Raw genomic sequence first — 461,373 nt, forward strand, 5'->3', positions numbered from 1 at the left:
TGGAATGGTTAAGTCTTGGGCATCAAGATGAACTGGCGCTCGCATGGCTTGCAAAATTTTGTCAGCACGCTCCTGCAGCATGGCTTCGGTGACATTCTCCGTCACCATGAAAACAAACTCATCCCCTCCCCATCGAGCAATCACATCTTGTTCGCCCGACACCATAGATAAACGCCGAGCCACTTCACATAACAATTCATCGCCAGCCTTATGTCCCAAGGTATCATTGATGATTTTGAAGTTGTCCAGATCCAAAAACAGCAACCCCACTGACGTTTTTTGCTTGGTTGCAAAGAGTAACGCACTGACCAACGCATCCATCAAATAAGTTCGATTATAAAGGCCGGTTAAAGGATCGCTGTAAGCCAAGAACTTCAATCTTTCCTGTAACTTAATATGCTTAGTCATGTCTCGAATATGCAGGGTGAATTCACTGTCTGAACTGGCGTCAGTATTCGCCTTCGTAATAGCAATCTCGGCTGGAAAGTCATTGTTTGGACTGCGCTGTAAACGAAATGGATTACGGCGGTTTAAAATCAACCCGCTGGACGAAGCGAAACCTGAATTCAAACTATCAAAGATTTTCTTACGGTCTTTTTCCAATACAAACAGACCAATGAAACTTTTACCTTCTACCTGTTTTTTCAAGCAGCCAAAGGTTCGCTCTGCCGCGGGGTTAAATTCAATCACAGAACCAAAGCGATTGATGGTGACAATACAGTCCATCGACGAGTTTAGAATCGCCGACTTACGCATTTCACTTTCTTGGAAGCGCATTAAGGCATCGTCACGCTGAGCAATTTCACTGCTCACGCGATTAATTACCTGATTGTATTTGCGTGCAATTTGCCCCACTTCGGTAAAGGGCTCTTCTGGTACAGGTTTAGAAAAGTCCGCATTATTCTGTTGATATTGCATGGAAGTCAGCAGATCCAATAATTCGGTTGTGGCTCTGTGTTCCGCCACATTTAAACCTTGTTCTTCTTGCTCTTTACTGGCCCGTAATGGCATAACGCGATTGAGTAGCCAAATACAAGAATAGCCAACCAAAAAGCAATATAAACCAATCACCAACACACCTAATGATTGCACACCAAGCTGTTGCCAGAAGCCTAAGCCGTTATCGATTCGTGCTTGCTCGCCAAATATCGCTACCCCAAGTGTGCCCCAAGCACCTGCGAATAAATGCGCAGGCACCACATCAAGCGCATCATCCAGTCGCCACTTCTCCATCAACAAACTACCGTAGTAGACAATGACACCAGAAACGCTACCAATCAAAATGGAGTCGCCAGGTGAGACCACATGACAGGACGCCGTAATGCCAACCAAGCCCGCAATAGTGCCATTCAATACAAAGCTCACTTCCACAAAACCGTCACGCAGGTAGTTTAACCCCGCCGCAATTAACCCTCCCCAAGCCGCTGAAATAAAGGTATTCAAAATAATCATCGGCACATCGTTGGTCAGCGCTAGCGTACTACCACCATTAAAACCAAACCAACCAAACCAGATCAGTAAAGCCCCTAAAGCTGACAGCGGAAGGTTATTACCAGGGGGTAAACGAATCCCTTGTTCAAAGCGCCCCAGTCTTGGACCAATCACCATGATCGCAGCTAATGCCACCCAACCGCCAACAGAATGGACAACCGTTGAACCTGCAAAGTCGATAAAGCCTAATTGCTCCAACCAGCCTTGAGGCCCATTCGCATCATAAATGCCCGACCATGCCCAATGCCCAACAATAGGGTAAATTAAGGCGCTCAAGATGGCTGTGACGGCCAAATAGCCGATAAAGGTCATGCGTTCTGCCACGGCACCAGAGGTTAATGTGGCCGCCGTGCCACAAAACATCATTTGGAAAAGAAAGAAGCTGATTTGCCATGGTGTATGATCATCATCAAATGCAAATTCACTGGTACCAAAGACACCAAACGCCGATTCGCCAAACATGATGCCAAAGCCAAAACACCAAAATAGAGTGGTGGATAAGATAAAATCTGAAATATTTTTGGCCGCCACATTAATGCTATTTTTGCTGCGAATCCGACCACTCTCTAAACATAAAAACCCAGCCTGCATTAGAAAAACAAACGCAGCAGTGACTAACAACCAAATAAAATCTGTCATGTTCACCCTAAAAAAGTAATAACGCACCAAAATAATACACGCGAAAATTAACGTGACACACAAAATGAACCTTGTTGTTCATTTAAAAACAAATACAGCCTATCAACCAAGTTTTTCGGGGGTATAACGAGCTATTCAATAGTTACGCCAACTCTTTAGGAAGTAACGTAAAGACCTACCTCTTACACTTTTTTTGCATGATGAAGGGGAATCCCAATATCTTCTATTTTCTAACACCAAAGCCGGCTATCTATATTCCAAAAAAGTTTATTTATGTCGATTGTAATAACTAAATCTTTTAAGTATTCTTACCAACAATTAAGAATGACTAGCATTAAAATTTGAGGTTACCATGCAATTTAAGTCAGGCGTTTTCAAAACCATCGTTAGCAGTTTGCTGCTAAGTGGTGCGGTTCAAGCATCTGCTGCCGACCAAACAATCTTGAACACTTCTTACGACATTGCTCGTGAGCTGTTTGCTACTTACAACCCTACCTTTCAGAAGCATTGGCAAGAAAAAACAGGACAGACGATTGAGATCAAACAATCTCATGCAGGCTCTTCTAAGCAAGCCAATGCCATCATGAATGGACTACAAGCGGATGTCGTCACCTTTAACCAGGTCACCGATGTACAAGTACTGCACGATAAAGCCCGCATGATTCCTGAAAACTGGAAAGCTGAATTCCCAAATAACAGCTCGCCTTATTACTCCACTACCGCATTCTTGGTACGTAAAGGCAATCCAAAAAACATCCAAAGTTGGGGAGACCTAGTTCGTGATGACGTTGCCTTAGTGTTTCCAAATCCAAAAACCTCTGGTAATGGTCGTTACACTTACCTCGCTGCATATGGTTACGCACAAAACCATTTTGGCAAAGACAACGAAAGCAACATTGATGACTTCCTAAGCACCTTTCTGAAAAACGTTGCGGTGTTTGATACAGGTGGTCGTGGTGCCACTACTACGTTTGTTGAGCGTGGTATCGGTGATGTTTTGATTACCTTTGAATCCGAAGTAAATAACATCCGTAACCAATATGGTGCTGATCAATATGAGGTTGTCGTACCTAAAACCTCTATCTTGGCAGAGTTCCCGGTTGCCGTTGTCGCAAAAAATGCCAAGAAGCATGGCACAGAAGCGGTTTCTCACGAATACCTAAACTACTTGTACAGTGAAGCGTCACAGCGTTTGTTAGCAGGCTTTAATTACCGCATTCATAATGACGTGGTAAAAGCAGAGTTTGCCGACAAGTTCCCAGAAGTGGCTTTGCTAACAGTTGAAGAAATCGCTGGCGGATGGCCAAAAGCGACTAAAGAGATCTTCCGTAACGGTGGTAAACTGGATCAACTTCAGCGTCGTTAATCTTTGATTAGTGAAAGCTAAGCCGGATACGCTCGCGTATTCGGCTTTTCTACTTTCTAAACGTCGCTTAGTGACCACTTTTAATTTGGCTATTTCTGTCCGAAATAGATCATTTCAAAGCAAACAGGCAACTCAATGGCAACACATTTAAGCGCGGCGCAAGCCCGACCGAAACACAAACGAGTACTCCCAGGCTTAGGTTTAAGTTTGGGTACGTCGTTGCTGTTTATCAGTTTGATCATGCTGCTCCCTATGACGGGATTAATCATGCAATCTGTCGACATGGGGTGGGATGAATATTGGTACGTCATCACCAATGAACGAGTGGTTGCCAGTTATAAGGTCACACTGTGGGCAGCGTTTTTTGCGTCTATTTTTAACGGACTTTTTGGTTTGTTATTAGCCTGGGTATTGGTGCGTTACGAATTCCCAGGGCGGCGTGTTCTCGATGCCCTCGTGGACTTACCTTTTGCGTTACCGACCGCCGTCGCCGGTATTACGCTAGCAACCCTGTACTCACAAAATGGTTGGTACGGTGATCTATTGGCGAGTCTTGGTATCAAAGTCGCTTACACCCCTGTCGGCATTATTCTCGCCATGGCCTTTACCAGCATTCCGTTTGTTGTTCGTACTGTTCAACCAGTTTTAGAAGAGCTCTCACCAGAAGAGGAAGAAGCAGGAATGACACTGGGTGCATCGGATTGGGCGGTGTTTCGACGGGTCATTTTTCCGGCATTATGGCCCGCCCTCATGACCGGGATTGCGTTATCTTTTACTCGTAGCCTTGGTGAATTTGGTGCGGTTATTTTCATTGCTGGCAATATGCCGTATGTCAGCGAAATTACCTCTTTGATGATCTTTGTTAGCTTACAAGAGTTTGATTTTCCAGCGGCCAGCGCCATCGCCTCTGTGGTCTTGATGGCTTCTTTGGTTTTATTGTTCGCCATTAACGTTTGGCAGGCACGTTATTTACGTCGCCTCCATGGTCGATAGGGAGTCCTACTATGTCGAATCGCTCAGGACAAGCTCATCAATTAAGAGTCGGTGATCGCCCTCTTATCAAATACACGCTGATTGGCATCACCTTGTTGCTGACCATACTGCTATTGGTCGTGCCGCTGATCAGCATCTTTCAACAAGCATTAGTGGAAGGCGTTGGTCACTATTTTGCCAGTTTGCTTGAAGGCGATACCTTGCATGCTATAGGTTTAACCTTATTCGTTGCCTTACTTACTGTACCGATCAATCTGGTATTTGGCGTTATGTTGGCTTGGTCTGTCACCCGCTTTGAATTTCCAGGTCGAAAGCTTCTCATGACCTTAATGGACATCCCTTTCGCGGTGTCACCTGTGGTGGCAGGCTTACTGTATCTATTGTTGTATGGCAATAATGGCTGGATCGGTTCTTGGCTTTACGACCAAGATATTCAATTGATGTTTGCTTGGCCCGGCATTGTTATGGTCACGGTTTTTGTTACTTGCCCATTTGTTGCTCGGGAACTCATTCCACTGATGCAACAACAGGGTCGAGAAGACGAAGAAGCGGCCGTTATTTTAGGCGCTTCTGGCTGGCAACTCTTTCGTCGAGTCACCTTACCAAACATTAAATGGGCGCTCATTTACGGTGTCATTCTAACCAATGCCCGTGCGGTGGGTGAATTTGGTGCTGTCTCCGTAGTGTCGGGGAATATTCGCGGTGAAACCAACACCTTACCATTGCATGTGCAATTGCAGTATGAGGATTACCAGGCGGCCGCAGCGTTTGCCAGTGCCTCGTTATTAGCCTTGATCGCTTTGATCACGTTATTGTTTAAAGCTTACATTGAATGGCGCCAAGAAAAACTTATGCACCATGAATCAGACCAAGAAAAGCAGGTAGCAAAATGAGCATTCTGATTGACAATATTTCCAAACACTTCGGTTCATTTCAGGCCTTATCCCCTTTATCATTAGACATTAATGAAGGTGAAATGATTGGCCTGCTGGGTCCATCCGGTTCTGGTAAAACCACTCTATTGCGTATTATTGCCGGACTGGAAGGTGCAGATTCAGGCCGCATTCAATTTGGTGACCGCGATGTCACCAATCTGCATGTCCGTGACCGTCGAGTGGGCTTTGTATTCCAAAACTATGCTCTGTTCCGTCACATGACCGTCGCCGATAATGTGGCGTTTGGCTTAGAGGTGTTACCCAAGTCGAAGCGTCCTGATGCCGCCACCATTCGCAAACGCGTCATGCATTTGCTGGACATGGTACAACTTGGTCATCTAGCACAACGCTTCCCATCACAACTTTCTGGGGGACAAAAACAACGTATTGCCTTGGCCAGAGCATTGGCTACACAGCCTGAGGTTTTACTGTTAGACGAACCTTTTGGCGCCTTGGATGCAAAAGTGCGAAAAGAACTACGTCGCTGGTTGCGCGGTTTACATGATGAATTAGGGTTTACCAGCGTGTTTGTTACTCACGATCAAGAAGAAGCTTTAGAGCTATCGGATCGAGTTGTAGTGATGAGCAACGGTCACATCGAACAAATCGATCAACCAGGCGACCTATATGCCTCACCAAACAGCCGTTTTGTGTTTGATTTTCTTGGCAATGCTAACGTTTTTGATGCGCAGTTTAGTCATGGCAAATGGCAGAACGATGTGGCCAGCCTTCAGCTACCTAATGAAGCCCCAAAAACAGCTGGGCAGATATACCTGCGTTCGCATGAATTCCATGTTTCTTCCGTCGCGACAGAGCAGGCATTCCTACCATTGAAAGTGGTCGCTATTAACCTAATCGGTGCTGAAGTGAGACTGGAACTGACACCAATTGACTGGCGCAGTGACAACATTTGGGAAGTGGATTTACCTCACAAAGCTTTTGATAAGCACTGCTTCGAAAAAGGTCAAACCGTTTTTGTGACACCAAAAGCAGGCTACTTTTTCGCCAATGGTCAGAAAACGCCACAACCCGTATACTGGTAGCTTCAAAATGGTTTCACTCTAAGGTAGGACACAATGCAAGCCGCTATTTTTGATATGGACGGACTGTTAATTCACTCTGAGCCCTTTTGGAAGCAAGCGGAACAGGCTGTGTTTTCTGCCTTAGGCGTACCAATAACGCCTCAAGAGACCGATCTTACCGCCGCCATGACCACGCAACAAGTCACCGAGTACTGGTATCAAAAATACCCATGGGCAGGTCATTCTCAGCAGGAAGTAGAGCAAAGAGTCATTAATCAGGTTAGCCATCTTATCCAACACCAAGGTGAAGCAATGGCTGGCGTACGATACACGCTGCAATCCTTAGCTTCAAAAGGCGTGAAAATCGCGTTAGCCACCAACTCCCCCAAAAGCATCATTCCTTTTGTATTTGAACGTCTAGACATTGGCCATTTCTTTTTGACTTACAGCTCAGCCGATGAAGTGGAATATGGTAAACCCAACCCCGATATATACTTGCTCACCTTGTCTAAACTCGGAGTAAGAGCGCAAGATTGCCTCTCATTTGAAGACTCAGTCGGGGGCATCAAAGCCTCTCTTGCCGCAGGCATAAAAAGCATCGCAATCCCTCATTCACATGAATTTGACGATGAGAAGTTTAATATTGCCTCACACAAATTGCGCAGCTTATCGGAGTTTGATTATTCTCTAGGCAGACAGTTGCTGTCTGCTTAAGGCATCATCAGAGCGACATCAAACTGCGAATATGACAAAAGGCAGCGCGCCCTAAAGCATCAATATTATAGCCGCCTTCCAACACAGAAACGATGCGACCATCACAATGGCGTTCAGCAGCGTCACGAAGCTTTTCCGTAATCCAAGTAAAATCGGTTTCATCCAACCTTAACTGCCCCATTGGATCTTCTTTATGGGCGTCAAAGCCTGCGGAGATCATAATTAACTGTGGTTTGAAGTCGTCAAGAGCAGGGATTAGCTGATCCAAGATCACTTGCCGAAAAGCCGCACCATTTGAACCCGCTTCAAGTGGCATGTGCAGAATATTGTCATGGGACGCACCAGGATCGCTGTAAGGATAAAAAGGATGCTGATAGCTGGAAGCGTATAAAACTCGTTGATCTTGTTTGAAAATGTCCTCAGTCCCATTGCCATGATGGACATCAAAATCAACAATGGCGATTCGCTCTAAGTCGTATTGAGTCGTCGCGTACCTTGCTCCCACAGCAATGTTATTGAACAAACAAAAGCCCATCGCCTTCTCAAACTCGGCATGATGACCTGGCGGACGAACGGCGCAAAACGCATTATCAACTTGTTGCGTCATCACCATATCCACCGCTTTCACCACCGCACCCGCAGCGTATAAAGATGCCTCTAAAGTATGTGGCATCATAATCGTCTCAGCTTCCAACTCCACATGCCCTTCCTCTGGGGCACGAGCAAAAATGGAGTCTACATAGTCAGCTTGATGAGTCGCAGCCAGCTGCTCTCGTGTCGCTATTGGCGCTTCTATATGACGTAAAAAATCCATCAACTGACCATTGATCAAACGATTCTGAATGGCTCCCAAACGCTGAGGAGACTCGGGGTGATCTGCGCCCATATTGTGTTTGTCACACTGATAATGAGTTATGTAGGCCGTTGTCATGTGGATCCAAATTGAAATAATGGTTGTTAAATACACTTGCTTTATATCAAGCCACATTCACATTAAAGTCGTCTACCCTACCATAGTCTACAATTCTTACTTTCGTTATGTATGCTATTGTTTAGTGAAGACACGAATCAGTTAATTGGCATCAAAAAGGATACCTAGGTTGCTGATCCTCTATATTCATACAGAGGTCAGCGTGCTTTTATTGGAAGCACGCTTCGCTATCCAACATTGAACATTAAGGCAAGGAGATAACACCGTGACTCAACACGCATTACAGCCGCTGCTTGCCCCTAAATCCATGGTTATACTCACTGGTGACGACCCTGATAATGCGTTATTGCTGGCATTATTGAACTCATTATCTCAAGCACCAAAATCCTGCCCTGTTTATTTAGTCGGTGTGGCTCCCAGCCAGTCCTATGATTTTCCTCATAGTGCGTCTTTAAGCGAACTAACGGCAACCGTCGACCTTGCCGTATTAGTCGGTCATTACCCTAATACCAACATGCAAGATATTATTGCTGCCTGCGGCAAAGCCAATATTCACTCTTTGTTAATGCTGTCATGGACAGACACCTCAGCAGATGAACTCACAGAAGCTCTTCGCGAACACAATGTGCGCCTACTCGGTCCAAATAGCTTTGGCGTATGTCGACCTAAACAAGGCGTCTTTGCGTGGTTAGGCTTAACCCAACCTTTGAGTGGCAAACTTGCCCTTATGTCACAGTCCGGTACGGTCGCCAGCGCCTTAGTAGACTGGGCCAGCTGGCAAGGCATTGGGTTTTCACAAGTCGTCGCTATGGGATCACCGGTTGATGTGATGCCCTCACAGGTCTTAGATTACTTATCTCGAGATTTCGATAGCCAAGCCATCTTGATGTACCTACAAAAGATTGGTCGCCCGACACGCTTCCTTAGCAGCTTAAGAGCCACAGGGCGAAGCAAGCCTGTGGCGGTAGTCACAGAACATGCCATCGGCGCAGATCAACGGGTTTTGGATGCCGCTCTTAGTCGTACAGGTGCCGTTCGCGGTAGACGTTTGAACGATCTAATTGCCGCCGCCTCGGTGATGACCAATGCAAGGCGTGTCAAAGAAGGCTCTCTGCTCATCATAGGAAACGGCGCAGGGCCTGGAGAACTGGCGGCTCAGCGCGCGATGGAGTTAGGCATTGATCTACTGACACCAGAAGGGCCACTCCAACAACAACTTGAACAGACTATGGCAGGCCGCGGTGGCATTGGCACCGTCACCACGGTTTGGGCCAGTAGCGCAACCGACCTGTTTATTAATCTCGCCGCAAATGCTCTCAATAATGAAGCCTGTGGAGCGGTATTACTGACCTTAAGCCCAACCGCATTAATCGACATTGATTCACTGTATGAGCTAATTACGCAACTGCATCGTCAACAGAAAAAACTGGTCATGGTCTGTTTGCTCGGTGGTGGTGGCATGACGAAAATGCGAACACGCATTAATGAAGCCGGCATTCCGACCTTTAGAACCCCTGAAACTGCGATCGAAGGTTTTCAATTTCTCGTCCAATTTCAACGCAACCAGCTGTTGGCCAAACAGGCTGCTGACAGCCACGCTTTTCGTTTTAAAATAGACGTGAATCAAGCCAGTAAACAACTCACCAAGCTCCACAAGCGTCAGTCGACAAATCTGGCCTTAGAGGATCTAAAAGACATTTTTGAACTCTTTCATATTCGGCTGACAACAAGACGACAAGCCCACCAGCTGCTGGCGGCGCCTTTACACATACGAGTATTTCAAGACCCGGTATTTGGACCGGCCATTGGTTTAGCGTTGGAAGGGGCGCAACAACACCAACAAGCCGAAGCCGTTGCCTTGCCGCCACTGAATACCCTACTGGCAAAAGACCTAATCCAAAGAGCCTTACCCAATGAGACATCCTATGAATTAGAAGGCTTATTGCGCAACCTATCCACTCTTGTCTGTGAACTACCTGAGATTGACCATTTAGATTTCGCAGATGTTCGACTTCATGATAGTGGCAGTCTATATGCCGATGTCAGCGCCAGTTTGAAAAACAGCCAACACCTACGACGCTACGAACATCTGGCCATTCAGCCCTATCCTAGACAATGGGTTAGCGAGCTGTCACTTAAGAACGGCGAACAAGCGACTGTTCGTCCAGTGCTTCCAAGAGACTCAGGTATCCTCGCGGATTTTGTGCGAAACATGTCTCATGAAACCCGCTACTTCCGCTTTATCTCAAACATTGAAGAACTCACGCCGCGAATGCTGGCGACCATGTCACACATAGATTACGACCGAGAAATGGCTTTGCTTGCGGTTATTAGCCGAAACGACTCAGACCTACTGATTGGAACCGCTCGCTATATTGATAACTTTGACGACCAAAGCTGTGAATTCGCGGTTGTTTTAGGAGACGAATTCCAAGGCCTAGGATTAGCCTCCTACCTGATGCGACAACTGTTTCTCGTGGCCTATGACAAAGGCTTAAACGTCATGAAAGGCATTGTCTTGGCAGAAAACAAACGCATGATTCAATTCTGTAAACACCTAGGCTTCCAGATTCAAAGAGACCCAGATGACATCAGCCAAGTCATTGCCACCATCAAGCTCACGAAAACCCTCATCAAAGACATAGGTTTTTGATAGAGAGCCCCTGCAACACCATTGCGAACCAAACATTACAACGACCAAAATTTAGCAATGTTTAATCGTTTCAATTGGAAAGACTCAGTAGATTAGATCTGAGGAAAGCACTACTCTTCATAAAAGGGCGGCTTTCTTAATCATGGTGCCCAGAGACGGAATCGAACCGCCGACACGAGGATTTTCAATTATTACACTGGTCAACCAGTATTTAAAAGTGCTTAATTATTTGTGTTTTACTGGGGTTTTAATTTTAAATAATGAGCAGCTATGGATAGTTTTTAGTTAACCTTTTGTTCACCTTGTTCAACTTATTGTTCACTTTTTTCGGATCTTATTTGAGTAAAGGTTGCAGGCTGTTGGCTTGTTCTTGGGCCTTGGTGGCACTTTGGGTGTAGTTAGACGCTTGCAAAGGGGGGGTCGTGACGCTGGCGCCACCTGGGTCAGTCCAAGTGTAGTTGTGAGTATGCGCTGAGGCGACGTTGGCCAGTTCATAGACGGTATTCATCAGCTCCAACAAGAGTTGGTAGATGTTGGTGGATTCGTCTCCCACGTGGTGTTTTTGGGCAATGATTTCTCTTAGTTTGCCTATGCGCTGAGTCAGGTTTTCGGTGATGTCTGCCGAGACGTTTCGCCCTTTGCTTTGCCAGTCGTTGTTTTGATCCACTTGCAGGTAGGCGTCTTCGGATTGTTGCCAGCGTTGGTCGGTTTCCGCCATATTCGGTAAGGTGAGTCCATGAGGCAAAATGGTGCGAATAAAGGGATGGGCTGGTGATCCATAGGCGAACGCCAGTTCCACTAAGGTGCCAACACTGGGTTTGGCCCATAGGCCACGTTGCATGCCGCCTGCCGGTACAGGCAAGAGCACATCGCTAATCACGGGGATGTCCTTGTCGGGTTCGCCGTTGTGTTTGAGGACTTGTACCGAGACGGCGTAAACTGGTGTGTCTTCGCTGGCGGTTTCGCCAGCCAACGGAGTGCCGATGTCGGTTACGCTGGCCCAGATGGGGAGATGCCAACCGCTGGCAAGTTCTGGGTATTTCCTTTGCAGTATACGGGTTAGGGTTTTTTCCATGAGATCACCATTTTTGAGTCAATCAAGCGTACTTGATGAAGACGCTTGCCATTAATTTGGTAGCCCGCTCTTAAACCTGGGATGGCGAGCAGTTCGGCACTTTTCGTCGCAAGCTGTTTGTCCAGTATGTCATACGGTACGCTGATCGGGCTATTGGACCAGTGTCCGTCTTGCCAGGCCCCCACAAACACCGAACCATCGCGCTTTTGCATCCAGGTGAAGTCAGGGATAGCAAACACCTTGGCCAGACTGTTCAATAAATGAAAGCCACTTCCCGTATTAACGAAATGAGCCACTTGTTGTTGGCTGTAGGAGGCTTGTTTCGCCCAGGTAAAGTCTAGGCCCGTTTGCTCTTTCACCGCGTTTAGTACGTCCGCCAAGGTGGCATGGCGTAAGGCCATGGGCACGGACATTTCCAACAAGTTGGATTTTTCCCGACAAAATAGACTTTGGGTACTTTGGCTGGCGGCCACGGAATTTTCTACGTAGCCATAGAAGTGACCGTGCTGCTGTTTACCATTAATGGAAAAGGAAAAGTACACTAGTCCACTTAATGCCGTGTCGCTTTGTACCACGAAACTGGCACGACCGGGGCGCGAATCATCGAGACAAATGTCGTGCGAAACCAGCGGCACACGCTCACCATTGATGGTCAATTGAAAGTCGTACTTCATATTATGATCCGTTTTCGTTGGCTAGGCTGCCATCCAAATGGCTAAGCAGTTTATCCAGCCAAGTTGTGTTGTTTTGCGAGTCATCGGCCGTGGCTTGATCGGCGGCGGCCAAGTTGCTGTCGCTTTGCTCAAGACGTTGGCTTTCGATTTTTTCCGAGGTGGAAAGGTGTTCAAGCAAGGTAAAGTTCACACTCCAAGCGTGGCTGCCCTCCATCTCTTGAGCGGCAACGCGATCTGTAAAGCGCACTTGTCGCACGCCAAAGGCGCTGGCGGTTTGGTTGTCTATGTTGTACACAGTACGTTTTCCCGTGTCTGAGTCCGTCGCACTGCTGAGCAGCAGAATAGTCGAGAGCACATCGGCGTCTTCGTATTTGATGTTTAATGACACCTTGAGGCGTTTTGGCTTGAAGCCTTTTTCGGCGGTCGCCGTTGACGAGCTTTGTCCCGACAGGTCGTCTTCGGGTAATGCCAGTTCACAGGCAACCTTGAGGCCATAACCTGTGATGGTGGTGTCGTTGAGAATCAGTGCAATCATAAAAATTCCTCTTTAAAGTCGGGTTTTGCCGTAATAGGCGAGGTTGCGGGGGCGGGTTTCATTGCCGCCAGTATTATTTGTCTTCGAGTAAGCTGTGCCATCTTTTAAATTATCTGGCCCCTGTACTGCTGATCCATAATCACTGGTAACTGAACTTGGGAAAGAATGATGATGACTTCTAAATTCATCCCCCTGCCAACTCGCAAACCCTCGCCCTGCATCCACACCACGACCGCCGTCATGCATACGGATAAACTCGCCACCCACTATGGGCAAGGTGAAGGTGGTAGAACCATCCCCATCGCCGTAATAACCACCGTAGGTCACAGGGTCCGCGTCTTTTGTTGCTTGAGCAATGAAGTTGGACGAGGCTTGGGCAATGGCAAAGGCAATCGGATGGCTGGTGCGACTTAGGGTCGAGCCGTCCAAGGCGTATTCGCCGGGACGCAATACGTCCACGGTATCGATCCACAATTTGGTGATGTCCAGCACGTCATTGCCGGTTAAGGGGTTGACCTGTTTGGCGATGTAAAAGCCGTCGTTAAAAAAACGTACGGTCAGTAACGCCGAGACAAAAACTTGTTTCCCTGTGGTGACCCCCCGCAATGGCAAGGGCGCTAAGCCATCGATTTGAATGGTCACTGCGCCACTGTTGGTGTGCGCCACTTCAAAAGTAAATTCATCGTATTGGCTGAGTGCCGTTACAGGATTGCGACTGTCTAGGCTGGTCAGCACTATGGCATTGTCCGTCCCCGACACGGCAAAGCCCCGTTTCAACTGATATTGCGGATGCGGGTTGGCCTTGGCTTCGTGTTTAGCGACATTGTCGTAAATGACCCTGTGGTCAATAATGCCGCCGTTAGCGTCAATGGATGCAAGCTTGCTGACATAATGGGCGATGCCATTGCTGTCCACATAATCACTTAAAGCTTCTGCTTCCATTTGCACTTGTATTTGACTGACCGTGGCTTTGTCCGACATGTCCCCTTGCAAGCTAACATCAAGCCAGACGGAGCAAGGCAAGTCGCTGACGGATAGAGTTTCCTCTTCAGTCAATTGAGTGCGAATGCCACCCACATAACCCACGCCCGCTTGCAGCTGGTATTGGTTGTTTTCTTTAATGACTTGATAGGCCCCGTCCAAGAAGCTGGCTTGTCCGTACAAGTCTAGATTCGACAAACGTTCTCGCTCGTCCATGCCGTTGAAGCGAGTGGAAAAGTCCAGCTGCCAAGTTTGAGCTGGCACATTGGTTCCGGTGACGTTTTGAATACCGGAGTACTTTAATAAGAAGTTACGGGCTATGGTATTGCCTTCCACCCCTTCGGCGCTTTTGCGTTTGTCGATGGGCGTGATGTGCGCCACGGCGATCAGCACGCCTTCCTCGTCCACCAAGCCAATCCAGTTAAAAGTGAAGTCCCCTATGGTGGAGTCCATGATCAAGGAATACACCACTTGATTGGGGTTAACGTAACCGCGCTTAGTAACCGAACGAATATCAACAATGCTTTCTTCGCTTGGCAATACCGCGTCGCGATCGCTGGGCTCTGCGCCCAAATTCGGTACATTGGCCAAGACGAAATGGCGGACATTTAAGTGCAGCCCATTTCCTTGTTTGTTGGCGATTTGTGCTTCGCCGGCTTGCGTGAGAAAAGACATGCTATCTTCCTGATCTGTTATACGGTTTTTCGACTGACTATTTTTTTCAGTTGCCCCAGCACTTTTTGGGATTTGGTCGGCGTGGGCTCATCTTCTAAAACAGGGGCTTCCAACAAAGCGTCTGTTGGCAGATCTTTACCAAGGGATTCAATGGTGTGCTGACTGCCATCGGCCAACCAATACTGGGTGCCGATCTTATCAATGACGTAATGCCACTGGCCTTCTTTGAAAAAACGTTGATGACCGGCTTTTTCCTCGATCAATGCCACGTCGGTGGCAAACGCTGGAACCAGATAGTCGCCTGTGACTGGGTCTTGGCGCGCTTCTATGTCCCCTTGGTAAAGAGGGAATTCTGCTCCCAATTGAAACTTGTGTAATTGCATCATGACTCCTGTTTAATGGCTCTTGTCTAATGAAGACGGTTTTTTAAAGGCGAGTTTTGCCGTAATAAGCGAGGTTGCGGGGGCGGGTTTCATTGCCGCCTGTTGAAGCCGTTACTTTTGTATATGGTTGACCACGATAGTAATCGTCAACTGATAGAGGATTAGCCCCTGGATTCATATCACTTGCGCTACCCACTGTAAAATTATGAGAATGAGCCTTTATCTGATCTCCCTGCCAGCTCGCAAAACCACGCCCTGTATCCACTCCACGACCACCGTCGTGCATACGGATAAACTCACCACCCACTATGGGTAAAGAAATACTGGTGGAACCGTCGCTTTCGTCCGTGTAGCCATAAAAGCCCGCATAAGACTGAATGTTGGCGTTTTTGGTCGACTGAGTGATGCAGTTGGACGAGGCACGAATCAAGGCCACCGCAATAGGGTGGTTTTTGCTGTTAATTACCGAGCCATCCAGCGCATATTCGCCGGGGCGAAGTATGTCCAAGGTGTCGATCCACAGCTTGCCGATGTCCGTGATCGCATTACCGGTTTTCGGGTTGATTTGTGATTCTAAGTAAAAGGCTCCCGCCAGATAGCGCAGGGTCACACAAGCCCCCGCCAGTAGCTGATTGGCAGCACTGACTCCCACCAGACTCAAGGCATCCAAATCGTCTATTTGAATCGTCACAGCGGCAGTGTTGGTCGCCGACAAAACAAACGAAAAACACTGATGATCTGCTAAATGAGAGACAGGGTTGGTGCCCGCCACACTGCTCAATACGATCTCATTGGCCGAGCCACTGATGCTAAAGCTTTGTTTGCTCTGGTATTGCGGATGCGGATCCGCTTTGGCTTCATGTTCGCTCAAGGCTTGTTGCGCAAAAGCCAAGGTCGCCGCGCATTGCTCATCGGTATACTCAAAATATTGCGGATGCGGGTTGGCCTTGGCTTCGTGCTGAGCCACGTTGTCGTAAATGACTCTGTAATCAGTTATCTCGCCGTTGGTGTCGATTGCGGCCAATTTGCTGACATAATGGACGATGCTATTGCTGTCGACATAATCGCTGCTCACAAAATCACTTGAGGCCTCGGTTTGCACTTGTATTTGGCTGACCGTGACCTTGTCCGATACATCCCCTTGCAAGCTGACGTCGAGCCAAACGGAGCAAGGTAAGTCACTGACGGCTAAGCTTTCTTGTTCGGCCAATTTAGTACGAATGCCACCCACGTAACCCACGCCCGCTTGCAGCTGGTATTGGTTGTTTTCTTTAATGACTTGATAGGCCCCGTCCAAGAAGCTGGCTTGTCCGTACAAATCCAAGTTGGACAAACGTTCTCGCTCGTCCATGCCGTTAAAACGAGTGGAAAAGTCCAACTGCCAGGTGTCGGCTGGCACATTCGCACCAGTGACATTTTGAATGCCGGTATACTTAAGTAAGAAATTACGAGCGATAGTGTTGCCTTCCACCCCTTCGGCGCTTTTGCGCTTTTCAATCGGGGTAATGTGCGCCACTGCGATCAGCACGTCTTCCTCGTCCACCAAGCCGATCCAATTGAAGCGGAAGTCGCCTATGGTGGAATCCATAATCAAGGAATACACCACTTGATTTGGGTTCACATAAGCGTGCTTCGAATAGGGCAAGGTCTGCACTATCTGCTCGTCACTGGGCAAACTCGCCACGCGATCACTGGGTTCCGCGCCCAAATTCGGCACATGGGCCAGCACAAAGTGGCTGACGGTCATGCGAGTCGCGTTGCCTTGTTTATTGGCTATTTGCGCTTCGCCGGCTTGTGTGAGAAAAGACATTAGGCCTCCGCCTCTTCGTCTGTCTCGCTCGTACTTGAGTCTGTAGTCGATTCGGAATCTGCGTCTTGGTCTTCTTCCGTTGCGCTGTCATCCGCCGTTTCAGTCGTTTCTGCCGTATCAGAATAGGCTTCTAAATCTAACTGCCAATAAGCGTCGTCCGTGACATCAATGTCCAGCAAATCTTCACGAGCCAATAAGGCTTCTAATGCCACCAAATGAGCGACTATCCATTGTTTGCAAGCGAATTGCTCTGCGGCAGTGTACAAACCAAGAGAGACATTCGTCTGACCAATACGGTTCCATTTAGCGTCAATGCGCCTTGTGCATTCATCATTGGCGAGTGCGGTTTGGGCTTCTAAGGTCACTGGTGCTTCTGGCTCGGTTAATAACGCCCAATCGGGTAGATTTCCCCCTAGCTCACTGATTTCGTAAGCATTTCCTTCCTCGTCCCAATAGGCGGTGCCGCGCAAATCCACACAGCTTTGCCAAGCACCTGCTTGTTCCTCTTGTTTCCATACGGCCACTTGATCTTCGTCCACACCAATCGGCGCTTCAAAGGTGGCGTGAGCGGGTAATAACCAATGATCTGGCGTTAAGGGATCCGGATCCGCATAGACTTCCCCAAGGTATTCGCCGGTTTGTGCATCATATGCGTAAGCAACTTTGTCTGTTGTCTGGTCTGTCATGGAGTCCATCCTTTAGTATTTGATGTAAGCGGCGAGTGCTATGTTGCGAGGGCGGGTTTCATTGCCACCAGCTGCTGCAGTCTTTGTGGTGTAAAAAGAACTACTCCCATCTTCAGATCCTGCAGAGCCTCCCCCCCTAGCATTTTCTCTAGTGAAATTATGAGTATGTGACCTAAATTCATCCGCCTGCCAGCTCCCAAACCCACGACCAGAATCCACGCCTCGCCCTTCGTCCCAACCACGGACAAACTCACCGCGTAAATCCGGCACATTAAAAGTAGACGAGCCATTACCCGCACCGTAACGGGTGCCAATCTTGCTAAACAAGGCCGCATACGTGGTACGAGAAATGGCCGCGCCATTGGCTTTAATGAAACCGACCGGCGCAGATGAAGAGGCAAAAAAGTGAATACTGCCAATAAAGTCGCCGACAAATTCTTTGGCTTGCGCTAAGGCCGCATCGGCTTGCTGATCAGCGTATTGTTGAGCCGCATTAACTTGTTGCTCGGCGCTCTCCCGAGCGGCAGTCACTTGCTCATCGGTATACTCTTTCGCTGAAGCAAGCGCTGCGTTGCTTTTACGCGTTGCATCGCCTTTGGCGGTCGTTAAGGCCGTTGAGGTTTTACTGTCGGTATAGGTTTTGTATTGAGGATGCGGGTCTTCTTTCGCTTCGTGCTGAGCCACATTTTCGTAGATAAACCGTGTGTCTATGATGTCACCATCGGCTGAAATATCGGCCAATTTGGTACGATAGTAAGTCACGCCATTGGCATCTTGTGTTTCCGCTTCTGGCGCATCCGTTTGCACCAACAATGACGTCACTGGTTTTCTATCCGCGATGTCGCCTTGCAAACTGGCTTCTAACCATACGCTCGTGGGTAAGGACTCTGGAGATACGCTCTTAGGCTCATTGTTTTGTACGCGAATCCCGCCCACGTAACCTGTTCCCGCTGAGACCTGGTATTGACCATCCGCCTCAATCACAGACCAAGCCTCACCGAGGAAGCTGCCCTGAGCATACAAGTCATAATTGGACTGACGCTCACGTTCATCCACCCCTAAAAAGCGCTCAGTAAAGTCCAGTTGCCAGGTTTCCGCTGGCACGGTCGCCGCCGTCACTTTTTGAATGCCGGTGTACTTCAGCAAGAAATTACGCGAAATGGTGTTGCCGCGTTTATTGCCTTTGGTTTTACGCTTGCCGATGGTGGTAATGTAGGCCGTGGCGATCAGTACGTTTTCGTCGTCCACCAGACCGATCCAGTTAAAGTCGTAATCCCCCACGGTGGCGTCTAACACCACGGAATAAACCACTTGATTTTCATTGACGTAGGCGACTTTTAAATACGGCTGGGTATCCACTATGTGTTCGACCGCGGGAAGTGATTCCACCCTGTCTGCTGGCTCTTCGCCCAATTCCGGCAAATAAGCAAAGACAAAATGTGTAATATTGACACGGCCGCCACTGGCCTGTTTATTGGCGATTTGCGCTTCGCCGGTGCGGGTTAAAAATGACATTGAAATGCTTCCTTTTGCTGCTTATGCGCTGGCCACATCAAGTGCCCACTGGCAACCAAATTCCCCTAGGTGAATGTCGATATCGATGTCATTCACCACGGTCAATTGGTAACGACGACAGGTGCGCCCATAGGTTTGAATAATGTAATTGAGCAGATCTGTGTTACTGGCGATTTGCGAGTCGGTGAGCAACAAGGCAATGGCATCCCAGTTCACTTCGTCTTCTCGCTCGACCACTTCCATTTCACCAATACCGAGACGATCAAACACTTCCACCAAGCCTGTGGTTGAGCCCGCTTCCATGGCGTTTTTTTCGGCGTACATGACGCGACGACGAAACATGTCGTCCGGCTCATCCGTAAAGCGATCAATGTCCGCTTGATAGGCGTAGTACTTGAGCAATAAATGGCTGCAGGTTTCTGGATCCATTTGCGCTAAGGGTGTTTTTACCCAGCCTTCGACTTTATTCCACCAAGCGGCAAAAGCGTTTTGCAGCTTCTGCGCTTGATCGCCTCGACGAATCCATACTGGCAGTTGATACCTAGGAGCCATGCTTAACCCTCCACAATGCTGATGCTGTTCAGGGTGGGAATCGACAATTCAGAGACAATGCTGTTGAGGTTAAACTCCACGTCTTCCAAGCCATCAAATAAGTCGAAAATTTCCCCCGCCAACTGAGTAAAAGAGAAGCGCGAATAAGGCTGTGTCTTGGTCATGTCGTAAGCGGAATTACCACGAAAAGCCGCATAAATGGCGTTGTAAACGCCTTTCTTTATGGTTTCTTTTTCCACATCTAACAAGGTGTCAGAGAAGTAGAGAGTCGCGGTGACATCGTGTTTGGTTTCCGGCATGGCGTACGCCACAATGTCGTCACCGTGACCGTGATAACCCTCTTCTGATAACTGACGATTAATGGTTTCCAAGTAACTTTCGGCCGGTGCATTTAGGTCAAATAAGATAAAGGCATTGGCCGTTCCTGGGCCACGTGGGGCATTGTGCTCCAGCCAGATTTGGTCGGTTTTTACCCCCGCCCAAGAGGAAATCAAATACTTGTATACACCGTCTGTGTGGTAATGGCTCAGGGTGTTAAACGAGTTACGAATGCGCAGACGATAGGATTCCAAGTCTTCCAGATCGGCGCCCACTTGATCGATCCAGTTTTCCGGGTTCGTTACCGTCACACCGGTCAGATCACAATGGGCAAAATAGCCTTTTTCCAAGTTGTACGCTGTCGCCGCTTGCTCTGACGTCACCGCGGCAATGACACCGGATTGGTCTTCTTCAATCACGGCTTCTGCGTCTGTTATCACACGATAAATCGTGTTGTTGATTAAATCTGTGTACACCTCAGTGCCGGCTGGGATGACGATTTCACCCTCTAGATCGGCACGACTGAAGACCACACGACCCTTGAGAAACTGAGCCTCTTTACGCGTGCAGTTGTAGCGATCGCCCCATAACTCAATAAAAGCCTCGCTGACCGTGGATAAGAAGAATTGTGGCATCACATAGTTCGCCAAGGCGTCCACCAACCAATTCACCGGTTTGGTTGCAATGCTGCTGATCACGCGCCAAAACGGGCTGTAAATGGAGTTGTTATAAATGGTTGAGCCGGATTCGGTGACCGTATCGGTAAATTCGCTGGTCAACTCGTCTTCCGTCGTTGGCACACCGGCGTCAATCAGTACTTGTTTAAAATCACTCATAGGGAAACCTCTATGTATTCACCGTCAATGGTTTGTGCGACACAGGTCAACACGTCGTCGTTTAATTCCACACTGGCGGTGCCAGGATAAATACGGGAATCGTTTTCAATTTCTAATTCAATGACCTTGGCAGCCGCCGTCAAAGACACCCGGTTACGCTCGCCCACCATCAAGATGGCGTACCCTTTTTCACGCATCATGTGGCGTAAGTCCTGCGCAACGCAGTCTGACAAAGACACCAATTCCGGTTCCCCTAAGCCAGACAACACCAGGTCATCGTTTTGGATTAATAGATCGATACTTGCCATTAGCCTGCCACCATCTCAATTTCATACATTAGGTCTTCACCGCGCACGCCATTGCTGTGGTTGTGCACTTCAATCTTGTCGACTTGGGTGGACTTCTGCTGACCACCGAATTGCTGGCTGATGCTCTGCATCACATTGTCCTGACTGGACGCCGTTAAGGTGTCGTTGCCCGGCAAAGCCACTTGCTGATTCATGGCTTGCTGTTCGATTACCGATTTCTCGATGGCTTCTTTCGACTCATCCTCGTCACCAAATGAGAAGCCAAAAATACCGGCAAACTTTTTGATGCCTTTGCTGATGGACTCAAACGGATTAAGCGACATCAACCAGGCCTTAAAGTCTTGCCACCATTGAGGAATCTTATCGAACACGGACAACAGGCCATCGACCACTTGGATGACGGCATAAAGCGGGAAAAACGCGCTTTGTAAGAAGCTGTTTTCCGCAAAGAGCGCTTTGATCCATTGCCACGCAGACGCAATGGCTGAGAAAGGATTGAGACCTGACAACCATTCGCTGAACTCCGCCCACCAAGTGCGGATGGGCTCAAAGATGTTGGCGCTGGCGAAACTCATCAGACCATCAAAAAAGCGTCCAACGGCCGCGGTGACTTGATCCCAATAGACAATCAAACCGACAATCGCCGCACCTAAGGCCATTATGCCCACGACCACCCAGGTTATCGGGTTGACCAGCAAGGCCGTACTGAAGGCAAACAAGGCCGGTAAGGTCGACATCACAGCGACACGTAACAGGCCAAAAAAGCTCACCACACTGGCGCGTAATACAGCAAACAATCCGTTAAAGGCTTTTTTCAGGCCATTGAGTAACTTATTGATGCCGGAAATATTGGCGTTCACCTCGATTTGAGGTTCGATATTCAAAGTCGGTTTTATATTCAGCGTCGGTGTAATGTTTAATGTCGGCGTAATATTCAGCGTTGGAACAATATTAAGCTCTGGCTTGATATTCACCTTTGGCGTCACATTTAACTGAGGCGTAATGTCGGTGACTTTTGGCGCCACTTTTAGCTCTGGCGTCAAGGTAAACGACTTGGTAATGCTCAACTGAGGCGTTACCTGAACCTTAGGCGTCAGACTAATACTGGACGACATTTTTAGTGACGGCGTCACGTCAACTTGTGGGTTTACCGCCATCTTTGGCAAAGGCTGCCATGTGGGCTGAACCAAGATCTGCCAGGTAACTTGCACCTCGCTCTTTAATTTGGCCAGCAACTCGTCCATTAATACAGACAATGACTGACTTTGAATTTGTACGGAATCCAATGCCCCACGGGCAAGTGAAGACACCGTTTGGACGCGCTTCTGTAACGCGCTGGTCACGCCTTGAATGCGCTGCAACAGCGCCAAGGTTTGCTGTAGTTCTTCCAGTGAGTTCATATTATTTACCCGTCAAGGCTTTGGCGATGCCACGCGCAATCGCGGCACTGGTTCGTTCCAGCTCGCGCTCTTCTAACCAAAGGGCGCGGCCGAGGTGTTCTGGCTGGTCGTCCGCGAAGGGCAACCAGCGTTGGCGGAGTGTTACGAGTTGCTCGTAGCCATTGCGTCGGCAGAATTCGAGTTGCTCGTTTGCAGCTTTACCACTTCAGGTAAATCACTGGTGAAGGCTTCTGTTAGCTCTCCTACTAGGTCCATTACCAACTTGGCTTGTGGTTGATTTTCTTCGTCCACCAGGAGGTCTTTTAAGGTCGCACGCTGCTTGATGTCGACGGTTGCCGTTAGCAGGTTGAACGCGCTTTGTACACTCTTACCGCTGGCCATACGGTCAACAAACTTGTTGTATTCACCATTGGTGACTTTGAATTCAAATGCTTCAGTACCCACACCCAATGCGATCACTTGCGCCATGTCTTATCTCCTTAAGGAAGCTGTATATTCAGTGTTTTGATTCGTAGACTTTTTTGAATAACTCTTCGATCTTGCTTTCTAAACGCAATCCAAGGTCATTGATTTCATTCTTGTGAGCGTATTTTTCTGCCGCATCCAATTTGTGCTGCATCAAGGCGCGCTCATTCGCCGCGGTACGTTTAAAGAGGAAGGTCAAAAAGGTAGCCAACCCAGCCGTCACCGAGGACAACAAAAACATGACGACCGTCATGGTTGCTTGCGACAATTCCATGCCCTCTCCTATTGTTGTTTGGTAAATTGCCCAGACACTTCGTTGAGAATGTCTTTGGCCGCTTGTTCTATTTTTTGCGCGTCGTTTTCCAGACCACCTTCGAGCAGCAATACTAGGTTGTCATCCACCATGGTATTGGTGGCTTTTGCCGCCAATTTGGCGAGCCAAATACCAAAGGTCTTGGTCAATAAACTCGCGCCAAGATTGCTCAAAATACCGAGAATGATGCTGTTCATGAAAAGGCCCTTCTCTGCCAACCATTAAGAAACACGCTTTGGCTGGGGTTATGTTCCACAATCGCCCGATAAACCTGCCAAGCTTGGTATTGCAAGCACGCATATAAGGCATCTTCCGTTTGCTGATTGAGCTTAGCTAGGCTCTGACTGCCTAAGATCCCGTCTTCCACCAGATGAGATTCGGTCAACAAGTCGTTCACCGCCCGCTGCACAATTAACGTGGCGGTTTTACCACGCATATTGACGAATAAATTCAGTAATTTGATGGCAATTTTTTCGCTCTGCACTTGCTCCAAGCGGTAATGCAACCAAAAATATTGACGATAAATCTGCGCCGCATCAGCTTTGCTCAGCTGCTGGATATCCAGCACATTGATGTGACCATCGCCATTAATGTCCCCGGCAAACGCGGGTAACTGCTTGATAAAGCGCAACGAAATGCCAAAGTGAGTGGCGCCACCAAGGTCCGCTTTGTGATCGACATAGCCGCCTTCGTGTTTTAGTACATCCGCCAGTGCCGCATTAAAGTGGTCCATGGTGACTCCTACTCATTTGGCTTATACGCCGAGTTTCTCGACGTGATCTTGATCAAGGTATGGCACACCATTGATTTCCACGAAACGGGAATCCGTTACGTCAAATGGAATCGTGTGTTCCAGTTTTTCACCGCCTTCACCGCCAGCTTCCAATACCTTGTTAATGCGCAATTTGCAGCCGTAAACGGCCACTTTGAATTCCTGATCCGCCGTGCTACCCATGCCGACAATGTCGGTGGTTTCTAAGGCTTGGAAAGAACCCGCAGCGCGCGCCGCTTCCAAAATCAGGTTGAAGTTTTCTGTGTCCAACGTCAGTTCACCGTTGGCGGTTACCGCGCCGCGCACCCAACCGTGTGTCACGCCGCGAGTCGAAGCTGGCTTAGAACCGTCTTCAATGTTGACCGTAAATTGCTTTACGTTGATAAGCGTTGTGCCAAACATGACATCAACGTCAGGACCTGTAATGTGCTGCATGCTATACCTCGCTGCTCAAGTTAAGTCCGATGTAGGCTTGAATTGCCTTTGGACTGTTGTAAGGACGTACCAAAAGCGCAATCGTCACGCTGGTGCGAGATGACCAGGAAATGGTCACATCGCCTTCTTCAGGACGTTTCACATCACCTGGCATGTAAATGCCGTTAGATACCACGCTTTTGCTCATGTCGATCATGGGGCGCATGAAGTAGGTTTGGTTGGCCGCAATCGATGCCGGCGTGCTGTTCATTTCACGGTTACCCACTTGTTTGATCGCCAATAAACGCACTTCGCGCTTCACACGATTAACCACACGTAGGTTTTCAATCACCGCATAATCACTGCCTTCGGCTGCCAAGGTCATACCATCTGAACAGTAGATACCGTCATAATCTGGGTACACTTGTGGTACTGTGCCGCGCGCATCGTTTAACGCTTTGGCGTGGCTCATGTTGAATTGCACGTCATCTTGATCAGAAGGTAACGATGAAATACCAACCAAAGCGCCAGTTTTGACACGCATTGGCGTATCCGCGATGGATACGTCTTCATTACACAAACGACCACACAGTGTGCCTAACCAGCCTGCGAAGACTTCTGGCACCAGCATGACATTTTCAGCTGCCACGCCGTCTTGTAGGGAATCGAATTCGGAGATGAAAGTTGCCCAAGTGGCGGAACCGTCCATCACTTCAGACGCTGCCATGAAGAACACCGCACGACCGTATTCGTTTTCCACGTCTTTGGCCGCGGCTGTCATGGCGTCCAATTCCGCTTGCTCGACCACGGCGTCAGTGATCACCACGGCTTCACACAACACATTGTTGTTCATGGCTTCTTCAAACGCGGTTTGCCATTCACCCGCGGCACCACGCGGCATCGCCACGCATGTCCAGTTGCTTCCCGCATTACTGCGCGCGGCGGCAATCGCCGTTTTCATTTTGCTGTTGTTAACACCTAATACCTCGTCCAAATCCGAAGATTGGTCGATATACAAAGTGCTGCCTGAGTTTTTGCCTGCATACCCGATGAAGAGAAACTGACGCTCAGGCGTCGAAAAATCACCACTTCCAGTATCAAGGCTGCTGACGCTTACTGTACCTAATGCCATGTTTTACCTGCCTTAGTTTGTTAATTAATGGCAACTACTGCTGCCGCTATTGCCCGCACCCATTGCGGATCACTGGTAAAGCGCTCTCGCTGTAACCGATTGGTTAGCACGCTTTGCGCTTCGTTATCCCTGTCATTCAGTGCCAGCAAGAGGCTCAAGCCATGTAATTGACTGATGTGTTGCCTGATCCATGTTTGACTAACAGGTCGTTTGTCTTTTGTTGTTGGGTCACGGCGTAGCTCTAACTGCTGCATAACCCGAGCTTGAATGCGTTTGCTGGGACGCATTGCCCATTGTTTTTGTTGCGCTATGGACGCTTGCAACCCGACTAAGCGCTGTTCATTGTTGGTTGTCGAGGAACTGACCATGTCATTGGATAGCACATAAAAATTTTCCAACCAGGAAGCTTGAGAGTTGCTCAACCAGCCGGTTCTCTGCCATAGCCATTGCCGTTGATGGCGCTTCCAATATTCCTGAATATCGTCCTGTAAATAACAATCACCATCGCCACTCACCCAGTTATCTGTTGCTAATTCACCCAACTCGTTGTTGCCCAGGTTGGCGAAAATGGCTTGTCGATTGTTTTTCCAAGCCTCATCTCGATAGGGCAAATAGCCAGCTCGGATTTTGCGTTGTCGTAATCGTTGGGCGCGATTGTGATGCCAATTTCTGCTGTTCGTTTGGCGGTATGAAAACGAGCCTTTTGCCGCCCATTTGGCGACTTCGCGGCTCAATTGCATCATGGCGCGGCGGTGTCGAGCTGGCGTCAGTCCCATCATGTGAAGATCAATAGTGCGAGCACTTTGTGCTCCCCAGTAGGCTGACAGCGCTTCACTCATCATTCTCAAGCGCCAAATTGACGTCAACCGAAGCCGACTCGGCCTCTAAATGATCCGCTTTTTCTAAGCGCCAAGATTGGCCGTTATAAGTCAAACCGCCACGGGTAGCCCGACTGATGTATACCGCTTCTTCAAATTCCAGAGACAGCTCTAAATCCGCATAGCGACTGCTCAACACATCCACGGCAATACTCGGATGAGGGTTGTTCAAGTCTGTGCGTTCGTCATTTTCTGCCAACCAAATCGCCACATGCGCAGTAAAGGTGTCAATTGAATTTGCTGAGTAGTTGTAGTTTTCCACCAAGAGCACGGCGCGATAGTGCGAACGGTGCAGCAGTACGCGCTCACCTTCGTCTTTCGCTCCCACTTTTAGGTTCACTTCTTCCACCCAACTGCTGAGCTGTCGTGAAGAGAACAAGTTTTGAGACGCTAAGTAATTCGCTAGCTGTGTCATTTTTTCCATCTTGGTGTCGCTCTTAACAATTCATTTTGGCGCTGATGGCGAGGCCATTCAGATCGATGATTTGACAATAGGCAGCAGAGGAAACCAGCACAAGAAGGGAGAATTTGATTCTTTTAGATCGCGATGAAATCGGTATTTTTCGGCATGCCCTTGGCCTGAAACACCGACTTATGGGACAAACATTGAGCAAGGTGTGACAAGCAAATGAGACTTTGCTAAAGTCTCTAAATTGAGCAAATATGCTTAATTGTTAGTAAAATATGTATATTTGCCAACTTATTCACAGGATCGCACCATGGCATTTCGTGTTCACTGCCCAAACTGCAATACCCCTACCGTTATTCTGTACAGCAATGAAATCACCAGAGACATAGACGGCATTTTTGCCAAGGACTTGTATTGCCAATGTCGCAACCCGGATTGCCTTGCCACTTCCGTGGTTAGGGTGTCACACAGTCATTATGTTCAACCCCCACGCCGTCATGTGTTAGACATGGCCAAACAATTGCTGAAACAAGAACAGCAACAAACCTTACCTTTAGGAGAACCCTTATGAGTTCAGCAAATGAAGCATTATTTGCCATTTTTGCCGCAGGAAGCGGCCTTAAGAGTCCTGCATTAGAGCAGGTACCAACACTGCAAAACCAGCTTAGCGATTTGGATCAATTATTTGTTAATGCAGGCACATCCCTCGCTCCAGAGATTCTCGATGAAACCCAAGTGTTGACCGAATTAGAAGCCGCGCAGCAGGCATTGAGCGTGAAACTACTGAACACTGGCACCACTTGTATCGACAGTATGATGCAGGCATTAGAAGCGCTACAAAGCCATGTATTAGACCGACTCGATAAGCTGTTTGAAGAATTCAGTGTGGCCTCAGCAATCCGCTCATTAAGCACCTATCAAGACCTACCAACGACCTTGCATAAGATTTCTGGTAGCACCTTGGGCGACGCCCAACCAACCTTGTCTGAGTGCACAATATTCATTGAAGAAGTGACGTCTGTGGTGGAAAATTTGGATGTCGTAGAGGTGACCTTGCTCACATTGACAGAATTTGATTTGCTGCTACAACAAGCACTCGATGAATTACTGCATTATGCCAATCAAATCACTTCACTCATTACCCAAGAAATTAGCGCTCTAAACACAATGTACAGTGACTACAAACAGCTTTCTAAAGCGGTTAGCGCTCAGCTTTTAGTGAATGATGAGAACCTATCCGGCTTTATTAACCAACTTGCTTCCGACGATTTGAAAGCCGCGTTAGCAAAATAAAAAACAAAAAAAACCGCTGTTTGAAGCAGCATGAAGGCCACTCAAACAGCGGTTTTTTTAGTCAATAGGATTAGCTTAAAAGCTGATCCACTCCCATCAAAGTGGCCAAGTTAACTAGCTTCTTAAAACCGTCTTTTTTATCCAAGCAAGCCCTTTTTTCAGTAAGAGACATACTGCAAGAGCAAACAACGAAACGACAACAGAAGAAATAAAGTAACTGATCCTATCTGTCGTTCTTCCCAATTCATCAAGATAAACACGCTGGTAAAAATACTGTTCATCTGTCGATTCACTGTCTGAAAAGATGCCATCGCCATTTAAGTCAAATGTATCGAGTTTCCATTCAAAATACTTTTCAATACCAAAAATAGGGAGATAAAAGAGGAAAAAGGAAATAAAAAAGCAAAATACCAAGCATATTGTTTTGCGAGGAAACCTCACAACTTTGAAATAATAAAAGCAAAATACCAAACAGACAGTCAATGATGCAATGAAACTGTGCTTATACATATCATTTATTAGCTGATAAATCATTTATCAATACCCAGGGTCAGGAAATTCTATCGTCCATACATGTGGCATATAAGGATAAGGTGTACCGCCAAGTTCAGAGGTTATTCCTAAATAGGATAAAGGCTGATCGTAAAAATCAGGCCCTAATATTTGGGATCCTCTCGCTCTTACAAATCCAGTAAATGTCGTTCTACAAAGCCCATCATGACATTCTGTCCTATAATGAACACCCGTTTGTCCCACACTAAAACCAAATGCAGTAAACGTAAGATCAACAGAATAATTACCAGACAAATCCGTTACTCCGGACATAATCCTTTCTTCAGCAAGCAGCTGACGATCACTAAACTGCAAAGCCATTTTTATATTATAACCTAGGTTCATTGGCACACCATTGCCAAAGAAATAATGCCATAAGGCATTACCATCACTGGTGTCATTATTAAAAACACTTGGCGGCTCTAGCATATCAAATAAATCTTCATCACACTCAACAAAGCTCATATTTCCTTTAGGACGTGTCACACAACTCAGAAAAAAGCCAACTTCACGCCACTCACTGGTTAAAAAACTTTGATCTGAATCGTCGTACATGCCTTGATTACGTGTAAAACACAAACACGAAGAACACGCACCCGCTCGACATGAACTCTTTAGTTCAATGTCGCTCTCTTCTGCTGCATCAATTAAGTAATCTCGATCACTACAATCAAAATTACCACCGTTGGTCATAGTTATTTCATAGGTAGGCATTATCAGTTCCATTTAAAGTAAAGATAAATCAGAGTAACCATCCTATTCATTACTTTATAGACCCATAGAGGGTGAAATATTCCTACCTTTGCTGAAAAAACGAATATCAGTTTAATTAAGATTAAACTGTAAAAAAAACCGCTGTTTGAAGCAGCATGAAGGCCTCTCAAACAGCGGTTTTTTTAGTCAATAGGATTAGCTTAAAAGCTGATCCACTCCCATCAAAGTAGCCAATTTTAATACCGCTTCCTTATAGACATGGTCCTTTGCCTTAGTAATAAACTGGGCTTTGCGTTGTTTCCAATCCAGTGTTTGCACACCATTTGAAACCACCACAGAGGGTTTGTTCAACGCATCACCAAGTGGAACTTCCAACATACCACCACGAATACTGGTACTGATCGGCAAGCAGATAATCATGCCCGTTTGCTGATTCAAAGCCTGCGACGACAACACCAGAGCGGGGCGCAATTTACCGATTTCTCTCCCTTTTTTTGGATCGAAATCCAACCAAATAATGTCCTTTCGGTCCGGCACATAAGGGCTCTGCATCACTAATTTCCTTTTATTCCGTCATCAGGCTAATCAAGCCACTCATTGTCATCAAGGGCAGCCAATTCATCCGTGTGGGCAGTATTTTTATCGATACCCGCTAATAGCTCTGACTCAGAATATGGCCAAGCGTTGCCACTCTTATCGACCACTGGCTTAATCAACAAACCATCTGGCAAAATTTCATAGGTCACTTTACTGCCTTGATGTAGGTTCAGTGCTTCAGCCGTGACCGCATTGATGCGCAATGCCAGGCTGTTGCCCCATTTTTTTACTTCAGCATCAATGTTCATACCTTCACCTCAATGTTAACCACGTAAGATAAGTATATACATTGGATATACATATTGCAAAATGCTCAGTCTTGTTTCTCCTCTGATTTCACTAAGCCCTGACCCAATTGGTTCTGCACAACTTCAATACACAAACTCAAACCACGATAAAAAGAAGCCGAACGCTCTTCTCTTTGAAAGGACAATTCATGGGTGCTAGAGCGCAAAAAGCTCAACATATCATGGGCTGCAGCAACCGCTGCCAAATGCTCATGGGGATCGCTTATATGTAGTTGCTGAACCGCCGAGTCAGATTGACTAGAAGCAACAAGGGAATCAAAAACAGACTTATTCATAGTGATAACTCGCCTAAATGGCAAATTCTACGATAGCCCAAATCCTATTATGAAAGAACAGTTAGCAACATCATATTACCAACTGATCTATTCCCAGTAAGACAAGATAGCCAGATCACTGTGAGTTTAGGCTATGACTTGCCTCGAGCCATCTGAAGCACATCGGCAGATTGTCGCTTTGGCAAGGCCTCACGCACCGACGTTAAAAAGAGACTCACACCACGGCTTTCATTTTCACTCACCTCGATGCCATAACTAAAGGCTTTGGTTAAAAAAGCCAACTGATCGTCCGCTGTTGCAATTTGATCCTCAAAATCGATTCTATCCATAACAATATCCTTTGTTTTTGTATGCCCAAATTATCAGTTCATTTACATAAACTTACAATACATAAAAATGGCATTTTCTTTCAACTCAAGCTAAAAAAGTTTTTTTAGTGTTTATAACATAATGAAAATTAAGTGTTTTTAACCTCTATTAGACTTAACCATATCTTTAGTTTTCTAAATAAAGTATTACATACCTTCTCTTTTTCCTACCTATCTCAGCTCTGAGTAACAGCGGTTACAGAACAAAAAACACTTTAATATCAATACATTAAGATGAAACAATCGCCATTTAAAAGGTAACTTTCGGGTAACAAGGAGTAACTTTTTCATAGTTTATAAAGTAACTCTGTTACTCATAAATCACTTAAGATTTTCTTTAAAAAACCATAAAAATTAATAAGTTATAATCTTGTTACTCAGGTTACTCTATTCCGAAGATATCATCTAAATCCTCCATACAGTCACACCTCTGCTCCAACTTGCCGAGCAAATAACCAACAATTTGATACCTTTTCCGTTAAGGCTGAACGGTACTTTTTACGCTCGATAAACTTATACGTCCGTGAGCTGGGCAATTGACGCTTTAACTCCTGCAATTCCAATAAAGGCTGATTGTGCTTACGACATTGCTCATAAAAATCGTTCAAATTAATGGCGACATATTGCTCAGGCTGACGGTGATGATTCAATCGCGTGGCCTCACTGGTCATAAAACGACTGTCGGCCGTGGCCACGCCTTCATCAATGTAATGAAAGATCTCCCAAAACTGCTCCAATAACGGACTGTCTCCCGCCAACCTTTGATGACGCTGACGCAAGCGTGACAAGAGCAATTGATATACTTGTCCCACTCCGTCCTCCAACTGAGGAAAAAACAACCCAAGCGCCGCCACGGCGGCCATGACCTGAGCATGATTAAAGATCAGACGTTGCTTAATCTGCTCCACACCGTCTTCAGCACGAAACGCCGCATCATACTGCTCGGTATAACGAAAAAACGCAGCCAAATACGCCTGCTCTTGCTTCAAGACATGAGGCAAATACCCCGCCATTTCTTTTAACGGTGCATTACGCAAACGCATGGCCTGAGCTCGAGTCGACAACGGAGCTGTGCGGAAAAAAATATGTACAATACGCTCCATCAAGGCTTCTTCCCCAGTAACAGACGCATTCTGCGCGATCACCAAGGCCCCGTTAAACATGGGTTCATCCGTATCATTGCCTCGCTTCGCGATCCCCAAAGTGCCGGTACCGCGACCGTCATACAAGGGCTTAATAGAGTCAAAGGTGAAACCTCGTTGCTTGTGATCGACCTGTGCCATGTGATCCCCTTCAATCAACACCACAGGCAAGTTCGAGACCTGATTAAACGCCCGTCGAATCCCAGCCTTAGTGGCTTTTTGAGGATCAAAGCCTTCATAATCCCGCCCCAACAAATGCCATAGACTTTCAATCAAAGTAGACTTACCCGCGCCAGGTTCCCCCGTCATTTCCAGAAAAGGAAACGACTTATGCTGCTTACGAATCTGCTGCACAAACAAGGTCGCCGTCCAAAACCCCAGCACCACCAGACCATTTGCCCCAAACGCCGCATACAAATCCTCAAACCACTCACCGGTAAAAGGTTCACCATGCACAATCGCAGGCGACTTCATCGAAGTTTTCACCCCCAACGAACCGAGATCAAAATAGCCTTCCGCGTTAAGAGGAATTTCCCGTCCTTTATGAATCGCAAAGGACTGATACACATACACAGAAAACTCCGCGTTATAACCCACATAAGGCATAGAATGGATGGTTTTGATCTGCTTAAACCAACGGTCCAACAGAATATCCATCTCCGCCTTACTGCCGTTAAACACCCCACCGGCAGCCTTATTCAACAAACTCTTATTAAAAGCCGACGGACTCTCCAAATTAGAGCCTTCCAAACTAATCAACTCATCCGCGTGATTATTCTGATACGACACCTTAAAGACATACCACTTGTCGCCCATCACATCGTCTCTTTCTTGATACAAAAACTGGGGCAAACAATTGGACACCTTTTTCACCGTCGCCGCCTGTACAAACACCCTCTGACCACTGGCACTGTGGATGTCCGTTTCACCCAACGCTTTTTGCACTTCATCGGCGTAACACACCCAATAGGCCTGCTCAAACGCAAACAGCATATAATTCTGGCGACCTCTGCGATAACGATGAAAAGCATAATCCATGGCTGTTTCCGCTACCGCCAAATGCCCACGGTATTCACAATCTAACCAAAATTTTTCCTGCTCAAACGCCTGATTGCGCAAACAATCATCCCAATCCAAATGCTGACTGGGCGTGAGCATCACCTTGGTTTTCTGCCCCTGCTCTTGCAACACTTGGCGCCACTTTTTAATCGCCTTAATGCCCGCCTCATCATGGTCATACGCCAGCACCCAAGTGAGATTCAAATCAGCATATTTCTCAACCCATTCACTCGGGAAGTTTTGGCAAGAAAACGCCGCAATCGCCTTCACCCCGACCATGGCCAAAGCAATCGCATGAAAAATCCCCTCCACAATCAACACCTGATCACGCTTTTCCAGCACCTGCCCCGGCACCGCCCAGCCTTTACCCCGATAACGCGTGCCGGCACTAAAATGCGTTTTTCCCTGACAACTGGCAGGCAGCAAAGGCATCGCCGCTCGATCAATCACCCGCTCCCAATATGCATTTCCCCACAAGGGAAACCGCACAGTCGGCGTCAAAGAGCCATCTTTTAAGGGCAAATAACCCTGTTGCCAAGCCTCCTTAATCACCGCCAAATCAAAGCGACGCTCTTGCGTTAAATACGCCCTGGCAGTGGCATTGGGGTCCTCCGGCGTCGTTGGAAAACGCTCAGAAAATTGCTCAAACAAATCCGCAAACAAGGCTCTTGCCGTGTGCCTTTCACCACACCTATTGGCACGTCCACAGAAAATCACCCAAGGCGCCGCCACACTGGTCCACGCCTCCTTCTCACCACAACTTGGGCAACGTCCTCGCACATGCTGCCCAGACACCTTAAAACCCAATTCAGACGCCAAACGCCCATGAATATCATCAATCAACTGTTGTTCAGACATAACCAAGCCTTCTTAAATTCGATCTTTTTCAGAAAGCTCTTCTTGCAATGCAAACAAATTCACCATCACATGACGGCCCAACTTAATGGTCGGCAAATACCCATTGCGGCGTAACCCCTCCACCACCCCATATTGATGTTTAGAACCTTCACGCCCACGATTGGTTAACCCGGTTAAATCACTGAACTTTTCCAAAGTCACCAGAGGAATCGACACCTCACGGCTTTGCACCATGGCGTTATACGCCTCAATAGGAAGGGTTACCGTGGCCTTGGATTCATTCACCAAAAGTTTATCAGTCATCGTCATCTCCTTGCGATTAATTGACCAGTTTAGGATAGTGATATAATATCTAACCAAATCTAGATATTTTTAAAACCCTAACCCATAGAAATACCCTAAAACAAGTATTTTTATAAAATTAACCAAAAGTGGTGAGTTTATGAGCTCAAACGACCTCGTCAAAGAACGACTGAAATGGATGAGAAAAACCGAAGGACTGACCCAAGATGAATTTGCTAACCTAGTGGATATACCCGTTGGCACTTGCCGAAATGTCGAACAAAACGGCACAGTTTCATTCGCGCAACTGCACAAAATATTTCAACAGCCTCGCTTCGCTCGCTATCTGATGTGGTTTTTCCAAGGCAACAGCTACCCCAGTATTGGCCAAATTAGCCCAGACATACTGCAAGACATCAAACAACAACTGAAAAAAAACAATCCGGATTTCAACAAATACCAAGAAGTAACGGACGAAGAAGTAAAACAACAGCTTGATCACTATCAAAGTCACCAACCGGCCGACTTTGGCATCGCTCAAAAAGTCTTGGAAGACATTACCAACGCCGCTAAGGAGAGCTTAAACCGACATGGCATACCCTAAAAAAAACCAAAAAGCAGACAACCACATCTGGCGTCTGGAAGACAATCGCTATCTGGTCGAACTCCGACTGGATGGCGGCTATGGCAAACTGCACCGAAAAATCCACGACACCCTAAGAGCCGCCAAAATATACCGCGACGGCCTGTTTGCCAAAAAAGCCGCAGACGCCGACTTCAACCCCCACAAAAAACGCGACAAACGTACCCTCTCGAGCCTGATCGATACCTGGGAAATGCTGTTTGCCCGAGAACTCAAAGATGGCCAAAAACGCACCTCAAAATTACGCTTTCTTTGCCAGGAATGGGGCAACCCCGAATACCACCACATCAGCGCACGTCACTTTATCGAATTCCGTCAGCGTCGCCTTGATCAAGGCTTGAGCCTCAACACAGTCAACCATGACCTGGCCTACCTCAAAGCCATGTTTAACAAACTGGTGAAACTCAAAGAACTCACCGACAACCCGCTAAAAGAAGTCGAACTCTTTACCTTAGAACAATCTGAAATACGCTATCTGGAACTGAGTGAAATCAATCGCTTCCTCAACGAACTACAGCACAGCACCAGCCGTGACGCTTACGTCGTCAGCCGCATCTGCCTAGAAACCGGCTGTCGCATCAACGAAGCGCAAACCCTTAGAAACAGCCAAGTCAAAGGTGGCGTCATCCAATTTGCCCGCACCAAAAACTCCGAATCTCGTGCCGTTCCCATCAGCAAAGAACTTGACCAACTCATCAAACAAGACCGCCCTCGCCGCGGCAAACTGTTCGGCGCCAGCATTACCAAAGCCTTCAAAACCGCCTGCAACAACGCCCATATCGACCTGCCCAAAGGTCAAGCCACGCACATCATGCGCCACTCCTTCTCCGTCCACTTCATGCGCGCCAAAGGCAGCATCCTTGACCTACAAAAAATCCTTGGTCACAAAACCCTCGCCATGACACTACGCTACGCACAATTCCACCCAGACTACCTAGCAGACGCCAAAATCAAAAACCCCATTGCCCAAATGCAACAAAATAAAAATAGTTAAACTTTTGTTCACCTATCACGAGCCAAACAAAACGTCACCGAGGACAAAAAATAGACAGCAGAGGCAAAAATACCAAAAGGAAAAACAGAGAAGAAAACAAGAAAGGAAAATAAACCAATAGAATCAGATGGATATAAAAACACCCATCCTCAAAATTCCATAAAAAAAGCCCGCTAGTAAACTAGCGGGCTTTCTTAATCATGGTGCCCAGAGACGGAATCGAACCGCCGACACGAGGATTTTCAATCCTCTGCTCTACCGACTGAGCTATCTGGGCAAGTGGGGCGTATTATAGAGAAACCTTTTTTATGGTCAATACTTTTTTTTGAAAAAAACATAAAAACTTAGTTTTCGACGATTGTCTGGTATTATCTCTGAATATCAAGGAGATAAATTCATGCTACACATTGTACTTTACCAACCTGAGATTCCACCTAATACTGGCAATGTTATCCGCCTTTGTGCAAACACAGGCTACCACCTTCATCTGATCGAACCTTTGGGTTTTGAGTTAGAAAATAAAAAGCTACGTCGTGCGGGTTTGGACTACCATGAGTTCACACGCTTAAAACGCTACCCTGACTTTCAAGCGTTTCTCGATCAAAACGAGACTGGCACTGTGTATGCTCTGACCACAAAAGGCAGTCATACGCACAGTGAAGCGGAATTTGTGGAAAATGATGTCTTGGTATTTGGCCCTGAAACCCGTGGTTTGCCTGCTGACTTTATTGAAGCCTTACCACCAGCACAGCGTTTGCGCCTGCCCATGCAGCCTAATTCGCGTAGCCTAAACCTTTCCAACACCGTAGCCGTCATGGTTTACGAATCTTGGCGACAACTCGATTATGCTATGCCCAGTGAATTAAACCAGTAGGAGCCCAATGAATTCTCTTAGCCTCCTGTTAAAACGAAAAAATAGTCGTCGCCAATTTCGTAAAGAAGTACACCTTCACGAAACTACGGACTTAAAGAAACGCCTGCTGCTGTTAGCGGGCGTCATTGCACTTCATAGTCTCGCCATGGTGTTGTTTGAAGATTTGGACTGGTGGCAAGCATTCTGGCTAACCATGACCTCAGCCAGCACTACCGGTTATGGGGATTTATCCGCCGTCAGCTTTTGGGGGCAATTTTGCACCATCGTATTAATTTATGGCATGGGCATTACCCTGCTAGCACAAATTGCCAGTGACTATGTTGAACTCAGATTAATGCGTAAAGAAATGCGCATCAAAGGCCGCATGAGGTGGGACCATATGCAAGATCATATTCTTATCATCAACACTCCCAAATATGACGCAGAGCGTTATCTGGACCTGTTGGTGAATCAGATTAATCAAACACCTGAATTAGCTGACACGCCCATTCAAATTCTCACCACAGCCTTTCCAGATGGTTTGCCGAACGACCTTAGATTGCAAGGCGTGGTTCATCACACTGGCGATGCTCTGGAAGATGGTATGTTGCTTTCTGCTGGCATACAAAACGCCAAATACGTCATTGTGCTATCGCCTGATAGCCGCAACAATCATTGTGATAGTTTAATTTTTGATGCTCTGCATAGAATCAAGCAGATAGGTTCGCCAGCGTTTATATTGGCTGAAGCCATTAATGATGGCAATCGACCTCGTTTTAAGGCAGCAGGAGCGAATGCGGTGATTCGTCCGATTCGAGCCTACCCAGAAATGCTAGTACGATCTCTAATCGCACCAGGCACAGAACAAGTATTGGAAGATTTATTTCGACATCAAGGAGACCATACTATTCGCCTAGATGTCAGCTTGTCTGAGGTAAGCTGGGCTCATGTGGTCACAACCCTCATCCAAAAAGACATAGGTACAGCGCTAGGGTATGTGAAGCAAGGTGGCGACATTGTCACTCACCCACAGTCCAAAGAGTTGATTGACGCTAAGGGTCTGATCATTCTTGTTAATGACAATCAAGCGTTACCAGAAGCTGAACAGATTCGACGCTTATTTGCCTAAATCGCTCATATCAACATGAGCGCGGTATAAGCGCTAGCTTTGCAGCTTGATGCCCACCACGGTAATGTCTGCGCCATCCATTTGTCGAATGGTAAGGCGCAGCTTGCCGAATCGCACTCGGTCACCCACGACAACCTGTCGACCCAATTGACGTTTTAATAAGTCCGCTGCGGTTTCTTGATCATCGATATCTTGGCTATCTACCCCATAGGTTTGCGCCAACACTAACAGAGACGCATCACCATGCACCGAAAACTCCCCAAAAAAGTTCTGCATGAGGAATGACGCTGTCCCTTTTTGAGCAAAAGCCAAGGCCACATCGTTAACATCATTTGGATGCAGCAACATCCAGACTCGATCCCCCGTCATTAATTCCGTTTCTGCCGTCACCACCGTTGGATGTTGATTACGCACTAAGGCCACTAACTGAGGCGTGTCAACGCTCACGCTTGGCACATTATTAATGATGGCGGAAGGAATGCGGATGCCATCCGCTTGTACTAGAAACTCATACAATTCTAATGACGGATGAAACGCATCACTTTCCGTTAACGAAAAACGCGTTGTCGGTTCAGGTACTGGCGGCACCACAACTTTCAACCAGCGTGCCATCAGTGGCACTGTAGAGCCTTGTAGTAGCAGAGAAATCAAAACAACCGTAAAGGTAATCTCGAACAACAAATTAGAGTTACTCAGCCCTGCAATAACAGGATACAAAGCCAACACTATTGGCACAGCACCACGTAACCCGACCCAGCTAATATAAAAACGTTCAGGCCAACGAAAATCAAATGGCAGTAAACAAACTAAGATCGCAACAGGACGTGCAATAAAGATGAGGAAAAGAGCAATCAATACAGCTTGCCAGCCATAAGCCAATAAATCAGATGGCGTGACCAGTAACCCTAACAACAAGAACATGCCAGCTTGAGCCAACCAAGCCAAACCATCCATTGCCTGCGAAATGGAATCATGTTGTTTGATCTTGCCATTCCCCAATATCACGCCAACCAAGTACACAGCTAAAAATCCACTGCCGCCCAACATATTGACGCCCGAGAAAATCGCCAGACCACACGAAACAATTAACAGCGCATATAAACCTTCAACTAAAGGTATACGCTGTAACAACAGTAAAGCGCAGCGACCGCCTAGCCAGCCCAGAAAGCCACCAATGGCAAACTGCAAGCCGATCTGCCCAAGAAAGCCCCACACACTGACTTGTTCGGAAGACTGCAGCAGACCCGTTAACATCACCACCAGTAGAATCGCCATCGGGTCGTTCGCACCCGATTCGATCTCTAATGTTCCACCAACACGTTCATTCAACCTGACGCCACTGTTGCGTAACAGATTAAAAACCGCTGCGGCATCGGTCGAGCCGACAATGGCCCCCAGTAAAAGTCCGTAGATCAAGTCGACATTCAGTAACCAAGCCGCGAAGGAGCCTACCGCAGCCGTGGTCATAACCACACCTAAGGTCGCTAAAGACAAAGAAGGCCATAAAGCCACTCGAAAGGTACTGATCTTGGTACGCATGCCACCATCAAGAAGAATGATGGCTAAAGCAAGGTTACCGACAAAAAAGGCAAGATTAGGGTTGTCAAAGTCCAGTCGGCCTACTCCTTCTTCACCTGCTAGCATTCCCATTCCAAGGAACACGAGAAGCAAAGGTAGACCAACGCGGACAGTAACAGAGCTAGCGAGGATGCTGACTAGAAGCAGCGCCCCCGCAAGGAAAATAAATCCATTTGTATCGATGTTAATTTCAACCTAAGACGTTAAAGTTGACCTGTTAATGTCAGGTATTTTTCCATTAACTGCTCTTCCGTTTCCTTGTGATTCGGATCCAATGGAATACAGTCAACAGGACAGACTTGTTGACACTGTGGTTCATCAAAGTGTCCAACACACTCGGTGCATTTAGACGGTTCAATGACGTATATTTCTTCCCCCTGAAAAATGGCCTCATTCGGACATTCAGGTTCACATACATCACAGTTTATACAATCATCGGTAATAATAAGAGACATTTGTTCTCTCCAAAATCGCCATAGATTCTACAGCGTAATCAAACAAATCAGCTTTACAGCGTTTGATAATGTTCCTGAAGCACTCGTTTCACTTCAGGGTTTACAAACTGTCCGAAATCCCCATTCAGTGAAGCAATTTCTCGTACTAACGTCGAAGAAATATAAGAGTGCTTCTCTGAAGGCGTCAAGAAAATGCTTTCCACATCTGGCGCAATAACACGGTTCATGTTCGCCAATTGGAATTCATATTCAAAATCCGACACAGCTCGCAAGCCACGAATAACAACCTGTCCATTCACTGAGCGAGTAAACTCAGTTAATAGATTATCGAAACCGAGTACTTCCACATTTGGTAAATGCCCAAGCACCTTTTTGGCCAATGAAATACGCAATTCATGGGACAGGGCCGGACGTTTTTTAGGGCTCGCAGCCACCGCAACTATTACTTTAGAGAATAGTTTTGACGCGCGATCAACCAAATCCGTATGGCCGTTTGTAATAGGATCAAATGTCCCCGGATAAACCGCAATCGTACTCATAGCTTTCATCCAAAAAATTAACAAGGGAGCAGGAGCGAAGGCGGTTTTATCAAATATCGCCTATCTTCACTCCCATTTAGGGGTCGCATCATATAGGAATATGCCGATCTTCTCAATTCGACACATTCCTCCGCCTATTTATCCGCGTGATGCCCCGCATCACTTACTTCTATCCGAAGCCGTAAAAAGCCAACGCTTGCTTCGAAAAAGAAATGGCTAAGAAGATAAAGATAGGTGATAAATCCAATCCTCCCAACGGCGGAATAACGCGCTGACAAGCACTATACAAAGGTGCTGTGATCTGAGCAACCAACATTGCCCCTGGGTGATTTGCACCTGGCGCAACCCAACTTAGAATCACCGAAATCAACATCGCCCAGAAGTACAAGTCTAACAGGTGATATAACACCCCAACGACAGTGGCAATAAAGTATTGCATTGGCTGAGCGTTCACCCCATGCATAAAGTTAATTAGCAACAACGTTAGCAGTTGTACAATTAACGCCAGCACCAAAGACGCTGTGTCGAGACGGCCAATCGACGGTATAATTTTACGCAACGGAATGATAAATGGACTGGTCGCTTTTACCACCCCCTGACTAATAGGGTTATAAAAGTCGGCTCGAGTAAGCTGCAGCACCATGCGCAGCAGCACAATAAATAAATACAAGTTACCAATGACTTGTATGAGCATCACAAATGGGTTTGATTGCATTGCCATTTTCCTTAGTTAAATGTTGTCTAGGCAGAAAAGTCTTTCGCCATAACCTTTGAACGATCCATACAGGCTGTCATCGCATCCGCCACGACTTGATCAATATTAGACGCTTCAAAAGACAATAACGCTTGTTCTGTGGTGCCATTTGGCGACGTGATATTTTGTCTTAACTGAGCGATAGGCTCATCAATCTCAACCACCATACGCGCAGCCCCTAACATAGCATGACTGGCCAATTTACGACTGCTCTCTTCATCTAGGCCTTGTTGTTTAGCCGCTTTCACCATGGCCTCTACAAAACGATAAAAATAAGCAGGTGCACTACCAGATAACGCAGTCACCGTATGCATCTGAGTTTCATCGTCCACCCAGACTGAGTCACCAATACTAGCGAACAACTCCGTTACCCAGTCTTTTTGCTCCTGAGTCGTTTTCGCATTAGCAATTAAGCCCGTCATGCCGGCCCCAATTTGCGAAGGCGTGTTCGGCATGCTTCGAACCACAGCCACCGGACTATTAAGCCAATGAGATAAGGCGGCTATTTCCACCCCAGCGGCCACGGAAATGTACAACTGATCTTGACGAACCTGTGGGGCAAACGCCTCAATCACAGACTGCATCTGAGCAGGCTTTACACATAACACCACCACATCCGCTTGTTGAACGGCTTGTTGGTTATCGGCCAACATGGTGATGCCGTATTCGTTCGCATAATGTGCTCGTTTTTCCGCTGTTCGTGACGTCCCTATAATGCTTTTTGCTGGGTAACCACTCGCTAATAAGCCACTAAAAATGGATCTTGCCATATTTCCAACGCCGATAAAGGCAATACTTGGTGTCATTTTGTATCCTAAAATTGTGTTTTTAATCGTTATATACGCTCATCAAAAGTCGACAAACAGGTTTTACTGAGCATAATCCCGTGCCCCAAAAATCGCCGTACCTACGCGAACCATGGTGCTTCCTGATGAGATTGCGGCGGGTAAATCTGCCGACATACCAATAGATAATGTGTCTATCATGCTATCGGATTTGGATAATTCAAGAAACGCCTGTTGTAAAGGTTGATATACCTGACATTGAGTAGCAAAACTTTGCTGAGGTGCCGGAATCGCCATCAAACCGCGTAACTGTAGATTTGGCAAACTTTGCACTAACTCGACCATCGCAGGCAATTGCTCTAATAAAATACCCGACTTACTCTCTTCACCACTGATGTTGACCTGAATACAGACCTGTAATGTTGGCATATTGTCAGGTCTTTGCTCGCTTAGGCGACGCGCAATTTTTTCCCGATCAATGGAATGCACCCAATCCATGGATTCTGCAATTTGACGAGTCTTGTTTGATTGAATTGGCCCAATAAAATGCCACTCTATGCCCTTCAATTCAGCTAACGCATGATATTTATCAAAAGCTTCTTGAACATAGTTTTCGCCGAACGCCCTTTGCCCAGATTGATAGGCAGCTTGAATATCCGTGAGCGGTTTGGTTTTACTTACAGCCAATATCCGCACACTGGCTTGATCGCGGCCTGCGTCTATTGCCAACTGCTCAACTTGCTGCCTCACCTGAGAAAGGTTTTGGGTTACCTGATCGGCATGAGAGAGGTTTGTGTCGATTGTCATGCTGTTGCCTCTTACTATCTGAATCAAGTGAGTGAATAAAACACTTTATTCACTCACCGAGTAGAGACACATGATAACACTAATGAAAAATCACTTATAAAGAATAAAATTCGCTGCTGCTATCGTACAAAGCACCATGAAATTCAATCTGGTAGCCAGACATATTTTTCAAGGAATTAGCGGCAAAGTGTGCCGCCTGATACAGAGCGTCTAAACTAGAATGCTCAGGGTAAAAAGCAATGCCAATAGAAACACCTGATTCAATCAGACTATTACTGGCATACTTTTCCTGCTGCATGGATTCTAAAAGTTTGCTCGCAACCACTTCCGCATCGGATAAATTCTGAATACGAATCCCCATCACTAACTCACGTTCATCATAGTGCGCAATCAAATCATTTTCGCGTACTTCTTCACGAATCAATTCCGCCAATACTCTTAGCTCATCGTCATCTACTTTCTTTTTAGAAAGCAATTGTATGGAAAACATAGCGGCCCGCTGAAAATGACGACGTGAGTCTTTCAACACGATGCCAAAACTGTTTTCAAAACTAAAACGACGCAACAAGCCGGTCACTGGGTTACGATGGTTGTCTTCCAATAACTGATAGTTCGCTTTTTCACGAATAAAGACGGCATCCAACCAAGAACAATAAGCATCCAATGCGGTTTCCATCAGATCACTTTCTAGTTGCTGATGACGCTTTTGAAAAGCCAACATGATGTATATCGCACCCTGCTCATCAGAGTTACTGACCATAGAGACATCAGAGAAATCATGTGTATTTAGAAAAGCTTGCCAGGGGTGCCAGTTCGTTGCATTGCGAATGTCTGATTCATGACGTTTTTGACAAGAAGGGGCTGCCGCAAATGAGATCAGTGCCTGAGGAAGATCCACCAGCATGCCTTTTGAATTCAAAAGACTCTCACTCACCAAATCGGAATACTGAAGTCGCCATTGTAAACACTCCTTGTCACACACCAAAAACAAACAATAAGACTGTGACAACTGCGACTTTATTTTTTCACGAAATCGATTCAGCAAGGAGCTTAAAGGTGCTCCTTTCGAGATGATCTGCATCATCTGAGACATATCACTATACAAGCTCTTAATAAAATCGCGCTCTTTTTCTAAGAGAGACACACGAGAGCGCAACGCTTGCTGCTCATCCAGCAGTGATTTTGAAGATTCAATAGACATAAAACATTACAACCAGTAGCAAATCCTTGTTTAGCTAGATTAACCACCTAAGACAAAAAGTAAAGAATTTGTATAGATAAGTTGAGTAAAAACCCAACTTATCCTGAAAATTCGCTACGAACGCTGATAAATTCGCTGACCTGAGATATAAGTCGCCGTCACTTGCCCGATAAACTCGTCTTCAAAGTAAGGGGAGTTATGGCCTTTAGTTTTACGATTTTCATATCTCCAATGCCATCTTGAAGTACTGTCAAACAAGATAAAGTCGGCAAAACTCCCTACCGCTAACGACCCCGCCTCCAAGCCAAAGCAAGCCGCTGGACCTGACGTTAAACACGTCAACAAGGTCGAGAAATCCAAATCCCCTTCGTCCAATAATGTCATGGCCAACGGCAACAGAATCTCTACGTTTGCCATACCCGGTTCGGTGGCAGCAAAAGGTGCTATTTTCGCCATTTTTTCATGTGGCTGGTGATCAGAACATATCGCCGAAATCACCCCCTGTTTGATGCCTTCAATGAGGGTTAGACGATCTCCTTCACCGCGCAATGGTGGCAATACATGGAAGCGTCCATCAAATTGGTTTAACACATCATCACTTAACAGAATGTTATGCAAGGCCACGTCAGCCGTGACATCCAGTCCTGCGGCTTTCGCATCCGCCAGCATTTCGACTGATTTCGCACAAGACAGACGGGCAAAATGTGCTCGTACGCCCGTTTTTTCGACCAGTAATAAATCTCGCATTAGGGCCACGGTTTCTGCCGTATCAGGAATGCCCGCTAATCCATGCATAGTGGAATACAAACCTTCATGGGCACAACCACCATCAGACAGGCTTTTGTCTTCTGGGTGAAATACCACTAAAAGATCATGCGTCGCCGCGTATTCCAACGCTCGCGATAAGACTTTGGCGCTTTTCATTTCGTGACGACCATTCGATACCGCCACACAGCCGGCTTCCGTTAACGCCACCATGTTACTGAGTTGTTCCCCTTCCAAACCTTGGGTTAAGGCTCCGATAGGAAACACATTGGCCATGCCAGCTTCATCTGCTTTATCTTGAATCAATGCCGCTACCGCTGGCGTATCAACAATTGGCTTAGTATCAGGAGGACACACTAAGGTTGTCACACCACCCGAAACAGCCGCACGACCTTCGCTTGCGATGCTGCCTTTTTGCGTTTGACCTGGTTCACGCAATGACACTGCCAAATCCACTAAACCTGGTAGCACCCATTTGCCTGTGGCATCCACCACTTCTGCGTCTTCGAAACCAGCTGGCGCTTCACCAATCGCCACGATTTTTTGATCTTCAACAAACAGATCTACAACGGCATCAAGGTTTTGACTCGGGTCGATCAAACGACCATTTTGAACTCGTAATTTCATACTACTTCTCACCCTCGCTGCCTTGATCCGTTTCAGCTTTCTGTAGTTGCCCACTCATTGCCATAGACATCACCGCCATGCGAACGGCAATACCATTCGTCACCTGGTTCAAAATCACAGAATGATCACCATCGGCCACCTCTGATGAAATCTCAACACCACGGTTAATCGGCCCAGGGTGCATTACAATGGCATCAGGTTTAGCCCAAGATAAGGACTCTTCCGTCAAACCGTATAAGCGGTAAAACTCACTTTCACTTGGCAATAACGCGCCTTTCATTCGTTCTTTTTGCAGCCTCAGCATGACCACAACATCAACGTCTTTCAAACCTGCCTCTAAGTCATGACAGATTTTCGCCCCCATTTCAGAAAAGAAACTGGGCACTAATGTTTTAGGGCCGACCAAGCGTACTTCGTCTACCCCTAATGTGGTCAGAGCCTGCAACTGAGAGCGAGCCACTCGGGAATGTAAGATGTCGCCAACAATCGCGACTTTGAGACCTTCAAACTGTCCCTTATGACGACGTATGGTTAACATGTCGAGCATGGCTTGAGTTGGATGAGCATGACGACCGTCACCAGCATTGATAATGGCGACATTGGGCGTGCAATGTTCAGCAATAAAATGTGCCGCACCACTGTCCGAGTGACGAACCACAAACATGTCGCTCTGCATGGCTTGCAAGTTTTGCAAAGTATCCAGCAAAGACTCCCCTTTTGAGGTGGCAGAGGTTTCAATATTGAGGTTGATTACATCAGCCGATAGGCGTTTTGCTGCCAACTCGAAAGTAGTACGGGTACGTGTGGAGTTTTCAAAAAACAGATTGACCACGGTTCTCCCTCGCAAAAGAGGGACTTTCTTCACCGATTGCTCTCCCATTGTTAGGAAAGAATCAGCCCGATCCAAGATCTCTGTCAGAATCGTTTTATCCAGACCGTCCAAGGTTAAAAAATGTTTTAACTGGCCGTCATCGTTTAGTTGTAATGCCCGTGGTTCGGATCGCATCATGGTTTGCTTTCCTCAAGCTACAAAGGCGCAGGTCGCCTTTCTCTTTGAAACAAAATAGGTCGATAAGAAAATGCCCGGTACAGCTAACTGTGACCGGGCATTAAGAACATCAAGTAACAAGCCCACCTATTTTTCGATGGAACTCAGTGCGACTCATTACTTTTTCATAAAACTTATCCATAGGCGTAATTGTCGTACTTGTTCAACAAAAAATAAAGGCTTGAAAACAGATTAATCCGTCTCAATCACAGAAACCGCAAGCGGTTTAGGCCCAGTTAACTTAACCCTTTGATCAGGATTAAGCGTTAAACGCTCTCCAACGATATCAGCCGCAATTGGCAACTCATGCTGACCAAGATCGTATAAGATGGCTAAGGTGATGCTGGCAGGGCGACCGAAATCAAAAATTTCGTTCATCGCAGCACGAATGGTGCGGCCAGACATCAACACATCATCCACCAAAATAACGTGACGATCTTCAATCGCAGGCAATAACGTCTGGTTCACCTTAGGGTTTAATCCCGCTTTGGTAAAATCGTCTCGATAAAACGTAATGTCCAAGGTCGCTAATGGGTCCTTAGTTGGCGCAGCAGACATCAGCTGCTCTGCTACCCACACACCACCAGTGTGAATTCCAACCACAATCGCGTCTTCAATTTGCTTAGCCTGACAGTAATCAACTAACTGCTGCTTCATTGAAGCCAAAGAAGGCTCTAAATCTAATGTCATGTTGTTATTAACCTGTTTTGAAACTCTAATCTGTCATCACACACCGTTTACTGACAAGGCTGATATTAATACTGTTCAGCAAACCATGTTTCCAAAATCATCTGTGCGGCCAACCCATCAACCGAGTTGTCTTTAAAGTTTCGATTGCCGCCACGAGCGATTACCTGTCCTTTTGCTTCATAAGAAGACAGTCGCTCATCCATCATATGGTATGGCAGGTTAAATCGTCCATGTAATCGTTTGGCGAATTTTCGAGCTCGCAGACACATTTCATTTTCTTGTCCATCCATGTCGAGCGGTAACCCTACTACCACGGCATTAGGTTGCCATTCCGCAAACACTTTTTCAATTTCATCCCAATTTGGAATGCCATCACGGGCCTTAATTGGCTCTAAAGGTTGAGCCGTTCCCGTAATACTTTGCCCAATTGCCAAGCCGATTCGAGTAGTGCCAAAATCAAAACCCAATACGGATTGCGTCGTATTGGGTTTTGTTGTGCTGTTGTCAGGGGACGCACTTGCTGTCATTAACCATGTCCTATATCCGGTGAAAGTCTCGCCATATCAATGCCCAAGACTTGAGTGGCTGCTGTAAATTGCAGCTCACTTGGTGTATGGAATAATACGTCTAAATCCGCCTCACATACCAGCCAATCATTATTCGCAATTTCCATTTCCAACTGCCCATCGTCCCACCCGGCACAACCAAGTGTGATACGAAATGCACTGGGACCCTGGCCTTTTGCGATGTCCTCTAAAGCCTGTAAAGACGCAGACAAAGACACTTCAGACGTCACCGGAAGTGTATTACTCCATTGTTTATCCGCAGTATGCAGAATAAAACCGCGCTCAGCTTCAACTGGGCCGCCGGTATAAACTGTTTCAGTGAGCAGGTCTGGTTGCTCTATTGGCATGCTTAAATGATCAGCCAATTCACTGAAATCAATATGAGATGGACGGTTAATAATGATCCCCATCGCACCTGCAGGGGTGTGTTCACAAAGATAGATCACAGTATGTTCAAAATGCGGGTCATCGAGGTGTGGCATTGAAATTAAAAAATGGTTTTTAAAAGAATCAAATACAGTCATAACAAGAGCCCTCTTTATCAAATAAAAAACGCAATTACTGGATTAAAAACACGGTGCCAGCCTGGCAGAAGATATACATGTAGAAGAGCAAAGAAGGCGACCAAATCAACAAAGCCGCCAATGTCAGTATAGGACAAACTGAGAATTTACTAGCCAATCCTCACAATTTATTACGGAATCACTTCAAAACTGTCCATTCAGTTAGTAAACTAGAGATTCGCTAAATCATCAATGATTAAATCCGCTTTTACGGAATAGGTTCACAAAAATGCCACTCAACTTACTCAATGCAAGACATCTAACAACGACTTCTGTCGTGGCGGCTGTCTGCCCAAAAGCACTGAGTTTGTCTCATTGGGCTCAGCATTTTCAGGCAGAAACCGTGGATTTACGCTACTTTTTCCATAGTGGTTGGTCTTCTTAGACTGATATTTGCTCGTTTTTTTATCCATCTACGCCTTATCAAAAGGGCGTATATCAAATCGACCAATACACACTTTTATGCGCAAAAAGGACACTATGATGACATTGCAAGCCATTGATTATACAAGCAAAACGGCTCAAGAAGACTTTGTTAAATCCCTTCACGAAACAGGGTTTGGCGTCTTAAAAAACCACCCGATTCAACAATCGTTAGTCAGTGCTATTTATCAAGAATGGCAACAATTTTTCGACGGCGACGACAAGCAAAACTACCTTTACAATAAAGGCACTCAAGACGGCTTTTTCCCAGCAGAGATCTCTGAGACAGCCAAAGGTCATACCAAAAAAGACATTAAAGAATACTTCCATTACTACCCTTGGGGGCAATGTCCTGTTGAGCAGAAAACCTTACTGGCGCAATATTATTCGGAAGCGAATGAGCTAGCAGCGGAACTGCTGGGTTGGGTAGAAGCTCATACACCAGCGGATGTAGCACAACACTACTCTCAATCCCTATCCAGTATGGTCGAAGACAGTGATCAAACTCTGTTGCGTGTTTTGCATTACCCGCCGCTAAAAGGCGACGAAGAGCTTGGCGCTATTCGTGCTGGCGCTCACGAAGACATCAACTTACTGACTATTTTACCGTCAGCCAATGAACCAGGCTTACAAGTCAAAGCCAAAGATGGCTCTTGGATGGACGTGCCTTGTGATTTTGGCACCTTGATCATCAACATTGGTGACATGCTGCAAGAAGCCTCGGGGGGTTACTTCCCTTCGACATCACACCGTGTCGTGAACCCTGAGGGCGCAGACAAAACCAAGTCACGTATTTCCCTACCGCTGTTTTTGCACCCAAAACCAGAGGTAGTCTTGTCAGACCGTTATACCGCCAAAAGCTATTTGCATGAGCGTTTGGTCGAATTAGGCGTCATTTAAGTTGCTATGGCCTGCCTTAATACAGCAGGCCATTTTTCTTTTTAAGCTTCAAACAAGATGCAAATTTTGCGCATCTTGTTGGTTATTTCAGCTAACTGCCTTTAATTCGTTTGGAATGCCCATAACAAGTTTCTAATCATTCTTTATTAGGTATCACATTATGAGCACCTCTCTTAATATTCAGTTTGTTTCAGACATCATGTGCCCTTGGTGCGTCGTCGGATTGGGGAATTTGAATAAGGCCCTTGATCAATTAGATGACTCTGTTGCGGTCGACTTAACATTTCAACCTTTTGAGTTAAACCCCAACATGCCTGCTGAAGGGCAAGGTTTTCGTGAACACATCATCGAAAAGTATGGCATAAGCGAACAAGAGTCCGACCAAAACCGCGCCATGATCAAAGCTCGTGGACAAGAAGTCGACTTTGACTTCAACTTCACCGATGACAGTCGGATGCGAAATTCCTTTGATGCGCATCGTCTGCTCCATTGGGCGGGAACTCAAGGCAAGCAGGCTGAATTAAAAGCAGCCTTATTCAAAGCTCACTTTACCCATAACCAAGATGTCAGTAACTATTCAGTGCTTGCCAACCTTGCCGCCAGCGTGGATTTGGATTTAGCGGAAGCGAAAGCCATATTAGAAGGTCAGCATTATGCTGATGAGGTACGAGAGCAAGAAGCCTTTTGGCAACAGAATGGCATTCAGTCTGTTCCTACTGTGATCGTCAATAATAAGTATGCCATTTCCGGCGGACAACCTGCCGAGGTCTTTAAAAGCGCACTGGACGAGATCATGGCCAAAGAAGCCGAATAACACGATCTACAAAAATGCCCCGCAAGCGGGGCATTGATATTCTTAGCGTCAACGAGCCTCTCTGTGTCGACTTAGAATGGATACGGAGTTGCGCTGGCTTTCACTGTCATCCATTGCCAATGGGTATACAAATCCCAATCAGCTGGACCACACACCGCATTACCATTACCAGACGCACCACACCCTCCAAACGGGTTAATACACTCGTCATTCACGGTTTGATCGTTAATGTGTAGTAAACCAACATGCAATTGCGAGCCAATGGCTTGTGCACGAGATAGGTTGTTTGAAATAACCGCACCAGCTAATCCGTATTCGGTATTATTCGCCAGCTCAATCGCTTGTTGATCTTCTTTAAACGTCACCAAATTCACTACGGGACCGAAAATTTCTTCATCAAACGAGCGCATACCAGGTTTTACGCCACTCAATACGGTTGGCTGATAAAATGGTCCATTGAACGTACCGCCAGTTTCTAGCTTAGCACCTGCAGCCACAGTATCTTGCACTATGGCATGAACCTTCTCTAGCTGGCGAGGGTTGATGATAGGACCAATGGCTACTTCACTTGTAGCAGGGTTACCAACCGGCAAATGACGAGCCTTTTCAACAATCTTCGCCGTTAGCGCGTCGGCAATGCTTTCTTGTACCAGAATGCGCCCTGACGCCATGCAAATTTGTCCTTGGTGGAAATAAGCACCCCAAGCAATATTACTGGCAGCCACATCCAGATCCGCATCCTCTAGTACGATAAGTGAGCTTTTACCGCCCAACTCCAAAGACACTTTTTTCAAGTTACGGCCACACGCCTCGCCCACTTTACGACCCGCAGCAGTGGAGCCAGTGAAGGCGACCATCTGTACTTCTGGCGCAGCACACAAGGCTTCGCCTGCTTCTACACCACCTGGCAATACCTGAAATAGACCTTTTGGAAAGCCAGCCTCTTCCAATGCCATGGCGAGAATAAAGCCACCGGTAACAGGGGTTTGTGGATCAGGCTTAGTGACTACTGCATTACCTGTCGCTAACGCGGGGGCTATCGAACGAATGGATAAAATTAATGGGAAGTTAAAAGGCGATATCACACCAATCACACCAAGTGGCTGACGCTTCGCATAAGACTGACGATCTGGCGTAGAAGGTAAGGTTAAGCCATTTGGCTCCAGTGTCATGTTGGCAGCCAATTGCAGAATCAGAATCGCTTCTTTGACTTCATGCATGCCCTTAGGAAGGATACCACCCGTTTCACGCGCGACATACAAGGCAAGATCATCAAAATTGGTTTGTAGAAATTGTGCGGCTTTATGAAATAAAGACGCTTTGTCGCGAGGCGCTACTGCAGACCAAGCTTTTTGTGCTTGGCTGGCCTGCTGGCAAGCCGCATAGATATCATCAGCGCTGGCCATCGCCACCTGACTTAGCGCTTCTCCAGTAGCGGGCTCTATGACATCTTGTGTTTGTTTGGCCGCTGGCCAATCACCATTAAAAAACTTACCTGACCATTTTTGTGACGCCAATACAGAATTAGACATGAGTTTGTTCTCCTGTTTATTTTTATTAGAAATCCACTGTGACGGGATTCTAATACATGAGCAATCCCTATGCCGCCTCACGCTAGCAGTCGATAGCAATTTTCAATACAAACATAACCAATTGAATCTATTGATTTTTTTAAAAATGGAAAGAGGAAGTCACTCTGGAATTTATTCTCTTCACATCAACATCTTGACGATATCATCAAAATCAATTCAGACTTAGAAGACATGTTAATCATTTCATCAAGTGAATACAGGAACAAAATAATGACAAACACACATCGCATTTCACTTGCAGACATGGCAAAAGGAAGCAGTAACGTTTTATTAAAAGGCAGTTCAAAAGAGCTCAAGGGGCAAGCATATCCCTCTCTAGACGACCTTACCGAATGCCTCTCATTTTCTCCCGGCGATGGTCGAATCTGGTTAGAAGACCAACGTATGATCTTACTGCACAGTTCATCCTTTGGCTTACTTAGACAAGAGTTAATCGATTCCATCGGCTTAGACAACTCTCGCGACATCTTAACGCGAACAGGCTATTTATCAGGCATAAGAGACGCGGAATTAATCCGCAAACGCTGGCCTGATGCCGAGCCCGCAGCGATTTTTGAGGCAGGCACAAGACTGCACGGGCTAGAAGGCTTGGTCAAAGTAGAAACCGTCCATTTTGAGTTTGATACCGAAAAAGGCTTATACGATGGGGAATTTCTTTGGCATCACAGTACTGAGGTAGAAGAGCACATCGCCGCTTACGGTCTTGGCAGTGCGCCCGTTTGCTGGATGGAATTAGGGTATGCCATAGGCTATGTGTCCGGCTTGGTTGGCTCTCTTGTGGTGTTCCGTGAAGTCGAATGCCAATCCATGGGGCATTCAGTTTGTCGAGTGATTGGTAAATCCGTAGAACTTTGGGACAGTGTTGAGGATGACATTCGTTTTCTTAACGTTTCGTCTAAGGACTCCCCGAAAGCCCCCAATTCGACGCCTGAGTTTGAGTCGGTCACCACAACAGAATTCACCGAAGAAACCACTATGATAGGTGTCTCAGCGGCTTTTAGCGCGGCTAACCATGCTTTACAGAAAGTCGCTCCTACGAGTGCCACTGTGTTATTTACGGGGGAGTCCGGAGTTGGTAAAGAATTATTTGCCAGCATGTTGCACCAGTTCAGTCGTCAAATAGGCCCATTTATTGCCTTTAATTGTGCTGCGTTACCTGAAAACTTATTGGAATCTGAGTTATTTGGAGTTGAGAAAGGCGCTTTTACAGGGGCATCTCACAGTCGACCAGGGCGTTTCGAACGCGCCAACGGTGGCACCTTGTTTTTGGATGAGATTGGCACACTGAATCTGGCTGGTCAAAGCAAATTATTACGCGCTTTGCAGGAAAAAGAAATTGAAAGAGTGGGTGGTATTTCGCCCATAAAAGTCAACGTCCGAGTCGTTGCTGCTACCAATATTGACCTCAAAGCTGCTGTTAAACGAGGTGAGTTTCGTGAAGATTTATTTTTTCGCCTGAATGTTTTTCCGATACACCTACCGCCATTACGAGAACGAAAAGCGGACATTCCACTGTTAGTGGATCACTTTTATCGTCATTTTTGTCAATTGCATCAAAGATCCCCAACAGGCTTCACTCAAAATGCTCGCCGAGGTTTATTTAATTATGACTTTCCAGGCAACATTCGGGAATTACAGAACTTAATTGAACGAGGCGTGATTGCATCTGAGGAGCATGAATTGATCGAGTTACATCATCTGTTTCGTAACGAAGCGATCCCAGAGGAAGTAATCTACTCAATCAATCAACAAGGTGCATTAAGTCAAGCTCAAGCAATGCAAGATTCACATGACGTACTAACTCAAGTCTCTCAATTTGTGGCAGGAGAGACCTCGCTAGACCTTGAAGCATTAGAACTCAATTTATTGCAGCAAGCCGTCGACAGCGCACAAGGCAATCTATCGGAAGCCGCCCGCCGAGTAGGGTTAAGTCGACCTCAATTAGCCTATCGACTTAAAAAAAGGCCCAGCTAGTGGGCCTTATCGATAAGGATTTAGTGTTAAATGTAAGTCGATGCCAAACCGCCATCAATCGGAATGTTGGCACCACACACCCAGCGAGCTTGGTCGGAGCATAAAAAAGCAATGACCTCAGCCACCTCATCCGAATAAGCAGGACGTAACATACGATCGGCGTCGGCTTGCACTCTTTCTTCCCCAAGCATAGAGACGAAATCGCCTAAAATAGGGGTCATTACCGGACCCGGAGCCACACAGTTCATACGCACAGAATGGTCTCTAAACCAAGGTAGAGCCTGTTGTGTAGTCCATACAATGAGGGCCTCTTTGAAATATTGATAACAGGTTTCTTGGTCCACTGGGTGTTTGGCTAGCCATTTTGCACCATCATCATAGCTTTTAGTTGCAGCTAACGCTTTGTGTTCTTCCAGACGCTCCGGCCAAGCAGCCCCCAAGATAGAAGCCACATTAACAACACTAGCGCCTTTACTAAAATGAGGAATTAAAGATTGCGTTAAATGCCTCAGACCAAGGTAATTCACTCGTCCCACTAACTCTGCGTCGGCGGTACCTGGCACCCCAGCAATATTACATAACCCATCTATTTGAACAGGCAACTGCTTAACTGCCCTATTAATTGCCTCAGGGTCTCCAAGATCAATTTGGATGAAACCATCCAGTGATAAACTGGCTTCATTGCGGTCCATTCCAATCACTTTAGCACCATGAAATCGAGCCAGTTTTGCAACATCCGCTCCAATACCTGAAGACACTCCAGTCACCACAATGGTTTTATTCGCTAACATCATATTCTCTTCCCCTTATTTTTATTATGAAACTTAATGCATCAGCACTTACGCTATAAACAGTGCTCACATTAAGGGAATTGCATGGACTGTGCCCAAATGCCAAAGAGTCGAATCAAAAGCACATAATAAAAATATAAACCTATGATATTTAATGATTTTATTGAAATGAAAGCAGAGCAGCCAAGCATCTCCTTATGCACTTGGACAAAAATACACTTTAATCAAATGATAAAAACATCATCCTAGAAACACTGTAAGCTTGATGATTTCGGAGAATCAAACATCCGGCTTCAAGCGAATTTTTTGTCGAATTCGGCTCAAAGCCACTGGTGTAATGCCTAAATAAGAGGCGATTTGCTGTTGAGGAATACCGTCTTTTAGATCCGGGTATTCAACACAAAAATCCAAGTAACGACGTTCAGCAGAATACTCAACAAAGGCACTTTCTCGCGTCTCTTTAGTGAGGAAAATTTGCTCCATGAATCGACTGTAATAGGTTAAAAAACCTAAGTCTTGATGCATTTGGGCATAAAAATCTTGCCAGTCATAAGAGCTGATAACACAATCCTGTAAAGCCTGAATGCCAAACAGGGTTGCTGAGTTTTCTACCATGGCACGAGTAGAACCGATGATTTTCGGCGCGCGTACAAAGGTCTTAGTGAACTCCTTACCTTCTTCGGAAATATTCACGTAACGTACTAGACCTTTATGCAAAAAGAACAGTCGCTGAGCGTACTCCCCTTGACGAAATAAAAAATCTCCCTTCGCCACCGCGTGAAAACTCATTGGCAAAGACAATTTTTGCCAATCAATATCATAACCTTGCTCTGCAAAGTGGTGTTGGAATTCGATCTCTAGCTGCGCCTTATCCATGCCTTATCCATATACCTTTCGCTCAATGCGGTTAACGAGAGTTTAGCCCTACAAGAACTCTGTTCCTATTTTGCTTATCGATCAAATACAAAGCCAGCAGTAAGCACACCAAGCCTAATCCAAACCCCATATTGAACAACAATGTCCACTGCCATGACGACAAAGCCAACCAAAGCGCCACCCAAACGGGAATGGTATAAGAAGCCGCCAAGATACGATTGGCTCCCACAGAACGCACTAAGATTTGCTGCAACATAAAGGTAAACAGGGTTGTGAAAACAGTCAGGTATAAACCGTTCAACCAAAACCCTAACTCGCCCCACGCCACACTAGACAAATCCCCCCACATAATGGCGATGGGCAATAACCATATGGTGCCAAACAGCATAATCAAAAAGGCGCCTTCAAAAGCACCAACGGCTTGCCCCCACTTTTGCACTGACACCACATGAAAGGCCAACAAAACAGAAGCACCAAGAAAGATATAATCCCCTTTGTGCCAAACAAAAGGCCCGTTTCCTTGTGTTGCCAATAATACCAATACGGCTCCAAAAGAGCCCAACACAAAACCAAACACCTTAAGTATTGAAGCCGACTCACCTAACCAAAATTTAGCAATCAACACCCCCATCAGCGGCACTAAGGTGTAAAGCACAGAGGTATGTAATGGTGTCGTTGATTCCAAAGCGGCAAACATGCCAATGAAGAAGCCAACCAAAGCGCCACTGATCACGGCGTATTGCCAGACTTTTTGACTAGAAAAAAGCGCACTAAGCTGGGTGACGCCTTTCGCTTTATTGACGGATTTATTCATCTGCATTTTGACGAGCAGAATGCCTACCATCAGTACCAAAGCCAAGACAAAGCGAAAAAATGCCGTGGCGATGGGACTGGCGTAGGCCACCATATTGCCCGAAACCACAAATGACGACGCCATGAGTAAAGCCCACACAAATAGTGTGATAAAAGGATTCATAACAAACGTCCTTATCTTGGTTATGATAGTTCAGTGGTTTGATGGGGCGATAATTCTGCCAATTTGGGAGCAATAAATCGGTCAAATACATGCTCAGCAATGACCATTTCCACATGTATATGAAACACCTCAGCCAACAAAGCATGTAATGCTTGTGCTGAGTCGATCAGACGTTCTTGTTCGAGACCATTTTGACGAATAAAAAAGACCTCATTGCGTATACCCGAAGTTCGATCGGCGTCTTTAATACTCACCACCAAATTGTTTACGAACACGGCTTTAGGGTGTTTAGAAGAGAAGAAATTCCCCATTAAACAGTCCGCATCTGTGTATTCAGCTAAATCAAAACGATACAAGGTATAAAATTCACCCGCCTTTTGAATCTGTACATCATACTCACCGTCCTGCACCACAATACGATACCTTTCATGACCAATTTGCTGCAGCAAATCTGATTGCAATAACAGGGGAGCAATCGGACAATCCGCGCCAAAGCCAACATCAAGGAGATAGGTTTCTTCCTCAACCTTGACCAGCGTAACGCGATGAGTACGTGGGCGATCTATTTCCTGTCCATTTAATACCCTGGCCATCACTAAGCACACGTCATAACCAAGGCTTTTCAACAATTCAAACGCTAGCTTATTGTGTTCAAAGCAATATCCACCTAATCCATGCAACACAATTTTTTCATAGACATTGGTTAGATCAAGAGACACCTCTTCACCAAGCAATACCGCCAGACTATTAAAGCTGTACTTAGCGATATGAGCTGCCTGCAATTGCCCGACAAATGCCACCGACAATTCATCAGGTTTTGTTAGCTTTAGATCCGTTAAATAAGCATGTAAATCAGACATCTGTATTTTCCTCTGTGTTTCACCATGGTCAGCAGAGTACATTGAAAGACAGTGTAAAGAATTAACCTAGGTTAATTGGCATAAAAAAGTGAGGTGGTGGAAACCAGAATCATAATAATGGCAGGCATTTTAGAAAAAAGTCGACGTTTCAGACTCTCCAATGCGTATTGAAAAGGCTCTACATACATGGCGAACAACCCCTTACTATCAAAACGGGTGTTGGTACCAAACACCAATTTTTGTCGCCAGTCTGCTTGCTTCCAAGAGCCGAACCACCTGTCCCAAAGCGCTAATACCACACCAAAATTACAATCATAATCCTCTATTGCTGACGAGTGATGTCGTTGATGCTGAGCAGGTGAAATCAACCATTTCTCCCAACGGCCATAACTCAATACCACATGAGAATGGCGCAAATTAGCACCTAGCACATTGAATACAAAGGTAAATACAGAAACACCCCACACTGTGTACAAGGACACCTGTCCAGGAAAAAGACTAACAAAAAAGGTGATACAAATCGCTTGAACCAAGGCAGAACGCAAAAAGAAAAGCACTCCCTCTACAGGGTGAGTACGAAACACTGTCATTGGCGTCAGCACTTTTGCACTGTGATGCACCCGATGAAACGCCCACAAAACAGGCCATTTGTGTAGCATTCGATGCAAATAGAAGCGACTAAAGTCATCCAGCAAAAAATAACACAAGGTGAACAAGGCAATCACATAAGCAGTCGGCAAACTGAGCTCGACAGAATAAGGAAACCAATTCTGACTCTGGTAATAGAGCCAAGTCGTCAGTAGCACACCGCTAGGTAACCGTGGTGACAGCAAGGCCATAACAAAACGGTTAAAAAAGAAAATGACGTAATCGTGACGGGCAGATCTATGCCACCACACGCTAGGAGAGAAGAGTTGGATAAGCTGTGGCTTCAACTTACCAGGGTAACGCCAAGCATAAAAAACCACTGCGACTATAAAAGCCGACACCAGATACCAGATCGACACTCGCTTCTGCACACTTTGCAAATCCGCAAGGGTCTGTTGTAACACAGCGAGCAACCACTCAAGATAGGTCATAAACATTCAATACAAAGCCAAAACATAATATGAGAAGGCGCACCTTCTCATATTATAAGCTCTGATATTAGTCGTTTTCAGCACTAACACCTGTATTCAGGTTTTCCATTAGGTCTGAAATACCTGCGGTACGATCATTCAGCTTGGCTTTCAAAGCAAACTTCTCAGCCAGATGCACTTGCAGTTTCAACATATTCAACTTGTACTCATTCATAGAAATGCTCTTACCTTGAATGAATGCACCGTCTGCACCGACGGCAACCACTTGTGAATCACCGAATAATACGGGACTGAAACCTGTCAAACGATTCAACTGTACTTGCGTTTCACCCAATTCACGACCCGCCGCCTGCAAAGACAAGGTAAAGCCTTTCAGCTCACCCCAATGTTTCACATAGTTACGGTAAGGCTTAGCAATGTCGCCATTGGATTTTTCCGCTTTTTGCAGTGTCTCAATGTCTTTGTAGACACTACCAGCGTATTTAAACGCCGCTTCAGCAATGACTTTCTGCCAATTATCCGCAATCACCTTTGCGTAACCGCGTAGTGTTTGACGCTCAGCAGACGATAAGGCTTCACCTTGTGCGTCTTGGATCAACTTACGACCATCGTAGAAAGCCTTCATGATGGTATGGAAATATTGAGTACCACCTGACGCATCGACACTCGCAGCGTAATAGGCGTGAGCAAATGCCATTTCAGATTTAAGGTCAACCACGCCATCTTTGTTGTAATCCGCCTTAGCAAACACTTCTGGCTTCATTTTTGTGATGTCGACCACTTCTTTTGGCGTTAAGTTCAAAGCATGAATCGGCGCGCCGAAATAACCAAAAGCCTCATCCCACACATGCTCTTTGCCAGTGTAAGCCACACCATCTTTATAGGCTTTATCATTAGGATGCACATCGGCACCTAGCTTTTCATCAAGGTAATGGTTAACCGCTTTGTTGTAGAAAACCGCACCCATTGAAAATTTGGAAATCAATTGGATGTAGTCATAACCATTCACTGGATCAAATCCACCTTTGGTTTTCGCCGCTTGCACTATCATGCTGTTCAGCACTTCAGCTGCTGTCATGTTACCAGGCCAGCCAGTTACTACACCTTTGTATGCGCTGGTTGCTAAGTCTTTACCCGAAGATAGCTCGTCAATTTCGCTTTGCTTGATCGCAAAGCCTTGATTAGAAACGGGATCGATAATATCGCGACCTGCCGCGGTGCCCGAGAAGTATAGATTTAATTCATCAAGCAGTGCTTGATTGTCTTTACCATTGCCTTGCTTACTTAATACTTTGATTGAGTTATGCAATGCATGCCGCGCAATTTGTCCGCCATATGACACTGAGCTTGTTTTATCGCCCTGATAGTCCTTTAACGTAATGCCAAATTCATAGGTTGATTCTGCTGCCTGTGTGGCTCCTGCCATACTTACCATCAGCAAAGATAAAACCCATTTATTTTTCATATTGAACCTCTAGTCATACTCGCGTTGAGTATTTTTTTATTTTGAAAGATGTAAAAAAATTGCATGAGGAAACAAAGATACTATTGATTCTTATTTTCTGTTAATGAAAAAAATCTATTGGTTTATAAGAACTGTTTATAGTTGAGTATCATAAGGAGGGAATAGAGACAAAAAAGACACGCTTAAGACAAAATTAACAGCGCCATTCTAGAGTTTGTGACGGCTGCTCTCCAAACAACTGCTTGTAATCTTTAGCGAATTGACTCAGATGCCAAAAGCCCCATTGCCCGGCAATTTGGCCAACATTAATCATATTCGACGTCCCATCAAAACTGGCTTTCACCAGATCACGTCGCACTCCGTTTAAACGAGTAAAACGCAAATACTGAATTGGACTCACGCCAAGAATACTTTCAAAACTGTACTGCAGAGTACGACGACTTACGCTGGCCACTTCGCAAAGTTGCGTCACTGTAACTGGTGCATCCATGTGTTGATCCAAAAAATGACGAGCGCAATCCACGACTTTTTTACGATGATGATAACTTTGTGTTCGTGCAGGTTGTGGCGTTTCCACTTTGAGTACTTCTAGTAAAGCCATTAAGACAATGTCTTTTTGCAAACGCGATGGCGTTTCATTCTGCTCCACTGACAACAAACGATGCAGTAAAAAACGTACTTCTTCTAAAGTCTTGTCCGGTACACCAAGACGACCGTGTTCGGTAAGCTCTTTCCAGTTCAAGTCCAAGCCATGAATATCAGCAACCTTCGTAAGATTATCTTGGTCTACTACCAAGCCGAATAAATCGTATTCTTCCGGTGTGGACAACTGAAATTCGCAGTTACCAGGGCGACACATAATGGTATCGGGGCGAATGGTTAAACCATTAATTCGACTGGCCTGCTGGCCTTCAAACGGAATGCCCAGCCACACTGAATCTGGCCACACAACGCACTTTTGCTGCAATGCTTGGCTGGTGTGTTCACTAAATACCTGCAAACCATCAAAAGACAATTCAACAATACTGCCATAAAAGCTGCCGCGACTGGTTTGATCATACTCTTGCTGCCAATTGGTTAGGTTACTGGCATGCAAATCGGCATCATGAGCTTCAGAAAACTGAACCTCTCCGCCCCATCTTGGTGCATTTTGATTTGCATTTAACATATCAAGGTTACCCGCCTCAGCTTTATAAAACCATAAGATAATGATTTATAAGGTTTTTTAAAGTTTGCCATTATTCGATAACGCCTCTTCGGCAATTTTCATACAGTAGATAACAGCAAAACCTGTGCCTTTTTACACCTCTCCACAGAAAGCACGGTTTGCCGTTTCACTTTATGAGTAACCCATATAAAGAGCTAATACATGAACCCAAACCGCAACACACCGCAATTTCGTCATATTCTGGGAGAGCGAACCTTTACCTTCGCAGACCTTGCAGACCTTATGGCTAAAGCGACCCCAGCGCGTTCTGGTGATCGTTTAGCTGGTGTGGCAGCAGAAACCGCTGAGCAACGTGCAGTGGCACAAATGACCTTGTCCGATGTGCCTCTCTCCCTGTTTCTTGAACAACCACTAGTTCCTTACGAAGAGGATGAAATCACCCGCTTAATTATAGACGAGCATGATAAAGCCGCCTTTGCGCCTATTTCTCATCTTACTGTGGGCGGCTTTCGTGATTGGTTATTAAGTGACTTAGCCAGCCCAGAAATGTTGAAATCCATCCGTGCTGGCGTGACGCCTGAAATGGCGGCGGCGGTAAGTAAAATCATGCGCAATCAAGATCTCATTCTGGTTGCGAAGAAATGCCATGTTCGTACTGGGTTTCGTAACACCATAGGTTTACCCGGTCATTTATCCACGCGCTTACAACCGAACCACCCTACCGACGACTTAACTGGCATAGCAGCCAGCATGTTAGACGGTTTGTTGTATGCCAATGGCGATGCAGTAATTGGCATTAACCCAGCGACTGACAACGTTCAGCAAGCCACTCGACTTATCAAGATGATGGATGAGGTTATCCAGCATTACGAGATTCCAACGCAATCCTGCGTACTGACTCATGTCACCAATACTATTGAGTGCATTGAACAAGGCGCACCTGTGGATTTGGTGTTTCAATCCATTGGTGGTACCCAAGCGACCAACGATAGTTTCGGCTTCAACCTAGCGACCTTAGCTGAAGCTCAAGACGCTGCCTTATCTTTAAACCGAGGCACAGTGGGCAACAATGTGATGTATTTTGAAACCGGTCAAGGCAGTGCGTTGTCCGCTAATGCCCACCACGGTTTAGACCAACAAACTTGTGAAGTGCGTGCCTACGCGGTAGCGCGTAAATTTGATCCTTTATTGGTAAACACTGTAGTTGGCTTTATCGGCCCAGAATATTTATACGATGGCAAAGAGATTACTCGTGCCGGATTAGAAGACCATTTTTGTGGCAAATTACTTGGATTGCCAATGGGCTGTGATGTTTGCTACACCAATCACGCCGAAGCCGACCAGAATGACATGGACAACTTGCTGACCTTATTAGGCGTCGCCGGCTGCACTTTTATTATGGGCATTCCCGGCTCTGACGACATCATGCTCAACTATCAAACCACCTCATTTCATGATGCTCTGTACGCCAGACGCGCTCTTGGCCTTAAACCTGCACCGGAATTTGATGCTTGGTTAGCGAAGATGGAAATTTTCAAAAACAACGAACAATTCACCTTGAATTCGCAGTTGCCTTCGGCCTTCCAACCCTCGCTACAACGTTTAATTGGAGGTCTGTAATGACGCAAGACAAACCGTCTCAACAGGATGCCGTAACCGAGAACAGCTGGCAAAAACTGACAGCCTTTACCGATGCTCGTGTTGGCCTAGGCCGTTCTGGTGTCAGTACACCAACAAAGCATTTGTTAGCCTTTCAGTTAGCTCATGCGCAAGCCATCGATGCAGTGCATACCCAACTCGATGCACAACAACTTGCGCAGCAAATGATGGCTCAGGATTGGGCCCCAAACTGTGCCCCCCTATTTTTGCACAGTCGCGCGACGGACCGCGCCACCTATTTACAGCGCCCCGATTTCGGTCGTCGCTTAGACCAAGCGTCGGCAGGCAGCTTGGATCAACACACACAGAACAGCAAAGCAGAATACGACTTAGTCATCGCCGTCGTGGATGGCCTGTCGTCTCTTGCTGTCGAACAAAACACCATGCCTTTTTTAGCCGCCTTGTTCGATTACTTATCGGAAGAGAACCCTTTGAATCAACAGGCTTGGTCAGTCGCTCCCATTTGTTTCGTGGAGCAAGGTCGTGTGGCCATTGGCGACGATATTTGCGAAAGGCTCAATGCCAAGTGTGTGTTAGTGCTGATTGGTGAACGTCCCGGATTAAGCTCTCCCGATAGCTTAGGACTGTATTTAACTTGGGGCGGGAAGGTCGGCTACACAGACGCTTACCGCAACTGTATTTCTAACATTCGTCCGGCAGGCTTGGTGTACCCAGAAGCAGCACGTAAGGCCTTTTACCTGCTAAACGAAGCAAGAACTCTGAAATTATCAGGCGTGAAACTAAAAGATAGATCGGATGACGATTTGCTTGAACACGAAACACAAACCACAGAAAACTTTTTAATTTCATAAATAAACAGCGCGCTAAGACGCTGTATAAATAACGACTTCGGTCATTAAAAGCTAACAACTCCCACAAAAAGGAACAAAACTATGGCTACAGAAACCCCAACCCTGGAATCCTTGCAAGCGTCTCTCGATGCTCAGCAAGCGATTTTTAACATGCACCAAGCTATGAACGTAGAAGTTTTCTACTGGTGGTGTACCGCTATCATGGTGATGATTCACGCAGGCTTCCTAGCCTACGAAATGGGGGCATCACGTAGTAAGAACGCCCTCGCCGCAGGGGTGAAAAACATTCTTGCGCTGGCCGTTATCATCCCCACTTTCTACCTGTTCGGCTGGTGGATCTACAATGCTTTCCCTGGTGGTTTGATGCCAGTAGAAGCCTCTTCTGCTTTGCCTTGGTCACAAAGTATGGGTCCTGATGTACAAGACATGGGCACAGGTATTTTCTGGGCTGCATTCGCATTGTTCGGTGCGACCACAGGTTCGATCATGTCTGGTGCGGTTATCGAGCGTATTCGTGTCAGCGCTTTCCTTATCCTGACAGTTATTTTGGGTAGCGGCGTGTGGATTCTTGCTGGTGCTTGGGGCTGGCACCCAGACGGCTGGATGCTAACAGAAATGGGTTACCATGACGTAGGCGCATCTGGTGTGGTTCACGCTATTGCTGGTTTCTTCACTTTGGGTGTACTAATCAACTTAGGGCCTCGTGTGGGCAAGTTCATCAATGGCGTTCCGCAGCAAATTCGTGCTCACAACCTACCTATGACCTTAATTGGTTTGATGATGATCATCTTCGGTTTCTTCGGTTTCCTCGGCGGTTGTATCATCTTTAACGGTGGTGACACTGGCTGGACAACTATCTACAACAACCCAACAAACCTTTCTGCTTTCGCTTTCAACACGCTAATGGGCTTTGCCGGTGGTGTAATCGGTTGTTACATCGCGACTCGCGACCCTTTCTGGACAATGTCTGGTGGTCTAGTGGGTATCATTTCCATCGCCGCAGGTCTTGATCTATACGATCCAGGTTTGGCCTTCATCATCGCGACTTGCGTAAGCTTCATTGCGGTTGGTGCTGCGAAACTGCTTGAGAAAAAAGGCATTGACGATGCTGTTGGCGCGGTGGCCGTTCACGGTGTAACCGGTGTGGTAGCGGTTATTCTAGTTGGTGTTTTCGCAGGTGGTACACCAAACGTAGGTGGCAACCCAGCAATCAGCCTTTACGGTCAAACGGTTTGTGCCATCGTCATGGCGGTTCTTGGTTTTGTGCCTGGCTACGCTGTTTCTTACTTATTGAAGAAATTCAACATGCTACGCGTACCAGAAAACGTGGAAGTATTGGGTCTAGACGAGGTCGAAATCTTGGCTCACCCTTACCCAGAAACCGTACCAGCTAAAAGCGGTACAACAACGAATGTCGGCGATCTAGAAGCGAAAGGAGCTTAATTATGGGAACCTCTATTACATCTTGGGAAAATGTCTCAGCGTATTTTACCTTTGCTGATAATCCACTTGCCCTGATGCTATTCAGCCTAGGTGTGGCAGGCATCGTGGTAGGTCTGATTCGCTTTATTATGAAGCACGAAGCGGAAGCATTTGATAATCACAAGTAAGCAAAACACGTTCAATAAATGACGTTAACAAGTCGGCGTTGATATGAGCCAATAATACCTGACTCATTATTAAGCCGATAACAAAAAAGGCCTGATATTCCATCGAATATCAGGCCTTTTCGTTTAAGCCATTAGCGGCTTAGCCTAACCATTTACGACCGTTTTGGAACAAACGCAGCCAAGGTGCTTGCTCTTCCCAGTCAGTTGGGTGCCAGCTATGCTGAACCGTACGATAAACACGCTCTGGGTGAGGCATCATAATGGTCACACGACCATCTTCAGACGTTAATCCAGTGATACCTTGTGCAGAGCCGTTCGGATTGAACGGATAACGCTCCGTCGCTTGACCATAGTTATCTACGTATTGCAGTGCCACTTGTTGATTGGCTTGCAGCAGCGCTTGATGTGCTCCATCACGGTATTCTGTTTGACCTTCACCGTGTGCCACAGCGATTGGCAAACGAGAACCTTCCATACCTGCCAACAAAATGGAGTTGGATTTTTGCACTTCCACTTGCACCAAACGCGCTTCAAATTGCGCTGATTGGTTACGGACAAATTTCGGCCAATTTTGCGCGCCCGGAATCAGTTCGTGTAAGTTAGACAACATCTGACAACCGTTACATACCCCTAAACTGAAGGTATCTTGGCGATTAAAGAAAGCTTCAAACTGGTCGCGAGCACGAGCATTGAAAAGAATGGACTTCGCCCAACCTTCACCCGCACCCAGCACGTCACCGTACGAGAAGCCACCACAAGCAACCAAGCCATGGAATTCGGCTAAATCAATTCGACCTGACAACACATCACTCATGTGAACATCAACAGGGATAAAGCCGGATTTATGGAAAGCCGCCGCCATTTCTACTTGACCGTTGACACCTTGTTCACGCAACACGGCCATACGAGGCTTCACGCCTGTGGCAATGAAAGGCGCCGCAATGTCTTCGTTGTGTTCAAAGGTCACCTTCGCAGACAAACCAGGGTCTTTAGCATCCAACAGATTGTCGAACTCTTGTTGTGCTAATTCTGGGTTATCACGCATCGCCTGAATACGATAACTGGTTTCTGACCAGACTCGTTGCCAGTTAATACGAGTTTCTTCTAACAATGTTTCGCCAGCCAAACGCACACGAATTTGATCATCGCCCGATAGCGTGGCAATCGGTGCAACCGCAACGCCTGCTTTGGTATAAGCCGCCACAACTGCATCAACATCCGCTTGATTGACTTGAACCACTGCACCCAACTCTTCATTGAATAAAGCTGGCGCGACTTGCTCTGCAGAGTTAACCACGGCATCTAAATCAATGTTTAGTCCTAAATGGCTAGCAAAAGACATTTCCGTCAAGGTTGCGAACACACCACCGTCAGAACGGTCATGGTAAGCCAACAATTTACCTTCTGCGTTTAACGCTTGAGTGGTGTCGAAGAAGCCAGCCAATGCAGCAGCATCATCCACATCTGGAGCCTGTTGACCTAACTTGTTGTATACCTGAGCAATAACAGAACCACCTAGGCGATTTTTACCGGCACCTAAGTCAATCAATAAAAGCTGTGTGTCGGCTTTATTTTGCAATTCTGGCGTTAAGGTTTTACGAGCATCGGCAACCGGCGCAAACGCCGAAATCACCAAAGACAATGGCGACGTGACGGCTTTTTCTTGCTCACCTTCCTTCCAAACTGTTTTCATCGACATGGAATCTTTACCCACTGGGATTGCAATATCCAATGCAGGACACAGTTCCATACCAACGGCTTTAACCGTTTGATAAAGTTTTTCGTCTTCCCCTTCATGACCTGCTGCGGCCATCCAGTTTGCTGACAACTTGATCTGGTTACGCTGAGTAATCTGCGCCGCCGCTAAGTTAGTCAAAGCTTCACCAACCGCCATACGACCAGACGCTGGCGCATCCAATAGAGCAACAGGTGTACGCTCACCCATGGTCATGGCTTCACCTGTGTAGCTGTCTAGAGAAGACGTAGTGACTGCCACATCGGCGACTGGCACTTGCCAAGGACCGACCATTTGATCACGCGCCACCATACCCGTAATGGTACGATCACCAATGGTAATCAGGAAGTTTTTACTCGCCACTGTCGGCAAACTCAATACACGCTTCGCCGCATCCGCTAAATCCACGCCCATTGCAGTGAAGTCATCACCCGCAATGACGGCTTTGGTAGCTTCACGATGCATCTTCGGCGGCTTGCCAAACAGCACAGACATTGGAAGATCTACAGGTTTGTTACCAAAATGGCCATCTTCTACCTGCAAATGCATTTCTTCTTTGGCTTCACCCACAATGGCAAACGGACAACGCTCACGCTCACAGATCTCACGGAACTCATCCACTCGATCCGCTGATACTGCCATGACGTAACGTTCTTGTGACTCGTTACACCAGATCTCCAAAGGCGACATACCAGGCTCATCATTTAAGACCTTACGAAGGTCAAACGTACCGCCGCGTTCACCGTCTTTGACTAGTTCAGGCAAGGCATTTGATAGACCGCCCGCACCCACATCATGAATAAAGCTGATTGGGTTCTTATCCCCTAGTTGCCAGCAACGGTCGATCACTTCCTGACAACGACGTTCCATTTCCGGGTTACCACGCTGTACGGAAGCAAAGTCCAAGTCTTCGTTACCATCAGACGAGGCCATAGAAGACGCGGCACCGCCCCCTAGACCAATCAACATCGCTGGTCCACCAAGCACGATAAGCTTAGCGCCTACCTTGATTTCATCTTTTTCGACGTGTTCACGGCGAATGTTACCAAGACCACCAGCCAACATGATTGGCTTGTGATAACCACGTACTTCTTCTTGTGAAGCACCTTGAATTTTTTGTTCGTAAGTTCGGAAATAACCCAATAGGTTTGGACGCCCGAATTCATTGTTAAACGCCGCGCCACCAATTGGACCTTCGATCATAATATCCAATGGCGTGACGATACGGGCAGGTTTGCCGTAATGGCTTTCCCATGGTTGCTCGTAACCTGGAATTTTAAGATCAGATACGGTGTAACCGCTCAACCCAGCTTTGGGTTTTGAGCCAATACCCGTCGCCCCTTCATCACGAATTTCACCACCAGAACCGGTTGCAGCACCAGAGAAGGGTGAGATCGCCGTTGGGTGGTTATGAGTTTCCACTTTCATCAAGATATCGATGTTTTCTTGACTGAAACCGTATTCACGAGAATCTGGAGAAGGGAAGAAACGACCCGCATGATGACCTTCCATCACCGCGGCATTGTCTTTATAAGCAGACAAGGTGCCATGAGGATTATGTTCATGGGTGTTTTTAATCATCTTAAACAAAGAGCGCTCTTGCTCTTCGCCATCAATGGTCCAAGACGCATTGAAAATTTTATGACGACAATGTTCTGAGTTTGCTTGGGCAAACATCATCAATTCAACATCGATTGGGTTACGCCCCAAAGCGACAAATGATTCAACCAAATAATCAATTTCGTCGTCAGCTAATGCCAGGCCTAAGCTTTGGTTTGCCTCAACCAAAGCGGCACGACCACCACCTAACACATCAACACTGGTCATTGGAGCCGGTTCTGCATGTGAGAACATTTGCGCAGCGTCGCTCAATGCCGGGAGCACGCTTTCTGTCATACGGTCATGCAACATAGCCGATAACAAGTCCAACTCTTCTAACGTCAGCGGTTGGCTACTGTGAATAAAATATTCAACACCACGCTCAACACGAGACACAGCGGCCAAACCACAGTTATGAAGAATATCCGTTGCTTTAGAAGACCAAGGAGAGATAGTGCCCAAACGAGGGACAACTAAAACGCTCTGATCAGACGATTGAATGTCTGCCGATTTAGGGCCGTATTCAAGTGCTCGTTGTAAAACAACCTCTTGTTCAGACGTAAGAGACTGATCATCAGCCAGTTCAACAAAATGAATAAACTGAGCATCAACGTCGGTAACAGACGGAACAGATGCAGTCATATTCGCTAATAACTTTGCCTTACGAAACGCTGATAGCGCTGCGGAACCATGCAGGGTTAGCATGTTGGTTATTGCCTCATTTGTAGTTTTGGGGGAAATGGTGCGGGTATTTTAAATCAATGAGGCAAATAGAGGCCAGCAGAGTCTGACTTTTCTGCAAAAAAAGGGGCAAATTAATTAGGAAATAGGAGGATTTGACAAGTCTTTGAGCTTTTTCTTTTGTGCCCGACGATACTGAAAAAATCGCGTCAGCTGTTCCGACGCCACTTCGGCCAACACCCCACCCTCAGCAGTCACAGAGTGATTCAAAAAAGGCGCATCAAAAAACCGCCCTTGGCTCTCCACAACGCCACTTTTGGGCTCTGTTGCCGCATACACAACACGCCCTATACGAGCATGAATAATGGCCCCAGCACACATGGAACAAGGCTCAAGTGTGACATAAAGAGTGGCATCTGGAAGGCGATAATTGCCTACGCTCTGACAAGCATCTCGAATCGCTTGAATTTCAGCATGAGCCGTCGGATCGCATTTCGAAATAGGCGAATTATAGCCTTCTCCGATCACCTTGCCATTTTGCACAATAATGGCACCAACTGGAATTTCGCTTTCGCCTGCGGCCTTTTCTGCTTGCTTAAGCGCCAACGCCATCCAGTCTTCTTCTGTCATCATTGATCTACCTCAATTGGTGCGCATTGCGTTTTACTCATTCTTCACCCAAACTCAATGAAAACCTATAAGTCGTACAAGGAGATAGCTAGAATGCAAACCGTCGCAGATTTAATGGTTACTAAGCTGATTACATTGAGAGAGAACGACTCTCTGGCGACCGCCAAAACCATTATGCAGGAAAAAAACATTCGCAACATTCCCATCACCAATGACGAGAATGAATGCGTCGGCATGTTAACTCAACGGGAATACTTGCGTCATGCCTTCCACCTTGTCAGCCAATTTGGCACTCAACAACTGTCCAAAAAAGAACAACAAACACCTATTTCCAACGCCATGAACAAGGACATCTTGACCATCAGCCCAGACATGGCTCTCGACACAGCGGCCGAATTCTTTATTGACAATAAGTATGGCTGTTTACCAGTGCTAGAAGACGACAAACTAGTGGGTATTTTAACCCCAGTCGACTTTGTCAAACTGGCTCATAAAATGCTAAACAGCTAATGGCCCACAGCCTGCTCATTAATGTCTTTTTGAGTGGGTTGAGTCACACTATTTTCCACTTGAACGTCCATCGCTTGTAAACCGAAATCTGTTTTCGTTAATACAAAGCTCACACTTTGCCCCTTCTTAAGGGTTTTATGTCCAGTGCAAGAAATGGATTTATAATGTACAAACACGTCGGTATCCGCTTCTCGTTTAATAAAGCCGATGCCCTTCGCATCATTAAACCACTTAACACTTCCCGTCAGTCGTTGCATTTAGATCGCCTCTTTTTTTATTTTTATTAAAGTAAGCGCGAAGTCAGGACACCAGCCCTGACCTCTCATTTTTTTATAGTGATTCTATGCTGGCTTTTTGATCTTCTAACTTACTGACCGCCAACTTAAGGTCATCACATTTCGCTCTTTCTTTTGCGACAACCGCTTCAGGTGCCTTCGCCACAAAACTCTCATTCGACAACTTACCTTCAATACGCTGTAGGTCTTTAGATGCCTTATCAATTTCTTTTTGCAAACGCGCAAGCTCCGCATCTTTATCGATCAGACCTGCCATCGGCACCAAGACTTCCATATCACCCACTAAGGCAGTGGCCGACATCGGCGCTTCGTCACCAGCATTCAACCAAGTCACTGACTCAAGTTTCGCTAATTTTTGCAAGAAGGTCAGGTTCGCTTCTAAGCGCGCTTTATCCTGCTCAGATCCATTACGGAATAGCACGGTTAACGGCTTAGAAGGCGCAATGTCCATTTCGCCACGGATGTTACGAACGCCAAGAATAACCCCTTTAAGCCATTCCACATCCGCTTCGGCTTGCGCATCTTTTTTCGCATCTTCCGCTTCAGGGTATTGCGCCAACATAATGGTGTCACCTTCAACACCTGCAAGCGGTGCGATGCGCTGCCAGATTTCTTCCGTTAGGAATGGCATCATTGGGTGCACCAAACGCAAGAAAGATTCCAACACACGAACCAAGGTCCGACGCGTACCAGTCAACTGAGCCCCAGTAGCATTCTCATCCCATAGTACCGGCTTAGACAATTCCAAGTACCAGTCACAGTATTCGTGCCACATGAACTCATACAAAGCTTGTGCTGCAAGGTCATAGCGATGTGTTTCAAAGGCACGATTGACCGCGTCTTCGGCATGCTGTAAGCGTGAGATAATCCATTTATCCGCCAGCGACAACTCTACCTCTGCGCCATTTTGTCCACAATCTTGTTCTTCTGTGTTCATCAACACATAACGTGTGGCGTTCCAGATTTTGTTACAGAAATTGCGGTAGCCTTCCAAACGATTTAGATCAAACTTGATGTCACGACCACCGGATGCCAATGAACATAAGGTGAAACGCAAGGCATCTGTACCGTAAGCTTGGATCCCTTCTGGATAAGTCTCACGGGTATTTTTTTCCACTTTTTCAGCCAAACGAGGCTGCATCATGCCGTACGTACGTTTTGCCACCAAAGAGTCGATATCGATACCGTTAATCAAATCCAATGGATCAATCACGTTACCCTTGGATTTCGACATCTTGTCGCCGCGCTCATCACGAATCAAGCCAGTGATGTAAACAGTTTTGAACGGCACTTTATTGGTGAACTTCAAGGTCATCATGATCATTCTGGCCACCCAGAAGAAAATAATGTCAAAGCCGGTTACCAAGACATCAGACTCACTGAAGTCCATAAAGTCTTGTGTTTCTTCCGGCCAACCTTGCGTCGCGAAGGTCCATAATGCGGAAGAGAACCAAGTGTCTAGAACATCTTCGTCTTGTGTTAATTCAAGATCGGCTGCCAAACCGTATTTGGCACGTACACTTACTTCGTCTTTACCAACATATACTTTGCCGTCAGCATCGTACCAAGCTGGGATTTGGTGTCCCCACCACAATTGACGAGAGATACACCAGTCTTGCAGATCTCGCATCCAAGCGAAGTAGGTGTTTTCCCACTGCTTAGGCACAAATTGAATGTCGCCGTTTTCAACCGCTTCAATGGCAGGTTTGGCTAGACTTTCTACTGCCACATACCACTGTTGTGTCAAGTAAGGTTCAATAACCGTATTACCACGTTCACCACGAGGTACTTTTAGCTTGTGGTCTACTACTTTTTCCAACAAGCCTAAAGCATCAAAATCAGCAACCACAGCTTTACGCGCATCGAAACGATCCATGCCACAGTATTTTTCCGGTGCATTGTCGTTGATGGCGGCGTCATCATTGAAAATATTGATCAACGGCATGTCATGGCGCTTACCCACTTCATAGTCGTTAAAATCGTGAGCTGGGGTGATTTTCACACACCCTGTACCAAATTCTTTGTCTACGTATTCATCGGCGATAATAGGAATACGTCGCCCTACTAGAGGCAAATCTATTTCTTTACCAACCAATGAAGCAAAACGCTCATCATCAGGCGCGACCGCCACACAAGTATCACCAAACATGGTTTCTGGACGCGTTGTCGCAACCACAATATGATCTTTACCATCAGAGGTTTTAACGCCATCCGCTAGTGGGTAACGGAAGTACCACATGAAGCCGTTTTCTTCTTCCGAGATGACTTCAAGGTCAGAGATTGCTGTATGTAAAACTGGGTCCCAGTTAACCAGACGTTGACCACGGTAAATAATGTCTTCGTCAAACAAACGGACAAACACTTCCTGTACCGCTGCCGACATGCCAGGGTCCATCGTAAAGCGCTCTTTATCCCAAGCGACAGAGTCACCTAACACACGCATTTGGTCAGAAATGGTGCCGCCAGATTGGCCTTTCCACTCCCAAACCTTGTCTAGAAATTTTGCACGCCCCAAGTCATGACGAGTGACATTTTGTGCCGCTAATTGACGCTCAACCACCATCTGGGTCGCGATGCCGGCATGGTCACAACCTGGTTGCCATAATGTACGACTGCCCTTCATACGTTCACGACGAATCATGGCGTCCATCAAGCTATGCTGGAAAGCATGCCCCATATGCAGACTACCCGTGACGTTTGGCGGGGGAATCATGATCGAAAAAGGAGTGCCGTTGCCTTGAGGTGAAAAATAGCCACTCTCTTCCCAACGTTTATAAATAGGCTGTTCGATACTTTGAGGTTGGTAAGTTTTTTCCATTATGGTGTCTTAAAGCTCTTTGTAATGTCGCGGTCAAAATTAATGGGGTGGAATTATACCCTGTCATAGCCAGATAAAGAACTATAGGGTTTGGTTTCAATAAACATCATACGAAAACAGCGTAATAACTTAGTTTTCGTTTTTCGACTCAGTGGTCTGCATGACCTGAATCACTTCGGCCACCAATTCAGGCAAGCGCTTCTGCAAGACTGAAGTAATAGCCTGTTCTAATGCTTCTCGTGAGGCGTAATTGGAAACAGCAGCCTCAACCGAAGACTCAACTTGCTCAGTGACATCCTCTACGGAATGCACAAAATGCTCTTCCTGACTCACGCCATCTTCTTCTGAGTCTGGGTCCGTCACGACATCCATTAGAATAGGTATGTCGTCCTGATTACGCAGCGCAGAAATCAACGCTTCTTCATCCGGCTCATGAGTTTCTTCATTTTGATTCGTCGCAAGATCTGACATATAAAACCAATCGTTGAAATGCTAAATGAAATTGTTTGTGACCATATCAAACAGGCCACACAATCTCTCCACTTTCGCATTGAAGACCTCAAAAGTCTAGTCTGCCAAACACACAAACAGCCAATGCAAACTGCTCATTTGAAAACTAAAATCTTGATTCCTAATAGGTTTATCAAAAAAAAGCGGCGATAAAAATATCGCCGCTTTATGATCATTAAAGCCTAGGTTTTTCTCTAGCAGAGAAAGTCGCTTAAGCCTTGCTAAGCAAGTAGCGCGTCAACAAGGCAACAGGGCGACCACTTGCCCCTTTATTTGCGCCACCCGACCAAGCTGTGCCAGCAATATCTAAGTGTGCCCAAGGATAAGATTCCGTAAAGCGAGATAAGAAGCAAGCCGCCGTTACAGAACCAGCTTCAGGACCACCGATGTTGGCAATATCAGCGAAGTTACTGTCTAACTGCTGCTGATATTCTTCATCCAGAGGCATCTGCCAAAGCTTATCGGCGGACACTTTTCCAGCCGTTTTCAACTCAGCGGCTAACGCCTCATTGTTTGCATACATACCAGAATTCACACTACCCAAAGCCACCACACAAGCACCTGTTAGAGTAGCAATGTCGACAACGGATTTAGGCTCAAAGCGTTCGATGTAAGACAAAGCATCACACAACACCAAACGACCTTCCGCATCGGTGTTTAGGATTTCTACGGTTTTGCCAGACATGGTCTTCACAATGTCACCCGGCTTAGTCGCATGACCACTTGGCATGTTTTCCGCCGCCGCAATGACCGCGGTAAAGTTCATTTTAGGCTTCAATTCACAAATGGCTTTCATGGTGCCAAAGACACTTGCTGCGCCACACATGTCGTACTTCATCTCATCCATTTTCGGACCAGGTTTCAATGAAATACCACCCGTATCAAAGGTAATACCTTTACCCAATAAAACATAAGGAGCATCGCCTTCTTCACCACCACGGTAATGCATGACAATCAAGTAGCTCGGTTGATCACTACCACGACCAACAGACAGCATACAGTGCATACCCAGCTCATCCATCTTAGTTTCATCCAACAACTCGACGTCGATAGAGAAGTCTTCTGCTAATTGCTGCGCTTTCGAAGCAAGGTAACTTGGCGTACATACATTGCCTGGCAAATTGCCTAGCTGACGCGCAAAAGCTGAACCACTTGCGGTGGCTTTACCAATTGCCAATGCGGATTCATCGCTACCTTGAAGTAATAGGGTCTCCACTTTTGTGGCTTTTTCAGCATCGTCTTGTTTGAAACCAATGAAGTTGTAGAAACCTTCGTTCAACCACTGTGCTACCAAGGCAATGATTTCTGACTCCGAACGGTCTTTCATGACCAAACCTTGGTTTGCCACAGCGACGTTCGCGAACGGCAGACCTTTAATTTGTGCCGCCACTGCCGCCACCACTTTACGCGACTGCATATCACTTAAAGCATCGCCTTTACCGACGCCGACCAACAATACGGCTTGCGCAAAATCTTGACTTAAAGAAGGCAGCAATAAAGTCTGTGCAACACCCCCTTTGAAAACACCGGTTTCACGCAATTGAGAAATGTGCCCAGCGGCATTTTCATCCACCCAAGCGGTCGACTCAGGCAAGTCGCCTTCACTTGGTACAAACACGACCAACAAATCTGCCTCTACATTAGGCAGGCGATCAAATAACGCCATATTCATGAAAGAACCCTCAATAAAATAACTTTAAAAAAATACTGGATAATGTCCTTCTTACCACGAGATAATGGGGGCTTTAGATGTGTAATCAACTCTCGGCTTAGAAGCATTAATCATCAGAGGTGACTTTGAGACTATTCAGATACTTAGCGAAAGAAGTGCTGGTGTCAACTGCTGGCGTCACGCTAATTTTATTATTAGTGATTTTGAGCGGGCGTTTTTCCTACTACTTAGGGCGCATTGCGGAAGGCAAAATGACCTTCGAATTTCTCTTTGTTATCTTGGGGTATCACATTCCCAGTTTTGTACAAATGATCATTCCATTGGCCTTTTTTCTTTCTCTGCTGCTCGCGTTTGGTCGCTTGTACATTGAAAATGAAATGTCGATTTTATTCTCCAGTGGCATCAGTAAAGTCAAGCTAGCAGGTTACACCCTAGGCATTGCCTTTCTAATCAGCCTTTTCAGTGCCACCATCAATCTTTGGCTCGCACCAGCCAGTGAATACAAAGCCGCCGAAGCCTCACAACAGCAGAATCAGCTCTCTACTTTTGACTTTTTGATTCCAGGACGTTTTGAAGGCAGCGGACAACGCACCACTTATGTTGACAGTTTCACGCCGGAAGAAGGTTGGATGAATAACCTTTTCATCTCGGATGTTATTCGTAAAAAAGGGCAAAATATTCCAGTGCAAACCTTTGCCGCGAATGCTGAACAGATTCGCATCAGTGATAGGGGCGATCAAAATTACCTCGTCTTTAAAAATGGCACTCGCTACGAAGGCCAGCCCGGCACCGCAGAATATCGTGTGACGCAGTTTGATACCTATGCCATCAGAATGGAAAATCAAGCCAGCGATCCCATCGACGATCCTTTCACTCAAAGCACACTTACGTTGCTTAACAGTGATCGTAAAATTGATAAAATTGAACTGCAGTGGCGCTTATCCCTCGTCATTATCATTCCAATTCTGGCCATCATTGGTTTGTCTCTGAGTCAGGTAAACCCGAGACAAGGTCGCTTCTTTAAAATGCTACCCGCCATTCTTATTATGATTCTCTATCTCGCACTACTGATATGGGGTCGCACAGGACTGGAAAAAGGCAAGCTACCAATGCAATACGGATTATGGTGGATTCATGGCATCTTCTTACTCTTGGCCGGGTTACTGTTTGCCCAGTACAACCAAGTATTTCATCGCCGCAAAGCACGCTTACCAAGCACCACAGAGGTTGAACAGTAAGTCATGAGTAAAATAGACAAGTACATTGCCAGCAGTGTGTTATGGGCATTTTTGATTGTGGTTCTGGTGTTACTCGGGCTCGACTTTGCATTAACCTTTATTGAGCAGATCAAAAAAGTTAATGAGCACTATACCGTCGCATCTTTGCTGCAAGTTATTCTCTTTCGCTTGCCTGGAAAATTTGCCGAATACGTTCCTATCGCCTCACTGATAGGCACCCTAATGGGGTTAGGAACTCTGGCCGCAACATCTGAACTGACCGTCATGAGAGCCGCTGGCATGCCCATTTGGCGCATTGGATTCGCCGCTTGCCAGCCCATTTTATTGGTGTCTTTGATTGGCCTTGGTGTGTCTGAATTCGTGTCGCCAGTCAGCGAGCAAAAAGCCAACCTTATTGAAAAATTTCGCAATCAAAAAAGCGGCGAGTTTTCCCTTACCGGTGGCGTATGGCTAAAAGCAGACAATCGCTTTATCTACATCGATGCGGCAGACAATGCTGGAAAACTGTACGGCATTGAAATTTTTGACCCCCAAGAGCAACAACTAAAAAGCGTTAAAAAAGCCGCAACAGCAACCTATGTGGACGATTCACTCTGGCAACTGAACCAAGTTTCTGAAACCCTCTTTTACCCAGATCGAATCGATATAAAACAAGCTGAAACTCAAGACTGGCATATGAGCATCAAACCAGAACACCTCTATCTGGCATCTCAAGACCCTGAAACCTTGTCTCTGAGTCAATCCATCAGCTATCAAAACTATTTAAGCCAACAAAATTTGGATGCGTCACAATACGAACTGGAGTTCTGGATTACCATACTAAGACCCATTGCCGCGATGGCTTTGGTACTCGTCGCGTTATCCAGTGTCTTTGGGCCACTGAGATCCTCCACCATGGGAGGCCGCATCTTCTCCGGCGTGTTGATTGGCTTAGCGTTTCAGAATGCGCTTAACCTATTTGGACGCATGAGTGTCGCCGTGGATTTTCCACCCGCCATTGGTGTGAGTATTCCTATCGCCATTTGCCTTTGCGCAGGCATCTTATTAATGAAGAGAAGAGGTTAACCCTCTCTCTTCAACCAGAGCTAGGTCAATTATTTCTTGATGAAGCGCTCAATGCGAGACAAGGCCTCCAATAAATCCGCCTCATCACAAGCGTACGCGAAACGCACATAAAGGTGCGAATCTTTGGTACCAAAATCCGCTCCTGGCGTTAATGCCACATATTCCGTTTCTAATAAAGCCAGACACCAAGCCATGGCATCCTGAGTCACACTGGAAACATCCACATAGACATAAAACGCTCCCTGAGCTGGCGAAGCAACTGGCAGACCAAGTCTTTCAAGCCCCTCTAGCAAAACCAAACGACGGGCATTCAAGGTTTGTCGGCGCCGCTCACACTCGTCCAACACATCCTGCTCAAAGGCTCGTATCGCAGCATATTGAGACACACTTGGGGCCGAAATAAACAGATTTTGCGCCAATTTGGTCGCCCCTTCCACCGCCCACTCTGGCACCACCAACCACCCTAGTCGCCAGCCGGTCATGGCAAAATATTTCGAAAAGCTGTTAATCACAAACACATCGTCTGCAATTGATAAGGCTGAAAAATCGTCCCCTTCGTACACCAAGCCCTGATAAATCTCATCCACCAACAAATGACCGCCCAAGCGCCGCACTGTGTCATACATAGATTCCACATAAGATCGACTAAGCACCGCTCCGGTTGGATTAGAAGGCGAGGCCAGCCATACGCCTGACGTGGTTGCTTGCCATGCGGCTTCAACCGCTTCTGGGGTCATGGCAAAAGCTTCTTCGGCCCGCGTCTCAAGCAACTTCGCCTGCGCACCAACCTGCATCACAAAATGTCGATTGCATGGGTAACAAGGGTCAGGCATCAACACCTCATCGCCAACATCCACCATCAAAGAAGCCATTAACAGTAACGCCCCAGAAGCACCGGGAGTCACTATTATTCGCTCTGCAGACACATCAACCTGATACCGTGAAGCATAATAATGACTAATCGCCCGCTTGAGCTCTGGCAACCCAGTGGCTGCGGTGTAACCTGTCTGGTGCTGAGCGATGGCCTGTATACCGGCTTGTTCAACTTGGGACACCGCCGAGAAATCGGGCTCACCTATTTCCAAATGGATAACGGGCTTTCCTTCTGCTTCTAACGCCTTAGCTTTTGCTAGCACCGCCATCACTTGAAAAGGAGAAATCTGCTCAACTCGAGCCGCCATTTTATGCTGTTTCATCCGGAGTTCTCTGCCTAATTGAAAAATTTCGTGATATTTTGCGCAAAAAAAGTGGTGAACAACCGAATAATCTGGTAAGTTTCCGGCCGAAAAATAAACCACCTAATTTTTATTGGTTACAGGTTACCACAACGGATACCTGCGAAGTGAGGCAATGCATATGCCAAATATGAACCCAGATTCATTAATGAAAGACTTCACCCCTTATGTAGCTAAGGAAGGCGAAGAATACATGAACGAGAACCAGTTGGCGCATTTTAAAAGCATCCTACTCAACTGGAAACAAAACTTAATGGAAGAAGTGGATCGCACTGTTCACCATCTGAAAGAAGAAGCGGTAAACTACGCAGATCCAAATGACCGAGCTAGCCAAGAAGAAGAGTTTAGCCTTGAATTGCGCGCCCGTGATCGTGAGCGTAAATTGGTCAAGAAAATCTCTCAAACCATCGAGCTAATCGACAACGACGATTACGGTTTTTGTGAAGAGTGCGGTATCGAAATCGGTATTCGTCGCTTAGAAGCTCGCCCAACGGCGACCATGTGCATTGACTGTAAAACACTTGCTGAAATCAAAGAGAAGCAAGTCGGCGGTTAGTCCGTGACACGTCGCTATATAGGCCGGTTTGCGCCATCGCCAACCGGTCCGCTTCATTTCGGCTCATTGGTCAGTGCCTTAGCGAGCTATCTGGAAGCCAAACAGCAACGAGGCAAATGGCTTATTCGCATTGAAGATGTGGATGGTACACGCTGCAAACCCATATTTGCCGAACAAATCCTTACCACTCTGCAAAGCTATCAACTGGTTTCTGACGACAAAGTCGAAGTACAAAGCCAACACCACCAATCTTATCAAGATCATTTAGAGCAACTAAAACAGCAAGGACAACTCTTCCCTTGCAATTGCACTCGTCAATCCCTGCAAGTATTCCAAGGCCGACATCCACACATTTGCGATAGTCATACTGACGCCCCGCATTCTTGGCGGTTAAAAAGCAGTGAGCTGATTTATCAATATCACGACCCTATTCAGGGGACACTGAGGTTTACCAATGATCTCAAACATACTTGCCCCATTTTAAAACGAAAAGATGGTTACTTTTCCTATCAATTAGCCGTGGTAGTGGATGATCATAGACAACACATCACTCACCTTGTTCGCGGTGCCGACTTAATCGAAACCACCGCCCAACAACTGCATCTGTATTCACTGTTTAACTGGACGCCACCAGAACTGTGCCACATCCCCCTCATTGTGAATCAGAGAGGTGACAAGATCAGTAAACAGAATCACGCTAAAGCCATTGTCGATGGCGATATCACTACTTTACTGTGTGCCTTGAAGTACCTTGGGCTGCAGATTCAAGCCTCCAGCATTCAAGAGGCCTTAGACCAAGCGATCAAATCATGGGACATAAAACGCTTACAAGGACAAAGCGCCCTCCCGATCCAACCACAAGACTGGCACCTCATTCAATAAGCCAACGCTATTCCAACCTCGCTTCATCCGTGTGTATAATCGTTACATTGGTTACAAGAGGTGACATCTCATGCACAGCATTATGATTATCTGTCCCGAAAACTCCCTGTTAAAAGAGTCGGAAAGGTGGCTATCAAAATACGGTTTTCAAATTAACACCAGCCAATCTTTTGAGCAGGCCAATAAATATTACGACCTCTCAGCATTCGACTTAATGTTAGTGGATCAGGCCGCTATCGAATCATTAGAACACCCTGCTAGCGAGATCCCAGAAACGCCAAAGCACATTGTACTAGATGCCAAACCCAGCCTAAGCACTGGGGTAAACAGCATGGCCGAGGGTGCGGTTTATTATTTACCCTTACCGACGGATACCGAGACACTCCTCAAGCATGTTGTTAATACGCTTGAACAAAGAGACCAAGAAAAAGCCACAACAACGCCTGAGACACTAGCCTCAAACCCGGTATTATTTGCGGCCAGTGAACGCGAAGAAGCCCTTCCTCTTGGCACACCTGGGAGCGGCATCATTGGCCAATGCCCACCCATGCTGGAGTTATTCAGCGACATGCGCAAAGTGGCGGCAACGGACGTTACGGTATTGATAAGAGGCGAGTCAGGGACAGGTAAAGAACTCGTGGCCAAAGCACTCCACAACCTAAGCCAACGACACGACTATCCCATTATCAGCGTCAACTGCGCCGCCATCCCTGAAAACTTAATAGAATCAGAGCTTTTCGGCCATGAAAAAGGCGCTTTCACCGGGGCTACCACGGCGCACGACGGTCTGATCGTAGCGGCAGACAAAGGCACTTTATTTCTGGATGAAATTGGCGAGCTTCCCCTTGAAGCACAAGCCAGATTACTCAGGGTATTACAAGAAGGTGAGATTCGTCGTGTCGGTGCCACACAATCCACTCACGTGAACATTCGCCTCATTACAGCAACCCATAGAAACCTCTTTGAAATGGTCAAAAACGGTCAATTTCGAGAGGATTTATACTATCGCTTGTACGTCATGGAATTGCTGTTACCGCCTTTACGCGATCGCGGAGAAGACATCTCTATATTGGCGAAAGCCTTATTGGAGAAAACCTGTTTAAAACATCATCGGCCACCCGTTCCCTACAGCAAAACATTCGACAAAGCGATTCGCTCGCATGACTGGCCAGGCAACGTTCGAGAGCTGGAAAACGCCATAGAGCGAGCCATCATACTAAGCCCTATGGACAGAGTAGAAGCGGCCAACCTCAAATTGGCCAGCCAACATCACACCAAAGGGAAAAGCTCGCCAGCCTCGACCGAAAGCGACATTAATGCCACGCTTCCAGAAGGCACCACCCTTGACGATTACTTTAAACACTTTGTGCTCACGCACCAGCACAAGATGACAGAAACCCAGCTTGCACATTCGTTGGGCATATCACGCAAAAGTTTATGGGAAAGAAGACAAAAGCTGGCAATACCCAAAAAAGTAACAACCGAAAAGTAACACTTGATACCAAAATACCCAAAAAAAGAGAAAGATATTGTAAAAAAAGTGTACAGTATTTTCCTAAAAACCAATAAAATCAGTACATTATGTTTTTTGGCACAACTAATGCCTTATATATGGCACAACGATAATAAGATTGACCAAGAATAAAAATAAGTTAATCGTCGTATGTTAGGTTCTTAAAAATAAAAATAATAATTAGGAACACCGTGGCCTCTTCAAATAAAAATAAAATTTGAGGCCATGGATGGAAAATCGCTTTGGATAATTGATTTTTTTAGATATACAAGCCCTCGGGCGATGAAAACAATGCAAAAATAAAAATAAGACCCAAGTAGAACTGCAGAAGCAGCACTGACTTTGTTTTCGGAACTAGTATCTTCATGTATCCAAAGCGATTATTTTATTTCTTAATTCATCTCTTAGATTCCCGATCTTCACCAATTTCACTGAAACTGCCTCATAAATCGTGTAACTTTTCGCCATCACGTGTAGAATGCCATTTTCGTTAACTTTTAAATTTGTTGTCTAATGCTTACAGGATTCAAATCTCTGGTACGTAAAGCCTCTTCTGTGTTCACACCTAACAAAACACAGACTTACCCCATTATCATACCTCGTAAACAACACAGTCTTTCAAGACAGGACATGAGTCCAAATGCTGTTAAGGTTTTATATCGTCTTAATAAAGCAGGTTACGATGCTTACTTGGTGGGCGGCTGCATACGAGATCACTTGATAAACATAGAACCAAAAGACTTTGACGTCGTCACCAATGCCACCCCCGAAGAAGTTCATGCCATCTTTTCCAACTCTCGATTGATCGGTCGACGCTTTCGCTTAGTCCACGTCACGTTTGGTCGAGAAATTATTGAAGTCTCTACCTTTCGAGCCAATACAGCACAAGAAGAGACACCAAGCCCGAGCGTCACACAGACATCACTGAAAAACAAAGATTCAGCACGCTCTACTCATGGCATTATTCTGCGCGACAACGTTTATGGCAGCATAGAAGAAGACGCAGAGCGTCGCGACTTCACCTTCAATGCTCTTTATTACAATGTTCAAGACTTTAGCATTCACGATTATTGCGGTGGTCTTGCTGACATTAAAAACAAACAAATTCGCATCATCGGGGATCCTAAGCAACGCTATCAAGAAGACCCTGTCCGTATGCTTCGAGCGATTCGCTTTGCAGGTAAGCTTGGTTTCGACATTGAAGCCAGCACAGCGGCGCCTATTAAAGAGATGGCGCATTTACTGGATCACATCCCACCCGCACGCCTTTTTGAAGAAGTACTGAAATTACTGGGCAGTGGCAATGGCATTAAAACCTTTGCGCTACTGCGAGAATTTGGCCTGTTTCGTTACTTATTTCCAGACACAGACGCAATACTACAAAGTGGCTGGAAACGGGATGACATTGACCCTGAAGCATTCATTCTGCGCGGCTTAAAAAATACTGACGACCGCATTCAAAGCGGTAAAAGTACCGCACCTTATTTTTTATACGCCATTTTACTGTGGCCAAGTGTCGTTTTAAGACACGAAGAATTTCAGGCGCAAGGCATGCCCGTTACACCTGCACTGCATCAAGCCGCCAACATGGTGCTTGATAATCAAGTCGCGTCAACGGCAATTCCACGTCGATTCTCAACGCCAATGCGTGAAATTTGGGACATGCAACTCAGACTACCGAAACGCTATGGCAAACGTGCTTTCCAATTATTAGAGCACCCAAGATTTCGTGCTGGCTTTGATTTCTTACTCATCCGCGAACAAAGCGGCACTGAGCTGAACGACCTTGGCGCTTGGTGGGAAGCATTCCAGCATGGCAACGAGAACCAGCAACGAGAACTTATCAAACAAATTGACAGTCGCTCGAATAATGAAGGGCCAAAAAAACGTCGTCCTCGTCGACGCCGTAAAAGCAACGCCCCACAAAGAGACAGTTCAAGCGATTCATAAGAGACAGGCCGATGATGACAGCTTACATTGGTCTTGGCAGCAATCTTGATCAGCCTCTTGAGCAGATTCGCCAAGCCATTCAAACTCTTGCCACAGAGCCGAGTTTGATTCATTTTAGAGTCTCTAAACTCTACGCTAGCAAACCGGTTGGCCCACAAGATCAGCCGGATTATGTGAATGCGGTTGCGTCATTCGAAACCTCATTATCTGGCATCAAATTATTGGATTTACTGCAATCCATCGAACAAGATCATCATCGGCGTCGCGAACGCCACTGGGGACCGCGCACCTTAGATTTAGATCTGTTATTGTATGGCCAAGAGCAGATTGATTTACCAAGATTGACCGTGCCACACCCTTTTATGCTTGAGCGAGGTTTTGTCATCCAACCTCTTCATGATCTTGCTCCCGATATGCTCTTGGTAAATGGCAAAACCGTTACTGAGCAGTTACACCAACTTGATACCAGCGACTTGGTTATTATCACAGAAGAATAAGATATGTATTCAGACAACTCACAGAAAAAACTGACCAAACCCGTTACTTTGTCGACACTCAAAAAAATGAAAATCGACAAAGAAAAAATCACCTGCCTAACCTCATATGATGCCTCCTTCACGAACGTCATGAATGCGGCTGGCGTTGAAACCATCCTAGTGGGTGATTCACTTGGCATGGTTGTTCAAGGTAAAGACAGCACCTTACCCGTTACCATCGAAGAAATGTGCTATCACACTGCAGCAGTAAAACGTGGCAACACCAATGCCTTCATCATGTCAGACATGTCTTTCATGAGTTACAGCAAGCCAGAACAAGCATTAGACAATGCCGCCAAGCTGATGCAGGCTGGGGCAAACATGGTTAAGCTAGAAGGCGGCAGCTGGCTGGCTGATACCATAAAACTGTTAAGCCAACGCGGCATTCCAGTTTGCGCTCATTTAGGTTTAACACCGCAATCTGTTCATAAGCTAGGTGGCTATAAAGTACAGGGCAAAAGCCAAGACGCCGCGGAACTGTTACTCCAAGAGTCTTTGGATTTAGTGGAAGCTGGCGCCGATATTTTATTGTATGAATGCATCCCTACTGAACTTGGCAAAAGCTTAACTGAAGCCGTTCCTGTTCCGACGATCGGCATTGGTGCTGGTCATCATACAGACGGTCAGGTGTTGGTCATGCATGACATGCTGGGCATCAACCTAGGCCATGTCCCACGTTTTGTCAAAAATTTCTTAGTGGATGGTCGTAATGTTAGCCAGGCCTTTGAAGCCTATGTCGACGAAGTAAAAAGTGCCAGTTTCCCTGGTCCAGAACATGGATTCCAATAATGCAGACGTTTCATACCATAGCTGAATTACGAGCAGCGCTTAAAACCTTACGCCTTCAAGATAAAAGCATCGCTTTTGTTCCGACTATGGGCAATCTACACGATGGCCACATGTCATTGATTCGTCGCGCTTCACAAGAAGCAGACATTGTTGTGTCATCTATTTTCGTCAACCCAATGCAGTTTTCCGCCAACGAAGATTTAGAACGTTATCCGAAAACCTTAGAGGAAGACAAAAAGGTACTCAAAGCCAACGGTTGTGATTATGTCTTCGCTCCCGATGCCTTGGAAATGTACCCAGATGGCAAACGCAGTCAGACACAGATTGAAGTCGTTGGCCTATCTGACATACTTTGCGGCGCGTCTCGCCCTGGTCATTTTGTTGGCGTCGCCACCGTGGTCACGAAATTATTCAACATAGTGCAACCTGATTGCGCTATTTTTGGAAATAAAGATTTCCAACAATTGAAAGTCATCGAAGACATGACACGAGATCTCAGCTCCAATGTCCGAATTATAGGGATAGATACCGCCCGAAATGAAGATGGTTTAGCAATGAGTTCTCGCAACGGCTATTTAACAGAACAAGAACGAGACATTGCACCGACAATGTACAAAACATTGCTCTGGGCAAAAGACCAGCTCTTAGCAAACAGCGCGAGTCACGAGGACATCCGCGAACAAGCTCAACAGAAGCTTGAAGCGGCCGGTTTCCGTCGTGATTATTTTGAAATCCGCGCGCAAGATAATTTACAAATGCCAACAGAGGAAGAGAAGTGCTTGGTCATCTTGGCTGCAGCACATCTAGGGAGCGCACGTCTTATTGACAACCTGCGCGTCGACCTTGGGTAAGTTGAGCCATTAAGCTCAACCCCATAACCTAATTCACTTTCAAACACGAGGGAGATTGTAATGCGTTCACCCACTGAATTTTCTGCCTGGAAGAAACTCGCAGAACATCAACAGGAAATGGCCTCTGTTGATATGACATCACTTTTCCAGACGGACCCTAAACGCGCTGACAAATATCAAGCACAAGCGGCTGGCTGGACCCTTGATTACGCCAAAAACCGAGCGAATGACACCACCCTGTCTTTGTTGACTGAACTGGTCACTGAAGCAGGCATGAAAAACGCCATTGATGGCATGTTTAGCGGCGCTCACATTAACAATACAGAAGATCGCTCAGTACTGCATATCGCCTTGCGTGCTAGCCAAGCACAAGACAGCCTGATGGTCGATGGTGTCAACGTGCTTGCGGAAGTTCGTGCCACACTAAAGCAAATGGAACAATTTGTAGCGCAACTGCACAGTGGTGAGTGGCAAGGCTACACCGGAAAAACCATCACCGACGTTGTATCAATTGGTATTGGCGGCTCCTACCTTGGCCCTAAAGTCGTTGCTGAAGCACTAACACCCTACAAAAAAGACGGCATTAAAGTTCACTTCGTTGCCAACATTGATGGCTCTGACATCACAGGCAAACTGAAGCAACTGAACCCTGAAACCACGGTATTTGTGGTGTCATCAAAAACCTTCGGAACACTGGAAACCCTATCGAATGCCAATGCGGCTCGCGACTGGTTCTTAAGCAACGGCGGTTCGCAAGACAACGTCAGCAAACACTTCGCTGCCGTTAGCTCAAACGTTAAGAAAGCCGTTGATTTTGGCATGGCCGAAGAAAACATTTTCCCAATGTGGGATTGGGTTGGCGGACGTTACTCTCTTTGGTCGGCGATTGGCTTACCGGTAGCCATTGCAGTTGGCACGGATAACTTCTACGCATTACTAGACGGCGCTCACCAAATGGATGAGCATTTCCGTACCGCTCCGTTTGAAGAAAACCTGCCCGTCATTATGGGTGCCTTAGGTGTGTGGTACATCAACTTCCACAATGCACAAACCCATGCCTTGATTCCTTACGATCATTACTTGCGCGCCATGCCTGCTCATATTCAGCAGCTTGATATGGAAAGTAATGGTAAAGCGAATCTACTCAATGGCGACGGTGTCGAAACAGACACAGGACCAATCATCTGGGGTGGCGCTGGCACAAATGGTCAACATGCTTACCACCAATTGTTGCACCAAGGCACTCGCCTTGTACCTGTGGATTTCATCGCGCCATTAACCAGCCACAACCCCATTGCTGAACACCACACGCACTTGTTCGCGAACTGCCTGAGTCAGTCGCAAGCGCTAATGGTAGGCAAAACCCTTGAACAAGCTCAACAAGAGCTAAAAGAAGCTGGGGCAACCGACGAGCAAGTCGCTAAAATTGCGCCACACAAAGTAATCAAGGGCAATCGTCCGAGCAACACCCTACTAACCGACAAAATGACACCAGCCACCGTTGGTGCGTTAATCGCGCTTTACGAGCACCGCACTTTTGTCCAAGGCACTATTTGGGGCATCAACTCATTCGATCAATGGGGCGTTGAACTCGGTAAAGTATTGGGTACAGACATCTATAACCGCCTAGTCAGCAACAGCGACAACAGCGCACTGGATGCATCAACTCAAGCTTTGATTGACGCCTTTAAGAAAGCTCAAGCTTAATTAAAAGCGCGCAGCTAATGCTATAAAAAAACACCAGCTTCGGCTGGTGTTTTTGTTTACTTTCCTTAAGGTAAAAAGCTCAAGGGGAGGGGTTATTAAAAGCGAAGCTTTCATGTATATAGTACCTTCAGCCCCCCAGCGATAAGCTTTTTACAGCCTTCATAGTCACTCATTGCTACCGCATTAGCTAATTGAATGTCAAAGCTCCGTACGCTCATTCCCTTTCACACTTTCAGACCTGAGAAGCTATATTAATTTAAAAAATAGAGCACCAACATCAACCACATTACTTACCAAAGGTAACCATTTCACGACACAAAAAATACAACACGCAACCAAATAAAGTGGTCGTTTCAAGTCCAAACTTCTATATTTTTCGTATCCAACAATAACGTTATCGTTTGAAGTGACAGTGGAATCAACAGCGCCGTTTGTTTTGTGGCTGTGTTGATTTCGTGAAATACCAGTAAGGATGCTAAAGCACTCGTTGATGATGCTTGCAACGCCAGCACCAAATTTCCATTCAGTCACTTGTGTCATGTATTCGATTGATCATTCTGAGTGAGGCATGAATGGCTTTAATCAAAAAAAATATCTGGGCGGCCTTTTATCTGACCGCTACCATTTGGTTGGTGTTTTTTGGGGCGGCGACTTTTGTCAGCTATCAGACCGTCTACGAAGAATACACCTCCGAACAGAAAAGACTGATGGCACTAACAGCCAATTCCATACAGTCCATTTTACGTCAATATGAAGTGTTACTTGATCTGGTTGCCAAAGAAGTCATTGCCTATGGCAATCTTGCAGACAAGGAAACCATTCAAAATGTTATGGATTCGGTTGTGGAAGTGGACAACTCCATGCTGGGTGTGGGTCTTTTTCTGCCTCACGGCGATGTGTATGTTGCCTCATCTGGTGTAAAACTTCCGCCTAGTTTCAATATACTGTCTCAGCCTGAAAACCGTGAAAGTTTCCAGCAAACGCTGGAATCCAACAAAATGGTTTTAGGGCGAACCTATCAAAGTGATGTACTCAATTCCGTCGTTTTTCCTTTACGGAAATCCGTCGTAGACCAAGATGGTAATGTCCTGTTTGTGTTATCCACAGTGATCAACATTCCAAAAGGCTTCCGCTTTTTCTTCGAAGGCGAGAGCAATCAAAACAACAGCAACCTCTACCTCTATCGAGACAGTGATCGTTATTTCCAAATAGTGTTATCTCATCATGAAATAGACTCAAACATTTACCGCTATCAGATCCCTCAAGCCACTTTTGATCAGGCTTTTCGCAAATTAGAGAAGAAAAAAGGCCTGAGCATTAAAGACATCAAAACAAATGAGTTGGAAGTCATTACCACCAGTGTACAACCCGGCCAAACTAGCCAAGCCGTAAGTCGTTATTTACCTAAATACGATTTATGGGCCGAGCTTAAATTGAACAACCGCCACGTAATGAGCTTGTTCTTAAAAGAGCTCCAAGTACTCATTGGCATTTTTTCGGGCTCGTTATTACTCATTTATTTACTATTCAGAGGCATAGCCACCAATGAGAAACGCATTAAAAACGCGTTAGAACATCAGGCGAACCATGACTACTTAACAACCCTGAATAATCGTTTTTATTTGGATCAACAGCTGTCTTTGATGAAAACAGACTCACTGTATTACCTTATTTTCATCGACTTAGATAATTTCAAAGCCATCAATGATGGCTACGGCCACGAAGTGGGAGATAAAGTACTTCGCCTCGTTGCCAGAAGATTGCAATCCTTAGTAAACCCAGACGATGTATTAGTGCGCTACAGTGGCGATGAATTCATTATTGTGGTGTTCAATCAAGATGAGAACAATATAAATCTATTCTGCAAAGCCATTCAGAATGATTTGGCCTTACCTGCACAAATTGGAGATTATCGCTTTGTATTAAGCGCAAGTATTGGCATCGCGGCGTTCCCAGAAGATGGTCAAGACTTGGATGAACTAAAACGTTATGCAGACCTCGCTATGTATGAAGCGAAGAAAACACGCAACACCATCACCTTCTTTCGCGAGGACTTCAAACAAGCTTATCAATACCGTGCACAAATGGAACAAGAGCTTAAGAAAGCCTTATTGCAGAATGAGATATACATGATGTATCAGCCGCAAATTCGCCGTGATGGCAGCTCTTTTGGGGTAGAAGCTTTAGTTCGCTGGGAAAACAAACTGCTCGGTTTTGTGCCACCAGATAAATTTATTGCCGTTGCCGAATCCTGTGGCCTGATGTTACCCATCGGGGAATTTATTATTGATCAAACGTTTACCGATATGACGGAAGTGCAAAAAGAAACAGGTTTACCTGTGACGGTGTCGATCAATATCTCTGTACGGCAATTCCAGCACAATGAATTCTTCGACAGATTGATTGAGTTGATGGAAAAACACTCCTTTATTCACGTTGAATTGGTACTTGAAGTAACAGAGAACCTCTTCATTGACGATGTCATCGGCATTCAAAACCTAATGAAAAAAATACGTGAAAAAGGTATTCGCATCTCTTTAGACGATTTTGGGACAGGTTACTCATCACTGAACTTATTGAATCAGTTACCGATTGATGAACTTAAAATAGACAAAAGCTTTGTGGATGACATCACCACCAACAGCAATACCCTTGCCATGGTGGAAGGCATCATTGCCATCGCTAGAAGATTAAACATCACCACCGTCGTCGAAGGCGTGGAAACGGATGAACAAAGACAGATCCTAGCGGACTTACAATGCGATATTTTCCAAGGCTATCATTTCTCTAAACCATTGAAAATCGATGATCTTAAAGCATTCATGACCTCGAATACGCATTTATTGCAAGGGGACAACAACGCAAGCTCTTGAGTCGGATTGCTTTTCTTAGCGCACAAAAAAACCACCCGAGGGTGGTTTTTTCAAGGTCAGCAACATTAATGAAATTTAAATGTATTCAACCTTCTCAATTTCATATACCGCTTCGCCGCTAGGAATTTTAACAGCCACTTCGTCGCCTTCTTCCTTGCCGATAATGGCTTTCGCGATAGGAGACGCGTATGAAATTTTCTTCATTTTCACATCCGCTTCATCATCACCAACGATCTGATAAGTCACCGTATCTTCTGTATCAACATTATACAAAGTCACGGTTGTACCGAAGACAACCTTACCGGTTGCAGGCATGGACTTAACATCAATCACTTGTGAATCAGCCAGCTTACCTTCGATCTCTTTAATACGACCTTCAGTAAAACCTTGCTCTTCACGAGCAGCATGATATTCCGCGTTTTCTTTTAAGTCGCCATGCTCTCGCGCTGTTGCAATGTCTGCAATAACGCGAGGACGGACAACAGCTTTCAAGTGATTCAGCTCTTCCCTAAGACGAGCTTCACCCTCTACTGTCATTGGAACTTTTTTCATCATTTCCCCAAGTGCAAATCTTGTAATCTTCTGACTTTGGTTTCGCCGGTTAGGCCAATAGCCAAACTCGTCGCCTCAGCGCCAGCCAATGTTGTAGTGTAACAAACCTTGCGCTGTAATGCTGTACGACGAATCAAAGAAGAGTCTGTGATCGCTTGAGTTCCAGAAGTCGTGTTAATAATGTAATCGATTTCGCCGTTTTTCATCATATCAACGATATGTGGACGACCTTCATTTACCTTATTTACTTTGCGAACTTCAACACCGTGTTCGGTCAAGTATTTGGCTGTGCCTTCTGTTCCCACAAGATCAAAGCCTTGTTCAGCCAGACGCTGAGCAACTGCAACCGCACCTTCTTTATCCATGTCGCGAACACTGATAAAAGCACAACCAGATGTTGGCAATTCTGTACCACCACCCAATACCGCTTTACCAAAGGCTTCAGCAAACGTATCGCCGACACCCATGACTTCACCAGTCGATTTCATTTCAGGCCCAAGAATTGGATCAACACCTTGGAACTTGTTGAATGGGAAAACGGCTTCTTTAACACTGTAATAAGAAGGAATAATTTCTTCAGTGAAACCTAACTCTACAAGGGTTTTACCTGCCATCACTAAGGCAGCGACTTGCGCCAAAGAGCGACCAATGCACTTAGACACGAATGGCACAGTACGTGATGCACGAGGGTTAACCTCGATGACATAAATCTCACCATCTTGAACCGCTAGCTGAGTGTTCATCAAACCGATTACACCCAATTCCAGCGCCATGCTCTTAATCATGTCACGGATTTGATCTTGAACGTCAGCTGGCAACGAGTAAGGAGGTAAAGAACACGCTGAGTCACCAGAGTGAACCCCTGCTTGCTCAATGTGCTGCATGATACCGCCAATCACCACTTGCTCACCGTCAGACACACAGTCGATATCAATCTCGATAGCGGCATTTAGGAAGTGATCAAGCAATACTGGGCTGTCATTAGACACTTTAACGGCCGTTGTCATATAACGAGTCAGTTCTTTCTCGTTGTAGACGATTTCCATTGCGCGTCCACCCAAAACATAAGATGGACGAACCACTAACGGATAACCAATTTCAGCCGCTTTTACAATCGCTTGCTCAGTTGAACGTACGGTAGCGTTTTTCGGTTGCTTGTAACCAAGACGCTGAATCATGCTTTGGAAACGCTCACGGTCTTCGGCACGGTCAATGGCTTCTGGGGTGGTACCAATGATAGGCACACCTTCATTTTGTAGCGCACGAGCAATCTTCAATGGCGTTTGACCACCGAACTGTACGATCACGCCTTTTGGCTTCTCAGTACGTACGATTTCCAATACGTCTTCCAAGGTAACTGGCTCGAAGTACAAACGATCAGAGGTATCGTAATCTGTTGATACGGTTTCTGGGTTACAGTTCACCATAATGGTTTCGTAACCATCTTCACGCAAACCAAGGGCTGCGTGTACACAGCAGTAATCAAACTCGATACCTTGACCGATACGGTTTGGACCACCACCTAGAATGATCACCTTGTCTTTATCACTTGGCGCTGCTTCACATTCATCTTCGTAAGAAGAGTACATGTAAGCCGTGTTCGTCGCGAACTCTGCTGCACAAGTATCAACACGCTTGTAAACCGGATGCACGTCCAACAAATAACGACGCTCACGCAAGGATTTTTCGGTCACTTGTAGCAAATCCGCAAGACGCGCATCCGAGAAGCCTTTACGCTTCAAGCGACGCATCACATCAAACGTCATGTCCGCCAAGCCTTTATCAGACAAAGCCATTTCTTCTTTGATCAGGTCTTCGATCTGCACCAAGAACCATGGATCCACGCCAGTTACCGCATACAATTCGTCAACCGTCATGCCAGCACGGAAACCGTCGCCAATGTACCAGATACGGTCCGCACCAGGAGATTGCAGCTCATGAGACAATTTCTCTTTGCTGTTCTCTTCAGCCATGTCTAACTGAGGATTGAAGCCATCAGAGCCAGTCTCTAAGCCACGTAGGGCTTTTTGCAAAGACTCTTGGAAGCTACGACCAATCGCCATGACTTCACCCACAGATTTCATCTGTGTGGTCAAACGGTCATTCGCCGTTGGGAACTTTTCAAAAGTGAAACGTGGGATCTTAGTGACCACGTAGTCAATGGCAGGCTCAAAGCTCGCTGGCGTTTGACCGCCAGTGATGTCGTTCTGCAACTCATCTAGAGTGTAACCAATGGCCAATTTAGCGGCGATTTTCGCAATCGGGAAACCGGTTGCTTTTGATGCCAAAGCAGAAGAACGCGATACACGAGGGTTCATCTCGATGACCACAAGGCGACCTGTTTTTGGATCCATACCAAACTGTACGTTCGAACCACCGGTTTCAACACCGATTTCACGCAATACGGCCAAAGAGGCGTTACGCATGATTTGGTATTCTTTGTCTGTCAGCGTTTGTGCGGGTGCCACTGTGATGGAGTCACCTGTGTGAACGCCCATGGCATCGAAGTTTTCAATGGCACAGACAATAATACAATTGTCTTTTTTGTCTCGTACCACTTCCATTTCGTATTCTTTCCAACCGATCAAAGACTCATCGATTAGCAACTCGTTGGTTGGCGACAAATCCAAACCACGCGTACAAATTTCTTCAAATTCTTCCATGTTGTAAGCGATACCACCACCGGTACCACCCATGGTGAAAGAAGGACGAATAATACAAGGGAAGCCTACTTCACTTTGTACTTTTAACGCTTCTTCCATGTTGTGAGCGATACCAGCACGTGGACACTCTAGTCCGATCGACTTCATCGCTTGGTCAAAACGATTACGGTCTTCTGCTTTGTCGATCGCATCAGCCGTCGCACCAATCATTTCAACATTGTATTTTTCTAAAACACCATGACGCTCTAAATCCAGCGCACAGTTCAATGCCGTTTGCCCACCCATAGTAGGCAATACTGCGTCTGGACGCTCTTTCTCGATGATCTTCTCAACGGTTTTCCACTCAATCGGTTCGATGTAAGTGGCATCCGCCATAACAGGGTCCGTCATGATGGTGGCTGGGTTAGAGTTCACCAGAATAACGCGGAAACCTTCTTCACGCAGGGCTTTACAAGCTTGTGCGCCTGAGTAGTCAAACTCACAGGCTTGACCGATTACAATTGGGCCGGCACCTAAAATTAAGACGCTTTTTATGTCAGTACGTTTTGGCATAATCTTTCGTTCCGCTCCTTTTAGGCTTTTGAGGCTTTGATGTTGTCAATAAATTGGTCGAACAAAGGCGCAACGTCATGTGGCCCTGGGCTCGCTTCTGGGTGACCTTGGAAGCTGAACGCTTTCTTATCTGTTCGACTAATTCCCTGCAAAGAGCCATCAAACAGAGACTTGTGAGTCATCTCCAAGTTGGCTGGCAAGCTGTCTTCATCCACTGCAAAACCATGGTTTTGGCTAGTGATCATCACAGTGCCTTGTTTAATGTCTTGAACTGGGTGGTTGGCACCGTGGTGACCAAACTTCATTTTCTTGGTCTTAGCACCGCTGGCCAGCGCCAACAATTGGTGACCAAGACAGATACCGAATACAGGCACATCGGTTTCTAAAATCTCTTTAATTGCGGTGATCGCGTAATCACATGGCTCTGGGTCACCAGGGCCGTTTGATAGGAAAACGCCATCTGGGTTCAAAGCCAACACATCACTGGCTGGGGTTTTCGCTGGTACAACCGTTAAGCGGCAACCACGCTCAACTAGCATACGAAGAATGTTTCGTTTTACACCGAAGTCATAGGCAACAACATGAAATTCGGAGCTTTCTGGTGTGGTATGACCCTTCACAAGATCCCAAGTAGACTCAGTCCACTGGTAAGCTTCTTGTACTGTCACCTCTTTTGCTAAATCCATCCCCTTTAGACCAGGGAAAGCACGTGCCGCTGCAATGGCTTCTTCTTCGTTGATGTTATCACCGGCCATGATACAGCCAGCTTGTGCACCTTTTTCGCGAAGAATACGTGTTAATTTACGCGTATCGATATCCGCGATACCCACCACACCTTTGCGAGTCAGGTAGTCAGACAAAGTCTCTTCTTTACGCCAGCTGCTGGCTAATAAAGGTAAATCACGAATAATTAAACCCGAACACCACACTTGGTTAGACTCTTCATCTTCAGAGTTAACACCAGTATTACCAATGTGAGGATAGGTCAAAGTGACCATTTGTCGAGCGTAGGAAGGATCAGTAAGAATTTCTTGATAACCAGTCATTGAGGTGTTGAATACCACCTCTGCGGTTGAGGAGCCATCCGCTCCGATCGACACGCCCTTAAAAATTGTGCCGTCTTCCAGAGCTAGAATCGCTGATGTTGCCAAAGGAACCTCCCGTTTAGAGCCTATCAGGTTGCAAAAAAGCGAGACGAACCGGCGGCCCATCTCGCTTTTAAGAAATTGCGTTTTTGCCGTCTATCCATCGTCAGAATGTAGATGGATCTCGCGTTCAAAAAATCTGCCTAATTTTACTCTGAACTGGCCTAACCGTCCACCTAAGAATGGGGCTGAAATGGTCAAAAACAGCCTATTTTCACGCTTTTTAACTAACTCTTTGGTCAAGAATAAATATTCTTTAACACAACAGACCGTCAGCGACTTTTTGCGCCTCTTCATAGCCTGTCAAATTTGCTAACAAGGTCAATGCAAACACCATGGAAACCGCCGGACCTTTCGCCGTTAGAATATTGCCGTCCATCACCACTGGTTCGTCCGCCAAATATTCCGCTCCGGTTAAACCCGATTCAAAACCTGGGTAACAAGTCGCTTGTTTGTCTACCACAAAGCCATGTGTGCCAAAAACAACAGCTGGCGATGCGCAAATCGCCGCTAATAACGCATCTTGAATATCGTGCTTTTCCAATAAATCCACCAACAACTTACAATCACGAAGGTGCTCTGCACCTGGCATGCCACCGGGCAACGCAATGGCATCGAACATTTTGTCAGTGTGCTCGCTCAACAGAGAGTCCGCAGTCAACTGACAACCATTAGCCAAGGTCACATCCGTTGTTTCGTGGACACTGGCAACCGTTACCTCTACACCACCACGTCTCAGCACATCAATAATAGTAATAGCTTCAATGTCTTCACTGCCATTGGCGATTGGTACCAATACTTGGGTCATTTTTTCATCCTCTTCCAACAGGGGTAACTAATGTATACAAGCAAGCCGCTTCACGACCCGTCTCTGTTTGATAATATTGTTTACGACGCCCAACCAATTCAAAACCCAGCGCCTCATACAAATGAATTGCCGCCAAATTTGATTCCCGAACCTCTAATAAAAATTCCGCAACGCCTTGTTGGTTCAAACTGTCTAACCAATGACGCACCAGTTGCTTTGCGATCCCTAGTCGACGCACACTTGAATCCACCAAGATCAGCTCCAGTTCAGATTGATCCACACTTCTGGAGGCCGTCAGCCAAGCAAGCAGGTTACTGGGATTTTGTGCTTCGCACATCACCCAGTTTAGTCTGACTTCCAAAGCATCAGCCACTAAAGTGCGGCCCCAAGGATGAGGGTTTGAATGTTTGTCCAAGCGTTCGAGACCTAACACATCAGATTCAACAGCTGGACGAATCACGTAGGTAGAATTCATAGATAGACGCCACATTTCATTGTATTAATGGGACGAAAAGAAACTCGTTTGCATGCTATTCCAAGCTTCCTTTCGCAACTCAGGAATTCGGTGTAACTCTGATAAACTCACAATCCTTGCCGTAGGATAGAATTTCAAAGGACTGCTGCTAGGTAAATCGTCCATTAACTGGGCAATTTTACTGCCCGCTAACACCAGCTTAGCCTCAGGCAAAAAGCCTTGAGTCCAACGTTGGACTGAGGATTCCAACGCGCCGATTAACCAATCGGTACGATTTAAAAAGTGTGGATTTTTTAATGTTCCAGGCCAAGCAAATGCATAGCGCTGCCAATTTTCAACAGGGTCTTTCAATAAGGCTTGCGCCATTTTCAACGCCAGCTGATCAATTTCTTCCTGTTGCGAGAATACCGCAGGCACATCACTCAAAATTAACAACTTATTCGACAAGGCATAGGCCCTAAGCTCAATTGACGACACCTGACTCAAATGAACGTCCGTCGCCACCTCAATGTCGACAGCCAATTCTTCAATCGGCTGCAAGTCTTCCACAATGATTTCGGGCGCGGCATTTAACTGCTCACGCAAATTGGAAACCGACTGCTGCTTCTCTTGTGGGTCTAACATCACAGGAGGTTGAGCCGCTTTGGCCGAGAAACCAGACACCCTGTCATGGTCAGAAACAGCTGACAGCGTTTCTTCTGATGGGGCAGAATCCGTCAACACATTGCCTTGAGCTTGCCAAGGTTGCGCAGGGAGATAAACTTGCCCTACAACCTCTTCCACACCATTCAGCCAAGTCACCACCCCCATTTGTGCAAGGCACTGGGTTTGGAAAGCATGCTGTGACGATAATTCGCGTAAGCGATTACTCATATTAGTAATGACTCATCAGTGAAGGTGGTAAATTAGGGCTATTTCGAATAACCAGAATATACGCGTTTCCTTGCTTAGATGCTACCGAACAGGCGGTTCCGCATAGTGTCCAATGGCACAAATGTGTATAATCGTAAACGAATATCAAGTCGATAACACCCTTTCAACCGTTTCTCTAAAAGGTAATCATCATGCATTCTTTGCTGTCCCGTTTGGCTTTAATAACGAGCTTATTTATTGCCAGTGCAAGCCAGGCTGCTGCGCTACCCGATCTTCAAGGTCGCACTATTCTGGCCGTTACCGAAAATGCCTACACGCCATTGAACTTTATTGATCCAGAAACGGGCAAAGGCATTGGTTGGGAATACGATGCCATGAACGAAATAGGTAAACGCTTGAATGCGAATATTGAATGGCAATTAAGCAGCTGGGACGCCATGATCCAAGCGGTTAAACAAGGTCTATATGATATCGGTATGGATGGCATTACTATTAATCCTGAACGAGCTCAGCAAATTGATTTCTCCATTCCTTACATGACCTCACAACAATTCATGTTAGTCAGAGCGGACGAAGACCGATTTACTGACGCCGAAAGTTTTGCCGCTAATGATGACTTACACTTTGGGGCTCAAGCTGGCACCACAAACTTTTATGTGGCTGTATACGATGTGTTAGATGGCAATGAAGACAACCCTCGCATTACCTTGTTAGAAACCTTTGGCGCTTCTGTACAGGCGTTGAAATCCGGTGACGTTGACAGTGTCCTAATGGATGCCACATCGGCACGCGGATACATAGGCGCTAACCCAGGCGCGTTTAAAATTGTCGGCGGCCCACTCGGCACAGAAGATTTTGGCTTTATCTTCACTCCAGGTTCTGATTTGGTAGAACCTGTAAATGCAGCGTTACGAAGTATGAAGACGGATGGCACATTAGATGCATTAAACAAGAAGTGGTTTTTCGACTATAACCAATAAGCCATCTTTTATTGTTTAAGCGCCAATAATGACGCCGCAACATGGCCGACACTTCAGTGATAAGCAACTAAACACCTTTATCACTGAAGCATTCTTATCATCAACAATTGAAATATGATGCCCCTTAAAAAGACCTTAGATCGCACCCCTTGGTGGCTTGTTGCTACTATTATCATAGGCATAGTCTTGCTCTGGAACATGGTAGCAAACCACAGCTATCAAAAGATCGCAGGCGCATTAAGTAACGGATTATTGACCACCATTGGCGTAACCTTAGTCGCTTTCCTATTAGCCAGCGCCATAGGCTTGATCATCGCCCTAGCCGGTTTTTCAAAATGGCGTATTTTACGAGAATTCGCTCGTTTTTATGTGGAAATTTTTCGTGGCATTCCTGTCTTGGTATTGCTGTTTTATATCGCCTTCGTTGGCGCAAGCGAAATGGTCCACCTATATAATTGGCTATTACAATGGCCCATTGAAGCTGGCTGGATGGAAAAGGCCAGAACTCGTGACTTCGATATGCTCTGGCGTGCTATTTTAGCCTTATCCATCAGTTACAGTGCGTTTATTGCGGAAGTCTTTCGCGCCGGTATTCAAGAGGTCAGCAAAGGCCAAATCGAAGCCGCACAATCCCTTGGTTTATCTAGCTGGTTGCGATTCCGCTTGATCATCTTGCCACAAGCCATGCGTAAGATTCTTCCTCCGCTAGGTAATGATTTTGTTGCCATGATTAAAGATTCTGCTTTGGTCTCTGTTCTCGGCGTACAAGACATCACCCAGCTCGCTAAGGTCTACAGCTCTTCAACCTTTCAGTTCTTTGAAACCTACAACGTGGTGGCCTTCATGTACCTAACCCTAACGCTCAGTTTATCCTTATTAATTCGAGCTTTTGAGGCCCATTTACGGCGCAATGATCATCACTGATCCGTGGAAAATCCAGATCAGCAGACGCGTCACCTTGTTTACGTCAATGCCTTCTTATCTTCTCAGCTCATAGAAAACAGAAAATAAGCCAGTGCAAGATAAGGGACATGTCGACAAAAAATCAAAAAAAGCCAACTCATTGAGTTGGCTAAGTTTGGCAATCTTCATCGAATTACCGGCTCGCCATCAGCTTGGTAAGAATTCATTACTCCACTTGGTGGCTACAATTTTCTTCGCCAACATCTGGTCAATATCCTCATTACTAAAGCCTAGTTCGGCCAAAACAGTTTTGGTCGAATGACCAAATTTTTCGGTTGGCGTTGCCGCTTTAATGGTCGACTCTGCGGGACGAATCGCATATTGATCAATTTGGGTGACGCAATGTCCGCTTGGGTGATCCGCATAAATCGAGAAAGCATAGCTCCCCCGATCAATACCAACTTTTTGATCGGCTGGACGACTGTAGGTATCACGCAAATGCTCAATAGACAAAGGCTCAGCACAAGCCACATCAACACGACGGAAAGCCTCCAACCAAAACTCAGTCTCTTGCGTGACAAAGGCTTCGCTTAAGAAACGCCCAACATCTTCACTCGCTTTAATGCCTTCAAGCTCTGCAATTTGATTGATTTTATCCAGTTCTGTTGGCTTCGCATCTAGGAACAGCCAACCATTTTGCGTCTGATAAAAATGAGACAAGGCATGACTACCAAGCACTTCTCGACCAGATGGCTCATCAAAAGGCCCTCGACCTTCATAATCAAAAGCAAATGGTAACTGGGCAATATTAGTCACCGCCGACAAAGAGGTTCTCACACGACTCACTTTGCCAGTTTTACGTTTCTGATATAACGCCAATGCCATACCCAAACCGGCGGCAAAACCACAGTTCACATCAAGGGTACCTAGATGGGCATGTTCCTCTGGCGTTTCTGGGCGACCAAAACGACTCATGATGCCACTGTTTGCCTGAATAATGTCATCATAACCAATGTAATTGGTTTTACGTCCTTTACGCGGCGCACCGAAGCAGTCAAGACGACAAAACAGCACTTCTGGATTAATCGCACTCAGGGTCGCTTGATCTAATCCTAAAGGCTCCATTTGACGCTCAGGTGCATTCATCACCACCATATCGACACTTTTTACTAGCTGCTCAAATATTTCTCGTCCTTCTGGAGTCATAATATCCATCAGAACACTTTTCTTACCCACTCCTGCTTGGAAGGTAAAGAGAATACCAATCAGAGGATCATACAAGGGTGTTACTGGGTCTAACTTGATAATATCGGCACCGAAACGGGACAAAAATGCAGACGAATGTGGCCCTGCAATCACATTGGTCAAATCCAAAATACGAATACCACTTAGCCAACCGTCGCCACTGGCGGCTTGAATCTCTGCACCACGAGGGCGTGACGATTGATCTGTCTTTTGCGCTGCTTGCAAACGGCTTATCGCGTCATCAAAGGAGACATTTTCACGTGCTTTTGGTGACAACATCGCCTCAGCTTCGCCTTCAAACCAAACAATGGGCCCTGGTTGTTTCATGACACCAAGTTCTGCATCTTCGACCTCCACGATCAAACCAGATTCATTGGTGTATTCGCAGTTCACCCACTCTTGTGTCGTTCGATGAGGAGCCCCCGGAATTTGCCCTTCACCAAAAATAACGCCCCATTCTTCAGACGTTTTTTGCAAAAAGGCGCGTTTCATCTTGGCTGAAATAATATCCGCCCACTTTTTCGGTAATGGATAAACACCAATCGAAGTTTCTCCATCCCACTCACAAATCGGAGCATGCAAATCTTTCACATCCGGCAAACCTTCTGCGATTAATTCATCATAAATACCCAAGACTTGGAGTGCTCTTTTGGCATGATTACGGTGAGAAGGACAAACGCAATAAAACATCCGTCCATCCGCACAAAGATAAGTGCGATAGAAGGGGTCCAAATATTCCTGCAATTCCTCGTAACTTAAGTCCATTTCAATGTTATTAAGTTTGCGATGTTCAATTTCCAATTCACGCATGGTTTTATAGCGCTCAGGCAATTGATCGACCACATAGGAGTTGTAGGAAAGACCTTCCATCAATGCTGCGGCAACAGGCACTTCAATGGTATCACCTCGGCCTGTTTTTTCTCTCTCAAACAAAGCCAAAGCAATGGAACTGGCGGCTAAAGTAATCGCATAAGCCGAGCCTAACGGCAGTGGAGAATAGCTCGGATTAACCCCCATCAACACGCGGTTAAAGCCCATATCGGTAAAGGCTCCCGATGTAGCCGCCACAACGGCTTCTGTCGCTTTCCAATCACGACGAAGTTGGTCGTTACTGGCAAAACCTGGCATGGAAAGTGTGATTAATTCAGGACGTTGTTGACGCAATTCCGCAAAATCAATGCCTAAGTTTTTCATCACATCTGGGCGAAAACTTTCAATCACAATGTCAGCATTGGCAATAATCCCCAGCGCTTGTTCTAAACCTGACTGACTTTTCAGATCCAACCGTAAAGACGCTTTATTTCGATTCAAAATTGCATTAGCAGGATGCTGCCAGCTAGGGCCTGTTGGTGGGTCTATGTGCACCACCGTTGCCCCTAAATCGGCCAATACCATAGCAACAGCAGGACCCGCAATTTGCTGACCAAAATCGGCCACACGAACACCCGCCAAAGGTAATTGATTGTGTTTGTTCATATTCACTTCATCCTAGTTAACCTAGAGCCAAACCCGTGTATATAAAGGGCTTAAACAGATTGGCATTATTTATTTTTATACCGGTAAACCGGCTGCTTTTAGGTTTGTACGACGTAATTGGTAATCGTGAATTTACCCAGCGAATCGTCGAAAGCAGAATCTTAGGAGTGAATTTGAACGCGAACCAGCAAAATAAAAATGGCCTCAGATATCATTTTTTTTATGCCTGAAAAATGGCAAAAATGACCCATAAAATTTATAGGGTCTTAGGTGAATTTTTTATTGCTTCTCAGTTTGGAAGAGATTCATAACAATGTTTTCCGCAACAAAACCATTAAGACAAACCAACGAGATTTGATCTTCGTTAGTGGCCGATGAATGTCTTAACAATAAAATAAAAATAAAAGAGAGAATCGCAATATGAAACACACAATGCACTCTTGTCTCATCTACGCAAAACAGCCCAGGCAGGCTGAATTTACTTTGCAATTGTCAAAGCATAACAACGCGCAGACGGGGTCAATACTATGAATAACAAATCTTATGTCCTTCCAAAAACAGGTGTTTTTTCAGGTACTCACCCAATATTAGCCGTTGGTTCTGCTCTGCTGGTGACCTTGTTTGTCTTGTTCACCGTCTTCGATCCAACCTTAGCAAACAGTCTTTACAGCTCAGCCAATAGCTATATCTCGTCTAATCTAGATTGGTATTACATTGGTTTAATTAGTTTTTTCCTATTTTTCGCGGTTTGGATCAGTTTTAGCCCATACGGTGACATTCGCCTTGGAAAAGATTCAGATCGTCCAGAATTCAGCAATTATGCCTGGTTCTCCATGCTGTTCAGCGCCGGTATTGGCATTGGCATTCTATTTTGGAGTATTGCCGAACCCATTTATCACTTACAAAGCAACCCTCTAATCACTGAGTCTCAGCAGAACGGCGTTGAGGCAGCGCAAGTCGCTATGCGTATCGCGATTTTCCATTGGGGCCTTCACGGCTGGGGATTGTTTGCTGTGATTGGTTTGGCCTTGGCGTATTTTTCCTACCGAAAAGGTCTGCCACTTTCCATTCGATCTAGCTTACATCCCATCTTTGGTGACCGAATCTATGGACCAATTGGTCACGCCGCGGATTTGCTAGCGGTATTCGGTACTGTATTTGGTATTGCCACTTCTCTAGGTTTAGGCGCGCAGCAGATGAACGCGGGTCTGTCTTATTTGTTTGGTATCGAAATTTCGACGACCAACCAAATTGTCCTCATTGCCATCTTGTCGGTGATTGCAACAGGCTCGGTTTTAACTGGCCTAAATAAAGGTATCAAGATCTTAAGTGAGTGGAATATGCACTTAACCATCGTGATCCTTTTGCTGTTCATTGTCTTTGGACCAACGGTTTATGTATTAGGCGCGTTTATTACTAACTTGGGTGATTATGTTGCCAACGTCGTTGAGCTAGGTTTCTGGGTCGATCCAGATCCAAAAGGTCAATGGCAAGGTTGGTGGACGATTTTCTACTGGGGTTGGTGGATCGCTTGGGCACCTTTCTGCGGTATCTTCATCGCGCGTATCTCTAAAGGCCGTACCATTCGTGAATTCGTCTTCGGTGTGTTAATTGCACCAACGCTATTGGCCGCTTTCTGGATTTCTATTTTTGGTAACACAGCGATGTTTGTTGAGTTGTTTGGCGCAGGCGGCATCACTGAAGCCGTGAATGCCGACACCACCATGGCATTGTTCACGACCATTGAAAGCATGAACGCAGGGGATATTGTCACCATCATTATTTCCAGCCTGTGTACCTTGATGCTCGTGACTTACTTTGTTACCTCTGCGGACTCCGCCACTCTAGTTATTTGTACTATTGTGTCTTTTGGTGATGAACATCCACCAGCAAAATTCAGAGTCTTTTGGGGCGCGGCCATCGGTGCTGTTGCCGCAGTACTTCTCTATGCTGGCGGATTGAAAGCCTTGCAAACAGCGTCCATCGTCGCCGCTCTGCCTTTCTCTTTCATCGTCATTATGGCGGCTTACGGACTGGTTAAATCGCTAAAAGAAGAGATCCGAAACAGTCAGGATGAACAACTGAAACCCTCAACGGAAGGAAAGTCTTAATCGATAACTGACTATTTGACTAGACTATCAAATAGCCGCGATTTGCTTCTGCATTATGGCAAATCGCGGTCTGTAATCGATCAACGACGCAACCGTTTTTCACACTCATAACATTAGGAAACAGTATGTCTACTCAAATCATTCTTCCGCGCATGTTACAGGTCGGCAAAGACGCCAGTCATGCCACTCCTAATATTCTAGAGAGCCTTGGCTGTCGCCGTCCTTTGATCATCACAGATAAAATGATGGTGCAATTGGGCTATGCGGCAAAAATTCAAGCCGTTCTCGCTGACCAAAACATGTCGGCTGACATCTTTGACGACACAGTACCAGAACCCACTGTCGCGTCGATTCAATCTGGCGTTAACAAAGTAAGAGAAGGCGATTACGACAGCATTATTGCCTTGGGTGGCGGTAGCCCAATCGACAGTGCTAAAGCCATTAGCATACTGGGTAAATTTGGTGGCGAAATGCGCGATTATAAATTTCCTCGCGTTGTCACTGAAGCTGGTTTACCCATTATTGCCATCCCAACGACGGCGGGTACAGGCTCAGAAGTCACCAAGGTAACCATCATTACAGATGAAAACACAGACGAAAAAATGCTCTGCATGGGCGTCGGTTTTATGCCTGTGGCAGCCTTGGTTGATTACAACTTGACGCTATCCTTGCCACCACGTACCACAGCTGATACGGGTATTGATGCGCTGACCCATGCGATGGAAGCCTATGTCAGTAAAAAAGCCAGCTTATACAGTGATGCTCAAGCTTTGGAAGCCATGCGTTTAATCGCACCGAATCTTCGCCGTGTATATCATGATGGCACTGACGAAACCGCTCGTGAAGCCATGATGCTTGGTTCGACACTCGCTGGCATCGCATTCTCAAATGCTTCTGTGGCATTGGTGCATGGCATGAGTCGCCCCATTGGCGCTGCGTTCCACGTTCCACATGGTTTATCCAACGCCATGTTATTGCCTGCTGTCACTGAATATTCTATTCCTGCCGCCGTTCAACGCTACGCGGATTGTGCTCGTGCCATGGGCATTGCGTCACAACAAGACAGTAACGACAGTGCCAACGAAAAGCTGATCGCTGAGCTTAAAGCCCTAAACGAAGAGCTAAAAGTCCCCACACCGGAAGAATTTGGCATCGACAGAGCCCATTACATGGGATTACTAGACACCATGGCTGAACAAGCGATCGCTTCTGGCTCACCGGGCAACAACCCGAGAGTACCAAGTCCAGAAGAAGTCATTGAGCTTTATAAACAACTTTGGGATTAAATTCGATTTAAACATTGAGAGCCTTTACTACGGCTCAGATAACTTTTTGAGGAAACGTAAATGAATACCATTGGACAACTGATTAATGGCGAAGTCATCGTCGAAGGCACTCGTCAACAAGACGTTTACAACCCATCTACTGGTGAAGTAAGCAAGCAAGTAGATCTTGCTTCTAAAAGTACCGTCGAAAGTGCCATTGCCGCTGCTCAAACGGCTTTCCCAGCTTGGCGTAATACTCCGGCCATTAAACGTGCTCGCATCATGTTTAAGTTTAAAAACTTGCTGGAAGAGAACGCCGATAAGATTTGCGCCATGATCGGCGAAGAACATGGCAAGATCAGTCATGATGCCGCAGGTGAATTGCAACGTGGTATCGAGAACGTAGAATACGCATGCGGTGCTCCTGAACTTCTAAAAGGTGAACACAGCAAAAACGTTGGTCCAAACATCGATTCTTGGAGCGAATTCCAGCCACTTGGCGTTGTTGCGGGTATCACACCGTTCAACTTCCCAGCCATGGTGCCACTGTGGATGTTCCCAATGGCATTAGTTTGCGGTAACTGTTTCATCCTTAAGCCGTCTGAACGTGATCCAAGCTCAACGCTTTTCATTGCTCAGTTGCTAAAAGAAGCTGGGCTACCAGACGGTGTCATGAATGTAATTAACGGCGACAAAGAAGCCGTTGATACTCTACTGCATGATGACCATATCAAGGCCGTGAGCTTTGTTGGGTCAACTCCCATTGCGGAATACATCTATACCACTGCCAATGCCAATGGCAAACGTTGCCAAGCACTAGGTGGTGCGAAAAACCACGCCATCGTGATGCCTGATGCGGATATGGACAATGCCGTTAACCAGCTCGTCGGCGCGGCGTTTGGTTCTTCTGGCGAACGCTGTATGGCTCTGTCTGTGGCCGTTGCCGTAGGCGATACAGCGGGGGATGCTCTTGTGTCAAAAATGCAAGAAGCCATGAAGAATCTAAACGTTGGTGCCTACTCTGATGCCACAAACGATTTTGGCCCTGTCATCACAAAAGCTCATCAAGAGAAAGTTATCGGCTATATTAATAGTGCAGAACAGCAAGGTTCCAAGATTGTCGTTGATGGTCGACAAACTAAGGTTGCCGGTTATGAAAACGGCTTCTTTGTTGGCGCAACGCTAATTGATAATGTGAGCTCTGACATGCTCAGCTACAAAGAAGAAATCTTTGGCCCAGTACTACAAGTAGTCCGAGTTGGCACCATGCAAGAAGCGATGGATTTAATCGATGCCCACGAATACGGTAATGGCACCTGCATCTTTACCCGTGATGGTGAAGCCGCACGTTATTTCTCTGACAATATTCAAGTTGGCATGGTTGGCATTAACGTTCCATTGCCAGTGCCTGTGGCGTATCACAGCTTCGGTGGCTGGAAACGTTCATTGTTTGGCGACCTGCATGCCTATGGCCCAGATGCGGTACGTTTTTACACTAAACGTAAAACCGTGACACAACGTTGGCCTTCTGCTGGTGTTCGCGAAGGCGTTGAATTTTCAATGCCAACCATGAAGTAAAAAAACCAATGCTAAGGATAGCAAAAGTGTTATCTTTCCATCGCCATAGCTCTCACCAATAAGAGCTATGGCTTTGTTTTATATAAAATAAATATAAAAACTAAAAGTCTATTAAGTCCTATTCCAGCTTAGGGTTACTGCAATAGGAAGTTTTGGCATCAATTAATAGCTAACATTGAAATATATGTTGAGATTACGAACATGAAAAAAAGACTGCCTCCACTAAATTGGTTACGCTCATTTGAAGCGTCAGCTCGTCACCTAAACTTCACACAAGCGGCCAATGAACTCAATCTCACCCAAGCCGCCATTAGCCAACAAGTCAAAAGTCTTGAATCACAACTGGGTACAACCCTTTTTAAACGACTGCCTCGCGGTCTCGCCTTGACCGATGCAGGCTTGGCCTACATGCCCGCCATTCATGACTCTATTGGCAGACTTGCTGCGGTCACAGATGAATTGTTTGGCCAAGGCCGAAGTCGACAAGTGACCATTCGTGTCACCTTGGTGTTTTTTACCACTTGGTTGGCCCCAAAATTGCCACTTTTTTACGAACAATACCCAGATATTCAGATACGCTTTACCAGCAATATTTGGAAAGAGGAAAAAGAAAAAGACACAGATTTAGATATCCGCTACGGTCGAGGTATATGGTCAGATGTGAAAGCCGAAAGACTCACTTGGGATGAACTCTTTCCTGTCTGCAGTCCTGATCTTGTAAAAGACCACGCACTTCCACTCGAAAAAGACCTGTTGTCAGAGCACAGATTACTGCACGTATTAGGTTATGAAGAGGGCTGGGGTTATTGGCTCAACCAAACCAGCACCGACTACCATGACAAAGGCCAAGGCATTCAATTCGACACTTTAATCTCGGCTCTTGAAATGGCCAAGCTTGGACTAGGCTTTGCACTTGGTCGCACCTCATTGGTATCAAGTATGTTGGAAGAGGGCAGTCTAATCGCTCCCTTTGAAGATAAGCTGGAAACGTCTGAAGCGTTTTTCTTAACCCATCCTGTACAACAATACCTTCACCCTAATGCTGAAATTTTCAAGCAATGGATTTTGACGAACTTGCAGGATCAGCCCGCCTAATAGTGCCTCCAGTTGAAACGCTAATAAGCGGTTCCGCTCATACCTAAAAGGCCAATTTATTGCCAAAAAATAGCCAACCGAACGTTGGCTATTTTCGCCTTTCAAGGCCATTTATTAACGAAATTTTGGAATAATCTCAGCACCGTATTTGGCAATAATTTCTTCTTCGTCGCCGCTGTCTAGATAGATGTTGAACTGCGTGGCTCCCGCCGCTTCAAGATCTTTGATCTTAGCGATGTGATCTTCTGGTGTACCCAATACACAGAAGCTTTTCACTATATCTTCGGTGATGAAATCTAAGAATGGGTTGTCGCTTTGACCATGTTTCGAGTAATCGTAGCCACGACGTTTTTCGATGTAATCCGTTAAGCTTTTTGGCACTAAGCCTGAATCACTACCGTATTTCTCAACAATATCTGCCACATGGTTACCCACCATAGCAGGGAACCATTTGGTGTGTTCAATACAGTAATCCATGTCACCAAAGTAAGCGGGAGCTGCCGCTTGAACTTTAAAGTTAGACATATCACGTCCCGCTTCATTACCCGCTGCAATGGCTTGATCTTTGAACCATTTCACCAAGTCAGGATCGCCAATTTGCAGGATCAAACCATCTCCTACTTGTCCTGCGGTTGCTAAGGCTTTTGGTCCATAAGCACCAATCCAAACAGGCAGTTCATAACCTGTTGCCCAAGGCAATTTGACTGGCTCAGGGCATTCACCGTACTCCACTTCTTCCCCTCGCACCATGGCTTTAACTTTCGTAGTAAATTCTGCCAAACGAGCCAATGTGGCGGGCTTTTTCCCCATCACTCGCATTGATGAATCCCCTCGCCCCAAACCAATATCAAAGCGTCCATTACTTTGATGCGCCAAGCTGGCGTATAAGCTTGCGGAGAGAGACCAATCACGAATATTAGGGTTGGTCACACATGGGCCAAATCGCATGTTTTCAGTGTGTTCCATACACATGGCCATGGCGACAAACGATTCGCGCCATAAAATGTGAGAATCGTAAAACCAACAGTAAGTAAAACCCGCTTCCTCAGCCTGACGTACCAAACTGCGTGCCCGATCAGGGCTCACAAAGCCTTTAAAAGTGATGCCGAATTCCATAGTAAGTTCCTCTTATGATCATTTTTTAGTATGAGTTTTTTGTGAGATAAAACCTTAATGAGCCTGCTCTGGTGGGCAAATTCGCACCCCAGCATGGGAAAAAGGCACATCCTTTGAAATGTTCAGACGAATCAGAATAGGAGTTAATGCCTCGATGCATCGAGCACTCTCAGCCAACCCTGCGTTGTAGGCTTGCGTGCCCATTGTTTGGCATAATTGGATCACCCGTTTTTTCGCTGCCAAATCATTACCACACACCAGAATGTCGCAATTAATGGGGCGCGATAAATCGTTTAGCGTAATGGCTGACACATTATGCAATGCACCGACGACTGGAATGTCGTCGCCTAACAAGGCTTGCGCGGCTTCGGTCACCGAGCCTTCAACCGGCATTTCTACCGCTTTTGGGTTCCCCGGTGCCAGAGGCACAACAATGTCCACTAGGGTTTTACCAGCCAACGTCGATGCCAATGCCTTTAAGGTCTCATCGTGACCTGCATAAGGCACAGATAGAATCACCAAATCGTCAGCTGTTTTGGTTGCTGTGACCATATCCGCCCCCGTTATCTGAGCGGTTACGCCAAGCGCATTGAGCTGTTCCGTTAATTCACTGGCGGTCTGTTGAGCTTTACTGGCGTCTCTCGACCCAAGCACAATATGAACACCAGCCTGTGCTAAACGCAGGGCTAACCCCTTACCTTGTGGACCGGTGCCACCTAAAATAGCGACTGTGTTATCTTCACTCATCTAAATAAATCCTCATTATGTGAACGGATAAGGTCTCGACTTGAGCTCTGTGTTTTTGACCAATTTAAACCTCTAAAAAGAATCACTGGGGACTTGGCACTTTTTTCCATTAAAAGACCGGACGCAGCCGCCAGCTCGTCGGCGAACGCAGGGGCGGTAACACTCAGAGGGCGACCAAAGGCATCGACTTCTCCTAGCATGTGCATAACCCCAGGAACATTGGCGAGACCGATTGCCACATTGGTTTGGCCCAAACGCCAAGGGCGACCAAAGGTATCGCTGATCACCACACCTAATTCACATTGAAAATGTGCTTCCAAGCGCTGACATAATGTGGTTGCACTTTTATCTGGATCTTCGGGCAATAAAATCAGCTGCCCAGGATGATCCGCATTGGACTCATCCACTGCGGCATTGGCACAGATATAGCCTTTTTTGTGCTCTGCGATCAGCACACCTTCTTGCTGATCTGGTCGTTTCATTGCCCGAACGATACGATTCGACTGAGACAAGATAACTTCTACTTTACGTGGGTCTTTATTCACGGTTTTCGCCAGCTCAATGGCTTCGTTACTAGGCGTCACATCGGATAAGTAGACACAAGCCCCTTCTGTTTTGGACACCACCTTGTGTGCAACCACTAAGATGTCGCCCTGCTGCAAACCTTGGTTTTGTGTCGATAAGGTATCAATAATGCTCTGCGCCAGATCATCTCCAGATTGAAAGTCCGGTAACCCCATCAAACGTGACATAGTCATAGAATCAGGCATATCGGACCGCCTTAACGGAAGCAATGAGAGACTTATGCCAGAACTGAAAACGCTCAGGTTGACGGCGAGATGCCAGCGACAAATCTTCCTTTTGATCGATGTCCAACGACAAGTGAGTCAAATGCAAGCTACGACAACTGAGTTGCTGCATTTGCGCATTGGTTTGATGGGCCACCGCAGAGAGACAACCGTACTCGAACTCAATGGCATCAGGCGGAGAAGTGAATAAAGCATTGGTCCCTCCATCTTTGGCCACGGCAATCACCACCTGAGCTTCCAACCCTGCGGTTAACAAGGCTTGAATCTCTGATTTTTCCAACATAGCGATGTCACTCGGGATGATCAATTGACCATCGTAGCCGGACTGTTTCACCCAATCGCAGGCAAACCGTAAAGCGCCATTTAAGCCCCTTTCACCGTCATCAAACAGACTGTTCGCTTGGTAATCTTGCGCCAACCGAAGGACATCCAGCGACTCACTCACCACCAACACATCTAACTCAGGAAAATGCTGCTGGAAAAACTGCAAAGTCGTTTCAAACAAACTGAGTGACAAGCTCTCTCGCGCCTCAGCTGGCAAGTTCGACGACAAACGCTGCTTTCCTTTAGCCGGTGATTTCATTGGAATCACCACACATAGATTGTTTACTTTTGGTTTCATCAAGCGGCCCTCTTTGCTTGTTTATCTAATGCAAAAGCCACCACTTGATCGAGCAAGTTCACTTTGTCATCACGCTCTTTCATCAAGGTTGGTGTCACTAAGACATCCACGCCTTGAGCCTGCAACCAGTCAGCTTCTTGTGCATCTTGCAGGTCGATCACCATGCCATCTAAAAAACCTTGGTAAGAATCGTAAATGCCTTTTGAATCGACGCTCTTCCCTTCGCTTAACAGCATTTTGTCTGCGGGACCTTTAACCGTTTTTCCACCGATCAAGGGTGAAATAGCCACAACATAAGCGTCACTGTCGATAACGGCTTGGCGAATATCTGGGATGGACAGAATGGCTCCGATGCTAACCACAGGGTTACTGGGCGCAATGACAATCAAATCACTAGTCGATAATTGAGCTAAGGCGGCGGCATTGGGTGTCGCGTGATCCGCCCCTTGATAAGCCACTTCAATCACGTCTGGTTGACAATGTTCGCGAACAAAAAATTCTTGAAAAGACAGCCAACCAGAGGGCGTCTTAACACGAGTCTGCAGCGTATCATCCGTCGGTAATAAAATCGGCAGATTTACCCCATGTCGCGTTGCTAACCTTTGAGTAATCTCACTCATGCTGACGCCTTGCTTTCTTAGCTGAGTGCGATAAATGTGCGTCGCCAGATCCAAATCGCCTAAGGTCATCCAAGTATCTTGGCCCAACGCCGCAAGCTCTTTTAGTGTTTGGTGGCTCTCGCCTTTACGCCCCCAACCTTGCTGACGATCTATTTGACCACCAAGGGAATAAATCAAGGTATCAATGTCTGGGGAGACCCAAAGCCCATGAAATTCATCGTCATCGGCGACGTTTCCAATCACTTTTGCCCTTTGTGCATAGCGCCCAAACGCCAAACCTTCTGCTGCTTTAGCACCTCCTACTCCGCCGGCTAATAAGGTGATATTTAACCCCGCCATCACGCCACTCCTTGAATCGCTATACGATTCGGCTGCACTGGATCTTGGGTATAATCTCTCACCGTCTGATACTTGGTATTACGCTGAATCGCACTTAGTCCCGCCGCTTCAATATTGGCCACCATGTCTTCAGGCATCACTTCCTGACCATGAGTCGCGCCCGCCGCACGAGAAATGCTTTCATTCATCAAGGTACCGCCCAGATCATTGGCGCCGGAACGTAACATTTGAGCCGCAACATCCGGCCCCATTTTCACCCACGAAGCTTGAATATTGTCGATGTGGCCTTGCAACATAAGACGAGCAATGGCGTGCATTTTAAAGTGTTCATCTCGGGTGGGACCGGGACGAACTTTATCTGGGTTATCCTTATATAAACGTGTTTCATAATGGATAAAACCAAGTGGTACAAACTCGGTAAAACCGCCAGTGTCTTTTTGAATATCTCGCAGCAATTTGAGGTGATTCGCCCAATGAATCGGCTGATCCACATGACCGTACATAATGGTAGAAGTTGTCGGCACACCCACTGAATGCGCAGCACGTATAATGCGGACCCATTCTTCTGTGGTGAGTTTGTTCTTGGTCAGCTGTTTACGCACTTCCGTATCCAAGATCTCCGCCGCGGTGCCCGGCATAGAACCTAGACCCAATGCTTTTAACTCAGACAAAAACACCTCTGGTTCAAGGCGAGCTTTTTTACAGCCATACCAAATTTCAAACGGTGAAAACGCATGGATATGAATCTCTGGCACACGTTTTTTGACGGCAATGACCAGGTTCCGGTAATAATTTGCGTCTATGTCTGGGTGCAAACCGCCTTGAATACAAACCTCAGTGGCGCCACGCTGCCAAGCCTCTTCAGCACGGTCAGCCACTTGCTCCACCGTCAAAAATTCCGCGTCTTTGCTGCCTTTTTCCGTCGCAAAGTTACAAAAGCGACACCCCATGTAACAGACATTGGTGAAATTAATATTACGGGTCACCACAAAGCTGCCGGTATTACCCACACGTTGTTCTCGTACTTGGTCAGCCGCCGCTAACACGGCTTGCGCTTCCTCACCTTCTGTTGCAAACAACACACAGGCTTCGTCAACACTCAGCTCCTCACCCAAAATCGCCTTATTCAGAATCGTTTGAACTTCCGAATTTAGCTGTTGGGATCGAATAATCGCCTCAGAGGTCGACGTTTCATTGATGGTATTTAGACTCATGCGACAAGTCCTCCTGTAGCGGAAAGAGAGTAAGCAGATGACGAATATGACGTCGCCATGGACGCCACTCGTTGTATTAGGTTTTCAGTCAGGTATTTGCCCTGCGCTTGTTGATAGCGAGGATAGATGGTCAGTCGCTCTTGCAATGAATACCCCAAGCCTTCACAGGCTTGGGCGACACTACTGATTTGCGGCCAAGCTCTTTCAGGGTTAATGAAATCTTTAGTCAAAGGAGAAATGCCCCCCCAATCATTGATGCCTGCATGAAGGTAGCTGCCATATTCTTCTTCTAAATTGGGCGGAGCTTGTAGACTAATCTCACCCGGCAGAATTAGTCGAGCCACAGCAATGGTTCGCTTCATGTCATCCAGATCCGGCTCTTGGCAACCCGCCATTTGCGTCCCTGGCTTAGCACGAAAATTTTGAATAATGACTTCTTGAATATGGCCGTATGCCAGGTGCCGGTCACGAATGGCCACCAGACTGCGTACTCTGTCTTCCCAACTTTCCCCTATGCCAATCAAAATTCCCGTAGTAAAGGCAATGTCTAAACGACCTGCGTACTCCAAAGTATTTAAGCGCCGCTTCGGAGTTTTATCTGGGCAGGCATAATGGGCTTGGCCTTGTTTGAGTAACTCGGTGGTGACGTTTTCCAACATCATGCCCATACTCGCAGCCACAGGTTTTAGGCGTTTCAATTCGTCATAAGTCAAAGCCCCTGCGTTCACATGGGGCAATAGACTGGTGTTATCGAGCACATTGGCACATTGATCATGGAGATAGTCTAAGGTGTTGTCGTACCCTAATTCCGCCAGCTTATCCCGCGCCTTTTGATAACGCAGTTCAGGACGCTCACCCAAACTAAATAACGCTTCTTTGCAATCTAAAGCCGCGCCTTCTTGTGCGGTTTTCAATACTTGCTCAGGCGTCATGTAGTTAGCGTGAATGGAATCTGGTGATTGAACAAAGGTGCAGTAACCGCAAGTGTCACGACACATATTCGTTAAAGGTATAAAAACTTTTTTTGAATAACTGATGGCGTTTCCCCAAGCTTGATCACGGGTATTTGCCGCCTGTTGGCAGAGTGCGTACAAGTCTGGACCAGTCGCAAACTCATAAGATATGGCTTCGGTAACAGAGATCATATTCACTCCACTCAATATTAGAAAATTAACTTTTTTACCATTTGGTATAAAAATTAATAACAAGCATTTTGGTGGTAGTAAATTGTTTTTTTTAGTGCAAATAGCGCACTAAAATTGCGCCATTGAATTAAAGTTTAGTTAAACAAAAAGTTAACTAAATGGTTAAGATCATGAAAAGACGTGCTTTTTTAAAGGTTTTAGACTGGCTATTTTTTCACCAGCCAAGTAAAAATGAGAAGGAATTGAAGTAAGAAAGAATTTTAATTTATTTTTTTGGCACCAAGAGCGCGCATTACAAATTCAGTGACCGCTAATTCGGCTCGTTCAAAGTCATCTTCATCTAATGATGTCTTAGCAAGTAATACTTCCATTTGCAGAGAGAAATCCGCATAGGTTTGGGTCGCAGCCCAAATGGTAAAAAATAAATGTTCAGCGTCGATATCTGCTATTAACCCTTTACTTATCCATGACTTAACTAATTTAACATCCCGTTCAAACTGTGGTTTTAAATGGCTCACTAGGTAGTCTTTTAGCATTGGTGCACCGCTAATAATTTCATGAGCGAAAACTTTCGAACCGTTCGGATAAAGACGCGATAGCTGCATTTTTTCATGGACGTAGCGACGTATCACAAGTTCTGGAGTATCGCCGTCTTTTTCAAGAAAAGACAGCTTTTCAATCCAAATATCAAGCATCTCTTTGAGCACCCTTTTATAAAGTAACTCTTTGTTTGAAAAGTAATAAATCAGATTTTGCTTGGATATTTTAGCGACCGCGGCGATGGCTTCCATAGACGATCCGTTATAACCTTTCTCAGCAAAGACAATTTCCGCTGAACGTAAAATTCTCGCTTCCAACTCTTGTCGATTAATAGACTGCTTCGTTTGTTTCTGTTTTTTCACTACCAAACTTTATTCCACCTTTTATTGGTCTTTAATCGCTTTTCTAAAGTATCACAAATATATGTTTTTAAAGGTTAATTTTTAATTAATTAGTATTATTCTGAGAGCTCTTATGACTATTAATATGGCTTTGTTTCACTGAATCAAGACAGTGTTATTTAAAAACTTGGCCTAGTTATTGCTGACCAAAAAGACAAGTTCAAATTTTTTTATTCAGCTTTTTTACCTTTTGGTAAATGTATTTAACGGTAATAGGAGACGGCCATGCAAGACCTTCGAATTAACGAACAACGCCTTTGGGATACGTTAATGGAAATGGGGGAAATTGGCGGCACCGAAAAAGGCGGCTGTAATCGTTTAGCCGGAACGGATTTGGATAAACAAGCTCGTGATCTTTTTGTGTCTTGGTGTGAAGCCTGCGGTTGCACAGTGGAAGTTGACAAAATTGGCAACATTTTTGCTCGTCGACCTGGTATCAATAACGATTTACCAGCCGTCGGCACAGGCAGCCACCTTGATACTCAACCTACTGGTGGTAAGTTCGATGGTGTCTTTGGTGTGCTATCAGGCGTTGAGGTATTACGAACCCTTCATGAAAACAAGATAGAGACACCTACGGCGATGGAGTTCTCTGTCTGGACCAACGAAGAAGGCTCTCGTTTCCAGCCCGCTATGCAAGGTTCTGGTACCTATGTTGGTCGCTTCGACTTAGCAGCTGAATTAAATAAAACCGATGTGAATGGCATTCGTCTCGGTGATGAGTTGGAACGCATCGGCTACCTAGGAGATATGGAATTGGGTAGCCGCCATATGGGGGCATTTTTTGAAGCACACATTGAACAAGGCCCTATACTGGAAGATGAAAAAAAGGCCATTGGTATTGTGCGCTTAGGCCAAGGTATTCGCTGGTACAACATAGAAGTAGTCGGTCGACCTTCTCATTCTGGCACCACGCCAATGCATTTACGTAAAGATGCCATGTTAGCAGCGTCAGCCATTGTGACCGAAATGAATAACATTGCCCATCGTCATGAGAACGGTTTGGGTACCGTTGGCTATATGGATGTGTGGCCAAACTCACGCAATACGATTCCAGGTAAGGTGACCTTCAGTGCCGATTTGCGTAACCCCCGTCCTGATGTGTTGCTGACCATGCATGAAGAACTAGAAGCCTTTTGTGAAAAGGTCGCCAAAGAGCATAACCTTGATGTCAATCTGGATCACTTTTGGTATTTCGCGCCGGTGGAGTTTAATGCTTCTGACGATGTTAAAGCCGCCACCGAAAAATTAGGTTATAGCCATATGGATATCTATGCTGGCGCTGGGCATGACGCCTGCTATATGGCGGATTTGGTCCCAACAGGGATGATTTTTACACCTTGTTTAAACGGCATCAGTCACAACGAAGCCGAGTACAGTTCTCCTGAAGAGTGTGCTGCCGGTGCCAATGTGCTGCTGCATACCATGTTAGAAGCCAGTAAACGGATAGCCCAAGAACATACAAAAGCATAATCCTTGTCCACAAGAGACGAGATGAAGAAAGGGCACTCAATAAACTGAGTGCCCACCTTGAATGAAGCAATAATCCCATAATAACGATCAACCCAAGAATAGAAGAGGTGGCAAAAATGACCAGCAAGTCTGTTAAGCAAGGTGAGTTTTATGAGTTAGAGGTCGATAGCGACCTGCAAAATAGCACAGCCTATAATGACGACCTTGCTCCGACTAAGATCAAGGATCGCACATGGAGTAAATGGAACATCGCCGCCCTTTGGGTCGGGATGTCCATTTGTGTACCAACTTACACCCTAGGTGGCGTACTGACCGCTTACTTCGGGTTATCTGTTACGGAAGCCCTGTTCACCATTTTGATTGCAAATATTATCTTGCTGGTGCCACTCACCTTGAATGCCTACCCTGGTACCAAGTTTGGCATTCCCTTCCCTGTCTTATTACGCTCTTCCTTTGGCATGGTGGGGTCCAATATCCCCTGCTTGATTCGTGCCGTAGTTGCCTGTGGTTGGTTTGGTATTCAAACTATGTTTGGTGGCTTAGCCATTCACTTATTCCTGTCAGCCATTTCAGATGGTTGGGCTAGCTTAGGTGGCGTTGGCGAAGTCATTGGTTTCTTTGTCTTCTGGGCACTGAATATGTATGTGGTCATCAAGGGCGCAGAATCCATCAAATGGCTGGAAACATTGGCCGCTCCTTTGCTTCTTATAGTAGGTATTGGCTTAATGGTTTGGGCTGGCGGTAAAGTATCCTTTACGGAAATTTTAGCCACACCTGCTAACCGTCCAGAAGACGCTGGCTTTATGGGCTACTTTTTAGGTGGTTTGACCGCGATGGTTGGTTTTTGGGCGACACTGTCACTCAATATTCCTGACTTCAGTCGTTATGCCAAAACACAGAAAGACCAAGTGATTGGTCAAATTATTGGCCTGCCGGTCACTATGTTTTTCTTTGCTGCATTAGGTGTCGTACTAACGGCCGCTTCTAGTACGTTAGTCGGGGAAACCATTTCCGATCCGATTTCATTAATTGGTAAAATTGACAGCCCTGTTTGGGTTGCGGTGGCTATGGTGTTGATTGTGATTGCGACTCTATCAACCAACACAGCGGCCAACGTGGTATCGCCAACCAATGACTTCCAGAACATTGCACCGAAACTCATCAACCATACTCGCGGAGCTTTATTAACGGGGTTTATTGGCATTTTATTGATGGGCTGGGAACTGCTCAAAAAAATGGGCATGTTGGAATCGGATGTCAGTGTTGAAAGCATGTACTCTAACTGGCTATTAGGCTACTCCAGCTTACTTGGCCCTATTGCAGGCATTATGATTGTCGATTACTTCTTAATCAAACGTCAGCATTTGGATCTGGTTGCCTTGTATACTCCAAGTAGTTTATATCCAGCCTTCAATAACGCCGGACTTATCGCTTTTGCGATTCCTGTCTTAATCACCCTCATCGCTTTGAATGTACCGTCATTAGGCTGGTTCTATAACTATGGCTGGTTTACCGGTGCTTTCACGGGGGCTTTGCTGTACTTCATCTTAGCAAACCTACAAAGCGCTTCAGCAAACCAAACCGATGCTGTGGCTTCATAAGAAGCTAATTTAATCTCACTGGCGTTGCCTGTTTCCGTCTAGGACGGTGACAGAGCAATGCCATCCTTCAACACTGGCAACTCGCGAACGAGCAAGGCTCACTCTTGCTAGTCGAACGCGCTTGCCCAAATTTAACAACAAACCTGTAGAAAAAGGACGGCATATGAGTCTATTAATCAAAGGCGGAACCATTGTCACCCATGAAGAAACCTTTCAAGCCGACATTCTCTGTAAAGACAATAAAATTGTCGAAATTGGCAGCATCAGTCAGCTACCAAGTGATGTAGAAACCATTGATGCAACGGGTAAACTCATCATGCCTGGCGGCATTGATCCCCATACCCACATGCAATTACCTTTTATGGGCACAGTGGCAAAAGATGATTTCGCCTCAGGCACGGCTGCAGCGTTAGCTGGAGGAACCACCAGCATCATTGATTTTGTGATCCCAAACCCGCAACAGTCACTTTTAGAGGCTTACCATCAATGGCGTGGTTGGGCTGAAAAAGCTCATTCAAACTACACCTTTCATGTGGCCATTACCTGGTGGGACGACTCCGTCGCGGAAGAAATGAAGGTACTGGTTGATCAACATGGTGTGAACAGCTTTAAGCATTTTATGGCGTATAAAAATGCCATCATGGCAACAGACGACATTCTGGTGTCCAGCTTCACAAAATGCCTTGAACTGGGTGCCATTCCTACTGTTCACGCAGAAAATGGTGAACTGGTGTATCACCTACAAAACAAACTGTTAGCAGAAGGCATGACTGGGCCAGAAGCACATCCGTTATCTCGTCCATCCTCCGTTGAAGGTGAGGCTGCGAATCGCGCCATTAGTATCGCCAACACATTAGGCGCGCCTATTTATTTGGTCCACGTCTCCACCGAAGAAGCCGTTGACGCCATTCGCTATGCCAAAGATCACGGCCAAACGGTATTTGGTGAAGTACTCGCCGGTCATTTAACCGTTGATGACAGTGTTTACCAAACCCCCGATTGGGCTACGGCCGCCGCCCACGTAATGAGCCCGCCATTTCGTCCTCAGCATCACCAAGATGCGCTTTGGAAGGGCGTTCAAGGGGGCACCTTACAAACCACAGCCACCGACCACTGTGCTTTTTGCGCAGATCAAAAAGCCATGGGGAAAGACAACTTTGCCCAGATCCCAAATGGCACAGCCGGTGTCGAAGAACGCATGATGGTACTGTGGGAAAAGGGCGTGAATGAAGGCAAGATCACCGCCAATGAATTTGTTGCTTTGACCTCGACCAATACCGCAAAAATATTCAACATCTACCCGAACAAAGGTTGTATTCGAGTAGGCGCTGATGCCGATTTGGTCATCTGGAACCCTGCCGCGAAAAAGACCATTTCTGCGAAAACCCATCACTCAAAAATTGAACACAGTATTTTCGAAGGTATGGAGATAAACGGTGTTCCAGAGACCACCATTTGTAATGGTAAATTGGCTTGGCACAACCATACCCTTATCGCTAAATCAGGAGAAGGGAAATACATAGATCGCCCCGCCTACGCACCTTTCTATGAGGCGCTGCGTAAGCGCAAAGAATTGAACAAACCGGTCGCAGTAGCTCGTTAATTCATCATAATTTAACGCAAAAAGTACGACTCACAAAAAAGCGATGTGATCACTCACATCGCTTTTTTGATGATCTAATTTAGGCTCCAAGGAAGCGTATTAGAAACGTTCTATAACAAAATGCACAATGGCTTGCAGCACCACAAAAGACATGACGCCAGCGAGAATATCGTCAAGCATAATGCCAAAGCCGCCATGAATGTTTTTATCGACCCATGAAATCGGCCAAGGCTTTAAAATGTCAAACAGACGAAACAAAATAAACCCTAATACAAGATAAAGCCAACCTGCTGGAGCCATCCACATGGTGATCCAGAAACCAACGAATTCATCCCACACAATACCTGCATGGTCATGCACTCCCATGTCTTTCGACGTCTTGCCACACAGATAAATCCCCAGCAGCGAGGTAAGCACTAATACCACCAAGTATTCCATATTGGACAAGTCTTGTAGGAACCAAATAAATAGCGGCACCGCCGCCAAGGTACCAAACGTGCCAGGGGCTTTTGGTGCCGCACCAGAACCAAGACCAAACGCCAGAAAATGAATCGGATTTCGCCATACAGAGGCGGGGGCAGAATTTGCCATAACGCGGAAACCTTCTAAAAAATTAAATGTATTGTACTGCTAAAAATGTTGCCAGCCAGACACATCACCATCATACCCTTGAATGGTGAAACCTGACGTTGTAACTTCGCCAACTTTGATACAAGGCAACCCTAGAGTTTGAGTAATCAAAGCAATTTCGGCCGCTTGAGAAGGCTCTGCGGTAAAGCACAGTTCGTAATCGTCGCCACCGGTTAACGCCAAATTCAATGCTTGCTCTGGTTGCCACTGCCTCAACTCATAAGAAATCGGTATGCGGCTGGCATCCAAGTTTGCTCCCACCTTTGACGCCGTTAAAATATGCTGAATATCTTGCGCTAAACCATCCGAAATATCCATCATGGCATTCACCACTCGCTTCAACGCCATACCAGCGATTAAACGCGGTGACGGCCGCCAAAAGCGTTCATAGAAATAATCAAAACGTTCACTGGAAACCTGTGTTTGGCCGGTCACAATCGCCACAGCCGCTGCGGCATCTCCCAAGCAACCGGTGACATAAATGTCATCTCCCACTTGCGCGTTAGCACGACAAGGGGTTTGATCGTGCTCGACATAACCATGAACTTGCAAGCTGATGGTTAAAGGGCCTTTTGTGGTATCCCCGCCAACCAAAATCAAGCCTATCGGCTCCGCCAATTCGGCCATACCTTGCGCTAACCCTGCAAGCCATTGTGGATCTGAGTGAGGTAACGTCAAAGCTAGAGTAAAGAAGGCCGGTTTTGCGCCCATTGCCGCTAAATCGCTGACACAGGTTGCCACCGCCCGATAACCAATATCGACAGGATCGGCATCATAGGGAAAATGACGACCTTCAACCAAGGTATCCATTGAAAACACCAAACTTTGACCTGTGGGCACTTGCACCTGAGCACAGTCATCACCAATGCCCAGTAAAAGATCGTCACGACCTCGAATACTAGCCATTTCAGAAGCCTGAAAGATGCTTTTTATCAACTCAAATTCTTTCAACAGAATGTCCTTTTATTCCCCAGCCAAGCCCATCAACGAGGGGTTGAGGAAAATCAATTTACTCAATAAGAGGATACCGTATTGTCAGTAAGATGTCAGAAGCAAAATGGTGAGGCTAGACCAAGCGTGCAAAAATAAACAAGGCCGATCGCTTATCGCTGATCAGCCTTGTTAACCGCCAATGATAGGTTCTCTGCCGCGAGATTAATCTTCTTTCGGGCGCTTCATTCTTGTCTTAGGCGTTGGCACCACTTCAAGATAAAAAGACTTCCAGTGCTGACTTTGTGCAGAACTGATATTGACGTTGATATCGCCTTCATGAATGTCGCGAGCCTTGCTTTCAACTTGCCCAAACTTACAATTAAATCCCCAAAAGTCAGCCCCTTCTGGTAAAGCTCTAGCACGCTCTTGCTTAATGTATTTCTTTACTTCGTTTTTAGCGGCTTCGATCACGCGCTGATATGAAAGCTTGGGGTGGGAGAGAACAAACGTCTTTTTCATTTTAATCCTAAAATTATTGAATAAGGCTGCGTTCTAGCAGCCTTGATGTGCCTATGATAACGGGTTAGTCATCAACCAGCCATCGATATGAAGAAGCAAAGCCTGTTTTAATCGTCATGCGTCTTCAATTCGGCTAGAAAAGCATTCTAATTCACTCAAGGCGTGTCGGTAGCTTCTCGCTCTGCTTCGGCATGTTCGGCCGCCCACTCACCTGCCGCCTCTACCGCCACCACTGAAGACGTCGGCACAACCCCAAGGTAACTTTCCGTTTCCTCTGTCGGAACGACCACAGGGTTTTGTGTCATACAATAAACGGCATAAAACGCAATCACGATAAAAATAGCACTCAGCACCAACCAGAATGCGAACGGCCCCAACCATTGCATAACCCACCCTGTCACCAGTGGTCCTGTGATTGCCCCCAACCCAAAGGTAAACACCAGTCCACCCGAGGCCGCTGGCATATCACTGGCGGAAAGAGAGTCATTGGTATAAGCCAAAAACAAAGCATACAGTGGTGTGGTAACACCACCAGCAAAGAAAGCCGCTGCCATTAAAGACCATATTCCGTCATGCGCTACCCAGCCAACAGCACAAGACAAACCACCAATAAAGGCCGCACTAAAAATCAATTTACGTCGATCCATGCGATCAGACAGCCAACCGATGGGATATTGCAGTATCAATGCCCCCGCAAACAGTGTCGCAATAAACAAAGCAATACTGTTCGCAGTTAACCCAATCTGACTACCAAACACCGCGCCCATACCAGCTTGCGTAGCATACGCACTGCCTAATAAGAAGATGCCAACCGTTCCTAAAGGGGAACGTTTAAACAAAAAGCTTAATGCCATCGGGCGTGCCACATCCACCGCGGGAACAGAAGCCACAGACAAAAGAATAGGCGCAAATGAAATAGAAACTAGGATCGACGCACAAATAAACAGTACAGAGGTCGCTGCATCACCCAGTGTTAACATGCCCTGAGCACCAATAATGCCAAGCGTCTGGGCAATCATGTAAGCCGATAACACCTTACCCCGAGTCTCATTGGTAGCGGCATCGTTTAACCAGCTCTCCGCCACCACATAAATACCCGACATACAAAAGCCAACCAGTAAGCGCAACACTGTCCAAGCCCAAGGCTCCGTCAGTAAAGGAAAAGCAATAAGACCAGCGGAAATAAAACTGCCCAGTGCGGCAAAGACACGAACATGGCCCACTCGACGAATCAATAAAGGGGTAAATCTAGCACCAGATAAGAAACCGACAAAATAACTGGAAGTAATGACCGCTAGTTCCGCTGACGAAAAACCTTCAATCCCGCCGCGCAAACCAATTAGCGTAAAATGCATACCATTACCCAGCATGATCAAAACAATACCGAGTAACAATGCCCACACTCTTAGCAATACATTGACCATAAAACACCCTCATATGAACGATTGAGACGCGGTTGGTGCCATTAAATTTACTTATATTAAGCAAAGCGCTCTAAGAAAGGTGTGAATAAGTTCACTGGCTTCCTTAATTATTGGATGCCGTTAAACTGCCGACAGTCTCGCTAATGTATAGTGATACGCCCTCTCATTTCACCACTAACTGCGTCATCTTTATGCCTACAAACGGCAGTGTATTTTCGACATAAAAAAAAGCCCCCGTATTATTGCAGTTAGGCAATAATACGGGGGCTTTCATATAATCTCTTTCGTGCTTTCGTTTGCTATGACATCGGGGTTAAAACAAATAACCTGACAGATGTCTGAACAACGTTATTTGCTTAGCGATTACGACGTGCAGCAATCTCTTCACGGCGCACACGTTGCGCTAACTTGTCCAAAATACCATTCACATATTTATGACTTTCTGTGGCGCCAAAGCCTTTTGCCAATTCAACGCTTTCGTTGATCGCCACTCGATATGGGACATCTAAACGCTCAGACAACTCAAAAGCACCAATTCGCAATACAGCGAGTTCAATTGGATCAAGTTCAGCGAATGGACGATCTAATAGCTCTTCAAACAGGCTATCCAGTTTCTTAGCACCAGACGTGACGCCTTGTAACACTTCACGGAAGTACGCTTTATCGCAAGCCCCCATGTCTTGGTCCATCACAAACTGGGTTTCAATTTCACTTACCGCAGTGTGATTCATCTGCCATTGGTAGACAGCTTGCAATGCCAAACGACGCGACGCACTGCGCATTTGTGAGCGTGAAGGTTTTTTGTCCTTACGCTGCGGTGCTGGGTTTTGTTCGTTTGTAGTTTCCACTTCGCTCATTTTTTGCCTCAGTTATCCAGACTACACGACCTTTTGAGTATGTGTGTTCAGCCTGTTTTGTTGTGCTCTAAGCCACGATGGCCAAGAGCACGAGAATACGCTTTATCTTGGCGGGCGATTATAGCAACATTTACGCTAGGTTTCTCGGCAAACTTATCGAAATTTCACCAAGTTTTTAAGGTTTTTCTGCTTTCCTAAAAAAAGCGAGTGAAAGCAATGACTCAGTGATCTCTAGTCACTCATTCCAGCTCGTCTTCTGACTCATCAAGATAAACCGGTTGATACACCAAGCGTAGATCTTGTCCTACCTGACGCACAGATTTTAACTGCAAATCTACCGCATCGGCCATCACCTCAATAGGTAGCTGGAATAAGGCACGAGCGCTGGAACCCAATAATTTCGGTGCCATATAGACAATGATTTCATCGATCAAACCAGCTTGCAAAAAGCCGCCCGCCAACTCAGCCCCCGTTTCCAACAGAGCTTCATTAATGCCCATGTCCGCCAGTTGTTCCATCGCATCAATCAGGTCCAAGCGGCCGTCTTCTCCAGGAGGCGAAAATTTCACCTGCACTCCTTTTTGCTGCAAGACCTCAAGGTGCTCAGCTTCCACTTCCTCTTCAATGGCAAACACGCACGCCTGTGAACTAGGATAAAGAATCTTGGCTTCTGGCACGATCGAAAGTGCCGTGTCCATAATGACACGCAAAGGTTGGCGAACTGTCTTAGCATCGACTTCCTGACCCTGTTCATTAATGCGCACTGTCATACTAGGGTTATCCGCTAATACCGAGCCAATGCCCGTCACAATCGCATCACTTTGAGCTCGCCATTTCTGTACATCCAAGCGCGCATCGGGTCCTGTAATCCACTGACTTTCACCAGATTCCATCGCCGTTCGACCATCTAAACTCATGGCTAACTTCACTCGAACAAAGGGTAAACCTTCGCGCATACGTTTATTGAAACCTGGGTTTAAAGCATCACATTCAGCTTCTAGAATGGGGCCAATAACTTCGATGCCAGCAGCTTTTAATTTCGCTAGACCATTACCTGCCACTTCTGGATTCGGGTCTTGCATACCGTACACAACACGCGCCACTCCCGCTTTAATCAGTGCGTCGGCACAAGGTGGTGTTTTGCCCTGATGGCTGCAAGGCTCTAAGGTGACATACGCGGTCGCACCACTCACATCTTGCTTGGCATCCGCTAGAGCATTGACTTCAGCATGACCTTCGCCAGCTTTCACGTGGTAGCCTTGTCCAATCAATTCATCTTGTTTCACTAACACACAACCCACTCTTGGGTTTGGATGTGTGGTAAACAGGCCCTTTTGAGCGAGTTGCAGCGCTTTGGTCATCCAATATTCGTGGTTATGCATCATCTTTATCTTCTTCAATGGCGTTAGGCAATGCCACACTGTGGCTTTCAAGGCGATCAATGGCCTCACGGAATTCGCTGATGTCTTTAAAGCTTCGATACACGGAAGCAAAACGAACATAAGCAACTTGATCAAGTCGCTGAAGCTCTTCCATAACCGCTTCCCCCGTCCAACGAGATGGTAATTCCCGCTCACCTGTGGCCTGCATTTTTTCTTTAATACGCGTGATCGCGGTTTCCACGGCTTCCATGCTCACGGGGCGTTTTTCAATGGCTTTGAGTATGCCATTACGTAATTTGTCATCGTCAAATGTCTCTCGACTGCCATCGCTTTTGATCAATTTAGGCATTTGTAATTCAGCCACTTCAAAAGTGGTGAAGCGCTCCTGACAGTGAATGCAAGTGCGCCGACGTCGAACCTGTGCGCCTTCTGACACAAGTCGAGAATCCACTACTTTAGTATCTTGAGTTCCACAAAAAGGGCATCGCATAGTGCTTCCAATATCACAGGTTTGATGTAAGAATGTTTGGCTATTATTTCTGGCTCAGATGATACCAACCCCATTCTTAGATAGCCACTAAGCGCGCTGTTTGCTCGCCCAGTAAATACATTAATAAGGAATCTAATGGCTTTTGCTGAATTATCCGGTCTGGTCGCTGCCTTATGCTGGACCTTATCCAGCTTGATGGCACCACGACTGATTCTGCGCTTTGGCACCATGCGCTTTAATACCTGTCGAATCACCATCGCCAGCAGCATTTTATTAATACTCTGTTTGGCAACTAATCGCTTTGACGACACACTTTGGCAACATGCTGAGCTTGTTATGCTATCTGGTGTATTGGGTATTTTCTTAGGCGATACCATGCTCTTCACCGCCGTTCATCGCCTTGGACCAAGACGAGCTGGTGTTTTATTCTCAATGAACGCGCCCATTTCCATTGTATTAGGCTGGCTCTTCCTCAACGAACATCTGTCTATTTTGCAATTATTTGCCTGTGGGTTGGTGTTAACCGGTGTCATCATCGCCATCTTATTTGGCAAGCGCGATAATGCTCATGCTTGGGAACAAACCCGAGGCCATCTGGGATTTGGCATTACCATGGCACTTGGTGGTGCGCTTGGACAAGCCAGTGGTGCTTTATTGAGTAAACCGGCTTTGCTCAGCGGGGCCGATCCGATTGCCGTCTCTGGCCTGCGGGTTACCACAGGGGCGATCGCCTTAATTCTGGCATACAGTTTGTACTATCGTCACAAGCAACCAGTCGACGCCATCCCTTTTTCACAACTGACAAAACGAGACTTTATTGGCATCAGTGCACTGGCGACCATCGGCATGGTCATTGGCATGAGCGTGTTAGTGTGGGGGGTTGGTAATGCCAATGTGGGTATTGTCACAACCTTATCCGCAGTCGTGCCGGTGCTGATTCTTCCCGGCTTATGGATCACCACAGGACAACGGCCAGCATTTGGTGCTTGGTTGGGCGCCATTCTGGTGGTGATTGGCGCTGGCTTAATTATTCAATTCAGTCAGTCATAGCCCTCACTTAAAATGAACGCCAGAAAATAATATGGAATTTGCGTTTCTTGTCTGTGGTTATATTTTGCCCCTTGTTCCCATGTGCTATTCTTAGCGCACTTATACATCAGCGTGCTATCCCATCATTAAGCCTATTTTCATTAATCATGGTAAGGCGCGTTTTATCAATCTCAGGAATAAGTTGGCTCTGTTATGGCTCAGTTTGTATACAGCATGAATCGCGTTGGGAAAGTTGTTCCACCTAAACGCGAAATTCTTAAAGACATTTCTCTCTCTTTCTTCCCAGGCGCTAAGATCGGTGTATTGGGCCTTAACGGCTCTGGTAAATCCACACTATTGCGCATCATGGCAGGCGTTGATACCGAATATAATGGTGAAGCACGTCCTATGCCGGGCATTAAAATCGGCTACTTGGAACAAGAACCTCACCTTGACCCGACTAAAAATGTTCGTGGCATCGTCGAAGAAGCCTTTGCCGATGTGATCGACGCTATGGCGCGATTGGATGCCGTTTACGCAGCCTACGCGGAACCGGATGCCGATTTTGATGCCTTAGCCAAAGAACAAGGTCAGCTAGAAGCGTTAATCGAAGCAAAAGAAGGTCACAACCTAGAGCGTGCTTTGGAAGTCGCCGCTGAAGCACTTCGCCTACCACCATGGGAAGCCAGTGTTGAGCACCTTTCAGGTGGTGAACGTCGTCGTGTCGCACTGTGTCGTCTATTGCTCGACAAGCCAGATATGATCCTACTAGATGAGCCAACTAACCACTTGGATGCCGAATCCGTAGCTTGGTTAGAGCGCTTCTTGAAAGATTACCCAGGCACAGTGGTTGCCATTACCCACGACCGTTACTTCCTAGATAACGCAGCGGGTTGGATTCTAGAGTTAGACCGTGGTCACGGCATTCCATACGAAGGTAACTATTCATCTTGGTTGGAGCAAAAAGATGCTCGTTTGGAACAAGAAGCCAAACAACAAGCCTCTCACCAAAAAGCCATCAAATCTGAGCTTGAATGGGTTCGTCAGAATGCCAAAGGGCGTCAGTCTAAATCTAAAGCGCGCTTAGCTCGCTTCGAAGAAATGAACTCTCAAGAGTTCCAAGATCGTAACGAAACCAACGAGCTGTACATTCCACCTGGTCCACGTCTTGGCTCTAAAGTCATCGAAATCGAAGGCGTGAGCAAGAGCTTCGAACATAAGATGCTACTAGAAGACTTCAACATGGTGGTGCCGCAAGGCGCGATTGTCGGTGTGGTCGGTGGTAACGGCGCCGGTAAATCAACGCTGTTTAAAATGATTGCGGGGGTTGAAAAACCCGATACTGGAACTGTGACCTTGGGTGACACAGTTCAACTGGCTTACGTAGACCAAATGCGTGAATTAGATGGCGACAAAACCGTCTTTGAAGAAATCGCTGACGGCCAAGATATGATCACGGTTCACAACTACAAAGTACCGTCTCGTGCTTACATTGGGCGTTTTAACTTTAAAGGGTCTGATCAACAAAAATTGGTTAAACACTTGTCTGGTGGTGAGCGTAACCGTTTGCACCTTGCCAAACTACTAAAAGAAGGTGGCAACGTATTGCTACTCGATGAGCCGACCAACGACCTTGATGTGGAAACCTTACGTGCACTGGAAGACGCGCTATTGGCCTTCCCTGGCGCTGCCATTGTGATTTCCCACGACCGTTGGTTCCTTGACCGTATCGCAACGCATATCCTAGCGTACGAAGGCGATTCAAAAGCCGTCTTCTTTGAAGGTAACTACGCAGAATACGAAGCCGACTACAAACAACGTACTGGCAACGATGCGACACCAACACGTATCAAGTACAAACGTATTGATGCTTAATCAGTTCAATATCGTTTAGAAAGCAAAAAGCCGCTTCAGAGGAAGCGGCTTTTTATTTTGAAACATCAATTTCATTAAACACCACATTATCTTTTAACTCACCAGTTCCACGGAGAGTTAAAGCATGTAACTGCTTGAATAATAAATATTTTGCATCTTTGCCATAGTGGTACAAGTTGATCGTTTTATCAGAATCTTCTGACATATAACTGAAGTTAGGTTACGAAAAAACTTTATATCGTACAAACACAAAAGAGACCAACCCCATCTTCTGTCTTCCCCTTACAAGACACAAGGGGAAGAGACTTGCTCAGCACATGACTAAATCAACTGTAGCACCTTCTTAGACGCCTCAGCCAAGAAGCCAGATCGGGATTTATATTTTGGATTGGCGGCGACGACCTTATCGATTTTGGTAATCAGTAAATGCGGTAATGTGACGTTAATTTTTTCACTTTTACCAAGTAATGGAGTGATGTCTACATCGATGACCGCCCAGACACCATTGCTGAAGTCAGGATTGTCTTTTAACTCGGCAATCGGACTCGCCACGGGAATCTCCTCACCATCTTCCAGCATCAATTCTAGATGGCTGAAAATTGCTTCTTCTGCCATTTCCAATGCTTCATCAAATGTATCGCCAGCAGAAAAACAACCTGGGATATCTGGCACAGTAACGCCATAACTTACGCCATTGTCAGTATGTAATACGATTGGATATTTCATGGTCGATACCTACCCATCAAGCTGTGCTTGTTTTCTGATGCTGTTAAACGTGCCGAGAGGCAGGTCTTTTTTCGGGTGTGGCACTGTTACTGTGCCTCGTTTTGTTGGGTGCTTAAACTGTACGTGACTCCCTTTTACACGAATTTGATACCAGCCATCCTCCAACAGAAGCCGAATAACCTCTCTACTCTTCATACGATCATTCCTTTGATCTTAAGAATTTTAAATATAACCCCAATAACCCCAAATTTCCAATGCAGCAATTAGTGAAAGCAAAAAATCCGTATCTTCACTTTTCAAAAGGTCAGCGTTTTTTGTTGTACGAGTTACATCCTCGCCATCTCAATATTCGTTAAGAGAATGGCTTTACAACCGATTGCCTTCAGCTGATCTAATATTTGATGTGCGTCTTCTTTTTTGACCATGGATTTCACAGAACACCAAGCATGATTTTTAAGCTGACTGATAGTAGGGGATTGAATGCCGGGGGTTAGTTCACACGCTTTGTCCAATAGGTTGGTTGGCACATCGTACTCTACCATCTGATATTCCAACGCTATCAAACGGCCATTTACTCTGTCGATGAAGCGCTTAACGTCTTCCTTGCTTTGCGACTCCTGCGCAGAAAACAAAGCGGCATTTGAAGTAAATATCGGCTCTCCCACGACTTTTAGCCCTGCGGATTTAAGCGTGGCACCCGTTTCAACTATGTCTACAACACAATCCGCCAAACCTAAGCTGATGGATATTTCTACTGCCCCGTCCAACTCAACCAAATCTAGCCCAGTGGAATTAAAGTGCTGCTTAACTAAATTGGGGAATGAGGTAGCAATTCTTAATGACTTAACTTGATTAGAATCATCAAGTATTGTGTTTTCCATAGCAGCAATACAGAGTTTGGAATGACCGAATGGCAAGTCCAGCATTTTAGAGGCCTGACTTTGCTTCTCTCGATGAAAGTCTTCGCCCGTCACGCCCACATCAATAATCCCTTTATTTAGGTACATGGGGATATCGCTGGCTCTTAAAAAGTAGAACTCAACCTGATTCTTAGAATCTTCAAAGTAAAGCCCCTTGGTTGGTTTTTTGACCTTGTAACCACAAGAAGTCAATAACTCGACACAAGGCCCATACAAAGCCCCTTTATTTGGTAACGCCACTCTGATCATCTGAAACTCCCTGTTATGAAACTTACCATTCGCTCGTTGTAAGCATTAAAAAATCCCTCAAGAATCTTAGCAAGAATTCACCCACGCTTGTCATACTATTTCCACATAATCTCAGTGGGTTAAAAGAACTTAACCCTAGAGTTTGTCATAAAAAAATTCAAATCCCATGAATAAAAAGCCCTCTTTACCAAAGTAAAGAGGGCTTTTTATGACTTGCATGATGAACAGTTTCTTAGCTTAGCGCTTTTTCAGAATACCGCTGGCCAACAACACACCTGTGGCGACCAGACCTAACCCCACTATGGAGTAGGCTTCTAGGGTTTCCCCCAAAATAGGAATGGCAATAATTGAGGCTAAAACTGGGGTGAAAGCACCAATGGCCGCCATGTTTTCAGCGCCTAGCTTCTGTACAGCATAGCCATAAGTGAAGCCTGTCATTAATCCAACCAATAAACTTTGCACCACCAGCTGCACAGCAATCATGTCCCAAGAAGCTTCCGAAAGCCCACTGGATACCAAACCGGTTGACCAAAGCACCAATAAAACAACGAAAGACACAAACCCCATCAAGGAGGTAGACAGCAAAGGCGGTAAGCCTGCAATGCGTAAGCTCACAGTATAAACGGCCCAAAACATACTGGCCGCTAGAAGCAACAAGTCGCCTTTCCAAGTCCCCTCTGCTGCGGTCAGCATGGAAAGACTCAACAACACAATCACACCCGTGCACACAAGGCCTAAGCCAATTTTACGCGCTCGAGTGACTTTTTCCTGATAAAAAATCACCGCTAACAAAGTCACAAAGAATGGATACGCACCGAGAATCAGCAAGCCAGCATGGGACGCTGGCGCATATTTCAGGCCTGTTGCACTCAAAAAGAAGAAGGGGACGCCTGCACCACACACAATGCCTAATAGCAAAATAGGTGACACGGCTTTGATCTTTTCTCGACCACGCCACAAAATAGGCAGTAACAAAAGTGCAGGCGGCGTAAAGCGCAAAAGTCCAAGATCAAAAGGCGTTAAGGTATTGGTCACACCAGCACGCATACTGACCAACCAAGACGCCCAAATCAAAATACTGACAAACGCCGCCAATAATCCCAATTTAAAGCCCCAACCCGTTGCGTACACCTTATAGTCAGGTTGAGGATTGGAAGCAGGTTCAGAGTAGTCTTGTGTTGCAGAATGAGCCATACGCACCTCGCCAGATAATATTAAGTTATATTATCTCTGCAAATCTGCGAGCATGTCCTTGCTATTTCACCCAGTTATCCTCTATTTTTTAGCATATATACAAACCACAAGACCATAAAGTTATGAAAGATGCCAATATAGACAAAATCGATCTACAAATCCTTGCCCACCTTCAAGAGGACGGACGTTTGACAAACGTGGCGTTAGCCGACGAAATCCACTTATCACCGTCACCTTGTTTAAGGCGCGTTAAGCAACTGGAGGGACAGGGCGTTATTCAGGGTTATCATGCCAGAATTGACCGTTTAAAAGCCGGTTTCTCCATGACAGTTTTTGTCGAGGTAAAGCTCCGAAATCACGCTGATGACTATCATTTAGAATTTGAGCAAGCGATTTTAGCAATGGAAGACGTCATCAGTGCGCATTTGGTATCTGGCTTGGCTGATTACAAACTGGAAGTCGTCGCAAGAGATTTACCAGATTACGAAAACATTTTAAAACAGATTCAATCCTTACCACATGTAAAAGACATTCAAAGTTATTTTGCCATTCGCTCAGTAAAAACATCAGCGCCACTGCCATTGAATAAACCCATAGTGGATTAATAAAAAAACCGCCAAGAGCTTGCTCTGGCGGTTTTGAGGGGTAGGGTTCGATCAATGACTAAACTTTAAAGCTGCCGACTTGCTTATCAAGCGCTTTATATAAGTCAGAAATATCACTCGACTGCTTCTTAATGGTGTCTGAGACCGCTTGCACAGAGTCAGTTTGCTCTTTCAACGACAACATATTTTGATTAATGTCGTTAGCTACCGTCGACTGCTCTTGCGTTGCTTGCGCTGTCTGCGCTGCCATTTCTTGAACTTTCGCGAAGGACTCTTGTAGGTCTTGGAAAGCCTTGGTCACATCACCAAAATTGTTCACCGTAAAGTCAGCATTGTTACGACTATTTTGAATGGCTTTAGACGATTCCGCCACATTCACTTTCAGCTGCTCAATCATGGCTTCAATTTCATTGGTACTGTCTTGTGTACGAGTCGCAAGGGTTCGGACTTCATCAGCAACGACAGCAAAACCACGACCTTGTTCACCGGCACGAGCGGCCTCAATGGCTGCGTTCAATGCCAACAGGTTGGTTTGTTCCGCAATATTACGAATCACTTCCAATACTGAAGCAATGCTCTCAGAACTCTTCTGCAATTCGTCGGAACGTCCTAGTGCCAGCTCAATGTCAGACACCAATTCCGTGACCGCAGAATGGGACTTGTTCACCGCGGTAATACCATTTTCAGTTAAGCTACTTGAGTTGTTGGCTTCATTAGCCGCTTCACGAGCTACTTCTGCCATTTGTTGGTTTGACATGTCCATCTGATGACCGGCACTGACAATCGAAGCCGATGCATTTGCCAAGGAACCTGTAATATCCGTTGTTTTTGATGCCGCATCATTCAGCTGACTTGTCACCTTACCTAGGGCATTCGCTTGTTGATGAATACTAGAGATAATGCCTCGCAAGTTTTCAACAAAATTATTGAACTCGTTTGCTAGATCTCCTAGCTCATCTTTCGTTGAAAATTCAATACGCTGCGTTAAATCGCCGTCACCTTCGGAAATTTCACGAATACGCTGACCAAGGTAACGCACTTGATCGGTAAGGGTTTTAGGCGTCTTATAACTGAACCATACTGCGATCAGTACACCAATGATCACCACAATGGTCGCAACTCGCATTGAAGAAGCCAACTGCGCTTCCAATACTTTCTTGCTTTCAATAGCATGCTCATAAACGGCCACACCCGCTGCATCAAGAATGTCACGCATGGTACTAAAGGTGTCGTTGGCTTGTTTTTCAACCGACAAATAGTTTGCCGCGTTTGTGTCCGTTTGTACCATTGCCTCCGAGGCTTTTACCCAAGCATCAAAGGCTTTATCGAAGTCACCTAAACTGTTTACAACTTGAGGGGCGATTGACATGTGTTCTTTGTATAGGTTGAAGCGGTCTTTCACTTGCTGAATGTTATCAGTACGATCGACTTCTTCGCTTTTCACATCCCCTAGGTCGGCAACAATGCGTTGCTCTGCTAGTTTGGCTTGATAAGCATCACGGTCGGCATTCAGAATCACTGAAATCGCCTTCTCGTAATGATTAGTGTGCTCATTTAACGAAGCTTTTAACTGATTAATAATGAAACCTAAAGCAAGTAGCGTTACGACGAATGTCAACGCCATTACCACAACAGGCAAAGAACTCTTCACCCTGACTGAATTAAAACGCATACCCCACCTCCTAGATTCACGCGTCCCACAATTACAGCAATAGTAGGCTTTCGGAGTTGTGCAATTCAATGAGGGTTAACAAATACACACACTAATACTGTAGGACTTTACCTACAAATAAAAAAACATTGCGTTAAATCAAAAAAACACGAGCTTAAGGTAATTTTAAGTGAGAACAATGGGATACAAACCTACCTCCAAGTATCAAAAAAAGCCTAGTTCATTTCTCGACGCTACGACAGAAACGCTCTTTTTCGTCTCCGCCTTCATCGCCTAATTTTGCCTTTAACCTTGAGTTCGCGTACAAAAGAAGCATGTTCTTTTATGACCGCACAATGAGACTGTATTAGGTATGACGTTTCCATCAAGGAATGAAAAACTGGCGTTAGCCGCTTATTTAGAGAGCCACTCAGATTTAACACTGCCTGCACACGCCAACCATTTAGATCAGGCGCTGCAGGCACTCGACCAACCAACCGCCGTCAATGCTTCAAGCTACATGGAACAATACGCTCGTCTTAAACGCTATTTTACTAATGGCATTTTGGCTCTAATGTTGCTGAGTTTTGTCATTGGACTTGTGATTACGCCTAGCAGTTTTCTGCTCAACGAAAGCAAGCACATTAATATTTATTGGTTGTTGTTAACCCTATTAGGGGTTCACCTAATCAACCTGTTTTTGTGGTTAGGTAGCCTCATTTGGTTACACCTTAAACCCAGCCGGAACAACAGCCCTTTTTTATTAGGTTTATTAACTTTTTTACTCCATAAGATCAGTCATTGGCTGGCCATTGAGGTGCAAGTCAGTAAGGCTTTTTGGCATTGGCAGAACCCAGCAAAAAGCCAAACTTGGCTTGCTAGCAGCCTGTCTCATGGCGCTTGGTTAAGTTATCTGTGTGCTGGTTTATTAATGACAATATTGCTGTTACTGACCAATCAAGTGAGTTTTATCTGGGAAACGACGTTGCTTAGCGACAGTCGCTTTTTAGCGTTAACGCAATGGTTAAGCACCCCATTAACATGGTTAGGCTTAGATCTACCAACTCAAGCCGACATACTTTCCAGCCGTGTCGATCAAACACTACAAAACCAAGCCACACGACAACACTGGGCAAACTTCTTACTCGGCAGTGTGATCATGTATGGTATTTTGCCTAGGTTACTGTTACTGATGATGTGTATGGCAATGTATCGGCTCAAGCGTGTAACCCGTAAACGCAGCCCACAAGAAGACATCATTCTGAATCGCTACACACACCAAGAAAGACAACAAAAACGTATTATCGATCCAGACCATCACCAGCGACATCAGAATCAATCAAAGCCCAGCAAAACCCGGTCAATTTGCCAAGTAGAAGCTGATAGTTTGTGGGGGCTTTTTGAATGGAGTGATGACATTCCTGCGCCTCTCATACAAGCCAATACGCAGGTACTAAATGACCAAACGCAACAACAAGCCTTTTTAGCGCTTGCTCCACAGCAAACAACGTATCTCTTGGTCAGTAACACTTACAGTCCTGACCGAGGCACGACTCGCTTTCTAAGCAGCTTAGCGAGGCAACAACCACACCTCCAAATGGTGCTATGGAAAACCAAGTCAGGGCATTTTGATAATGCGTGGGCCGCCTTATCTGAACAACTGAACTTACCTGAACTCAAGTGCTTGCCGGAGGAGTAAACTATGCCAATTAAATTGTTAGTCGTTGGGCATGCAAACACAGGCAAAACCTCTTTGATTCGCACCTTACTGCGTCGTCATGATTTTGGTGAGATAGCCGACCAAGCAGGCACAACACGTCATGTCGAAAGTGTCGCCATCACGCTGGAAAATCAGCAAATCATGCAATTAACCGACACGCCGGGATTTGAAGATTCCATTGGGTTGTGGCAACTCAGACAACAACCTCCCTTTTTCTCCCACACGGGCAGTGACTGGTTAACCATGTTTTGCCAAAGCGATTATGCTCATGGCGAGTTCGAACAAGAAGCGAAAATACTGACTCAACTCACGCAAACGGACATCATCTTATATGTGATCGATGTACGTCAGGCACCACTTGGTAAATATCTGAATGAGCTGGACATTCTTGCCAGTGCAAACAAGCCCATTGTGCCCATTCTAAATTTCAGCGCCAGCGCAACGCCTCACACCAGTATGTGGCGAGAAATTCTAGCGGAACGCCATCTGCATACTTTGGTGAAATACGATTCTGTGGCGTTTTACTTTGAAGACGAAAAGCGCTTATACCAAAGCATTCAAAGCCTCATGCCCGAGGACTATGATCTATTGGAGCGCTTTATCCAAGTTCGTCAGCAAGCGGCTAAATTGCGCTTTCAATCCGCCATTGCTCAACTTGCGCAACTGCTCATCAATGCGGCCAGCTATCGACTGTTAGCAGATCAGTATCCACCTAATGCTCAACAACAAACCAACTTTGAACAGGTTATACAAGGGTTGGAACACAGCTTTTTAGAGCGCCTTTTAGGGCTTTATGAATTTCGCTCAGACGATGTTCAGCTCAGTCATCTCGACATCCAAAATGCTCAATGGCAACAAGACTTGTTTGCCAAAGACACGCTACAAGAATGGGGACTGGAAACAAGTAGTGGAGCTCTAACCGGAGCGGCTATTGGCGCAGGCATCGATGTTATGTCAGCAGGATTGAGTTTAGGAACAGCCACAGGGATTGGCTCGTTATTAGGGGCGGGATGGCAAACAGGGAAACACTATAAAGACACCATCAAAAGCAAACTGACCAAGCGTCATTATTTATGCCTTGATGATGCCACTTTGGGGTTACTGGCATTACGAGGCTTGCAGACAATCGCTCATTTACATCAGCGCGGTCACGCAACTCAACAGGCTTTCCAAGTAAATGAGGGCAATGCAAAAGACAGTTCTAGCAACAAAGACACCATTAAGCCCTTGTTGAACGACTTTCAAAAAGCCAGACAACATCCACAATGGTATCAAGCCGATAATCCACTACAAGCGCCATTAGAAAGCTCCTTGCAGCAGATAGTAACCAATAAGCTTACCCCTTAGCCGCCAACTCCGCATCTAAGCGCTGCTGCGCTTGGTGCATCTGCTCTTCACACTGTTGCATCAGTGTGATCACATCGGTTTCATGAAGACCTTCTGTGGAAATCGGATCCAACATGACCACTTTTGCTTTACCATTATTCCAACGATTTAATTTAACCTGATTATGTGTACTGCTACAGACCACAGGAATGACAGGCACGCCAGCCTGAACTGCCGCATGAAATGCACCACGTTTAAAGGGTAACCAACCACGACCACGACTGCGCGTCCCTTCAGGAAACATCCAAATGGATAACCCGGTTCGTTTCATACTGCTGACCACCTGATCTATGGTCGCAATCGCTTTTTTTCGATCGTTACGATTAATTAGAATGTTGCCACTTACCCAGTACAGCAGGCCAAAGAAGGGGATCCAGCGTAAACTGGTTTTTCCCACCGTCACCACACCTTTTGGCACCACCACGGCAAGAGTAAAGAGATCAAAGTTGTTTTGGTGATTAGCAACATACACAGCTTGAGGAACAGTTTTGGCCGCCTCAGACACTCGACCTTCTACCGTCAGGCCAAATAAAGGCCCAACTTGCGCAAACACTCGACCGAGATGATACACACGATTTTTGGATTTTAAGGTCAATAAACAAAACACAATGCCCAACAAAGTTACCAATACAACCAACACCAACAGCAATGCCATCCGTATCAATAGCAACATAGCGGATTCCACCTTAGCAATTAAACTGATCCATTCGACTTGTCATTAAACTCAGCTCGCCAAGCAAAAAAATCGACGGCTTTTAATGGTTTAGAATAAAAATACCCTTGTATTTTATCACAGTGCAGCGCTCTTAAAAGCGCTACCCCAGCTTGGTTTTCCGCTCCTTCAGCCGTCACCTGAAATCCTAAACTGTGTGACAAATTGATACTGGCTTGAGCAATGGATGCATCCCCCTTATTGGTATCAATGTGCTGAACAAAGGCACGGTCTATCTTCACTTCATTGACAGGCAAATCCTGCAGATACGCTAATGACGACTGACCGGTACCAAAGTCATCAATAGCCAAATGAATGCCCATATTTTGTAGTGCTTGTAAGATATTAATAACTTTATTGCGATCCGTCATGACAGCACTTTCTGTCACTTCCAATGCCAACGCCTCTACTGGCAACTGATTGGCCTCCAAAGCAAGAGAAACGATTAAGGGTAACTCTTCATCCACCAAATCATGAGCCGATAAATTGATGGCAACACGAATGTTATGACCTTGTTGCCACCATTCGCTCAACTGCATCAACACGGTATTCAGTACCCATTTCGTTAACAATTGGATACTGCCCGCGTTTTCTAAGAGCGTAATAAATTCATCGGGGGGAATAAAACCTAACTCGGGGTGAATCCATCGAATCAAGGCTTCCGCCTCATGACAGTCGTCTTGTGCTAAACCGACTTTAGGCTGATACACCACAAACAGTTGATTCGCTTCTAACGCGGCAGGCAAGTCGCGAATAATGGTTAACTGGCGACGATGGTTTTCATCTTCACCAACTTGATAGAAAGCACAACCATCACTCTCCTCTTTGGCCTTCTCGGTCACGATATCAAGCCGCCTTAACGCCGCATTAACACTCTCCGTAGCATGTTCCAGCGGTAAAACCCCCATGCTCACGTCAATACGAAGTTCTGAACCTAACGCCACTTCAAGTTCGTCATTCATCAATTCTTTTAAAGCAGAGCAATCTTGAGCGGTAATGTTACGCTGAAAAATCAATAGAAACTTATCGTCACCTAAACGCGCAATCATATTGGCCTGACTCGCCCACTCTTGTAGCCGATTCGCCACTTTACCCAGCAAGATATTCCCCAGATCAAAGCCCAGCATATTATTGATGTTACGAAAACGACGAATGTTCAACAGTAACAGTCCTCCTTCCTTTGTCGGTAAGGTCTTCTGCAGATACTGTTCAACGGCACTTAGATTATTTAAGCCAGTCAACATGTCATGGGAAGCTCGGTAAGTCAGCTCTTCTTCACGCATTAAAATGGAATGCTGCATAACCTTCATGGTGTTCGACAACACCCCAAACTCTCCCGTCATTTTTGGCACAGTCAACTCAGCTTGCTGTACGCTTTTCCCTATACTGTTTGCGAATTCAACCAAATGACTAATAGGACGCGTCATATTTCGCGCCAATGCCAGCCCCATCAGCAAAGCTAAGGCCAAGGCACCAGCAAAAATACCCAGTAATTGGTTACGCGTGAAGTTATAACTTTCTTTCCAAGGCCCATAAGGCAAATGAATCATGCCCCACTGATTCTTCACCCCCAAATCGACCGCCAAAGACAAGTACTTTTCATCGTTAGAAAATACAGGCTCTTGCAAAGCGTCTTCGATGCTCTCTATTTCGTTTAATAAGCGCTGCCCTTCAGCGGATGGCAAGGTGGTACCACCAAACAGAACCCGTTCATCTTGGGTTCCATAAACAAAACTGATGTCGAGTCCAGTAACGCCTTTGATTTCTTCCGCCAAAGACTGATCAAGCAGAAATGCCATGCCAACCCAAGCCACAATATTAGGCGACCTTACTGGCACCAGCACCAGTTGATACGCCAGATCGCCGAATGCAATCATGGTACTAATAGATGACCCGCCGGAACGTCTTGCCGCAAAAACTAAGTCTGCGACTACTTCACTGGCATTTAGCGCTTGTGTCATCGTGATGACCTCGCCAGCAGGAGAGACTAAAAGAGACACATCAGCATTGATTCGCGCACCGTGATTTTGTAAGACAGAACGGATGGTGCCAGTTTCCTTAGTCGCAACCGCCTGTTTAAAGCCAAAATCTGAAGTTAGAATTTCAACCCCTTTGGTAAGCTGCTCAGCTCTGGCTTCCAATAACAAATCGAAGACATTTCGAGAAACATCAATTGATTGCACGCCCTGTCGATAGTTATCTTCTTTTAAAGACGACAACACGGCCAGCGCGGTTCCCAGCTGAGCAAGCGCCAATAAAGCCAAAACAAATAAAATTAATCGCGCCTGAAAGCTGCTGAACACCTTACATCCTCATATTGATCTCGCTTGATACTAATGAATATCAAAGCAAATGGCTGGCCACATTTATCGTGTCTTGAATAATAGGGCTTATCAAATATTTATGCCACACCGGACAAAAAGACTTGTCACCAGCCAACCTTTAACATAAGTTATTGTTTTCAACTTTTGTTAAAAATGAATTATGAAAGAACAAACCTTGCGCGTTTATGAAGCGATTAAACAAGATCCGTTAGCCTCACAAAAAGCGCTTGCAGATCGACTCAATATGACTCGTGAGTCAGTCGCCAGCCACATTATGCAGCTGACAAGACAAGGCCATATTTTAGGTAAAGGCTACCTTTTAGCTGAACAAAATGCCTATGTGGTCATTGGTGGAGCCAATGTCGACATCAACGGTAATAGCCTTGTGCAATGGTTACCGCAAGACTCCAACCCAGGACAAATAAACCAAAGCCCCGGCGGAGTTGGCCGAAATATCGCGGAAAACTTAGCCCGCCTAGGTGAAAAAGTGCATCTGATTGCCCCCATTGGTTTAGACCAACGCGGCGACTGGCTAATCGAACAGACTCGAACCAGCGGAGTCGATACCCATCACGTGATTCGCCACGACAACTTACCAACGGGGACTTATTTAGCAATCAGCAACGAGCTTGGTCAGCTGCAAGCTGCTATTGCTGATATGCGTATTATCGACACATTAGAAACCAGTCGCTTAGTCGCTAAAACCGCCTTATTACAAGGCGCAAGCCGCATTATTGTAGACGCCAATTTATCGCAAGAATGCATTACTTGGCTTGCTCAACAACCCATTAATGCTACCTTCATTGCCGATGCAGTGTCTGCAACGAAAGCACCAAAATTATTACCTATTCTCGCGCATCTGGATGTCCTAAAGGTCAATCAGGATGAAGCCAGAGCCATACTCAACAGCCAAGAAGAAGACCCAAAACAACTTGCAAAGACATTAAGACAACAGGGCGTCCAAACCGTTCTGCTGAGTCTTGGAAGCCAAGGGTTACTGCACTGTGATGCATCAGGACATCATCTTCAGAACTGCTACCCTACGACACCAGTCAGCGATACAGGTGCCGGCGATGCCCTGCTTGCCGGCTATTTAACGGCTTGCGAACAATTCGAACAAACAGAACAACGGCTTTCTTTTGCATTGGCTTGTGCAGCCATGACATTAGAGAGCCCTCACGCCAATCACCCTGAACTCAGTGTTCAAACTGTCACTCAATGGATGCAAACACTATGAATCAATTCCTTGATATTCACCCAGAAGTCGCTGAAGCCATTGCTTCCGGCAAACCCGTTGTTGCTTTAGAAAGCACCATCATTTCCCATGGTATGCCTTGGCCACAGAACGCAGAAACCGCTAAAAAAGTGGAGCAAGTTATTCGTGACAATGGCGCCATTCCAGCGACCATTGCGATTATCGATGGTCGTCTTAAAGCTGGGCTCAGCAGCGATGAAATCGATACGTTAGCGAAAGCCGGTTTGTCCGTGACCAAATGCTCTCGTCGTGATTTACCTTTTGTGGTTGCTCAGAAACAACACGGCGCCACGACTGTTGCGGCCACTATGATTATTGCCGCAATGGCTGGCATACGAGTATTCGCAACAGGCGGCATTGGTGGTGTTCACCGTGGCGCGCAACAAACCTTCGATATCTCAGCCGACTTGCAAGAGCTGGCCAAAACGAATGTGGCAGTAGTTTGTGCTGGCGCGAAGTCGATTTTGGATTTGGCCTTAACTCGCGAATACTTAGAGACTCAAGGGGTACCAGTGCTAGGCTATAAGACTGATGTCTTACCAGCTTTTTATACTCGTGAAAGTGATCATACCGTGGATTACAACATGGCGAGCGCCAAAGACATTGCACAATTCATCAGTGCAAAATGGGGTATGCAGTTACATGGTGGCGCTGTCATTGCCAATCCAATCCCTGAAGAGTTTGCGATGGACAAAGAGGCGATTGACTCAGCCATCAACCAAGCCTTAGCGGAAATGGAAGAGCAAGGTGTCGGTGGTAAAGAGTCCACACCTTTCTTATTAGCACGTGTTGCCGAACTGACTGGCGGTAATAGTCTCGCCAGCAACATTCAACTGGTGTTTAACAACGCCCGTCTGGCCGCTGAAATCGCCACGGCATTGTAAGTCAATATAGAAAATATCGGCCAGTTCATTATTGGCGGCTATTGCTGCCAATAATGATCACGCCAATAGTCGATTTGATCGTCGGCAAGGAAACTCCAGGCGACAAATCGGCTGATTTTTTGGCCTTGTGCCATCTCAATCACCTTCACTTGTCTAGCTCCAACGTCTTTTAGGGCGTTTTGAATGGTGTCTAAATTGCTTTGACGAGCCACTAACGAAGTAAACCAAAAACATTGATCCCGGTATTGAGTACTTTCCTTAACCATACGTACGATAAAACCGGCTTCACCACCTTCACACCAGAGTTCTGGTGCTGTTCCACCAAAATTAAGAGAGACTTTTTGAGGCCCATTTTTACGAGTCGTGTTTGACGCCCCTTTGACACCACGCCACTTACGCTGAGACTCTTCCAGCATGGCCGATTGACTGGTATGAAATGGCGGATTACACAAGGTTAAATCAAATCGTTCATCCGCCTGCCAAACGCCTTTGAAGATGGCTTTTTCCGACCCTTGTTGTCGAACACTCACCGCATTTTTCAAACACGGGTTGGACTTGATAATGGTTGAGCAAGTGGCGATCGCAATGGGATTCACATCGGAGCCCACAAATTGCCAGCCATATTCTTGGTGCCCAACAATCGGATACACGCAGTTTGCACCAACACCAACATCCAACACTTTAATATTCTTACCACGCGGAATAACGCCGTCATGACTGGCCGCCAGCAAGTCCGCTAAATAATGGATGTAATCGGCTCGACCGGGAATGGGAGGGCACAAGAAGCCAGCTGGAATGTCCCAAAACGCCACGCCATAAAAATGATTTAGTAACGCACGATTGAGCGCTTTCACCGCATTTGGGTTAGCGAAATCAATCGATTCATTACCATATTTATTGAGCTGAATGTAATGGGATAACTCAGGACAAGAGTCCGCCAACAAGGCAAAATCATAACGCGCACGATGAGGATTGCGAGGATGCAACTCTAGTTTGTTGCTACGTTTAGCCTTGGTATGCTTGCTTTTATGAGCCACAGAATCGCCATTTTTGATTGCTAAACGCTAAGTATAACCGAATACCTAAGCTGGCAAGAAGCACCTTAGTCAAGGTGATCAGGATAAGGCACCAAAGACTGCACCACCTCTCTCGCCATTTGTCGAAACCATTCAGCAGCGGGATCTCCCGACGAAGTTCTGGGCCAACACAAATAGTAATGCACATCAGGAAACTCAAATGGAAGATCTTTCATCACTAAACCAAATACCTGTTGAAATCGAGAGGGTAGTAAACCACTTGTACTAAGCAGTAACTGGGTTCTCGACACTGTTTCCAGCGCGGCCATAAAATAAGGCGTTCGGAATGCGAATCGCCGCTCTTTTGCTCTTTCACCCAATAGAGAGTCACTCACGACTTGCATTGAACCGCCCATGTTCACCAACACATGCTGATAACGCATGTAATCGTCTAATGTCAGCTTGGGCTGATTCGCAAGAGGGTGTGACTGAGACATAATGCAGCGAAATTTCTCACGACCAAATAAAGTCCGTTTAAAATTATTCGGCACCTCTATGTATTCACTGCATAAATACAAATCACCAGACTGTTCGGTTTGCCTCAATAAACTGGTTTCGGTAATGGTGGTGGTTTCTAAGGACGCCAACGGCGCCTCTCGATAAAAACGTTCCGCGATCGACGGTACATAAGCCTGCGCTTGGTAGTGAGTGGTTAACAAGCGGAACACACGTCGACTGGTATTAGGATCGAAATCCGGTGAGATCTGCATACTGGCCATCTGCTCAAGCATGAGTTTAATCGGACCTTCGAGTTCTAAGGCCTTAGCGGTGGGCGCCATTCCACTCGATGTTCGAATAAATAACGGATCATCAAATGCATGACGCAAGCGCATTAGCAAACGACTCATGGCGGATTGACTTAAAGACATGCGCTGTGCCGCTCGGCCAACATGCCGCTCTTCAAGCAATAAAATCAAACCTGTTAAGGCTTTTAAATCAAGTTGCTGTAATGCATTCGATATCATAACCAAAAACCGTTTCTTGCATAATTATTAGAAACATTATGCATTGGATAACATGATTAAGACACGGCATTCTTTAACTATCTTGTTCCCTTTCATGAGAGACGGTCATGCTGAACGCCAAACAAACTTTTTTATACGGATTTTTCTTCAGTGCCATCACGGTATTGTTTTGGGGGATGTTACCTATTGCATTAAAGCTCTCTGGGGATTTTTCTGATCCAATTACCTTAACTTGGCTAAGATTCTGCGTCGCCGGTCTTTTATTAGGAACTTGGCAATGGCAGCGCGGACAGTTACAGGAGTTCCGTCGCCTCTCTCGCCAACAATGGTTACGGCTGTTTGCCGCTGGGAGCTTTTTGATCATCAACTACACCTGCTTTGCCTGGAGCTTATCTTATATGTTGCCAGGTTCTGCTCAGTTGAGTTTTCAAAGTGCGCCCTTGTTCCTTGCCCTAGGCGGACTGTTTTTTCTACAAGAGAAAGTAAACTGGCAACAATGGCTTTGCTTTGCAGGAATAGGATTGGGCATACTGACCTTCTTTCACCCGATTCTTGGACAAGCGGATCACGCCAATATGTGGTTAGGATTTTTTATTATTCAGATCTCAGCCTCTGCTTGGTCGTGCTACGCCTTATTGCAAAAATCGCTCTTTAAATGCCTATCGCCAAGCAATATATTATTGGCCATTTATGCCTATGCCAGCATCGTCATGCTGCCATTTTCTAGACCAAGTGATCTCGCTGGTTTATCGAATGACGAATTTTGGATTGCGGCTTTTTGCTGTCTTAATACCTTGATTGCTTATGGTGCGTTTGCTCAAGCCATGCGTTATTGGCAAACCGTGCAAGTAAGTGCATCCGTGGCGCTCACTCCGGTGATGGCCTTTATCCTAACGGAGCTTGTGGTGTTTTTTGGATGGTGGACAACGCTCATTGAAAGCTCCCATGCAGATGTATTGAGCTTGTTTGGCATGTTCATCGTCATTCTTTGCGCCATCAAGGTTCAACTCATCAGCGCCCAGTCACAGCGTGCCAATGTCGCTAAAAGCACTGTAACAAATACTTAAAAAATTACGACAAGATGAAAGGCAAAATAGAAAGGCTTAAGATCAACCCAATTGCCACTAGAGTAAAAAACGCCTCGGCAGGGTTTTGACGTGCGTGCTGAAAATACCCTAAAAGGTAATCAGCAGCAGTGGGGATTTTCATATCACGACTGCGCTCTAGCTGATCTTCGCGAATGAGAGCTCGTGCTTGTTCAGCTTGCTGTTTATCTCTTACCCAAATACCCGCCATGGATATTTGCCAACGACCCGCACTGGTTTCATAAAAATCAATATCATGCTCCGTGAGAAGTTGACGAATATCGTCGATTTCTTCCTCAGGGACATATTTTAATCGAAACACCAAGATCGCCATGCGAATCGCTCTCTGAAAATAAAAGGTAGCAAAGAGTAAGAGAAGGCCAAGCGGAATACAATGCTATAAACGGCTTTTTCTCGCTTGCTCAGCCATCAACCACTCTAAGACTTGATCAGTCGGCAAAGGTCGGCAGAAATAATACCCTTGCACTCTTTCAACCCCCAACTCCCTGACGGCCTCTAGTTGGTCTTCTCTTTCCACACCTTCCGCAACCACTTCCATATTCAGCTCTTTCGCTAGCTTGGTGACAGAAGTCAGGACTTGTCGAGTAAATTGATCTTCTTTCAAGCTAGCAATAAAAATTTGATCTAATTTTAATGTGTCGTATGGGAAACGTCGTAAAAAATCCAATCCCGCATAACCGGTACCAAAATCGTCCACCGACAGGCGAATATCTAACGCTTTGATGTGTTCAAATCGACTCACCATTAAAGGCAACTCAATGGAATTCAGGGCCGTTGTTTCCGTTACTTCTAACCCTAAGCGTCCTTTTAATTCAGGCCATTCATCCGTCACTTTAGCCAACGTTGGGGCAAAATCTTCATGAATTAAACTGTGTCGATCGACATTCACTGATATTCGAATGTCTTTGAGCAACTCCGCATTTTGACGGAAGAGCATCCCCACTTTACGAATCACCATCCAAGTGAGTTCATCAATTAGCCCTAAACGCTCGGACACCTCAATAATAGATAAAGGGGAAACCTGACCATGATAAGGAGAATGCCAGCGAATTAATGCTTCCAATTCATGGGTTCTGTTTTCATCTAATGACACGATAGGCTGGAAATACACTTCCATGGCATTGTTTTGAATGGCTCTTTTGATGCATTGTGGTAACGAGCGGCGATAATACAAAAAGCTCCAATGCAAAACGCTAAATAACACAAATAAGAAAACACTGGAAAGAAAAATGAAGGGCCACATTGACTGATAAAGTTGCCAATAATATCGCTCTGGCAAATACACCGCCAAACTCATCGCCCAATCATCCAGCGTGCGAACCTGTTTATCCAATATCGAACCTTCAATATCCGCACTATTGGATACGACCATTTGTTTACCCAAGGTTAATTGATAGGCATAACCTGATGTCAGCCAACGATCAACATAGTTTCCTAAACGTTTCGGCGGTGCTAGGCCATTAACCCCAATGCCTTTTTCACCTTTATAGAACACCAGAAACGCATTATCTCCTAAGGTGTGTGATTTAACGAGAGACACGGTTCTATGGGCTGGGCTGGCTTCAATCCGCTGAGCAATGCTATTAAAAATCTTAAAATCTCTTGGCCCTAGATTGGTACAAAAAACTTGGTAATCTGAATTGAACAGACCAAATTCTTTAAAAGTGGGGGAATAAAATGTCGCGCTGCGCAAGCGTGTGATGCTGTCAGCATCACAAGAAAGGTCTGCATCATTTGCAATACTTTTTAGTTCAACAAAAATCGCTTCCATTTGCGAAGCTAACGCTGCTTTAGCATGGTCTGTTCGAGTAGAGATGTCTTTCAAAAGATAAAAGTACAACCCCAAAGAGAAAAGTAATATAGAACAAGTAACGGATATAAAGACGTAGGAAAATAGGACTTGTTTACTAGAGGGAAATAGTGCGCTCAACTTACGAAGCATAAATCCCTCTTATATATCTATCATCCATCGTGTATCTCAACCTTTTGTAATAAAGCGTAACTGGTCAAATAATGCCATATAAGTAACAAACTACCAACAAAAGACAGTACAAAAAGGCTATAAATGTAAAACAAACAAGCAGATATACACTAACTTTATAGAGGTCTTCAGCTCATATTAAGAATATACAGGTTAACGCTGCATTATTCCGTTAAAAACGGCAACACTGGACAGTTAACCACAATATCACTACGTTCAATACGAACTAACCCAGCTTCTTCCGCCGCGAGCACCGCCTCTTCTGAGGTCAGCTCATAGATTTCTTGAGGGTTTTGCCAAACCACCCAATACATTAACCAAAGTGGTGAGTAATGGCGATCCTGACTTAGATAGCCTAATGGAGCAGGCGCTGAGGCAAAGATATTTTGTTGCTCTTTATTTGGAAAGCCATATACCCGTTCTAATACGGTTTTGACCTGTGGTGGTTTTGGGTAACGAGGAATCGCATCCCGTAAACGCGGTGCATAATTTGCCTGCATTTCCTTTGCCATCTTGCGATCAGAAACATCTGTGGTGATGTAAGCCACTTGCTCACCATCATGCGAAGCCTGAAAGACGGGTAAACGTGCTGAGTTATCTTGCGTCGAAGCGCAGCCAACTAACCACAGGGGAAATGCAATTAACAACACCAAACGACTCAGCACACTTAGCCTCCACTTGAACACAAAACCATCTTTTTGATGGTGACAAGGTATCAAGACTCACCCATTCTGGAAAGACGAGCCATTACCTCATAGGCGAACCTTTAGTTTGTCGTCTTCATCTTAGTGTATTTGTACACAGTATTTCGACTGACACCCGCCGCTTTTGCAGTTTGTGACACATTCCCCTTGTGTTCATCCAACAAACGCGGAATCAGCTGTTCAAGTGGTTCTGCAGCAGTACTGGCATCACGATGCTCTATCTCCTCTGCGGGCGACATCATCAGATCATCGAAAAAATCATCGGGTAAGTGCCACTCTTCCAGCTCATCTCCGTCAGCCATGGCCATGCCAACCTTTAAGGTATGGGCTAATTGACGCATGTTCCCTGGCCACGGGTGCTTCTCAAGTAAAGCTAACATATCATCTGATAAAGGAGGACTGGGCTCTTCTTGACTTAATCTTGCATGCAAATAGGCAATCAATTTCACCTTATCTTGTCGTTCACGCAAAGGTGGTAACTCTATGTTTAAACCGGAAATACGATAATATAAATCCTGTCGAAAACGCCCATCTTTCACTTCTGCTTTTAAGGCTCTGTTCGTCGCAGAAATCAATTTAATGTCCACAGGATAAACTTCTGTTGAGCCTAACGGTGTCACTACCCTTTCTTGTAGCACGCGTAATAATCTTGATTGCACAGCCATTGGCATTTCACCAATTTCGTCCAAAAATAACGTGCCTCTGTGGGCTCGTCGGATCAAGCCAATGGAACCTTTATTTTGCGCCCCAGTAAAAGCGCCTTTTTCATAACCAAAAAGTTCAGACTCAACTAATTCAGCCGGAATAGCAGCACAATTCACAGCCACCAGCATCTCTTCTCGGCGCGAGCTATGATAATGCAAACTGCGCACAAAGATTTCTTTACCCGCTCCTGTTTCACCATGGATTAAAATCGGAATGTCCTTTTCCATTATCTTATGGGCTTGTTTCACCAAACGTTCTACATGAGCATCGCCATGCTGTAACTCAGCCAATGGAATAACATTTGGCGGTACATCATGTCGCGCGTGATTTGCGTCTTTCATATCCATGAAAGTCAAATCTTCAACCTTGTTTTGTATAGTGTTTTTATTATTTTTAGGGGTTGGAGGAACATACCCAGAACCTTGGCGAAAATCTGGTACGCGCATAATCTGTTGCACTGGTGGTATGACTTTGACATAAAACTGATAACGACCCAACGCGATCAGCTTTAAGGGTAAACTGGCCGGGTGGTGTTTAATCTCTCGCATTTCAATATCAAAAATCTGACGAATATTCAGAAGAGCCAAATCCCGTGCTAATACCACTTCAGCACGACGATTAGCTGACACTATGGTGCCATTTTCATCCAACACCAAAATACCCGACCAATGACTGTCTAAACTGGTCACATTGGTGTTGAAACTAAGGATGAAATGTTCTTGTTGAAAGGCTGAAAAAATGAGTCTATTTTCCACACTCAAAGACATGAGCTTCACCATGCCAAAGGTATGATCCTGAGGCAAATAGGCGTCTGATGAAATGTCCAACACACCGACTAAATCGTTTTGCGTATTGTAAATAGGAGAAGCCGAGCCGACCATAAAGCGGTTTGCTCTTAGGTAATGCTCATCGCGACCGACCTGAATGGCTTGGCCAGTAATCAAGGCGGTGCCAATGGCGTTTGTGCCAACACCGATTTCACTCCACTGATTACCACCGACCAGACCATGCTCTGAAGCCGTACCAAAGCGCGGTTGTCCCCATGTATTCAAGACATGACCTTGACGATCGGCCAACACAATCATACAAGCTGAATTGCTTAAAATATTCTCGTAATAAGGCAATACTTCGTTTTCGGTGGTTTCCAATAGACTGCGATGTTGGTCCATTAAATCGTGCAGTTCACCTCTTGGTAAACTGGCAAAGTCCGGTCGACTACCGTGCTCCAAACCAAACTGCTCACACCGATACCAAGAGGCTTGAATTTGCTCTTTGTGAGTTTTATCGATGACGTGAGCCCCTTCGGCTAGGGCATTTGATGGCATCTTTTCTTGTTGTTCTTGCTCAGGCATTTCCAGCTCCGACGTATCAGGGGCATTCGCCAAGTTCATTCTTTATTGTTATTTAGAACTTACTCAGATGACGCTAATGTGTTCATCCAGTGTTCACAATTTTTTCCCACTCTAAACACTTTGAACACATCTGAACAGTCTTTTTCACATCTGAACATTTTATCCTGATTTAATAGTCAGGTTATTTTTCCATATTTTTCAATTAGTTAAAAATATTAAGTAATATTTCAGTATTTTGGCACAAGCTTTGTATTAATCATTACAAAGCCTGCGTGTTCACTTTTGCAATTCACACTGAACACATGCGGCATTGAAAACAATAACAACAAATAAGGTTCTAAACATGTCTCTGACGCTGCAAAATGTCTCGCGCGTTGTTGAGGGTGAAACTTGGATAGACAAGGTCAACATGACCCTTGAACCAGGCTCCTTCAACGTGTTACTTGGGCGCACCTTGTCTGGTAAAACGACGTTAATGCGACTGATGGCTGGTCTTGATCGACCGACCACGGGAAGCGTTCTCATGAACGGTGTTGACGTAACCGGACTGCCTGTTCGTGAGCGCAACATCTCGATGGTCTATCAGCAATTCATCAATTACCCCAATCTTACGGTCTACGAAAACATCGCCTCACCTTTGCGACTCGCCAAAATGGATGAAGCAGAGGTGGATCAAAGAGTTCGGGAAACTGCAACCATGTTGCGCATCGATCCCTTTCTAGATCGATTGCCATTACAACTGTCCGGTGGTCAGCAACAACGAACCGCGATGGCTCGTGCCTTAGTAAAAGACTCACAAATCATTCTGTTTGATGAACCTCTGGTGAATCTGGATTACAAACTACGCGAAGAACTAAGACAAGAGCTCAGAGCCTTGTTTAAAGCGCGTAACTGTATTGCCATTTACGCCACCACAGAACCCAACGAAGCACTTGCCCTTGGCGGCAATACCGCCGTTCTTCACGAAGGCAAATTATTGCAAATGGGGCCAACGGCGCAGGTTTATCATCAGCCGAAAGACATCATCACCGCCGAAATGTTCTCAGAGCCGCCGATCAATCTGGTGCCTGGTCGAGTCAGTGAGGAAGAAGTCACCTTTGATGAAACGGTTCACTTCCGCCTCAACAGTGACCTACGCAACCTGACACCTGGTCAATATCAGTTTGGGGTGCGAGCATCGCACATTGGCTTGGTGCCACATTCCGATGATGACTTAGAACTACCAGTCAAGGTGGACCTCGCCGAGATCAGTGGTTCTGAAACCTTTCTTCATGTTCATAACTCGCACTTTGATCTGGTCCTGCACTTATCGGGTGTACACGAATACCAGGTGGATCAAGACATCAAGGTCTATTTCCCAACCCATAAACTCTATGCCTTTGATAGTGAAGGTAAAATGGTGCATTCCCCAGCACGTATGAGGGAGCAATAATCATGGCAGAAATTACGCTTAATTCACTCGCCCACAGCTATGGCGAAAAACCTGATGGTCAAAAAGAGTATGCCATTCGAGAAATGACACATGTGTGGGAACAAGGTGGGGCGTTTGCTCTATTGGGGCCTTCTGGCTGTGGTAAGTCCACCCTATTGAATATTATTTCAGGCCTACTCGAGCCTTCCGAAGGAGAAGTTTTATTTGATGGCAAACGCGTCAATGAGCTCAAACCTGAAGAACGTAATATCGCCCAAGTGTTTCAGTTTCCTGTGGTATACGACACCATGTCAGTGTACGACAACCTAGCCTTTCCATTACGCAACATTGGCGTTCCAGAATACAAGGTACGCTCTAAAGTACATGAAGTGGCAGAGATTCTAGAACTCACCGAACAGCTTAAACGCAAAGCGAAAGGCCTGTCCGCTGACCAAAAACAAAAAGTCTCCATGGGACGCGGTTTGGTGCGTGACGATGTTTCTGCAATTTTGTTCGATGAACCTTTGACGGTTATCGACCCGCAGTTGAAATGGAAGCTACGTCGTAAGCTCAAACAAATCCATGAGCAGTTTAACATCACCATGGTGTACGTTACTCATGATCAGCTAGAAGCATCTACCTTCGCCGATAAGATTGCCGTCATGTACAACGGTCAGATCGTGCAATTCGGTACACCTCGTGAACTGTTTGAAAACCCAGCTCATACCTTTGTAGGTTACTTTATTGGTAGCCCTGGCATGAACTTCTTCGAGGCTGACCTGATTCAACAAGCCGATGGCACTGCCGCGATTCGCTTTGGTGAATATGACATCACCGCCAGCCAAGCCATGCTTGCGCAACTTTCCGATATGCAGGTGAACAAAATCACTCTGGGGATTCGCCCCGAATTTGTCCACGTTTGGGATGGCAAAAGCGATGATGCCTTCTTGGTAGAAGTCGACTACGTAGAAGACCTTGGCACCTACAAAATTTTGTCTTTCTTATTTAACGGACAAATGATGAAAGCTCGACTCAGCGAAGACCAAAAAATCCCATCAGGACAGATCTACGTCAGTTTCCCTGAGCAATGGACCAAGGTGTATGTCAATGACTATCTAGTCGAGCCTAAACAGGAGACACAAGATGCAAACTAAAGTCGAAAATAATAAAGCCTGGTTTCTTGTACTGCCCGTTTTCTTGATTGTGGCTTTCTCCGCCATCATTCCCTTAATGACGGTGGTGAATTATTCCGTACAAGATATTTTTGACCCATCTACACGCTACTTTGTAGGCACCGAATGGTTCCAACAAGTCATGCTCGATAGCCGTCTGCATGATGCTCTATTGCGTCAATTTATCTATTCCTTCACGGTCTTAGCCATTGAGATACCACTCGGTATTTGTGTTGCGCTGATGATGCCGACAAAAGGAAAAGGCGCTTCACTTGCACTCATTTTAGTGGCCATTCCTTTATTGATACCTTGGAACGTGGTTGGCACCATCTGGCAAATTTTCGGCCGTGCTGACATTGGTTTATTTGGCGCCTTCATGAGCTACATCGGCGTTGACTACAACTATGCATCGAACCCGACTGACGCTTGGCTAACCGTTGTTTTGATGGACGTTTGGCACTGGACACCTCTGGTCGCTTTACTCTGCTACTCAGGTTTAAGAGCCATTCCTGAAGTTTACTATCAGGCCGCTCGCATCGACCGCGCATCACGTTGGGCTGTGTTTCGCTATATCCAACTACCAAAGTTAACCAATGTGCTGATTATCGGTGTGTTATTACGCTTCATGGATTCCTTCATGATTTACACCGAACCATTTGTCTTAACCGGTGGTGGCCCAGGTAGTTCGACAACCTTTTTGAGCCAAGCACTCGTGCAACAAGCCATTGGTCAGTTTGACCTTGGTCCAGCGGCGGCATTCTCATTGGTTTACTTCTTAATCATCTTGTTGGTGTGCTGGGTTTTCTATACCACCATCATGAACATGCAGAAAGATAAATAGGGGCGACTATGACACCTTCTAATACACAAGCACCGGTTCATAGCACTGCCGAACGTAAGGCCCGACATGCCCAATGGCGTGGTCGTTTCGGACTTGTGCTCTACATTGTCCTATTGCTCTTGCCAATCTATTGGCTAATCAATATGTCCTTTAAAACCAATACTGAAATTCTCAGCGGATTATCCTTCTTCCCAGACAATTTCACTCTGGAAAATTACGCCAAAATTTTTGGTGATGCGACCTGGTATATGGGCTACGTCAATTCAATTTTCTATGTGTCGATGAACATGGTCATCAGTTTATTAGTGGCATTGCCAGCCGCTTATGCTTTTAGTCGCTATAAGTTCATCGGTGATAAGCACATGTTCTTTTGGCTACTGTCCAATCGCATGGCACCTCCTGCGGTTTTCTTATTGCCATTCTTTCAACTGTATTCGTCCGTGGGATTATTCGACACGCACATCGCCGTTGCACTCGCCCATTGCTTGTTTAACGTGCCACTCGCCGTGTGGATTCTAGAAGGCTTTATGAGTGGCGTGCCAAGAGAAATTGACGAGACCGCCTACATTGATGGTTACACCTTCCCACGCTTTTTTGTGCGTATTTTCATTCCCTTAATACGTTCTGGGATTGGGGTAACCGCCTTCTTCTGTTTCATGTTTTCTTGGGTCGAACTCTTGCTAGCACGAACCTTAACATCCGTAGACGCGAAACCGATTGCCGCCATTATGACGCGGACGGTGTCCGCCTCTGGTATGGATTGGGGGCTGTTAGCCGCCGCCGGTGTGCTCACCATTATTCCAGGCATGCTTGTTATCTATTTTGTTCGTAACCATGTCGCTAAGGGTTTTGCCCTTGGTCGAGTGTAAGGAGAAATATCATGGCTTGGATGTCTTGGACACTACCAACTGCTCTGTTTTTTATCGGGATTGCGGCCATTTTGGTCAGCATGACCGTCTGGCAAATCCTCTCACCTTGTGTAGAACGCCGTGGTTTTTTGCCACTTGCCACCACCCGAGGTGATCGTTTGTTTATTGGCCTGCTTAGCAGTGCCTTTATCCACCTTGCATTTGTTGCTCTAACAAATGTGAGTATTGCGATAGCAACCGTCTTATGCGCTGTTTGGATGATCATCCTAATGCGTTGGGGCTAACGGTTGCCCTTATGGAAAACTTGGCAGGACGCCAAAAAACTAAAATTGTTGAGGTAAATCATGCGCTACAATAAGAAAAAAATTGCACTGGCCACCTTGCCCTTTGCTGTTATGTTGCACTCAGCTAGCCTATGGGCAGATGCGTATTCAGATGCAGCGGAAAAGTGGGTGAAGGACGAATTTTCAGTTTCCACTTTAACCCAACAGCAGCAACTTGATGAGTTAAGTTGGTTTACTCAAGCCGCGAAAAAGTTTCGCGGTATGGAAATTAATGTCGCATCCGAAACCCTAACCACTCACAAATACGAATCTCAAGTGTTGGCGAAAGCCTTCCAAGAAATTACTGGCATCAAGGTAAACCATGACCTGATTCAAGAAGGGGATGTGGTCGAAAAACTGCAAACTCAAATGCAATCTGGCCGTAACATCTATGATGCTTATGTTAATGACTCAGATCTGATTGGTACGCACTTCCGTTACGGTAAAGTGGTGCCGATTTCTGACATGATGAAGGGTGATGGAAAAGACTATACGTCACCAACATTAGACCTAGACGATTTCATTGGTCTGTCTTTTACCACAGGGCCAGACGGTAAACTTTACCAACTGCCTACCCAGCAATTCGCCAACCTATATTGGTTCCGCGCAGACTGGTTTGCACGTGCCGATTTGAAAGCCAAATTCAAATCCATTTATGGCTATGACTTAGGTGTACCGGTGAACTGGTCAGCTTATGAAGACATTGCTGAATTCTTCACAGATAAAGTGAAAACCATCGATGGCGAGCCTGTTTATGGTCACATGGATTATGGCAAAAAAGACCCATCTCTAGGCTGGCGATTCACCGACGCTTGGTTCTCTATGGCAGGCGCGGGTGACAAGGGTATCCCAAATGGTTTGCCTGTTGATGAATGGGGTATTCGCGTAGAGAACTGTCATCCCGTGGGCTCAAGTGTTTCCCGAGGCGGAGCGACCAATGGTCCTGCTGCCGTTTACGCGACCACAAAATACGTTGATTGGCTACGTAAGTACGCACCACCAGAAGCACAAGGCATGACCTTCTCTGAGTCCGGCCCGGTTCCTGCTCAAGGCGGCGTGGCTCAGCAAATTTTCTGGTATACAGCTTTCACTGCAGACATGACTGCAAAAGGCCTACCCGTGGTGAACGAAGATGGTTCTCCGAAATGGCGCATGGCGCCGTCTCCAGTTGGGCCATACTGGGAAGAGGGGATGAAAAAAGGTTATCAAGACGTTGGCGCTTGGACCTTCATGAACTCAACACCGGATGATCGTCGCTTGGCCGCTTGGTTGTACGCTCAGTTCACTACGTCTAAAACCGTGTCTTTGCAGAAAACCTTGGTGGGTCTAACGCCAATTCGTGAGTCAGACATCAACTCACCAGAAATGGCCGCTGCCGCACCGAAACTAGGTGGTTTGGTTGAGTTCTATAAAGGGCCTGCTCGTAAAGAATGGTCACCAACGGGAACCAACGTTCCTGACTATCCTAAGCTCGCTCAGCTTTGGTGGCAGTACATTTCACAAGCCGCCAGTGGTGAAGCATCCCCACAAGAAGCCTTAAATGGTCTCGCGGCCGCTCAGGATAAAGTAATGCAACGTCTTGAACGTGCGAAGGTGCAAGATAACTGTGGTCCTAAACTGAATAAGCCTCGTGATGAAGCGTATTGGTTGGCACAGCCAGGTTCGCCTAAAGCGAAACTGTCGAACGAGAAACCACAAGGTGTCACGGTATCTTACGACGAACTGCTTCGTTCTTGGGAATAAACTGACCTTACGCCTAAAACCAAAAGACCGGCTTTCTGCCGGTCTTTTTTCGATTAAAAAAGATCAAGGCGTTTTGCCATCTCTTGCCAACGCTTAATACGGGTATCACTGTTTACATCTCGCCTAGAGACGGCATCCACGAGCATATTCGTTGTTAGAACCAAGCCCCACGTTGATTCTAAGAATAATCCCGACTTAGATTTGGAATACACAATATGGGCATCGTATTCACTTGCCCAATGACAAAATTCATCGCTAATAATCACAATTTGAATGCCTTTTTCCACGGCAACTTCACACAATTTTCGGCCTTCTGAGGCATAAGGAACAACATCAAGGATAATTAAAGTATCGTAACCCTTCCGGCTCCTTGAATTGTCTTCAAGCCACTCACCTAACATGCCATCATGAGGTGAAAGATACTGAACCCGATCACGGGCAAGGGAAAGTCGCCGTGTAAAATCTTCCGCCGTGCCTCGAATGGATTGAAATCCTGTGACATAAACCCGCGTTGCAGCGCTAACGCAACTGACCAAACTCTCCCAATTCTCTGTCTCAAACTGCTCATAAAGACGAACCATACTTTTCAGCTCTTGTTTCAAATTGTCTTTATAAAATGAATCTGGAGCGAGCCTCTGACTTTCGTTGGCTTCAATCGGAATAAGCTCTTTCTGTAACTCTTCTTTCAGTGCTGAGATGCCCTGATAACCTGCTCGTTTTAAAAAGCGGCTGACGGTAATTTGGCTAACCGCGGCTTTTTCAGCAATGGAAGCACCGGTTTCATAACTGATATGGTCTAGGTTGAGCAGAATAAACTGCGCCACTCGGGCCTCAGATTTGGATACCAAGGGAATTAACTCTTGAATGCGTTGTGACGTTGTCGTCGCAATGTGTTCAGGTTTTGAGGAGAATGTATTTTTCATTCTGTCAGCCTTGCTCGTTTCAATAGATTTTTTGCAGCAACATGGTGCGACCTTGATTAAAAACAAACTAAATGTGTGCAGAAAAAATCCGTTTGTTTCGGGTCAATAATCATAATTTAGATCTAATCCCTTCATATTTATACCATTTCAAAATTGTTAGAAACATAACATATTGTGATATTGAAAGAATAATACCATCACTTAGAATGAAATGACGGTGCTTTTACAGACCAAGACAACTCCTTTAGAAACGATCAAGAAGGCCGCATTATGAAACAATCAATTTCTTTAAAAAGTAGTCGAAAGGTAAAAAAAGCACTCGCTATGACGAGCATCGCCATTACCGCTCTCGGCTTTACACACTCGGCATCCGCTGAGGAAACTCTAAGTCTTTATAATTGGGGAGAATACATTAACCCGGAAGTACTGCAGCGCTTTACTGAGGAAACGGGTATCAAGGTTAAACTGGATACCTATTCATCAAATGAAGAGATGTTAGCCAAGTTACAAGCTGGAGCAACGGGTTACGACATTGTATTTCCCTCCGTCCATATGCAAGACATCATGGCGAAATTAAACCTGCTAGAAAAGACCAACATCAACCAATATTCAGGCTTTAAACATATCGATAAAAATTTTCTGAATGCTGAATCTGATCCAAATGGCGAATATTGCCTGCCCTACGCTTGGGGCACCGTAGGCATTCTTTATAACAAAAAACTCGTGCCCGAGCTGAACTCATGGGCTGACTTTTTCGCGTTACCAAATGACGGTAAAAACATCGCCATGCTGGATGATATGCGAGAAGTCATTAGCGTCGGTTTAATCACTGATGGAAAAAGTGTCAACACAACAAATCGTGACGATTTAAAAGCGGCTCAAGACTATATTATCAAGCAAAAACACAATGTCTCAGCCTTTACCTACGACAGTATTCCCATGGTGCAATCTGGTGATATTGCCGCTGCACAATGGTATGTCGGCTCAATGCTATACGTCTTCCAAAATCCTGATGATCTTGCTTATGTCATTCCAAAAGAAGGCGCAACCATGTATCAAGAAGATATGTGTGTACTGAAAAGCGCCCCCAATAAAGTGAATGCGAAGAAGTTTCTGGAGTTCTTTACTCAACCTGAAATTGCGGCACTCAATACTAAGCAACAAACCAATGGCACCATGAATACCGAGGCCGTCAAACTATTACCTGACTCTTTGCGCAACAACCCAAGCATAAACCCTCCTGCAGAAGTAAAGGCGAAGCTACAACTGTTCAAAGAACTAGGCAAAGGCATCAAGCTATATGATCGCGCCTGGACCAAGATTCGCACATCGTAAAATCAATAATATCCTTGGGGCAGGGCGGGATCGCCCGCCCTTTTCTCTCTCTTAGAGGTTTATTATGTCAGCGTCTATCCCATCGCCTGAATATATAAAAATTCGCCATGCACATCGTCAGTTCATGACACCTGAAGGCGGCATTATCAATGCATTAGATAATATCAGCCTGTCCATCGCGCAGAGTGAATTTATTACCTTATTGGGTCCTTCGGGATGTGGAAAAACAACCCTGCTAAAAATCATCGCCGGATTTGAAGAGCTAGACAGTGGCGATATCCTGTTAGATGGGCAATCCATTATCCAACAACCCGCTCATAAACGTCCGGTTAATACTGTGTTCCAATCCTATGCCTTGTTTCCACATATGACAGTTGGTGACAATGTTGGTTATGGTTTGGACATTGCAAAAGTCAACAAAGTAGAACGCAATCAACGCGTTGCGGAAGCGCTTACTATGGTGGGACTAAGTGGCATAGAGCAGCGTCTTCCGTCACAATTATCAGGAGGTCAACAACAACGTGTTGCTCTCGCTCGCGCCATCATTAATCGCCCAAAACTACTGCTTCTTGATGAACCCCTTTCAGCCTTAGATAAAAATTTACGATTGCAAATGCAACTCGAGCTGAAAAACCTACAAACAGAACTCGGAATTTGTTTTATTTTTGTGACCCATGATCAGGAAGAAGCGCTCACCATGTCTGACCAAATCGTGGTGCTTAACAGTGGCAAAATTGACCAAATTGGCACACCGGATGAAATTTACCACACCCCAAAAACAGAGTTTGTTGCCAGATTCATAGGTGAAAGTAATATTTTATCCGGCATGGTCATTAGCAAATCTGAAAACGGGGTCAACATTGATTGCAACGGCTGCACTATATTCAGTCATGATCAAACACTGAAACTAGGCGAAGAGGTGAAACTCCTGTTGCGACCTGAACATTTATCTTTAACCCCAAATGAACTAGAAGGCCCCCAAGCTCAGCTGACAATGACATTAAACCAAACCGTCTTTGTTGGCTCCGACTATCAATTACATGGCGAATTAAGCAATGGCCTACCATTTTCAGCCTTAACCAGAAAAACGAACACGCCTTTGATAAAAGGTCAGCAACTAACCCTGTATTATCAAGTCGACGCGCTGCATACCATTCCTGCCAAGCAAAAGTCGATTAAGGGGCATATATGAATCCCCTTAACCTGTCTCGTAAACAACTTGCACTAATAACCTTACTGACACCAACCAGCCTATTCCTATTGATTTTTTTCATAGGCCCAATGTTAATCATGCTGACCTATAGCTTCTTAGAACCAGGCTTATATGGGGGCGTTGAATGGCATTTTTATCACTGGAATTATGGTCGAGTACTTGGCTGGGCTGATGGTATTTATGAAGAATTCGACCCGGTTTATTTGAAGATTTTATTACGCTCTATTGGATTATCGGTGGCCACCGTTCTTTGCACATTATTCATCTGTTACCCCGTTGCCTTCTGGGTTTCAACCTTATCGGCAAAAAACAAAGCTCTGTGCATCTTTTTAATGACACTGCCCTTTTTCGCCAGCATGGTGGTTCGCCTTTACGCGTGGGTATTAATCTTACGGAACTCAGGTTTTGCAAATCAATTTTTAGAAGCCACTGGGTTAATAACTGAGCCATTAAATCTTATGTTTTCCGGGACCGCTGTGATCATTGGCATGGTCTATATATTCATTCCTTTTATGTTCTTACCCATCTATTCCAGTGTCGAAAAGCTCGACAAAAATCTACTTCAAGCATCTGAAGACTTAGGCGCAACACCTTTTACCACCTTCCGCAGGGTTGTTTTTCCCTTAACCTTGCCAGGCATTGTTGCAGGCTGCATTTTGGTCTTTATTCCTAGCCTGGGTAACTTTGTCGTGCCTGATCTTCTCGGTGGTGCCAAGGTATTGATGATAGGAAATATGATTGAGCAACAGTTCTTATACGCACGAAACTGGCCTTTTGGGGCGACACTTTCGATGGTGATTATCTTCATGATGATGATAATTTTGTCCATTTATCTCTATAAATCTACCAAAAAACAAGCTGGGTTATAGGAGCTAAGCATGAAAAAACAAACGCCCTTAGGCCGCTTATTATCCATTTACAGTGTGTTCTTTTTTCTGTTCCTCTATGCCCCCGTCATACTCATCGTGATCTATTCGTTCAATTCAAATCCGATCAATATTATGATTTGGGATGGCTTCACTTTCGATTGGTACCGCAGCATTTTTGGTCTAGCAACCTCATTGACTGATACCTCTAGCTACGTAGACTCCACAGATCAGCTTCTTAACGCATTATTGAACAGTTTAATTGTGGCTGCCAGTGCGACGCTCGTAGCCACCTTCCTCGGCACCAGTACCGCGGTTGCCTTAGCCCGCTATCGCTTTAAGCTACACTCGTTTTATCGATTATTATTGTTTGTGCCTATGGTTATGCCCGATATCGTCCTAGGCATTGCACTACTCATTTTCTTCGTTGGTGCGGGTTTCACCCTGGGAAACAGCACCATCATTATTGGTCATTGCACTTTTTTAACCAGCTATGTTTTTATTGTTGTCAGTGCCAGATTAGCGGGTATGAACCCTCTCACAGAAGCCGCTTCTGCTGATCTTGGAGCGAATGAATGGCAAACATTTCGTCGTGTCACTTTGCCCTTGATTCTGCCAGGCGTAATCGGTGGTGCGTTACTCAGTTTTATCATTTCCATGGATGATTTGGTGATCACATATTTCATCAGTGGAGTTGACTCAACCACTTTACCCGTTTTTATTCTTGGCATGATCCGTCGAGGCATTAAACCTGAAATCAACGCGATCGCCACATTAATGCTGCTTTTTTCGGTTGTTATCGCATCCGCAGGCATTTACTTCAAATCCAAAAACACATCCACACACTAAGGAACAGTAAGCCAAATTATGTCCAAATTACGCGCAAGAGCACTAGGGCTACCTTTCCCTGGCATGACAGGCCCAAACAATGCCATCACGGACGTTCCTGGCATTCAGGTGGGTTTTAAGACTCTCATGAATAATGACCCCATTTCACCTGCTAGAACCGGAGTCACCGCCATACTGCCACGGGGCAGAAACACCACACCACAACCTGTATGGGCTGGAATGTATGCCCTCAACGGCAATGGTGAAATGACCGGCACCCATTGGATACAAGATGGCGGCTATTTTGTTGGGCCTATCATGCTGACCAATTCCCATGCTGTCGGTATTACTCACCACGCCGCAGTCAAATGGACAATAAAACAATACCAACAAGCGTGGCAAAATAATCACCTATGGGCTATGCCAGTTGTCGCAGAAACTTATGATGGCGTACTCAATGATATCAACGCCATGCATGTGTCCGAACAAGATGCCTTGGACGCACTCAACAATGCTAAGTCCGGTGCCATTTCAGAAGGCAATGTTGGCGGTGGAACGGGCATGATTGCCTATGACTTTAAAGGCGGTACAGGGACCTCCTCTCGACTCATTAACATTGCTGGTGAAACTTACACTGTCGCCGCTTTGGTCCAAGCCAATCACGGCATTCGTCCATGGTTTACCGTACTTGGTGCCCCTGTTGGAAAGTTAATGACCCAAGATTGTATTCATCCATTACATGAACAAGGCTCCATCATTGTCATCCTTGCGACCGATGCTCCGATGTTACCTCACCAATTAAAACGCCTCGCGAAACGGGCCGCTCTTGGTATTGGAAAAAATGGCTCACCAGGTGGTAACAATTCAGGGGATATCTTCCTTGCCTTTAGCACAGCAAACGAACAAGATTTACCTCAGTTGTCTGGCCCACTGACCTCTATGACCTGCCTGAACGATGAATTTTTCGATGCGTTTTATATGGCCGCGGTGGAAGCGATAGAAGAATCTGTCATCAATGCAATGGTCGCAGCAGAGGATACCCCCACGTTCAAACAGCCTAATGACAAGATCTGTAAAGCAGTCGATGTACAATCCTTATCGAACATAGTGAAAACATTCCATTCTCTCCCTTAATGAACAATATTATCCTCATGCTAAACATGAAAAGACCGGCTTTCTGCCGGTCTTTTCATTTCTGATATTATCTAGGCGAATGAATCGCATCTTGTCATTTTTGACTGACCTGTGAACCGCCTGTTATATCATCAATGCAAAAGCTTACTGTCATTCACCACTTCTTTCAGTTGGTCCTGAAGGTTTTCGATGGTTTCTACCATGAGATGCTGTTTGTCTTCCGGTATCTTGGCAATATCGTCTAATGATATTTGCTCAAGGTCTTCCAACAATTGAGTTAAGTGCTTTAAATCCTGATCTGTTTCCTGCTTCATCAAAGTGCTCCTTGCGAACATTATTTAGGACACCACTAACCATAGCTGAGCTTTCTTGGCTTTGTGCTGATTTAAAAGAAAAGTCTTTGTAAAAATTCGTAACCTTAGTTTAACAGTCGCAATAAAAGGTCATTTACTTCCACCGGCTTCTCAAGTTGTGGTGTATGACCACAATTGTCTAATATTAACAACTCACTTCCTGGCGTGTTCTGGTGTGCTGTTTCAGACTGCGAATACGGCAAGACAGCGTCTTGACGTCCATGAACAAAATACACAGGACAGGAGATTTTCTTTAACGCCGCCAAACTAAGTCGGCATAAATGGGCTTTTTGACCAGCCTTATCCACCATTTTGCGTAGGGTTCTGACAAAAGCGCCTTGTGCTCCGTCACGCATCACATTGCGTGTAATAACCAATTTCGTCTCCTCAGAGACCTCATTAGGGTGCAAAAAAATACTATGCATTTGTTGTTCTATTGCCATTCGATTGGGACGTGACAAAAGACGCCCAATAATGGGCAATGTCATCAGTCTAAAAGGCAGCGGCGTTTGTTTCCCCAAAGTCGCCGCATTGAGCAAGGCTACTTTTGACACTCTATCTGGCTGCAGATTCGACATATGGATGCAAACTGCGCCCCCCATGGAGTTACCGGCAAGGTAAACATGAGAAATGGCTAACTGATCTAAAAAAGCCCACACAAATTCGGCGTACTCAATTACATCGAAGGCCTTTTCATTGATCTCAGACAAACCATGGTTTGGCAAATCCAATGCGATCACTCGAAAAGAAGAGGACAATAATGTTAGTTGGTACTGCCAAAGTTCCAGTGACCCACCAATACCGTGGAGCAAAACCAGTACGGGTAAATCCCCCCCTGTATCTTGATAGCGAATACGGATATTTTTAACGTCTAAATTCAAACTTTTCACAGACTTACCTTTTTTTGTTTTAGCGACTGAGAGGTTCAGCAAAGCCTATGCCAGCCGACCCAAAGCCACTTACCGTTTTCAAAAAAGTGCTCTAACCTTCTGAAAACAAATAAAAAAGCCAGCATCAAACTGGCTTTACAGATAACAAAAAAATATTGGCTACGATTAACGATATGATCAAATCCATGACAACCTTTAAGCATTTAATCAAAACGGAAGCTGGATGCCGTCACCCCACCAAAGACATTTTTATCATGATAAACTCTCGTGGCTTCAGCCTCTTCAGCGGCACCTAACGCCACCATTAACGGAATAAGATGGTCTTCCCTTGGGTGACATACGCGCGCTTGTGGAGCTTTATCCCATGCCACAATACGCTCATGACGTTGCTCGGGAGAAGAAGACATCAATGTTGTTTGCAACCAAGCATCAAATTGTGCGGAAGGCTCTTTCGCTTGCGGACCAAATAAACGCAAGTTGTGATAACTCAAACCACTCCCAACAATTAATACCCCTTCTTCACGCAAGGGTTTTAATGCACGTCCAATCGCAAGATGCTCTTCAGGATCCAAATTGGCTTTCAACGACAACTGAACCAATGGCATGTCCGCGTCTGGATACATGATTTCCATCGGGGCAAATGCGCCGTGGTCATAGCCTTTTTTATCATCTAAATCCACCGGCATACCTGCAGCTGACAACAATTCAGCAACTCGAGCCGCCACCTCAGGTGAACCCGGCGCTTGATACTTCACCTGATAGGTATGTTCTGGAAAGCCGTAGTAATCGTATTCCATTCCGGGTGCCGGACTAGACTGTACAGCCAGTTTTTTGGTCTCCCAGTGCCCAGATATCATTAAAATGGCCTTTGGCTTCTCGGTTAACTGATTTGGCATATCCGCCAACGCCGTTTCCAACGTCGCAAGCATTGCGCGTAAATCTGGCATGTATGGCCAAGGACCACCACCGTGAGAAATAAAATAAGTCGGTAACATAAACAACACCTCGTAACTGGATTTAATTGGCTCAAATTAATTAAGAGAGAACCAATGGAATTGCCCTCAGTCTAGGCTTGAGCACCAAGCTGATCAATATGCGTTCAGTTAATCCATAATTTCCAAATAAGAAATAGTGATATCAAATGGACTTCTGGCATTTCGTTTAAGTACAAAAAAGCCCGCGATAAAAGCGGGCTAATACGGCAAGCATGAAACGCATTATTTCTCATAACAAAAGACTCTTAGCCTATGGCCATCAGGGTCCAATACGGTAAAGCTGGTGCCAAAATCCATGACACTAATGTCTTGGATAATCTCTACGCCCAACTCAGACCATTTTCGAAAATGTATTTGCAAAGTAATCAAGTTACCGACTTCTATGGCAATTTCCATACTGGCTTTAGCGACTTTATCGGATTTAGGCGCTACATCATGCCAAGCCCATAAACCCAGCTTGTTGCCTGATTCACTGACAAAAAGCGCAAAGTTGTCTTGCAGGTCCACTGGCTCTCGCTCAAAAAGTGGACGATAAAAATTCACGCTTGCAGGTACGTCATCAACATAAAAAATCGGAAAGTTTGACAGTTCCAAGCCGTTCTCCTTAATTAAAATCACACACAAACAGGCATTAATGACAGCCTATACCTGTTATTCCTTATGCTAAACAGCAGAACTGTCAGTTTATGTCAGCAGTCGTTAAGCTGACTCGACGCTGGATAAAAGCCACTGCATGAAATTTAATAACCTTTGCCCTCATCAAAAGAAGGCGCTGGCAAGTCAACAAAACCTTCCGCCAGAACGTCCAGCGACACTTCACCAAAGCGCTCTAACAACAAAGATTCCGCTTCAATTAACACATCCTTAATGGCTTTGTTAACGGCTTGTTCAATAGGGCAATGGGTATATTCATCAGACAATCCTATAGTAAACACGGAACTTTCACCGAGGGCATTGTGGATATCCAGCAAACTAATTTTATGCAACGGCATCGCCAAGGACCAACCACCACCATGGCCTTTAACAGAGGTGACATAACCCTGTTCTCGTAATCCCGCCATAGTGCGTCTCACAACAACAGGGTTTGTACTGAGCATCTTTGCAATGCGTTCCGATGTCGCAGGGCCGCCCAATCGATCCATATGAATCAGTACATGCAACATGCGTGATAAACGACTGTCTTTTCTCATGACTTACCTCTGTCTATAAAGTCCGTAAAGCATTCTACCTGAAGATTTCACGAAACAATAAAAGTTTCATGTGTTGACTTTGCATTTTCATGTAACTTATGATGTTTCTTAAATTACATTGACTGAGGATAGAAACATGCCTGAAGAGGTAATTATCATAGGTGGGAGTTTCGCGGGTTTATCAGCCGCCATGCAGCTGGCTCGTGGACAAAGAAAAGTCACCGTCATTGACGCTGGCGAACCACGGAATCGTTTTGCCAATCAATCACACGGATTTTTTGGACTGGATGGCGTATCACCTTATCAAATTCAGCAAGAAGCACAGCGCCAATTGCTAAAGTACCCCACGGTTACTCTGATTGAAGACACCGCCACAGCGGCCTCAAAAGAAGAGGGGCTATTTCATGTCACCTTAGGAAATGGTCAAACGATAAACAGCAAGAAATTGATTCTGGCAACCGGTCTAAAAGATGAGACCCCAGATATTCCTGGCTTACGAGAACGTTGGGGCGCAACCGTTGCTCATTGCCCTTATTGCCATGGCTATGAATTAAGAAATCAGCCCTTGGGGGTCATTGCCACCAGCCCTCATTCCATCCATCAGGCCATTCTGCTACCTGACTGGGGACCAACAACCTATTTCACCCAAGGTCAGTTTGAACCAGATGAGGATCAGTTAGCCCTACTTATCAGACGAGGCGTTACCATAGAGCGAACTGAAGTGATCGAAGTTCTTGGGCGTCCTCCCAAAATCCGAAGCCTCTATCTCGCCGATGGCCGCACGATTCAGATTGGTGGCATTTTTGTGGCCCCTAAGACCCATATGGCCAGTACGTTAGCAGAGCAACTTGGCTGTGAGTTTGAAGAAGGTCCATTAGGATTGGTGATCAAAACTGATGAGATAAAACAAACCAATATCACAGGATTATTCGCCGCAGGAGATACCGTAAACCCTATGCAAAATGCCACTTTTGCATCTGCCGCTGGGGTGATGGCGGGCATAGGTGCTCACCACGCTTTAATCCAAGACGCCTAATAATCAGGCCGCAAAATGCTACAAACAACATTTTGCGGCTTTTTAAAGTGCAAAATTCCTGTAATAAATTCCATCCTTCCTAGCCAATTACTGACCTTACTTTCTGCCTCAACGTGTTGAAAATGCCTGTTAGGTAAACTCTCCGTAATGATAGTGCAATCCCCCGTAATTAAAGGCTTTTCAGGGGATTCTGGGGCACCTTTTCTGACGCTAAAAACCCGCTTATTCTGAAAAAAAGCACAACGCTTATTGTGAAAAGCACAACACAACCCAGACACTTATCAGGAGATAAACCATGTCTTTTACCATTGCAAAACGCACATTGATCAGCAGCCTAGTCGCTGCCGCTTCTTTTTCATCCGTTGCTTTGGCGCAACCGCAACCTGGTTTCACCATCACCCCAAGTATCGGTCATTACGATATGGACAATGACCGCGATGAAGAAAACGATACTGCTTACTCTTTAGGCTTAGGCTACCAATTCGACAACCCTTGGGCAGTCGAATTTGTTTACCTGAACGCTGACACAGAATCCGCTCAAACGGGCGATAAAGTCGACGTTGACCAGTATCGCTTAGACGGTTTGTACCACTTGCCAAATGTCTCTCGCTACAATCTAACGCCTTACTTAGCCGCAGGTGTCGGCACCACTGACTTCAGTTCCAACCCTGACAACAACGTAGAAATCAATGCCGGTGGTGGTTTGAAATACGCAATCAATGACTCCCTTGCTTTGCGTGCCGATTTCCGTCTAGTCAATGACGTTGAAGACCATCATGTCGACAAAGTGTCTTCTATCGGTTTGCAAATGACCTTTGGCCACAAAGGGAACAACGAAACCAGTCAGGAGATGGATTTTCAGCCGATCGAATATGACGAAAATGTCGATCAAACAACAGAGGAAATGGCTGAACCAACACCAGCAAATGAACCGGAACCCATCACAGAAATAGAGCAACCTGTGATCGCCGAAGACAATCAGCCAATGGACAACAATGTAGAGCAAGAAGAGCCGTTACCTGAGCCACCGGTGACAACAGATGGCACTGAACCAAGCTTATCTGAGCAAGCCGCTGTCGTCGCCGCACAACCGCCCGTCAAACTGAATGTTCAGTTTGCCAGCAACCAAACTCAGGTACAGCAAAAGTTCTACCCAGAAATTGAGAAACTGGCGACCTTCCTAATGGAAAACCCTAATACCACAGTGGTCATTGAAGGTCATACGGACGATACCGGTGCCGCCAGTTACAACCAAAAAGTGTCGGAAGAGCGCGCCAATGCCATTGCAGATGTATTGGTCGAGATCTTCGGTATTCCTGAAAATCGTGTGAGCGCCATTGGATACGGTGAAGACAAACCCTTGTTTGACAACGACTCTGCCGAGCATCGCCAAGCAAACCGTCGTGTTGTCGCTGTGATCTCGGATAATCAAGCCTAAATCACCGGCATTCAAGCCTCCCAATTATTGCCATAGAGCGAACCGCATTCAGGCACGCCCAATCTTAGATTGGGCTTTTTTTTGCCTGCTTTAATCCGTCTAACACTCCCCTTAAGTTGTCTTTAATGGTGCCCTATCAGGTCTTTGGTAATGCAAAATTCTTGTAATTTAAATCCGAATTCCTACACCTTAACCGCAAACTTGCTGCCCATTTAGCTAAATAACTCTCTCGCCAAGTAAAGCCTCTGTCAGGAATACATAAATAGCATTCAACCCTTTGTTTTTCCTACTTTTTCACTCACTTTATTTCTGACCTAAAGAGCGTAATCTAAAACCTGAAGCGGAACACAATCCATCAACGAGTGTTCCTAAATTCAGTGCATTAGGAGAATCAACATGGCGATTTCATTTACTAAACGTACTCTTTTCAGCGGAGTCCTAATGGCTTCAACTTTAACCACCATGGCTTATGCCGAGCCAAGCAAACCTGGCTTCACCTTGACCCCAAGTCTCGGCTTCTACAACACAGACAATGATCGTGACGCAGGCAATGACCATTCTTACGCCCTTGGTCTTGGTTACCAATTTAATAGCCCACTTGCCATCGAAGCTACTTACCTGCATTCCGATGCGAGAAAACGTGGTCGTGATCACGATTTAGATCAATACAGAGTCGACGGTTTGTATAGCTTGCCAAAATTCACTCAAGTGGATCTAACGCCTTATTTGGCCGCCGGGGTTGGTTTAACGGATGTAGATGGTACAGACTCCAGCACTAACTTGTTCATCAATGCCGGTGGTGGTGTGAAATACGCGCTCAACCAAGATGTTAGCCTACGAGCCGACTTCCGTTTGGTAAAAGACATTGAAGACAATTACTTAGATAACGTGGCATCGATTGGCGTGCAATATGCTTTTGGTGAGCCGGCCTTGCAATACAGCAACTAAACCTAAGCGGATAAGACCGTAGGCAAAGCAATACACTTAGCCACTTAACAATAAAACGCCCAGTCATGCTGGGCGTTTTCCTTAAACACAAAACAGCTTTCAGTATCAAGCTTTTGTCGTGAACCAACGACACACACCTTGCCCAGCCAGACGTCCAGTCGCAAAACAAGCCGTCAGCAAATAGCCGCCAGTTGGCGCTTCCCAATCCAACATTTCACCAGCACAAAACACACCAGGCATTTTGCTTAACATTAAATCGTCGTTGAGACTAACTTCGCACACACCACCAGTACTGGAGATCACTTCGTCAATCGGTTTGGTTTGATAAAAAGAAACCGGTAAATGTTTAATAGCGTGAGCTAGCCCATCGGGCGTCGATAACGTTTGTTTAGTAAACAACTCATGCAATAAAGCGACTTTAACCCCACTTAGACCCACGCTGCGTTTTAAGTATTTACTGAAGGACTCTTTCGCTTTTCGAGAGGATAACTTGGCCACCAACTGTTGCTCACTGATGTCAGCCAGTAAATCGATGGACAAACTGGCTTCCCCTTGCGCCTCAATGTCATCTCGCAGGTACTTTGAAAAAGCGTAAATTAAGCTGCCTTCCATGCCATCTTGGGTGACGATACATTCGCCTTTTTTGCTGACCGTCTGACCACTGGCTAAGGTCATCGTAAAGGCGACACCTTTTAATGGACTACCAGCAAATTTGCTACGCAAATGCTCACTCCAATGACTGTAAAAACCACAGTTGGCACTGCGCAAAGGCGATAGGGTAACCTCCTGTTCAGCGAGTACAGATTGCCAAGCCCCGTCTGAACCCAGTTTTGGCCAACTGGCTCCCCCCATCGCAAGGACAATCGCATCCGCTTGCGCTGTCACTGTCTCACCTTGATGATCAAAGGTGGCGCTGGTTGATGTTAGAGAGAGCATCTTATGACGCATATGGAATACCACACCGGCTTCGCGCAGGCGCGACAACCAATGTCGTAACAAAGGCGCAGCTTTCATATCGGTTGGGAAGACACGGCCAGAACTGCCTATAAAGGTGTCTACCCCTAGGCCATGAATCCAGTCCCGTAGAGCTTGGTTATCAAATTGACGTACGGCTGTCGCCAACCATTCTGCTTTGTCATAGTAGCGTTGAATAAAGTCGTCATAACCCTCAGAGTGCGTAATGTTCATTCCGCCCACACCGGCCAATAAAAACTTTCGACAGGCACTGGGCTTCGCATCGTACACATGAACCTGATGACCGGCCGCTGCCATTGTTTCAGCCGCCATTAATCCGGCTGGACCGGCACCAATCACCATGACATTTTTCTTCATGACTACCCACTCAATTCAAAAGGAAAGGCATGATAATGAAATTCCCTCAGATCACCAAGAGGTCAAACATAATCAGCTTACTCTGAAGCCCCTTTCTGACTTTGTACACCAGCCGTTAATGTTAGTCGCATGGCTTCCTCTACCCCGATATCCAACTCGGTTAACCGGTCACGGTGAATGTACAAGGTGATGCCACCAATTTGGTAGCTCAATGGCACATACACGCCCACTAAACCTTGATCAGGAAACAAGCTTTTTCCGGTTTGTTCGCCCGTCACAAAACCAATCACCTGTGCGCCATTCCACTCCAAAGACACCACACTTTTCATGTCCTTTTTTTCAGACAAATTAAAGACCATCATCATGTCTTTAAAAGCACCATAAATGGACTTAACTAACGGAATGCGCTCCAACAGGTTATGGCTGAGTTTCACCAGATAGCGAATGCCGTATAGATTCACCAGCAAACCAACCAAGACTAAGGTCGCTAAACTCATTGTTAAACCAACACCCGGAAAATAATAATTTTCTGGAATAAACAACAAGATCAGCGGTTTCGCCAACGCCTCGCCAGTCGACAGTAACCAATAGATAAGGTAAAGCGTTAAGCCGATCGGCAATACTGCCACCAAGCCTTTTAACAACAAAGACACCAATTTATTCATAGTCTAATTATCCAATTCATCGCCTCATATCCTAAGGCACAGCAAGTCTGATCTTGCCTCATAGTGTGTGGACAAATTCCTCAAAAGCAAGCAATGCGAGGAATTTAATTCATTTCACAGTGCGCCGAAAAGACCTATATTCATCACGTGATGAATAACAACAGGGACTGCTCATGACTAGCAAAGTAGGACGCCCCAAAGGGGATCAGCAAGATACACGCCAAGCACTCATAGACGCGGCACGAGAAAGCTTCAGTCGCTACGGATATCGTAAGATTTCTACCCGTCAAATTGCTCAAAAAGCTGGCGTTGACGCGGCCATGATTCGTTATTACTTTGGCTCTAAGGCCAATCTGTTCGAAGCCATGGTAAAAGACACCCTGTCTCCCATGCTCAGTTTGCTCCGTCAGCACAGTCAAAGTGAAGCAGCTTTAACGCCTCTCACCTTAATGCAGACTTATTATCGAATGATGTCAGCTAATCCAAGTTTGCCAAGATTAATACAAGAAATTTTCAACCATCATGACGATGGCGATGCCTTCAGCATACTGGCCAACATTTTTGATGAAGTCTTGCTGCGCTCAAAACACTGGGCACAACAACTGCACCAGCAGCATAAAATTAACCCTGCATTAAATCCAGAGTGGATTCGCCTCAGTTTATTAAGCCTGATGATCTTCCCTTTATTGGCACCCAAGTACATTCAACAAGGACTTGGTATTGAGCTTTCCTCAGATTGGTTGTCGCAACTCGCAGAACATAACCATGCCTTATTACAAGATGGTTTATTCAACCCAAAAGAGGAAGCAGACCAATGAAAGTGTGCCGTGTTCTTATCTCTATTGCATTCCTATCTGCCCTGAGTGGTTGCCAACCAGAAGCGAAACATATCGCCATGGGCACACTAGAAAGAGATCGCATTCTGTTATCGGCCACCGCCAATGAAACCATTCGCCATATTTGGGTTCACGAAGGGCAGCCCGTGCAAGTGGGTGATACCCTTATACAACTCAATGATCGCAAAGCGCGAGCCTTGTTGGAACAGCGCCAAGCCGAGTTAGCCAAGGCTCAAGCCTCTTTAAATAAATTGCTGTCTGGCACCCGAGATGAACAGATTGCCGCAGCACGAGCCGAACTGAATGTTGCACAGGCCGAAAGTAACAACGCCACCTTAGCCTACCAAAGAAGCAGCGAACTGTTCCGTAAAAAAGCCATAGGAAAAGCGGATTTAGACGCAGCAAAAAGTCAGCTAGAAGCCAAAAGTGCCGCCGTGTCCGCCCAACAAGCAAGACTGAAAGAGTTACAAAATGGCGCTCGACCGCAAGACATTCAAGCTGCACAAGCTGACGTAGCCAATGCTTTGGCGGCGGTCACTTGGCAACAGCAAGTGTTATCAGACCTGACCATTAAAGCTTCCCATGATGGCCTAGTTGACAGCCTACCTTGGCACGAAGGAGAAAGGGTCTCGACCGGCACACAATTAATCAGCCTACTTTCAAATGAGCGCCTTTATGCTCGTGTGTATTTACCCGCACAGGCACTTAATCAAGTTCATCAAGGTAGCCAAGTTGATGTCTATGTTGACGGCATTGCGGCACCTTTTTCTGGCCAAATTCTTAATATTCGAGCCATGCCCGCTTTTACCCCTTTTTATGCCCTTAATGAGAAAGATCGAGATCGACTCATGTACCTCACCGATGTGCTGCTAAAGGATGCAGATTCACTCACCACAGGCATGAGCTTAGAGGTACGCATCCCATGAGCCAACTTGCTATCGAAGCCAAAGGATTGAGCAAGCAATTTGGTCAACAGATCGCCGTCAATCAACTGGATTTGAGCATTCCCAAAGGTTGTATTTATGGTTTTCTTGGCCCCAATGGTTGCGGCAAATCCACTTCTATTCGCTTACTAACCGGTTTATTAGAAGCCACCAGCGGCGAAGTCCGCATTTTAGGAGAGCCACTCAAAGGCAATGAAGAATCACTAAAGCGTCGTTTAGGTTATATGACGCAAAAATTCTCCTTGTACGACACCCTAAGTGTCAAAGAAAATCTACAGTTCGTGGCATCCATTTATGGCTTTACTGGTCAACGAGCCCGACAACGTATAGACGAATTGTTGTCCCTGTATGATCTTACAGCGCAAAGCAAACAATACGCTGGCTCAATGAGTGGCGGACAAAAACAACGTTTGGCATTAGCATGCGCCACCTTACACTCTCCTGAACTGCTGTTTCTCGATGAACCAACGTCAGCCGTCGACCCGGAGAATCGTCGCGAATTTTGGGAACGTCTGTTTGACCTGAGTGCCGCTGGCACCAGCATTCTCGTGTCGACTCATTACATGGACGAAGCAGAACGTTGTCACGCTTTGGCGATTCTTGAAAAAGGCCATAAACGTGCCGATGGATCACCTCAGGACCTCATGGCGCAACTGCCAGCCAGTGTGATTGAACTATCCGGAAACGCACTGCGTGAGGTTAAACAGCGCCTTATTCAGCATTCTAGTGTGCTTTCTGCAGCGCAAGTGGGCGCTTACTTACGTGTGTTAGTCAAAGACAACCAACCCGCACCAATAGACTTCATCCAGCGACTGTGTCCTGATCATCAAGTCGCATTAACACGCCCCAACTTGGAAGATGTATTTGTGGTCAGCACAGGAGGTCGCCATGTGGGTTAGAATCTATGCCGTGTTACGCAAAGAGCTTAAGCAATTATCGCGGGACAAAATGACGTTCGGTATGGTGATTATGATTCCACTGGTGCAACTGTTGCTCTTTGGTTACGCCATTAATACCGACGCCAGACACATTCCCACAGGCTTAGTAAACCTCAGTCACAGCAGTGAAAGTCGCGCGTTAATAAGTGACTTAGAAGCTAGCCAAAGCATCGACTTCCAACAGCAATATTCAGACATTCACAGCGCTCAGCAAGCCATAGTGAAAGGCGAAGTCCGGGCGGTTCTCTATTTACCAAGAGACTTTGGTAGCCGTCTCGTACAACACCCCAATTATTATTCTGGACAAAAAGCCGCTACTCAGGCGTTTACTCGCCCTGTTGGGCAATGGCTGGTTGACGGCTCCGACACCGTCATTACTTCAACCATCAAAGCGTTACAAAATATGCCCTTACAGTCAGTGGGCAATCGCAAGGTAGAACAAGCTGTTACCAGCTTCGCCGTGGTACCTTTTTTCAATCCTGAACAACGTACCGTGGTGAACATAGTCCCTGGTCTAGTGGCCGTGATTTTAACCATGACCATGATACTGTTTACTTCAGCGGCCATCGTCAGAGAAAGAGAACAAGGCAACATGGAGTTCCTGATCAATACACCTATTCGCTCCATTGAACTCATGGTAGGCAAAATTATCCCTTATGTGTTGGTGGGCTTGCTGCAAGTCGGCATCATTTTGGGTATAGGACACTGGGTGTTTTCGGTGCCATTAAGAGGTGGTCTAAGCAGCTTATTACTCGCCGCTTTGCTGTTTATCTTTGCCAGTTTAACCTTGGGATTGGTGATTTCTACCTTGGCAAAAACTCAGTTACAAGCCATGCAAATGACCATTTTCATTCTGTTACCATCGATACTCTTATCCGGCTTCATGTTCCCTTATGAAGCCATGCCAAGCCTAGCTCAATGGATTGCCGAGTGCCTACCTGCCACTCATTTTATGCGTATGATACGCGCCATTGTGTTACGCGATGCCATGTTAGCCGAGCTGCTAAAGGACAGCATTTGGTTAATCGCTTTTACTCTGTGCGGTCTATTCATCGCCTCGCGACGCTTCCGTAAAAAGCTGGGTTAACAAATACCTCATAGGACTCCTGTCATTTCGGCTTTATACTGGTGACATAATAAATCAAATATAAATAACAGCTGAAGTTGCACAGGAGTCGGCCTTGAATTACAAACGTCTTGAAACCTTTGTTTGGGTTGCCACGTTAGGCAGTTTTCGTAAAGCAGCGGAACGCTTACACACCACCCAACCGGCCATTTCAGCCCGAATCTCTGGCCTGGAAGACGAGCTTGGCGTGAAACTGTTTGAACGAGAGGGCGGTTCCAGCCCGATTATTTTGACACCAAAAGGCAAAGAGTTACTGCCCTACATAGAAAAAATCCTGTTTCAATCGGAACAGCTACGCAAACGTGCTGAGGCAGACACGGCCTATTCTGGGGTACTGCGTTTGGGGGTCTCCGAAACCATAGTCAACACTTGGCTACCGGACTTCTTAGCACGTTTACACAAAAAATCCCCCAACTTAAACGTCGAACTGACGGTGGACATCACCACAGTATTGGCAGCAGGCGTGAAAGATCGAACCTTGGATTTAGGCTTATTAATGGGTCCCATATCTGAGCCAAGTATCGTCAACCATGATTTATGTACCTTCGCACTCTCTTGGGTATGCAGTCCTAAATTGGGTTTGCCTGAGCGTTTACTTTACCTTGAAGAACTCACCCCTTGGCCTATCATCACCTACGCAAAATCCACCAAACCCTATGCGGAAATTGTGCAAAAGTTTCGTAGCCTAGAAGGCAACCCAGCACACTTTTACGCTTCAACGTCACTGGCTGCTATTCGCAGTTTGGCAATCGATGCCGTGGGCATCGCCACTTTACCTGACATCATGATCAGCAAAGAATTGGAAGACGATGTGCTGCGCAAGATACACACTATTTGGACCCCTCATGATTTGAAGTTTACAGCCTCCTATTCAGACGAGCCTTTCAATCCTCTGGCCGAAATGGCCGTTGATTTAGCGATTGAAGCCGCGCAAAAATACGAAAATACCTTGCTTGATAAAATTAATTGATCAAATAACCCAAAAAAACACGATTAGACTTTTCATAGCGAGGAACACTACTCTTAGAAAAAACAAAATGTGCAAAAATAAGGAACTCTCCCATGAACCCATCGGCAAAGCCACTCGCACAGCAAGCTTATGAACTGCGACAAGCCATTCGCGAGCAAACGCATACCGGTCCGACCAGTGGCCTCGCCACTGGCACCATGCAAGGCAATATTGTTATTTTACCTGCTGATTGGGCCAACGAATTTTTATTGTACTGTCAGAAAAATCCCGTTTCTTGCCCACTGATTGGTGTATCTGAAATAGGTGATTATCGCTTACCCGATTTAGGCAAAGACATCGACATGCGACACGATGTGCCTGAATACTATGTTTACCGTGATGGTATCAAAGTAGAAAGCCGTGCTGACATCGCCGACCTATGGCGCGATGACTTGGTGGTATTTGTCTTAGGCTGCTCTTTCTCGTTTGAAAATGCCTTATCTCAAGCAGGCCTAACACCACGCAACATTACCGAGGACGTCAATGTATCCATGTACGAATCCTCGATCCCAACCACACCTGCTGGCCGTTTCTTTGGCAATACGGTAGTGACCATGCGTCCTTACACACCAAAAGACGCCATTCGAGCCATTCAAATCACCACACGCTTTCCAAAAGCCCACGGTGCGCCATTGCATTTTGGCACCCCAGAAGACATTGGCATTCAGGATCTCAGCCAACCCGATTTCGGCGATCCTGTCTCGGTAAAAGACGGTGAAGTACCGGTTTTTTGGGCTTGTGGTGTCACCCCACAAGTCGCTGTACGTAACGCCAAGCCACCGTTCTGTATCACTCATGCCCCCGGCAAAATGCTGGTGACAGATTTATTAGATACCGATTTGGCGGTTCTCTAATCCGTTTGCTTTACGCGGCCTTCCTTCCCAGGCGAGGTGGCGCTTTATAACACAATCAAAACAACACTAACCTTCAACGAAAGGATAAGGAACAATGAAAAAACTCACGACCGCTCTGGTTCTGGGCAGTGTACTGTCCACTTCCGCTTACGCTGCTAAATGGCACATGCCAACCCCTTACGGCGACGGCAACCTACCAACGCAAATCGCCTACGGCTTTGCTGAAGAAATCAAAAATACCACCGGTGGCGACCTAGACATTACCGTCCACTCTGGCGGCTCTTTGGTGCAACACACGGAAATTCCTCGTGCGGTTAAAACCGGCCAAGTACAGATGGGTGAAGTCTTCATCGGTATTTTGGGCAATGAACATCCGGTGTTCAAACACGACAACATTCCTTTCTTAGCAACCTCTTTTGATGATGCGAAGAAACTTTGGGAAGCGGCGAAGCCACAGGTTGAGCAGCAACTGGATAAAAGCGGTATGAAGATGCTGTACGCGGTGGCTTGGCCTGCGCAAAGTCTTTATACAAAAATGCCAGTGACTAAGTTGAGCGACTTATCAGGTGCAAAAATGCGTGCTTACAGTCCATCCACTTCTCGTTTGGCCGATCTAATGGGCACGACGCCAACGACGATTCAAGTACCAGACATTCCACAAGCATTTAGTACTGGCATCATTCAAGCCATGATCACCTCACCGTCTACCGGTGTTGATAGCCAAGCTTGGGACTATGTGAACTACTACACAGATGTCAAAGCATGGATTCCTAAGAACATTGTTGTGGTGAACAAACGCGCCTTCCGTCGTCTTGATAAAGACACCCAGAGTGCGATCTTAGCTGCGGCGAAAAACGCTGAAGCCCTAGGCTGGGAAAAAGTAGCGGAGCGTGCAGCGAGCGACAAAGCGAAATTAGCGGCAAATGGTATGCAAGTAAGCGACCCGTCTCCAGAGTTGCTTAATGAGCTGCAAGCGATTGGTGCCACTATGATAGAGGAATGGAAAGCCGAAGCGCCAAAAGAAGTTGGCGATATCTTAACTCGCTACCAAAACTAAGCACTTTCTTGAAGGTCATCTAAACGTCGTATTTGACCTTCTCACACCGTCTGGTTTCTTCGCCCCCATGTCAGTAGGCTAGACGGTGACTTTTCTATCAAAAGTGAACACTATGAACCAAATAAAAGAAAAATTATATCTCTGTTCCGGCTTGCTCGCTGGGTTTTGCATCCTCCTCATTACCTTATTGCTGCTGGCGCAAATCGTCGGTCGTTTATTCGGTTTCATTGTGCCGTCTGCGGAAGATTTTGCTGGTTATGCTTTAGCGGCTTCGACCTTTCTAGGTCTGGCCTACACCTTTAGAGAGGGCGGTCATATTCGTGTGACCCTTGTGATTCAGCGTTTCTCTCCTGTCTCACGTAAATGGCAAGAAGGCGTTATTCTTGGTCTATCACTTGCCTTGATCAGTTACTTATCTTATTCGTGTGCCTACATGGTATACGAGTCTTATGTCTACGATGAAGTCTCTTACGGCTACATTCCAGTGCCATTATGGATTCCCCAAATCCCCGTTGCTGTGGGTGTTATCGCTCTAAATCTAGCGGTATTGGATGCCTTAATCAGTCTATTGAAAGGCAAAACACCTAGCTACAGTGAACACGAAAGTGCCCTTGAATTGGAGGAAATCTAATGGATTTAATGTGGATTGCTATTCTATTAGCTTTTGCTCTGTTGGCCCTATTGTCACTTGGTGTTTGGGTGTCTTTCACCTTGATTACCATTGGCGGTCTAGGACTGATTTTGTCCGAGAATTACCAAGTCAATCTGTTGTTTGCTACCTCCAGTTGGGGCGCCAGTACAGCTTGGTCACTCACCGCTTTGCCGCTGTTCATTTGGATGGGTGAAGTGCTGTTTCGTACCCGCTTGTCGGAAGACTTATTCAAAGGCTTGTCTCCTTGGCTAAACGGCGTGCCGGGCAAACTATTACACGTCAATATTTTAAGCTGTGGTATTTTCGCCGCGGTCTCTGGCTCCTCAGCGGCAACGGCCGCTACCATAGGTCGTATGACCTTGCCAGAATTGCGCAAACAAGGTTACAGCGAACGTATGGCGATTGGCACCCTAGCGGGATCAGGCACATTAGGTCTGTTGATTCCGCCGTCCATCATTTTGATTGTTTATGGCGTGGCTGCAGAAGTCTCGATTGCACGCTTGTTCATCGCGGGAGCCTTGCCAGGACTATTACTGGTCAGTTTGTTCATGGGCTTTACTATGGTCTGGGGGTATCTGCACAAAGATGAACTGCCACAAAAAAACCAACATGACACCAGTTGGCCGATGCGCATCAAAGCGCTGCGTAAACTGTTGCCTGTAGTGGGCCTAATTGGTTTTGTCTTGGGCTCCATTTATGGTGGTATCACTACGCCAACCGAAGCCGCCGCATTAGGCGTAACCGGTGCATTAATTCTCGCAGCCATGACAGGATCATTAAGCCGAAACAGCTTTATCGAGAGCTTACTCGGCGCTGTGAAAAGCTCTTGTATGATTGGGTTCATCTTGGTGGGTGCTCACTTCCTAACCCTTGCCATGGGCTTTTTAGGCATTCCAAAAGCCTTAGCTCTGTGGATAGGCGGTCTTTCCTTGTCCCCCATGGAACTGATTTTATACCTCACGGTGTTGTTCGTGGTGTTGGGCTGTTTCCTAGATGGTATTTCGGTCGTGGTACTGACGGTTGCCGTGATTATGCCAATGGTAGAAGCCGCTCATATTGACCTACTTTGGTTTGGTATCTTCATCGTACTTGTGGTGGAAATGTCACAAATCACACCGCCGGTTGGCTTCAATCTCTTTGTCATACAAGCCTTAACCGGTAAAAACATTCTGTATGTAGCCAAAGCCGCTTTGCCTTTCTTCTTGTTGATTGGTGTAGCGATTGCCTTAATCAGTGTGTTCCCAGAAATTGTTACCTATCTACCAGCGACCATGTCACAGAACTAATGGCCTCGCAGTAACGGATTTAAGGATGCATTAAGATGAAATTGAATTGCGATATGGGCGAAGCCTTCGGGGCTTGGAAAATGGGCGAAGATGAACAGATCATGCCCTTTGTCGATCAAGCCAATGTGGCCTGTGGTTTTCATGCCTCAGACCCGCTCACCATGAGTAAAACAGTCGCGCTGGCAAAGCAACATGATGTCACCATTGGCGCGCACCCAGCGTATCCTGATTTAGTGGGATTTGGACGTCGTAACATGGACATAGCCCCTGTAGAACTAAAGGCGCTGATTCAATATCAAATTGGCGCTTTACAGGGTATTTGCCAAGCTCACAATGCCAAGCTCAGTTATGTGAAACCTCACGGGGCTTTGTACAACCAGATGATGGCCGACTTTGCGATTTTAGACACAGTGATGCAAGCCGTAAGTGAACTGGATACGTCTCTGACCCTCATGGTGATGGCTGTCCCAGAAGCGGAACAGGTCAAACAACTGGCCGCTAAATACGGTTTAAACGTCTGGTTTGAAGCCTTTGCCGATCGTTTATACACAGACGAAGGCCGACTTACACCACGTAAACAGCCTAATGCCGTACACGCCAGTTTTGAACTGATTGAACAACAGGTTGTACAACTGTGTGAGACGGGCACTTTAACCACAGCATCGGGACAGACGTTGGCCATTCATGCCGACACCATTTGCGTACATGGCGACGGTGACCATGCAGTAGATGCGGTCAAACGCATTCGCAAACTGGTCGATGTAACGAATCAAGATAACGCGACCACACCATGAGCCAAGCTGTATCCCCTTTATTACCCGACATGGATATGGTCAGTGACAATGCCTGTTTACTGACCTTCAGTCAGACCATCAGTGAGGCCATTTCGGATCGCATTGCACAAGTCAGCCAGCAATTGACGAACCTACCTGGCATTATTGATCTAATACCTTCTTACACCACCTTATTAGTGGTGTTTGATGGCGATCATTTTGACCGTTTTGCCATTTGCAAAGCCATACGCCAGTTAATTCTCAAGTTAGACCCAAAGGACGCCTTGCAAGCCGATGTGCGTGAGATTGTCATTCCCGTGTATTACGGTGCTGAAGTGGGCCCGGATTTAGACGAAGTCGCGGCTCACTGCGGCCTATCAACCAATGACGTCATAGAGCAACACAGTGCCAATTTGTATCGCGCCTACGCCATCGGCTTTACGCCAGGGTTTGCGTTTTTAGGCAATACCCCAGCGCAACTCCATATAGGACGTAAAACTACGCCACGTTTAAAAGTGCCAATTGGCAGTGTCGCCATTGCTGAAAACCAAACTGCGGTTTACCCAAGCGTCACACCGGGAGGCTGGCAGATCATAGGTCGAACTCCGATTAAATTAGTCGATTGGGGAAGCGAAAATTTGGCCCTAATTGCCATGGGCGATAAGGTTCGATTTGAACCCATTTCAAGACAAGACTTTTTGGCTCAAGGAGGCAATCTGGATGGCTTTTAAAGTAATCAAACCAGGCATGCTTGCCTTACTACAAGACTTAGGCCGCCACGGTCATCAAGCGATTGGTGTCACAACAGGTGGTCCTATGGATGAGCTGGCTTTTCGTTGGGCCAATGCGTTATTAGACAATGATGATAACGCCCAACAACTGGAAATCACCTTCGGCATGCTGTCTCTAGAAGCCCAAGCCAATACCAGCGTGGCGTTAACGGGCGCTGACTTAGACGCCTCATTAAATGGAAAAAGTCTAACGCCGTGGCAAACCTACGCGGTGAAAAAAGGCGATGTCTTAAGCTTTCAACAGCCCGTTTGGGGATTGCGTGCTTATCTGGCAGTGAAAGGGGGATTTCAATGTGAGCCAACCCTCGGCAGTATCGCCACCGTGATGCGGGAAAAAATTGGCGGTTTAACCGGCAAAGGCGATAAATTACACAAAGACGATATCCTGCCTTTCCAAGCCTATGATCAGCACCAACAAAGGTCAGTCCCTCGTGCTGCGATTCCCGATTACAGTCAATCCGACATTCCGCTGGTATTGGGTTATCAGTATCGTAGCTTTTCGGATTTACAAAGGGCGCACTTTTTCTCCAGTGATTACAAGGTTTCACAAAACAGTGATCGGATGGGCTATCGCTTGGAAGGAAATGCCATTCAAGGGGATGCAAAAGGCATCATTTCAGAAGGCATTGCCTATGGTTCCGTGCAGATCCCAAAGGACGGTCAACCTATCGTTTTGTTACGTGACCGACAAACCATTGGCGGCTACCCTAAAATGGGCTGTGTGACACGCTTTGGCGGCGCTTTGCTGGCACAGAAAAAGCCTGGCGATGCCATTCAGTTTACCCCCATCACTGTCGATCAAGCCGAACATGAAAGGCACTTGCAAATGGCTCGTTTGCAACAGTGGCGTTAAACGGATTCCATCCTTTCCCGCTCTTTTACATTCTGTATCATCGCAGTAAAAGAGCGCAACAATCCGACAGCCACCCTTACACATCATGACACATCTCCGTCTGAGTTTTACCTGCCTATCCATTAAACTTAAAGAGTAAAAAAAGCAGAATAATGAAACCGATGAGACGGGCTCACAATATAAATTTGCATCGCGTCTTTTAAAATGGTCTGGCGGTGGTCAACCTTCATCTGCTTTACAAGTTAAAAGACGATTTTAAAGCAGGGATATCATGCGAACAGTTAAGCACTTCAACAATACAACTTCTCTACTTGTCTGGGTAATGGCAGGTGTGGTGCTGTTTGCCACTCTTATTGGCGCCGCCATTTTGGCCAGCACCATTCAAAATCTTCGCGTCCAGCAGCAACTGCTGGTTGAACAACAAAATGCTATGTTACGCAATACGGCTAAACTGCGTGAAATCGTCCCCGCTCAACATAACGCAATGCACCGACATTTAAGGGAAAATGACCACAATCACGACCTAAACTCCGAAGCCTGGCTTACCCAATATCAACAAACCGCCACAGACTTACAAAATAGCTCCGGCCAGCAAATAGAACTGCTGGCTTTAGCGGACCGCCTAAAGCAGCAGGGCATGGCGATTGAAAGTATTTTTAATCGCGTAGCAGACTGGCATGACCGTAAAGCAGAGTTTGCCGCGCAGTCAGCGTTAAACCAACGCATTGAACAAGCACAGTTAAAAGTTGAAGCACTACGTAGCTTAGCGAATGCCCTAAACAGTCGCTATCGTCAGCAGGAAAACCGTACACTCTACGATTACAATCGACAACAAGAGGACAGTCAGTCCAACCTGCTGGAATACTATATCAGTTTGAGAGACACCCATTTAGATACCGCTTTAACCATGCTAATCGAAGACGTTGTTGAACTTGATACCGCCTTGTTTTCTCTGTTTTATATTAACAATATCAATGAACTAAACGATCTAATTAACAACAGCTTGACGCCTTCTATTGTGCTTTTAGAAGAAACGGTTGAGGTTATTCGACCTGTTTACCCTGCTTACGCAACCAGCATCGATCGTCAACTTAGCGACCTCACAAACATCCTCTATAACAATCCAGAATCGCGATCAGACAAGGTTCAAAACACCGCTCAGCCTACCGCAGCCTTGCTTAGTGACCTAAGACAAAACATCGTCTTAGAGAATGAGGCCAAAGTGCTAGGACAAGCATTAGACAATACTTTCTTTCCTATTGAGTCTTATTTAGATCAGATCAATATTTTGGTACAGAAAGAGTCTCACTCATTTGAAAAACAGATTGGGGATGAACTGCAAGCGGTCAGCCTACAATCTGGACTGGTCAGTGCAGCGACTATTTTCATCACCCTTCTACTGGCTTGGGCGATTTCGCGAAAGCTATCCCGTCAACTCAAACACATCATTGAGAGTGAAGACCGTTTTCGTTCTATGTTTGAATCCTCGCCAGATCCTGCTTGGATTATGGTGAATGAACAAATCGTTGAAATAAACGAAGCCGCCACGAACAAGCTGAGCCATATATTTAACGACCTTAAAAAACACTCGCTTATACACCTAACACCCACATTCCAAGCCAATGGTAAGCATTCAACTGGCGAAATTGACACACTGCTGAATACGGTCAAGACGACAGGGCAAGCACAGACAGAATGGCTCTTTAGAGGCGATGACGCTCAACCGATATACGCAGACATGACGTTGCTATCTGTCACCTATCAGGATCAAGAGGCCATCATTTGTACTTGGCGAGACATCACCAAACGTCAACAAACCCAACGTTCTTTGGAATCTTACAAAGAGCAATTGGAACAAGAGATCGAAGAACAAACCTTTGAGCTTAAACAAGCTAAAGAGATCGCCGAACAAGCCAATCAAGCGAAAAGTGACTTTCTAGCCAATATGAGTCATGAAATTCGCACGCCTATGAACTCCATCATTGGCATGTCTCATCTGGCATTACAGACGGGTCTCGAAGAAAAGCCACAAAACTACATCCAAAAGGTACTGGGCTCTGCCGAATCCCTACTGGGCATTATCAACGATATCCTCGATTTTTCGAAAATCGAAGCCGGAAAAGTAGAGATCGAAAAGCACCCTTTTCATCTACAAGATGTTCTCTCGGATGTGGCCAACATTTTGTCTTTAAAAGTGGAAGAAAAAGGCCTTGAGCTGATTTTTAACGTCTCGCCAGAATTGCCAAACAACTTAATAGGTGACGCTTTGCGCCTCAGACAAGTTTTGCTTAATTTAGGCAATAATGCAGTCAAATTTACTAGTAGCGGCGAAGTGATTATTCACGTCGGACTCAATCAGATACTCAATGACCGAGACATAGAGTTGCATTTTTCTGTTCAAGATACCGGCATTGGGATCAGTGAAGAGAATCAAAAACACCTGTTCCGCTCTTTCTCACCGGCCGATTCATCAACGACCCGCCGCTTTGGTGGAACTGGACTGGGGCTAGCAATTTCAAAACAATTGTCCGAGCTCATGGGCGGTGAAATCTGGGTAGAAAGTAAAGAAGATCAAGGCAGTACGTTCCACTTTACCATTCAGCTGACCACCTCAGACGTCGTAAGCCAACAGGACGATGTGACACACATGCCCAGCATTCAGCGTGTTTTGGTGATTGATGACAATGATGCCGCAAGAGAAATTCTCAGTTCAAACGTCAAAGCTTTGGGATTGTGCTGTGATTCGGCAAAAGATGGCTTTCAAGCGCTTGAGCGGGTACAACGAGCCCAATCCGAAGGCAGCGAATACCAGCTTATTTTAGTCGATTGGCAGATGCCTAAAATGGATGGCATCGAAACTTGCCGCCACATTTTAAACCAGTCAGACAAAACGCTACCCACAATGATTATGGTCACCGCACACAGCTTAGCAACGGTCAGACAAGCTGCCAGTGATTTAGACATCGCGGGCTACTTAACCAAGCCAGTTACCTTATCTAGCCTGTTTGACGCCATCATGTCGTCTCATCGCTTAGATCAAACCATCATCACCCAGCAGGTAGACACGGACGAGCAGTCAACACACTATTTGAATCTAGAAGGTGCACGCATTCTATTAGTAGAAGACAACGAGATTAATCGAGAATTAGCGGAAGAATTACTCAACCAACAAAAAGTCGAACTCAGTGTGGCAATGAATGGCCAGGAAGCGCTAGAGAAAATTGAAAATAACACCTTTGATCTTGTTCTAATGGATTGCCAGATGCCTGTTATGGATGGTTATCAAGCCACCCGCGCCATTCGTCAACAAGCAAAATTTGACCGTTTACCAGTCATTGCCCTGACCGCCAATGTATTAACTCATGACATTCAAAGAGCCATGGAAGCAGGCATGAATGACCATATTGCCAAACCGATTAACACTCATAATATGTTTTCGACGATATCCAAATGGTTGCCTGAGACTGCACCACTAACACACCATACTCAAGTCGATTCATCTGTGAGTGATGACTCGACGTTGCAAGCAAACTTGGCTCTGCCACACTTGCCTAACATCAACATAAAACAAGGGCTGAAGCATACTCATACCGAAGCTCTCTATTGCAAAATGCTGACCCGCTTCCTTGAGAAATACCAGACCTTTATCACGGAATTTGAACAACATTTGGTACAACAAGAATGGGCCGAAGCCAAGCGTTTAAGCCATACCTTAAAATCGATTGCCGCCACACTGGGAATGACCAATCTGAGCAAAATGGCCGCCGAGCTGGAGACAGATTGCTCACAACAAGACGTCAAAGCCGAACTGGCATTTGAGCTCGAAAGCATCCTGAGTGGTTTAATGTTATGGCAGTCCAAATTACCTAAAAGCAGTAACGATCAAAGTGAAGAGAAGTCCTTAAGCTCTGAGGAAAAACACAAACAATTGAGCGACTTACGCCATTACTTGGAGCAAAATTCAATCAAAGCGCAAGAGCTTGCGCAACAGCTTGCCCCTTACTTCAACAAGGACGATGAAAAAACCTTATTCAAACTGATTTGCGATGCCGTAGCCTATTATGACTTTGATAGTGCTTTAGCTTGCGTCGACAATTTAGACAAAAAGATTCAATCTTAGCGAGTTATATTATGAGCAACATCAGCAACCTTCATTCAATCGATGGAACGACACAAGCGACCATCTTGCTGGTCGATGATACACCTGAAAACATCGACCTCTTGGCCGCGTCCCTGCGTGACGACTATCAATTGAAGGTCGCTCTCAATGGTGCAAGAGCGTTGGCCATTGCACAAGACAAACACCAGCCAAAGCCTGACCTGATCTTACTCGACGTCATGATGCCTGAAATGGACGGTTACCAAGTTTGTAAACACTTAAAAGCCGACCCGACAACCGCGCACATTCCAGTGATTTTTGTGACCGCCAAACATGAAGCAGGGGATGAAGAGTACGGCTTTGATCTAGGCGCAGTTGATTACATTACCAAGCCTTTTTCGCCCAAATTAGTTCGTGCGCGGGTGCGCACTCATTTGGCGCTGTTCGATCAAAATCGACAATTATTTAACCAAGTACAAGAACGAACCAAAGCCCTACAAGACAGCAAACTGCGCATCATTCAGCACCTTGGTAAAGCCGTCGAGTACAAGGATAATGAAACAGGTGCCCATGTCATTAGAATGAGCCTCATCTCACGCTTATTGGCCGAACATACGGTCAGTGATCAGGCTTGGGTGGAGCGTCTTTTTCAAGCCGCGCCTATGCATGATGTTGGTAAAATAGGGGTGTCTGATAACATCTTGCGCAAACCCGGTAAACTGACACCAGATGAGTGGGAGGAAATGAAAAAGCATCCTCTTATCGGCGCGCAAATTCTTGAGTCTGACGACGATCCATTGCTGTTCATGGCCAGTGTGGTTTCTTTAACCCATCATGAAAAGTGGGATGGCAGTGGCTACCCAAACCAATTAATGGCAGATCAAATCCCATTGGAAGGACGCATTGTCGCGATCGCAGATGTGATTGATGCCTTGCTGTCCAAACGACCTTACAAAGAGCCTTGGACCGTCGAACAAACCATCGAGTACCTAAGCGAACAAAAAGGCAAGCATTTCGATCCTGATTTAGCCGATCTGGCCATTAAGCTGATGCCACAAATTGTTGAAATCCGGGCATTATACCCAGATGAATCCTCTAGTTTGCTTGATGATAGCTTTTTTAAATTAGCATACTAAATAATAACAATTTTATTAATTTTAGGATGTCTTCTAATATGTGTCTTGTTGGTAACGCAAACACTTATTAGGAGACACAAAATGATCAACACTCAAATCAAACCATTTAACGCAACTGCTTTTAAAAACGGCGAATTCGTAGAAATCTCTGAAAAAGACGTACTAGGCAAATGGGCCGTGTTCTTCTTCTACCCAGCTGACTTCACTTTTGTATGTCCAACTGAACTTGGCGACGTTGCTGACAAATACGAAGAACTACAATCTCGTGGCGTTGAAGTATTCTCTGTTTCTACAGACACTCACTTCACTCACAAAGCTTGGCACGACAGCTCTGACACTATCGGTAAAATCAACTACTACATGGTAGGCGACCAAACTGGCAACATCACTAACAACTTTGGTGTGATGCGTGAAGGCCAAGGTCTTGCAGACCGCGCCACTTTCTTGATTGACCCAGAAGGTACAATCCAAGCAATGGAAATCACAGCTGAAGGTATCGGCCGTGACGCAGAAGACCTTCTTCGCAAAGTAAAAGCGGCTCAATATGTTGCTGCTCACCCAGGCGAAGTTTGCCCAGCTAAATGGAAAGAAGGTGAAGCGACATTGGCTCCATCTCTAGACCTAGTCGGCAAAATCTAAGACGACTCTCCTAACGGTTGGACGCGCCGCGTCCAACCTTGGGCTTGCCCAGTCTTGGCACTAAGCCCTCAACACAAAATCTTTCGGTGCAATCGCCTCAAGCAGAGCTTGTTAGGCTTGGATTTTTACGCCCGAAATTTACAGTAATCCTCAACTTTAAACGGGTTAAACACTATGTTAGACGCAAATATGAAACAACAGTTGGGCACGTACCTTCAAAATATCGTTAATCCGATTGAGATTACTGTGTCCTCAAATGGCAATGACAAATCAGCAGAATTGGTTGCCCTTGCACAAGATATTGAATCATTAAACTCTGCCAAAATTGGCCTAACCATTGATGAGAACCCTAGCGGTCGTGCGCCACAAATGGCCATTGGCCCAAAAGACGAAGCACCTCGCGTTCGCTTTGCCGGTATCCCAATGGGACACGAATTTACCTCTCTTGTGCTAGCACTTTTGCAAGCCGGTGGTCACCCATCGAAAGCAGCACAGGAAACCCTAGAACAAATTAAAGGCTTAGACGCCGAACTGAACTTTGAGGTGTACATTTCCCTCTCATGTCACAACTGCCCAGACGTAGTTCAAGCGGTTAACCTAATGGCCGTACTCAATCCGAAGATTACCGCCACCATGATCGACGGCGCCTTATTCCAGAGTGAAGTGGACGAGCGCAACATCATGGCCGTACCTGCCGTCTTCTTAAATGGCGAGCACTTTGGCCAAGGTCGTATGACATTGGATGAAATTCTAAACAAAGTCGACACAGGTGCCGCTGACAAACAAGCTGCTTCTCTATCCGAAAAAGAAGCGTATGACGTCTTAGTTGTAGGTGGTGGACCAGCAGGTGCTGCAGCAGCCATCTACTCTGCACGTAAAGGTATCCGTACTGGTGTTGTCGCAGAACGTTTCGGTGGTCAAGTGGCCGACACTATGGCCATTGAGAACTTCATTTCCGTCAAAGCCACTGACGGTCCAAAACTGGTCGCAGGCCTTGAGCAGCATGTACTGGATTACGATGTTGACCTAATGAAAACTCAGAAAGCCGTGCGCTTAGAGAAAAAAGACTTAGTAGAAGTTGAACTGGAAAATGGTGCGGTTCTTAAGAGTAAGTCTGTCATTCTGGCAACCGGTGCTCGCTGGAGAGAAATGAACGTTCCTGGCGAACAAGAATACCGCGGTAAAGGCGTTGCTTACTGCCCACACTGTGACGGTCCATTGTTCAAAGGTAAGAAAACCGCGGTTATTGGTGGTGGTAACTCTGGTATCGAAGCAGCCATTGACCTTGCTGGTATCGTTGAACACGTTACCGTACTGGAATTTGGCGACACACTTCGCGCTGACGATGTATTGGTGAAAAAGGCTGAATCACTTGCCAATGTGACCATCATCAAAAATGCCATGACAACCGAAGTATTGGGCGATGGCGAACGCGTGATTGGCCTGAAATACACAGATCGCAAGACAGACGAATCTCATCTAGTGGATGTGGCCGGAATCTTCGTGCAAATTGGCTTGGTGCCAAACAGCGAATTCCTAAAAGACACACTGGAATTGACTAACCGTGGTGAAATTGTGGTGAACGGACACGGTGAGACATCAATGCCTGGTGTATTCGCCGCGGGTGATGTCACCACTGCACCTTACAAACAAATCATCATCTCAATGGGATCAGGTGCAACGGCTGCCCTCGGCGCATTTGATTACCTAATCCGCCACTAAGTGGATTAGGTAAGGCCCTCGTTGAATTGAAGACCCCTTCTTTCGATTCAACGGCTACTCATTCAGACCTTGATACGCCCTTTGCCTTAGCAAAGGGCGTTTTTTTATGTTGATCACAAAGTTATATATTCTTTGCTATCAGATCGGTCTTAAGTAGGCCACCTTTGGTAAAGAGTTTGGCGGAGAATTTAGGGTTTCTGCGGTTTTTATAAGCATCTAAAATTTGTTTTAAGCCACGCGCTTCTAATAGCGAAATGTTGACCTCTGTATCCATTTCGGCTGATTCTACAAAGTCATCAGAAAAAGAAGGCGCTACGATCAAAACTTGAGCAACTCTTTTGCCTGCATTTTCACATCGATTTACATAGGCTTTTACCTGCCGAGACGTAGTAGAGTACTTTGCAAAATCCCCATTCTTACATGTTTTTGCTTCTCCAATAATGACATCATCATCACTCAAAGAAAGTAATATATCGACCTTATCCTTCGCGGTATTGATTGACCGCCTTAGATCTTCATCTACCTCTAAACCTAACTGCTCAAAAATTGCTTTTGTCACTTCTTCAAACTTAACGCCGATTTCAGCCTCAGTAATTTCAATATTTTCAGCTTTTAATGCAGCTAAATCTCGTTGTGCTAGCGCAGCATAATTTTCAATCAAGCGATCTGTCGCATCCGCAAATGACTCTAAAATCATTAACCTAGGGTTCCCTCTTTTACTCAACCCCATACTGTCACGAACCGCCTTTACTTCATCATTGGTTAACACATATAAAATGTCATAAGGCGTAATACTTAATGCTCTCAATTTATCAACATCAAGTGCTTCGTTATCCTCTATTTCAAATTCTGTTTGTAGCATTGTATTGAGCTCTGGAAAATGCTGCTGTAATGAAGCGAACATCTCTTTAAACCCTGTCGCGCTAAGCGCATTAAACTCAAACTCAGCTGAGTTGTTTAAACAGCTAATAATTAAATCTGCTCGTTCATCCAATGTTGTTCCAATCTTTTCTAAATCCAAACTAAGATCTTCTATTAATAATTTTAGACGCTCTTTTCTTTCATTTAAGCCAGAATCAGAAGGACAAAGATCCTCTTTCAACATATGATGACTTTTTAACCCCATAGCAATGATGGTCTTTATCTTATCTTTTCGTTCTATCCCTCGAATGCGTTTGTCATGAGCCTTAAGAATGTTACTTAACTCTGCGTCAGAAAGAGTTCTTAATATTCGAAGTACATGTTTATCTGCCAAGTCTTTACCCAAAATACGATTCAGCATGGCAACCACTTCGTCAGCAATAAACACCAAATGATCTTTTCTCCTCACAAAAACAATGCCCAACTCTCTCATTGCATTTAGGCAATCCATCACGCCATTTTGAGGAATTTGGTTCACTAGGTGCTCTATGGCATTCTTAAATTCAGCCGTTATGTCCAATTTACTTGCTAGAATATTTAAGATACCACGCTCATCATCAGTAATTTTTGCGTCTCGATTATGGGCTTCATCATTGAAATACGCTTCTCTCAAACAGGCATGATAAATATCTAAACGCCTTATTTCTGAAAGATAGTCAGTCTGTTGATCTTCCTCTTCAAACTGGTTGTTAATTTCTTTAGAGAGTCGATCTATCTCCCCCCATTCTTTAAGGTAAAGAGTTTCTAACCAAGACATCCGAGCAATACTATTTCCATCTCGACTTACAATGTTCGTTAACAAACTTGCCTGAACACCTAACATGGCTAACTGTTCTTTTACGGATTTTTCAAAATACGGTAAAACTAATTTAAAAAGTTGAACAATTTCACCACTCGACGCATTTTTTATTTGCCCATCGAGCTTTTGTACTCGTTTAGCAAGCTCTTTGTCATGGGTCATTGCTTCATTGCAAACTCGATCGAGAGCATTAATAAACTTAGATTTTTCAACTTGATTAACCGATGCCAATATATTTGAAAGCTTCATAATAATCCTCTATCCATGTTATCCGTGACTATTATGAAGATAGCTGAAAGCTGAAAAAAATCACGATACGGCTGAGATTAATGATGCATCTAAGCGCTGCATGCTACATTTGCCTATGGCGATTTTTATCGAAATATTCTGTTGGCAGACCAAAAGCAAACTATTGGGTACAAAAGCAGGTACAAGTACAATTTTAGGAACTTAGTTGAAGGTGTCGATTATGGATACGCTAAGTTACTCAGCTTTTAGAGCAAATCTTGCCAGTACGCTTGATAAAGTGAATAACGATCATAAACCTGTTCTCATTACTCGTCAGGGCGGGAAATCGGCTGCACTGATTAGCTTGGTAGACTTTCAAGCGTATGAAGAAACAGCCTATTTAATGGCAAGTCCAAATAATGCCTCTCGTTAAACGAAGCCATTGCCGAAATAGAAACAGGTAATGCAATAAAAAAGAATCTTATTGAAGAATGATCTTAGCTTCGGTAGATCATGCCGCCAAAGCTTCTGGCAAAAAATTAAGATTGAAATTTTCTAATAAAAAAGCGGTGTTTTAACTCGTTAAAGAGTTAAAACACCGCTTCGATCGGATAACCGAGGATTATCGGTAAGATCTCACTAGAGCCAATAAGCCAAAGCCATTGATAATCAGGTTAATCCCCACAATGACGCTTAAAAAGATGGGGGCCGCTTTCGGTAAATCCCACAACATCAGTAAAGCAATGGCGAGAGATAAGACAGCCGACACCGCGACCATAGCACGATAACTGCCAGTTAATTTGCCTGTAAAAAGTCGGATGAGTTTCACGACACCATCCACACCAAAGATGATTGCCATGATTAGCCCTAAACTGATCACGCCACTTAGCGGGTTAGTTAGCAGAATAAAAGCAATGAAGGCGAAGATGAGACCACTGACCACATCATAGGTAAAACCGCGCCATTGGCGTATAAAAAAAGCATGGGCAAAGCTGGCGACAGCAGCAATAAACAATGTCCAACCTAGAATTTTTTCAATTCCTAGGGCAAACGTCGTCGGTGCGAGTAAGGCGTAAAAGCCCAATACAATAAAAACACTCGCGATGACTTTAAGCATGGTCTGATGTTTTCTTACCGCTTGTTTAAGCAGTTCACTGGGCGAATAAAAATCGGCTGACATGACAAATTCCTTCTTTCGTTTAGACATCAATGAATTATGTTGACTGAAAATCAGTCTAACAAGCCGCTTAAATTATCGCCATGTACGGCATGCAGGAATAGTTGAAACTTTATGAATCAATTTAGAACCTCACTGGTACAATCCATACGTTGTTCTCAAGCGCTGCTTCAGTTTGTTGCTAATTCAACGAAGGCACTGATGGCACTGGCAGGGTTGTCTTTGCGTGCTACCAAGTAAGTCGTTGCTTGTGCAATATCCTCATCTACATGCCGATACGCCAAGCCGTCTGTTTGGTGTAAGGCCAGCAAAGACTTTGGCACCATACCAATGCCCATTCCCGCCACCACACAACCTAACATAGTAAAATGACTCGGTATTTCAATGACTCGCTCACAGGTTAAACTGTGGCGCTTCAACCAGCTCTCTAATCTGTGTCGATAGGAACAGCCCTTGTTATAACCCACCATGGTCAGCGCTGATGGCAAACTGTCATTATCTTGCCAAGCTTTCGGCATAATGAGCACCAACTCTTCTTCAAAACAAGGGAAGCATAATAATCTTGGATCATCCGGTGGATCGGACGCCATGACCAGGTCCAACTCTCCCTCTAGCACCCGATCAATAAGCGGCATGGAAGCCGCGGTCATAAGCTCAATTTGTACATCCGGGTAACGCGCATGGTACTTGGACAACAGAGTCGGTAATCGTGATGCCGCGCTGCTTTCCATGGAACCTAACCTCAACAGACCGGAAGGTTCCGATTGTGTTAATTCGGCAATAGCGCTTTTCTGCAGCTGTAGAATTTGTTGCGTGTAATCCAGCAACCTCAGCCCCGCCGACGTAATGACCAGTCGATTGTGTTCACGAATAAACAAATCAATGTTCAGCTCCGCCTCTAGCTTTTTAATTCGAGCCGTAACGTTTGAGGGCACGCGATGCAAAGCTTCCGCCGCTCGAGTTACGCCTTGATGCTCTACCACAGCTTTAAACACAATTAGGTCGGATATTTCCATAGCAAGGCCTCTTCATTCAACACCATTCATTATTAATGAACGAAGTGTTCTTAATTATTCATTTATAATGAATACAAATATACCGTAGACTGATTAAAAGTTAAACAGATGAGGATACCTAAAATGACACATGACACTTTGCCAACAAAAGGACTGGCCTACGCTCTGGCAGCTGTTGCAATCTGGACAGGGTTTATCTTGGTATCCAAAGCGGGCAGTTTGGCAGCATTGGCTTTGCCTGACATGATGATGGTGCGCTTTGGTACTGCATTCATCCTGTTTTCTCCGTTCATTTGGCAACACAGAACCGTCATCCTGCAATGGCGCATGTTGGTATTAGGTACTATTGGGGGCTTAGCTTATGCCTTGTCGGTATTTAATGGTTTTGCCAATGCGCCAGCCACTCACGCCGCTTTATTACTCCCAGGCTTAATGCCTATTATGATTGCTGTATTCGCTTACTTTTTAGCGGGTGAACGCCACTCTAGGGCCGCCTGGCTGGGTATTCTATTAAGCAGCGTCGGCATACTGGCACTGTTGGTCGAAGCCTTCACTTCAGGGACGAGTTATTGGTTAGGCGATAGTAGCTTTGTCTTAGCCTGTGTATTTTGGGGGGTTTTCACTGTGTTATTAAGACGTTGGCATTTTGCACCTTGGCAGGCCACATTAGGCATAATCGCGGTGACTTTCACTCTGTTTGCTCCAGTCTACGTCCTGTTTTTGCCACATCATCTTCTAGATGCTTCTTGGCAAATGGTGGGACTGCAAGCTTTCTATCAAGGGGTCATGGCCACCACAGTTCAAATGGTTTGTTACGGCCGTGCCGTTCATTTGATTGGCGCAACCAGAATGGGCAGCTTAATGGCTTTGGTTCCCGTGTTCGCCAGTAGCTTAGCCGTTCCTTTATTTGATGAAGCTTGGAGCTTAGGATTGACGATTGCTTTAGTGAGCATTTTACTTGGCACTCTAGTAGGCAATTTGCCTATCCCAAGAATCATTCAAAAACTACGTCGTACTACTACGCGTAAATGTTACATTTAAAATTGATACTCCGAAACAAAAAAGCCGAGGCACAATCTGTTTGCCTCGGCTTTTTGCTGTTACTCATGACAGATAAATCGCGCTTGTTACTGAAACGCTGCTTTCAAAAACTCAACGACTGGAGCCACTTCTGCATTAAACAAATCGCCACCGTGTCCACCATCTTTAACACGACGAATGCTCACAGATTCCACGCCATCACGGGCTTTCATCACTTTATAAAGTCGCTCAGTTTGCAATGGTGACACCACAAAGTCACTTGTGCCGTGTACCAATAAGGTCGCGGGTAACTGTGTTGATGATGGTAAAGATTCCAGGAATTCCAGCGGACTCGCCTTGTCTGCTAAGGCTTTATTGTCCACAACTTTTGCCCCAACTAAAATGGATTCAGGAGCTGGCTCTTCATCCATGGAGGCGCGATCAGCTACATCGTCTTGTTTACGATCACTTGCCATATGATATAAATCAGAAGGAGCATACCAAGACACTAGGGCCGACAACTGGGCATCTGGGTTTTGTGCTTGATCAAAAGCAGACCAAAGCGCCAAATGTGCACCAGAAGATTGTCCCCATACCGCAATACGGCTGGCATCATAACCATATTTATCAGCATTGTTACGCACAAAATTAAACGCCGCTCTAAGATCATTTAACTGAGCAGGCCAAATAGCTTGTGTACTGTAAGTATAATTAATCGATACCAGAGCAATCCCTGAATCCATCAATTGATTCACACGATCGTAACGTTCAATCTGAGCTTTATCATTGCGGAACCAACGGCCGCCATGAATAAAGACCACAACGGGTGGATTATCAACATGCTCGGGCAAGTAGATGTCTAACTGATTTCGCTCACCTGAGCCATAAGCCACATCTTTATGTTCTGTCATAGCCTGAGCAGAGACAGAGAAAATGCCCATCATCAGTACCCCTATTAGCTGTTTTCTGAAAAAAGCGGTCAATGTCATGTGCACTCCTTCGATTGACTTCCCGATAAATAAAAAAAGAATCTTACCGCTTAAAAGCACAAGCAATACGAACCTTTCGATCTAAATACGGAACAAGTCGTTGCAGAATCCGATAAAAAGTCGAAATCGAATATAGATCAAAAAAGCATCAAAAATGTCCAAAAGTAGCTTATTTTTACTATGAAAATTTATATCAATTCACCATGAAGAATTACAAAAAACACTACACGGTAGTTATTATAAAGCAGAAAAATCTATAGGGAGACGACTCGAGGACTTCACCTCACGCAATGAAATGTTAGAGCGAATCGCAGACACGCCAGGAAGTTTGCGCAAACTCTGCTCTACGAAGCGACTGTAATCGTCTAAGTCTTTCGCTACCACCTGCAGCATAAAATCGGCTTCTCCCGTCGTATTATGGCAAGCCAAGACATATTCAGAGTTCGCAATAATTTGCTCAAAATGAAGCGTGCTTTCCTCGTCATGGCTGGTACAAGAGATCTGTACAAAGGCCATGACACCAAACCCCATGCGGCGTCGATCTAAGTTTGCTTGATAGCTGCGAATAATCTGCTCTTCTTCAAGTCGTTTTAAACGACGCCAGCAAGGTGTTTCACTTATGGAAACAGCACTGGCTAACTTCGCGTTGGATAAGCGCCCATTCTGCTGTACGAGAGACAATATTTGTTTATCAACTTTGTCGAGCTTCACCAAAAGAAAGATCCTTTTAAAAATAGCAATTAAATAAAAGAAAGCACCAATAAACGCCAAACCGATACCAAAATAGCAAAGTAATCCCCCTGTTTGAGTCTAGACTATTTCTCAAATACTTTTTTCGAGGGCATCATTATGAAAGCGGTCGTTATTGAGACATTTTCTTCTTTACCTAGCATCCAGCAGGTCGCTGACCCAACCCCTGCCTCACATGGTGTGGTTATTAAAGTCGAAGCCACTGGCGTCTGTCGTAGTGATTGGCACTGCTGGCAAGGACACGATACCGATGTCGTGTTACCGCACGTCCCCGGTCATGAGTTTGCTGGCGTGATTGCAGAAGTTGGCAAAGATGTTACCCGTTTTAAAGTGGGTGACAGAGTGACGGTTCCTTTCATCAATGCTTGTGGTGGCTGTGCGGAATGCAACTCTGGCAACCATCAAGTGTGTGGCAATCAGACTCAGCCAGGATTTACCCACTGGGGATCATTTGCCGAATACACTACCGTAGATCACGCAGATGTTAATCTAGTGGCCTTACCTGAGTATTTAGATTTCGCTACTGCAGCGAGTCTTGGTTGCCGCTTTGTTACCTCTTTTAGAGCCGTAGTGGATCAAGGTAAAGTCAGTGCCGGTCAATGGCTAGCAGTACATGGCTGTGGTGGCGTTGGCTTATCTGCAATCATGATCGCCAATGCGTTGGGCGCCAATGTTATTGCGGTGGACATTGACCAAGACAAACTGGAATTGGCTCGCTCTTTAGGCGCAGTCGCTGTTATCAATGCCAACCAAGTTGCAGACGTTGTAGAAGCCATTGTCGAGATCACCAAAGGCGGAGCTCATGTATCACTGGACGCACTAGGCCATTCGCTTACCGCGTTCAATTCTGTGCGCAGCTTACGTAAATTAGGCAAGCATATTCAAGTTGGTCTATTGCTGGCTGATCATGCAGCACCACCAATGCCGATGGCAAAAGTCATCGCAGATGGATTAGAAATCATTGGCAGCCACGGTATGCAGGCGTATCGCTATGACGCCATGCTTAGCATGATGCTATCTGGCAAACTGGCGCCGGAGAAACTTTTAGGTCGCACCATTAGTTTGGAAGAATCCATCACAGCATTAACCACCATTGACACAGCCACAGCACCAGGTGTCACTGTCGTGACTAAATTTTAGGGGACACCTTAATTCGCCGCATTTATTCATCTAGACAAGGTTATAGGCAAGCCACGGTAAGTTACTAACTTTGCCCACTTCCCACCAGCAAATAGCAAGCAACATGGGGTTCAATCGGTGCCAAACTGGATTTAACCCCAAAGGGCTCAAATACCTTATTAATCACGGCTTGTGCTGGACTGCCTTTGTCTAACTCAATGTCCGTTAAGGTGCGACGACTCACCCCCACTTTGTCCGCAAACTCACTTTGGGAGATCCCCAGAAACTGTTTGCGAAGGTACTTTAGAAGCTGCCCCTGAGTCAGCTCCCCCAGTATGTGTTGCCTAAGTAAATCAATGAGCAAATTCTGTTTCTGTTCGTCTGTTAAAGTCGATTTCACATTCAGCCCTCGATGCGCAATATTGTGCTCAAAATATAGCCCACATCAGATAAATGAGAAAATAATTACTCATTTTATTCATCAGAAACAAAAAATGAGCATAATTATGCTCATTTTTCTAAAAGCTAACGAGAGCCGTCTACTCTGCTAATGTTCGATGAGACTAGGCAGAGGCCTTTTTCACAAACTGCGACTTCAGCATCATGTCGCCTGCGCCATCCACTTTACAGTCAATATCGTGATCGCCGTCCACCAAGCGTTTGATCGTGGCTTTAGTACCAATCTTAAGCACTTGTGATGACCCTTTTACTTTTAAATCTTTTGCCAAGGTCACCTTATCACCTTCTTGCAACTGCTTGCCGGAAGCGTCTTTGATGATCAAAGCATCTTCGTCTACTTCCACTTCATTCGGATTCCATTCATGAGCACACTCAGGACAGATCAACATGGCTTGATCTTCATAAACATACTCAGAATTACATTTAGGGCAATTTGGCAGACTCATATTGGTTACGACCTTACATTCGACATAATAAATTTTGCCGCATTATAACCCCATTTTTACTAAGGTTTTTATTTGTCGGTAAAAATTCCTTTTTTATGTGTCACTTCCCCCTAAAAAGCGATCCAAACAACGCCTTGCTGCGTATCGCAATAAGACACTAAGTGAGGGTGTGTGATGAAGATGGGATTGGTATGGTTCGGTAATGACTTACGTTGTGCTGACCAAAAAATGTTATGGCGAGCCGCGCAAGAAGTAGATCAACTGGTGTGTGTTTTCTGTGATGCACCGGAATACAAACGCCCGACACGCTATGCGACTCAAGGCATGTCTGCACAGCGTCGTACCTTTTTATTGCAAGGCTTAGACAATCTCGCACAAGAATTGGAAGGTTTAGGACAAATGCTGTATGTCAGCCAATTGGATCCTTTAAACAGCCTGACATTGATACTCAACGAATTGCCTATTTCTCACGTCTTTTTGAACCATGATGCTGGTTGGAACGAACAAACCAGCCTACGTCGGCTGGCTAAAACCTTTTCTGATGTACATTTTCATATAGATCATGGCCAGACCTTGTTTGAACCATGGCAATTTCCTTTCGCCGTCGCAGATCTACCTAGTAGCTTTTCCAAATTCCGTCGCATCGTCGAAACCATGGACATTGCAGAGCCCATCCCTAAAGTTCGAGAGTTGCCTACTGCCGTGGCTTTTTCTCTGGCACAAGTCGCCCCTTGGCAAGCACAATCCATCTCTTCACAAGGGCCTTTTGTTGGAGGCGAAGAAGCGGCGAAACAACAATTAACCGACTACTTCACCACAGATTTACCCAAGCATTACAAAGAAGTTCGTAATGCCTTGTCAGGCTGGGAAAACTCCACCAAATTTTCCGCTTGGTTAGCACAAGGTAGCCTTTCACCCAGACAAATCTTGGCGTCATTACGCCAATATGAAGCAGACCGTGGCGCCAACGAATCGACCTACTGGATTTTCTTTGAGCTTTTATGGCGTGAATATTTTCATTGGTACGCCGCTTGCTATGGCAAACATTTGTTCATGCCCAATGGCTTGGCGAAACACGCTCCCAAACTATCTTATTACCCTGAGCGCTTCCGCAAATGGTGCCAAGGCAATACGCCTTATCCCATCGTCAATGCTTGCATGAAGCAACTCAATCAAACGGGCTTCATGAGTAATCGTGGTCGTCAATTGGTTGCCAGTTGTTTGATTTATGAATTGGGTGTGGACTGGCGTTATGGTGCGGCTTATTTTGAACAACAGCTTGTGGATTATGATGTTGGTTCAAACTGGGGAAATTGGCAGTACATTGCAGGTGTCGGTGCCGACCCTCGTGGTGGCCGCCGCTTTAATCTCGACAAGCAAACCGAACAATACGACCCAGATGGCGCTTTTATCCGCCAATGGCAAGGGGATGAGTTTGACCGCCAGCTGGACTCTGTCGATGCGGCAGATTGGCCTCTCTATCCAACGTCTTAGCGATTCGTGACTCAAGTTACTTCACAGGACTCAACTCAAGCACCGGTCGTGGTTTGGTTTAAGCGAGATTTACGCTTAACCGATCATGAGCCTTTGCAGCAGGCAATCAATAGCCAGCGTCCGATCATTTTGTTTTATGTGTTTGAGCCAAGCTTAGTCGCTGACGAACATTATGACGAGCGTCACTGGCGTTTTGTGTGGCAGTCCCTAATGGACATGCAGGATCAACTAACGCCTTATAAAGCCCAGCTGTTCATTGATTATCAAGAAGCCTTACCAGCCTTAGAAAGCCTTCACCAAACCACGCCATTTCACGCGTTATACAGCAGTGAAGAGATAGGCTTAGGCTTAACCTTTGAACGTGATCTTGCCCTTAAAGCCTGGTGCCAACAGACGCAAATAAGCTGGCATGAATTCCCCACTGGTGCGGTGATTCGAGGTTTACAAAATCGGGATACTTGGGACAAGGCTTGGCAGCAAATTATGCGTCAACCTATCGCAGAAACGGCACTGGAACAGGCCACTTGGCACCAGATAACCTCCCCTAACATTAATATTCCTGACGCTTGGCAAACCAGTCAAAAAGGCATGCAAACCGGCGGCAGCACGCTTGCTTGGAAAACCCTAACCAGCTTCTATGAGGAGCGGGGACAATATTATTATTGCTCCTTATCCAGCCCGCTAACCAGCCGTTCCGCCTGCACTAGGCTTTCCCCCTATTTGGCATGGGGCAACATCAGTTTGCGAGAAGTGTATCAAGACCTCTTAACCCGTTGGCACACCAAAGGCTGGCGACGCACCTTGATTGCCCTAAGCTCAAGACTGCATTGGCATTGCCACTTTATGCAAAAATTCGAAAGTGAGTGCCGCATGGAATATCAACCCGTCAATCAGGCTTATCAAGCTTTTCCCTATCGCAATGACGAACAAATCTGGCCTGACTTTGAACGCTGGTATCTCGGCCAAACCGGTTACCCCATGATCGATGCTTGTATGCGCGCCTTACATGCCACGGGCTACATCAACTTTCGTATGCGCGCCATGCTGGTGAGCTTTCTGTGCCATCATATGAATCTGGATTGGCGCATGGGCGTGAAGCCGCTCGCTAAGCTCTTTCTCGACTTTGAACCCGGCATTCACTACCCGCAGTTTCAGATGCAAGCCTCGGTAACGGGCACCAATACCATTCGCATTTACAACCCAGTTAAACAGTCACAAGAGCAAGATCCAGAGGGCGACTTTATCCGTCGCTGGGTGCCTGAATTGCATAATGTCCCTGCACCACTGATCCACACGCCTTGGCAAATGTCCCCAATGGAAGAAACCCTCTATGACTGCCAACTTGGCAGCGACTACCCGCAACCTATACTCAATTTAGAAGAAGCGGCTAAATCCGCTCGCGATCGCCTTTGGGGGTTTCGAAAGTTGCCTGAAGTACGCATAGAAAAACAACGAATATTAGCCACTCATGTTCGTTCGCCTAATAGTAAAACCAAGAGCAAAACTCAAAATAAGAGGTCTTCATGAGTCAATTTCACACCCTTCGTTTGATATTGGGCGATCAGCTCAACGCCAACCATTCTTGGTTTAAACAAACCGACTCTGGTGTGCTGTATCTCATTGCCGAATTGCACTCTGAAGCCCACTATGTAAAACATCACATCCAAAAGGTAACGGCATTCTTTTTGGCCATGCAAGGCTTTGCTGACGCTTTACAACAAGCCGGTCATCAAGTTTGCCATCTCACCTTAGACGATACCAAAGGGCTTAGCCTGACCGAACTACTAACACAACAAGCAGACAAAATTGGTGCACAAACCATTCAGCTTCAAAGACCGGATGAATACCGTTTACTTAGTCAATTAGAAGGCTTTCAAAGCACTACCTCCTTGCAGGTAGAGTGGTTTGATACTGAGCACTTCTTATTGCCGTTTGCAGAAATTCCAACTCATTTCAAAGCCAAACACAGTGTGCGCATGGAACACTTCTATCGCAAAATGCGTAAACGCTTTGATGTTTTGATGACAGAAGAAGGGCCTGAAGGCGGACAATGGAACTATGATGCCAATAACCGCAACAAGCTGAAAAAACAGGACCTAGCCGACATTCCACAGCCATTGTGCTTTCAGCACCCTGTAGATGATATTGTTGCGCGCCTCCACCAGCACCAAGTGCCTTGTTTTGGACAAATTGGCTCACACCTTAGTTGGCCAGTAACCCGTCGTGAAGCCCATCAATTACTGGATTACTTTTGCCAACACCTGTTAGTCAATTTTGGTCGCTTTCAAGACGCCATGACAGACCAATCTGAACACGCTTGGAGCCTGTATCATTCACGCCTATCCTTCGCGCTCAACAGTAAATTAATTCACCCCATGACCGTCATACAAGCCGCTGTATCCCAATTTCATCAAGACCCTCAAATAGACTTGGCGCAAATTGAAGGCTTTGTTAGACAGATCCTTGGTTGGCGCGAGTATGTACGCGGCATGTACTGGATAAACATGCCGGACTATCGCCAACAAAATGCCCTCGACGCTCAGCGAGACTTACCTGAGTATTTTTGGACCGGGGAGACGAAGATGAATTGTTTATCGCAAGCCATTCATCAATCCCTCGACTTTGCTTATGCGCATCATATTCAACGCCTCATGGTGACAGGCAATTTTTGTCTGCTAACCGGCATTGAACCTCAGCAAGTAGATGATTGGTATTTGGGTATTTACATCGATGCCATCGAATGGGTGGAATTACCCAATACGCGTGGTATGAGCCAATTTGCCGACGGCGGCTGGATCGCTTCCAAGCCTTACGCGGCAAGTGGTAGCTACATGAATAAAATGAGTGATTATTGCACTTCGTGTCATTACAAGGTGAAGGAAAAGACTGGTGAACAGGCCTGTCCACTGAACAGCTTATATTGGCGCTTTATGGTTAAACATCGAGACTGGCTAAGTAAGAACCCGCGCATTGGCATGATATACGGTAATTGGGACAAGCAAACACCCGATCAGCGACAAGCAGTGTTAGACAGGGCTGATTGGTGTTTACAGGAAATTGAGTCCCTTTAATGGTGAGTCAGGCTACTTGGTTAACCAAACTGATTAACAGACAATTCCACCATCAAGTCGCTGCTGATGTTTTCCAGTGCGGCTTCTAGCTCTGTTAACGGCAAGTTTGCTGGCACAGACAATACCATATCAGTCTTAAACAGCATTTCGGAGCTCATTGGTGCTGGCTCACAACTGGTGGTCAACTCTTTCACATTGACCATCAATGAGTGCAGTACTTGTGATACTTCTTTCACAATGCCTGCTCGATCATTGCCCACCACAGACAGGGATAACGTCGAGCCCTCTGCGACTTTTTCAACGGCGGTTTCAACCGTCACATGAAGCCCTAAACTGACCAAACCTTGCAAAGCTTCGATTAACCCTTGTTGCTCAGCAGGAGGCACCGAAACCGTCAAAATACCAGCAAATTTGTCCGCCAGATGCGCCATACGACTTTCTAACCAATTGCCTTGGTGACGAGCAATCACATCCGATAAACACTCAACGATACCCGGCTTATCTTCTCCAATAAAACTCAATACAAGATGTTGCGACATATGCGTCTCCGTTGACGATGAATCAGTTAAATAAAAGGCTTTCCTTAGCATAGGCGAAAGTCTTTGTTTCGCCATTATTCAATGTTTTTAATGCGTTGTTGACGGTGAAAAAACCAAAAACCTAACAGGGTCGCTAAAGTCCCTGAAAAGCCACACAATAAAATCGACGCTCTCGCACCGTAATGATCCGCAATAAAACCAACAATCGGCGCACCTAACGCAGTACCACCAATTGCAATGGCTAACACCACCGCCATGACACGACCACGATATGCTTTCTCCGTTGCCAATTGCATGTAGGAGGCGGTAGAAGTGGTAAATAATTGAGTACCCAACCCCAGTGCGATCAACATCATGGCAAACAACCAAAAGCTTGGACTCAACGCAACCGCAAAACAACTGACGGCATAAAAGCCTGCGACATAAATCATAAAGTGAAACGAGGGGGAAGATTTACGGCTCGCGGTGACGATAGCTCCCGTAATGGACCCAATCGCCATCATGGACACAAGAAAACCATATTGGTCAGCCTGACCTTCAAACACATGCACCGTCATAGATGATAAATACACAGGAAAGTTCATTCCAAAACAACAGATTAAAAACGACATTAGGCAAATTACCGTCATTTCTCGGTGTTGCCAAATGTATCGAAAACCATCTAAAAATTTTGCTAAATCTGGGCCTGAAGGTGCGTGCTCAGCCTCAACTTTTGGCAAACGATGCTTCAATAAATACAAAGCGGTTAATAAGGGTAAAAATGACACGACATTGATCATGAAAACCCAACCGCTGCCCACCAGCGCGATCAAAATCCCCGCCACAGCAGGACCAACTAAACGCGCACTATTGAAAGAAACCGCGTTTAGCCCAACCGCATTAGACAATTCTTTTTCACTGACAATATCGGAAACAAAAGCGTGTCTTGCTGGAGCATCAAATGCCGCGACACAACCTAAGCCAAGCGCACAAAGACATACTTGCCATAATTCAACCTGTGCAGAAAGCACTAATACCCCAAGAATAAGAGCCAGTATGGCCATTAGAGATTGCGTCACAAACAGCAATTTTCGACGATCCACTCGATCAGCTGTCCAGCCCGTGATGGGCAATAAAAAGATTTGTGGTGCGAATTGCAGAAATACCACTAAACCTACCGCCGCGGCATTTTTATCAGACAACTCAGAGATCACCAACCAATCTTGTGCCGTGCGCTGTAGCCAACCGCCAATATTGGAAATAACAGCGCCACTGAACCAAAGACGATAATTAGGATTAGCAAGGGATCGAAACGTATTGGGCAAATGGCTCTCCTGAGAATGGTAAATCGTCATCGATTAAAGACTAAGCAGAGCACATCCTACAACACAAAAAAAGGGAGCAGATGCTCCCTTCGTCAACATCCTGAGAATTTACGCTTTATCTTCCGACAAACACGCTGCCGCCGTGAACAAAGCATCGGTTGAACTGTTCAATGCGGTTTCCGCCGAATCTTGTAATACACCAATAACAAAACCCACCGATACCACTTGCATAGCCACTTCATTTGAAATGTTAAACAAGCTACAAGCTAGCGGAATCAGTAATAAAGAACCGCCCGCAACACCAGACGCACCACATGCAGAAACCGCGGCAATAATACTAAGCAAGAATGCCGTACCGAAATCCACTGGAATCGCCAAGGTATTAACGGCCGCTAAGGTCAATACGGTAATCGTAATGGCCGCACCGGCCATGTTGATGGTCGCACCAAGAGGAATCGAGACAGAATAGGTGTCTTCATCCAAATCAAGACGCTTACAAAGCGACATATTCACAGGAATATTAGCAGCGGAACTGCGTGTGAAAAATGCCGTAAGACCACTCTCTTTTAAGCACTTAAAGACTAATGGGTAAGGGTTGCGGCGAAGTTTCCAAAACACCAATAATGGATTGGTGACCAAAGCAATGAATAGCATCGCACCGATCAACACGGTCAATAAATGACTGTAACCCAACAAAGCATCAAAGCCCGTTTCGGCAATGGTATTGGCAACCAGACCAAAAATACCAAATGGTGCTAAGCGGATAATGACATTCACTAACTTAGTCACGCTGTCGGCTAATTCCTGTAGAAATTGTTTACTCGACTCTGAGGCATGGCGTAATCCGAAGCCTAAGCCAATCGCCCAAGCCAAAATCCCCACATAGTTTCCTTGCAGCAACGCATTGATTGGGTTGTCCACAACATTGAAGACCAAGGTTTGTAATACCTCACCCAAACCTTGGGGAGCCGCACGGCTCATGTCGGATGCAGAAAGCACCAGCTGAGTTGGGAATAAAAAACTGAAAGCGACGGCAGTCAACGAAGCGACAAACGTGCCCAGCACATATAAAAATAATACAGGGCGAATATGGGTATGTTGTGACTGTTTATGGTTCGCAATGGCGGCCATCACTAAGATAAACACCAGAATCGGTGCAATGGCTTTTAGGGCTTTGACAAAAAAGTCACCCAATAATTGGCTTGAAAGAGCCAGGTCAGGAGCAAACTGTCCAACCAACACACCGCACACTATGCCTACCGCAATTTGCAGCACCAAATTACCACTAAAGAAACGCTTTGCCAGCGTTGAAAATACATCAAATATCATCTGAGGGGGGTCCACTGAATTTTTGAAGTGGGCACCTTACTGTATCGTGACGATAAAATGAACCATTTTAGGGCGTTTTGTCATAAAAATTGAGCAATGACAAGAAATGCCACAGCATCCGCTTTAGCCTATTTGTGACTTCCTCACTTTGTCCATAAAGAACATATTGAACTCCTTCTAGAGAAGACCCATATTGAGAGAATCAATAACATTTCCATTAAGGACCCCTCATGTCAGATTTGCTAGAGAAATTGAACTGGCGTTATGCCACCAAAAAAATGAACCCAAACAAGGAAGTAGAGCAGGAAAAAGTAGATCGTATTCTGGAAGCGGTTCGTCTTACTGCCACATCAAGTGGGCTTCAACCTTATGAAGTCATTGTGGTTACGAACAAAGCATTACGTGAGCAAATTGTGCCACATGCTTGGAATCAAGCTCAGATTACCGACGGTTCTCACTTGTTGGTATTCGCTGCATGGGACAATTACACCGAAGAACGAATTAATACCATGTTTGACCTAGTAAACGACGAACGCGGCTTTACCAATGAAGGTTGGGAAAACTACCGTCAAATGCTATTGAGCACTTACCCACCACGTGATGCAGAAACCAATTACCAACATGCTGCACGCCAAGCTTATATTGGCCTAGGTACTGCTTTAATCGCTGCCGCAGAAGAAGGTGTCGACAGTACACCAATGGAAGGGTTTGACCCAGCTAAGGTTGACGAAATTCTTGGTCTGTCAGAACGCGGTTTGCGTTCTGTGATCTTGTTACCTTTAGGTTACCGTGCAGACGAAGGTGATTGGCTTAAAGATTTGAAAAAAGTACGTCGCGCCAAGCAAGACTTCATTACTGAGATGAACTAATTATTTACCTCATACGTAATAACAACATTTTATAGTGAAACGAATGTGACGCAACGCCGACCAATGAGTCGGCGTTTTTATTTTTGATACTAATAGCACCCATTAATAGAGTTTTATGGAACTCTTTTCAAATGAAAGACTCTATTTCCAGTAACAACAAACGCATACTAAGGAGATCATTATGATGAAGCGATTAGGCTTATTACTGCTTGCCAGTTTAGTCAGTGCCTGCTCTAGCGACGGATGGCGTACGGCAAGTCGAGAGCCTGCTGGCATTGCGCCTTCTCCTGAAGTGCAAAAAGACGCTGTTATAGAAGTCTATGCTGCCGATGCATACAGTTGGCGAGGTTGGTTTGCTGTGCACACTTGGATTGCCACTAAAGAGCAAAATGCGGATCGTTATAAGGTATACGAAGTGGTTGGTTGGCGACTCAATCGTGGTTTGCCTGCGCTCACTGAATACCAAACGCCGACACCGGACCGTTACTGGTTTGGTGCCAAACCAGAAAAACTCTTATCCATACAAGGTGAACAAGCTCAAACGCTTATTCCACAAATAGCGCAAGCCGTGAATGCCTACCCTTGGAAAAATGAATACAAGGTGTTTCCTGGACCAAACAGCAATACCTTTCCAGCATGGATTGGTCAGCAAGTGCCTGAGCTTGGACTAAAACTGCCCTTTAGCGCCATCGGCAGTGGTTATGCTGACAATACCCCATAAAAAATGGACTCATTAGAGTCCATTTTTTGTGTACTGCCGCGCTGATTAGTGTTTGGTGTCACCCGGATTAGGTATGAAATTAATCACCATTTCTTCCGCTTGTGGCGCACTGGCGTGAGGTTGATTAACGCGAGTTGCCAATTCAGGGGCTTGCGCCTGTACATTGGTCGACTGCTCATCTTGATAGCCACAAGCCACACATTCTCTGTGCTGCTTCTCTGCATCATCATCACGCCAAGCGCGGATCTTGTCCATCTCATTGCAACGAGGGCAAACCGCGCCAGCAATAAAGCGTTTTACTGTCATTTTGATTCCTCATCAAAGCCGCCGAAGTGAACACTAAGGCGACTTAATGCTGCCTTGTTTTAAGATTACACGGCGATACCACTGTGTCTTAGCAAAGCCTCTGTGCTTGGTTCACGACCACGGAAAGCGGCAAATAATTCCGCTGCTGGTCGTGAGCCACCATTTGCCAATATGGTATCACGGAAGTGCGCGCCCGTATCTTGGTTAAAGATGCCATCTTCCTCAAATTTTGAAAACGCATCCGCTGACAAGACTTCAGCCCACTTGTAGCTGTAGTAGCCTGCCGCGTAACCACCTGCGAAGATATGCGAAAAACCATTTTGGAAACGATTAAATTCTGGAGGAATAACAACCGCTACGTCATTACGAACTTGATCCAATACCGACTGAACCGATACACCTGCCTGATACTCTTTGTGTAATTTGAAATCAAACAATGAAAACTCCAACTGACGCACCATTTGCATGGCCGATTGGAAGTTTTTCGCCGCTAACATTTTATCCAACAAATCCTGAGGTAAAGGCTCGCCAGTTTCGTGATGACCAGCAATATAAGCCAGTGCTTCTGGTTCATAACACCAGTTTTCCATGAACTGACTAGGAAGCTCTACCGCATCCCAAGCCACGCCATTAATACCTGATACGGCCGATTCTTCGACTTGGGTCAGCATGTGGTGCAAACCGTGACCAAATTCATGGAATAAGGTGGTCACCTCATCATGAGTTAATAACGCCGCTTGTTCACCGATTGGTGGCGTAAAGTTACACACCAAGTAGGCAACCGGCAATTGCAAACGCGCGTCACTCAAGCGACGACGAGTACGACAGGCGTCCATCCAAGCGCCACCACGTTTGCCTTCACGGGCATACGGGTCTAGATAAAAGCGCGCTATGTCTGTACCTTCTTTGCTAATAGTAAACAGCTTGACGTCTTGGTGATAACGGTCAAATTCTTGCTCTTCACGAATGTCTACCGCGAATAAAGTTTGTGCCACGTGAAACAATCCAGACAAAACTTTGTTCATTGGGAAGTAAGGGCGCAATGCTTCTTGGGAAATGCTGTACTTATGCTGACGCAGCTTTTCTGCGTAATACATCATGTCCCAAGCGTTTAACGTCGCTACGCCATTCTCTTCTTTAGCAAAAGCTTGTAGGTTAGCCAAATCTTGCTCTGCAGCAGGTTTAGACTTTTCGGCCAAGTCTTCCAAGAAGTCGATTACTTGTTGACCATTGTCTGCCATCTTAGTGGCAACCGACAATTCTGCGTGATTTTCAAAGCCTAAGATTTCTGCCATTTCATGACGCAGAGCTAAAATCTCATCGATCAAGGGCGCGTTATCAAAGCTTGAATCCGCTTGGTCCGACGCACGAGTGGCAAAAGCTCGGTACATTTCCTCGCGCAAAGCCGCATTGTCTGAATAACTCATCACAGGTAAGTAAGAAGGGAAGTCCAAGGTAAACAACCAGCCTTCTTGCTCTTTTGCCTGTGCCATTTGTTTGGCTTGCGCTAAGGCCGACTCCGGTAGTCCGGCTAATTCAGCTTCGTCAGTAATCAACTTACTCCAAGCTTGCGTAGCATCTAATACGTTTTCACTGAACTGACTGCTCAGTTCCGACAAACGCTGGCTGATTTCACCATAGCGCTGCTTCGCTTCGCCTTCTAGCCCCACACCTGACAGCTCAAAATCTCGCACAGCTTGTTTTAACGTCTCTTGTTGAGCCACCGATAAATCCGCCGCTTCAGAGCTTTCTGCTAAGGATTTATAAGCTTGATAAAGCGCTTTGTTTTGACCCAATTCTGTGTAGTACTGAGTTAATTTAGGTAGGCAGGCATTATAAGCCGCGCGCAGTTCTGGGGTATTTTGCACCGCATTCAAATGACTGATCGGCGACCAAAAATTACTCAGATCGTCGTCCAGCTGATCCAAAGGCAATACTAGGCTTTCCCAGCTAGGGTTTTGGTTCGCTTTTACACAAGCATCAATTTGTTCTTTATTGCGCGCTAAAATCGCGTCTAGATCGGTTTCTATACGAGACACTTCCACGCTGGAGAAATTGGGTAAACTCGTCGCATCCCACACGGATTGAGACATATCATGGTATCCTTTTGACAATGTAATTAGGCCTTCGACTGAGGGAGCACATCCTCTTTCAGCGATAAGGTACAAATAAAACTAATGCTTAATAAGATAGGTAGTCTTTTGCTTTTTTCAATGCATGAGAGACTATTGCCTTAATAGTTACCTTGATTATGCAGGTTATGTACGTAGGAGTGTGCAAATGGTGATGAAATCTTTTCGTGGCAATACACCACAATTAGGTGAGCGAGTTTGGGTTGATGACAACGCCGTGGTGATTGGTGATGTGATTATTGGCGATGACAGCTCAGTTTGGCCTTTGGTGGCTATCCGAGGTGATATGCACCGCATTCGCATTGGCAAACGCACTAGTATTCAGGACAACTCATGCCTGCATATCACCCACGCCAGCACCTATAAACCCGAAGGTCATCCATTGACCATTGGCGATGACGTCACTGTCGGTCATATGGCAATGTTACATGGCTGTACCATTGGCAGCCGAGTCTTAGTTGGCATGGGCACCACGATTCTTGATGGCGCGATTATTGAAGATGAAGTCATTATTGGCGCAGGTTCTCTAGTACCGCCGGGGAAGGTCTTGGAGTCAGGATTTATGTATATGGGCTCACCGGTGAAACAAATCCGTCCTCTTAAGGTCAAAGAAATCGAGTACTTTCAATACGCTGGCCTAAACTACGTTAAATTAAAAGACGAATACCTGGCTGAGGCGGAACAACAAGCAGCGGAATGAGTCGATTAATCAATCCGCTAACCTTGTAAGAAAGTTGAACCCATTACGTCTAATAGCTACGGTAAAGAGGTTGAAATGATTGAGGCAAACCCTTCATTAAGTGCATCAGAGACGCCAAGTGCGGCCTTATTTTATGACCCTGAGTTCATGGAAGAACTACGTAGCCAGATGGTGAAATTCGCTACGTTACAGGTTCAAGATGCGCAGTTAGCAGAGGACGCAGTGCAAGAAGCTATGTTATCTGCGTATCAAAATATCGACAAATTTGGTCGTCAGGCCGCGTTGAAAACCTGGGTATTTTCTATTCTAAAAAACAAACTCATTGATTTGTTGCGTAAAGAAAAGCGTACCACGGTCGCCAGCCAGCTTGAAAATGGGCCAAATTTGCATGGTGATGCGCTGATGGATCATTTATTCAAAGAAAACGGTCACTGGCAGAAAAGTGAGCGTCCACAGAAATGGGATGACCCTGATCATGGCGTGGAAAACGAGCATTTTTGGCGAGTATTTGATGCTTGTCTAACGGCTTTGCCAGAAAAGTACGGTCGATTTTTTATGATGCGCGAATTCTTAGAAATGGCAACGCCAGAAATTTGTCACAACGAAGACATCAGTGTCTCTAGTCTCAATGTCACCTTATACCGTGCCCGTTTACGCTTACGTGAGTGTTTAGAAGATAACTGGTATCAGGCAAAGGAGTCTGGATCATGATGAATTGCAAAGAGGCAACACAACTTTTGTCGGAAAAGCTCGACCGCCCCTTAGACACGAAAGAAAAAGTCATGCTAGGAGTTCATACTGCTATGTGTTCATCTTGCAAACAGTTTGGCAGGCAGATGGAAGACATTCGTAGCCTTGCCAAACAATACTCAAAAGGCGATCAAACTGACGAAAAAGAATAATTTTGTGAATTGACTGTAAGAAGTTTAAAGCCGTCTACGTCAAATCACTGTAACCAAAAGGACATGTGTCTTTCGAATCACTAACAATGAGGCTTTAACAATGAAAAATTCAACCGCTACTTTATCCGTTGCTCTAGGTACTGCCATTGCGTTATCTGCTGTAGCGATGCCAGCTCAGGCGGCTAGCAAAGAAAAATGCTACGGCGTGGCATTAGCAGGTCAGAATGACTGTGCAGCAGGTCCAGGAACATCTTGTGCAGGTACTTCAAAAACAGATTACCAATCAAATGCCTGGAAACTAGTTCCAGCAGGCACTTGTAATGATATGGAATCAAAAACCTCTCCAACAGGCCATGGTCAATTGAAAGCGTTTTAAACGACGCGACTGATGATGACCAATTCTTTGTTAAACGAGACTCAAGCAAAGCAAGAAGCGCCATGTTCAGCTTCTTGTTTTGCGTCTCATTCTGGCGTCAGTCTCAAGCCGGTCTATTATCAGACGATTTTAGAGCACCGACCAGCCATAGGATTTTTTGAAATACATGCAGAAAACTACCTTAGCCAAGGTGGCCCTGCTGCCTATTTTCTCCGCCAAATTCGCCAAGAATACGACATGACAATCCACGGCGTTGGTTTGTCGATTGGTGGTGAAAATCCCCTCGATATTGAGCATCTGAATAAAGTCGCACAGCTCGTTGAGGAGATTCAACCGGCTTATTTTTCTGAACACCTAGCTTGGTCGACTCATGACCATCACTTTTATAACGATTTATTACCCATTCGTTATAACAAAGACAGTCTAGATCGGGTGTGTCAGCACATAGATCAAGTTCAGACCCGGATGAAGCGACCGATTTTAATGGAAAATCCATCGACTTATTTGGCGTTTGCAGACAACGACTTCAGCGAAACGGATTTCATTAGAGAAATGGTAAAACGTACTGGCTGTGATCTATTGCTGGATATTAACAATGTTGAAGTATCCTGTTTTAACCAAGGCCGCCAAGCCATTGAGTATCTTGAGGGTTTTCCGTTAGAAGCCGTGAAGCAAATTCATTTGGCTGGTCATACATTAGATGACAACCCTATCGTCCCTTTAAAAATAGACAGCCATGATGACGCGGTTAGCCAAGACGTTTGGTCCTTGTATCAATATACCTTACAACGACTCGGCGATTGCCCAACCCTAATCGAACGAGACGGTAATTTACCCGAGTTGGTGGAATTGATCGCTGAAGCAGAATTTGCGGATCGCATTCGACGAGCGGTTAAACAAGGAGGGTCGGTAGATGCATAATGACTTTATCCAAGCCTTACTATCACAGGATCAGAGCCATCTTCACCCTAAACTCGAAGGTGACACGGTGGAAAACGCCGTGCGCTTTCAAGTCTATCAAAATAACCTCGTCGTATCCTTGCAAGATGCCTTGGCGGATATTTTCCCCATCACGCAAAAGCTCGTTGGCGAGACTTTTTTTCGCGCCATGGCACGAGAGTTCTTACTTCAGCACCCCCCGACATCGCCGATTATCAGCGAGTATGGTGCGAACTTTTCAGATTTCATTAGGCACTTTGAGCCAGCTCAAAGTGTTGGTTTTCTACCAGACGTAGCCAGCTTAGAATACCAATTACTGCAACTCACCCATGCGGCCGAGGTCGAAACATTAGATCACCAATCGATTTCGACAACCTTTGAAAAGACACAAGACCCAAGCCAACTCGTGCTTGAGCTCACACCAAACTGTCAGCTTTTGCATGCCCCATTCGCGGTTGGTTCTTTAATACTTGCGAATCAACGAGATGTCTCAAGTAATCACATCAATATTAATGAAAGTGAGTACATACTTCTCCACAAAAGCTTTCTATACGCTAGACTGAGTGTCATCTCATTTGATCAAGCCTGTTTTATCAAGGCCTTGCAAGAAGGCGTAACCTTAGCAAACGCGGTCCCTGAATCAGAAGGTTTTGATCTTGGTGGCAGCCTTGCCAAACTCATTGAATGGAAGCTCATTCGTAATATTGCTCTGCAGCCTGACTAAGAGAGACAACACTATGCTATCGAGATTATTTAACATGATTGAGACCACGTTAAAGATGATTCCAGAATCTCTGATTCTACTCATCGCCCGCTTCTCCTTGGCGGCAATCTTCTGGTTGTCGGCCCAAACAAAAATTGATGGTTTTGCCATCAACTTCATCACCATGCAATTTCAACTCGGATGGCCGCAGATTACCGACACAACCTACTTCTTGTTTGAACATGAATACGCTTTACCACTATTGCCACCGGTGTTTGCGGCAATGACAGCCACCCTTGCAGAACACCTACTCGCGGTGCTGGTGTTGATCGGCTTATTTACCCGTTATGCGGCACTCGGATTGGCACTGATGACCTTAGTGATTCAACTCTTTGTGTACCCAGATGCTTATGCCACACATGGTACTTGGCTCGCCATCAGTCTGTTGTTGATGCGCCAAGGGGCAGGGAAGTTTTCACTTGATCAGCTGAGACGTCCATCATTAAGCTAAGCTTTTTAACGTTTGCTTGTAGAATGCAAAAGCGTCCGTCGCTCCCTTAACGGCTTCCATCTCTTGCTCTTCGGTTAGGCTCAAAGCATCAAGTTGAGCGACAAACTTTCGCCAATGCGGTGCTCGCCCTTCAGGATGCGCCGCTAAGTGTTTGGCACCATACTGCGCATCAAAATTGAGTTTCTGGGTTTCCTTGTATAAAAACGAAGCGCCAATATTGGAGCCTTCAGCACAATACAACCAACCAATCGCTTGAAATAGATTAGGGACTGTTGCAACTTGATCCGGCGAAACATTCGGCTCTAATTGCAGATCATTTAGGTCAGACTCCACCGCCGACAACCTAGGTAAATCCGCTAGACCTGGAAACCATTCTTGCAAATCGTCATTCTGATACAAAGGCGCAACGCTTAAGTGGAAGATGTGCTGTAAACGCAGAAATTTTGCGTAATTCTCGTTGTTCAAAAAAGGTTCTGATTGCATCACAAGTTGATCAACGCTGTCATGATTGGTTCTGGTTGAATATTTCAGTTTTTTGGCAAAGCTTAGCGTTTCCGCTTTATCTTGAAGGGTTTCCATTTCACACCTCTTTCGTGTTTGAACGTTCCCAAATCATAAAAACGCCACACTAAAAAAGCTATGATCTTTATATTAAGAAAAACTCATAATTCTTCATCTATGTTAATTCGACTTGGCCGAGACCAAACTAAAATAAAACTAATACAGATACCAAACAAAGCCAAAATAACCAGATGTTCATTAAGTTCGCTGTACAATAAAAAAACAACGCATAACAACATACTGATCGATGAAATGATTTTATTATTAAATGAAATCACTTTACCGTGCTTCCAGTTGTATAAAACAGGCCCCGTTAAACGGTTGGTGTGTAAGAAAGTATGAATTTTAGGCGATCCTTTTGCAGAAGACCAAGCACATAACAAAACAAACTCGGTTGCCGGAAAACCTGGCGTAATCACGCCAAAAATCGCCAAACCTAAACTGATTACGGCGATAATTTGATACATAATGGTTTTACTTCTTTTAAAATATATATTCATATAAAACAATGTATTTTAGTTATATACCACCTAAAACCTCACCAAAAATATGACGATATTCATGCTGAAAAGAACGTCCTAAGCCAAAAAGTATCGGTAAGGGGGTGATGAACTCTTCAGTAAAAATGATATTGCAGTTTATCACTGGAATAGAGTAATAATCGTCACTTCCCTGTATTTCACTATTTAGATCGTAGAGACTTTGGATCTCTATTTCTAAGTCTTTAGCACGAATTATTCCAAATGAATTTTTTACTATTTCTTCCCTTATATCTTCAGCTGCATAAGCTTGATTAGAAATAATACGATCTTGAGAATGATCAATAAGGCTTCCCACTGAAAAATCAATTAAAAAATAAAAGATAAAGAAGCGAAAAATCTCAATAGACATCATCACCACGAATATAAATACAGGTAATAAAAGTAATATCTCAAATGAAAATAATCGCTTTATTTTTTTAACAAGATAGAAAGGCAAACCATACGCCCTCAGCAAAAATTATATTAATCATTAGATATGATTAACGATCAACCAAAAGAACATTAAGAATGCTTAATATCTTTACAATAGTCCTTCAAGGCATCAGGTTGCTATGATGAAACCTCAATGAACAAGATAATACATCAAATTGACGATATTGATAATCATTATCATAAAGTATAGTATGCGTACGGATCTTTGTCTTTTTTAGTCTGTTAAGAGGTTATGAACATGCGTATTCTAATCGTTGAAGATGACGCCTCCGTAAGCCATTGGATCAGTAGTAAGTTGCACGGTTCAGGACATTCTTACAAGTGGGTCGATAATGGTGAAGACGCTCTTAAACTCATTAACGAAGAAGTTTTTGACGTCATTTTATTAGACCGTGTTATCCCCAAAATAGATGGCATACAGCTTTTAGGTTTAATCAAGGATCGGCCGCATCCTCCCGTGCTAATTCTGTCAGCCAATGATCAAACCTCGGACAGAATTGAAGGCTTAAGAGCTGGCGCAGATGATTATCTTGGAAAGCCTTTTGACTTTACTGAATTACTACTTCGCCTCGAGCGCTTGAATTGCAGAACCAAGCAAGTCACATCCACTAACTTTATTAGAATTAAAGACATGATCATTAACCTTGAACGTCATGAAGTCACACGTTCAGGGCAGCGAATTGATTTGACGAATAAAGAATTCAAACTTCTCTATGTATTAGCAGAACACCCAGGGCAAACTGTGACACGCAGTATGTTGCTCGAAAAAGCATGGGGGTACCAGTTCGACCCGCAAACAAATGTGCTCGATGTTCATCTATCAAAACTCAGAAACAAACTGGATGCCAGTTCTACCATGCCTATTATTCGAACCATTCGCTCAGTTGGTTATGCTTTAGGCTAAGCCATGCAGATCAAGCCACTGCTTCACAGTAGTAGTTTTCGGCAAGCGGCTACTATTGCTTTTATCTGCCTGCTGATCTCCTCTGCGGCCATTATCATTTGTGATAATGTGCTGAATCGCATCATGAAAAGCCATGTACGGGGGATGATCTTTGAAAACTTAGAAAACCAAGCATTAAAAGGGTTATTTAATCATTCAACACAACTTGCCCATCAGCTTAGAATTGAATCTCCAATAGATCATAGAAAAGATCACTTCATTTTTATTATCAACCCGAATGGCAACATCCTTTACGGTCCACAGCATTTAATCCATCGACAACAGATCGATGTTTTACAACAAAAGCGTTCCGTCGCACCAACCGTGTTATCGCTAAAAACCCTGGATCATGAGCTGTTTGGATTACTTGTCCCATTGACCGATGGCGGACTGTATTTTAATGCTTATGACATTCAACCCATGATACAGCAAACTCGAATCATTCCTCTTATGACGGGCGCAGGTTTGCTGGCTATTCAGTTGATGATACTACTGATTAGTTTTCCTTTTAGCCTTCATAACTTATTTCGAGTAAACCATATCATTGAGGTATTAACACAATATGCGCAAGGCAAACATGATGTCAGAGTAAACTACCGAAATAATGGCGATGAGTTTGGACAGCTTGCCAGAGAGATAAATCTAGTACTGGGACGCACTCAAACGCTCATGGAGGAGGTAAGAACCATCACCAGTCATGTGGCACATGAATTAAAAACGCCACTGACACGTTTGCAACACAAACTCATCAATGTATCCGAGTCATTAACGGATAAAGAACTTACCGAACTAGAAAATGCCATCAAAGAAACCGAACAAATCCAACAACTATTTCGTTCGATTATGCGGCTATCCGAAGTGGAGACGGGTCAGGTTAGTCACCAAAAAAACAAAATCAATGCTTACGATATTTTGTATGAAGCTTATGAGTATTATCAGCCTTTAGCCGAACTTTATAACATTCAGCTCAAATTGAGCGCCAGTAAAAAACACTACTTTTACGCGGATAAGATCTTAATCTTTCAAGCCATTAGCAACTTAATCGACAACGCCATCAAGTATGCCCCTGAAAGCCAAACAATCACCTTAGGCATCAAATCTACGCCTAACAAAACACTCATTTCAGTAAGTGATCAAGGCAAAGGGATTAGGGACGCAGACAAGCAGACGGTCACCAAACGATTTAAGCGACTCACGCATAAAAAAGAGGTATTTGGTCATGGACTTGGATTGACATTAGTAAAGGCGATTACCACGCTACATAATGGTGAGTTAACCCTCGAAAATAACCATCCGGGTCTTACCGTTTGCCTTTCCGTTAATTAAAAAAAGCCTCTCTAATCAAACCACTAGAGAGGCTTTATCGAAACAAGGTGCCCGCGTAAATCGAGCTTATATCATTGACTACACTTTAAAATAGGACAATGAACGTTTTTGGGATTCAGCAAGTTCGGACAACTCATGAGAGGCTTGTAGAGTCTCGTTAATGGAAGTCATGTTCTGACTCACAGACTGATAAGTCTGATCCGTAATACGAGCAATGTCCTCGGTCACACTTAATTGTTCATGAGACGCCGCTGCGACTAAGGTGTTCACGTCTGAAATAGACTGTACCGCATGAGAAATGTCCTCAAACGATTCTTTCACTTGCGTTGCTAAGCTAACAGACTCTTGAATCAGTTCGACATTGCTGCCCATGTTGTTATTAGCACGCTCTGATTGCGACTGCAGTTTTTCGATGATCTCTTGAATGTTCACCGTCGACTCTTGAGTTTTCGACGCCAGATTACGTACTTCGTCAGCCACCACAGCAAAGCCTCGACCTTGCTCACCCGCACGTGCCGCTTCAATGGCCGCATTCAATGCCAACAAATTTGTTTGCTCAGAAATACCGCTAATGACTTCCGTCACAGTGCCGATCTCAATAGCAAATTGACGTAATTCGTCAACAATCTGTGCCGTCTCTGAGAAAGAAGCGTTAATGCGGTCCGTTAATTCAATGTTTCTGTCTAGAGTCAGCTTACCACTGGCGGCATTTTCTTGTGCGCGTTTCGCCTCATCTTCCGCAACAACGGCTTTTTCGCTGACTTCTTGTGAAGCCGAGTTGAGTTCTTTTAACGAGGATGTGATTTGCTCAATTTGGGACAGTTCTTGCTGTGCGTTGGATTGTGTTCCTTCCATCACTGAATTCAGTTGCAACGAGGCCGCGGCAACGTTTTCTGAAATACCATGAGAGGTTTTAATTAAGTTAGACAGCTGTTCAGACAAATCTACAAAAGACTGATAAATGCCCGTTTCTTTACCTGTTTTGTCGAAACGCTGAGTCAGATCCCCTTTCGCCATCACTTCAATTAACTCGGCAATTTCTTCCGGTGTGCCGCCCACAGGTCTGAGCACCAGTTTGTTGATCACCACGTACAAAATACCCAAGGCAAGCAACGTGCTGATCACCCCTAGCACCAACGCAAAGATCAGCTGCTTATTGGCTGCCGCGTAAATATTATCGTCTTCAGCCAACACGACGAACTGCCACCCCACCGTATCCAGCTCGCCCCAGAATCCAGTCAAAGACACGTCACGTCCAAAGCTTTTAACAAATATGGTGTAATTCAGTTCGCGGTTATCTTTATTTAAACCCTTGTAGTATGGGCGTAATTCAAACAGGTTCTTACCAACATCGTTAGGGTTAGGCGACACCAATAAGGTCCCATCTGACGTGTATAAATACATACCATCGCGCTCGGCATACTGTTCCAATACTGCGCTTAGCAATATGGTCGAGACAACGGCAAAACTGTCGTTTACTTTTTGTGTCATTGCCACGATTTCGTTGCCTGTTAACTGTGATTTAAAAGGCTTGGAAACAAATTCACTCTTACCATCACGAAATATTGCGTTGTAAAAAGAACGATTGAGTTCTTTCGCATTAAAATTGAATTTTTTCCCTTCAGGCCCACCGTATAACTCACCTTCTTTGTTCAAAATGGCGATAGAGTCTGTAATACCTTGTTGGGAACGAGTCAGGGCTTCCAATTGAGATAGTGCATGTGCAGATAGTTGATCGCCCTCTATTTCATCGTAATTGAGATCGATCGAGGTCAGCATTTTTTGATAACCTTTAATACGAGCGGTAAGCTCGGCGGCAATGGTTTCGTTCTGCGCCTTTAATATGGCCTTGTTTAAGGTTACGGACTCGCCCCGAAACGACACGTAGTTAATCGCCGTAAACAAGCCAACAATGACCACGATAATGGCACCCAGCGTGCCAAAAATTTGCTGTTGAAATCTATTCATAGACCCAGATACCTTCTGCATTAGACGCCCACAAGAGTGGTTAAAACATTCTCAATTTCATTGTCATCTATAACAATAGAAAAACTCTACAGTTATACAAGAATTCTATTACAAAGACAGTTAAACTGTGTAAAAAATGGGCATCTAGGTCAATAAAATGGCACTTGATGTTAATTTAATTCTGAATCACAAAGCTCGATGTCACCTCATAGGTTTGTTCCGCCGCACCGGATAAGTCATCGGTTAATGCCCCTAGCTTATTCGACGTTGCATCGTTGTTCGCCGACACTCTGACTATCTGCTCCACATGCTGTGCAATGCCGGTCGCTTCTTGCGCTTGCTTAGCAACTAACTCCACCAGACCTTGTAAACGTTGCTTGGCCATATTAGCATCGACTTCAAGTTGGCTGAGTGGTATCACCACGTCTTCTATCTGCTTCACACCCAAGCGCATTTTCTCTTGTCCTTGCGACATTTCCGTGGATATTTGTGTGGATAGCGAACTAATTTGCGTGATGATGGTGTCAATTGAGCTGGTCACTTGCGCGGTATTATTGGCAAGATTACGAACTTCATCCGCCACCACCGCAAAACCTCGACCACTCTCGCCAGCACGAGCCGCTTCAATAGACGCATTAAGAGCCAGTAAATTGGTTTGTTCAGCAATATCACGGATACTGTTCACAAACCCTGTTACCTGAGCCGAGCTTTCATTCAATTTGGCAACGGAACGAGCCGTTTCTTCAATGTAAGCGGCCACATCAGTAATGTCGGTAGAGGCTTGCGTTATGACACTTTTACCATGCTTAGCAAGATCGTGAGCAGACTCTGCTTGCTGGCGAGATGCACTGGCATCCTCCACCATAATACTCGCCCCGTCAGATAAAACACTCACCGCAGTTTGAATCTCTGCCGCCATGTCCATTTGCGAGGACGAACCTTGTTGCACATCGTTGACACTGACGCGAATGTCATCCACCGCCAGTACTACGGTTTTGGCACTGGCATCAATGTTACGCACCAAGTCGGCTAAACTGGTTCGCATGCGATTCAAACTGGTTACCAGATGACCAAGCTCGCCGCTGTAAGACTGGGTAAACTCATTCGATAAATCCCCGCGGGCCACTTTGTCGAGAAAAGCGATGATATGATCTAATGGATTCACTATGCTGCGAGTAATAAGAGTCGACATGATACCGCCCACTAATAGCGCGATTAACCCCAAGCCTATGATCAAATAAATCGCCAATTCAGAGTCTGCAAGCACGTTTTGTTGTCGTGTCTGCATTTCACTGCGTTGGCGCTCAGCTAGGGTATCAGCTTCATTCAAAAAGGTTTGTAGCTGAATTCTCGTATTGCCTGCCATTAAGGATTTTGCTTGCGCCAACTCGCCAAATTCCAGCGCTTCAACCGTTTCTTGCAAGGCATTTTGGTAAATGATTTTTTGCTCTTTTAGCTGGGCAATCAAAGCCTTGTCTTGTTCTGTTCGAACCAGCTCTGTCATGATGTCTAAATTGGTATCGAGACGTTTATTTCGCGCATCAATTTCCTGATAAATGGCGACACGCGCATCGCGCTCTTCTAAGACAAACAAGAGCAACAGACGACTCGCTAAACTTTCCGCATCCAAGTTGAGCTCACCACTGAGTTCAACCAGCGCCGCATTTTCATCAACAATAGTGCGAATATTGCCAGACAAAGCTTGGAAACGTGTCACAGACAAGAGCACCACCAGCGTCAGCAAAGCCAGCAATACTAAGAAACTGGTTCTCAGTCTTCCTTTAATGGTCGCAAATCCCAGCATAAAAACTTCTCCCAAAGAATACCCAATATGGCGACAGACCAGTCGACTTTAAGATTAGACGTTGATGAGAGAAACTTCTTACAAAAAAGCCAATCTAATTTAGATTGGCTTCGCAAACTAGGATTCAGCGTTCACCTAACCGTTTAAAGGGAAGGGTATAAGCGATCAAAAACAATAAGGCCGCACAGACCACAACACTTGGGCCGGTAGGCGTGTCCCAGCGATAGGAGCTCCAAAGCCCACCACACACAGCGAGACAACCAATAACGCTGGCAATAAACGCCATTTGTACTGGCGTTTTGGAGAGTTTTCTTGCCGTCGCAGCCGGAATAATCATCAGTGACGTGATCAAGAGCACACCGACAATTTTCATTGCTACCGCAATCACCAATGCCACTAACAACATCAAGAGTAAGCGGATGGATTCGACAGGGTAACCCTCTACTTTCGCCAGTTCTTCGTTCACCGTTACCGCAAGCAAAGGCTTCCAGAAGATCACCAACAAAGCGATTACAGCCAAACCACCAGCATAAATCCAATACACATCCAGTTGGCTGATGGCCAGTAAATCACCAAATAAATAGGCCATCAAATCAATGCGAACATCGTCTAAAAAGCTCACCGCGACTAAGCCTAGAGATAAAGAAGAATGCGCTAAGATGCCCAACAAGGTGTCCGTGGCAATAATGTGTTTTTTCTGCAAGGTCACTAACACAGCGGCTAGCCCAACACACAAGACAATAATGGCGAGATTAAGGTTAATCTCAAAAAGCAAACCAAGCGCCACGCCCAATAAAGCCGAATGTGCTAACGTGTCGCCGAAGTAGGCCATGCGACGCCATACCACAAAAGCCCCAAGAGGACCGGCGACCGAAGCCACTCCCAACCCTCCGATCAAGGCTCTAAATAAAAGATCTAGCATGTTGTTTTATCTCTCCAATAGAAAGGAAGCACTGTTCGTTCAGTTATTAATGATGGCAATGTGTGTGATCGTCTTGCTCAAGAATGTCACCATGCTCATCGTGTACGTGGTCATGCTGGTGAGCATAAATAGCAATGGACTCATCTGCTCCTGGCACACCAAACAAAGCCTGATAAGCAGGGTGCCCAGTCACATGTTGGGGCGTACCAGAACAGCATACATGCTGATTAATACAAACAACCGTATCGGTTTTCGCCATCACCAAATGAAGATCATGAGACACCATCAACACACCACAGCCAAGCTCATCGCGAATGCCTTCGATCAGGTTGTAGAGTTCTACCTGACCATTCACATCCACACCTTGTACCGGCTCATCCAACACCAATAAATTCGGCCGATTTAATAAGGCTCTGGCTAACAGTACGCGTTGCGTCTCGCCACCAGACAACACATGAACCTGAGAATTCAGTAAATGAGCAATACCCAGTTTGTCTAAGGTTGGCTCAATGGCTTTTTTATTGACCCCTCGAACCAAAGCAAGAAAGTGCTTTACCGTTAGTGGTAAGGTTGGATCAACGTGCAACTTCTGTGGCATATAGCCAATTCGTAAGCTTTCATGACGAATCACACTACCCGTTGTTGCCGTCTGCAACCCCAACAAGGTACGAATCAGCGTACTTTTACCACTGCCATTGGGGCCAATCAGAGTCACGATTTCCCCTTCGTTAATGGTCATATTGATGCTGTCTAAGAGCGCACGCCCATCAAATGAGATGCCGATTTTATCAAACTCCACCAAACACTTACTCATGCTCGAACCTCATTAGCTAAACCACGGCAATCAGCGCATAAGCCTGTTAATTCAATGGTTTCCGATCTTAACTCAAAACCATGTTGAGCGGCTTTGGCGATCAATGAGGCATGAATGTCTTGATAATCAAACTCCATGACGTTGTGGCACTCATCGCAAATCAAAAAATAGCCTTTGTGTTCTTTATCCGCATGAGCGCAACCCAAATACGCGTTCATGGATTCCACTTTGTGAATCAGTCCAGCATTCATTAAAAAATCCAATGCTCGATAAACGGTTGGTGGCGCGGAGTTAAAGCCTTCTTCCGCCAACTTTGCCAACAACTGATAAGCCCCTAGTGGACGATGACTCTCCCAAATCAACTCCAAAGCACGACGACGAACTTTCGTGAGTCGCTGCCCCTGCTCTAAACATAAGGTCTCAGCCGTTGCTAAAGCCGTATCGATACAATCATTATGGTTGTGTGCGTGTTCTTCGCTCATCAAAATGCCCTGCCCGCATTGCTCAAGTAGCTCCAAATCATTGAGCTACTAATTAGAATCAACGCCAAGGCAGCCACAAAACCAAAGCCCCTTGACACTCGTTGACGCCAAACACTTTGCCCGCGACTCAACATAAAGCCCGTATCCCGAACTAATACACTCACTGCAGCTAATCCTGACACTGTAATGGCGGTTCCCAACGACATCGCAAAGGTGGCGGCTAAGCCCCACTGAAAAATTCCTGCACTCATAGAGAAAAGCAGAACCAAAACGGCGCCAGTACAAGGACGAATGCCAACGGCTAAAATCATCGCCCAGACGCTACGTTGCGCCACTTTACTTTCCTCTGCGTCATGCTGATCACAGCACGCATGATCGCCATGCTTATGGCTATGGTCGTGGTCGTGGTCGTGGTTGTGGTTGTGGTTGTGGTTGTGGTTGTGGTTGTGGTTGTGGTTGTGGTTGTGGTTGTGGTTGTGGTTGTGGAGATGGTCTTTTGAGTGGTCATGCCCACAACCCGATTTACCACGCAATAGACGCGATAAAATCCACACACCGATCAAGCCAACCGCGGCAAAACTGGCAATTTCAAAAAAGCGCGAAATCTGCATAGCGCGACCGGCTAAAGAAAAAATCTGCCCCAATACCAGAATCAAAGCGACTGCCATGACCCCTTGTACGGCCGCACACAAAAAGGAAATGATCACGCCCTTCCGCATAGAAGCTCGACTGGCCAGCATATAAGATGAAATCACCGCTTTGCCATGACCAGGTCCTGCCGCGTGAAACACGCCATACAGAAAGCTCACGGAGACTAGGCTCCACAACAAGGCAACACTGCCACCTTTGCTGATGGCACGCACGAGTGACACCAATTCACGGTGAAAATTCGCCTGTTGTGCAATAACCCACTGAATAAAATCCTGATACAGGGAAAAATCCGCTGCATACAAAGGTGAGGTAAAACAGAAGAAAGACAAAAAGACGATGACAACATTCTTCGCCATACTGGTACTCACTTAAGGTTAGACTAATTTTGTTATGGTATAACAAGTCTAACCTTAGGAGAAGTCGTTGCGCAAAATCGCCACATTATATGACTTTATTGAGATAACAGAGGCGTCAAAAAGCCTGTCACACCGCTCATAAAAATCTGTGCAGCCATCGCGGCTAAGATCAGACCAGTGATTTTGGAAAGGACATTTAAGCCAGTACGGCCCAGCATTTTTTCGATCAAAGAACCGGAATACAAAATGATCGCCAATGACCCGAACGCCAACAGCAAACCACAAATGCCGATCACCAGATCCCAACCTTGCAACTCAGCACCATAAACCAATATGGTACCTATGGTTGCCGGACCAATAATAGTCGGCACAGCAAGCGGCACAACCGATACATCGTCACGCTCTTCGCTAGGCATCCCCACAGCATGGTTACGCGTACCGTCACGCACCAAACTCAACGCCGACATGAACAACAAAATACCAGAGCCAATTCGAAACGAATCCAAGGTAATGCCCAGTACAGCAAACAAACTGCTGCCAAAGAACAATAACACCAAGGCAATGACGACCGCCGCAATAATCGCCTTGTTGGCGACTTGTTTACGTGATGCCGATGTTTCGCCACGCGTCAGCGCAAGAAACATCGATAACACAAAAAAGGGAGCGAATAGGAAAAAGAATTTAATCCAAGTAGAAATGAGTAGACTCATTGATAGCCTTACCAAAAAGCATTACACCACACGATCAGCGTTGGCTTAATGCGAGTTTTACACCAAAGCTCACCAGCAATGCACCAGTTAAGCCGTCCATAACTTGCGCCACTTTTGGTCGCGCCAGCCAAACTCGCGCTTTATGAATCATCAGCGCAAGAAACATTTGCCACACCATCGCTATAATAAAATGAAGCGTAGCCATAAATAGAGATTGAGCCAAAGCAGAGTGAGTTGGATCAATGAACTGTGGCAAAAATGCCATGTAAAAAATAATGGGTTTCGGGTTTAACACATTGGATAAGATACCTTGACGGAAACTTCCCCAAGCACTAACAGACTGATTACCCTTGGTACTAAAACTCAAGCCCACAGGATTTGCAGCACTTCTAAGCGCCTGGACACCAAGATAAACGAGATAAGCCGCACCCAACAATTTAAACGCCGTAAATAACCCCGCCGAGCCCAGTAGAATTACCGACAGACCTAATGCTGAAACAGTCGCATGAGCAAACAAACCCATGCAGATGCCCAAGCTCGTAAGAAAACCTAGACGCCAGCCACCTAGCGCAGCATTACGCATCACTAAGATGGTATCGACACCAGGGCTCATGGTTAATACGCTGATGGCCAATAAGAAAGGTAACCATTGAAAGTGTTCTAACATAGACATTATTCCAAAGCCGTCATTAAGGCTTGCAAGTTAAATCGACCCAGAAGGCGACAGACGTTTCTTCGGCTTCACGTTCAGCAGGCGTACAAATTTCAGCGTAACGACCAGTCAAACGAACCAAACCTTCTTCCACAGGTTCCATGGCAAAGTACAGCTCATCATCGCCAAACGCGAGACTCAAGGTCGAGGTTTCCAAGTTCACCGCCTCAGGCAAATGAATGGCCATTCGAACCCATAACATTTGATCACGAATGCGTACATCCATAACCTGTACTTCATCAGGAACAAAGTCCGCACCATCGCGCTTCATTTTGATGAAATAGCCGTAGGTTTCGAAGCTTTTAAGCACTTCCAGCATATCAAGCTTTTCTTGCCCTTCCAGCTCACCATTGGCATCAATATCGTATTCTGCAATCAAGCTCGTAGAGGTGAATAAATCCAAGCTCCAAGTCGCTTCTAATTGATCAATACTGGTTGTATCAACTTTGACACGATATTGAGTGTCCACCCAAACATGTGGATGGGCGAAAGCCTGTAACGTCATCAAGCCTAAAATGGCGGTAAGAATAAATCGAAACATCAGAACTCCATCAAGGCTGGCGTATAACGTAGCCTTGCTTCTAAGATACGCTGTAACTCACGCGGATCATGTTGTTGAGCAAGGCGCTCAGGGTCATCCTTCGCACCGTGCCACGCTTCTAAACGAGACAGCCAAAAACGCACCGCTGCTATGCGCAACATATATGGCCAAGCTTTAATCTCATCGGCACTTGGCTCTCTTTCGTAAAGGTACGCCTTTAATAATGCACGATACTTAGCCATATCCAATTCACCCGTCTCAGTATCTGAACACCAGTCATTCACAACAATGGCTAAATCATACATAACCCATGAATAGCACGCGTTGTAAAAATCGATAATAGCCGACAATGAATCGCCGTCGAACAAGGTATTGTTAAAAAACAAATCCCCATGAATAGTGGTTTTCGGTAAATCATCATGTTCGGCGATAAACGCATCAAATTCGGCAATTTGTGAGGTCAATAACGTCGCTTGTTGCGGCTCTAACTCTGGTAAAATCGCTTCACTGGTTGCATGCCACCAAGCCATGCCTCGATGACTCTCCCGATGATCTGGAAAATCCTCACCCGCTATGTGCAATTTTGCTAAGGCCGCGCCCATTTGACGACAACTCTCAACGGAGGTTTGTTCCAAACCCTCACCAGGGAAACAATCCACAATAATCGCTGGCCGTTCTTTGACCATTCTCAAACGCTCACCGTGAATATCAATTAACGCGGCTGGTACATTAAAGCCTTTGTGTTTCAAATGTGCGACCACATCCAAGAAATAAGGCACTTCATCGTACTCAAACTCTTCAAATAAGGTTAATACGTACTTCCCTGTTGTGGTGGTTAAAAAGTAATTTGTATTCTCAACGCCACCAGAAATGCCTTGAAATGATACTAGCTCGCCTAAATAGTAATCTGCGACTAAAGCCCGCATGTCAGCGTCAGAAAGGGAAGTGTAAACTGCCAAGTTGTGCTACCTATTGATAATCAGAAATTGAAGCGATACGAAACTACTTATGCTCCACAATAAGCACTAAAAGGTCAATCTAAGTCACGCTTAATTCGTCTCTTTCGTCCCAAAAAAAGCATCATTAAATTGCAAAAGCTCATATCGAGTAAGTGATTTGCGACATTTCTTCACGAAAGCACTACAGTGCCTACACTCAGTATTTCTTAAAATGGTATCCAATATTGATTGGATAGCGCTATGCAACGACAGATTGACGAAGAACAAATTACCATTTCCGCTTTACGCAGGCTGTTGTGGGCTTCTTTTTCTAGCAGCCTAATGTACGCTTTGTTTTTCAATGCATTCCCTACTCCTTTAATGGCAGACTCACTCATGCCGGCCATTATCAGCTGTCTATTTCTCGCCTTAATCGTCTATTTTCATCGGGATCCACATCACCGAACACCCAAGGTCATCAGCTTGTATCTCGTACTGAACTTATCCGTTTTTATACCAACGGCTTGGATATACATTTGGTTGGCTTGGCAAAGCGAACAAAAATTATTCGACTTTTTCCCTCCCGCCTCAGGTGTCATGATTGCAATACTGACACTCGGTTTGGCCGTATTGCCCAGAAAGTACAAAAAATACATTATCTTAGGCTGGGCCAGTACTGCTATTCCCTTGCTGCACTACCTCGTTTCTCATCCGTTAGAACTTCACACTAGACACAGTTACGAACTGCTTGGACTATGGGGACCAGCCTGTGTATTGCTCTACATGGTGGCACCCTATCAAAAGAGCATGCGCAATCACATGAATCGAGTCACCACAGACTTACGCCGTTCAGAGCAGGAAGCGGATCGAGACTTTTTAACGGACATTTATAATCGACGCGGCCTGCAACATTGGCTTGGACAACGCCAACATGGCGATTTAATCAGCCTAGCGTTAATAGATATTGACCATTTCAAACGTGTAAACGACATATACGGGCACGATATAGGGGACCAAGTGTTAATTGAGTTCGCCTCTCGCTTACGAACCATTTACCGCGGTCCCCATATTATTGCTCGTTGGGGCGGTGAAGAGTTCATTGCGGTGTTTGTGAATCCAGAAGCCAACTCAATCGTGCATATTGCTGACCAATTCCAAAGCAAATTAAGTCGCTTACCTTATCAGGACGTTGGTGAAATCACCGCCAGTGTCGGCATGTCGCAAATTGCCCACCATGAGCACTTTCTTGGCCTTGTCAGTCAAGCCGACAACGCTCTCTATCAGGCTAAACATAATGGCCGTAACCAAGCTGTGCTATTTTCCGATATTGAAAAGGCGTCGACATCCCTCAATGGCCAGAACTAATTTCCTTATTGGCACTGAAAATTAATCCATAAACACATAGAATAGAGCCAACTTTGCCATTTTTTATAGAGGTTTCATTTTGGCTACGGATTCGACAACTCAAAACACGCCTATGATCTTGGTGGACGGCTCGTCTTACCTATATCGAGCTTTTCATGCCATCCCACCACTTACGACCAGCCAAGGCCAACCAACCAACGCGGCTCGTGGTGTCATCAGCATGATTCGTAGCCTCATTAAAACCTACCCAGATTCCCCTATCGTGGTGATTTTTGATGCCAAAGGCAAAACCTTCCGCGACGATATTTACAGCGAATACAAAGCACAACGTCCCCCTATGCCAGACGACCTTCGTCTACAAATTGAACCCATTCATCGCATGATTGAAGCCATGGGGTTACCGCTGGTGATTATTGATGGTGTGGAAGCGGATGACGTCATTGGCACCATTGCCAAACAAGTGGGTGAGACGGGGCGTGATGTGATCGTTTCGACTGGCGATAAAGACATGGCGCAACTGGTCACCGAGAAAGTCACCTTGGTCAACACCATGACCGACACTGTGATGGACATTCAAGGCGTGAAAGACAAGTTCGGCATTCCACCTGAACTCATCATTGATTACCTAGCGCTAATGGGCGACAAAGTCGATAACATTCCTGGCGTACCGGGTGTGGGCGAGAAGACAGCGCTTGCCTTGTTACAAGGGCTTGGCAGCATAGAGGACATTTATCAGCGTTTGGATGAGATCGCCGCCTTGGGCTTTCGTGGTTCAAAAACCATGAGGCAAAAAATGCTCGACAATAAAGAGATGGCAGAGCTTTCCTATACTCTAGCTACCATCAAATGCGACGTTGAGCTGCCATTCAATGCCTTGGAGTTAACAAACAATCAGGCGGACAAAGAAGCTTTGCGTGAATGGTTCACCACACTGGAGTTCAAAACTTGGTTAAAAGATCTGGATAAAGCGCCAAGTGTCGAAAGTCCAGATGATACGGTCGGTAATTTGGACGGACAGGCTACTGCCAGTAAATCTGACATTGAAGTGCAGTACGACACTATTTTAGACAAAGCCAGCTTCACGTCATGGTTTGAGAAAATCCAACAAGCGGACTTAGTCGCCTTTGATACAGAAACCACCAGCTTGAATTACATGGCCGCCGAATTGGTTGGTGTGTCGTTTTCCATCGAAGCGGGCAAAGCGGCATACGTGCCGTTAGCTCACGACTATGAAGGCGCACCAGAGCAATTGGATCGCGATTGGGTATTAGCGCAGCTTAAACCTTGGCTAGAAGACGAAACAGCAGAGAAAGTTGGTCAGCATCTAAAATACGATGCCAATGTGTTGAACAATTACGGTATCACCTTACGCGGCATTGTTTACGACACCATGTTGGAGTCCTACGTCTTTAACTCGGTCAGCTCTCGCCATGATATGGGCAGCTTAGCCGAAAAATTCCTCGACCATAAATGCGTCAGCTTTGAAGACATTGCCGGCAAGGGCGCGAAGCAAAAGACATTCAATCAAATCGACTTAGAACAAGCGGCGTTTTATGCGGCGGAAGACGCGGACATTACCCTGCGCTTGCATCAAGCCATTTGGCCTCAGTTAGAAAAGACACCCGAGTTAGTAAGCATTTTCAAAGACATTGAGTGCCCATTGGTGCCCGTATTGGCCAAGATGGAACAAACTGGCGCATTGATTGACCCAGAATTATTGCATGCGCAAAGCAGCGAAATTGCCGCCAAGCTGCAAGAGCTGGAAATCAAAGCCCATGAAGAAGCTGGGGAAAGCTTTAACCTGAGCTCACCAAAACAACTGCAAGTCATCTTGTTTGAAAAGCTGGAATTGCCCATCATCAAGAAGACACCAAAAGGGCAGCCTTCCACCGCGGAACCGATTTTGCAGGAGCTGGCTGAAAAGTATGAGCTGCCTCGCATCATCATGGAACACCGTAGTTTGTCTAAGCTCAAGTCCACTTACACAGACAAGCTGCCGGAAATGCTGCAAAAGACAGGTCGCATTCATACTTCTTACCATCAAGCCGTCACAGCGACTGGGCGTTTGTCTTCTACCGATCCAAACTTGCAGAACATTCCGATTCGAACTGCAGAAGGTCGCCGTATTCGTCAGGCCTTTGTCGCACCAGAAGGTTACAAACTGGTGGCGGCCGACTATTCGCAAATTGAACTGCGTATCATGGCGCACTTGTCACAGGACAAAGGCTTGCTGGACGCGTTTGCCAACAATGCCGATGTACACAGAGCCACCGCTGCAGAAGTCTTTGAAACCACGCCAGAGGAAGTCACCACAGAACAGCGTCGTCGCGCCAAAGCCATCAACTTTGGTTTGATTTACGGCATGTCGGCCTTTGGCTTAGCCAAACAGCTTGGCATTGGCCGCCCAGAAGCACAAAAATACGTACAACGTTACTTTGAGCGTTACCCAGGCGTGCGCACCTACATGGACAACACACGCGAAAACGCCAAAGAAAAAGGCTTCGTTGAAACCATCTATGGCCGTCGTTTGTACTTACCGGACATCAAAGCGAAAAACGCCATGATGCGCCAAGCCGCCGAGCGCACCGCGATCAACGCACCGATGCAAGGCTCCGCCGCCGACATCATCAAACGCGCCATGATCCAAATGCACCACTGGCTCTCCGACACTGACCTTGATGTGCGCATGATCATGCAAGTACACGATGAACTCATCTTCGAAGTTGCAGAGAAAGACCTAGCCGCTGCACAAGCCAAAATCGTCGACATCATGCAAAACAGCAGTCAGATTGACGTGCCTTTGTTGGTGGAAGCAGGGGTTGGGGACAACTGGGACGAGGCGCATTGAGCGCCTCTTATTCAAAAGTTAAACACTTCAGAGGAAGCTGAATGTATAACAAACCATGGCTAAGCTATGAACAGCAGCTTGATAGACTCATCCAAAACGGACTTATCATTAATAACAGAAGCGAGGCTCTTTCATATTTAGAACGGATTGGGTATTACAGGCTCAGCGGCTACTGGTATCCATTCAGAAAAAGATCTGAACTTTGCTGTGTATACAACCCTGCTATTAAGAAACCTAATAAAAGGCAAAAGCGCACCACAAAGTTAGTATTTGATAACTTTTCTGAAGGTTTTAGTTTTCAAGATGCAGTGAATTTGTATATTTTCGATAAAAAGCTGAGAGTCCTAACACTAGACGCCTTAGAGCGAATAGAAATCGCCCTAAGGGTTGATATATCTCATACACTTGGAAGGCATAGTCCTTTCGCCTACCTAGAGCCCGACCATTTTAAAGATCTGTTTAGTAAACAGGTGGATGCTAAAACAGGAGTTATTCCACAACATGCTTGGCTTCAAAATCATGCCAATTTAATATCACGCTCTAAAGAAGATTTTATTCAACATACGAAAGAAAAATACGGTTTACCAGTCCCAATCTGGGTTGCTTGCGAAATTTGGGACTTTGGAACACTCTCTAGACTTTTTAAAGGAATGCTTCCTGATCAGCAAACCTTAATTGCCAATAAATACAGAGTAACGAAGGGAGAAACTCTAGAATCTTGGCTGCGCTGCTTGAACTATCTACGCAATGTATGTGCACACCATAGTAGATTGTGGAACCGAAATATGATTGAGCAACCCAAGCATGATGGACTTATAGATATATATGGTATAGAAAACACCCTAAGTACTCATATCCTCGCGAGACCATTTCTGCAACTTTGCCTAATTAAGCACTTACTCACAACAATAAACCCAAATTCTACATGGTGGGAGCGTTTGAAAACGCTTCTTGATGAATTTCCAGAACCAAGCGGTCAAGGCATTACTCTTGAAGCAATGGGCATTATTGAAGGTTATAGAGACTGGTAACAATAAAAAACCCCTAAGCAGATCTGTCGCAAGCAACATCACTGAAAGGGGCCATGTTGTAGTGAATTATGTACCAATGGTTTACTGATCGCAACACCGAAATCACAAAATATACGATGATCAACATACAGAACAGGTTCACGGAAACCGTTCCGACACCACACAAGCCAAAATCGTCGACCTCATACCAGCGCAGAGCAATTGGGGTCAGATAAAAAAGTATTCCTCTGCACTGATGGTACAAGATTTAAATCGCCTCTCCCACAGTGCGCAAGTATTTTGCTAGGTGTCGTTGAAGTAACGGACATAGCACGATGAACTCATCTTCGAAGTCGCCGAAAAAGACCTAGACGCCGCACAAGCCAAAATTGTCGACATCATGCAGAATATGCTTGTGGAAGCAGGGGTTGGGGATAACTGGGACGAAGCGCATTAGTGCTCTCAGGGGGCTGAGCCCTTTGCCCAATACGGGCAAAATAGTCTGTTAGCTGAATCATGTCTTATTCCTGTTCATGATCAAAATGTCAGAGTTGCTTATGCATAGCCATAGTATTTGGAATTAAGATAGGAAACAATTCTAAGCAGTCATATTAATCACAGAGCCATTTACCTTGGCCTAACCATGCGTATAATCTAATTAGCTAAGTATGCGATTAATGGACTGTTATCAAGGAGGATATCATGCTCAATCCGTTTGATTCTGAACTCACCCATGCAAAGTCTAGACTCAGATTTCTAGTAAAATTTTCTGTCTTTTCGGCCTTGTTCGCGACCTTTACCTTTGATGGTGCTTATGACTATGTCATAAAAGACCAAGTGGACTACGAGATCACCTTTTATTTATTCCTCGTTAGTGTTTTGAATATCTTACTGTCCACCTACTCTCTATACCATACTGCGAAGGAGTACCAGCAGCTCAAAGAAAATTAACTTCATGTGTAGAAGTCATCTTAGCCACAGATAACAAGACTATCAGTCCTCCATACTGCTAGCTCATCTGCCAAGGCTTAAAAAGCACTCAGAAGTGGTCATCAGGTGATCAGTTACCGAGGTATGAGAGCTACTTCATTCTACAAATGGCGAACAAAAGAACCCAAGGAATAAGAACTCTTCCATTGATATGATCTTCTCGCTAGCTTCGTCCGTATATGTGGATATGGCTCACAAGAAACCTCACTTACCCGAAAAAATCTGCTTAGCTTGTCAGCGTCCATTTACTTGGCGTAAGAAGTGGGAGCGGGATTGGCATCATGTCAAATACTGTTCTGTGCGCTGCAAAAGACAAGGCGCAAAGGTAACTTCAAGTACGACAGACTAATCGTCTTCTGAGATGACTCCATCATGTGCTTGTGGTTTACTTTGTGTACAGCAGTCGATGTACTGAGCCGTTGGACTTAGGGTTAATGCCGAAAAAAAGTAAAGGTAAACAATTTCGTAAAGCATGGCGTCGTTTGATCCGCAAACTCTGGACGATTGTCTGGCGTATCTCGTTATTGCTGATTTTGGTGACATTTTTGTTCCGTTTCATTCCTTTGCCAACGACGGCTTTTATGCTGCAAAGCGATTATCCCGTAAAGCAAGAATGGATCAGTATTGATAAGTTACCTAACCATGTTCCCTTGGCGATGGTGGCCTCAGAAGATCAGCGATTCCCTGAACATTATGGTGTGGATTTCGCGGCCATTCGCAAAGCAATCGACCAATATTATGATGGCGAGGGTTTACGAGGCGCCAGTACGATTACTCAGCAAACCGCTAAAAATATTTTTCTATGGCCTGGACAAAGTTTTCTACGCAAAAGCCTAGAGGCCGGTTTAGCGCTTGGTCTTGAGGCGCTTTGGGGCAAGCAGCGTATTCTTGAAGTGTATTTGAATATCGCCGAGTTTGGCAAAGGCATTTATGGTATTGAAGCCGCCAGTCAGCATTACTTTGGCCGTTCCGCTGCACGCTTAACGAAAGATCAAGCCGCCCGTTTGGCGGTGCTGTTGCCCAGCCCTCGCACTCGCGACCCCGTTAATCTTACTCGTTACTTGCGCAAACGCGCCGTCTGGGTAGAGTTACAGATGCGCCAATTAGGCGATAATTATTTGGCCACTGTGTTGAAGCACGAATAAAAAAGCGACACAGCCAAAGACTGTGTCGCTTTAAAAAAGTTGCTTGGACTATTCTTACTTGGTCGCTACCAGTATTTTACGCACGATATCCAGTGTTAAATCGCCTGTTTCCGACAACGCCGTCAAGCCCATTTTCTCCATGCTGTTCACTATGCTGTCGATCCCAGCATCATCAATACCGTAATGCGTCAGGTTAGTTTCGATATCTAGAGAGTTGAAGAAAGCTTCGGTCTTATCAATCGCCAGATCGATCTTCTCATCCTCAGACCCGTCTGTTAGATCCCAAACTCGCTCCGCAAATTGCAATAACTTAGCGCGCTTGTGTGCTTTACGCTCACGCAATAGGTTAGGCAAAATAATCGCCAAGGTTCGACCATGCGCAATGCCATATTGTGCTGTCATTTCATGGCCAATCATGTGAGTTGACCAGTCTTGTGGAACACCCACACCTATGATGCCATTTAGCGCATTGGTCGCTGACCAAATAAAGTTTTTACGCGCGTCCATATTGTCATTATCAGCTAGGGTTACTGGGCCATCTTCAATCAAGGTTTTCAGAATACCTTCCGCCATTCTGTCTTGAACTTTGGCATTAACAGATTGCGTAAGATACTGCTCTACAACGTGAACAAAGGCATCAGCAACACCATTGGCGATTTGCTCTTTCGGCAAGGTTTTAGTCAGATCAGGGTCCAATACAGAGAACTTAGGAAACACCAACGGCGACATGAAAGGGTATTTTTGCGCTTGATAAGTAATCACGCCACCCATGTTCATTTCAGAACCGGTCGCAGGTAAGGTCGCTACACAAGCCAAAGGTAATGCTTTTTCAGCTGGCACTGGGGCAAAACCATTAAACAGAATTTGTTGGTACTCTTCGCTAGCAAATTCCGCAGCTAAGGCAATAAACTTGGTGCCGTCCATGACAGAGCCACCACCAACGGCCAACAAGAAATCCACTTGTTCGGCTTTTACGACTTCAACGGCTTTTACCAAAGTATCGAACTGTGGGTTTGGCTCTATGCCGCCAAATTCAACAATATCGCGAGCTTGCAAGGCGGTACGTACTTTATCAATCGTGCCGTATTTTTTTGCACTCTGGCCACCAAAAGTAATCATGACTTTTGCGTCACTAGGAATGAGCTTATCCAACTCTGCCAAACGGTCTTGGCCGAAAACGATGTGTGTTGGATTGTAGTAATCAAAATTGTTCATAGTTACCCTCGTAATATTGGAAACAACAATATATGCACTATAGTTCTGATTTCGTTTTTATTTAAGGCCTATTTTCGCTTAATGCATGCCTATTCGTTCAAACTTTGTTTTTAGTAGGCATTTATAATGTTTGCTATTATCATTCGCAATTAGACTCAACATATCAGGTAAAAGCGATGTCCAATATGCTCACTCAGTTTCAGCAGGCATTAACACAACATGCCCTCCAAGACGGTTTTACACCATCCTTGATGCCAAATTTTGGGGTTTTCCGCGCTTCCCAGCAGCAAACCAAAAACCACGCTTTTTACCAACCCTTCATTTGTTTAATGGGACAGGGAGTAAAGCGCTGTCATGTAGGTGATCATGCTTACACTTACGAAACAGGCGACTTTTTTATTAACTTTTTACCCACTCCGGTCACCAGTGAAATCCTCCAGGCCGACGACAAAACGCCGATGCTATCGGGCTTATTGGAAATTAACCTAGTGAGTTTGGCGGATATGGTGTTGCGCATTGAACGCTGTGAACAACATACTAAGGCGCATTCTAAAGAGGGGTTATCTGCTTTGATGGTGGGTAAAGCCGATGATCGGCTGTTGGCTTTATTCAACAAATTAATCGGCATCAGTTATCACCCATTGGACGCCCAAATTTTAGGTGAATCCGTTGTGGACGAAATCTATTATCGTATTTTAACCAGTCAGTATGGCGATGCCTTGCGCCATTTGTTAAACCAGTACGGTGGTATTCAACCCATATCCAGAGCGATTACCTACATTCATGACCACCCTAATCGCATGATTCAAGTTCAAGAGTTAGCAGAAATCGCGAACATGAGTAAGACACGCTTTTTTAATGCCTTTAAACAAGTCATGCATGTGCCACCAATGCAGTACATCAAATCAAGCAAGTTACAAAAAGCTCAACTCTTGTTAAAACAAGGCCTGAGTGCCACCGAAACCAGTTTCCAGGTGGGTTACAGTAGCTTTTCTCAGTTCAGTCGCGAATATAAACGCTTTTACGGTTTTCCGCCGTCACAAACCCAGCACAACCCAAATCAAGTAAGCAAATAACTGATTGATTAGTGAGACATAATTTGTCCCTTTTCGCTGACTATTTTTTAAGCTACCCTTTAACCATAGGTCGTTTGCTAGGAGCGCAAATTTGTTTAAACCAAACTATTTTCTATTGGTCGCTGCCGCTTTTGTTTTGTTGGCAGTGTTTACCAGCCACATCTATTTCAAATTGGCGTGGGCCTGGTTTGCCTTATCGTTTTTTACCGTCAGCTTGGCGTACTTACTGAACAAGCCAACCATATTCCGTAAACGATCTGATGGCACAGTTCCCTTTTATATTCGCTGGGTGTTCATGCCCTTTTTATGGAGCACTCAGCTCTATAATAGTTGGGCACGTAGCAATGACCCAGTACCCGCCCTGCAAAAAATAGACGATGGTATTTATCTCGCACGACGCCTCTTTCCTTCTGACATTCATGCCATTAAAAGTGAAAACATCAGCGGTGTTTTGGACGTTACAGCGGAATTCAGCTCACTAAATTGGATGGCTTTGCAGAGCAATATCGATTATTTGAATATTCCCATTCTCGATCATTCCGTACCGACAGACACACAAATTCAACGAGCATTAAATTGGATACACACTCATAAAAAGAACGGTCGCTCGGTTGTTGTGCATTGCGCGCTTGGTCGTGGGCGTTCAGTTTTCATGGTAGCGGCTTATCTATTAAGCCAATACCCAGAGGCCAAACCGAAAGAGATCATGAACAAAATTCGTGAAATTCGTTCTACGGTCAGACTCAACAACAAACAGTTCAAGCACCTCAATAAAGCCTTTGAAAATAAAAGCCTAGTGGTTCATAACAGCGCATGGGTTATTGCCAACCCAGTCGCAGGCAAACGTCAGTGGGAAGCAGAAAAAGACGAAATTCTAAAGCTGTTGTCTGGCTATTATAATCTAACGGTGAAAACCACCACCCCAGAAGTTAATGGAACGGAATTGGCCAAGCAGGCACTCAAGGCCTCGCCCGATTTGGTCATTGCTTGTGGCGGTGATGGCACTGTCACGGAAGTGGCAACCGCCTTGGTTGGTACCAAAGTAAAGCTTGGCATTATCCCATTCGGTACCGCCAATGCCCTTAGCCATGCCTTATGCGGAACCATGTCGAAAGTGGCGTCCACCGAGACCATATGCTTAAACATCATTGATGGCTGTGAACAACGCATTGATACCGCAACCTGTAACGATGAATTGATGCTGTTGTTAGCAGGTGTCGGCTTTGAACAACAAATGATTGAAAAAGCCGACCGTGAAAAAAAGAACAGCAGCGGACAGATCGCGTATTTACAAGGTTTATGGGAAGCCATTAGTCAAAACGATATCCATACTTTTAAGATTTCCCTCAATGACGATGATGCCTTTGAGATAGAAACCCCCAGTTTGACCATCGCCAATGCATCGCCCGTTACCACCCTATTAGCACAAGGAAAAGGCGTACCAGACATTGAAGACGGTGAGCTCGATTTAACTTGGTTAGACCCAGAGCGCATGCAAATTCTCAATCTTGCAGAGCTGGCTATGTTGGGATTAAGCAACGATGAAACAGACGAGAGTGGCAAACAAAACGACTCTGGCGTGTTTCATCGTAATGCGCAAAAAGTCCGCGTCGATATTAGCCAAATCGGTCATTACGTCATCGACGGCGAAACCCGTGAAGCGGATTATCTAGAAGTGACCGTACAACCAAAATCCTTGAGTGTGGTGGTTCCAGAAGCCGCGTTAAAATAACATCGGCGGCCATTAAAAAAGCCTGTCCATCGTGATTCGAAGGACAGGCTTTTTGTTATATGTACGAATGAATTAGTGTTGCTCTGCGGTTTGTAGGGCTTTCATTTCATCATGGCACTCTTTCATGCGCACTTTGACGCGCTGCAAGGTCACTTCACAGCTTTGTGGCTGTGGTTTTTCCAGAGCCGTATCGACTTCATCCAATACCTTGTCTTCCACTTCTTCCAGTTGATCAACATAGGTAAAGGCTTTGTTGTCCGATAATTTCGCCATCAACTTGGTGTAAGTCTGACGGGCTTTCACTAGATTATCTGTATCCAGTTCTGCATAACCTTGTTCAGCAATCGCAAAGGGTTGAAGGTCATCAACGGCTTCGCGTTTGGCGTCTATCATACGATTAAAAAAGGCTTGATAACGCGCGCCTTGAAGTTTGTCTTTCGCTTCTTGGTAGAACTCAATACCACCCTGCATGACTTGAATAATATCGGCAATGTGTTTGCTCTGTGTCGTTTGGGTTTGCATGTTTTCCTCCTTTTTGCGTTTCGAATTCAATCTCTAACGTTTTCTATGGTTGAGGATGGCGGATGAAAAAACAACCGTACCAATTAGGTTGCACTGAGGTTGCATCTTTACTGCATAAAATTGAAACCTACTTTTGACCATCACAGACCTAATCCGTCACTGTTTATTCGTCTCAAAAGCAGAGTACAATAGCGACCTTTCAATTTTCATGGGAACGAAAATGTATACCTCAGACCGCCAAGTAGGATTCTATAAAATCGCCATCATTTTAGGCTTGTTGTCAGCGATTGGCCCCTTTGCCATTGATATGTATCTACCTGCCTTGCCGCAAATCAGCCAATTTTTCACGGTGGGTGTGGCTGAGGTGCAATTCAGCTTGACGGTTTTTCTAATTGCGCAGAGTGTGTCGCAACTTTTCTATGGGCCCTTGTCCGATAAATTTGGTCGCAAGCCTCCCTTGTTCATTGGTATGGGTATTTTCTTTCTCGCCACACTTGGCTGTATTTTTGCGTCTTCATTAGATGAGTTAATCGTCTATCGTTTCTTGCAAGGTATTGGAGCGGCCGCCGGTGTCGTCATTGCTAGAGCCATTGTTCGTGATATGTATACTGGCGTGATGGCGACGAAATTGATGTCTTTGCTCATGCTGGTATTCGGGATTTCTCCGATTCTCGCGCCTCTGGTTGGCAGTACCATTCTGACCTTCACAGATTGGCGTGGCATTTTTGTTTTAGTCGCCATTTGTGCAGGCCTAGGATTGTTATTGATTCAATTTGGGTTACGCGAAAGTCAGTCCTTAGAAGAGCGCCAACATACTCGCTCACAAGGCAGCAGCTTAAAAGCCTATCTGACCCTGTTAAAAGACAATCACTACATGGGCTTGGTGTTTGCCGGTAGTTTCGCATTGGCTAATTTCTTTATTTATCTGGCCAACTCCCCTTTTGTACTAATCGAACATTATGGTCTCAACGAAACCCAATACGGTTTAGCCTTTGGGTTAAACGCCATGTGCTTTTTCTTCGCCGCGCAATTTAACGGCCGCCTATGTGCTCGATATGGCATTGAAAGTGTGATTCGGGCTGGTAAGTGGATTGGCGCGATTGCTATGTGTTGTATGAGCAGCCTATATCTGATTGGCTTCGATTCTTTGTATTTGTTTATGGGGTGTTATCTGATCGCCAGTGCAGGCGTCGGCTTAGTGATACCCACCACCTCGATTCTTGCCATGGAAAACCACGGCCGTATTGCTGGCACCGCATCAGCTTTATTAGGTACGATGCAAATCGCCATTGGCCCCATTTTTATTGCCGTTTTAAGCCCACTTATGGACAAAACACCTTTGCCTATGGTGCTGGGCATGACCAGTTGCTCGCTGATTGCTTTATTATTCGTCACCTTCACCTTATCGAAAAAAATACCTTTCGCTAAGGCGTAAATTTGCTATAAAGAAAGTCCGACAACGTCATAATAAAAAGTGGAGGTGCAAATGTCACAGCATCATACTGGTTCTTGTTTATGTGGACAGGTAAGTTACGAGCTAACTGGAGAATTTAAAAAGTTTTTCTTGTGTCATTGTAGTCGTTGCCGCAAAACCTCAGGTACATCACACTGTGCGAACTTGTTTGCACCGGGTGCGGAATTAACATGGACAAGTGGCGCAGAGCACATCCGTTTTTATCGCCATCCAGACAGCAATTTTGCACGCGCTTTTTGCCAAACTTGTGGTTCCAATGTGCCAATTGATGCGAAAGCCCGCGGCTTGGTTGTGGTGCCCGCTGGTAGTCTGGATTCCGATTTAGACATAAAAGCCCAAGCCAATATTTTCATGGGCAGCAAGGGCAATTGGGATGATAACCTTAACCAGGCGCCTTGCTTTGACGCCATGCCAAGCTAATCTCATGACTCTTTAAAGCCGTGCCAACTTCTGCGCGGCAGAGAGCAAAGTCGTTTCATCTTTAGCAAAACATAAACGAATGAGCCGTTGTTCTGTTGGTGGGTTCTGATAGAAAACACTGACAGGAATAGCGGCGACGCCGACCTCTTTCACCAAGTACTGACAAAACGCCACATCGTCTAGGTCGCTAATCTCGCTGTAATCCAACAATTGGAAATAGGTGCCTTGGCAGGGTAGAAGTCGAAAACGACTGGAAGCCAAGGCCTCACGCAAGACGTCACGTTTCGCTTGATAGAAGGGCGATAGTTCAGCACTGGCTGTTGGAGTACTCAGTAAATGCTCGCCAATCGCTTGCTGTAGTGGTGTGACAGTACTGAAAGTAATGTATTGATGCAGCTTTCTCAATTCGCGGTTGATGGCTTCTGGGGCCACCACATAGCCCACTTTCCAACCCGTTAAATGGAAGCTTTTGCCAAAAGACGACACCACCATACTACGTTCAGCCAATTGATGGTGACGATGCACACTCACATTTTGAGTTTGATAGTGAATAAACTCGTACACTTCGTCGGATAAGACATAAACGTCTCTGTCTTTTATCGCTTGCCAAAGTTGTTCTAAGTCGTCATCTTGCCAGCAAGTCCCCGTGGGGTTATGTGGCGTATTGATTATCACCAAACGAGTTTTATCTGTGATCAATGAAGCAAACTCAGACCAATCAGGTCGAAAGTCTGGTGCTTTCAACACCACTCGCTTACACACACCACCAGCCAAAGAAACAGCTGGCTCGTAAAGATCATATGCAGGGTCAAATAGGATAACGTCATCGCCTGCATTCACTAGGGCAGTAATACCATCAAAAATCGCTTCCGATGCGCCACTGGTGACTGTGATTTCAGTATCAGCATTGACCTGACGATTATAATGGCGAGCAATAAGGTCTTGAATCGCTTGACGCAATACAGGCAAGCCTGTCATGGGGGCGTACTGATTATTACCATGCAAGATAGCCTGCGAAGCTCGCTCCAATAATGCTTGGTCTGCCGAAAAATCGGGGAAACCCTGTGACAAATTAATCGCGCCATATTGCGCCGCAAGGGACGACATTTGCGTAAAAATGGTGGTGCCAACTTGCGGCAATTTAGAAGTCAAATTCACGATGACAGCCTTAAAAAACTAGTGATAAGCGATACGTTAAAAGACCGACACAAGCAGGGTCAACCTTTCTTTTACAAGATGGTATAAATGCCTAAATTGAGGCAAAAAAAAGCCAAGACACACTTAGCCTTGGCTTTCGCTTGCAGACTGTTTTACTAGCCGAATTAGCTTGCTTGTAAGCTTGGGTAATCCGTATAACCTTCTGCCCCTGGCGTGTAGAAAGTATCAGGATTCGGTTGGTTCAATTCTGCGCCTTGCTTAACACGAGTGACGAAATCTGGATTCGCCAAAATTCCCGTACCAAAAGCAACACTGTCCGCTTGCTTATCTGCAATCACTTGCGCAGCTTCCTCTGGTGTGTATCCCATGTTAACCATCAAGTGACCTTCATAAACGTCACGAACCGCAGGCACAACGTCAGCTTGTTGCAAACCAAAGAAGTCAGCACGCATTAGATGTAAGTAAGCTAGGTTGTAACGGTTTAAGGCTTTAGCAAGGTAAGTTACCAAGCCCACTGGATCACTGTCTTTCATGCTTTGGAAGCTGTTCAATGGCGATAAACGCACGCCTACTCGGCCGCTGCCCATCACTTCCGTTACCGCATCCAAGACTTCCATCAAGAAGCGCGCACGATTTTCAAAGGAACCACCGTATTCATCATCACGCTGGTTGGCACTGTCTCTTAAGAACTGATCAATCAAATAGCCATTGGCCGCATGTACTTCCACCCCATCAAAGCCGGCTTCTTTGGCATTGATCGCAGCCTGCTTGAAGTCTTGCACAATGTCCGCGATTTCCGCTTTCGTAAGAGCTCTTGGTACGGTGTAAGCTTTTTTACCTTCAGGTGTATGTGTCTCACCCTCAATGGCAATAGCGCTTGGAGCCACCGCTTCTTTACCAGCATTCAGTAAAGGATGTGCCGCACGGCCTGCATGCCAGATTTGCATAAAAATACGACTATCGGCTTTATGAACCGCTTCTGTTGTCAGTTTCCAACCTTCAACTTGTTCAGCCGAATAAACACCAGGATCGTTCCCGAACGCCGATGTACCTTCACTGACCATAGTACATTCTGTAATCACTAAACCCGTTGCAGCGCGCTGTGAATAGTATTCCGCCATCAACTCGTTCGGCTGATGTTGTGGCGCACGACAACGAGTTAAAGGTGCCATGGCAAAACGGTTCGGTAGTTCTAAATCACCCAGTTTGACTGAGTTAAAAAGCGGATTCTCGGTACTCATGTTGGTCTCCAAAAGAATATGTTTGATATCAAAGATAGCTAGTTAGTGTGGCTAAGTGGTGATATTTCAATCGCTTGCACGCTATTTACTGAATTGATATTGCTGACGGCTATTAAGGAGTGGTGCTAGCGACTTGATTCTTATCGATAGGTTTGTCACCACTTTAGGATCAAATGACGTCATCTTGGAGACTAGCTTCTTTGTGTTGGAAACTTCATTTCATACATGGCCTTGTCTGCCCGAAGAAGTAATTTCTCCAATGATTCACCAGGTTGAATAATACTCTGACCGAAACTGAATTGAATTTCTTCTAACTGCCCTTGAAGCACAACCGAGAGTGGCGTTTTAGAGGCTTGTAAATGACGCCAAATTCTCTCTAAATTGCCATCTGCTTCTTTTGCTAATATCAAAAACTCATCGCCGCCCCAGCGCCCCACTACACCCATGTCACCAACTAATGCTGTGAGATAGTTGGCAATTTCTTGCAAGACTATGTCTCCTGACAAATGACCAAATCGATCATTAATGGATTTAAATTGGTTCACATCAAGATTAATCAGACCGAAAGATTCGTTATGAGCTTCCCAATCCGTCATATACAGATCCATTTGCTCATTAAAGCCACGACGGTTGAGTAAACCCGTTAACGCATCACAAGATGACAGACGCTCTAATTCAGCAGTCCGAAGGGCCACTTTTTGCTCTAATTTATTTTGTTGATCCAGTAAGGCTTGAGACATTTTTTGGTAGTGTCGTACCAAGCGCTTTATTTCTGAGCCAGCAAAGCGCCCTAAGGATGGCTTAACTTGATGCTGCTGAGCCAACTTTTGGATCGATGTATCCAGCACTTTGAGAGGACGAGTGACCACAAAGGAAATCAATAGATAAAACAACACCAATGAACCCGCTAAACTAATCAGAGAAATGATTAAAATATTTAAAAACTCTTCAAGCGGCAGAAAACGCTCGATGTCGATAAAATTAACCTGATACCAATCAATCTCTGGAATATAGATCACACTAGCAAGTTGACGAACACCATTGCGATGAACAAACGCCATTTGCACTTGGTTCGGTTCTTGTTTGGCGGCCGCATAATGACGTTTTAAGGTCTGTTGAGAAGCGTCATCATCTAGTAAATGAAAAACTTGTTTTTTATCCAAGGTTTGCTTAGTAATTGAGGCGTAATCAATCAATGATGCCTGCTGATATAACTGGATTGCCCCTTTATAATTGGTAAAGACAATGGCTGAGTAAATGTCTTGTTTTTCGACCATTTGATTCAAAAAATCGGTTAAATTCAGCCCAGTACCGACCACCCCGAGTATTTGCTCGCCATCGCGAATGAGAATATCACTCCAAAGTTTTATGACCCCTAATTCAACATCTGGATTCACATTCAAATGCCGATCAAGTTGCTTCTCAACGAGACTGTAAAACCAAGCATCAGAGGCTTTATCTGGGTCTAAAGTGTATCGATAAAAATCGTTTTTGGTCACCACTTCGCCTTTGCGACTAACTTGCTCATCGCTGTAGTAGTAGCGACCATTTTTGGTTAATGCAATGCAATAAAATAAGAGCGATCAGAGAAGTAGGGGCGAAATTGCTCTGTAGCTTGAAATGCTTGTTGTTTTAACAAGAGATCATCCGGATTCTTAGCCCAGGCTTTTAACGGAGCCAGCTGCGCAAAATCTTGAGAGAGCTTTACCTCTTGAATAAGAGGCAGTAAGGTTCTAACTTTATCGAATCGTAACTGCTTTTCGGCATAGCGCTCTATCCAGCTGACCACGATGTCCTCCACGACTACCCTCATGGAAGTCCAAGCTAAAAGCCCAACGGGGATAAATACCAGTAACGCGGCAATAAGCAATCGGGCTTTAATCGTCATAAGGTGTCAGTATGCTATGAACAGAATGTTTAACATTAAACCGTATGAAAACAGATACACAATGCCAAAAAGCCCGATAAAATATTATTTTATGTAACCTGAGTCACCATGCGAGCAAACTGATTAAATGAGCCACTGCAACAAACAACCGCCAGTACGACACCCGCCCATTATGGAGCCAAAGGTGTTTCGTCGCTTGCTATTACTGGCTTGTGTTAGCTTTATGCTGGTTTGGTTAATTGATGAAAGCAGTGGCATTATCTCCCCGTATGATGCTGCAGCCTATCCAATTTGCATTGCTGCTTTTGCGGTCATTTATGTGGCGAGCCGCTACTCTTCTCATTTACATCAAAGCAATCTCCATTTACTAGCGTATCTCATTGTGGCGGGCTACTTAATCAGCACCAGTATTTGGCACCACATCGGCAGTAATGCCTTATTTTCTAACGCCGCACAATGGCTAGGTCTAAATTACGTCATTGCTTACTTATTTCTGGAAGTAAAACGTGCAGTATCCACTACCATAGTGGTCTTGGCAGCCACTCTTATTGGTCATTATGTGGTACTCATTCAAAATCATAGTTTGGAAGATACGATGGGAGTGGTATTGAATATCGCGGTTGCTCATGTTGTCTATATTGTTCTGCTGTGGACGGTTGTACGATTAAGAGTAAAAGCAGCACAAGCCAATTCACGCATCAACCTACTAGAAAATTATGCTTATGTAGACTTATTGACGGGGATTTTGAACCGTAGAGGCCTAGAAAGAGTCTTTGATGAATTGGGCATTGATCAGATTACAAAAGACTCTCAACGATATGCTCTGATGATTATAGACATTGATTATTTTAAACAAGTAAACGATCAATTTGGTCATACGATGGGCGATAAAGTCCTCGCCAAAGTTGCCGCTAAATTAAATCGAGCCATCCGTCCAGAAGACATTATTGGGCGCTGGGGAGGCGAAGAGTTTGTGGTCTTAACATTAAACCGTACCCCCCAAGAAGTGTTAGCATTAGCGGAACAATTACGACTTGGGATTAGTCAGTTATCGTTGGACGATGTCTCTGGCATAACGGTTAGCATTGGTATTGGCTTCTCAAACCTAGCCAAAACACGACAGGAAGTGTTCAATATTGCGGACAGTAATCTGTACGAAGCCAAGCAGTCTGGCCGTGATAGCGTACGTTGCAGTATCTAATTATTTGTTCATACACATTTAATTACATAAAATTTACGATCGATGCTACCATGTAGGAAAAATGGAAGCCGATCATAAGGCGAAAGGAATAACGATGTTCAGAAGTAATGTTGATGTTGAAATCTTAGAAGCCAACTCAGACCGTGAATGCACCTTCTACGCTGACTATTTGGTTCAGCAAATTCGAAGCACTGCCACTAAAAATCTTCAAGGAAGAACGGTAGAAGAGCGAATTAAAAACATCAATGCTGAACTCGATTTACTGATCCGTAAAAAGAAAGCCCCTAAAAACTTTGCCACCCAAATGACCACAGCATTTGCTGCGACTCAACTACCCCATAGTTACTTCCGCTGGATTGACAAACTGGATAGCCGCTTATGCCATTGGCTTTGGTGTTATTTAAAAAAACATACCTTAGACAAAGATCAAGAAAACGCTGATCAAGGCATCCATCGTTCGCTTAAACGCCTCTCAAGCCAACCTTTTTTAATCGAAAAAGACAGTAATGCAGATCGTCACACGGACATCTTGAATGCGTTTTATCATAGTGAGCTAGACGCAAAGCAGCAACAGGATCTGCTCGACACCCTAAAAAGCATGTGGTTTGAAATCGAAGAAGACACCTCTGTTACGTCTTGGCTGGAAGACAATAATCTTGCTCAATGGCAATGGGCATATTCGTATCTGCAGAATGTTAAAACCCGTCCGCTGCCGCTTGCTTGGACCAGTCATAAAGACAGCGAGAAACGAGACATTGTTATTGCGACAATTGATTTATCGAACAACCAAGACCGCAAAGCCTTACTGATTGATAAAATGAAAAAGGCTTGGAGTCAGAAGAAATTCCGCGAAAAATCGAATGGCAAAAAACCATACAGCATCAGCATGACACAAAATACCAAGCAAAAGCTGAATGCCCTAGCGGAAGAGAATGAGTTAAAGATTAATGAAATGGTCGAGCAGCTCATCCAGAACGAATACCAACGACGCAATCCATCTGCCTAAGCCTCTCAGCGATTTCCTATATAGAGCAACAACCTCGTAACACAGACAGCGTTGTTACGAGGTTGTTGTGATACACAGGCTCTACCTAAGTTGTGTGTTTTTTAAACAAAAGATTGCACTCTGATGACACTTCGCTATAATCGCGCCTCGTATTTGACCGCTGGGTCAATTCTCTCTTAACCGATTTGGGTTCCCTCACCCCAATAAAACGAAAAAGGTACAACATGAGCACATTTACCCCAGAGCAGCAGGGCAAAGCCCTAGGCTACCTCGCAATGTTCCATTTATTGGTGATTGCATCAAGCAACTACCTAGTTCAGATCCCGTTTACCCTGTTTGGTTTCCATACCACTTGGGGAGCATTTACTTTCCCTTTGATCTTTGTGGCTACCGATTTAACCGTTAGGATTTTTGGAGCACAGCTTGCCCGTCGAATCATTTTTACGGTCATGATTCCGTCCTTGATCATTTCCTATGTGCTGTCTGTTCTCTTTGCCCAAGGCGCATTCCAAGGCTTCGCCGCTTTATTAGAATTCGACACTTTCGTGGCGCGCATTGCCTTTGCCAGCTTGATGGCTTACTTACTTGGTCAAGCCTTAGACATTCAGGTTTTTAATCGACTGCGTCAATTAAAACAGTGGTGGGTTGCGCCAATGGCGTCAACATTGGTTGGTAACGGTTTGGATACCTTGGCTTTCTTTGGTATCGCTTTCTATCGCAGTCCAGACGACTTCATGGCTACGCATTGGCCTGAAATCGCCATGGTAGACTTTACTTTTAAGTTGATCATTAGCTTAGGTTTATTCGTACCAATGTACGGCGTGCTGCTTAACTTCTTAGCCAAGAAATTAACACAGATTCAGCCCAACTTTAGCTTGGCAAGCTCTACAAGATAAAGAAAAGGCCTATTTCATGGAAATAGGCCTTTTTTATAAAGGGGATGTCACGTTAAATATTGCTATAAAAGGGGATTAATAGCTGTATTTAACACCTAAACGGTAGCGAGGACGCCACTTGTCATTTGCAGTCACCTCATCACCATTAAAACGATACGTGTCACCCGACTTATAAGGCTTCAAACCAAATTCCACAAACGGATTCCAGCCACTTTTGAGCCCCTTGTATTCACCTTTAAAGTTCACATCTGAAAACCAAGACTGCTTATCTTCCCAGCGCGGTCCAGAAGCTTCAGGGTTGAATGTGTAGTCTACAGACGTACTTAATGACCAGTTCTCAACGCCTTTATAGCCAGCAGAGAAAGTCCAACGGTTGTAGTGGGAATTATCATCATCTACTTTGGCTTCGTAGTTATAGCGGTGTCTAAAACCAACCGACCAGTCATTGCTGACCTTATAACCAAAACTAAAGTTAAATTGATGGCTCAGTTTATTAGAGCCAGATTCCCATTTGTATTGAGGGGTGAAAGTTAAATCGTCAGATAATTTAATACGGTAGCTGATGTTACTTTGCTGACCGTTACCTGATAACTCTCCAAAAGCATTTTCATTGTTGCTTTTCCACTTTGCTTCAACACCAAAGCCAATGCCATTAGAAAAACGATGACTGACTTCAATACGATCTGAATGACTGGCTGCCTGACCATCATACTCAGGCACGATTTCGTGCCTCATATTAATGCTTGTCGCATGCGCTGATGCACACACCAATCCTGACAAAACAACGGCAGATATAATCTTAATATCCATATAGAAACACCTTTTTATTATTATTGAACAGATATTTTAATATATACCCAAGATAATAAAATCGAAAGCATTTTTTGAATAAAAAATAACCAGGCGTAAATTCAATAGACAAAAAAAGGCTGAGCGAAACACACTCACCTGAAAAATTAATTCATTAGATCAAGGAATTAATGAATGAGAAAATAACGAGAAGGGAGATTAAATTTGATGCATTAGGATAACTAAAACAACATTTCCTGACTTTGACACTCTAGTACTGAGACACAATTTCGGCCAGCAGCCTTAGATTGATAGAGAGCCTTATCTGCACAACTTAACATTTCGTCAACCGAAGATTGCCCTGTCGACTTATAAGCAACGCCAATAGAAACCGTAAAATAAATTTTTTGATTATCACCGCTGAGCACCATGCAACTCTCCATTGTCATCCTTAAACGCTCAGCTTTTTGTGTTGCTTCCGCTTGCGTTGAGGCAGGTAACAGCACAATAAATTCCTCACCGCCAATACGTGCAAGCACATCCTCTTCAGCCAGCACACTTCGTCCCTGTTCTGCCAATGCTTGTAGCACTAAATCACCGCTTTTATGACCATATACATCATTCACTTGTTTAAAGTGATCCACATCCAACATAATCAAAGCGATCGGCGAAGAAGTCGTAAGCGCCAGACCCAACGCTTGCTCACACAATTCAAAGAAGTAACCACGATTTACCAACCCAGTCAGGTGGTCGTAATAAGCTCGTCGCTCAAGCTCTTCTTGTGCCCGACAGTTCTCAATGGCAATACTCGCTAGGTTACTGGCGAAGTGAATGAGTTCCAACTCTTTACTCGAAGGTGTAGATGGCATGGGCTTATATATGGCAAATGTCCCCAACAAAGCTCCCTTTGAGGAAATAATAGGATCGGACCAACAGGCAGAAACGCCCGCCAACCTAGCGGCGTCTCTAAAATCTGCCCAATAAGCATGCGAAAATACATCTTCCACGATAACTCGCTGACGCAGAAACGCCGCTGTTCCACAAGAACCGACATTTAAGCCAATCTTGACCCCATCAATCGCTTGGTTATAAGTGTCAGGCAGATCCGGCGCGGCCCCCAGTTTTAAACACTGTGTCTGAGAGTCAAATAGTAAAACGCTGCAAATCGCTTGCGGCGTTTCATATTGGATTTGTTTTACCAGCATATGCAAGGTGTCACCCAAGGCAGAACTTTTTGCCACCCTTTCCAGCATATTACTGCGAGCACTCAAACGCTGTTCAGCAACACAGTAGTTAGTAACATCATTGAAGTACCAGAGACGCTTCCGCCCAATAATTGAAAAGCACAAATTGACGAAACAAGCTGAACCTTGCTTATCGAATAACTTTATTTGAATGTCTCGAATGGAATAGGGCAAGTCTGTTTCATCCAACCAGGGTGCAATCACTTGTGAATAGGAATCAGACTGACGTGATGCCAGATGATACCAAGAACGCACGTCAGACAGGTCGGTTAAAACAAAACCAAATAAGCGCTGAAAAGCAGAGTTTATATATTCGATCGAGCCACTATCCATACTGGACCAAAAAGCAGGGATGGGTGAGGAGTCAACCAAAGTCTCCAGACGAAATAGCTCGTTTTCGGGGTGCGTCATAACAAATACCATGTATACACTCGTGTGATCTAAATCCAAGGATCACGATGGACACAAGTAAAACTCAACCCCTCTTTCTGACACAAGCCAAGAAGGGTGGCTTTTTGTATGGTTTTTGTACAAGCTCTATTCATTAAGAGAAGAGAAATAGCTTAAAAGCCGCAACAGTAGACATGATTCGAATTAACCATTTGAACTGGGCTGGCTGCACCTTCTTGAGAAAGTGATAACCAATAAAGGAACCGACCAACAAACCAGGAATAGCGTACAAACTGGTTTCAGCACTGTTAACCGTAAGCAACCCTAACCCAATGTAGAGAGGTAATTTTAATAGGTTGATAATAAAGAAAGCCCAAGCCCTTGTACTTACATAGGTATTTTTATCGAGCTTTTGCTCTAGTAAGAATAAGCTAAACAATGGTCCTGCTGCGTTCGCAATCATACTCACCACACCACCAAAGAACCCCATTGAATAAGCGGCCCAAGGACGACGCATGAAAGACGCGGGACGCACATCCAGATACAAACCTAAGGCAATCATCGCAATGATAGTAAAGCCTAGAAAACCAATGAACTGATCCGCATTAATATTGGCCAAAAAGTGACTGGCGGTAATAACACCAATAAAGGCTAAAGGTAAAAAACGCGCCAGTACTGACCAAGCAATCTTACTTTTATAGCTCGATACCGCCATCAAATCCGTAATGATATACAAAGGTAACAATACCCCTAATGCTTCTGGACCTGGAAATGCAATCATCACAATCGGCAGCACTAAAAGCCCCATGCCACCAACTGAAAATTTTGAAAAACCGGTTATTAATCCTGCGAGGAATAATACCGCTATGGATGTGTCCATATAAACCTCCTACACATCTGATCTAATCTGTATTTAATGAGGTTATGATAAGGTAATTAATGAAAAATAAATAATCTCGTTTTACTATTAAAACGATATGAAAAAATGATCATCTTGGTGGCCCTATGAAAATCGATCAAATCAAAGCTTTTATCGCAGTGGTAGAAACTGGCAGTTTTCGCTCTGCCGCTGAAGCCATTCATAAAACCCAACCAAGCGTTAGTGCCGCCATAAAAGCGCTAGAAAGCCAATATGACATTACCTTGTTTGATCGCAACAGTTATCGTCCCGGCTTAACACCAGAGGGACATGCTTTTTTCAGACAATGTAAAAAACTGATGTCACAGGTGACTCAATTGGACTCCTTGGGACACGATTTGGCGAAAGGCGTCGAAACGCCACCACTGCACCTTTGCCTGAGTCAAATGAGCCTAGATCAAAACTGCGTAGAACGCATTCAAGCCTTTCAGCAACAATACTCTGACGTCGACATCGACATTACAACCGACCATTTATACGGCTTGCAAGATAAGCTCGCCAAAGGCAAGTGCGATATCACGATTGGCCCAAGATATGGCTTAGATGACCGTCATTCTTTACTAGAGCTTTATAAGATGGAAATGATTACAGTGATGAGCTCAAACTTGCTAGAGCAGCTCAACCTCACCGCCAAGAAGGTAAAGCAAACCGCACTGCAGTCCGTTCCACAGATTCTCGTCATCAATACTGCCAGCGATGGTTCCAGTCATGGACACAGACATGTTTTAACAACAGGAAAACGTTGGTATGTGAACGATTTTCAGGCTAAAAAGAGCCTGTTACTCAATAGCATGGGGTGGGCGAGAATGCCAAAACACATGATTCTTTCGGAGTTGGAAAACGAGCAGTTAGTGCCAATAGAAGTAGACAATTTCATGTCACGTAATCACGTGCCTATCTACATGGTACGACTACGACAGCAAACTCATAGTTACCAAGTTAATTTGTTCTGGGAAATGATGCGATCTTTTACGTCTCGATAATATTAAACAAGACGTAAAAATCAGATTATCAAGGTATTACATTCAAGGCCCAATCATAATCTAGATAGACAATATCCAGATCACCATTTTTCAACGCCTGAATAGCCCGTGCGTCCAATGACAATTCAGCGAGATAATCCAACAAGAACGACTCTAAGGAAGCATAACCTGACCAACCTTTCTCAAAGTCTTGTTTATACCATTTGAAGATTGACGAGAGTTTCAACTCACCGTCTTCTAGTCGATTACGACTAACATCGGATAAAAATAGGCGCGTTTGATCAATGAGTTGGACCTCTAACCTTTGGCCCTGATAGGCTTCAGCCCGTAACGCTGGGCAACCAATGCTGGCACAATTGACGACAAAGTGTATGCGTGGATCTTGGTAACGATCCGACCCACGTATCATCTTGTGCTCGATGTCATCCAAAGAGACCATGTCACCAAAGAGTGACACCATGTCTTTTGACCAAGGCGAACGGAAGAGGCTTCCGAGATCTTTGATCGACTCAAGATCAGGCCATTGCGTGAGGATCAAGGCAACCGTCCAAGCATTATAAGCATTAATCAAGAACGCCAACTGCTCCGCTGTTGACCAAGTATCAAAATGCGAACGTGACACATCAGACAAACGATCTAAATAAGCATTGAGATTCATCTTCTCCTCAGCAAAGCCCTGATAATCTACCTGTGTCGTTTGTCCGCCCTGTAACACTCTCACGTGCTGTTTGAGCAATTGATCCCATTCCGTATGATCAAAACCACCCTCTGCTGCGCTAAGCGACTGACTGAATAAACCAAACAGCATAGACGTCACCAATAACCAAGTTTTCATCAGCCTAGCCTCGACGCCAACTGTGGTACTTCTCAAGCCAGCTCAGTATTTTGGCAGGTGCATGTGCACGCTTCCATTCTCCAGCGGCATATTTATTGGCTTCCGCCCAAGTAGGATAAGTGTGAATCGTGCCTAAAATCTTATTCAAACCAAGACCATGCTTCATGGCTAAGACAAATTCCGCCAACAAATCACCAGCGTGTTCACCAACAATGGTGACCCCCAAAATTTTGTCTTTGCCAGGCACAGTCAAAACCTTCACGAAACCCGTTCGAGCCCCATCTGCAATGGCACGATCTAAATCATCCAAGCCATAACGCACCACTTCGTAGGCCACGCCTTTGACTTTCGCATCCTGCTCACTTAGGCCAACACGCGCCACTTCTGGGTCGATGAAAGTCGTCCAAGGAATCACTCGGTAATCCACACGGAAACGTTTTAACGAACCAAACAATGCATTCACGGCGGCGTACCAAGCTTGATGCGCCGCCACATGGGTAAATTGATATGGTCCAGCCACGTCACCTGCGGCATAAATATTTGGGTACAGGGTTTCTAAATAGTCATTAGTAACAATGGTGCCTTTTGTTTCGATGCCCAGATTTTCCAAACCATAACCTTCTAATCTGGCTTCACGACCCACCGCACAAATCAGCTCATCAAATCCAATAACTCGCTCTTCACCTTCATGCTCAACCACAATGCGCTTTACGTCGCCATCACGCTCACAACGCAACGCCGTGTGAGACGTCAGAACCGACACACCATCTTGACGTAAAGAGGTTTCCGCTAGCTCCGAAACATCTTCGTCCTCTCGTGCCATTAAGCGTTGAGAACGTTCCACCTGAATCACCTCAGACCCAAGTCTGGCAAAGCTTTGAGCCAACTCACAACCGATTGGACCACCGCCAAGAATTACCAATCGCTTAGGCGGTGTATCACGCTTAGCAAAAGCCTCCCACAAGGTATCACTGGTTAAGTACCCAACGTCTTCAAGGCCTTCTAATTTAGGAACAAATGGTCGAGCCCCAGTTGCTAACACAATACTGCGCGCGGTCATGCGTTGCGTACCGCCCTCGTTTAACTGAATTTCCACTGTCCAAGGGTCAATTAACTTGGCATAACCCTGAACCACATTCACCCCTAGCTCAGTGTAACGCTCCACACTGTCATGAGGTTCCACTTGGCGCACCACATCTTGAACTCGCGCCATCACCTGTTTAAACGAAAAGCTTGGCTCACTGCTCTGCAAACCATAGTGCTCAGCGTGGCGAATTTGGTTTGCTACCTTCGCGCTTTTGATCAATGCCTTACTCGGAATACAACCATAATTTAAGCAATCGCCGCCCATTTTGTGGGCTTCAATCAAGGTCACTTTCGCCTTAACCGCAGCAGCAATGTAAGCACTTACCAATCCACCCGCGCCCGCACCAATGACAATCATATTTTGATCAAATGCCTTTGGCTTAGAGTAGCCCGCGTAAACTCGTCGCCCTTTTAGCCAATTCAAGCTCTTTTTGGCAACCAAAGGAAACACACCCAAAAGCACAAATGACAACAACAATGAAGGCGATAAAATACCGGATAGACTGTCAATTTGACCCAATTGCGTGCCCGCGTTCACATACACCAGAGTCCCCGCTAACATGCCTAACTGGCTCACCCAGTAAAAGGTCAACGCACGGATACGTGTTAAACCCATCAATAAATTAATTAAGAAGAAAGGGAAAACTGGCACCAAACGTAGGGTAAAAAGATAAAACGCACCCTCTTTTTCAATACCTTGGTTAATCGCCGCAAGGCGATCGCCAAACTTGGATTGCACCATATCCTGCAACAAGTATCGGGACACTAAAAAAGCCAGCGTCGCACCAATGGAACTGGCAAAAGACACAATCAACAGTCCCCAGCCTAAGCCAAATAAGGCACCCGCTGCCAACGTCATGATAGCGGCGCCAGGCAAAGAAAGCGCTGTGACTAACACATACATTAATAGAAAAACGCCACCCACTAGAATCGGGCTGGCACTGCGCCATTCTTCAAACTGTACTAAACCAGATTTTAAGCCAGACAGCGTCAACAACTGGTGCAGATCAAAGTAAAAGAAGCCTGCAGCCAATAAGGCAATAAGCACCAATAAACCTATTTTTTTCATTCATAACCCCACAACACCTGATTAAGGTCGTTAATTTAATTCTATTATTAACAGGTTAGACTGACTGAGGTCGGCCATTCTTACAGCATAATGGAAAAACAATGAGAAAAGGAAATGAACTCTTGAACACCATGACAAAGACAGAAGACCTTTGTCATGGCAGTAAGACGCGGTCAATAAAGGCTAGACACTTGCGTTGATTCGATTGGCCAACAGACTGAACAACACCCCAAAGACGCAAACTAAAAGCACCAAGCCAACAATGCCAGGTAAACCAAATACAGTCATTAAAGCCGCATAACTTGGCGGGCCAATGGTCGCCCCTAGATTACCGAACTGAGCCAGCAGTCCATACCCTTGAGCTTGCTCCGCAGGGTTACGCGCCAATGTTGGAATCATCGCCAGTGATGCACCTGGAATCATCCCTAAGCACAACACCATTGCCCCAAGTAAAATCGCAAACAACCAAGGTGTATGTGCTGCAGCCAACAAACTAACGCCAGCGATTGCCACACCAAGGTAAGCAAGAAAAGCCACCCTTTGTGGTCGCATTAAATACTGGGCTATGGCCCCAGCGAGAAAGGTGCCGCCCGTGCTTAACAAGGGAAGAATCACCAACATGCTTTTATGCAAGGTTTTGTCTTCAATCAGACTTGGAACATACGTTAAAACGGACACTAGGGTGCAGGTGTAAAACAAGAAAACCAAACTTGGTAACAGCGCTCTTGGGTTCTGGTAGATGCGTAACATTTGTGCCAATACACTGCCTTGATTCGGAGCCACAGGCGGTAAAACCAACACCGGATTGTTTTTCAAAATCAAAAATAAAATCAGCCCCATGCCGGTGATCAAGAATCCGTGATTCAAGAAAACAGCACTCAATCCATGGGTGTCTAAAATATTCTTACCTAAGCCACCACACACGGCAAAAGCCACCCCAAAAAAGGTGCCCCAAATCCCCATCGTTAAAGATTTATGTTTGGGAGCGCTTAATTTTGCAATCAAGGTTGGCGCTGCGACCACAACCCCTAACTGAGAAAAACCTTCCAGCAAGCGGGTTAGTAATAACACATTGAAAGGCGGCAACGTCGATTGGATAAACGACAAAACCCCACCCAACAAAAGCGCCCCGACTAATACTCTCAAATAGCCAAAGCGACTGGCGATCATGCCCGCCGACACACCAAAAATAAGTCCAGCAATACCCACCACAGAAAGCGACATCCCCGTTAAGGTTGCACCTTGTTGATAGTGTGCCAACAGCGCATCAAAGGATACGGAAAACTTGGCAAACTGCATCGCTGCCGACACCCCAGCCACCCATAACAAAGCGACTTCTAACCACTGAGTTTTCTCGACGGCAACGGGGGATTGAATCTCTGACATTCGGTTTCCTATACACTGGATCTGGGCAAATTGAAATAATTGACCCCTTGGACAAATTTTATTGCGCTATTTTAGTTCAAAGCCCGAAAGAAAAGACAGATGAGGGCACTTCATTCTTGCAAGAAATGAGGAAAGGTGAGTAATGGACGACGACTTACCTCACCACACAACCAAGTAAATCATCGTCCACACTGAAGTTCGTTACTAAGCGCTTCGGGAAACCGCGTTCAACTCAGTCTTACGCAGCTCTTTCATACGCAACCCAATGTTACCAAGAATCAGCATTAGTCCACCGATGATTTGATAAGCGGTTAAACTCATATCCAAAAACAGCCAATTAATAGCGGCGGCAAAAACAGGAAATGAAAGCTCTGCAAGGGTTGCCAATTGCGCTGGTACGGTTTTTAACCCTTGGTAATAGAACCACATGCCAATAAAACCACTCAACAATGCCATTAATATAGCCAGCCCTAAATCTGAGATCTGCATACTCACTAAGGTCTCTGTTTGCACTAACGCCAGAGGCGCCAACACCAACAAACCGGCCACAAAGCGACCTGACATAATGGCATTTGCCGGCACATTTTGATGAGATAAATACTTACCACAAACCGTTGCGGCGCCCCAAGCAATGACAGCAATTAAGGTAAATCCATAACCCTTTATAATGCTGACGCTGTCATTTGAATAATGCCATTGAGCATCGCCTAAGTGACGTAGATCTGGCCACATCATCACAAAGCTGCCCAATAATATGACCGCGGCCCATTGCACAAACTGCCCTTCAATCCGCTCTTTGAGAAACCAAAAAGCCAGCAAAATAGCCACAATTGGTTGCAGTTTTTGCAATAAGATCACGACCGTTGGGTTTAAATATTGAAAGGCCTCGGTAAATGCCAACGTACCAATGGCAGAGCCAACACCACCAATAAAAAACAGACAAGATAAGCTCACCAGCGACAAATGCCGATAGACATGACGATAGCGCCACAACATAGGAGCAATAAAAATAACCAGTGTAAGGTGTTCGATTAGAACGATTTGCAGAGTGCTATAACCCGCCCCCAGCAAAGGGTAACGAATTAAGGTATCCAGTGCCCACGTGAAGCACGCGATCATGATAAAGAATGTTCCTGCCATCTTTGCTTTCTCCAAAAAAATAAGATGCACAGGGGTGATGAAACTGACTACACCAAGTTGCACGCACAGTACGCACGCAACAGCACAAAACCCTCCTGTAAGGAGGTTCTTTTGCCTTGGTCGATCTTCTATCATCCGGACTGTAACCGTCGGCTCTGGAATCACACCAGATCTGCTGACCTTAAAAGCCCATTAATGGCTTTCAAGCGCTCGCGGGCTGTTTGAAAGCTCATCACTTTCAAAGTCACCGCCGGTGGGGAATTTCGCCCCGCCCCGAAGTTCGATGTTTATGAAATTTACCTGCCAACTTTAACCTTATCGCTCTAGATAGGCAATATAGCTTCGCTATGACTAAGGAAAGCCCTGACTATTTCACACTTTTATCTTGAATTCATAAAATACGACTCACAAGACTAGGGAAGTTCTTCATATTCCGCTACACTCGCCTGTCCATTAATAAGGATTTGGAATATCAATATGCCAGCATCTTCAAAAAGCGGACTTATGCTTGCTTTCACTGCATTCTTTCTTTGGGCCATAGCCCCGATTTATTTTAAAGAAATGTCGTTTGTTCCAGCGCAAGAAATCCTTGCTCATCGCGTTATCTGGTCCTGTATTTTGGTCTTTGTGTTGATCTTCCTACTGAGATACAGCAAAGCCCTCATCGCGGCTTTGACCTCAAAAAAAATCATCTTGGCGATGCTGGCCTCCACTTTATTAATTGGCTTGAACTGGGGTACGTTTATTTGGGCGGTACAAAATAATCAAATGCTCAGTGCCAGCTTAGGTTATTACATCAACCCTTTGATCAGTATTCTCCTAGGGGTCGTATTTTTTAAAGAGAAACTGGACCCCATTCGAAAATTCGCCGTTGCCTTGTGTTTTTGTGCCGTGGTGTTTGAAGTATTCCAATTTGGCTCACTGCCATGGATTGCGCTTGTCTTAGCCGTCACCTTCGGCATCTATGGCCTAATACGCAAAAAAGCGGCGGTCGACAGCTTTACAGGCATGGCGATCGAAACCAGTTTCATGCTGCCTATGGCCATCATTTACCTGATTCTTAGTCCATCCCCAACCGCTAATTTGCTAGAAAATAATGCCTCAGTAAATTGGTTATTGTTCGCTTCTGGGCCAGTGACTATGGTGCCACTGATGTGTTTTGCCGCCGCCGCGAACCGTGTCAGTATGACAACACTAGGCTTTATGCAATACATTGGTCCAACAGGCATGTTTATCCTTGCGGTATTTGTGTATGACGAACCTCTCAGCACAGATAAACTCATCACCTTTGTTTTAATCTGGTCGGCTTTGGCCATGTTAATTTTTGACTCCATTCGCCGCCTACGTCACTCTCGACGTAAGCCGATTCCGCCGGTTGAACCAATCTAAAGTAAAAACGTGATAGACAAGTTTGCACTTGTCCTAGAGAGCAAAATGTCAAGATTGCCCGCAGAGCGTCATTAACAAGGAAGCTCTGCGGTAACCTACGTCCAACCCTATGGATATCATGAAAAAACCCTATTGTTGTTTGCACCAGACATAGGGAATACATCATGAAAATCAATGTACAAAAAACTTTCGCGAAAACCTTTGCGACCATTTTCTTTTCATTATCCGGTTTAGTGGTTATCTCAAGCTTTGTTTCCGCCATTCAGCATTTCTTGCAAGGTGAGACCTTAACTCAAGTATTCATCAGTATTATCAATGCCAACATTATCGCCATCGCCGTCTTTGAACTGGCTATGGTCATTAACAAAGAATACGGCAGTGGCAATGAGCACGACCTCATTGTGCTACTGAGACGGACTTTACCTCGGTTTATTGGCACAGTTTGCGTCGCGCTTTCTTTAGAAGGTTTGATCATGGTGATTAAATACAGTCAATTGGATATGGCAGGCAATTTATATTACCCAGTTGCCATTGTTATTAGTGCGGGTATATTGCTGATTTCATTGGGTATTTTTTTGAAGTATGCGCCTCGCGAAGGGTGATTTCTAAGACCGTTTTTGGGGGTTAAATTTTTGTTTCTTTTTATTCTATTTAGCCCCACAATCGCGATCTCTTTTACCATTGAACAGCCCCTATGAACATCATCTCTTTCGACGCGTTAAGAACCCTCCACTTGCCCAATGTGCGCTACATAAAACCCGATGCCATGTACGATCATTTAGAGGAAATCAAACAAGCGGATTGGCTCTTGTTTCCTCAGTATTGGCAATTAAATGCCTTAATCCACGGTCTTAAAAAGAGAATCTTCCCAAGTATCGCCTCTTATCAAATTGGACACGACAAGGTGGAAATGACGCGGACTTTCCAAGCCGTCGCACCACAACATCATCCAGATACTTTCATTGCGCCTAATACGCCGTACGAAGCCGAAAAAATATGGCAAGAAAAGTTCACTCCTTTTGTGGCTAAAATTCCTCGTAGCAGCATGGGAAATGGGGTCTTTCTAATTGAAACCTATGCAGCTTGGCAAGCTTATGTAGCGGTCACAGAAGTTCTTTATGTTCAAGAATATCTACCGATAGACAGAGACATGCGCATCATTTGGGTGGGCGATAGAATTGTTAATGGCTACTGGCGCTTACAATCGGACAGGGGATTTCACAACAATATCAGCCAAGGTGGGCAAGTTGAAATTGCCTTAATCCCAAAAGAAGCGCAGGACTTAGTGTGCTATTTGGCTCAGCACCTTGGCATCAATCACGCTGGTTTTGACATCGCTATGGTTGGATCTACGCCGTATGTAATTGAGATCAATAGAATTTTTGGCAACCAAGGGGTAAAAGGTTTGCAGCATGACGTTAATACAGAGCTGCTAAGTTATCTCAATGAACAACATCTTCTAAGCACAGCAAATTTACTCCATCAAACCGACGTATCCTAGGAAAGATGGCATCACTTTCCCATCAGGATTAGCGTATTCGCAATGGGCTGTGCAACTTGTGAATGCGCTGGTTTGGCTTTAACCAAGCATTTGCTCAACGCCACAGAATAGTCACTCGGAATTTTGTTCACACTATAGTGTTGACTGAGATGCTTGATAAAGGTGTTTTTTTGACGATAAAAAAGGTTCCACATCAACTGTGCCTGAACTTTGTTACCCGCGTACATATCCAATAGCTTAGTCTTAATAACCGTATGCTTCAGATAATATGCATAGATGTTTAAGCCTTTGCGCATGTCGTCGATTTGTTGTTGAGAGTACACCTCTACTTCGAGAGCGATTTTCTCATCTAGAAACTCGGTTAATGCCAAACAAGTGTTTATCTCATTCACTGAACCATTGGCCGACATTAAGACAGGAGAAAACAACAAACAAATAACAATGAGGCCCCGCTTACAGATGTTCATAGCATTTTCCCTTTTTATTATTATAGGAATAATAACTCGTACAACCACAGCTAAAGATTGACGGTTCCTAACCATCAGACTGGTTTATAAAATTAAACTACTGCCTCAATATGCTAATGAATACGGTTGAAGTCAATCAAAATAAACAAGGGAAGACGACTAACAAAAGGAGATCAGATACAAAGCGGGAAGACTAATTTAATTAGAACAATTAGTTAAAAGAATTAAACACGTCACACCCTTTCCCTAACTAATTTTAGGGGCATTTTTATTCAAGCGTTTAGGGTGTTTTTCCCAACGTACTTTGACTTCAAACTGCTGGCTGTCTTCGTCGTCCGAGGCGGTGACTTTTAAACGGAGTAATCCTTTTGGTTCAATCGCTAACGTGCCTTCTTTTTCATCACTGAAGGTCAGTTTGCCCTTACTTAACCCCTTTGAAAGGGCTTTCAGCACATCTTGAATATCATCAGGATCCAGCAAGGCTTCGTATTTAAACTCAGTTTTTGACTTCATGATCTTTCCCTTCACTTTGACCTTCTTGATAAATGCCTTCTAGCTCTTTTGCCGTCATCACTTTGGCAGTCGGGTAATCACAACTCAGCCCGACAATGCCTGTGCTTTTGTCAATTAACGTGGCACCAATGCCATAGTCTGTTAAGCCTTCCACTTTACGAGAATGCGAGTCTAACGTGATGTCAGCCTCCACATGCACCAGACCTTTTTTAATGGTGATACGCTGACCTTCTTGGCGATTGACGTGGCCTTGCACCACCACATGAATCCCAGATTTATGAATCGCCTTCACCCCACGATAGGTCAAAGGTAAATCGGCATCACGGTATTTGGTACGGAACGTGTTGGCGATTGAGCTGTAATAGAAGCCAAATAAATCACGACGCTTAAGGTTACGATGAAATGCTTTGTTGGCGTATTTTGGTCCGCTTTTCAATAGCATTTGTCCCATGTTGTCGTCCAATCCCGCATGTAAGAATAAGAAAGAACCGCGTTTCGCCACCAGTTCCATCTTACGGAAAAACCAGTTGAACTCGCCTTTCTTATGCAAAAACAATTGCTGGCACTTTAGGGACGCGGCATAGACTTGACGAAGGCTTAACCCAGACGCATGGCAATGTTTCTCAAAGCTTTGATTCTTCGACGCCATTTTGCGCACTTCACGGTCAATCCCTTCTGCGGTCAAAAAGCCTGCCGCATGGAATGGAAACTCTTTAAACCAATCTTCACCTGGGAATAAACGCTTTCGGCAAGTGTCTTCATCGGGAATTTTCTTATCCCATTTGGTGTCCACCAAATATTGATCAAACACCTCTCTGAATAAGGGCACCACTTTTTTACCCATACGAACGAACAGGTGCTGATTGCCCACATCTTTCTTACGAGCCAACGCCAGTAGTCCCATAAGAAGGCGCAAATCATGGTTGCCAGCCAACAAGGTTACCCGCGCTTTCAGGCGATAAAGTTGCTGAACGCTGCGCAATAAATCCAAGTTACTTGGGCCTTTATCTAAGCAATCGCCACCAATGATGATCTCAGATTGCTTGCCTTTTTTGGTCAAGGTTAAATGACCAAGATCAGACTTCTTCTTGCGCTCTGCGACACCTGCAGCAATCAGCGACGCTTCAAATGCCATCGCATCTGCATGAGGGTCTGATATAAACACCACAGGGCGTTTTGGCCAACGTAACTTGTGTTTGGTGTAGTGGGAAGGCGTGTCTTCGACATTCAAAACATGGTTGTTGACCGAGCTTTTGTCCCTAGGCCAAGATGCCCATTCTGTCGGTAACCGAGCAATGATCTCAGTATGATGTGAATGGGGCTTAATAGCAGGAATAGGGTTAAGCATGGTATCTCTTACCTTAGTAGATGAATCGTATTACAGCGCCGTTAAAATCACTCTAGCACAATCCATGAGCGTCAAACAGAAGGCCGGATTATGCTAAAGTTTTATGACAATTTGGTGACGAGCGACTATTTTTTGAACATCCTTGTTCCTATTAAGTACGTAAAACTTGGCCTGAAAACCTTTATGCTGTCGCCAACTGACCAATCAATTGATACCCCAAGTCAAAATCGATTTTTCCGGTCAAACGATATACCGCCACATTGGCTAACTGATCGACATAATGGGCAGTCGAATCAATGGCATTAAGGTCTGCAAAAACGCCTTGATTATCCTGATAGAAAGGCCCCGGACGTTTGCGTAGCCCTTCAATCACATCTGGCTCTTGAGACAAGTCAACTTGCTCTAATCGCGTCTCTTTCGGGCTATCCAAAGACCAATCCAGCATAATCAGGTTCACCAGTTGACCAGTTAATTGAACACGATTAGCACCGTAATCGTCTTCAATTTGTACATCGTATTTTTCTTCCAGTGACCAAAGTTCCGAAGTCGGCATAGAAGATAAAGCCTGTTGACGAGCCGCTGGCAAGATATGGCGCAAGCGATCTGAATGCAACAAGGTACCCGGATTAACCCTAGGCAACTTAGCCAAGCCAATGGTTTCTGTGCCGCTGCCAACACGTTTAAGCAAGATACGGTCATTGGTTAAAAAGTCACGCGTACTTTTTTCAAGACAGCGTAACATCAAGGTCGACTTCCCTCCGCCGGAACCCGCCGCAATCGCCGTCACCTGACCTTGCACACTGAACGCTGAGGCATGCCCAAGGGTAAAATCTTGACGTAAGAAGTGATTTAAAAACTGATTATTAATGAAATTAATAATTTGCGCTAAGTTCGCAGCACATGGACCAACCGCCACCAGCTGATCTGGACGCTGTAAAAAAGCCATGCCGGTTTTGAACTTCTTAATCCAACGACCGCCCGACACATCCAAGTAGCCTTCTTTTCTACCTTGCTTGCCTACTTCACGAGGGACTTCCAACCAATCCAGTCCATCCCCAGCAGGAGCTTGCTCCATCACATACAGATCGATGCTCGAAGTAACTGGCTGAGTCTCGTGTAAATAACTTTTATAATACGCCACCAAGTCATCAATCAAAGCCTTTTCTGTGGCATGCACTCTGACTTGCAACTGCGCAAATTGAAACTGAGTTTGATGTGAACAAGTGCTGAAATGCGTTTCTACCTGCGTCAGGTCTAAAATGTTCTGAATCATGACTTAGCAACCTCTTTTAACACGTAATCCGCGTATATTTGAGCAGCGTCCACTCCGCACCCTTCCAACGCGCCTTTGAAACCACCAAATGCTGATACTTCAAACACCACCGGGCCTTGGTCCGTCAAAGCAATGTCCACGGTAGTGAAACTTAAGTCATAACAAGCTTGCGCTTTGCGCCCCAATTCAATCAGTTCAGCATCCGGCTCAAAGCCTTCATAGCGACCACCACTGTTAATCGTCGTATTCCAAGAATCCTTATTACCGACACGAGCATAGGTGCACACATACTCACCTCCGACGAACACCATACCCAAATCACGTCCATCCAGACTGACCGTCTGTTGAATATAATAAATGGACTGAATCTGGCGATATTCTTCTAATGCGTTGCGCACAAACTCATCACTGTCTTCCTGCGTCAGCATAATCATACCGCGGGCTTTGGTAGAATAGAGCGGCTTCAAGATGGCTGAACCAAACGCTCTTACCGTCTCAAAAGCGAGTTCAAGATTTTCGGTAACGCGTGTTTTTGGCATCGGGATCTGCCCATGTTGTAACGCTAGAGTGCCCGCCAGACGATTAATCAAATTGCCTACACTGTGAGTTGGGCTAAACAAACGCACACCCGCTTGCTCGGCGTAAGACAACAAGCGCAGACGGTCTTCCGTTGCAGGAGAATACACTTCACTGATCTTCTTGATAATCAAACCGTCTAACGTGGTCAGATCTAATCCTTGATACATCAATCTTTGGCTGTCCAAACATAATTCAACCTGATTCATATCAATCACAGCGCGAAACCCTGTTTGGGCCTCTAAACGGTCGGCTAAGACTTCTGTGGACCATTTCCCCGGGATACCAATCACCCCAATTTTAGGTTTACTCAAAATAAAGATCCTTTAACGGTAAAGTGAATTTTTCAGCGTCTTCTGGCGTCAGTTTGGCCAGTTTTTCCAATAAGTAGCGCGACCTTAGATGCATTCGTGTCGCCAATTTTTTATCAAAGATAAAGCGCGTTGAGGTCGCAAAGGAGCGAGCCAATCCCGCCGCCATGCGAACCTCAAAAGTGTCATCATCATGCTGTTTGGCAAAACGACGACCAAAACGATAGACCTCTTTCGCACTTGCCATCATACGTTTTCGAGTGGCACCACTGAGCACCTGCAAGCGGTAAATAGACACCATCAGCACGGACAAGTCTTGCACATAATCGAAATAACTCGCTCGATGCAGGTCAATGAAATAAATGCGTTTCTCCAAGCCGTCGTAAATCAGGTTGTCGACGTTAAAGTCTCCATGGGTGAGAACACAAAAAGGCGCCTGCCAATCCTGCTCTAGCAAGGCCACATCCGCCACCAGCGCATCAAAGCTCGGCATAAGATGCTGACAAATCTGGGCCTCTTGTTTAAAAAACTCTGGATGCACCTTGCGACTGTCGCCAATTCGTTTACTTAGCTGCGCCATAAATTGAGCCGAGCAGGACTCCTCCGTCAGAGTGGCTTTCCAAGTTTGATTGAGGGTTTTAAACAGTTTTTTTAACGCTTCCGATAACGCCGCTTCGTCTTCTCCTAGAAGTAAGGCTTCTAATGTTTTCCCTGGAATGTGTTCAATCAGTAACGAAGATTGCTCTCCAGACTCATTGGCTTGCGCTAGTACGCTAGGCGCTAGCTTAGGGTCAATGTCACGCCAGTGATTCACACCCGCCACTTCTTCTTCAATTTTGCTGCGTTCGCCTTCTTTATATACGGCCAGTACTTCTTGACCACTTTGGTCTTTGTGAGAAATCGCAGCAATGGCACTACCAGAACGAGTTAATGCTAAGCGACGCACCTTTAAATCACTGAGGTCATAATTGAGGTTGGCAGCACTGTCCAATAAATGCGGGTAGTTTTGTAAGCTGGCCACTTGGCCAAGGTCGGATTTAATGAGTGCATCTGCGACCACACTAAGTTGTTCGATTAGACGCTTTAAACAAACATTACTAAGAATCGACGCCCTTAGCTCATCATCCCCTAAGGTTAATTTCACTTTCAGGGTATCTGCTTGCAAAGCCGCATAATTCGCCAGTAATTTTTGACTGCGTCGACCTAGCTTAATGCCCGTACGTCGCGGTTCCTGCTCTAAACCGAACTTCACTAAATCGAGACTTCGCTTTACTTTCTTCATGAGCTTGATGCAGGCATCAGCGGAAGGGTGCTCATAGGGTTTATCCAATGTTCCTTCTAGCACACAATCAAAACAGTGCTGAGTCAATGAATCTAACGCCACCGCAAGGGAACGCATTGCACTAACACGAGAATAAAAACGTCCTTTTGTCTTACGTCGTTGCAATAGGCCTGCAGCTTCTAAATCAATCTTTTCACGCAGTGTTTGCACATACCCACGGCGACTGCGAATACGGGGTAAAACATCGGTTGAGCAAGAAGTATAAAACTGAGTAACCAACTGACAATGTGTCTCCACTTCATTGAGAAGGAAATACACATGTTCTTGTAAAGCGGACAAATTCGTAGCCGAAGGCATAACATCTTTTACCTTTAAATAGTCTTCTTCACTTTAATTCAACTAGACAACAACTTAATGACACTAATGTGACAGAAATATGTCAGCAAGCTACCTACCTGAGTCTGGGCCCACGTGCATAAACGCGTTTTTTTATAGTCCAATCAATAAAATAGACCATAAGATCAATATTTTCACATGACTTTTTAAGCAAAATATCGCTACTATCATGATTCACTGCTGGGGAGACGTCACTTAACATGGATATCGATTTTAGGGTAAAAATTCGACCACATAGAATGTATTCTGGGGCTTCACAAGACACAGAAAGAAGAGATCTGGCTGTGTTTGAAAGTGATCGTGGTCGCATCATCAACTCCGCCGCCATTCGTCGCCTACAACAAAAGACGCAAGTCTTTCCATTAGAACGTAACGCTGCGGTTCGCAGTCGCTTAACCCACTCCATGGAAGTACAGCAAGTGGGACGCTTCATCAGCCAAACCATCTTTAAAAATCTATCCAAAGAGCAACAAGAAGCTTATGGCCTAATAGGTCTAGAACGACAGTTTGAGTCCTTGGTAGAAATGTCTTGTTTAATGCATGACGTCGGCAACCCATCGTTTGGGCATTTTGGCGAAGCGGCTATTAACCAATGGTTTAACGAACGAATCACCACCTTATTTCAACGTGATGACATCACAGACAGGGACGCCAATCTCACTGGGTTAAAAACCGATCTATGCCACTTCGAAGGGAATGCTCAGGCACTTAGGATTGTCCATTCTTTGCAGACGTTAAACCTGACTTATTCGCAATTATCCGGCATCCTAAAATACACTCGTCGCGGTGATCAGGCTAAGCCGACGAAAAACGATGACAAACATTATTTGCAAAAAAAAGTCGGCTTTTATTTAAGTGAAGCGCCCATAGTAGAAACCATTAACGACACCTTAAATACTCGAAACCATCATCGCTCTCCCTTTGCTTACGTGATGGAAGCAGCAGATGATATTTCTTATTGCATTGCAGACATAGAAGATGCGGTTGAGAAGGGCATTTTAAAATTTGATGAGCTATTACTCAGATTAAAAGAAGAGTTCCAAATCATCATAAGCAATCAAGGGAAATACCCTAAGATCAATGAAGATGATGCAACACAAATGTCAGACTTGATCGAAAAAAGTCTATGGCAATACAAACGAACCAACATCATCAGTGACTTTTTCGTGCAATTCAGAGTCGCGATCAATACAAAATCGGTACAGTATGCCAGCGAACAATTTATTGAACACATCGAAGAAATTTTCCATGGCTCCTACAACCAAGCCTTACTCGAAGACGGCAGCTTGGTTCATGCCATATTGGACACATTAAAGGCCGTCGCCTTTAAGCACGTATTTTGTTCTGAGGAAGTGCAAAAACAAGAGCTGCAAGGCTATCGTATTATTGCTGGACTACTAGATATCTACCTGCCTTTGTTACAACTGGACCGAGCAAGCTTTGAAAAGATAATCAATAAAGAAGGCCACACACCGCTTTATCAAACCCGCCTTTGCAATAAAATTGCCGGTCGCCAACTGGCGGCTTACCACAAAGCCATGTCGCAATTAGCCGAATTTAAACAAGAGTTTGAGGAAGATATTTTACGCAATCTCAGTGATAATGCTTGGGAGTTCTACTTTCGCTGTCGTCTTATCCAAGACTACATCAGCGGCATGACCGACCAATTTGCTTATGACGAATACCGTGCTTTGCATGTAATTGAGAGTTAAAGACATATGAAGATACGTAAAATTCAATCTCGCGATGCGTTAGCTTGGTCAGCGTTGAGAATAGAATTTCTCCCTGAAATCAAGGATATCAGCCAGCAAGAAGTAAATGACTTTTTTCTAGGCACCTATCCTAATATAAAAGAAGTTTTTATTGCACTTGATGATACCAGCCAAAACATGATTGGTTTTATCGAACTAAACCTTCGCAATAACATTCCCGGCAGTCGCCAACAAACTACCCCCTATATTGAAGCTTGGTTTGTCTCCCCTAGTTACCAAGGACAAGGCATTGGCAAAGCGTTAATCAAAACAGCGGAAAACTGGGCGAGAGAGCAAGGCTTTCATGAACTAGGCAGCGATGCGCCAATAACCAATGAAAAAAGCGTCAATCTTCATAAGCAACTTGGCTTTAACGAAGTAGAGCGAGTCGTTTGTCTACTAAAACGGTTAACCCATGACTCTTAAAGAAACAAAAAACCGCTGCACTTGGGCTGATTCTGCTCCCGACTTTCCTCGTTATCACGATACAGAATGGGGCTTTCCTGTGGCAGAAGATCAACGTTTGTTTGAAAAACTCTGTTTAGAAACATTCCAGTCTGGCTTGAGCTGGCGGACTATATTGGCAAAGCGAGACAGCTTTCGAGAAGCCTTTCAACACTTTGATATTCAGACCGTCGCACAGTTTGGGGAGAAAGAAGTAGCAGAGTTATTGGCAAACAAGCACATTGTCCGTAACAAACGTAAAATCCTCGCTGTCATCAACAATGCTAAACGTGCCCAAGACATGATAAAAGAAGAAGGTTCCATTGCAGCCTTTCTATGGCGCTATGAACCTGACGAAGCCACACTACCGCCCCCAGAAACACAAACCACTTGCCCTGAATCCATCGCGCTTGCCAAGGAACTCAAAAAACGCGGCTGGCAATTTGTTGGCCCCACAACCATCTATGCTTTTATGCAATCTATGGGACTCATCAACGACCATGCCGAAGGCTGTTTTATGCGAGAAAAAATTGATCGGGCGAGGCAAGAGTTTAAGCGACCATCTCGAGCCAATCCCTCAAAATAGCACTTATCTGTCATTTCACGATAGCTGACAGATAGTAGAAGTAGTTATTAACCCAATACTTTGGACTGAATTTGCTCTTTGCCTAGCTCTTTTGCTAATAAAAGTTGTGCATCGGCTTCTTCAAAATACGTCCAAAAGTCTTGTGTCACTTCAGGTAAGCCATGTACCAAACCAATACTCACAGAGATAGACAGGTTTTCTCCCATTGCGCTAAGGTCAATGCTATTCACCGCATCAAGAATACTTTGAGCCTTGGCCTGAGCATAGTCTAGTGTCGCCTTCGGCAAGACTAAGACAAATTCATCGCCACCGTAACGGGCCAAAATATCCGTGGGTTGAAGACAGGTTGAGACGTGACGAACAAAGGTATGCAATACCTCGTCACCACCATGGTGGGTTAAATCCGTATTTAACTGTTTAAAGTTATCAATATCCAACACCAGTACCGCTATCGGTGTACGACCATCAGCAATGAAAAACTGCGACTGCTTGGTTTCAAGGTAGCGTCGGTTTGGAATGTTCAAAAAATCATCTTTAATCACTAGCTGCGCAAGACGCTCTTTTTCCGCTTGCAACAAATCACGAAGTCGACGCTCTTCCGTGATGTCTCGATCCGCGCCGATATAGAGCTCAGGTGTTCCATCTTCGGCGCGATTGATCACTGTTCCTTTATTAGCAATCCAGCGATACTCACCATCCACTAGAAAGCGATACTCCCCCTCAAATACATCACTGTCTCCCTGCACTATGGCTTGCCATGCTTGTTCGGTTTCGGCTCGATCATCTGGGTGTACGTATTCCAGCCACATCAATGGGTCATACGATGTTTGTGCAGAAAAGTCTTCATTCGGTATGAGCGAAGCGCTTACATCTCGTCCGCCTGAATAATGATTAATGACGAAAACATTTACTCTTGCTAGTGCAGCCGAGATCGACGGGTCATTAAACAAGACATCAAGTGCTTTTTGCTTACTCGCCATAACGGCTACCTTATATTGAGTTCATTACGTGAAGCTGAAAAATTTGTTCCGTTTAGGCAACCGATAATAAGTTTAGTCGTTAGTCTTTTCAACGCAGTGAAAACAAACGTTACATATTTTATCCTTGTTTTAAAAAGAAAAATCCTTCTTAGTGCCGGCCCTGCTTTAATCAATCGAATTCACTGTAAAGCGCCCAAATTTAGTGCGGAAATTAAACATTGCATCGAAACATTTTCGGTCTTAACGTCCATTATTGCTGGTCACAAAATGCACGATTAGAGCTTTTAAAATTGCTCTGAATGATGGACAGTGTAAAAACAAGAATGGTGCAGTGTGTTATTTATGTCGATTAAAGAGATAGCTACCCAATTGGATTTGTCGGTATCCACAGTGTCTCGAGCACTAAACGATTACCCAGACATTAGCCCGAGAACCAAAAAACGTGTGTTAAAAGAAGCCGCACGACAGGGTTACCAATTAAAAGGCGCGGATGCGGCACATTGGGTACAATCTAAGCGTGTTATCACGGCCATTGTGCCAAACCAAGACATGCAATATCTCGACACCATTCTTTCGAAGGTACTTGCTGGAACACGATACGCTCTACAAGCAGAAGGTTATTTGCTGCAAGTGGTCACAATCGATACTGGCAAGCAGGAATTGAGTGAATTTGAACGCCTTGTTAAAGCTGGCGATCAAGACGGTTTCTTGCTCCTTCGCACTCGGGTCAACGACCCCAAAGTCCATCGTTTACTCAAGCTTAACGTGCCTTTTGTGTGTTATGGACGCACCGAACGGGCGACGCAGTTTGCTTGGTTGGACTTGGACAATTACCAAGTCGGCCAACTCAGTCTCAATCAACTTTACGAACAAGGTCACCGCCACATTGGTGTGATCTCGGTCAGCGAGCGCTATTTTTTTGCTCATGAAAGACGTCGTGGTATTCAAGACGCCGCGACTCAGCTTGGACTAACAATCGCTCCCGAACACTGTCTAGAAGTTGGCTTTGATGAGGAAGAAAGCTATCTCGCCTGTGCCGAGTTCCTGATCCAGCATCCAGACATCAGTGCGCTGATTTGCCTTACCAGCACCAGCGCACGCAGTGCCGCATTAGCGGTAACACGATTACACCACACCCAGCTCAACCACAAAGCAGAGCCGGTGAGTGTAATTGGTTGTGATACCCCTGCCGATGAGCTGACCGCCAGTATGGGGATCACCAGCATTCAGCAAGCGCCACCCGGACACATTGGTGAGCAACTTGCCAAGATGATGGTGTCGCGCATCAAGGGAACCCCTGTAAAAGAGTTACAGGTCGTGCTAGCACCAGGAGTGGTGAAAACAGGCTTTTAAGCCCAAAAACGTTCGGAAAACTCGTATAAAAATAACATGAGGAAACGACAATGAATCAATCGCTGACGATCACCCGTTCCATGCTGCTCAGTGGCTTATTACTGAGCCCATTATCCAATGCTGCTACGGTTGAGTTCTGGACGGCACAGACTCAATCAGATCGACTGCAAACCATTGAACTCTTGGCCAGCACCTTTGAAGCCTTAAACGATGGTGTCACCGTCAAGGTGGTGGGCGTAGACGAAAACGAAATGGCTACGCAAATGGCAGCGGCCGTTGCAGCTGGGACCACACCGCAATTAATCGAAGTGAACTCCGAAATCATCATGGCATTGGGAGAAGAGGGCATTGTCGACACACAAACTCACCAAGGCGTTATTAACGACATAGGTAAACGCCGCTTCCATACCGGTGCCCTAACCACCTTGACATCTCCACAAGGGCAATACTATGGCTTGCCGTATCATGGTTGGATTCAAGGCATTTGGTACCGTAAAGACTGGTTTGATGAAAAAGGGCTCGCGGCACCTAATACTTGGGAGAACATCGCAACCGCTGCCAAAGCCCTGACCGATAAAGCCAACAATCAATACGGCATCTTAGTTGGCACCAAGCAAGATAGCTACACAGAGCAAGTGTTCACACAATTAGCCCTGTCCAATAATGCCGCCGAATTTGATGCTGAAGGTAATTTAGTATTTAACAGCCCAGCGACCCTAGAAACCATCCAATATTATAAAGACCTCGCCCAGTATAATCCTCCAGGACCACAAAATTGGCGCGCACGAGATTACTACCTACAAGGTAAAATGGGCATGTTCTTCTATTCCACCTATATTATGGATGATTTGGCCCTTGCAGAAGTCGCCAAAGGCTCCTTATCTTCCGAGAACTTCAAAGAGTTAAGCGGTGGCACCTTCGACCCAGAGTTAGTCAAAAACACCGCCTTTGCGCCCATCATTTCCCATAAAAGCGCAGCCTCTTACGGCACCTTATCTGGACTCGTGGCGCTGAAAACCAGCCGCGCGGCAGACGCCAAGGCAACCAAAGACTTCATTGAGTTTATGTACGACCCTGCCAGCTACATTACTTTTCTACATATGGCGCCCGGTGGCATGAACCCTATGTTGAAGGGCATTGCCGAAGACCCAGCCTACTTAGACGATCCAAACGGTGTATTCAAACTCTACGGTGCAGACAAAATGAAGCAAATTGTGTCTGGGTTTGATGACATTCGTTCTTTCTCTGTGGTCGGCGGTAAAACCTTCCCGGCTTCAGGCGCCATTTTTGCCAAGTCAGTTATTCCTCGAATGATTTATGACGTCACGATTGAAGGCAAAGATCCTCAAGCCGCACTAGACAGTGCAGAGGCGGAAATGAAAACCATCATGGGTGAATAGACAATAGACCCCCTCCCAGCCTCCCCCTTAGCAGGGGGAGGAGCAGACTGTTGTTATTCCTTCCCCTTATCTTCAAGAGGAAGGTTTGGGTGGGGTTGTTATTCCTTCCTCTTATCTTCAAGAGGAAGGTTTGGGTGGGGTTGTTATTCCCTCCCCTTATCTTCAAGAAGAAGGTTTGGGTGGGGTTGTTATTCCTTCCCCTTATCTTCAAGGGGAAGGTTAGGATGGGGTTGTTAATTTTTTAACCCCTTCTAGCCAAGGAGAGAGTATTCCTAGGAACTTCTCGCTATCTCCCCTTGTTAAGGGGAGGGCTAGGGTGGGGTCAAATGTAAAAAAGGGAAGCAAGTATGTCTTCTGTCTTAATAAAAAATGAATCTAGATTGGGACTAAAACTGGTTGCTCCAGCGGTCGGTATCATAGGTCTGTTGGTGATCTACCCCATTTTATTCAATCTGTACCTAAGCTTTTTCGATGTGCAGCTCAATGGCAATAAAACCTTTGTCGGACTGGACAACTATACGCAGTTGCTGGGGAATCCACGCTATTACCATTCGGTTGGCGTGTCTGTTATTTACCTCATCGGCACCGTCATCGGCACCACCGTATTAGGGTTGGCGGCGGCCATTCTGATGAACCAGACCTTTCGTTTTCGCAACTTGGCCCGAGGTTTAATTCTATTGCCTTATTTCGCGCCTGTGATCAGTGTGGTGTTTGGCTGGCAATTCATCTTTGATCCCGTAAATGGCATTTATAACCATGTGGTAGTGGACGTATTGAACCTAACTAACGAAAGGGAAAACCTAATTGGCAACCCAGATTCAGCTCTGTTCGTGGTGATCTTATTCGATATCTGGAAACACTTTCCCATAGCCTATTTGCTTTTCTTAGCCAAGCTGCAAAGCGTGCCAAAAGACCTGTATGAAGCCGCCGCGATAGATGGCCAAAACCCGTGGGGACGTTTCTGGCATGTGACGTTACCTGAGCTTAAGTTTGTCATCGCAACGGTAGTTTTATTGCGCGTTATTTGGAACCTCAATCGGTTTGAAGACGTCTACCTGCTCGCCCCAAATGTCGAGACCTTGCCAATTTTCACCTATTACCAAGCCTTCGCTGGGATCGTTGATCAAGGCGCAGCCGCGGCCATTTCAGTGATTCAATTGCTGGTATTAGTTGGCTTAATTTGGTTGTACGTTCGCAAAGTACTCAAGTGGTAGGAGACAACTCATGATGAATAAGCGCACGCCCCTTCAATCCGTAATCTTGTACACCTTAGTGCTCGCGTTGGTAATCTTTTGCGTGTTTCCATTTTTGCAGATTCTATCAACCTCCCTTAAACACCCCATTGATTGGGGCAATCCATCACTCATTCCACGCATATTACACTTGGACGCTTATAAAGAATTACTCGGTTTAATGCCAGCAAAAGAGATTGATGTGCCCGCCAGCATCCAACGCTTACTGGACAATCCAGCCTTGTCAGCAGAAAAGAAACAGATGCTATTGGCGAAATTCAGCTCAGGGGGAGATGTTTTCCCGTTCGGACGTTATATGCTGAATACCTTCGTAATTTCCTTTATTACGGGTATTTGTTCAACCTTTTTAGCCTCACTCGCAGCCTATGCCATTGCCCGATTGCGCTTCCCCGCCCAATCGCTGATGGCCAACGGCGTGCTCTTTGTTTATATGGTGGGCGGCGTTTTGCTGATGGTGCCGCTCTACCAAATGAGTGTTAACGTGGGATTGGCGTCCAGCGCAGGCGGCACAATTTTCAGTTTGTTCTTAATCTATCTGATTCAAACCTTACCCGTTGCCATGTACATGCTGGGTAATTATTTCCGCACCATTCCTTTTTCATTGGAAGAAGCGGCCATGATGGACGGCTGCTCAAGGGTCGAAGCTTTCTGGCGCATTATCATGCCCTTATCCAAACCCATGTTGTTTACCGTGTTTATCTACTGTTTTGTCATCGCTTGGAACGAGTATTTATTCGCCTCAGTGTTTCTAAAACAGTATCAAGATTTCCACACCTTGCCCTTGGCATTACAAACCTTATTCACCTCAAAAAATGCCATCTGGGATCGCATTATGGCGGCCTCCATGTTGACTCTGTTGCCCGTCATTATTTGCTTTATGTTGGCCAATCGACATTTGTCGGGCGGACTCACAGACGGTGGAGTGAAAGGCTAAACAACTAACAAAATAAAAAACGTCACGAGCGAAGATCAGACAAGGAAAAAGTGAGCGAAAAAGCGGAGTTTATAGTTATAAATGAGCATTTTGAGCGAGCTTTTGACGCAGTATCATCGAGCGCAGTCGTTTTGAGGAGTACAAAATGAGTTCTGTGATTTTAAGAAACGTCAACAAATCCTACGGTAATTTACCGATAGTGAAAAACCTCAATTTGGACGTAAAAGACGGTGAGTTTGTGGTCTTGGTTGGCCCTAGTGGCTGCGGAAAAAGCACTACCTTACGCATGGTCGCTGGATTAGAAGACATTACCCAAGGGGACATTCAGATTGGCAATAAGACAATTAACGATTTACCGCCCCATAAACGCAACATTGCCATGGTGTTTCAAAACTATGCTTTATATCCGCATATGTCCGTTCGGGAAAACATCGTCTTTGGCCTGAAAAAATCCGGTGCCGATGCAGACACCATCAAGAACAAACTGGCGGATGTGTCAGAAATGCTCAAACTCAATGAGTATTTGGATCGCAAACCTGCTGACTTGTCCGGCGGTCAGCGCCAACGGGTCGCTATGGGACGCGCGCTGGCTCGTGATGCTGACGTTTACCTGTTTGACGAACCGCTTTCTAACCTAGATGCCAAACTGCGTCACCATATGCGTACTGAGATCGCGCGTATTCAGCATCAATACAACATGACCGCGATTTACGTGACCCATGACCAGATCGAAGCCATGACCCTAGGCGATCGGGTGGTGGTGATGCGTGACGGGATTGTTGAACAAGTCGGCACGCCGATGGACATTTATCTGCAACCCACCAACACCTTTGTTGCGACCTTTATTGGTTCTCCAGCAATGAATCTGATCGAGGCCAAGATTGAAGGCGAAGAGCTGGTATTCGACAATTATCGACTGCCTGCGACAAAAATCGCCAATGTCGACATGCACTCACTCAGAGCGCATGACAGTGTCCTAGTCGGCATTCGTCCTGACTTTTTTGAAGACAGTACCTTATCATCACCAAGCGATAATCTATTTGAATTCAACAATATAGAAGTAAACCTTGTTGAAAACCTCGGCTTCGACAAAGAAATCCTCTTTAAACTCGGCGGTGAAGACGCCAAAGCCCGACTCGACCTACGCTCTCACGTCAAACGCCAAGAGCACATTTCCTTGTCCGTGGATCTAAATCGAGTCTTACTGTTCGACACCAGTACTCAAGGTATGCTGCTGAATGCGGGGGAGGTTTAAAAGCGGGCGATTAACACGACAAGGAGGCGACCATTGAATAATTGATTAATTCTTGGTGGTTCCTGATCACACTATTTTCTGCTTGGATTTCAAAGCCCCTTTTTAGGAAGAAGGACTTAGCGATTTTACTCGCTTCCACAGACATAGTTTGACAGCCATTTTCTATTGCGGTGTTTCTTGCATAATGAAAAAGTGCCTTGGCGACACCTTGACCTTGGTAGTTAGGATGTACGTATAGGCAATCGATATGACCATCTAATTCAAGCTCGATAAAGCCGATAGCAACATCATCTATGGTTGCCACAAAAGGTCTGGTTCTTTCTAGCCGCGCTTCCCACATAGGGTAATCTGGCGGTGAGGGCGACCATGCTGCTAACTGCTCTTGTGAATAGATGTCTAAGCTGATTGCATGCACTGAATCATGAAAAAGATCCGCGATGGCTTTTGCATCGGAGGTTTTGAAATGTCTTATTTTCATATGGTTTTTTTATTTGATTCGACTATGTATCGCCGTACCTCTCTTTCCTGACGAAGCACATACAAAATATAAACGTCTTCCTTTTGAATTTTATAAAAAATACGACAAGGATTAACAATCAATTCACGATAGGCAAATTCTTTTATTTCTTCAGGAATACGACCAGATAGGGGAAACGTATCAAGCCTTTCAACAGCAGCGAAAATGTTTTTTACAAGTGCTCGTGCCGCCTTAGGATTCGATAATGCAATGTATTCGGCTAGTTCATTTAGGTTCTCAAGAGCTGGCTCCGTCCATATTACTTGAGCCATTTAGACATTTTCTCCTTAGCATCATCATGAGAGAGTGTTCGATCATCCTGTATCGCAGCTTCTCCACGAGCAATCCCTTCTAATATTCCCATACGTTCAAGCATGAATTCATAATCTGACACATCAAGAAGATAAGCTGATGGCTGACCATGCTCTGTAATCAATACAGGCTCTTTTGATTGATGCAAATCCGCTAGAACCTTAGTAGCCTGCCTTTTTAAGGTTGTCACTAATTCTGTTTTCATAAAATAAACAGCCTATAAATATAAATGTATCACTATAGTAGCACTTTATAGATAAGGTAAAAAAGATCCGGCTCACTCTTACGCCATCCCCGCACCTATGGTTGCTCTTACTGGTATGCCTTCAATCTCGAAACCCGCCAAACAATAAGCATTGATACCAAAGTAGTCGGGTGATACGCGTTTACAGTGAAAAGGGTAAATTCCGCAAGTTTTGCAGAAGAAATGCCGCGCTGTTTTAGTATGAAATTGATATTCAATCAGGCTATCTTAGCCTTTGATGAGTTGGAATTTGCTTTCATGGACTTTTACCATGAGTGCATTTCTCCGAATACAAATAGAACAATCACAGGTCGTCAACTCTGGGGCATCGGTAATGATTTTGAATTCTACGCTTCCACAATGACAACGTCCTAAATGTTCCTTTTCTTGCATAGCGTACTTCCTTTTCTCTCTAGACGAAGGGATAGCTCACCGTCAATGTGATGATAGTTTCTCTACCAGATAATCAATAAAGACTCGCACACGCTCCGGCATGTGTTGTCCGCCAATGAAAACCGCATGAATCACTTCCTTGTCTTGAGGGTTATAATCTTCTAATAAGGGGATTAATTCGCCTGATCTAATGGCATTTTCAATGTGAAAGTTACCCACTCGTGTGATGCCAATATCCTGCATTGCAAGTTCCACTAAGGTGTCACCATTGTTGGCGATCATGTTTCCAGAAATGGGCAAAATATAATGTCGTCCCTGATCACACATTGGCCAACCAGGTTCTAGGCGATTAAAACTAAAGTCTAAACAATTATGCTGTTCAAGGTCGGCTGGGGTTTTCGGTATGCCAGCCTTTGCCAAATAGTTCGGTGTGGCCACTATGGTTCGCCCCGTTTGCCCTAAACGGCGGGCACTCAAATTGCTATCGGGCAACTGACCAAAGCGAATCGCAACATCGATGTGTCCCCCTTCTACGTCACTGATCAGATCACTGACTTCGATTTCTAGCTTAATGTCTGGATAGCGCGCTAAAAATTCCTGATATAAGGGAACCATAGTTAATCGACTGTGCGCGGCAGCGGTACTTATTTTAAGTAAACCGCTCGGACGTGCTCGATTGGCAATGGCCGACTCTGTCTCTTCAAGGTCATTTAGAATGCGCCGTGCTGCCAAGGCATAAGCTTCCCCCTCACTGGTCAAATGCAAATGACGCGTCGTTCTTACAATAAGTCGTACACCAAGACGTGTTTCCAGTCGCGTCATCATGCGACTCACCGCAGAAGGGGTTAATCCCATTTGTTTACCAGCAGCACTCAAACTGCCAGTGGTTGCCACCTTTAGAAAGGTTTCCATTTCAGTGGTTTTATCGACTTTCAACTGTTTCATTTGTGAATCCAATGCAAAAGAGATTGACACAAACCCTATCTATTCAAAGGAAGCATCTCTAGTTATATTCCCCACAATCATAAATCAACGGGAATTAAGATGAAAATTAACTTACCTCTATTGGCGTTAGCCATTGGTGCATTTGGCATAGGTGTGACCGAGTTTTCGCCCATGGGAATGCTGCCAACCATTGCAAATGACCTAGGCGTCTCCATTCCAACCGCAGGCATTTTAATCAGTGCTTATGCTTTTGGTGTATTGGTCGGCGCGCCTATCATGACCTTGGCTTTTGCCAACATGCCGCGCAGACGTTTACTCCTGTTATCCATGGCAATATTTACCTTGGGTAACTTAATCAGCGCACTTGCAGACAGTTACGCAACCTTATTGATCGGTCGTATCATTACGTCATTCAATCATGGCGCCTTCTTTGGGGTTGGTGCTGTGGTTGCCACCAGCATAGTACCAGCCAATAAACGGGCAGGGGCGGTAGCTGCTATGTTTTCAGGCCTGACCCTTGCCACCATTGGCGGTGTGCCTTTGGCCAGTTACATTGGTAGCACTATCGGTTGGCGCATCGCCTTTTTTGGAATCGCCATTATTGGTGTGATCACCATGCTTGCTCTCAGGTTCAGCTTACCGCCACTGGCCAACACGGAGAAAGCAAACATACGTCATGAGTTGAGTGTATTAACTCGCGGCCCAGTGCTCGCGGCATTATTGCTCACTGTGGTTGGCGCCAGCTCGATGTTTACCGTGTTCACTTACATTGTGCCGATTTTGCAGCAAGAAACATTAGCATCAACCACCTTTGTTACCGCGATGTTAGTGCTCTACGGTGTAGGGTTAGCAGTAGGGAATGTGTTGGGGGGACGCTTTGCTGATAAATCTCTGTACGGTACCTTAATTGTGTCTCTGGTAAGCGTCACTGTCTTGTTACTGTTTTTCTCCATCGCCATGACATCGGCTTGGATTACCGCTCCGCTGATCTTTTTCTGGGGTGTCGGCAGCTTTGCAGTGGTGCCGCCATTACAATCCCTTGTTGTACAGGAAGCCAGCGAAGCACCTAATTTGGCCTCCGCTATGAACATTGGCGCATTCAATCTGGGTAATGCAATCGGCGCGGCTCTTGGCGGTGCGGTGATCAGTGCGGGACTCGGTTTACCTGCGGTTTCCATTGCCGGTGCTGCCACCGCCATCTTAGGGCTAATGATGACAGTCTTCTTAAATCGACGACGTCAAGCAACTCAAGTATTGGCATAAAAGTCCATAACGTCATTCTGACAATCTCAAAAAGACATAACCGCCGACAGTATTATCTCGACGGTTATGTTTTTTTATTTAAGCATCCTACAACTTACCCGCTCCAGCGTTGGCTGTTACATACTCAATGACCTCACTGGCAGGTAAAACCGGAGCAGGGCCATACAAGTTTGGCTGCCAACCCACGTCTTTCGATAAGAACTTACCACTAACTCGATTCGCCTCTTCAATAATGTCCAACATCTGACCGTTGAACATAGAACCTCGATCAAATGCCACGTCACCTTTCATATGACCAATCGCATTCGCTGGCGTGCCATTCGCAATTTCGAATACGTTTGCTTCTGAAAAAATCGCAGAATGTTTCCCCGCACCCAATGCTTGACGCAATATATTGTGTTTAGGCTTCGCCGTTAATGAGTTCAAATGACGCTCATAATTATTGCCACCTTGACCATCACCAGAGGCGTCTCCCACAAAGTAATTGTTATAGCTGTGGACTTGTCCGTAACGCACCCTTGGCATCCGCTGACCTACATTTTCAAAGTAGTTACCATGTAGTGTCACTCGTAAATAACCATTATCTTCTGTCTTTTTATCACTGTTTCCTATGAGCATGGCTTTATCATGATCATGGAAATAACTGTTTGATATGGTTACCAAATCTGCCTGATTGGTAATGTCGATCAAACCATCGTGATGCTGTACTTTTTGAGTGATTTCATTTTGCGGGAAAGGGTAAAAAGGGGGGAACAAGGCGTCAGGTCGATCGCCGTCAGAGAAGGTGCAATGATCAATCCAGATGCGCTTAGCGCCACTAATAGAGATCAAATCGTATTCTGCATTCCAACGACCACCACGGCATTTTTGTGGTCCAATATTGGCATTCACATACTCTGCCTGACAACCTGGGTAACTGCTGTCGATTTTAAAGCTGTCGCCTGGATCCCATCCAGGAAAGTAATCAAAGGCATCTTCAAAATGAATATTACGAATGATGACATTCTCTACACCCACATCGAGGTGAAGCATGCCTTTAACTATTTTTGCATCGTCTCCCAGACCAATCAAACTGGTATTAGAGGGAACCTTTACTACGACCTGCGCTTTTTGTCGGTCTGCAGATGCTTGTCTGGCCTCTTCTTGAGAGCCTGACAATTTACGGTTTGGACGGCCTTTAACCAACGGCTTGATGTTCCAAATACTCGGAGCATAAGCCGCTTTATACTGCTCAAATCGGTAGGGTGCGACACGATAGTCTTTTTCGGTGAGCTCTCGCCCAGAATCATCAGAGGAAAGATTAATGGTGCCACGGATCTGAATAATGCTAGGCGAATCGCCTGATTCAGCTAACGCCGCAACAAACTCTTTGCGATTGGTGACAGTATAAAAGTGCTGTTCACTGGCCTGTGAACCACCCAATAAAGGACCTTCTGCGCCAGCCCAACCATATTCAGCTGGCATAGCTTGCTGACTGATATTGTGTTTAGTAGAGCCTACATCTAGGGTTGAACATCCGGCGATTAAGCCCATCGCGAGACACGATGCGACTAAAAAGTTTCTATTCATGATTTTCTCCAGCTACGCAAAGCCCTCAAGCCTTGCCGTCTTATTGTTATTATTCAGCGCTGACAAAGGCATAAATAGCCCTTGCCAGAGATTAAGACTAGCAGAAAGAAACACAAAAGAAACATTGTTTTATTTTTTAAGGGGTGCCGTTTTTATTAACTCATTAAGGCGGCGACACTGCCACAAACTGTCATCACAAATAAAAACCATTTCAGATGATTGGGATTGGCCTTCAAAGCAAACTTCACGGCAAGGTGAGAGCCCAACATAGTGCCTGACGCTAAGATCAAACCAGGTAGCCATAGAATCTGATCATTCCAAATGAAAACTCCCAAAGCCAACGCCGTAAACCCCAGAGTACACACCATTTTTAAGGCATTTGTGCGCACAAGGTCATAACGTAATGTCCCCGCCAGAGCTGCAATTAGAATAAAACCCACACCCGCTTGTACAAAGCCGCCATACACACCAGCAACAAATAAAGCGACCCAAGCACTTGGCTTTTGTGACACTTTAAACGGCACTGTGCCTTCTGGTGGTGCAACCAAAGCAGGTCGAATAATCATGAGTAAAGTCATGCCAATCATGGCACTGAGTAATAAAGGTTTTAGCCACACTTCGGGCGCATAACTGGCCGCAAAAGCACCGACCACACCACCTAATAATGAGGGAATCATGACTGGTAGAATATCAGCATTATCCAGTTTCTTAGCTTTGCGAAAGCCCAAGGTAGCCGAGACATTCTGTAAAAAAACACCCACACGGTTGGTGGCATTGGCAATGTCCGCCGGCATACCCATTACCATTAGAGCTGGCAAAGTTAGGTTAGAACCACCACCAGCTAAGGTATTAATAATACCCGCTATAAATCCAGTTCCAATTAACAAACTAATCGTAAATACACTGTAGTCCATGCTGCATCCTTAAGAGCACTACAAAAGGGCACTTATCATATAGTGTTGTAAAGGATTAATCCTAATAAAAATACTTGTTCAATTTTCGGTTGTTCCCATTCTGACATTAACGCTACTCTGTTCCTCATATTGAGACAAAGAGACACTCGAGCATGCTGATCACTGACCGCCAACAAGCTGATGAATATTACCAAGCTCTGATAGAGCGAGACTCAAATTATGTGGGTTGCTTCTTCGTTGGCGTAAAAACCACGTCTATTTTTTGCATTTCCACCTGTCGTGCTCGCAAGCCTAAACGTGAAAATGTGAACTTTTACACTCACTTTAAAGACGCCATGGACGCGGGCTTTCGCCCTTGTAAAGTCTGCCGACCAACAGAAAACAGTCAACAAGCACCGCCAGAAGTCGAAGCGGCGATGAATCTAGTAAGAGACTGTACGAAAGCCAAGATTACCGATCAACAATTACGAGAAGCAGGTATTCGACCGATTTTTGTCCGCCGCTGGTTTAATCAACATTACGGCATGACGTTCCAAGCTTTTCAACGCATGTATCGTATCAACTTCGCTTACCACGAACTAAAAAGTGGCAAGACGGCGACCCATGCCGCGTTGGATTCAGGTTATGATTCCTTAAGCGGCTTTGGTTACACCTATAAAAAACTATTGGGTCATTCCCCCACACTAAACCGGGAGCAATCTGTGATTTTAATTGACCGACTTACCACCCCTATTGGTCCTATGTTCGTGTGCGCTACCGACCAAGGTATTTGCCTTCTGGAGTTCGTTGATCGCCGTATGTTAGAAACGGAATTTGAAGACTTACAGCGGCGTCTAAAAACCACCATCATCAATGGTGAAAATCAGCACATCATCCAATTAAAAGCGGAACTCGACGAATATTTTGCTGGCCAACGCCAACACTTTACTGTGCCTTTGCATAGCCCCGGCACCGATTTTCAAAACCAAGTTTGGCAAGTCCTGCAGACTATCCCATATGGTCAAACCGCCAGTTACCAAGAACAAGCGATCAAGCTGGATAACCCCAAAGCTGTGCGAGCCGTCGCTAGGGCCAATGGTATGAATCGCATAGCCATTGTCATTCCTTGCCATAGAGTCATTGGAAAGGACGGCAGTTTGGTGGGGTATGCGGGTGGTTTAGAACGGAAAAAATGGTTACTTGAACACGAAAAGACCCATGCTTAAGTTATCTTTTGTATCTCACTGCAAGGTTTTCTGCCCCCTTTTCAAGGATGCGTCATAGCAAGGTAATTTTTCAGCAAAGCTGTTTCCTGTGGCTTGAATTTCACCTGTAATAAGGCCATTTTGTGCGCTTTTACAGCTAAAGATGGAATTCAACCATGTCTACACACATAGTTGCCGTATATGGAACGCTTCGCGAAGGCTTGTCGGATCATGGCCTAATTGCCGACTGTAAACGCATTGGTTTGGGTTGGCTCACCGGCTTTCGTATGCACAATCTTGGGGACTTCCCTGCCATTGCCCCGACCCTAGACGAAAGTGGGCGTATCCGCGTGGAATGGTATCAAGTAAGCGATGAATTATTGGCCGAATTGGACCAATTACAGGGCTTTGATGAAAGCGCATTAAAACAGTCTACTCATACTCGTAAGCGGATTTTCACCCCTTACGGTAAAGGCTGGATATACATTTATAATCAATCATTTGGTAATGCGCCCTACATGGAAGCGGGGGACTGGACCCGCTTCCTAAAAGAGCAATCTAATCCAGCGCCACAACCGGCTTAGACGAGATTTGAGGAGAAGTTTGAGCTTGTAGTTCCTCAATGCGTGTTCGGCTCTCAGCGACTTCTTGTTCATTTGTGAATAGACCAAAACGAACACTAAATTGTTTTGACTCTCCGGCCTCGATGGTCGGCACTAAACCAAGTGGTCGCTGGTAAGCACGGTTATAGGCAAAACTGGTTCCCGGTTCAATCCCCACTACATAACCCTGTTCGAACGTATCGGTATTTTTCCAGATCGTTAATACCGGCAAGGTGTCGGTTGCATAACACACTTCAATCGCTTGGTTCCCTTGAGCATTGTGCATCAAAGCATACGACAAGCCATCCGAGTCACTTAGAGGGCGGATATTAAACACCATTTCATCAAAGTCTGCCGTCGGCGCAGGCATTTCTGACCAGTCTTGCAAGCCACTTGCCGCATACTCATTAAAAGGCGAGAGCTCAGCCACTGGCACATGCAAACGTGCGCCTTCTTCTAAAATGGGGTGGGCAAAATTATTATGATAAATCGCTTGGTACTCACGAGGGTAACTTCCCTTATTTACCAAACGATCTTTGACATCAAGATAAGCTCGATCGGGCGTCAATGACAGCTCGGTATGCAATTCAAAATTGGTAAATTTAAAACGCTTTTCATCGACTCGACCACGCAGTGTCACCCGATAAGGGGGCGTTTGCTCTACTTCTAGAATCACCTCATCAGCGGGGGTGTTTTGAATACGTCCATGCAAGGTTAGAAATTCATCGCCATCTTGACCTGGGTGCCCTGCCCATTGATAACCACAACGTACCAGCATTTCATTAAACCCATCTAGCCAGCCAAGACCACCAGACGCTTCCTGATTAATAAAACTCGGATGCACGACTTCCTTCACGGGGGAATCCCAACCAAAACGAACGCCGTTACGAGTAGCCTCTAAAATCGCCATGCCACGAGTCGGCACAACTCGTACAACCGTGTCACCAACCGTCAGTTGAATTACCCGAGAACCGGCTTGTTTTCCCCCTACTAAACAGGTCTGTTCTACCTGTATCGGGATTTCTTTAGGCAATCCCATTAATTCAGCACTCAGTGACAAATTTGCGACATCGACTTGCTGTTTCTGACTCAGCAAAACCAGTTGAAACATTGCATTACTCCCAACAAAATTTGCCACATGCTAACGTGTGCTCAATTTAAATTCTATTAAATCATCATCCGCCTCTTCTTCGAATTGGCACTATGGTTGCAGGGTAAATACTGACACAACGACCCATTATATTGTGTCAGGTTCATCATTTGGGTATGTCGCTCTTTGCTTTAAAAGCAAGCCAGATAGGTTCACATTCCCCCACTCGTTGTCGTAAGAAGATTGAGGTCACTATGAAATCCCCTATCAAAATTCGTCAGCAAATTAATATCGGTCTTATCACGATATTACTGCTTGCCCTCGCTAGTATTTATCTCGTCATTGAAATGAAGGTCAAACCTGATCTTACCGCAGAACGCCAACGGCAAATTTCGGTTAACCAAAAAGCCCTAAGTGATTTGCTCGATGCTAAGTTAGAAAAAATACAACTGCTGACCAGTACCTTAGCTTTAGCCGGTGCCCAGCTCCCAAAGGAAGAAAGCTTATTTAAGAAGATTTTTCCCAGCATTATTAACAATCATAATGATAAAAGCATAGCCGGAGGTGGGATTTGGCCAGAACCCTCAGCGTTTGCGAAGGGTGTAGAACGTCGCAGTTTTTTCTGGGGCCGCGATGGTGCCAATATGACTTATCTGGATGACTACAACGACCCAACAGGGTCCGGCTATCATAATGAAGGTTGGTATACCGTGGGGAAAACCGCAGCGGTGGATCTGTGTGCTTGGTCTGAAGCTTACATTGACCCCGTCACACAAATTCCAATGGTCACCTGTACCATTCCAATGAAAGAGCGTAATCAGTTTACCGGGGTCACCACCGTTGACATGATGCTCGATGGTGTCACACAAACACTGGAACAATATGGCAAAGAAAACCAAGGATACGTTTTTGCCATTGACCATACCGGGCAAGTATTGAGCTTTCCAAAAGGACAAGCTGATTTGGTTAAATCTGATGGCAGCATGTTGACTCGCCAAGAATTAGCAGAGCAACTCCCTTGGCTCAAACCCGCATTAATTAACGTAACAGACAAAGAAACCGTCATCTCTTTAAGTCACGACGGCATACTCGGCGGAGCGGCCTATGTCGACCTCGTTCGTCACCCCGAAACAGGCTGGACTATAGGCCTCGTCGTACCCAAAGCTCGTATGACTGAAATTGCCCAAAGCATGGGGCTCTTCTTAATGCTGGTCATTGGTGCGTTATTAATTGTCGTCAGTCTCATTGCCATTACCTTCTTTAGACGCTTATTAAGTCAAATCGATCAGACCAAAGCACAAATTCAAGAACTCGCCGATGGTGGCAGCAATCAAGCACTCTCTGTTGGCAAACTCAATGAGCTGGGTGAGCTACGCCAGGCCGTAAATGCTTATGGTGATAAGCTCAAACAACTCTTGGCACAAATCCACATTGAATCGGCTAACTTGGTGAAAGATGCCGGAAGCCTAAACGACTTTAGTAACAACTTCCTTGCTAAAGCCAATAGTTTAAGTGATGAAAATACCACCTTAGCCGCGGCCACAGAAGAGCTAGGGGCAACCTCTCACGATGTGGCGATGTATGCCAATGAGACAAAAGAAACCGTTGAACGCATTCACCAAGATGTACGTAGCAGTGGCGAAGAAATGAATACCGTGATTACCACCATGCGAAGTCTAATGAACGCCATGACCAATGCTCAAAACAGTATATTGAAACTGGATGAAGACAGCCGTCAGGCAAATGGCATGTTAGGCGTCATTCGAGACATAGCCGAGCAAACCAATTTGTTGGCACTTAACGCGGCCATTGAAGCAGCTCGCGCTGGTGAAACGGGTCGCGGCTTCGCTGTTGTCGCCGATGAAGTACGTAATCTCGCAGCAAAAAGTGAAAGCTCTGCCGTGGAAATTGAGCAAGTGTTAGGCCGTTTACAGGTGACATCAAAAGAGTCGGTAAGCTCCATGGAACTTGGGCACAGTGAAACGGAAAGAGCCGTTGCGACCGCCGAATCCACCGCCACACACTTACAACAAGTAGTGAATGCTTTCTCACAAATTACGGACCAAGCCACACAAATCTCCGTGGCAGCCAGTGAGCAACAAAAAGTCTCACAGGAATTAAGCATGTTTGTCGCAAGGCTGCAGGAATTAACTGGTAGCAATGCCACCGACTCCAGTCAACTCAGTCGTATGAGCCAAGAAATTGATGCCATTGCAATACGCCTCAATGCATTAAAATAGCAACCATCAATAAGCTGCTTAGACTGAGGTTTAGTAGACTTATTCGCACCTTCCCTAAGCCCTATGTGTTCTATCTTAGATTCATAGGGCTTTTTTAAAGCCAGTTCGGCATCACAAATGCGGCCAAAATTTCGCCAAAATACGATGCACCCATCGATTATAAGGCGGGGCAATAAGAGTGACCAAATTCACACCTGACTTACGCAAAACCGCTTTATTATGTGAAAAGGTTCGGAAGCCTTCTTCGGCATGATAGGCCCCCATGCCTGAATCACCCACTCCACCAAAAGGCAGGTCAGATTGAGCCACGTGAATCAAAGCGTGATTGATCACCAAGCCGCCACTCGCAATGCTTTGCTCACACCGCTGTTCGTCTTCTTTATACCGTGTAAATAAATACATTGCCAAAGGACGAGGGCGTTGCTGTATGTATTGAAAGCCTTCGTCTATGGTCTGGTAAGTGAGTATCGGTAATATCGGCCCAAAAATTTCATCCTGCATCACCGCGAGTTCTTCTTTAGCCTCATGCAAAACATGCAACGCCAGCTTTCCTTCTAAGGTAGAAGGCCCTTGTGGAAGAAGGTTGTCGCATTGGACGCCAGACGCTTGTGCTTCTTCTAGGTAGCCTTGCAACCGTGTGAGCTGTCGGTCATTAATAATGCTGGTGTAATCTGGGCTGGCAATGCCTTGCGGATATTGATCTGCTAATACCTTTTTAAGGTGTTCAATTAGCTCCGCTTTTTGTGACTCATGGCACAACACGTAATCCGGTGCGACGCAGGTTTGTCCTGCATTCACTAACTTAGCAAACACCAACTTTTTCGCGGTATCCGCCAAATCAGCAGATGGTGTTATCAAGAGAGGTGACTTACCGCCCAATTCCAAAGTGACGGGGGTAAGGTGCTGAGCGGCATTTTTCATCACAATGCGGCCAACATTGGTTGAGCCGGTAAACAGCAAATGATCAAATGCCAATTGACTAAATTGATTGGCGATATCCGCTTCACCTTCTACCACTTCGGCCCATTCATCACCGCAAGCGGTTTGTAAAATTTGGCGTAATACTTTGTTGGTCGCCGGACAAAACTCCGACACCTTCAACATCACTCGGTTACCTGCCGCGATGGCACCAACGATGGGCCCCAAAGACAGCAAAACAGGGTAATTCCAAGGCGCGATCACACCCACTAACCCTTTAGGTTGATAAAACACCTTGCCAGTGGCTGGCCAACTGGTCATATGCAAAGATCGTCGACTCGGCTTCATCCATTTGTGCAGGTGCTTCAAGGCATGTTTGATTTCCCCAAACAACGGCACCAACTCAATCAAACGTGATTCGGCATGGGCGCGACAGCCGAAGTCTTGCTGTAATGCGTCCAACAATGGTGTCTCAAACTCTAATAGGGTTGTTTTCAGGTTCAACAATAACTGTCGTCTCGCCTCTTCAGAAGGATAAGGCTTGGTTCGAGTCAATGATTTCAAACGAGTGAAAGCCGAGTTAAGTTGGGCTTCCGTATCAATAATTGTGCTGGTCATGTCCGCCTCAAAAGCATTATTGGTTTTATTGTTAATCCAAGCGCACCCGACAAAAAGGAAATTGTCCATTTATTGATCAGTATCGTTTCCTAACCCACGGTGGTTGGCTACACTTTAATCTACTAAGAATAAGAGCAAGGAGCGTATTATGGCAACCATACTCTGTTATGGCGATTCTCTCACTTGGGGCAGCGTTCCAAACGGCGGTCGCTACCCTAAACATCTGCGATGGCCTTCCATACTGAATAATTTACTTGGCTCACAACACCAAGTCATTAATTTTGGGTTACCTGGGCGAACCACTATATGGAACGATCCTTTTTTAGAAGGACGAAATGGCTTAGCCTATCTGCAAGCCGCACTGGAAACCTTCGGGCCTGTTGACCTTCTTATCATCATGCTGGGCACCAATGATCTAAAGCGTCACTTCAATGTCGGTGCTTACGAAGCCGCAAAAGGCGTGGAAAAGTTGATCGCAAAGTCAAGAATGCCAAGTGATCATGGATTCCCGAGCCCAAGCCTGTTGATCATTGCTCCACCAAATATTTTATCCCCAAAAGGTGCAATGTCTGAAAGCTTTAGCGGCGCCACTGAAAAATCCCAATACTTTCATCAACATTACCAAGATATTACCTCACAGAATCAATGTCGCTTCTTAAACTCCGCAGGTGTGTTACAACCCAGCGATATCGATGGTGTCCACTTAGATACTCAAGGGAATGAGCAACTTGCCAACGCCATTTTCGAACTGATAAAAGACGACATTTGATATTAAGTTATTGTTTTTATAAGAAATTATAGCGTTTGCTTGATGATTTAGAGACATCAGGTAAACGCTCCCTCGCTTTTTTCTTTCGAGTGCACCTAAAAATTGGCAGAAATTAATGGGGGCTTAGATCTTGACAAAAACACAGTCCTAATAATGATTGTTATGAAAAGTTAAAAATTGTACAAAATATGCACGATTACCCGGCGTTTTTTCGATTCAGATGAAATAATCGGCCATGCTTGCATTTCGTTCACAAAGTTATCCACAAGGTAATGAGTACCAATCCTTCACTTCCAATAAACCGATTTCCCCCAGAAAAACCAACTGTATGTCAGAATTTAATGCATTTTGTACCTCAATTTTTAAAATGATCAACGTATGATACAAGGCACATTTGAGAGAAAAAGGACGCATAATATGAAGGTTAGCTTTATCGGACTTGGTACCATGGGATTCCCAATGGCCGGACATTTAAGTAAAGCAGGTCATTCTGTTGTGGTTTACAACCGCTCAGTCGAAAAAGCGCAATTATGGTGTGATCGCTTTGCCGGATCCTATGCAGAAACGCCTGCGGAAGCGGCAAAAGATGCTGACATTGTGCTGACCTGTGTTGGCAATGACAAGGATCTCAAAGACGTTTACTTAGGTCTAAATGGTGCTTTTCAATTAGCCAAACCTGGCACCTTATTCATCGATCACACGACCGCGTCAGCGGAGGTTGCTAAACAACTGCATCAAGCGGCCAATGAAAAAGGCTATGACTTTATGGACGCACCAGTATCTGGTGGTCAAGCCGGCGCCGAGAATGGAGTATTAACCGTGATGATCGGAGGCGAATCTGCTCATCTCGAAACAGCGAAGCCCGTTTTAGACTGCTATGCCAAAGCCACCAGCCTAATGGGCGATGTGGGTCAAGGCCAAGTGGCTAAGATGGTCAATCAAATTCTCATAGCGGGTGTTTTATCAGGACTTTCTGAAGGCATTCGCTTTGCCCAGCAAGCAGGCTTGGACATCCCAACCTTAGTCGATACCCTCAAACATGGTGCGGCGGGCTCTTGGCAATTAGAAAATCGCGGAGAGACCATGGCCAAGGATGAATTTGATTTTGGTTTTGCCATTGAGTGGATGCATAAGGACCTTGGTCTTTGTTTAGCGCAAGCTGAAAAAATGGGACTGAATTTACCCCTGACACAAGAAGTTGATGAAAAATATCAGCAACTGATCAACGCAGGTCATGGCCGCCAAGACACGTCAGTTTTAATTAAAGCACTCGAACAAACATCCTAATGCTTTCTAAACCAGAGAGGTGATACCTCTCTGGCAAAGCCCGTTTCCCCCTATCGCTTTACACACCTTTTTTCCTCTGAGCTCGTCACTTTTTCGAAACCAAGAAAATGAATTTACACTTTTTTGCCTCATTTAGGTTTTTACCTTTCGCGCTTCAGGCCAGATATAACAAGCCTTTACCTTCGTTATCGAAAATCTCTATTCATTAGACGTATAGGTCATATCGTTATTTCGATTGGTCATTGCTGATTGCTTCAGTACTCTTCAATGACGCTGTTTTGACAGTCTGCTCATCGGACTTGTCATATGGCTAAAGGGGGCTCAAGGATGAGGCAGAACAGCCCCATTTAAACTTGGAGTTTGAATGGGGCTTGTTTTATCAATAAGAAGGCTCTTTCCCACCTGATCACAAAAGTAACGAATACCTTAATTCGACTTCCCACGTGCTGAGCACGAATATAATTATGTTAATGGAGAGTTCAAATGAAAAAAGGGCTAGCAAAACTAACGCTCGCGCTGATGACCGCCGGTGCCATTAGTACTACAGCTCATGCGGCTACTACTTTGGTTTACTGCTCTGAAGGCAGTCCTGAAGGCTTTAACCCAGCTTTTTACACGTCTGGTACGACGTTTGATGCAACATCTAAAAACATGTTCAACCGTTTGATGGAATTCAAACTTGGCACAACTGAAACTGAACCAGGCTTAGCGACCAGCTACGATGTTTCTGCCGATGGCCTTGAGTACACTTTCCATTTGCGTAAGGGTGTGAAGTTCCATTCTTCTAAATCGTTCAAACCAACACGTGACTTTAATGCAGACGATGTCATCTTCACATTTGACCGTCAGTGGAACAAAAACAACCCTTATCACACTGTTTCCGGTGGTTCATACGAATACTTCAATGGTATGGGTATGGGTGACCTAATCAAAGACATCGTGAAAGTAGATGACTACACGGTGAAATTTGTTCTAAATCAGCCAGAAGCGCCTTTCATTGCCAACTTAGCAATGGACTTTGCGTCTATCTTCTCGAAAGAACAAGCTGATTACCTAATGGAAAAAGGCACGCCTGAGCAACTTGATATCAACCCTGTCGCAACGGGTCCATTCCAGAAAGTTCAGTACCAAAAAGACTCTTTGATTCGCTACACAGCCTTTAAAGATTACTGGAAAGGCAAAGCCAAAGTGGATCGCTTAGTCTTCTCTATCACGCCTGATGCTTCTGTTCGCTACGCGAAATTAAAAGCCGGTGAATGTGATGTGATGCCGTACCCAAATCCTGCAGATCTTGAGCAAATGGATCAGGATCCAAACATCAATCTAATGAGTCAAGAAGGTCTAAACGTCGGTTATCTTGCGTTCAACACTCAGAAGAAACCATTTGATAACGTAAAAGTTCGTCAGGCGTTGAACTTGGCCACAGATAAGAGCGCTATCATAGATGCGGTTTTCCAAGGCGCAGGTAAAGCGGCGAAAAACCCAATTCCACCCACTATGTGGTCTTACAATAACAACATAGTGGATTACCCATACGATCCAGTGAAAGCGAAAAAGCTATTGGCTGAAGCTGGCTATCCTGACGGTTTCTCAACCAACATCTGGGCTATGCCGGTACAACGTCCTTACAACCCAAATGCTCGTCGTATGGCAGAGATTATTCAAGAAGATTGGTCTAAAGTCGGTGTTAAAGCAGAAATCGTTTCTTACGAATGGGGTGAATACCTAAACCGTTCTAAGAAAGGTGAGCACGAAACCGTATTACTAGGTTGGACTGGTGACAACGGTGACCCAGATAACTTCCTATACGTTTTACTAGGTTGTGATGGCGTTGGTGGCTCAAACCGTGCGCAATGGTGTAACGAAGAGTTCAACGACCTATTGCTAGCGGCGAAGCAAACCTCTGACAAAGCTGAACGTACTAAGGATTACGAGCAAGCTCAAGTGGTCTTCAAGCGCGAAGCGCCTTGGATTACTGTGGCACACTCTGTTGTCTATGAGCCAATCAGCAAAGACGTTAAAGGGTATAAAATCGACCCTCTAGGTGGTCATTACTTCTATAACGTAAGCAAATAAATTGTCCTAATTCGGACAAACAATGCCTACTTGTTGATGAGGGAAAATCAGCAAGTAGGCATTCTGTTGAGCGAGTGAGTCCTCGATCAATTCGTACCCCGAGAGAGCCCGTCCTATTATGTTCCAGTTTATTTTTCGTCGTTTGAGTCTGGTCGTGCCAACCTTTATCGGCATCACCTTACTGACTTTCACGCTGATCCGCCTCATTCCTGGTGACCCTATTGAAGTCATGGCAGGAGAACGCGGCGTAAGTGCAGAGCGCCATGCCGAGTTAAGCGCTCAGCTAGGTTTTGATCAGCCTCTATATGTCCAATATTTCCGCTATGTTGGTGGTGTTTTACAAGGGGACTTAGGCAACTCCTTAATCACCAAAGAGCCGGTAATGAAAGAGTTTCTAACCCTCTTTCCAGCCACCATTGAATTGGCGTTTTGTGCTGCCGTTTTCGCAATTTTAGTCGGTTTACCTGCCGGTATCTTTGCCGCGGTTAAACGAGGCACCGTGTTAGATCACTCTGTTATGACCTTTTCCCTAACCGGTTATTCTATGCCTATTTTCTGGTGGGCTTTGCTGCTGATGCTCGTCTTCTCCGTGACGTTAGGCTGGACTCCAGTGTCAGGACGAATCGATGTGGTTTATTGGATTGATGATGTGACCGGATTTATGCTCATCGATGCGTTACTTTCCGATGAAGTTGGAGCATTCCGTTCTGCCGTCGCCCATTTAATTCTGCCCAGTATTGTTTTGGGAACCATTCCAATGGCGGTGATCGCCCGTATGACACGCTCTTCCATGTTGGAAGTGCTCAGTGAAGACTACATTCGTACCGCGCGGGCCAAAGGCATTGCTCCTTGGCGCGTCATCATTATTCACGCCTTACGTAATGCGCTGATCCCTGTGATTACCGTGATTGGTCTGCAAGTTGGCATTTTGTTGTCCGGAGCAATCCTCACTGAAACCGTGTTTGCTTGGCCTGGCATAGGAAAATGGTTAATTGAGTCCATCGGACGTCGAGATTACCCCGTGGTGCAAGGTGGCATCTTAATTGTGGCCTGTATCATCATCACCGTGAATTTATTAGTCGACATTGCCTATGGCATTGTTAATCCACGTATTAGACACAGTAAATAAAAGGGCGCCGATTTATGTCTTCTCAAACCGTTACTGCGCCAATACCGAAAACACCACTACAAGAGTTTTGGCATTATTTCAGTACCAATAAGGGTGCTGTAGCAGGCCTGAGCTTTATTGTGCTGATTTGTTTTATGGCTATTTTTGCCGATTTTGTCGCACCACATTCACCATCACAACAATATCGTGATGCTCTCCTTTTACCGCCAGCATGGTTACAAGGTGGTAACTGGTCCTTCGTTTTGGGAACAGATGATGTGGGCCGAGATATTCTGTCTCGCTTAATTCACGGCTCTCGTTTGTCTATCTCAGTAGGCATCGTTGCTGTGACCGCATCACTCATCATGGGGATATTGCTCGGACTGATTGCTGGCTACTTCAAAGGCATGATCGACACCATGATCATGCGCATTGTCGATATCATGTTGGCAATGCCAAGCTTGCTACTGGCGATTGCGATTGTGGCTATCTTAGGGCCAAGCATCGTCAATGCGGCATTAGCCATCTCCATTGTCTCGTTGCCGCATTACGTTCGTTTAACGCGAGCGGCTACCATGGCAGAAATGTCAAAAGACTATGTCACTTCCTCACGCGTTATCGGGGCTGGACCACTTCGACTGATGTTTATTTGTATTCTGCCAAACTGTTTGGCTCCCCTTATCGTTCAAGCGACATTGGGTTTCTCCACTGCCATTCTCGATATGGCGGCCTTGGGTTTCCTAGGATTAGGCGCTCAACCGCCCACACCAGAGTGGGGCTCAATGCTGTCCGATGCACTGCAATTCGTACAGCGTGCTTGGTGGGTCGTAACCTTCCCTGGTTTGATGATCCTCATTACCGTTCTGGCGTTTAACTTAATGGGCGACGGCTTGCGTGACGCCCTTGACCCTAAGTTAAAGCAATAGGAGAGGCCAAATGTCATTATTAGAACTCAACAATTTAAGCGTCAAATTTGGCCCGTTCCAAGCCGTTGATAACATCAGTTATCAAGTTGAAGAAGGCGAAGTGCTCGGCATAGTAGGCGAGTCCGGTTCCGGAAAAAGTGTTAGCTCTCTTTCCATCATGGGACTAATCGATTACCCAGGAAAAGTCAGCGCAGAACGCCTGTCTTTTAATGGACAAGATCTACAGGCCATGCCGGAAAAGCAACGTCGTAAGCTCACCGGCTCAGACATTGCAATGATTTTCCAAGACCCAATGACCAGCTTAAACCCATGCTTTACCGTGGGTTATCAAATCATTGAAGCCTTAAAGACCCACCAAGGTGGCAGCAAAAAAGAGCTTAAGATACGAGCCATTGAGCTGCTGACACAAGTGGGGATTCCTGCTCCTGAGTCCCGTTTAGACAATTATCCCCACCAGCTATCTGGCGGGATGAGCCAGCGGGTGATGATCGCCATTGCGATTGCTTGTAACCCTAGGTTATTGATTGCCGATGAGCCCACCACCGCATTAGACGTGACCATTCAAGCTCAAATCATCGACTTGTTGATTGAGCTGCAGCGTAAACAAAAAATGGGCTTGGTCTTAATTACCCATGATTTGGCACTGGTTGCTGAAGTAGCAGATCGCGTGATTGTGATGTACGCCGGTCAAATCGTCGAATCGGGTCCCGCGGCAGAAGTCTTCTCGACACCAAAACACCCTTACACACAAGCATTACTGGCGTCTTTACCTGAGTCAGCGGCCGGTAAGTCTCGACTGGATGCCTTACCTGGGGTGGTGCCTGGACAATACGATAGACCGCTGGGCTGTTTATTAAGCCCGCGCTGTCCTTATGCCACAGAGCAATGTCGTCAAGTAGAACCGGATAACCAAGGCGACCTTCATCGTCAGGTGAAATGCCATACGCCGTTAGATACAGAAGGGAGACCTGCTGCATGAGTAGTAACCATTTAATTCTCGACGCTCAAGAACTGAAGCAGCATTATCATGTGAAACAAGGAGTCTTCAAGCCTGATGCAGTGGTAAAAGCCGTGGATGGCATCAGTTTTCAGCTGGAAAAAGGAAAGACACTAGCCATAGTCGGTGAATCAGGTTGTGGTAAATCGACTCTAGGTCGTATGCTCACCATGATAGAAACACCGACTTCAGGCCGCCTTGAACATATGGGACAAGACCTGCTTAGTCTCAGTAAATCGGCACAAGCGACGTTACGACAGAAGATTCAGATTATCTTCCAGAACCCTTACGGTTCCCTAAACCCGCGCAAAAAAATTGGCAGCATTTTAGAAGAGCCGTTAGTCATTAATAGCCAGCTTTCTAAAGCCGAACGCAAAGCCAAAGCTCTGAGTATCATGGCCAAAGTGGGACTAAAAACCGAGCATTATGATCGTTACCCACACATGTTTTCTGGCGGGCAACGTCAACGTATTGCCATTGCTCGCGGCCTGATGTTAGACCCAAGCATCATTGTTGCCGATGAGCCGGTTTCTGCCTTGGATGTTTCTGTACAGGCGCAAGTGCTTAACCTCATGATGGATCTGCAAACGGAACTGGGATTAAGCTACGTCTTTATCTCTCACGATTTATCAGTGGTCGAACACATTGCCGACAACGTCATGGTGATGTATTTGGGTAAGGTCGTAGAACAAGGCTCAAGAGAAGACCTGTTCAATAACCCTAAACATCCTTATACCTTAGCGCTGCTGTCCAGTACGCCGCAATTGTCTCCAGACAAACGTCGTCAACGCATCAAACTGCAAGGGGAACTGCCTTCACCACTGAACCCGCCTTCTGGCTGTGCTTTCCATGGTCGTTGCCAGTACGCGAATGAACGTTGCCATCAAGAAGTTCCTGTACTGCGCGAAGACCAAACAGGTCATTTGATTGCCTGTCATGCGGTCGAAGAGCAACGCATTGAACTTAGCCAAGCGGTATAGCTTGGCTTGGCACTAAACTCCCACCGAGTATTTGCGTCCGTAAGGGCGCTTTTTTTTGATCGAACCGTTTGATAAGAGAGGCTTAAACAGCGTATAACCAAAGGGCAATATAGATAAATCAGGACGATTTTTTTAGCCAAAGGATAGGCAAAAATGAACACAAAGCTAGAACAGGCTCAGCACACTCACTCCTTTATTCAACGCGCCACCATATGGCTTATTTTCACTCGCGTGATGTCCGACTTTGCAGGGGTGTTGAATCTCATTTCATTATCCAGCTATGTTTATTTCATCAGCCAAAACGTGTTCACGCTCAGCGTATTTATGGCCTCAAGTGTAATGGGCGGAATCTTAGCAAGTCTGGTTAGCTTTATTTCAAAGCAACCACGTAAGCATACCTTGAGCCTATTAAATACCGTACGACTCACTTTGCTCTTCGTCTTGGTGCTGCTTCCTGCGCAACAACAAGTGAGCGTATTACCTTGGATCGCCTTAATAGGAGGATTTTGCAACGCACTTTTTATGATCACATTAAACAGCCAGGTCCCGCTTTGGATTGAAAAAGCGAAGCGCGTTAGCACCAATTCCTGGCTAACCGCCTTGTCCGCCATTGCATCTGTCATTGCTGGCTTGAGCATCGGCGTGTTGGTGTCCGTAGGTGGTTACCAAGGTGTCTTTATTGTGAATATCCTATTGTATTCCTTAGTTGGCCTTAGCCTAGTCATACTCTCTACCATTCCACAAATTACGAACAATAATAAGGTCTCTGAGCCTCAAAAAATCCAACCCGCTAGACTGCTTGTTCATCCCTTAAAATCACCTTTTCTAAGCTGGTTGTTTGCCATTTCGGCGGGCAGTAGTTTCGCCTGTGCAGCCCAACAAGTCGGCTTTCCTGTGTTATCACAATATCTTACGCCACATAATATTAGCTACGCGATGGGGCTGTTAATGTCGACATGGGGCATTGGTAAATTCATTGGTGCAAGTCAGACGGGGCTTTACCTAAAATACAAACCTATAATGTCATTGGAAACTGTGTTCTGTTTATCCTGCCTAATCATGTCCTGTGGTTTTGTCTTGACGTTTCAGCAGTCCCTATTAAGTTGGGCTATCGTCTTTATAGGTTTGGCGGGGATTGGTGAAGGTGGGGCTGAAGTCAGTTTAACGTCCATCGTTCAGTTTGAATCCAAAGGTTTGCATTTGACTTTATTTAGCGCCGTCGCGTTTATGAAAATGCTCGCCAGTACCATAGGGACTTTATTGGTGAGCCCTTTTTTCTCGTTTTTGGATCTTGGCTTAGTGATTTTACTATTTCACACCTTACCCATTTGTCTTATGGCGTTCATGATACTAAAAAAATGCCAAGCCATCGTTTGATGGCTTGGCATGCTATTCATGACACTCTCTACTTAATGTCGATCATGAGCTGACTAGGGTTGTAACACTTGCTCAATGCTTCGCCAGTCGACTATTTTGAAGTTCTGTTTTTCTGCGTGATATTCCGCGTCTAGGTTGTACCAATCTTGAGCGATAAATAAGCCATTTGGATAAGCTTCACCCAAGTTAGCCGATACCGCATGTATACCATCCGTATCACTGCTGCCATCAATGCCTTTTTCGTCGTCACCAATAATCGCAAAGCTGGCAACATAACGATTGTCGTTATCTAGGTCATAAACTGCATAGGTGTTATTACCTTGGCTGGAAGCAATCAGATAATGGTTTTTACCATTTTGATATAGGGTTAGACCTTCGATGTCATCCACCAGCTGCTTACCATCAACTGCGGCAAATAAACTGGCTTGGGTACTGGCATTTTCATCCGCTTCAAAGGTCCAAATAGCCACGTCTTCCTCGCCAACATACAAAATGCCTGTGCTATCGTCTGCCACACACCCTTCCGGCTGAGAGTCGACTTTCAAACGACGAACAAGGTCACCTTTAATACCCGACTTTGTTGGCGTTAAACGCCATTGTTCGATGACCCCGTTTTTGCCGTTCAAGAAAGAATAAACCTGACCATTTTTCGCTTGGTACATGCACAAACCGTATACTTCATCGACATTAGAAACAAATTCTGACGCCTCTTGATGAACATGGTTACCCACCGCTTTGGCTGGCTGTATTGGCTCGTCACCACCGACAATTTTATATAAAGCCAAGGTATTCAAATCACGATTGGTCGCCGTTGCTAATGCTACTTGTGAGCCATCCCAGTCGGTGATAGTCCGAATGTCTACGTTGTTAGGCTCACCCTCTTCTAGAAATTGAACTTCCTTCCCTTTCAAGTCATACGCCATTAAGCCACCTTTTTTGTTGGTCGCTATGATCAAACTTTTTGACGCGTCTTCTGGGTTTAACCAAAACGCCGGATCGTCCGCCGCGTCTCCGTCTTCACTCACTTCCTCTGTCTCACCAGTAGCCGCGACCAACTTCACCCCCTCAAGGGATAAGTCGCGGTGACTTTGCAAATCATTGAGTGCCACGCCACGCAACTGATTAGCAAGTGAAGACAAGGTTACTTTTTCATAAACAGGGGCTTCTATTTCGGTGTTACCGATCCACAAACCATTGGAAGATGCCGTAAGGAGTTTCGCCTCTTCTACGCCGGCAACATCAAACTTGGCTTTAAAAGCGTGCTCACCTTCTCGGTCATACACCAAGAAACCAGCACCTTCATCGGCGATCAATAAGTAGCCTTTACCGCCTGCTTGATACACCAGATCCATGCTCTCGATTTCTTCTAAATGCCCTAAAGGCGCAACCACATCCATCAATCGACGATCTTTTACATTCTCAGCATCCGCTCCGTACACCCAAACACCGACATTTTGCTCTGCCACATATAACGTGCTCGTTTCATCATCGGCCACACAGGCACTTAACTCACCGCCCACCTGGGTATGGCGAACCGCAATCGGTTGACCTTTCTTATCTACAACCGCACTTTCTATCTGTCCATTACGATGACGTACTTTGTATTGCACTAGGTCACCTTGATCAGAAAGACCGGTCACCGTGGTTTCGCCCGTGGTAACGTTTTGGTAAAGGCAAACGGCTTCTGGCGCGATAAAAGTATCGATACGGCCAACCTGTTGTAGAATTGGTGTTGCTGTTGGATCAATACGATAAAAAGCAAACGCTTCTTCATCTGGTAAACCGACCGCTACAATATCCATACTGCTCTGGCCGTCTTTAAGGCCATAGCGAATATCCGCCCCCAGAATGTCTGTTGAGGCATCGGTCAGCAGAAGACGTCCTGTTTGATCAAACACCGCCAGGCCATCTCCTTCCAGCGTAGCGATTAACAAATCTTTGCTTGCGTCGGTTGGACTCACCCAAACGGCCGCATCGGCAATGTCTTCATAACTCGCTTGTGTTTTAGTCTGGGTTGGCGTTACCGTGGTTGCATGAGCCGCAACGCTCACCGCCCCCATCATCATAGCCATTATCGTCAGTTTTATCGTCATCCTGTCGTTCTCCTAAGAATGGAATCAATTTACTCAGTGAGGCCAACCTAATCAGGGACAGTGTCACTTTTGTGACAACGGCACAGCCTGACGCTTAATGACGACCCGTTTTCCTATTAAACAGCATACTCATAGGACTTTTGAGCTGATTTGAAACTCAACCGATTTAAAATAATGCTTATTATTCAATGAGATAAAATTATCAGACAATCTGAGAGGGCCTTTTTTAAAGGCGGTTGATAAATGATATGAGCTGATCGGACTAACTGACCTAAATCTGTCATAAAGACGTCACATAATAGACGCATTACCAGACAACAACATCAGCTAAGTAGGAGAGCGGTATGGGTCATTGGTTAGACCGCTGGCAATATGCAATCACAGACAATCTTCATAACATTCTGCGACACAGAATATGGTTAGTCGCCCTCAGTGTAACGTGCGCCTTGCTGCTGTTTTGCAATTTTTCTCTAGGTCAATTGAAGCCCGCCCAGCAATGGGTGTGGATTGATATCCTAGGCGAAGGGGCATCCGCACTCTGTATTGTCATTTGGCTATTGTTAGTGCTGTCCATGCGTCAGCCTGGTCCGGTCACCAACTGGTTTGCCCTCGGCTTTATCGGTATTTTTGCCTCTAGCTTCCAAGATCTAATGGATGAATGGGTCCATCTCCCCATCGGCACTCAATGGGACAGTTGGGTGGAATCCTTACCATTAGGGTTGCTCGCTTTGACCGTGGCCATCTGGCTTAAACGAAAAGAACAAGTTCAAATTGATCGTTATTTAACGAAGCGCAAAGCCATTTATCAAGACACAGCGCAATTAGATGAAACCACCTGTTTACCCAAATCCAATCATCTTAGCAGCAAGCTTGAACAAGCCTTCGCAAAAGGCCAAGCCAACTGGCAACAACATGCATTGATTTTAATGGACGTCGCGCCTTTTGCCGACATCAGTTATCGTCATGGGGGGCGTGAAGCCGATCGCTTTCTTATCATCATTAGTGAATTGATCAGCTTAACGCTAAAGAAGGAAGACACCTTGTGTCATTTGGCTGGCGGACGTTTTGCCATTGTACTCAATGATGTCAATCTCAAAACGGCTAAGACCTCAGCCCAAGAGTTAGAGCAACTGATCAAGCAATTCCGTTACCGAATTGAAGGCGTCGATAACAGCATTCATTTAGGCGCCTCCATGGTGATGGTCATGGCCCAGGCCGAGGGAGACTCACCTGAAGACCTAATTGGTCGAGCCTCCTTTGCCTTGTCACAACAAAATCAGCATGTTTTGAATAACGCTTACGAGTAGTGACCATGAAAAAGCGCTGGCTAGAACGTCATGATGCTTATCTATATGCTCATCAGCAATCTGTTATTTTGATGGATCTGCTCATTTCTCGTCAGATAGAACCTAACTATTTTTTACGTAAAACAGGCTTGTTTTACGATGATGTGTGCCGCGGTAACCGCACTTTAAGCGCAGAACAATTCGCCCAATTGTGTGATAACGCCAGTCAGCCGCCTTTAGCTCACGAGCTGGCATTTTTGTTTGGCCAACGAATGCTGCCTGGCTATTTTGGCCATGTGTCTAACTGTCTTCAAAACGCGCCCAGCGTAAAAAAAGCACTTGATGTCATGGTGGAATTTGCCGCGCTCTTATTTCCGTTGCTCACCCCCACCTTGAGAGAAAGCCCCAGCCATGTGTACCTTGATTTTCACAAGGCATTCGGCCCCATCGCTCCCAGCCTATTACTCAATTCGGAGCAAAGTAGAGCCTCACGCTTTGTTAAAGAAATGACCGTATCGGCAATCATTTCTTACACTAATTGGTTAGCAAATACTCACTTACCTTGGTCGGTTAAATTTGACTATCCTGCACCTGACCACCAAGCTGAGTACGAAGTCTTTATTGGTTCACAACGTACCTTTAATCAAGCGACGCTCAGCATGAGCATCGCCAAGGGACATTTATCCACTCCCAGTCAAATGGCATCACAAACCATGTATCAGCTTTCTCTAGAAGCCTCACGAGAGAGCTTTATCGACATGGGATCACCACAAAGCTTACTCTCCGAGATTGAACAAATACTCTATCAGCAAGTTAAAAATCTCCCCAGCCTAGAGCAATTGGCACAAGTACTTGCCATGAGCCCAGCCACCCTCAAACGCAAGCTCAAGCATCATCATACCCACTATCAAAAGTTGTGTGATCAGGTACGAAAAAAAGTCTCGATGCAATTAATTCATGAACAGGGATACGATGAAGGGCAAGTAGCAGAATATTTAAATTTCTACGACGTAAGCAACTTTCGTCGCTCATTTAAACGCTGGTTGGCATATTAGCTGCTTCTGTATCTATTTTAATATTTAAATAGATACAGAAGCAGCGACGGTATTACTTCTTCTTGATTTGGCGGCCATGATACACCGCAAACCCTTTGTCTCTAAATAAGCGGGTGTGACCACCTAACGCGGCATCCAAAATAGGCGGGTAACGAAGAAAGTCATTAGCGACCACAAACAACTCACCATTCAACGTCAGATGATTTTTGACCCCAATGAAAAAGCTTTCAGCCACACTATAATCCGTACTCACCCCCGTATGAAACGGTGGATTAGTAACCACGTAGTTAAAACGCCCCTTCACATTGGCAAGGCCATTAGAAGCAATCAAAGTCAGCGCTTCACTGGCGTTATTTTTAGCAAACGTCAGTGCTGTCGCTTTCAGCGCTAAAGCACTGTCGTCTAATGCTGTCACGTTGGCTTTTGTGTGACCGTGCAACCACAAGCTAATAATGCCGTCGCCACAACCAAAGTCTAACAATCGAGCTTGGCTAACATCACTCATGAAACGATGCTGCTGCAATTGATTCAGCAGTATTTCAGTGCCCTTATCCAATTTGCCGTGGCCAAATACCCCAGGCAGGCTACACAAAGTCATTTCCTGACCAGCAACCGTTAATGTCCAAGAGCGAATCCAATCCGCAAACACAAAAGGCTTGGCAGGACGACGTTTATAGCCTGAGTAAAGCAAGCAATGTTTCGCACTGTCTATCTTACCCACTTCATCTAAACTCGGCTCTAAACGCTTCATAGAGGATTTTACGCCGCTTTTATTATCCCCCACTAACCAAACTTGTCCGCCTTCTTTCACATGAGGCAAAACCGAAGCCAATAGGTAATCCAACAGTTCTTTGGCTTTGGGTTGATAAATCACCACATGATCGAATTCGACCTCGTGATCAGCAGACCACTGTTCAGAGAACAGTAAATGGTCTTCTTCGAAGCCAAGTTGAAGAAGGGCATCATAACGGGTTTTCGATTGACACCAAGCGTACACAGAAGCTTGCCCTGTTAACGTTTGCGGATAAGTGTCTTCGGGATTCGCAAACAAGACATTGCCAACAAGTTGGGTTTCGTTGCGAACCAATAATTGGCTGGTGGAATTAAGATTCATAAGTAACAGAAAGCTCTTTAGTAGATAAGGTAGTAACAGATTCCAGTAACGGATTTAAACTGTCCGTCATTAGGTCTGGCTGCACCCTCGGGTAACGAGGTTGATGTCGATCATTCAGAGTTGGGTAATGCCAACCTTGTGTGAGTGATAAAAAGTCGTCGGCAAAATCCGCGCTGTGTTCCAAGCACCCAGACAAGATCACATCGAGATAACTCAATGCAATTGGACAGTCCGCATAAGGCGGCACCACTTGATCAGTGTGATAAATCCAATACGTACCTTCTGGCAAACCGGTATCCTGATACGGCATTAGGTTCTCAGCTGGTATCCGACTTCGTTGATAACCTCGCTCACGCTCATCAAATAAGGTGAATTGGTCATACGCCACTTCGACCAGAACCCCATTGCAACTTGCATGAGAGGCAGGCACAACGGCCACAGAGCTCATACCAAACTCGGCCGACATAACTGACCAATGACGCTCATAGCCGTGTAATTTAACTGGCCAAACTTGCCCCGTTTCACCGGTTTTTGATCGACTTTCACCGTTAATTAAGCTGCCATAGCCTAAAATAAAATGTCGCTCAGATAGGCTCACTCTTGTCTCCATCGCTGCATTTGCTTGAAAACACGCATGATAGCTTGGCAAGCCAAGGCATACCAGCATCAAGCTCAGACAAAACCATTAATGAGCAGTCTATTTGGGTCGCGCTTTTTCTAGATAGACAACATTGCTACTCGCCACCAAGCTCATGATCACCTCTTCATCCCCATCCTATCAATGCAATTCCCAGCTATAAACGTTAGTCTTGAGAAAACACATGAGGAGAATCTTATGTCGACACCCATTGTATTAATCACTGGCGGCAGTCGCGGCATAGGTGCCGCAACCGCTCGTTTAGCAGCACAACAAGGCTTTCAGGTTGTGATTAATTATCAACACCATCAAGACAGAGCCGAACAGTTGGTTAATGACATTCGAGCAGCAAATGGTCGAGCAGAGTGTCTACAAGCCGACATCAGCAATGAACAAGACGTTCAGCGGCTATTTGACCGTATTCTTAATCAGTGGGGCCCTGTTAGCGGGCTCGTTAATAACGCCGGTATCCTAGATCAGCAAAGTGACTTTATCGACATTCCGACTGAACGATGGCACAGGGTATTTGCTACTAATGTGTTTGGCACCATGATGTGTTGTCAACGCGCCATTGCACAGATGCGAGAACATCATTTAAAAGGCAGCATCGTCAATGTGTCTTCATTAGCCTCTATTTTTGGCGCCCCACATGAATATGTGGATTATGCTGCCAGCAAAGGAGCAATTGACAGTTTTACCAAAGGGCTAGCAAAAGAAATGGCCGCGCAAGGGATACGTGTTAACTGCGTCCGACCGGGTAGTATTTATACGGAGATGCATGCTGATGGTGGCGAGGCCAATCGTGTCGACCGACTGGCTGCCAACATTCCAATGCAACGGGGTGGACAAGCAGAGGAAGTGGCAGAAGCCATTGTCTGGCTATTGAGTGAGAAAGCCAGCTATTGTACTGGTAGCTTTATAGACGTGGCAGGAGGCCGCTAGACAGCTCCACTTATTTGGTCACCACACACTGAAAGGAACTGGCTAAATGCAAGTCCCCCTGACGATAACGAGCATAACTAGGGTAAGGGCACAAAGGGCGCTTTAACCCCACCATTCTTGAGGTCAGTTCCGGATTATTCGCTCGTGTCGCCGCGATTACTTCTCTTGGCGGACGTTGCTGTTCCACCCAATTTACTAAGGGTTGCAACATATCAAACTGATCCGCTGACAAACCACCCTGTTGATGCGGCATGCCTGGCACTCGATAAAAGCGCACAAAATCCGACGCTTTACCCGCTAGACCGAAATCCAGAAAATCATACCAACGCACCGTATCTTGAACAGAAAACACCGGATCGCTGTTACCATGAAACACAATCAACTTACCGCCATGTTGCTTGAATTGGGTCAGTGTTGGCTTTACGGCATCAGGGGGCGTCATTAATGACATAGTGGATTCGGTAAACTCATCGCTCGTTGCAAAGATTTTGCCGGCATCACGATCAAAATCAAACGACTGAAGAAAGTCTGTTAAAGAATAAATATCGCCTTTTACCGCTTGATAAGGCGTGCTGTATAGATTCGCTAACGCACTTGCTCCGATGACCACACTTGCCGGCATGTGCTGCCAAGCGTCTAATTTACTGGCAATTTTCCAACCGCGCCAATTGTTTGATTGCAACCCCGTGTCATAAGGCCAGCTAGTATAAAGCGTTTGATTCTTGGAATTATGCGGACCTTGATGCATTCGAACTAGAGCACCAATTTTCTCTATAGACAAACAGTCCCGATCAAACTCGCTTTTGCAGACCAGGGCTGTCGGTTTAAAACGTTGCTGACAAGCGTCTATCGCAAAGATCAAATCGTCACTGACGCCGTCTAAGTCATCACACTGCTGGATGAGACGACGAGTAATGTATTCTAAATCTCTGTCGCTAAAAGAGGAACGAATGTCCGGTTGAATAGATTGTAGTGCTTGATAATCCCAAGGGTGTTGTAAGGCCGCTTTAGGCGCATTAAACCCAGGTGAAGCTATCAATAAACCATCGAACATCTCAGGAAAACGGCTGGCCGCCACCATGGCAGTTCGGCCACCGTTAGCTTGTCCAATGCCATAACGATATTGCACTGGCGCCCCATAATACTGTTCAGCCAGAGCCTGTGCGATGGGCACAATTTTTACCATCGCATGGTAGGCAAATTCTTCTCTCGCCGTCGCATCACGTCCAAACAAAAAGGGTTTCGATAAGCCGCCAGCCGCTTTTTTAAACGCGTCATTATCATGACCTTCATTTGAGCTGACAACCGCAAACCCTTGATTGATCGCATATTGATTAACGGTTAAGCCGGTGATGTTACCAACAGCAGGAGCAATCTCTCCCCCAAAAGCGGTATCAAATTGGTACGCCAGACGTCCTTGCCAGCCATAAGGTAAACGCAATTCAAAACGCGTCGTGTAAAAAGTACCGTCTTTACCAATACGTCGATTCACGACCCCTTGAACTTGGCAATAGGCTGTTCGAACTTGTTCCGTAGGAGCATACATGGCGGTTTTAATTTCAAGCTTATCGCTTGCTTGAGATCTGAGTGCCTGACACTGCATGGCGTCTGCCAGTACTTGATTACTCATAGCAAATGCCATTAAGGCGATAGAGCTGATCAAAAACCTCTTCATTTCCCCGTCCTTCATTGGAGTAGCAATCAACGTCGTCTTGGCACAAGGCTTGTTTAATATTGAAACAACGACTTAGGTGGTATTCAAAATACCCAATAATGTGGGAAATGGGAAGTTATCAACTTGGGGAAGGGGAAAATAAAAACGGGCTCAAATGAGCCCGTTTTCAATCAAATCAATGTGCCGATAACACCAGCAAATCTGGTGATACTTCATTAAAATCAATCGCCATCGTCACGCTCAAGGCTGTCACAGTTATGATTGAAAAGAAGAACACTTGTCGTGCCCAACCGTTTAAATCAATGTCAGCACGAAAGCCTCTTAACGCCATGGCTAACCACCAAAGGCTAGTTGACAAGGCCACGACCATAAAACCAATTCCGACGTATCCCGCCAGCGGTAATAAGGCCGCCACAACAGCAAAAGCCGCTATGTGTAAGATGATATGACGCTTCGCTTTGGCAATGCCTTGTGACACGGGCAAAACCGGAATACCAGCCGCCTTGTAATCATCAAAACGAAAAATCGCAATCGCATAAGAATGTGGCATTTGCCAAATGCTGAACATAGTCAACAAAATAGCCGCACCAGCATCAAATTGGCCTGCTGCTGCACAATATCCCACTACCGGAGGAACAGCACCAGAAAGACTACCAATGAAAGTACCGTAAACAGACTTACGCTTGAAATATAAAGTATACAAGCCAACGTAAACCACATAACCAAACACAGCAAAAGCCACTGCGACCCAGTTAGTGAAATACCCCAGCAAAGCAAAACCAATTACACCTAAAACAACACCGTGAAAGAAGGCGGCTTTCCCTGACATTTCACCATTCACCGTCACGCGATTGCGTGTACGCTTCATTTTGGCATCAATGTCACGGTCGATGTAATTGTTAATGGCACAACCAGAAGCTACAACCAATGACAAGCCAATGACCGTCATAAGCATAAGCATCCAATCGATATCGCCACGAGCGGCTAAAAAGAAGCCGCCCGCAACAGATATAAGGTTGCCCATAATGATGCCAGGTTTAGTCACCTGTAAATAACGCTTAAACATCGTTAGGGCTCCCTTCGCGGTTTAATTTCCGCATCATCACAATCAACTCGGCTTACATCATCATGGCGTTGGATGCGTAGATAATCCATACGGACAACGCAACAACCATGATGATGATGACAGCGGAAAAGATAAATGAATAAGTATCCAACTTGCCCTGTTCAGAGAAGTCCAAATGAAGGAAGTACTTCAAGTGAACAAAGATCTGAATAATGGCCAATACCACGATCGCGATGTAAGTTGGACCTTTATCAAACGCTTCTGTCATAACCATCCAGAATGGAATACCGGTCAAAATAACAGACCAAACAAAACCAATCACATATGACTTAACGCTACCGTGTGAATGTGCTTCAGAAGAATGATCGCTCATTAGATCGCCCCCATCAGATAAACAACGGTGAATACACAAATCCAAACAACATCTAGGAAGTGCCAGAACAAGCTTAGGCAGCTAATGCGAGTAATCGCACGGCCAGTTAAACCTGTTTTCGCCACTTCAATCATCAAGATCACCATCCAAATCATACCAGCGGTTACGTGCAAGCCGTGTGTACCAACAAGGGTAAAGAAGGCTGACAAGAAAGCACTCGCCTGAGGACCGTGACCATTTACGATCAAGTGATGGAACTCGTAAATCTCTAGCGCAATAAAGCAAGCACCGAACAGGAAGGTTACCGCTAACCAACCCAACGTACCGGCTTTATTTTTACGGTGCGCACTGATCATTGCAAAACCATAGGTGATACTTGAGAAAAGTAGCGCCGCAGTACCCGCAAGAATCAATTCAAGATCAAAAATATCTTCGCCTGAAACACCACCTGCTGTGTTCATAAAGAGCACAGCGTAGGTAGCAAAGATAGATGCGAACAACAAACAGTCCGTCATCAAGTATAACCAGAACCCAAATACGGTATTGCTACCAGTATCATGGTGCTCGTCGTGATGTGCACCCGCTTCGTGAGCATCGTGCGTATTCATTGCAGTACTCATGATTACCCCTTAGCCACGTTGTCTAGGTGCTCATTTTCGATTTGAGCAACTTCATCAGGTTGAACGTAGTAGTCCACATCTTTCGTGTAAGCACGAACGATGAAAGTAGCGACCGTTCCCAACAAGCTAGCAATTGCCAACCACCAAATGTGCCAGATCATAGCGAAACCAAACGCAGTTAATAGACCACCCATGATGATGCCGGCAGAAGTATTCTTAGGCATGTGGATAGGCGCATAACTTTCTTTGCGCTGGTAAGCCGTACCTTTTTCTTTCATATCGGTAAACGCATCGATATCAGAGACAATTGGCAGCTCAGCAAAGTTATAGAACTGTGGCGGAGACGCAGTAGACCACTCAAGCGTATGACCGTTCCATGGATCACCAGTAGTATCGAGGTTTTGCTTACGATCACGGAAACTGACGAACAACTGTAGGAATTGACAGATAATACCTGCGAAGATCACGATCGCACCACATAGAGCAATGTACAACCAGATATTCCAATCTGGATTGTCAGTGTGGTTAAGACGACGCGTCATGCCCAAGAAACCAAGAACGTACAATGGCATGAAGGCTAGGAAGAAGCCGACCAACCAGCACCAGAATGCTGCTTTGCCCAATTTCACGTTCAAATGGAAGCCCATTGCTTTCGGGAACCAGAAGGCAAAGCCAGCTAGGTAACCAAATACCGCACCACCAATGATGGTGTTGTGGAAGTGAGCAATCAAGAACAAGCTGTTATGCAATACATAGTCCGCACCAGGTACTGCTAGAAGAACACCAGTCATACCACCAACGGTGAAGGTAACCATGAAACCTAGCGTCCAAAGAACAGGGACCGTAATGCGCAGACGGCCACGGTACATGGTGAACAACCAGTTAAACAATTTCACACCCGTAGGTACGGCAATGATCATTGTCATGATACCAAAGAAGGCATTCACGTTAGCACTTGAACCCATGGTAAAGAAGTGGTGCAACCATACGATGAAACCAAGAATGGAAATCGATGCAGTCGCCCAAACCATAGATTTGTAACCGAACAAACGCTTACCCGTAAAGGTAGAGACGATTTCAGAGAAGATACCAAATGCTGGTAGCACTAGGATATACACCTCAGGGTGACCCCATGCCCAGAACAAGTTGATATACATCATTGAGTTACCACCACCATCATTCGTGAAGAAGTGGAAGTCTAGGTAACGGTCAAGCGTCAACATAGCCAATACAGCAGTCAAAATTGGGAAGGATGCTGCGATCAAAATGTTGGCCCAAGTACAGGTCCAAGTGAAGATCGGCATATCCATCAACTTCATTCCAGGTGTACGCATCTTGAAGACGGTTACCAAGAAGTTAACTGCGGTTAAGGTTGTCCCTATACCGGATATCTGCAATGCCCATATGTAGTAATCAACCCCCACACCCGGACTGTATTCCAAGCCAGCCAAAGGCGGATATGCAACCCAACCCGTCTTAGCGAATTCACCAAGACCAAGTGAGATGTTTACTAGGATGGCACCAGAAGCCGCCAACCAGAAACTTAAGTTGTTCAAGAACGGGAATGCAACGTCACGCGCACCGATCTGTAATGGCACAACAATGTTCATCAAACCAATCATAAATGGCATAGCCATAAAGATGATCATGATCACACCGTGAGCAGTAAAGATCTGGTCGTAGTGATGCGGCGGCAGATAACCAGGGTCACCATTGGTCGCCAGCGCGAGCTGTAGACGCATCATGATGGCATCCGCGAAACCACGAACCAACATGACGAAAGCCAGTACGATGTACATAATACCTAGCTTTTTATGGTCAACCGAAGTCAACCAGTCACGCCATAGGACGCCCAGTAAATTATTTTTGATAACCAAGAATGCAACAATAGCACCGACCACAGCCACCACACACAAAGTGGTGATGACGATAGGGTCATACGGTAGTGCATCCCAGGATAGTTTGCCTAAGAAACCAGACATTATTTATCAGCCTCCGTATGCATATCATGCGATGAGTGATTAGACTCGTCATGATTCATCTCACCATGGTCCATTTCGCCATGGTTCATTGCACCATGACTGGCGTTGTCATGAATCATATTTGAATCAAAAACAGTTCCTTTAAGCAACTCTACCTTGCCATGGTCTTTCATGAATTTCATAACATTGTCCATGAAGATATCAGGGTCAATCGAGTTGTAGTATTGAACTGGAGTCGGCTCATGATGGTGAGCATCTAGATCGTGTTCAGCCAGCTTGTCATAAGATACTTGATCTAAAATGCCGTTGTTGATTGAACCGGCAATTGACTTAGCTTTCACGCCTTCAACCCAAGCTTCGAAATCGGCTTCTGTATCTGTTGCAATGGCCTTGAACTTCATGCCAGTGAAACCACCACCACTGTAATTCGAAGAGATACCGTCATATGTGCCTGGCTCATTCGCGATCAAGTGCAGTTTCGTCACCATACCTGCCATTGAGTAAATCTGACTACCCAATTGCGGAATGAAGAATGAGTTCATAGTACCTTCAGACGAAATCTGGAAAGCGACAGGAACATTTGCTGGGAATCTAAGCTCGTTCACAGATGCAATTCCAAGATCTGGATAGATGAATAACCACTTCCAGTTCATTGAAACAACTTGAACGTTGATATGCTCTTTCTCATGTTCTAGAGGCTTGTAAGGATCTAGAGCGTGAGTAGACTTCCACGTAATCACACCAAGAATGATGACAATTACAACTGGAATAGCCCAAACAATAGTTTCAATTTTTGTGGAGTGCGACCACTTAGGTTCGTAAATTTCATCGCGGCCTTCACGGTATTTCCAAGCGAAATACAATGTCATGAAGATCACAGGAATTACCACAAGTAGCATTAATAGAGTGGCAACAATAATTAGTTGCTTCTCTTCAATACCAACCTGCCCCTTTGGATCGAGCACACCACCCTGACAACCGGCGAGCAAGCCCACCATTAGCGCCAAAGCGACTTTACTTAGGATACGAGTTAACAAGAGAATCATCCTCTAACCCCGAGGTTCACAAAACTGCTACTTGACCATCAAGTAACAGAACGAAAATCCGGCATAGCCGGGTATTTCAGTAAAGATCACCACACTGAAAACAGCATAAGAATCATTACTAGGCTAAAGTTAATTAACGCGGCAACAATTCTTTTGGATCACCTAAATCTGAAAAAGGTACTCAACATTCGTTTCGTGAATCGAGTCGCAACTCGATTAACTGCTTTCCCACAAAGCAATCACGAAGAGAGCGAATGGCCAAATTTGGCGAGTAAAGGTTGATATCGGTCATAGCGGACCCACATCTAACCAGTAATACTATAGTCAACTTGCACAAAAAGAGAGCATGAATTTTGTCTATTTTGTGACGTGCCTCAGATACAAAAAATCCTTTAAAACCTTATGTTTACTAAGCTTTTAAAGGTATGACACGCCATACAACTGGCTCAATCTAATTATCCAATTTCTATGTCTTCGTGCTCTTAATGGCAGCGTTTACAACGCTGAGCACGAATTACGGTGTGCGGAATATACCAAAAACCAAGCAATCACACAAAGTCTAGTTTAGCCTTTGTTGTCACTTGCTTCACCGAATTTTTACAAAATCCACATTCTCATCCAACACGGAATAAGACCATCTTCGTCAACATTCGTTTGTCTTTTCAAACATAGCGATCAACTCAGAGCGCATAGTGAGCAAAAGGTGTTTCATGGTCGATTCGTCAACACCACTAAAGCCCAAAACAAACCCGACCTTCGCCTTGTTCGCTTGCTGATAATGCAAAGACAAGGGCGACAGACTAATCGCCTGTTGCTTTAAACGCTCCGCAACAACGCAGTCGAGAGCTTGTCGACTATCGTGAGAACGACTCAGCTCGGCCTTAAACTCAATCATCACATGCATACCGCCGGTTGGCTTCTTCCACTCAAACCAAGCCGGCAAATACTCAGACAAATACGCTAAAAGCATATCTCTTTTGAGCCGGTAATGACGACGCATTCGATTTAAATGTCGATTAAAATTGCCCTGGATCAAGAAATCAGCAACAACCGGTTGCATCGGCAACGAAGCTGACATACCGATTTTAGTTTGGGCATGTTCCAATAATGTGACATGAGCCATCGGTGTGACAATAAAGCCTAACCTAAGCCCTCGAAACAAAACTTTCGAAAAGCTGCCCACAAAAAACACCTTGTTTTTCGAAGCTTCATGAGCTTGTGCACTTTGCATAAAAGGCACTTCCATGCGTCCTTGATAGACAAATTCGTTGTCGTAATCGTCCTCAATCACCCACCAAGGAGAAGACTCATCTTGCAGCACTTGCAGCCATTTTTGACGACGTTGGGAGCTGATCGATGTACCAAGCGGGTATTGACGATTTGGCGTCAAGATAGCGATATTTTCGCCCTGACTTGGCTCGGGTAAACACGGACCTTCATGATCTATAGCGATAGATCGCATGTTTGACGTTTGCCCAACTGCTTGCCTAATCGGAGGATAGGTTGGTTCCTCTAACCACCAATTGATCGCTTTATCGTCCTTTGATGACAAAGCATGCTGTAAGAGTTGCAATGCATCTCGATTACCCGCCGTGATCAGGATTTGCTCCGCTTGACACTCCAATCCTCGAACACGGTATAAGTAGTCCACCAATGCCGCCTTGAGAGCGGGATAACCCGTCAGATAACCACCTTGCATCACCTGATAATCTGGTTTCAACCAGCTTCGACGCATACTGGCTGCCCATTCTTTACTGGGAAAGACCTCAACATCAACGCCTGCATCAAAGCCCATGTATTGACTCTGCGGAGAAGACTCAGACACTTTCGAGCCAGAAGGTGAAGACGAATCTGTGTTTAGAGCAGCCTTTCTCTCAGCTCGATAGGCCATTTGTGGCGCCACAAACACCCCACGTTTTATTTCACTGACCAAAATGCCTTCTGCTATTAATTGGTCGTACGCTCTTGATGTGGTGCTTCTGGAAACCCCTAAGGATGTCGCCAATAGTCTTGAAGACGGTAGCTTGTCACCAACAGTCAATTCGCCAGATGCAATGCCTTGCTGAATCTGATCCATCAGTTGCTGGTAATAGGGGCCTCCCTGTTCCTCTATGGCTATACGTAAACTGGCAATGGCATACTTCATTCGATATCTGGCCTGTTTTTTTATTAACATTCTGGCTATTTTTATAAGTGCCAGATTTCACTAAAGTCTCTTACATCAATTCGCCAAGCACAAGTCACACCAACAGAATATGAAGGAGAGCAGCGCATGAGTCAGTCATTAGAAACCCCTTTGAGTAAAGTAAAAAGAGGGCCGAATCGCGCTTCTTATGACAAGAAACAGGCTTGCGCCATTATCGACGCCGCTTTGATGTGCCATGTTGGTCAAACAAAAGACGGCCAAGTGTTTGTAACACCAACCTGTCATTGGCGCGAAGGGGATTACTTCTATTGGCATGCTCATTCTAAAGCTCGCAACGTTAAAGGTCCCATCGATGACCCCGAAAAAGTTTGCATTAACGTCAGTCTATTGGATGGCTTGGTAATGGCCCGTTCGGCCATGCACCACTCTGTAAACTACCGTTCTGTCACATTATTTGGTGTACCGGAACGGGTTGAAGAGCAAGATGAAAAAGTCCGTCAGTTCAAACTATTCTTGGACAAAGTCAGCCCAGGCCGTTGGGAAACGCTGCGCCCAGTCAATGAGACCGAAATTAAAGCCACTGGGGTCGTGCGCATCAAAATCGAAGAGGCCTCCGTTAAATTCCGTGCTGAGCCACCAATTGACGCACCTGAAGATTATAACTGGCCTGTTTGGGCAGGTGTTATTCCTCTCGAACGACATTGGGGGACTCCGCAAACAGACCCTGTTCAACAACAAATTTTTGCCCCAGCCAAACCACCTGAAGCCTTTTAATTGGCTTTATGAGACAGGTTATCTGGCCATAAAAAAAGCACGCGAATTTGCGTGCTTTTTTGCTGGTTTATGAATCACTTAAACTTTTTTCGCTAACCAAGCACTGAATTTTTGAATTTCTGGCGCAGACAAAAAGGAAATGGTCGCCGCCGCAGGCCAAGCCAAACTCCATGCCTTCATCCAAAAAAGAACAAACTCTGGGTGCGACCCAAGGTTAACGAAAGTAATCCAACCTGACATAAAAAATGACAAGATACAGGACATGATCAACGCAAAATACAAACGAAATTTCATTTTTCTCTCCTTGCACTGGCCCATTCGTCTGCCCCGAATAGCACCATTGCCTTATTTGCTTTGATCTCATCTTAACAAACTACTATATTTGTAAATATAGCCATTTATTAAAACCAAATTTGCAAATATGTAAAATGTTAGATGACCTAAAAATCTTTATTACCGCGGCCAATAAACACAGCCTAACGCAAGCAGCGAAAAGCCTGAACATGACCATTGCGACTGTCTCTCGACGGATTAGTGCATTAGAGCAGGCATTGGGCTGTGAGCTGCTGCACCGCTCCACAAAAGGGCTTAAGCTAACGCCGATAGGGGAAGACTATTATCAGGAATGCGCGGAATTCATAGACGCACTTGATCAACGTATTTCGAATCTCGATAAAACCCTTCACAGTTTATCAGGTGAAGTTAAAATCTTAGCGCCAACAAACTTAGGCAGTGGACCTTTAGATGCATTTTGGCAACATTTCGCCTCAAAACACCCAAATATCCAGCTTAATATTGAACTCAGCAACGCCATTCAAGACATGCATGAAAACCGCGCTGACTTAGCCATCCGTTCCGGCCCATTACCTGACTCTTCTTTGATTCAAAAACGGCTCGGCTTCATAGAACCCATTCTAGTCGCCTCGCCCAACACCAGTTTTACTTTACCCAACCGAGTTGAAGACATCACCGAATGCCCCAGTATTGCCGCCAATATGTTTTCCGACTGGCGTCTAATCCATCAAGATGGCAGTATCTGCGCGTTGCAAAAAAATCATCAACACCTAAGTAACGATATGAATGTCAGCCTCAACCTAGTAAAAGCGGGAGCTGGCATCACCCTAATGCCCACCAGCATGGTCTATAACGCCATTCAAGCGGGTGAGCTCATTCAAGTGCTGCCAGAATGGCGAGGACAAAAAAGAGAAATTCGTCTCGTCTGGCCTCACAAACGCAGTTTGTCGGCAAGAGCTCAATTACTAAGGGATGAACTGACTCTCTTTCTACATCAACAAGCTTGGTTTGAACAAGCCGATTAATCAAAGTTAAGGAAGCAAGATGGCGGATTTACTCTGGTGGCAATACACACTCATTGCTGTCATTTTTATTTGGAGTGGTTTTGTTCGAAGTGGCTTAGGGTTTGGCGGCGCGGTACTCGCCTTACCTTTCTTATTACTGGTGAAAAACGATCCTCTGCTATTTTTGCCGATTATTTCCATCCACCTTTTGGTATTTTCCAGCTGGATTGCATGGCAAGGTTCAAAAGTAACCAAACAGCAGGCGAATAAAGCAGCAGAACGAGGCGAAGAACCGCAAGAAGTACAGGGCAATATTGCTTGGGGTTATTTAAAGAAAGCCTTGGGCATCATGATAGTGCCTAAATTAATCGGCGTATTTGGCTTGTTAACCTTACCGGGCAACATAGTCACTGGCGTAATTTTTGTTATCGTCGCCGTCTTTGCCGTGTCTTATATTCTCAACAAGCCTTTTTACACCAACAACCGAATTCTCGATACCGTCTTTCTGATGCTTGGCGGCTATGTTAGTGGCACCTCTTTGATTGGTGCACCTTTGATTGTTTCTGTCTTTGCCACCAAAGTACCGCGCCATCAATTACGCGATACGCTTTTTGTACTCTGGTTCATTCTCGTCACCATTAAAATGGTGTCTTTCCTGATCGCAGACATCGATCTACAACTGATTCACCAACTCTGGTTACTGCCTTGCGCGCTAATCGGCCACGTCTTTGGTCAAAAACTGCATAACCGCATCCAAAAAGCCGAAACACCTGTGTTCTTTCAATTCGTTGGCTGGGCCTTACTCACTGTCTGTGGCTTTGGTTTGTACTCAACCTTTATGCTGTAAATCACCAGCCTAAGGTTTAAACCAAACGCCTTTGCGTAAGTTACCTTGATAGCACCAATAAAGAGTCAGGGCGCGAGCAAGAAAGAGGGCGGCCTGACTTAACCAAAGTCCATGATTGCCTAACCCCTGAGTCATAAACCAAACGGGGAAGAAAACGCCAACCACACAAATGATCATGGTATTTTGCATCTGTTTCACACTGGTGGTGCCAATAAAGACACCGTCCAACATGAAGGACCAAATACCCAACAGAGGGAAGGTTATTAGCCAAGGTAGGTACAGTTTAGCTTCAGCTCGAACACTTTCTACATTGGTCAATAAGTGAATAATATGATCGCCAAATAGCCAAAAAATAAACATCAAAACCAACGCGGCCAGCAGAGCCCAATAAGTTGATAGGCGAATCACCTTTTGAAAGTTCTTCTTATCTTTACGGCCGTAGTATTCACCGCATAAGGCTTCCACTGAAAAAGCAAAACCGTCTAACGCATTGGAAATAATCATCAAAAAAGTCAGTAGTACTGCATTGGCCGCCAAAATAGCGTCCCCTTGACGCGCCCCTTGAGAGGTAAAAAACAGCATCACTAGCAACAACAAAATCGTGCGCACGAACAAATACCGGTTCACTCGAACCAAAGCCACATATTCACGCCACTTTATCAAAGCAGACAAAGGCACATGCCCGTCAAACGTTTGCAGCTTACGCCATGCCAAAAATAAGGCGAATACCACCCCGACGTAATGTGCCATCACCGTCGCCCAAGCAACACCATCACTGGCCATACCCAAACCGTAGACGGCGAAGTAATCCAATATCATGTTGACCAGGTTAATCACCAGCAACATCCATAACGGACCTTTTGAGTATTGCACGCCAAAGAACCACCCCATTAAGGCATAGCCTGCTAAGACGGCTGGCGCACTGTAAATACGAATCTCGCTGTAACTTTTTGCCCAAAGTGCCACTTCCGCACTGGGCGACATGAGGTGCAAAGCCAAATCAAGAATGGGACCACGAAATAGAATCAGTATTAGACCAATCACCAATCCCATTAAAATTGACTGCAACAAGAGTTCACGCACCCGCCGATAATCTTCTTGGCCTAAAGCTTGTGCGGTTAAGCCTGTCGATCCCATGCGTAAAAAACCAAACGCCCAAAATAGAAAGCTAAAAATGCTGGCACCAATGGCGACAGCACCAAGATAAGTGGCCGTGCCTAAATGTCCCACCACCGCTGTGTCGACTAAACCTAATAAAGGAGTGGTGATATTCGACACCATGGGTGGCCAAGCCATGTGCCAAATCCGCCTATTTAGCACCATATTAAGACGCCACGCGGACAATAAAGAGGCAAAAGAAAATTGGGACAAAGGATTCTCACATGTGAAAAAGGGATTCTGTGGATAAAAATCAACCAACTCAGGTCAATTTGATTCCAAAAAACTGTGGAAAATCATAGCAGTTATTCACACTATCTGTCATCAATCGCCTATTTTGCTCTTTTTTTGAACAAACTGGCCTGTTTTTTGCCCATTGCCTCCACTTTTGGTTTACTTGTCCACATATCCCCCGCTGACCACAACGCACCTTAACTCTCTCTAAAAAATTGGATAACTGGTGCTTTTTTCCACAATTCAAGCTACAAGTGCGCGGAATTTTGCTAAACTGGCGCCAACTTTTCATCTCTATTTATCTATCAGGAGAGCCAATATGATGGCGAAAAAACTTAGGCCTTACATTGAAGGTTTAGCAGTGGGCTGTGTCTTCATTAGTATTACCATGTTGTTTCAAATTCCTTTCTATATGAGTTTGATCATTGGCGCATTGGCAGCCATTGGCGGTTATCGCAATTCCATCAAAATGGATAAAGAAAAAGTCGCTAAACAGGCTCCTAAATCGACGGATGAAGAATAACGAATGACGGATCAAATGAAGCCTACTTATGGTGAAGGCGATGCAACATTGCAAGCTGTAGGTGGATTAGACGGTTTAAAACGTTTGGTTGAAAGTTTCTATCGCATTATGGAAAACACACCGGCATACCGCCCTTTGTTTGACATGCATCCTGCTGACACCCAGCTGAGTATCGACAAACTGGTGGCGTTTTTATCTGGTTGGATGGGCGGTGAACGCTTGTATGCTAAGACCTACGGCAAAATTCATTTGCCCCAAGCTCACGCGCATTTAGTGGTCACCGACAAAGAGAAAGCCATGTGGTTAAACTGCATGGCTGAAGCGCTAAACGAACAAAATTACCCTGACGCGCTGAAACACTATTTGATAGAGAAACTGGAATTTCCCGCGGAACGCATTCGACAAGTTAGTGATGCTATGCGGCATAATAGTTGAGAAACGGAAAATGCTAACAGAAAAGTCTAACTACTTCGTTCAAAAGGGATTTTACCCCTTTTGACCCCTAGTTATTCATTATCTGCTTTCCATTAAAACGCTTTGTATTCCCAACTATTCATAATTGCCACCAAAGTCCGTCGAAGATTTAAGAAGGGCACGCCAATCTAAAAATGATCCTAGCGATTTAAGCTGCCCATCATCAATAAATCTTCCTTTTGGAAGCTCTTTGTAACAATCTGCTACATATTTACTAACCACTTTAAAAATTTCTTGGTTACTTGCATCTCGCCCAATGTTTAATTCAGGAGCTAATTTATGAGTGCTATATTCAAATATTTTTTTACGAGTGCGAGTTATTCGTTTAGCCTTTACAGAAAAGTATTCACCTCGTATTTGCGAACCTAAAAAGTGAAGCCTGATGAAACCGACAATCTCGTTAAATTCCCAACACCCACCATACTTGTTAATCAAGTGTGTTTCATACTGAAACTTACGCTCAGGATTTCTTCTATGAAATTCTTTCTGAAAATCAACATGTTCCTTGGATCCTCCATACATAGTTTTTTCAATATAACTAGACCGTTGAATATAATATTTTTCTCTACTCAAACGATACACAGGCAATGTCAGGATTTCAGTACTCATATCTACCCTCAAATATTTTTTGCGCATTCAGCGATGAAGTTGTTTTACTTATTTTCAGAAGTTTATGTCTCTCTTTACTATAAAACCTCTATGTAAGTAGTGGACTGCTACCTCACGCAGAAGCAAAAGATATAAGGGAATAAACTCTCTACCCAGAAAAACGACGTTCGACGCAATCCTGATTGCGCGACCTTATAGTATTTTCCGAGCCTCAATAACAACCGACTTCCCTTAATAGGTTAATCAAATCAATACCTTACGTAATACACCGTTGTGCTAAAGCTTACTCAAGCAAAGCCAATGAGACGTTTGGGGCTGAAAGTCCGACAAAAGATTTTTTGGTTACTTTTGCATCGTTTGGCAAAAGTTACCCGCTCAGCAGAGCGGAAAAAAGCGAATAAATACAAAGCATTTGAAAAGAACTTGGCGAAGCTGATAAACCGTCGAACTTTAACTCTCTTTAAAAGGCAACAGCCCATGAGTTTCTTGATGATATTCCTGCACGGCTTGCGCTTCTTCTTCACAAAAGCGAGCGATGGCGTCACGAAATCCTTCATGGGCTATGTAGTGGATACTGTGGCTAAAAACAGGCTCAAAACCACGGGCAATTTTGTGTTCCCCTTGTGTACCAGGATCAAAATGCTGTAACCCTTTTTCCAGACAAAACTCGATGCCTTGGTAGTAACAAGCCTCAAAATGCAGGCAATCGACTTCTTCCATACAACCCCAATAACGGCCATACAAAGAGTGATCGTCAAAGAAACACCAAGACGCCGCTATGGCGTTTTCTCCCGTTTCTTCTTTACGGTAAGCCTGAACTAAGAGAATTTGTTCACCCATGCTTTCAGCCAATTGCGCAAAGAAGTCTCGAGTTAAATACCCTTGTTGACCACGTTTCGCGTAAGTGGATTGATAACACAGGTAAAAGAAATCAATGTCGGCAGGGCTTAACTCAGAGCCTAACTTGCGCTTAAGGGTCACTCCTTGTGCTGCGACTTTGTCCCTTTCTTTGCGCACAGCCTTCCGCTTGCGACTGGAAAAATGAGCGAAATAATCCGTCATGTCACGGTAATTTCGGTTAAACCAATGAAACTGGCAGGAAATTCGTTCTAAGTATTCCTCATCCTGTTTCAATACAGTGGCGTGCTCAGGTTTGGTAAAGAGCAAATGCCAGCTGGAAAACTCTCTTTGTTGGTTCGCTTGGGTTAAGACATCTGCAACCGTTCGATAGAGATGCATAAACGTAGCGTCATCACCTTTTGGGTCCAGATGAGAAAAGAGCCGAATTCCGGTAACAGGCGAGAAAGGCACCGCCCAAACTCGTTTTGGGTAATATCGAAAACCATAACGCTGAAACGCATCCGCCCAGGCCCAATCAAATACAAACTCCCCTTGGGAATGGGTTTTCAAATAGGTGGGAGCAATAGCGAGGGGGCTGTCATCCTCATCCATAACCAACAAATATTCTGGATACCAACCTGTGCCATCACCAATACTCTGGCTTTTTTCCAAGGCGTGATGAAAAGCAAACTGCGCAAAAGGGGACTTTGTTTCCCCAATGGCTTTATTCCAAAGGTCTTGCCCAATGTCCTCAACGGAAGTAAACCACTGCGCTTTCATCAATTAACCCGCCATTTGTTCTCGTAGACGCGCCACCAAAGAAGCGGTATCGGGGCGTGTTTGTCGCCACAGATAAAAGGCTTCCGCCGCTTGCCCAACCAACATACCCAAACCGTCAGCGCCTGCTGCACCCAGTTCATGAGCCCATTGCAAAAACACAGTGCGTTGTTTGCCATACATCATGTCATAACACCAAGTTTGTTCGCCCACCAGCTCGTCTTTCAATGGCGGTAATTGCCCAGACAAACTCGCAGACGTGCCATTGATGATGATATCGAACGGACCTTCTAACGCTTCAAAAGAAGACGCTAAGCAATCAAAATGATCTGCCAATTGCTGCGCTTTGGCGAGTGTTCTATTGGCAATGGTCACTGACGCTGGCTGTTCATCCAACACAGGTTCCAATACACCACGAACGGCACCACCGGCACCCAAAATCAAGATACGCTTATCTTTTAAACTCTGCTGGTGATTGATTGTAATGTCACGAACCATGCCGATTCCGTCGGTATTGTCGCCGAACAGGTCGCCATTTTTCGCCATTAGCAAGGTATTCACCGCACCAGCTTGTTTGGCTCTTTGGCTCAGCACATCACACATAGCATAAGCGCGCTCTTTAAAAGGAACGGTGACGTTTAAACCTTTTCCGCCTTGTTGGAAAAACTCGCGTACTTGTTGCTCGAACCCCTCGTCTTCACCAAGCAGAGTGGTGTATTGCATGCTTTGTTTTGTTTGCAGGGCAAATTCAGCATGAATCGCAGGTGATTTACTGTGGGCGATGGGGTTGCCTACCACGGCGTATTGATCCACAACACTTCCTCTTATCAATGAATGTTTTAACTGAGCTGGCCAGTTCTTCTATAGATTTTCCAGCCAGTTTCTTGAGGTCAAATAATATTCCGTCAATTTGGCTTCAGGACTATTTGGCTGTACTTGATACTCATAGGTCCAACGCACTTCTGGTGGCAAAGACATCAATATGGATTCGGTACGGCCCAAACCACTTTGCAGACCAAAATGCGTACCGCGGTCAAATACCAGATTGAATTCCACATAGCGTCCACGACGATGCAGTTGGAAATCGCGCTGTTGCTCGGTATAAGGTAAGTCTTTACGACGAGACAAAATAGGCAAATACGCTTGGCTAAATGCGTCTCCGACAGAACGCATCATGGCAAAACAATCGGCAAAGCTACCTTCATTAAAATCATCGTAAAACAAACCGCCAATACCACGGGGTTCGCCGCGGTGTTTCAGGTAAAAATACTCATCGCACCAGCTTTTAAATCGCTGATAATAGCCTTCACCAAAAGGCTCTACCGCTTGCTGGGCCATTTGATGCCATTGGATACAGTCTTCGTCAAAGCCATAATAGGGTGTCAGATCAAATCCGCCACCAAACCACCAAACTGGCGCCATACCTTCTTTGTAGACCACAAATAAACGCACATTGGCGTGAGAGGTGGGTGCCATTGGGTTCTTCGGGTGAATCACCAAAGACACGCCCATGGCTTCAAATCGACCACCCGCTAACTCAGGACGCTCAGCCGTCGCGGAAGGCGGCAGCTTATCGCCCATCACATGGGAGAAATTCACGCCACCTTTCTCAATCACATCGCCGTTGGCGATCACTCGAGTACGGCCACCACCGCCATTGGGTCTGTCCCAAGCGTCTTGGTGAAAGCGAGTGTTAGGTTCCAAACCTTCCAGCTCAGCACAAATCCTATCTTGTAATGACATAAGATAGTCTTTCACCGCTGCAATATCTTGCTCAGTCACGGTTGCCGTTTGGTGGTCAGACATAATTACTCCCCAAAATCATTTTTCCCAAAAACCGGTTGATGATATCGCTATGAAAATAAGACTTCATATCTAATACAAACGCGACCCATCAGGACGCGTGCGCAATAAATTCAACACCCACATGTATTGCTCTGGATGCGCTGAAATAAGTTGTTCTAAGGTTTGATTCATACGCTCTGCGTCGGCTTTTTCGTCACCCGTAGGGAAGTTTTCTAACGCCGGTAATATGTGCAGATGATATTGTTTACTTTGCGCATCATAAGCAGGCAACATAGGCACCACCACGGCATTAGACAACTTTGCCAACTTTCCTAAGCCTTTCATGGTGGCTTTTTCTGTGGCGAAAAAAGGCGCAAATACCGAATTTTGTGGGCCTAAATCTTCATCCGGTAGGTAGTAGCCTAAATAACCTTGTTTGATGGATTTTAAATAAGGTTTGATACCCGAATCACGATGATAAACCCGCGCCCCATATTGAATACGCTGCAAGTGAATCAACCAATCAGTAATGGGGTTTTTCTGATCTCGAATCATAGCGACCGTGTTAAAACCATGGGCGGTTAACATCACGCCAGCATAATCAATTGCCCAACAGTGCGGCACCAAAGCAATGACATTTTGTTGCGCTTGTAAGCGAGGAAACAGATGTTCTTCCCCATGAATCACACAACGCTGTTGATTATGACGCTTGCTACGGATTAAGAGTTCACCGTAGGCCAGAAAGAATTGCGCAGCCACTTGAAAGCTGTGTTTCAGCAAAGCTTCTCGCTCAGCTAACGACTTGTCAGGAAAGCATTCCGCTAAGTTAATTCGAGCACGTTTTAACGCACCGCTTTTGGTATTCAGCAAGCGTCCTGCAATCCAACTGGCCAGCGCATCTCGCCAAACCACAGGCACAAACGCCAGTAAAAAGGTGAAAGCCACACCAAGCCAAGTCAACCAAAAACGGGGGAGAAGGAAGCGCCACTGAAAGGTCGGGTTATAGAGCTTGTTGTCAGCTTTTTCGGGTGATTTCATTAAATTCTTCGCTTCTCATTGAATGCCCGTATGATACATGAAGTGGCGCACTCAACGCCACGCAGACACCACTTGTTCGAAGCAGTCTTCCTTACCAGTTGCCTGAACCAAAACCGAAGCACCGTGTAAGCATGCCAATAAACGCACAGCAGCTGATTCCGCGTTATCACCTGATAAAGCAGGTAAACGCGTTAAGACTTGCTGCAGCCACTGTAATTTCACCTCATAAAAGGCCGCCAAACTATCACTGACTTCGTCAGGCAGCACATGTTTGTCTGCCGTCAGCATAGTACATAAACTCATGTGCTTTTGATCAATCACTTTGGCTTTAAAACCATCAATAAAACCATTCAACATAGCTTGTGGCTCAAACTCAATCGTCATTGGATCGGGCAATTGTGAAGCAAACGCATGGGTGTAACGTTCCATCACTGCACTTACTAAGTCTCCCTTGGTGCGAAAGTGATAGTGAACACTTGCACTCTTAATGCCGATTTGCTCAGCGATATCACGAAAACTAAAGGCGCCATAACCACCAGCAATGATGTACTGCTCCGCCAAATCCATGATTTTGCTTTTGGTATCGACTTTTTTTGCTGTCATTCCACTCTCTCAAACTCATCTATCAACTGATAGGTATTTTATTGACCTAGCGTAAATCCTCAAGTTATATTGTATCTATCTACTGATAGGTAAAGAGGTGCTTTCCTATGAAAACATTTGATTTGATCGTACTTGGCAGTGGCCCTGGTGGTTATGCGGCTGCCTTTCGTGCTGCCGATTTGGGTTTAAAGGTTGCCATGATAGAACGTCACGCGGCCCTTGGTGGTGTGTGCTTAAACGTTGGCTGTATTCCTTCCAAAGCCTTGCTGCATGTGGCCGGTAAAATTCGTATGGCCGATGAAGAGGCTCACGGTGTGACTTATGGCAAACCTCAAATCGACTTAGACGCCATTCGACACCATAGACAATCTACCGTGGATACCCTCACGGGCAATCTCGCTTTGATGGCAAAAGGTCGTAAGGTTGAGATTTTCCACGGCGAAGGACGATTTTTATCCGCCAATCAAATCCAAATAACAAAACAAGATGAAACACAAAGTGATTCCACAGAGGTTTTGAACTTTAAACACGCCATCATTGCGGTAGGCTCAAGAGCGATTCGTTTGCCTTTTGTTCCTTATGACGACCCACGTATTTGGGATGCCACCAGTGCCTTACAACTTGAGCGCATTCCCGAGCACATGTTGGTATTAGGCGGCGGCATTATTGGCTTAGAGATGGCCACGGTTTATCAAGCTTTGGGGGCCAACATTACCGTTGCAGAGCTGGGTGATCAGATCATGACAGGAGCAGATAAAGATCTGGTTCGAGTCTTCGAACAAACCAACAAAGACCGCATGACCTTCCTAACGAACACCCAGGTAACGGATATACAAGCGACACCTGAGTCTTTACTGGTGCAGCTGAAAGATCAAACGGGTGAACGACAGCTAGCAGTGGATGCAGTATTAGTCGCAGTAGGTCGTTCTCCTAATGGCAAAAACGCTGGTATTGCTGACATAGGCGTGGATATCGACGATAGAGGATTTGTTATTACAGATAATCAATGCAGAACATCTGTACCTAATATCTTCGCCATTGGCGATGTCACTCATGGTCCTATGCTGGCCCATAAAGCCTCTCACCAAGGTCATATCGCAGCAGAAGTCATTGCCGGACACAAAGTGGATTTCCAACCCTTGGCGATTCCATCCATTGCCTATACCTTTCCAGAGGTAGCTTGGGTGGGGTTAACCGAAACCGCTGCGAAAACACAAAATATCGCGGTGAAAAGTGCGGTTTTCCCATGGAGTGCCAGTGGTCGAGCCATCGCTTCGGGCATCACTCAGGGCAAAACCAAACTCATCTACGATGAAGCAACAGAGCGTGTATTGGGCGCTGGCATCGTCGGCGCGCATGCTGGGGAATTGCTCGGTGAACTGACTCTTGCCATCGAATTTGGTGCCACCTTAGAAGACATAGCGCTGACCATTCATGCTCACCCAAGCTTGCATGAATCCGTTGGTTTGGCCGCCGAACTCGGGGCTGGCACCATTACCGATTTGCCGAACAGGAAACGTTAAACTCTTGTTTCAGACATTCGAACAAGGGGAAAGCGGATTTTGCTAACGTCTCTGAAGAAAAACGCCACATGATTGAGCCGCCAGTGCCAACAACAACTATTAAGTTTCGTGCGGAGCAAATGAACTAAATATTTTCTTATGATGAAACGTGATATTTAATAACGCTGAGATCAGCTGACATAAATAATGTGCTGGTCGGGGTCATAACAAAAATTTAAACGAATGATAATTTGCTCTTCATTCATATGCAGTTTAGAGGTGAGCCTAGGCACACCTCTGTCTGCCTTGTCTGCAAAAGCGTGCAATTGCTTTTCCAGCATTAACCAAGCCACATTATCCCGTTCCTCTTTAACCGCAATAAAGTGTGGTAAAACACTCCTACGATATTGCAAGTAGTGCAATGTATTTGTTTGTACTTCGCTGTATTCATTTTCATCGACAACTCGATAATCCAGTCCGAATACGGCCATTTCACGCTTTAATTGTGTCTGCCACTGCTTTAAAAATTGATGGAAATAGCTCAATCCGTGCCCCCAAGCAAATTCTCTCGTTATGCCTATAGTATCTCTTAATGCTAATTAAGATGGCAGAACCTCCCATTTCTCTAGAACATCACAAGCAAACACTCTGCAAACATATTCCATTATTAACTTGTCTTATAAGCAGGGTTAACTCGTCGTTCTTCCTGATATTTTTTGTCTAGCCAAACGAACCAAATCCCCCTTCATTGAAAATTTTTTGAACAACTCTGTTGACGCCTAATAAAGCCAAGTGTATTTTGGATACAAAATACACTTTTAATAAAAAACCAACAGGGGAACAAGCACAATGAAATTTCAATTAAGCGCTTTATTGGCAGCAGCAGGCATTATGATGTCGGCACAAACATACGCGGACACACTAGACAATGTGGTAGATCGCGGAACATTACGATGTGGCGTTGTGCTCGATTTCCCACCAATTGGCTACCGAGATGCGAACAATCAGCCAGCAGGGTTCGATGTCGAATACTGTCAGGATTTGGCGAAATCCTTGGAAGTTGAGGCCGAAATCATGCCGGTTACTTGGTCTGAGCGTTTACCTGTCATCGCAACAGGTCGCGCCGATGTGGTCTTTGGCGCGACGTCCGACACACTTGCCCGAGCTCGTACTGTCGGCTTCAGCATCCCTTACGCCATTTACTTTTCTCAAGGTGTTGTGAACGCAAAGAGTGGCATTAGCACCTTTGAAGACATTCAGGGCAAACGCGTTGCCGCTGCATTGGGCACCATGCCAGAACAAGAATGGCTAAAAATCGCCGAGCAATGGGGCGAAACCAATCTGTACCAAAGTTATCAGTCTGAAAACGAAGTGTTCCTAGCGGTTGCGCAGGGCAAAGCGGATATCGGTTTAACCACTAACACGGCGGTAAAGGCCATTACTCAGCAATACGACAGCCTAGACCCTGGTCCTCGCATGCCTTGGACACCAGACTACACGTCGATTGTCGGCAAACGTCAAGACATCACTTGGCTTAATTACCTCAATTTGTTTGTAACACACCAAGTGCGTTCTGGTCGTTACAACGAGCTCTGGAGTAAGTTCGTTGGTGCAGATCAAGCCCCCGAATTACGTATCCCTGGCGTTCTTTACTAAGCAATCAATGGAAATGCGCCTTACCCCTGTGTAGGGCGCTTTACGAGGTAAATCTATGTTTGATTACAACTTCCATTGGCGCCCCGTGCTAAGAACTTTGCCTGACTTGATTCAAGCAGGTCTGACCACGCTAGAAGTAGCAACCTTATCTATGGTCATAGGTATTCTGTTGGGGCTCTGTTTAGCACTGGCCCGAATGAATATGACCGGCCCCTTGAAGTGGTTAGCGGTGACTTGGATTGAACTGGCACGTAATACTCCAGCCTTATTCCAGCTGTTTTTCTTTGGCTTTGGTCTGGGTGCCATTGGTATCAACTTAACCCCTTATACCATCATATTGGCAGGGTTGAGTTTTAACTGTGCTGGCTATTTGGCGGAGAACTTTCGTGGTGGTTTTCAGGCGGTACCCGACACTCAACTCAAAGCGGCACGTTGTCTAGGTATGAATGCTTGGCAAGCCTATACCCGCATTGTCATCCCACAGGTATTTAGAGTGGTATATCACCCGATTACCAATCAAATGGTCTGGGCGGTGTTAATGTCATCCTTAGGAATGTTAATTGGTTTCCGTGAACTCAGCGGCGAAACACAATTCTTTGCCAGCCGAACCTTCCGTATTTTCGAATACTTCGCCGTAACAGCTGTGCTGTATTACGTAATCGTCAAACTCATCTTGGCCGTCAGTCGTTTGTTGGCCATGCGTCTGTTTCGTTACTAGGAGAATACTATGCAAGATTCCATCAGTTTCTTCACAGGCTTTGGCATCAACGACCTATTGTTTCTAGGTGAGGCAGCATTAAAAACCCTATGGATTTCAGCACTTTCTATTGCCATCGGTACTTTATTAGGCACCTTCTTTGGCTGGTTGCTACATGAAGGGAAACTCGTAGCGAGCTTCACTATTGCACCGATCTTAGATGTGTTTCGCTCTGTTCCGCTGATCATCCAATTGGTGCTGTTTTATAACTTCGCACCAATTATAGGGTTGAACTTTGACCCATTCGCTTCCGGCGTAGTGATCCTTACTTTTTATACTGCAGCTTTGGTGGCGAGCGTGGCTCGTGGCGGTATCGAGGCGGTTCCAGCGTCTATGCGTCGGGCATCTCGTTCCCTAGGAATAAGTTACTGGCAAGACTTGTTCTATGTGGTATTACCTATCGGTGGCCGCGCCGTTTTTCCCGCATGGATCGGCGTGGTGCTTGGGGTCATGAAAGACAGCGCCTTGGTATCGGTATTAGGCTATGTCGAACTACTTAAAGCCAGTCAGGTATTGATCACACGTACCCAAGAACCTCTTCTTATTCTCGCAATCGCTGGGGCTTTTTACTTCGCTCTGTCCTACCCGATTTCGCGCTACGCAAACAAGTTTGAACAAAGGTGGTCAAAATGATTCAAATTCGCGACCTACACAAGCACTTTGGCGACTTACATGTCCTCAAAGGCATAAATCTAGACGTTAATAAAGGAGAGGTGCTATCGGTAATCGGCTCCTCCGGCTCAGGTAAGTCCACCTTGTTGTACTGCCTCAATAATCTAGAACAGATCCAACAAGGTTCCGTGCATGTGGATGGCATTAACGTTCATGCTAAGGGCACAGATGTGAACAAACTACGCCAAAAGCTTGGCATGGTATTTCAGCAGTGGAATAGCTTTCCACATCTGACGGTATTGGAGAACGTATCTCTTGCGCCACGCATTGTAAAAGGCAAATCAAAAGGTGAAGCCATCGCCATGGCTGAGAAGCAACTCAAGCACGTGGGGCTAGGCGACAAGCTCAAGCATTACCCTAATTCTTTGTCTGGGGGGCAGCAGCAGCGCCTCGCCATCGCCCGAGCTCTGGCCATGGAACCTGAATACATGTTGTTTGACGAAGCAACTTCTGCTCTGGACCCAGAAAAAGTAGGTGAAGTTCTCGACACCATGCGGCTATTGGCTGAAGAGGGCATGACCATGATTTGTGTTACCCATGAAATGGGATTTGCCAAAGAAGTTTCTGACCGTGTTGCCCATTTCCATCAAGGCATCATGGAAGAAATCGGCCCACCAGAACAGATTTTTGGAGCGCCACAATCCGAACATACACGTAAGTTCTTAGCGAACGTGCGTTAACGATAAAAACACGATATGTTGAGTGTAGAACGCTGCGCTCATCGAAACATTTTCATAAGGTAAATAATCATGAATAAAGATGTATTCAACGGCGTAATGCCAGCTCTAATGACGCCATGCAAAGCAGACCGTACGCCTGATTATGATGCACTGGTAAAGAAAGGCCATGAAATGATCGCTGCCGGTATGTCTGCAGTGGTGTATTGCGGTTCTATGGGGGATTGGCCGTTATTGACGGATGAAGAGCGCATGGAAGGTGTTGAACGTCTTGTAAAAGCAGGAATCCCTGTGGTGGTAGGAACGGGTGCCATCAACACTAAATCCGCTGTGGCCCATGCGGCCCATGCTCAAAAAGTTGGTGCAGCAGGTCTTATGGTGATTCCTCGTGTTCTATCAAGAGGCTCTGTCATTGCTGCGCAGCGTCACCATTTCAAAGCCATTCTTGAAGCAGCGCCAGATGTGCCTGCGATCATCTACAACAGCCCAGTTTACGGCTTCGCAACCCGTGCAGATCTGTTCTTCAGTTTACGTTCAGAACACCCAAATCTAATCGGCTTCAAAGAATTTGGCGGCGATGCAGAACTACGTTACGCTGCAGAGAACATTACTTCTCGAGACGATGATGTTTTATTGATGGTGGGGGTTGATACGGCGGTGTTTCACGGTTTCGTCAATTGTGGCGCTGTGGGTGCCATCACGGGGATTGGTACGGCACTGCCTAAAGAGGTGTTACTGCTTACAAACCTTTCTCGCTTGGCTGCGCAAGGTCATGTTGAGGCACGCATTCGCGCTAAGGAATTGGAAGAAGCGTTTAGCGTACTGGCAAGTTTTGATGAAGGGCCAGAGTTGGTTCTATTCTTCAAATATCTGCTTGTCCTCAATGGTGAAGAAGAGTATCGCTTACACTTTAATGAAACAGATGAACTGAATGATGCGCAGCGTCATTACTGTGAACAACAATATTCTTTGTTCAAAGCATGGTTTGCTGATTGGTCTAAACAAGGTGGCGTGCTTTCTACTATCCAGGCAACAGACAAGCAGGTAACGGAATGCTAACCGTCATTGATAGCCATACTGAAGGCGAGCCGACTCGAGTCGTGCTAGAAGGAGGCCCTGATCTTGGATCAGGGCCTTTGTTAGATCGAGCTAAACGGCTCGCAACAGAGCACACAGATTTTTACCGCTCACTCGTGGTGGAGCCATACGGACAAGAAGCCATGGTCGGTGCATTATTAGTGGCACCCACGGACCCAAGCTGTGTCGCTGGCGTCATCTACTTCGATGCGGCCGCCGTGATCGGCATGTGCGGCCACGGCACCATAGGCTTGGCTGCGACCTTAGCTCATTTAGGCCGTATTGGTATCGGCACCCATAAAATAGAGACGCCGGTCGGTATTGTTGAAATCACCCTCCAAGATAAAAATACGGTCACAGTACAAAATATTGAAAGTTACCGTTTTCAAAAAGCCGTGACATTAGATGTTGAAGGCGTTGGTCCGGTTACTGGGGATATCGCCTATGGAGGCAATTGGTTCTTCATTGTCGACGAAAGTCCTACTCCAGTGTTGCCCGACAACATCCGCACTCTAACCGAAGTGGGCATAAAAGTTCGAGAAAGCCTCTATGCCAATGGTATTGAAGGAGAGAACGGCGGCATCATTGACCACATTGTTTTTTATGGCCCAGCTTTAACCAACAAAGGACACACACGCAACTTCGTGCTTTGTCCAGACGATGCCTACGATCGCTCTCCATGTGGCACAGGCAGTTCGGCACGCCTATCTTGTTTAGCGGCGGACAAGCGTCTTGCCCCGGGTGAAAAAATCTACCAAGAAAGCACCATAGGTAGCGGCTATACCCTAAGCTATCAGCAGGGCAGCAAACCAGTTGGCATCATTCCATCGATTACAGGACAAGCTTTTATCACGCGTGAAGCAAAAATGATCATCAATCCAACGGATCCACTGCGTCACGGTGTACCTCTATGAAGCAGTCTTACGATGTCATTGTCATAGGTGCTGGCATCATAGGTGTGGGTGCTGGACTGAAATTACAGCAAGAAGGTAAGCAAGTCTTACTGCTCGACAGCAAAGGAGTCGCTGCGGAAACCTCTGCCGGTAACGCGGGGGCTTTTGCTTTTGCCGATGTCATCCCTTTGGCAACCCCCGGTATTATGCGCAAAGCACCAACCTGGTTACTGGATCCTTTAGGGCCGCTGTCCATTCGCCCAGCCTATGGGTTAAAGATTCTCCCTTGGATGCTGCACTTTTGGCGCGCCAGCTGGAAGGATCGCTATGCTGCGGCACTTAAAGCCCAAGCAGATCTAATGGCCCTTTCGAAAGCCGCCCTTGAGCGTCAGATTGAAGGGGTTAATGGCGAGCATTTAATCCGACGAGAAGGGCAGCTTCAGCTTTATGAAGGTGCTGCTGAGTTTCAGGCTGCCATGGCCAGCTGGGAAGTACGTAAAGCGCATGGCGTGCAGTTTGAATTCTTAGATAGCCCTGAGGCCATCGCCAAGATTCAGCCAGGGATCGACCCACGCTTTACCCATGCAGGGTACACCCCTGAGTGGAAGAACGTGGTTGATCCTAAAACTTGGACAGAGCACCTAGCCAATGCCTTCATAGCCCTTGGAGGCAACATTGCGAACCAAAAAGTCACCGCCATCACTCCCCAAGAAGGTCATGTCAGCGTAGAGAGCGACACCACCGTTTTGCGAAGCAAGCATGTAGTAATCGCCACCGGAGCTTGGTCTAAGTCATTATCGGCCGATTTAGGGGACAGTGTTCCACTGGATACCGAGCGTGGGTACAACACCACCTTGCCTGCAGGGGCGTTTGAGCTAAAAACCCATGTAACCTTTAGTAATCATGGCTTTGTTGTCACTAAAGCGGGGGAAGGCATACGCATAGGCGGAGCAGTCGAACTTGGCGGCTTACACCTTGCCCCTAATTATAAACGAGCTGATTTACTGCTAAAAAAGGCCAAAGACTTCCTACCAGAGCTAAACATTGAAAACGGCACGCCATGGATGGGCTTCCGTCCATCCATGCCAGACAGCTTACCTGTGATCAGCTTCGCCAAAAACAGTCAGCAGGTACTCTATGCGTTTGGTCACGGCCACCTTGGGTTAACCCAATCAGCCGGTACGGCAGAACTCATTGCCGATATGATCCAAGGGCGAGACCCAGATATTCCAACCCAACCTTACCGAGCACAACGCTTTTGATGCATATAAAACTATAATGGAGGCCACAATGAGCGACACGATTAACCTTAGCCTTAACCAAGTTCGTGAGCTAAGTGAGTCAACCTTAATCAGCAATGGCTTTAACGAACAGCATGCCCAAGCCATCACTGACATCATTTACACTAACCAGATAGGGGATTGCCAATCCCACGGTTTGTATCGCCTATTTATGTGTGTGGAAAGCATTCGTTCCGGTCGTGTTAATGGTACATCAGAGCCGACCATTATTGATGCCGCCCCATCTGTGGTGCGCGCAGATGCAAACGACGGTATCTCCTTGCTAGCGTTGCGCGCAGCCATGCCCCTGTTGATCAAAAAAGCCAAAAACAATGGCGTGGCGGCTCTCGCGATTAATCGCTGCTTCCATTTTTCCGCCCTGTGGCCAGAAGTCGAGATGTTGTCTACCGAAGGACTCGCGGGCATGGCCATGCTACCCAGTCACGCTTGGGTCGCACCTGCTGGAGGAACGCGAGGGTTACTCGGCACCAATCCTTTTGCCTTTAGTTGGCCGCGAGATGGTCAAGCCCCTTTCACTTTTGACTTCGCCACCAGCCAATTCGCTCGTGGTGAAATAGAACTGTACCGACGAGCAGGCAAACCTCTACCAAACGGTGTCGCTATTGATAAAGATGGCCAACCTACCACGGACGCCGAAGCGGCCATGGATGGAGCCATGTTGACCTTCGGCGGACACAAGGGTTCCGCATTATCTCTGATGATTGAATTAATGGCAGGCCCGCTAATCGACGACCTAACCAGTAAAGAGAGTATGGAATTCGCCGAAGGCAAGCCAGAAGCACCTTATCATGGGGAGATCATCCTAGCTTTCGACCCAAACCTTCTCAGTGGTGGCCGTGTCCCTCAAAATCACGATCGAGCCGAACGCTTATTTGCTGATGTTCTCGACCAAGGTGCCCGCTTACCTTCCCAGCGTCGTCAGGCAGCACAGGCAGCTAATCAAGCCAAAGGTTCTGTTGAGATATCAACAGCCCTCTATGAAGATTTACTTAAGCTGAAACAAGCATAGTCTTATCAGTATTAATAAGGTGCGTTTTGCTGGCAAGAGAAGATTAGAAGCCCAACAAAAAAGCGGTGTTCGCTAATAGCCAACACCGCTTTTATTTTGTCTTAAGAAAGCGCTACTGCATTATTGAGCGAGGTCTTTTGGTAAGAGTCTATCTGGGATATCTTGGTAACAGACAGGTTGTAAGAAGCGGCGGATGGCCATAGTACCTACCGACGTTGCTCCAAAGTTCGTGGATGCAGGGTATGGCCCACCGTGAACCATGCTGTCACATACTTCAACACCGGTTGGGAAAGCATTAGCAAGAATACGACCCGCTTTGCGCTCCAGCACAGGCATAAACGGCTGAGCTTGGATTATGTCCTCATCATCAAGATGTAAGGTACAAGTCAGCTGGCCTGCCAAATTTTTCGCTACTTGCAACATTTCACCGATGCTAGAAGCCAATACCACAATACCCAATGGGCCAAACACTTCATGAGCTAGATCGCCATTTTTCAGCCATTCACCAGCTGTTGTGCTGTACAAACAGGGTGTCGCGTTGCGATCACGGCATTCTGTAGTAACCACTTCACGCACCTCTGATAGATCAGCAATGCGTTGTTGACCTTGACGGTAAGCATTCGCTATACCATCCGTCAGCATGGTTTGAGCAGGTACAGACGCTAAAGCCTCAGCGGCTTTGGCAACAAATTTATCCGCTTGAGGACCCGCCAACATAACGGCCACTCCTGGGTTAGTACAAAACTGACCTGCCCCCATGGTAAGCGAGCCAGCCCAACCCGCCGCCAGCTCATCACCGCGACTGTCTACCGCATGAGGAAATAGAAACATGGGGTTAATAGAACCTAATTCACCAAAGAAAGGGATAGGCTCAGGGCGCTGGGCACATAAATCAAATAAAGCTCGCCCCCCCCGTAAAGAGCCAGTAAAGCCAACCGCTTTGATCAAGGGATGTTCTACTAGAGTTTGACCGACTTCAAAACTTTCGCCACTGTCTTGAATCACGCTGATCACACCCGCCGGCATAGCGCAACGCTGTACCGCCGCATACAAAGCTTCCGCTACGATTTCAGCGGTGCCTGGGTGAGCAGGGTGACCCTTCACAATGACCGGACAACCCGCCGCTAAAGCTGACGCCGTATCACCACCCGCCGTTGAGAAGGCCAACGGGAAATTAGACGCTCCAAACACAGCCACAGGACCAATAGGACGCTGCATCAGGCGCAGATCCGCACGGGGTAAAGGCTGACGGTCAGGTAGGGCGCTGTCATGGCGACGATCTAGATATTCCCCATCCAGAATGTGCTGAGCAAACAGACGTAGCTGGCCGCAAGTACGGCCACGCTCCCCTTGTAGTCGAGCTTCTGGCAAGCCAGTCTCCGACGAACCAATAGCGGTAATGGCGTCTCCGCGAGCATCGATTTCATCCGCTATAGCATTTAAGAACGCCGCACGCTCTTCACGCGTCTTGCCGCTGAACTCATAGAATGCGTCTTCAGCTGCATTCACAGCTTGGTCAACCAATGCTGCCGAACCGCTAGAAAAGGTGTGGGCATCACCATGAGCAGGCGATGAGGTAAATTTCTGTTCCGATTCGATCCACTGACCCGCAATCAAATGCTTACCATGAGGCTTGAAAGACATAAGATGGTCACTCCAATAAATAATGTATTTTGTATCCAATTTTAATTGAACACTATTTTTGGGCGTCAAACAAGGCTAGAGCACTGATAGGAAGACATCACGGAATAAAGATTGAAGTAACAGAAAGATAAGCCCTAGATAGGCTTATCTCTTTTAGGAATAGGGAGAGAGTGCGCTACTGAGCCGCGCGAGTGGCCTCAACAAGGGCGATGACTTGTTCTTTGGTATTCACAAGGTGATCTCGCAAGCAGGCTGTTGCCCCTTCAATATCGCCCGCTTTGGCATAATCCAGCAACATTTGGTGGTCATGGCTGGCGCGGTCACGATTATCCAGCTTATCAATGTGCATACTCACGTAACGGTTGGCCTGTAAGGTGACACGGTCGAGCAGACTTTCGGTCATATGACGGCCAGCGGCACAATAAAGTAAACCATGGTATTTCGCGTTTAATGGCCCCCACTCGGCGACGTTTCCAGCATGATAGGAAGCTTTCATCTCTGCAAGAATGTCATCACATTCGGCAAACAGGGTGTCTGTCATATTAGGAATGGCTCGAGCAAACAAGTCCACTTCGAGTAACGTTCGCACATCGAAGATTTCGGCAATTTCTTCAATAGAATGTTTCGTCACCGTGGCCCCGCGGTTATTTTGAAATACCAATAAGCCCTCAGCATCCAAACGCTTGAGCGCTTCACGCACAGGCATACGCGACACATCATATTCTTCCGCCAATAATTCTTGACGAATTAAAGCCCCTTCTTCTAATTCACCCGAGAGAATACGCTGACGTAAATCTGCCACTATGACATCCGGTAGACTTTGACGTACCACCGCTCTTTTTTGAGCCAATTTCATTACCTCATCTTTTTCATTCTAGCCATTATATCAATACAAGCAGCAGAGTAAGAGCTTGTGGATCAGACGAAGCAAACCCTTGCCACATTGTATCAAACCTCGCCCTTAGGCAGTACGGTAATCTAATAATGTATTTTAACCAAGCTTACCAATGGCTGGTACAGAGCAATACCTCCTGATGAGTATTATGTTTGAATATCATCAAACAAAGCATTGATAGCTTCTCATTTTTCAACGCTTTGCCTTTGCCTACTATCGAGAACTACAAGTAATCGATTGCAACTAGCAGTACCGTTTTTGTTATGGTTAGTTAGGTACTGAATTTTTCTCCACAGCCAAGTCTGGAGCTTATTATGAATGTCACACTTTCTCAGCCTGAATTGTTGAAAAGCCACTCTTACGTTGGTGGTGAATGGATTGCGGCCAAATCTGGAAATACTTTTGCTATTACCAACCCTGCCAATGGCGAGCACATTATTGATGTAGCGGACCTTGGAGCAGAGGAAACCACTCAAGCCGTGGAAGCGGCTGAAAAAGCGCAAAAAGCATGGCAAGCACTGACGGCCAAAGAACGCGCTACGTTATTGCGCCGTTGGAATCAGTTGATTCTGGACAATCAAGATGATCTCGCCAAGTTGATGACCCTAGAACAAGGTAAACCTTTTGCCGAAGCCAAAGGGGAAGTGGCTTATGGTGCGTCTTTTATTGATTGGTTTGCGGATGAAGCTCGTCGTCTATACGGTGATGTGATTCCTACTTTCGCGAACGATCGTCGTGTCCTTACCATCAAACAAGGCATCGGCGTTGTGGCAGCGATTACCCCTTGGAACTTCCCAATTGCCATGATTACCCGTAAAGCCGGCCCAGCGTTGGCAGCAGGTTGTACCATTGTCATCAAACCGTCTGACGAGACTCCTTTGTGCGCCCTTGCTCTAGCAGAGTTAGCTCATCAAGCAGGTATTCCAGCTGGCGTACTGAACGTTGTTGTGGGCAAAAATGCCAAAGACATTGGTGGTGTACTAACAGGTAACCCCATTGTCCGTAAGTTAAGTTTCACAGGCTCAACGCCGGTAGGGAAGTTGCTACTGTCACAATGTGCGCAAACCGTGAAACGCACCTCTATGGAATTAGGCGGAAACGCACCTTTCATCGTCTTTGATGATGCAGATCTAGACGCGGCAGTGGAAGGGGCGATTAACTCTAAATATCGCAATGCTGGTCAAACCTGTGTGTGTGCAAACCGCATTCTTGTGCAAGAAGGCGTATACGATGCTTTCGCTGAAAAGCTAGCTCAACGTGTTTCTGGCTTTAAGACAGGTGATGGCTTCGCAGAAGGCGTCAACATTGGTCCTCTTATTAATGGCGCAGCCATCAGCAAAGTCGAGCAATTGGTTGAGGACGCTGTCTCAAAAGGTGCTAAAGCCCTTATTGGTGGCGGTGTCGCGCAAGGTGCTGGGGCGCAATTCTTTGAGCCTACAGTACTTACTGGCGTGACCGAAGCAATGGACATTTTCTCCAATGAAATCTTTGGCCCTGTTGCGCCGTTGTTTAAGTTCAAAACCGAAGAAGAAGCCGTTGCCATGGCTAACAATACCCCATTTGGCTTGGCATCTTATTTCTATTCCCAAAATTTAGGTCGTATCTGGCGTGTTTCTGAAGCATTGGAATACGGCATGGTTGGCATCAACGAAGGCTTGATCTCCAGTGAAGTTGCGCCATTTGGTGGTGTGAAAGAGTCCGGAAGTGGCCGTGAAGGTTCTAAATACGGTATCGATGAATACGTTGAAACCAAGTATTTATGCATGGGTGGCTTAGCCTAAATAAGTACCTGAGCCATTAGGCTCAATCAGTAGATTTAATGACAAAAAAGCCAGACTGAGTTGCTGGCTGGTATAACTCTTTCATAGCTAAGGTAACGTAAATGAAAAACGCTGATTTACAAAAACGCAAAGAAGTGGCCATTGCTCGTGGTCAAGGCAACATGGCTCCTCTGTACGTTGACCGTGCAGTGAATGCGGAAATTTGGGACGTGGAAGGTAAGCGTCACATTGATTTTGGTGCGGGGATTGCGGTGGTCAATACAGGTCACAATCATCCTAAAGTGAAAGCCGCTGTGCAAGCACAGCTAGAGCGCTTCACACACACTTGCGTTATGGTTAGCCCTTATGAATCAGCGGTTGAGCTGGCGGAGAAACTTAATGCGGCGGCCCCTGGCGACACACCTAAGAAATCCATCTTTGTGACAACGGGTGCAGAAGCAGTTGAAAACTGTGTGAAGATTGCTCGTGCTCATACTGGCCGTCCAGGCATTATCGCGTTCAACGGTGGTTTCCACGGTCGTACCAATATGACCATGGGACTAACAGGTAAAGTAAACCCTTACAAAATTGGCTTTGGTCCATTCCCAAGCGATATTTTCCATGTCCCTTTCCCGAATGACTACTTAGGCATTACAGAAGAACAAGCACTTGCTGACCTGCAAATGCGCTTCACTTGTGACATTGAACCTTCTCGCGTTGCGGCTATTATCATTGAGCCAGTGCAAGGTGAAGGGGGTTTCTACATGGCGTCTGCCAGCTTCCTACAGAAGCTTCGTGCTTTGTGTGATGAACACGGCATTTTGTTGATCCTTGATGAAATCCAAGCGGGTTTTGCTCGTACTGGTACTATGTTCTGCCACGAACAAGCAGGCATTGAAGCGGATCTAATGACAGCGGCGAAAGGCATCGCTGGCGGTTTCCCAATTGCTGCTGTTGTTGGTAAAGCCGACATCATGGACGCTCCAATTCCCGGTGGTTTGGGCGGTACGTACGGTGGTTCTCCAGTGGGTTGTGCAGCAGGCCTTGCGGTATTTGATGTCATCGAAGAAGAGAAACTGTGTGAACGTGCTGTGCAAGTGGGTGACCACTTTGTCAAACACCTAACTGAAATGCAGCAAGCCTACCCGAACATCATTGGTGATGTGCGTAATGCCGGCGCTATGATCGCGGTAGAATTCGTTCACGATGGCGATGTAAACAAGCCATACCCAGAGTTAGCGAAACAATTGTCAGCGAAAGCTGCTGAAAACGGTTTAGTACTTCTGTCTTGTGGTATTCGCGGTAACGTTATTCGTTTCCTACCAGCCTTAACCATTGAGATGGACATCATTGATGAAGGTATGGAAATCTTCAAGCGCTGCTTCAAAGAGCTTGTTTAACGACCTTCTTAACGGTCTTCCGTTCAGCTTGTCCTTTTTAAGGTAACAAGCCTCTAAGCCACTTACTCTGTAAGTGGCTTTTTTTATGTCTCAGGGAGACTATAAATGATCACGTTTATCGTATGAATCATAAGGCGGAAGACCCAAATCCTTTCTTAAATATTCAGGTAAATTACGGCTCTCTAAATGCACTTCACGTAATTCTTCGCGTCTTTTTCTTTCCTCTTTTTTCGCTTTTAACTTATTGTTTAAGTTTAATATTTTCTGGTTTAGCCACAACAATAATGCCCACATGCTCTCACCTCCTGTTGAATTATTACTTTATTCTGGTGGTAAAAGCGGGTAAAAACGAATGTTATATTCTTACGGTAAAGATTAGAAAATCTTATGGAAAAGCCTATGAGCCACAGAGTGACGCACCTCAAAGCCAGTCATTATTTCTCCGTTGCTAGCCAGACCTTAAGCTACACCAAAGCGGCAGAACAACTGAATGTCTCTCAAGCAGCGGTTAGCCAACAAATTCGCTTATTAGAAGAGTATCTGGGCGTGTCTTTATTTTATCGAGTTGGGCGAGAAATGCGTCTTACGGTACATGGCCAAGAGTTGGCGCTTCATCTAACACAAGCTTTCGAACACGTAAGTAAAGGCTTGGAAAGCGTCAAACTCGAACCACTGGAAGGTACCTTGCGGGTATCCGGTTTACAAAGTTTCGTGTCGCTTTGTTTGATGCCTAAATTATGGCGATTTTCTGATCTGTACCCTGGAGTGAATGTGAAACTGTTTTCTTCTGACGAAAGGGAAGACATCCACTCAGGTAAAGTGGATGTCATTATCGATAATCATAAGAATACAGACAGCAATGCTGAGCAAGCGTTACTCCTATCTTCCGAAGTCATCCCTGTGTTTTCACCCGCCTTAGCAAAGAGAATCGGTGTGCAGCAGCCAACCGATTTACTGCGTTGCTGGCTCATTCAAGTGGACTTACCTCAGTATCGTTGGCGTACTTGGTTCAATGAACAACAGATTTCCGCTCTCAACAGTGACAACTTACTGTGGGCAGAAGTCACCTCTTGGTATATGGGCATTAGTGCGGTTAAAGCCGGCCATGGCGTATTTTTGTGCCCTAGGTTTATGGTACAAAAAGAATTAGATGAAGGCTCTTTGTTACAGGCTTACCCTAAAGCACTTAACACGCCCATTGAATTCTATTTATGCTACGCCAAAAGCTCACCACGGAAAAAAAGAATACAGTCTTTTGTTGATTGGCTATTGGCAATAGACAACCAATGCGGCTGTTAAGACAAGTATTCCCGCTATCTTAGCTTCAATAAGGCGCGACGATGAGTTCTTCTACCGTCTGATGTAATACTCGAAGGAATAACTCACGAGGTTTATTCGGCTGAGTGGTTTTCTTACAAATCACGGCGACCCCCAAAGTATAGGACTTACTGTTGGGTGCAACCGCAAGGATATCGCCTCTATCCACATAAGGTTGGGCGTATTGTTCCGGCAAAAAGCCTATGTATTGACCTGATAAAATGAGTGCTAAGCGACTATCGTAAAAGTAAGATATGGCGGTGAGATTCATGTGTGAAATTTGTTCACTCACGGCTTCATGAGGTTTTAAACCAGCATGAGTTGCAGGATAAATGTCGGCTTGCTCTACTTGTTCAGCTTCAGACAAACTCGCTAGCGGATGGTGCTTACCGCAATACAGATAGCAGTCGTCGCTGTACAAATGTACGTAATCCAGACCATCTAATTTGCGATGATAAGGAATAAAACCAATATCAGCTTCATCGTTTAGTATCATTCTCTCTATATTCGACATGGATGATACATTAGTGGTAATGGATACCTCTGGGGCATCACTGACGAAACGTTGAATTAACTCCGGGAAGTGACTACGCGGATCCAAGCTCACTTTATCTGATAAGGCGAGTCTTAGCTGACCTGTCAAACTGGCATTGAGATTATTCACTGTGGTTCGGAACGCATCCAGAGACTCCAGTAGCTTTTCCGTCATCTCATAAATAATGATGCCTTCTTCGGTCAGGGAAAATCCCCCTCGGCCACGTTTGCACAAGACTAAGTTCAAGCGCGCTTCTAGGTTCGAAATATGCAAGCTGATGGTTGAACGACCAATGTTTAATGAAGTTTCCGCTGCTGAAAAGCCGCCACAGTCCACTACCGTCTTGAATACTTTAAGCTGTTTGATTTCATAATCACCAACTTGTCCTAGTGAATAGTTTTTTGCGCTCATCTCTGCCTCATTCGCCTTCGTGATTCATTATTATGAGTCAATTATCCTTCTTCTGACCTTAACAGGGTAGACACTGACATCCCTTATTCTTTGCTATTTTAACAACTAAGTTCGTTGATCCTCTAACTTTACATTGATTGATCCTGCTTTCATCAGGCTTAGGGCTTGATTAAGGTAATACAGGTCAAACACGCTCATGATCTCAATGATCTGATTACTGGCGAAGTAAAGTGTTTGCTCGGTTATACCTTAGAAATGGACTCTTGCCTATCGCATCTTTCATTTCGACCTTCCAGACTATTTATTTTGGCCTGTCTATCTATTTTAGGTAGGCGGGCTTTTTTAATTGAACAAATAGCCTTTTGAAAAAGCGATTCTAGGGAGCTTAATATGTCGATCGCGTTGTCCGTACGTCAGAAACTCATCGCCATAGTGATCATGGTATCTATCGGCTATGGTGGTTTTGGGGCCTATGCTATTTATAACTTGTCGAAAATGTCGAGCGCCGCAGACGATGCCAGTCAATTAAGCGCTCTGACCACTCAAGTTAAGAACATTGAAGTGGCACTGTTGAAATTTGAACGCACCATGTCGAGAGTAACACCGAATAACTTACCCCAAGTTCGTAATACTCTCGCCTCTATTCAGCAAAACACGGCAACCGGATTTGATATTGAAGCGGACCTCGTCGGAGAGCGTGGTACAAACTACCTAAATCAAAGCCAAGCCATTTTACCAAAGTATATTGAGACGTTAGGCCAGCAACTCACACAATTAGAAGCCTTAGGATTGGATGAAGACTCTGGGGCGTTGCGAGAGCTGAATCAATCCGCACAGGTTTTAGAAGAGCAATTCAGTACTCTAGCGAGCTTTGCCGCTAGTTTTAAAGAAGTTCGTAATCAGGAAAAGAACTTTCTAGCTTATCGAGATGAAGATCATAGAAGCAGCTTGTTTGAGGCCATTAACCAACTAAAAAATAATGTTAATAACATAGGTTTTGGGGATGTTTTTAACCCATTTATTAAAACTTATGAAGACGCCTTAACTCCCGTTATTCAACGTGCCATGGCCATTGAGTCTCAACAAGTCACACTGGCTAAATTAAGTCATGACTTTACCGAGTCGATGGATCAAAGCGCGGACTATTTACAGGGCACGCTACTGTTGCAAGCTCAGCAACGCTCCAAACAGACAGCGCAACAAGCACGTAACTCTTTAATCATTGCTTGCTTGTTACTGACAGCCTGTATTGGCTTTGTGTTGATTGGCGTCATGCGCTCATTAAATCAGAACCTGTCTTCTGTATTAAGCGTGTTGAAACAAGTCGCACATGGTAAATTGACCTCGCAACGCTTTCAGGCGAAAACCAATAAGCCAGATGAATTCCAGCAACTTTCCATCGCCTCTTACCAAATGTCGAATGAGTTACATCAATTAGTGGGCCATTCACTGTCCAGTAATCAGCACCTCATTGTCACCGCCGATGAGTTAGATGCTGGCATTCAAACCATCGTCACCGGCAGTCAACGTATTCGTGATCGAAGCCATACTTTAGCCGCCTCGACGGAAGAGATTTCGGCCACAGCCGACACCGTCCGTAATATGACGCAAGCAGTCGAAAGTGGCGCTCAACTGGCCTATGAATCGGCTAGCCAAGGTGCGAAGACAATGGAGCAAGCCATGACCAGCATTGGTGATGTAGCAGACTCTATACAGCAAACCAATAACCGAGTTGATCGACTGGGCGCGTTATCAAAAGAAATTGATGTAGTGATTGAGCTAATCGTCGGTGTCGCTGAGCAAACCAGCTTGCTCGCCCTTAATGCCGCTATTGAAGCCGCCAGAGCTGGTGAGGCCGGTCGCGGGTTTGCCGTGGTAGCGGATGAAGTCAAAGCCCTGTCGGAACAAACGGTTAAAGCCTCAGGAGACATCACCAGCAAGGTAGAAAACATTCAGCGAGAGACACAAGCTGTCATCGAAGCCATGGTTCAAAGCTTGTCCAAAGTTGAGCAGAGTCGGAATCAAGGTGAGAACGCGGTCACCACCATACATCAGATTGAGAAAAATACCTTAGACGCCATGAAAAACAGCCAAGAAATCAGCCAAGCGATTCAAGAAGTGGCGTTAACCACCACACAAATGGCACAAGACATGGATATCATCGCCCAAGAGATCAAAGAAAATCACTTTGCCACAGAATCCATTCAATCTGCTAACGATAATATTCACCAACAAACAAAACAATTGGCGAAACAAATCCAGGGGTTTGAGCTGTCTTAATGGGCTTAAATGATTGAATCTCAAAAGCTAATCACTCAACAAGCACCAATTTGGGGCAATAATACATCGAAACGATTGGCTCGCTATTCGTCTTGAAATTTGCAAAAAATATGCAGACTTTTCAATGCGATAGAATAGATTTACTCATGTTATTATTGACTTAAAATAAATCTTATTTTGCACCATATTGATGCACAATGGCATCTTTGTGGTGCAGTTTTTCATATAGTTAACTGATTTTAAAAGGCTTTTTAATTTTCCAATAGTTTGATGATGGCAAAACTTTAGATGGATTTTGTATGCTTTAACGCCTGTTGGCTTTTTGAAAGTATCCAATACAAGTTGTCACAACATCTGGTTGATGACCTTTTTCTGCAAACTTTGTTTATGAGGTAGTTCATGTTAAAGACGATTCAAAAAGCAAAAAAACGTTTGGTCGCAAGTTCGTTAGCAGTGGCGCTTGGCTTAGGAGCTGTGGCTTCTACCGCGGCTCAAGCAGCAGACCACAACTGGCGTTTCGCTAACCTATACAGCCGTGGTAGTGCATTCGGTGAAGTATACGAGAGCTTGGCGAAAAACATTGAAACTATGTCTGAGGGCCGTATTAAGGTCCAAGTTCTTTACTCAGGTGAAGGTGTTGGTACAACAGGTATTCTAGGTGCCGTTAAATCTGGTCTAATCACTATGGGCGCGCCTTTCCAATCTATGCACGCTGGTGAGCTTCCTGCAGGTATCGTAGAAATCGGTCTACCAGGTGGTACAGACGACGCTGCTGAATTGACAACCTTGTTCCAAGAAAAGGGATGGGCACCAATTCTTAAAGAAGCATACGGCTCTCAAGGTCTTGTTTGGCTTGACCCATACATCCAACCTGCCGTTTATGTACTGACCAAAAAACCAATCAACTCTATTGAAGATTTCCAAGGTTTGAAAATCCGTGCACCAGGTGCTTACGGTAAATTCCTTCGTAATCTAGGGGCGTCTCCTGTTTCTCTAGCTTGGGGCGAAATCTACACGTCACTTTCAACTGGTGTAATCGACGGTTCTATCGGTTCTAACATGATCGACCACCGCGACGGTAACCACGTTGAAGTAGCGAAATACATGTACCCACTTCCTCTAGCTGGCGCTCAAGTGTTACCTATCATCGTAAACCGCAGTGCTTGGAGCAAATTGTCTCCAGATCTACAAGCGATTGTTTCTGCAGCGACCACTGTCCACGCTCGTGATCAATTGACTAAGTCTAAGCTTTGGGAATCTCAAGCGGTAGCCGAAATGGAAGAGAAAGGTCTACAGTGGAGTCCTGCACCAAGTGATGCAGATAAAGCCGCTTGGCAAGCTGCTGGTGCTGGCTTGTGGGATGAATACGCTAAATCTGACAAATACAGTGCTGAGTTGATTGAAGTACTACGTAAAGAAGCGAACTAATACTTCTTTTCATCAAAGGATTGATACAATAGACAAAGGAGACATATTTTATTGTCTCCTTTGTTTTTAATAATTTGTCATAACGCACAACCAACCCTTCCCATCCTTTTAAGGTATTACACAATGATAGAGACAGCGATTAGGCGCTATTGCCTAGCCATTCATGCGCTGGTGGCCTTTGTCGGCAAATCCATATCTTATTTGATGCCGGTTTTGGCGTTTGTGGTAGCCTTCGAAGTGTTCTCACGCTACTTTCTAAACAAACCGACCATCTGGGCATACGACTTATCCCTATTTATTTTCGGTTATATTGCCGCTTTAGGTGGTGCCTACGCGCAACAGCAGCGAGCACACATCAACGTCGATATTCTTTACAACAAAGTATCGCCACGTATGCGCAGTTTGTTCAATATTATTTCTTTCTGCCTCGCCATCTTCTTTGTCGCCATTATCTGCAAAATGAGCATCGGCAAATTCGAGGAAGCCTTACAGTTCAACTATCGCCGTCAAAGTGAGTGGGCTCCTCATATGCACCATTATTGGGTAATGATGGCTGTTGCCAGCTTTATGCTTGGTCTGCAACTAAGCAGTGACTTACTAGAAGAAGGTTTTCACCTGATTACTGGCAAGACATTACTCCCAGATTCCATTCGAAATGTAGAGGAAACGCCACATGATTAGTATCGAACTGCTTACCGGCGTTTTATTGCTTTGTATCCTTGTGACCTTCGCGCTGGGTGCGCCAGTTGGTTTGGGCCTAGGCGGTATTGCTATGGCGGTAGGTTACATTACTTGGGGGGACGGTTTATTCAATGTGATTCCCACCACTTTGGAAGCAACGCACTTTAGTTTTATCTTGTTGGCCATTCCTTTATACATCTATATGGGTCAGCTACTAACACGTTCTGGTATCGGCGATGCCATGTTTAACGCCAGTCAGATGTTGATCGGTAAAGTACGTGGTTCATTAGCCATCAGCGTTATTATCGTATGTTCTATGATTGGTGCCATGGTTGGCATCATAGGCGCCGGTATTATGACGTCCGGCAGTATCGCCTTACGTCCTATGTTAGAACGTGGTTACAACAAGCGTTTAGCCTTGGGTGTGATCATGGCGGGTGGTGGCTTGGGAATTTTGATTCCCCCTAGCATCCCAATGATCATGTTTGCTTCTGCCACACAAAACTCAGTAGGGCGCATGTTCATAGCGGCCTTGGTACCGGCTTTAATCACCATTGTGTTACTGATCACTTATGTGGTGATTGCTTGTAAGCTAGATCACAGCAAAGCTCCTTTAGATAAAGCCCCAGATGTACCACCAACATTAAAAGAAAAATGGTTTACGGCTCGTGATGGTCTGTTGTCATTGCTACTGATTGTGGCGGTACTGGGCAGTATTATCATGGGGGTTGCGACGCCAACAGAGTCTGGCGCAATCGGTGTCGTGGGTGCCATTTGTTTGGCCATCCTATTTAAGCGTTTTAAACCTCGTATGGTTCGTAATGCTGGCATGCAAGCAGCCTTGTTAGTCAGTGTCGCCATGTGGATCATTTTTGGTGCTACGGTCTTCAGTAACTTCCATCTTTTGATGGGGGTACAGAACATGGTTGCCAGCTTCACACAAGACCTTGGCTTATCGCCGATGATGGTCATCATTATGTTCCAGCTAATCATGTTATTGCTGGGTTTCATTATTGATGAATTCATCATTGTTTTAATGTGTGCGCCAATCTTCACACCAATTGCTGTTTCGTTGGGTTTTGATCCTATTTGGTTTGGTATCTTGATGATTCTTAACATTGAGATAGCGGTACAGACACCGCCTTATGGTTTTGCTTTGTTCTATTTGAAGGGCATCGCACCACCAGGCATCACCATGTTAGACATCTACAAATCCGTAACACCCTTTGTTCTTATCAAACTCTTGGTGTTGATCATTTGTATGTGTTTCCCAGAGTTAGTCATGTGGTTACCGAATAAACTCATGGGATGACGGTCCTATACTGGTCAGTCTGAATAAAAAAAGCGGCTCTGTTTTTATAACAGCGCCGCTTTTTTAATGGCTTTATCTTTTAGTATTTTACTGGCTATGAGCCATTTTTATTGCTCAAACCGCTTTAAAATAATCGCAGCATTCACCCCACCAAAACCAAAGCTGTCAGACAACACATAGTCCACCTGTTTTTCACGTGAAACCAATGGCACCAAATCCATGTCTGCGATGCTGTCTTCCGGCTGATGTAAATTCAGTGTCGCTGGCAACGTACCAGTGAGAATACTTTGCGCACTGAAAATGGCTTCCACACCACCCGCAGCACCAAGTAAATGCCCAATAGAAGACTTAGTAGAAGAGACCGCTACTTGGCTCACAGAGTCGCCAAAGATACTTTTTAGCGCATTAATCTCACCACGATCACCAACAGGAGTTGATGTTGCATGAGCATTAACATACCCAATTTGGTCAGCGCTGATACCAGCCATGGTCAAGGCGGCGGAGATCGCACGAGCGGCACCTTCACCGCTTTCCGGACCAGACGTTAAATGATACGCATCGGCACTGGTGCCATAACCAACCACTTCGACTAATGGCGTCGCACCTCTTGCCAGAGCATGCTCTAAGGTCTCCATAACAATGAGACCTGCTCCTTCCCCCATCACAAAACCATCTCGTTCAGAGTCAAAGGGTTTAGAGGCTTGCTCAGGGTGATCGTTATTGGTTGATAATGCCTTCAAAGCACCAAAGGCAGCCAATGACAAAGTATCAATACACGCTTCTGTGCCGCCAGCTAAGGCTACCTTAGCTTCACCAGATCGTAGTAAACGCATTGCATCGCCAATGGCTTGAGCACCAGCAGCGCAAGCTGTAACGGGTGTACCAATAGGGCCTTTGAAACCATACTTCAAAGACACATTGCCTGCGGCGAGGTTGGCCAGAAAGGCGGGCACCGTAAAAGCGGAAATGCGTTTGGGGCCAGACTCTTGTAATGTGGTATGAGCTTTGGTGATGGTAGGAAACCCTCCGATACCCGTACCAATCACAGTAGCTGTCGCTTGTTTATCCTGCTCTGTCTCAGGTAGCCAATTTGCCTGTTTTAAGGCTTCATCAGCAGCCGCTAAAGCAAACAGGGTAAACAGATCTACTCTTTTTCTTTCTTTTGGTGACAGATAGTCGGATTCATTTAATCCATTCTCTTGTTCCGTAATACTCGGCACTTGCCCGGCAATCTTAGTTGATAAGTTTGCGGCTATGGAATCGGGTAAAGTGCGAATACCAGATTCACCAGCAATCAGCCTTGCCCAAACAGATTCGACGCCAACGCCCAGTGGTGATACGAGCCCCATTCCGGTAATAACGATTCGGTCTTGTGAAGACATGAGTTAACCCTCTGTATTTCAAATAGGTGGCTTTGCATGTTTGATCCTTTTGTAGGACCTCTGCAAAATGACCTTACCCATGCTAGAGTGAGACTTGATATGATCAAGATAATATTTTGTTTACGGCAAGATGATTTAAAGCAAGATGGCTAAATTAAGGAGGAGACAAGATGCCTTATACTCAGCAACACAAAGAACAAACTCGCCAACGCATTTTAGTCGCGGCGGCAAAATTGTTTTGCTCTAGAGGATTTGACCGTGTGACTTTGACGCAAATTATGTCGAAAGCCAATATGACACATGGTGCTTTTTATGGGCACTTCTCCGGAAAAAGCAGCCTTTATGAAGCCGCCATGCAATTCGCTGCATCTCATGCTTTTTGGGCACGAGATGATAAACGAACGGAAGGCAAAGAAACCCATCTAAAGGCTCTTGTGACTCGTTATTTAAGTTGGAGTAAGACAGATCAGGATCACCCTTCACCTTTGGAGTTTCTTGTGACGGATGCGGCCCATAAAGAAGAAAAAGTCAGACAAGCTTATCAAGCTTGCTTTGACACCTTGGTTGAACGTCTAGCAAGCATTTTAAAGAAAAGAGGCAACCCTGAGCCACAAGCTTTAGCAGAAGAAACGGTGGTCTCGTTAGTCGGAACTGTTTCTATTGCACGATCCATCAGTCAACCATTACAAAGTGATTTCTTGAAGCGTGCTCATGAACGCATTGTGTCTCGACTGAAAATGACTTGAATAATGTTAATGACAACTCTCTGGTGTGAATAAGTCACATAAGATCAATAAGATAAAAGCCATGTGTTTCACGTGAAACACATGGCTTTTCTTATTCCTCTCTGCGAACTATGAATCAGACAGCGGTTCACCAACACTAGTCGGCTTCACTGTCTTTGTTTTCATACCAGCGCATGATGTGTGGGGCAATTTCATCACCAGAAACAAAGAAGTGGCCGTTTAATAAGGTCTCTCTTTGATTATAGCGGAAAGGTTTGCCTTCAGGCGTGACCAGCATGCCACCCGCCGCTTCGATAATAGCCTGTTGCGCTGCTGTATCCCATTCACTGGTAGGACCGCGGCGAAGGTGTAAATCGGCAATGCCTTCCGCAATACGGCACCCCTTAATTGAGCTGCCTTTTGGTAACTCTCTTACTTGCTCATAATTGGCTTTTAGCGTGTCTTTTAAATCAATAGGCAGGGCAGGGCCATGACTGCGACTGGTCATGACAATAATAGGCTCTCTTGGCTCTCTGACATTAATGGATTCATACGTCGCTTCACGTTCTGCGTCGTCATGCCATTTAATCGCGCCAACCGGCAAATCACGCCAAGGTTCCGTTACACCAAAGTAACCTTCTGATGTGGTTGGTAAATACACCATGCCAACAATGGGTTTGCCATCTTGCACCAATGCAATGTTGATGCTGAATTCACCATTTCGTTTAATGAACTCTTTGGTACCATCTAAAGGGTCGACAATCCACAGGCTTGACCATCTAACACGCTCTTCAAAACTGACCGTCCCTTCTTCGGACAACACAGGTATGTCCGGTGTAAGTACTTGCAAACCCGCAATAATCACACGGTGAGCTGCTAAGTCGGCCGCAGTAACTGGGCTATCGTCCGACTTCTGTTGAATTCCTAAATCGGCACTTTGATAAATTTCCATGATCGCTGTGGCTGCATCGTGTATTATTTTTTGTAGTGCTTGAAAAACGGGGTGTTGATTAACGTCCTGCATAACAGCCTCAATATGACAACAATATAGGTCAATGTATTCCTTATGAGTAAAACAGAAAAACAGTCAGAACTACAAGCTGTTCGTTTAGATAAGTGGCTTTGGGCGGCACGATTCTTCAAAACTCGCTCACTCAGTAAAGACGCCATTGACGGTGGTAAGATTACATACAATGGCAGTAAGGGCAAAGCCAGTCGTAATGTTGAAGTCGGCGCTTTGATCGGCATTCGAATAGGCTGGGATGAGAAGGTCGTCGAAATCAAAAGCATTAGCGGGCAAAGAAGAGGCGCACCAGAAGCTAGGCTGCTTTATGAAGAAACACCTGAGTCCATTGAGAAGCGGGAAAAGAGAGCATTGGAACACAAGTCTTTTGGTGGTCGCATCATGGCTGATCATAAGCCAAATAAGAAAGAACGTCGTGACATCAAACAGTTAAAAAAAGACATCTTTGGAGGCATGGATTAACAGACACTCCAGCCATATGTATCCGCTTATACTTCACTAATAAGATCCAGTGCAGCTCTATTAAATACGCACATAGCAACCGCCTTTATTTTTTAAGCAAGCATTCAACTCTAATTCCATGAGTGCTTGCATTAACCCACTTGCATTGAGCTTAGTCACACGAGCCAATTCATCAAAGTCCATTGCTCTTGCTTGATCCTCGATACACTTTATTATCTGTTTCGCATCTGATGAGAGTGATTTTGGAATCGGCGTAGGCTTGTTATCTTGTTTGAAGAGAACCGTCTGTCCAGCATATGCCTCCGATGAAGAAGCCTGTGTCTGCCTTTCTTCGGCAGCAGGCGTATCATGCTCTGTCATCTTATGCACTGGCAAACAGTCACTAGGACACTCATCAAGAATGTCTTGAACATTACGAACCAGGGTCGCGCCTTGACGAATAAGCTGATGACAGCCTGCTGAATTCATATCGTTAATCCGACCAGGTAAGGCAAACACTTCTCGATTCTGTTGTAGCGCATAGCTGGCGCTGATCAGTGAGCCACTTTTGAGAGACGCTTCAGCCACCAAGACCCCCATGCTCAGACCACTTATAATTCGATTCCTAGGAGGAAATAAACTGGGCCTTGGTGTTGTCGTTAGTGGGTATTCACTTATGAGCAAACCATCTTGATCTAATAGTTGTTTAAACAGAGAGGCATTCTTTTGCGGGTATAAATGATTGAGTCCAGTCCCCATCACCGCAATGTTAGGGGCCACATTCGATGCCAATGCTCCTTGGTGTGCTGCCGTATCAATGCCCATTGCTCCACCACTGACAATGGCGATGCCTAAGGCAGACAATTCATAAGCCAAATGAAACGCCATATCTCGTCCATAGGTTGAACAACGTCTCGCACCGACAATCCCAAACTTCGGTAACCTTAACGCCGCTACATTCCCCTTTGCATATAATAAAATGGGAGCAACAGGGATCTGTTTTAGCGCCTCAGGATAAAAAAAGTGCGTTGGTAAGATAAGATGATGATCCTGCTGCTCTAACCACACTAGGGTATCCTGACGTTTCTTTTCTTGTGCATCATTCAAGGTACCTGTCGTTAAATACGCCATGGCTTCACGTGCAGTGACATCAGGCCACTTTAAAGATCTCAGAACATCATAAGATAATACGTCGTCAATTTGCTTCGCTGGGGAATGGCTCACAGCATGAGGCTCATCCGATGCGAAAGAGTGAGCGTCAGGGTGCTTTGAATCCTCTAAATGCATTAAATAAGTAAAGAGTCGAGATAGGCGAGCAGGGCCAATACCTGATAAAAAGCTCAAGCAAAGCCAATCTTCTTGGCTCAATAGAGAAGGGCTAGACATTTTTACATCCTTGCAAAACAAGCGTGGGCCATTGGCTTCCTGCCAAGTAGCATTTTAGTGACTCAATAGGGTTTAAATAGAGCGCAACTATTAGGCCCATTGAATCATATTGGGTAAAAAACCGCCACGAGAAGACTGCCCAATTCAGTCACATGCGTTACAATACACCTATTAACCTATGCAGCGCATGGAGACTAACCCTTTCACTCTTTGTTCTCCTTTTGCCTGCCCACTTATTTGAAAGAGATTATTGGAATACATCATGGCGGTTTTACCTGTACTTGAATACCCAGACCCACGTTTACGCAAAGTAGCGGAGCCTGTCAGCGATTTTACGGACGAGTTGCAAATTAAAATCGATGACATGTTAGACACTATGTATGATGAAAATGGCGTTGGTTTAGCGGCGACTCAAGTGGACTATCATTATCGAGTGGTCGTAATGGATCACTCTGAAGAACGTAATCAACCCATCATTTTTATCAATCCTGAATTTGATGTTTTAGATGATGAGCCGAATGAATTTCAAGAAGGCTGCTTATCCGTTCCAGGTTTTTATGAACACTTGTATCGAGCAGCAAGGGTCAAAGTAAAAGCTTTAGATCGACATGGTAAACCATTTGAAATGGATGTTGATGAGCTTATGGCAGTATGTGTACAACACGAAATTGACCACCTAGATGGCAAATTGTTTGTTGATTACTTATCGCCACTTAAGCGTAATCGCATTAAAAGCAAGCTCGAGAAAGCCCATAAACTGGCTCAGAAAAACGCTAAATAACATAATGCATTGTCGTTCAGTTATGCTGCGACATAAAACAAAGAAAGAACATTTGAACTTCGTGGGCATTATTCTCACGGTAACTCGTTATCAAAATCAGGCCTATGGCCTGATTTTTTCGTTAAGGAATCCACATGACTTCTTCACCGCTTCGCGTTGTTTTTGCTGGAACACCCGATTTTGCAGCAGCCAGCTTACAGGCTTTGATTGCACATAAAGACCATAATCAATATGAGTTAGTGGGTGTTTACACTCAACCGGATCGCCCTGCAGGTCGAGGACAGAAACTGGTACAAAGCCCAGTCAAACAATTGGCAGTAAAGCATGGCATTCCGGTTTACCAGCCTATTAATTTCAAACAAGAAGACGATAAGAAGCAGTTGGCTGAGCTCAATGCCGATATCATGATTGTGGCCGCGTATGGCATCATTTTGCCAAAGGACATTCTTGAGACACCTAAAATGGGTTGCATCAATGTACACGCCTCCTTATTGCCTCGTTGGCGTGGGGCGGCTCCGATTCATCGCGCTATTATTGCAGGAGATAAGGTAACAGGAATTACCATTATGCAAATGGATGTTGGACTCGATACCGGCGACATGCTGCTAAAAGCAGAGTGTGAAATTGGTGCATCGGAAACCTATGCTTCACTGCATGATAGATTAGCCACTTTAGGTGGCACGGCTCTAATAGACGCCTTAGAAAAACTGAAAGCATCTGAGATCATCCCTGAAGCACAAGACGAAGCCGACACATGTTATGCGGCTAAACTCACCAAACAAGAAGGCAACCTTGACTGGTCTCAAGCATCGGCCTTGCTGGAACGTCAGGTTAGGGCATTGTCACCTTGGCCAGCAGCCTATACTTTTAGCCAAGCAGGCAGTTTGAAAATTCATGCAGCAAGCAGCTTAAATGCATCGTCAGTATCCACAATGTTAACCTCCAATACAGAGCAGCTTCCTGCTGGCACTATCCTGAAAAGCGATAAAAGTGGTGTCCTTGTTAGCACTGGTGAAGGCGCCTTGCTGATTAGTGAATTGCAGTTTGCTGGCGGTAAACGCATGAAGGTACAAGATGCTCTAAACGGCAAACACGAAACAGCATTAGATGTCGGTAAGCAATTCAGCACCACTGAACAGGCAACGCAATCATGAGTCAAATAGAACAAGTCTCAACACAAACTCCACGCCAAGTCGCGATACAAGTGTTAACCAATGTCTTGCTTCAACAGGGCTCCCTAAGCACACAACTAAACCGATTACAGGGACAACTGGGTACAGACCAACAAGCCTTGCTAAAGGAGTTTTGCTTTGGCGTTTGTCGTCAATACCCAAAACTTAACAGCATAGCTCTGAGTTTGTTAGCGCATCCTTTTGAAGAGAAGGATACAGATCTTTATGCGATTCTTCTTTTAGGTCTATATCAATTGTCCTACATGAAAACGCCAGATCATGCCGCGGTAAATGAATCTGTTGAGGCCTGTCGAGAGCTTAACAAAGACTGGGCGACCAAACTCATCAATGCCGTCTTACGTCGTTATCAGCGAGAAGAAATTGAGATTATCGATAACCTTAAGCAAATGCCTTCGATTGAATTCAATCACCCAAAATGGCTCGTTAAGCGTTATAAAAAACACTGGTCAGACAACTTTGAGCCGATAATTGAAGCCAGCAATGCTCATCCGCCAATGTGCATTCGAGTTAATCTGGATAGAGTTTCACGTGAAACATACCAGTCGACATTAAGTGAATTAGGTATAGAAACAACAATTGGTCGTTTATCAAAGGCTTCTTTGTACCTAACTAAGGCCGTGTCAGTAAATCAATTACCAGGTTTTGAAGATGGTCTCTGCAGCGTACAAGATGAGTCTGCGCAATTGGCTGGTGAGATATTAAAGCCGACCATGGGTGAAAGGTTACTTGATGCCTGCGCTGCACCAGGAGGCAAAACAGGCCACTTGCTAGAATGCATGAGCTTGTCTCAAAGTGAAACGACCAACAGCCAAATGGCCGATCAGAAGAGCAGCCATCAATTTCCCTCTTTGACGGCCATTGAGTTAGAAGACTGGCGTCTTGAGAAGATCGAATCCAATCTAGAGCGTCTTGGTTATTCTGCCGAGTTACTTTGTGCCGACGCTGCCGAAGTCACCACTTGGTGGGACAATCAAGCCTACGACAAAATCCTTCTGGATGTGCCTTGTTCCGCAACAGGAGTTATTCGTCGTAACCCAGATATTAAACTCAATCGTAAACCTACGGACATTGAAGAGTTGACTCACATACAGAAAAACATTCTTAACGAAGTGTGGGCAACACTAAAACCGAATGGCTATTTGCTCTACGCAACATGCTCGTTAATGCCTGAAGAAAATGAACAACAAATAGCGGCATTTTTGTCTGAACACGCAGATGCTAAGGAAGTGGCTTTAGACCATTTGAATGCAGACTTAGCTCTCAATTGGGGACGAGATGTCAGTCATGGTAAGCAATTATTTCCGACTCTAAATGGAAACGATGGTTTCTATTATTGCTTACTGCAGAAGTCTGCTTAAGACGAGCTAAGGAAGGTAGGAATACGATTTCTTATCTTCAGTCTTTCCTAGAGTTGGTTATAAACACAAAGCGATCAACAGCAAATCGTAACTTAAAAAGCCTCTTAACCTCACTCCATGAGACTCTGTGTTTCATGTGAAACACAGTTAAGAGGTTTTTTATATTCATGGAAACAGATTCAAATCACTTTAAACAAAGCGGATTAATCCCCTCTATAATGAAAATAATTGATCTCTAAAAATAATTATCAGTATTTTGGCAGATCAAGTTAAATAATCTTGCTTATGTAGGTAGACTTTACCCATTAGACAATGAGCTTGTACTTGCCGTGTGCAATAGGCCGATTCTCTAAACTTACTTGTTAAAATAATTACTTGTTAATAATAAGTAGTACTAGAGAGCAAGTGATGAATAAGCAGGTCAATGGCGTTCTGATGGTCTAACAACGAAACTCTCGGACAAGTTCGAGTCAACCTTAATAAAACTGAATTGAACAAGAAACAGTAGGGCAATCGATAGGCTCTGCTAAGGCGAAGTATGAAAATCATCATTATTGGAGCCGGTCAGGTTGGCGCGACTCTGGCTGAGAATCTAGCAAGCGAAGATAACGACATTACGGTCATTGATACCGATTTAAATCGCCTTAGAGAACTGCAGGACAGACTCGACATCCAAACGGTAGAAGGTAGTGGCTCGCACCCTGATGTTCTTGATCAAGCAGGCTGTAACGATGCTGACATGCTCATCGCGGTGAGTAATCAAGATGAAACGAATATGGTCGCCTGTCAGGTTGCTCATACTTTGTTTAAAACCCCGACTAAAATTGGTCGTGTACGCTCTAGCGCATATTCAAACTACCCAACGCTCTTCAGTGATCAAGCTTTGCCAATGGACGTACGTATCAGTCCTGAAAAAGAAGTGACTAAACATTTGAGCCGTTTGATTCGCTACCCAGGTGCTTTACAGGTGATGGAATTTGCTGAAGGTAAGGTGCAGCTAGTCGTGGTCAAAGCCGAAAAGGGCGGCCCGTTAATTGATCAGCCTATCAGCTTTTTAAAAGAACACATGCCCTCAATTCAAACTCGAATCGCCGCCATCTATCGTGACGGCAAATCCATTTCACCTGACGGCAACACTTACATTCGTGCCAATGACGAAGTTTTCTTTCTGACAGCACAACGAGATGTACTGGATGTCATGAGTGAATTGCGTCCATTGGATACGCCTTATCGTCGTATCATTATTGCCGGTGGGGGTAACATAGGTGAACGTTTGGCACAGAGTTTAGAGAAAGAGTACCGCGTAAAAATTATCGAACGTGACGCCGAACGTTGCCGCTACCTTTCTGAAACCCTCGACAACACCATAGTGTTGAATGGCGATGCTTCTAAACAAGAGCTGTTATTAGAAGAAAACATTGAGTCTACGGATGTGTTCTGCGCACTCACTAACAACGATGAAGCCAACATCATGTCATCCATGTTGGCGAAAGTGTTGGGGGTTCGTACTGTCATGACCATTATTAATAATCCGGCCTACGTAGACATAGTTCAAGAAGGCATGATTGACATTGCCATCTCGCCGCAACACACCACCATCAGTTCTTTGTTAAGTTATATCCGCCGTGGCGATGTAGTGAACGTTCACTCCATGCGTAAAGGCGCAGCAGAAGCACTAGAAGCAGTGGCGCATGGTGATCATCGTTCATCAAAAGTAGTCGGGCGCAGTATCGCCAATATCAATCTTCCTGAAGGCGCAACCATTGGTGCGATCGTGCGCGGTGACGATGTGATTGTTGCGACCAGCGAATTGGTGGTTCAGGCAGAAGACCACGTCATTATTTTTGTGACGAACAAGAAACAGATTCCAGCCGTTGAGCAGCTCTTCCAAGTTGGATTGACCTTCTTCTAAGAGAGGTCGTTCTTTACTTTTAAGGACATGCTTAAGCGAAATGAGTCATTGAGATTAACATCAGATTACAGCCATTGTTCGGCACTACCGTCTCAGCCAGTAGCCGAATGTTAGGACATAGATATGCATTTTAAGGTCATCTTACGGGTCATCGGATTATTGGTCATGGTGTTCAGTGTATCGCTGATACCACCCATTATTGTTTCTCTGATTTACGACGACGGTGTTTTATCAGCCTTTCTGTATGCATTGACCATTAACCTAGCCGGTGGCTTTATACTCTGGTTCCCCGTGCGCAAAGAAAGAGGGGAATTGAAAATTCGTGATGGCTTCTTAGTAACTGTTTTATTCTGGTCAGTACTGGGGCTATTCGGATCTGTGCCTTTCTTTCTTGCTGAAACACCAGACTTAACCTTTACCGATGCCTTGTTTGAATCCATCTCTGGTTTAACCACAACCGGTGCCACCATTTTGACCGGCATCGATGTGTTACCCAAATCCATTTTGTTTTATCGCCAGTTACTTACTTGGTTAGGCGGCATGGGTATCATCGTCTTAGCCGTTGCCATTATGCCAATGCTCGGCATTGGTGGTATGCAGTTATACCGAGCAGAAACGCCGGGGCCAGTAAAAGACACCAAACTCACACCACGGATCGCTGAGACAGCAAAAGCCTTGTGGTATATCTACGCCACCTTAACGTCCGTATGTGCTTTAGGTTATTGGATTGCAGGCATGAGTTTGTTCGATGCTATTTGTCATAGCTTTTCCACTGTGGCAATCGGCGGCTTCTCAACCCATGATGCCAGTATCGGTTACTTTAACAGTGTGGCGATAGAACTGATTTGTACCTTCTTTATGATCGTATCAGCCTTTAACTTTGCGTTGCACTTTTATGCGTGGCGACACAAAAGCGTATGGCATTATTTCAAAGATCCTGAGGCGCGCTTCTTCCTACTGATCCTATGTAGTACTGTGATATTGTCCACCTTAGTACTGGCGATGACAGCCACCTTTGATTGGACCACTTCATTGCGTTATGCCTTGTTCGAAAGTGTGTCCATTGCCACCACATCCGGTTTTGGTACTTCCGATTTTTCTACCTGGCCGCATTTCTTACCTTTCTTGCTGATCGTTACTTCGTTTGTGGGTGGCTGTGCCAGCTCGACTGGTGGTGGTATGAAGGTGATTCGTATTCTATTAATCCTCAAACAAGGCATACGTGAGATCCAACGCTTAATCCACCCTAACGCAGTGATTCCCGTTAAAGTCGGCGGTAAAGCCGTACAGGAAAGAGTGGTGTCCGCTGTGTGGGGGTTCTTCTCGGCTTACCTATTGGTCTACGTCATCCTAATGATAGGGCTCATGGCAACCGGATTGGATCAAGTGACCGCTTGGTCAGCCGTAGCCGCCACTTTAAATAACCTAGGCCCTGGATTAGGTGAAGTGGCCAGCAGCTTTACCAGCATTGGTGACCCTGCTAAGTGGATGTTGTGTTTTGCTATGCTGCTTGGCCGTCTGGAAGTATTTACCCTATTGGTATTGTTCACGCCTATGTTCTGGCAGAAATAGTAACTTGATGAATTTCATTAGACTGGCTCAGACATGACACCCGCCATTGATCAGCTTAAAAAACACAAAGTGTCTTTTACATTGCACGAATACGAGCACGATACACATTGCCAAAATTTTGGTGAAGAGGCCGCAAGCAAGCTGAATCTAGCTCCAGAAACCGTGTTCAAGACATTATTGGTCACTGATGAAAAGCAGTTTTTCGTCGCCATTGTTCCGGTGACAGGACAGCTCAATTTAAAGCGCGCTGCCAGTGTGTTTGGCGTTAAGAAACTGCGCATGGCGGAAGCGAAAGAAGCACAACGAATCACTGGCTATTTAGTCGGTGGCATCAGTCCAATTGGGCAAAAGAAAGCACTGATTACCTGTGTCGATGAATCCGCTCAGGCCTATCCTAAAATGTATGTAAGCGGCGGACAAAGAGGATTGGACATAGGGATAGCACCGCAAGACCTTAGTCAGCTATGCCGCCAGACTCGCTTTGCCAACATTGCGCAAAACACATAAAACATCAGCAAGAGAAGACTCATGCCACAAATCAAACCCATTATCCTGTTGGACAGAGACGGAGTCATCAACCAAGACTCCGATGCCTATGTAAAATCCGTGGACGAATGGCAGCCTATCCCAGGCAGTATCAAATCCATCGCCGCATTATCAAAAGCAGGGTATCACATCTTTGTTGTGACCAATCAATCAGGCATTGCCCGAGGCTACTATGACGAAGCCACATTACAGGCCATGCACAACAAGATGACCGCCTTGGTTGCCGCAGAAGGCGGAAGCATTCAGGGTATTGAATATTGTCCTCACGGGCCAGACGACCAATGTCAGTGCCGTAAACCCAAAAGCGGCATGATCGAAAAGATCGAAGCTCAATTAGGGGTTAACTTCAAGCAAACACCCGCCATCATGGTAGGGGATTCTTTACGGGATTTAGAAGCGGGACATGCCAGAGGCTGTCAGCCAGTATTGGTTCTAACAGGCAAGGGACGTCAGACTCAGTACAAAGACATTCCATTTGCGTTCGAGGTGTATACCGACTTAGCCGCCTTTAGTATTGCGCTACTGCATAAATACAACTGATCAACATAGCAACACATATCAGCCAGTATGTAAGTGCTTACACACTGGCTCTGTATTCATTATCGGGTCATGCTGGACAATCGATACCAGCTCACCACAATCATACTGATCAAACACGCCAGTAAATAAGGAAAAGCGTTAACACTGAACAGCTCAATGATCGGGCCAGTCAAAGTGGGTGCCACCAAAGCCCCTAAGCCACAGCAGACAAACACAAAGGCGGTGCGTTTACCATTGAGTGACATGATGCTGTTCGCGTAAGAGAACACCATAGGAAAGAAAGCAGAGCAACCCAGTCCCAACCACAATGCCACCAGTACGAATGAAGCATCCGTCAGCATCATGACTAAGACCCCAGAAACCGCTATGCACAAATGCAGGTTCACGCCTTGTTGCGGGCTGATAAAACGCAATAAGGGGACAGATAGTAAACGACCAATAGAGATACTAACGAAGAACCAGGTAACCAAAATGGCCGCCGCATTTTGTTCTACTCCAGATAGCACCGCATAGGTACTTATCCAGCCAGCAATGGTAATTTCAAAACCAACATAGAGGAAAATCACCGTCACAAAGGCCAAAAAAGTGGCTTTCTGTTTCGTCTCTGGCACCACTTCTTGCGCTCTGGCTTCAAACCTTGGACTAGGCTGTCGCCATAACAACAAAGGTAAGAAGACAGCATAGATAGCAACTAACCAATAACCCGCTCCGTAGTCTTGACCTAACCATCCAGAAAACACCAAAATCAATGGCGCTAACATAGAGCCGGCACTGTGACACAAATGCAATACGGTAACATAGGAGCCCACCTTCTCCTTATGCAACCAAATCATCATCATATTGCCACCAGCATTCGCTGACACTTCCGTCGCCCCCAGCAAAAAGAACAACACCATCAACATTGTTAAACTGGTTGAGAAGGGCACCAGCACCAAGGCGACAATCATAATGCCCAACATAAGCATGATGTAATGATGCCCTTGCCAGCGTTCGTACATGCGTCCCGCCAACAAAGCGCCGAGAATATTGCCGATAGCGCGTGCTGTAAACACAACAGAGATCTCTGCTACCGAGGCATCAATCAGATCGGCTAAATAAATTAAGCTCGGCCCCAGCAAACCGGCAACGGCACCAATCGCTATAAACATTGCGCAATACAAGCTTGTACGGGAAAGTTCTTTCATCGCTGCTCATCCAAAAGTATTCATCTGCTCGTCTTTCAATGACTCACATGAGGTTATTATTGTTCACAATCTGCTGGATTTAATCATGCAAGCTGATTAAATCCTAGGGCTTTTCAAAACTCTTTAAACAACTGAACATAGGTCATTGGCAGCGTCGCTTAATTAGATGATAATAGTTATTATTTGATGTTGTGCCAGATGCCCATATGACAAACCAAGACAAGTTGAATCGCATTGAAAAAGTGCTCGACTATATCCATGACCATTTAGATGAAACCATCCATGTGGCCGAGTTAGCCGAGAAAAGCTGCTGGTCACGCTGGCAGTTTCAACGCGTCTTTGGTGAAGCCACTGGACTAACGGTGGCACAGTACACTCGAGAGCTAAGACTTAGCCATGCTGCAGAACTGCTTCTGTCCAGTCAGCAACGACATTTAGACATTGCCATGCAATGTGGGTTTGATTCGGAAATCAGTTTTTCCCGCGCCTTTAAGCAAATGTTTCACACCACACCAAGAGACTATCGTCAGCGCGGCATACGCCAAGGCTTACGCACTCCATTACAATATCGACAAGCTAATCATAGAGTCGAAGCGCCAAAAGCCTTTACCCAAATTCGCATCGAAAACCGCGATGCTTTTCAACTGAAGGCGCAATCCGATTGGATCTATGGGCCTTTTTCCAATCAACCCGATTTTCAAAAGAAAGTCAGGGAGTTATGGCGTAAAGTAGACAGTGAATTGCAGAGCAGCCCCACAGCAGAACAGCCCATAGGTGTGATAAATACTCAGTTTTGTGCCAAGCACCCTGAACAAATGCAGTATTGGGCCAGCTATGCAGAACAAGCTATGCTGCCTGACAACTACCCAACACTGACCATTCCCTCTCAAGAATACGCCGTTATTCCCGTTCACGGTAAGGTTCAAGCCATTGAAGAAGCGGTTCGTTGGTTTCTCTTTCATTGGCTACCAGATTCTGACTATAACGGCGTGTCTGGTTATGAACTGGAAATGTATCAATCCAACTATGATCCTGCCGACCCAAACAGTTACATGGAATATTGGATGCCGATAAAACCGAGAAAGTAAGATAAGTGTCATAACTTGCACCAAATCGTTAAGTTTTCCAAACACGAGACCAATAGAATGAGATTCATTCTCATAACTAACATTATTCTCGGAGCAACAATGAAATCGACTCAGTCATTTCGACCAACTTTGATCGCCTTGGCAATCGCCGTTGCGACAGGTCACGCCATCGCTGAAGATACCATCGATACCAATGACCTAAGTACCCTTGAGGTAAAAGGCCAAACCTATCGTAACACGGCCACCAAAACCCAATTGGATGCAGAAGAAACACCACAGGCCATCAGTATTATAAAATCAGAAACACTTGAAGAGCGTGGTGTAGAAAGTTTAGCAGAAGCCGTGCGATACAGCTCTGGAATCAATACTGAACTGCGCGGCGGTTCCGTAACACGCCTAGATTTGTTTAACATTCGAGGTTTTGATAACGACACTGTTTTATTAGACGGTTTACCGCTGCTATTCAATGGATGGAACTTACAACCGCAAATTGATGCCGCGGTGGTCGATCAAATTGAAATATTTAAAGGACCAACTTCAACCTTATACGGTGAAATGCCACCAGGCGGTATGGTCAACATCATCAGTAAATCCCCTCAAGAGGACTCTGCCAACAGTGTGGAAATCACTTTGGGCAGCGATAATAAAAAACAGGTACAGTTTGATTCAACTGGAGCTATTAGTGACAAAGTAAACTACCGCGTCATTGGTCTAGCGCGTCAAAAAGACGGCCAATCCGTAACTGCGGAAGAGGAACGTATCCTTATTGCACCATCCTTGGATATTCAACTTAGCGATTCAACTTTCTTGAATCTGAATATGTATTATCAGAATGACCCTGAGATGGGTGTGTATTCGGCACTTCCATCCAAAGGCACAGTGAATAGTAATATAAACGGGAAACTCAATTCAGATGCCTATGCCGGCGATGAGAACTGGGAAACCTACGAAAGAGAAGAGTTGTTACTAGGATATAAACTTGAACATGAGATAAATGATACTTGGAGCTTCCTACAGAATACTCGTTTTACTTTTGCCGATGCGTATCAGCAAAATACCTATTCCGGTTCAACCAGTTTGAACTCTGATGAAAGAACGCTAAACAGAAGAGCCTACATAACAGACGAAAAATCTCAAGGCATCAACCTTGATAACCAATTCTCCGCCATTTTTGATACAGGGTCGTTAGAACATAATATTCTAATCGGATTAGACTATTTAAAATTAGAGTCAGACATCAAATACGAAGACGCCGTTGCGCCAAGTATCGATTTATACGATCCTGATTACAATCAAATTGTTGCATCTCAATTAGATTTTGCAGCATCTGGTTATTCCAGTGATTTTACTATCAATAAAGAACAAACAGGACTCTACCTTCAAGACCAAATAAGAATGGATCAATGGGTCTTCATTATGGGTGGCCGATACGACAATTACAAATATTCAGAAACCGGCAGGGGTAGTACAGAAGCAGATGATGATCAAAACCAGCTTAGTGGCCGAATTGGCGCATTATATGAATTAGACAATGGTTTCTCACCTTTTATTAACTTCGCACAAAGTTTCGAACCCGTTTCTGGTTCCGACAGATTAGGTAATGCCTTTAAAACCTCCACGGCAGATCAAATTGAAGCCGGCATAAAATTCCAAAATGCAGACACACTCGCTTCGGTCACAGCTTTCAACATTGTCAAAAGCAATGTACTGACCAGAGACCCAAATGGTGGTACCTACGACAAAGTCCAAGTGGGCGAGGTCACCTCAAATGGCTTGGAAGTTGAACTTACAAAAGCGCTTACCGAAGAACTGAATGCGACCCTTGCCTATACTTATCAGGATGTCGAAGTATCAAAGAGTAACGACGGTATTCAGGGCAACACACCTGTCTGGACACCAGAGCAACAAGTTAGTGTTTGGTTAGGTTACCAGCCTAAACAAGGTTCATTACTCGGTGCTTCTTTCGGCGCAGGCTTAAGATATGTGGGTGAGATGCAAATGGATGCAGCTAACTCGGATACCGTGCCTTCTTACACATTGGTCGATCTGTCTATTGGTTATGACTTGGCACAATTATCAGCGAACTGGCAAGGCGCGAGTGTGCAATTTAGCGTATCGAACGCTTTTGATGAAACCTATTACACCTGTTATGACACCAGTAGCTGCTGGTTCGGAGCAGACCGTTCTTTTGAACTAACAGGGCGTTATGAATTTTAATGAGGTTAAAAACTAGATGGCGTCTTATCTAGATGAGTTATTTCACACTGCTCGACATTTGATTCCCGTGTTGGATGGTCAACGACCCAACCAAACGCATCATTTAGAAGCGGCCAAGACACGATCGGATTCCCCCGAGTCTTGGCCTGACGTGGCAGAACTCATTGCTTCTCTTCATCACACGATCAATAAGGCGCATCCGGAAACGGGTGCGCCTTATTGGCGTATTCGCAGCTGGGGATTACTTTGCTGGCAACCCATTTATTTAGCCCTAATCTGTGTTTATCACTTACGCGCCGTGCCAAGTAACATCGCCACTATCAAACAAAAACAAGTGGGGGAAATGGTTTGCGGTTATCAACTGGCAGACGATCAATGGCTCGACCAAAGCTCACATGAGGCGTTGATAGCTCATCTAGGCGAGGGCTTACATAGATTATTCCAATCCTATCAGTCAGAGCTGATTGTCCAGCAGGGTGGTCGTCCAATCCTTTATCAAGCCTTATTGGCTGATCAACTGATTGAAACCATGCTGTATCTACAAAGCTATGTGCAGCAACAAGATCAACAGAATCACCATCACTTCGATTTAACAGCAGAATATCTTCTCTGGGCAGACGTTTTAGGCCTACCAACGAAAGCCTTACAGAGATTACAAATCGATCAAACAAGCCAAGGGCCCCAATTTGTGCGGCAAACCTGTTGTTTACATTTTCGCAGAGAAGAGGGTAACTTCTGTGCTTCTTGTCCTAAAACCAATAAGCCAAAGAAAAATAAGGTTTTATAAGTCCTATTCAATAAGTGAGTACTCACTTATTAGTATAAAAATATCCTATCTGAATCATTTTATTAAAAAATTATAATAAATCTCATACTTACCTTTTTGTATGTACTTACTAAAAGTTTGTTAGCGATGTATTCTGCTCTGCATCAAGTTTAAAAATGACTCAATAGGAGATACATTATGATTTTAGTTACAGGTGCAACAGGTCAACTAGGCAACCTAATCGTTAACAATCTGATCAAACGTGGCACACCAGCCAATCAAATCGTGGCTGCGGTTCGCTCTCCAGAAAAAGCGCAATTGCTTGTCGAGCAAGGTGTTGTGGTTCGTAAGGCGGACTATTCTGATCCAGCGTCTCTAAATGCCGCTTTCGAAGGGGTTAAGCGTGTGGTTTTAGTATCTTCCAGTGAAGTTGGCCAACGTTTCCCTCAGCACAAAAATGTCATCGATGCTGCTAAGCAAGCTGGTGTAGAGTTATTGGCTTACACCAGCTTGCTGAATGCGCAAACGTCTCCACTAGCACTGGCACAAGAGCACGTACAAACCGAAAATGCTTTGGCACAATCAGGCCTTCCTTTCGCTCTATTACGTAATGGCTGGTACTCAGAAAATTACACTGCATCAATTGGTATGGCATTAGAGCACGGTGCCGTATTAGGCAGTGCAGGCGAAGGCAAATACGCTACCGCTACTCGTCAAGACTACGCAGAAGCGGCCGCCGTGGTGATTACTTCTGATAATCAAGCAGGTAAAACCTATGAATTGGCCGGTGATCAAGCCTTTACCCTAGCAGAATATGCAGCCAAGATTAGTGAAGTGACAGGTAAAACCGTCGTCTACCAAGACATTCCTGCAGAAGAGTACACTAAGATTCTAGTAGGTACTGGTCTACCAGAAGGCTTCGCCGCTATCCTTGCAGATTCCGATGTTGGGGCTTCAAAAGGCGCTTTATACAGCGACAGCAAAGATCTAAGTACCTTAATTGGCCGTCCAACCACACCAATCGTGGAAAGCATCAAAGCCGCTCTATAATTCGGGTAACCCCTTAGCACGTTTTAATAGAGTGAAATAACACAAAGCCCAATCCTCTGTTCAGGGTTGGGCTTTTTTTCCACATAAAAAAAGGCTAGACACTGGGTCTAGCCTTTCTGTTTTTATGCACTTTTTATGCACTAACGACAGCTTATACGTCTAGGTTCGCCACGGTTAATGCATTGTCTTGAATGAAGTTACGACGTGGTTCCACTTCGTCACCCATCAAGGTAGTGAACATTTGATCCGCTGCAACGGCATCATCGATGGTCACACGCAACATACGACGCGCGTCTGGATCCATCGTGGTTTCCCATAACTGATCTGGGTTCATCTCACCCAACCCTTTGTAGCGCTGGATGGTCATGCCACGAGACGCTTCTTTCATCAACCAAGCTTTCATCTCTTCGATTTGCGTCACTGGCTGACGACGCTCGCCACGCTGGATGTAAGACTCTTCACCAAACAATTCCGCAATGGTTTCGGACATGGCCACAATGCGCTTGTATTCAGGTGAATTGAAGAAAGCCGCTTCAAAACGGTAACGATTCGACACACCGTGAGACATGATGTCGACAACTGGCAAGTAAAGACTGCGTTCTTCGTCTTTTTCGACAGCAAAGTCAAAACGGAAACCGGTACGCGCATCTTGTGGCATTTGTTGGCGAATTTCTTCTACCCAAGCAGACACTGCCGCTTCGTCTTTCAAATGCTCTTGAGTCAACTCTTTGCAGTACAGAAGTTTACCCATGACATCTTTAGGGTACACACGAGCCAGACGATCCACATCATCTTCGATGTGAATGTAATCACGTACCAGCTTCGCCAATGGCTCACCTTGAATGCCCGGTGCGTCTGCATTGACGTGCATATGAGCACCGTCTAACGCCACTTCAATCAAGTGTTGATCAAGCGCTGCTTCATCCTTGATGTACTGTTCTTGCTTACCACGCTTAATCTTGAACAGAGGTGGTTGGGCAATAAAGATATGGCCACGCTCGATGATTTCAGGCATTTGACGGAAGAAGAAAGTCAGTAGCAAGGTACGAATGTGAGAACCATCCACGTCCGCATCGGTCATGATCACGATGCTGTGATAACGCAATTTGTCCGCATTAAACTCGTCACGACCAATACCACAACCCAATGCAGTAATCAGTGTGCCAACTTCCGCTGATGACAGCATTTTGTCAAAACGGGCTTTCTCTACGTTTAGAATCTTACCTTTCAGAGGCAAAATAGCTTGAGTACGACGATCGCGGCCTTGCTTAGCAGAACCACCAGCGGAATCACCCTCCACTAGGTAGATTTCAGACAAAGCAGGGTCTTTTTCCTGGCAATCCGCTAATTTACCTGGCAAACCAGCAATGTCTAACGCTCCTTTACGTCGCGTCATATCACGTGCACGACGCGCCGCTTCACGAGCGCGCGCCGCATCAATCATCTTGTTAACAATGATTTTGGCTTCGTTTGGTTTTTCCAGCAGGTATTCAGCGAAACGTTTTGCCATTTCTTGCTCAACCGCGGTTTTTACCTCAGAAGACACCAATTTATCTTTGGTTTGCGAAGAGAACTTAGGATCCGGCACTTTCACCGAGACAATGGCGGTCAAACCTTCACGAGAATCGTCACCCGTTGTCGCCACTTTTTGTTTCTTCGCCAAGCCTTCTGACTCAATGAAGTTATTCAAAGTACGTGTCAAAGCGCCACGGAAACCGGCTAAGTGAGTACCACCATCGCGTTGTGGGATGTTGTTGGTGTAACAGTAGATATTTTCCTGGAAACCTTCATTCCACTGTAAAGCCACTTCCACAGCGATACCGTCTTCTAGGTCATCACGTTGACAAATAAAGTGGAAAATATCGTTGATTGGTGTTTTGTTGGTGTTCAAATGCTCTACAAAAGAACGTAAGCCACCTTCGTAATTAAAGAACTCTTCTTTGCCGCTGCGTTCATCTTTTAAATGGATCGCTACACCAGAGTTCAAGAAAGACAATTCCCGTAAGCGCTTCGCTAGAATATCGTAGACAAATAAAATGTTGCTGAAAGTGTCTGCAGAAGGTTTGAAGTGAACCGTTGTACCAGCGCCATCCGTGTCACCAATAATGGCTAATGGTGCTTGTGGCACACCATGAACATAATTCTGTTCATAGATTTTACCATTTTTTCGAATGGTTAAGGTCAGGCTTTCTGATAGGGCGTTTACTACCGAAACACCCACACCATGCAGACCACCCGAAACCTTGTAAGAGTTATCGTCAAACTTACCGCCAGCGTGCAGTACTGTCATGATAACTTCCGCTGCCGATACACCTTCTTCTTCGTGCATGTCGACAGGAATACCACGACCGTTATCCGAGACAGAGATAGATTCGTCTGGATGGATCAATACTGTAATGGTGTCACAGTGACCCGCTAAGGCTTCATCGATGGAATTATCGACCACTTCAAAGACCATGTGGTGTAAGCCCGTGCCATCGTCCGTATCACCAATATACATTCCGGGACGTTTACGAACGGCATCAAGCCCTTTGAGCACCTTGATACTGGACGAATCATAATTATTTTCACTCATTTAACTCTCCTGCAAACCTTTGCTCAATAATGACAACTCGCCTTGTTGCATAACAAATTGACGAACGTCTGTGCTGTCGGCCCAAGTAAAATCCGTTGTGTCAGGCTCAACACTGGTAATAAAAATTTGACTGTTTAAGGACTCCAACAACTGACACAATTTTTGTCTGTGTTGGCTATCCAGTTCAGCCGGTAAATCGTCCACTAAAAACACAAGGGGACGACCCATATCAATTAACAACTGCCCTTGGGCAATCTTCAACGCCGAGACCACAAGCTTTTGTTGGCCACGAGAAAGCGTATCCAATGCATCTCCCGTCGCGGTTTTTACCCGTAAGTCCGCACGCTGCGGACCAGTATGGGTGTAACCCAGCTCGATATCTCGTTCACGTCCGGCTTCAACAGCCATTTGTAATGTTTTTTGCGCATCCCAACCTTGGAAAAAATTCAGATCCACCTTGAGTTCATCCGTAAGCAAAGATAAAACTCGGTGAAAATGTGGCGTCAGCTTCTCAACGTACGCTTTTCTCGACAGATTGACTTGCTCTCCCAGTCGGATCAATTCTTGATCGAAAGCGGATAACAAACTAGCCGATATTTTACCACGTCTGAGCAAGGTATTCCGCTGTTTTAATGCTTTTTGCCAACCTCGCCAAGCAGAAATAAACTCATGATCAAAATGAAACGCACCCCAGTCGATAAATTGTCGTCGAATACTGGGGGAACCCTCTAATAATCGAAACGCATCAGGGTTAATTAATTGCACAGGTAGGCGTTCGGCCAGCTCGATCACAGATTGCGCTCGTTGTCCTTGGATCCTTACGTCAATTTGGCCGTCACGGTGACGTTGCAGTCCCACACGAGTGATACGCCCATCCGCTTGCTCGAGCTGAGCGAAGATCAAGCAGGCTTCATTTTCGTGCTGTATGTAGGTTTTGTGTTTGTGGCTGCGAAAAGAACGACCAAAAGATAATAAATGAATGGCTTCTAAAACCGAGGTTTTACCACTGCCATTTTTTCCGACAATAAGATTCACTTGCGGCGAAGGTTCAAAGCGCACACTAGAAAGGTTGCGAACATGGGAAATGTCCAAACGCACCAGCGGCATAATCGTTAAACCTTGATCAGGAGAGGGACGACCCGCTCACTGACGTAAGCGGGCGAGAACATTTGATAATCAATACGCCATTACAAGCGCATTGGCATCACAACATATTGAGCCGCATGGCTTTGTGCTTCTTCAATCAAGGCACTGGAATTAGAGTCGTTCAGTGACAAACGCACTTCTTGAGAGTCCACGACGCCCAGTACGTCCAACAAGTAACCGACGTTGAAACCCACTTCCATATTGTCGCCTTGGTATTGAACCAACACAGATTCTTCCGCTTCTTCTTGTTCAGGGTTGTTCGCGAACACTTGCAACATACCATTGGACAGAATCAGACGAACACCACGGTATTTTTCATTAGACAGAATAGACGCTCGCAAGAACACCTGACGCAATTCCAAACGGTCAGCAATGACGATTTTTTCGTTATTACGTGGAATAACTCGATGATAGTCTGGGAACTTTCCATCTACCAATTTCGACGTGAACACATAATCTGCTACTTTGGCGCGAATGTGGTTAGCACCTATGGTCAGCTCTACGGTTTCATCTGTGTCACTCAACAAACGATTGAGTTCCAATACCCCTTTACGCGGCACGATTACTTGCGTTAGATCACCACTGACTTGAGCGTCTTCCACTGCGGTCGCCAAACGGTGACCGTCTGTTGCCACCACGCGTAATTGACCATCTGCCACTTCTAACAACATGCCATTCAAGTAGTAACGAACATCTTGGTTCGCCATGGCAAAACCAGTACGATCAATCAAACGACGCACACTGTTCTGCGCAATAGCAACGGTCAGATCACCCTGCATATCTTGAATATTCGGAAATTCATCTGCAGGTAAGGTAGACAAACTGAAACGTGAACGTCCAGAACGGATCACCGCTTTTTGCTCATCCAAAGTAAATTCAATCACGGCGCTGTCTGGCAGACTTTTACATATGTCCATCAATTTACGAGCAGGTACCGTAATACGACCTTCTTCGCACTCATCGAGTGGCACATGACCAACCAATTCGACTTCCAAATCGGAGCCCGTTAGGGTCAATATTTGGTCTTTAACTTCCACCAAAACATTGGCCAATACCGGCATGGTTTGTTTGCGTTCTACAACGCCAGCCACTAGTTGAAGTGGTTTGAGAAGTGTCTCGCGGACGACTGAAAATTTCATTATTTTCCTCGTAAACTCAAAGTCTTAGACCATTAGGTGGTCAGAATTCGCATCAATTGTTTGTAATCTTCACGGATATCCGAATCCGTATCTTGCAGCTCTTTAATCTTGCGAATCGCATGCAACGCCGTGGTATGGTCTCGACCACCAAAGGCGTCGCCAATTTCCGGCAAGCTGTGATTCGTTAATTCTTTCGCAAGTGACATGGCCACTTGACGTGGACGTGCCACAGATCGACTACGGCGTTTCGATAATAAATCACTGATTTTGATTTTATAATATTCCGCTACGATGCGCTGAATATTATCAATGTTCACTAGCTTATCTTGCAAGGCCAAAAGGTCTTTTAATGACTCGCGAACAAAATCCGGTGTGATGGCTCGACCAGTAAAGTGTGAGTTTGCAATAACACGCTTCAACGCACCTTCTAATTCTCGCACATTAGAACGAATCTTCTGCGCAATAAAGAAGGCTGAATCATACGAAAGCTTAATACCGCTTTCATCCGCTTTACGCATTAGGATTGCCACACGAGTTTCCAACTCAGGAGGTTCGATGGCGACCGTAAGGCCCCAACCAAATCGCGACTTCAAACGATCTTCTAACCCTTGGATTTCTTTCGGGTAACGATCACAAGTCAGGATCATTTGCTGGCCGCCTTCTAATAAGGCATTAAAGGTATGGAAAAACTCTTCCTGCGTACGGTCTTTACCAGCAAAAAACTGAATATCATCGATCAACAAAGCATCGACCGATCGATAATAACGCTTAAAATCATTGATGGCGTTAAGTTGTAACGCTTTAACCATATCCGCCACAAAGCGTTCAGAGTGCAAATAGACTACTTTGGCATTAGGGTTGTGACGCATTAACTCGGTGCCCACGGCTTGCATTAAGTGGGTTTTACCTAATCCCACGCCACCGTAAATAAACAATGGGTTATAAGCACCACCAGGGTTTTCCGCTACCTGTAATGCAGCAGCATGGGCCAATTGGTTGGATTTACCCTCAACGAAGTTATCGAACGTAAAAGAGTTGTTGAGGTTTGCACCATGGTTAATCCCACCTTCAACTTGCACCTTGCGTTTCGGTGGTGTGAGGGGCAATTGACCTTGTTCGTATGGTTCTGGATCGCCTTTTAAACCTGCTGTTGATAGGGTTAAAGGGGCTTCAAACTCCAAATCCGCATGCGGTGTGTCTTCTTCGTCCATTAATCCAAAACCCGGACGATAACCCGATTCAGACACGGTTTCCGTATTAAGCGAATTCACTGGTGGATTCTGATGTATCGGTGGCGGCGGTGGCGTAGGGGATGCCGTTGCAAAACCTTGTGACTTCACCACCAAGCTGAGCGCTGGTGCAGGGTCATCTCCCGCAAATTCGGACAATAACTCTTTTATACGAGTTTGATACTTGTTACTCACCCAATCCAACACAAATCGATTAGGCGCACTTAAGCACAGCTCACCACCGGCCAGCATTTCGGCTTCAAGTGGACGAATCCAAGTGTTGAACTGAGATGTGGAAAACTCACTCTGCAAGCGTTGCAGACACAGATTCCAATGCTCCAAAGACACTGTAAACGTACTCCCTGGTTGAGTGACAGACAAGAAGCGGATTTTACCTTGGATAACTTGAGTTATCCACACATTAAATAAAAAAATCCTCTCCGCCAAATAAACGGATATTTGTTAATAACAGCCAGAGTTATACACAACGGTAGATAAAAGATAGATAATGTGCATAAAACACCTAGTTATACACATCAAAATAAGACTTTGTTTTGCCTTTTTTCACAGCGGTGATAAATTTCAACATAATGTTTTATAAACAAATTTTTATTAAATATCCCTTTCCTGTGTATATTTTCCCATTTTTTGGAAAATCTTATCCACTTTCTTTGTATTAAGCTGTGTATAAGCACGTTAATGCTTTTGTGGTTAAATTTTTACCAATAAAAAGTCAGCAAAGCATTGAACTTACTATGGAAAGGCTCTAAAATCCGCGCCCTGATTTGACAATCAAATGCTGAGGCTTGGCGATCGCTAACCCTCAAAACTGAAACACTGCTTCAGTGAGAGAAACTAAAATGAAAAGAACTTTTCAACCTAGCGTATTGAAACGCAAACGTAACCACGGTTTCCGTGCTCGCATGGCAACTAAAGGCGGACGTCAAGTTATCGCTCGTCGTCGTGCTCGCGGCCGTAAGGCTCTAAGCGCATAAACACGCTGATGACCGATTATTGTTTTCCCCGGCAAGTCAGGCTCCTGAATGCCGGGGATTATCAATCCGTTTTTAACGACACTTCCGCAAAAGTCTTTGCTGGCGAATTCCTTTTATTGGCTTATAAACGTAACGATGACCAAACTCGGTTAGGTCTCATTGTGTCTAAGAAAACCGATAAAACCGCTGTAGGTCGAAACCGTATCAAACGTTTGGTACGCGAGTCTTTTCGTCATCATAAATTGACGACGACGGGACTAGACATTGTCTTCTTAGCACGCAATGGCATTAAAGAAATTGACAATGAATCGTTAAGGCCAAGACTGGATAAGGCTTGGTCACAATTGGCTAAAAAAGCAAAAAACCCTTCCCAAATGAAAAAACGCTCGCATTCTAAGCAGAAATAGGCTGAAAAAACTGCCAAAGGCTGGTTTAATAGCGCGTGATTTTTCTAAAGGTTCACTGAACCTACTTTGTCTAACCAAACAAATTAGTTGAATACCATGGATTTCAGACGTTACTTTTTATGGGGCGCGCTTTTTATCAGTGGCTACCTACTGTTTTTACAGTGGAACCAAGATTACGGTCAACAAACGACCCAAAGTGTGGCTCAAAGCACCCAATCTCAAAACGAGACAAACCCTCAATTAAATGATGATTTGCCTCTAGCAACTCAAAACGATACGCAAGCAAACAGCGAAATTCCTCAAAGCGTCAGTAAAATCGCCCCAGGAAAGTTGATTGAAGTCACCACAGATACATTACGTGTGGCCATCAACCCAGTTGGTGGTGACTTAGTGGAAGCAGCTTTATTGGAATACAAAAAAGAATTAGGGCAACCTGATCCGTTTGTTATCCTGGAAGATGGTTCCGACAGAACCTATGTCACTCAAAGTGGTTTGATCGGACGAAATGGTCCCGACGCTTCAACAGAAGGTCGTCCAGTATACCAGTCTGAACAAGCTTCTTATCAATTAGCTGACGGTGAAGATTCGCTGGATGTGAACCTGTATTACACGGATGCAAACGGTGTTAAATACACAAAAACCTTCCGCTTCATGAAGGGGACGTACCGTATTCGTCAACTTATCACTGTGGATAACACCTCAGCGAATACTTGGCGCGGTAATTTGTTTGCTCAGATCAAGCGTGATAACTCTCCAGATCCAAGTAAAGCAACTAGTATGGGCTTACAACCTTATCTAGGTGGTGCCATTTCTAACGAAGAAACCAAGTACAACAAGATTTCTTTCTCTGATATGGAAGAAGAACCTGTCAAAGTCACCACCACTCAAGGTTGGGTTGCCGTACTGCAGCATTATTTTGTCTCGGCTTGGGTACCTGAACAAGGTCAAAAAGTCACGCTACAAGCACGTACTAACAATGGTTATAACATCATTGGTTTTACAGGCTCAGCAGTTGAAATTCCAGCTGGCAAGCAAGGTACTATGAGTTCGACTTTCTATGTTGGTCCTAAATTACAAGATCAACTTGAGGCAACAGCAGAAAACCTAGACTTAACCGTTGATTACGGTTGGTTATGGTGGCTTGCAAAACCACTGTTTTGGCTACTGACCTTGATCCAATCTTTTGTGATCAACTGGGGTGTTGCCATTATCTTAGTCGTGGTTGTGGTAAAAGCCATCTTCTTTAAGTTGTCTGCGACCAGTTACCGTTCCATGGCAAAAATGCGTAAATTTGGCCCTGAAATTGCCAAATTGAAAGACAAGTATGGCGACGATCGTCAGAAAATGTCGCAAGCCATGATGGAATTGTACAAAAAAGAGAAGATTAACCCTCTGGGCGGCTGTTTGCCTATTCTAGTGCAAATGCCGGTATTCTTGGCCTTGTACTGGGTATTGATGGAATCCGTTGAATTGCGTCAAGCACCATTTATTCTTTGGATTAATGACTTGTCTGTGATGGACCCATACTTCATCTTGCCGATCTTGATGGGCATCAGTATGTTTGTTCAGCAAGCATTGAACCCAACGCCGCCAGATCCAATGCAGGCGCGCATTATGAAGATCATGCCAGTGGCATTCTCTATCTTCTTCCTATGGTTCCCAGCCGGTCTAGTATTGTACTGGGTTACCAACAACACCTTGTCAATTCTTCAGCAGTACGTTATTACCAAACGTATTGAAAGAGAAAACTAGGACAAGACCTGTTGTGAACAACATAAAAAAGGCTTCCTACATGGAAGCCTTTTTACGTTTCACTTGCTATATTTCTTTTGCATACACATTCAGTCCACTTTGACAGACACAGAGCCTAACTATGACGGATTTTCATTACACCACTGACCAAGACACGATTGCCGCTCAAGCTACCGCGCCTGGCCGAGGAGGTGTAGGCATCATTCGATTATCTGGTCCTAATAGCCTTGCCATTGCCAAACACATCATAGGTTTTGAACCAAAACCACGTTATGCCCATTATGTGCCTTTTAAACAAGCTGATGGCGAACAACTGGACATGGGCTTGGCCATTTACTTTCCTGGGCCAAACTCTTTCACTGGAGAAGATGTATTTGAATTACAAGGCCATGGTGGCCCTGTCATCATGGATATGTTGCTCAGTCACTGTTTGAGCCTAGGCGCACGCTTGGCACGCCCAGGAGAGTTCTCTGAACGGGCTTTCATGAACGATAAAATGGATTTAACGCAAGCGGAAGCCATTGCTGATTTGATCGACAGTACCTCTGAGCAAGCCGCAAAATGTGCTTTGCGTTCCTTACAAGGGGCATTTTCTAAACGTGTTGATGAGTTGGTAGAAGCCTTAATTCACTTACGAATTTACGTGGAAGCCGCCATTGATTTCCCCGAAGAAGAAATTGATTTTATTGGTGACGGCAAAGTCGCCAGCGAATTAAAAGACATCCAAACAAAACTGACGGATGTCCTAAAAGAAGCCAACCAAGGCGCTTTAATTCGTGAAGGGATGAATGTGGTGATCGCAGGTCGACCCAATGCAGGCAAATCCAGTTTACTCAATGCATTATCTGGTAAAGAGTCCGCCATCGTCACCAATATTGAAGGGACTACCCGTGATGTATTGCGCGAACACATTCACCTAGATGGTATGCCTTTACACATTATTGATACGGCAGGGCTACGAGACAGTCCAGATGAAGTTGAGCGCATCGGTATTCAACGGGCCTGGGATGAAATTCAAAAAGCCGACCGAATTTTAATGATGGTTGACAGTCAGTCCATCGACAGCAAAGACCCCAATGAAATTTGGCCCGAGTTTATGGCCAAGTTGGGCAACCAAAATGCCATTACCGTGATTCGCAATAAAGTGGATTTGACGACAGATAAAATTGGCTTAGAAGAATATCAGGGCGTGCCTGTAATCTCCCTATCAGCTAAAACAGGCGATGGGATTCAACACCTTACAGATCATTTAAAAACTGTGATGGGCTTTGATAGCACAACAGAAGGCGGTTTTATTGCTCGTCGTCGTCATTTAGAAGCGCTAAACAAGGCCAACCGTTTTCTTGCCGCTGGCCATGAGCAATTACACGGTTATGGTGCTGGGGAGTTGTTGGCCGAAGACTTAAAAGAAGCTCAACAAGCGTTAAGCGAAATCACTGGCGCATTCACCAGTGATGACTTACTTGGTCGCATTTTTGGCTCTTTCTGTATCGGTAAATAGTACTAGAAAGGCTTTCCTAATTGCAGACATGCCGCCACATTCCGCGCTGTGGCGGTCACATTTTGTTGTGCGTCCGCCAACACCTGATCCAACTCTGCTAAGCCTGGAATAATCGGGAAAATGGCTTTCATTCCGTGAGCCAATATCGCCTCAGCATCTTCCCCAAAACAACCCGCAATGCCAATCACTGGCACACCAGCCGCTTTGGCTCGCTGTAACACCCCCATAGGCGTCTTACCAAACACCGTTTGCCCATCCATTCGACCTTCACCAGTAATCACTAAATCCGCGTCTTTTATTTTGTCAGCAAACCCCATGCAATCCATTACGATGTCGATACCTGGCTTTAATTCTGCGTTCAATAGGGTTTTCATGGCAAAGCCCATTCCACCCGCCGCCCCAACACCAGCAACAGCACGTTGATCAGTAAAGCCAGCTTTGACCATCACATCAGCAAAATGACCGAGTGCCGCATCCAATTTATTAATCATGTCTTGGCTAGCGCCTTTTTGCGGCCCAAAAACCGCTGATGCACCATTTTCACCACATAAAGGATTGGTCACATCACAGGCCACTTCAATCTGACAGTGCGCTAATTTAGGGTGACCTTGACTGACATCCACCGTCTCTAGGTCCATTAATGCCAACCCCCCCGCATTTAAAGGCTGTCCAGCCGCATCTAAAAAACGCATCCCCAAGGCTTGTGCCATGCCTAAACCTGCATCATTGGTCGCACTGCCACCCAAGCCTAGAATAATGTGCTTGATACCACGGTCTAAAGCATCTTTGATTAGTTCACCAGTACCATAGCTGGTGGTGATGTAAGGATCTCGTTGAGTTCGAGGCACCAAATGCAATCCAGATGCAGACGCCATCTCAATCACCGCCGTTGCCATTGATTGCTCATCAGTCCCTCCTAAAATGCCATAATGTGCTTCGACTTTTTCCCCTAGAGGTCCCGTCACTTGGAGGAAAACCATTTCTCCTTGTGTCGCATCCACCATAGATTGCACGGTTCCTTCACCGCCATCAGCCATGGGTAATTTGATGTATTCGGCTTGGGGAAATATTTGCCGAAAACCCATTTCAATGGCAGTGGCAACCTGCATTGCCGTAAGACTTTCTTTGAAGGAATCCGGTGCAATTATGACTTTCATAGGTATCCTTGTTTATTAGCAAGATGACTCATCAGTCTTCGGTCAGATTTACCAACACGCGACCACGTACTTCTCCATCAAGCAATTTATAGGCCGTTTCGATGGCTTGGTCTAACGGAATTTCTTCGCAAATCTCTTGGTAATCACTGTCTTCTAATAATTCACTCAAGTTTTGCCAAGCTTCTAGACGATCCGCAATAGGGCGCATGACACTGTCGATGCCAATCAAACGCACACCACGAAGAATAAATGGCGCTACTGACGCTGGAAAGTCCATGCCTTGAGCCAAACCACACGCGGTCACAACCCCACCATATTGGGTAGAAGCACAGGCATTCGCTAAAGTATGACTACCAACGCAGTCCACCACACCAGCCCAACGTTCTTTTTGTAAAGGTTTACCACTCTCTGACAAACTGGCTCGATCAATAATGTCCGCTGCGCCTAACGATTTTAAATAGGTTTCTTGACTCATTCGTCCAGTAGAAGCCACCACTCGGTAACCAAGGCGGCTTAATAAGCGAATTGCAAAACTCCCCACGCCACCGTTAGCCCCTGTCACTAAAATATCACCGGATTCCGGCAAGACGCCCTGTTTTTGTAACGCAAGGACAGACAACATAGCGGTATAACCTGCCGTTCCCACCATCATAGCCTGCTGTGGTGTCATATTTTTAGGTAATGGAATCAGCCATTCACTCTTTAGACGGGCTTTTTGAGATAACCCTCCCCAGTGTGCTTCACCCACTCCAAAGCCATTCAGTAAGACCAACTCTCCAGATTGAAAACCATCACTATCAGACTCAATGACACGTCCAACTAGATCAATGCCTGGCACCATTGGGTAGCTACGAGCAATACGACCTTTTCCAGTAATGGCCAAAGCGTCTTTGTAATTCAACGTACTGTAAAGCACATCCACTAACACATCGCCATTAGGTAACTGATCTTCATTTAAATTTGTCAATGTACATTGCTGCTGACCTGACTCTGTCTGCTCGATAATTAAACTTTTAAACATGTATCACTCCTTTTAGACCGATCGTCTAGTTAAATGGTTAAAAAAACCAGATGAATATCATCTGGTTCACTCCCCGTTACTCTGGCTTGAAAATATTTGCTAAATAAAAGGCCATGTAGCTTTCCAATGGCTGACATGACTTTAGTAATCTTGCTCGATGCACTGCGCCTTCCCAACCTAGCCAAAATATTTGTGCCATTTGATTAGCATCGTTGGTAAAAGAGAATGCTCCTTCCGCTTGTCCAGCCAATAAATACTGAGCTAATTTGTCTTGCCAGCTCTGATAACACGCTTGAATTTGTTGATTGAAAACGTCAGACAAGAGCACAGACTCTTGTTCAAGGTTGCCCACTAAACAACCGCGTTTAAAGTCGTGCCGAACCATGCCTTCACAAGCATCTTTTGAAAACTCTACTAACCGTTGCTGGTAGGGGATGTCTTCATTCAACAGAAAGTGATCAAGCTTACGCTCAAAATATTGTTGGTAAGCCTTCAATACAGCTAAACCAAACGCTTCTTTATTGGAAAAATAATGATAAAAAGACCCTTTTGGCACCCCTACGGATTTTAGAATCGGCTCAATACCACTGACCGTAAAGCCTTTTTCCGTCAACATGGCCATACCAGCTCGCAATAACGCAAATTTGGTATCTTCTATGACCGATGCTTCATTTCTAGGTCGACCACGAGGTCGCTTCGTATTCACTTCAACCATGACACAACCCACTGATTCAATGTTATTAAAATAGACTAGTCGTCTATAAAATTCAAATGTGAATAAAGCGTCACAAGGATTCAGTGAATACACTGTATTTATCAACAGTAAAAAAGCATTTCAACTTACTTTTTGACTTTATTTTCAATTTGTTTTCTGTGGATTGTTTTCTTTTGTTTTTTCGCAAAAACACGCTTAAAAATAATTTTTTTACTTAAAAAACATAAGCTTAATAAAAAAACTATCTTATAGAACGACTGTTGATAACTTAGGTGATAGGTTGAAAAAAAGTTTTGCACAGTTTTTAATAAAAAAGGAACCTAAAATCCTTTCTGTATAACTCACTTACTTATACACAAGAATGAATTATCGACATAACAGGAAGAGAAGCCCTTTTATCACATCTTGTTATGTTTATAACTTAATGAAAATAAAGATTTTTTAGTGCTTATTAACAGATTTTGGCTTGCTATATAGACATAACATTAATAAAAAACACTATATATACTTCTTTATTTAATAATATTGATGACCGGATAAAGCGGACGTGCATCCCTTTCTTTTTCAAAATTAGCCTTTATACTAGGCGCCCTTATCCGAAGTTGATCGTTTTTTATTCATTTATTCTACTTACTAGTAATATCGAGGTTCCCGTGGATTTCCCAAGCCGCTTTGATGTGATTGTGGTGGGTGGCGGACATGCCGGCACTGAAGCCGCTTTGGCTGCTGCTCGTATGGGGGTGAAAACCCTTCTGCTGTCGCACAACATTGAAACTTTAGGACAGATGTCCTGTAACCCAGCCATAGGTGGTATTGGGAAGTCCCACTTAGTGAAAGAAATTGATGCTTTGGACGGCGCAATGGCACTGGCGACAGATCAAGCTGGAATTCAATTTCGAACCTTGAATTCCCGCAAAGGTCCGGCAGTTCGCGCTACTCGTGCTCAAGCCGATCGAATTTTGTATAAAGCGGCAATACGTCACCAACTTGAAAACCAAGAAAATCTTTGGTTATTTCAACAGTCTGTTGAAGACTTGATCGTTGAAGACGGTGCGGCTCGCGGGGTTATTACTCAAACAGGCATTCGTTTTAATAGTAAAACCGTCGTATTAACCGCTGGTACATTCCTTGGTGGCGTGATTCATATCGGTCTGCAAAATCATGCTGGTGGTCGAGCAGGGGATCCTCCTTCCATTGGCTTGGCGGAAAAATTGCGAGCACTGCCTTTCCAAGTAGATCGACTAAAAACAGGAACGCCTCCTAGAATTGATGCGCGATCAGTAGATTTTTCTCAAATGCAGCCACAGCCTGGCGATGACATCACGCCGGTGATGTCTTACATGGGAAGTCGAGATCTACACCCTCGTCAAATTGAATGCTTCATCACGCATACCAATGAACGTACTCACGATATTATTCGTAGTGGTATGGATCGTTCTCCGATGTACACAGGTGTGATTGAAGGGGTTGGTCCTCGTTATTGCCCGTCGATTGAAGATAAAATTGTGCGTTTTGCGGACAAGAATTCCCATCAAATTTTCATTGAACCGGAAGGACTCACGACGCACGAATTGTACCCAAATGGTATTTCGACTTCATTGCCATTCGATGTACAAATTGAGCTTGTTCGTTCAATGAAAGGTATGGAAAACGCGCATATAACGCGACCAGGTTATGCCATTGAGTATGATTATTTTAATCCACAAGGCTTAAAATATTCGCTAGAAACCAAACACATGCCAGGTCTGTTCTTTGCCGGTCAAATTAATGGTACGACAGGCTATGAAGAAGCGGGTGCGCAAGGCTTATTAGCGGGTGCAAATGCGGCGTTATTGGCACAAGAAAAAGCCCCTTGGACACCTCGAAGAGACGAAGCTTACCTCGGAGTTTTGGTTGACGATTTGATTACCATGGGTACCAAAGAACCGTATCGCATGTTTACTAGTCGTGCGGAATATCGCCTGATTCTTCGTGAAGACAATGCGGACATGCGTTTAACTGAGAAAGGGCGGGAAATTGGCTTAGTGTCTGATGCTCGTTGGGCGGCTTTCTGTCAAAAACGCGAAGCCATTGAACAAGAAACACAGCGCTTAAAATCCAGCTGGATTGTGCCAAATTCTGCGGAAGCTGAGGCCATTAATCCTAAATTAGAAACGCCAATCAGTCATGAATACAGCTTATTGGATTTATTGAAACGTCCTGGCATTGTTTATGAGGACATTGCAAATCTAAAAAACAGTCCTGAGCAGAGTGTTGATGAACAAGTTTCAGAACAAGTTCAAATTACCGTGAAATACGCGGGCTATATCGCTCGTCAGGCAGAAGACATTGAGCGCTTACGTCGCCAAGAAAATACGCCATTACCTGCGGATTTGGACTACAGCCAAATGGAAGGTTTATCGAATGAGATCAAACAAAAATTAAACGAAGCGCGCCCTGAAAGTCTTGCGGCTGCGTCTAGAATACAAGGTGTGACGCCAGCTGCGGTGTCCTTATTGTTAATTCATTTGAAAAAGCGTGCCATTGCTAAGAAAAGTGCCTAAAATCAGCAATCGAAATTTGCCAATTTAAACGGATCGATTGTGACGCACTTTGATACCATCCAAAAAGGCGCCCAACAAATGGGCGCTGCTTTATCCGAAGACACCATTCAACGCCTTGTAAGTTATCTTGCAATGTTGGAAAAATGGAATAAAGCCTATAACTTGACCGCTATTCGTGATGTTGAACAAATGATTTCCTTGCATTTGCTCGACAGTTTGGCGACCTTACCTTACATTACTGGTGAAAAAATCATCGATGTGGGCACTGGACCAGGTTTACCTGGTATGGTGCTTGCTATATGTTATCCTGACAAAGCTTTCACTTTGTTAGACAGTAATGGCAAAAAAACTCGATTTTTAACTCAAGTTAAAATGGAATTAGGCGTTGAGAATGTCACGGTAGCCAATGAGCGAGTTGAAAAGCATCCGCATCAGGGTGACTACGATCATGTTATTTCAAGGGCCTTTGCCTCTTTGCAAGACATGATCAATTGGACTTTGCCTCTTCCTAAACAATCGGGTAACTTTTTAGCGATGAAGGGTGTATACCCTTATGAGGAAATAGCGGCACTGCCGAAAGAGGTAGAAGTACTTTCGATAGATCCTCTTTCCGTGCCAAGTGTTCAGGCAGAGCGCCATATGGTTGTAATGGCGCGTAAAGGATAAAGCATGGCTAGAATCATCGCAGTGACAAATCAAAAAGGTGGCGTAGGCAAGACGACAACATGTGTCAACTTGGCAGCCTCTCTGACCGCTATGAAGCGTCGAGTATTGCTTATTGATTTGGATCCACAAGGAAACGCGACAACAGGCAGCGGTCTCAGCAAAGAAGAATTAGACACCAGTGTCTATGATGTGCTGGTGGGGTCTCATGGTGTCAAAGACGTTATGAAAAAATGCTCACCTGGTGATTACTGGGTGTTGCCTGCTAATGGTGATTTGACGGGAGCGGAAGTGGCTCTGTTGGATTTACCAAGTAAGGAAACTCGCTTGCGAGCTGGTCTTTATGAAGTGGACAATGATTTCGACTACATTTTGTTGGACTGTCCGCCAGCCTTAAATATGCTGACCGTTAATGCCCTCGCTGCATCGCAAGGCGTGTTGATTCCAGTACAATGTGAATACTATGCCCTTGAAGGTTTAACCGCATTATTGCAAACCATAGAGCGCATTACCCAAGCATTAAACCCTTCTTTAGAGGTCGAAGGTATCCTACGAACCATGTATGATCCCCGTCCTAGTTTGACTCATGATGTGTCGGTACAGTTGCATAAATACTTTGGTAATAAGGTGTACGACACTGTGATCCCAAGAAACATTCGATTGGCTGAGTCACCCAGCTATGGTCTACCAGTACTGCATTATGAAAAGCAGTCTCGTGGTGCCATCGCGTATTTGGCGCTCGCTGGTGAATTTATTCGTAAACGAGCGGCGTAATTAGGTTGAAATCAAACCTGCTTTAATTGCAATTAAGGTTAATGAAATGACGATGAAAAAAAGAGGCCTAGGTCGAGGTTTAGATGCGTTATTGGCACCTCAAACGAGTGTGACCAAAGACATAGATAATGACTCGGCAGAAGATCAGATTAAAGGGCTGACTTATTTACCTGTTGATTGGCTGTCTAAGGGTAAGTTCCAACCTCGTCGTGACATGAATACCGCGCAACTTGAAGATCTTGCGGCCTCCATTCGCACTCAAGGCATTATGCAGCCTATTGTGGTACGTCCAATCAGTGGTGGCGGGGCAGATCAATATGAAATTATTGCTGGTGAGCGTCGCTGGCGTGCGGCGAAATTAGCTGGTTTAGAGCAAGTGCCAGTGATTGTGCGTCATGTGGAAGACGCTGATGCAGTGGTGCTGGCGTTGATTGAAAACATTCAACGTGAAGACTTAAACCCAGTAGAAGAAGCCTTGGCTTTACAGCGATTGGTTGAAGATTTCCATTTAACGCAACAAGAAGTCGCGGATACTGTCGGTAAGTCTCGTTCTGCGGTCGCTAATCTATTGCGTTTACTTGGTTTGACGCCAGAGGTTAGACGTCTGTTGGAGCATGGTGATATTGAAATGGGTCATGCTCGTGCTTTGTTACCATTAGAGCACGATAAACAAATTCAGGCTGCGTCACAGGTGGTGACGAAATCTTTGTCGGTTAGAGAAACGGAAAGATTGGCGAAGAATTATCAGGTCAGTAGTGATAACTCGACTGAAAGTAAGCCTACTCTGCCTGATTTGAGTGCAGAAGCCGAACGCATTAGCCAAAAAATCAATGCCGCGGTGAAAATTCAGCCAAGTGCGAAAGGAAAAGGCAAGTTAGTCATTGAGTATCGTAACCCTGAACACTTGGAGCTCTTAATTAGCGAGTTATTAGAGCAAAAAGGCTAATTTATTAGAAATGTGTATTTTTGTATCAAAGATCAGAGCATTTTAAAGTGATTTAGCCGATCACTTTAAGTTGAACCTCGTCGCTATTACCCCTATAATGCCTCGAATTTTATAAATCGCCACATTGGTTGCACTTTTTTAGTGCGATATAGAGAGTTTAGAAATGGGGAATCAAAAACCGCGTCGCGCTAGTGAAATCCTTAGCGCAAAAAAGAAAGCGGTGTTGCGTTTCTTGCTGTTACAAGTATTTTTTTCTATTTTTACTGCGCTGGGAATTTTTTTTATTGCCGGTGGTTTGTATGGGTACTCTTTTATTCTGGGGGCCCTGTCCAGCATTATCCCGAGCATGTTTATGGCATGGCGGATGTTTGGTAAAAAAGGCACGCAGCCGGCGAAAGAAATGGTCAGAACATTTTATCGTGGAGAAGCAAGTAAATTGGCTATGACAGTGTGTTTGTTGTCGCTGGTTTTTCTACTGATAAAACCCTTGTCTGCGGGGGCTTTTTTCGCAGGTTTTGGGATCGCTATATTGAGTCACTGGCTCAGCCCTATTTTATTGCGAAACGCATAAAATTTGTGGGCATAAAAAGAATTTTAATCATTGAGAGAGTGTGGGTATTAGTATGGGGATTGAAAGTCCAAGTGCTGCATCTTATATAAAGCACCACCTTCAGAACTTGACCTTTGGTCAACACCCTGATGGGACATGGGGATTTGCTCATAGTGCGAAAGAAGCCGCTGAGATGGGATTTTGGGCCATCCATTTAGACACATTGGCCGTTTCGGCTGCTTTGGGTCTATTGTTTTTATGGTTGTTCCGTATCGCAGCGAAAAAGGCGTCGACCGATACACCAACAGGTCTACAAAATTTTGTAGAACTAATGGTTGAGTTCGTAGATGGCAGTGTTAAAGAAACCTTCCACGGAAAGAGTAAAGTGATAGCGCCTTTGGCGTTAACCATCTTTGTGTGGGTATTCTTGTTGAACTTGATGGACTTGGTTCCGGTGGATTTCTTACCGGCTGTTGCTCAGTTTATCGGGGTGAATGTATTTGGTGCGGATCCGCATCATGTCTACTTTAAATTTGTACCAACAACCGACTTGAATGCCACTCTAGGTATGTCTTTGTCTGTCTTCGTATTGATTGTTTTTTACAGTATTAAAGTAAAAGGCATCAGTGGCTTTGTTGGCGAATTAACCTTGCAACCATTTGGTAAGTGGATGATTCCTTTTAACTTCTTGTTGGAAGGCGTTGGTCTACTTGCGAAGCCAGTATCACTCGCACTACGACTATTTGGTAACTTGTATGCTGGTGAATTGATCTTCATTCTGATTGCTCTTTTACCATGGGGTCTACAATGGGCGCTCTCTGTTCCATGGGCAATCTTCCATATTTTGGTCATCGTGCTTCAAGCTTTCATCTTTATGATGTTGACTATCGTCTACCTGAGTATGGCGCACGAAGATCACTAAAAGTGTGTTCTTAAAGTAATAATTTTTTAAATCTAAAACTGTGAAAATGTAGGAGTTAAAATGGAAACTGTAGTTGGTCTTACTGCGATTGCTGTAGCCCTTCTGATCGGTCTAGGTGCCCTAGGTACTGCGATTGGTTTCGGTATCTTAGGTGGAAAATTCTTGGAAGGCGCTGCGCGTCAACCAGAGATGGTTCCAATGCTACAAGTTAAAATGTTCATCGTAGCGGGTCTTCTAGATGCCGTAACTATGATCGGTGTTGGTATTGCACTTTTCTTCACGTTCGCGAATCCTTTTGTTGCTTTGGTCGCTGGTTAATATTCTGCAAAACTTTGCAGAAATAAATTTTAAACGACTAAAAGCGAGGGTATTAGCGTGAATTTAAATCTCACACTTGTAGGCCAAGCTATCTCGTTTGCCATTTTCGTCTGGTTCTGCATGAAATTTGTGTGGCCACCAGTGATTGCTGCGCTTGAAGAGCGTAGCAAGAAAATTGCAGACGGTTTGGAAGCAGCGAATCGTGCCTCACGTGATCTTGAATTGGCTCAAGAACAAGCCGATAAGATTTTACGTGACAGCAAAGAGAACGCGGCCGAGATTATTGAACAAGCCAACAAACGTGCGAACCAAATGATCGACGAGGCAAAAGAGCAAGTAATCGCTGACGGTAAACGTCTGCGTGAAGCGGCTCAAGCTGAAATAGAGCAAGATGCATTGCGTGCTAAAGAAGCATTGCGTGCTCAGGTTTCTGCTCTAGCATTTGCCGGTGCCGAGAAAATTTTGGGAGCCACCATTGACGAAAAAGCACATAGCGAGATCGTTGAACAGCTCGCCAAAGAGCTTTAAGCGAGGGTCTAATGGCTGAATTAAAAACAGTCGCGCGACCGTATGCCAAAGCGGCTTTTGAAGTAGCGAAAGAGCAAGGTCAGATTGCACAATGGGCGGATATGCTTGGCATATTGGCTGCTGTGACAACCGAACCTAAGCTTCATCAAGCACTTGAAAATCCCGCTTTTAGTGCGGAAGAAAAGGCAAACGCTCTAGCTGATGTTTGTGCAGAAGTAGCAACAGAGCAAGGAAAAGCATTTTTGCTAGCCCTTGCTGAGAATAAGCGTTTAGCGCTTCTTCCAGCTATTTCAGAACTTTTTGTTTTGTTTAAACTGAATTATGAGAAAGCCGTAAATGTTGAATTTACAACGGCTTTTGATTTATCAGCAGAACAAACACAAGCATTAGCGGATTCATTGAGTAAAAAGTTGGACCGTACTGTCAACTTAACCAGTGAAACAGACGTAAGCCTAATTGGTGGCGTGGTTATCCGTACCGGTGACTTAATCATCGACGGTTCAGTACGCGGTAAATTAGCGAAACTGTCCGAGGCGATAAACTCCTAGTGTTCCGTTAAGTCGAAACCAGGGTTGAGGAATTTAGCATGCAGCAACTGAATCCATCTGAGATCAGCGAGATTATCAAGAAGCGCATCGAGAACCTCGATGTTTCTTCTGATGCCCAGAATGAGGGCACAATTGTCAGCGTGGCAGACGGTATCGTTCTGATCCACGGTCTGGCAGATGTTATGTACGGGGAAATGATTGAATTCCCTGGTGGTGTTTACGGTATGGCCTTGAACCTAGAGCGTGACTCTGTAGGTGCGGTTGTATTGGGTAACTACCAAGACCTAGTTGAAGGTCAAAAAGTAAAATGTACAGGTCGTATTTTAGAAGTTCCAGTAGGACCTGAATTGCTAGGCCGCGTAGTTGACGCTTTAGGTAATCCTATTGACGGCAAAGGCGCAGTTGACGCAAAACTAACTGACAAAGTCGAGAAAGTTGCGCCTGGCGTAATCGACCGTCAGTCAGTTGATCAACCAATCCAAACGGGTTACAAGGCAATTGATGCCATGGTACCGGTAGGCCGTGGTCAACGTGAGTTGATCATCGGTGACCGTCAGGTCGGTAAAACGGCTTTGGCGATCGACACCATTATTGCTCAGAAACACAGTGGCATTAAATGTGTGTACGTTGCGATTGGTCAAAAACAATCTACTATTGCAAACGTTGTACGTAAGCTTGAAGAAGCTGGCGCGATGGAATACACCACTGTGGTTGCAGCTGGTGCTTCTGATCCTGCGTCTATGCTGTTCCTTGCGCCATACACCGGTTGTTCAATGGGTGAATACTTCCGTGACCGCGGTGAAGATGCATTGATCATTTATGATGATTTGACCAAGCAAGCTTGGGCTTACCGTCAAATCTCTTTGCTACTTCGTCGTCCACCAGGTCGTGAAGCTTACCCAGGTGATGTTTTCTATCTTCACTCTCGTCTTCTTGAGCGTGCTTCTCGTGTTAGTGCAGACTATGTTGAGAAGTTCACTAACGGTGAAGTAAAAGGCCAAACTGGCTCTTTGACTGCTTTGCCTATCATCGAGACACAAGGTGGTGACGTATCTGCGTTCGTACCAACTAACGTAATCTCCATCACAGATGGTCAGATTTTCCTTGAAACGAGCTTATTCAACTCTGGTATTCGTCCAGCGATGAACGCCGGTATTTCCGTTTCTCGTGTAGGTGGTGCAGCGCAAACTAAGATCGTTAAGAAACTTGGTGGCGGTATTCGTCTTGCTTTGGCTCAGTATCGTGAATTGGCGGCGTTCGCTCAGTTCGCATCTGACCTAGACGAAGCAACTCGTAAGCAGTTAGAACACGGTAAGCAGGTAACTGAACTGATGAAACAGAAGCAGTTCTCTCCAATGCCTGTTGCTGATATGGGTGTTGTTCTTTACGCTGCTAATGATGGCTACCTTGAAGATGTTGAAACAAGCAAGATTGCCGGTTTTGAAAGTTCTTTGTTGAGCTACATGAACAGCGAACACGCTGATCTAATGGCTGACATTAACAAAACAGGTAATTTTAACGGCGAGATTGAAGCGACATTTAAAGCGGCAATCGAGAAGTTTAAAGCGACACAAACTTGGTAATGTTGTTGGTGACAAGTCTTTGATCTTGTCACCATCTTCTTGCAGTTTGTGAAATAACATTCTCACAAGGGCAGTTCTATTATGGCAGTCGGAAAAGAGATACGTACTCAGATTTCGAGCATTAACAATACGCGTAAAATTACTCGTGCCATGGAAAAAGTGGCCGCTAGTAAGACGCGTAAAGCTCAGGATCGTATGGCCGCTTCTCGTCCGTATGCGGAACGAATTCGCCAAGTTGTTGGTCATTTGGCCAACGCGAATCCTGAGTATAAACACCGTTACCTTACCGAGCGTGAGGCGAAGCGTGTTGGTTATATCGTAATCTCTTCTGATCGTGGTTTGTGTGGTGGCTTAAACGTAAACGTGTTTAAAGCGGCTATCAAAGATATGAAACAGTTTGCTGATTCAGGTGTTGAAATTGACATCTGTGCTATTGGCTCAAAAGCCGTTTCATTCTTTCGCAACTACGGCGGAAATGTAACAGCCGCCTACACAGGTTTAGGTGATGCACCTAAAGCCGACGATTTAGTCGGTAGTGTGAAGGTCATGTTAGACGCATTTGATGATGGTCGAATTGATCAATTGTTTGTGGTCTCTAACGAGTTCGTGAATACCATGACTCAGAAGCCAACAGTTGAACAGCTTTTACCATTAAAAGCGGAAGAGAATACAGAGTTACAGCACCACTGGGATTACATCTATGAGCCTGAAGCCGTTGAAATTTTGAACGAGTTATTGGTTCGCTATATTGAATCTCAAGTGTATCAATCAGTGGTTGAGAACATTGCATGTGAACAAGCAGCTCGTATGCTTGCGATGAAAAATGCAACGGACAACGCTGGTGATATCATTGATGAATTACAGCTGGTGTACAACAAGGCTCGTCAAGCAGCGATTACTCAGGAAATTTCTGAGATAGTCAGCGGCGCGGCAGCGGTTTAAGGTATTAGGTATTAAGAGGATCCGAACATGAGTAGCGGACAAATCGTACAGATTATCGGTGCGGTTATCGACGTGGAATTCCCACGTGATAATGTGCCAAAAGTATACGACGCCCTCACAATCGAGGGAAAAGAGTTGGTGTTGGAAGTTCAACAACAACTAGGCGACGGTGTTGTTCGTACCATCGCCATGGGTTCCACTGACGGCATGAAGCGTGGTTTGGTAGTAACCAATACTGGCCAACCTGTTTCTGTCCCTGTTGGTACTCAAACACTAGGACGTATTATGGACGTTCTAGGTAACCCAATTGATGAAAAAGGCCCAATCGGCGAAGAAGCGCGTTGGTCTATCCACCGTTCAGCTCCTTCTTACGATGAGCAAGCGTCTGGCAATGAATTGCTAGAGACGGGTATCAAGGTTATCGACCTTGTATGTCCTTTTGCTAAGGGTGGTAAAGTTGGTCTGTTTGGTGGTGCCGGTGTTGGTAAAACCGTAAACATGATGGAACTTATCCGTAACATCGCGATCGAGCACAGCGGTTACTCAGTATTTGCTGGTGTTGGTGAGCGTACTCGTGAGGGTAACGACTTCTACCATGAGATGACGGATTCGAACGTAATCGATAAAGTATCTCTAGTATACGGCCAAATGAATGAGCCACCAGGTAACCGTTTACGTGTTGCTTTGACAGGTTTGACCATGGCGGAGAAATTCCGTGATGAAGGTCGTGACGTACTTTTCTTCGTAGATAACATCTACCGTTACACGCTTGCCGGTACTGAGGTATCTGCATTGCTAGGTCGTATGCCATCTGCGGTAGGTTACCAGCCAACTCTTGCTGAAGAGATGGGTGTACTACAAGAGCGTATTACGTCAACTAAGACAGGTTCTATCACATCGGTACAAGCGGTATACGTACCAGCCGATGACTTGACTGACCCGTCTCCAGCGACGACTTTCTCTCACTTGGACGCGACTGTTGTATTGTCTCGTGATATCGCTGCTTTGGGTATTTACCCAGCGATTGACCCTCTAGACTCTACTTCTCGTCAGCTTGACCCACTGGTTATTGGTCAAGAGCATTATGACGTAGCACGTGGTGTTCAAATGGTATTGCAACGCTATAAAGAGCTAAAAGACATCATTGCAATTTTGGGTATGGACGAGTTATCTGAAGAAGATAAGCAAACGGTTAACCGTTCTCGTAAAATCCAACGTTTCTTGTCTCAGCCTTTCTTCGTAGCGGAAGTCTTCACTGGCGCACCAGGTAAGTATGTTTCTTTGAAAGAAACCATTCGTGGTTTTAAAGGCATTCTTGATGGTGAGTACGATGAGCTTCCAGAGCAAGCCTTCTATATGATTGGTAGCATCGACGAAGCGGTCGAGAAAGCTAAGAAACTTTAACCATTACGCCTAGCAAGAGTGCTGTTTGAGCACTTTTGCTAAGCATGACTAAGAGAGGCAACTTATGGCTATCACAGTACACTGCGATATCGTAAGCGCTGAGCAAGAGATCTTTTCCGGTACGGTTCAGTCTCTTGTGGCTGCAGGCAGCTATGGCGATCTAGGCATTATGCCTGGTCACGCGCCATTGTTGACGACTCTGCAACCAGGTCCTGTTCGTGTGGTTAAAGAAAACGGTGATGAAGAGTTTATCTTTGTGTCTGGCGGCTTTTTAGAAGTTCAGCCACACCGCGTTACTGTTTTGGCTAACACCGCCACTCGTGCCAATGATCTGGACGAAGAGGCAGCACTAAAAGCTCAGGCACATGCCAAAGAGCTTTTAGCGAATCAAAAACCTGATGTTGACTACACTCGTGCGACAGCTGAGTTGGCGGAAGCCGTTGCTCGTCTGCGTACACTTCAGCAGTTTCGTGATCATAAATAATCGAAACGCTTGAGTAAGTGTCAAAAAAAGCAGCCTATAGGCTGCTTTTTTTATGCCTGATGAGCCAAGCAAATGGGTTTAAAGCATTTTCCATAAGGTATCAAAAATGATTTGTTGAGCCTTTGCTATGTCTTGTGATTCCAGTACCACGGCGGAAGGAAAGTTATTACTGGCGAGGGAAATAATGGCACATTTTGGTGGGTAAATGGCAATGTAGCTGGCATCAACTGCGCCTTCTGTTTTAATCCATTTCCGTTCGGACAGTTCCGCGTCTTCACCACCGTCCCCTAAAGCGATGACTTTTACATTGATCCCGAGTTTAATGCGCTGCTTGGTATAATTTGGAAAAGGGCGATACAAATACGGTCTTATGGGCTTGGAAGAAAATACACAGTATTCTTTGTGATCTTGATCGGACACCACGTTTAAAATGTCCCTTAAAACCCACTCAATGCCATCATCCCCTTCATAATATCGCACATTTGTCTGATGATAATCGGGCTGTTGCTGGTGTAAATTTGGAATAATGGTGTTTTTCAAGGATTCAATGGTTTTGTCCAAACGTTGACGTTTTTCCTCGGCCAAATCGAGTAAAATGTCTGGACTTTCAGCGGAGAAAAAGCGGCGTTTGCCTTTGGGGAAGTAGCTCACCACCCCTTTGCTTTGCAATTGTTTTAGGGATTCATAAGCACTACCACGGTTGACACCACTGTGCTCAGCGATATCGCGAATCGATGACGGGCCCAATTTTAATAGGGTCTGATAAAGCAGCGTTTCTCGTGGCGTTAGTCCGAGTTGTTCGAAAGCATTTTGGCTCATGGCAGATAGGGACACCTGATTAAAAACAAATAAGTGAGTAGAATACACCGAATACGCGTTACACGCAGGTCTATTGTCCATGGGATAGACAAAGCGTACAGAGAAAAGTTTGGAGAGAAAAGTGACAGATGATCAAAGGTTTGGTGGCATTCGCCGCTTGTATGGCAATTTAGCTTACGAGGCTTTTCAACGTTCGCACGTTTGTGTCATCGGCATTGGAGGCGTGGGCTCGTGGGCGGCAGAAGCGTTAGCGCGCTCTGGGGTTGGTCATATTACCTTGATCGATATGGATGATGTTTGTGTCACCAACACCAATCGTCAAATTCATGCGTTAGAGGGGAATGTCGGTAAAGCCAAAGTCGACGCTATGCAAGAGCGTATTGCGCTGATTAACCCAGACTGTCTGGTGACGTGTGTCGAGGATTTTATCACCCCTGATAATCTTCCTGAGCTGCTCTGTGAGCCGTTTGACTACATTGTTGATGCAATTGACAGTCTCAAGCCTAAAGCCGCTCTGGTGGCTTGGTGTAAACGTAACAAGCGAAAAATCATTACGGTTGGTGGTGCGGGTGGACAAATTGATCCAACGCAAATTCAAATCGCGGATTTATCGCGCACCGAACAAGATCCACTAGCGGCGAAATTGAGAAACTATCTGCGCCGCCATTACAACTTTCCTCGCAATACCAAGCGTCGCTTTGAAATTGAATGTGTCTACTCCCTTGAGCAGCTTAAGTACCCGCAATTGGATGGTACAGTTTGTGAATCTAGACAGAAAGGGGATACAGAAACCAAGATGAATTGTGATACCGGTTTTGGTGCCAGTACTGTTGTTACCGCGACCTTTGGTTTTGTGGCGGTATCGAGAGTATTAGCGAAGCTTGCTAAGGCTGCCGAGTAAAAGCGTTAGATTAGTTTTGCATGGCGTGCAAAATGCCGAGCACGCCATTGCTTCTTGAACTGGTGAGATAGCTTCCTAGATTAAGTTCTGCCAGTTCGTTCGCTAAATCCATTGCTTGAATGTCGGCTTTGCTTTTGCCATTCACCAGATTCAGTAAAGCCACTAAGACACCACGCATGAGTTTGGCATCGCTGTCGGCTTTAAAATAACAAGCGCCGTCGATGTCTTGCTCAATTAACCAAACAGCGCTTTCACAGCCTTTAACCTTATGTTCCTCGGTTTTCTCTTCCGCTGGTAAGCGTGCTAGAGACTTGCTTAAGCTTACTAAGGCTTTAAAGGTCTCTTCTTTAGAACGGCAAGCTTGTAATTGTTGTTTTATTGTCATGCTATTCCTCGGCTAATAAATCAATGGCTTCGATTAAAACATCGCAGAAACGCTCTGCTTCTTGCAAAGTATTATAACAAGCAAAGGATGCCCTGAGTGTTCCCGTGACACCAAGTTGCGCCATTAAGGGTTGGGCACAGTGGCTGCCTGCTCGAACAGCGATACCTTGGCTATCCAGATAGGCGTTGAGGTCCAATGTGTGGACATTGGGTACAGATAAAGAGACTAAGGTTGCATTGTGTTCAGGGGAGTAGATTTCCACATTGGCGGCCTTTTGTAGGGTCACCCATACATGATTCGCAAGCTGTTGCTCCCAAGCTAGCATGCTTTGTCTGTCTTGTTGGTCGACAAAGTCGCAGGCGGCGGCTAGGCCTATGGCACCTTCCATATGAGGTGTCCCCGCTTCAAGACGATAAGGTAAGACATTGAATTCAGTGGCTTGATAAGACACCTTAGACACCATTTCACCACCGGTTTGGTAAGGCATTAACACTTCTAAAGCGTGGTGCTTACCGTACAACACACCAATCCCCGTTGGGCCATACATTTTATGGCCTGAAAACACATAGAAATCACAATCAAGTTTCGCCACATCCACTGGGTAGTGAGCTACGGCTTGTGCGCCATCGACTAAGGTAAAAGCGCCGTGTTGTTTGGCCTGTTGGATAAGCATCTCAATGGGAGTATGAACGCCAATAGCATTAGAGACTTGTGTAACGGCAAAAATCTTAGTGCGTTCAGTAAAATAGTGAGTCAATTCCTCTTGCCATTCAGCATCCGAGGTCAAGGGCAACACTCGCAGTCGAGCGCCTGTGCGAAACGCCAATTGCTGCCAAGGTACTAGATTAGCGTGATGTTCTAAGCTGGTAATGAGTATTTCGTCGCCCGCTTGGATGAGGTGCTCTAAGCCATAGGCCACAAGATTAATGGACTCTGTGGTGCCTTTTGTCCAAATAACCTGACTTTGTTGTGGCGCATTAATGAATTGCGCCACGCGCAGTCGCGCATTTTCAAACTGGTCCGTGGCTTTATCACTCAAATAATGGGCGCCGCGGTGTACATTGGCATTGGCGGTTAAGTAGTAGTTGTGCATGGCTTCGAGCACACTTAATGGTTTTTGTGTGGTCGCGGCATTATCCAAATAAATAAGGGGATTGTCGTAGGCCTGCTGAGCCAAAATAGGAAACTGCGAACGAATAGAAAGAGGGTCGAATGCCATAACTGCCTAATATCGGTGATTCTTAGAAAACATCCGTAAAATTGTACCTTAATAGCCATAAAATTCAGGAATTAATGGCCTTTTACTTGCGTTTTTTTTAGACAGAGATAATGATTGATAACAGTTATAAATTTATTGTCTTAAAAAGGTACAAAGCCGTGGCGGATTTTTTATATAAAGGTGTCGTAGACTGGTTTTTGGAGCAAGTGTCGCAAGATGTACTCAATCCTGGCGATAAAATGCCGTCACTGCGCGCTTTATCTAAGCAGCTTGGACTCAGTTTGAATACTGTCATTCATGGTTATGAATTATTAACTAAAGACGGTTGGATCGAGTCTCGCCCTAAATCTGGCTATTTTGTCTGTCATCGAAGCGAAGTAAAGCCCGCTTTGTTACTTGCTGGAGAGTCTCAACATGTCTCAACAGGGCAAGAGACAAAGTCTGCTTGGGCATGTTTAGCGCATCACGGTGCTCTTGTGGATCAAGCCAATGCTTATGGTCAAAGCTCTTCTAAACAAGAAGACGATGCATTGCCTGTCTTGGGTAAAGGCCATTTGGCTGTTCGGGAAGTGGTCAATGATTACTTGAAAGACATGGGCATTAAATCAAGAGCGTCCCAACTTTGGTTAGGGCGTTCCCCACTGGCGATGTTGACTCAAAGTATTCAAACACTGACAAAGAAAGGGGACTCGGTTTTAGTGATCACGCCTTGTGACCCTAGATTGACCAGTACTCTACAAAGCTTGGGCCGTCGCGTCATTACCATCTCAGCTGGTGATCGTGGTGTGGATTTGGATTTGGCCATTCGTTGTTTGCGAGACGAGCCGATCAAACTCATCGTTTTACCAGGCCAGTTTGCTTTCCCTGCAGGGCAATTGATCAGCAATTTGAGTTTACGTCGCTGGTTAGCCATTATCGAAGAAACTCAATTACCAGTTATTGAATGGGACTTGTGTTCACATTTGGCTTATCGCAGCGGGCCATTATTGACCTATAAATCGTTAGATCAATCGGATCATATTGTTTACATAGGTGGCGTTGAGAGTAAAACCTCTGAGATGACAATGGCGTGGTGTTTGCCTGGTCGCCATCATGAAGTATTGGACGGGGCTTTTTTAGCGGCTGACATGGCGTTGAATGATGTGCAGCAGGCTTGCCTGAGTGACATGCTTAAGATCAATAGCAAAGCGTCTGTTATACGTCGAGCAAGAGACGTTTGGGCGAATGCAGAACGAATCAAAGCCTATTTAGATGAACAATTAGGAGACCAGATTAGCCTAGTTAGCAGTAAAGGTGGGATGGCGTTATGGATGCGCTTAGCAAAACCAGTCAATAAAGAGACCATGCCCGCTTTGATTGCGAGTTTTCGTCATGTCATTGTCCCTGGTGGCTTATTAAGCCCAGAGCAAGACGCAGATTATTGGCTTGCTTTGAATGTGACGGTGGACGAGGTAACGCCTGTTGTAAGCCTTTTAAAAGACTACTTATTACCGGATTTAGGCGCTTCTGAAGCGGCCTCTGACTCGAGTCTTGAGGCCATCTCAGCGTCATCGCAAGCAGCTTTGGCGGAGCAAAATGTACCTGAATTAGATCAAGGTCAAACGACAACGGAAGCGGAACGGTCATCTGATCAGGAAGACGTGCAGCCCTCCCAAGGTAACAGTACGTCGGAAGAGGAAAGAAAAACGCCAGAGCCTCTCTATAACCCCATGTTGGATTTAATTAACCATGATTTTGGTTAGTCCAATCCCAATTAAGCCGCTTAAAGCGCCTTTTTTATGCTCTCAAGCATGCTGAGATGGTTTTGATAATCCAACCGGATGGAAATTAATTGATCACCTTTTAATAAAGCCAAGGATGGAAAAGAGTTTAGGTTTAAATGCCTTGCTTGCTCAATTTCTTCTTCTAACAAGCCTTCTTTTTCTATGTGCATCATGGCTTTCTGAAAGCCCTCTGCTTTTAATCCTATGTGTTCAGCGCATTCAATTAAGGTGTCTAAATTAGAAGGGTTTTTGGCGTCCAAATAATAGGCCTGCTGAATGGCATGGTACATTTCTTCTTCCAAACCAAAGTCACGAGCCACATAGCAAGCACGACAAGCAGGATAGGTAGAACGTCTGGGTTCGTTAGTTTGCCAAAAATCGAAATTGAACTCTGTGCCGAGTTGCTGATGAATGTTTTGCCAAGTCGCTTGTAACTTAGCACGCATTTCATTTGGCATGGGCGCATCAGAATCCATTGCTAAGCCACCTAGCATTGGCTGTATTGATAGCTTTTCTTCGTCAATGAGACCTTGAAGTGCCTTTTGTAGCTTGCTCCATGTGGGGCGAAATCCCCAACACCAGCTGCACATTGGGTCGTAACAATAAATTAGTGTGGCGGTCATTTTGCTCTCCTCTGTAGGCGAACTATGGTTACGCCAATAAAAAATACAGCATGACAAATTAGCAAATCTGAACCAGAAGCGAAACAAAAAAGCGGCCATCCGCTGTATGCCGATGGCCGCTTTTTGTCATTATTTTCGTCTGAGTTACGCTTTAGCCTTTAAGTACTTTCGCGATGGCGTCACACAAAGGCGCCATATTATCGTGCGTCATACCTGCGACGTTAATGCGTCCAGAACCAACAATGTAAATACCAAACTCATTACGCAATTGGTTGACTTGATCTGGCGTTAACCCAGAGAAAGAGAACATACCTTGCTGCTGTGAGATGAAAGAGAAATCTTGTTCTACGCCTTTGGCTCTCAAGGTATTCACAAACAGACTACGCATTTCGTGAATTCGTGTGCGCATGGAGTCCAGTTCGTTCTCCCATAAAGCATACAGCTCAGCATCGTTTAAAATTTCAGCAACTACCGCTGAACCATGGGAAGGCGGGTTCGAGTAATTGGTGCGGATGCAACGTTTGATCTGAGTAAACGCCGATTCGGCTTGCTCACTGGTTTCACAAACAATGGTTAACGCCCCAACACGCTCATTGTATAAGCCAAAGTTCTTAGAGAAGGAACTGGCAATCAGCATTTCAGGCACATGATCCAAGAAGGTTCTTAAGCCTTGAGCATCGTCGTTTAAGCTTTGTCCGAAACCTTGGTAAGCAAAATCAAACAGTGCTAAGAAACCCTGTTTGCTGCATAGCTTCGCTAGTTGGTACCACTGTTCAGGGGTCGGATCGATACCGGTTGGATTGTGACAACAACCGTGAAATAGCACCACATCGCCTTCAGGTACTTGCGATAGGCTCGCTAGCATGGCTTCAAAGTCTAATGTTTTGCTGTCGGCGTTGTAATACGAGTAACTGCCCACTTCTAAGCCAACCGATTGGAAAACCGATTGGTGGTTTGCCCATGTTGGGTTACTGACCCAAATAGTGGCTTCGGGAAGGTGCTTTTTAATGAATTCAGCCGCAACACGAAGGGCACCAGTACCGCCAGGCGTATGGGCAGTCTGAGCAAGTTGCTTGCTAATAATTGGGTGACCTTCACCAAACAATAAGGTTTGTACGGCACTGCGGTAGTTAGGTCTACCTTCAATGCTCAAATAGTTTTTAGATTTTTCCTGGAACAACAAACGCTCTTCTGCTTGTTTTACAGCCTTTAGAATAGGCGTGTGGCCTTGTTCATCCTTATACACACCAACACCAAGGTTAATTTTGTTTGGGTTGGGATCTTTTTTGTAAGCGTCGTTCAGACCTAAAATTGGGTCCGCTGGAGCAGCTTGGATATGTTCAAACATGTTAACTCCCCAAGAGGGTTATTTTCTTTTTTATTATGGATTAGAAGATATTAAAAATCAGACATATGGTACTCGAAGACGTGAGTAACCGCTATAAATGAGGTCAAAAAGCAGGGTGAATTACTGTATTAAAATGTCATTTAACGTTAGAGCTTGTTTTTTTATGGTGAAGGGCACTCTCCAAGTACCAAATTGGCTTGGTTGACGAGGCATCTAGCATGCTACACCTAGATTAGGTTAGTGCTAGGCATGTTGGATGAGAGTGGCGATTAACTTAATCGTCCCAACCATTCGATATGTTGTGATGTAAGCGTTTTTGTTCTAGGTGCTGTTCAATAGCGCGTCTCGCTTTCAGCATTCTAGCTGCATCATCTTTCTGATTTCGCTGCTTTTTTTCATTATCCAAACTAATCGAAGCGTGTAGAATATCCGTTTTCACTTCGGTTAGTGTTTCAGACAAATTGCTCATCGTAACCCCCTTTCTAGCCTTTCGATGACGCAGAAATGCACAGAGTGCTGTCATCGATCGTTGAAAAAAGTCAAAATAGACAGACAACTTAGTTAAGGAAGGTGCGAATAAAGGAAAATCCACACGCTGATCCCTATGGGGAATAGAGCAACGCCAAAGCCGTTGCCACCGCTAGTGGACTTGTTTCTACCTTCCTTAAAAACGTATAAAAAACGTAAATCGCTCAAAAATCAATCTATTTTTTACACGTTTTTTATGACAAACACATTAATTTAATCACGGCGGATGGTAATGGACGTTTCTTTTATCCTGGATTCATTGAATGACAAGCAACGCGAAGCCGTTGCAGCACCACTGCAAAACAGTTTGGTGTTAGCAGGCGCTGGATCAGGAAAAACTCGAGTATTAGTACATCGCATTGCTTGGTTGATGCACGCTTATGAACTGTCTCCATACAGTCTAATGGCGGTAACTTTTACCAACAAAGCGGCTCGAGAAATGCAAGGGCGGATTGAAGAGCTGGTTGGGGTACCGCCGCAAGGCATGTGGGTGGGAACCTTTCACGGACTGGCTCATCGCTTGTTACGAGCTCATTGGCGTGATGCGGGTTTGAAAGAAAACTTTCAGATCATGGACAGCGATGATCAGTTGCGATTGATTAAGCGAATCATGCGTGAGTTAAGCATTGATGATACTCGTTGGCCACCCAAACAAGTGGCGTGGTTTATTAACGGGCAAAAAGACGAAGGTCGTCGAGCCGCCCATGTACCAGACAGTCATGACCCTTTCACAAAAGGCATGCGTGAGCTTTATTATCATTATGAAGAAGCCTGTGAACGAGGTGGACTATTAGACTTTGGTGAATTATTACTGCGCGCCCATGAGTTGATGCTCAGTACACCAGCGTTACTACGTCATTACCAAGAGCGTTTTCGTCATGTGTTGGTGGACGAATTTCAAGATACCAACACCATTCAATACGCTTGGTTGCGTGTCATGGTTGGCGATCAAGGTACGATCACCGCTGTTGGGGATGACGATCAGTCTATTTACGGTTGGCGTGGCGCCAAGATCGAAAACATCCATAACTTTAGCAAACACTTTGACCATGTTCAGACCATTCGATTAGAGCAAAACTACCGCTCCACTGGCCATATCCTGAACGCGGCCAATGGTTTGATTCAACATAATGATGATCGATTAGGCAAAGAGCTGTGGACCGACAGCGGTGAAGGGGAACCCATTTCCGTTTACGCAGGTTTTAATGAACAAGATGAAGCGCGCTTCATTTTAGGCATTATCAAAGAATGGCGAGATAAAGGCACATCGCTCACGGATATGGCGATTCTATACCGCTCCAATGCTCAATCCCGGGTGATTGAAGAATGCCTTGTCAGGGAACAGATCGCTTATCGAATTTATGGTGGACACAGATTCTACGACCGTTTAGAAATTAAAAATGCCTTGGCCTATGCTCGTTTAGCGCTTGATCCGAATGACGATGGTGCCATGGAACGAGTGGTGAATGTTCCGCCTCGTGGTATTGGCGAGCGCAGTATTGGTACCTTAAGAGAGATCGCACGTGATCAAGGTTGTTCTATGTGGCAAGCCACGCAAGAAGTGGTGCGACAGTCTCTGATGCCGGCTCGTGCTACGAATGCCATCAAAGCTTTCTTGCACCTAATTGAAGGTCTTAGCACAACGGTTCAGCAGCCAGATTTGAATCTCAATGACATTTTCGAACAGATCATCGATGAAGCGGGTTTGATTCCCTTCCATGAGAAAGAGAAAGGGGAGAAAGGCGAAGCACGTATCGAGAACTTAAAAGAGTTGGTCGGCGCCGCTGGTGGCTTTAGTTGGAATGACGAAGACGAAGAGTTTAGCTCGCCGTTAATGGCCTTTTTAGATCAAGCGGTATTGGATGCTGGCGATCAGCAGGCGGACGAATATCAAGATGCAGTGCAATTAATGACCTTGCACTCAGCAAAAGGTTTGGAGTTTCCTCTGGTGTTCTTAACGGGCGTCGAAGAAAACGTCTTCCCCAGTAAGATGTCATTTGAGGAGCCTGGCCGTTTAGAAGAAGAGCGACGCTTGTGCTACGTTGGTGTCACCCGAGCGATGGAAAAGTTATACATTACTTACGCTGAATCTCGTCGTTTGTTTGGCAGTGAGTCCTTTAACAGTCCTTCTCGCTTTATCAAAGAAATACCACAAGAATGTTTACAAGAAGTGCGTCTGCGCTCGCAGATCAGCCGCCCAGTATCCTTACAGCGCCCTGATTATCAAGCCGAGAAAGAGAAGCTGCAAAACAGCAGTGTCTTAAACCGTTATCAAGCACCAGAAGTAAACGTCAGCATGGGTGATCGTGTAAAACACCCAGTGTTTGGTGAAGGCTTAGTGGTGAATTACGAAGGTCAAGGGCCACAAGCTCGTGTACAGGTTAACTTTGATGATGAAGGCAGTAAGTGGTTGGTGTTGTCGTTTGCCAAATTAGAAGTGATGTAACTTATTGAAAATAAACAATTGTCACTTTTTTGTCGCCTAAATGTCGTGACATTTTTTTGAATGAGTATTTAGTCTGATGAAAAACGTTGAGCGGGATTTAAACATGATAGTAAAAACACTTAGATTGCAAAGAGGTTGGTCCCAAGATCAGCTTTCACAGTTATCTGGATTAAGTGTTCGTACTATTCAGAGAATTGAAAAGGGAAATCCTCCCGGCTTAGAGTCATTAAAATCCTTAGCTGCCGTTTTTGATGTGTCCATAAACTCTCTTCAAGGAGAAAAGGAAATGACTATTCAGACTGAGTATCAGCATGAACAATCCGAAAATTTTGAAGCAAACATCGCTCAAATAAGAGTGAATAAAATCGCTAAATTTTATCAGCGTGCGATTCGATATGGTGCCATTATCTGTCTGTTGTTCGCGATCAATATTTTTACTAGTACAGCGTATATATGGGCGGTTTGGCCCATGCTTGGCCTCGGTGTTAGTTTAGTTATTCGTGGCTTAGACGCATTTGGTTACATGAATTGGTTTGGCCCTGAATGGGAAAAGCGGCAATTAAATAAAAAATGAGGGTTTAGCATTGTCAGTCTGATGCTTTGTATTAGGAATGAGGATGCGTTGCTCATTCCTTTCTCCACTATTCTATTCAGCAAACCTTTTCTAACCCCTGTAAACTAATGCCATAACAAAGATAAAAGTAAGGGAGAGAAGTGATGATTCGAGTAGGACTGATTGGTTACGGCTTATCTGGTCGGGTGTTTCATGCACCTTTTGTGGCAAATGATCCACACATGTCTTTAGCTTATGTTTGCAGTTCCAAAGCGGACGAAGTTACCGCCAGTTGGCCTGATGTGGCAGTTGTGGCGGTGGCAGAAGACGTTTTTACCGCACCAGATGTAGATTTAGTGGTGATTACGACGCCCAATCAGCTGCACTTTGATCAAGCCAAGCAGGCTTTGGAAAATGGTAAGCATGTTCTATTGGAAAAGCCATCTGTCACCAGTGTTAAGCAAATAGAGTCTCTCTGTACGCTTGCTAAGCAGAAAAATTTGATCTTTTGTGTGTATCAAAATCGTCGCTTTGATGGTGATTTACTGCGTTTAAAGTCTCTTATCGACAGTGGTGAGCTGGGTAATCTCAAGCACTTAGATTCTCGCTTTGATCGCTTTCGTCCTTTCCCTCAATCCCGCTGGCGTGAAGAGCCAGGGGTTGGGACGGGGATCTTTTGGGATCTCGGGCCGCATTTATTGGATCAGGCCTTGTTTTTGTTTGGTCCTCCAAAATGGTTACACGCCAGCATTGATAGTTTGCGCGAAGGGAGTCAAACCCATGATTGGTTTGAAGTGGAACTGGGCTATGAAGATAAAAGGGTTCGTTTGGCCTCCACACCGTTTGAAGCAGGTGATATGCGCCGCTTTAACGCAAGGTTTGATAAGGGCAGTTGGCAATGCCTTGGTTTAGACCCGCAAGAAGAGGCTTTGAGAGCAGGACAAATGCCTTGGCAAGAAGGCTTCCCATCACAAGCTCAACAACAGACGAACAAACGTTTCATTGCACATACCCAAGATGATATTGAGACCATAGTAGAGGCATCGACGGCAGGGCAATACGCGTCATTTTACGCGCAACTAAGACAAGCTATCTTAGGTCAAGCGGATGCCCCTGTTTCTATGACCCAAGCTTGCCAATTGATCTATTTGCTTTGTTTAGCGGAGCAATCAGCCGAGACTGGGCAGCGTGTCTCATGGCATTACGCGACTCAATATTAGGAATTTGCTTAAATTCTGACTTTTTATTCAAAAAAGGTTGAGCAAAATTCCCACACTTCTTATTATCTGTCGCCCTTTTCGTGTTTTTTGCAAGAAAAGGGCACTTTTCTGTCTGATCTATAATAAAAAATACAATCGATGGCGCATTTAGGGTGCTCTATTGATTCAACCTATCTCAATGTTTGGTGATGAAGATTACACCGACATGTCACAGACAGCATCTCATCATAATTAAGTAACTGGCTTCCTAAGGGAAAAAAATGCGTAAATTAATGGTAATGGGCAAATTGGCGTTCGCTGGTTTATTCGCCCTTCTTTTGGTCGCTTGTGGCGGCTCTGAAAAAGCTGAAGACACAGCACAAGCAGAACAGAAAGCGAAAACTATCCACTGGAAAATGGTCACGACTTGGCCAAAGAACTATCCAGGTTTGGGCACAGGTGCACAAGCATTGGCTGATAACATTAAGCTGATGTCGAATGGTCGATTGGACATCAAAGTCTATGCCGCGGGCGAATTGGTGCCAGCATTAGAAGTATTTGATGCGGTGTCTCGTGGCACAGCACAAATGGGTCATGGTGCGTCTTATTACTGGAAAGGCAAAGTGCCAGCAGCGCAGTTCTTTACCACGGTACCGTTTGGTTTAACGGCACAAGAATTCAATTCTTGGGTGGCCTACGGTGGCGGTCAAGAACTTTGGGATGAGTTATATGCTCCATTCAACTTGATTCCAATGGCAGCGGGTAATCCTGGCGTGCAAATGGGTGGTTGGTTTAATAAAGAAATTAACTCCTTGGCGGATTTTCAAGGCCTGAAAATGCGTATGCCTGGGTTAGGTGGCGAAGTCTTGAAGAAAGTCGGTGCGATGCCAGTTAACTTGCCTGGTGGTGAAGTATTTACCGCGCTACAAACAGGCACAATTGATGCTACCGAGTGGGTTGGTCCCTATAATGATTTAGCGTTTGGTTTATACAAAGCGGCTAAGTACTACTATTTCCCTGGTTGGCATGAGCCTGGCTCTGCGGTAGAAGCTCTTTTTAACAAAGAGGCGTTTGAAGCGCTTCCTGCGGATTTGCAAGCCATTGTTCGTACTGCTGTTAAGCAAGCGAATCTAGACATGATCAATGAGTTCACCGCTCGTAATAATGCGGCCTTACAGACTTTGATTAATGAACATAATGTGGTCTTGAAAGCGTACCCTGCGGATTTATTGTTAGCGCTGAAAAAAGCCTCTTACGAAACCATTGAAGAGGTGGCTGCACAAGATCCGCAAAGCCAGAAGGTTTATGAGTCCTTTAAAACCTTCTTACATTCTGTCAGCGCTTGGCACGATGTGTCTGAGCGAGCATTTATTAACGCTCGTGCCGCTGAATAGACATCGACTTTAGGTTGATTGTTTCAGCCAACCGTCTAGCGATCTATAAAAAACGCTTTTCTCTGTTGAGAAAGGCGTTTTTTGCTTTTAGGCGGAAAAAATCATCCAAATCAACAATAAATAACAAAAAGGCCTTGAGAGCAGGCTCAGCAATTCATACTATCTCAATAACTTAGTGCATAAAATGTGTCTATCGAATCCTGCTTTTTTGCATATTTAAAAGCAGGCATGTGATTAGGGTTACATAAATAGATTTTTTACCAAGCTAAGTCCTATAAAAATAAGTGAAACTAGCCTCTTGAGGGATAACGAATGAGTAAAATAAAAACCTGGAGTAAGTTGGCATTGCTCGGCTTAACAACCGCTACTTTGGTAGCTTGTGGTGGTTCTGATAAAGCGGAAGAAACGGCGAAGGCGGAAACCAAAGCAGAAGTCATCAATTGGAAAATGGTGACGACTTGGCCAAAAAACTTCCCTGGACTGGGAACGGGTGCTGAAAACCTAGCGAAAAGCATCAATGAAATGTCCAATGGCCGCATCAACATTAAAGTTTACTCAGCGGGCGAATTAGTGCCAGCACTCGAAGTATTTGATGCCGTATCGCGTGGAACAGCGCAAATGGGTCATGGTGCAGCGTATTACTGGAAAGGCAAAGCCCCAGCCGCACAGTTTTTCACCGCGGTTCCTTTTGGTTTCACTGCACAAGAAATCAACTCTTGGATTCATCATGGTGGAGGTTTAGCTCTGTGGGAAGAAATTTACGAACCTTTTAACCTAATCCCTATGGCGGCCGGTAACACAGGCGTACAAATGGGTGGTTGGTTCAACAAAGAAATCAACTCGCTAGAAGACTTCCAAGGCTTGAAAATGCGTATCCCTGGTTTGGGTGGCGAAGTCTTGAAAAAAGTTGGGGGTATTCCGGTTAACCTACCTGGTGGTGAAATCTTCACTTCCTTGCAAACGGGTGCGATTGATGCGACCGAATTTGTTGGTCCATACAATGATCTAGCCTTTGGTTTGTACAAAGCAGCGAAATACTACTACTACCCAGGTTGGCATGAGCCAGGTTCTACTATGGAAGCCATCTTTAACAAAGAAGCGTTTGAGGCCCTACCGAAAGATTTGCAGTTGATCGTTCGTGCAGCAGCTCGTCAGGCCAATGCAGAAATGTTGGATGAATTTACCGCGTTGAACAACTCTGCATTACAAACCTTAGTGAATGATCACAATGTTTCTTTGAAACCTTTCCCTGAAGATGTGTTGTCTGCTTTGAAGAAAGCATCTGCGGAAACGTTAGAAGAAGTAGCGGCAGCGGATCCAATGAGTCAAAAGGTATATGACTCCTTCAAAGACTTTGGTAGCAAAGTTCGAGCATGGCATGAAGTCTCTGAGCGTGCTTACATCAATGCTCGTGAAATTGATTAAGTATCACCGAGTTGATAAAAAGTGCGTTTACAAAACGTAAACGCATAAAAAACGCCTTTTGTCTTAGACAAAAGGCGTTTTTGTTTTTGCTCAGTAAGGCAGGACCAAAGATCAACGGCCGTTTAGTCGTTCATGCTACCCAGTTCTAATAGAGTGGCATTACCACCAATCGCCGTCGTGTTGTTTGACACGGTGCGTTCTGTCACAAAGCGCAGTATGTAATGCGGCTTGGCGATGGTAGACAGTTTTTCGCTCTCTGTCTCTGCAACTAACTGACAAATAAGTCCAGATTTTGCAGCGAGTGTTTTATTCAATACCATGGCTTGTGCTGGTTCACACAATACTGCCACGCCAGCCAAATCGTCTGCTTCAATGAGTGAATCTTTAGCGGACTCGGCAATGTTTTGAATTACCCCTTCAGGGACAAAAGGCGCAATATAATCCATAATTTGCTGACCTTCTGGGCCAACCGTAATGACGGGATTACCAGCGATTAACGCGGTAAAAACTTGTCCAACCAAACCCACGTTTGCTTTATCCGACGCGATCTCGGAATAGCACAAAAAAGCGCCTCGGCCTTGGTTAGAAAGTTCGTTACTTTCACCTGTTGGTCCTGGCATGATGCGAGTTTCAGCGATTTCTTTACGGGCATTTTCAATCTGCCAAGTCGCCATTTGTTTTTGCTCGGCAGTAAAGGCATATAGGCTTTGCAGCAATTTCTCTGCACGGCCATGAACACCCAACATATCCCATTTTTCCAACACAGCTTGCGCGACCTGAATTTGAATAGGTTTTACGATTGTCATGTCTGTCTCCCCTTAAAGGTCTTGTTCTGTCGCGAAACGTTGTAGGTAGTGAGGTCCGCCTGCTTTTGGTCCTGTACCAGATAAGCCTTGGCCACCAAATGGTTGTACGCCAACCACGGCACCGACTTGGTCACGGTTAATGTATAGGTTGCCGACACGAGCGCGATTCGCGATACGCGCACACGTGGTCTCGTTGCGGCTGTGTACGCCCATAGTCAAACCAAAACCAGATTGGTTGATGGTGTCGATGATTTTGTTCAGATCACGTGCTTTGTAGCGTACTACGTGCAATATAGGACCAAACTTCTCATCGGTTAATTGATCAATGCTGTCGATCTCAAAGGCCGTTGGTGGCACAAAGGTACCTTTATTCGCAAGGTCTGGTAATTCAGTCTGTGCGATCAGTTTGCCAACCTTGGTCATGTGCTCAATGTGCTCAAGCAACATCGTCTGTGCTTTTTCGTCAATCACAGGGCCCACATCGGTGCTATGCAGGTAAGGCAAGCCAACACTCTGTTCTTGCATCGCGCCTTTGATCATTGGAATCACGCGATCGGCAATGTCCTCTTGAACAAACATCACACGTAAAGCAGAACAACGCTGACCTGCTGAAGCAAAGGCCGAACGTACTGCATCACGAACCACTTGCTCTGGTAAAGACGTTGAGTCAATGAGCATGGCATTTTGACCGCCGGTCTCAGCAATTACCGGCACAGGTGCAACATCACGTGCGGCTAGGGTGCGGTTGATTAATTGCGCGGTACCAGTAGAGCCTGTGAACGCCAAACCAGCAATGCGCTTATCGTTGGTTAAAGGAGCACCTACGCTGGCACCGTCACCTGGTAACAGGTGTAAAACATCGCCTGGAACGCCAGCTTGATGCAACAATTCGATTGCACGTACTGCGATTAAGCTGGTTTGCTCTGCTGGTTTAGCAACGACTGTGTTACCAACGACGAGCGCGGCAACCACTTGGCCGGTGAAAATGGCCAACGGGAAGTTCCATGGGCTGATGCAGGTAAACACCCCACGTCCTTTCAACTGTGCCAGTTTTTCTTGGCCTAGGAAGTCCGTGTATTTATGTGGTTCCGCAAAGTTGCTACGAGCCTGTTGCGCATAGTAACGACAGAAATCCACGGCTTCGCGAACTTCGTCAATGCTGTCCTGAATGGTTTTACCCGCTTCACGATGACAAAGCGCCATCAATTCAGGGTAATTTTCTTCCATGAGGTCGGCCATTTTATCTAGGCAATCGGCTCGTTCTGAGGCTGGTCGCGCGGACCAAGCAGGGAAGGCCGCTTGCGCTAAATCAATGGCTTTAGCCACGGTTGTTTGGTCTGCCCAATCAATCTCACCAACCGCTTGGCTGTGGTCGTATGGGCTCTTGATGGCGTGTGTTTGTCCGGTTTCGACTTTCTCACCACCAACAATAGGGTAAGCTCGCCATTGTGTATCTTGTCCCATGAAGGTATCAATCTGTGCTTTGAAAGGGCGCCAGTCTGATTCGATCTCTATGTTTGGTCCAAAAGAGTTTTTTCGATCCGCAAACAATTTGCTAGGCAAATTAATATGAGGGTTGGCCAAAGATTGACGGCTTTCCAATGTTGTCACTGGGTGATGTACCAGGTCTTCAATTGGGTAGCTGGCGTCAATCAAACGGTGAACGAAGGAGCTGTTCGCACCATTTTCCAATAAGCGACGTACTAGGTAAGGTAGCAAGTCTTTGTGGCTGCCTACTGGGGCATAAATGCGCACACACAAATCATTTTCTTTGATTAGGTGATTGTATAAAGCGTCGCCCATACCGTGTAGACGTTGGAATTCAAACTCGTCATTTTGGGCACCAAGCTGCTTAGCTAAACAACTGATGGTCGCAATAGTATGTGCATTATGGCTAGCAAATTGTGGGAAGATGTTGGCACGAGTGTGTTCACTCAATAGGAAGTGGGCACAAGCAAGGTAAGAAACATCGGTCGCCTCTTTACGAGTGTACACAGGGTATCCATCAATGCCGCGCTGTTGGCACAGTTTGATCTCAGAATCCCAGTAAGCGCCTTTTACAAGGCGTACAGGAATACGATCGCCTTGTTCTTTGGCCAAGGCTGCAAGCCAAGCTAGCACAGGTAGAGCGCGCTTAGAGTAGGCCTGAACGACCAAACCAAATAGTCCCCAACCTTGTGATACTTCATCACGGTAAAGCTTTTCGAACAAATGTAGGGAAAGTTCCAAGCGGTCTGCTTCTTCGGCGTCTATGGTGATACCAACGTTAAGCGCACGTGCTTTGGCGATTAAGCCTTTGACACTGTCGAACAGCTCGCTCATCACGCGTTCTTTGTTACCCACTTCATAGCGAGGGTGAAGAGCCGATAGTTTAATCGAGATGGTTGGACGATGACCCTTGTTGTAAGTGTCTTTACCAACGGATTCAACGGCTTGCTCATATGAGCGTAAGTATTTTTGAGCGTCGTCAGCGGTTAACGCGGCTTCACCCAACATATCGAAAGAATAGGTATAGCCTTTATCACGATAGCTTTTACCACGAGACAGTGCTTCCTTGATGCTGCGACCTAGGACAAATTGATGTCCCATGATTTTCATGGCTTGGTTCATGGCTTTACGGATAACAGGCTCTGACACTCGATTAACCATGCGATTCACTAGGTTAGCAGGTGTGCCATCTTGGCGCTCATCCATGGTGACGATTTTACCCGTGAGCAGCAGACCCCAAGTGGATGCATTAACAAAGAAGGAGTCTGAGTTTTGAGCGTGAGAAGCCCAGTCGGCAACACTTAATCTGTCTTTGATGAAGGCGTCCGCGGTTTCTTTGTCAGGCACGCGCATTAGTGCTTCAGCAAGGCACATTAACAAGATGCCTTCTTTCGTATCCAGACTGTATTCCAGCAGTAGGGCATCAATCATGGACATGCTGTCGTCATCTTTACGCACTTCTGCGATCAATTTAGAAGCGGCATCAGTATGACTCGCCAGCTCTGTCTCCGTGGGTTTTGCCAAAGGCAAAAGCTCTTTTAACCAGCTTTCTTCGTCCGCTTTGTAAAGAGGGGATATGAGCTGCCACAACTCATTGAGTGGCTTCTGAATGAAGTTAGGTTGTAATACCTCAATCGCTTTAAACATGGTTGTATTCTCCCGCGGGCAGCAATAAATCTCGTGTTAATTTGACGGCCGCACATTGTGATAGAGCACATAACACCTTGCGATTGACTTGCATCCCTAAGTCAGCAAAGCGCATGTCTGGATAATGGGCACACTTTAGTGACAGAAGGGGGAAACTGTCTTTCGAAAAAATCGTTTTTTTTTATAAGAAAATCCGGCTCATGGGCGACGATAGGGTATTTTGCCTACAAGTTCGGTTTTTATGAGGGATATAGCGTAAAAAAGAAACCTGCCTGTCACCTTCTTAAAGATAGAAGAAAAAGACAGTTTGTCTATTATCGAACGCTAAATTGCTTTTGATAACGCAAGGGAGTGATGCCGAGGGTTTGCGAAAAAATATTGGTCATCGCACTTTGGCTGGAGAAACCGCACATTTCGGCCACCTGAATCGGTGGAAAGCCTTCTTGTAGTAAGGTTTGGGCTCGTTCTAGACGTTTACGCATCAAATATTGGTGAGGCGTCATGCCGGTGCGATCTTTAAAGCGTTCATGGAATTGACTGACACTGAGGAAACAGAAATTCGCCAGTTGATCAATGTGCACTTTACGAGACAGGTTAAGCTCAATGAATTGGTCCAGTTTATCGATGTCCAACTGGTTACCACGAGTACGTACATCTTTGCTGTTAACCTGATGGCGAATGGCGCTTAGTAAGGTATTGCCACAGGCACGGGCTAAAATTGGGTCATCTGGGTACTGTTGTAATTCCCCTGATAAGGCTGACGCTAAAATTTGCAGACGTGGACTGAGCTCGAAATAAGCCGCTTGGTCAAAAATACGCGAGACGATCTCGTACTCTTCATCGGTAATGCTTTTTTGTGGGGGGACTGGCAGATTGACCACCATGATGCGGTTTTCACCCAGTCCTGCGAAAGCATGGGAATTGGCCGAGGGTAAAATACAGCCTTCACCTGAATGCAGTTCTTTGCCTTTTCCCTGGATGTCGAAGTCCGTATTGCCGTCTAACACAATTACCAATTGATGGTAGTCGTGGTCGTGGGCATCCGCTTCATTTGGGAGGCTAAATACATCGGATTCAGACGAGGTCAAAATTCACCTATAGGATTTAAGTAAAGAAAGAAGTATAGCCCTGTTGGATTGGCTTTGACAGAGTGTTTTTTTGGGAGATGGCGCATTTTTCATCCTTTTCCGTCGAAAAAACGACAATAAAAAAAACGGCGTGGTCAATTGACCACGCCGTTATGGATTTTGCGCCGGTTAACTTAGCTTACTCGGACAACAAGGTTTCCTAAGGCGCCTGACTTGAGAACATCTTCATGAGCTTGGGCTAGCTCAGTGAGTTCATAGGTTCGGCGAATCACTGGTTTCAACACACCTTTTTCAAACAAAGGTTTAAGTGCTTTGGCAATCAATGCCAGCTCGGCAGGTTTGACGTTGGCAAGTGCAACACCAAATACTGCGGCATCACGTGCCATTAAGTCACGTGGATTGATTTCGACCGTACCACGGTTTCCGACCACCGCAACTCGACCACCAAAGGTCAGCGCTTTTAAATCTTGATCTAAATTGTGGTTTGCCAACATTTCAATGATGACATCGAAACCAGTTGGCAAAGACTGAAAAGGTGCCAAGTGATCGGCTTCATTGTGCATGATAACGGTTTCAACACCTTGCTCACGCAACAGTTTGGCGCCGTCTTCCGTACCTGTACTGGCAACCACATCCATACCTGCTGCAAGAGCCAGTTGAACCGTTGCGATACCAACGGCCCCTGTGGCGCCGTGTACCAGTACTTTATCGCCAGTTTTGGCATTGGCTCGACCAAATAACGCGCGATGCGCCGTCGTATAAGGAATGCCAACACAAGCGCCTTCTTCGAAACTCAACGCATCCGCTAATGGGTAGGTATGTGTTGTCGCACAAACACAATACTCTGCCGAAGAGCCGCTTAAGTTGCGGCTAAAGTAAACCCGTTGTCCTACTGCAAACTCGGTGACATCACTACCGATGGCAATAATGGTGCCTGCACCATCACTGCCCGGTGTATGAGGGAAGTTTGCAGTGTAATTATTCGTGCCTGAACGAATATAGGTATCGACAGGGTTCACCCCAGCGGCACCGACTTTCACCAAAACTTGGTCAGCCGCTGGCGTGGGTTGTGGAGCCTCTGTCAAAGCAAGAGCGCTGGCAGGACCGTATTCTTGAATTTGCATTGCTTTCATAAAACTATCCTCAGTCTGCATAGACTTGTTCAGGTAACCAAGTAGCAAGGTCAGGCCAGATTGACAGCATCAGCAGGACGACCAACTGGATGATGATAAATGGCAAAACCCCTTTGTAAATGGATTGCGTTTTGACTTCTGGTGGCGCCACACCACGTAAATAGAAGAGGGCGAAACCAAATGGTGGTGTTAAGAATGAGGTTTGTAGGTTAATGGCCATCATAATACCAAGCCATACCGGATCAAGTCCCATCGCCAACAGCACAGGCGCTACGATCGGCACAACAACGAAGGTGATTTCGATGAAGTCTAGGATGAAGCCTAGGAAGAACATCAATAACATCACCACAATCATGGCACCAACAACGCCACCAGGCAGTTGAGAGAAGAAGTCTTGAATCAGTTCTTCACCACCGAAACCGCGGAACACCAATGAAAATAACGAGGCACCGATCAAGATCATAAAGACCATACAGGTGACTTTCGTGGTGGAATATACGGCTTCTTTTAATGTTTGTAGACTCAATTTACCACTTGCCCACGCCAGTAAAGCCGCGCCTAGTGCACCAACGCCTGCCGCTTCGGTTGGGGTCGCTATACCGGTTAGGATGGAACCCAGTACGGCAAAAATCAGAATCAGTGGTGGCAATAAGCCTTTGAACAGTTGCAGTGCCAGTGGTTCAGTTGAGCCGCTGCGCAATTCTTCTCGTGGCACCGCTGGGGCTTTATGAGGCTGTAGCCAAGCAACGATGATGACGTACAAAATGTAGAAAGCGACCAGGATGAGACCTGGAATTAAGGCACCAACAAACAAATCGCCGACGGAAATGGTTTTAGGTGAGAAGATCCCCATCTCCAGCTGAGCTTTTTGGAAAGCATTGGACATTACGTCGCCCAGTAATACTAAGGCAATGGATGGTGGGATTATTTGTCCAAGTGTGCCGGTTGCACAAATGGTCCCGGTTGCAAGCGCTGGATCATAACCACGACGTAACATGGTAGGTAATGAAATCATCCCCATAGTGACCACGGTAGCCCCTACAATCCCGGTACTGGCGGCCAACAACATACCGACAAGAATAACGGAAATACCTAAGCCGCCGCGCATGGTGCCAAACAGCATGGCCATGGACTCCAAAAGGCGTTCGGCAAGTTTGGATTTTTCCAAGAGCACGCCCATTAACACGAATAAGGGCACGGCAATGAGGGTTTCGTTACGAACAATACCGAATAAACGGTTTGGTAGGGCTTCTAGGAATACGCCATCAAACGTCCCAAATAATGAGCCAAACGCGGCGAAAATTAAGGCCGTGCCGCCAAGAGAAAATGCCACTGGGTAGCCGAATAATAAGCAAACACAAACGCCTGCAAACAGCCATAAAGGTAAAAATTCAGCCATGGGTTAAGTCCTCTGAGCAGCGCGAGCGGCAGTAATAACGCCAAGATTTTTTAAAATATCGGCCATGCCTTGAATGATGAGGCTAACCATCATTAAAGGAATCAGGGTTTTAAGCAGATAAACGAAGGGTAAGCCACCAGGCTCTTGGGAGGTTTCTAATACACGCCAAGAAGCGCCAACATATTCTAGGCTTAAGTATGCGGTATACAGAGTAAAAGGTAACAGGAAGAAAACCCCGCCGATCAGGTTGACCCAGGCTTTTTTGGTGGCAGAGAAGTCGCGGTAAAACACATCCACTCGAACGTGTTCGTCTTCTTTAAAGGTATAGGCCGCGCCCAACATAAAGACCAGAGCATGAAAATAGAGAACCGATTCTTGTAATGCAATGGAGCCAATACCAAAACCATAGCGTAGTAGCACGATGAGGCAGGTAAGTAGCATCATCATCAATGTGAGCCAAGCAACGCATTTCCCCGTGTATTGGGAAATGGCCTCAGCCAAGCAGATTAGTTTGTTAAACATTAAAATACCCACAGTTTTTTTAATCATTATTGTCGGATGCTTCCCCCACAGGAAAAATCCGACCGTTAGTCTATTGGATAACGTATCGCTTGGGAATATGAATGGCCTTTTTACCGCTAGGAATGAGGAATACCCACTATAAAGTGAGTGATTTACAAAGCTTGTGTTGATCAAAACTGGATCGGGCTTCTATCACTGAGCCTTTAATGAATATTGACGCTTTGCGATGAAAAACTTTGAAATATTTCAATCTTTAACATTTTTGTCATATTTGCCTTTTATAGTTAACAGCATCGAACGAGCTATGGGCAGTTGCTCATAAATATTTGATTACAACCACTGAGGTTTATGTGATGAAAAAACTAGTTGCAGGTCTAGCAGTAACAGCAGCAATGGGCGTTTCTGTTAACGCTGTTGCAGATGTTGATCCAAATTTGATGTCTTACAGCAAAGCAAGTGGCGTTTCTGGTAACATTTCAAGTGTTGGCTCTGACACATTGGCTAACTTGATGACATTGTGGGCTGAGGATTACAAGCGCCTATACCCAAATGTTAACATCCAAATCCAAGCAGCTGGTTCTTCAACTGCGCCACCAGCGTTGACTGAAGGTACGTCTAACTTCGGTCCAATGTCTCGTAAAATGAAAGACAAAGAAGTAGCAGCTTTCGAGAAAAAATACGGTTACAAGCCAACTGCTATTCCAGTTGCGATTGATGCTCTAGCGGTATTCGTACACAAAGATAACCCAATCAAAGGTTTGTCTCTTCCTGAAGTAGATGCGATTTTCTCTTCTACTCGTAAAGGTGGTCACAAAGAAGACATCACTAACTGGGGTAAAGCTGGCCTAACAGGTGCTTGGGCGAACCGTGACATTCAATTGTTCGGTCGTAACTCAGTATCTGGTACTTACGGTTACTTCAAATCTAACGCTTTGTTCAAAGGTGACTACAAAAACTCTGTAAACGAGCAGCCAGGTTCGGCTTCAGTTGTACAGTCTGTTTCAACGTCTCTTAACGGTATCGGTTACTCTGGTATCGGTTACAAAACATCTTCAGTACGTGCTCTTCCTTTAGCGAAGAAAGAAGGTGGTAACTACGTTGAAGCAACACCTGCAAATGCAGCAACTGCTAAGTACCCACTGTCTCGCTTCCTATACGTTTACGTAAACAAAGCGCCAAACAAACCACTTGCTCCACTAGAGCGTGAGTTCGTTAAGATGGTACTTTCTAAAATGGGACAAGAAGTGGTTGTGAAAGACGGCTACGTTCCACTACCAGCGAAAGTGGCTAACAAATACCTACAAACTTTGGGTATTAAATAAGCCGTTGCTATAACGAGCTTATGAAATGAGAATTAAAAGTAGGAGGGCAGAAACGCTCTCCTACTTTTCTCTGTTTCATAAGCTGTCACAAAAATGTCACACAAAAAGATGAATGCGGATGACTAAATCAACTGACCATCAGATGCCGGAGCTGGATTTTGATACACCAGCATTAAAGCGTCATCGTAAAATTCGCGCCCTGAAAGACCGTATGGCTGGAATGGGTATCGCAGTCGGAGGCAGCAGTGTCATTCTCGCTGTTCTTTTGATCTGCTTCTACTTACTTTATGAAGTTGCGCCTTTGTTCTCAAGCGCTTCCATTGAACCAAAAGCGAACTATAGCTTACCTGCGGCAGATCAAGGTGAAAGTCTATATTTGACCACCGAAGAGCAAGCTGAAGTAGGGATGCGTGTTGCGAGTAACGGCAGCATAGTATTCTTTTCCGTCGCCGATGGTAGCGTCATAAAAATGGTAGAAAACCCAAGAGCTGAAAAAGTAACGGCTTTTGCGGTGGAATCTGATACCAGTCAATTACTCGCCTTTGCTTACGAAGACGGTAAGGTCATCATTTCGAAACACGTTTATCGAATCACTTACCCAGATGGCAAACGTAAAATCACCCCTGTTGTTGAATACCCATATGGTAAAGACGCGATTGATGTTGCTGATTTCCCGATTCAACAGTTGTCTTTTAGAGACGGTGATGAAAGCTTTACGTTAGCAGCCATTGGTGCAAACCAGAGTGCTGTAACCAAGGTAACCAAAGACGTTAACTTCATCACAGAAGAAATGGAATTGAGCGAACAGCGAGAGCCGCTTCCTTTTGTAGCAGAAGTAACCAGCCTTCTGATTAGTGGTGATCAACGCTATCTTTATGTGGCGACTCACTCTGGTGAACTAAGCGAATTTGATCTACGTGATTTCAGCGACATTCGTTTAAAAGACAATATTGCGTTACTAAGTGGTGATGCCAAATTGGTATCGATGAGCTACTTACTTGGTCAGTCATCTATCATGGTGGCGGATTCTACCGGTCGCGTAAGTCAGTGGTTTAATGTTCGTAACAATGACACGAATGAAGAAAAGCTGACCTTTATCCGCGACATTAAACAACCAGTTTCATTAGTAAATGTCGCCATGGAACAACGTCGTAAGGGCTTTGCTACCTTAGACGATCGTGGTGTGGTCGCCATTTATAACGCCACCTCTACTCGTCAGGTGATTGATGAGAAGTTGAGTGATGAGACAGCGAAGCTGATCAGCTTTGCACCTCGCGCTAATGGCTTACTACTGGAAGACAGTAAAGGTTTGCATTTCTTCTATGTAGACAATGAGCACCCTGAAGTCTCTTGGTCGTCTATCTGGGGTAAAGTCTGGTATGAGGGTTATCAAGAACCTACTTATACTTGGCAGTCTTCTGCGGCAAACAACGACTTCGAACCTAAGTACAGTTTGATGCCATTGGCCTTTGGTACATTAAAAGCGGCCTTCTATGCCATGTTAATGGCGGTGCCATTAGCTATTTGTGGTGCTATTTATACTGCTTATTTCATGGCGCCAGCCTTGCGTCGTAAAGTTAAGCCTGTGATCGAGCTGATGGAGGCTTTGCCGACCGTTATCTTGGGCTTCTTAGCAGGTTTGTTCTTTGCTCCTTTCTTGGAAGAAAACCTAGCGGCGACCTTTAGTGTGCTGGTGGTATTACCTTTGGGTATTCTACTGTTTGCTTACCTTTGGTCTCGCTTGCCGCAAAACATTCGTTGGTTGGTGCCAGAAGGTTGGCAACCATTGCTGTTGATTCCTGTCATCGTGTTCCTTGCTTGGGGCTGTTTGGCATTGAGTCCGGCAATTGAGTTGAACTTCTTTGATGGCAATATTCGAGGTTGGATTACCAACGACCTTGGGATTACCTTTGACCAACGTAATGCCTTGGTAGTGGGTTTCGCAATGGGCTTTGCGGTTATTCCGACTATCTTCTCGATTACCGAAGATGCCATTTTCAGTGTGCCGAAAGCGTTAACTCAAGGGTCTTTGGCATTGGGTGCAACTTACTGGCAAACCATGGTTCGAGTGGTACTACCAACGGCTAGTCCAGGTATTTTCTCTGCAGTAATGATTGGTATGGGTCGTGCTGTTGGTGAGACGATGATTGTACTTATGGCAACGGGTAATACCCCAATTATGGACATGAATATCTTTGAAGGTATGCGTACTTTGGCAGCCAACTTGGCGGTAGAAGTACCGGAATCTGAGGTGGGTAGCTCACACTATCGTATCTTGTTCTTGGCGGCGTTTGTGCTCTTTATCTTTACCTTCGTGGTAAACACAGTCGCTGAAACCGTGCGTCAGCACCTACGCAAAAAATACGGGTCGCTATAATGAGTACTGATATGAAAATGAAGAAAAAGTCCGTATCTGAATGGGTTAAATCCGGTGATCCTTGGGTTTGGCTTAATGCGGGTGCGGTAGCCATTTCCGTTATTATGGTCATTGGCTTGTTATTATTGATCGCGGTGCGTGGTCTTGGTCACTTTTGGCCAGCCGATGTGGTGGAAGCGCGTTACGAACTGCCTGGCACTCAAGCTTACAACATAGTCGCAGAACGTGTTGAAAGTGTTGAGGTACCTGCTGCTCAGTTACGCGAAGCAGGGATTGATATTCCTGATCATCATCAACTGATGCAACGTACTCTGATGAAAACCGGTAACCGTGACATATACGGTTCTGATTTCCGTTGGGTGATCGATGAGTACCTAACTGATGTGAAGCGTCCAGAAATGCTGTTTACCGCTGAGCGTCATGAATGGGGTAACTTGTACGGCTATTTGAAGTCAGTAAAACAAGATGGCCAAGTGGTGTCTGAAACGAATGATACGACACCTACTGAGTCAGCGTTAGCTACTTGGGCTGCATTTGAAAGCAGTATTGATCGCGCGACAGACATTTTCGATGAAATTCATGAAATCGAAAAAGGCGACATTGGTAAGATTAACTATGGCCTTGAACGCATTCGTTTAGAACAGCGTCGCTTGGAGCTAAATGGTGAGCTTACGCCTGCTGCAGTAGCGGATCTGGCTGTTGAACGCAGTCAATATGATGAAGAATACAAGCAGCTGCAACAGAGCTTGATTGACCTGTACGCGAAAATTAATCGCGACACTTTTGTCGTGCAAGCAATGGACGGTACAGTCCATGAGCTTCCCGTTGCAAAAATCGTTCGAGCTTACCGTGCCAATGCGATGAACTTCGGTCAGAAGATGGCGTTTTACTTTGCGAAGTTAGGCGAGTTCTTATCAGCAGAGCCACGTGAAGCCAATACCGAAGGGGGGGTTTTCCCAGCGATTTTCGGTACGGTAATGATGGTATTACTGATGACAGTCTTGGTAACGCCATTTGGTGTTGTGGCAGCGGTTTACTTGCGTGAATATGCAAAACAAGGTGCGTTGACGCGTATTATTCGAATCGCGGTAAACAACCTGGCAGGTGTGCCATCGATTGTATATGGTGTCTTTGGTCTGGGCTTCTTTATTTACTTCCTAGGTTCCGGCATTGACCAAGCGTTCTTCCCAGAAGCGTTACCGTCACCAACCTTCGGTACAGGTGGCCTAATGTGGGCGTCTATTACCTTGGCCTTGCTGACTGTGCCGGTTGTTATCGTAGCGACGGAAGAAGGCTTGTCACGTATTCCACGCAATGTGCGTGAAGGTAGCTTGGCTTTAGGTGCGACCAAAGCCGAAACCTTATGGCGTGTCATTTTGCCAATGGCCAGCCCTGCGATTATGACAGGGGTGATCTTGGCGGTGGCTCGTGCCGCGGGCGAAGTGGCACCATTGATGTTGGTGGGCGTGGTGAAACTAGCACCGTCATTGCCATTAGATGGTAATTACCCATACATTCATTTAGATCAGAAGTTTATGCACCTTGGTTTCCATATCTACGATGTGGGTTTCCAAAGTCCAAATGTGGAAGCGGCACGTCCATTAGTGTACGCAACGGCCCTATTGTTGGTAGTGGTGATTGCACTGTTGAACTTAGCAGCAGTGACCATTCGTAACCACCTACGTGAAAAATACAAATCGCTGGAAATGTAAGCGGCGGAGAAGAGATTATTATGAGCGACGTAAAAACACACTCAATTGATATTTCAGCGATGCAACGCAGCCAACAGGCTTTGCGTATTGAAGATGAATCCGTTTGTCTTTCGGTGAATGATTTACACCTTTTTTATGGCGAAAAAGAAGCGTTGAAAGGGATCGATATGATCATCCCTGAAAAGAAAGTGACCGCTTTTATCGGGCCTTCAGGTTGTGGTAAGTCCACCTTGTTGCGTTGTTTTAACCGTATGAATGATCTTGTAGACAGCTGCCGTATTACGGGTGAGATTAATCTACACGATCAAAACATTTATGCGAAAGGCACAGACGTTGCGGAACTGCGCCGTCGTGTTGGTATGGTATTCCAAAAGCCAAACCCATTTCCTAAAAGCATTTATGAGAATGTGGCCTACGGTCTTCGTATCCAAGGCATCAATAAAAAGCGTATTTTGGATGAAACGGTTGAGTGGGCATTGCGCTCAGCGGCATTGTGGGACGAAGTAAAAGACCGTTTGCATGAAAGTGCATTGGGTATGTCAGGTGGTCAGCAACAGCGTTTGGTCATTGCCCGTACTGTTGCGGTGAAACCAGAAGTACTCTTGTTGGATGAGCCTGCTTCCGCGTTGGACCCTATCTCAACCTTGAAGATTGAAGAACTGATCCACGAATTGAAAAAAGACTTCACCATCGCCATCGTAACGCACAACATGCAGCAAGCGGCGCGTGTATCGGATTATACTGCGTTTATGTACTTGGGTGATTTGATTGAGTTTGGTGATACCAATACGCTGTTTACTAATCCTAGTAAGCAACAAACGGAAGATTACATCACAGGACGCTACGGCTAGGTGGAGGATTTATCATGCAAGAATTAACAACAGATCATATTTCTCAGCAGTTTAATAATGAGCTTGAACAGCTTCGCCAGCACTTTTTGACCATGGGTGGCGTGGTAGAAAATCAAGTTCAAGACTCGATTCAAGCACTGTTAGACGCGAATGGCTCGCTAGCGGAAGACGTGAAAGACAAAGATACAACCGTGAACCAGTTAGACGGCTTGATTGATGAAGAGTGCACACGCATTCTAGCTAAGCGTCAACCTGCGGCATCGGACTTACGTATGATCTTATCGATCAGTAAGGCCGTGAGTGAATTGGAGCGTATGGGCGACGAAGCAAAGAAAATTGCCAACTTGACCCTAAATTTGATTAATGAAGGTGAGTCACCACGTGGTTATGTGGAGATTAACCGTATTGGTCAAATGGTGTCACGTATGATTCACGATGCGTTAGATGCCTACGCTCGTCTTGATATTGATACGGCGATTAAAGTGGCCAAACAAGACCGTGCCGTTGATCAAGAATACAATACAGCATTGCGTTCTTTGGTGACTTACATGATGGAAGATCCGCGTAGTATCTCTCGCGTGATCAATGTTATTTGGGTGCTTCGTTCTCTTGAGCGAATTGGCGACCATGCCCGTCATACCTGTCAGCATTTGATTTTCATGGTGAAAGGGGTCGATGTTCGTCACGTACATGTGAACGATTTGGCGGGTGAAGTCAAAGACGCATAAGCCTTTCAAACTCTGGTCTTCTGTTATGGAGACCAGAGTTTATCTACTTTATCGCATTTAGCTCTGCCGCATCATTTGCTACCATCAGCTTTTCTTTTTGATTGGTTGGGCACAGATGTTTACCCCAGATACTTCTTTCTCTGAATCCTCAGAACATTATTATCAAAGTTTAAATGAGCAGTTAGCCGCTTTATTGGCCGGTGAAACCGATTTTATATGTAATGCCGCTCAGTTTTCGGCATTTATCATGCAGACTCTTAATGATTTGAATTGGGCGGGTTTTTACTTTGCTCGTGATAACGAGTTGGTGCTTGGCCCTTATGTCGGCAAAGTCGCTTGTACACGCATTCCTTTTGGTCGAGGAGTATGTGGTAAAGCTGCGATGACGGCGACCACTCAACGAATTGCGAATGTTCATGAGTTTGAAGGTCACATTGCCTGTGATGCGGCATCAGCGTCTGAACTGGTTGTGCCGTTATTCGTTGGCGAGAAATTGTTTGGTGTGTTTGATATTGATAGCCCTAGTGTCGATCGATTTTCTGAGATTGATCAGGCTGGAATTGAAGCGTTACTGGCGACTTTCTTGCAAGCCACGACTATTCAGTGGTCCATCTAGTTGTTAGTGAAATAACCGCTTGTGGAGATTGAAGTCGATGTTATTTGAGCATGGAAAAGTAGCCGGAAAGCGCCATTAATGTCTCTTTATGAAGATCTGAAACATGCTCAATAGCATTTTGAATCGGTGCTTCGTCTTTTTTCTCTGCAGACTTTTCTATGATCTCACATTGTCCAGCAAACTGTTTAGCTGCCATGTTCAGACTGGCCGATTTTAAGGAGTGACTGATCTGTTTTAGTGCCTCGAAATCCCGATTATCCCATGCACTCAATAATTGATCTAATTTACTGGAACTGTCTTGAACATACTCAAGACGAATCTGATTGACAGTACTTTTTCCCAGTAATTCGGTCAGGGAGTCTAGGTAGGCCTTGTCTATCATTTGCTGTCCTTCTGTGTTGGTTGATCTAAAAATAAAGCCTTGATCAGTGGTGATAACTTCCTTTGTGTTAGAGGGAAGGAGAGTGCTTTAGGGTCTAATGAGGTGTGCCTAAAGTCTAGTGATTGATAGCTCCATAGGGTAGTGCCTGTCTTAATACAGTCTAGTAGACGTTCTTCTAAATGACTGTCTAAACCTGAGAATTTCCCTAAGAGAATCAGGTCATACTGATCGAATGAACTGTGTCCATCGTCTTCTTGGGCTAGGCTAACCTTAATGTTAGAGCTGGTTAGCTGTAGCTCAATGATTTTGGCCAAATTCATGTCTTGTTCAAGAATCAATGCCGTCTTTTGCGATTGAGACGATGGCATAATTGGCTCTTTGGGAATAGGAAAGCCTTGTCCTGCTGGAATATAAAAGGGTAAATCGATCCAGAACTCACAACCTTCATTTTCGACACAGGAAAAGTGCATTTCGCCCTTCATTAAATAGATGAGCTTGTGGCATAAGGCCAAGTCTAAACCGACGGTATTGGCATCTGGGCTGTCTTTTTGGTTTGGTAGGTTAGGGTTAACCCGTAGGCTTTGCTGCAGGTTGTTGGGCATGCCTAAGCCAGTATCTCGTATGGCCAACTGCATCACACGCGTCTCATAAGTACCATCTGGTAACAGGACAGTTGGTGCGGCCAAGGCCGAAGGTCGCAACTGAATGCTGATACTGCCTGCAGGACAATGAGCAATCGCATTTTGTAACAAGGCTAAGACAATTTCTTTAAAGCGCCCAAAATCCAAATGTATAGAGTCAGGTAAGGCTGGATCAATGTATAACGCACAGGCTAAGTTTTTGCGTGACATTTGCGCTTCAGTTAATTCAACAAAGGCTTCCATTTGTGCCTTTAAATCGTCGGTAGTTGGTTGGAGGCTGAGTTTTTGCGCTTCTAAGAGTGATAGGTCAGAAAGCATTTCAATGGTATGCAGCAATTGCTGTCCTGACTCTTCAATGTGTTTGGTTAGGGCCTCAGGCACCTTTTGAGATGACTGATTGAGGGTTTTTGCTGTACCCAATATCGCATTGATTGGGGGGCGAACTTGTTGGTTAATAAAACCTAATAAATCGGCTTTATCACTGCGAGAGTTTTGCATATCCGCTTTGAGTTGTTTGTTACGTTCGTGAGCAAATTTCAATTGAGAAAAGCTTTTGGCCATAAAAAAGCATAAGCAGAGTAAACAGAGTAATAACGCAATGGATAACAGCTGAATGTAATGCAGTTTAGACTGCAGAATCTGGTGCTGATTGTTAATGAAGGCATTACTACCATTGTTTACCAAGCCAACAAATTCATTTAATTGAGGGTCCAATTTTTGGATGCGGTCAATAAGGCTGGGCAGGTAACTTAAATCCCCTTCTTCTAGTTTGCTAATATGAAAGCTAAGCAATTCTAGCTCGCCGTTCATGATGTTTAATAAGCGCGTTGTTCTGCCACCTTCAAACTCCCTAACCAAGGTGCCCACTTCGCCATCTCTCAGTAAGTCAATGCGACTCATGAGCAAATCGTATTCGAAATAGGCTTGGCCATTGAGTGGAAGATCTGGTGCTTTCAAAAGTACCAGATAATTTAGCAGGCGATAGGTCTGTACTTGTAATTGTAGGGCATTCCAAAGGGCGCTTTCGAACACTCGGCGGCTATTTTGTTTGGCGCTGTCGCTGGTGTAAGTAATGATGCCGAATAGTGCGATGGTGATGACGATGATTAATACAATAAAACCGTACATCATCCATTGTTTGAATCGTGATAACCAGTTATGTCCTTTTAACATTGGCAAGCTTCCTTACTCAGCCAACGGGGCGATTTTGATGTGTCGGATTTGCCAAATGGAGCGGCCGTAATAGACCTCTGACTTTAACTCTGGATTTTGGTCAAATGGGTAAATCACCATGATGGGCCCAAGATTACGGATACTCATTGGTACTCCGTCACGATGGGTAGCGAAGATAGCACCATTGGTTTGAAAGTCCTCAACAGGCACTTTGGTCATGTATTTGTTTAGCGCTGTGACCTCTAACATTGTGCCTTTTGCTTTGAGTGTTTCCAGTAAGTCGACTGCAGAAAAGCCCTGATAAGAGTGGACGCCTTTTGCCCAAGGATTTTTCGTGGTGACAGAGTATTGTGGCAAGGCGGCTAACATAGGGAGATCGAAATTGGCCGCTTGCTTAGCATTGGTGTTTTCGAAATCACCTTCGACTGTCAGTATGATTCTTTGATTCGGTTGTTCTAGGGCGAAGCTTGATAAGGAAGTGAGGCCAACGAAAATCAGAAGTGTGGTGATGACTGAGTTCATATTTGGCCTCTTACTAACGGGTGAAAAGTGACATTAAGTGAAAGTGATTGACACAATGATCAACTTATCAAGAATGCTGTTTAAAAGCCAGTTTGCGTCATGTCTTTTAAGGACTGAGGAGGCTTGGCTACCTTCCATGGCAGCCAGTTTTGACCCGCTTTAAGCCAACTCAAGTAGCCTAGAGCAGGCTGCTTGATGCGAGCTGTCATCGGTAATGGTGCTAAGCTGTGGTTTGTGTTCTGCACATTGTTCATTGGCATGAGGACAACGAGTTCGGAAGACGCAGCCAGACGGTGGACTGATCGGAGAGGGTAAATCCCCAGCCAGAAGCTGGATGCTCTTATTGCGTTCTATTTTTGGATCTGGAACCGGCACGGCCGATAATAGCGCCTTGGTATAAGGGTGCTGAGGGTTATCATACAAGTCATGTTTTTCGGCCAGTTCAACGGCATTGCCAAGATACATGACTAACACACGATCTGAAATGTGTTTTACCACACTTAAATCGTGAGCGATAAACACCAGCGATAAGCCCATTTCCTTCTGTAAGTCTTTCAATAGATTCACAACTTGAGCTTGAATCGACACATCCAGAGCAGAAACAGGCTCGTCACAGACCACTAACTTTGGTTTCAAAATAAGTGCTCGCGCAATGCCAATTCGCTGACACTGACCACCTGAAAATTCATGGGGATAGCGATTAATAACGTTAGGCAGCAAGCCAACACGGGCCATCATCTTACGTACTTGCTGCTTTACTTCCTGTTTGCTCAACTGAGGTTGGAAAGTATGCAGAGGTTCGGCAATGATGTCGCCAACGGTCATTCGTGGATCCAGTGAGGCCAATGGATCTTGGAAGATCATCTGCAATTCTTGGCGCTTCGCTCGCATTTGCTTCTTGTCTAGCTCAGTCAAATTCTCACCTAACCACACCACATCTCCTTGGGTAATGGGTACAAGGCGCAGCAAAGCGCGTGCTAAGGTGGATTTACCACAGCCGGATTCCCCCACCACACCTAAGGTTTCCCCAGGATAAATGGACAGGTTCACCCCATCCACGGCTTTCAGTGCTTTGGCTTTGGTCCAAGGCCAGGCATTATCTGCTTTGATATTAAAATGGACCTTTAAATCGCTGACTTCCATTAAGGGTGTTTTGCTGGTTTGTACGTTCATGATGCCACTCCCCAATCGGCAGATTTATGACAGGCCCTTAATTTTCCAACTTGATACTCTTCTAATGTCGGTGCTTCTTTCACACAGCGCTCTTCTGCAAATTCACAGCGCGAATGGAATGGGCAACCAGAAGGTAAGTTCAGCAGGTTGGGCGGGTTACCAGGAATGGTCGTCAGTATGTCTCCTTCACTGTCCAATCGTGGAATGGCTTGCAATAAGCCTCTGGTGTAAGGGTGAGTGGGTTGATAGAAAACATCTTCTGTGGAGCCGTATTCCATGGTTTGCCCTGCGTACATCACTAACACCTTGTCGCATAAGCCTGCCACCACACCCAAATCGTGGGTGATCATGATGATGGAGGTGTTGAAGTCATTTTTAAGTTCATTCAACAAGGTCAAAATCTGTGCTTGTACGGTCACATCCAGCGCCGTTGTTGGCTCGTCAGCTATCAATAATTTCGGCTGACAAAGTAATGCCATGGCGATCATCACACGTTGGCGCATACCACCAGAAAATTCGTGCGGATACATGTTCATGCGTTTTCTTGCTTCCGGCATTTTAACCGCATCGAGCATCTTTACGGCTTCTTCAAAAGCATCGACCTTGCTCATTCCTTTATGCAGCATCAAGACTTCAATCAGCTGCTTACCCACTTTCATATAAGGGTTAAGTGAGGTCATTGGGTCTTGGAAGATCATGGCGATCTCCTTCGAACGAATGCGATTCATCTGTTTGTCGGATAAGCTCAGGATGTCTTGTCCTTTAAAACGCGCTTGTCCCCCGATAATGCCGTTTTTGGCCAACAGCCCCATTAGAGCAAAGGCGGTTTGACTCTTCCCCGAGCCTGATTCACCCACAATGCCCAAGGTTTCCCCTTGTCCAAGGGTAAAATTTAAATCATTGACCGCGGTCACAAAGCCATCTGGGGTGCGGAAGTTTACTCGTAAGTTATCCACTTCTAGCAAATTCATAAGGCCTCCTTAACGGTCTTTTGGATCAAGGGCGTCGCGTAAACCGTCGCCGAGGAAGTTAAAACAGAATAGGGTGACCACTAAGAAACCCAATGGCCAAGCCAGTTGCCAAACCGCGATTTCCATATTCTGCGCGCCTTCTGAAATCAACGCCCCCCAACTGGTCATAGGTTCTTGTACGCCCAAACCAAGGAAGCTGATGAAAGACTCAAGCAGAATCATATTCGGCACCAGCAAGGTGGCGTAAACCACCACAATGCCCAGTACATTTGGGACTATGTGTCGCAAAATGATTTTTGGGGTGGAGACACCGCAGGCATAAGCCGCTTCAATGTACTCTTTGTTTTTCAGACTTAGGGTTTGCCCGCGTACGATCCTCGCCATATCGAGCCAGGAAATCGCACCAATGGCGACAAAGATGAGAAATATATGTCGGCCAAATAAGGTCATTAAGATGATGACGAAAAACATGAAAGGGAACGAATTTAAAATTTCCAGAAAGCGCATCATCACGCTGTCGACTCGTCCACCAATATAGCCAGACGCGGCACCATAAAGTGTACCAATGACAATGGCGACGGCACTGCCCATGATGCCGACAAGTAAGGAAATTTGCCCTCCTTGTAAAGTTCGCACAAAAATGTCGCGGCCTAAGGTGTCTGTACCAAAGTAATGACCGTTTTCAATGTTAGGACGGCCCAAAACAGAAATGTCTGATAAGGCTTCCCAGTCAATGTCGTCGTAATTCCATTGACTGAATAAAGGGCCAAGCAATGCGATGGCGGTAATCAGGGTTAATAGGACTAAGCTAGTGACTGCCGCGTGGTTAGAAAAAAAGCGGCGTCGGGCGTCTTGCCATAAGCTTCGACCTTCAATTTCCGTGACTTGTTCGGCGAACTGTTCAACGGCCTGGATTTTGTCTTGTGTAGTGATCATATTCGGTTGGCCTTAATAACGAATTTTAGGGTCAATAACAGCGTATAAAATATCAACAACCGCGTTGAACAATATGGTCAATGTGCCCACCAAAATGGTGACCCCCATGACCATGGAGTAATCGCGGTTAAGAGCACCATTAATGAAATGTTGACCGATACCGCCAGTTCCGAAATACACATCAACAATCACCGAACCGGTAACAATACCGACGAAAGCAGGGCCCAAATAGGAGATGACTGGCAGCATGGTAGGACGCAAGGCATGTTGGAAAATGATGCGATGCTTTGGCAAGCCTTTGGCATGTGCTGTGCGAATGAAATTCGAATGCATGGTTTCAATCATGCTGCCACGAGTAATACGGGCGATCTGCGCTATGTAGCTGGTGGACATGGCAATCACTGGCATAATCAGATAAGGCCATGCACCACCATTCCAACCACCAGGTGGGAGCCAGTGGTTATAAATCGAGAAAAATAGGATACACAAAGGAGCCAAAACAAAATTTGGTAACACAATGCCTAGATTAGCGAAGGCCATCACAGAGTAATCTATCCAAGAATTCTGCCTTAGGGCTGCAATAATGCCGCAACCTACGCCAAGTATCAGAGCAACAAGAAACGACCAGATGCCTATTTCGGCAGAAACCGGAAAGCTCTGGGCAATCAGTTCATTAATGGTGAAGTCTTTATAACGAAATGAGGGACCTAAATCCCCTTGTAATAAACCGCCTAGGTAATAGAAGTACTGATTAATAACAGGCTCATCCAAATGATATTTGGCATTGATGTTCGCTAATACTTCAGCAGGTAGAGCGCGTTCACTGGAAAAAGGGCTGCCGGGAGCGGCATGCATCAGAAAGAAGGATATCGTAATTAATACCAACAAGGTCGGAATCGCTTCTAAAATGCGCTTTGAGATAAATGTAAACATAGTTATTACCGGATTATTAGATCCGCCAATAGACGGCTAATATTTGGAACTTGTAGAGTTCAAAAGATGCCCAACGACGTTAGCCGTTGGGCATGGTTTTCAACAGACGCTTGATGTTAAACGAGAGTCTTAGTGCTTGATGATGTACATGTCGCGTACGTACACGTTATCTTCAGGGTTAGGCATGTAGCCACCTAAATAGCTTTTTACTAAGCGCTTCTCGGTATATTGATAAATGGGGGCGACCGCCATGTCTTGCTCAATGGCAATCTCTTCTGCCTTGTTATAGTTTTCAGCAGGGTTTTGCATGGTGCGAGCATCGTGTAACAGCTTATCGTAGTTGGCGTTGCTGTACTTACCGTCGTTATTACCGTGAGTGGTTGTGAGCAGATCAAGCATAGTGGAGGCTTCGTTGTAATCCCCAATCCAACCGGCACGAGCAACGTCAAATTGCTGATGTTTTTTGGTTTCCAAGTAGGTTTTCCATTCTTGGTTTTCCAAAGTAACTTGCACACCTAAGGTTTTTTTCCACATGGAAGCAATTGCAATGGCGATCTTCTTATGGTTCTCGTTGGTGTTGTACAGAAGCTTGAAGGACAGCGGGTTGCTCTTATCGAAGCCGGCTTCTTCTAGTAAGGCTTGCGCTTTTTCATTACGTTCTTTTTGTGACCAAGTCGCGTAATCCGGTGTCTCTGGGTTAAAGTCATTGACCACTTCTGGGGTGAATGAATACGCAGGGATTTCACCAACGCCTGTGACGTATTTGGTAATCACATCGCGATCAATGGCATAAGACAATGCTTTACGGACGCGGACGTCGTTGTAAGGCGCTTTGGTGGTGTTAAATTGGTAGTAATAGGTGCCCAATTTAGGCGTGACCACTACCTCGTCAGGAATGTCTCGGAGAAGTTGCTTGTAATGATCGTTGGGTAATTCGTAGCTCAAATCCATCTGACCAGCTTGGAAACGTTTTAGCTCGGCATTAGGGGACTCAATTGGCAAATAAGTAACTTTGTTGATGACGGTTTTCGCATCGTTCCAATAGTGTTGGTTACGAGTAAAGACCATCTTCTCGTTGACAATCCACTCGTCCATTTTATAGGCACCGTTTGAGACCATGTGCTCTGGCTTAGTCCAATCATCGCCCCACTTTTCGACCACTTTTTTCGGCACAGGAAACATGTTTTGGTGTGAGGTCATCTTCACGAAGTAAGGCACTGGACGCTCTAATGTGACTTGGAAAGTATAATCATCAAGCGCTTTGACACCTAACGTCGATGGCTCCGCTTCGCCCGCGATGATTTTTGATGCGTTCACAATGGATGGAATCTCCATGAACCAGGCATAAGGAGAGGCCGTTGCTGGATCAACAGAGCGAGTGAAGGCAAATACAAAGTCTTCTGCGGTAACTGGTTCGCCGTTAGACCATTTTGCGTCTTTACGAAGGTGGAATGTGTATTGAGTGTTGTCCGCGTTAACGTCGTAACTTGTCGCGACACCTGGGATTTGGTTGCCGTCGCCGTCTTGGTTGTACAAACCTTCAAACAGGTCTTTAGAACGAATAGAGCCTGGTGTGCCTTCAATTTTTTGTGGATCAAGCGTGGCTGGCTCAGAACCGCCGCCACGGACCAATTCTTGTTTGTCGGCAAGCACTACGCCTGCAGGTACGTCGGCAGCTTGCACTTGCAAGGCACTAATAGAAGCGGCGAGTACGGCGCTGGCGATGAGCGTTTTTGAGATTTTCATATCGTTCCCTTTGTTGGTTAGCTGTTAGATGTGCTCTGTTATTGTGAGGCGTTTGAATTGCACCATTCAGATTCGCCCTTAAGCTTCCATAGTTCATTAATTAACAAAAGGTCACAATCGAAATTCCGTATCGCCTCATACGTCTAGTAAATGTGGAGACGTGAAGGGGCTCGTGATATTCTCAAACAGGTTTGATAGGAAAGATTGATAGGGTTGAATTTATTTTGATTACACAACCATTTAAAGCGGCAGGGGCATTTTTGAAGGCCTTGCCATTAATTGCTTCAAAAGAATTAAGGCTGTTTATTTTAGCGCCGCTATTGGCAAATTTTTTGTTGATCGCGCTTATCTACATGGTGGCGTTTAGTTATTTTCAAGACATATTAAATTGGGCGATGGGCTATCTACCGGATTGGCTGTCTTTTATCAGTTGGCTTCTAGACTTGATTTTTGGGGCAGTCATTGCGGTCTTATTGTTTTACAGTTTTTCAATAGGAGTCAATATATTAGCGGCTCCATTTATGGCGTTTCTAGCGGAAAAAGTAGAAGAGAAGACCACAGGGAAAGTGTTTGATGAGAGTTTAACGGCCAGTGTGATTTTGGCGGTGATTGGCCGTAGTTTGCAACGCGAAATGCAGAAAGTATTGTATTTTGTTCCGCGTTTTTTACTGCTGCTGGTGCTGTCTTTCATCCCGTTAGTTAATGTCATTGCGCCAGTTCTGCTGTTATTGTTTTCTGCTTGGATGCTTGCTCTGCAATATATGGACTATGCTTTTGATAATAATAAGGTGTCGTTTTACGAGATGCGAATGGCCCTTAGAACTCAGCCACTGTTATGTTGGACGTTTGGTGGCATAGTAATGGTGTCTTTGACCATTCCACTGTTTAATTTGTTTGTGATGCCAATAGCTGTAGTGGCAGCGACTTTATTGTGGGTATCCATCTTTAGGGTAGAGAATGGAGATTTCTCTGCGTTGTTAAACTCTCATAATGGAATGAAATAATGTCGCTTAAAATATTGGTTGTGGACGATGCTTCGTTCACACGGGATTTGATTCGCAGAACCTTACGTAAGCAGTTTCCAGCCGTGGAGATTGAAGACGCAGTCAACGGCCGTAAAGCTCAGCAATTAATGAATAAAACCCAGTTTGATATGGTGCTATGTGACTGGGAAATGCCTGAGATGACGGGCGTTGAATTGTTAAAATGGTGCCGCGAACAACCTAAGTATCAAAAAGACGATGTGCCTTTTGTGATGATTACCAGCCGAGGCGACAAAGATCATGTGGTGGAGGCGGTACAAGCTGGCGTCACAGATTATTTGGGCAAGCCCTTTTCAGGTGAACAGCTGGTCAACAAGGTGTTAGGAGCGGCGAAAAAGCATAAGTTGGCTGGGAAGCTGACGGCACAAAAACCTAGGGCGGCGAGCGGTTCACCACAGGGTATCGCGGCCGCTTCCATTGATGTATTGATGGGTGGAGGAAGCGGTGCGACCAAAGCGGCGAAAACGCCTAAAATCGTGAACCCAAGTGAAGCAGAAGTCAGCGTTAAAGATGTTAAAATTCCAACCTTAGTTCGCTTTGAAAATAAGCAGTTTCGTTGCATGGTGATTCAATTCAGTAAGCAAGAAGCGTCTATGCTGATTAAGAGTGATGACGTGGTGCCTCAAGTATTAGGGCAAGCAGTACTGGATTTAGAACACAAATCCACCATTAATCGCCTAAATTACTACGTACAATCTGTGGCCACGACAGAAAAGAAGCATGACTCAACTTTCTTAACCGTTGGTTTGCGCTTAATAGATCAAGATGCAGAGAAAGAAACCTTCATCAAGAGTTTGTTTGACGCTTTATAAGTCTCGACATTGAAAACTCATACAGTGAGCAAGAAGGCGCTACAGGTGACGGTAGCGCCTTTTTTTATTCACTTAGGGTGCTGGTGGTTTGGGTGACGGTATCTTTGCGTACACGGCTGGCTGGGAAGTGACAGGAGAAGGTACTGCCAGTGCCAGGCAAACTGCGGATTTGTAGTTTGGCTTCATGATGTAAGAGAACGTGTTTCACGATGGCAAGCCCTAAGCCAGTGCCACCCGTTTTTGAGCCACGTCCCTTATCAACCCGGAAAAAACGCTCTGTGAGCCGGGGGATGTGTCGAGGATCAATTCCTAACCCTTGGTCTTTTACTGAAAAAATGCCATTCAACTCACTGGATTCCCATTTAATATTGATCTCGCCACCGTCAGGTGAGTATTTGACAGCATTGACAATTAAGTTGGAAAAAGCACTGTAGAGTTCTTTATAAGAGCCATAAATTCGAGCGTCTTCAGAGATCTGAGTAACTAACTTGTGTTGATCCGTCATGATGGCCGTGGTGGTTTTTAGAATCGCCTCTACGATGTCTGATACGCGATACCATTGATTCTCTTCACGTTTGTCATCGCTCTCAAGACGAGATAGCAACAATAAGTCTTCAATCAGTTGTTCCATCCGAACAGACTGCTCTGCCATGTTTACGATGCCTTTTTGCATGCTTTTGGGCAGGTTGTCTTTAAACATGTCTAAGGTTTCAACATAGCCTTTAATGACGGTCAGAGGGGTTTTTAACTCATGGGAAGCATTGGCGACAAAGTCTTTGCGCATCTGCTCTAACAGGTGTAATCGCGTCACATCACGAACGAAAATAAGATGATCGTTTTTATCGTATAAAGTGGTTTGAACTTCTAGGTAGACACCGTCTTTTGCTGGAGACTTAATGACCAGAGGTTCGCCAAAACGCTTTTGCGTAAAATAGCGGAAGAATTCTGGGCTGCGCACAATGTTGGTTATCACTTGCCCACGGTCAACGGGTCGCATTAAGCCTAAGAAATGAGCAGCTGAATTGTTCCACCATTCGAGGTTGCCTTGGTTGTCCGCCATAATCACACCTTCTTTAAGTGCGCTGGTGGAGCTTTCAATCCGCGTTAAGGCTTGTCGCATACGACGTTTGGATTTTCGCTGTTTCTTTTGCAAGCGATATACTGCGTCAAACACTTCTCCCCAAATACCACTCGACTCTGGCGGAGCGGCACGTCCTGAATGACGTAGCCAGTTATGGAATTGATACAGCTGGTATAACTGCCAGTATAAGGTTCCTAGGGTATACAGCAGTAGAACAGCCAAAAAATGGCCAAGGATATAGCCAATTACGCTACAGGCGATAAAACCTGTTAACCAAGAAAGAATGGTGTTCCGCCAAATGGTTTTCATACCGACCTTTTTGCTGAGAAACGGTAACCTGTGCCTCGCACGGTTTGAATCAAGAAATCATGACTGTCACCAATGGCTTTACGTAAACGACGAATATGCACATCAACGGTACGTTCTTCGACATAGACGTTGCCTCCCCAAACTTGATCCAATAGCTGTGCTCTTGAATAGGCTCGTTCTTGGTGAGTCATTAAAAATTTGAGTAAACGATATTCTGTTGGTCCCATGTCCAGAGGACGTGCGCCAATAGTGACACGTTGACTAATCGGGTCCAGAGTGAGGCCTTCGACTTCGATGGGTTCATCAATGCCTTGTGGCGTCGCTCGGCGTAGTACGGCTTTGAGACGCGCGACCAATTCACGTGGTGAAAAAGGCTTGGTGATGTAATCATCCGCGCCGACTTCTAAACCTTGAATTTTATTGTCTTCTTCACTTTTTGCCGTCAGCATGATGACTGGGATTTCAGCTGTAGTACTGTCTTTCTTGATACGGCGCGTTAATTCGATACCGCTACCGCCAGGCATCATCCAGTCGACCAAAATTAAATCTGGTCGATGGTCCACGATAATTTCGTGAGCTTGCTGAATATTTTCGGCTTCCATGTATTCATAGCCAGCCATCTCTAAAGCAATGGCAATCATCTCGCGAATAGAAGATTCATCATCAATAATTAAAACTTTTTTACCGGTCACAGGATCTACCCTCATCTCAGGAACGGTTTTATTAAAGCGAGCAATTATGACAATTTAGTTAAACTGTCATAACTTTGCCACATATTAAGCAAAATAGCTGATAACTAAACCGATAAAGACACAGCATCCAATGCGGTTGTTTTCAAGAAAAGAGCGAAAACAAGCTTGCCTATCTCTGTTTTTTGCTTGCTGGTATTGCTTGTAAAACAACCAGATACAAATCAGCAAGGCCAGAAAATAGGGCCAACCCAGTGTGGCGAAGAAGCCGATCCATGTCAAAAGGGATAAGGTTAAAGCTTGTAAACACACAATGACCAATAGATCGTACTGGCCGAAGAGTATTGCGGTCGATTTGATGCCGACTTTTAAATCGTCTGGTCGGTCGGTCATCGCATAGTAAGTGTCATAAGCGATCGTCCAGAAGCAATTAGCCAGAAACAGCATCCACAGAATAGGGTCGCTTAAACTGCCCCCTTGGGCGCTGTAAGCCATAGGAATGGCCCAAGAGAAGGCTAAACCAAGAAAAAGCTGAGGCAGATGGGTATAACGCTTCATAAATGGGTACAGAGCAGCCAAACCAAGACCGACAAAAGACAGTAATATGGTTTGCCAGTCAGTTAGTAGCACCAAACAGAAACTGAGTAAGGACAAGCCTGTAAACAGAGCAAGGGCTTCTTTTTCAGATACTCGTCCTGAGGGGAGAGGACGGTTCTTCGTTCGATCAACATGACCATCTACCTTCCGATCCGCATAGTCATTGATCACACAGCCTGCCGATCGCATGCTAAATACCCCTAAGACGAAAATCACCAACAAAGACCAGTCTGGTCGCCCTTCGGCGGCTAGCCAAAGCGCCCATAAAGTAGGCCACATTAAGAGTAATGAGCCGATCGGGCGATTAAAGCGGGTGAGTTCTGCGTAATCTTTTAGCTTGTTCATAGCAATCCAAAGGGCGATTTGAAATGAGAGATTGTGTCAAATATGGCTTCATTTACCAAGATACCAACGCCATATTGATGAAATACCGAGCGTCTTGCCCAAACACTATGAGGTTGATCTGGAAACATCGCCGCAGGTAATTCCGTAATTTCAATCGGGCTACGGGAGAGGGTGCGATGTTGGAAAAGATAACCGCCTAATGGCTTGTCTTTTAAATGAGGAACTTGACGCCAGTGACCAAGTAACGAGCGAGCAGGAATAATTGAGCGAGCATAGATCACGGTTTGACCATCCAGTTTTAACAGGACAGTGCGGATTCGGACGGCTTCTCTGGGCTTTAATTTGAGCTTACGCCTTTCTCGGAGGCTGGCCGTGCCCCACTTGTCTTCAATCACCTCGACACTGAGTTTGCCAGCACGTTGTAATTTACTGGTTAATGATTTATCTGTGGTTAACCAAGGCCATAAATAGCTGGGTATTTTGGTTTTACGAACACAATGAGCAGGTTGCCAACGGTAGTCAAATTGCTTGGTGGCAAGTGAATTAAGGCGAGTCATACAGTGTTAGGCATTCATTTTATCGATAAGAGAAACCATTTTATGTAGCTCATGAGAAGACTGATATACCTCTTCTCGGCATGCTTCTGCTTGCTCAATGTCTAAGCCTACCTCGACCAACACCGATGGATCTATTTCCAAATCATTGCGCAGTTGATGAGAAACATAGAGAAGTTTGGCTAATGTAGCGTGCTCACCATAATAGTGTGGCTTTTTGCTGTAGCGAATGGCTGTCCAAATGTTGTCTGGTAAACTCCAGTAACGTAACAGCCAAGACCCTAGCTGTTCCTTGGTAAAGTGCAGGATTTGCATTTCGACCAGTTCACTGGGTAAGTGTGCATTGGCTTCATAGTATCGAGACAAGATCGAAAAATGCGGTGGTAAAATGCTACTGATGGCCAAATAACCGAAGTTTTGTAAAAGACCGGAAAGATAAGCATGACCCAGTTTAGGGCGCTTATCGTTAGGCATGGATTTTACTAAGGTTTCCATTAAGACAGCATTAGAAACTGAGTCCAGCCAGAAGTTCTCATAATGTCTTGGGCCATTGTCTGGGGCGTGGAAAGCATTCCCCATCGATAAGCCCAATGCTAGGTTCATCACCATATCAAACCCCAGAACTCGAATAATGGCATCTTCGACTGACTCAATTGTTCCAGGAGCGCCATAGTACGGAGATGAAGCCCAACTGATGACCTGTGCCGCTAAGCTTGGGTCCAGTGCGATGACCTCACACAATTCATCTGTGCCTGCGGTTTGGTCAGCAGACAAGCGGATAATACGGTGAGAAGACGCGGGTAGTGGTGGAATTTCTAGGGTTTCTTCAAGGCGTTGTTTAAGGCGAATCGATTGAAAACGGCCAAGCGCCTCTAATATCTGCTCTTCATCATTTTCGTGGTTATCCGCTGGGCGCTTAATCTTATCAATGTCGAGTGAAATGTCTTCAAAACGATTTAAAGGGCCACTAAACATGGTTTTCAATTCATCCGAGCTGACTTCATGGAACGGACCGTCCGATTTTAATCGTATCTGTACTTTTGGCTCGGTGAGTAAGCTGGATTCGATAATGCTCGACACACTGTTGGGTTTGATGAGCGGGTCGCCGTCACTGTTGAAGTTAGTGATGGGCTCAAAGCGTCGTTTGGTAATCCGAGAGACTGCAGCGATGTCTAACATATGTTGTTCAGGAAAAATCACCTGTAAACGGCCAGTATGGTCTGCTAGATGAACCACTCGCAGTCGCTTGCTGGGCTGTTGATCGGCTGAGATTTCCATATATTTTCTCTGTTAGAACAAGGATTAATTAAACTAAAAAAGCCCCTATGATAGGGGCTTTTGCAAATATAACAGATTTTAAAGACAAATATCGAATCAGTGGTTCAAAATTTGGCTCAAGAACATTTGAGTACGATCATGCTGTGGATTGTCGAAGAACTCATGTGGTTCATTGGCTTCAACAATTTCACCTGCGTCCATGAAGACCACTCGGTCAGCAACGGTTTTCGCGAAGCCCATTTCGTGAGTCACACAAACCATGGTCATGCCTTCTTCTGCTAACTGAACCATAACGTCCAATACTTCTTTGATCATTTCTGGATCAAGTGCTGAAGTCGGTTCATCAAACAGCATGATACGTGGTTGCATACACAAGCCGCGAGCAATCGCCACACGTTGTTGCTGACCACCAGAAAGTTGACCTGGGTACTTCAAGGCTTGGTTCGCGATTTTCACACGTTCCAAGTAGTGCATGGCCATTTCTTCGGCTTGTTTCTTTGGCATTTTACGAACCCAGATTGGTGCCAAGGTTAGGTTCTCTAGAATGCTTAAATGTGGGAACAAGTTGAAGTGTTGGAACACCATACCAACGTCCTTACGGATCGCTTCGATGTTCTTCAAGTTGTCGTTCATTTCGACGCCATCGACTAGAATCGTCCCTTTCTGGTGCTCTTCTAGGCGGTTAATACAGCGTGTCATGGTGGACTTACCGGAACCGGAAGGTCCACAAACAACGATTCGCTCACCTTTCTTAATGCTGAAGTTGATGTTCTTAAGTACGTGGAAATCACCGTACCATTTATTAACATCATTAAACTCGATAATTGCTTCTTCGCCCTGCGCTAGTTGGGCACGAGCCATATTGGTATTTGTCATTATATAGACCTCAAATTCTTAACTAATTTCGCTTGTGCCCAGTTTCTAATTTACGCTCGATTCTCATACTGTAGCGAGACATACCAAAACAGGCTGCCCAGTAAATAAAACCGGCAAAGGCATAGCCTTCAATGGTCATTCCTAGCCAGTTAGCATCATGAGTGGCGGCTTGAATACGACCAAGTAGGTCAAACATTCCCACAATGTAAACCAGAGTGGTGTCTTTAAATAAACCAATGAAGGTGTTTACGATCCCTGGAATCACTAATTTTAATGCCTGCGGCAAAATGACCAAGATCATCGACTGCCAGTAGGTTAATCCCATCGCATCAGCGGCTTCATATTGACCTTTCGGGATAGCTTGTAAGCCACCACGAATTACTTCGGCCATATAGGCTGCAGAGAACAAGGTAATGCCGATCAGTACTCGTAATAACTTGTTGAAGTTCATACCTTCAGGTAGGAACAAAGGAATCATTACGGATGCCATGAACAAGATAGTGATCAGAGGTACCGCTCGAATCGTTTCAATGAAGACGATACATACCGACTTTGCTATTGGCATTTTAGATTGACGACCAAGTGCCAACAAAACGCCAAGCGGGAAAGACGCCACAATACCGACAACCCCTAACAGGGTTGTCAAGAATAAGCCGCCCCACAAAGATGTCTCAACGATTTCTAGACCGAATACGCCACCTGCAAACAGGAAGTAAGCAATAACAGGATAAACCACCAAAATCACTAGGGATAAATAGAGTTTATTCACTGTTTTAACAGCGTATGTACCTAATAAAATCACCAATAGAATCAAGGCTAAATTAATACGCCATGTTTCTTCTGATGGGTACAGTCCATACATAAACTGTTTAAAGTAGACCCCGATAAATGCCCAGCAGGCACCGTCACCAGTACAGTCGGCTTTTGACGCACCAGTAAAGGTTGCTCCGACAATACCCCACTCGATAATGGGTGGGATCAGCAAATATAAAATATAAAAGCTAAACAGGGTTAAAAATACGTTTAATGGGGACGACAATAAATTTTGACGAACCCAGGCCACCGCACCAACAGAATTCACTGGTGGTGGAAGGCTTGGTGATGGTTTGAATTCAATAGCCATGTTCTTCCTCCTAGCGCTCTATTAGTGACATTTTTTTGTTATACCAGTTCATAAACATTGAGATAGATAAGCTCAATGTACCGTAAACCAACATACACAGACCGATGTTCTCAATGGCTTGACCTGTTTGGTTTAGCGTCGTACCCATAACAACAGCAACCAATTCTGGGTAAGCGATAGCCGCACCCAATGAAGAGTTTTTCGCTAAGTTTAGGAATTGACTAGTAAGGGGTGGAATAATGACTCGTAACGCTTGAGGTAAGACAATTAAACGCTGCGTTAGACTGTCTTTCAGACCCAAAGATCGTGCCGCTTCTGTTTGCCCCCAGTTTACGGACAAGATACCTGCACGAACGATTTCCGCAATGAAGGCACCTGTATAAGTCGACAATGCTACTAATACCGCCACAAATTCTGGCGGTAGAACCATACCTCCAGTGACGTTAAAACGGCTTTTTTGTGGAAGGTCGAATTCGATAGGGAACCCAGAAACCACCAAAGCTAAAAAGGTAATGACAATGATAGTACCGAAAGACGCCCAGTAAGCTGGAAACCAGAGACCTGTTCTAGTTTGACGCTTTTTGGCCCAAACAACCAAAGCAATGGATGCGATGATGGACAGGATAAAACCTGCGATCACAATACCAAAACCGTCTTGGGTGATTGGGTTGGGAGAATAGATACCACGTTTGTTTAAGAAGAAATCACCAAAAATGATACTGTTTTTAGGGATAGGTAAGGTTGCTAAAACTGCAAAATACCAGAAAAACATTTGTAGCAATAATGGGATATTACGCAATGTCTCAACGTAAACAGTGGCTAATCGAGCAACCAACCAGTTATTAGAAAGACGAGCTAAGCCCATCACAACACCAATAACAGTGGCTAACGCGATCCCCAGTAAAGAGATAACAACGGTATTAATCAGGGCAACAACAAACGCTCTTCCGTAGGTGTTGGCCTCAGTATACTCAATTAGGTGAATAAGGACGGGAAATCCAGCTGGTTGGTTTAAAAATTCAAAGCCAGTAGAAATACCTTGGTCTGCCAGGTTGGCTTGTAAGTTACTAAATAAGTAATAACCTACGAAAACTACCACGGCCAGAAGTAAAGCTTGAAAGATAAGGGCTCGGTTGCCTGCATCATTCAAAAAATTTTTTATACTTGAACTATTTTGATCGCTCATCTTGTTTCAGGCAGTTGAAATGCTCGTCAGATGTGTAAGGAAGGGGGGAGAAATCCAGCGACTCAGTGGAGTCGCTGGATAAATACCCGAAGCAGGTCGCTTTAGGTATTAACGTACTGGTGGCGCGTACATAACACCACCTTCTGTCCATAGATTGTTAATACCGCGTGGTAGACCAACTGGTGTGTTTGGTCCAACGTTACGCTCAAACACTTCACCGTAGTTACCTACTTCAGCGATGATGTTGTAAGCCCAATCAGCACCAAGTCCTAGAGACTCACCCATGTTACCTTCAGCGCCTAGTAGACGACGGATACCTGGATCGTTTGACTCAGATTTGATTTTAGCAACGTTTTTAGAGTTGATGCCCATTTCTTCAGCGTTAACCTGAACGAACATAGCCCAAGTTACGATGTCTTTCCATTGGTTGTCACCGTGACGAACAACAGGGCCTAGAGGCTCTTTAGAGATCGTTTCTGGAAGGATTACGTGAGCGTTTGGATCAGACAATTTTGAACGGTGAGCAGCAAGACCTGATTTATCCGTTGTGAAAACGTCACAACGACCAGAAGCGTAAGCAGCTAGTGCTTCGTCTGCTTTCTGTACGATAACAGGTACATAGTTCATTTTATGCTTACGGAAGAAATCCGCCATGTTCAATTCTGTTGTTGTACCTTGCTCAGTACAAACAGTGGCACCATCAAGATCTAGGGCAGATTCAACGCCTAAGTCTTTACGAGCCATGAAACCTTGACCGTCATAGAAGTTAACTGCTGTAAAATCTAGACCTAGAGACGTATCACGTGTGTAAGTCCAAGTCGTGTTACGAGACAGCATGTCGATCTCGCCAGACTGTAGGGCTGTGAAACGTTCTTTTGCAGAAAGAGGAGTGAATTTAACGGCTTGCGCATCACCAAAGATAGCAGCAGCGGTTGCACGACAAGCATCAACGTCGATACCAGTCCAGTTACCGTTTACATCGGCATTAGAGAAACCAGGAACGCCTTGGCTCACACCACATTGGATGAAGCCTTTTGCTTTTACGTCATCTAGGGTAGCAGCAGCTGCACCTGTGCTGATTGTTGCAGCAATGGCAGCGGTAGACAGTAATTTACCTACATTGGATTTCATTATATTGAGCCTCCCAGGCGATTTTATATGTATGTTGTAATTTTGCAGAATTTCAATAGATTCAATTTGAAATCTATGGGTTTTAAAAGCAAAGTTGATGCCAACATTTAATTATTCTTGTTGTCTTACATATGCAGACGATTCCTCTAGAGGATCATCACATGCCCCTATAGAATTACTCTTTTGCGTCATAGTCAAGAATAAAATATTAAAAACATGTCCCAATGTACTTATTTTTTGCACTTTATTTGACGATAAATGGTCTAGCAGAGGAATAGGGATCAATTTACTTAAGTGAAATTTAATTCAAAGAAAACAATGCGTTAGTATTAAAAAACTTTGTCTTTGTGCGCCTTTTTAGGGCGCGATAGTGTTTTTGTAGTCCATATTTGTGCGCGTGTGGTTTTGATGCTTTATTTTGGTGCCTTTTTGTAACAGCAAAGCCCATACAAAATATAATGGATAAAGCGCTTTCCCAAAATTACCCTCTACATGGTAAACTTAGCCATTCTTAGATGTTTAGTAAGGAGATCCATATCAAATGGATAACTCAACAAAACCACTTGATCGATTGGACAAAAAAATTCTACGAGAGTTGCAAATAAACGGTCGTTTATCCAATGTGGAGTTGGCGAGTCGTGTTGGTTTGAGTGCGACTCCTTGCTTGGAGCGGGTGCGTCGACTAGAGCGGAACGGCTATATTACGGGCTATTGTGCTTTGGTTAACCCCAAAAAAGTGGATGCAGGTCTGTTGGTGTTTGTTGAGATTAGGTTAAAAACCACGTCACCTGAAGGCTTTAATGAATTCAAAACCGCAGTGTCTGAAATTCCAGAAATTTTAGAGTGTCATTTGATTGCTGGGGATTTTGAATACCTATTGAAAGCTCGTGTATCGAACATGGACTCTTATCGACTGCTATTAGGTGAAACCTTACTGACCTTACCTCATGTGCGTGAGTCTCGCACTTATGTGGCGATGGAAGAAGTGAAGAGCACCACAGTCGTCAATATTCCTTAAACATCAAACATTCAAATACTGATCATGATTCGGCAGCCATCGGCTTAGTAAGGGAGGGATGTGATCAGGAAAGTTCTGATGCAATAATCCAGCGGCACGCTGTACATCGTCTAGCAAGGCTTTATCTCTCTGTAAGTCCGCCACTTTAAACTCCCACAAGCCTGTTTGTCGCGTGCCTAAAAGCTCTCCAGGTCCCCTTAGCTCTAAATCCTTCTCAGCGATTTTGAAACCATCACTGGTTTCTCTCATGGTCGATAATCGTGCTTTACCTTGTTGCCCAAGAGGGGCTTTGTAGAGCAGGACACAATGACTGGCAGCTTGTCCTCGTCCAACACGGCCTCGCAACTGGTGCAGTTGAGCCAAACCGAGGCGTTCTGGGTTTTCAATGACCATCAAACTGGCATTCGGTACGTCCACACCGACTTCAATCACGGTGGTAGCAACAAGCAGCTGAATCTCTCCCGCTTTAAATTTTGCCATGATGTCAGCTTTTTCTTGTGCTTTTAAACGCCCGTGAACCAAGCCAATGCGCAGACCAAGCAATTGCTCTTGCAAGAGCTGCGCAGTATCTTCTGCGGCTTGGCATTGCAGGGCTTCGGACTCTTCAATGAGAGTGCACACCCAGTAGGCCTGTTTGCCTTCTTGGCAGGCGCTTTTCACTCGCTCAATGACTTCTTGGCGACGCTGATCAGAAACCACTATGGTATTGACGGGCGTACGGCCTGGAGGAAGCTCATCAATAATAGAGCAATCCAGGTCCGCATAAGCTGACATGGCTAAGGTTCGAGGAATAGGAGTTGCCGTCATGATCAACTGATGAGGCTGAACCCCATGTTTCATGCCCTTTTCCCGCAAGGCCATTCGTTGATGAACACCAAACCTATGTTGTTCATCTATGATGGCCAGTGCCAAACGGTCAAATTCAACCGTTTCCTGAAATAGTGCGTGGGTGCCGACCACAATCTGTGCTTGCCCTGAGGCAATGAGCTTGAGTTCTTGTTCTCGAGTTTTGCCTTTGAGTTTGCCTGTCATCCAAGCCACCTGTAAACCGAGGGGCTGGAACCACTGGGTGAAGTTAGCATAATGTTGCTCGGCAAGGATTTCAGTGGGTGCCATTACGGCAGCCTGATAGCCCGCTTGTACAACAGCCGCCGCGGCTAAGGCTGCGACCAGTGTTTTGCCCGAGCCAACATCGCCTTGTACAAGGCGCAGCATAGGATGCCCCGTCGCTAAATCTTTGAGAATTTCTCCGAATACGCGTTGCTGGGCTTGAGTCGGTGAGAATGGCAATTGTGCTAACAGTTGTTCACTCAGTGCTCCAGCTTCAGCCACCTTGATGCTTTTATCTTGTTTAGCCTTGATTCGCTTACCGATTAAAGATAACTGATGCGCCATTAATTCCTCAAACGACAACCGGTATTGTGCAGGATGGCACCCTTGCTTGAGCGATTCTAGATCGGCATCTCGGGATGGATGATGTAGAAACTGAATGGCGTCATTTAGTGAAGATAGACTGAATTGGTGGCGCAATTCATCGGGCAACCACTCTTGTAAATTGTATGGTGTGAGTCGTTCCAATGCTTGTTCGCATAATTGTCGAATTTTGGTTTGGGTTAAGCCTTCGGTCAGTGGGTAAATCGGCGTCAGTTGAGACGACTCTAAAGGCGCTTCATCGTCTTCAATCAGTTTGTACTCTGGGTGGTACATTTCAAATCCGGCACTACCACGACGAATTTCGCCAAAGCAACGGACTCGCTTACCGGATTCCAGCTGCTTCTTTTGGGCAGCTGAAAAGTGAAAGAAGCGCAGGCACAGACTGCCTGAATGATCTTTAAGGCGACACAATAAGCTGCGGCGTTTACCCATTTTGACTTCGCAGCTCATGACTTGGCCTTCTATTACGGCCTCATCACCAAAACCAAGTTGCCCAATGGGCACGACGCGAGTTCTATCTTGGTAGCGAATGGGAAGATGGAAAAGCAAATCCTGTACGGTATGGAGGTGCATCTTAGCGAGTTTCTCCGCCATGGCTGCGCCCACACCTTTTAATTCTCGGACATCCTGTGTGTCTAATCCATCTATCATCTTAATACACTACTTATAATTCGAGTTGTTTACAGGCGTCGCGAATAGACTGGCTGACAGACTCAATGGCTTTAGGGCGAGGGAAGCTGGCGCGCCAAGCCAAGGCAACGGTACGTTTTGGAACTGGGTCGGCAAAGGGACGTACTGCCAGCATTGAGTGATCAATGTTGGTTACGGCGGATTTCGGTAGTACGGTTACCCCAAGTCCAGAAGACACCATATAGCGAATGGTTTCCAATGAACTGCCATTCACGACAGTGCGACCATTATTGACTTCATTGTCGGTTAACAAAGGACAGGCTTCTAATACTTGCTCACTGAAGCAATGACCTTTACCCAATAGGAGCAGATTGTCGGTCGAGAGTTGGTCGGTATTAATGTTGTCTAACTGAGTCCAAGGGTGATTTTTCGGCATAAGGACAACAAACTCTTCCTCATAAATCGGTTGTGTCACCACGTCAGGTTCTTGGAAAGGCAGAGCGACGATAATCGCATCCAAATCACCATTGCGAAGTTTAGGGCGCAGATTCTCGGTCAGGTCCTCTTCTATGATAAGCGGCATGCCAGACGTAATTTGGCTCAAGGAAGGGATCATCACTGGAAACAAATAGGGGGCGATGGTGTAAATCGCGCCCACTTTAAGAGGGCCTGTTAGCTGGTTTTTACCGGCATTGGCGAGCTCTTTGATCATATTTGCTTGATCCAGTACTCGCTTGGCCTGAGTGATGATCTGTTCGCCCACTGGTGTAATGTATACTGAGCTTTTACTGCGTTCAAAAATAGCCGTTCCAAGCTCTTCTTCCAGTTTTTTAACAGCGACGCTTAGAGTGGGTTGTGAGACATAACAACGATCAGCCGCTCGACCGAAGTGCTTTTCTTCCGCCAGCATTACAATGTATTTTAATTCGGTTAATGTCATGGTGCACCTTGCCTGATAGGCCATTATTACTAATAACTATGATAATACATAATTTAATAAAGTATACTCGTTGATTTTTGTTACAGACATTTTGTGGTGGCCAATTCCTTACTATCATCACCTTTGTAAAGTAGGGCCGTTTTTTGTGAGATGCATAAATTAATCGAATACATTGTTAGGGGGCTCAATGGCAAACATACTGATTGCTGGTTGTGGGGATCTAGGAACAGGCTTAGCCAAGGATTTAGTGGCAAAAGGCCATCAAGTTACGGGCATTCGTCGCAAAGGGACTCTTTTTCCTGAAGGTGTTGAAGGCATCACTGGAGACTTACGAGAACTACCGCACGAGCTTCTACCAGATGTGTCGTTGATCTTCTTAATCATGACGCCAAATGAGCGAAGTGAAGCGGGCTATCGGCAAGCCTACTATGACACCGCGCAAGTATTAGTGCGTCGTTATCAACATTCGGTCAACCCAGTCAAAATTGTGTTTGTCTCCAGTACCAGTGTTTATGGTCAAAACCAAGGTGAATGGATCGATGAACAAAGCCCTGCTCAGCCAAACTCAGTAACCGCCAAGGTCTTAATAGAAACAGAAGCCTTGTTACAGCAGGCGTTTACCTGTGTATCTGCAAGATGTTCTGGTATTTATGGACCTGGTCGTTTTGCGCTCATGAAAAAGGTGATGACAGAGCAAGCATGGGGCGCCAACAGTTGGACCAATCGTGTGCATCGTGATGATGTGGTCGCGGCCTTATTGCTGCTGGCAGAGCGGATGTTAAAAGATCAAGAGGTGCCTGCTCACGTGATTGTGACGGATCAAACGCCCGTTTCTATGTGGGAAGTAAAGCTTTGGTTGGCAACCAGTTTAGAGGCCGCGATTAAAGCTAACCTAGAAGAAGGTTTCGCGCCGCAATCAGGTAAACGTATTGTGGCGGACTATTTACGCCAGCATGGTTGGCAACTTGCTTACCCAAGTTATGTCGCTGGTTATCGAAAATTACTGATCGATTTTCAACAGAGTCTTGAGGGATAGAGGGTAATGTATTGGCATAAAAAAAGAGGCAAAAAGCCTCTTTTTTTATGCTCAGAAGAGCTTAGTCTTCCAACACCATGATGCCTTCAATTTCCACTTGCACGCCTTTTGGTAGGGCGCGAACACCCATAGCGGCACGAGCTGGGTAAGGCTCTTTAACAAATTGTGTCATGACTTCGTTCACCGTAGCGAAGTTGTTTAAATCGGTCATGAAAATGTTGAACTTCACTACTTTTTCCAAAGAACCACCAGCGGCTTCACATACGGCACTTAGGTTTTTGAAAACCTGAGTCGTTTGTTCAACGATGTCTTCACTGATGACTTCCATGGTCTCAGGAACCAAAGGAATCTGACCAGATAGGTAAACTGTGTTGCCAGCGCGTACCGCTTGCGAATATGGGCCAATAGCAGCAGGCGCGTTTTCAGTGTGAATAACCTGTTTTGACATAATAATATCCTTTATAACTAAAGAAAGTTTGGACGCTGTTAACGTCCAACAATGGTCTCTCGTGATACTTTTTCAACACAGCGAACGGCTTTGATGCGACGCATAACATCCGCTAACCCAACACGACTTGAAATGGTGATGTTAAGGCGTAATCGGCTGACTCGACCTCGTTCAATGATGTCTAAATTTGACACTTGGAAGTCGGTGTCACTAATGGAGCTGGCAATCTTGGCAACAGCACCGCGTTCATTGATATAGGTGACAATCAAGCTGATGTGCAGCTCTTCTTCAATCTCTTTACCCCAAGACATATGAATAAAGCGCTCAGGACTGGATAAATGATCTTGTACATTGGGGCAATTAAGGTGGTGAATGACAATGCCTTTATCAACTTGCACATAACCCACAATAGGGTCACCCGGAATAGGGGCACAACATTTCGCATAGGAAATCAGCATGCCTTCAGAGCCGTTGACCTTGAAGGACTTCGGCGTAATTAGAGACTCTTCATCAATATTCGGGAAGAGCTCACGAGCCACTAGATAGCCAACGTGTCGGCCTTTACCAATGGATTCTAATAGGTCATCCATGCTGTCGAGTTGATGATTTCGAAGGACGAGCCCAATTTGTTCTGACGTCAATTCTTCAATATTCGTTTGGAAAGCGTTTAAGGAACGAGTCAATAATCGGTGTCCAATTGAGATGGCGTTTTCTCTTTGTTTGTCTTTCAAGTAATGACGGATATTGGTTCGCGCTTTACCCGTGATCGCAAAGCTCAACCAAGCCACATTGGGTTGGGCGTTTTTCGCAGTGATGATTTCCACCGTTTGACCGCTTTCCAGTTGAGTGCTGAGCGGAGCCAAACGACGATTAATGCGACATGATATACAAGAGTTACCAATCTCTGTGTGTACACCATAAGCAAAATCAACAGGTGTCGCACCAGAAGGAAGCTCAATGATCTGGCCATTTGGTGTGAACACATACACTTCGTCTGGGAAAAGGTCGTTTTTAACGTTATCAACAAATTCGACAGGATTACGCGCTTTCTGTTGAATTTCCAACAGACTTTTTACCCATTTTGTCGCTCTATCATGATTGCTTGGTGCTGAAGAAGCGCCATTAACCTTATAAGCCCAATGAGCCGCGATACCATTGTTAGCCACCAAATCCATTTCTTCGGTGCGAATCTGGATTTCCATGGGAATGCCATTGGTGCCCAATACGGTGGTATGCAAAGACTGATAGCCATTAGACTTAGGCACCGCAATATAGTCTTTAAAACGACCTTCGATTGGCTTAAAGAGCGCGTGAATGACACCTAAAATACGATAACAGCTATCATGACGGTCAGTGACAATACGCACACCCATAACGTCCATAATCTCATCGAGAGAGCGACGCTTTTTATCCATTTTTTGATAAATGCTGTAAATGTGCTTCTCGCGTACGCTGATCTTAGCTTCAATGTAGTCTGCGGCCAGTTCAGAGCGAATGGTGTCTTCCAGTTTTTGCGTGTCTTTAATACGCTGTTGGCCGTACTTTTTGTGGATAGCACGTTGCAGCATTTGCGCCCGCATTGGGTAATACGCCTGAAAGGCTAAAGACTCAAGGTCTACTCTGACATTATACATACCCAATCGATTCGCGATGGGCGCATAGATGTCTAGGGTTTCTTTGGCAATGCGGCGTTTCTTATGAGCTGGCATGGCATCAAGAGTGCGCATGTTATGCAGGCGATCGGCAAGCTTGACGAGAATGACGCGAATGTCATCTGCCATGGCCATGGCCATTTTCTGAAAGTTATGAGCTTGTTTTTCGATCTGATTGTTGAACTCAAGGTGAGTTAATTTACTCACTCCGTCCACCAAACTAGCGACTTCTTCACCAAATTGCGCGGCCAGCGCTTCTCGGCTAATGCCCGTGTCTTCAATTACATCGTGCAAAAGTGCCGCTGATAAACCATCACAGTCCATCCGCAGCTCAGACAATATCTTGGCGACGGCGAGCGGATGAGTGACATAGGGTTCGCCACTTTTTCGCTTTTGGCCATCGTGGGCTTGCTCTGCGTAATAGTAGGCGCGCTTAACTTTAGCAACTTGTTCGTAGGGTAAGTATTGGCTTAACCCTTGTGCTAATTCTTCAATGGTATACATCGCTCACCTCACAAAGGCAAACACGAGGTGCGACGGTTGTGTAATGAGCGATACCATTCATAGAGCTTAAAACTCGTGAACTGGACGTTGTTGCAAGTCTACATTTTTGGCATTGATTAGGTCTTCAGCGATTTCACGCAACGCCACAACCGTAAACTTGTCGCCTTCTAGCGCAACTTGAGCGTCTTCGCCGCCTGTTGCTAGTTGACGGGCACGTTTTGACGCCACCATCACTAGTTCAAAGCGGTTATCAACATTTTCTAAGCAATCTTCTACGGTAACTCGAGCCATTTTGACCTCTGTGTTTAATTTATCTGTTTATCCAAGGGTGATTTTACTTAACGGCTTCTCATAAAGACAAGAGATCATTGATGAGATTGCCATATTTTTCTTGTATTTTCGGGGTTTTAGCGCGCATGGCGGTAAAAATAGCCGACATTTCAGTTAAGGCCTTGTCAAAATCATCATTGATGATGACAAAGTCATATTCATGGTAGTGAGACATTTCATCGGCGGCCTTCGCCATACGGCGCTGGATGACCTCTTCAGAGTCGGTTGCACGCCCTTTTAATCGTTCTTCCAAAGAAGCCAGTGAAGGCGGCAATATAAAGATTCCGATGGCGTCCGGATACAAGTGGCGAACTTGTCGAGCGCCTTGCCAGTCGATCTCTAGAATAACGTCAAGACCCTGTTCGAGCATGCTAAAAATCGATGCTTTCGACGTGCCATAATAGTTATCGAAGACTTGGGCGTGCTCAAAAAATGCATCTTCAGCAATCATGTCCAAAAAATTTTCAACATCAGTGAAATAGTATTCACGCCCATGTTCTTCGCCTTCTCGCGCTGCACGAGTGGTATGGGATATTGAAATTCGAACCTTATCGTCTTGTTTTAACAAGGCTTTGTATAAGGATGATTTACCCGCTCCTGACGGAGCCGATAAGATAAATAAGTTGCCTTTGTGTTCGCCCATAAGACCTTTTTAAATCCGCCAACAATAATCAAATGTAAGCCATTAAGTGTACCACAGTTTTGCAAAAGGATAGCTAGCCTCTTTGTTCGCAAAGAGACCGTAGGAAGCCGTCAAATGTGATCGCGAGTGCAGTTGATGTTCTGCTTACAATGGCGAGAAACTAAGGATTTATAAGGAAAAAAATAAAAAGACGACTAAGCTTCAGAAAAGTATTGTTGCGAAGTTTAATCAAGTTGTAAGGAAGCAAGTCAATGGATTCTACCTCCCATTTTGATTCGTCAATGTTAATGTCTGCACCAAAAGAAGTTTGTAAGGTGTTATCCGTAGAGGACGATGCGGATTATCAAATGGCATTAATGAACAGCCTGAGTGCTCTCCAATACGATGGTAAAAAGGTCGAGTTTTTGAAGGTATCTTCTGCCAGTGAAGCGGCCATCGTCATTGCAGAAAACCCAGACATTGCGGTGATTTTCCTAGATGTTGTGATGGAAACAGACCATGCTGGTTTGGGGTTAGTTGGTACCATCAGAGAGGTGATCGGTAATGATCTGGTGCGCATTGTGTTGTTAACGGGGCAACCCGGCATGATGCCAACGGATAACCTAGTCGGCCAATACGACATAGATGATTATTGGTGTAAATCTGACCTGACTCAGGCGCATTTACAAACAATAGTACTCAGTAATATTCGTACTTGGGAACATTTGCTAGCCATGCAGGAAGCACGTCATAGCATGCAGCTTTTGCTGTTCTCTAGCCAACGCTTGTCTTCAAAAAAAGACATATTGGAATATACCCATTCGATATTAGAAGAAGTTAGCCACCTCCTCAAAATTGAGCAGGGTGGCATTGTTTGTTTTTTTAATTCAGAGCAAGAAAAGCTTGAAGATGCGCTTATTGTGGCCGCCAGTGGCGAGTATGCGCCTTATGTACATCAATTTGCGTCGATGGCCATTAAAGATGAAATTTTAACCGAAGCGGCACGACAGACCAGCTTGAGTAAAAAGCATACTTTTGTAGAAGGCTTTTCGGTACTGTATTTTTCGAACAAAGAGTTGGATGGGCGAGATTACATTGTTGTGGTCAAACTCAATCGAAATTTATCCTGTAACGAAGTGAATCTATTGCAAGTGTTTTGCGAAAATATCAGCGCAGGCTTTCGCAATGTGGCGCTAAACAACAAGTTATCTGAGCTCGCATACATTGAACCAACTTCGGGAATACACAATAAAAACTGGCTGGTTCGTGAGATCCGTCACATGTTTTCTTGGGAGCGAGAAAAGGCCAAACTGCTGATGCTGCACGTGGAGGATCTGGCATACACTGAATCTGTGCTGGGGACAAAATATTGTGACCAATTGACCTTATCTTTGTACGAATATTTGTGTGATTTTTTTGATAACGCGGTGGATGTGGCGTTGTTCGAACGAGACACTATTGTGATGGTAATTTATGATAATAAAGAGTACCACGAGGCCAATTTAGAGCAGGTGATCCACCCCAATGTGATGGTGGAAGACGCCATTCATTCCTTGGACTTAACCATTAGCTTGGTAAACTTTGCCGATTTTCCAAATTACGAGGCCGAGCAGCTGGTCAGTGTTGGCAAAAGTACATTGGAACGTGCCAAGTACGAAGGGGTGTCTTTTTTAGCGTTTTCAGAGGCATTAGCCTCTGCCATGTTTAGCCGATATGAGCTTTTGAAAGAGCTTCGAGATGTGATCTTACAGGATGAAATGCAGGTCTATTTTCAGCCCAAGGTATCATTGATTGATCATAAGTTAATTGGTTTTGAAGCCTTGGCTCGATGGAAGAATCGAAGTGGTAACTTTGTCTCTCCAGAACAATTTATCGCGTTAGCGGAGAGTAGTGGTTTAGTCGACAAATTGGATCAACAGATTTTGCGTAAAACCTGTAAAGCCATCAATGAATTGAAGGCCATTGGCGTCAATGTGCCCATTTCAGTGAACGTGGCGGGTAATGAAATAGCTCGTCCGAGTTATTTTGAGCAATTTACCACTATTTTAAGGGAGGAAAATATTGATAATAATCTGATTGAGTTGGAAATTACCGAATCGCAATTTATTGAAGAAAAAACCACCATCAATCGTCATCTTGATACCTTGAAAGAGATTGGTGTTAGAGTGAATATCGATGATTTTGGTACAGGGTATTCATCATTAACCTATTTATCGACATTATCCGTTTCCACCATCAAGATTGACCAAAGTTTTGTTTGGCGAATGCAAGACTCGGCAAAAGATTGGAAAATATTAAAAATGATTATCGAGCTAGGTCGCTCTCTAGGGTTAGATGTGATTGCAGAAGGTATTGAAACAGAGCAACAAAAAGCGCATTTGCTGACGTTGGGGTGCGAACAAGGTCAAGGCTATTTATTTGCTAAGCCGATGCCTCTGGCTGACGTAATGGCTTGGGTGAAATCATGACAGAAAAACCCCTATCATTTTGGCAAAAAAGGCTGTCGGAAAAGCAGCAATTAATCTTGGCATTGTCCTTGTTGTTACTTGTGGTGGTGGCCATCAGTGCGGCCAGTTACCGTTTTTTTTGGCAACAAAAAGAAAGCCAGTTAGCTTGGAGTGAAACAGAGCTGTTGACCCGGAGTAGCAGTGCTTTTAGTCGCCAATTAGGACACATCAAAAAGAACACTTTATTGTTGCGTAACAGTGTTAAGGATCGTCTGAAAATATCCGCGGAACTGTCAGATGATTACGATTGGAAGGCCGTAATTGCGAATGAATTTCGATTATTTGCGGCGACGTCGGAGTTAATTTCTCAGGTTCGTTGGATGTCTGCGGATGGTATGGAACTGGTTCGGGTGAACTCACAAGGTGGCGTGGTTTCTCGGGTGCCTGAAGCGCAATTGCAGAATAAACAAAATCGGCCTTACATTAAGCAAGCTTCGATTAGACCTGATGATGTCTACGTCTCGCCGCTTGATCTCAATATTGACAACGGTGAGGTCGTTAAGCCCTTTCAGCCAACTGTGCGTGGTGTATTGCGTATTTCTGGACGTGATTCAGGCTTCTTAGTCGTGAATTACAATTTAGCGGACATGTTTGATCAGCTTAAACAGCTGAATAATGACCTTGTTCACCTAGAAGTACTCGACAAACAAGGTGGCTGGATCATGTCCGATGACCAATCATTAGAGTGGGGGCATGTGTTACGCCCTACCGAGGATGGTTTGCGGATGTCGAGTCAGTTTCCCGATGTGTGGCAAAATATTTTGTCAGCAGATATGGAATTGAAGCGTCACTGGGGGCAAGGTCGTTTATGGAGTGTCATGCGCTTTTATTTAGACGAGGAAGACAGTTTACAACCAAGAGAAGTTCCATTTATTTACCTTGTGGCCCATTCCGAACCGACCGCATTTGCTCGCTGGCATCTTCAATTAATACTCAGCATTGTGCTTTCAGCTGGCATTCTTTATGTGTTATTAGCTTGGTGGTGCTGGCGTCATTTGCAAGCGCAATTTACCAGTCGGCGACTGCTAAAACAGCTCAAACGTGAAAAGCGTCAAACGGATCAAGCAAACCAAAAGCTGCATGACATGAATAAAAGGTTAGTTGAGTTGCAAGATGAATTGGTTGAAACCAGTAAATTGTCCTCTCTGGGGATGATTGTGTCTGGCTTGGCTCATGACATTTACACACCGTTAGGCGGGGTTAAATTGGCCCTTTCATCGGGAAGACAGTTCATCGATAAACCAGATTTGACCCCTGAAAATATCGAGCGCGTTGCTGTCTCATTTAACATTGCTGAGAAAAATTTGAATCGGGCGTTAGAAGTAGTGTCAGGTTTTAAGCGGATCGCATCGGATCGTGCCATTCAAGATGTCCAATCTTTCCTCTTTAAGGATGTTTTGGATGACTTGCTCTTTACCTATCAGCCGCGGCTAAAAAAACGTCCGAAGCTGATTGTCATGTCTGAATGCCCCGAACCTATTGAAATGCAGGGGTATCCGGGTGTGATGTCGCAAATTTTGCAGAACCTCCTCGATAATGCATTGGAATATGCATTTCATGAAAATGAAGCCGGTCAAATTCATATTACGGCTCATCAAGTCGGAAGCGATTTGGAGTTGGTGGTGCAAGACGATGGTTTTGGTATTGCATCGGAGATCATAGACACGGTGTTTGATCCGTTTAAAACGACTGGGCGGGATAGACAGCACAATGGCTTAGGCTTGTACTTGGTTCACCAATGGGTTTACAAACTGATGAAGGGGCGATTGAACCTTGAATCAGAGCTTGGTGTTGGGACTCGTTTCACAATAAGCATTCCTTTGCATATCGAAAAATAACCCTTTATTTCAATGACGTTAATTAAAAGCAGCCATTTAGTCTCTGCAGGCTAAATGGCTTGTGATGCTTCTGAACTATGACTGGTCAGACTGAGGTTTAGGGCTAGCAAACCATCCTAACGTCATCCAGATCACACCAATTGACAAGAGCACATACAGAGGCGGTTGCCACGATTGTTGCCAATCATACAGAGCGCCAATCAGTACTGGGCCTAATGCTGCTAAGGTGTACCCAAACAGTTGTGACATTCCTGACAAGCTTGCCGCCTGTTTTGTGGTGTCTGTTCTCATGCCGATAAAAGACAGTCCTAAAATAAAGCCCATACTGATACCAAAACCATAGCTTAACGACCAAAAGCCAGACCAAGTCGGCACATAGAGCCAGCCTAAAATGCTAAGAACGGTGAGGCTAGTCGCAAACAAGCATAAACGTCGGTGGCTACCTAAGTGTTGAATGAAAGGCGCCAAGATGAGCGAAGGTAATGCGCCTGCCAGTTGCAAATAGCCTTGATACAAACCTGCCGTGGTATCTGTGTAGCCGTGACTCACTAAAATGGCCGGAATCCACGCGACAACGATGTAATTAAACAAAGAATTAAACGCCAAAAAGCCAGCCACTTGCCATGAGGATAAACGACGCCAAAGTGTTCCATTGGTTTCACCGCGGGTATTCTTAGGTTGATGATGCTGGGTAATACGGCAACAAAACCACACCACAATCGCAGGTACAA

At 45.4% G+C, this 461,373-nt stretch carries 431 protein-coding genes, 1 tRNA gene, 1 pseudogene and 1 riboswitch (2 of these 434 only partly in view); of the genes and pseudogenes, 206 read left to right on the plus strand and 227 right to left on the minus strand.

Translation table 11 applies throughout. The features are described from left to right. Nucleotides 1–2,130 carry the 5' portion of an ammonium transporter gene (gene amt, locus DFP76_RS00840; protein ID WP_113872793.1) on the minus strand. It extends 927 nt beyond the left edge of the window, so the window shows 2,130 of its 3,057 coding nt (coding positions 1–2,130); the start codon lies at nt 2,128–2,130; its stop codon lies off the left edge, out of view. Between the two features lie 352 nt (nt 2,131–2,482). On the opposite strand from amt, the gene cysP reads away from it, so the two are divergent. The 5 genes from cysP (at nt 2,483) to hxpB (ending at nt 7,160) form a co-directional block, all read left to right on the plus strand. Next, nucleotides 2,483–3,496: a thiosulfate ABC transporter substrate-binding protein CysP gene (gene cysP / locus DFP76_RS00845; protein WP_113872794.1), complete on the plus strand. Its 1,014-nt coding sequence runs from the start codon at nt 2,483–2,485 to the stop codon at nt 3,494–3,496. Nucleotides 3,497–3,631: 135 nt separating this feature from the next. Continuing rightward, nucleotides 3,632–4,489 (plus strand): sulfate/thiosulfate ABC transporter permease CysT, encoded by an 858-nt coding sequence (gene cysT, locus DFP76_RS00850; protein ID WP_113872795.1) that lies wholly within the window; start codon nt 3,632–3,634, stop codon nt 4,487–4,489. 11 nt (nt 4,490–4,500) lie between these two features. Beyond that, a complete protein-coding gene (gene cysW / locus DFP76_RS00855) occupies nt 4,501–5,382 on the plus strand; it encodes a sulfate ABC transporter permease subunit CysW (RefSeq protein WP_113872796.1) in 882 nt (293 codons plus the stop codon). Beyond that, nucleotides 5,379–6,467, plus strand: coding sequence for a sulfate/molybdate ABC transporter ATP-binding protein (locus DFP76_RS00860; protein ID WP_113872797.1), 1,089 nt, complete (start codon nt 5,379–5,381; stop codon nt 6,465–6,467). The genes cysW and DFP76_RS00860 overlap by 4 nt, the downstream gene beginning before the upstream one ends. A gap of 33 nt (nt 6,468–6,500) precedes the next feature. Further along, the gene (gene hxpB, locus DFP76_RS00865; protein ID WP_113872798.1) at nt 6,501–7,160 is read left to right on the plus strand and encodes a hexitol phosphatase HxpB; all 660 of its coding nucleotides are present in this window, start codon (nt 6,501–6,503) and stop codon (nt 7,158–7,160) included. A gap of 7 nt (nt 7,161–7,167) precedes the next feature. On the opposite strand, the gene DFP76_RS00870 is transcribed toward hxpB, so the two are convergent. Continuing rightward, nucleotides 7,168–8,091, minus strand: coding sequence for a histone deacetylase family protein (locus DFP76_RS00870; protein ID WP_113873247.1), 924 nt, complete (start codon nt 8,089–8,091; stop codon nt 7,168–7,170). 265 nt (nt 8,092–8,356) lie between these two features. On the opposite strand from DFP76_RS00870, the gene DFP76_RS00875 reads away from it, so the two are divergent. Further along, nucleotides 8,357–10,744: a bifunctional acetate--CoA ligase family protein/GNAT family N-acetyltransferase gene (locus DFP76_RS00875; RefSeq protein WP_113872799.1), complete on the plus strand. Its 2,388-nt coding sequence runs from the start codon at nt 8,357–8,359 to the stop codon at nt 10,742–10,744. Nucleotides 10,745–11,078: 334 nt separating this feature from the next. Here the strand turns inward: DFP76_RS00875 and DFP76_RS00880 are convergent, their stop codons facing one another. From DFP76_RS00880 to DFP76_RS00975, 21 genes and pseudogenes are all read right to left on the minus strand, one after another. Next, on the minus strand, nt 11,079–11,819 hold the full coding sequence (locus DFP76_RS00880) for a hypothetical protein (protein WP_113872800.1): 741 nt from the start codon (nt 11,817–11,819) through the stop codon (nt 11,079–11,081). Further along, nucleotides 11,804–12,493 carry a hypothetical protein gene (locus tag DFP76_RS00885; RefSeq protein ID WP_113872801.1) on the minus strand — a complete coding sequence of 230 codons (690 nt, stop codon included), beginning with the start codon at nt 12,491–12,493 and terminating at the stop codon, nt 11,804–11,806. The genes DFP76_RS00880 and DFP76_RS00885 overlap by 16 nt, the downstream gene beginning before the upstream one ends. Before the next feature lies 1 nt (nt 12,494). Beyond that, nucleotides 12,495–13,028, minus strand: coding sequence for a baseplate complex protein (locus DFP76_RS00890; RefSeq protein WP_113872802.1), 534 nt, complete (start codon nt 13,026–13,028; stop codon nt 12,495–12,497). Between the two features lie 12 nt (nt 13,029–13,040). Then, nucleotides 13,041–14,684 (minus strand): phage tail protein, encoded by a 1,644-nt coding sequence (locus tag DFP76_RS00895; RefSeq protein WP_113872803.1) that lies wholly within the window; start codon nt 14,682–14,684, stop codon nt 13,041–13,043. Nucleotides 14,685–14,701: 17 nt separating this feature from the next. Then, nucleotides 14,702–15,070 carry a hypothetical protein gene (locus DFP76_RS00900; protein WP_181799767.1) on the minus strand — a complete coding sequence of 123 codons (369 nt, stop codon included), beginning with the start codon at nt 15,068–15,070 and terminating at the stop codon, nt 14,702–14,704. Between the two features lie 40 nt (nt 15,071–15,110). Beyond that, complete coding sequence (locus tag DFP76_RS00905; protein WP_113872805.1) at nt 15,111–16,877, minus strand: phage tail-collar fiber domain-containing protein; 1,767 nt, start codon at nt 16,875–16,877, stop codon at nt 15,111–15,113. Continuing rightward, entirely contained in the window at nt 16,877–17,563 is a 687-nt protein-coding gene (locus DFP76_RS00910; protein WP_113872806.1) for a hypothetical protein, read from the minus strand. The genes DFP76_RS00905 and DFP76_RS00910 overlap by 1 nt, the downstream gene beginning before the upstream one ends. Before the next feature lie 12 nt (nt 17,564–17,575). Next, nucleotides 17,576–19,078: a phage tail-collar fiber domain-containing protein gene (locus tag DFP76_RS00915; protein ID WP_113872807.1), complete on the minus strand. Its 1,503-nt coding sequence runs from the start codon at nt 19,076–19,078 to the stop codon at nt 17,576–17,578. Between the two features lie 21 nt (nt 19,079–19,099). Continuing rightward, the gene (locus tag DFP76_RS00920; RefSeq protein WP_113872808.1) at nt 19,100–19,630 is read right to left on the minus strand and encodes a phage tail protein; all 531 of its coding nucleotides are present in this window, start codon (nt 19,628–19,630) and stop codon (nt 19,100–19,102) included. Nucleotides 19,631–19,632: 2 nt separating this feature from the next. Next, nucleotides 19,633–20,784 carry a baseplate J/gp47 family protein gene (locus tag DFP76_RS00925; protein ID WP_113872809.1) on the minus strand — a complete coding sequence of 384 codons (1,152 nt, stop codon included), beginning with the start codon at nt 20,782–20,784 and terminating at the stop codon, nt 19,633–19,635. Continuing rightward, nucleotides 20,781–21,092, minus strand: coding sequence for a DUF2590 family protein (locus tag DFP76_RS00930; RefSeq protein ID WP_113872810.1), 312 nt, complete (start codon nt 21,090–21,092; stop codon nt 20,781–20,783). The genes DFP76_RS00925 and DFP76_RS00930 overlap by 4 nt, the downstream gene beginning before the upstream one ends. Continuing rightward, nucleotides 21,092–22,492: a hypothetical protein gene (locus DFP76_RS00935; RefSeq protein ID WP_113872811.1), complete on the minus strand. Its 1,401-nt coding sequence runs from the start codon at nt 22,490–22,492 to the stop codon at nt 21,092–21,094. Before DFP76_RS00935 ends, DFP76_RS00930 begins: the two co-directional genes overlap by 1 nt. 1 nt (nt 22,493) lies before the next feature. Further along, nucleotides 22,494–22,619: pseudogene (locus DFP76_RS18320) on the minus strand (DUF6890 family protein); the annotation flags it as partial. A 14-nt stretch (nt 22,620–22,633) separates the two neighbouring features. Then, nucleotides 22,634–22,960 carry a putative phage tail assembly chaperone gene (locus tag DFP76_RS00940; protein WP_113872812.1) on the minus strand — a complete coding sequence of 109 codons (327 nt, stop codon included), beginning with the start codon at nt 22,958–22,960 and terminating at the stop codon, nt 22,634–22,636. A gap of 28 nt (nt 22,961–22,988) precedes the next feature. Then, complete coding sequence (locus DFP76_RS00945; protein WP_113872813.1) at nt 22,989–23,231, minus strand: hypothetical protein; 243 nt, start codon at nt 23,229–23,231, stop codon at nt 22,989–22,991. Between the two features lie 8 nt (nt 23,232–23,239). Continuing rightward, a complete protein-coding gene (locus tag DFP76_RS00950) occupies nt 23,240–23,467 on the minus strand; it encodes a hypothetical protein (RefSeq protein WP_113872814.1) in 228 nt (75 codons plus the stop codon). After that, nucleotides 23,464–24,003 (minus strand): glycoside hydrolase family 108 protein, encoded by a 540-nt coding sequence (locus tag DFP76_RS00955; protein ID WP_113872815.1) that lies wholly within the window; start codon nt 24,001–24,003, stop codon nt 23,464–23,466. The genes DFP76_RS00950 and DFP76_RS00955 overlap by 4 nt, the downstream gene beginning before the upstream one ends. 21 nt (nt 24,004–24,024) lie before the next feature. Further along, nucleotides 24,025–24,477, minus strand: a complete 453-nt coding sequence (locus DFP76_RS00960; RefSeq protein WP_113872816.1) for a phage protein — start codon at nt 24,475–24,477, stop codon at nt 24,025–24,027. A 1-nt stretch (nt 24,478) separates the two neighbouring features. Further along, nucleotides 24,479–25,588 carry a DUF2586 domain-containing protein gene (locus DFP76_RS00965; RefSeq protein ID WP_113872817.1) on the minus strand — a complete coding sequence of 370 codons (1,110 nt, stop codon included), beginning with the start codon at nt 25,586–25,588 and terminating at the stop codon, nt 24,479–24,481. 20 nt (nt 25,589–25,608) lie between these two features. Continuing rightward, the gene (locus DFP76_RS00970) at nt 25,609–26,430 is read right to left on the minus strand and encodes a hypothetical protein (RefSeq protein ID WP_113872818.1); all 822 of its coding nucleotides are present in this window, start codon (nt 26,428–26,430) and stop codon (nt 25,609–25,611) included. Further along, nucleotides 26,420–26,890, minus strand: coding sequence for a phage tail protein (locus DFP76_RS00975; RefSeq protein WP_113872819.1), 471 nt, complete (start codon nt 26,888–26,890; stop codon nt 26,420–26,422). Before DFP76_RS00975 ends, DFP76_RS00970 begins: the two co-directional genes overlap by 11 nt. Nucleotides 26,891–27,185: 295 nt before the next feature. On the opposite strand from DFP76_RS00975, the gene DFP76_RS00980 reads away from it, so the two are divergent. Both DFP76_RS00980 and DFP76_RS00985 read left to right on the plus strand, forming a co-directional pair. Next, nucleotides 27,186–27,446: an ogr/Delta-like zinc finger family protein gene (locus DFP76_RS00980; protein WP_113872820.1), complete on the plus strand. Its 261-nt coding sequence runs from the start codon at nt 27,186–27,188 to the stop codon at nt 27,444–27,446. Further along, nucleotides 27,443–28,168, plus strand: coding sequence for a DUF7217 family protein (locus tag DFP76_RS00985; RefSeq protein WP_113872821.1), 726 nt, complete (start codon nt 27,443–27,445; stop codon nt 28,166–28,168). Before DFP76_RS00980 ends, DFP76_RS00985 begins: the two co-directional genes overlap by 4 nt. 114 nt (nt 28,169–28,282) lie before the next feature. Here DFP76_RS00985 and DFP76_RS00990 read toward each other — a convergent pair whose 3' ends face one another. The 8 genes from DFP76_RS00990 to DFP76_RS01025 all read right to left on the minus strand — a co-directional run bounded on the left by DFP76_RS00990 (nt 28,283) and on the right by DFP76_RS01025 (nt 34,344). Continuing rightward, nucleotides 28,283–28,702 (minus strand): hypothetical protein, encoded by a 420-nt coding sequence (locus DFP76_RS00990; RefSeq protein WP_113872822.1) that lies wholly within the window; start codon nt 28,700–28,702, stop codon nt 28,283–28,285. Nucleotides 28,703–28,705: 3 nt separating this feature from the next. Beyond that, nucleotides 28,706–29,434: a 2Fe-2S iron-sulfur cluster-binding protein gene (locus DFP76_RS00995; RefSeq protein WP_113872823.1), complete on the minus strand. Its 729-nt coding sequence runs from the start codon at nt 29,432–29,434 to the stop codon at nt 28,706–28,708. Between the two features lie 195 nt (nt 29,435–29,629). Beyond that, nucleotides 29,630–29,986 carry a type II toxin-antitoxin system PemK/MazF family toxin gene (locus DFP76_RS01000; protein ID WP_113872824.1) on the minus strand — a complete coding sequence of 119 codons (357 nt, stop codon included), beginning with the start codon at nt 29,984–29,986 and terminating at the stop codon, nt 29,630–29,632. 29 nt (nt 29,987–30,015) lie between these two features. Next, nucleotides 30,016–30,279 (minus strand): AbrB/MazE/SpoVT family DNA-binding domain-containing protein, encoded by a 264-nt coding sequence (locus DFP76_RS01005; protein WP_113872825.1) that lies wholly within the window; start codon nt 30,277–30,279, stop codon nt 30,016–30,018. A gap of 65 nt (nt 30,280–30,344) precedes the next feature. After that, nucleotides 30,345–30,614, minus strand: coding sequence for a hypothetical protein (locus tag DFP76_RS01010; RefSeq protein ID WP_113872826.1), 270 nt, complete (start codon nt 30,612–30,614; stop codon nt 30,345–30,347). Nucleotides 30,615–30,745: 131 nt separating this feature from the next. Beyond that, nucleotides 30,746–30,943, minus strand: a complete 198-nt coding sequence (locus DFP76_RS01015; protein ID WP_113872827.1) for a hypothetical protein — start codon at nt 30,941–30,943, stop codon at nt 30,746–30,748. 461 nt (nt 30,944–31,404) lie between these two features. Next, nucleotides 31,405–34,041 (minus strand): toprim domain-containing protein, encoded by a 2,637-nt coding sequence (locus DFP76_RS01020; RefSeq protein ID WP_113872828.1) that lies wholly within the window; start codon nt 34,039–34,041, stop codon nt 31,405–31,407. A gap of 12 nt (nt 34,042–34,053) precedes the next feature. Further along, a complete protein-coding gene (locus tag DFP76_RS01025; protein WP_113872829.1) occupies nt 34,054–34,344 on the minus strand; it encodes a hypothetical protein in 291 nt (96 codons plus the stop codon). Between the two features lie 139 nt (nt 34,345–34,483). On the opposite strand from DFP76_RS01025, the gene DFP76_RS01030 reads away from it, so the two are divergent. Both DFP76_RS01030 and DFP76_RS01035 read left to right on the plus strand, forming a co-directional pair. Further along, nucleotides 34,484–34,927 carry a helix-turn-helix domain-containing protein gene (locus DFP76_RS01030; protein WP_113872830.1) on the plus strand — a complete coding sequence of 148 codons (444 nt, stop codon included), beginning with the start codon at nt 34,484–34,486 and terminating at the stop codon, nt 34,925–34,927. Further along, nucleotides 34,914–35,960: a phage integrase gene (locus DFP76_RS01035; protein ID WP_113872831.1), complete on the plus strand. Its 1,047-nt coding sequence runs from the start codon at nt 34,914–34,916 to the stop codon at nt 35,958–35,960. Before DFP76_RS01030 ends, DFP76_RS01035 begins: the two co-directional genes overlap by 14 nt. Before the next feature lie 201 nt (nt 35,961–36,161). Here the strand turns inward: DFP76_RS01035 and DFP76_RS01040 are convergent. Further along, nucleotides 36,162–36,237, minus strand: a tRNA-Phe gene (locus DFP76_RS01040). Between the two features lie 120 nt (nt 36,238–36,357). Between DFP76_RS01040 and trmL the strand changes: the two genes are divergently transcribed. Then, a complete protein-coding gene (trmL, locus tag DFP76_RS01045) occupies nt 36,358–36,834 on the plus strand; it encodes a tRNA (uridine(34)/cytosine(34)/5-carboxymethylaminomethyluridine(34)-2'-O)-methyltransferase TrmL (protein WP_113872832.1) in 477 nt (158 codons plus the stop codon). Between the two features lie 7 nt (nt 36,835–36,841). After that, nucleotides 36,842–37,942 carry an ion channel gene (locus DFP76_RS01050; protein ID WP_113872833.1) on the plus strand — a complete coding sequence of 367 codons (1,101 nt, stop codon included), beginning with the start codon at nt 36,842–36,844 and terminating at the stop codon, nt 37,940–37,942. 33 nt (nt 37,943–37,975) lie between these two features. Here DFP76_RS01050 and DFP76_RS01055 read toward each other — a convergent pair whose 3' ends face one another. From DFP76_RS01055 to DFP76_RS01110, 12 genes are all read right to left on the minus strand, one after another. After that, complete coding sequence (locus DFP76_RS01055) at nt 37,976–39,709, minus strand: potassium/proton antiporter (RefSeq protein ID WP_220150975.1); 1,734 nt, start codon at nt 39,707–39,709, stop codon at nt 37,976–37,978. Nucleotides 39,710–39,723: 14 nt separating this feature from the next. Further along, nucleotides 39,724–39,975, minus strand: a complete 252-nt coding sequence (locus tag DFP76_RS01060; RefSeq protein WP_013797554.1) for a YfhL family 4Fe-4S dicluster ferredoxin — start codon at nt 39,973–39,975, stop codon at nt 39,724–39,726. A 53-nt stretch (nt 39,976–40,028) separates the two neighbouring features. Continuing rightward, complete coding sequence (gene coaD, locus DFP76_RS01065; RefSeq protein ID WP_013797555.1) at nt 40,029–40,514, minus strand: pantetheine-phosphate adenylyltransferase; 486 nt, start codon at nt 40,512–40,514, stop codon at nt 40,029–40,031. A gap of 169 nt (nt 40,515–40,683) precedes the next feature. Further along, entirely contained in the window at nt 40,684–41,229 is a 546-nt protein-coding gene (locus DFP76_RS01070) for a YggT family protein (protein WP_113872835.1), read from the minus strand. Nucleotides 41,230–41,255: 26 nt separating this feature from the next. Then, the gene (gene proC / locus DFP76_RS01075) at nt 41,256–42,074 is read right to left on the minus strand and encodes a pyrroline-5-carboxylate reductase (protein ID WP_113872836.1); all 819 of its coding nucleotides are present in this window, start codon (nt 42,072–42,074) and stop codon (nt 41,256–41,258) included. 63 nt (nt 42,075–42,137) lie between these two features. Then, nucleotides 42,138–42,860 (minus strand): YggS family pyridoxal phosphate-dependent enzyme, encoded by a 723-nt coding sequence (locus DFP76_RS01080; RefSeq protein WP_113872837.1) that lies wholly within the window; start codon nt 42,858–42,860, stop codon nt 42,138–42,140. Between the two features lie 94 nt (nt 42,861–42,954). Continuing rightward, entirely contained in the window at nt 42,955–44,061 is a 1,107-nt protein-coding gene (locus DFP76_RS01085) for a GGDEF domain-containing protein (RefSeq protein WP_113872838.1), read from the minus strand. A gap of 114 nt (nt 44,062–44,175) precedes the next feature. After that, a complete protein-coding gene (locus DFP76_RS01090) occupies nt 44,176–45,453 on the minus strand; it encodes a dihydroorotase (protein WP_113872839.1) in 1,278 nt (425 codons plus the stop codon). 1 nt (nt 45,454) lies between these two features. Next, nucleotides 45,455–46,462, minus strand: coding sequence for an aspartate carbamoyltransferase catalytic subunit (locus DFP76_RS01095; protein WP_113872840.1), 1,008 nt, complete (start codon nt 46,460–46,462; stop codon nt 45,455–45,457). Between the two features lie 231 nt (nt 46,463–46,693). Continuing rightward, nucleotides 46,694–47,191, minus strand: a complete 498-nt coding sequence (pyrR, locus tag DFP76_RS01100) for a bifunctional pyr operon transcriptional regulator/uracil phosphoribosyltransferase PyrR (RefSeq protein WP_113872841.1) — start codon at nt 47,189–47,191, stop codon at nt 46,694–46,696. 65 nt (nt 47,192–47,256) lie between these two features. Beyond that, a complete protein-coding gene (ruvX, locus tag DFP76_RS01105) occupies nt 47,257–47,718 on the minus strand; it encodes a Holliday junction resolvase RuvX (RefSeq protein WP_113872842.1) in 462 nt (153 codons plus the stop codon). After that, nucleotides 47,718–48,281, minus strand: a complete 564-nt coding sequence (locus DFP76_RS01110) for a YqgE/AlgH family protein (protein ID WP_113872843.1) — start codon at nt 48,279–48,281, stop codon at nt 47,718–47,720. The genes ruvX and DFP76_RS01110 overlap by 1 nt, the downstream gene beginning before the upstream one ends. A gap of 268 nt (nt 48,282–48,549) precedes the next feature. Here DFP76_RS01110 and DFP76_RS18065 point away from each other — a divergent pair, with 268 nt between their 5' ends. From DFP76_RS18065 to DFP76_RS01120, 3 genes are all read left to right on the plus strand, one after another. After that, nucleotides 48,550–48,705: a hypothetical protein gene (locus tag DFP76_RS18065; RefSeq protein ID WP_181799768.1), complete on the plus strand. Its 156-nt coding sequence runs from the start codon at nt 48,550–48,552 to the stop codon at nt 48,703–48,705. 98 nt (nt 48,706–48,803) lie between these two features. Then, nucleotides 48,804–49,643: an isopenicillin N synthase family dioxygenase gene (locus DFP76_RS01115; RefSeq protein ID WP_113872844.1), complete on the plus strand. Its 840-nt coding sequence runs from the start codon at nt 48,804–48,806 to the stop codon at nt 49,641–49,643. 160 nt (nt 49,644–49,803) lie between these two features. After that, nucleotides 49,804–50,457, plus strand: coding sequence for a DsbA family oxidoreductase (locus DFP76_RS01120; protein ID WP_113872845.1), 654 nt, complete (start codon nt 49,804–49,806; stop codon nt 50,455–50,457). 71 nt (nt 50,458–50,528) lie between these two features. Here the strand turns inward: DFP76_RS01120 and DFP76_RS01125 are convergent, their stop codons facing one another. Continuing rightward, complete coding sequence (locus tag DFP76_RS01125; RefSeq protein WP_113872846.1) at nt 50,529–51,989, minus strand: benzaldehyde dehydrogenase; 1,461 nt, start codon at nt 51,987–51,989, stop codon at nt 50,529–50,531. Nucleotides 51,990–52,259: 270 nt separating this feature from the next. Between DFP76_RS01125 and DFP76_RS01130 the strand changes: the two genes are divergently transcribed. Then, a complete protein-coding gene (locus DFP76_RS01130) occupies nt 52,260–54,023 on the plus strand; it encodes a sigma-54-dependent Fis family transcriptional regulator (RefSeq protein WP_113872847.1) in 1,764 nt (587 codons plus the stop codon). 26 nt (nt 54,024–54,049) lie between these two features. Here the strand turns inward: DFP76_RS01130 and DFP76_RS01135 are convergent, their stop codons facing one another. From DFP76_RS01135 to DFP76_RS01165, 7 genes are all read right to left on the minus strand, one after another. Beyond that, nucleotides 54,050–54,817, minus strand: a complete 768-nt coding sequence (locus DFP76_RS01135) for a coniferyl-alcohol dehydrogenase (RefSeq protein ID WP_113872848.1) — start codon at nt 54,815–54,817, stop codon at nt 54,050–54,052. Nucleotides 54,818–55,093: 276 nt separating this feature from the next. Further along, nucleotides 55,094–55,690, minus strand: a complete 597-nt coding sequence (locus DFP76_RS01140) for a Crp/Fnr family transcriptional regulator (RefSeq protein ID WP_113872849.1) — start codon at nt 55,688–55,690, stop codon at nt 55,094–55,096. A gap of 31 nt (nt 55,691–55,721) precedes the next feature. Then, on the minus strand, nt 55,722–56,666 hold the full coding sequence (locus tag DFP76_RS01145; RefSeq protein WP_113872850.1) for a DMT family transporter: 945 nt from the start codon (nt 56,664–56,666) through the stop codon (nt 55,722–55,724). Nucleotides 56,667–56,686: 20 nt separating this feature from the next. After that, nucleotides 56,687–57,526, minus strand: coding sequence for an arylamine N-acetyltransferase family protein (locus tag DFP76_RS01150; RefSeq protein WP_113872851.1), 840 nt, complete (start codon nt 57,524–57,526; stop codon nt 56,687–56,689). Nucleotides 57,527–57,597: 71 nt separating this feature from the next. Then, entirely contained in the window at nt 57,598–58,605 is a 1,008-nt protein-coding gene (locus DFP76_RS01155) for a sterol desaturase family protein (protein ID WP_181799769.1), read from the minus strand. A 67-nt stretch (nt 58,606–58,672) separates the two neighbouring features. Then, nucleotides 58,673–60,070 (minus strand): DUF4856 domain-containing protein, encoded by a 1,398-nt coding sequence (locus DFP76_RS01160; RefSeq protein ID WP_113872853.1) that lies wholly within the window; start codon nt 60,068–60,070, stop codon nt 58,673–58,675. 193 nt (nt 60,071–60,263) lie between these two features. Then, complete coding sequence (locus tag DFP76_RS01165; protein ID WP_113872854.1) at nt 60,264–61,238, minus strand: helix-turn-helix domain-containing protein; 975 nt, start codon at nt 61,236–61,238, stop codon at nt 60,264–60,266. Between the two features lie 201 nt (nt 61,239–61,439). On the opposite strand from DFP76_RS01165, the gene DFP76_RS01170 reads away from it, so the two are divergent. The 4 genes from DFP76_RS01170 to DFP76_RS18070 all read left to right on the plus strand — a co-directional run bounded on the left by DFP76_RS01170 (nt 61,440) and on the right by DFP76_RS18070 (nt 65,319). Continuing rightward, a complete protein-coding gene (locus tag DFP76_RS01170) occupies nt 61,440–62,858 on the plus strand; it encodes an ethanolamine ammonia-lyase subunit EutB (RefSeq protein WP_113872855.1) in 1,419 nt (472 codons plus the stop codon). After that, nucleotides 62,858–63,709: an ethanolamine ammonia-lyase subunit EutC gene (gene eutC, locus DFP76_RS01175; protein ID WP_113872856.1), complete on the plus strand. Its 852-nt coding sequence runs from the start codon at nt 62,858–62,860 to the stop codon at nt 63,707–63,709. The genes DFP76_RS01170 and eutC overlap by 1 nt, the downstream gene beginning before the upstream one ends. Before the next feature lie 81 nt (nt 63,710–63,790). After that, nucleotides 63,791–65,152 (plus strand): ammonium transporter, encoded by a 1,362-nt coding sequence (locus DFP76_RS01180; RefSeq protein WP_113872857.1) that lies wholly within the window; start codon nt 63,791–63,793, stop codon nt 65,150–65,152. Between the two features lie 2 nt (nt 65,153–65,154). Continuing rightward, a complete protein-coding gene (locus DFP76_RS18070; RefSeq protein ID WP_181799770.1) occupies nt 65,155–65,319 on the plus strand; it encodes a hypothetical protein in 165 nt (54 codons plus the stop codon). 139 nt (nt 65,320–65,458) lie between these two features. Here DFP76_RS18070 and purL read toward each other — a convergent pair whose 3' ends face one another. Together purL and tadA are read right to left on the minus strand one after the other, a co-directional pair. Further along, complete coding sequence (gene purL / locus DFP76_RS01185; RefSeq protein ID WP_113872858.1) at nt 65,459–69,358, minus strand: phosphoribosylformylglycinamidine synthase; 3,900 nt, start codon at nt 69,356–69,358, stop codon at nt 65,459–65,461. A gap of 114 nt (nt 69,359–69,472) precedes the next feature. Beyond that, a complete protein-coding gene (tadA, locus tag DFP76_RS01190) occupies nt 69,473–69,964 on the minus strand; it encodes a tRNA adenosine(34) deaminase TadA (protein ID WP_181799779.1) in 492 nt (163 codons plus the stop codon). Between the two features lie 93 nt (nt 69,965–70,057). On the opposite strand from tadA, the gene DFP76_RS01195 reads away from it, so the two are divergent. Then, entirely contained in the window at nt 70,058–70,474 is a 417-nt protein-coding gene (locus DFP76_RS01195) for a CBS domain-containing protein (protein ID WP_113872860.1), read from the plus strand. Here DFP76_RS01195 and DFP76_RS01200 read toward each other — a convergent pair. The 4 genes from DFP76_RS01200 to DFP76_RS01215 form a co-directional block, all read right to left on the minus strand. Next, the gene (locus DFP76_RS01200) at nt 70,471–70,731 is read right to left on the minus strand and encodes a cold-shock protein (protein ID WP_113872861.1); all 261 of its coding nucleotides are present in this window, start codon (nt 70,729–70,731) and stop codon (nt 70,471–70,473) included. The two genes, DFP76_RS01195 and DFP76_RS01200, sit on opposite strands and share 4 nt — an antisense overlap. Nucleotides 70,732–70,804: 73 nt before the next feature. Next, complete coding sequence (locus tag DFP76_RS01205) at nt 70,805–73,588, minus strand: valine--tRNA ligase (protein ID WP_113872862.1); 2,784 nt, start codon at nt 73,586–73,588, stop codon at nt 70,805–70,807. Nucleotides 73,589–73,717: 129 nt separating this feature from the next. Then, complete coding sequence (locus DFP76_RS01210; protein ID WP_113872863.1) at nt 73,718–74,059, minus strand: hypothetical protein; 342 nt, start codon at nt 74,057–74,059, stop codon at nt 73,718–73,720. 250 nt (nt 74,060–74,309) lie between these two features. After that, entirely contained in the window at nt 74,310–75,770 is a 1,461-nt protein-coding gene (locus DFP76_RS01215; protein ID WP_113872864.1) for a leucyl aminopeptidase, read from the minus strand. A 119-nt stretch (nt 75,771–75,889) separates the two neighbouring features. Between DFP76_RS01215 and lptF the strand changes: the two genes are divergently transcribed. Both lptF and lptG read left to right on the plus strand, forming a co-directional pair. Further along, nucleotides 75,890–77,008 carry an LPS export ABC transporter permease LptF gene (gene lptF / locus DFP76_RS01220; protein ID WP_245931834.1) on the plus strand — a complete coding sequence of 373 codons (1,119 nt, stop codon included), beginning with the start codon at nt 75,890–75,892 and terminating at the stop codon, nt 77,006–77,008. Between the two features lie 3 nt (nt 77,009–77,011). Next, on the plus strand, nt 77,012–78,073 hold the full coding sequence (lptG, locus tag DFP76_RS01225) for an LPS export ABC transporter permease LptG (protein ID WP_113872866.1): 1,062 nt from the start codon (nt 77,012–77,014) through the stop codon (nt 78,071–78,073). 29 nt (nt 78,074–78,102) lie between these two features. On the opposite strand, the gene DFP76_RS01230 is transcribed toward lptG, so the two are convergent. Then, nucleotides 78,103–79,269: an aminotransferase class I/II-fold pyridoxal phosphate-dependent enzyme gene (locus DFP76_RS01230; RefSeq protein ID WP_113872867.1), complete on the minus strand. Its 1,167-nt coding sequence runs from the start codon at nt 79,267–79,269 to the stop codon at nt 78,103–78,105. Between the two features lie 160 nt (nt 79,270–79,429). Between DFP76_RS01230 and dksA the strand changes: the two genes are divergently transcribed. The 8 genes from dksA (at nt 79,430) to pgi (ending at nt 88,092) form a co-directional block, all read left to right on the plus strand. Beyond that, nucleotides 79,430–79,864, plus strand: a complete 435-nt coding sequence (gene dksA / locus DFP76_RS01235) for an RNA polymerase-binding protein DksA (protein WP_013794852.1) — start codon at nt 79,430–79,432, stop codon at nt 79,862–79,864. 3 nt (nt 79,865–79,867) lie between these two features. After that, a complete protein-coding gene (gene gluQRS / locus DFP76_RS01240) occupies nt 79,868–80,746 on the plus strand; it encodes a tRNA glutamyl-Q(34) synthetase GluQRS (RefSeq protein WP_113872868.1) in 879 nt (292 codons plus the stop codon). Nucleotides 80,747–80,816: 70 nt separating this feature from the next. Further along, nucleotides 80,817–82,238: a sigma-54-dependent transcriptional regulator gene (locus DFP76_RS01245; protein WP_113872869.1), complete on the plus strand. Its 1,422-nt coding sequence runs from the start codon at nt 80,817–80,819 to the stop codon at nt 82,236–82,238. Between the two features lie 534 nt (nt 82,239–82,772). After that, nucleotides 82,773–84,209 carry a polynucleotide adenylyltransferase PcnB gene (gene pcnB / locus DFP76_RS01250; protein WP_113872870.1) on the plus strand — a complete coding sequence of 479 codons (1,437 nt, stop codon included), beginning with the start codon at nt 82,773–82,775 and terminating at the stop codon, nt 84,207–84,209. Between the two features lie 14 nt (nt 84,210–84,223). Beyond that, a complete protein-coding gene (folK, locus tag DFP76_RS01255) occupies nt 84,224–84,706 on the plus strand; it encodes a 2-amino-4-hydroxy-6-hydroxymethyldihydropteridine diphosphokinase (protein ID WP_113873248.1) in 483 nt (160 codons plus the stop codon). Between the two features lie 3 nt (nt 84,707–84,709). Further along, nucleotides 84,710–85,534, plus strand: a complete 825-nt coding sequence (panB, locus tag DFP76_RS01260) for a 3-methyl-2-oxobutanoate hydroxymethyltransferase (protein WP_113872871.1) — start codon at nt 84,710–84,712, stop codon at nt 85,532–85,534. Next, entirely contained in the window at nt 85,534–86,385 is an 852-nt protein-coding gene (gene panC, locus DFP76_RS01265) for a pantoate--beta-alanine ligase (RefSeq protein WP_113872872.1), read from the plus strand. Before panB ends, panC begins: the two co-directional genes overlap by 1 nt. Nucleotides 86,386–86,445: 60 nt before the next feature. After that, entirely contained in the window at nt 86,446–88,092 is a 1,647-nt protein-coding gene (gene pgi, locus DFP76_RS01270; RefSeq protein ID WP_113872873.1) for a glucose-6-phosphate isomerase, read from the plus strand. 246 nt (nt 88,093–88,338) lie between these two features. On the opposite strand, the gene DFP76_RS01275 is transcribed toward pgi, so the two are convergent. Continuing rightward, complete coding sequence (locus DFP76_RS01275) at nt 88,339–88,632, minus strand: hypothetical protein (protein ID WP_113872874.1); 294 nt, start codon at nt 88,630–88,632, stop codon at nt 88,339–88,341. Nucleotides 88,633–88,664: 32 nt separating this feature from the next. On the opposite strand from DFP76_RS01275, the gene DFP76_RS01280 reads away from it, so the two are divergent. Continuing rightward, on the plus strand, nt 88,665–90,965 hold the full coding sequence (locus tag DFP76_RS01280; RefSeq protein WP_113872875.1) for a bifunctional diguanylate cyclase/phosphodiesterase: 2,301 nt from the start codon (nt 88,665–88,667) through the stop codon (nt 90,963–90,965). Nucleotides 90,966–91,040: 75 nt separating this feature from the next. Here the strand turns inward: DFP76_RS01280 and greA are convergent, their stop codons facing one another. The 6 genes from greA to DFP76_RS01310 all read right to left on the minus strand — a co-directional run bounded on the left by greA (nt 91,041) and on the right by DFP76_RS01310 (nt 98,033). Then, complete coding sequence (gene greA / locus DFP76_RS01285) at nt 91,041–91,517, minus strand: transcription elongation factor GreA (RefSeq protein ID WP_113872876.1); 477 nt, start codon at nt 91,515–91,517, stop codon at nt 91,041–91,043. Further along, nucleotides 91,517–94,732, minus strand: coding sequence for a carbamoyl-phosphate synthase large subunit (gene carB, locus DFP76_RS01290; RefSeq protein ID WP_113872877.1), 3,216 nt, complete (start codon nt 94,730–94,732; stop codon nt 91,517–91,519). The genes greA and carB overlap by 1 nt, the downstream gene beginning before the upstream one ends. A gap of 20 nt (nt 94,733–94,752) precedes the next feature. Next, complete coding sequence (gene carA, locus DFP76_RS01295; protein WP_113872878.1) at nt 94,753–95,883, minus strand: glutamine-hydrolyzing carbamoyl-phosphate synthase small subunit; 1,131 nt, start codon at nt 95,881–95,883, stop codon at nt 94,753–94,755. Nucleotides 95,884–96,133: 250 nt separating this feature from the next. Beyond that, the gene (locus DFP76_RS01300) at nt 96,134–96,685 is read right to left on the minus strand and encodes a DJ-1 family glyoxalase III (RefSeq protein ID WP_113872879.1); all 552 of its coding nucleotides are present in this window, start codon (nt 96,683–96,685) and stop codon (nt 96,134–96,136) included. A 4-nt stretch (nt 96,686–96,689) separates the two neighbouring features. Then, a complete protein-coding gene (locus tag DFP76_RS01305; protein WP_113872880.1) occupies nt 96,690–97,160 on the minus strand; it encodes a GNAT family N-acetyltransferase in 471 nt (156 codons plus the stop codon). Between the two features lie 24 nt (nt 97,161–97,184). Continuing rightward, complete coding sequence (locus DFP76_RS01310; protein WP_113872881.1) at nt 97,185–98,033, minus strand: hypothetical protein; 849 nt, start codon at nt 98,031–98,033, stop codon at nt 97,185–97,187. A 191-nt stretch (nt 98,034–98,224) separates the two neighbouring features. Here DFP76_RS01310 and DFP76_RS01315 point away from each other — a divergent pair, with 191 nt between their 5' ends. Next, entirely contained in the window at nt 98,225–99,013 is a 789-nt protein-coding gene (locus DFP76_RS01315; protein WP_113872882.1) for a transporter substrate-binding domain-containing protein, read from the plus strand. Nucleotides 99,014–99,127: 114 nt separating this feature from the next. After that, entirely contained in the window at nt 99,128–99,937 is an 810-nt protein-coding gene (locus DFP76_RS01320) for an amino acid ABC transporter permease (protein ID WP_113872883.1), read from the plus strand. A gap of 186 nt (nt 99,938–100,123) precedes the next feature. Here DFP76_RS01320 and DFP76_RS01325 read toward each other — a convergent pair whose 3' ends face one another. After that, complete coding sequence (locus DFP76_RS01325; RefSeq protein WP_113872884.1) at nt 100,124–102,637, minus strand: CoA transferase; 2,514 nt, start codon at nt 102,635–102,637, stop codon at nt 100,124–100,126. 527 nt (nt 102,638–103,164) lie between these two features. Here DFP76_RS01325 and DFP76_RS01330 point away from each other — a divergent pair. From DFP76_RS01330 to DFP76_RS01345, 4 genes are all read left to right on the plus strand, one after another. Beyond that, nucleotides 103,165–104,748, plus strand: a complete 1,584-nt coding sequence (locus DFP76_RS01330; RefSeq protein WP_113872885.1) for a BCCT family transporter — start codon at nt 103,165–103,167, stop codon at nt 104,746–104,748. A gap of 125 nt (nt 104,749–104,873) precedes the next feature. Beyond that, nucleotides 104,874–106,034 carry an iron-containing alcohol dehydrogenase gene (locus DFP76_RS01335; protein ID WP_013794831.1) on the plus strand — a complete coding sequence of 387 codons (1,161 nt, stop codon included), beginning with the start codon at nt 104,874–104,876 and terminating at the stop codon, nt 106,032–106,034. A 60-nt stretch (nt 106,035–106,094) separates the two neighbouring features. Beyond that, entirely contained in the window at nt 106,095–107,591 is a 1,497-nt protein-coding gene (locus DFP76_RS01340; protein WP_113872886.1) for a CoA-acylating methylmalonate-semialdehyde dehydrogenase, read from the plus strand. Nucleotides 107,592–107,792: 201 nt separating this feature from the next. Then, nucleotides 107,793–108,686, plus strand: coding sequence for a LysR substrate-binding domain-containing protein (locus DFP76_RS01345; protein WP_113872887.1), 894 nt, complete (start codon nt 107,793–107,795; stop codon nt 108,684–108,686). A gap of 114 nt (nt 108,687–108,800) precedes the next feature. Here DFP76_RS01345 and DFP76_RS01350 read toward each other — a convergent pair whose 3' ends face one another. The 8 genes from DFP76_RS01350 to DFP76_RS01385 all read right to left on the minus strand — a co-directional run bounded on the left by DFP76_RS01350 (nt 108,801) and on the right by DFP76_RS01385 (nt 116,200). Continuing rightward, nucleotides 108,801–109,802 carry a TIGR03842 family LLM class F420-dependent oxidoreductase gene (locus DFP76_RS01350; protein WP_113872888.1) on the minus strand — a complete coding sequence of 334 codons (1,002 nt, stop codon included), beginning with the start codon at nt 109,800–109,802 and terminating at the stop codon, nt 108,801–108,803. Nucleotides 109,803–109,856: 54 nt separating this feature from the next. Further along, entirely contained in the window at nt 109,857–110,549 is a 693-nt protein-coding gene (gene npdG / locus DFP76_RS01355; protein WP_113872889.1) for an NADPH-dependent F420 reductase, read from the minus strand. After that, nucleotides 110,546–111,319 carry a coenzyme F420-0:L-glutamate ligase gene (cofE, locus tag DFP76_RS01360; protein ID WP_113872890.1) on the minus strand — a complete coding sequence of 258 codons (774 nt, stop codon included), beginning with the start codon at nt 111,317–111,319 and terminating at the stop codon, nt 110,546–110,548. The genes npdG and cofE overlap by 4 nt, the downstream gene beginning before the upstream one ends. Further along, on the minus strand, nt 111,312–111,980 hold the full coding sequence (gene cofC / locus DFP76_RS01365; RefSeq protein ID WP_113872891.1) for a 2-phospho-L-lactate guanylyltransferase: 669 nt from the start codon (nt 111,978–111,980) through the stop codon (nt 111,312–111,314). The genes cofE and cofC overlap by 8 nt, the downstream gene beginning before the upstream one ends. Beyond that, a complete protein-coding gene (cofD, locus tag DFP76_RS01370; protein ID WP_113872892.1) occupies nt 111,980–112,939 on the minus strand; it encodes a 2-phospho-L-lactate transferase in 960 nt (319 codons plus the stop codon). The genes cofC and cofD overlap by 1 nt, the downstream gene beginning before the upstream one ends. Continuing rightward, nucleotides 112,939–114,153 carry a 5-amino-6-(D-ribitylamino)uracil--L-tyrosine 4-hydroxyphenyl transferase CofH gene (gene cofH / locus DFP76_RS01375; RefSeq protein ID WP_113872893.1) on the minus strand — a complete coding sequence of 405 codons (1,215 nt, stop codon included), beginning with the start codon at nt 114,151–114,153 and terminating at the stop codon, nt 112,939–112,941. Before cofH ends, cofD begins: the two co-directional genes overlap by 1 nt. Next, nucleotides 114,150–115,298, minus strand: coding sequence for a 7,8-didemethyl-8-hydroxy-5-deazariboflavin synthase CofG (gene cofG, locus DFP76_RS01380; RefSeq protein ID WP_113872894.1), 1,149 nt, complete (start codon nt 115,296–115,298; stop codon nt 114,150–114,152). The genes cofH and cofG overlap by 4 nt, the downstream gene beginning before the upstream one ends. A gap of 260 nt (nt 115,299–115,558) precedes the next feature. Continuing rightward, nucleotides 115,559–116,200, minus strand: a complete 642-nt coding sequence (locus DFP76_RS01385) for a TetR/AcrR family transcriptional regulator (RefSeq protein WP_245931835.1) — start codon at nt 116,198–116,200, stop codon at nt 115,559–115,561. Between the two features lie 264 nt (nt 116,201–116,464). Between DFP76_RS01385 and DFP76_RS01390 the strand changes: the two genes are divergently transcribed. The 3 genes from DFP76_RS01390 (at nt 116,465) to hydA (ending at nt 120,916) form a co-directional block, all read left to right on the plus strand. Continuing rightward, nucleotides 116,465–117,712: a M20 family metallo-hydrolase gene (locus DFP76_RS01390; RefSeq protein WP_113872896.1), complete on the plus strand. Its 1,248-nt coding sequence runs from the start codon at nt 116,465–116,467 to the stop codon at nt 117,710–117,712. Between the two features lie 116 nt (nt 117,713–117,828). After that, the gene (locus DFP76_RS01395) at nt 117,829–119,313 is read left to right on the plus strand and encodes an NCS1 family nucleobase:cation symporter-1 (protein ID WP_181799771.1); all 1,485 of its coding nucleotides are present in this window, start codon (nt 117,829–117,831) and stop codon (nt 119,311–119,313) included. A 163-nt stretch (nt 119,314–119,476) separates the two neighbouring features. Further along, entirely contained in the window at nt 119,477–120,916 is a 1,440-nt protein-coding gene (gene hydA / locus DFP76_RS01400; RefSeq protein WP_113872898.1) for a dihydropyrimidinase, read from the plus strand. A gap of 99 nt (nt 120,917–121,015) precedes the next feature. Here hydA and DFP76_RS01405 read toward each other — a convergent pair whose 3' ends face one another. From DFP76_RS01405 to nrdR, 7 genes are all read right to left on the minus strand, one after another. Continuing rightward, the gene (locus DFP76_RS01405) at nt 121,016–121,507 is read right to left on the minus strand and encodes a phosphatidylglycerophosphatase A family protein (RefSeq protein ID WP_113872899.1); all 492 of its coding nucleotides are present in this window, start codon (nt 121,505–121,507) and stop codon (nt 121,016–121,018) included. A gap of 39 nt (nt 121,508–121,546) precedes the next feature. Continuing rightward, entirely contained in the window at nt 121,547–122,497 is a 951-nt protein-coding gene (gene thiL, locus DFP76_RS01410) for a thiamine-phosphate kinase (protein WP_113872900.1), read from the minus strand. Between the two features lie 204 nt (nt 122,498–122,701). Further along, nucleotides 122,702–122,998, minus strand: coding sequence for a DUF6172 family protein (locus tag DFP76_RS01415; protein ID WP_113872901.1), 297 nt, complete (start codon nt 122,996–122,998; stop codon nt 122,702–122,704). A gap of 155 nt (nt 122,999–123,153) precedes the next feature. Then, on the minus strand, nt 123,154–124,422 hold the full coding sequence (locus DFP76_RS01420; protein WP_113872902.1) for an MFS transporter: 1,269 nt from the start codon (nt 124,420–124,422) through the stop codon (nt 123,154–123,156). 356 nt (nt 124,423–124,778) lie between these two features. After that, nucleotides 124,779–125,279, minus strand: a complete 501-nt coding sequence (nusB, locus tag DFP76_RS01425; RefSeq protein WP_113872903.1) for a transcription antitermination factor NusB — start codon at nt 125,277–125,279, stop codon at nt 124,779–124,781. Between the two features lie 239 nt (nt 125,280–125,518). Then, nucleotides 125,519–126,664 carry a bifunctional diaminohydroxyphosphoribosylaminopyrimidine deaminase/5-amino-6-(5-phosphoribosylamino)uracil reductase RibD gene (gene ribD, locus DFP76_RS01430; RefSeq protein WP_113872904.1) on the minus strand — a complete coding sequence of 382 codons (1,146 nt, stop codon included), beginning with the start codon at nt 126,662–126,664 and terminating at the stop codon, nt 125,519–125,521. Next, complete coding sequence (nrdR, locus tag DFP76_RS01435; RefSeq protein WP_113872905.1) at nt 126,654–127,151, minus strand: transcriptional regulator NrdR; 498 nt, start codon at nt 127,149–127,151, stop codon at nt 126,654–126,656. Before nrdR ends, ribD begins: the two co-directional genes overlap by 11 nt. A 135-nt stretch (nt 127,152–127,286) precedes the next feature. Between nrdR and DFP76_RS01440 the strand changes: the two genes are divergently transcribed. Both DFP76_RS01440 and ettA read left to right on the plus strand, forming a co-directional pair. Next, complete coding sequence (locus DFP76_RS01440; RefSeq protein WP_113872906.1) at nt 127,287–128,201, plus strand: DMT family transporter; 915 nt, start codon at nt 127,287–127,289, stop codon at nt 128,199–128,201. Between the two features lie 192 nt (nt 128,202–128,393). Beyond that, nucleotides 128,394–130,055, plus strand: coding sequence for an energy-dependent translational throttle protein EttA (ettA, locus tag DFP76_RS01445; protein WP_113872907.1), 1,662 nt, complete (start codon nt 128,394–128,396; stop codon nt 130,053–130,055). A gap of 321 nt (nt 130,056–130,376) precedes the next feature. On the opposite strand, the gene DFP76_RS01450 is transcribed toward ettA, so the two are convergent. The 4 genes from DFP76_RS01450 to DFP76_RS01465 all read right to left on the minus strand — a co-directional run bounded on the left by DFP76_RS01450 (nt 130,377) and on the right by DFP76_RS01465 (nt 133,144). Beyond that, the gene (locus tag DFP76_RS01450; protein WP_113872908.1) at nt 130,377–130,781 is read right to left on the minus strand and encodes a type II toxin-antitoxin system HicB family antitoxin; all 405 of its coding nucleotides are present in this window, start codon (nt 130,779–130,781) and stop codon (nt 130,377–130,379) included. A gap of 9 nt (nt 130,782–130,790) precedes the next feature. Next, the gene (locus DFP76_RS01455) at nt 130,791–130,976 is read right to left on the minus strand and encodes a type II toxin-antitoxin system HicA family toxin (RefSeq protein ID WP_113872909.1); all 186 of its coding nucleotides are present in this window, start codon (nt 130,974–130,976) and stop codon (nt 130,791–130,793) included. Between the two features lie 131 nt (nt 130,977–131,107). Beyond that, nucleotides 131,108–131,950: an ATP phosphoribosyltransferase gene (gene hisG / locus DFP76_RS01460; RefSeq protein WP_113872910.1), complete on the minus strand. Its 843-nt coding sequence runs from the start codon at nt 131,948–131,950 to the stop codon at nt 131,108–131,110. 237 nt (nt 131,951–132,187) lie between these two features. After that, nucleotides 132,188–133,144: a DMT family transporter gene (locus DFP76_RS01465; RefSeq protein WP_113872911.1), complete on the minus strand. Its 957-nt coding sequence runs from the start codon at nt 133,142–133,144 to the stop codon at nt 132,188–132,190. A gap of 122 nt (nt 133,145–133,266) precedes the next feature. Between DFP76_RS01465 and DFP76_RS01470 the strand changes: the two genes are divergently transcribed. Continuing rightward, complete coding sequence (locus tag DFP76_RS01470) at nt 133,267–133,749, plus strand: Lrp/AsnC family transcriptional regulator (protein ID WP_113872912.1); 483 nt, start codon at nt 133,267–133,269, stop codon at nt 133,747–133,749. A 58-nt stretch (nt 133,750–133,807) separates the two neighbouring features. Here the strand turns inward: DFP76_RS01470 and DFP76_RS01475 are convergent, their stop codons facing one another. Further along, nucleotides 133,808–135,421, minus strand: coding sequence for a methyl-accepting chemotaxis protein (locus tag DFP76_RS01475; protein WP_113872913.1), 1,614 nt, complete (start codon nt 135,419–135,421; stop codon nt 133,808–133,810). Between the two features lie 352 nt (nt 135,422–135,773). On the opposite strand from DFP76_RS01475, the gene DFP76_RS01480 reads away from it, so the two are divergent. Then, on the plus strand, nt 135,774–137,099 hold the full coding sequence (locus DFP76_RS01480) for a DUF2868 domain-containing protein (protein ID WP_113872914.1): 1,326 nt from the start codon (nt 135,774–135,776) through the stop codon (nt 137,097–137,099). 3 nt (nt 137,100–137,102) lie between these two features. Beyond that, the gene (locus DFP76_RS01485) at nt 137,103–138,467 is read left to right on the plus strand and encodes a DUF3482 domain-containing protein (RefSeq protein WP_113872915.1); all 1,365 of its coding nucleotides are present in this window, start codon (nt 137,103–137,105) and stop codon (nt 138,465–138,467) included. Here the strand turns inward: DFP76_RS01485 and DFP76_RS01490 are convergent. After that, nucleotides 138,457–139,179 (minus strand): 1-acylglycerol-3-phosphate O-acyltransferase, encoded by a 723-nt coding sequence (locus tag DFP76_RS01490; RefSeq protein ID WP_113872916.1) that lies wholly within the window; start codon nt 139,177–139,179, stop codon nt 138,457–138,459. The genes DFP76_RS01485 and DFP76_RS01490 overlap by 11 nt on opposite strands. A 20-nt stretch (nt 139,180–139,199) precedes the next feature. Continuing rightward, nucleotides 139,200–141,521, minus strand: a complete 2,322-nt coding sequence (locus DFP76_RS01495; RefSeq protein ID WP_113872917.1) for a putative bifunctional diguanylate cyclase/phosphodiesterase — start codon at nt 141,519–141,521, stop codon at nt 139,200–139,202. A gap of 181 nt (nt 141,522–141,702) precedes the next feature. Here DFP76_RS01495 and DFP76_RS01500 point away from each other — a divergent pair, with 181 nt between their 5' ends. Then, on the plus strand, nt 141,703–142,779 hold the full coding sequence (locus DFP76_RS01500) for a carbohydrate kinase (RefSeq protein ID WP_113872918.1): 1,077 nt from the start codon (nt 141,703–141,705) through the stop codon (nt 142,777–142,779). Next, nucleotides 142,776–143,681: a pseudouridine-5'-phosphate glycosidase gene (locus tag DFP76_RS01505; protein WP_113872919.1), complete on the plus strand. Its 906-nt coding sequence runs from the start codon at nt 142,776–142,778 to the stop codon at nt 143,679–143,681. Before DFP76_RS01500 ends, DFP76_RS01505 begins: the two co-directional genes overlap by 4 nt. A 38-nt stretch (nt 143,682–143,719) precedes the next feature. Here DFP76_RS01505 and rlmF read toward each other — a convergent pair whose 3' ends face one another. Together rlmF and DFP76_RS01515 are read right to left on the minus strand one after the other, a co-directional pair. After that, complete coding sequence (gene rlmF, locus DFP76_RS01510; RefSeq protein WP_113872920.1) at nt 143,720–144,718, minus strand: 23S rRNA (adenine(1618)-N(6))-methyltransferase RlmF; 999 nt, start codon at nt 144,716–144,718, stop codon at nt 143,720–143,722. 65 nt (nt 144,719–144,783) lie between these two features. Beyond that, complete coding sequence (locus DFP76_RS01515) at nt 144,784–145,722, minus strand: LysR family transcriptional regulator (protein ID WP_113872921.1); 939 nt, start codon at nt 145,720–145,722, stop codon at nt 144,784–144,786. A 107-nt stretch (nt 145,723–145,829) separates the two neighbouring features. Here DFP76_RS01515 and DFP76_RS01520 point away from each other — a divergent pair, with 107 nt between their 5' ends. Further along, on the plus strand, nt 145,830–146,789 hold the full coding sequence (locus DFP76_RS01520) for a DMT family transporter (protein ID WP_113872922.1): 960 nt from the start codon (nt 145,830–145,832) through the stop codon (nt 146,787–146,789). A 4-nt stretch (nt 146,790–146,793) separates the two neighbouring features. Here DFP76_RS01520 and DFP76_RS01525 read toward each other — a convergent pair whose 3' ends face one another. From DFP76_RS01525 to DFP76_RS01540, 4 genes are all read right to left on the minus strand, one after another. Beyond that, nucleotides 146,794–147,129: a DUF6164 family protein gene (locus DFP76_RS01525; protein WP_245931837.1), complete on the minus strand. Its 336-nt coding sequence runs from the start codon at nt 147,127–147,129 to the stop codon at nt 146,794–146,796. Between the two features lie 75 nt (nt 147,130–147,204). Next, nucleotides 147,205–148,770 carry an EAL domain-containing protein gene (locus DFP76_RS01530; protein ID WP_113872924.1) on the minus strand — a complete coding sequence of 522 codons (1,566 nt, stop codon included), beginning with the start codon at nt 148,768–148,770 and terminating at the stop codon, nt 147,205–147,207. A 203-nt stretch (nt 148,771–148,973) separates the two neighbouring features. Further along, nucleotides 148,974–149,474 (minus strand): DUF7482 domain-containing protein, encoded by a 501-nt coding sequence (locus DFP76_RS01535; protein ID WP_113872925.1) that lies wholly within the window; start codon nt 149,472–149,474, stop codon nt 148,974–148,976. 101 nt (nt 149,475–149,575) lie between these two features. Beyond that, nucleotides 149,576–151,543 carry a sigma-54-dependent Fis family transcriptional regulator gene (locus DFP76_RS01540; RefSeq protein WP_425451748.1) on the minus strand — a complete coding sequence of 656 codons (1,968 nt, stop codon included), beginning with the start codon at nt 151,541–151,543 and terminating at the stop codon, nt 149,576–149,578. 370 nt (nt 151,544–151,913) lie between these two features. On the opposite strand from DFP76_RS01540, the gene DFP76_RS01545 reads away from it, so the two are divergent. From DFP76_RS01545 to DFP76_RS01570, 6 genes are read left to right on the plus strand one after another with little or no spacing between them, the layout of a single operon-like run. Then, nucleotides 151,914–153,002, plus strand: a complete 1,089-nt coding sequence (locus DFP76_RS01545) for an ABC transporter ATP-binding protein (protein ID WP_113872927.1) — start codon at nt 151,914–151,916, stop codon at nt 153,000–153,002. 2 nt (nt 153,003–153,004) lie between these two features. After that, nucleotides 153,005–154,135 (plus strand): ABC transporter ATP-binding protein, encoded by a 1,131-nt coding sequence (locus DFP76_RS01550; RefSeq protein ID WP_113872928.1) that lies wholly within the window; start codon nt 153,005–153,007, stop codon nt 154,133–154,135. Continuing rightward, nucleotides 154,125–154,994: a carbohydrate ABC transporter permease gene (locus DFP76_RS01555; protein ID WP_013794788.1), complete on the plus strand. Its 870-nt coding sequence runs from the start codon at nt 154,125–154,127 to the stop codon at nt 154,992–154,994. Before DFP76_RS01550 ends, DFP76_RS01555 begins: the two co-directional genes overlap by 11 nt. Nucleotides 154,995–155,002: 8 nt before the next feature. After that, complete coding sequence (locus tag DFP76_RS01560) at nt 155,003–155,863, plus strand: carbohydrate ABC transporter permease (RefSeq protein ID WP_013794787.1); 861 nt, start codon at nt 155,003–155,005, stop codon at nt 155,861–155,863. Between the two features lie 11 nt (nt 155,864–155,874). Continuing rightward, complete coding sequence (locus tag DFP76_RS01565; RefSeq protein WP_013794786.1) at nt 155,875–156,147, plus strand: DUF2160 domain-containing protein; 273 nt, start codon at nt 155,875–155,877, stop codon at nt 156,145–156,147. 60 nt (nt 156,148–156,207) lie between these two features. Beyond that, entirely contained in the window at nt 156,208–157,929 is a 1,722-nt protein-coding gene (locus tag DFP76_RS01570; protein ID WP_013794785.1) for an ABC transporter substrate-binding protein, read from the plus strand. Nucleotides 157,930–157,982: 53 nt separating this feature from the next. On the opposite strand, the gene DFP76_RS01575 is transcribed toward DFP76_RS01570, so the two are convergent. Beyond that, nucleotides 157,983–158,852, minus strand: a complete 870-nt coding sequence (locus DFP76_RS01575) for a MurR/RpiR family transcriptional regulator (RefSeq protein WP_113872929.1) — start codon at nt 158,850–158,852, stop codon at nt 157,983–157,985. A 270-nt stretch (nt 158,853–159,122) separates the two neighbouring features. On the opposite strand from DFP76_RS01575, the gene DFP76_RS01580 reads away from it, so the two are divergent. The 5 genes from DFP76_RS01580 (at nt 159,123) to DFP76_RS01600 (ending at nt 164,228) form a co-directional block, all read left to right on the plus strand. Further along, entirely contained in the window at nt 159,123–160,187 is a 1,065-nt protein-coding gene (locus DFP76_RS01580; RefSeq protein WP_013794783.1) for a polyamine ABC transporter substrate-binding protein, read from the plus strand. 64 nt (nt 160,188–160,251) lie between these two features. After that, on the plus strand, nt 160,252–161,379 hold the full coding sequence (locus tag DFP76_RS01585) for an ABC transporter ATP-binding protein (protein WP_113872930.1): 1,128 nt from the start codon (nt 160,252–160,254) through the stop codon (nt 161,377–161,379). Continuing rightward, nucleotides 161,376–162,269 carry an ABC transporter permease gene (locus tag DFP76_RS01590; protein ID WP_013794781.1) on the plus strand — a complete coding sequence of 298 codons (894 nt, stop codon included), beginning with the start codon at nt 161,376–161,378 and terminating at the stop codon, nt 162,267–162,269. The genes DFP76_RS01585 and DFP76_RS01590 overlap by 4 nt, the downstream gene beginning before the upstream one ends. A 9-nt stretch (nt 162,270–162,278) precedes the next feature. Beyond that, nucleotides 162,279–163,115, plus strand: a complete 837-nt coding sequence (locus tag DFP76_RS01595; protein WP_113872931.1) for an ABC transporter permease — start codon at nt 162,279–162,281, stop codon at nt 163,113–163,115. An 18-nt stretch (nt 163,116–163,133) separates the two neighbouring features. Next, nucleotides 163,134–164,228, plus strand: coding sequence for a DmpA family aminopeptidase (locus DFP76_RS01600; RefSeq protein ID WP_013794779.1), 1,095 nt, complete (start codon nt 163,134–163,136; stop codon nt 164,226–164,228). A 131-nt stretch (nt 164,229–164,359) separates the two neighbouring features. On the opposite strand, the gene DFP76_RS01605 is transcribed toward DFP76_RS01600, so the two are convergent. From DFP76_RS01605 to DFP76_RS01625, 5 genes are all read right to left on the minus strand, one after another. Next, nucleotides 164,360–164,542, minus strand: a complete 183-nt coding sequence (locus DFP76_RS01605) for a hypothetical protein (protein ID WP_113872932.1) — start codon at nt 164,540–164,542, stop codon at nt 164,360–164,362. Nucleotides 164,543–164,646: 104 nt separating this feature from the next. Next, nucleotides 164,647–165,471, minus strand: a complete 825-nt coding sequence (locus tag DFP76_RS01610) for an alpha/beta fold hydrolase (protein WP_181799772.1) — start codon at nt 165,469–165,471, stop codon at nt 164,647–164,649. Between the two features lie 203 nt (nt 165,472–165,674). After that, the gene (locus DFP76_RS01615; protein ID WP_113872934.1) at nt 165,675–166,466 is read right to left on the minus strand and encodes a DODA-type extradiol aromatic ring-opening family dioxygenase; all 792 of its coding nucleotides are present in this window, start codon (nt 166,464–166,466) and stop codon (nt 165,675–165,677) included. Between the two features lie 222 nt (nt 166,467–166,688). Beyond that, nucleotides 166,689–167,060 (minus strand): VOC family protein, encoded by a 372-nt coding sequence (locus DFP76_RS01620; RefSeq protein ID WP_113872935.1) that lies wholly within the window; start codon nt 167,058–167,060, stop codon nt 166,689–166,691. A gap of 146 nt (nt 167,061–167,206) precedes the next feature. Further along, nucleotides 167,207–167,656: an Rrf2 family transcriptional regulator gene (locus DFP76_RS01625; RefSeq protein ID WP_113872936.1), complete on the minus strand. Its 450-nt coding sequence runs from the start codon at nt 167,654–167,656 to the stop codon at nt 167,207–167,209. A 136-nt stretch (nt 167,657–167,792) separates the two neighbouring features. On the opposite strand from DFP76_RS01625, the gene DFP76_RS01630 reads away from it, so the two are divergent. From DFP76_RS01630 to DFP76_RS01640, 3 genes are all read left to right on the plus strand, one after another. After that, entirely contained in the window at nt 167,793–168,692 is a 900-nt protein-coding gene (locus tag DFP76_RS01630; RefSeq protein WP_113872937.1) for an NAD(P)/FAD-dependent oxidoreductase, read from the plus strand. Nucleotides 168,693–168,987: 295 nt separating this feature from the next. Then, nucleotides 168,988–170,130, plus strand: coding sequence for an OmpA family protein (locus DFP76_RS01635; protein ID WP_113872938.1), 1,143 nt, complete (start codon nt 168,988–168,990; stop codon nt 170,128–170,130). 441 nt (nt 170,131–170,571) lie between these two features. Further along, nucleotides 170,572–171,078, plus strand: coding sequence for a porin family protein (locus tag DFP76_RS01640; RefSeq protein WP_245931838.1), 507 nt, complete (start codon nt 170,572–170,574; stop codon nt 171,076–171,078). 105 nt (nt 171,079–171,183) lie between these two features. Here DFP76_RS01640 and DFP76_RS01645 read toward each other — a convergent pair whose 3' ends face one another. Both DFP76_RS01645 and DFP76_RS01650 read right to left on the minus strand, forming a co-directional pair. Then, nucleotides 171,184–172,410, minus strand: a complete 1,227-nt coding sequence (locus DFP76_RS01645) for a TIGR03862 family flavoprotein (RefSeq protein ID WP_113872940.1) — start codon at nt 172,408–172,410, stop codon at nt 171,184–171,186. A 77-nt stretch (nt 172,411–172,487) separates the two neighbouring features. Next, entirely contained in the window at nt 172,488–173,075 is a 588-nt protein-coding gene (locus tag DFP76_RS01650) for a DUF502 domain-containing protein (protein WP_113872941.1), read from the minus strand. A gap of 173 nt (nt 173,076–173,248) precedes the next feature. Here DFP76_RS01650 and DFP76_RS01655 point away from each other — a divergent pair, with 173 nt between their 5' ends. The 16 genes from DFP76_RS01655 to ahpF all read left to right on the plus strand — a co-directional run bounded on the left by DFP76_RS01655 (nt 173,249) and on the right by ahpF (nt 191,790). Then, nucleotides 173,249–173,893, plus strand: coding sequence for a TetR/AcrR family transcriptional regulator (locus tag DFP76_RS01655; protein ID WP_113872942.1), 645 nt, complete (start codon nt 173,249–173,251; stop codon nt 173,891–173,893). Beyond that, nucleotides 173,890–174,837: an HlyD family secretion protein gene (locus tag DFP76_RS01660; RefSeq protein ID WP_113872943.1), complete on the plus strand. Its 948-nt coding sequence runs from the start codon at nt 173,890–173,892 to the stop codon at nt 174,835–174,837. The genes DFP76_RS01655 and DFP76_RS01660 overlap by 4 nt, the downstream gene beginning before the upstream one ends. Continuing rightward, entirely contained in the window at nt 174,834–175,754 is a 921-nt protein-coding gene (locus DFP76_RS01665) for an ABC transporter ATP-binding protein (protein WP_113872944.1), read from the plus strand. Before DFP76_RS01660 ends, DFP76_RS01665 begins: the two co-directional genes overlap by 4 nt. After that, entirely contained in the window at nt 175,744–176,880 is a 1,137-nt protein-coding gene (locus tag DFP76_RS01670) for an ABC transporter permease (protein ID WP_113872945.1), read from the plus strand. Before DFP76_RS01665 ends, DFP76_RS01670 begins: the two co-directional genes overlap by 11 nt. Nucleotides 176,881–176,974: 94 nt before the next feature. Continuing rightward, entirely contained in the window at nt 176,975–177,889 is a 915-nt protein-coding gene (locus DFP76_RS01675; protein WP_113872946.1) for a LysR family transcriptional regulator, read from the plus strand. A gap of 92 nt (nt 177,890–177,981) precedes the next feature. Beyond that, nucleotides 177,982–178,782, plus strand: coding sequence for a putative hydro-lyase (locus DFP76_RS01680; protein WP_113872947.1), 801 nt, complete (start codon nt 177,982–177,984; stop codon nt 178,780–178,782). A 94-nt stretch (nt 178,783–178,876) separates the two neighbouring features. Then, a complete protein-coding gene (locus tag DFP76_RS01685; protein ID WP_113872948.1) occupies nt 178,877–179,839 on the plus strand; it encodes a TRAP transporter substrate-binding protein in 963 nt (320 codons plus the stop codon). A gap of 112 nt (nt 179,840–179,951) precedes the next feature. After that, nucleotides 179,952–180,470, plus strand: coding sequence for a TRAP transporter small permease (locus DFP76_RS01690; protein WP_181799773.1), 519 nt, complete (start codon nt 179,952–179,954; stop codon nt 180,468–180,470). Next, a complete protein-coding gene (locus tag DFP76_RS01695; protein WP_113872949.1) occupies nt 180,470–181,777 on the plus strand; it encodes a TRAP transporter large permease in 1,308 nt (435 codons plus the stop codon). Before DFP76_RS01690 ends, DFP76_RS01695 begins: the two co-directional genes overlap by 1 nt. Nucleotides 181,778–181,812: 35 nt before the next feature. Beyond that, complete coding sequence (locus DFP76_RS01700; RefSeq protein ID WP_113872950.1) at nt 181,813–182,571, plus strand: 5-oxoprolinase subunit PxpA; 759 nt, start codon at nt 181,813–181,815, stop codon at nt 182,569–182,571. Further along, on the plus strand, nt 182,568–183,281 hold the full coding sequence (pxpB, locus tag DFP76_RS01705; RefSeq protein WP_113872951.1) for a 5-oxoprolinase subunit PxpB: 714 nt from the start codon (nt 182,568–182,570) through the stop codon (nt 183,279–183,281). The genes DFP76_RS01700 and pxpB overlap by 4 nt, the downstream gene beginning before the upstream one ends. Next, the gene (locus tag DFP76_RS01710) at nt 183,271–184,194 is read left to right on the plus strand and encodes a 5-oxoprolinase subunit C family protein (RefSeq protein WP_113872952.1); all 924 of its coding nucleotides are present in this window, start codon (nt 183,271–183,273) and stop codon (nt 184,192–184,194) included. Before pxpB ends, DFP76_RS01710 begins: the two co-directional genes overlap by 11 nt. A gap of 271 nt (nt 184,195–184,465) precedes the next feature. Then, nucleotides 184,466–188,314 (plus strand): response regulator, encoded by a 3,849-nt coding sequence (locus tag DFP76_RS01715; protein WP_113872953.1) that lies wholly within the window; start codon nt 184,466–184,468, stop codon nt 188,312–188,314. Between the two features lie 11 nt (nt 188,315–188,325). Next, nucleotides 188,326–189,429, plus strand: coding sequence for a response regulator (locus DFP76_RS01720; RefSeq protein WP_113872954.1), 1,104 nt, complete (start codon nt 188,326–188,328; stop codon nt 189,427–189,429). An 81-nt stretch (nt 189,430–189,510) separates the two neighbouring features. Beyond that, complete coding sequence (ahpC, locus tag DFP76_RS01725) at nt 189,511–190,068, plus strand: alkyl hydroperoxide reductase subunit C (RefSeq protein WP_113872955.1); 558 nt, start codon at nt 189,511–189,513, stop codon at nt 190,066–190,068. Nucleotides 190,069–190,242: 174 nt separating this feature from the next. Further along, a complete protein-coding gene (ahpF, locus tag DFP76_RS01730) occupies nt 190,243–191,790 on the plus strand; it encodes an alkyl hydroperoxide reductase subunit F (RefSeq protein WP_113872956.1) in 1,548 nt (515 codons plus the stop codon). Between the two features lie 121 nt (nt 191,791–191,911). Here ahpF and DFP76_RS01735 read toward each other — a convergent pair whose 3' ends face one another. Then, nucleotides 191,912–193,759, minus strand: coding sequence for a hypothetical protein (locus tag DFP76_RS01735; RefSeq protein ID WP_113872957.1), 1,848 nt, complete (start codon nt 193,757–193,759; stop codon nt 191,912–191,914). A gap of 220 nt (nt 193,760–193,979) precedes the next feature. On the opposite strand from DFP76_RS01735, the gene DFP76_RS01740 reads away from it, so the two are divergent. Then, nucleotides 193,980–194,171, plus strand: coding sequence for a type II toxin-antitoxin system Phd/YefM family antitoxin (locus tag DFP76_RS01740; RefSeq protein ID WP_245931839.1), 192 nt, complete (start codon nt 193,980–193,982; stop codon nt 194,169–194,171). A 189-nt stretch (nt 194,172–194,360) separates the two neighbouring features. Here DFP76_RS01740 and DFP76_RS01745 read toward each other — a convergent pair whose 3' ends face one another. Both DFP76_RS01745 and DFP76_RS01750 read right to left on the minus strand, forming a co-directional pair. Beyond that, nucleotides 194,361–194,918 carry an HdeD family acid-resistance protein gene (locus DFP76_RS01745; protein ID WP_181799774.1) on the minus strand — a complete coding sequence of 186 codons (558 nt, stop codon included), beginning with the start codon at nt 194,916–194,918 and terminating at the stop codon, nt 194,361–194,363. Nucleotides 194,919–195,085: 167 nt separating this feature from the next. Further along, nucleotides 195,086–195,931 (minus strand): LysR substrate-binding domain-containing protein, encoded by an 846-nt coding sequence (locus DFP76_RS01750; RefSeq protein WP_113872959.1) that lies wholly within the window; start codon nt 195,929–195,931, stop codon nt 195,086–195,088. Between the two features lie 123 nt (nt 195,932–196,054). Here DFP76_RS01750 and DFP76_RS01755 point away from each other — a divergent pair, with 123 nt between their 5' ends. Further along, nucleotides 196,055–196,972 carry a DMT family transporter gene (locus tag DFP76_RS01755; protein ID WP_113872960.1) on the plus strand — a complete coding sequence of 306 codons (918 nt, stop codon included), beginning with the start codon at nt 196,055–196,057 and terminating at the stop codon, nt 196,970–196,972. Between the two features lie 86 nt (nt 196,973–197,058). Here DFP76_RS01755 and DFP76_RS01760 read toward each other — a convergent pair whose 3' ends face one another. Beyond that, a complete protein-coding gene (locus DFP76_RS01760; protein ID WP_113872961.1) occupies nt 197,059–197,940 on the minus strand; it encodes an alpha/beta hydrolase in 882 nt (293 codons plus the stop codon). A gap of 237 nt (nt 197,941–198,177) precedes the next feature. Continuing rightward, nucleotides 198,178–198,651 carry an Lrp/AsnC family transcriptional regulator gene (locus DFP76_RS01765; RefSeq protein WP_245931840.1) on the minus strand — a complete coding sequence of 158 codons (474 nt, stop codon included), beginning with the start codon at nt 198,649–198,651 and terminating at the stop codon, nt 198,178–198,180. Between the two features lie 138 nt (nt 198,652–198,789). On the opposite strand from DFP76_RS01765, the gene DFP76_RS01770 reads away from it, so the two are divergent. Beyond that, on the plus strand, nt 198,790–199,830 hold the full coding sequence (locus tag DFP76_RS01770; RefSeq protein WP_113872962.1) for a zinc-dependent alcohol dehydrogenase family protein: 1,041 nt from the start codon (nt 198,790–198,792) through the stop codon (nt 199,828–199,830). A gap of 64 nt (nt 199,831–199,894) precedes the next feature. Here the strand turns inward: DFP76_RS01770 and DFP76_RS01775 are convergent, their stop codons facing one another. Both DFP76_RS01775 and DFP76_RS01780 read right to left on the minus strand, forming a co-directional pair. Next, nucleotides 199,895–200,209: a helix-turn-helix transcriptional regulator gene (locus tag DFP76_RS01775; protein WP_113872963.1), complete on the minus strand. Its 315-nt coding sequence runs from the start codon at nt 200,207–200,209 to the stop codon at nt 199,895–199,897. Nucleotides 200,210–200,372: 163 nt separating this feature from the next. Beyond that, nucleotides 200,373–200,714, minus strand: a complete 342-nt coding sequence (locus DFP76_RS01780; protein ID WP_113872964.1) for a zinc ribbon domain-containing protein YjdM — start codon at nt 200,712–200,714, stop codon at nt 200,373–200,375. Between the two features lie 174 nt (nt 200,715–200,888). Here DFP76_RS01780 and DFP76_RS01785 point away from each other — a divergent pair, with 174 nt between their 5' ends. From DFP76_RS01785 to DFP76_RS01795, 3 genes are read left to right on the plus strand one after another with little or no spacing between them, the layout of a single operon-like run. After that, nucleotides 200,889–202,208 carry a DASH family cryptochrome gene (locus tag DFP76_RS01785; protein WP_113872965.1) on the plus strand — a complete coding sequence of 440 codons (1,320 nt, stop codon included), beginning with the start codon at nt 200,889–200,891 and terminating at the stop codon, nt 202,206–202,208. Nucleotides 202,209–202,214: 6 nt separating this feature from the next. Then, entirely contained in the window at nt 202,215–203,735 is a 1,521-nt protein-coding gene (locus DFP76_RS01790; protein ID WP_245931841.1) for a cryptochrome/deoxyribodipyrimidine photo-lyase family protein, read from the plus strand. Next, nucleotides 203,732–205,279 (plus strand): cryptochrome/photolyase family protein, encoded by a 1,548-nt coding sequence (locus DFP76_RS01795; RefSeq protein ID WP_113872966.1) that lies wholly within the window; start codon nt 203,732–203,734, stop codon nt 205,277–205,279. Before DFP76_RS01790 ends, DFP76_RS01795 begins: the two co-directional genes overlap by 4 nt. Before the next feature lie 20 nt (nt 205,280–205,299). Here DFP76_RS01795 and DFP76_RS01800 read toward each other — a convergent pair whose 3' ends face one another. The 3 genes from DFP76_RS01800 to sstT form a co-directional block, all read right to left on the minus strand. Beyond that, nucleotides 205,300–205,818, minus strand: a complete 519-nt coding sequence (locus DFP76_RS01800) for a glycine cleavage system transcriptional repressor (protein ID WP_113872967.1) — start codon at nt 205,816–205,818, stop codon at nt 205,300–205,302. Between the two features lie 74 nt (nt 205,819–205,892). Beyond that, nucleotides 205,893–207,122 carry an MFS transporter gene (locus DFP76_RS01805; protein WP_113872968.1) on the minus strand — a complete coding sequence of 410 codons (1,230 nt, stop codon included), beginning with the start codon at nt 207,120–207,122 and terminating at the stop codon, nt 205,893–205,895. 108 nt (nt 207,123–207,230) lie between these two features. Continuing rightward, nucleotides 207,231–208,451 (minus strand): serine/threonine transporter SstT, encoded by a 1,221-nt coding sequence (gene sstT / locus DFP76_RS01810; protein WP_113872969.1) that lies wholly within the window; start codon nt 208,449–208,451, stop codon nt 207,231–207,233. Nucleotides 208,452–208,681: 230 nt separating this feature from the next. On the opposite strand from sstT, the gene DFP76_RS01815 reads away from it, so the two are divergent. Both DFP76_RS01815 and DFP76_RS01820 read left to right on the plus strand, forming a co-directional pair. After that, entirely contained in the window at nt 208,682–209,320 is a 639-nt protein-coding gene (locus DFP76_RS01815; protein ID WP_113872970.1) for an NAD(P)H-dependent oxidoreductase, read from the plus strand. A 181-nt stretch (nt 209,321–209,501) separates the two neighbouring features. After that, the gene (locus tag DFP76_RS01820) at nt 209,502–210,041 is read left to right on the plus strand and encodes a DUF3750 domain-containing protein (RefSeq protein WP_113872971.1); all 540 of its coding nucleotides are present in this window, start codon (nt 209,502–209,504) and stop codon (nt 210,039–210,041) included. Between the two features lie 45 nt (nt 210,042–210,086). On the opposite strand, the gene DFP76_RS01825 is transcribed toward DFP76_RS01820, so the two are convergent. Both DFP76_RS01825 and prlC read right to left on the minus strand, forming a co-directional pair. Continuing rightward, nucleotides 210,087–210,347, minus strand: coding sequence for a YheV family putative zinc ribbon protein (locus DFP76_RS01825; RefSeq protein WP_113872972.1), 261 nt, complete (start codon nt 210,345–210,347; stop codon nt 210,087–210,089). Nucleotides 210,348–210,412: 65 nt separating this feature from the next. Beyond that, entirely contained in the window at nt 210,413–212,440 is a 2,028-nt protein-coding gene (prlC, locus tag DFP76_RS01830; RefSeq protein WP_113872973.1) for an oligopeptidase A, read from the minus strand. A gap of 187 nt (nt 212,441–212,627) precedes the next feature. Here prlC and DFP76_RS01835 point away from each other — a divergent pair, with 187 nt between their 5' ends. The 7 genes from DFP76_RS01835 to DFP76_RS01865 all read left to right on the plus strand — a co-directional run bounded on the left by DFP76_RS01835 (nt 212,628) and on the right by DFP76_RS01865 (nt 216,610). After that, nucleotides 212,628–213,179 (plus strand): gamma carbonic anhydrase family protein, encoded by a 552-nt coding sequence (locus DFP76_RS01835; protein WP_113872974.1) that lies wholly within the window; start codon nt 212,628–212,630, stop codon nt 213,177–213,179. A gap of 75 nt (nt 213,180–213,254) precedes the next feature. Continuing rightward, nucleotides 213,255–213,890, plus strand: coding sequence for an RNA polymerase factor sigma-70 (locus DFP76_RS01840; RefSeq protein WP_113872975.1), 636 nt, complete (start codon nt 213,255–213,257; stop codon nt 213,888–213,890). Continuing rightward, on the plus strand, nt 213,887–214,081 hold the full coding sequence (locus DFP76_RS01845; RefSeq protein WP_113872976.1) for a zf-HC2 domain-containing protein: 195 nt from the start codon (nt 213,887–213,889) through the stop codon (nt 214,079–214,081). The genes DFP76_RS01840 and DFP76_RS01845 overlap by 4 nt, the downstream gene beginning before the upstream one ends. Before the next feature lie 100 nt (nt 214,082–214,181). Next, on the plus strand, nt 214,182–214,457 hold the full coding sequence (locus DFP76_RS01850) for a BufA1 family periplasmic bufferin-type metallophore (protein WP_113872977.1): 276 nt from the start codon (nt 214,182–214,184) through the stop codon (nt 214,455–214,457). 12 nt (nt 214,458–214,469) lie between these two features. Continuing rightward, a complete protein-coding gene (gene bufB, locus DFP76_RS01855) occupies nt 214,470–215,378 on the plus strand; it encodes an MNIO family bufferin maturase (RefSeq protein ID WP_245931842.1) in 909 nt (302 codons plus the stop codon). Beyond that, nucleotides 215,371–216,120, plus strand: coding sequence for an HvfC/BufC N-terminal domain-containing protein (locus DFP76_RS01860; protein ID WP_113872978.1), 750 nt, complete (start codon nt 215,371–215,373; stop codon nt 216,118–216,120). The genes bufB and DFP76_RS01860 overlap by 8 nt, the downstream gene beginning before the upstream one ends. 13 nt (nt 216,121–216,133) lie before the next feature. Then, nucleotides 216,134–216,610, plus strand: coding sequence for a DoxX family protein (locus DFP76_RS01865; RefSeq protein ID WP_113872979.1), 477 nt, complete (start codon nt 216,134–216,136; stop codon nt 216,608–216,610). Here the strand turns inward: DFP76_RS01865 and DFP76_RS01870 are convergent. The 3 genes from DFP76_RS01870 to DFP76_RS01880 form a co-directional block, all read right to left on the minus strand. Next, complete coding sequence (locus DFP76_RS01870; RefSeq protein WP_113872980.1) at nt 216,602–217,189, minus strand: biliverdin-producing heme oxygenase; 588 nt, start codon at nt 217,187–217,189, stop codon at nt 216,602–216,604. The two genes, DFP76_RS01865 and DFP76_RS01870, sit on opposite strands and share 9 nt — an antisense overlap. Before the next feature lie 83 nt (nt 217,190–217,272). Continuing rightward, complete coding sequence (locus DFP76_RS01875; RefSeq protein ID WP_245931843.1) at nt 217,273–217,638, minus strand: YbaN family protein; 366 nt, start codon at nt 217,636–217,638, stop codon at nt 217,273–217,275. A gap of 52 nt (nt 217,639–217,690) precedes the next feature. Further along, complete coding sequence (locus tag DFP76_RS01880) at nt 217,691–218,149, minus strand: hypothetical protein (RefSeq protein ID WP_113872982.1); 459 nt, start codon at nt 218,147–218,149, stop codon at nt 217,691–217,693. 234 nt (nt 218,150–218,383) lie between these two features. Here DFP76_RS01880 and DFP76_RS01885 point away from each other — a divergent pair, with 234 nt between their 5' ends. Together DFP76_RS01885 and DFP76_RS01890 are read left to right on the plus strand one after the other, a co-directional pair. Beyond that, on the plus strand, nt 218,384–219,049 hold the full coding sequence (locus DFP76_RS01885; protein WP_113872983.1) for a response regulator transcription factor: 666 nt from the start codon (nt 218,384–218,386) through the stop codon (nt 219,047–219,049). 3 nt (nt 219,050–219,052) lie between these two features. Continuing rightward, on the plus strand, nt 219,053–220,414 hold the full coding sequence (locus tag DFP76_RS01890) for a sensor histidine kinase (protein ID WP_113872984.1): 1,362 nt from the start codon (nt 219,053–219,055) through the stop codon (nt 220,412–220,414). A gap of 78 nt (nt 220,415–220,492) precedes the next feature. Here the strand turns inward: DFP76_RS01890 and DFP76_RS01895 are convergent, their stop codons facing one another. The 10 genes from DFP76_RS01895 to DFP76_RS01940 all read right to left on the minus strand — a co-directional run bounded on the left by DFP76_RS01895 (nt 220,493) and on the right by DFP76_RS01940 (nt 230,333). After that, nucleotides 220,493–222,382, minus strand: a complete 1,890-nt coding sequence (locus DFP76_RS01895; protein ID WP_113872985.1) for a methyl-accepting chemotaxis protein — start codon at nt 222,380–222,382, stop codon at nt 220,493–220,495. A 175-nt stretch (nt 222,383–222,557) separates the two neighbouring features. Beyond that, nucleotides 222,558–224,186, minus strand: coding sequence for a methyl-accepting chemotaxis protein (locus DFP76_RS01900; protein ID WP_113872986.1), 1,629 nt, complete (start codon nt 224,184–224,186; stop codon nt 222,558–222,560). A gap of 124 nt (nt 224,187–224,310) precedes the next feature. After that, nucleotides 224,311–225,108: a zinc ABC transporter permease subunit ZnuB gene (znuB, locus tag DFP76_RS01905; protein WP_113872987.1), complete on the minus strand. Its 798-nt coding sequence runs from the start codon at nt 225,106–225,108 to the stop codon at nt 224,311–224,313. A gap of 46 nt (nt 225,109–225,154) precedes the next feature. After that, a complete protein-coding gene (znuC, locus tag DFP76_RS01910) occupies nt 225,155–225,922 on the minus strand; it encodes a zinc ABC transporter ATP-binding protein ZnuC (protein ID WP_113872988.1) in 768 nt (255 codons plus the stop codon). Beyond that, on the minus strand, nt 225,919–226,404 hold the full coding sequence (locus tag DFP76_RS01915; RefSeq protein WP_113872989.1) for a Fur family transcriptional regulator: 486 nt from the start codon (nt 226,402–226,404) through the stop codon (nt 225,919–225,921). Before DFP76_RS01915 ends, znuC begins: the two co-directional genes overlap by 4 nt. Continuing rightward, nucleotides 226,404–227,411 carry a nickel/cobalt transporter gene (locus tag DFP76_RS01920; protein WP_113872990.1) on the minus strand — a complete coding sequence of 336 codons (1,008 nt, stop codon included), beginning with the start codon at nt 227,409–227,411 and terminating at the stop codon, nt 226,404–226,406. Before DFP76_RS01920 ends, DFP76_RS01915 begins: the two co-directional genes overlap by 1 nt. A 95-nt stretch (nt 227,412–227,506) precedes the next feature. Then, entirely contained in the window at nt 227,507–228,121 is a 615-nt protein-coding gene (locus DFP76_RS01925) for a MarC family protein (RefSeq protein ID WP_113872991.1), read from the minus strand. A gap of 34 nt (nt 228,122–228,155) precedes the next feature. Further along, entirely contained in the window at nt 228,156–228,788 is a 633-nt protein-coding gene (locus DFP76_RS01930) for a LysE family translocator (RefSeq protein ID WP_113872992.1), read from the minus strand. Nucleotides 228,789–228,810: 22 nt separating this feature from the next. Then, nucleotides 228,811–229,374, minus strand: a complete 564-nt coding sequence (locus tag DFP76_RS01935) for a DUF1007 family protein (protein WP_113872993.1) — start codon at nt 229,372–229,374, stop codon at nt 228,811–228,813. Beyond that, nucleotides 229,374–230,333 (minus strand): homoserine kinase, encoded by a 960-nt coding sequence (locus DFP76_RS01940; protein ID WP_113872994.1) that lies wholly within the window; start codon nt 230,331–230,333, stop codon nt 229,374–229,376. Before DFP76_RS01940 ends, DFP76_RS01935 begins: the two co-directional genes overlap by 1 nt. Before the next feature lie 240 nt (nt 230,334–230,573). Between DFP76_RS01940 and DFP76_RS01945 the strand changes: the two genes are divergently transcribed. The 6 genes from DFP76_RS01945 to mtgA all read left to right on the plus strand — a co-directional run bounded on the left by DFP76_RS01945 (nt 230,574) and on the right by mtgA (nt 237,670). Continuing rightward, the gene (locus DFP76_RS01945; protein WP_113872995.1) at nt 230,574–231,677 is read left to right on the plus strand and encodes a GGDEF domain-containing protein; all 1,104 of its coding nucleotides are present in this window, start codon (nt 230,574–230,576) and stop codon (nt 231,675–231,677) included. 112 nt (nt 231,678–231,789) lie between these two features. Next, nucleotides 231,790–234,525, plus strand: coding sequence for a DNA polymerase I (gene polA, locus DFP76_RS01950; protein ID WP_113873253.1), 2,736 nt, complete (start codon nt 231,790–231,792; stop codon nt 234,523–234,525). Nucleotides 234,526–234,566: 41 nt separating this feature from the next. Further along, entirely contained in the window at nt 234,567–235,556 is a 990-nt protein-coding gene (locus DFP76_RS01955) for an Abi family protein (protein WP_113872996.1), read from the plus strand. A 681-nt stretch (nt 235,557–236,237) separates the two neighbouring features. Continuing rightward, entirely contained in the window at nt 236,238–236,486 is a 249-nt protein-coding gene (locus DFP76_RS01960; protein WP_113872997.1) for a hypothetical protein, read from the plus strand. 226 nt (nt 236,487–236,712) lie between these two features. Further along, a complete protein-coding gene (locus DFP76_RS01965) occupies nt 236,713–236,874 on the plus strand; it encodes a DUF2256 domain-containing protein (protein WP_113873254.1) in 162 nt (53 codons plus the stop codon). Between the two features lie 43 nt (nt 236,875–236,917). Next, nucleotides 236,918–237,670 carry a monofunctional biosynthetic peptidoglycan transglycosylase gene (gene mtgA / locus DFP76_RS01970; RefSeq protein ID WP_245931844.1) on the plus strand — a complete coding sequence of 251 codons (753 nt, stop codon included), beginning with the start codon at nt 236,918–236,920 and terminating at the stop codon, nt 237,668–237,670. A 54-nt stretch (nt 237,671–237,724) separates the two neighbouring features. On the opposite strand, the gene DFP76_RS01975 is transcribed toward mtgA, so the two are convergent. Further along, nucleotides 237,725–238,885, minus strand: a complete 1,161-nt coding sequence (locus tag DFP76_RS01975; RefSeq protein WP_113872999.1) for an iron-containing alcohol dehydrogenase — start codon at nt 238,883–238,885, stop codon at nt 237,725–237,727. Nucleotides 238,886–239,061: 176 nt separating this feature from the next. Here DFP76_RS01975 and DFP76_RS01980 point away from each other — a divergent pair, with 176 nt between their 5' ends. Next, on the plus strand, nt 239,062–239,961 hold the full coding sequence (locus tag DFP76_RS01980) for an AraC family transcriptional regulator (protein WP_113873000.1): 900 nt from the start codon (nt 239,062–239,064) through the stop codon (nt 239,959–239,961). A gap of 91 nt (nt 239,962–240,052) precedes the next feature. Next, nucleotides 240,053–241,693: a diacylglycerol kinase family protein gene (locus DFP76_RS01985; protein WP_113873001.1), complete on the plus strand. Its 1,641-nt coding sequence runs from the start codon at nt 240,053–240,055 to the stop codon at nt 241,691–241,693. 72 nt (nt 241,694–241,765) lie between these two features. Here the strand turns inward: DFP76_RS01985 and DFP76_RS01990 are convergent, their stop codons facing one another. Further along, nucleotides 241,766–242,215 carry a PA2169 family four-helix-bundle protein gene (locus DFP76_RS01990; RefSeq protein ID WP_113873002.1) on the minus strand — a complete coding sequence of 150 codons (450 nt, stop codon included), beginning with the start codon at nt 242,213–242,215 and terminating at the stop codon, nt 241,766–241,768. Between the two features lie 220 nt (nt 242,216–242,435). On the opposite strand from DFP76_RS01990, the gene DFP76_RS01995 reads away from it, so the two are divergent. Together DFP76_RS01995 and DFP76_RS02000 are read left to right on the plus strand one after the other, a co-directional pair. Then, nucleotides 242,436–243,650 carry a multidrug effflux MFS transporter gene (locus DFP76_RS01995; RefSeq protein ID WP_113873003.1) on the plus strand — a complete coding sequence of 405 codons (1,215 nt, stop codon included), beginning with the start codon at nt 242,436–242,438 and terminating at the stop codon, nt 243,648–243,650. A 51-nt stretch (nt 243,651–243,701) separates the two neighbouring features. Next, nucleotides 243,702–244,109 (plus strand): GFA family protein, encoded by a 408-nt coding sequence (locus DFP76_RS02000; RefSeq protein WP_113873004.1) that lies wholly within the window; start codon nt 243,702–243,704, stop codon nt 244,107–244,109. A gap of 12 nt (nt 244,110–244,121) precedes the next feature. On the opposite strand, the gene DFP76_RS02005 is transcribed toward DFP76_RS02000, so the two are convergent. The 4 genes from DFP76_RS02005 to DFP76_RS02020 all read right to left on the minus strand — a co-directional run bounded on the left by DFP76_RS02005 (nt 244,122) and on the right by DFP76_RS02020 (nt 248,396). Beyond that, nucleotides 244,122–245,267 (minus strand): methionine aminotransferase, encoded by a 1,146-nt coding sequence (locus tag DFP76_RS02005; protein WP_113873005.1) that lies wholly within the window; start codon nt 245,265–245,267, stop codon nt 244,122–244,124. 164 nt (nt 245,268–245,431) lie between these two features. After that, nucleotides 245,432–246,508 (minus strand): alkene reductase, encoded by a 1,077-nt coding sequence (locus DFP76_RS02010; RefSeq protein WP_113873006.1) that lies wholly within the window; start codon nt 246,506–246,508, stop codon nt 245,432–245,434. Nucleotides 246,509–246,699: 191 nt separating this feature from the next. Beyond that, on the minus strand, nt 246,700–248,007 hold the full coding sequence (locus DFP76_RS02015; protein WP_113873007.1) for a GGDEF domain-containing protein: 1,308 nt from the start codon (nt 248,005–248,007) through the stop codon (nt 246,700–246,702). Between the two features lie 56 nt (nt 248,008–248,063). Then, nucleotides 248,064–248,396 carry a hypothetical protein gene (locus DFP76_RS02020; RefSeq protein ID WP_113873008.1) on the minus strand — a complete coding sequence of 111 codons (333 nt, stop codon included), beginning with the start codon at nt 248,394–248,396 and terminating at the stop codon, nt 248,064–248,066. Between the two features lie 184 nt (nt 248,397–248,580). On the opposite strand from DFP76_RS02020, the gene DFP76_RS02025 reads away from it, so the two are divergent. The 3 genes from DFP76_RS02025 (at nt 248,581) to DFP76_RS02035 (ending at nt 251,499) form a co-directional block, all read left to right on the plus strand. Next, nucleotides 248,581–249,597 carry a GGDEF domain-containing protein gene (locus tag DFP76_RS02025; protein ID WP_245931845.1) on the plus strand — a complete coding sequence of 339 codons (1,017 nt, stop codon included), beginning with the start codon at nt 248,581–248,583 and terminating at the stop codon, nt 249,595–249,597. Nucleotides 249,598–249,691: 94 nt separating this feature from the next. Then, nucleotides 249,692–250,603, plus strand: coding sequence for a hypothetical protein (locus DFP76_RS02030; RefSeq protein ID WP_113873010.1), 912 nt, complete (start codon nt 249,692–249,694; stop codon nt 250,601–250,603). 224 nt (nt 250,604–250,827) lie between these two features. Continuing rightward, nucleotides 250,828–251,499 (plus strand): 7-cyano-7-deazaguanine/7-aminomethyl-7-deazaguanine transporter, encoded by a 672-nt coding sequence (locus tag DFP76_RS02035; RefSeq protein WP_113873011.1) that lies wholly within the window; start codon nt 250,828–250,830, stop codon nt 251,497–251,499. 75 nt (nt 251,500–251,574) lie between these two features. On the opposite strand, the gene DFP76_RS02040 is transcribed toward DFP76_RS02035, so the two are convergent. From DFP76_RS02040 to DFP76_RS02050, 3 genes are all read right to left on the minus strand, one after another. Next, the gene (locus tag DFP76_RS02040; RefSeq protein ID WP_113873012.1) at nt 251,575–252,309 is read right to left on the minus strand and encodes an oligogalacturonate-specific porin KdgM family protein; all 735 of its coding nucleotides are present in this window, start codon (nt 252,307–252,309) and stop codon (nt 251,575–251,577) included. Nucleotides 252,310–252,530: 221 nt separating this feature from the next. Then, nucleotides 252,531–253,943, minus strand: a complete 1,413-nt coding sequence (locus DFP76_RS02045; protein WP_181799775.1) for a sensor domain-containing diguanylate cyclase — start codon at nt 253,941–253,943, stop codon at nt 252,531–252,533. Nucleotides 253,944–254,076: 133 nt separating this feature from the next. Next, complete coding sequence (locus DFP76_RS02050; RefSeq protein WP_113873013.1) at nt 254,077–254,802, minus strand: sulfite exporter TauE/SafE family protein; 726 nt, start codon at nt 254,800–254,802, stop codon at nt 254,077–254,079. 125 nt (nt 254,803–254,927) lie between these two features. On the opposite strand from DFP76_RS02050, the gene DFP76_RS02055 reads away from it, so the two are divergent. Then, on the plus strand, nt 254,928–255,824 hold the full coding sequence (locus DFP76_RS02055) for a LysR family transcriptional regulator (RefSeq protein WP_113873014.1): 897 nt from the start codon (nt 254,928–254,930) through the stop codon (nt 255,822–255,824). A 28-nt stretch (nt 255,825–255,852) separates the two neighbouring features. Here the strand turns inward: DFP76_RS02055 and DFP76_RS02060 are convergent, their stop codons facing one another. The 4 genes from DFP76_RS02060 to DFP76_RS02075 all read right to left on the minus strand — a co-directional run bounded on the left by DFP76_RS02060 (nt 255,853) and on the right by DFP76_RS02075 (nt 261,340). Beyond that, entirely contained in the window at nt 255,853–256,659 is an 807-nt protein-coding gene (locus DFP76_RS02060) for a DUF547 domain-containing protein (RefSeq protein WP_113873015.1), read from the minus strand. A 4-nt stretch (nt 256,660–256,663) separates the two neighbouring features. Continuing rightward, the gene (locus tag DFP76_RS02065) at nt 256,664–258,814 is read right to left on the minus strand and encodes an FAD-dependent oxidoreductase (protein WP_113873016.1); all 2,151 of its coding nucleotides are present in this window, start codon (nt 258,812–258,814) and stop codon (nt 256,664–256,666) included. A 183-nt stretch (nt 258,815–258,997) separates the two neighbouring features. Further along, nucleotides 258,998–260,200, minus strand: coding sequence for an MFS transporter (locus DFP76_RS02070; protein WP_113873017.1), 1,203 nt, complete (start codon nt 260,198–260,200; stop codon nt 258,998–259,000). A gap of 204 nt (nt 260,201–260,404) precedes the next feature. Further along, complete coding sequence (locus DFP76_RS02075) at nt 260,405–261,340, minus strand: DMT family transporter (protein ID WP_113873256.1); 936 nt, start codon at nt 261,338–261,340, stop codon at nt 260,405–260,407. Between the two features lie 119 nt (nt 261,341–261,459). After that, a riboswitch (FMN riboswitch) is annotated at nt 261,460–261,625 on the minus strand. A 192-nt stretch (nt 261,626–261,817) separates the two neighbouring features. Between DFP76_RS02075 and rarD the strand changes: the two genes are divergently transcribed. From rarD to DFP76_RS02090, 3 genes are all read left to right on the plus strand, one after another. Then, nucleotides 261,818–262,729: an EamA family transporter RarD gene (gene rarD, locus DFP76_RS02080; RefSeq protein WP_113873018.1), complete on the plus strand. Its 912-nt coding sequence runs from the start codon at nt 261,818–261,820 to the stop codon at nt 262,727–262,729. Nucleotides 262,730–262,893: 164 nt separating this feature from the next. After that, nucleotides 262,894–263,331 carry a hypothetical protein gene (locus tag DFP76_RS02085; protein ID WP_113873019.1) on the plus strand — a complete coding sequence of 146 codons (438 nt, stop codon included), beginning with the start codon at nt 262,894–262,896 and terminating at the stop codon, nt 263,329–263,331. Nucleotides 263,332–263,423: 92 nt separating this feature from the next. Further along, nucleotides 263,424–264,230, plus strand: a complete 807-nt coding sequence (locus DFP76_RS02090) for an ATP-grasp domain-containing protein (protein ID WP_113873020.1) — start codon at nt 263,424–263,426, stop codon at nt 264,228–264,230. An 11-nt stretch (nt 264,231–264,241) separates the two neighbouring features. Here DFP76_RS02090 and DFP76_RS02095 read toward each other — a convergent pair whose 3' ends face one another. The 6 genes from DFP76_RS02095 to DFP76_RS02120 all read right to left on the minus strand — a co-directional run bounded on the left by DFP76_RS02095 (nt 264,242) and on the right by DFP76_RS02120 (nt 270,357). After that, nucleotides 264,242–264,697 carry a hypothetical protein gene (locus tag DFP76_RS02095; RefSeq protein ID WP_113873021.1) on the minus strand — a complete coding sequence of 152 codons (456 nt, stop codon included), beginning with the start codon at nt 264,695–264,697 and terminating at the stop codon, nt 264,242–264,244. 246 nt (nt 264,698–264,943) lie between these two features. Next, the gene (locus DFP76_RS02100) at nt 264,944–265,210 is read right to left on the minus strand and encodes an amphi-Trp domain-containing protein (RefSeq protein ID WP_041651083.1); all 267 of its coding nucleotides are present in this window, start codon (nt 265,208–265,210) and stop codon (nt 264,944–264,946) included. Then, complete coding sequence (locus tag DFP76_RS02105; protein ID WP_113873022.1) at nt 265,194–266,558, minus strand: metallophosphoesterase; 1,365 nt, start codon at nt 266,556–266,558, stop codon at nt 265,194–265,196. Before DFP76_RS02105 ends, DFP76_RS02100 begins: the two co-directional genes overlap by 17 nt. A 181-nt stretch (nt 266,559–266,739) precedes the next feature. Beyond that, entirely contained in the window at nt 266,740–267,831 is a 1,092-nt protein-coding gene (locus tag DFP76_RS02110) for an HprK-related kinase B (RefSeq protein ID WP_113873023.1), read from the minus strand. Further along, complete coding sequence (locus tag DFP76_RS02115; protein ID WP_113873024.1) at nt 267,828–268,721, minus strand: GAK system ATP-grasp enzyme; 894 nt, start codon at nt 268,719–268,721, stop codon at nt 267,828–267,830. The genes DFP76_RS02110 and DFP76_RS02115 overlap by 4 nt, the downstream gene beginning before the upstream one ends. Next, a complete protein-coding gene (locus DFP76_RS02120; RefSeq protein ID WP_113873025.1) occupies nt 268,714–270,357 on the minus strand; it encodes a phosphotransferase in 1,644 nt (547 codons plus the stop codon). The genes DFP76_RS02115 and DFP76_RS02120 overlap by 8 nt, the downstream gene beginning before the upstream one ends. A 239-nt stretch (nt 270,358–270,596) precedes the next feature. Here DFP76_RS02120 and dgt point away from each other — a divergent pair, with 239 nt between their 5' ends. The 3 genes from dgt to DFP76_RS02135 are packed head-to-tail and all read left to right on the plus strand — an operon-like array spanning nt 270,597 to nt 273,177. Beyond that, a complete protein-coding gene (gene dgt / locus DFP76_RS02125; RefSeq protein ID WP_113873026.1) occupies nt 270,597–272,108 on the plus strand; it encodes a dGTPase in 1,512 nt (503 codons plus the stop codon). A 6-nt stretch (nt 272,109–272,114) separates the two neighbouring features. After that, a complete protein-coding gene (locus DFP76_RS02130; protein WP_113873027.1) occupies nt 272,115–272,573 on the plus strand; it encodes a GNAT family N-acetyltransferase in 459 nt (152 codons plus the stop codon). Next, nucleotides 272,563–273,177: a DNA-3-methyladenine glycosylase I gene (locus DFP76_RS02135; protein WP_113873028.1), complete on the plus strand. Its 615-nt coding sequence runs from the start codon at nt 272,563–272,565 to the stop codon at nt 273,175–273,177. The genes DFP76_RS02130 and DFP76_RS02135 overlap by 11 nt, the downstream gene beginning before the upstream one ends. Nucleotides 273,178–273,224: 47 nt before the next feature. Here the strand turns inward: DFP76_RS02135 and DFP76_RS02140 are convergent, their stop codons facing one another. Then, nucleotides 273,225–274,157 (minus strand): sensor domain-containing diguanylate cyclase, encoded by a 933-nt coding sequence (locus DFP76_RS02140; protein ID WP_113873029.1) that lies wholly within the window; start codon nt 274,155–274,157, stop codon nt 273,225–273,227. 342 nt (nt 274,158–274,499) lie between these two features. Here DFP76_RS02140 and DFP76_RS02145 point away from each other — a divergent pair, with 342 nt between their 5' ends. From DFP76_RS02145 to DFP76_RS02170, 5 genes are all read left to right on the plus strand, one after another. Further along, on the plus strand, nt 274,500–275,510 hold the full coding sequence (locus DFP76_RS02145) for a LacI family DNA-binding transcriptional regulator (RefSeq protein WP_113873030.1): 1,011 nt from the start codon (nt 274,500–274,502) through the stop codon (nt 275,508–275,510). Nucleotides 275,511–275,560: 50 nt separating this feature from the next. Further along, complete coding sequence (locus DFP76_RS02150) at nt 275,561–276,910, plus strand: extracellular solute-binding protein (protein ID WP_113873031.1); 1,350 nt, start codon at nt 275,561–275,563, stop codon at nt 276,908–276,910. Between the two features lie 347 nt (nt 276,911–277,257). After that, complete coding sequence (locus tag DFP76_RS02160) at nt 277,258–278,124, plus strand: carbohydrate ABC transporter permease (RefSeq protein ID WP_113873033.1); 867 nt, start codon at nt 277,258–277,260, stop codon at nt 278,122–278,124. A gap of 10 nt (nt 278,125–278,134) precedes the next feature. Next, the gene (locus DFP76_RS02165) at nt 278,135–279,097 is read left to right on the plus strand and encodes a carbohydrate ABC transporter permease (RefSeq protein ID WP_113873034.1); all 963 of its coding nucleotides are present in this window, start codon (nt 278,135–278,137) and stop codon (nt 279,095–279,097) included. A gap of 145 nt (nt 279,098–279,242) precedes the next feature. Then, nucleotides 279,243–280,352 carry an ABC transporter ATP-binding protein gene (locus tag DFP76_RS02170; RefSeq protein ID WP_113873035.1) on the plus strand — a complete coding sequence of 370 codons (1,110 nt, stop codon included), beginning with the start codon at nt 279,243–279,245 and terminating at the stop codon, nt 280,350–280,352. A 10-nt stretch (nt 280,353–280,362) separates the two neighbouring features. Here DFP76_RS02170 and DFP76_RS02175 read toward each other — a convergent pair whose 3' ends face one another. The 5 genes from DFP76_RS02175 to DFP76_RS02195 form a co-directional block, all read right to left on the minus strand. After that, a complete protein-coding gene (locus DFP76_RS02175; protein ID WP_113873036.1) occupies nt 280,363–280,830 on the minus strand; it encodes a GNAT family N-acetyltransferase in 468 nt (155 codons plus the stop codon). Further along, nucleotides 280,827–281,141 carry a type II toxin-antitoxin system RelE/ParE family toxin gene (locus tag DFP76_RS02180; protein ID WP_113873037.1) on the minus strand — a complete coding sequence of 105 codons (315 nt, stop codon included), beginning with the start codon at nt 281,139–281,141 and terminating at the stop codon, nt 280,827–280,829. Before DFP76_RS02180 ends, DFP76_RS02175 begins: the two co-directional genes overlap by 4 nt. Next, nucleotides 281,129–281,386 (minus strand): type II toxin-antitoxin system Phd/YefM family antitoxin, encoded by a 258-nt coding sequence (locus DFP76_RS02185; RefSeq protein ID WP_113873038.1) that lies wholly within the window; start codon nt 281,384–281,386, stop codon nt 281,129–281,131. The genes DFP76_RS02180 and DFP76_RS02185 overlap by 13 nt, the downstream gene beginning before the upstream one ends. A 267-nt stretch (nt 281,387–281,653) precedes the next feature. Next, the gene (locus tag DFP76_RS18230) at nt 281,654–281,818 is read right to left on the minus strand and encodes a GFA family protein (RefSeq protein ID WP_245931846.1); all 165 of its coding nucleotides are present in this window, start codon (nt 281,816–281,818) and stop codon (nt 281,654–281,656) included. A gap of 42 nt (nt 281,819–281,860) precedes the next feature. After that, the gene (locus DFP76_RS02195; protein WP_113873039.1) at nt 281,861–282,763 is read right to left on the minus strand and encodes a LysR family transcriptional regulator; all 903 of its coding nucleotides are present in this window, start codon (nt 282,761–282,763) and stop codon (nt 281,861–281,863) included. 99 nt (nt 282,764–282,862) lie between these two features. Between DFP76_RS02195 and DFP76_RS02200 the strand changes: the two genes are divergently transcribed. Continuing rightward, complete coding sequence (locus DFP76_RS02200; RefSeq protein ID WP_113873040.1) at nt 282,863–284,026, plus strand: MFS transporter; 1,164 nt, start codon at nt 282,863–282,865, stop codon at nt 284,024–284,026. A gap of 87 nt (nt 284,027–284,113) precedes the next feature. Here the strand turns inward: DFP76_RS02200 and DFP76_RS02205 are convergent, their stop codons facing one another. Both DFP76_RS02205 and DFP76_RS02210 read right to left on the minus strand, forming a co-directional pair. Further along, nucleotides 284,114–285,595, minus strand: a complete 1,482-nt coding sequence (locus DFP76_RS02205; protein WP_113873041.1) for a pectate lyase family protein — start codon at nt 285,593–285,595, stop codon at nt 284,114–284,116. A gap of 155 nt (nt 285,596–285,750) precedes the next feature. Continuing rightward, the gene (locus tag DFP76_RS02210; protein WP_113873042.1) at nt 285,751–286,509 is read right to left on the minus strand and encodes a sulfite exporter TauE/SafE family protein; all 759 of its coding nucleotides are present in this window, start codon (nt 286,507–286,509) and stop codon (nt 285,751–285,753) included. 152 nt (nt 286,510–286,661) lie between these two features. On the opposite strand from DFP76_RS02210, the gene DFP76_RS02215 reads away from it, so the two are divergent. Then, entirely contained in the window at nt 286,662–287,714 is a 1,053-nt protein-coding gene (locus tag DFP76_RS02215; RefSeq protein WP_113873043.1) for a bifunctional transcriptional activator/DNA repair enzyme AdaA, read from the plus strand. A 155-nt stretch (nt 287,715–287,869) separates the two neighbouring features. After that, a complete protein-coding gene (locus DFP76_RS02220) occupies nt 287,870–288,277 on the plus strand; it encodes a gamma-glutamylcyclotransferase family protein (protein ID WP_113873044.1) in 408 nt (135 codons plus the stop codon). Here the strand turns inward: DFP76_RS02220 and DFP76_RS02225 are convergent. Continuing rightward, nucleotides 288,252–289,406 (minus strand): aldose 1-epimerase family protein, encoded by a 1,155-nt coding sequence (locus DFP76_RS02225; RefSeq protein WP_113873045.1) that lies wholly within the window; start codon nt 289,404–289,406, stop codon nt 288,252–288,254. The genes DFP76_RS02220 and DFP76_RS02225 overlap by 26 nt on opposite strands. A 233-nt stretch (nt 289,407–289,639) precedes the next feature. Here DFP76_RS02225 and DFP76_RS02230 point away from each other — a divergent pair, with 233 nt between their 5' ends. Then, nucleotides 289,640–291,625, plus strand: a complete 1,986-nt coding sequence (locus DFP76_RS02230) for a methyl-accepting chemotaxis protein (RefSeq protein ID WP_113873046.1) — start codon at nt 289,640–289,642, stop codon at nt 291,623–291,625. Nucleotides 291,626–291,736: 111 nt separating this feature from the next. Here the strand turns inward: DFP76_RS02230 and DFP76_RS02235 are convergent, their stop codons facing one another. Further along, nucleotides 291,737–293,161: a coniferyl aldehyde dehydrogenase gene (locus DFP76_RS02235; protein WP_113873257.1), complete on the minus strand. Its 1,425-nt coding sequence runs from the start codon at nt 293,159–293,161 to the stop codon at nt 291,737–291,739. A 148-nt stretch (nt 293,162–293,309) separates the two neighbouring features. Between DFP76_RS02235 and DFP76_RS02240 the strand changes: the two genes are divergently transcribed. From DFP76_RS02240 to DFP76_RS02275, 8 genes are all read left to right on the plus strand, one after another. Beyond that, on the plus strand, nt 293,310–293,930 hold the full coding sequence (locus DFP76_RS02240; RefSeq protein WP_113873047.1) for an SGNH/GDSL hydrolase family protein: 621 nt from the start codon (nt 293,310–293,312) through the stop codon (nt 293,928–293,930). Between the two features lie 378 nt (nt 293,931–294,308). Then, nucleotides 294,309–295,217, plus strand: a complete 909-nt coding sequence (locus DFP76_RS02245; RefSeq protein WP_113873048.1) for an NAD(P)-dependent oxidoreductase — start codon at nt 294,309–294,311, stop codon at nt 295,215–295,217. Nucleotides 295,218–295,700: 483 nt separating this feature from the next. Next, nucleotides 295,701–297,293, plus strand: a complete 1,593-nt coding sequence (locus tag DFP76_RS02250) for an ABC transporter substrate-binding protein (protein WP_113873049.1) — start codon at nt 295,701–295,703, stop codon at nt 297,291–297,293. Between the two features lie 118 nt (nt 297,294–297,411). Further along, nucleotides 297,412–298,422 (plus strand): ABC transporter permease subunit, encoded by a 1,011-nt coding sequence (locus tag DFP76_RS02255; protein WP_113873050.1) that lies wholly within the window; start codon nt 297,412–297,414, stop codon nt 298,420–298,422. A 14-nt stretch (nt 298,423–298,436) separates the two neighbouring features. Continuing rightward, nucleotides 298,437–299,327 (plus strand): dipeptide ABC transporter permease DppC, encoded by an 891-nt coding sequence (dppC, locus tag DFP76_RS02260; RefSeq protein WP_113873051.1) that lies wholly within the window; start codon nt 298,437–298,439, stop codon nt 299,325–299,327. A gap of 10 nt (nt 299,328–299,337) precedes the next feature. Beyond that, nucleotides 299,338–300,306, plus strand: a complete 969-nt coding sequence (gene dppD / locus DFP76_RS02265) for a dipeptide ABC transporter ATP-binding protein (protein ID WP_113873052.1) — start codon at nt 299,338–299,340, stop codon at nt 300,304–300,306. Continuing rightward, nucleotides 300,303–301,304, plus strand: a complete 1,002-nt coding sequence (locus tag DFP76_RS02270) for a peptide ABC transporter ATP-binding protein (protein ID WP_113873053.1) — start codon at nt 300,303–300,305, stop codon at nt 301,302–301,304. The genes dppD and DFP76_RS02270 overlap by 4 nt, the downstream gene beginning before the upstream one ends. A 153-nt stretch (nt 301,305–301,457) precedes the next feature. Beyond that, the gene (locus DFP76_RS02275) at nt 301,458–302,681 is read left to right on the plus strand and encodes an MFS transporter (RefSeq protein ID WP_113873054.1); all 1,224 of its coding nucleotides are present in this window, start codon (nt 301,458–301,460) and stop codon (nt 302,679–302,681) included. A gap of 53 nt (nt 302,682–302,734) precedes the next feature. Here the strand turns inward: DFP76_RS02275 and DFP76_RS02280 are convergent, their stop codons facing one another. Continuing rightward, nucleotides 302,735–304,774: a phytase gene (locus DFP76_RS02280; protein WP_113873055.1), complete on the minus strand. Its 2,040-nt coding sequence runs from the start codon at nt 304,772–304,774 to the stop codon at nt 302,735–302,737. Nucleotides 304,775–305,118: 344 nt separating this feature from the next. On the opposite strand from DFP76_RS02280, the gene DFP76_RS02285 reads away from it, so the two are divergent. Together DFP76_RS02285 and DFP76_RS02290 are read left to right on the plus strand one after the other, a co-directional pair. Next, nucleotides 305,119–306,081 (plus strand): GGDEF domain-containing protein, encoded by a 963-nt coding sequence (locus DFP76_RS02285; protein WP_113873056.1) that lies wholly within the window; start codon nt 305,119–305,121, stop codon nt 306,079–306,081. A 5-nt stretch (nt 306,082–306,086) separates the two neighbouring features. Next, nucleotides 306,087–307,115 carry an AraC family transcriptional regulator gene (locus DFP76_RS02290; RefSeq protein WP_113873057.1) on the plus strand — a complete coding sequence of 343 codons (1,029 nt, stop codon included), beginning with the start codon at nt 306,087–306,089 and terminating at the stop codon, nt 307,113–307,115. Between the two features lie 52 nt (nt 307,116–307,167). Here DFP76_RS02290 and DFP76_RS02295 read toward each other — a convergent pair whose 3' ends face one another. Together DFP76_RS02295 and DFP76_RS02300 are read right to left on the minus strand one after the other, a co-directional pair. Continuing rightward, nucleotides 307,168–308,229, minus strand: coding sequence for a class I SAM-dependent methyltransferase (locus tag DFP76_RS02295; protein ID WP_113873058.1), 1,062 nt, complete (start codon nt 308,227–308,229; stop codon nt 307,168–307,170). Beyond that, a complete protein-coding gene (locus DFP76_RS02300) occupies nt 308,219–308,827 on the minus strand; it encodes a gamma-glutamylcyclotransferase family protein (protein ID WP_113873059.1) in 609 nt (202 codons plus the stop codon). The genes DFP76_RS02295 and DFP76_RS02300 overlap by 11 nt, the downstream gene beginning before the upstream one ends. Nucleotides 308,828–309,064: 237 nt before the next feature. Between DFP76_RS02300 and DFP76_RS02305 the strand changes: the two genes are divergently transcribed. Next, nucleotides 309,065–309,808, plus strand: coding sequence for an SDR family oxidoreductase (locus DFP76_RS02305; RefSeq protein WP_113873060.1), 744 nt, complete (start codon nt 309,065–309,067; stop codon nt 309,806–309,808). Nucleotides 309,809–309,818: 10 nt separating this feature from the next. Here the strand turns inward: DFP76_RS02305 and DFP76_RS02310 are convergent, their stop codons facing one another. The 7 genes from DFP76_RS02310 to pdxR all read right to left on the minus strand — a co-directional run bounded on the left by DFP76_RS02310 (nt 309,819) and on the right by pdxR (nt 318,716). Further along, nucleotides 309,819–311,483, minus strand: a complete 1,665-nt coding sequence (locus DFP76_RS02310; protein WP_113873061.1) for a tannase/feruloyl esterase family alpha/beta hydrolase — start codon at nt 311,481–311,483, stop codon at nt 309,819–309,821. Nucleotides 311,484–311,658: 175 nt separating this feature from the next. Next, nucleotides 311,659–312,549: a heme o synthase gene (gene cyoE, locus DFP76_RS02315; RefSeq protein ID WP_063332274.1), complete on the minus strand. Its 891-nt coding sequence runs from the start codon at nt 312,547–312,549 to the stop codon at nt 311,659–311,661. A 52-nt stretch (nt 312,550–312,601) separates the two neighbouring features. Next, nucleotides 312,602–312,922, minus strand: a complete 321-nt coding sequence (cyoD, locus tag DFP76_RS02320; protein WP_113873062.1) for a cytochrome o ubiquinol oxidase subunit IV — start codon at nt 312,920–312,922, stop codon at nt 312,602–312,604. Next, the gene (cyoC, locus tag DFP76_RS02325) at nt 312,922–313,542 is read right to left on the minus strand and encodes a cytochrome o ubiquinol oxidase subunit III (protein ID WP_113873063.1); all 621 of its coding nucleotides are present in this window, start codon (nt 313,540–313,542) and stop codon (nt 312,922–312,924) included. The genes cyoD and cyoC overlap by 1 nt, the downstream gene beginning before the upstream one ends. Nucleotides 313,543–313,544: 2 nt before the next feature. After that, nucleotides 313,545–315,524, minus strand: a complete 1,980-nt coding sequence (gene cyoB / locus DFP76_RS02330) for a cytochrome o ubiquinol oxidase subunit I (protein WP_113873064.1) — start codon at nt 315,522–315,524, stop codon at nt 313,545–313,547. Further along, the gene (gene cyoA, locus DFP76_RS02335; RefSeq protein ID WP_181799776.1) at nt 315,524–316,570 is read right to left on the minus strand and encodes a ubiquinol oxidase subunit II; all 1,047 of its coding nucleotides are present in this window, start codon (nt 316,568–316,570) and stop codon (nt 315,524–315,526) included. The genes cyoB and cyoA overlap by 1 nt, the downstream gene beginning before the upstream one ends. 643 nt (nt 316,571–317,213) lie before the next feature. Next, the gene (gene pdxR, locus DFP76_RS02340; protein ID WP_113873065.1) at nt 317,214–318,716 is read right to left on the minus strand and encodes a MocR-like pyridoxine biosynthesis transcription factor PdxR; all 1,503 of its coding nucleotides are present in this window, start codon (nt 318,714–318,716) and stop codon (nt 317,214–317,216) included. 126 nt (nt 318,717–318,842) lie between these two features. On the opposite strand from pdxR, the gene DFP76_RS02345 reads away from it, so the two are divergent. Continuing rightward, a complete protein-coding gene (locus DFP76_RS02345) occupies nt 318,843–319,490 on the plus strand; it encodes a pyridoxamine 5'-phosphate oxidase family protein (protein ID WP_113873066.1) in 648 nt (215 codons plus the stop codon). 78 nt (nt 319,491–319,568) lie between these two features. Here DFP76_RS02345 and DFP76_RS02350 read toward each other — a convergent pair whose 3' ends face one another. After that, nucleotides 319,569–319,784 carry a DUF2798 domain-containing protein gene (locus DFP76_RS02350; RefSeq protein ID WP_113873067.1) on the minus strand — a complete coding sequence of 72 codons (216 nt, stop codon included), beginning with the start codon at nt 319,782–319,784 and terminating at the stop codon, nt 319,569–319,571. Between the two features lie 134 nt (nt 319,785–319,918). On the opposite strand from DFP76_RS02350, the gene DFP76_RS02355 reads away from it, so the two are divergent. Together DFP76_RS02355 and DFP76_RS02360 are read left to right on the plus strand one after the other, a co-directional pair. After that, the gene (locus DFP76_RS02355; RefSeq protein ID WP_113873068.1) at nt 319,919–320,809 is read left to right on the plus strand and encodes a LysR family transcriptional regulator; all 891 of its coding nucleotides are present in this window, start codon (nt 319,919–319,921) and stop codon (nt 320,807–320,809) included. Between the two features lie 19 nt (nt 320,810–320,828). Then, nucleotides 320,829–321,635, plus strand: coding sequence for a sulfite exporter TauE/SafE family protein (locus DFP76_RS02360; RefSeq protein ID WP_113873069.1), 807 nt, complete (start codon nt 320,829–320,831; stop codon nt 321,633–321,635). A 9-nt stretch (nt 321,636–321,644) separates the two neighbouring features. On the opposite strand, the gene DFP76_RS02365 is transcribed toward DFP76_RS02360, so the two are convergent. Beyond that, nucleotides 321,645–322,931, minus strand: a complete 1,287-nt coding sequence (locus DFP76_RS02365; RefSeq protein ID WP_113873070.1) for an MATE family efflux transporter — start codon at nt 322,929–322,931, stop codon at nt 321,645–321,647. Nucleotides 322,932–323,346: 415 nt separating this feature from the next. Between DFP76_RS02365 and DFP76_RS02370 the strand changes: the two genes are divergently transcribed. Next, the gene (locus DFP76_RS02370) at nt 323,347–323,550 is read left to right on the plus strand and encodes a hypothetical protein (RefSeq protein ID WP_245931848.1); all 204 of its coding nucleotides are present in this window, start codon (nt 323,347–323,349) and stop codon (nt 323,548–323,550) included. A gap of 3 nt (nt 323,551–323,553) precedes the next feature. Then, nucleotides 323,554–323,985 carry a group II truncated hemoglobin gene (locus tag DFP76_RS02375; protein WP_245931849.1) on the plus strand — a complete coding sequence of 144 codons (432 nt, stop codon included), beginning with the start codon at nt 323,554–323,556 and terminating at the stop codon, nt 323,983–323,985. A gap of 114 nt (nt 323,986–324,099) precedes the next feature. Here the strand turns inward: DFP76_RS02375 and DFP76_RS02380 are convergent, their stop codons facing one another. The 6 genes from DFP76_RS02380 to DFP76_RS02405 all read right to left on the minus strand — a co-directional run bounded on the left by DFP76_RS02380 (nt 324,100) and on the right by DFP76_RS02405 (nt 329,676). After that, complete coding sequence (locus DFP76_RS02380) at nt 324,100–324,633, minus strand: hypothetical protein (protein WP_113873071.1); 534 nt, start codon at nt 324,631–324,633, stop codon at nt 324,100–324,102. A gap of 450 nt (nt 324,634–325,083) precedes the next feature. After that, nucleotides 325,084–326,253: a GNAT family N-acetyltransferase gene (locus tag DFP76_RS02385; protein ID WP_113873072.1), complete on the minus strand. Its 1,170-nt coding sequence runs from the start codon at nt 326,251–326,253 to the stop codon at nt 325,084–325,086. A gap of 3 nt (nt 326,254–326,256) precedes the next feature. After that, nucleotides 326,257–327,063, minus strand: a complete 807-nt coding sequence (aroE, locus tag DFP76_RS02390) for a shikimate dehydrogenase (RefSeq protein ID WP_113873073.1) — start codon at nt 327,061–327,063, stop codon at nt 326,257–326,259. A 48-nt stretch (nt 327,064–327,111) separates the two neighbouring features. Continuing rightward, a complete protein-coding gene (gene hemF, locus DFP76_RS02395; protein WP_113873074.1) occupies nt 327,112–328,056 on the minus strand; it encodes an oxygen-dependent coproporphyrinogen oxidase in 945 nt (314 codons plus the stop codon). 69 nt (nt 328,057–328,125) lie between these two features. Beyond that, entirely contained in the window at nt 328,126–329,073 is a 948-nt protein-coding gene (gene lpxM, locus DFP76_RS02400) for a lauroyl-Kdo(2)-lipid IV(A) myristoyltransferase (protein ID WP_113873075.1), read from the minus strand. A gap of 51 nt (nt 329,074–329,124) precedes the next feature. Then, on the minus strand, nt 329,125–329,676 hold the full coding sequence (locus DFP76_RS02405) for a TetR/AcrR family transcriptional regulator (RefSeq protein ID WP_113873076.1): 552 nt from the start codon (nt 329,674–329,676) through the stop codon (nt 329,125–329,127). A 107-nt stretch (nt 329,677–329,783) separates the two neighbouring features. Here DFP76_RS02405 and lpdA point away from each other — a divergent pair, with 107 nt between their 5' ends. After that, a complete protein-coding gene (gene lpdA / locus DFP76_RS02410; RefSeq protein ID WP_113873077.1) occupies nt 329,784–331,199 on the plus strand; it encodes a dihydrolipoyl dehydrogenase in 1,416 nt (471 codons plus the stop codon). Nucleotides 331,200–331,369: 170 nt separating this feature from the next. Here the strand turns inward: lpdA and DFP76_RS02415 are convergent, their stop codons facing one another. After that, the gene (locus tag DFP76_RS02415) at nt 331,370–331,723 is read right to left on the minus strand and encodes a hypothetical protein (protein WP_113873078.1); all 354 of its coding nucleotides are present in this window, start codon (nt 331,721–331,723) and stop codon (nt 331,370–331,372) included. Between the two features lie 304 nt (nt 331,724–332,027). On the opposite strand from DFP76_RS02415, the gene DFP76_RS02420 reads away from it, so the two are divergent. The 8 genes from DFP76_RS02420 (at nt 332,028) to DFP76_RS02455 (ending at nt 339,220) form a co-directional block, all read left to right on the plus strand. Further along, complete coding sequence (locus DFP76_RS02420; RefSeq protein WP_113873079.1) at nt 332,028–332,834, plus strand: transporter substrate-binding domain-containing protein; 807 nt, start codon at nt 332,028–332,030, stop codon at nt 332,832–332,834. A gap of 55 nt (nt 332,835–332,889) precedes the next feature. Next, complete coding sequence (locus DFP76_RS02425; RefSeq protein ID WP_113873080.1) at nt 332,890–333,552, plus strand: amino acid ABC transporter permease; 663 nt, start codon at nt 332,890–332,892, stop codon at nt 333,550–333,552. 9 nt (nt 333,553–333,561) lie between these two features. Next, nucleotides 333,562–334,224: an amino acid ABC transporter permease gene (locus DFP76_RS02430; protein ID WP_113873081.1), complete on the plus strand. Its 663-nt coding sequence runs from the start codon at nt 333,562–333,564 to the stop codon at nt 334,222–334,224. Beyond that, nucleotides 334,221–334,943, plus strand: coding sequence for an amino acid ABC transporter ATP-binding protein (locus DFP76_RS02435; RefSeq protein ID WP_113873082.1), 723 nt, complete (start codon nt 334,221–334,223; stop codon nt 334,941–334,943). The genes DFP76_RS02430 and DFP76_RS02435 overlap by 4 nt, the downstream gene beginning before the upstream one ends. 69 nt (nt 334,944–335,012) lie before the next feature. Continuing rightward, nucleotides 335,013–335,999, plus strand: a complete 987-nt coding sequence (locus DFP76_RS02440; RefSeq protein ID WP_113873083.1) for a dihydrodipicolinate synthase family protein — start codon at nt 335,013–335,015, stop codon at nt 335,997–335,999. After that, nucleotides 335,993–336,931 carry a 4-hydroxyproline epimerase gene (locus tag DFP76_RS02445; protein WP_113873084.1) on the plus strand — a complete coding sequence of 313 codons (939 nt, stop codon included), beginning with the start codon at nt 335,993–335,995 and terminating at the stop codon, nt 336,929–336,931. Before DFP76_RS02440 ends, DFP76_RS02445 begins: the two co-directional genes overlap by 7 nt. After that, on the plus strand, nt 336,928–338,172 hold the full coding sequence (locus tag DFP76_RS02450; protein WP_113873085.1) for an NAD(P)/FAD-dependent oxidoreductase: 1,245 nt from the start codon (nt 336,928–336,930) through the stop codon (nt 338,170–338,172). The genes DFP76_RS02445 and DFP76_RS02450 overlap by 4 nt, the downstream gene beginning before the upstream one ends. Nucleotides 338,173–338,200: 28 nt before the next feature. Then, the gene (locus DFP76_RS02455; RefSeq protein WP_113873086.1) at nt 338,201–339,220 is read left to right on the plus strand and encodes an Ldh family oxidoreductase; all 1,020 of its coding nucleotides are present in this window, start codon (nt 338,201–338,203) and stop codon (nt 339,218–339,220) included. 120 nt (nt 339,221–339,340) lie between these two features. Here the strand turns inward: DFP76_RS02455 and DFP76_RS02460 are convergent, their stop codons facing one another. Together DFP76_RS02460 and DFP76_RS02465 are read right to left on the minus strand one after the other, a co-directional pair. Then, nucleotides 339,341–340,864, minus strand: coding sequence for an aldehyde dehydrogenase (NADP(+)) (locus DFP76_RS02460; protein ID WP_113873087.1), 1,524 nt, complete (start codon nt 340,862–340,864; stop codon nt 339,341–339,343). A gap of 175 nt (nt 340,865–341,039) precedes the next feature. Next, nucleotides 341,040–341,720, minus strand: coding sequence for a GntR family transcriptional regulator (locus DFP76_RS02465; RefSeq protein WP_245931850.1), 681 nt, complete (start codon nt 341,718–341,720; stop codon nt 341,040–341,042). A 353-nt stretch (nt 341,721–342,073) separates the two neighbouring features. Between DFP76_RS02465 and DFP76_RS02470 the strand changes: the two genes are divergently transcribed. Both DFP76_RS02470 and gabT read left to right on the plus strand, forming a co-directional pair. Next, nucleotides 342,074–343,540, plus strand: coding sequence for an NAD-dependent succinate-semialdehyde dehydrogenase (locus tag DFP76_RS02470; RefSeq protein ID WP_113873088.1), 1,467 nt, complete (start codon nt 342,074–342,076; stop codon nt 343,538–343,540). Between the two features lie 101 nt (nt 343,541–343,641). Next, the gene (gene gabT / locus DFP76_RS02475; RefSeq protein ID WP_113873089.1) at nt 343,642–344,919 is read left to right on the plus strand and encodes a 4-aminobutyrate--2-oxoglutarate transaminase; all 1,278 of its coding nucleotides are present in this window, start codon (nt 343,642–343,644) and stop codon (nt 344,917–344,919) included. A gap of 99 nt (nt 344,920–345,018) precedes the next feature. On the opposite strand, the gene DFP76_RS02480 is transcribed toward gabT, so the two are convergent. Further along, nucleotides 345,019–345,213 (minus strand): hypothetical protein, encoded by a 195-nt coding sequence (locus DFP76_RS02480; protein WP_113873090.1) that lies wholly within the window; start codon nt 345,211–345,213, stop codon nt 345,019–345,021. A gap of 105 nt (nt 345,214–345,318) precedes the next feature. On the opposite strand from DFP76_RS02480, the gene DFP76_RS02485 reads away from it, so the two are divergent. Next, nucleotides 345,319–346,218, plus strand: coding sequence for a LysR substrate-binding domain-containing protein (locus DFP76_RS02485; RefSeq protein ID WP_113873091.1), 900 nt, complete (start codon nt 345,319–345,321; stop codon nt 346,216–346,218). 25 nt (nt 346,219–346,243) lie between these two features. Here the strand turns inward: DFP76_RS02485 and DFP76_RS02490 are convergent, their stop codons facing one another. Continuing rightward, complete coding sequence (locus DFP76_RS02490; protein ID WP_113873092.1) at nt 346,244–347,182, minus strand: LysR family transcriptional regulator; 939 nt, start codon at nt 347,180–347,182, stop codon at nt 346,244–346,246. A gap of 390 nt (nt 347,183–347,572) precedes the next feature. Between DFP76_RS02490 and DFP76_RS02495 the strand changes: the two genes are divergently transcribed. The 4 genes from DFP76_RS02495 (at nt 347,573) to DFP76_RS02510 (ending at nt 352,883) form a co-directional block, all read left to right on the plus strand. Beyond that, nucleotides 347,573–349,462 (plus strand): methyl-accepting chemotaxis protein, encoded by a 1,890-nt coding sequence (locus tag DFP76_RS02495; RefSeq protein ID WP_113873093.1) that lies wholly within the window; start codon nt 347,573–347,575, stop codon nt 349,460–349,462. Between the two features lie 399 nt (nt 349,463–349,861). Then, a complete protein-coding gene (locus tag DFP76_RS02500; RefSeq protein WP_113873094.1) occupies nt 349,862–350,890 on the plus strand; it encodes a TRAP transporter substrate-binding protein in 1,029 nt (342 codons plus the stop codon). Nucleotides 350,891–351,013: 123 nt separating this feature from the next. Beyond that, nucleotides 351,014–351,571: a TRAP transporter small permease subunit gene (locus DFP76_RS02505; RefSeq protein WP_113873095.1), complete on the plus strand. Its 558-nt coding sequence runs from the start codon at nt 351,014–351,016 to the stop codon at nt 351,569–351,571. Beyond that, nucleotides 351,564–352,883 (plus strand): TRAP transporter large permease, encoded by a 1,320-nt coding sequence (locus DFP76_RS02510; protein WP_220150969.1) that lies wholly within the window; start codon nt 351,564–351,566, stop codon nt 352,881–352,883. Before DFP76_RS02505 ends, DFP76_RS02510 begins: the two co-directional genes overlap by 8 nt. Nucleotides 352,884–352,990: 107 nt before the next feature. Here the strand turns inward: DFP76_RS02510 and fabF are convergent, their stop codons facing one another. Beyond that, nucleotides 352,991–354,265, minus strand: coding sequence for a beta-ketoacyl-ACP synthase II (gene fabF, locus DFP76_RS02515; RefSeq protein ID WP_113873096.1), 1,275 nt, complete (start codon nt 354,263–354,265; stop codon nt 352,991–352,993). Between the two features lie 170 nt (nt 354,266–354,435). Between fabF and DFP76_RS02520 the strand changes: the two genes are divergently transcribed. Then, nucleotides 354,436–355,011: a TetR/AcrR family transcriptional regulator gene (locus DFP76_RS02520; RefSeq protein WP_113873097.1), complete on the plus strand. Its 576-nt coding sequence runs from the start codon at nt 354,436–354,438 to the stop codon at nt 355,009–355,011. A 136-nt stretch (nt 355,012–355,147) separates the two neighbouring features. Here DFP76_RS02520 and cysQ read toward each other — a convergent pair whose 3' ends face one another. After that, entirely contained in the window at nt 355,148–356,014 is an 867-nt protein-coding gene (gene cysQ, locus DFP76_RS02525; protein ID WP_113873098.1) for a 3'(2'),5'-bisphosphate nucleotidase CysQ, read from the minus strand. A 42-nt stretch (nt 356,015–356,056) separates the two neighbouring features. Here cysQ and DFP76_RS02530 point away from each other — a divergent pair, with 42 nt between their 5' ends. After that, complete coding sequence (locus DFP76_RS02530; RefSeq protein ID WP_113873099.1) at nt 356,057–356,476, plus strand: RNA-binding S4 domain-containing protein; 420 nt, start codon at nt 356,057–356,059, stop codon at nt 356,474–356,476. A 60-nt stretch (nt 356,477–356,536) separates the two neighbouring features. Here DFP76_RS02530 and dprA read toward each other — a convergent pair whose 3' ends face one another. After that, the gene (gene dprA, locus DFP76_RS02535; RefSeq protein WP_113873100.1) at nt 356,537–357,841 is read right to left on the minus strand and encodes a DNA-processing protein DprA; all 1,305 of its coding nucleotides are present in this window, start codon (nt 357,839–357,841) and stop codon (nt 356,537–356,539) included. 262 nt (nt 357,842–358,103) lie between these two features. Here dprA and def point away from each other — a divergent pair, with 262 nt between their 5' ends. From def to gmhB, 7 genes are all read left to right on the plus strand, one after another. Next, entirely contained in the window at nt 358,104–358,622 is a 519-nt protein-coding gene (def, locus tag DFP76_RS02540; protein WP_113873101.1) for a peptide deformylase, read from the plus strand. Nucleotides 358,623–358,756: 134 nt separating this feature from the next. Beyond that, on the plus strand, nt 358,757–359,776 hold the full coding sequence (fmt, locus tag DFP76_RS02545) for a methionyl-tRNA formyltransferase (protein ID WP_113873102.1): 1,020 nt from the start codon (nt 358,757–358,759) through the stop codon (nt 359,774–359,776). Further along, nucleotides 359,773–361,173 carry a 16S rRNA (cytosine(967)-C(5))-methyltransferase RsmB gene (gene rsmB, locus DFP76_RS02550; RefSeq protein WP_113873103.1) on the plus strand — a complete coding sequence of 467 codons (1,401 nt, stop codon included), beginning with the start codon at nt 359,773–359,775 and terminating at the stop codon, nt 361,171–361,173. The genes fmt and rsmB overlap by 4 nt, the downstream gene beginning before the upstream one ends. Before the next feature lie 538 nt (nt 361,174–361,711). After that, the gene (trkA, locus tag DFP76_RS02555) at nt 361,712–363,085 is read left to right on the plus strand and encodes a Trk system potassium transporter TrkA (RefSeq protein WP_113873104.1); all 1,374 of its coding nucleotides are present in this window, start codon (nt 361,712–361,714) and stop codon (nt 363,083–363,085) included. Nucleotides 363,086–363,208: 123 nt separating this feature from the next. Continuing rightward, nucleotides 363,209–364,657, plus strand: a complete 1,449-nt coding sequence (locus tag DFP76_RS02560) for a TrkH family potassium uptake protein (RefSeq protein WP_113873105.1) — start codon at nt 363,209–363,211, stop codon at nt 364,655–364,657. Between the two features lie 33 nt (nt 364,658–364,690). Further along, on the plus strand, nt 364,691–365,164 hold the full coding sequence (gene ybaK, locus DFP76_RS02565; RefSeq protein ID WP_113873106.1) for a Cys-tRNA(Pro) deacylase: 474 nt from the start codon (nt 364,691–364,693) through the stop codon (nt 365,162–365,164). A gap of 21 nt (nt 365,165–365,185) precedes the next feature. After that, nucleotides 365,186–365,743, plus strand: a complete 558-nt coding sequence (gene gmhB, locus DFP76_RS02570) for a D-glycero-beta-D-manno-heptose 1,7-bisphosphate 7-phosphatase (protein ID WP_113873107.1) — start codon at nt 365,186–365,188, stop codon at nt 365,741–365,743. 59 nt (nt 365,744–365,802) lie between these two features. Here gmhB and DFP76_RS02575 read toward each other — a convergent pair whose 3' ends face one another. Beyond that, on the minus strand, nt 365,803–366,927 hold the full coding sequence (locus DFP76_RS02575; RefSeq protein ID WP_113873108.1) for an MFS transporter: 1,125 nt from the start codon (nt 366,925–366,927) through the stop codon (nt 365,803–365,805). A 206-nt stretch (nt 366,928–367,133) separates the two neighbouring features. On the opposite strand from DFP76_RS02575, the gene DFP76_RS02580 reads away from it, so the two are divergent. The 4 genes from DFP76_RS02580 (at nt 367,134) to DFP76_RS02595 (ending at nt 372,048) form a co-directional block, all read left to right on the plus strand. Next, nucleotides 367,134–368,015 (plus strand): AraC family transcriptional regulator, encoded by an 882-nt coding sequence (locus DFP76_RS02580; protein WP_113873109.1) that lies wholly within the window; start codon nt 367,134–367,136, stop codon nt 368,013–368,015. 99 nt (nt 368,016–368,114) lie between these two features. After that, entirely contained in the window at nt 368,115–370,232 is a 2,118-nt protein-coding gene (locus DFP76_RS02585; RefSeq protein WP_113873110.1) for a TonB-dependent siderophore receptor, read from the plus strand. Nucleotides 370,233–370,248: 16 nt separating this feature from the next. After that, nucleotides 370,249–371,019, plus strand: a complete 771-nt coding sequence (locus DFP76_RS02590; protein WP_113873111.1) for a siderophore ferric iron reductase — start codon at nt 370,249–370,251, stop codon at nt 371,017–371,019. 177 nt (nt 371,020–371,196) lie between these two features. Then, entirely contained in the window at nt 371,197–372,048 is an 852-nt protein-coding gene (locus tag DFP76_RS02595) for an SDR family oxidoreductase (RefSeq protein WP_113873112.1), read from the plus strand. Nucleotides 372,049–372,199: 151 nt separating this feature from the next. Here the strand turns inward: DFP76_RS02595 and gyrB are convergent, their stop codons facing one another. The 4 genes from gyrB to dnaA all read right to left on the minus strand — a co-directional run bounded on the left by gyrB (nt 372,200) and on the right by dnaA (nt 378,485). Then, entirely contained in the window at nt 372,200–374,623 is a 2,424-nt protein-coding gene (gyrB, locus tag DFP76_RS02600; RefSeq protein WP_113873113.1) for a DNA topoisomerase (ATP-hydrolyzing) subunit B, read from the minus strand. Continuing rightward, the gene (recF, locus tag DFP76_RS02605; protein WP_113873114.1) at nt 374,624–375,730 is read right to left on the minus strand and encodes a DNA replication/repair protein RecF; all 1,107 of its coding nucleotides are present in this window, start codon (nt 375,728–375,730) and stop codon (nt 374,624–374,626) included. 80 nt (nt 375,731–375,810) lie between these two features. After that, nucleotides 375,811–376,908, minus strand: a complete 1,098-nt coding sequence (gene dnaN / locus DFP76_RS02610) for a DNA polymerase III subunit beta (RefSeq protein WP_113873115.1) — start codon at nt 376,906–376,908, stop codon at nt 375,811–375,813. A 32-nt stretch (nt 376,909–376,940) separates the two neighbouring features. Then, nucleotides 376,941–378,485, minus strand: a complete 1,545-nt coding sequence (dnaA, locus tag DFP76_RS02615) for a chromosomal replication initiator protein DnaA (RefSeq protein WP_113873116.1) — start codon at nt 378,483–378,485, stop codon at nt 376,941–376,943. Nucleotides 378,486–378,997: 512 nt separating this feature from the next. Between dnaA and rpmH the strand changes: the two genes are divergently transcribed. The 4 genes from rpmH (at nt 378,998) to mnmE (ending at nt 382,792) form a co-directional block, all read left to right on the plus strand. Further along, the gene (rpmH, locus tag DFP76_RS02620; RefSeq protein ID WP_013663328.1) at nt 378,998–379,132 is read left to right on the plus strand and encodes a 50S ribosomal protein L34; all 135 of its coding nucleotides are present in this window, start codon (nt 378,998–379,000) and stop codon (nt 379,130–379,132) included. An 8-nt stretch (nt 379,133–379,140) separates the two neighbouring features. After that, nucleotides 379,141–379,539: a ribonuclease P protein component gene (gene rnpA, locus DFP76_RS02625; protein WP_113873117.1), complete on the plus strand. Its 399-nt coding sequence runs from the start codon at nt 379,141–379,143 to the stop codon at nt 379,537–379,539. A 96-nt stretch (nt 379,540–379,635) separates the two neighbouring features. Further along, entirely contained in the window at nt 379,636–381,291 is a 1,656-nt protein-coding gene (yidC, locus tag DFP76_RS02630) for a membrane protein insertase YidC (RefSeq protein WP_113873118.1), read from the plus strand. Between the two features lie 121 nt (nt 381,292–381,412). After that, entirely contained in the window at nt 381,413–382,792 is a 1,380-nt protein-coding gene (gene mnmE, locus DFP76_RS02635) for a tRNA uridine-5-carboxymethylaminomethyl(34) synthesis GTPase MnmE (protein WP_113873119.1), read from the plus strand. 2 nt (nt 382,793–382,794) lie between these two features. Here mnmE and DFP76_RS02640 read toward each other — a convergent pair whose 3' ends face one another. The 3 genes from DFP76_RS02640 to acuR all read right to left on the minus strand — a co-directional run bounded on the left by DFP76_RS02640 (nt 382,795) and on the right by acuR (nt 385,685). Further along, nucleotides 382,795–383,949 (minus strand): glycerate kinase, encoded by a 1,155-nt coding sequence (locus DFP76_RS02640; RefSeq protein ID WP_113873120.1) that lies wholly within the window; start codon nt 383,947–383,949, stop codon nt 382,795–382,797. Nucleotides 383,950–383,980: 31 nt separating this feature from the next. After that, nucleotides 383,981–384,970, minus strand: a complete 990-nt coding sequence (acuI, locus tag DFP76_RS02645; RefSeq protein WP_113873121.1) for an acrylyl-CoA reductase (NADPH) — start codon at nt 384,968–384,970, stop codon at nt 383,981–383,983. 76 nt (nt 384,971–385,046) lie between these two features. Next, on the minus strand, nt 385,047–385,685 hold the full coding sequence (gene acuR, locus DFP76_RS02650; protein WP_113873122.1) for an acrylate utilization transcriptional regulator AcuR: 639 nt from the start codon (nt 385,683–385,685) through the stop codon (nt 385,047–385,049). Nucleotides 385,686–386,338: 653 nt separating this feature from the next. On the opposite strand from acuR, the gene mnmG reads away from it, so the two are divergent. The 13 genes from mnmG to DFP76_RS02715 all read left to right on the plus strand — a co-directional run bounded on the left by mnmG (nt 386,339) and on the right by DFP76_RS02715 (nt 397,890). Next, the gene (mnmG, locus tag DFP76_RS02655) at nt 386,339–388,228 is read left to right on the plus strand and encodes a tRNA uridine-5-carboxymethylaminomethyl(34) synthesis enzyme MnmG (protein WP_113873123.1); all 1,890 of its coding nucleotides are present in this window, start codon (nt 386,339–386,341) and stop codon (nt 388,226–388,228) included. A 39-nt stretch (nt 388,229–388,267) separates the two neighbouring features. After that, nucleotides 388,268–388,894, plus strand: a complete 627-nt coding sequence (gene rsmG, locus DFP76_RS02660) for a 16S rRNA (guanine(527)-N(7))-methyltransferase RsmG (RefSeq protein WP_113873124.1) — start codon at nt 388,268–388,270, stop codon at nt 388,892–388,894. A gap of 3 nt (nt 388,895–388,897) precedes the next feature. Further along, complete coding sequence (locus DFP76_RS02665; RefSeq protein ID WP_113873125.1) at nt 388,898–389,665, plus strand: ParA family protein; 768 nt, start codon at nt 388,898–388,900, stop codon at nt 389,663–389,665. A 46-nt stretch (nt 389,666–389,711) separates the two neighbouring features. Then, on the plus strand, nt 389,712–390,611 hold the full coding sequence (locus DFP76_RS02670; RefSeq protein ID WP_113873126.1) for a ParB/RepB/Spo0J family partition protein: 900 nt from the start codon (nt 389,712–389,714) through the stop codon (nt 390,609–390,611). Between the two features lie 163 nt (nt 390,612–390,774). Next, nucleotides 390,775–391,182, plus strand: a complete 408-nt coding sequence (locus DFP76_RS02675) for an ATP synthase subunit I (protein ID WP_113873127.1) — start codon at nt 390,775–390,777, stop codon at nt 391,180–391,182. A 52-nt stretch (nt 391,183–391,234) separates the two neighbouring features. Continuing rightward, nucleotides 391,235–392,083: a F0F1 ATP synthase subunit A gene (gene atpB / locus DFP76_RS02680; protein WP_113873128.1), complete on the plus strand. Its 849-nt coding sequence runs from the start codon at nt 391,235–391,237 to the stop codon at nt 392,081–392,083. 60 nt (nt 392,084–392,143) lie between these two features. Continuing rightward, a complete protein-coding gene (atpE, locus tag DFP76_RS02685; protein WP_012072127.1) occupies nt 392,144–392,401 on the plus strand; it encodes a F0F1 ATP synthase subunit C in 258 nt (85 codons plus the stop codon). 57 nt (nt 392,402–392,458) lie between these two features. Then, nucleotides 392,459–392,929 (plus strand): F0F1 ATP synthase subunit B, encoded by a 471-nt coding sequence (locus DFP76_RS02690; RefSeq protein ID WP_013798012.1) that lies wholly within the window; start codon nt 392,459–392,461, stop codon nt 392,927–392,929. Between the two features lie 11 nt (nt 392,930–392,940). Then, complete coding sequence (locus tag DFP76_RS02695) at nt 392,941–393,477, plus strand: F0F1 ATP synthase subunit delta (RefSeq protein ID WP_013798011.1); 537 nt, start codon at nt 392,941–392,943, stop codon at nt 393,475–393,477. Between the two features lie 38 nt (nt 393,478–393,515). Then, complete coding sequence (gene atpA, locus DFP76_RS02700; RefSeq protein ID WP_013798010.1) at nt 393,516–395,060, plus strand: F0F1 ATP synthase subunit alpha; 1,545 nt, start codon at nt 393,516–393,518, stop codon at nt 395,058–395,060. 81 nt (nt 395,061–395,141) lie between these two features. Further along, a complete protein-coding gene (gene atpG, locus DFP76_RS02705) occupies nt 395,142–396,002 on the plus strand; it encodes a F0F1 ATP synthase subunit gamma (RefSeq protein ID WP_013798009.1) in 861 nt (286 codons plus the stop codon). A gap of 27 nt (nt 396,003–396,029) precedes the next feature. Beyond that, nucleotides 396,030–397,406 carry a F0F1 ATP synthase subunit beta gene (gene atpD / locus DFP76_RS02710; protein WP_013798008.1) on the plus strand — a complete coding sequence of 459 codons (1,377 nt, stop codon included), beginning with the start codon at nt 396,030–396,032 and terminating at the stop codon, nt 397,404–397,406. 64 nt (nt 397,407–397,470) lie between these two features. Beyond that, complete coding sequence (locus DFP76_RS02715; RefSeq protein ID WP_063332345.1) at nt 397,471–397,890, plus strand: F0F1 ATP synthase subunit epsilon; 420 nt, start codon at nt 397,471–397,473, stop codon at nt 397,888–397,890. 78 nt (nt 397,891–397,968) lie between these two features. Here DFP76_RS02715 and DFP76_RS02720 read toward each other — a convergent pair whose 3' ends face one another. Further along, on the minus strand, nt 397,969–398,709 hold the full coding sequence (locus DFP76_RS02720; protein ID WP_113873129.1) for a TrmB family transcriptional regulator: 741 nt from the start codon (nt 398,707–398,709) through the stop codon (nt 397,969–397,971). A 121-nt stretch (nt 398,710–398,830) separates the two neighbouring features. On the opposite strand from DFP76_RS02720, the gene tcdA reads away from it, so the two are divergent. Continuing rightward, nucleotides 398,831–399,610 (plus strand): tRNA cyclic N6-threonylcarbamoyladenosine(37) synthase TcdA, encoded by a 780-nt coding sequence (tcdA, locus tag DFP76_RS02725; protein ID WP_113873130.1) that lies wholly within the window; start codon nt 398,831–398,833, stop codon nt 399,608–399,610. A 10-nt stretch (nt 399,611–399,620) separates the two neighbouring features. Here the strand turns inward: tcdA and DFP76_RS02730 are convergent, their stop codons facing one another. Further along, on the minus strand, nt 399,621–399,995 hold the full coding sequence (locus DFP76_RS02730) for a SufE family protein (RefSeq protein WP_113873131.1): 375 nt from the start codon (nt 399,993–399,995) through the stop codon (nt 399,621–399,623). 1 nt (nt 399,996) lies between these two features. Continuing rightward, nucleotides 399,997–401,214, minus strand: a complete 1,218-nt coding sequence (locus DFP76_RS02735) for an aminotransferase class V-fold PLP-dependent enzyme (RefSeq protein ID WP_113873132.1) — start codon at nt 401,212–401,214, stop codon at nt 399,997–399,999. A gap of 158 nt (nt 401,215–401,372) precedes the next feature. Between DFP76_RS02735 and DFP76_RS02740 the strand changes: the two genes are divergently transcribed. Beyond that, nucleotides 401,373–402,956: a GntR family transcriptional regulator gene (locus tag DFP76_RS02740; RefSeq protein WP_245931851.1), complete on the plus strand. Its 1,584-nt coding sequence runs from the start codon at nt 401,373–401,375 to the stop codon at nt 402,954–402,956. A gap of 20 nt (nt 402,957–402,976) precedes the next feature. Here DFP76_RS02740 and DFP76_RS02745 read toward each other — a convergent pair whose 3' ends face one another. From DFP76_RS02745 to DFP76_RS02755, 3 genes are all read right to left on the minus strand, one after another. After that, nucleotides 402,977–403,600, minus strand: a complete 624-nt coding sequence (locus tag DFP76_RS02745; protein WP_113873134.1) for a DsbA family protein — start codon at nt 403,598–403,600, stop codon at nt 402,977–402,979. Between the two features lie 151 nt (nt 403,601–403,751). Next, nucleotides 403,752–404,948, minus strand: coding sequence for an amino acid aminotransferase (locus tag DFP76_RS02750; RefSeq protein ID WP_113873135.1), 1,197 nt, complete (start codon nt 404,946–404,948; stop codon nt 403,752–403,754). A gap of 274 nt (nt 404,949–405,222) precedes the next feature. Next, on the minus strand, nt 405,223–405,417 hold the full coding sequence (locus DFP76_RS02755) for a PA3496 family putative envelope integrity protein (RefSeq protein ID WP_113873136.1): 195 nt from the start codon (nt 405,415–405,417) through the stop codon (nt 405,223–405,225). Between the two features lie 291 nt (nt 405,418–405,708). On the opposite strand from DFP76_RS02755, the gene uvrD reads away from it, so the two are divergent. From uvrD to DFP76_RS02780, 5 genes are all read left to right on the plus strand, one after another. After that, nucleotides 405,709–407,922 carry a DNA helicase II gene (gene uvrD, locus DFP76_RS02760; RefSeq protein WP_113873137.1) on the plus strand — a complete coding sequence of 738 codons (2,214 nt, stop codon included), beginning with the start codon at nt 405,709–405,711 and terminating at the stop codon, nt 407,920–407,922. A gap of 76 nt (nt 407,923–407,998) precedes the next feature. Continuing rightward, nucleotides 407,999–408,496, plus strand: coding sequence for a helix-turn-helix domain-containing protein (locus tag DFP76_RS02765; RefSeq protein ID WP_220150970.1), 498 nt, complete (start codon nt 407,999–408,001; stop codon nt 408,494–408,496). Nucleotides 408,497–408,639: 143 nt separating this feature from the next. Next, the gene (locus DFP76_RS02770; RefSeq protein WP_113873138.1) at nt 408,640–409,695 is read left to right on the plus strand and encodes a Gfo/Idh/MocA family oxidoreductase; all 1,056 of its coding nucleotides are present in this window, start codon (nt 408,640–408,642) and stop codon (nt 409,693–409,695) included. Nucleotides 409,696–409,955: 260 nt separating this feature from the next. Next, nucleotides 409,956–411,068, plus strand: a complete 1,113-nt coding sequence (locus DFP76_RS02775) for a TRAP transporter substrate-binding protein (protein ID WP_113873139.1) — start codon at nt 409,956–409,958, stop codon at nt 411,066–411,068. A gap of 312 nt (nt 411,069–411,380) precedes the next feature. After that, on the plus strand, nt 411,381–412,493 hold the full coding sequence (locus tag DFP76_RS02780; protein WP_113873140.1) for a TRAP transporter substrate-binding protein: 1,113 nt from the start codon (nt 411,381–411,383) through the stop codon (nt 412,491–412,493). Between the two features lie 122 nt (nt 412,494–412,615). Here the strand turns inward: DFP76_RS02780 and DFP76_RS02785 are convergent, their stop codons facing one another. The 6 genes from DFP76_RS02785 to DFP76_RS02810 all read right to left on the minus strand — a co-directional run bounded on the left by DFP76_RS02785 (nt 412,616) and on the right by DFP76_RS02810 (nt 420,576). Beyond that, a complete protein-coding gene (locus tag DFP76_RS02785) occupies nt 412,616–413,299 on the minus strand; it encodes a 1-pyrroline-5-carboxylate dehydrogenase (RefSeq protein ID WP_113873141.1) in 684 nt (227 codons plus the stop codon). Between the two features lie 12 nt (nt 413,300–413,311). Then, entirely contained in the window at nt 413,312–416,434 is a 3,123-nt protein-coding gene (gene putA, locus DFP76_RS02790; RefSeq protein ID WP_113873142.1) for a bifunctional proline dehydrogenase/L-glutamate gamma-semialdehyde dehydrogenase PutA, read from the minus strand. A 314-nt stretch (nt 416,435–416,748) separates the two neighbouring features. Continuing rightward, entirely contained in the window at nt 416,749–417,522 is a 774-nt protein-coding gene (locus tag DFP76_RS02795) for a helix-turn-helix domain-containing protein (protein ID WP_113873143.1), read from the minus strand. Nucleotides 417,523–417,695: 173 nt separating this feature from the next. Next, complete coding sequence (locus DFP76_RS02800; protein WP_113873144.1) at nt 417,696–418,655, minus strand: NADPH:quinone reductase; 960 nt, start codon at nt 418,653–418,655, stop codon at nt 417,696–417,698. 10 nt (nt 418,656–418,665) lie between these two features. Beyond that, nucleotides 418,666–420,054: a TRAP transporter large permease gene (locus tag DFP76_RS02805; protein ID WP_113873145.1), complete on the minus strand. Its 1,389-nt coding sequence runs from the start codon at nt 420,052–420,054 to the stop codon at nt 418,666–418,668. A 3-nt stretch (nt 420,055–420,057) separates the two neighbouring features. Continuing rightward, a complete protein-coding gene (locus tag DFP76_RS02810; protein WP_063332414.1) occupies nt 420,058–420,576 on the minus strand; it encodes a TRAP transporter small permease subunit in 519 nt (172 codons plus the stop codon). Nucleotides 420,577–420,929: 353 nt separating this feature from the next. Between DFP76_RS02810 and DFP76_RS02815 the strand changes: the two genes are divergently transcribed. The 6 genes from DFP76_RS02815 to DFP76_RS02840 all read left to right on the plus strand — a co-directional run bounded on the left by DFP76_RS02815 (nt 420,930) and on the right by DFP76_RS02840 (nt 428,182). Further along, nucleotides 420,930–421,898: a PstS family phosphate ABC transporter substrate-binding protein gene (locus DFP76_RS02815; RefSeq protein WP_113873146.1), complete on the plus strand. Its 969-nt coding sequence runs from the start codon at nt 420,930–420,932 to the stop codon at nt 421,896–421,898. 118 nt (nt 421,899–422,016) lie between these two features. Then, nucleotides 422,017–424,275 (plus strand): ABC transporter permease subunit, encoded by a 2,259-nt coding sequence (locus DFP76_RS02820; protein WP_113873147.1) that lies wholly within the window; start codon nt 422,017–422,019, stop codon nt 424,273–424,275. 11 nt (nt 424,276–424,286) lie between these two features. Further along, nucleotides 424,287–425,987 (plus strand): phosphate ABC transporter permease PstA, encoded by a 1,701-nt coding sequence (gene pstA / locus DFP76_RS02825; RefSeq protein ID WP_113873148.1) that lies wholly within the window; start codon nt 424,287–424,289, stop codon nt 425,985–425,987. A gap of 20 nt (nt 425,988–426,007) precedes the next feature. Next, the gene (gene pstB, locus DFP76_RS02830; RefSeq protein WP_113873149.1) at nt 426,008–426,838 is read left to right on the plus strand and encodes a phosphate ABC transporter ATP-binding protein PstB; all 831 of its coding nucleotides are present in this window, start codon (nt 426,008–426,010) and stop codon (nt 426,836–426,838) included. A 14-nt stretch (nt 426,839–426,852) separates the two neighbouring features. Then, nucleotides 426,853–427,566 (plus strand): phosphate signaling complex protein PhoU, encoded by a 714-nt coding sequence (phoU, locus tag DFP76_RS02835; protein ID WP_113873150.1) that lies wholly within the window; start codon nt 426,853–426,855, stop codon nt 427,564–427,566. Nucleotides 427,567–427,681: 115 nt separating this feature from the next. Then, a complete protein-coding gene (locus tag DFP76_RS02840; RefSeq protein WP_113873151.1) occupies nt 427,682–428,182 on the plus strand; it encodes a GAF domain-containing protein in 501 nt (166 codons plus the stop codon). 40 nt (nt 428,183–428,222) lie between these two features. On the opposite strand, the gene DFP76_RS02845 is transcribed toward DFP76_RS02840, so the two are convergent. The 8 genes from DFP76_RS02845 to DFP76_RS02880 form a co-directional block, all read right to left on the minus strand. Continuing rightward, on the minus strand, nt 428,223–428,564 hold the full coding sequence (locus DFP76_RS02845; RefSeq protein WP_113873152.1) for an Hpt domain-containing protein: 342 nt from the start codon (nt 428,562–428,564) through the stop codon (nt 428,223–428,225). Continuing rightward, nucleotides 428,561–430,378 carry a sensor histidine kinase gene (locus DFP76_RS02850; protein ID WP_113873153.1) on the minus strand — a complete coding sequence of 606 codons (1,818 nt, stop codon included), beginning with the start codon at nt 430,376–430,378 and terminating at the stop codon, nt 428,561–428,563. The genes DFP76_RS02845 and DFP76_RS02850 overlap by 4 nt, the downstream gene beginning before the upstream one ends. A gap of 12 nt (nt 430,379–430,390) precedes the next feature. Beyond that, on the minus strand, nt 430,391–430,900 hold the full coding sequence (locus DFP76_RS02855; protein ID WP_113873154.1) for a putative pterin-binding protein: 510 nt from the start codon (nt 430,898–430,900) through the stop codon (nt 430,391–430,393). A gap of 159 nt (nt 430,901–431,059) precedes the next feature. Further along, a complete protein-coding gene (gene oppF, locus DFP76_RS02860; protein WP_113873155.1) occupies nt 431,060–432,073 on the minus strand; it encodes a murein tripeptide/oligopeptide ABC transporter ATP binding protein OppF in 1,014 nt (337 codons plus the stop codon). Further along, a complete protein-coding gene (gene oppD, locus DFP76_RS02865; protein ID WP_113873156.1) occupies nt 432,070–433,044 on the minus strand; it encodes an oligopeptide ABC transporter ATP-binding protein OppD in 975 nt (324 codons plus the stop codon). Before oppD ends, oppF begins: the two co-directional genes overlap by 4 nt. Before the next feature lie 9 nt (nt 433,045–433,053). Then, the gene (oppC, locus tag DFP76_RS02870) at nt 433,054–433,980 is read right to left on the minus strand and encodes an oligopeptide ABC transporter permease OppC (protein ID WP_113873157.1); all 927 of its coding nucleotides are present in this window, start codon (nt 433,978–433,980) and stop codon (nt 433,054–433,056) included. A gap of 12 nt (nt 433,981–433,992) precedes the next feature. Continuing rightward, nucleotides 433,993–434,913 (minus strand): oligopeptide ABC transporter permease OppB, encoded by a 921-nt coding sequence (oppB, locus tag DFP76_RS02875; RefSeq protein ID WP_113873158.1) that lies wholly within the window; start codon nt 434,911–434,913, stop codon nt 433,993–433,995. A gap of 129 nt (nt 434,914–435,042) precedes the next feature. Further along, complete coding sequence (locus DFP76_RS02880; RefSeq protein WP_113873159.1) at nt 435,043–436,659, minus strand: peptide ABC transporter substrate-binding protein; 1,617 nt, start codon at nt 436,657–436,659, stop codon at nt 435,043–435,045. A 224-nt stretch (nt 436,660–436,883) separates the two neighbouring features. Between DFP76_RS02880 and cysZ the strand changes: the two genes are divergently transcribed. Further along, nucleotides 436,884–437,663 (plus strand): sulfate transporter CysZ, encoded by a 780-nt coding sequence (cysZ, locus tag DFP76_RS02885; RefSeq protein WP_113873160.1) that lies wholly within the window; start codon nt 436,884–436,886, stop codon nt 437,661–437,663. Then, a complete protein-coding gene (locus DFP76_RS02890; RefSeq protein ID WP_113873161.1) occupies nt 437,663–438,514 on the plus strand; it encodes a response regulator in 852 nt (283 codons plus the stop codon). Before cysZ ends, DFP76_RS02890 begins: the two co-directional genes overlap by 1 nt. A gap of 64 nt (nt 438,515–438,578) precedes the next feature. Here DFP76_RS02890 and phoR read toward each other — a convergent pair whose 3' ends face one another. From phoR to DFP76_RS02935, 9 genes are all read right to left on the minus strand, one after another. After that, nucleotides 438,579–439,904, minus strand: a complete 1,326-nt coding sequence (gene phoR / locus DFP76_RS02895; RefSeq protein WP_113873162.1) for a phosphate regulon sensor histidine kinase PhoR — start codon at nt 439,902–439,904, stop codon at nt 438,579–438,581. Next, nucleotides 439,901–440,596, minus strand: coding sequence for a phosphate regulon transcriptional regulator PhoB (gene phoB / locus DFP76_RS02900; protein ID WP_113873163.1), 696 nt, complete (start codon nt 440,594–440,596; stop codon nt 439,901–439,903). Before phoB ends, phoR begins: the two co-directional genes overlap by 4 nt. Before the next feature lie 84 nt (nt 440,597–440,680). Next, nucleotides 440,681–441,535 carry a 4-hydroxybenzoate octaprenyltransferase gene (ubiA, locus tag DFP76_RS02905; RefSeq protein ID WP_113873164.1) on the minus strand — a complete coding sequence of 285 codons (855 nt, stop codon included), beginning with the start codon at nt 441,533–441,535 and terminating at the stop codon, nt 440,681–440,683. Further along, nucleotides 441,532–442,092, minus strand: a complete 561-nt coding sequence (locus DFP76_RS02910) for a chorismate--pyruvate lyase family protein (RefSeq protein WP_113873165.1) — start codon at nt 442,090–442,092, stop codon at nt 441,532–441,534. Before DFP76_RS02910 ends, ubiA begins: the two co-directional genes overlap by 4 nt. A gap of 6 nt (nt 442,093–442,098) precedes the next feature. Then, nucleotides 442,099–443,367, minus strand: a complete 1,269-nt coding sequence (locus DFP76_RS02915) for an HDOD domain-containing protein (protein ID WP_113873166.1) — start codon at nt 443,365–443,367, stop codon at nt 442,099–442,101. 96 nt (nt 443,368–443,463) lie between these two features. Continuing rightward, nucleotides 443,464–444,243, minus strand: a complete 780-nt coding sequence (locus DFP76_RS02920; RefSeq protein WP_113873167.1) for an amino acid ABC transporter ATP-binding protein — start codon at nt 444,241–444,243, stop codon at nt 443,464–443,466. Nucleotides 444,244–444,265: 22 nt separating this feature from the next. Continuing rightward, the gene (locus tag DFP76_RS02925) at nt 444,266–445,366 is read right to left on the minus strand and encodes an amino acid ABC transporter permease (RefSeq protein WP_113873168.1); all 1,101 of its coding nucleotides are present in this window, start codon (nt 445,364–445,366) and stop codon (nt 444,266–444,268) included. A gap of 10 nt (nt 445,367–445,376) precedes the next feature. Then, nucleotides 445,377–446,552 carry an amino acid ABC transporter permease gene (locus DFP76_RS02930; RefSeq protein ID WP_113873169.1) on the minus strand — a complete coding sequence of 392 codons (1,176 nt, stop codon included), beginning with the start codon at nt 446,550–446,552 and terminating at the stop codon, nt 445,377–445,379. Nucleotides 446,553–446,660: 108 nt separating this feature from the next. Next, nucleotides 446,661–447,683: an amino acid ABC transporter substrate-binding protein gene (locus tag DFP76_RS02935; protein ID WP_113873170.1), complete on the minus strand. Its 1,023-nt coding sequence runs from the start codon at nt 447,681–447,683 to the stop codon at nt 446,661–446,663. Between the two features lie 541 nt (nt 447,684–448,224). Here DFP76_RS02935 and lrp point away from each other — a divergent pair. Next, a complete protein-coding gene (gene lrp, locus DFP76_RS02940; RefSeq protein WP_013797955.1) occupies nt 448,225–448,701 on the plus strand; it encodes a leucine-responsive transcriptional regulator Lrp in 477 nt (158 codons plus the stop codon). A 3-nt stretch (nt 448,702–448,704) separates the two neighbouring features. Here lrp and recG read toward each other — a convergent pair whose 3' ends face one another. Both recG and DFP76_RS02950 read right to left on the minus strand, forming a co-directional pair. Next, on the minus strand, nt 448,705–450,786 hold the full coding sequence (recG, locus tag DFP76_RS02945; protein WP_113873171.1) for an ATP-dependent DNA helicase RecG: 2,082 nt from the start codon (nt 450,784–450,786) through the stop codon (nt 448,705–448,707). A gap of 13 nt (nt 450,787–450,799) precedes the next feature. Then, nucleotides 450,800–451,705 carry a hydrogen peroxide-inducible genes activator gene (locus tag DFP76_RS02950; protein ID WP_113873172.1) on the minus strand — a complete coding sequence of 302 codons (906 nt, stop codon included), beginning with the start codon at nt 451,703–451,705 and terminating at the stop codon, nt 450,800–450,802. Nucleotides 451,706–451,892: 187 nt separating this feature from the next. On the opposite strand from DFP76_RS02950, the gene DFP76_RS02955 reads away from it, so the two are divergent. Then, nucleotides 451,893–452,741, plus strand: a complete 849-nt coding sequence (locus DFP76_RS02955; RefSeq protein ID WP_113873173.1) for an NAD-dependent epimerase/dehydratase family protein — start codon at nt 451,893–451,895, stop codon at nt 452,739–452,741. A 61-nt stretch (nt 452,742–452,802) separates the two neighbouring features. Here the strand turns inward: DFP76_RS02955 and DFP76_RS02960 are convergent, their stop codons facing one another. From DFP76_RS02960 to gmk, 4 genes are all read right to left on the minus strand, one after another. Next, nucleotides 452,803–453,189, minus strand: coding sequence for a RidA family protein (locus DFP76_RS02960; protein WP_063334149.1), 387 nt, complete (start codon nt 453,187–453,189; stop codon nt 452,803–452,805). Nucleotides 453,190–453,227: 38 nt separating this feature from the next. Beyond that, nucleotides 453,228–455,345 carry a RelA/SpoT family protein gene (locus tag DFP76_RS02965; protein WP_113873174.1) on the minus strand — a complete coding sequence of 706 codons (2,118 nt, stop codon included), beginning with the start codon at nt 455,343–455,345 and terminating at the stop codon, nt 453,228–453,230. 66 nt (nt 455,346–455,411) lie between these two features. Beyond that, a complete protein-coding gene (gene rpoZ, locus DFP76_RS02970; protein ID WP_013797949.1) occupies nt 455,412–455,636 on the minus strand; it encodes a DNA-directed RNA polymerase subunit omega in 225 nt (74 codons plus the stop codon). A gap of 58 nt (nt 455,637–455,694) precedes the next feature. Next, entirely contained in the window at nt 455,695–456,318 is a 624-nt protein-coding gene (gene gmk / locus DFP76_RS02975) for a guanylate kinase (protein ID WP_113873175.1), read from the minus strand. Between the two features lie 251 nt (nt 456,319–456,569). On the opposite strand from gmk, the gene DFP76_RS02980 reads away from it, so the two are divergent. Beyond that, a complete protein-coding gene (locus DFP76_RS02980) occupies nt 456,570–458,765 on the plus strand; it encodes an EAL domain-containing protein (RefSeq protein WP_113873176.1) in 2,196 nt (731 codons plus the stop codon). Beyond that, on the plus strand, nt 458,762–460,642 hold the full coding sequence (locus DFP76_RS02985) for a sensor histidine kinase (RefSeq protein WP_245931854.1): 1,881 nt from the start codon (nt 458,762–458,764) through the stop codon (nt 460,640–460,642). Before DFP76_RS02980 ends, DFP76_RS02985 begins: the two co-directional genes overlap by 4 nt. A gap of 75 nt (nt 460,643–460,717) precedes the next feature. On the opposite strand, the gene DFP76_RS02990 is transcribed toward DFP76_RS02985, so the two are convergent. Next, a protein-coding gene (locus DFP76_RS02990; protein WP_113873178.1) for an MFS transporter crosses the window boundary here: on the minus strand, nt 460,718–461,373 show its 3' portion. It continues 550 nt past the right edge of the window; the window shows 656 of its 1,206 coding nt (coding positions 551–1,206); its start codon lies off the right edge, out of view — the gene reads right to left on this strand; its stop codon occupies nt 460,718–460,720.

The organism is Marinomonas aquiplantarum (assembly GCF_003314975.1).
Classification (GTDB): Bacteria; Pseudomonadota; Gammaproteobacteria; order Pseudomonadales; family Marinomonadaceae; genus Marinomonas; species Marinomonas aquiplantarum.

What these genes read in the sequence shown, in the direction of transcription:
- DFP76_RS02785 (WP_113873141.1), bottom strand. Translation starts at nt 413,299, where the DNA reads ATGACAATCGTAAAACCTATTCAAATTCAGGTCGCGCAAGCTGTGTTG.
- DFP76_RS02575 (WP_113873108.1), bottom strand. Translation starts at nt 366,927, where the DNA reads ATGAAAGAACTTTCCCGTACAAGCTTGTATTGCGCAATGTTTATAGCG.
- DFP76_RS01630 (WP_113872937.1), top strand. Translation starts at nt 167,793, where the DNA reads ATGCCTGAAGAGGTAATTATCATAGGTGGGAGTTTCGCGGGTTTATCA.
- gabT (WP_113873089.1), top strand. Translation starts at nt 343,642, where the DNA reads ATGAAAAACGCTGATTTACAAAAACGCAAAGAAGTGGCCATTGCTCGT.
- DFP76_RS01455 (WP_113872909.1), bottom strand. Translation starts at nt 130,976, where the DNA reads ATGAAGAGTAGAGAGGTTATTCGGCTTCTGTTGGAGGATGGCTGGTAT.
- DFP76_RS02460 (WP_113873087.1), bottom strand. Translation starts at nt 340,864, where the DNA reads ATGTCTTTCAAGCCTCATGGTAAGCATTTGATTGCGGGTCAGTGGATC.
- DFP76_RS00980 (WP_113872820.1), top strand. Translation starts at nt 27,186, where the DNA reads ATGGCATTTCGTGTTCACTGCCCAAACTGCAATACCCCTACCGTTATT.
- DFP76_RS01595 (WP_113872931.1), top strand. Translation starts at nt 162,279, where the DNA reads ATGAAAAAACAAACGCCCTTAGGCCGCTTATTATCCATTTACAGTGTG.
- panB (WP_113872871.1), top strand. Translation starts at nt 84,710, where the DNA reads ATGTATTCAGACAACTCACAGAAAAAACTGACCAAACCCGTTACTTTG.
- DFP76_RS02385 (WP_113873072.1), bottom strand. Translation starts at nt 326,253, where the DNA reads ATGAAAGCGCAGTGGTTTACTTCCGTTGAGGACATTGGGCAAGACCTT.
- DFP76_RS01975 (WP_113872999.1), bottom strand. Translation starts at nt 238,885, where the DNA reads ATGAACAATTTTGATTACTACAATCCAACACACATCGTTTTCGGCCAA.
- DFP76_RS02135 (WP_113873028.1), top strand. Translation starts at nt 272,563, where the DNA reads ATGACTCTTAAAGAAACAAAAAACCGCTGCACTTGGGCTGATTCTGCT.
- DFP76_RS02245 (WP_113873048.1), top strand. Translation starts at nt 294,309, where the DNA reads ATGATACAAGGCACATTTGAGAGAAAAAGGACGCATAATATGAAGGTT.
- DFP76_RS01025 (WP_113872829.1), bottom strand. Translation starts at nt 34,344, where the DNA reads ATGACTGATAAACTTTTGGTGAATGAATCCAAGGCCACGGTAACCCTT.
- DFP76_RS02820 (WP_113873147.1), top strand. Translation starts at nt 422,017, where the DNA reads ATGACTAAATCAACTGACCATCAGATGCCGGAGCTGGATTTTGATACA.
- DFP76_RS01900 (WP_113872986.1), bottom strand. Translation starts at nt 224,186, where the DNA reads ATGCTGGGATTTGCGACCATTAAAGGAAGACTGAGAACCAGTTTCTTA.
- cofH (WP_113872893.1), bottom strand. Translation starts at nt 114,153, where the DNA reads ATGAGTCTAAATACCATCAATGAAACGTCGACCTCTGAGGCGATTATT.
- DFP76_RS01475 (WP_113872913.1), bottom strand. Translation starts at nt 135,421, where the DNA reads ATGCGTTTTAATTCAGTCAGGGTGAAGAGTTCTTTGCCTGTTGTGGTA.
- DFP76_RS02235 (WP_113873257.1), bottom strand. Translation starts at nt 293,161, where the DNA reads ATGACCAGCACAATTATTGATACGGAAGCCCAACTTAACTCGGCTTTC.
- DFP76_RS01780 (WP_113872964.1), bottom strand. Translation starts at nt 200,714, where the DNA reads ATGAGTCTGCCAAATTGCCCTAAATGTAATTCTGAGTATGTTTATGAA.
- DFP76_RS01980 (WP_113873000.1), top strand. Translation starts at nt 239,062, where the DNA reads ATGTCCAATATGCTCACTCAGTTTCAGCAGGCATTAACACAACATGCC.
- DFP76_RS01245 (WP_113872869.1), top strand. Translation starts at nt 80,817, where the DNA reads ATGCACAGCATTATGATTATCTGTCCCGAAAACTCCCTGTTAAAAGAG.
- DFP76_RS02165 (WP_113873034.1), top strand. Translation starts at nt 278,135, where the DNA reads ATGATGAATAAGCGCACGCCCCTTCAATCCGTAATCTTGTACACCTTA.
- ribD (WP_113872904.1), bottom strand. Translation starts at nt 126,664, where the DNA reads ATGATGCATAACCACGAATATTGGATGACCAAAGCGCTGCAACTCGCT.
- DFP76_RS00985 (WP_113872821.1), top strand. Translation starts at nt 27,443, where the DNA reads ATGAGTTCAGCAAATGAAGCATTATTTGCCATTTTTGCCGCAGGAAGC.
- DFP76_RS01540 (WP_425451748.1), bottom strand. Translation starts at nt 151,543, where the DNA reads ATGCCATCAAATGCCCTAGCCGAAGGGGCTCACGTCATCGATAAAACT.
- DFP76_RS01795 (WP_113872966.1), top strand. Translation starts at nt 203,732, where the DNA reads ATGAGTCAATTTCACACCCTTCGTTTGATATTGGGCGATCAGCTCAAC.
- DFP76_RS01135 (WP_113872848.1), bottom strand. Translation starts at nt 54,817, where the DNA reads ATGATGTTAGCGAATAAAACCATTGTGGTGACTGGAGTGTCTTCAGGT.
- DFP76_RS18070 (WP_181799770.1), top strand. Translation starts at nt 65,155, where the DNA reads ATGGGAACCTCTATTACATCTTGGGAAAATGTCTCAGCGTATTTTACC.
- DFP76_RS02590 (WP_113873111.1), top strand. Translation starts at nt 370,249, where the DNA reads ATGGCGTCTTATCTAGATGAGTTATTTCACACTGCTCGACATTTGATT.
- DFP76_RS02695 (WP_013798011.1), top strand. Translation starts at nt 392,941, where the DNA reads ATGGCTGAATTAAAAACAGTCGCGCGACCGTATGCCAAAGCGGCTTTT.
- oppF (WP_113873155.1), bottom strand. Translation starts at nt 432,073, where the DNA reads ATGAACGTACAAACCAGCAAAACACCCTTAATGGAAGTCAGCGATTTA.
- panC (WP_113872872.1), top strand. Translation starts at nt 85,534, where the DNA reads ATGCAGACGTTTCATACCATAGCTGAATTACGAGCAGCGCTTAAAACC.
- DFP76_RS02450 (WP_113873085.1), top strand. Translation starts at nt 336,928, where the DNA reads ATGAAGCAGTCTTACGATGTCATTGTCATAGGTGCTGGCATCATAGGT.
- cofG (WP_113872894.1), bottom strand. Translation starts at nt 115,298, where the DNA reads ATGATCTCTGTTACCGAAGCCATATCTTATGAGTTTGCGACTGGTCCA.
- DFP76_RS02220 (WP_113873044.1), top strand. Translation starts at nt 287,870, where the DNA reads ATGTCTACACACATAGTTGCCGTATATGGAACGCTTCGCGAAGGCTTG.
- DFP76_RS02195 (WP_113873039.1), bottom strand. Translation starts at nt 282,763, where the DNA reads ATGAAACAGTTGAAAGTCGATAAAACCACTGAAATGGAAACCTTTCTA.
- DFP76_RS01750 (WP_113872959.1), bottom strand. Translation starts at nt 195,931, where the DNA reads ATGGAAATATCCGACCTAATTGTGTTTAAAGCTGTGGTAGAGCATCAA.
- cofC (WP_113872891.1), bottom strand. Translation starts at nt 111,980, where the DNA reads ATGAAACCAAAAGTAAACAATCTATGTGTGGTGATTCCAATGAAATCA.
- DFP76_RS02280 (WP_113873055.1), bottom strand. Translation starts at nt 304,774, where the DNA reads ATGACGATAAAACTGACGATAATGGCTATGATGATGGGGGCGGTGAGC.
- DFP76_RS01485 (WP_113872915.1), top strand. Translation starts at nt 137,103, where the DNA reads ATGCCAATTAAATTGTTAGTCGTTGGGCATGCAAACACAGGCAAAACC.
- DFP76_RS02040 (WP_113873012.1), bottom strand. Translation starts at nt 252,309, where the DNA reads ATGGATATTAAGATTATATCTGCCGTTGTTTTGTCAGGATTGGTGTGT.
- DFP76_RS02060 (WP_113873015.1), bottom strand. Translation starts at nt 256,659, where the DNA reads ATGAAAACTTGGTTATTGGTGACGTCTATGCTGTTTGGTTTATTCAGT.
- DFP76_RS02170 (WP_113873035.1), top strand. Translation starts at nt 279,243, where the DNA reads ATGAGTTCTGTGATTTTAAGAAACGTCAACAAATCCTACGGTAATTTA.
- DFP76_RS02665 (WP_113873125.1), top strand. Translation starts at nt 388,898, where the DNA reads ATGGCTAGAATCATCGCAGTGACAAATCAAAAAGGTGGCGTAGGCAAG.
- dprA (WP_113873100.1), bottom strand. Translation starts at nt 357,841, where the DNA reads ATGTCTAGCCCTTCTCTATTGAGCCAAGAAGATTGGCTTTGCTTGAGC.
- trkA (WP_113873104.1), top strand. Translation starts at nt 361,712, where the DNA reads ATGAAAATCATCATTATTGGAGCCGGTCAGGTTGGCGCGACTCTGGCT.
- DFP76_RS02130 (WP_113873027.1), top strand. Translation starts at nt 272,115, where the DNA reads ATGAAGATACGTAAAATTCAATCTCGCGATGCGTTAGCTTGGTCAGCG.
- phoR (WP_113873162.1), bottom strand. Translation starts at nt 439,904, where the DNA reads ATGAAAACCATTTGGCGGAACACCATTCTTTCTTGGTTAACAGGTTTT.
- lptG (WP_113872866.1), top strand. Translation starts at nt 77,012, where the DNA reads ATGAGTAAAATAGACAAGTACATTGCCAGCAGTGTGTTATGGGCATTT.
- DFP76_RS01530 (WP_113872924.1), bottom strand. Translation starts at nt 148,770, where the DNA reads ATGCTTCGTAAGTTGAGCGCACTATTTCCCTCTAGTAAACAAGTCCTA.
- DFP76_RS02510 (WP_220150969.1), top strand. Translation starts at nt 351,564, where the DNA reads ATGATTAGTATCGAACTGCTTACCGGCGTTTTATTGCTTTGTATCCTT.
- DFP76_RS02430 (WP_113873081.1), top strand. Translation starts at nt 333,562, where the DNA reads ATGCAAGATTCCATCAGTTTCTTCACAGGCTTTGGCATCAACGACCTA.
- recF (WP_113873114.1), bottom strand. Translation starts at nt 375,730, where the DNA reads ATGCCGCTGGTGCGTTTGGACATTTCCCATGTTCGCAACCTTTCTAGT.
- DFP76_RS01030 (WP_113872830.1), top strand. Translation starts at nt 34,484, where the DNA reads ATGAGCTCAAACGACCTCGTCAAAGAACGACTGAAATGGATGAGAAAA.
- cyoA (WP_181799776.1), bottom strand. Translation starts at nt 316,570, where the DNA reads ATGATTCTCTTGTTAACTCGTATCCTAAGTAAAGTCGCTTTGGCGCTA.
- DFP76_RS01150 (WP_113872851.1), bottom strand. Translation starts at nt 57,526, where the DNA reads ATGTCTGATTTACATGCTTATTTAACGGATCTAAAGCTAACAAAACCT.
- DFP76_RS02215 (WP_113873043.1), top strand. Translation starts at nt 286,662, where the DNA reads ATGCTGATCACTGACCGCCAACAAGCTGATGAATATTACCAAGCTCTG.
- DFP76_RS01835 (WP_113872974.1), top strand. Translation starts at nt 212,628, where the DNA reads ATGGTGATGAAATCTTTTCGTGGCAATACACCACAATTAGGTGAGCGA.
- DFP76_RS01580 (WP_013794783.1), top strand. Translation starts at nt 159,123, where the DNA reads ATGAAACAATCAATTTCTTTAAAAAGTAGTCGAAAGGTAAAAAAAGCA.
- DFP76_RS00925 (WP_113872809.1), bottom strand. Translation starts at nt 20,784, where the DNA reads ATGAGTGATTTTAAACAAGTACTGATTGACGCCGGTGTGCCAACGACG.
- DFP76_RS01875 (WP_245931843.1), bottom strand. Translation starts at nt 217,638, where the DNA reads ATGTATCAAATTATCGCCGTAATCAGTTTAGGTTTGGCGATTTTTGGC.
- DFP76_RS01170 (WP_113872855.1), top strand. Translation starts at nt 61,440, where the DNA reads ATGAACCCAAACCGCAACACACCGCAATTTCGTCATATTCTGGGAGAG.
- rpmH (WP_013663328.1), top strand. Translation starts at nt 378,998, where the DNA reads ATGAAAAGAACTTTTCAACCTAGCGTATTGAAACGCAAACGTAACCAC.
- DFP76_RS01020 (WP_113872828.1), bottom strand. Translation starts at nt 34,041, where the DNA reads ATGTCTGAACAACAGTTGATTGATGATATTCATGGGCGTTTGGCGTCT.
- gmk (WP_113873175.1), bottom strand. Translation starts at nt 456,318, where the DNA reads ATGGGCGAACACAAAGGCAACTTATTTATCTTATCGGCTCCGTCAGGA.
- cysQ (WP_113873098.1), bottom strand. Translation starts at nt 356,014, where the DNA reads ATGCAGGACGTTAATCAACACCCCGTTTTTCAAGCACTACAAAAAATA.
- DFP76_RS02755 (WP_113873136.1), bottom strand. Translation starts at nt 405,417, where the DNA reads ATGAGCAATTTGTCTGAAACACTAACCGAAGTGAAAACGGATATTCTA.
- DFP76_RS02765 (WP_220150970.1), top strand. Translation starts at nt 407,999, where the DNA reads ATGAAAAACGTTGAGCGGGATTTAAACATGATAGTAAAAACACTTAGA.
- DFP76_RS01665 (WP_113872944.1), top strand. Translation starts at nt 174,834, where the DNA reads ATGAGCCAACTTGCTATCGAAGCCAAAGGATTGAGCAAGCAATTTGGT.
- trmL (WP_113872832.1), top strand. Translation starts at nt 36,358, where the DNA reads ATGCTACACATTGTACTTTACCAACCTGAGATTCCACCTAATACTGGC.
- DFP76_RS01845 (WP_113872976.1), top strand. Translation starts at nt 213,887, where the DNA reads ATGATGAATTGCAAAGAGGCAACACAACTTTTGTCGGAAAAGCTCGAC.
- DFP76_RS02275 (WP_113873054.1), top strand. Translation starts at nt 301,458, where the DNA reads ATGAACACAAAGCTAGAACAGGCTCAGCACACTCACTCCTTTATTCAA.
- DFP76_RS02175 (WP_113873036.1), bottom strand. Translation starts at nt 280,830, where the DNA reads ATGAAAATAAGACATTTCAAAACCTCCGATGCAAAAGCCATCGCGGAT.
- DFP76_RS02800 (WP_113873144.1), bottom strand. Translation starts at nt 418,655, where the DNA reads ATGAAAGCAATGCAAATTCAAGAATACGGTCCTGCCAGCGCTCTTGCT.
- DFP76_RS02120 (WP_113873025.1), bottom strand. Translation starts at nt 270,357, where the DNA reads ATGCCTTCGGCTACGAATTTGTCCGCTTTACAAGAACATGTGTATTTC.
- dksA (WP_013794852.1), top strand. Translation starts at nt 79,430, where the DNA reads ATGCCAAATATGAACCCAGATTCATTAATGAAAGACTTCACCCCTTAT.
- cysT (WP_113872795.1), top strand. Translation starts at nt 3,632, where the DNA reads ATGGCAACACATTTAAGCGCGGCGCAAGCCCGACCGAAACACAAACGA.
- DFP76_RS02000 (WP_113873004.1), top strand. Translation starts at nt 243,702, where the DNA reads ATGTCACAGCATCATACTGGTTCTTGTTTATGTGGACAGGTAAGTTAC.
- DFP76_RS01500 (WP_113872918.1), top strand. Translation starts at nt 141,703, where the DNA reads ATGAAAGAACAAACCTTGCGCGTTTATGAAGCGATTAAACAAGATCCG.
- cysW (WP_113872796.1), top strand. Translation starts at nt 4,501, where the DNA reads ATGTCGAATCGCTCAGGACAAGCTCATCAATTAAGAGTCGGTGATCGC.
- DFP76_RS02805 (WP_113873145.1), bottom strand. Translation starts at nt 420,054, where the DNA reads ATGGCTGAATTTTTACCTTTATGGCTGTTTGCAGGCGTTTGTGTTTGC.
- DFP76_RS01685 (WP_113872948.1), top strand. Translation starts at nt 178,877, where the DNA reads ATGAAAAAACTCACGACCGCTCTGGTTCTGGGCAGTGTACTGTCCACT.
- DFP76_RS02445 (WP_113873084.1), top strand. Translation starts at nt 335,993, where the DNA reads ATGCTAACCGTCATTGATAGCCATACTGAAGGCGAGCCGACTCGAGTC.
- pxpB (WP_113872951.1), top strand. Translation starts at nt 182,568, where the DNA reads ATGAGCCAAGCTGTATCCCCTTTATTACCCGACATGGATATGGTCAGT.
- DFP76_RS01325 (WP_113872884.1), bottom strand. Translation starts at nt 102,637, where the DNA reads ATGAACAAACACAATCAATTACCTTTGGCGGGTGTTCGTGTGGCCGAT.
- DFP76_RS02090 (WP_113873020.1), top strand. Translation starts at nt 263,424, where the DNA reads ATGAACATCATCTCTTTCGACGCGTTAAGAACCCTCCACTTGCCCAAT.
- DFP76_RS01800 (WP_113872967.1), bottom strand. Translation starts at nt 205,818, where the DNA reads ATGTCGCAACATCTTGTATTGAGTTTTATTGGAGAAGATAAGCCGGGT.
- DFP76_RS01680 (WP_113872947.1), top strand. Translation starts at nt 177,982, where the DNA reads ATGAACCCATCGGCAAAGCCACTCGCACAGCAAGCTTATGAACTGCGA.
- gyrB (WP_113873113.1), bottom strand. Translation starts at nt 374,623, where the DNA reads ATGAGTGAAAATAATTATGATTCGTCCAGTATCAAGGTGCTCAAAGGG.
- DFP76_RS01785 (WP_113872965.1), top strand. Translation starts at nt 200,889, where the DNA reads ATGAAGATGGGATTGGTATGGTTCGGTAATGACTTACGTTGTGCTGAC.
- DFP76_RS00870 (WP_113873247.1), bottom strand. Translation starts at nt 8,091, where the DNA reads ATGACAACGGCCTACATAACTCATTATCAGTGTGACAAACACAATATG.
- greA (WP_113872876.1), bottom strand. Translation starts at nt 91,517, where the DNA reads ATGAAAAAAGTTCCAATGACAGTAGAGGGTGAAGCTCGTCTTAGGGAA.
- DFP76_RS01300 (WP_113872879.1), bottom strand. Translation starts at nt 96,685, where the DNA reads ATGACCCAAGTATTGGTACCAATCGCCAATGGCAGTGAAGACATTGAA.
- DFP76_RS02045 (WP_181799775.1), bottom strand. Translation starts at nt 253,943, where the DNA reads ATGACGCACCCCGAAAACGAGCTATTTCGTCTGGAGACTTTGGTTGAC.
- DFP76_RS01755 (WP_113872960.1), top strand. Translation starts at nt 196,055, where the DNA reads ATGACACATGACACTTTGCCAACAAAAGGACTGGCCTACGCTCTGGCA.
- DFP76_RS01895 (WP_113872985.1), bottom strand. Translation starts at nt 222,382, where the DNA reads ATGAATAGATTTCAACAGCAAATTTTTGGCACGCTGGGTGCCATTATC.
- DFP76_RS02950 (WP_113873172.1), bottom strand. Translation starts at nt 451,705, where the DNA reads ATGACATTAACCGAATTAAAATACATTGTAATGCTGGCGGAAGAAAAG.
- DFP76_RS01085 (WP_113872838.1), bottom strand. Translation starts at nt 44,061, where the DNA reads ATGTCTATTGAATCTTCAAAATCACTGCTGGATGAGCAGCAAGCGTTG.
- DFP76_RS02480 (WP_113873090.1), bottom strand. Translation starts at nt 345,213, where the DNA reads ATGTGGGCATTATTGTTGTGGCTAAACCAGAAAATATTAAACTTAAAC.
- hisG (WP_113872910.1), bottom strand. Translation starts at nt 131,950, where the DNA reads ATGATCAGAGTGGCGTTACCAAATAAAGGGGCTTTGTATGGGCCTTGT.
- DFP76_RS01160 (WP_113872853.1), bottom strand. Translation starts at nt 60,070, where the DNA reads ATGAAAAATAAATGGGTTTTATCTTTGCTGATGGTAAGTATGGCAGGA.
- DFP76_RS02345 (WP_113873066.1), top strand. Translation starts at nt 318,843, where the DNA reads ATGAGTCAGTCATTAGAAACCCCTTTGAGTAAAGTAAAAAGAGGGCCG.
- DFP76_RS02375 (WP_245931849.1), top strand. Translation starts at nt 323,554, where the DNA reads ATGACGGATCAAATGAAGCCTACTTATGGTGAAGGCGATGCAACATTG.
- DFP76_RS01715 (WP_113872953.1), top strand. Translation starts at nt 184,466, where the DNA reads ATGCGAACAGTTAAGCACTTCAACAATACAACTTCTCTACTTGTCTGG.
- DFP76_RS02240 (WP_113873047.1), top strand. Translation starts at nt 293,310, where the DNA reads ATGGCAACCATACTCTGTTATGGCGATTCTCTCACTTGGGGCAGCGTT.
- recG (WP_113873171.1), bottom strand. Translation starts at nt 450,786, where the DNA reads ATGATAGATGGATTAGACACACAGGATGTCCGAGAATTAAAAGGTGTG.
- DFP76_RS02675 (WP_113873127.1), top strand. Translation starts at nt 390,775, where the DNA reads ATGGGGAATCAAAAACCGCGTCGCGCTAGTGAAATCCTTAGCGCAAAA.
- DFP76_RS02150 (WP_113873031.1), top strand. Translation starts at nt 275,561, where the DNA reads ATGAATCAATCGCTGACGATCACCCGTTCCATGCTGCTCAGTGGCTTA.
- DFP76_RS01570 (WP_013794785.1), top strand. Translation starts at nt 156,208, where the DNA reads ATGCGCTACAATAAGAAAAAAATTGCACTGGCCACCTTGCCCTTTGCT.
- DFP76_RS02185 (WP_113873038.1), bottom strand. Translation starts at nt 281,386, where the DNA reads ATGAAAACAGAATTAGTGACAACCTTAAAAAGGCAGGCTACTAAGGTT.
- DFP76_RS02750 (WP_113873135.1), bottom strand. Translation starts at nt 404,948, where the DNA reads ATGTTTGAACATATCCAAGCTGCTCCAGCGGACCCAATTTTAGGTCTG.
- atpD (WP_013798008.1), top strand. Translation starts at nt 396,030, where the DNA reads ATGAGTAGCGGACAAATCGTACAGATTATCGGTGCGGTTATCGACGTG.
- DFP76_RS00915 (WP_113872807.1), bottom strand. Translation starts at nt 19,078, where the DNA reads ATGTCATTTTTAACCCGCACCGGCGAAGCGCAAATCGCCAATAAACAG.
- DFP76_RS01560 (WP_013794787.1), top strand. Translation starts at nt 155,003, where the DNA reads ATGACACCTTCTAATACACAAGCACCGGTTCATAGCACTGCCGAACGT.
- DFP76_RS01760 (WP_113872961.1), bottom strand. Translation starts at nt 197,940, where the DNA reads ATGACATTGACCGCTTTTTTCAGAAAACAGCTAATAGGGGTACTGATG.
- DFP76_RS02745 (WP_113873134.1), bottom strand. Translation starts at nt 403,600, where the DNA reads ATGACCGCCACACTAATTTATTGTTACGACCCAATGTGCAGCTGGTGT.
- atpA (WP_013798010.1), top strand. Translation starts at nt 393,516, where the DNA reads ATGCAGCAACTGAATCCATCTGAGATCAGCGAGATTATCAAGAAGCGC.
- dppD (WP_113873052.1), top strand. Translation starts at nt 299,338, where the DNA reads ATGTCATTATTAGAACTCAACAATTTAAGCGTCAAATTTGGCCCGTTC.
- DFP76_RS01280 (WP_113872875.1), top strand. Translation starts at nt 88,665, where the DNA reads ATGGCTTTAATCAAAAAAAATATCTGGGCGGCCTTTTATCTGACCGCT.
- DFP76_RS01915 (WP_113872989.1), bottom strand. Translation starts at nt 226,404, where the DNA reads ATGAGCGAAGAACACGCACACAACCATAATGATTGTATCGATACGGCT.
- DFP76_RS02770 (WP_113873138.1), top strand. Translation starts at nt 408,640, where the DNA reads ATGATTCGAGTAGGACTGATTGGTTACGGCTTATCTGGTCGGGTGTTT.
- ettA (WP_113872907.1), top strand. Translation starts at nt 128,394, where the DNA reads ATGGCTCAGTTTGTATACAGCATGAATCGCGTTGGGAAAGTTGTTCCA.
- DFP76_RS01735 (WP_113872957.1), bottom strand. Translation starts at nt 193,759, where the DNA reads ATGAAGCTTTCAAATATATTGGCATCGGTTAATCAAGTTGAAAAATCT.
- cyoB (WP_113873064.1), bottom strand. Translation starts at nt 315,524, where the DNA reads ATGTCTGGTTTCTTAGGCAAACTATCCTGGGATGCACTACCGTATGAC.
- DFP76_RS00900 (WP_181799767.1), bottom strand. Translation starts at nt 15,070, where the DNA reads ATGATGCAATTACACAAGTTTCAATTGGGAGCAGAATTCCCTCTTTAC.
- DFP76_RS02380 (WP_113873071.1), bottom strand. Translation starts at nt 324,633, where the DNA reads ATGAGTACTGAAATCCTGACATTGCCTGTGTATCGTTTGAGTAGAGAA.
- DFP76_RS01120 (WP_113872845.1), top strand. Translation starts at nt 49,804, where the DNA reads ATGAGCACCTCTCTTAATATTCAGTTTGTTTCAGACATCATGTGCCCT.
- DFP76_RS02075 (WP_113873256.1), bottom strand. Translation starts at nt 261,340, where the DNA reads ATGGCAGGAACATTCTTTATCATGATCGCGTGCTTCACGTGGGCACTG.
- DFP76_RS01655 (WP_113872942.1), top strand. Translation starts at nt 173,249, where the DNA reads ATGACTAGCAAAGTAGGACGCCCCAAAGGGGATCAGCAAGATACACGC.
- cofD (WP_113872892.1), bottom strand. Translation starts at nt 112,939, where the DNA reads ATGGCGGGGTTAAATATCACCTTATTAGCCGGCGGAGTAGGAGGTGCT.
- DFP76_RS02440 (WP_113873083.1), top strand. Translation starts at nt 335,013, where the DNA reads ATGAATAAAGATGTATTCAACGGCGTAATGCCAGCTCTAATGACGCCA.
- DFP76_RS00975 (WP_113872819.1), bottom strand. Translation starts at nt 26,890, where the DNA reads ATGGAAAAAATGACACAGCTAGCGAATTACTTAGCGTCTCAAAACTTG.
- rnpA (WP_113873117.1), top strand. Translation starts at nt 379,141, where the DNA reads ATGACCGATTATTGTTTTCCCCGGCAAGTCAGGCTCCTGAATGCCGGG.
- hxpB (WP_113872798.1), top strand. Translation starts at nt 6,501, where the DNA reads ATGCAAGCCGCTATTTTTGATATGGACGGACTGTTAATTCACTCTGAG.
- DFP76_RS01930 (WP_113872992.1), bottom strand. Translation starts at nt 228,788, where the DNA reads ATGTTAGAACACTTTCAATGGTTACCTTTCTTATTGGCCATCAGCGTA.
- DFP76_RS02145 (WP_113873030.1), top strand. Translation starts at nt 274,500, where the DNA reads ATGTCGATTAAAGAGATAGCTACCCAATTGGATTTGTCGGTATCCACA.
- DFP76_RS01710 (WP_113872952.1), top strand. Translation starts at nt 183,271, where the DNA reads ATGGCTTTTAAAGTAATCAAACCAGGCATGCTTGCCTTACTACAAGAC.
- rpoZ (WP_013797949.1), bottom strand. Translation starts at nt 455,636, where the DNA reads ATGGCTCGAGTTACCGTAGAAGATTGCTTAGAAAATGTTGATAACCGC.
- pdxR (WP_113873065.1), bottom strand. Translation starts at nt 318,716, where the DNA reads ATGAAGTATGCCATTGCCAGTTTACGTATAGCCATAGAGGAACAGGGA.
- hydA (WP_113872898.1), top strand. Translation starts at nt 119,477, where the DNA reads ATGAGTCTATTAATCAAAGGCGGAACCATTGTCACCCATGAAGAAACC.
- def (WP_113873101.1), top strand. Translation starts at nt 358,104, where the DNA reads ATGGCGGTTTTACCTGTACTTGAATACCCAGACCCACGTTTACGCAAA.
- DFP76_RS01340 (WP_113872886.1), top strand. Translation starts at nt 106,095, where the DNA reads ATGAATACCATTGGACAACTGATTAATGGCGAAGTCATCGTCGAAGGC.
- DFP76_RS02505 (WP_113873095.1), top strand. Translation starts at nt 351,014, where the DNA reads ATGATAGAGACAGCGATTAGGCGCTATTGCCTAGCCATTCATGCGCTG.
- DFP76_RS01720 (WP_113872954.1), top strand. Translation starts at nt 188,326, where the DNA reads ATGAGCAACATCAGCAACCTTCATTCAATCGATGGAACGACACAAGCG.
- DFP76_RS01070 (WP_113872835.1), bottom strand. Translation starts at nt 41,229, where the DNA reads ATGCAATCAAACCCATTTGTGATGCTCATACAAGTCATTGGTAACTTG.
- dnaN (WP_113873115.1), bottom strand. Translation starts at nt 376,908, where the DNA reads ATGAAATTTTCAGTCGTCCGCGAGACACTTCTCAAACCACTTCAACTA.
- cyoE (WP_063332274.1), bottom strand. Translation starts at nt 312,549, where the DNA reads ATGTTTAAGCGTTATTTACAGGTGACTAAACCTGGCATCATTATGGGC.
- DFP76_RS01505 (WP_113872919.1), top strand. Translation starts at nt 142,776, where the DNA reads ATGAATCAATTCCTTGATATTCACCCAGAAGTCGCTGAAGCCATTGCT.
- DFP76_RS01925 (WP_113872991.1), bottom strand. Translation starts at nt 228,121, where the DNA reads ATGAGTCTACTCATTTCTACTTGGATTAAATTCTTTTTCCTATTCGCT.
- DFP76_RS01165 (WP_113872854.1), bottom strand. Translation starts at nt 61,238, where the DNA reads ATGTTAAATGCAAATCAAAATGCACCAAGATGGGGCGGAGAGGTTCAG.
- pstB (WP_113873149.1), top strand. Translation starts at nt 426,008, where the DNA reads ATGAGCGACGTAAAAACACACTCAATTGATATTTCAGCGATGCAACGC.
- DFP76_RS01995 (WP_113873003.1), top strand. Translation starts at nt 242,436, where the DNA reads ATGTATACCTCAGACCGCCAAGTAGGATTCTATAAAATCGCCATCATT.
- DFP76_RS02050 (WP_113873013.1), bottom strand. Translation starts at nt 254,802, where the DNA reads ATGGACACATCCATAGCGGTATTATTCCTCGCAGGATTAATAACCGGT.
- pyrR (WP_113872841.1), bottom strand. Translation starts at nt 47,191, where the DNA reads ATGACATTAGATTTAGAGCCTTCTTTGGCTTCAATGAAGCAGCAGTTA.
- DFP76_RS01450 (WP_113872908.1), bottom strand. Translation starts at nt 130,781, where the DNA reads ATGAAATATCCAATCGTATTACATACTGACAATGGCGTAAGTTATGGC.
- DFP76_RS01625 (WP_113872936.1), bottom strand. Translation starts at nt 167,656, where the DNA reads ATGAGAAAAGACAGTCGTTTATCACGCATGTTGCATGTACTGATTCAT.
- pgi (WP_113872873.1), top strand. Translation starts at nt 86,446, where the DNA reads ATGCGTTCACCCACTGAATTTTCTGCCTGGAAGAAACTCGCAGAACAT.
- DFP76_RS01395 (WP_181799771.1), top strand. Translation starts at nt 117,829, where the DNA reads ATGACCAGCAAGTCTGTTAAGCAAGGTGAGTTTTATGAGTTAGAGGTC.
- DFP76_RS01330 (WP_113872885.1), top strand. Translation starts at nt 103,165, where the DNA reads ATGAATAACAAATCTTATGTCCTTCCAAAAACAGGTGTTTTTTCAGGT.
- ybaK (WP_113873106.1), top strand. Translation starts at nt 364,691, where the DNA reads ATGACACCCGCCATTGATCAGCTTAAAAAACACAAAGTGTCTTTTACA.
- atpG (WP_013798009.1), top strand. Translation starts at nt 395,142, where the DNA reads ATGGCAGTCGGAAAAGAGATACGTACTCAGATTTCGAGCATTAACAAT.
- lpxM (WP_113873075.1), bottom strand. Translation starts at nt 329,073, where the DNA reads ATGAAATCACCCGAAAAAGCTGACAACAAGCTCTATAACCCGACCTTT.
- yidC (WP_113873118.1), top strand. Translation starts at nt 379,636, where the DNA reads ATGGATTTCAGACGTTACTTTTTATGGGGCGCGCTTTTTATCAGTGGC.
- DFP76_RS01305 (WP_113872880.1), bottom strand. Translation starts at nt 97,160, where the DNA reads ATGAATTCTACCTACGTGATTCGTCCAGCTGTTGAATCTGATGTGTTA.
- proC (WP_113872836.1), bottom strand. Translation starts at nt 42,074, where the DNA reads ATGACACCAAGTATTGCCTTTATCGGCGTTGGAAATATGGCAAGATCC.
- DFP76_RS02845 (WP_113873152.1), bottom strand. Translation starts at nt 428,564, where the DNA reads ATGATAGACAAGGCCTACCTAGACTCCCTGACCGAATTACTGGGAAAA.
- dppC (WP_113873051.1), top strand. Translation starts at nt 298,437, where the DNA reads ATGTCTTCTCAAACCGTTACTGCGCCAATACCGAAAACACCACTACAA.
- DFP76_RS02890 (WP_113873161.1), top strand. Translation starts at nt 437,663, where the DNA reads ATGTCGCTTAAAATATTGGTTGTGGACGATGCTTCGTTCACACGGGAT.
- DFP76_RS01660 (WP_113872943.1), top strand. Translation starts at nt 173,890, where the DNA reads ATGAAAGTGTGCCGTGTTCTTATCTCTATTGCATTCCTATCTGCCCTG.
- DFP76_RS01600 (WP_013794779.1), top strand. Translation starts at nt 163,134, where the DNA reads ATGTCCAAATTACGCGCAAGAGCACTAGGGCTACCTTTCCCTGGCATG.
- DFP76_RS02640 (WP_113873120.1), bottom strand. Translation starts at nt 383,949, where the DNA reads ATGAAAGTCATAATTGCACCGGATTCCTTCAAAGAAAGTCTTACGGCA.
- DFP76_RS02720 (WP_113873129.1), bottom strand. Translation starts at nt 398,709, where the DNA reads ATGAGCCAAAATGCTTTCGAACAACTCGGACTAACGCCACGAGAAACG.
- DFP76_RS00885 (WP_113872801.1), bottom strand. Translation starts at nt 12,493, where the DNA reads ATGAAGTACGACTTTCAATTGACCATCAATGGTGAGCGTGTGCCGCTG.
- DFP76_RS02030 (WP_113873010.1), top strand. Translation starts at nt 249,692, where the DNA reads ATGTTCAGAAGTAATGTTGATGTTGAAATCTTAGAAGCCAACTCAGAC.
- DFP76_RS02205 (WP_113873041.1), bottom strand. Translation starts at nt 285,595, where the DNA reads ATGAATAGAAACTTTTTAGTCGCATCGTGTCTCGCGATGGGCTTAATC.
- DFP76_RS01010 (WP_113872826.1), bottom strand. Translation starts at nt 30,614, where the DNA reads ATGAATAAGTCTGTTTTTGATTCCCTTGTTGCTTCTAGTCAATCTGAC.
- DFP76_RS02485 (WP_113873091.1), top strand. Translation starts at nt 345,319, where the DNA reads ATGAGCCACAGAGTGACGCACCTCAAAGCCAGTCATTATTTCTCCGTT.
- DFP76_RS01000 (WP_113872824.1), bottom strand. Translation starts at nt 29,986, where the DNA reads ATGCAGAGCCCTTATGTGCCGGACCGAAAGGACATTATTTGGTTGGAT.
- DFP76_RS01955 (WP_113872996.1), top strand. Translation starts at nt 234,567, where the DNA reads ATGTATAACAAACCATGGCTAAGCTATGAACAGCAGCTTGATAGACTC.
- DFP76_RS01585 (WP_113872930.1), top strand. Translation starts at nt 160,252, where the DNA reads ATGTCAGCGTCTATCCCATCGCCTGAATATATAAAAATTCGCCATGCA.
- DFP76_RS00940 (WP_113872812.1), bottom strand. Translation starts at nt 22,960, where the DNA reads ATGGCGCAAGTGATCGCATTGGGTGTGGGTACTGAAGCATTTGAATTC.
- npdG (WP_113872889.1), bottom strand. Translation starts at nt 110,549, where the DNA reads ATGAGTGAAGATAACACAGTCGCTATTTTAGGTGGCACCGGTCCACAA.
- DFP76_RS00950 (WP_113872814.1), bottom strand. Translation starts at nt 23,467, where the DNA reads ATGAACAGCATCATTCTCGGTATTTTGAGCAATCTTGGCGCGAGTTTA.
- DFP76_RS02425 (WP_113873080.1), top strand. Translation starts at nt 332,890, where the DNA reads ATGTTTGATTACAACTTCCATTGGCGCCCCGTGCTAAGAACTTTGCCT.
- DFP76_RS01015 (WP_113872827.1), bottom strand. Translation starts at nt 30,943, where the DNA reads ATGGATAGAATCGATTTTGAGGATCAAATTGCAACAGCGGACGATCAG.
- DFP76_RS00965 (WP_113872817.1), bottom strand. Translation starts at nt 25,588, where the DNA reads ATGGCATTAGGTACAGTAAGCGTCAGCAGCCTTGATACTGGAAGTGGT.
- tadA (WP_181799779.1), bottom strand. Translation starts at nt 69,964, where the DNA reads ATGACAGAAGAAGACTGGATGGCGTTGGCGCTTAAGCAAGCAGAAAAG.
- carB (WP_113872877.1), bottom strand. Translation starts at nt 94,732, where the DNA reads ATGCCAAAACGTACTGACATAAAAAGCGTCTTAATTTTAGGTGCCGGC.
- DFP76_RS01640 (WP_245931838.1), top strand. Translation starts at nt 170,572, where the DNA reads ATGGCTTCAACTTTAACCACCATGGCTTATGCCGAGCCAAGCAAACCT.
- DFP76_RS01035 (WP_113872831.1), top strand. Translation starts at nt 34,914, where the DNA reads ATGGCATACCCTAAAAAAAACCAAAAAGCAGACAACCACATCTGGCGT.
- DFP76_RS02055 (WP_113873014.1), top strand. Translation starts at nt 254,928, where the DNA reads ATGAAAATCGATCAAATCAAAGCTTTTATCGCAGTGGTAGAAACTGGC.
- DFP76_RS00945 (WP_113872813.1), bottom strand. Translation starts at nt 23,231, where the DNA reads ATGGAATTGTCGCAAGCAACCATGACGGTCGTCATGTTTTTGTTGTCC.
- pcnB (WP_113872870.1), top strand. Translation starts at nt 82,773, where the DNA reads ATGCTTACAGGATTCAAATCTCTGGTACGTAAAGCCTCTTCTGTGTTC.
- ahpF (WP_113872956.1), top strand. Translation starts at nt 190,243, where the DNA reads ATGTTAGACGCAAATATGAAACAACAGTTGGGCACGTACCTTCAAAAT.
- nusB (WP_113872903.1), bottom strand. Translation starts at nt 125,279, where the DNA reads ATGAGCGAAGTGGAAACTACAAACGAACAAAACCCAGCACCGCAGCGT.
- DFP76_RS01825 (WP_113872972.1), bottom strand. Translation starts at nt 210,347, where the DNA reads ATGACAGTAAAACGCTTTATTGCTGGCGCGGTTTGCCCTCGTTGCAAT.
- DFP76_RS02955 (WP_113873173.1), top strand. Translation starts at nt 451,893, where the DNA reads ATGGCAAACATACTGATTGCTGGTTGTGGGGATCTAGGAACAGGCTTA.
- DFP76_RS00910 (WP_113872806.1), bottom strand. Translation starts at nt 17,563, where the DNA reads ATGACAGACCAGACAACAGACAAAGTTGCTTACGCATATGATGCACAA.
- DFP76_RS01645 (WP_113872940.1), bottom strand. Translation starts at nt 172,410, where the DNA reads ATGAAGAAAAATGTCATGGTGATTGGTGCCGGTCCAGCCGGATTAATG.
- DFP76_RS02355 (WP_113873068.1), top strand. Translation starts at nt 319,919, where the DNA reads ATGTTAGATGACCTAAAAATCTTTATTACCGCGGCCAATAAACACAGC.
- DFP76_RS01440 (WP_113872906.1), top strand. Translation starts at nt 127,287, where the DNA reads ATGGCTTTTGCTGAATTATCCGGTCTGGTCGCTGCCTTATGCTGGACC.
- DFP76_RS01200 (WP_113872861.1), bottom strand. Translation starts at nt 70,731, where the DNA reads ATGCAACGACTGACGGGAAGTGTTAAGTGGTTTAATGATGCGAAGGGC.
- cyoC (WP_113873063.1), bottom strand. Translation starts at nt 313,542, where the DNA reads ATGAGTACTGCAATGAATACGCACGATGCTCACGAAGCGGGTGCACAT.
- DFP76_RS01180 (WP_113872857.1), top strand. Translation starts at nt 63,791, where the DNA reads ATGGCTACAGAAACCCCAACCCTGGAATCCTTGCAAGCGTCTCTCGAT.
- DFP76_RS01470 (WP_113872912.1), top strand. Translation starts at nt 133,267, where the DNA reads ATGAAAGATGCCAATATAGACAAAATCGATCTACAAATCCTTGCCCAC.
- DFP76_RS01615 (WP_113872934.1), bottom strand. Translation starts at nt 166,466, where the DNA reads ATGTTACCGACTTATTTTATTTCTCACGGTGGTGGTCCTTGGCCATAC.
- DFP76_RS01770 (WP_113872962.1), top strand. Translation starts at nt 198,790, where the DNA reads ATGAAAGCGGTCGTTATTGAGACATTTTCTTCTTTACCTAGCATCCAG.
- dgt (WP_113873026.1), top strand. Translation starts at nt 270,597, where the DNA reads ATGGATATCGATTTTAGGGTAAAAATTCGACCACATAGAATGTATTCT.
- DFP76_RS02930 (WP_113873169.1), bottom strand. Translation starts at nt 446,552, where the DNA reads ATGAGCGATCAAAATAGTTCAAGTATAAAAAATTTTTTGAATGATGCA.
- DFP76_RS02180 (WP_113873037.1), bottom strand. Translation starts at nt 281,141, where the DNA reads ATGGCTCAAGTAATATGGACGGAGCCAGCTCTTGAGAACCTAAATGAA.
- DFP76_RS02160 (WP_113873033.1), top strand. Translation starts at nt 277,258, where the DNA reads ATGTCTTCTGTCTTAATAAAAAATGAATCTAGATTGGGACTAAAACTG.
- DFP76_RS01335 (WP_013794831.1), top strand. Translation starts at nt 104,874, where the DNA reads ATGTCTACTCAAATCATTCTTCCGCGCATGTTACAGGTCGGCAAAGAC.
- DFP76_RS02935 (WP_113873170.1), bottom strand. Translation starts at nt 447,683, where the DNA reads ATGAAATCCAATGTAGGTAAATTACTGTCTACCGCTGCCATTGCTGCA.
- DFP76_RS01820 (WP_113872971.1), top strand. Translation starts at nt 209,502, where the DNA reads ATGATGAAGCGATTAGGCTTATTACTGCTTGCCAGTTTAGTCAGTGCC.
- DFP76_RS02840 (WP_113873151.1), top strand. Translation starts at nt 427,682, where the DNA reads ATGTTTACCCCAGATACTTCTTTCTCTGAATCCTCAGAACATTATTAT.
- DFP76_RS01690 (WP_181799773.1), top strand. Translation starts at nt 179,952, where the DNA reads ATGAACCAAATAAAAGAAAAATTATATCTCTGTTCCGGCTTGCTCGCT.
- putA (WP_113873142.1), bottom strand. Translation starts at nt 416,434, where the DNA reads ATGTTTAAAGCGATTGAGGTATTACAACCTAACTTCATTCAGAAGCCA.
- DFP76_RS00905 (WP_113872805.1), bottom strand. Translation starts at nt 16,877, where the DNA reads ATGTCTTTTCTCACACAAGCCGGCGAAGCGCAAATAGCCAATAAACAA.
- atpE (WP_012072127.1), top strand. Translation starts at nt 392,144, where the DNA reads ATGGAAACTGTAGTTGGTCTTACTGCGATTGCTGTAGCCCTTCTGATC.
- DFP76_RS02520 (WP_113873097.1), top strand. Translation starts at nt 354,436, where the DNA reads ATGCCTTATACTCAGCAACACAAAGAACAAACTCGCCAACGCATTTTA.
- DFP76_RS01490 (WP_113872916.1), bottom strand. Translation starts at nt 139,179, where the DNA reads ATGTTGCTATTGATACGGATGGCATTGCTGTTGGTGTTGGTTGTATTG.
- DFP76_RS01390 (WP_113872896.1), top strand. Translation starts at nt 116,465, where the DNA reads ATGCAAGACCTTCGAATTAACGAACAACGCCTTTGGGATACGTTAATG.
- DFP76_RS02910 (WP_113873165.1), bottom strand. Translation starts at nt 442,092, where the DNA reads ATGACTCGCCTTAATTCACTTGCCACCAAGCAATTTGACTACCGTTGG.
- DFP76_RS02960 (WP_063334149.1), bottom strand. Translation starts at nt 453,189, where the DNA reads ATGTCAAAACAGGTTATTCACACTGAAAACGCGCCTGCTGCTATTGGC.
- DFP76_RS01945 (WP_113872995.1), top strand. Translation starts at nt 230,574, where the DNA reads ATGCAACGACAGATTGACGAAGAACAAATTACCATTTCCGCTTTACGC.
- acuR (WP_113873122.1), bottom strand. Translation starts at nt 385,685, where the DNA reads ATGGTTGAAGTGAATACGAAGCGACCTCGTGGTCGACCTAGAAATGAA.
- DFP76_RS02140 (WP_113873029.1), bottom strand. Translation starts at nt 274,157, where the DNA reads ATGGCGAGTAAGCAAAAAGCACTTGATGTCTTGTTTAATGACCCGTCG.
- DFP76_RS02735 (WP_113873132.1), bottom strand. Translation starts at nt 401,214, where the DNA reads ATGGCATTCGACCCTCTTTCTATTCGTTCGCAGTTTCCTATTTTGGCT.
- DFP76_RS01960 (WP_113872997.1), top strand. Translation starts at nt 236,238, where the DNA reads ATGCTCAATCCGTTTGATTCTGAACTCACCCATGCAAAGTCTAGACTC.
- DFP76_RS00990 (WP_113872822.1), bottom strand. Translation starts at nt 28,702, where the DNA reads ATGATTTATCAGCTAATAAATGATATGTATAAGCACAGTTTCATTGCA.
- DFP76_RS01700 (WP_113872950.1), top strand. Translation starts at nt 181,813, where the DNA reads ATGAAATTGAATTGCGATATGGGCGAAGCCTTCGGGGCTTGGAAAATG.
- DFP76_RS02780 (WP_113873140.1), top strand. Translation starts at nt 411,381, where the DNA reads ATGAGTAAAATAAAAACCTGGAGTAAGTTGGCATTGCTCGGCTTAACA.
- DFP76_RS02200 (WP_113873040.1), top strand. Translation starts at nt 282,863, where the DNA reads ATGAAAATTAACTTACCTCTATTGGCGTTAGCCATTGGTGCATTTGGC.
- DFP76_RS00995 (WP_113872823.1), bottom strand. Translation starts at nt 29,434, where the DNA reads ATGCCTACCTATGAAATAACTATGACCAACGGTGGTAATTTTGATTGT.
- DFP76_RS02580 (WP_113873109.1), top strand. Translation starts at nt 367,134, where the DNA reads ATGACAAACCAAGACAAGTTGAATCGCATTGAAAAAGTGCTCGACTAT.
- phoU (WP_113873150.1), top strand. Translation starts at nt 426,853, where the DNA reads ATGCAAGAATTAACAACAGATCATATTTCTCAGCAGTTTAATAATGAG.
- DFP76_RS02775 (WP_113873139.1), top strand. Translation starts at nt 409,956, where the DNA reads ATGCGTAAATTAATGGTAATGGGCAAATTGGCGTTCGCTGGTTTATTC.
- DFP76_RS01860 (WP_113872978.1), top strand. Translation starts at nt 215,371, where the DNA reads ATGCATAATGACTTTATCCAAGCCTTACTATCACAGGATCAGAGCCAT.
- DFP76_RS01155 (WP_181799769.1), bottom strand. Translation starts at nt 58,605, where the DNA reads ATGACCTATCTTGAGTGGTTGCTCGCTGTGTTACAACAGACCCTTGCG.
- DFP76_RS02490 (WP_113873092.1), bottom strand. Translation starts at nt 347,182, where the DNA reads ATGAGCGCAAAAAACTATTCACTAGGACAAGTTGGTGATTATGAAATC.
- DFP76_RS02270 (WP_113873053.1), top strand. Translation starts at nt 300,303, where the DNA reads ATGAGTAGTAACCATTTAATTCTCGACGCTCAAGAACTGAAGCAGCAT.
- ubiA (WP_113873164.1), bottom strand. Translation starts at nt 441,535, where the DNA reads ATGAACAAGCTAAAAGATTACGCAGAACTCACCCGCTTTAATCGCCCG.
- cyoD (WP_113873062.1), bottom strand. Translation starts at nt 312,922, where the DNA reads ATGAGCGATCATTCTTCTGAAGCACATTCACACGGTAGCGTTAAGTCA.
- DFP76_RS02855 (WP_113873154.1), bottom strand. Translation starts at nt 430,900, where the DNA reads ATGAACTCAGTCATCACCACACTTCTGATTTTCGTTGGCCTCACTTCC.
- DFP76_RS18230 (WP_245931846.1), bottom strand. Translation starts at nt 281,818, where the DNA reads ATGCAAGAAAAGGAACATTTAGGACGTTGTCATTGTGGAAGCGTAGAA.
- DFP76_RS01275 (WP_113872874.1), bottom strand. Translation starts at nt 88,632, where the DNA reads ATGACACAAGTGACTGAATGGAAATTTGGTGCTGGCGTTGCAAGCATC.
- DFP76_RS02020 (WP_113873008.1), bottom strand. Translation starts at nt 248,396, where the DNA reads ATGACGATTAAAGCCCGATTGCTTATTGCCGCGTTACTGGTATTTATC.
- DFP76_RS01205 (WP_113872862.1), bottom strand. Translation starts at nt 73,588, where the DNA reads ATGGAAAAAACTTACCAACCTCAAAGTATCGAACAGCCTATTTATAAA.
- DFP76_RS02225 (WP_113873045.1), bottom strand. Translation starts at nt 289,406, where the DNA reads ATGTTTCAACTGGTTTTGCTGAGTCAGAAACAGCAAGTCGATGTCGCA.
- DFP76_RS02255 (WP_113873050.1), top strand. Translation starts at nt 297,412, where the DNA reads ATGTTCCAGTTTATTTTTCGTCGTTTGAGTCTGGTCGTGCCAACCTTT.
- DFP76_RS02290 (WP_113873057.1), top strand. Translation starts at nt 306,087, where the DNA reads ATGAAAAAGCGCTGGCTAGAACGTCATGATGCTTATCTATATGCTCAT.
- DFP76_RS01850 (WP_113872977.1), top strand. Translation starts at nt 214,182, where the DNA reads ATGAAAAATTCAACCGCTACTTTATCCGTTGCTCTAGGTACTGCCATT.
- fabF (WP_113873096.1), bottom strand. Translation starts at nt 354,265, where the DNA reads ATGTCTTCACAAGACCGAATCGTTATTACCGGAATGGGGCTCGTATCA.
- DFP76_RS01575 (WP_113872929.1), bottom strand. Translation starts at nt 158,852, where the DNA reads ATGAAAAATACATTCTCCTCAAAACCTGAACACATTGCGACGACAACG.
- DFP76_RS02985 (WP_245931854.1), top strand. Translation starts at nt 458,762, where the DNA reads ATGACAGAAAAACCCCTATCATTTTGGCAAAAAAGGCTGTCGGAAAAG.
- DFP76_RS01230 (WP_113872867.1), bottom strand. Translation starts at nt 79,269, where the DNA reads ATGAAACAGCATAAAATGGCGGCTCGAGTTGAGCAGATTTCTCCTTTT.
- DFP76_RS01125 (WP_113872846.1), bottom strand. Translation starts at nt 51,989, where the DNA reads ATGTCTAATTCTGTATTGGCGTCACAAAAATGGTCAGGTAAGTTTTTT.
- DFP76_RS01670 (WP_113872945.1), top strand. Translation starts at nt 175,744, where the DNA reads ATGTGGGTTAGAATCTATGCCGTGTTACGCAAAGAGCTTAAGCAATTA.
- DFP76_RS02560 (WP_113873105.1), top strand. Translation starts at nt 363,209, where the DNA reads ATGCATTTTAAGGTCATCTTACGGGTCATCGGATTATTGGTCATGGTG.
- DFP76_RS01345 (WP_113872887.1), top strand. Translation starts at nt 107,793, where the DNA reads ATGAAAAAAAGACTGCCTCCACTAAATTGGTTACGCTCATTTGAAGCG.
- DFP76_RS01890 (WP_113872984.1), top strand. Translation starts at nt 219,053, where the DNA reads ATGCAGATCAAGCCACTGCTTCACAGTAGTAGTTTTCGGCAAGCGGCT.
- znuC (WP_113872988.1), bottom strand. Translation starts at nt 225,922, where the DNA reads ATGAGTAAGTGTTTGGTGGAGTTTGATAAAATCGGCATCTCATTTGAT.
- DFP76_RS01635 (WP_113872938.1), top strand. Translation starts at nt 168,988, where the DNA reads ATGTCTTTTACCATTGCAAAACGCACATTGATCAGCAGCCTAGTCGCT.
- DFP76_RS01870 (WP_113872980.1), bottom strand. Translation starts at nt 217,189, where the DNA reads ATGGAAACCCTTCAAGATAAAGCGGAAACGCTAAGCTTTGCCAAAAAA.
- DFP76_RS01115 (WP_113872844.1), top strand. Translation starts at nt 48,804, where the DNA reads ATGACATTGCAAGCCATTGATTATACAAGCAAAACGGCTCAAGAAGAC.
- DFP76_RS01415 (WP_113872901.1), bottom strand. Translation starts at nt 122,998, where the DNA reads ATGAAAAAGACGTTTGTTCTCTCCCACCCCAAGCTTTCATATCAGCGC.
- ruvX (WP_113872842.1), bottom strand. Translation starts at nt 47,718, where the DNA reads ATGACAGCAAGTGCGTCCCCTGACAACAGCACAACAAAACCCAATACG.
- uvrD (WP_113873137.1), top strand. Translation starts at nt 405,709, where the DNA reads ATGGACGTTTCTTTTATCCTGGATTCATTGAATGACAAGCAACGCGAA.
- pstA (WP_113873148.1), top strand. Translation starts at nt 424,287, where the DNA reads ATGAAAATGAAGAAAAAGTCCGTATCTGAATGGGTTAAATCCGGTGAT.
- DFP76_RS01650 (WP_113872941.1), bottom strand. Translation starts at nt 173,075, where the DNA reads ATGAATAAATTGGTGTCTTTGTTGTTAAAAGGCTTGGTGGCAGTATTG.
- DFP76_RS01550 (WP_113872928.1), top strand. Translation starts at nt 153,005, where the DNA reads ATGGCAGAAATTACGCTTAATTCACTCGCCCACAGCTATGGCGAAAAA.
- folK (WP_113873248.1), top strand. Translation starts at nt 84,224, where the DNA reads ATGACAGCTTACATTGGTCTTGGCAGCAATCTTGATCAGCCTCTTGAG.
- DFP76_RS01695 (WP_113872949.1), top strand. Translation starts at nt 180,470, where the DNA reads ATGGATTTAATGTGGATTGCTATTCTATTAGCTTTTGCTCTGTTGGCC.
- fmt (WP_113873102.1), top strand. Translation starts at nt 358,757, where the DNA reads ATGACTTCTTCACCGCTTCGCGTTGTTTTTGCTGGAACACCCGATTTT.
- DFP76_RS01480 (WP_113872914.1), top strand. Translation starts at nt 135,774, where the DNA reads ATGACGTTTCCATCAAGGAATGAAAAACTGGCGTTAGCCGCTTATTTA.
- DFP76_RS00935 (WP_113872811.1), bottom strand. Translation starts at nt 22,492, where the DNA reads ATGAACTCACTGGAAGAACTACAGCAAACCTTGGCGCTGTTGCAGCGC.
- DFP76_RS01815 (WP_113872970.1), top strand. Translation starts at nt 208,682, where the DNA reads ATGTCAGATTTGCTAGAGAAATTGAACTGGCGTTATGCCACCAAAAAA.
- DFP76_RS02915 (WP_113873166.1), bottom strand. Translation starts at nt 443,367, where the DNA reads ATGGAAATCTCAGCCGATCAACAGCCCAGCAAGCGACTGCGAGTGGTT.
- DFP76_RS02100 (WP_041651083.1), bottom strand. Translation starts at nt 265,210, where the DNA reads ATGAAGTCAAAAACTGAGTTTAAATACGAAGCCTTGCTGGATCCTGAT.
- oppD (WP_113873156.1), bottom strand. Translation starts at nt 433,044, where the DNA reads ATGAATTTGCTAGAAGTGGATAACTTACGAGTAAACTTCCGCACCCCA.
- gmhB (WP_113873107.1), top strand. Translation starts at nt 365,186, where the DNA reads ATGCCACAAATCAAACCCATTATCCTGTTGGACAGAGACGGAGTCATC.
- DFP76_RS01555 (WP_013794788.1), top strand. Translation starts at nt 154,125, where the DNA reads ATGCAAACTAAAGTCGAAAATAATAAAGCCTGGTTTCTTGTACTGCCC.
- DFP76_RS01740 (WP_245931839.1), top strand. Translation starts at nt 193,980, where the DNA reads ATGGATACGCTAAGTTACTCAGCTTTTAGAGCAAATCTTGCCAGTACG.
- DFP76_RS00890 (WP_113872802.1), bottom strand. Translation starts at nt 13,028, where the DNA reads ATGATTGCACTGATTCTCAACGACACCACCATCACAGGTTATGGCCTC.
- lrp (WP_013797955.1), top strand. Translation starts at nt 448,225, where the DNA reads ATGGATAACTCAACAAAACCACTTGATCGATTGGACAAAAAAATTCTA.
- DFP76_RS02585 (WP_113873110.1), top strand. Translation starts at nt 368,115, where the DNA reads ATGAAATCGACTCAGTCATTTCGACCAACTTTGATCGCCTTGGCAATC.
- DFP76_RS01195 (WP_113872860.1), top strand. Translation starts at nt 70,058, where the DNA reads ATGCAAACCGTCGCAGATTTAATGGTTACTAAGCTGATTACATTGAGA.
- DFP76_RS01515 (WP_113872921.1), bottom strand. Translation starts at nt 145,722, where the DNA reads ATGATATCGAATGCATTACAGCAACTTGATTTAAAAGCCTTAACAGGT.
- DFP76_RS02500 (WP_113873094.1), top strand. Translation starts at nt 349,862, where the DNA reads ATGTTAAAGACGATTCAAAAAGCAAAAAAACGTTTGGTCGCAAGTTCG.
- DFP76_RS01095 (WP_113872840.1), bottom strand. Translation starts at nt 46,462, where the DNA reads ATGATGCGATCCGAACCACGGGCATTACAACTAAACGATGACGGCCAG.
- acuI (WP_113873121.1), bottom strand. Translation starts at nt 384,970, where the DNA reads ATGTTTAAAAGTTTAATTATCGAGCAGACAGAGTCAGGTCAGCAGCAA.
- prlC (WP_113872973.1), bottom strand. Translation starts at nt 212,440, where the DNA reads ATGTCTCAATCCGTGTGGGATGCGACGAGTTTACCCAATTTCTCCAGC.
- DFP76_RS01210 (WP_113872863.1), bottom strand. Translation starts at nt 74,059, where the DNA reads ATGTCAGATCTTGCGACGAATCAAAATGAAGAAACTCATGAGCCGGAT.
- DFP76_RS02530 (WP_113873099.1), top strand. Translation starts at nt 356,057, where the DNA reads ATGAGTAAAACAGAAAAACAGTCAGAACTACAAGCTGTTCGTTTAGAT.
- DFP76_RS00970 (WP_113872818.1), bottom strand. Translation starts at nt 26,430, where the DNA reads ATGATGAGTGAAGCGCTGTCAGCCTACTGGGGAGCACAAAGTGCTCGC.
- DFP76_RS02850 (WP_113873153.1), bottom strand. Translation starts at nt 430,378, where the DNA reads ATGTTAAAAGGACATAACTGGTTATCACGATTCAAACAATGGATGATG.
- DFP76_RS02595 (WP_113873112.1), top strand. Translation starts at nt 371,197, where the DNA reads ATGATTTTAGTTACAGGTGCAACAGGTCAACTAGGCAACCTAATCGTT.
- eutC (WP_113872856.1), top strand. Translation starts at nt 62,858, where the DNA reads ATGACGCAAGACAAACCGTCTCAACAGGATGCCGTAACCGAGAACAGC.
- DFP76_RS02210 (WP_113873042.1), bottom strand. Translation starts at nt 286,509, where the DNA reads ATGGACTACAGTGTATTTACGATTAGTTTGTTAATTGGAACTGGATTT.
- polA (WP_113873253.1), top strand. Translation starts at nt 231,790, where the DNA reads ATGATCTTGGTGGACGGCTCGTCTTACCTATATCGAGCTTTTCATGCC.
- cysP (WP_113872794.1), top strand. Translation starts at nt 2,483, where the DNA reads ATGCAATTTAAGTCAGGCGTTTTCAAAACCATCGTTAGCAGTTTGCTG.
- DFP76_RS02965 (WP_113873174.1), bottom strand. Translation starts at nt 455,345, where the DNA reads ATGTATACCATTGAAGAATTAGCACAAGGGTTAAGCCAATACTTACCC.
- DFP76_RS02360 (WP_113873069.1), top strand. Translation starts at nt 320,829, where the DNA reads ATGGCGGATTTACTCTGGTGGCAATACACACTCATTGCTGTCATTTTT.
- DFP76_RS01145 (WP_113872850.1), bottom strand. Translation starts at nt 56,666, where the DNA reads ATGAATCCTTTTATCACACTATTTGTGTGGGCTTTACTCATGGCGTCG.
- mnmE (WP_113873119.1), top strand. Translation starts at nt 381,413, where the DNA reads ATGACGGATTTTCATTACACCACTGACCAAGACACGATTGCCGCTCAA.
- DFP76_RS01130 (WP_113872847.1), top strand. Translation starts at nt 52,260, where the DNA reads ATGACAAACACACATCGCATTTCACTTGCAGACATGGCAAAAGGAAGC.
- DFP76_RS01310 (WP_113872881.1), bottom strand. Translation starts at nt 98,033, where the DNA reads ATGAGTAATCGCTTACGCGAATTATCGTCACAGCATGCTTTCCAAACC.
- oppB (WP_113873158.1), bottom strand. Translation starts at nt 434,913, where the DNA reads ATGTTTACATTTATCTCAAAGCGCATTTTAGAAGCGATTCCGACCTTG.
- DFP76_RS02465 (WP_245931850.1), bottom strand. Translation starts at nt 341,720, where the DNA reads ATGAAATTGGCTCAAAAAAGAGCGGTGGTACGTCAAAGTCTACCGGAT.
- bufB (WP_245931842.1), top strand. Translation starts at nt 214,470, where the DNA reads ATGATGACCAATTCTTTGTTAAACGAGACTCAAGCAAAGCAAGAAGCG.
- DFP76_RS01990 (WP_113873002.1), bottom strand. Translation starts at nt 242,215, where the DNA reads ATGCAAACCCAAACGACACAGAGCAAACACATTGCCGATATTATTCAA.
- DFP76_RS02435 (WP_113873082.1), top strand. Translation starts at nt 334,221, where the DNA reads ATGATTCAAATTCGCGACCTACACAAGCACTTTGGCGACTTACATGTC.
- DFP76_RS02920 (WP_113873167.1), bottom strand. Translation starts at nt 444,243, where the DNA reads ATGACAAATACCAATATGGCTCGTGCCCAACTAGCGCAGGGCGAAGAA.
- znuB (WP_113872987.1), bottom strand. Translation starts at nt 225,108, where the DNA reads ATGCTAGATCTTTTATTTAGAGCCTTGATCGGAGGGTTGGGAGTGGCT.
- lpdA (WP_113873077.1), top strand. Translation starts at nt 329,784, where the DNA reads ATGAAAACATTTGATTTGATCGTACTTGGCAGTGGCCCTGGTGGTTAT.
- DFP76_RS01605 (WP_113872932.1), bottom strand. Translation starts at nt 164,542, where the DNA reads ATGAAGCAGGAAACAGATCAGGATTTAAAGCACTTAACTCAATTGTTG.
- DFP76_RS01090 (WP_113872839.1), bottom strand. Translation starts at nt 45,453, where the DNA reads ATGAAATTACGAGTTCAAAATGGTCGTTTGATCGACCCGAGTCAAAAC.
- DFP76_RS01350 (WP_113872888.1), bottom strand. Translation starts at nt 109,802, where the DNA reads ATGGAATTCGGCATCACTTTTAAAGGCTTTGTGAGCCCTGATCGGGCA.
- DFP76_RS01745 (WP_181799774.1), bottom strand. Translation starts at nt 194,918, where the DNA reads ATGTCAGCCGATTTTTATTCGCCCAGTGAACTGCTTAAACAAGCGGTA.
- DFP76_RS01005 (WP_113872825.1), bottom strand. Translation starts at nt 30,279, where the DNA reads ATGAACATTGATGCTGAAGTAAAAAAATGGGGCAACAGCCTGGCATTG.
- DFP76_RS00895 (WP_113872803.1), bottom strand. Translation starts at nt 14,684, where the DNA reads ATGTCTTTTCTCACGCAAGCCGGCGAAGCACAAATCGCCAACAAACAA.
- DFP76_RS00930 (WP_113872810.1), bottom strand. Translation starts at nt 21,092, where the DNA reads ATGGCAAGTATCGATCTATTAATCCAAAACGATGACCTGGTGTTGTCT.
- DFP76_RS02365 (WP_113873070.1), bottom strand. Translation starts at nt 322,931, where the DNA reads ATGGCTTGGCCACCCATGGTGTCGAATATCACCACTCCTTTATTAGGT.
- DFP76_RS01935 (WP_113872993.1), bottom strand. Translation starts at nt 229,374, where the DNA reads ATGTTTCGATTTATTCTTACCGCCATTTTAGGCTTGATGACGTTACAG.
- DFP76_RS02730 (WP_113873131.1), bottom strand. Translation starts at nt 399,995, where the DNA reads ATGACAATAAAACAACAATTACAAGCTTGCCGTTCTAAAGAAGAGACC.
- DFP76_RS00955 (WP_113872815.1), bottom strand. Translation starts at nt 24,003, where the DNA reads ATGGACCACTTTAATGCGGCACTGGCGGATGTACTAAAACACGAAGGC.
- DFP76_RS01865 (WP_113872979.1), top strand. Translation starts at nt 216,134, where the DNA reads ATGCTATCGAGATTATTTAACATGATTGAGACCACGTTAAAGATGATT.
- DFP76_RS02070 (WP_113873017.1), bottom strand. Translation starts at nt 260,200, where the DNA reads ATGTCAGAGATTCAATCCCCCGTTGCCGTCGAGAAAACTCAGTGGTTA.
- DFP76_RS01965 (WP_113873254.1), top strand. Translation starts at nt 236,713, where the DNA reads ATGGCTCACAAGAAACCTCACTTACCCGAAAAAATCTGCTTAGCTTGT.
- DFP76_RS02010 (WP_113873006.1), bottom strand. Translation starts at nt 246,508, where the DNA reads ATGAGTACCGAGAATCCGCTTTTTAACTCAGTCAAACTGGGTGATTTA.
- DFP76_RS00880 (WP_113872800.1), bottom strand. Translation starts at nt 11,819, where the DNA reads ATGGAAAAAACCCTAACCCGTATACTGCAAAGGAAATACCCAGAACTT.
- DFP76_RS02810 (WP_063332414.1), bottom strand. Translation starts at nt 420,576, where the DNA reads ATGTTTAACAAACTAATCTGCTTGGCTGAGGCCATTTCCCAATACACG.
- DFP76_RS02095 (WP_113873021.1), bottom strand. Translation starts at nt 264,697, where the DNA reads ATGAACATCTGTAAGCGGGGCCTCATTGTTATTTGTTTGTTGTTTTCT.
- DFP76_RS02880 (WP_113873159.1), bottom strand. Translation starts at nt 436,659, where the DNA reads ATGAAAATCTCAAAAACGCTCATCGCCAGCGCCGTACTCGCCGCTTCT.
- purL (WP_113872858.1), bottom strand. Translation starts at nt 69,358, where the DNA reads ATGCTAACCCTGCATGGTTCCGCAGCGCTATCAGCGTTTCGTAAGGCA.
- DFP76_RS01315 (WP_113872882.1), top strand. Translation starts at nt 98,225, where the DNA reads ATGCATTCTTTGCTGTCCCGTTTGGCTTTAATAACGAGCTTATTTATT.
- DFP76_RS01590 (WP_013794781.1), top strand. Translation starts at nt 161,376, where the DNA reads ATGAATCCCCTTAACCTGTCTCGTAAACAACTTGCACTAATAACCTTA.
- DFP76_RS01565 (WP_013794786.1), top strand. Translation starts at nt 155,875, where the DNA reads ATGGCTTGGATGTCTTGGACACTACCAACTGCTCTGTTTTTTATCGGG.
- DFP76_RS02065 (WP_113873016.1), bottom strand. Translation starts at nt 258,814, where the DNA reads ATGAAAAAAATAGGTTTATTGGTGCTTATTGCCTTATTGGCTGCAGGC.
- rarD (WP_113873018.1), top strand. Translation starts at nt 261,818, where the DNA reads ATGCCAGCATCTTCAAAAAGCGGACTTATGCTTGCTTTCACTGCATTC.
- DFP76_RS02285 (WP_113873056.1), top strand. Translation starts at nt 305,119, where the DNA reads ATGGGTCATTGGTTAGACCGCTGGCAATATGCAATCACAGACAATCTT.
- rsmB (WP_113873103.1), top strand. Translation starts at nt 359,773, where the DNA reads ATGAGTCAAATAGAACAAGTCTCAACACAAACTCCACGCCAAGTCGCG.
- DFP76_RS01110 (WP_113872843.1), bottom strand. Translation starts at nt 48,281, where the DNA reads ATGACTGTATTTGATTCTTTTAAAAACCATTTTTTAATTTCAATGCCA.
- DFP76_RS00860 (WP_113872797.1), top strand. Translation starts at nt 5,379, where the DNA reads ATGAGCATTCTGATTGACAATATTTCCAAACACTTCGGTTCATTTCAG.
- DFP76_RS00960 (WP_113872816.1), bottom strand. Translation starts at nt 24,477, where the DNA reads ATGCAGCACATTACAGGTCCTGACGTTGATGTCATGTTTGGCACAACG.
- coaD (WP_013797555.1), bottom strand. Translation starts at nt 40,514, where the DNA reads ATGAGTACGATTGCGGTTTATCCGGGGACATTTGATCCTATTACAAAC.
- DFP76_RS02925 (WP_113873168.1), bottom strand. Translation starts at nt 445,366, where the DNA reads ATGGCTATTGAATTCAAACCATCACCAAGCCTTCCACCACCAGTGAAT.
- DFP76_RS02815 (WP_113873146.1), top strand. Translation starts at nt 420,930, where the DNA reads ATGAAAAAACTAGTTGCAGGTCTAGCAGTAACAGCAGCAATGGGCGTT.
- DFP76_RS01420 (WP_113872902.1), bottom strand. Translation starts at nt 124,422, where the DNA reads ATGGTCAATGTATTGCTAAGAGTGTGGGCATTGTTACTCGGTATTGTT.
- DFP76_RS02105 (WP_113873022.1), bottom strand. Translation starts at nt 266,558, where the DNA reads ATGCTTAACCCTATTCCTGCTATTAAGCCCCATTCACATCATACTGAG.
- DFP76_RS02305 (WP_113873060.1), top strand. Translation starts at nt 309,065, where the DNA reads ATGTCGACACCCATTGTATTAATCACTGGCGGCAGTCGCGGCATAGGT.
- DFP76_RS01520 (WP_113872922.1), top strand. Translation starts at nt 145,830, where the DNA reads ATGCTGAACGCCAAACAAACTTTTTTATACGGATTTTTCTTCAGTGCC.
- nrdR (WP_113872905.1), bottom strand. Translation starts at nt 127,151, where the DNA reads ATGCGATGCCCTTTTTGTGGAACTCAAGATACTAAAGTAGTGGATTCT.
- DFP76_RS02670 (WP_113873126.1), top strand. Translation starts at nt 389,712, where the DNA reads ATGACGATGAAAAAAAGAGGCCTAGGTCGAGGTTTAGATGCGTTATTG.
- DFP76_RS01320 (WP_113872883.1), top strand. Translation starts at nt 99,128, where the DNA reads ATGATGCCCCTTAAAAAGACCTTAGATCGCACCCCTTGGTGGCTTGTT.
- DFP76_RS01215 (WP_113872864.1), bottom strand. Translation starts at nt 75,770, where the DNA reads ATGAATATGGCGTTATTTGATCGCCTGCCTAATGTAGAGGCAGATTTG.
- DFP76_RS01465 (WP_113872911.1), bottom strand. Translation starts at nt 133,144, where the DNA reads ATGGCTCATTCTGCAACACAAGACTACTCTGAACCTGCTTCCAATCCT.
- cofE (WP_113872890.1), bottom strand. Translation starts at nt 111,319, where the DNA reads ATGCCTGATTCTATGACTATGTCACGTTTGATGGGGTTACCGGACTTT.
- DFP76_RS02110 (WP_113873023.1), bottom strand. Translation starts at nt 267,831, where the DNA reads ATGATTCAGAACATTTTAGACCTGACGCAGGTAGAAACGCATTTCAGC.
- DFP76_RS01885 (WP_113872983.1), top strand. Translation starts at nt 218,384, where the DNA reads ATGCGTATTCTAATCGTTGAAGATGACGCCTCCGTAAGCCATTGGATC.
- DFP76_RS02350 (WP_113873067.1), bottom strand. Translation starts at nt 319,784, where the DNA reads ATGAAATTTCGTTTGTATTTTGCGTTGATCATGTCCTGTATCTTGTCA.
- DFP76_RS01140 (WP_113872849.1), bottom strand. Translation starts at nt 55,690, where the DNA reads ATGGATAAGGCGCAGCTAGAGATCGAATTCCAACACCACTTTGCAGAG.
- DFP76_RS01545 (WP_113872927.1), top strand. Translation starts at nt 151,914, where the DNA reads ATGTCTCTGACGCTGCAAAATGTCTCGCGCGTTGTTGAGGGTGAAACT.
- DFP76_RS02980 (WP_113873176.1), top strand. Translation starts at nt 456,570, where the DNA reads ATGGATTCTACCTCCCATTTTGATTCGTCAATGTTAATGTCTGCACCA.
- DFP76_RS02455 (WP_113873086.1), top strand. Translation starts at nt 338,201, where the DNA reads ATGAGCGACACGATTAACCTTAGCCTTAACCAAGTTCGTGAGCTAAGT.
- DFP76_RS02250 (WP_113873049.1), top strand. Translation starts at nt 295,701, where the DNA reads ATGAAAAAAGGGCTAGCAAAACTAACGCTCGCGCTGATGACCGCCGGT.
- DFP76_RS02470 (WP_113873088.1), top strand. Translation starts at nt 342,074, where the DNA reads ATGAATGTCACACTTTCTCAGCCTGAATTGTTGAAAAGCCACTCTTAC.
- DFP76_RS02405 (WP_113873076.1), bottom strand. Translation starts at nt 329,676, where the DNA reads ATGACAGCAAAAAAAGTCGATACCAAAAGCAAAATCATGGATTTGGCG.
- DFP76_RS02495 (WP_113873093.1), top strand. Translation starts at nt 347,573, where the DNA reads ATGTCGATCGCGTTGTCCGTACGTCAGAAACTCATCGCCATAGTGATC.
- oppC (WP_113873157.1), bottom strand. Translation starts at nt 433,980, where the DNA reads ATGATCACTACACAAGACAAAATCCAGGCCGTTGAACAGTTCGCCGAA.
- sstT (WP_113872969.1), bottom strand. Translation starts at nt 208,451, where the DNA reads ATGATATTTGATGTATTTTCAACGCTGGCAAAGCGTTTCTTTAGTGGT.
- DFP76_RS02230 (WP_113873046.1), top strand. Translation starts at nt 289,640, where the DNA reads ATGAAATCCCCTATCAAAATTCGTCAGCAAATTAATATCGGTCTTATC.
- DFP76_RS02370 (WP_245931848.1), top strand. Translation starts at nt 323,347, where the DNA reads ATGATGGCGAAAAAACTTAGGCCTTACATTGAAGGTTTAGCAGTGGGC.
- DFP76_RS01840 (WP_113872975.1), top strand. Translation starts at nt 213,255, where the DNA reads ATGATTGAGGCAAACCCTTCATTAAGTGCATCAGAGACGCCAAGTGCG.
- DFP76_RS00920 (WP_113872808.1), bottom strand. Translation starts at nt 19,630, where the DNA reads ATGGCTCCTAGGTATCAACTGCCAGTATGGATTCGTCGAGGCGATCAA.
- DFP76_RS01060 (WP_013797554.1), bottom strand. Translation starts at nt 39,975, where the DNA reads ATGTCTCTTATTATTACCGATGATTGTATAAACTGTGATGTATGTGAA.
- DFP76_RS02085 (WP_113873019.1), top strand. Translation starts at nt 262,894, where the DNA reads ATGAAAATCAATGTACAAAAAACTTTCGCGAAAACCTTTGCGACCATT.
- DFP76_RS01920 (WP_113872990.1), bottom strand. Translation starts at nt 227,411, where the DNA reads ATGGCGAAGAATGTTGTCATCGTCTTTTTGTCTTTCTTCTGTTTTACC.
- DFP76_RS02035 (WP_113873011.1), top strand. Translation starts at nt 250,828, where the DNA reads ATGAGCACATTTACCCCAGAGCAGCAGGGCAAAGCCCTAGGCTACCTC.
- DFP76_RS02715 (WP_063332345.1), top strand. Translation starts at nt 397,471, where the DNA reads ATGGCTATCACAGTACACTGCGATATCGTAAGCGCTGAGCAAGAGATC.
- DFP76_RS18065 (WP_181799768.1), top strand. Translation starts at nt 48,550, where the DNA reads ATGCCACTCAACTTACTCAATGCAAGACATCTAACAACGACTTCTGTC.
- DFP76_RS01050 (WP_113872833.1), top strand. Translation starts at nt 36,842, where the DNA reads ATGAATTCTCTTAGCCTCCTGTTAAAACGAAAAAATAGTCGTCGCCAA.
- DFP76_RS01080 (WP_113872837.1), bottom strand. Translation starts at nt 42,860, where the DNA reads ATGACAATCGACACAAACCTCTCTCATGCCGATCAGGTAACCCAAAAC.
- hemF (WP_113873074.1), bottom strand. Translation starts at nt 328,056, where the DNA reads ATGTCTGACCACCAAACGGCAACCGTGACTGAGCAAGATATTGCAGCG.
- DFP76_RS02295 (WP_113873058.1), bottom strand. Translation starts at nt 308,229, where the DNA reads ATGAATCTTAATTCCACCAGCCAATTATTGGTTCGCAACGAAACCCAA.
- DFP76_RS02310 (WP_113873061.1), bottom strand. Translation starts at nt 311,483, where the DNA reads ATGAAGAGGTTTTTGATCAGCTCTATCGCCTTAATGGCATTTGCTATG.
- atpB (WP_113873128.1), top strand. Translation starts at nt 391,235, where the DNA reads ATGGGGATTGAAAGTCCAAGTGCTGCATCTTATATAAAGCACCACCTT.
- ahpC (WP_113872955.1), top strand. Translation starts at nt 189,511, where the DNA reads ATGATCAACACTCAAATCAAACCATTTAACGCAACTGCTTTTAAAAAC.
- DFP76_RS02420 (WP_113873079.1), top strand. Translation starts at nt 332,028, where the DNA reads ATGAAATTTCAATTAAGCGCTTTATTGGCAGCAGCAGGCATTATGATG.
- DFP76_RS01405 (WP_113872899.1), bottom strand. Translation starts at nt 121,507, where the DNA reads ATGGCAAATTCTGCCCCCGCCTCTGTATGGCGAAATCCGATTCATTTT.